The sequence below is a fragment of the Noviherbaspirillum phoenicis genome (assembly GCF_047237965.1).
In the GTDB taxonomy this organism is placed as follows: domain Bacteria; phylum Pseudomonadota; class Gammaproteobacteria; order Burkholderiales; family Burkholderiaceae_D; genus Noviherbaspirillum_A.
In genome coordinates, this window is the sequence record NZ_JBDFLX010000001.1 from 1594612 (window position 1) to 2047686 (window position 453075).

Annotated in this window: 425 protein-coding genes, 9 tRNA genes, 1 other RNA gene and 3 pseudogenes (2 of these 438 cut by a window edge); 160 read left to right on the forward strand and 278 right to left on the reverse strand. The window is 62.6% G+C overall.

Going from position 1 to position 453075, the window contains the following annotated elements; all coding sequences use genetic code 11:
* The 4 genes and pseudogenes from drmB to ABC383_RS07190 form a co-directional block, all read left to right on the forward strand.
* Positions 1-1583 carry the 3' portion of a DrmB family protein gene (gene drmB / locus ABC383_RS07175; RefSeq protein ID WP_413012684.1) on the forward strand. Its footprint begins 277 nt before the window's first position, so 1583 of the gene's 1860 nt are visible here — the last part of the coding sequence; the start codon falls outside the window, past its left edge; its stop codon occupies positions 1581-1583.
* A gap of 1 nt (position 1584) precedes the next feature.
* A complete protein-coding gene (gene drmC / locus ABC383_RS07180) occupies positions 1585-2346 on the forward strand; it encodes a DISARM system phospholipase D-like protein DrmC (RefSeq protein WP_413012686.1) in 762 nt (253 codons plus the stop codon).
* A 602-nt stretch (positions 2347-2948) separates the two neighbouring features.
* Positions 2949-5288: a restriction endonuclease gene (locus ABC383_RS07185; RefSeq protein WP_413012688.1), complete on the forward strand. Its 2340-nt coding sequence runs from the start codon at positions 2949-2951 to the stop codon at positions 5286-5288.
* A 145-nt stretch (positions 5289-5433) separates the two neighbouring features.
* Positions 5434-5538, forward strand: a pseudogene (locus ABC383_RS07190) (recombinase family protein); the annotation flags it as partial.
* Positions 5539-5723: 185 nt separating this feature from the next.
* On the opposite strand, the gene ABC383_RS07195 reads toward ABC383_RS07190, so the two are convergent.
* From ABC383_RS07195 to ABC383_RS07225, 7 genes are all read right to left on the reverse strand, one after another.
* On the reverse strand, positions 5724-6083 hold the full coding sequence (locus ABC383_RS07195; protein ID WP_413016439.1) for a hypothetical protein: 360 nt from the start codon (positions 6081-6083) through the stop codon (positions 5724-5726).
* A 1543-nt stretch (positions 6084-7626) separates the two neighbouring features.
* The gene (locus ABC383_RS07200; RefSeq protein ID WP_413012689.1) at positions 7627-8556 is read right to left on the reverse strand and encodes an IS5 family transposase; all 930 of its coding nucleotides are present in this window, start codon (positions 8554-8556) and stop codon (positions 7627-7629) included.
* The gene (locus tag ABC383_RS07205) at positions 8540-9118 is read right to left on the reverse strand and encodes a hypothetical protein (protein WP_413012690.1); all 579 of its coding nucleotides are present in this window, start codon (positions 9116-9118) and stop codon (positions 8540-8542) included. The genes ABC383_RS07200 and ABC383_RS07205 overlap by 17 nt, the downstream gene beginning before the upstream one ends.
* The gene (locus tag ABC383_RS07210; RefSeq protein ID WP_413012691.1) at positions 9115-10797 is read right to left on the reverse strand and encodes a YfjI family protein; all 1683 of its coding nucleotides are present in this window, start codon (positions 10795-10797) and stop codon (positions 9115-9117) included. Before ABC383_RS07210 ends, ABC383_RS07205 begins: the two co-directional genes overlap by 4 nt.
* Before the next feature lie 726 nt (positions 10798-11523).
* Positions 11524-11859 (reverse strand): hypothetical protein, encoded by a 336-nt coding sequence (locus tag ABC383_RS07215; protein ID WP_413012693.1) that lies wholly within the window; start codon positions 11857-11859, stop codon positions 11524-11526.
* Positions 11860-11861: 2 nt separating this feature from the next.
* Positions 11862-12200, reverse strand: a complete 339-nt coding sequence (locus ABC383_RS07220) for a hypothetical protein (RefSeq protein ID WP_413012695.1) — start codon at positions 12198-12200, stop codon at positions 11862-11864.
* Between the two features lie 18 nt (positions 12201-12218).
* A complete protein-coding gene (locus ABC383_RS07225; protein WP_413012697.1) occupies positions 12219-12551 on the reverse strand; it encodes a helix-turn-helix transcriptional regulator in 333 nt (110 codons plus the stop codon).
* Between the two features lie 307 nt (positions 12552-12858).
* Between ABC383_RS07225 and ABC383_RS07230 the strand changes: the two genes are divergently transcribed.
* On the forward strand, positions 12859-13905 hold the full coding sequence (locus ABC383_RS07230) for an IS110 family RNA-guided transposase (RefSeq protein ID WP_413012698.1): 1047 nt from the start codon (positions 12859-12861) through the stop codon (positions 13903-13905).
* A gap of 584 nt (positions 13906-14489) precedes the next feature.
* On the opposite strand, the gene ABC383_RS07235 is transcribed toward ABC383_RS07230, so the two are convergent.
* The 8 genes from ABC383_RS07235 to ABC383_RS07270 all read right to left on the reverse strand — a co-directional run bounded on the left by ABC383_RS07235 (position 14490) and on the right by ABC383_RS07270 (position 22801).
* Positions 14490-15578, reverse strand: a complete 1089-nt coding sequence (locus ABC383_RS07235) for a VOC family protein (RefSeq protein ID WP_413012700.1) — start codon at positions 15576-15578, stop codon at positions 14490-14492.
* Positions 15579-15819: 241 nt separating this feature from the next.
* The gene (locus ABC383_RS07240) at positions 15820-16545 is read right to left on the reverse strand and encodes an RES family NAD+ phosphorylase (protein WP_413012701.1); all 726 of its coding nucleotides are present in this window, start codon (positions 16543-16545) and stop codon (positions 15820-15822) included.
* Positions 16458-16949 carry a HEPN-associated N-terminal domain-containing protein gene (locus tag ABC383_RS07245; protein WP_413012703.1) on the reverse strand — a complete coding sequence of 164 codons (492 nt, stop codon included), beginning with the start codon at positions 16947-16949 and terminating at the stop codon, positions 16458-16460. Before ABC383_RS07245 ends, ABC383_RS07240 begins: the two co-directional genes overlap by 88 nt.
* Before the next feature lie 277 nt (positions 16950-17226).
* Complete coding sequence (locus tag ABC383_RS07250; protein ID WP_413012705.1) at positions 17227-18138, reverse strand: hypothetical protein; 912 nt, start codon at positions 18136-18138, stop codon at positions 17227-17229.
* 642 nt (positions 18139-18780) lie between these two features.
* Positions 18781-19860, reverse strand: a complete 1080-nt coding sequence (locus tag ABC383_RS07255; protein WP_413012707.1) for an FRG domain-containing protein — start codon at positions 19858-19860, stop codon at positions 18781-18783.
* Positions 19847-20584 (reverse strand): hypothetical protein, encoded by a 738-nt coding sequence (locus tag ABC383_RS07260; RefSeq protein ID WP_413012709.1) that lies wholly within the window; start codon positions 20582-20584, stop codon positions 19847-19849. Before ABC383_RS07260 ends, ABC383_RS07255 begins: the two co-directional genes overlap by 14 nt.
* A 217-nt stretch (positions 20585-20801) precedes the next feature.
* On the reverse strand, positions 20802-21278 hold the full coding sequence (locus ABC383_RS07265) for a hypothetical protein (protein ID WP_413012711.1): 477 nt from the start codon (positions 21276-21278) through the stop codon (positions 20802-20804).
* Positions 21279-21340: 62 nt separating this feature from the next.
* The gene (locus ABC383_RS07270; RefSeq protein ID WP_413012713.1) at positions 21341-22801 is read right to left on the reverse strand and encodes a tyrosine-type recombinase/integrase; all 1461 of its coding nucleotides are present in this window, start codon (positions 22799-22801) and stop codon (positions 21341-21343) included.
* An 887-nt stretch (positions 22802-23688) separates the two neighbouring features.
* Between ABC383_RS07270 and ABC383_RS07275 the strand changes: the two genes are divergently transcribed.
* Entirely contained in the window at positions 23689-24129 is a 441-nt protein-coding gene (locus tag ABC383_RS07275) for a hypothetical protein (RefSeq protein WP_413012715.1), read from the forward strand.
* Here the strand turns inward: ABC383_RS07275 and ABC383_RS07280 are convergent.
* Positions 24076-25319 (reverse strand): IS3 family transposase gene (locus tag ABC383_RS07280; RefSeq protein ID WP_413011525.1). Its coding sequence is split into 2 segments (ribosomal slippage): positions 24076-24974 and positions 24974-25319, totalling 1245 coding nucleotides; the frame shifts between segments, so codons are not numbered across the junction. The genes ABC383_RS07275 and ABC383_RS07280 overlap by 54 nt on opposite strands.
* Positions 25320-25591: 272 nt before the next feature.
* Between ABC383_RS07280 and ABC383_RS07285 the strand changes: the two genes are divergently transcribed.
* Both ABC383_RS07285 and ABC383_RS07290 read left to right on the forward strand, forming a co-directional pair.
* The gene (locus tag ABC383_RS07285; protein WP_413012717.1) at positions 25592-26029 is read left to right on the forward strand and encodes a hypothetical protein; all 438 of its coding nucleotides are present in this window, start codon (positions 25592-25594) and stop codon (positions 26027-26029) included.
* Between the two features lie 50 nt (positions 26030-26079).
* On the forward strand, positions 26080-26355 hold the full coding sequence (locus tag ABC383_RS07290; RefSeq protein ID WP_413012718.1) for a hypothetical protein: 276 nt from the start codon (positions 26080-26082) through the stop codon (positions 26353-26355).
* A gap of 64 nt (positions 26356-26419) precedes the next feature.
* Here ABC383_RS07290 and ABC383_RS07295 read toward each other — a convergent pair whose 3' ends face one another.
* The 9 genes from ABC383_RS07295 to ABC383_RS07335 all read right to left on the reverse strand — a co-directional run bounded on the left by ABC383_RS07295 (position 26420) and on the right by ABC383_RS07335 (position 31774).
* Complete coding sequence (locus ABC383_RS07295; protein ID WP_413012720.1) at positions 26420-27025, reverse strand: hypothetical protein; 606 nt, start codon at positions 27023-27025, stop codon at positions 26420-26422.
* Between the two features lie 783 nt (positions 27026-27808).
* The gene (locus ABC383_RS07300) at positions 27809-28162 is read right to left on the reverse strand and encodes a hypothetical protein (protein WP_413012722.1); all 354 of its coding nucleotides are present in this window, start codon (positions 28160-28162) and stop codon (positions 27809-27811) included.
* The gene (locus ABC383_RS07305; RefSeq protein WP_413012724.1) at positions 28156-28383 is read right to left on the reverse strand and encodes a hypothetical protein; all 228 of its coding nucleotides are present in this window, start codon (positions 28381-28383) and stop codon (positions 28156-28158) included. Before ABC383_RS07305 ends, ABC383_RS07300 begins: the two co-directional genes overlap by 7 nt.
* Before the next feature lie 15 nt (positions 28384-28398).
* Positions 28399-28944, reverse strand: coding sequence for a glycosyltransferase family 39 protein (locus ABC383_RS07310; protein WP_413012726.1), 546 nt, complete (start codon positions 28942-28944; stop codon positions 28399-28401).
* A gap of 132 nt (positions 28945-29076) precedes the next feature.
* Complete coding sequence (locus ABC383_RS07315) at positions 29077-29343, reverse strand: hypothetical protein (RefSeq protein WP_413012728.1); 267 nt, start codon at positions 29341-29343, stop codon at positions 29077-29079.
* Positions 29340-30338: a glycosyltransferase family 2 protein gene (locus ABC383_RS07320; RefSeq protein ID WP_413012730.1), complete on the reverse strand. Its 999-nt coding sequence runs from the start codon at positions 30336-30338 to the stop codon at positions 29340-29342. Before ABC383_RS07320 ends, ABC383_RS07315 begins: the two co-directional genes overlap by 4 nt.
* Positions 30311-30718 (reverse strand): GtrA family protein, encoded by a 408-nt coding sequence (locus tag ABC383_RS07325; protein ID WP_413012732.1) that lies wholly within the window; start codon positions 30716-30718, stop codon positions 30311-30313. The genes ABC383_RS07320 and ABC383_RS07325 overlap by 28 nt, the downstream gene beginning before the upstream one ends.
* On the reverse strand, positions 30718-31161 hold the full coding sequence (locus ABC383_RS07330; RefSeq protein WP_413012734.1) for a hypothetical protein: 444 nt from the start codon (positions 31159-31161) through the stop codon (positions 30718-30720). Before ABC383_RS07330 ends, ABC383_RS07325 begins: the two co-directional genes overlap by 1 nt.
* Positions 31162-31306: 145 nt before the next feature.
* Positions 31307-31774, reverse strand: coding sequence for an MgtC/SapB family protein (locus tag ABC383_RS07335; protein ID WP_413012736.1), 468 nt, complete (start codon positions 31772-31774; stop codon positions 31307-31309).
* 204 nt (positions 31775-31978) lie between these two features.
* Here ABC383_RS07335 and ABC383_RS07340 point away from each other — a divergent pair, with 204 nt between their 5' ends.
* The 4 genes from ABC383_RS07340 (at position 31979) to ABC383_RS07355 (ending at position 35375) form a co-directional block, all read left to right on the forward strand.
* Positions 31979-32656: a response regulator transcription factor gene (locus ABC383_RS07340; protein ID WP_194715188.1), complete on the forward strand. Its 678-nt coding sequence runs from the start codon at positions 31979-31981 to the stop codon at positions 32654-32656.
* Positions 32643-34100 carry a sensor histidine kinase gene (locus ABC383_RS07345; protein WP_413012738.1) on the forward strand — a complete coding sequence of 486 codons (1458 nt, stop codon included), beginning with the start codon at positions 32643-32645 and terminating at the stop codon, positions 34098-34100. Before ABC383_RS07340 ends, ABC383_RS07345 begins: the two co-directional genes overlap by 14 nt.
* A 126-nt stretch (positions 34101-34226) precedes the next feature.
* Entirely contained in the window at positions 34227-34919 is a 693-nt protein-coding gene (locus tag ABC383_RS07350) for a TerC family protein (RefSeq protein ID WP_413012740.1), read from the forward strand.
* Positions 34920-34934: 15 nt separating this feature from the next.
* Positions 34935-35375 (forward strand): universal stress protein, encoded by a 441-nt coding sequence (locus tag ABC383_RS07355; protein ID WP_413012741.1) that lies wholly within the window; start codon positions 34935-34937, stop codon positions 35373-35375.
* Positions 35376-35674: 299 nt separating this feature from the next.
* Here the strand turns inward: ABC383_RS07355 and ABC383_RS07360 are convergent, their stop codons facing one another.
* Together ABC383_RS07360 and ABC383_RS07365 are read right to left on the reverse strand one after the other, a co-directional pair.
* Positions 35675-37246, reverse strand: coding sequence for a UxaA family hydrolase (locus ABC383_RS07360; RefSeq protein ID WP_413016262.1), 1572 nt, complete (start codon positions 37244-37246; stop codon positions 35675-35677).
* Positions 37247-37403: 157 nt separating this feature from the next.
* Positions 37404-38612: a fumarylacetoacetate hydrolase family protein gene (locus tag ABC383_RS07365; protein WP_413012743.1), complete on the reverse strand. Its 1209-nt coding sequence runs from the start codon at positions 38610-38612 to the stop codon at positions 37404-37406.
* 154 nt (positions 38613-38766) lie between these two features.
* On the opposite strand from ABC383_RS07365, the gene ABC383_RS07370 reads away from it, so the two are divergent.
* Positions 38767-39750: a LysR family transcriptional regulator gene (locus ABC383_RS07370; RefSeq protein ID WP_413012745.1), complete on the forward strand. Its 984-nt coding sequence runs from the start codon at positions 38767-38769 to the stop codon at positions 39748-39750.
* A 5-nt stretch (positions 39751-39755) separates the two neighbouring features.
* On the opposite strand, the gene ABC383_RS07375 is transcribed toward ABC383_RS07370, so the two are convergent.
* The 7 genes from ABC383_RS07375 to ABC383_RS07405 all read right to left on the reverse strand — a co-directional run bounded on the left by ABC383_RS07375 (position 39756) and on the right by ABC383_RS07405 (position 50126).
* Positions 39756-41789, reverse strand: a complete 2034-nt coding sequence (locus tag ABC383_RS07375; protein WP_413012747.1) for an acyl CoA:acetate/3-ketoacid CoA transferase — start codon at positions 41787-41789, stop codon at positions 39756-39758.
* A 110-nt stretch (positions 41790-41899) separates the two neighbouring features.
* Positions 41900-42853 carry a hypothetical protein gene (locus ABC383_RS07380; RefSeq protein ID WP_413012749.1) on the reverse strand — a complete coding sequence of 318 codons (954 nt, stop codon included), beginning with the start codon at positions 42851-42853 and terminating at the stop codon, positions 41900-41902.
* Between the two features lie 1149 nt (positions 42854-44002).
* Positions 44003-45472, reverse strand: a complete 1470-nt coding sequence (locus ABC383_RS07385) for a DNA recombination protein RmuC (RefSeq protein WP_413012751.1) — start codon at positions 45470-45472, stop codon at positions 44003-44005.
* A 4-nt stretch (positions 45473-45476) separates the two neighbouring features.
* Positions 45477-45884: a group II truncated hemoglobin gene (locus tag ABC383_RS07390; protein ID WP_413012753.1), complete on the reverse strand. Its 408-nt coding sequence runs from the start codon at positions 45882-45884 to the stop codon at positions 45477-45479.
* Positions 45885-45915: 31 nt separating this feature from the next.
* Positions 45916-48411, reverse strand: a complete 2496-nt coding sequence (locus tag ABC383_RS07395) for an ABC transporter permease (RefSeq protein WP_413012755.1) — start codon at positions 48409-48411, stop codon at positions 45916-45918.
* Positions 48411-48995, reverse strand: coding sequence for a DUF4126 domain-containing protein (locus ABC383_RS07400; RefSeq protein WP_413012757.1), 585 nt, complete (start codon positions 48993-48995; stop codon positions 48411-48413). Before ABC383_RS07400 ends, ABC383_RS07395 begins: the two co-directional genes overlap by 1 nt.
* A 114-nt stretch (positions 48996-49109) precedes the next feature.
* Positions 49110-50126, reverse strand: coding sequence for an adenosine deaminase (locus ABC383_RS07405; protein ID WP_413012759.1), 1017 nt, complete (start codon positions 50124-50126; stop codon positions 49110-49112).
* Between the two features lie 313 nt (positions 50127-50439).
* On the opposite strand from ABC383_RS07405, the gene ABC383_RS07410 reads away from it, so the two are divergent.
* Complete coding sequence (locus ABC383_RS07410) at positions 50440-50634, forward strand: hypothetical protein (RefSeq protein WP_413012761.1); 195 nt, start codon at positions 50440-50442, stop codon at positions 50632-50634.
* Positions 50635-50686: 52 nt separating this feature from the next.
* On the opposite strand, the gene ABC383_RS07415 is transcribed toward ABC383_RS07410, so the two are convergent.
* The gene (locus ABC383_RS07415; protein WP_413012763.1) at positions 50687-51091 is read right to left on the reverse strand and encodes a DoxX family protein; all 405 of its coding nucleotides are present in this window, start codon (positions 51089-51091) and stop codon (positions 50687-50689) included.
* A 185-nt stretch (positions 51092-51276) separates the two neighbouring features.
* On the opposite strand from ABC383_RS07415, the gene ABC383_RS07420 reads away from it, so the two are divergent.
* A complete protein-coding gene (locus ABC383_RS07420) occupies positions 51277-51444 on the forward strand; it encodes a hypothetical protein (RefSeq protein WP_413012765.1) in 168 nt (55 codons plus the stop codon).
* 51 nt (positions 51445-51495) lie between these two features.
* Here ABC383_RS07420 and ABC383_RS07425 read toward each other — a convergent pair whose 3' ends face one another.
* Positions 51496-51870: a hypothetical protein gene (locus ABC383_RS07425; protein ID WP_413012766.1), complete on the reverse strand. Its 375-nt coding sequence runs from the start codon at positions 51868-51870 to the stop codon at positions 51496-51498.
* Between the two features lie 157 nt (positions 51871-52027).
* Here ABC383_RS07425 and ABC383_RS07430 point away from each other — a divergent pair.
* From ABC383_RS07430 to fliR, 8 genes are all read left to right on the forward strand, one after another.
* Positions 52028-52117: transfer RNA gene (locus ABC383_RS07430), tRNA-Ser, on the forward strand.
* 474 nt (positions 52118-52591) lie between these two features.
* Positions 52592-53098 carry a flagellar basal body-associated protein FliL gene (fliL, locus tag ABC383_RS07435; protein ID WP_413012768.1) on the forward strand — a complete coding sequence of 169 codons (507 nt, stop codon included), beginning with the start codon at positions 52592-52594 and terminating at the stop codon, positions 53096-53098.
* 7 nt (positions 53099-53105) lie between these two features.
* Positions 53106-54107: a flagellar motor switch protein FliM gene (gene fliM, locus ABC383_RS07440; RefSeq protein ID WP_413012770.1), complete on the forward strand. Its 1002-nt coding sequence runs from the start codon at positions 53106-53108 to the stop codon at positions 54105-54107.
* Entirely contained in the window at positions 54097-54513 is a 417-nt protein-coding gene (fliN, locus tag ABC383_RS07445) for a flagellar motor switch protein FliN (RefSeq protein WP_413012772.1), read from the forward strand. Before fliM ends, fliN begins: the two co-directional genes overlap by 11 nt.
* Positions 54510-55052 (forward strand): flagellar biosynthetic protein FliO, encoded by a 543-nt coding sequence (fliO, locus tag ABC383_RS07450; protein ID WP_413012773.1) that lies wholly within the window; start codon positions 54510-54512, stop codon positions 55050-55052. The genes fliN and fliO overlap by 4 nt, the downstream gene beginning before the upstream one ends.
* A complete protein-coding gene (fliP, locus tag ABC383_RS07455; RefSeq protein ID WP_413012775.1) occupies positions 55042-55785 on the forward strand; it encodes a flagellar type III secretion system pore protein FliP in 744 nt (247 codons plus the stop codon). Before fliO ends, fliP begins: the two co-directional genes overlap by 11 nt.
* 31 nt (positions 55786-55816) lie before the next feature.
* Positions 55817-56086 carry a flagellar biosynthesis protein FliQ gene (fliQ, locus tag ABC383_RS07460; protein WP_194715209.1) on the forward strand — a complete coding sequence of 90 codons (270 nt, stop codon included), beginning with the start codon at positions 55817-55819 and terminating at the stop codon, positions 56084-56086.
* 18 nt (positions 56087-56104) lie between these two features.
* Positions 56105-56893 carry a flagellar biosynthetic protein FliR gene (fliR, locus tag ABC383_RS07465; protein WP_413012777.1) on the forward strand — a complete coding sequence of 263 codons (789 nt, stop codon included), beginning with the start codon at positions 56105-56107 and terminating at the stop codon, positions 56891-56893.
* 112 nt (positions 56894-57005) lie between these two features.
* On the opposite strand, the gene ABC383_RS07470 is transcribed toward fliR, so the two are convergent.
* The 13 genes from ABC383_RS07470 to flgB form a co-directional block, all read right to left on the reverse strand.
* Entirely contained in the window at positions 57006-57758 is a 753-nt protein-coding gene (locus ABC383_RS07470; protein WP_413012779.1) for a hypothetical protein, read from the reverse strand.
* A 280-nt stretch (positions 57759-58038) separates the two neighbouring features.
* Positions 58039-58233 (reverse strand): hypothetical protein, encoded by a 195-nt coding sequence (locus ABC383_RS07475; protein WP_413012781.1) that lies wholly within the window; start codon positions 58231-58233, stop codon positions 58039-58041.
* A gap of 72 nt (positions 58234-58305) precedes the next feature.
* Positions 58306-59526: a flagellar hook-associated protein FlgL gene (gene flgL, locus ABC383_RS07480; RefSeq protein WP_413012783.1), complete on the reverse strand. Its 1221-nt coding sequence runs from the start codon at positions 59524-59526 to the stop codon at positions 58306-58308.
* 11 nt (positions 59527-59537) lie between these two features.
* Positions 59538-61454: a flagellar hook-associated protein FlgK gene (flgK, locus tag ABC383_RS07485; protein WP_413012785.1), complete on the reverse strand. Its 1917-nt coding sequence runs from the start codon at positions 61452-61454 to the stop codon at positions 59538-59540.
* Positions 61455-61516: 62 nt separating this feature from the next.
* The gene (gene flgJ / locus ABC383_RS07490) at positions 61517-62443 is read right to left on the reverse strand and encodes a flagellar assembly peptidoglycan hydrolase FlgJ (protein WP_413012787.1); all 927 of its coding nucleotides are present in this window, start codon (positions 62441-62443) and stop codon (positions 61517-61519) included.
* 22 nt (positions 62444-62465) lie between these two features.
* On the reverse strand, positions 62466-63569 hold the full coding sequence (locus ABC383_RS07495) for a flagellar basal body P-ring protein FlgI (RefSeq protein ID WP_413016263.1): 1104 nt from the start codon (positions 63567-63569) through the stop codon (positions 62466-62468).
* A 17-nt stretch (positions 63570-63586) separates the two neighbouring features.
* Positions 63587-64261 carry a flagellar basal body L-ring protein FlgH gene (locus ABC383_RS07500; RefSeq protein WP_413012788.1) on the reverse strand — a complete coding sequence of 225 codons (675 nt, stop codon included), beginning with the start codon at positions 64259-64261 and terminating at the stop codon, positions 63587-63589.
* A gap of 17 nt (positions 64262-64278) precedes the next feature.
* On the reverse strand, positions 64279-65061 hold the full coding sequence (gene flgG / locus ABC383_RS07505) for a flagellar basal-body rod protein FlgG (RefSeq protein ID WP_194714853.1): 783 nt from the start codon (positions 65059-65061) through the stop codon (positions 64279-64281).
* 63 nt (positions 65062-65124) lie between these two features.
* Positions 65125-65856, reverse strand: a complete 732-nt coding sequence (gene flgF, locus ABC383_RS07510) for a flagellar basal-body rod protein FlgF (protein WP_413012789.1) — start codon at positions 65854-65856, stop codon at positions 65125-65127.
* 959 nt (positions 65857-66815) lie between these two features.
* Positions 66816-68051, reverse strand: a complete 1236-nt coding sequence (gene flgE, locus ABC383_RS07515) for a flagellar hook protein FlgE (RefSeq protein ID WP_413012791.1) — start codon at positions 68049-68051, stop codon at positions 66816-66818.
* A 35-nt stretch (positions 68052-68086) separates the two neighbouring features.
* Complete coding sequence (gene flgD, locus ABC383_RS07520; protein WP_413012792.1) at positions 68087-68764, reverse strand: flagellar hook assembly protein FlgD; 678 nt, start codon at positions 68762-68764, stop codon at positions 68087-68089.
* A gap of 11 nt (positions 68765-68775) precedes the next feature.
* Entirely contained in the window at positions 68776-69180 is a 405-nt protein-coding gene (flgC, locus tag ABC383_RS07525; protein ID WP_413012793.1) for a flagellar basal body rod protein FlgC, read from the reverse strand.
* Positions 69181-69191: 11 nt separating this feature from the next.
* A complete protein-coding gene (flgB, locus tag ABC383_RS07530) occupies positions 69192-69626 on the reverse strand; it encodes a flagellar basal body rod protein FlgB (RefSeq protein ID WP_413012794.1) in 435 nt (144 codons plus the stop codon).
* Positions 69627-69781: 155 nt separating this feature from the next.
* Between flgB and flgA the strand changes: the two genes are divergently transcribed.
* From flgA to ABC383_RS07545, 3 genes are all read left to right on the forward strand, one after another.
* Positions 69782-70480: a flagellar basal body P-ring formation chaperone FlgA gene (flgA, locus tag ABC383_RS07535; protein ID WP_413012796.1), complete on the forward strand. Its 699-nt coding sequence runs from the start codon at positions 69782-69784 to the stop codon at positions 70478-70480.
* 94 nt (positions 70481-70574) lie between these two features.
* On the forward strand, positions 70575-70877 hold the full coding sequence (gene flgM, locus ABC383_RS07540; protein ID WP_413012798.1) for a flagellar biosynthesis anti-sigma factor FlgM: 303 nt from the start codon (positions 70575-70577) through the stop codon (positions 70875-70877).
* A gap of 1 nt (position 70878) precedes the next feature.
* Complete coding sequence (locus ABC383_RS07545) at positions 70879-71346, forward strand: flagella synthesis protein FlgN (protein ID WP_413012799.1); 468 nt, start codon at positions 70879-70881, stop codon at positions 71344-71346.
* 34 nt (positions 71347-71380) lie between these two features.
* Here ABC383_RS07545 and rraA read toward each other — a convergent pair whose 3' ends face one another.
* Positions 71381-71881 carry a ribonuclease E activity regulator RraA gene (rraA, locus tag ABC383_RS07550; protein WP_413012801.1) on the reverse strand — a complete coding sequence of 167 codons (501 nt, stop codon included), beginning with the start codon at positions 71879-71881 and terminating at the stop codon, positions 71381-71383.
* A 202-nt stretch (positions 71882-72083) separates the two neighbouring features.
* Here rraA and ABC383_RS07555 point away from each other — a divergent pair, with 202 nt between their 5' ends.
* Positions 72084-72500 (forward strand): PaaI family thioesterase, encoded by a 417-nt coding sequence (locus tag ABC383_RS07555; protein WP_413012803.1) that lies wholly within the window; start codon positions 72084-72086, stop codon positions 72498-72500.
* Positions 72501-72574: 74 nt separating this feature from the next.
* Positions 72575-75871, forward strand: coding sequence for an acetyl-CoA carboxylase family protein (locus ABC383_RS07560; protein WP_413012805.1), 3297 nt, complete (start codon positions 72575-72577; stop codon positions 75869-75871).
* Between the two features lie 29 nt (positions 75872-75900).
* Here the strand turns inward: ABC383_RS07560 and ABC383_RS07565 are convergent, their stop codons facing one another.
* From ABC383_RS07565 to ABC383_RS07590, 6 genes are all read right to left on the reverse strand, one after another.
* Complete coding sequence (locus ABC383_RS07565) at positions 75901-76284, reverse strand: ankyrin repeat domain-containing protein (protein WP_413012807.1); 384 nt, start codon at positions 76282-76284, stop codon at positions 75901-75903.
* A 72-nt stretch (positions 76285-76356) separates the two neighbouring features.
* Positions 76357-77586: a radical SAM family heme chaperone HemW gene (gene hemW, locus ABC383_RS07570; protein ID WP_413012808.1), complete on the reverse strand. Its 1230-nt coding sequence runs from the start codon at positions 77584-77586 to the stop codon at positions 76357-76359.
* A complete protein-coding gene (gene rdgB / locus ABC383_RS07575; RefSeq protein WP_413012810.1) occupies positions 77583-78167 on the reverse strand; it encodes an RdgB/HAM1 family non-canonical purine NTP pyrophosphatase in 585 nt (194 codons plus the stop codon). The genes hemW and rdgB overlap by 4 nt, the downstream gene beginning before the upstream one ends.
* A 51-nt stretch (positions 78168-78218) precedes the next feature.
* Positions 78219-78953, reverse strand: coding sequence for a ribonuclease PH (gene rph, locus ABC383_RS07580; protein ID WP_413012813.1), 735 nt, complete (start codon positions 78951-78953; stop codon positions 78219-78221).
* Between the two features lie 10 nt (positions 78954-78963).
* Positions 78964-79893, reverse strand: coding sequence for a PP2C family protein-serine/threonine phosphatase (locus ABC383_RS07585; protein WP_413012815.1), 930 nt, complete (start codon positions 79891-79893; stop codon positions 78964-78966).
* Between the two features lie 6 nt (positions 79894-79899).
* A complete protein-coding gene (locus tag ABC383_RS07590; RefSeq protein WP_413012817.1) occupies positions 79900-80901 on the reverse strand; it encodes a serine/threonine protein kinase in 1002 nt (333 codons plus the stop codon).
* A gap of 179 nt (positions 80902-81080) precedes the next feature.
* On the opposite strand from ABC383_RS07590, the gene ABC383_RS07595 reads away from it, so the two are divergent.
* The 3 genes from ABC383_RS07595 (at position 81081) to ABC383_RS07605 (ending at position 84931) form a co-directional block, all read left to right on the forward strand.
* Positions 81081-81980, forward strand: a complete 900-nt coding sequence (locus tag ABC383_RS07595; protein WP_413016265.1) for a YicC/YloC family endoribonuclease — start codon at positions 81081-81083, stop codon at positions 81978-81980.
* A gap of 180 nt (positions 81981-82160) precedes the next feature.
* A complete protein-coding gene (locus ABC383_RS07600) occupies positions 82161-82724 on the forward strand; it encodes a biliverdin-producing heme oxygenase (protein ID WP_413012819.1) in 564 nt (187 codons plus the stop codon).
* Complete coding sequence (locus tag ABC383_RS07605) at positions 82721-84931, forward strand: ATP-binding protein (RefSeq protein ID WP_413012820.1); 2211 nt, start codon at positions 82721-82723, stop codon at positions 84929-84931. Before ABC383_RS07600 ends, ABC383_RS07605 begins: the two co-directional genes overlap by 4 nt.
* Positions 84932-84941: 10 nt before the next feature.
* On the opposite strand, the gene ABC383_RS07610 is transcribed toward ABC383_RS07605, so the two are convergent.
* The gene (locus tag ABC383_RS07610; RefSeq protein WP_413012821.1) at positions 84942-85583 is read right to left on the reverse strand and encodes a response regulator; all 642 of its coding nucleotides are present in this window, start codon (positions 85581-85583) and stop codon (positions 84942-84944) included.
* 170 nt (positions 85584-85753) lie between these two features.
* Here ABC383_RS07610 and gmk point away from each other — a divergent pair, with 170 nt between their 5' ends.
* The 7 genes from gmk to ABC383_RS07645 all read left to right on the forward strand — a co-directional run bounded on the left by gmk (position 85754) and on the right by ABC383_RS07645 (position 93311).
* Positions 85754-86398: a guanylate kinase gene (gene gmk, locus ABC383_RS07615; RefSeq protein ID WP_194714880.1), complete on the forward strand. Its 645-nt coding sequence runs from the start codon at positions 85754-85756 to the stop codon at positions 86396-86398.
* Positions 86399-86420: 22 nt separating this feature from the next.
* Positions 86421-86624, forward strand: coding sequence for a DNA-directed RNA polymerase subunit omega (gene rpoZ, locus ABC383_RS07620; RefSeq protein WP_194714881.1), 204 nt, complete (start codon positions 86421-86423; stop codon positions 86622-86624).
* Positions 86625-86663: 39 nt separating this feature from the next.
* On the forward strand, positions 86664-88937 hold the full coding sequence (locus ABC383_RS07625; RefSeq protein ID WP_413012823.1) for a RelA/SpoT family protein: 2274 nt from the start codon (positions 86664-86666) through the stop codon (positions 88935-88937).
* Positions 88938-89191: 254 nt separating this feature from the next.
* Complete coding sequence (locus tag ABC383_RS07630) at positions 89192-89932, forward strand: 2OG-Fe(II) oxygenase family protein (RefSeq protein WP_413012824.1); 741 nt, start codon at positions 89192-89194, stop codon at positions 89930-89932.
* Positions 89933-90042: 110 nt separating this feature from the next.
* Positions 90043-91545, forward strand: coding sequence for an aminotransferase class I/II-fold pyridoxal phosphate-dependent enzyme (locus tag ABC383_RS07635; RefSeq protein WP_413012826.1), 1503 nt, complete (start codon positions 90043-90045; stop codon positions 91543-91545).
* 4 nt (positions 91546-91549) lie between these two features.
* Positions 91550-92860 (forward strand): diaminobutyrate--2-oxoglutarate transaminase, encoded by a 1311-nt coding sequence (ectB, locus tag ABC383_RS07640; protein WP_413012827.1) that lies wholly within the window; start codon positions 91550-91552, stop codon positions 92858-92860.
* Positions 92861-92885: 25 nt separating this feature from the next.
* Complete coding sequence (locus ABC383_RS07645) at positions 92886-93311, forward strand: EamA family transporter (protein WP_413012829.1); 426 nt, start codon at positions 92886-92888, stop codon at positions 93309-93311.
* A 33-nt stretch (positions 93312-93344) separates the two neighbouring features.
* On the opposite strand, the gene ABC383_RS07650 is transcribed toward ABC383_RS07645, so the two are convergent.
* The 10 genes from ABC383_RS07650 to aceA form a co-directional block, all read right to left on the reverse strand.
* Positions 93345-94517, reverse strand: a complete 1173-nt coding sequence (locus tag ABC383_RS07650; protein WP_413012830.1) for an aminomethyl transferase family protein — start codon at positions 94515-94517, stop codon at positions 93345-93347.
* Between the two features lie 16 nt (positions 94518-94533).
* Positions 94534-95733 (reverse strand): carboxynorspermidine decarboxylase, encoded by a 1200-nt coding sequence (nspC, locus tag ABC383_RS07655; protein ID WP_413012832.1) that lies wholly within the window; start codon positions 95731-95733, stop codon positions 94534-94536.
* Positions 95720-96985 (reverse strand): saccharopine dehydrogenase family protein, encoded by a 1266-nt coding sequence (locus tag ABC383_RS07660; RefSeq protein WP_413012833.1) that lies wholly within the window; start codon positions 96983-96985, stop codon positions 95720-95722. Before ABC383_RS07660 ends, nspC begins: the two co-directional genes overlap by 14 nt.
* A gap of 95 nt (positions 96986-97080) precedes the next feature.
* Positions 97081-97641, reverse strand: a complete 561-nt coding sequence (gene greB, locus ABC383_RS07665) for a transcription elongation factor GreB (protein ID WP_413012834.1) — start codon at positions 97639-97641, stop codon at positions 97081-97083.
* 8 nt (positions 97642-97649) lie between these two features.
* Positions 97650-98570 carry a 23S rRNA (adenine(2030)-N(6))-methyltransferase RlmJ gene (locus tag ABC383_RS07670; RefSeq protein WP_413012836.1) on the reverse strand — a complete coding sequence of 307 codons (921 nt, stop codon included), beginning with the start codon at positions 98568-98570 and terminating at the stop codon, positions 97650-97652.
* 61 nt (positions 98571-98631) lie between these two features.
* Positions 98632-99348 (reverse strand): molybdate ABC transporter permease subunit, encoded by a 717-nt coding sequence (gene modB, locus ABC383_RS07675; protein ID WP_413012838.1) that lies wholly within the window; start codon positions 99346-99348, stop codon positions 98632-98634.
* Positions 99348-100100 (reverse strand): molybdate ABC transporter substrate-binding protein, encoded by a 753-nt coding sequence (gene modA / locus ABC383_RS07680; protein ID WP_413012840.1) that lies wholly within the window; start codon positions 100098-100100, stop codon positions 99348-99350. Before modA ends, modB begins: the two co-directional genes overlap by 1 nt.
* A 75-nt stretch (positions 100101-100175) precedes the next feature.
* On the reverse strand, positions 100176-100535 hold the full coding sequence (locus ABC383_RS07685; RefSeq protein ID WP_413012842.1) for a winged helix-turn-helix domain-containing protein: 360 nt from the start codon (positions 100533-100535) through the stop codon (positions 100176-100178).
* A gap of 64 nt (positions 100536-100599) precedes the next feature.
* Complete coding sequence (locus tag ABC383_RS07690; RefSeq protein ID WP_413012844.1) at positions 100600-103380, reverse strand: bifunctional diguanylate cyclase/phosphodiesterase; 2781 nt, start codon at positions 103378-103380, stop codon at positions 100600-100602.
* Between the two features lie 143 nt (positions 103381-103523).
* The gene (gene aceA, locus ABC383_RS07695; RefSeq protein WP_413012846.1) at positions 103524-104825 is read right to left on the reverse strand and encodes an isocitrate lyase; all 1302 of its coding nucleotides are present in this window, start codon (positions 104823-104825) and stop codon (positions 103524-103526) included.
* Positions 104826-105350: 525 nt separating this feature from the next.
* On the opposite strand from aceA, the gene ABC383_RS07700 reads away from it, so the two are divergent.
* Positions 105351-106598 (forward strand): hypothetical protein, encoded by a 1248-nt coding sequence (locus ABC383_RS07700; RefSeq protein WP_413012848.1) that lies wholly within the window; start codon positions 105351-105353, stop codon positions 106596-106598.
* Between the two features lie 77 nt (positions 106599-106675).
* Here the strand turns inward: ABC383_RS07700 and motD are convergent, their stop codons facing one another.
* The 8 genes from motD to ABC383_RS07740 all read right to left on the reverse strand — a co-directional run bounded on the left by motD (position 106676) and on the right by ABC383_RS07740 (position 114525).
* Positions 106676-107452 carry a flagellar motor protein MotD gene (gene motD, locus ABC383_RS07705; protein WP_413012850.1) on the reverse strand — a complete coding sequence of 259 codons (777 nt, stop codon included), beginning with the start codon at positions 107450-107452 and terminating at the stop codon, positions 106676-106678.
* A 7-nt stretch (positions 107453-107459) separates the two neighbouring features.
* On the reverse strand, positions 107460-108200 hold the full coding sequence (locus ABC383_RS07710) for a flagellar motor protein (RefSeq protein WP_413012852.1): 741 nt from the start codon (positions 108198-108200) through the stop codon (positions 107460-107462).
* Positions 108182-108913: an RNA polymerase sigma factor FliA gene (locus tag ABC383_RS07715; protein WP_413012854.1), complete on the reverse strand. Its 732-nt coding sequence runs from the start codon at positions 108911-108913 to the stop codon at positions 108182-108184. Before ABC383_RS07715 ends, ABC383_RS07710 begins: the two co-directional genes overlap by 19 nt.
* Before the next feature lie 5 nt (positions 108914-108918).
* The gene (locus ABC383_RS07720; RefSeq protein WP_413012856.1) at positions 108919-109752 is read right to left on the reverse strand and encodes a MinD/ParA family ATP-binding protein; all 834 of its coding nucleotides are present in this window, start codon (positions 109750-109752) and stop codon (positions 108919-108921) included.
* Positions 109745-111172, reverse strand: a complete 1428-nt coding sequence (gene flhF, locus ABC383_RS07725) for a flagellar biosynthesis GTPase FlhF (RefSeq protein WP_413012858.1) — start codon at positions 111170-111172, stop codon at positions 109745-109747. The genes ABC383_RS07720 and flhF overlap by 8 nt, the downstream gene beginning before the upstream one ends.
* 238 nt (positions 111173-111410) lie before the next feature.
* Positions 111411-111740, reverse strand: coding sequence for a hypothetical protein (locus ABC383_RS07730; RefSeq protein WP_413012860.1), 330 nt, complete (start codon positions 111738-111740; stop codon positions 111411-111413).
* A 120-nt stretch (positions 111741-111860) separates the two neighbouring features.
* Entirely contained in the window at positions 111861-113411 is a 1551-nt protein-coding gene (locus ABC383_RS07735; RefSeq protein ID WP_413012862.1) for an acetolactate synthase large subunit, read from the reverse strand.
* Positions 113412-113487: 76 nt separating this feature from the next.
* Complete coding sequence (locus ABC383_RS07740; RefSeq protein WP_413012865.1) at positions 113488-114525, reverse strand: acyltransferase family protein; 1038 nt, start codon at positions 114523-114525, stop codon at positions 113488-113490.
* A gap of 276 nt (positions 114526-114801) precedes the next feature.
* Here ABC383_RS07740 and ABC383_RS07745 point away from each other — a divergent pair, with 276 nt between their 5' ends.
* Both ABC383_RS07745 and ABC383_RS07750 read left to right on the forward strand, forming a co-directional pair.
* Positions 114802-115959, forward strand: a complete 1158-nt coding sequence (locus ABC383_RS07745) for a DUF3182 family protein (protein WP_413012866.1) — start codon at positions 114802-114804, stop codon at positions 115957-115959.
* On the forward strand, positions 115946-116749 hold the full coding sequence (locus ABC383_RS07750; protein ID WP_413012868.1) for an alpha/beta hydrolase family protein: 804 nt from the start codon (positions 115946-115948) through the stop codon (positions 116747-116749). Before ABC383_RS07745 ends, ABC383_RS07750 begins: the two co-directional genes overlap by 14 nt.
* A gap of 15 nt (positions 116750-116764) precedes the next feature.
* Here the strand turns inward: ABC383_RS07750 and eutC are convergent, their stop codons facing one another.
* The 5 genes from eutC to ABC383_RS07775 all read right to left on the reverse strand — a co-directional run bounded on the left by eutC (position 116765) and on the right by ABC383_RS07775 (position 121149).
* Positions 116765-117532, reverse strand: a complete 768-nt coding sequence (eutC, locus tag ABC383_RS07755; protein ID WP_413012870.1) for an ethanolamine ammonia-lyase subunit EutC — start codon at positions 117530-117532, stop codon at positions 116765-116767.
* The gene (locus tag ABC383_RS07760) at positions 117529-118938 is read right to left on the reverse strand and encodes an ethanolamine ammonia-lyase subunit EutB (protein ID WP_413012872.1); all 1410 of its coding nucleotides are present in this window, start codon (positions 118936-118938) and stop codon (positions 117529-117531) included. Before ABC383_RS07760 ends, eutC begins: the two co-directional genes overlap by 4 nt.
* 82 nt (positions 118939-119020) lie before the next feature.
* Positions 119021-120370, reverse strand: coding sequence for a hypothetical protein (locus ABC383_RS07765; protein WP_413012874.1), 1350 nt, complete (start codon positions 120368-120370; stop codon positions 119021-119023).
* Positions 120371-120648: 278 nt separating this feature from the next.
* A complete protein-coding gene (locus ABC383_RS07770) occupies positions 120649-120807 on the reverse strand; it encodes a hypothetical protein (RefSeq protein ID WP_413012876.1) in 159 nt (52 codons plus the stop codon).
* 24 nt (positions 120808-120831) lie between these two features.
* Positions 120832-121149 (reverse strand): hypothetical protein, encoded by a 318-nt coding sequence (locus ABC383_RS07775; protein WP_413012878.1) that lies wholly within the window; start codon positions 121147-121149, stop codon positions 120832-120834.
* 658 nt (positions 121150-121807) lie between these two features.
* Here ABC383_RS07775 and ABC383_RS07780 point away from each other — a divergent pair.
* Complete coding sequence (locus ABC383_RS07780) at positions 121808-122956, forward strand: IS481 family transposase (RefSeq protein WP_413011093.1); 1149 nt, start codon at positions 121808-121810, stop codon at positions 122954-122956.
* Positions 122957-123291: 335 nt separating this feature from the next.
* Here the strand turns inward: ABC383_RS07780 and ABC383_RS07785 are convergent, their stop codons facing one another.
* The 3 genes from ABC383_RS07785 to ABC383_RS07795 all read right to left on the reverse strand — a co-directional run bounded on the left by ABC383_RS07785 (position 123292) and on the right by ABC383_RS07795 (position 125636).
* Complete coding sequence (locus ABC383_RS07785) at positions 123292-124596, reverse strand: solute carrier family 23 protein (protein WP_413016267.1); 1305 nt, start codon at positions 124594-124596, stop codon at positions 123292-123294.
* Between the two features lie 227 nt (positions 124597-124823).
* Complete coding sequence (locus ABC383_RS07790; RefSeq protein WP_413012880.1) at positions 124824-125321, reverse strand: TspO/MBR family protein; 498 nt, start codon at positions 125319-125321, stop codon at positions 124824-124826.
* A gap of 239 nt (positions 125322-125560) precedes the next feature.
* Positions 125561-125636: transfer RNA gene (locus ABC383_RS07795), tRNA-Ala, on the reverse strand.
* A gap of 92 nt (positions 125637-125728) precedes the next feature.
* On the opposite strand from ABC383_RS07795, the gene arsC reads away from it, so the two are divergent.
* Complete coding sequence (gene arsC / locus ABC383_RS07800) at positions 125729-126097, forward strand: arsenate reductase (glutaredoxin) (RefSeq protein ID WP_413012882.1); 369 nt, start codon at positions 125729-125731, stop codon at positions 126095-126097.
* 15 nt (positions 126098-126112) lie between these two features.
* Here the strand turns inward: arsC and ABC383_RS07805 are convergent, their stop codons facing one another.
* The 5 genes from ABC383_RS07805 to ABC383_RS07825 form a co-directional block, all read right to left on the reverse strand.
* The gene (locus tag ABC383_RS07805) at positions 126113-127324 is read right to left on the reverse strand and encodes a rhomboid family intramembrane serine protease (RefSeq protein ID WP_413012884.1); all 1212 of its coding nucleotides are present in this window, start codon (positions 127322-127324) and stop codon (positions 126113-126115) included.
* Between the two features lie 201 nt (positions 127325-127525).
* Complete coding sequence (locus tag ABC383_RS07810; RefSeq protein WP_413012886.1) at positions 127526-128647, reverse strand: acyltransferase family protein; 1122 nt, start codon at positions 128645-128647, stop codon at positions 127526-127528.
* Between the two features lie 201 nt (positions 128648-128848).
* Positions 128849-129343 carry an arsinothricin resistance N-acetyltransferase ArsN1 family B gene (locus tag ABC383_RS07815; protein WP_413012888.1) on the reverse strand — a complete coding sequence of 165 codons (495 nt, stop codon included), beginning with the start codon at positions 129341-129343 and terminating at the stop codon, positions 128849-128851.
* 86 nt (positions 129344-129429) lie between these two features.
* A complete protein-coding gene (locus tag ABC383_RS07820) occupies positions 129430-129627 on the reverse strand; it encodes a hypothetical protein (RefSeq protein ID WP_413012890.1) in 198 nt (65 codons plus the stop codon).
* A 218-nt stretch (positions 129628-129845) separates the two neighbouring features.
* Complete coding sequence (locus ABC383_RS07825) at positions 129846-130088, reverse strand: hypothetical protein (RefSeq protein WP_413012892.1); 243 nt, start codon at positions 130086-130088, stop codon at positions 129846-129848.
* Positions 130089-130296: 208 nt separating this feature from the next.
* Between ABC383_RS07825 and ABC383_RS07830 the strand changes: the two genes are divergently transcribed.
* Positions 130297-130518 (forward strand): hypothetical protein, encoded by a 222-nt coding sequence (locus ABC383_RS07830; RefSeq protein ID WP_413012894.1) that lies wholly within the window; start codon positions 130297-130299, stop codon positions 130516-130518.
* 520 nt (positions 130519-131038) lie between these two features.
* On the opposite strand, the gene ABC383_RS07835 is transcribed toward ABC383_RS07830, so the two are convergent.
* Positions 131039-132751 (reverse strand): AIPR family protein, encoded by a 1713-nt coding sequence (locus ABC383_RS07835; RefSeq protein WP_413012896.1) that lies wholly within the window; start codon positions 132749-132751, stop codon positions 131039-131041.
* 547 nt (positions 132752-133298) lie between these two features.
* Here ABC383_RS07835 and ABC383_RS07840 point away from each other — a divergent pair.
* The 10 genes from ABC383_RS07840 (at position 133299) to ABC383_RS07885 (ending at position 140153) form a co-directional block, all read left to right on the forward strand.
* The gene (locus ABC383_RS07840) at positions 133299-134528 is read left to right on the forward strand and encodes a tyrosine-type recombinase/integrase (RefSeq protein WP_413012898.1); all 1230 of its coding nucleotides are present in this window, start codon (positions 133299-133301) and stop codon (positions 134526-134528) included.
* On the forward strand, positions 134521-135282 hold the full coding sequence (locus ABC383_RS07845) for a hypothetical protein (protein WP_413012900.1): 762 nt from the start codon (positions 134521-134523) through the stop codon (positions 135280-135282). The genes ABC383_RS07840 and ABC383_RS07845 overlap by 8 nt, the downstream gene beginning before the upstream one ends.
* 73 nt (positions 135283-135355) lie before the next feature.
* Positions 135356-135550, forward strand: coding sequence for an AlpA family phage regulatory protein (locus ABC383_RS07850; RefSeq protein WP_413012901.1), 195 nt, complete (start codon positions 135356-135358; stop codon positions 135548-135550).
* Positions 135551-135802: 252 nt separating this feature from the next.
* Positions 135803-136195, forward strand: a complete 393-nt coding sequence (locus tag ABC383_RS07855) for a hypothetical protein (protein WP_413012903.1) — start codon at positions 135803-135805, stop codon at positions 136193-136195.
* Positions 136192-136521, forward strand: coding sequence for a hypothetical protein (locus tag ABC383_RS07860; RefSeq protein WP_413012904.1), 330 nt, complete (start codon positions 136192-136194; stop codon positions 136519-136521). Before ABC383_RS07855 ends, ABC383_RS07860 begins: the two co-directional genes overlap by 4 nt.
* Before the next feature lie 5 nt (positions 136522-136526).
* Positions 136527-137729 (forward strand): AAA family ATPase, encoded by a 1203-nt coding sequence (locus ABC383_RS07865; protein WP_413012906.1) that lies wholly within the window; start codon positions 136527-136529, stop codon positions 137727-137729.
* Entirely contained in the window at positions 137726-138112 is a 387-nt protein-coding gene (locus ABC383_RS07870; RefSeq protein WP_413012908.1) for a hypothetical protein, read from the forward strand. Before ABC383_RS07865 ends, ABC383_RS07870 begins: the two co-directional genes overlap by 4 nt.
* Positions 138113-138246: 134 nt before the next feature.
* On the forward strand, positions 138247-138573 hold the full coding sequence (locus ABC383_RS07875; RefSeq protein ID WP_413012910.1) for a hypothetical protein: 327 nt from the start codon (positions 138247-138249) through the stop codon (positions 138571-138573).
* A 141-nt stretch (positions 138574-138714) separates the two neighbouring features.
* On the forward strand, positions 138715-138957 hold the full coding sequence (locus ABC383_RS07880) for a hypothetical protein (protein WP_413012912.1): 243 nt from the start codon (positions 138715-138717) through the stop codon (positions 138955-138957).
* A gap of 5 nt (positions 138958-138962) precedes the next feature.
* Positions 138963-140153 (forward strand): phage major capsid protein, encoded by a 1191-nt coding sequence (locus ABC383_RS07885; protein WP_413012914.1) that lies wholly within the window; start codon positions 138963-138965, stop codon positions 140151-140153.
* Between the two features lie 473 nt (positions 140154-140626).
* Here the strand turns inward: ABC383_RS07885 and ABC383_RS07890 are convergent, their stop codons facing one another.
* Positions 140627-140878, reverse strand: coding sequence for a hypothetical protein (locus ABC383_RS07890; RefSeq protein ID WP_413012916.1), 252 nt, complete (start codon positions 140876-140878; stop codon positions 140627-140629).
* A gap of 284 nt (positions 140879-141162) precedes the next feature.
* On the opposite strand from ABC383_RS07890, the gene ABC383_RS07895 reads away from it, so the two are divergent.
* Both ABC383_RS07895 and ABC383_RS07900 read left to right on the forward strand, forming a co-directional pair.
* The gene (locus tag ABC383_RS07895) at positions 141163-141765 is read left to right on the forward strand and encodes a PEP-CTERM sorting domain-containing protein (RefSeq protein ID WP_413012918.1); all 603 of its coding nucleotides are present in this window, start codon (positions 141163-141165) and stop codon (positions 141763-141765) included.
* 95 nt (positions 141766-141860) lie between these two features.
* Entirely contained in the window at positions 141861-142466 is a 606-nt protein-coding gene (locus ABC383_RS07900) for a PEP-CTERM sorting domain-containing protein (protein ID WP_413012920.1), read from the forward strand.
* 680 nt (positions 142467-143146) lie between these two features.
* Here ABC383_RS07900 and ABC383_RS07905 read toward each other — a convergent pair.
* The 3 genes from ABC383_RS07905 to acs all read right to left on the reverse strand — a co-directional run bounded on the left by ABC383_RS07905 (position 143147) and on the right by acs (position 145809).
* The gene (locus ABC383_RS07905) at positions 143147-143410 is read right to left on the reverse strand and encodes a hypothetical protein (RefSeq protein ID WP_413012922.1); all 264 of its coding nucleotides are present in this window, start codon (positions 143408-143410) and stop codon (positions 143147-143149) included.
* A gap of 127 nt (positions 143411-143537) precedes the next feature.
* Positions 143538-143628 (reverse strand) — tRNA-Ser (locus ABC383_RS07910).
* A gap of 198 nt (positions 143629-143826) precedes the next feature.
* On the reverse strand, positions 143827-145809 hold the full coding sequence (gene acs, locus ABC383_RS07915; RefSeq protein WP_413012924.1) for an acetate--CoA ligase: 1983 nt from the start codon (positions 145807-145809) through the stop codon (positions 143827-143829).
* A 197-nt stretch (positions 145810-146006) separates the two neighbouring features.
* On the opposite strand from acs, the gene ABC383_RS07920 reads away from it, so the two are divergent.
* The 4 genes from ABC383_RS07920 to ABC383_RS07935 all read left to right on the forward strand — a co-directional run bounded on the left by ABC383_RS07920 (position 146007) and on the right by ABC383_RS07935 (position 149192).
* Positions 146007-146621 carry a YqhA family protein gene (locus tag ABC383_RS07920; protein WP_413012926.1) on the forward strand — a complete coding sequence of 205 codons (615 nt, stop codon included), beginning with the start codon at positions 146007-146009 and terminating at the stop codon, positions 146619-146621.
* Positions 146622-146637: 16 nt separating this feature from the next.
* Positions 146638-148182, forward strand: a complete 1545-nt coding sequence (locus tag ABC383_RS07925; RefSeq protein WP_413012928.1) for a fumarate hydratase — start codon at positions 146638-146640, stop codon at positions 148180-148182.
* A 25-nt stretch (positions 148183-148207) separates the two neighbouring features.
* A complete protein-coding gene (gene murI, locus ABC383_RS07930; protein ID WP_413012930.1) occupies positions 148208-149041 on the forward strand; it encodes a glutamate racemase in 834 nt (277 codons plus the stop codon).
* A gap of 75 nt (positions 149042-149116) precedes the next feature.
* Positions 149117-149192, forward strand: a tRNA-His gene (locus ABC383_RS07935).
* Positions 149193-149311: 119 nt separating this feature from the next.
* On the opposite strand, the gene ABC383_RS07940 is transcribed toward ABC383_RS07935, so the two are convergent.
* Entirely contained in the window at positions 149312-149518 is a 207-nt protein-coding gene (locus tag ABC383_RS07940) for a hypothetical protein (protein WP_413012932.1), read from the reverse strand.
* Positions 149519-149716: 198 nt separating this feature from the next.
* Between ABC383_RS07940 and ABC383_RS07945 the strand changes: the two genes are divergently transcribed.
* Positions 149717-149908 carry a hypothetical protein gene (locus tag ABC383_RS07945; RefSeq protein WP_413012933.1) on the forward strand — a complete coding sequence of 64 codons (192 nt, stop codon included), beginning with the start codon at positions 149717-149719 and terminating at the stop codon, positions 149906-149908.
* 33 nt (positions 149909-149941) lie between these two features.
* Here the strand turns inward: ABC383_RS07945 and ABC383_RS07950 are convergent, their stop codons facing one another.
* The 6 genes from ABC383_RS07950 to ABC383_RS07975 all read right to left on the reverse strand — a co-directional run bounded on the left by ABC383_RS07950 (position 149942) and on the right by ABC383_RS07975 (position 158034).
* Positions 149942-152647, reverse strand: coding sequence for a bifunctional diguanylate cyclase/phosphodiesterase (locus ABC383_RS07950; RefSeq protein ID WP_413012935.1), 2706 nt, complete (start codon positions 152645-152647; stop codon positions 149942-149944).
* Between the two features lie 470 nt (positions 152648-153117).
* Positions 153118-153306 carry a hypothetical protein gene (locus tag ABC383_RS07955; protein WP_413012937.1) on the reverse strand — a complete coding sequence of 63 codons (189 nt, stop codon included), beginning with the start codon at positions 153304-153306 and terminating at the stop codon, positions 153118-153120.
* Between the two features lie 93 nt (positions 153307-153399).
* Positions 153400-154497: a GGDEF domain-containing protein gene (locus tag ABC383_RS07960; protein WP_413012939.1), complete on the reverse strand. Its 1098-nt coding sequence runs from the start codon at positions 154495-154497 to the stop codon at positions 153400-153402.
* A 312-nt stretch (positions 154498-154809) separates the two neighbouring features.
* Positions 154810-156198, reverse strand: coding sequence for a 3'-5' exonuclease family protein (locus tag ABC383_RS07965; protein WP_413012941.1), 1389 nt, complete (start codon positions 156196-156198; stop codon positions 154810-154812).
* A 76-nt stretch (positions 156199-156274) separates the two neighbouring features.
* Positions 156275-157390 carry an extracellular catalytic domain type 1 short-chain-length polyhydroxyalkanoate depolymerase gene (locus tag ABC383_RS07970; protein WP_413012943.1) on the reverse strand — a complete coding sequence of 372 codons (1116 nt, stop codon included), beginning with the start codon at positions 157388-157390 and terminating at the stop codon, positions 156275-156277.
* A 14-nt stretch (positions 157391-157404) separates the two neighbouring features.
* Positions 157405-158034 carry a glycine zipper 2TM domain-containing protein gene (locus ABC383_RS07975; protein WP_413012945.1) on the reverse strand — a complete coding sequence of 210 codons (630 nt, stop codon included), beginning with the start codon at positions 158032-158034 and terminating at the stop codon, positions 157405-157407.
* Positions 158035-158294: 260 nt separating this feature from the next.
* On the opposite strand from ABC383_RS07975, the gene aptA reads away from it, so the two are divergent.
* Entirely contained in the window at positions 158295-159647 is a 1353-nt protein-coding gene (gene aptA, locus ABC383_RS07980) for an omega-aminotransferase AptA (RefSeq protein ID WP_413012947.1), read from the forward strand.
* 93 nt (positions 159648-159740) lie between these two features.
* On the forward strand, positions 159741-160157 hold the full coding sequence (locus ABC383_RS07985; RefSeq protein ID WP_413012949.1) for a hypothetical protein: 417 nt from the start codon (positions 159741-159743) through the stop codon (positions 160155-160157).
* Between the two features lie 30 nt (positions 160158-160187).
* Here the strand turns inward: ABC383_RS07985 and ABC383_RS07990 are convergent, their stop codons facing one another.
* Positions 160188-161120, reverse strand: a complete 933-nt coding sequence (locus ABC383_RS07990; RefSeq protein ID WP_413012951.1) for a ChaN family lipoprotein — start codon at positions 161118-161120, stop codon at positions 160188-160190.
* A gap of 189 nt (positions 161121-161309) precedes the next feature.
* On the opposite strand from ABC383_RS07990, the gene ABC383_RS07995 reads away from it, so the two are divergent.
* Complete coding sequence (locus ABC383_RS07995; RefSeq protein ID WP_413012953.1) at positions 161310-161696, forward strand: c-type cytochrome; 387 nt, start codon at positions 161310-161312, stop codon at positions 161694-161696.
* Between the two features lie 10 nt (positions 161697-161706).
* Here the strand turns inward: ABC383_RS07995 and ABC383_RS08000 are convergent, their stop codons facing one another.
* Together ABC383_RS08000 and ABC383_RS08005 are read right to left on the reverse strand one after the other, a co-directional pair.
* Entirely contained in the window at positions 161707-163839 is a 2133-nt protein-coding gene (locus tag ABC383_RS08000) for a bifunctional diguanylate cyclase/phosphodiesterase (RefSeq protein ID WP_413012955.1), read from the reverse strand.
* A 147-nt stretch (positions 163840-163986) separates the two neighbouring features.
* Complete coding sequence (locus ABC383_RS08005; protein ID WP_413012956.1) at positions 163987-165951, reverse strand: methyl-accepting chemotaxis protein; 1965 nt, start codon at positions 165949-165951, stop codon at positions 163987-163989.
* A gap of 157 nt (positions 165952-166108) precedes the next feature.
* Between ABC383_RS08005 and ABC383_RS08010 the strand changes: the two genes are divergently transcribed.
* From ABC383_RS08010 to ABC383_RS08020, 3 genes are all read left to right on the forward strand, one after another.
* Entirely contained in the window at positions 166109-166447 is a 339-nt protein-coding gene (locus ABC383_RS08010) for a hypothetical protein (protein ID WP_413012958.1), read from the forward strand.
* A gap of 177 nt (positions 166448-166624) precedes the next feature.
* On the forward strand, positions 166625-166852 hold the full coding sequence (locus ABC383_RS08015; protein WP_413012959.1) for a hypothetical protein: 228 nt from the start codon (positions 166625-166627) through the stop codon (positions 166850-166852).
* 22 nt (positions 166853-166874) lie between these two features.
* Positions 166875-167990, forward strand: coding sequence for an SLC13 family permease (locus ABC383_RS08020; RefSeq protein WP_413012961.1), 1116 nt, complete (start codon positions 166875-166877; stop codon positions 167988-167990).
* Positions 167991-168039: 49 nt separating this feature from the next.
* Here the strand turns inward: ABC383_RS08020 and ABC383_RS08025 are convergent, their stop codons facing one another.
* The 4 genes from ABC383_RS08025 to ABC383_RS08040 form a co-directional block, all read right to left on the reverse strand.
* The gene (locus tag ABC383_RS08025) at positions 168040-168522 is read right to left on the reverse strand and encodes a Spy/CpxP family protein refolding chaperone (RefSeq protein WP_413012963.1); all 483 of its coding nucleotides are present in this window, start codon (positions 168520-168522) and stop codon (positions 168040-168042) included.
* A gap of 206 nt (positions 168523-168728) precedes the next feature.
* Positions 168729-168944: a hypothetical protein gene (locus tag ABC383_RS08030; protein WP_413012964.1), complete on the reverse strand. Its 216-nt coding sequence runs from the start codon at positions 168942-168944 to the stop codon at positions 168729-168731.
* A 98-nt stretch (positions 168945-169042) separates the two neighbouring features.
* Positions 169043-169477 (reverse strand): YXWGXW repeat-containing protein, encoded by a 435-nt coding sequence (locus ABC383_RS08035; protein ID WP_413012966.1) that lies wholly within the window; start codon positions 169475-169477, stop codon positions 169043-169045.
* A gap of 216 nt (positions 169478-169693) precedes the next feature.
* Positions 169694-170209 (reverse strand): hypothetical protein, encoded by a 516-nt coding sequence (locus tag ABC383_RS08040; protein ID WP_413012968.1) that lies wholly within the window; start codon positions 170207-170209, stop codon positions 169694-169696.
* Positions 170210-170272: 63 nt separating this feature from the next.
* Here ABC383_RS08040 and ABC383_RS08045 point away from each other — a divergent pair, with 63 nt between their 5' ends.
* On the forward strand, positions 170273-170599 hold the full coding sequence (locus ABC383_RS08045; protein ID WP_413012970.1) for a DUF3135 domain-containing protein: 327 nt from the start codon (positions 170273-170275) through the stop codon (positions 170597-170599).
* 11 nt (positions 170600-170610) lie between these two features.
* Here the strand turns inward: ABC383_RS08045 and leuA are convergent, their stop codons facing one another.
* Entirely contained in the window at positions 170611-172278 is a 1668-nt protein-coding gene (gene leuA / locus ABC383_RS08050; protein ID WP_413012972.1) for a 2-isopropylmalate synthase, read from the reverse strand.
* 365 nt (positions 172279-172643) lie between these two features.
* Here leuA and ABC383_RS08055 point away from each other — a divergent pair, with 365 nt between their 5' ends.
* Both ABC383_RS08055 and ABC383_RS08060 read left to right on the forward strand, forming a co-directional pair.
* On the forward strand, positions 172644-172853 hold the full coding sequence (locus ABC383_RS08055) for an ankyrin repeat domain-containing protein (RefSeq protein WP_413016269.1): 210 nt from the start codon (positions 172644-172646) through the stop codon (positions 172851-172853).
* Positions 172854-172929: 76 nt separating this feature from the next.
* Positions 172930-173058 (forward strand): hypothetical protein, encoded by a 129-nt coding sequence (locus tag ABC383_RS08060; RefSeq protein ID WP_413012973.1) that lies wholly within the window; start codon positions 172930-172932, stop codon positions 173056-173058.
* A gap of 80 nt (positions 173059-173138) precedes the next feature.
* Here ABC383_RS08060 and ABC383_RS08065 read toward each other — a convergent pair whose 3' ends face one another.
* The 9 genes from ABC383_RS08065 to ABC383_RS08105 all read right to left on the reverse strand — a co-directional run bounded on the left by ABC383_RS08065 (position 173139) and on the right by ABC383_RS08105 (position 182194).
* Positions 173139-173534 (reverse strand): MerR family transcriptional regulator, encoded by a 396-nt coding sequence (locus ABC383_RS08065; protein WP_413012975.1) that lies wholly within the window; start codon positions 173532-173534, stop codon positions 173139-173141.
* A gap of 10 nt (positions 173535-173544) precedes the next feature.
* Entirely contained in the window at positions 173545-173958 is a 414-nt protein-coding gene (locus ABC383_RS08070) for an integration host factor subunit alpha (protein ID WP_194714188.1), read from the reverse strand.
* 20 nt (positions 173959-173978) lie between these two features.
* Complete coding sequence (pheT, locus tag ABC383_RS08075; RefSeq protein WP_413012977.1) at positions 173979-176408, reverse strand: phenylalanine--tRNA ligase subunit beta; 2430 nt, start codon at positions 176406-176408, stop codon at positions 173979-173981.
* 13 nt (positions 176409-176421) lie between these two features.
* Positions 176422-177438 (reverse strand): phenylalanine--tRNA ligase subunit alpha, encoded by a 1017-nt coding sequence (pheS, locus tag ABC383_RS08080; RefSeq protein WP_413016271.1) that lies wholly within the window; start codon positions 177436-177438, stop codon positions 176422-176424.
* Between the two features lie 141 nt (positions 177439-177579).
* Entirely contained in the window at positions 177580-177939 is a 360-nt protein-coding gene (gene rplT / locus ABC383_RS08085; RefSeq protein ID WP_194714186.1) for a 50S ribosomal protein L20, read from the reverse strand.
* 21 nt (positions 177940-177960) lie between these two features.
* Positions 177961-178158: a 50S ribosomal protein L35 gene (gene rpmI / locus ABC383_RS08090; RefSeq protein ID WP_413016273.1), complete on the reverse strand. Its 198-nt coding sequence runs from the start codon at positions 178156-178158 to the stop codon at positions 177961-177963.
* Positions 178159-178330: 172 nt separating this feature from the next.
* The gene (gene infC, locus ABC383_RS08095; protein ID WP_413016275.1) at positions 178331-178852 is read right to left on the reverse strand and encodes a translation initiation factor IF-3; all 522 of its coding nucleotides are present in this window, start codon (positions 178850-178852) and stop codon (positions 178331-178333) included.
* 59 nt (positions 178853-178911) lie between these two features.
* Positions 178912-180819: a threonine--tRNA ligase gene (gene thrS / locus ABC383_RS08100; protein ID WP_413012979.1), complete on the reverse strand. Its 1908-nt coding sequence runs from the start codon at positions 180817-180819 to the stop codon at positions 178912-178914.
* Between the two features lie 247 nt (positions 180820-181066).
* Positions 181067-182194, reverse strand: coding sequence for a DUF8173 domain-containing protein (locus tag ABC383_RS08105; protein ID WP_413012981.1), 1128 nt, complete (start codon positions 182192-182194; stop codon positions 181067-181069).
* A gap of 101 nt (positions 182195-182295) precedes the next feature.
* Between ABC383_RS08105 and ABC383_RS08110 the strand changes: the two genes are divergently transcribed.
* A complete protein-coding gene (locus ABC383_RS08110; RefSeq protein ID WP_413012983.1) occupies positions 182296-182487 on the forward strand; it encodes a hypothetical protein in 192 nt (63 codons plus the stop codon).
* On the opposite strand, the gene ABC383_RS08115 is transcribed toward ABC383_RS08110, so the two are convergent.
* The 4 genes from ABC383_RS08115 to ABC383_RS08130 form a co-directional block, all read right to left on the reverse strand.
* Positions 182482-182558: transfer RNA gene (locus ABC383_RS08115), tRNA-Val, on the reverse strand. The two genes, ABC383_RS08110 and ABC383_RS08115, sit on opposite strands and share 6 nt — an antisense overlap.
* Positions 182559-182616: 58 nt before the next feature.
* Positions 182617-184884, reverse strand: a complete 2268-nt coding sequence (locus tag ABC383_RS08120) for a RelA/SpoT family protein (protein WP_413012985.1) — start codon at positions 184882-184884, stop codon at positions 182617-182619.
* 14 nt (positions 184885-184898) lie between these two features.
* Positions 184899-185246, reverse strand: a complete 348-nt coding sequence (locus ABC383_RS08125; RefSeq protein WP_413012987.1) for a RidA family protein — start codon at positions 185244-185246, stop codon at positions 184899-184901.
* Positions 185247-185276: 30 nt separating this feature from the next.
* Complete coding sequence (locus tag ABC383_RS08130) at positions 185277-186167, reverse strand: alpha/beta fold hydrolase (protein ID WP_413012989.1); 891 nt, start codon at positions 186165-186167, stop codon at positions 185277-185279.
* Between the two features lie 110 nt (positions 186168-186277).
* Here ABC383_RS08130 and ABC383_RS08135 point away from each other — a divergent pair, with 110 nt between their 5' ends.
* Entirely contained in the window at positions 186278-187072 is a 795-nt protein-coding gene (locus ABC383_RS08135; protein ID WP_413012991.1) for a 3-hydroxybutyrate dehydrogenase, read from the forward strand.
* A gap of 67 nt (positions 187073-187139) precedes the next feature.
* Here ABC383_RS08135 and ABC383_RS08140 read toward each other — a convergent pair whose 3' ends face one another.
* Both ABC383_RS08140 and ABC383_RS08145 read right to left on the reverse strand, forming a co-directional pair.
* Positions 187140-187793 (reverse strand): CoA transferase subunit B, encoded by a 654-nt coding sequence (locus ABC383_RS08140; protein WP_413012992.1) that lies wholly within the window; start codon positions 187791-187793, stop codon positions 187140-187142.
* Between the two features lie 14 nt (positions 187794-187807).
* Positions 187808-188506, reverse strand: a complete 699-nt coding sequence (locus tag ABC383_RS08145; RefSeq protein WP_413012993.1) for a CoA transferase subunit A — start codon at positions 188504-188506, stop codon at positions 187808-187810.
* A gap of 142 nt (positions 188507-188648) precedes the next feature.
* Here ABC383_RS08145 and ABC383_RS08150 point away from each other — a divergent pair, with 142 nt between their 5' ends.
* A complete protein-coding gene (locus ABC383_RS08150; protein WP_413012995.1) occupies positions 188649-189254 on the forward strand; it encodes a LuxR C-terminal-related transcriptional regulator in 606 nt (201 codons plus the stop codon).
* 23 nt (positions 189255-189277) lie between these two features.
* Here ABC383_RS08150 and ABC383_RS08155 read toward each other — a convergent pair whose 3' ends face one another.
* Together ABC383_RS08155 and ABC383_RS08160 are read right to left on the reverse strand one after the other, a co-directional pair.
* Positions 189278-189700 (reverse strand): acyl-CoA thioesterase, encoded by a 423-nt coding sequence (locus ABC383_RS08155; RefSeq protein ID WP_413012997.1) that lies wholly within the window; start codon positions 189698-189700, stop codon positions 189278-189280.
* A 2-nt stretch (positions 189701-189702) separates the two neighbouring features.
* A complete protein-coding gene (locus tag ABC383_RS08160; RefSeq protein WP_194714175.1) occupies positions 189703-190479 on the reverse strand; it encodes an SDR family oxidoreductase in 777 nt (258 codons plus the stop codon).
* A gap of 158 nt (positions 190480-190637) precedes the next feature.
* Here ABC383_RS08160 and ABC383_RS08165 point away from each other — a divergent pair, with 158 nt between their 5' ends.
* Positions 190638-192314, forward strand: coding sequence for an electron transfer flavoprotein-ubiquinone oxidoreductase (locus ABC383_RS08165; protein WP_413013000.1), 1677 nt, complete (start codon positions 190638-190640; stop codon positions 192312-192314).
* A gap of 77 nt (positions 192315-192391) precedes the next feature.
* On the opposite strand, the gene ABC383_RS08170 is transcribed toward ABC383_RS08165, so the two are convergent.
* From ABC383_RS08170 to ABC383_RS08305, 28 genes and pseudogenes are all read right to left on the reverse strand, one after another.
* Positions 192392-192949 carry an NUDIX domain-containing protein gene (locus ABC383_RS08170; protein ID WP_413013002.1) on the reverse strand — a complete coding sequence of 186 codons (558 nt, stop codon included), beginning with the start codon at positions 192947-192949 and terminating at the stop codon, positions 192392-192394.
* A gap of 26 nt (positions 192950-192975) precedes the next feature.
* Positions 192976-193280: pseudogene (locus ABC383_RS08175) on the reverse strand (DUF2818 family protein).
* Positions 193281-193300: 20 nt separating this feature from the next.
* Complete coding sequence (gene nuoN / locus ABC383_RS08180) at positions 193301-194788, reverse strand: NADH-quinone oxidoreductase subunit NuoN (protein WP_413013003.1); 1488 nt, start codon at positions 194786-194788, stop codon at positions 193301-193303.
* A 131-nt stretch (positions 194789-194919) separates the two neighbouring features.
* Positions 194920-196410: an NADH-quinone oxidoreductase subunit M gene (locus tag ABC383_RS08185; RefSeq protein ID WP_194714171.1), complete on the reverse strand. Its 1491-nt coding sequence runs from the start codon at positions 196408-196410 to the stop codon at positions 194920-194922.
* Between the two features lie 24 nt (positions 196411-196434).
* On the reverse strand, positions 196435-198528 hold the full coding sequence (gene nuoL, locus ABC383_RS08190) for an NADH-quinone oxidoreductase subunit L (protein WP_413013005.1): 2094 nt from the start codon (positions 198526-198528) through the stop codon (positions 196435-196437).
* 25 nt (positions 198529-198553) lie between these two features.
* Positions 198554-198865 carry an NADH-quinone oxidoreductase subunit NuoK gene (nuoK, locus tag ABC383_RS08195; protein ID WP_194714231.1) on the reverse strand — a complete coding sequence of 104 codons (312 nt, stop codon included), beginning with the start codon at positions 198863-198865 and terminating at the stop codon, positions 198554-198556.
* 7 nt (positions 198866-198872) lie between these two features.
* Positions 198873-199526, reverse strand: coding sequence for an NADH-quinone oxidoreductase subunit J (locus ABC383_RS08200; protein WP_413013007.1), 654 nt, complete (start codon positions 199524-199526; stop codon positions 198873-198875).
* A 65-nt stretch (positions 199527-199591) separates the two neighbouring features.
* Positions 199592-200080, reverse strand: a complete 489-nt coding sequence (nuoI, locus tag ABC383_RS08205; RefSeq protein WP_413013008.1) for an NADH-quinone oxidoreductase subunit NuoI — start codon at positions 200078-200080, stop codon at positions 199592-199594.
* Positions 200081-200100: 20 nt separating this feature from the next.
* Positions 200101-201174, reverse strand: a complete 1074-nt coding sequence (nuoH, locus tag ABC383_RS08210; RefSeq protein ID WP_413013010.1) for an NADH-quinone oxidoreductase subunit NuoH — start codon at positions 201172-201174, stop codon at positions 200101-200103.
* Positions 201174-203519, reverse strand: coding sequence for an NADH-quinone oxidoreductase subunit NuoG (gene nuoG / locus ABC383_RS08215; RefSeq protein WP_413013012.1), 2346 nt, complete (start codon positions 203517-203519; stop codon positions 201174-201176). The genes nuoH and nuoG overlap by 1 nt, the downstream gene beginning before the upstream one ends.
* 60 nt (positions 203520-203579) lie before the next feature.
* A complete protein-coding gene (gene nuoF, locus ABC383_RS08220; protein WP_413013013.1) occupies positions 203580-204875 on the reverse strand; it encodes an NADH-quinone oxidoreductase subunit NuoF in 1296 nt (431 codons plus the stop codon).
* A complete protein-coding gene (gene nuoE, locus ABC383_RS08225) occupies positions 204872-205351 on the reverse strand; it encodes an NADH-quinone oxidoreductase subunit NuoE (RefSeq protein WP_413013015.1) in 480 nt (159 codons plus the stop codon). Before nuoE ends, nuoF begins: the two co-directional genes overlap by 4 nt.
* 46 nt (positions 205352-205397) lie before the next feature.
* Positions 205398-206651 (reverse strand): NADH-quinone oxidoreductase subunit D, encoded by a 1254-nt coding sequence (locus tag ABC383_RS08230; RefSeq protein WP_413013017.1) that lies wholly within the window; start codon positions 206649-206651, stop codon positions 205398-205400.
* Positions 206652-206653: 2 nt separating this feature from the next.
* The gene (locus ABC383_RS08235) at positions 206654-207250 is read right to left on the reverse strand and encodes an NADH-quinone oxidoreductase subunit C (RefSeq protein ID WP_413013019.1); all 597 of its coding nucleotides are present in this window, start codon (positions 207248-207250) and stop codon (positions 206654-206656) included.
* A gap of 18 nt (positions 207251-207268) precedes the next feature.
* Positions 207269-207745 carry a NuoB/complex I 20 kDa subunit family protein gene (locus tag ABC383_RS08240; protein ID WP_194714161.1) on the reverse strand — a complete coding sequence of 159 codons (477 nt, stop codon included), beginning with the start codon at positions 207743-207745 and terminating at the stop codon, positions 207269-207271.
* Between the two features lie 3 nt (positions 207746-207748).
* The gene (locus tag ABC383_RS08245; protein ID WP_413013021.1) at positions 207749-208108 is read right to left on the reverse strand and encodes an NADH-quinone oxidoreductase subunit A; all 360 of its coding nucleotides are present in this window, start codon (positions 208106-208108) and stop codon (positions 207749-207751) included.
* Positions 208109-208231: 123 nt separating this feature from the next.
* Positions 208232-208316: transfer RNA gene (locus ABC383_RS08250), tRNA-Leu, on the reverse strand.
* A 74-nt stretch (positions 208317-208390) separates the two neighbouring features.
* On the reverse strand, positions 208391-208762 hold the full coding sequence (gene secG / locus ABC383_RS08255; protein WP_413013023.1) for a preprotein translocase subunit SecG: 372 nt from the start codon (positions 208760-208762) through the stop codon (positions 208391-208393).
* A 30-nt stretch (positions 208763-208792) separates the two neighbouring features.
* Entirely contained in the window at positions 208793-209542 is a 750-nt protein-coding gene (tpiA, locus tag ABC383_RS08260; RefSeq protein WP_413013025.1) for a triose-phosphate isomerase, read from the reverse strand.
* Between the two features lie 101 nt (positions 209543-209643).
* Positions 209644-211263 carry a PIN domain-containing protein gene (locus ABC383_RS08265; protein WP_413013027.1) on the reverse strand — a complete coding sequence of 540 codons (1620 nt, stop codon included), beginning with the start codon at positions 211261-211263 and terminating at the stop codon, positions 209644-209646.
* A gap of 124 nt (positions 211264-211387) precedes the next feature.
* Positions 211388-212368, reverse strand: a complete 981-nt coding sequence (locus ABC383_RS08270) for an NAD(P)H-quinone oxidoreductase (RefSeq protein WP_413013029.1) — start codon at positions 212366-212368, stop codon at positions 211388-211390.
* A gap of 101 nt (positions 212369-212469) precedes the next feature.
* The gene (locus ABC383_RS08275; protein WP_413013030.1) at positions 212470-213780 is read right to left on the reverse strand and encodes an NAD(P)/FAD-dependent oxidoreductase; all 1311 of its coding nucleotides are present in this window, start codon (positions 213778-213780) and stop codon (positions 212470-212472) included.
* A gap of 156 nt (positions 213781-213936) precedes the next feature.
* The gene (locus tag ABC383_RS08280; protein ID WP_413013032.1) at positions 213937-215484 is read right to left on the reverse strand and encodes a 2-isopropylmalate synthase; all 1548 of its coding nucleotides are present in this window, start codon (positions 215482-215484) and stop codon (positions 213937-213939) included.
* 56 nt (positions 215485-215540) lie between these two features.
* Complete coding sequence (pssA, locus tag ABC383_RS08285) at positions 215541-216425, reverse strand: CDP-diacylglycerol--serine O-phosphatidyltransferase (RefSeq protein WP_413013034.1); 885 nt, start codon at positions 216423-216425, stop codon at positions 215541-215543.
* Between the two features lie 172 nt (positions 216426-216597).
* On the reverse strand, positions 216598-217356 hold the full coding sequence (locus ABC383_RS08290) for an SIMPL domain-containing protein (RefSeq protein WP_413013036.1): 759 nt from the start codon (positions 217354-217356) through the stop codon (positions 216598-216600).
* A gap of 73 nt (positions 217357-217429) precedes the next feature.
* Positions 217430-218446, reverse strand: coding sequence for a ketol-acid reductoisomerase (ilvC, locus tag ABC383_RS08295; protein WP_413013038.1), 1017 nt, complete (start codon positions 218444-218446; stop codon positions 217430-217432).
* Positions 218447-218479: 33 nt separating this feature from the next.
* The gene (gene ilvN, locus ABC383_RS08300; protein ID WP_194714051.1) at positions 218480-218971 is read right to left on the reverse strand and encodes an acetolactate synthase small subunit; all 492 of its coding nucleotides are present in this window, start codon (positions 218969-218971) and stop codon (positions 218480-218482) included.
* On the reverse strand, positions 218971-220695 hold the full coding sequence (locus ABC383_RS08305; RefSeq protein ID WP_413013040.1) for an acetolactate synthase 3 catalytic subunit: 1725 nt from the start codon (positions 220693-220695) through the stop codon (positions 218971-218973). Before ABC383_RS08305 ends, ilvN begins: the two co-directional genes overlap by 1 nt.
* A 504-nt stretch (positions 220696-221199) precedes the next feature.
* On the opposite strand from ABC383_RS08305, the gene ABC383_RS08310 reads away from it, so the two are divergent.
* The 5 genes from ABC383_RS08310 to ABC383_RS08330 all read left to right on the forward strand — a co-directional run bounded on the left by ABC383_RS08310 (position 221200) and on the right by ABC383_RS08330 (position 224394).
* Positions 221200-221769, forward strand: coding sequence for an RNA polymerase sigma factor (locus ABC383_RS08310; protein ID WP_413013042.1), 570 nt, complete (start codon positions 221200-221202; stop codon positions 221767-221769).
* Positions 221766-222173, forward strand: coding sequence for a DUF3619 family protein (locus tag ABC383_RS08315; RefSeq protein ID WP_413013044.1), 408 nt, complete (start codon positions 221766-221768; stop codon positions 222171-222173). The genes ABC383_RS08310 and ABC383_RS08315 overlap by 4 nt, the downstream gene beginning before the upstream one ends.
* A 1-nt stretch (position 222174) precedes the next feature.
* Complete coding sequence (locus tag ABC383_RS08320) at positions 222175-222861, forward strand: DUF3106 domain-containing protein (protein ID WP_413013046.1); 687 nt, start codon at positions 222175-222177, stop codon at positions 222859-222861.
* A gap of 9 nt (positions 222862-222870) precedes the next feature.
* Entirely contained in the window at positions 222871-223389 is a 519-nt protein-coding gene (locus tag ABC383_RS08325; protein WP_413013047.1) for an RDD family protein, read from the forward strand.
* Between the two features lie 69 nt (positions 223390-223458).
* Positions 223459-224394 (forward strand): alpha/beta fold hydrolase, encoded by a 936-nt coding sequence (locus ABC383_RS08330; RefSeq protein WP_413013049.1) that lies wholly within the window; start codon positions 223459-223461, stop codon positions 224392-224394.
* 6 nt (positions 224395-224400) lie between these two features.
* Here ABC383_RS08330 and ABC383_RS08335 read toward each other — a convergent pair whose 3' ends face one another.
* A complete protein-coding gene (locus ABC383_RS08335) occupies positions 224401-224799 on the reverse strand; it encodes a hypothetical protein (protein ID WP_413013051.1) in 399 nt (132 codons plus the stop codon).
* A gap of 153 nt (positions 224800-224952) precedes the next feature.
* Here ABC383_RS08335 and ABC383_RS08340 point away from each other — a divergent pair, with 153 nt between their 5' ends.
* The 3 genes from ABC383_RS08340 (at position 224953) to ABC383_RS08350 (ending at position 226851) form a co-directional block, all read left to right on the forward strand.
* Positions 224953-225417: a fasciclin domain-containing protein gene (locus tag ABC383_RS08340; RefSeq protein WP_413013053.1), complete on the forward strand. Its 465-nt coding sequence runs from the start codon at positions 224953-224955 to the stop codon at positions 225415-225417.
* Positions 225418-225522: 105 nt separating this feature from the next.
* Positions 225523-226188: a TetR/AcrR family transcriptional regulator gene (locus ABC383_RS08345; protein ID WP_413013055.1), complete on the forward strand. Its 666-nt coding sequence runs from the start codon at positions 225523-225525 to the stop codon at positions 226186-226188.
* A gap of 66 nt (positions 226189-226254) precedes the next feature.
* Entirely contained in the window at positions 226255-226851 is a 597-nt protein-coding gene (locus tag ABC383_RS08350; protein ID WP_413016277.1) for an LOG family protein, read from the forward strand.
* 19 nt (positions 226852-226870) lie between these two features.
* On the opposite strand, the gene ABC383_RS08355 is transcribed toward ABC383_RS08350, so the two are convergent.
* The 20 genes from ABC383_RS08355 to ABC383_RS08450 all read right to left on the reverse strand — a co-directional run bounded on the left by ABC383_RS08355 (position 226871) and on the right by ABC383_RS08450 (position 250704).
* Positions 226871-228118, reverse strand: a complete 1248-nt coding sequence (locus tag ABC383_RS08355) for a cystathionine gamma-synthase family protein (RefSeq protein ID WP_413013057.1) — start codon at positions 228116-228118, stop codon at positions 226871-226873.
* A 75-nt stretch (positions 228119-228193) separates the two neighbouring features.
* On the reverse strand, positions 228194-229711 hold the full coding sequence (gene purF / locus ABC383_RS08360) for an amidophosphoribosyltransferase (RefSeq protein WP_413013058.1): 1518 nt from the start codon (positions 229709-229711) through the stop codon (positions 228194-228196).
* A gap of 24 nt (positions 229712-229735) precedes the next feature.
* On the reverse strand, positions 229736-230224 hold the full coding sequence (locus ABC383_RS08365) for a CvpA family protein (protein ID WP_413013060.1): 489 nt from the start codon (positions 230222-230224) through the stop codon (positions 229736-229738).
* Between the two features lie 18 nt (positions 230225-230242).
* The gene (locus tag ABC383_RS08370) at positions 230243-231163 is read right to left on the reverse strand and encodes an SPOR domain-containing protein (RefSeq protein WP_413013062.1); all 921 of its coding nucleotides are present in this window, start codon (positions 231161-231163) and stop codon (positions 230243-230245) included.
* 19 nt (positions 231164-231182) lie between these two features.
* A complete protein-coding gene (gene folC / locus ABC383_RS08375; RefSeq protein ID WP_413013063.1) occupies positions 231183-232490 on the reverse strand; it encodes a bifunctional tetrahydrofolate synthase/dihydrofolate synthase in 1308 nt (435 codons plus the stop codon).
* 82 nt (positions 232491-232572) lie between these two features.
* Positions 232573-233445, reverse strand: a complete 873-nt coding sequence (gene accD / locus ABC383_RS08380; RefSeq protein ID WP_194714037.1) for an acetyl-CoA carboxylase, carboxyltransferase subunit beta — start codon at positions 233443-233445, stop codon at positions 232573-232575.
* A 78-nt stretch (positions 233446-233523) separates the two neighbouring features.
* Positions 233524-234348 carry a tryptophan synthase subunit alpha gene (gene trpA / locus ABC383_RS08385; RefSeq protein ID WP_413013066.1) on the reverse strand — a complete coding sequence of 275 codons (825 nt, stop codon included), beginning with the start codon at positions 234346-234348 and terminating at the stop codon, positions 233524-233526.
* A gap of 108 nt (positions 234349-234456) precedes the next feature.
* Positions 234457-235686, reverse strand: a complete 1230-nt coding sequence (gene trpB, locus ABC383_RS08390; protein WP_413013067.1) for a tryptophan synthase subunit beta — start codon at positions 235684-235686, stop codon at positions 234457-234459.
* Complete coding sequence (locus ABC383_RS08395; RefSeq protein WP_413013069.1) at positions 235683-236390, reverse strand: phosphoribosylanthranilate isomerase; 708 nt, start codon at positions 236388-236390, stop codon at positions 235683-235685. The genes trpB and ABC383_RS08395 overlap by 4 nt, the downstream gene beginning before the upstream one ends.
* The gene (truA, locus tag ABC383_RS08400; RefSeq protein ID WP_413013071.1) at positions 236387-237190 is read right to left on the reverse strand and encodes a tRNA pseudouridine(38-40) synthase TruA; all 804 of its coding nucleotides are present in this window, start codon (positions 237188-237190) and stop codon (positions 236387-236389) included. Before truA ends, ABC383_RS08395 begins: the two co-directional genes overlap by 4 nt.
* Before the next feature lie 84 nt (positions 237191-237274).
* Entirely contained in the window at positions 237275-239986 is a 2712-nt protein-coding gene (locus tag ABC383_RS08405) for a motility hub landmark protein FimV (RefSeq protein WP_413013073.1), read from the reverse strand.
* Positions 239987-240316: 330 nt separating this feature from the next.
* Complete coding sequence (gene asd / locus ABC383_RS08410; protein ID WP_413016279.1) at positions 240317-241453, reverse strand: aspartate-semialdehyde dehydrogenase; 1137 nt, start codon at positions 241451-241453, stop codon at positions 240317-240319.
* 35 nt (positions 241454-241488) lie between these two features.
* Positions 241489-242562 carry a 3-isopropylmalate dehydrogenase gene (gene leuB / locus ABC383_RS08415; protein WP_413013075.1) on the reverse strand — a complete coding sequence of 358 codons (1074 nt, stop codon included), beginning with the start codon at positions 242560-242562 and terminating at the stop codon, positions 241489-241491.
* 19 nt (positions 242563-242581) lie between these two features.
* On the reverse strand, positions 242582-243229 hold the full coding sequence (gene leuD / locus ABC383_RS08420) for a 3-isopropylmalate dehydratase small subunit (protein ID WP_194714032.1): 648 nt from the start codon (positions 243227-243229) through the stop codon (positions 242582-242584).
* A gap of 20 nt (positions 243230-243249) precedes the next feature.
* Positions 243250-244650: a 3-isopropylmalate dehydratase large subunit gene (gene leuC, locus ABC383_RS08425; RefSeq protein ID WP_413013077.1), complete on the reverse strand. Its 1401-nt coding sequence runs from the start codon at positions 244648-244650 to the stop codon at positions 243250-243252.
* 102 nt (positions 244651-244752) lie between these two features.
* Positions 244753-245955 (reverse strand): MFS transporter, encoded by a 1203-nt coding sequence (locus ABC383_RS08430; RefSeq protein ID WP_413013079.1) that lies wholly within the window; start codon positions 245953-245955, stop codon positions 244753-244755.
* A gap of 29 nt (positions 245956-245984) precedes the next feature.
* Entirely contained in the window at positions 245985-247088 is a 1104-nt protein-coding gene (gene aroC, locus ABC383_RS08435) for a chorismate synthase (RefSeq protein ID WP_413013081.1), read from the reverse strand.
* A gap of 106 nt (positions 247089-247194) precedes the next feature.
* Positions 247195-249081 carry an MFS transporter gene (locus ABC383_RS08440; RefSeq protein WP_413013083.1) on the reverse strand — a complete coding sequence of 629 codons (1887 nt, stop codon included), beginning with the start codon at positions 249079-249081 and terminating at the stop codon, positions 247195-247197.
* A 68-nt stretch (positions 249082-249149) separates the two neighbouring features.
* Positions 249150-250142, reverse strand: a complete 993-nt coding sequence (locus ABC383_RS08445) for an NAD(P)/FAD-dependent oxidoreductase (protein ID WP_413013085.1) — start codon at positions 250140-250142, stop codon at positions 249150-249152.
* A 115-nt stretch (positions 250143-250257) separates the two neighbouring features.
* Entirely contained in the window at positions 250258-250704 is a 447-nt protein-coding gene (locus ABC383_RS08450; protein WP_413013087.1) for a CBS domain-containing protein, read from the reverse strand.
* Between the two features lie 122 nt (positions 250705-250826).
* Here ABC383_RS08450 and ABC383_RS08455 point away from each other — a divergent pair, with 122 nt between their 5' ends.
* Together ABC383_RS08455 and ABC383_RS08460 are read left to right on the forward strand one after the other, a co-directional pair.
* The gene (locus ABC383_RS08455; protein WP_413013089.1) at positions 250827-252137 is read left to right on the forward strand and encodes an O-acetylhomoserine aminocarboxypropyltransferase; all 1311 of its coding nucleotides are present in this window, start codon (positions 250827-250829) and stop codon (positions 252135-252137) included.
* A gap of 1 nt (position 252138) precedes the next feature.
* On the forward strand, positions 252139-252948 hold the full coding sequence (locus ABC383_RS08460; RefSeq protein ID WP_413013091.1) for an alpha/beta fold hydrolase: 810 nt from the start codon (positions 252139-252141) through the stop codon (positions 252946-252948).
* Between the two features lie 5 nt (positions 252949-252953).
* Here the strand turns inward: ABC383_RS08460 and ABC383_RS08465 are convergent, their stop codons facing one another.
* Positions 252954-254234, reverse strand: a complete 1281-nt coding sequence (locus ABC383_RS08465; protein WP_413013093.1) for a YihY family inner membrane protein — start codon at positions 254232-254234, stop codon at positions 252954-252956.
* A gap of 46 nt (positions 254235-254280) precedes the next feature.
* Here ABC383_RS08465 and wrbA point away from each other — a divergent pair, with 46 nt between their 5' ends.
* The 7 genes from wrbA to ABC383_RS08500 all read left to right on the forward strand — a co-directional run bounded on the left by wrbA (position 254281) and on the right by ABC383_RS08500 (position 259655).
* Positions 254281-254889 carry an NAD(P)H:quinone oxidoreductase gene (wrbA, locus tag ABC383_RS08470; RefSeq protein WP_413013095.1) on the forward strand — a complete coding sequence of 203 codons (609 nt, stop codon included), beginning with the start codon at positions 254281-254283 and terminating at the stop codon, positions 254887-254889.
* Positions 254889-255293, forward strand: a complete 405-nt coding sequence (locus ABC383_RS08475) for a DUF2069 domain-containing protein (protein ID WP_194714061.1) — start codon at positions 254889-254891, stop codon at positions 255291-255293. Before wrbA ends, ABC383_RS08475 begins: the two co-directional genes overlap by 1 nt.
* A complete protein-coding gene (locus tag ABC383_RS08480; protein ID WP_413013097.1) occupies positions 255286-256692 on the forward strand; it encodes an FAD-binding oxidoreductase in 1407 nt (468 codons plus the stop codon). The genes ABC383_RS08475 and ABC383_RS08480 overlap by 8 nt, the downstream gene beginning before the upstream one ends.
* Before the next feature lie 19 nt (positions 256693-256711).
* Positions 256712-257146: a hypothetical protein gene (locus ABC383_RS08485; RefSeq protein ID WP_413013099.1), complete on the forward strand. Its 435-nt coding sequence runs from the start codon at positions 256712-256714 to the stop codon at positions 257144-257146.
* Positions 257147-257411: 265 nt separating this feature from the next.
* Positions 257412-257870, forward strand: coding sequence for a CesT family type III secretion system chaperone (locus tag ABC383_RS08490; protein ID WP_413013100.1), 459 nt, complete (start codon positions 257412-257414; stop codon positions 257868-257870).
* Between the two features lie 47 nt (positions 257871-257917).
* On the forward strand, positions 257918-259174 hold the full coding sequence (locus ABC383_RS08495) for a glutamate cyclase domain-containing protein (RefSeq protein ID WP_413013102.1): 1257 nt from the start codon (positions 257918-257920) through the stop codon (positions 259172-259174).
* 250 nt (positions 259175-259424) lie between these two features.
* A complete protein-coding gene (locus ABC383_RS08500) occupies positions 259425-259655 on the forward strand; it encodes a hypothetical protein (protein ID WP_413013104.1) in 231 nt (76 codons plus the stop codon).
* A gap of 11 nt (positions 259656-259666) precedes the next feature.
* On the opposite strand, the gene ABC383_RS08505 is transcribed toward ABC383_RS08500, so the two are convergent.
* From ABC383_RS08505 to ABC383_RS08530, 6 genes are all read right to left on the reverse strand, one after another.
* A tRNA-Arg gene (locus ABC383_RS08505) sits at positions 259667-259743 on the reverse strand.
* A gap of 67 nt (positions 259744-259810) precedes the next feature.
* A tRNA-Pro gene (locus ABC383_RS08510) sits at positions 259811-259887 on the reverse strand.
* A 59-nt stretch (positions 259888-259946) separates the two neighbouring features.
* Positions 259947-261284, reverse strand: a complete 1338-nt coding sequence (gene glmM, locus ABC383_RS08515) for a phosphoglucosamine mutase (protein WP_413013105.1) — start codon at positions 261282-261284, stop codon at positions 259947-259949.
* Positions 261285-261310: 26 nt separating this feature from the next.
* A complete protein-coding gene (folP, locus tag ABC383_RS08520) occupies positions 261311-262147 on the reverse strand; it encodes a dihydropteroate synthase (protein WP_413013107.1) in 837 nt (278 codons plus the stop codon).
* A gap of 85 nt (positions 262148-262232) precedes the next feature.
* The gene (gene ftsH / locus ABC383_RS08525) at positions 262233-264113 is read right to left on the reverse strand and encodes an ATP-dependent zinc metalloprotease FtsH (RefSeq protein ID WP_413013109.1); all 1881 of its coding nucleotides are present in this window, start codon (positions 264111-264113) and stop codon (positions 262233-262235) included.
* Positions 264114-264243: 130 nt separating this feature from the next.
* On the reverse strand, positions 264244-264888 hold the full coding sequence (locus ABC383_RS08530; protein WP_413013111.1) for an RlmE family RNA methyltransferase: 645 nt from the start codon (positions 264886-264888) through the stop codon (positions 264244-264246).
* A 31-nt stretch (positions 264889-264919) separates the two neighbouring features.
* Here ABC383_RS08530 and yhbY point away from each other — a divergent pair, with 31 nt between their 5' ends.
* Positions 264920-265393, forward strand: a complete 474-nt coding sequence (yhbY, locus tag ABC383_RS08535; protein WP_413013113.1) for a ribosome assembly RNA-binding protein YhbY — start codon at positions 264920-264922, stop codon at positions 265391-265393.
* A gap of 49 nt (positions 265394-265442) precedes the next feature.
* Here the strand turns inward: yhbY and greA are convergent, their stop codons facing one another.
* The 5 genes from greA to ABC383_RS08560 form a co-directional block, all read right to left on the reverse strand.
* Entirely contained in the window at positions 265443-265919 is a 477-nt protein-coding gene (gene greA, locus ABC383_RS08540; protein ID WP_413016281.1) for a transcription elongation factor GreA, read from the reverse strand.
* 108 nt (positions 265920-266027) lie between these two features.
* Positions 266028-269258, reverse strand: a complete 3231-nt coding sequence (carB, locus tag ABC383_RS08545; RefSeq protein WP_413013115.1) for a carbamoyl-phosphate synthase large subunit — start codon at positions 269256-269258, stop codon at positions 266028-266030.
* Positions 269251-270405, reverse strand: a complete 1155-nt coding sequence (gene carA, locus ABC383_RS08550) for a glutamine-hydrolyzing carbamoyl-phosphate synthase small subunit (protein WP_413013117.1) — start codon at positions 270403-270405, stop codon at positions 269251-269253. Before carA ends, carB begins: the two co-directional genes overlap by 8 nt.
* Before the next feature lie 255 nt (positions 270406-270660).
* Positions 270661-271068 carry a GlcG/HbpS family heme-binding protein gene (locus ABC383_RS08555; RefSeq protein WP_194714009.1) on the reverse strand — a complete coding sequence of 136 codons (408 nt, stop codon included), beginning with the start codon at positions 271066-271068 and terminating at the stop codon, positions 270661-270663.
* Positions 271069-271102: 34 nt separating this feature from the next.
* Positions 271103-272011: a response regulator gene (locus tag ABC383_RS08560; protein WP_413013119.1), complete on the reverse strand. Its 909-nt coding sequence runs from the start codon at positions 272009-272011 to the stop codon at positions 271103-271105.
* A gap of 146 nt (positions 272012-272157) precedes the next feature.
* On the opposite strand from ABC383_RS08560, the gene ABC383_RS08565 reads away from it, so the two are divergent.
* A complete protein-coding gene (locus ABC383_RS08565) occupies positions 272158-272694 on the forward strand; it encodes a C40 family peptidase (protein ID WP_413013120.1) in 537 nt (178 codons plus the stop codon).
* Here the strand turns inward: ABC383_RS08565 and ABC383_RS08570 are convergent.
* Entirely contained in the window at positions 272672-273625 is a 954-nt protein-coding gene (locus tag ABC383_RS08570) for a patatin-like phospholipase family protein (RefSeq protein ID WP_413013122.1), read from the reverse strand. The genes ABC383_RS08565 and ABC383_RS08570 overlap by 23 nt on opposite strands.
* Positions 273626-273792: 167 nt before the next feature.
* Between ABC383_RS08570 and ABC383_RS08575 the strand changes: the two genes are divergently transcribed.
* Positions 273793-274830, forward strand: a complete 1038-nt coding sequence (locus ABC383_RS08575; protein WP_413013124.1) for a Fe(3+) ABC transporter substrate-binding protein — start codon at positions 273793-273795, stop codon at positions 274828-274830.
* 44 nt (positions 274831-274874) lie between these two features.
* Here the strand turns inward: ABC383_RS08575 and phoR are convergent, their stop codons facing one another.
* The 7 genes from phoR to pstS are packed head-to-tail and all read right to left on the reverse strand — an operon-like array spanning position 274875 to position 281435.
* Complete coding sequence (gene phoR, locus ABC383_RS08580) at positions 274875-276191, reverse strand: phosphate regulon sensor histidine kinase PhoR (protein ID WP_413013126.1); 1317 nt, start codon at positions 276189-276191, stop codon at positions 274875-274877.
* Between the two features lie 16 nt (positions 276192-276207).
* Positions 276208-276897, reverse strand: a complete 690-nt coding sequence (locus ABC383_RS08585) for a response regulator (protein ID WP_413013128.1) — start codon at positions 276895-276897, stop codon at positions 276208-276210.
* A 5-nt stretch (positions 276898-276902) separates the two neighbouring features.
* Positions 276903-277607 (reverse strand): phosphate signaling complex protein PhoU, encoded by a 705-nt coding sequence (gene phoU / locus ABC383_RS08590; RefSeq protein WP_413013130.1) that lies wholly within the window; start codon positions 277605-277607, stop codon positions 276903-276905.
* A gap of 33 nt (positions 277608-277640) precedes the next feature.
* On the reverse strand, positions 277641-278438 hold the full coding sequence (gene pstB, locus ABC383_RS08595; protein ID WP_413013132.1) for a phosphate ABC transporter ATP-binding protein PstB: 798 nt from the start codon (positions 278436-278438) through the stop codon (positions 277641-277643).
* A 19-nt stretch (positions 278439-278457) separates the two neighbouring features.
* Positions 278458-279318 carry a phosphate ABC transporter permease PstA gene (gene pstA, locus ABC383_RS08600; RefSeq protein WP_413013133.1) on the reverse strand — a complete coding sequence of 287 codons (861 nt, stop codon included), beginning with the start codon at positions 279316-279318 and terminating at the stop codon, positions 278458-278460.
* Positions 279315-280334 (reverse strand): phosphate ABC transporter permease subunit PstC, encoded by a 1020-nt coding sequence (gene pstC, locus ABC383_RS08605; RefSeq protein ID WP_413013135.1) that lies wholly within the window; start codon positions 280332-280334, stop codon positions 279315-279317. The genes pstA and pstC overlap by 4 nt, the downstream gene beginning before the upstream one ends.
* A 60-nt stretch (positions 280335-280394) precedes the next feature.
* On the reverse strand, positions 280395-281435 hold the full coding sequence (pstS, locus tag ABC383_RS08610) for a phosphate ABC transporter substrate-binding protein PstS (protein ID WP_413013136.1): 1041 nt from the start codon (positions 281433-281435) through the stop codon (positions 280395-280397).
* A 171-nt stretch (positions 281436-281606) separates the two neighbouring features.
* On the opposite strand from pstS, the gene ppk1 reads away from it, so the two are divergent.
* Both ppk1 and ABC383_RS08620 read left to right on the forward strand, forming a co-directional pair.
* Entirely contained in the window at positions 281607-283697 is a 2091-nt protein-coding gene (ppk1, locus tag ABC383_RS08615) for a polyphosphate kinase 1 (protein WP_413013138.1), read from the forward strand.
* 14 nt (positions 283698-283711) lie between these two features.
* A complete protein-coding gene (locus ABC383_RS08620; protein ID WP_413013140.1) occupies positions 283712-284179 on the forward strand; it encodes a SixA phosphatase family protein in 468 nt (155 codons plus the stop codon).
* A gap of 21 nt (positions 284180-284200) precedes the next feature.
* Here ABC383_RS08620 and ABC383_RS08625 read toward each other — a convergent pair whose 3' ends face one another.
* Positions 284201-285439: a DUF445 domain-containing protein gene (locus tag ABC383_RS08625; protein WP_413013142.1), complete on the reverse strand. Its 1239-nt coding sequence runs from the start codon at positions 285437-285439 to the stop codon at positions 284201-284203.
* A gap of 59 nt (positions 285440-285498) precedes the next feature.
* Positions 285499-286956 (reverse strand): Ppx/GppA phosphatase family protein, encoded by a 1458-nt coding sequence (locus ABC383_RS08630; protein ID WP_413013144.1) that lies wholly within the window; start codon positions 286954-286956, stop codon positions 285499-285501.
* 263 nt (positions 286957-287219) lie between these two features.
* On the opposite strand from ABC383_RS08630, the gene ABC383_RS08635 reads away from it, so the two are divergent.
* Positions 287220-290546 (forward strand): hybrid sensor histidine kinase/response regulator, encoded by a 3327-nt coding sequence (locus ABC383_RS08635; protein ID WP_413013145.1) that lies wholly within the window; start codon positions 287220-287222, stop codon positions 290544-290546.
* 7 nt (positions 290547-290553) lie between these two features.
* Entirely contained in the window at positions 290554-291675 is a 1122-nt protein-coding gene (locus tag ABC383_RS08640; RefSeq protein WP_413013147.1) for an ATP-binding response regulator, read from the forward strand.
* A 21-nt stretch (positions 291676-291696) separates the two neighbouring features.
* On the opposite strand, the gene ABC383_RS08645 is transcribed toward ABC383_RS08640, so the two are convergent.
* The 7 genes from ABC383_RS08645 to ABC383_RS08675 all read right to left on the reverse strand — a co-directional run bounded on the left by ABC383_RS08645 (position 291697) and on the right by ABC383_RS08675 (position 300620).
* On the reverse strand, positions 291697-291882 hold the full coding sequence (locus tag ABC383_RS08645; RefSeq protein ID WP_413013149.1) for a DUF1289 domain-containing protein: 186 nt from the start codon (positions 291880-291882) through the stop codon (positions 291697-291699).
* Between the two features lie 154 nt (positions 291883-292036).
* Entirely contained in the window at positions 292037-293833 is a 1797-nt protein-coding gene (locus tag ABC383_RS08650) for a sensor histidine kinase (RefSeq protein ID WP_413013151.1), read from the reverse strand.
* A gap of 150 nt (positions 293834-293983) precedes the next feature.
* The gene (locus ABC383_RS08655) at positions 293984-295420 is read right to left on the reverse strand and encodes a UdgX family uracil-DNA binding protein (protein WP_413013153.1); all 1437 of its coding nucleotides are present in this window, start codon (positions 295418-295420) and stop codon (positions 293984-293986) included.
* A complete protein-coding gene (locus tag ABC383_RS08660) occupies positions 295417-296649 on the reverse strand; it encodes a putative DNA modification/repair radical SAM protein (protein ID WP_413013154.1) in 1233 nt (410 codons plus the stop codon). The genes ABC383_RS08655 and ABC383_RS08660 overlap by 4 nt, the downstream gene beginning before the upstream one ends.
* A 74-nt stretch (positions 296650-296723) precedes the next feature.
* Complete coding sequence (locus tag ABC383_RS08665; protein ID WP_413013156.1) at positions 296724-298934, reverse strand: xanthine dehydrogenase family protein molybdopterin-binding subunit; 2211 nt, start codon at positions 298932-298934, stop codon at positions 296724-296726.
* The gene (locus tag ABC383_RS08670) at positions 298931-299917 is read right to left on the reverse strand and encodes an FAD binding domain-containing protein (RefSeq protein ID WP_413013158.1); all 987 of its coding nucleotides are present in this window, start codon (positions 299915-299917) and stop codon (positions 298931-298933) included. Before ABC383_RS08670 ends, ABC383_RS08665 begins: the two co-directional genes overlap by 4 nt.
* Before the next feature lie 13 nt (positions 299918-299930).
* Positions 299931-300620, reverse strand: coding sequence for a 2Fe-2S iron-sulfur cluster-binding protein (locus ABC383_RS08675; RefSeq protein WP_413013159.1), 690 nt, complete (start codon positions 300618-300620; stop codon positions 299931-299933).
* A gap of 253 nt (positions 300621-300873) precedes the next feature.
* Between ABC383_RS08675 and ABC383_RS08680 the strand changes: the two genes are divergently transcribed.
* Entirely contained in the window at positions 300874-302271 is a 1398-nt protein-coding gene (locus tag ABC383_RS08680) for an alpha/beta fold hydrolase (RefSeq protein ID WP_413013161.1), read from the forward strand.
* 17 nt (positions 302272-302288) lie between these two features.
* Here the strand turns inward: ABC383_RS08680 and ABC383_RS08685 are convergent, their stop codons facing one another.
* Complete coding sequence (locus tag ABC383_RS08685; RefSeq protein ID WP_413013162.1) at positions 302289-303167, reverse strand: SDR family oxidoreductase; 879 nt, start codon at positions 303165-303167, stop codon at positions 302289-302291.
* A 27-nt stretch (positions 303168-303194) separates the two neighbouring features.
* Here ABC383_RS08685 and ABC383_RS08690 point away from each other — a divergent pair, with 27 nt between their 5' ends.
* Positions 303195-304223 carry a CDP-6-deoxy-delta-3,4-glucoseen reductase gene (locus ABC383_RS08690; protein ID WP_413013164.1) on the forward strand — a complete coding sequence of 343 codons (1029 nt, stop codon included), beginning with the start codon at positions 303195-303197 and terminating at the stop codon, positions 304221-304223.
* Positions 304224-304511: 288 nt separating this feature from the next.
* Entirely contained in the window at positions 304512-305720 is a 1209-nt protein-coding gene (locus tag ABC383_RS08695) for an acetylornithine transaminase (protein WP_413013166.1), read from the forward strand.
* A gap of 107 nt (positions 305721-305827) precedes the next feature.
* Here the strand turns inward: ABC383_RS08695 and ABC383_RS08700 are convergent, their stop codons facing one another.
* The 5 genes from ABC383_RS08700 to aceE all read right to left on the reverse strand — a co-directional run bounded on the left by ABC383_RS08700 (position 305828) and on the right by aceE (position 314674).
* On the reverse strand, positions 305828-307513 hold the full coding sequence (locus ABC383_RS08700) for a hypothetical protein (RefSeq protein ID WP_413013168.1): 1686 nt from the start codon (positions 307511-307513) through the stop codon (positions 305828-305830).
* 159 nt (positions 307514-307672) lie between these two features.
* Entirely contained in the window at positions 307673-309775 is a 2103-nt protein-coding gene (gene lpdA / locus ABC383_RS08705) for a dihydrolipoyl dehydrogenase (RefSeq protein ID WP_413013169.1), read from the reverse strand.
* 94 nt (positions 309776-309869) lie between these two features.
* Positions 309870-310436, reverse strand: coding sequence for an Ntn hydrolase family protein (locus ABC383_RS08710; protein ID WP_413013171.1), 567 nt, complete (start codon positions 310434-310436; stop codon positions 309870-309872).
* Positions 310437-310494: 58 nt separating this feature from the next.
* Positions 310495-311847: a dihydrolipoyllysine-residue acetyltransferase gene (aceF, locus tag ABC383_RS08715; protein ID WP_413013173.1), complete on the reverse strand. Its 1353-nt coding sequence runs from the start codon at positions 311845-311847 to the stop codon at positions 310495-310497.
* Between the two features lie 130 nt (positions 311848-311977).
* Positions 311978-314674, reverse strand: a complete 2697-nt coding sequence (gene aceE / locus ABC383_RS08720) for a pyruvate dehydrogenase (acetyl-transferring), homodimeric type (protein WP_413013175.1) — start codon at positions 314672-314674, stop codon at positions 311978-311980.
* 244 nt (positions 314675-314918) lie between these two features.
* Here aceE and folD point away from each other — a divergent pair, with 244 nt between their 5' ends.
* The 6 genes from folD to ABC383_RS08750 all read left to right on the forward strand — a co-directional run bounded on the left by folD (position 314919) and on the right by ABC383_RS08750 (position 321037).
* The gene (folD, locus tag ABC383_RS08725; RefSeq protein ID WP_413013177.1) at positions 314919-315764 is read left to right on the forward strand and encodes a bifunctional methylenetetrahydrofolate dehydrogenase/methenyltetrahydrofolate cyclohydrolase FolD; all 846 of its coding nucleotides are present in this window, start codon (positions 314919-314921) and stop codon (positions 315762-315764) included.
* A 4-nt stretch (positions 315765-315768) separates the two neighbouring features.
* Positions 315769-317835 carry a M3 family metallopeptidase gene (locus ABC383_RS08730; protein ID WP_413013178.1) on the forward strand — a complete coding sequence of 689 codons (2067 nt, stop codon included), beginning with the start codon at positions 315769-315771 and terminating at the stop codon, positions 317833-317835.
* 23 nt (positions 317836-317858) lie between these two features.
* Positions 317859-318488, forward strand: a complete 630-nt coding sequence (locus ABC383_RS08735; RefSeq protein ID WP_413013180.1) for a glutaredoxin family protein — start codon at positions 317859-317861, stop codon at positions 318486-318488.
* Between the two features lie 14 nt (positions 318489-318502).
* Positions 318503-318934: a DNA polymerase III subunit chi gene (locus ABC383_RS08740; protein ID WP_413013181.1), complete on the forward strand. Its 432-nt coding sequence runs from the start codon at positions 318503-318505 to the stop codon at positions 318932-318934.
* On the forward strand, positions 318931-319572 hold the full coding sequence (locus ABC383_RS08745) for a DUF2486 family protein (protein ID WP_413013183.1): 642 nt from the start codon (positions 318931-318933) through the stop codon (positions 319570-319572). The genes ABC383_RS08740 and ABC383_RS08745 overlap by 4 nt, the downstream gene beginning before the upstream one ends.
* A 148-nt stretch (positions 319573-319720) precedes the next feature.
* On the forward strand, positions 319721-321037 hold the full coding sequence (locus ABC383_RS08750; protein ID WP_413013185.1) for a D-amino acid dehydrogenase: 1317 nt from the start codon (positions 319721-319723) through the stop codon (positions 321035-321037).
* A 43-nt stretch (positions 321038-321080) separates the two neighbouring features.
* Here ABC383_RS08750 and ABC383_RS08755 read toward each other — a convergent pair whose 3' ends face one another.
* Entirely contained in the window at positions 321081-321596 is a 516-nt protein-coding gene (locus ABC383_RS08755) for an Lrp/AsnC family transcriptional regulator (RefSeq protein ID WP_413013187.1), read from the reverse strand.
* A 342-nt stretch (positions 321597-321938) separates the two neighbouring features.
* Between ABC383_RS08755 and ABC383_RS08760 the strand changes: the two are divergent.
* The 3 genes and pseudogenes from ABC383_RS08760 to ABC383_RS08770 form a co-directional block, all read left to right on the forward strand.
* Positions 321939-323079: pseudogene (locus ABC383_RS08760) on the forward strand (branched-chain amino acid ABC transporter substrate-binding protein); the annotation flags it as partial.
* A gap of 185 nt (positions 323080-323264) precedes the next feature.
* A complete protein-coding gene (locus ABC383_RS08765; RefSeq protein WP_413013189.1) occupies positions 323265-324410 on the forward strand; it encodes a branched-chain amino acid ABC transporter substrate-binding protein in 1146 nt (381 codons plus the stop codon).
* Positions 324411-324684: 274 nt separating this feature from the next.
* A complete protein-coding gene (locus tag ABC383_RS08770) occupies positions 324685-325830 on the forward strand; it encodes a branched-chain amino acid ABC transporter substrate-binding protein (protein WP_413013190.1) in 1146 nt (381 codons plus the stop codon).
* 75 nt (positions 325831-325905) lie between these two features.
* On the opposite strand, the gene ABC383_RS08775 is transcribed toward ABC383_RS08770, so the two are convergent.
* Positions 325906-326214 carry a c-type cytochrome gene (locus tag ABC383_RS08775; RefSeq protein ID WP_413013192.1) on the reverse strand — a complete coding sequence of 103 codons (309 nt, stop codon included), beginning with the start codon at positions 326212-326214 and terminating at the stop codon, positions 325906-325908.
* Positions 326215-326331: 117 nt separating this feature from the next.
* Here ABC383_RS08775 and ABC383_RS08780 point away from each other — a divergent pair, with 117 nt between their 5' ends.
* On the forward strand, positions 326332-326553 hold the full coding sequence (locus tag ABC383_RS08780) for a TIGR04438 family Trp-rich protein (protein ID WP_194712248.1): 222 nt from the start codon (positions 326332-326334) through the stop codon (positions 326551-326553).
* A gap of 169 nt (positions 326554-326722) precedes the next feature.
* Here the strand turns inward: ABC383_RS08780 and ilvD are convergent, their stop codons facing one another.
* Positions 326723-328396 (reverse strand): dihydroxy-acid dehydratase, encoded by a 1674-nt coding sequence (ilvD, locus tag ABC383_RS08785; RefSeq protein WP_413013194.1) that lies wholly within the window; start codon positions 328394-328396, stop codon positions 326723-326725.
* A gap of 92 nt (positions 328397-328488) precedes the next feature.
* On the opposite strand from ilvD, the gene ABC383_RS08790 reads away from it, so the two are divergent.
* Genes ABC383_RS08790 through ABC383_RS08800 form a run of 3 tightly spaced genes read left to right on the forward strand, consistent with a single transcriptional unit; the run spans position 328489 to position 331740 of the window.
* Positions 328489-329391, forward strand: a complete 903-nt coding sequence (locus ABC383_RS08790) for a LysR family transcriptional regulator (protein ID WP_413013196.1) — start codon at positions 328489-328491, stop codon at positions 329389-329391.
* Entirely contained in the window at positions 329385-330200 is an 816-nt protein-coding gene (lgt, locus tag ABC383_RS08795; RefSeq protein ID WP_413013198.1) for a prolipoprotein diacylglyceryl transferase, read from the forward strand. The genes ABC383_RS08790 and lgt overlap by 7 nt, the downstream gene beginning before the upstream one ends.
* Before the next feature lie 19 nt (positions 330201-330219).
* Positions 330220-331740, forward strand: a complete 1521-nt coding sequence (locus ABC383_RS08800) for a malonate--CoA ligase (protein ID WP_413013200.1) — start codon at positions 330220-330222, stop codon at positions 331738-331740.
* A 15-nt stretch (positions 331741-331755) separates the two neighbouring features.
* Here ABC383_RS08800 and ABC383_RS08805 read toward each other — a convergent pair whose 3' ends face one another.
* The 9 genes from ABC383_RS08805 to ABC383_RS08845 form a co-directional block, all read right to left on the reverse strand.
* Complete coding sequence (locus ABC383_RS08805) at positions 331756-333000, reverse strand: glycoside hydrolase family 64 protein (RefSeq protein ID WP_413013202.1); 1245 nt, start codon at positions 332998-333000, stop codon at positions 331756-331758.
* 167 nt (positions 333001-333167) lie between these two features.
* Positions 333168-333626 carry an EVE domain-containing protein gene (locus ABC383_RS08810; protein WP_413013204.1) on the reverse strand — a complete coding sequence of 153 codons (459 nt, stop codon included), beginning with the start codon at positions 333624-333626 and terminating at the stop codon, positions 333168-333170.
* 89 nt (positions 333627-333715) lie between these two features.
* Positions 333716-333895: non-coding RNA, 6S RNA (ssrS, locus tag ABC383_RS08815), on the reverse strand.
* A 58-nt stretch (positions 333896-333953) separates the two neighbouring features.
* Positions 333954-334253, reverse strand: coding sequence for a cell division protein ZapA (locus ABC383_RS08820; RefSeq protein WP_194712254.1), 300 nt, complete (start codon positions 334251-334253; stop codon positions 333954-333956).
* Positions 334250-334495 (reverse strand): DUF904 domain-containing protein, encoded by a 246-nt coding sequence (locus ABC383_RS08825; RefSeq protein ID WP_413013206.1) that lies wholly within the window; start codon positions 334493-334495, stop codon positions 334250-334252. Before ABC383_RS08825 ends, ABC383_RS08820 begins: the two co-directional genes overlap by 4 nt.
* A gap of 55 nt (positions 334496-334550) precedes the next feature.
* Positions 334551-335339 carry a DUF2334 domain-containing protein gene (locus ABC383_RS08830; RefSeq protein ID WP_413013208.1) on the reverse strand — a complete coding sequence of 263 codons (789 nt, stop codon included), beginning with the start codon at positions 335337-335339 and terminating at the stop codon, positions 334551-334553.
* Positions 335326-336462: a glycosyltransferase family 4 protein gene (locus ABC383_RS08835; protein WP_413013210.1), complete on the reverse strand. Its 1137-nt coding sequence runs from the start codon at positions 336460-336462 to the stop codon at positions 335326-335328. Before ABC383_RS08835 ends, ABC383_RS08830 begins: the two co-directional genes overlap by 14 nt.
* Before the next feature lie 134 nt (positions 336463-336596).
* Positions 336597-339875: a UvrD-helicase domain-containing protein gene (locus tag ABC383_RS08840; RefSeq protein ID WP_413013212.1), complete on the reverse strand. Its 3279-nt coding sequence runs from the start codon at positions 339873-339875 to the stop codon at positions 336597-336599.
* Positions 339875-342502, reverse strand: a complete 2628-nt coding sequence (locus ABC383_RS08845; RefSeq protein ID WP_413013214.1) for a PD-(D/E)XK nuclease family protein — start codon at positions 342500-342502, stop codon at positions 339875-339877. The genes ABC383_RS08840 and ABC383_RS08845 overlap by 1 nt, the downstream gene beginning before the upstream one ends.
* Positions 342503-342857: 355 nt before the next feature.
* Between ABC383_RS08845 and trxA the strand changes: the two genes are divergently transcribed.
* The 5 genes from trxA to ABC383_RS08870 all read left to right on the forward strand — a co-directional run bounded on the left by trxA (position 342858) and on the right by ABC383_RS08870 (position 348172).
* Positions 342858-343184 (forward strand): thioredoxin TrxA, encoded by a 327-nt coding sequence (trxA, locus tag ABC383_RS08850; protein WP_194712260.1) that lies wholly within the window; start codon positions 342858-342860, stop codon positions 343182-343184.
* 104 nt (positions 343185-343288) lie between these two features.
* Complete coding sequence (rho, locus tag ABC383_RS08855) at positions 343289-344554, forward strand: transcription termination factor Rho (RefSeq protein WP_194712261.1); 1266 nt, start codon at positions 343289-343291, stop codon at positions 344552-344554.
* Between the two features lie 205 nt (positions 344555-344759).
* Positions 344760-345026 (forward strand): type B 50S ribosomal protein L31, encoded by a 267-nt coding sequence (locus tag ABC383_RS08860; protein ID WP_194712262.1) that lies wholly within the window; start codon positions 344760-344762, stop codon positions 345024-345026.
* Between the two features lie 72 nt (positions 345027-345098).
* Positions 345099-346808: an ArnT family glycosyltransferase gene (locus tag ABC383_RS08865; protein WP_413013217.1), complete on the forward strand. Its 1710-nt coding sequence runs from the start codon at positions 345099-345101 to the stop codon at positions 346806-346808.
* Positions 346805-348172 carry an MATE family efflux transporter gene (locus ABC383_RS08870; protein ID WP_413013219.1) on the forward strand — a complete coding sequence of 456 codons (1368 nt, stop codon included), beginning with the start codon at positions 346805-346807 and terminating at the stop codon, positions 348170-348172. Before ABC383_RS08865 ends, ABC383_RS08870 begins: the two co-directional genes overlap by 4 nt.
* 12 nt (positions 348173-348184) lie before the next feature.
* Here ABC383_RS08870 and ABC383_RS08875 read toward each other — a convergent pair whose 3' ends face one another.
* Both ABC383_RS08875 and ABC383_RS08880 read right to left on the reverse strand, forming a co-directional pair.
* Positions 348185-348409, reverse strand: a complete 225-nt coding sequence (locus ABC383_RS08875; protein WP_413013220.1) for a hypothetical protein — start codon at positions 348407-348409, stop codon at positions 348185-348187.
* Between the two features lie 188 nt (positions 348410-348597).
* Positions 348598-348816, reverse strand: coding sequence for a hypothetical protein (locus ABC383_RS08880; protein ID WP_413013222.1), 219 nt, complete (start codon positions 348814-348816; stop codon positions 348598-348600).
* A 325-nt stretch (positions 348817-349141) separates the two neighbouring features.
* Between ABC383_RS08880 and ABC383_RS08885 the strand changes: the two genes are divergently transcribed.
* On the forward strand, positions 349142-350020 hold the full coding sequence (locus tag ABC383_RS08885; RefSeq protein WP_413013224.1) for a transglutaminase-like domain-containing protein: 879 nt from the start codon (positions 349142-349144) through the stop codon (positions 350018-350020).
* 17 nt (positions 350021-350037) lie between these two features.
* On the opposite strand, the gene ABC383_RS08890 is transcribed toward ABC383_RS08885, so the two are convergent.
* The 3 genes from ABC383_RS08890 to tkt form a co-directional block, all read right to left on the reverse strand.
* The gene (locus tag ABC383_RS08890) at positions 350038-350862 is read right to left on the reverse strand and encodes a DUF4198 domain-containing protein (RefSeq protein WP_413013225.1); all 825 of its coding nucleotides are present in this window, start codon (positions 350860-350862) and stop codon (positions 350038-350040) included.
* Between the two features lie 171 nt (positions 350863-351033).
* Positions 351034-352044, reverse strand: coding sequence for a type I glyceraldehyde-3-phosphate dehydrogenase (gene gap / locus ABC383_RS08895; protein WP_194712269.1), 1011 nt, complete (start codon positions 352042-352044; stop codon positions 351034-351036).
* Positions 352045-352160: 116 nt separating this feature from the next.
* Positions 352161-354155 carry a transketolase gene (tkt, locus tag ABC383_RS08900; RefSeq protein ID WP_413013228.1) on the reverse strand — a complete coding sequence of 665 codons (1995 nt, stop codon included), beginning with the start codon at positions 354153-354155 and terminating at the stop codon, positions 352161-352163.
* Positions 354156-354198: 43 nt separating this feature from the next.
* Between tkt and ABC383_RS08905 the strand changes: the two genes are divergently transcribed.
* The 9 genes from ABC383_RS08905 (at position 354199) to ABC383_RS08945 (ending at position 363433) form a co-directional block, all read left to right on the forward strand.
* The gene (locus ABC383_RS08905) at positions 354199-354363 is read left to right on the forward strand and encodes a hypothetical protein (RefSeq protein WP_413013229.1); all 165 of its coding nucleotides are present in this window, start codon (positions 354199-354201) and stop codon (positions 354361-354363) included.
* Positions 354364-354392: 29 nt separating this feature from the next.
* On the forward strand, positions 354393-355118 hold the full coding sequence (locus ABC383_RS08910; RefSeq protein WP_413013231.1) for a 16S rRNA (uracil(1498)-N(3))-methyltransferase: 726 nt from the start codon (positions 354393-354395) through the stop codon (positions 355116-355118).
* A 13-nt stretch (positions 355119-355131) separates the two neighbouring features.
* A complete protein-coding gene (locus ABC383_RS08915; RefSeq protein ID WP_413013232.1) occupies positions 355132-355962 on the forward strand; it encodes a M90 family metallopeptidase in 831 nt (276 codons plus the stop codon).
* 91 nt (positions 355963-356053) lie between these two features.
* A complete protein-coding gene (locus ABC383_RS08920; protein WP_413013234.1) occupies positions 356054-357031 on the forward strand; it encodes a bifunctional riboflavin kinase/FAD synthetase in 978 nt (325 codons plus the stop codon).
* Between the two features lie 90 nt (positions 357032-357121).
* Positions 357122-359995: an isoleucine--tRNA ligase gene (gene ileS / locus ABC383_RS08925; protein ID WP_413013236.1), complete on the forward strand. Its 2874-nt coding sequence runs from the start codon at positions 357122-357124 to the stop codon at positions 359993-359995.
* Between the two features lie 85 nt (positions 359996-360080).
* A complete protein-coding gene (gene lspA, locus ABC383_RS08930; RefSeq protein WP_413013238.1) occupies positions 360081-360587 on the forward strand; it encodes a signal peptidase II in 507 nt (168 codons plus the stop codon).
* 25 nt (positions 360588-360612) lie between these two features.
* Entirely contained in the window at positions 360613-361809 is a 1197-nt protein-coding gene (gene coaBC / locus ABC383_RS08935) for a bifunctional phosphopantothenoylcysteine decarboxylase/phosphopantothenate--cysteine ligase CoaBC (protein WP_413013239.1), read from the forward strand.
* 48 nt (positions 361810-361857) lie between these two features.
* On the forward strand, positions 361858-362307 hold the full coding sequence (gene dut, locus ABC383_RS08940) for a dUTP diphosphatase (RefSeq protein WP_413013240.1): 450 nt from the start codon (positions 361858-361860) through the stop codon (positions 362305-362307).
* Between the two features lie 16 nt (positions 362308-362323).
* On the forward strand, positions 362324-363433 hold the full coding sequence (locus tag ABC383_RS08945; protein ID WP_413013242.1) for a M48 family metalloprotease: 1110 nt from the start codon (positions 362324-362326) through the stop codon (positions 363431-363433).
* Between the two features lie 126 nt (positions 363434-363559).
* Here the strand turns inward: ABC383_RS08945 and clpA are convergent, their stop codons facing one another.
* Positions 363560-365860: an ATP-dependent Clp protease ATP-binding subunit ClpA gene (gene clpA, locus ABC383_RS08950; RefSeq protein ID WP_217345356.1), complete on the reverse strand. Its 2301-nt coding sequence runs from the start codon at positions 365858-365860 to the stop codon at positions 363560-363562.
* A complete protein-coding gene (gene clpS / locus ABC383_RS08955; protein ID WP_194712279.1) occupies positions 365857-366171 on the reverse strand; it encodes an ATP-dependent Clp protease adapter ClpS in 315 nt (104 codons plus the stop codon). The genes clpA and clpS overlap by 4 nt, the downstream gene beginning before the upstream one ends.
* Before the next feature lie 324 nt (positions 366172-366495).
* On the opposite strand from clpS, the gene ABC383_RS08960 reads away from it, so the two are divergent.
* Positions 366496-366702, forward strand: a complete 207-nt coding sequence (locus tag ABC383_RS08960) for a cold-shock protein (RefSeq protein WP_217345357.1) — start codon at positions 366496-366498, stop codon at positions 366700-366702.
* A 139-nt stretch (positions 366703-366841) separates the two neighbouring features.
* On the opposite strand, the gene icd is transcribed toward ABC383_RS08960, so the two are convergent.
* A complete protein-coding gene (gene icd / locus ABC383_RS08965; RefSeq protein ID WP_413013244.1) occupies positions 366842-368095 on the reverse strand; it encodes an NADP-dependent isocitrate dehydrogenase in 1254 nt (417 codons plus the stop codon).
* A 247-nt stretch (positions 368096-368342) separates the two neighbouring features.
* Between icd and ABC383_RS08970 the strand changes: the two genes are divergently transcribed.
* Positions 368343-368906 carry a pseudouridine synthase gene (locus ABC383_RS08970; protein WP_413013245.1) on the forward strand — a complete coding sequence of 188 codons (564 nt, stop codon included), beginning with the start codon at positions 368343-368345 and terminating at the stop codon, positions 368904-368906.
* Between the two features lie 72 nt (positions 368907-368978).
* Here the strand turns inward: ABC383_RS08970 and ABC383_RS08975 are convergent, their stop codons facing one another.
* Positions 368979-370103: a HupE/UreJ family protein gene (locus tag ABC383_RS08975; RefSeq protein ID WP_413013247.1), complete on the reverse strand. Its 1125-nt coding sequence runs from the start codon at positions 370101-370103 to the stop codon at positions 368979-368981.
* On the reverse strand, positions 370100-371296 hold the full coding sequence (locus ABC383_RS08980) for a tetratricopeptide repeat protein (RefSeq protein WP_413013249.1): 1197 nt from the start codon (positions 371294-371296) through the stop codon (positions 370100-370102). Before ABC383_RS08980 ends, ABC383_RS08975 begins: the two co-directional genes overlap by 4 nt.
* A gap of 185 nt (positions 371297-371481) precedes the next feature.
* Between ABC383_RS08980 and ABC383_RS08985 the strand changes: the two genes are divergently transcribed.
* Both ABC383_RS08985 and ABC383_RS08990 read left to right on the forward strand, forming a co-directional pair.
* Positions 371482-371706 (forward strand): hypothetical protein, encoded by a 225-nt coding sequence (locus ABC383_RS08985; protein WP_413013251.1) that lies wholly within the window; start codon positions 371482-371484, stop codon positions 371704-371706.
* 64 nt (positions 371707-371770) lie between these two features.
* Complete coding sequence (locus tag ABC383_RS08990) at positions 371771-372214, forward strand: DUF192 domain-containing protein (RefSeq protein ID WP_413013252.1); 444 nt, start codon at positions 371771-371773, stop codon at positions 372212-372214.
* A 136-nt stretch (positions 372215-372350) separates the two neighbouring features.
* Here ABC383_RS08990 and rpsT read toward each other — a convergent pair whose 3' ends face one another.
* The gene (gene rpsT, locus ABC383_RS08995) at positions 372351-372614 is read right to left on the reverse strand and encodes a 30S ribosomal protein S20 (RefSeq protein WP_194712287.1); all 264 of its coding nucleotides are present in this window, start codon (positions 372612-372614) and stop codon (positions 372351-372353) included.
* 335 nt (positions 372615-372949) lie between these two features.
* Between rpsT and murJ the strand changes: the two genes are divergently transcribed.
* Positions 372950-374500: a murein biosynthesis integral membrane protein MurJ gene (murJ, locus tag ABC383_RS09000; RefSeq protein ID WP_413013254.1), complete on the forward strand. Its 1551-nt coding sequence runs from the start codon at positions 372950-372952 to the stop codon at positions 374498-374500.
* A 53-nt stretch (positions 374501-374553) separates the two neighbouring features.
* Positions 374554-375387: a SirB1 family protein gene (locus tag ABC383_RS09005; RefSeq protein WP_413013256.1), complete on the forward strand. Its 834-nt coding sequence runs from the start codon at positions 374554-374556 to the stop codon at positions 375385-375387.
* A 28-nt stretch (positions 375388-375415) separates the two neighbouring features.
* Here the strand turns inward: ABC383_RS09005 and ABC383_RS09010 are convergent, their stop codons facing one another.
* Entirely contained in the window at positions 375416-377344 is a 1929-nt protein-coding gene (locus ABC383_RS09010) for an ATP-binding cassette domain-containing protein (RefSeq protein ID WP_413013258.1), read from the reverse strand.
* Positions 377345-377469: 125 nt separating this feature from the next.
* On the opposite strand from ABC383_RS09010, the gene ABC383_RS09015 reads away from it, so the two are divergent.
* Positions 377470-377544: transfer RNA gene (locus ABC383_RS09015), tRNA-Arg, on the forward strand.
* A 221-nt stretch (positions 377545-377765) separates the two neighbouring features.
* Here ABC383_RS09015 and ABC383_RS09020 read toward each other — a convergent pair.
* A complete protein-coding gene (locus ABC383_RS09020) occupies positions 377766-378224 on the reverse strand; it encodes an SRPBCC family protein (RefSeq protein WP_413013260.1) in 459 nt (152 codons plus the stop codon).
* A 487-nt stretch (positions 378225-378711) separates the two neighbouring features.
* Between ABC383_RS09020 and ABC383_RS09025 the strand changes: the two genes are divergently transcribed.
* Complete coding sequence (locus ABC383_RS09025) at positions 378712-380463, forward strand: type IV pilus assembly protein FimV (RefSeq protein ID WP_413013261.1); 1752 nt, start codon at positions 378712-378714, stop codon at positions 380461-380463.
* Positions 380464-380521: 58 nt separating this feature from the next.
* Positions 380522-381544: a nuclear transport factor 2 family protein gene (locus tag ABC383_RS09030; RefSeq protein ID WP_413013263.1), complete on the forward strand. Its 1023-nt coding sequence runs from the start codon at positions 380522-380524 to the stop codon at positions 381542-381544.
* A gap of 48 nt (positions 381545-381592) precedes the next feature.
* Here the strand turns inward: ABC383_RS09030 and ABC383_RS09035 are convergent, their stop codons facing one another.
* The gene (locus ABC383_RS09035; protein ID WP_413013265.1) at positions 381593-383977 is read right to left on the reverse strand and encodes an ATPase, T2SS/T4P/T4SS family; all 2385 of its coding nucleotides are present in this window, start codon (positions 383975-383977) and stop codon (positions 381593-381595) included.
* Positions 383978-384295: 318 nt separating this feature from the next.
* Here ABC383_RS09035 and ABC383_RS09040 point away from each other — a divergent pair, with 318 nt between their 5' ends.
* Positions 384296-384766: an outer membrane lipoprotein gene (locus ABC383_RS09040; protein ID WP_194712294.1), complete on the forward strand. Its 471-nt coding sequence runs from the start codon at positions 384296-384298 to the stop codon at positions 384764-384766.
* An 89-nt stretch (positions 384767-384855) separates the two neighbouring features.
* Here ABC383_RS09040 and maiA read toward each other — a convergent pair whose 3' ends face one another.
* Both maiA and ABC383_RS09050 read right to left on the reverse strand, forming a co-directional pair.
* Positions 384856-385515 carry a maleylacetoacetate isomerase gene (gene maiA, locus ABC383_RS09045; protein WP_413016282.1) on the reverse strand — a complete coding sequence of 220 codons (660 nt, stop codon included), beginning with the start codon at positions 385513-385515 and terminating at the stop codon, positions 384856-384858.
* 5 nt (positions 385516-385520) lie between these two features.
* Positions 385521-386216, reverse strand: coding sequence for a fumarylacetoacetate hydrolase family protein (locus tag ABC383_RS09050; protein ID WP_413013268.1), 696 nt, complete (start codon positions 386214-386216; stop codon positions 385521-385523).
* A 171-nt stretch (positions 386217-386387) separates the two neighbouring features.
* On the opposite strand from ABC383_RS09050, the gene ABC383_RS09055 reads away from it, so the two are divergent.
* Complete coding sequence (locus ABC383_RS09055) at positions 386388-386696, forward strand: YkvA family protein (RefSeq protein WP_413013270.1); 309 nt, start codon at positions 386388-386390, stop codon at positions 386694-386696.
* A 9-nt stretch (positions 386697-386705) separates the two neighbouring features.
* On the opposite strand, the gene ABC383_RS09060 is transcribed toward ABC383_RS09055, so the two are convergent.
* The 6 genes from ABC383_RS09060 to ABC383_RS09085 all read right to left on the reverse strand — a co-directional run bounded on the left by ABC383_RS09060 (position 386706) and on the right by ABC383_RS09085 (position 391910).
* Positions 386706-387431 carry an ABC transporter ATP-binding protein gene (locus ABC383_RS09060; RefSeq protein WP_413013272.1) on the reverse strand — a complete coding sequence of 242 codons (726 nt, stop codon included), beginning with the start codon at positions 387429-387431 and terminating at the stop codon, positions 386706-386708.
* Entirely contained in the window at positions 387431-388198 is a 768-nt protein-coding gene (locus tag ABC383_RS09065) for an ABC transporter ATP-binding protein (RefSeq protein ID WP_413013274.1), read from the reverse strand. Before ABC383_RS09065 ends, ABC383_RS09060 begins: the two co-directional genes overlap by 1 nt.
* Before the next feature lie 12 nt (positions 388199-388210).
* Complete coding sequence (locus tag ABC383_RS09070) at positions 388211-389419, reverse strand: ABC transporter permease subunit (protein WP_413013276.1); 1209 nt, start codon at positions 389417-389419, stop codon at positions 388211-388213.
* 19 nt (positions 389420-389438) lie between these two features.
* Entirely contained in the window at positions 389439-390368 is a 930-nt protein-coding gene (locus ABC383_RS09075) for a branched-chain amino acid ABC transporter permease (protein WP_413013278.1), read from the reverse strand.
* A gap of 84 nt (positions 390369-390452) precedes the next feature.
* Positions 390453-391397, reverse strand: coding sequence for a 4-hydroxy-3-methylbut-2-enyl diphosphate reductase (ispH, locus tag ABC383_RS09080; RefSeq protein ID WP_413013280.1), 945 nt, complete (start codon positions 391395-391397; stop codon positions 390453-390455).
* Between the two features lie 57 nt (positions 391398-391454).
* Positions 391455-391910: an FKBP-type peptidyl-prolyl cis-trans isomerase gene (locus ABC383_RS09085; RefSeq protein ID WP_413016284.1), complete on the reverse strand. Its 456-nt coding sequence runs from the start codon at positions 391908-391910 to the stop codon at positions 391455-391457.
* A gap of 106 nt (positions 391911-392016) precedes the next feature.
* Here ABC383_RS09085 and radC point away from each other — a divergent pair, with 106 nt between their 5' ends.
* From radC to rpmG, 3 genes are all read left to right on the forward strand, one after another.
* Positions 392017-392691: a RadC family protein gene (gene radC / locus ABC383_RS09090; RefSeq protein ID WP_413013282.1), complete on the forward strand. Its 675-nt coding sequence runs from the start codon at positions 392017-392019 to the stop codon at positions 392689-392691.
* A gap of 135 nt (positions 392692-392826) precedes the next feature.
* Positions 392827-393063, forward strand: a complete 237-nt coding sequence (gene rpmB, locus ABC383_RS09095) for a 50S ribosomal protein L28 (RefSeq protein ID WP_194712304.1) — start codon at positions 392827-392829, stop codon at positions 393061-393063.
* Positions 393064-393084: 21 nt separating this feature from the next.
* Entirely contained in the window at positions 393085-393252 is a 168-nt protein-coding gene (gene rpmG / locus ABC383_RS09100) for a 50S ribosomal protein L33 (protein ID WP_194712305.1), read from the forward strand.
* 145 nt (positions 393253-393397) lie between these two features.
* Here the strand turns inward: rpmG and ABC383_RS09105 are convergent, their stop codons facing one another.
* From ABC383_RS09105 to ABC383_RS09140, 8 genes are all read right to left on the reverse strand, one after another.
* Positions 393398-394594 carry a DesA family fatty acid desaturase gene (locus ABC383_RS09105; RefSeq protein WP_413013284.1) on the reverse strand — a complete coding sequence of 399 codons (1197 nt, stop codon included), beginning with the start codon at positions 394592-394594 and terminating at the stop codon, positions 393398-393400.
* A 104-nt stretch (positions 394595-394698) separates the two neighbouring features.
* Positions 394699-396018, reverse strand: coding sequence for a mechanosensitive ion channel family protein (locus ABC383_RS09110; protein ID WP_413013286.1), 1320 nt, complete (start codon positions 396016-396018; stop codon positions 394699-394701).
* 89 nt (positions 396019-396107) lie between these two features.
* A complete protein-coding gene (locus ABC383_RS09115) occupies positions 396108-397364 on the reverse strand; it encodes an RsmB/NOP family class I SAM-dependent RNA methyltransferase (protein ID WP_413013287.1) in 1257 nt (418 codons plus the stop codon).
* Positions 397361-398002, reverse strand: a complete 642-nt coding sequence (gene purN / locus ABC383_RS09120; RefSeq protein ID WP_413013289.1) for a phosphoribosylglycinamide formyltransferase — start codon at positions 398000-398002, stop codon at positions 397361-397363. Before purN ends, ABC383_RS09115 begins: the two co-directional genes overlap by 4 nt.
* Positions 398003-398070: 68 nt before the next feature.
* The gene (locus ABC383_RS09125) at positions 398071-398517 is read right to left on the reverse strand and encodes a barstar family protein (RefSeq protein ID WP_413016286.1); all 447 of its coding nucleotides are present in this window, start codon (positions 398515-398517) and stop codon (positions 398071-398073) included.
* 21 nt (positions 398518-398538) lie between these two features.
* Positions 398539-399060 carry a guanyl-specific ribonuclease gene (locus ABC383_RS09130; protein WP_413013291.1) on the reverse strand — a complete coding sequence of 174 codons (522 nt, stop codon included), beginning with the start codon at positions 399058-399060 and terminating at the stop codon, positions 398539-398541.
* Positions 399061-399088: 28 nt separating this feature from the next.
* Positions 399089-400903, reverse strand: a complete 1815-nt coding sequence (gene ggt, locus ABC383_RS09135) for a gamma-glutamyltransferase (RefSeq protein WP_413013293.1) — start codon at positions 400901-400903, stop codon at positions 399089-399091.
* Entirely contained in the window at positions 400900-401658 is a 759-nt protein-coding gene (locus ABC383_RS09140) for a 3-hydroxyacyl-CoA dehydrogenase (RefSeq protein WP_413013295.1), read from the reverse strand. The genes ggt and ABC383_RS09140 overlap by 4 nt, the downstream gene beginning before the upstream one ends.
* A gap of 301 nt (positions 401659-401959) precedes the next feature.
* On the opposite strand from ABC383_RS09140, the gene ABC383_RS09145 reads away from it, so the two are divergent.
* Positions 401960-402592 (forward strand): trimeric intracellular cation channel family protein, encoded by a 633-nt coding sequence (locus tag ABC383_RS09145; RefSeq protein WP_413013297.1) that lies wholly within the window; start codon positions 401960-401962, stop codon positions 402590-402592.
* Here the strand turns inward: ABC383_RS09145 and ABC383_RS09150 are convergent.
* The 7 genes from ABC383_RS09150 to ABC383_RS09180 all read right to left on the reverse strand — a co-directional run bounded on the left by ABC383_RS09150 (position 402589) and on the right by ABC383_RS09180 (position 408802).
* The gene (locus tag ABC383_RS09150) at positions 402589-404712 is read right to left on the reverse strand and encodes a sodium-translocating pyrophosphatase (protein WP_413013299.1); all 2124 of its coding nucleotides are present in this window, start codon (positions 404710-404712) and stop codon (positions 402589-402591) included. The two genes, ABC383_RS09145 and ABC383_RS09150, sit on opposite strands and share 4 nt — an antisense overlap.
* A gap of 188 nt (positions 404713-404900) precedes the next feature.
* Positions 404901-405557, reverse strand: a complete 657-nt coding sequence (gene adk / locus ABC383_RS09155) for an adenylate kinase (protein ID WP_413013301.1) — start codon at positions 405555-405557, stop codon at positions 404901-404903.
* 137 nt (positions 405558-405694) lie between these two features.
* On the reverse strand, positions 405695-406462 hold the full coding sequence (gene kdsB / locus ABC383_RS09160; RefSeq protein ID WP_413013303.1) for a 3-deoxy-manno-octulosonate cytidylyltransferase: 768 nt from the start codon (positions 406460-406462) through the stop codon (positions 405695-405697).
* A gap of 7 nt (positions 406463-406469) precedes the next feature.
* The gene (locus ABC383_RS09165; RefSeq protein WP_413013304.1) at positions 406470-406688 is read right to left on the reverse strand and encodes a Trm112 family protein; all 219 of its coding nucleotides are present in this window, start codon (positions 406686-406688) and stop codon (positions 406470-406472) included.
* Entirely contained in the window at positions 406627-407706 is a 1080-nt protein-coding gene (gene lpxK / locus ABC383_RS09170; protein ID WP_413013306.1) for a tetraacyldisaccharide 4'-kinase, read from the reverse strand. The genes ABC383_RS09165 and lpxK overlap by 62 nt, the downstream gene beginning before the upstream one ends.
* A gap of 29 nt (positions 407707-407735) precedes the next feature.
* Positions 407736-408173 carry an ExbD/TolR family protein gene (locus ABC383_RS09175; RefSeq protein ID WP_413013308.1) on the reverse strand — a complete coding sequence of 146 codons (438 nt, stop codon included), beginning with the start codon at positions 408171-408173 and terminating at the stop codon, positions 407736-407738.
* Between the two features lie 23 nt (positions 408174-408196).
* Complete coding sequence (locus tag ABC383_RS09180; protein ID WP_413013310.1) at positions 408197-408802, reverse strand: MotA/TolQ/ExbB proton channel family protein; 606 nt, start codon at positions 408800-408802, stop codon at positions 408197-408199.
* A gap of 322 nt (positions 408803-409124) precedes the next feature.
* Between ABC383_RS09180 and xseA the strand changes: the two genes are divergently transcribed.
* Together xseA and ABC383_RS09190 are read left to right on the forward strand one after the other, a co-directional pair.
* On the forward strand, positions 409125-410486 hold the full coding sequence (gene xseA / locus ABC383_RS09185) for an exodeoxyribonuclease VII large subunit (RefSeq protein WP_413013312.1): 1362 nt from the start codon (positions 409125-409127) through the stop codon (positions 410484-410486).
* Between the two features lie 95 nt (positions 410487-410581).
* The gene (locus ABC383_RS09190) at positions 410582-411160 is read left to right on the forward strand and encodes a superoxide dismutase (RefSeq protein ID WP_413013314.1); all 579 of its coding nucleotides are present in this window, start codon (positions 410582-410584) and stop codon (positions 411158-411160) included.
* A gap of 141 nt (positions 411161-411301) precedes the next feature.
* Here ABC383_RS09190 and ABC383_RS09195 read toward each other — a convergent pair whose 3' ends face one another.
* From ABC383_RS09195 to ABC383_RS09220, 6 genes are all read right to left on the reverse strand, one after another.
* Positions 411302-411565: a Txe/YoeB family addiction module toxin gene (locus tag ABC383_RS09195; protein WP_413013316.1), complete on the reverse strand. Its 264-nt coding sequence runs from the start codon at positions 411563-411565 to the stop codon at positions 411302-411304.
* Positions 411546-411824 (reverse strand): type II toxin-antitoxin system Phd/YefM family antitoxin, encoded by a 279-nt coding sequence (locus ABC383_RS09200; protein ID WP_413013318.1) that lies wholly within the window; start codon positions 411822-411824, stop codon positions 411546-411548. Before ABC383_RS09200 ends, ABC383_RS09195 begins: the two co-directional genes overlap by 20 nt.
* Positions 411825-412022: 198 nt before the next feature.
* On the reverse strand, positions 412023-413174 hold the full coding sequence (locus ABC383_RS09205) for a BMP family ABC transporter substrate-binding protein (protein ID WP_413013320.1): 1152 nt from the start codon (positions 413172-413174) through the stop codon (positions 412023-412025).
* Positions 413175-413264: 90 nt separating this feature from the next.
* The gene (locus ABC383_RS09210) at positions 413265-414197 is read right to left on the reverse strand and encodes an ABC transporter permease (RefSeq protein ID WP_413013322.1); all 933 of its coding nucleotides are present in this window, start codon (positions 414195-414197) and stop codon (positions 413265-413267) included.
* The gene (locus ABC383_RS09215) at positions 414198-415259 is read right to left on the reverse strand and encodes an ABC transporter permease (protein WP_413013324.1); all 1062 of its coding nucleotides are present in this window, start codon (positions 415257-415259) and stop codon (positions 414198-414200) included.
* A complete protein-coding gene (locus tag ABC383_RS09220) occupies positions 415252-416778 on the reverse strand; it encodes an ABC transporter ATP-binding protein (RefSeq protein ID WP_413016288.1) in 1527 nt (508 codons plus the stop codon). Before ABC383_RS09220 ends, ABC383_RS09215 begins: the two co-directional genes overlap by 8 nt.
* Before the next feature lie 276 nt (positions 416779-417054).
* On the opposite strand from ABC383_RS09220, the gene ABC383_RS09225 reads away from it, so the two are divergent.
* The 7 genes from ABC383_RS09225 (at position 417055) to ABC383_RS09255 (ending at position 426872) form a co-directional block, all read left to right on the forward strand.
* Positions 417055-418071 carry a DUF6352 family protein gene (locus ABC383_RS09225; protein ID WP_413013326.1) on the forward strand — a complete coding sequence of 339 codons (1017 nt, stop codon included), beginning with the start codon at positions 417055-417057 and terminating at the stop codon, positions 418069-418071.
* A 72-nt stretch (positions 418072-418143) separates the two neighbouring features.
* Positions 418144-418971, forward strand: a complete 828-nt coding sequence (locus ABC383_RS09230) for a hypothetical protein (protein ID WP_413013328.1) — start codon at positions 418144-418146, stop codon at positions 418969-418971.
* A gap of 366 nt (positions 418972-419337) precedes the next feature.
* On the forward strand, positions 419338-420837 hold the full coding sequence (gene xdhA / locus ABC383_RS09235; RefSeq protein WP_413013330.1) for a xanthine dehydrogenase small subunit: 1500 nt from the start codon (positions 419338-419340) through the stop codon (positions 420835-420837).
* Positions 420834-423173 carry a xanthine dehydrogenase molybdopterin binding subunit gene (xdhB, locus tag ABC383_RS09240; RefSeq protein ID WP_413013332.1) on the forward strand — a complete coding sequence of 780 codons (2340 nt, stop codon included), beginning with the start codon at positions 420834-420836 and terminating at the stop codon, positions 423171-423173. The genes xdhA and xdhB overlap by 4 nt, the downstream gene beginning before the upstream one ends.
* Positions 423174-423183: 10 nt before the next feature.
* On the forward strand, positions 423184-424179 hold the full coding sequence (xdhC, locus tag ABC383_RS09245; RefSeq protein ID WP_413013334.1) for a xanthine dehydrogenase accessory protein XdhC: 996 nt from the start codon (positions 423184-423186) through the stop codon (positions 424177-424179).
* Positions 424176-425492 carry a guanine deaminase gene (gene guaD / locus ABC383_RS09250; RefSeq protein ID WP_413013336.1) on the forward strand — a complete coding sequence of 439 codons (1317 nt, stop codon included), beginning with the start codon at positions 424176-424178 and terminating at the stop codon, positions 425490-425492. Before xdhC ends, guaD begins: the two co-directional genes overlap by 4 nt.
* Before the next feature lie 267 nt (positions 425493-425759).
* Positions 425760-426872 (forward strand): porin, encoded by a 1113-nt coding sequence (locus ABC383_RS09255; RefSeq protein ID WP_413013338.1) that lies wholly within the window; start codon positions 425760-425762, stop codon positions 426870-426872.
* A 165-nt stretch (positions 426873-427037) separates the two neighbouring features.
* On the opposite strand, the gene ABC383_RS09260 is transcribed toward ABC383_RS09255, so the two are convergent.
* Complete coding sequence (locus ABC383_RS09260) at positions 427038-427436, reverse strand: hypothetical protein (protein WP_413013340.1); 399 nt, start codon at positions 427434-427436, stop codon at positions 427038-427040.
* A 345-nt stretch (positions 427437-427781) separates the two neighbouring features.
* On the reverse strand, positions 427782-428132 hold the full coding sequence (locus ABC383_RS09265; RefSeq protein ID WP_413013342.1) for a hypothetical protein: 351 nt from the start codon (positions 428130-428132) through the stop codon (positions 427782-427784).
* A gap of 19 nt (positions 428133-428151) precedes the next feature.
* Between ABC383_RS09265 and ABC383_RS09270 the strand changes: the two genes are divergently transcribed.
* The 3 genes from ABC383_RS09270 to ABC383_RS09280 all read left to right on the forward strand — a co-directional run bounded on the left by ABC383_RS09270 (position 428152) and on the right by ABC383_RS09280 (position 433340).
* Positions 428152-430839, forward strand: coding sequence for an ankyrin repeat domain-containing protein (locus ABC383_RS09270; protein WP_413013344.1), 2688 nt, complete (start codon positions 428152-428154; stop codon positions 430837-430839).
* Positions 430840-430969: 130 nt separating this feature from the next.
* Complete coding sequence (locus ABC383_RS09275) at positions 430970-431917, forward strand: LysR family transcriptional regulator (RefSeq protein WP_413013346.1); 948 nt, start codon at positions 430970-430972, stop codon at positions 431915-431917.
* 28 nt (positions 431918-431945) lie between these two features.
* Positions 431946-433340, forward strand: coding sequence for an 8-oxoguanine deaminase (locus tag ABC383_RS09280; protein WP_413013348.1), 1395 nt, complete (start codon positions 431946-431948; stop codon positions 433338-433340).
* 753 nt (positions 433341-434093) lie between these two features.
* Here ABC383_RS09280 and ABC383_RS09285 read toward each other — a convergent pair.
* From ABC383_RS09285 to ABC383_RS09305, 5 genes are all read right to left on the reverse strand, one after another.
* The gene (locus ABC383_RS09285; protein ID WP_413013350.1) at positions 434094-435647 is read right to left on the reverse strand and encodes a DHA2 family efflux MFS transporter permease subunit; all 1554 of its coding nucleotides are present in this window, start codon (positions 435645-435647) and stop codon (positions 434094-434096) included.
* 1 nt (position 435648) lies between these two features.
* Complete coding sequence (locus tag ABC383_RS09290) at positions 435649-436848, reverse strand: HlyD family secretion protein (protein ID WP_413013352.1); 1200 nt, start codon at positions 436846-436848, stop codon at positions 435649-435651.
* Positions 436849-436850: 2 nt separating this feature from the next.
* Complete coding sequence (locus ABC383_RS09295; RefSeq protein ID WP_413013353.1) at positions 436851-438512, reverse strand: efflux transporter outer membrane subunit; 1662 nt, start codon at positions 438510-438512, stop codon at positions 436851-436853.
* 374 nt (positions 438513-438886) lie between these two features.
* Positions 438887-439495, reverse strand: coding sequence for a hypothetical protein (locus ABC383_RS09300; protein WP_413013355.1), 609 nt, complete (start codon positions 439493-439495; stop codon positions 438887-438889).
* A gap of 454 nt (positions 439496-439949) precedes the next feature.
* Complete coding sequence (locus tag ABC383_RS09305; RefSeq protein ID WP_413013356.1) at positions 439950-440336, reverse strand: hypothetical protein; 387 nt, start codon at positions 440334-440336, stop codon at positions 439950-439952.
* A 233-nt stretch (positions 440337-440569) separates the two neighbouring features.
* Between ABC383_RS09305 and ABC383_RS09310 the strand changes: the two genes are divergently transcribed.
* Genes ABC383_RS09310 through ABC383_RS09325 form a run of 4 tightly spaced genes read left to right on the forward strand, consistent with a single transcriptional unit; the run spans position 440570 to position 444588 of the window.
* The gene (locus ABC383_RS09310) at positions 440570-441556 is read left to right on the forward strand and encodes a S1C family serine protease (RefSeq protein ID WP_413013358.1); all 987 of its coding nucleotides are present in this window, start codon (positions 440570-440572) and stop codon (positions 441554-441556) included.
* Between the two features lie 19 nt (positions 441557-441575).
* Positions 441576-442592, forward strand: a complete 1017-nt coding sequence (locus ABC383_RS09315; protein ID WP_413013360.1) for an AAA family ATPase — start codon at positions 441576-441578, stop codon at positions 442590-442592.
* A complete protein-coding gene (locus ABC383_RS09320) occupies positions 442567-443529 on the forward strand; it encodes a DUF58 domain-containing protein (protein WP_413013362.1) in 963 nt (320 codons plus the stop codon). Before ABC383_RS09315 ends, ABC383_RS09320 begins: the two co-directional genes overlap by 26 nt.
* Positions 443530-444588, forward strand: coding sequence for a VWA domain-containing protein (locus tag ABC383_RS09325; RefSeq protein WP_413013364.1), 1059 nt, complete (start codon positions 443530-443532; stop codon positions 444586-444588).
* Positions 444589-444704: 116 nt separating this feature from the next.
* On the opposite strand, the gene ABC383_RS09330 is transcribed toward ABC383_RS09325, so the two are convergent.
* The 7 genes from ABC383_RS09330 to ABC383_RS09360 form a co-directional block, all read right to left on the reverse strand.
* Positions 444705-445607, reverse strand: a complete 903-nt coding sequence (locus tag ABC383_RS09330) for a LysR family transcriptional regulator (RefSeq protein WP_413013366.1) — start codon at positions 445605-445607, stop codon at positions 444705-444707.
* Positions 445608-445609: 2 nt separating this feature from the next.
* Positions 445610-446440 (reverse strand): ABC transporter permease, encoded by an 831-nt coding sequence (locus ABC383_RS09335; RefSeq protein WP_413013368.1) that lies wholly within the window; start codon positions 446438-446440, stop codon positions 445610-445612.
* A gap of 14 nt (positions 446441-446454) precedes the next feature.
* A complete protein-coding gene (locus tag ABC383_RS09340; RefSeq protein ID WP_413013370.1) occupies positions 446455-447279 on the reverse strand; it encodes an ABC transporter ATP-binding protein in 825 nt (274 codons plus the stop codon).
* 9 nt (positions 447280-447288) lie between these two features.
* The gene (locus ABC383_RS09345; RefSeq protein WP_413013372.1) at positions 447289-448335 is read right to left on the reverse strand and encodes an aromatic ring-hydroxylating dioxygenase subunit alpha; all 1047 of its coding nucleotides are present in this window, start codon (positions 448333-448335) and stop codon (positions 447289-447291) included.
* 118 nt (positions 448336-448453) lie between these two features.
* A complete protein-coding gene (locus ABC383_RS09350; RefSeq protein ID WP_413013374.1) occupies positions 448454-449446 on the reverse strand; it encodes an ABC transporter substrate-binding protein in 993 nt (330 codons plus the stop codon).
* 537 nt (positions 449447-449983) lie between these two features.
* Entirely contained in the window at positions 449984-451228 is a 1245-nt protein-coding gene (locus ABC383_RS09355) for an MFS transporter (RefSeq protein WP_413013376.1), read from the reverse strand.
* 518 nt (positions 451229-451746) lie between these two features.
* On the reverse strand, positions 451747-453075 hold the 3' portion of the coding sequence (locus ABC383_RS09360) for an MDR family MFS transporter (RefSeq protein ID WP_413013378.1). 195 nt of this gene lie beyond the right edge of the window; only the last 1329 of its 1524 coding nucleotides appear in the window; the start codon falls outside the window, past its right edge; it ends in the stop codon at positions 451747-451749.

Consider the following 453075-nt stretch of genomic DNA (forward strand, 5'->3'; position numbering starts at 1 on the left):
CTGTTCGGCCATTCCCGCGCTGGATGCGCTGCGTGAAATGCGGCCTGCTGTCGCCCTTTGATGCGGGCCTCTTTGAGATCAAGGAGAACCGTTTCAGGCCGGAGCGAACCCGCTTCGTTCACAAAGGTTGCCGTGGCTCCAAAGGCGACCAACCCGCCAAGGATGCGGATGCCGTTCCCGCACGTTTCTTGTTGGCCTGCCGCGACGGCCACCTCGACGATTTCCCGTGGCATTACTTCGTCCATGGTGGCAACAGCTCGTGCAAGGGTACGCTGCGCTTCTTCGAGAGCGGCGCGTCGCTGCAAACGGAAAACCTTTGGGTAAAGTGTGATACCTGTGAAGCATCCAGAAGCATGGCACACGCTTTCGGCAAGGCAGGAAAGGAGAATCTGCCGGGGTGTCGAGGACGGCATCCGCACTTAGACCACTTCGACCACGAATGCGATGAGGAAGCACGCGCGGTGCTATTGGGTGCCACGAACAGCTGGTTCCCGATGACCCTCTCTGCACTTGCAATCCCTCAGACCAAGGACCCGCTCAGTCAACTGATCCAGGATGGCTGGGAGTTTTTCGACGAACTTGAATCCGAAGCCGAGGTGTCGGTGACAGTGAAGACCTTGAAGAAGACCGGGGCGTTGCCTGGAATCGACAAGTATCCCGCTGCGTCGATCTGGTCGGCCGTCGAAGCACACCGCAATGGCGGCGGACAGGAGGCCGTAGGTGAGGCCGACATTAAAGGGCCCGAGTGGGATGTGCTGACAGAGGCCAACCCGCCCACGGATTACCCACACTTTATGAGCAAGAAGGTCGGCACGCCACCGGGATTCAGCGGCCATATCAATCGAGTCTTGCTTCTTGAGCGGTTGCGCGAGGTGAATGCCCTGTTAGGCTTCACTCGGGTCGAAGCACCCGAAGAGTCTGGCGACCCGAATGAACGTCCCCAAATGGCCAGGCTGTCGCGCAGCAAGCCAGACTGGGTGCCAGCCAATCAAGTTCATGGCGAAGGGATCTTCATGCAATTTGATGAAACCGCGCTCGTCAAATGGGAGGCGTTGGATGGCGTGAAGAAAGTCGACCAAATGCTCCGTGGTGGCCATACGGGATGGCGCAATTCGCGTCATCTTGATCCAAGTGAAGGTTACCCCGGCATTCGCTATGCGATGCTGCACACGCTGTCTCATCTACTGATTCGTGAGCTGGCGCTGGAGTGCGGATACAACGCTGCGAGCATTCGTGAGCGCATCTATGCGGATACGTCGGGCGACAGCCCACAGGCGGGCGTCCTCATCTATACCGCAGCAGCAGATTCAGACGGCACGTTAGGCGGTCTCGTTGATCTTGGCAAACCAGAAAACCTTGGGCGCCTGCTGGAACAAGCACTGAATCGTTCGAAGATCTGCTCATCAGACCCGCTCTGCTCAGAACACGATCCCGGAAAAGATCGCTCATTGCATGGGGCTGCTTGCCATGCGTGCTCTCTAGTGGCGGAGACCTCTTGCGAGCGGGGCAATCGCTATCTGGATCGATCGCTGCTCGTACCAACACTCGAACACGCCGATGCTGCTTTCTTCAAGGGTTTCTAACATGCATGAACTTTTGGATGCTATTGCAGCCTTGGTTTCTCTGGTCTCGCCGGAAAAGGTACAAGCTGTCGCTGCTCGCATTCGTCGAACCGATGCCACCAAGGCTGCGACGGCGTTGCCAAGCGTCGTCGGAACCCCGGTGGCCAGGACCGTGGTTGAGCAACTTGCGGCAGCTTGGCAAAACACCAAGGTCGGTTCGGACGAACTGGCATCAATGCTTCTTACTGCCAGCCACATTTATACCAAAGTGTCTTCTGAGCAATCCACCGAACTCGTATGGACTGGCCCGACGACGCCTTTCGTATCCGCTCGGCGAACAGAACAGGCGCTTTTACAAGTCATCAACTCCGCTGAACAGTCTTTGTTCATTACCAGCTTCGTGGCCTATAACGTGTCGACCATCGTCAAGGCATTGAACGCGGCAAATCATCGCGGCGTGGCAATCGCAATGCTACTCGAATTGTCCCAGGATCACGGCGGCAGCATCACCTTTGATGCAATAGGCACGATGAGGATACTGGTTCCGGCCGCCAAGCTCTATGCTTGGCGTGACAAGCCCGATCCATTTTCCGATGGCCGCGTCCACGCTAAGGTCGCCGTCGCAGACGGCAAGACCTGCTTCATCACCAGCGCGAACCTCACCGGACACGCTATGGAAAAGAACATGGAGGCTGGTGTATTAATCTCCGGCGGGCGTATTGCAAAGTTGCTTGATGAACACTTGCGCTCACTTGTAGACACGAAAATTGTCTTCCCGGTTTGACGATGCTGGGCCTGCGGCAATCTCTGGACTTGTATCGAAATAAAGAATCTTGAATGTCAGGCACGTACGAAAGGGCCTCCCTAATCGGCAAGGCTATCCAAAATATTGTCTCTCGTCGGTATCTCGTACCCGCGATACAGCGAGAATTCACATGGAACACATCCCAAATCAGGGTCAACACCTAACTCGACCGTCATACACTTCACATGCCGCCTATATCGGTCGTTTCTTGTATTTTGGGGACGTCCACATACGAACGGTTAGGCCGTGCTGACATTGGCATCCGCATTTAGGACTGGTGCGATGGAACTACTGCTGTTGGGAAGAGGATCACGTCACATTCATACCTTTCTTGTCAGCACTATTTTTTCAATGCATAATCGAGCTGCTATTAATTTTTATTTATCTGCCGAACTACCCAAGACTCATAAGTAATCACCTTGAAGATGAAAACGAACGGACAGGATGTTTCCAAACCTTCAATGAACTGAGCCCTGCGCCTAATACACGGCAAAAGGTTCAGACATTGGAGTTAGGAATCCGTACTGAAGCTAGTACGGAGTAATGCTGTTCGTCTATTCATCTTAAGGAGATTAAGAAACATGAGCTTTCGTGGTGATAAACACGTGGAGGGCGAGTTCGTATCTTTGGACTCGACATCACAACCCCCATCCTCTCATCAAGTCCATTTTGCATCCAGCGTCGGAACACTAGGGCATCCGCCACCCTTTCCAATCGGGTATCGTGATTGCTATCCACAGTTCAAAGCACATGCACTGAAAGCGCCACCGATTACTTCGGTGGAGTTGCGTCGTTTAATCTCGGACTTGAATGGGAAACCCGTTTTTCATGGCGTGGCTACCATTGCGCCTGATGGAGTACCATTCTTTTTGATGACGGCGCCAGATGCGCACATCTTCAAGACGTTTAAAAAACATCAGGCACTCGTGACAATCTGGTGTTGGGAAACGCCCTTTGGGAACGTCCTGAGCGTTTCTTCTGGCGTCGACATGGCGCTGTCCCCGGCGCGCAGTTTCATGCCAGTAGACGCCGCGGCCTACCAGGCCGCCTGTGTGACGCGGAAAATCACCTTCGCGCTCTACCATGGCGGCAACGTTTCCCAGGTTTTCCATGCTAAGCTCGACACTGAGCCGCAGCGATTCAAAGGACTCGTTGCGCTGGCCACGCTTCCCGCCTCCCCTACCTTCCTCTATAAAGATTTCGAGCTCGCCTACTGGTGGCTAATGGCACTGCCAGAATCCAACTGGTCCGCGCAAGTCGCAAAGCGACCCAAGGAGCTGCTGCAAGCCAGTTGGGGGAGGTGGACAGCTAGTACCGTCATGCATTTTTCACGATTGCTTGCCACGCATCGGAAGCGCAAATCGGCTGGAGACCTGTCCGTGCCCTTTGATAGTGTGGAAATCCGTGACGCGCATCCACTCTTTAATCACCTGCTCGACGCTATTGATGGAAACGACGCTCTGGACACTGTACTGGCGATCGCTGGCGAGTCTGTCGTGAGCGTGGATGCAGCCGAAGACATGATGAGCGCCATCAGCAAAGCCGGGCTGTCGGATTACCACGATCATGACACTTTGTTCGTAGCGCACCAGGCGTTAAGGACAAGTTGGCATGTTCATGCCACGGTTCGCAGTGGTCTTCGCCGGCCCTGGTTCGACACACGAGGCACATTGATTACGCCCCGATATATCGACCTTGACCCGGTGGCACTCGGTGTCGCGGAACAGGATTACTGGCGGTACGCGGATCTGGATGACCCGTTTAATCACGGCATGTTCATGACGGGCCGCGATATCCCGGCAGATCTCCGCGAGATCATGCAGTCCATCGGCACGATGCAGTTCCATGGAACTACGCTGGGAGAGGTACAGACGCTGGTCCAGTCGCTGCTGGCGGAAGCGGCGGAACACCGCCAATGGACCGTGCCCTGGGGCGCACGGGTCCAGATTGGATTGGGCATGTTCCAATATGCAGACCTTTACGAAATCGGCGCGGAATTTTATTGCATGCTGCGCGATGCCAGCGAACGCTACTTCCTTGCACGAGTCGATCTTACAAGAGGAACCGTCATGGTTCCTCATATCTACAGCTACATAGACAACACGGTGGAGCTGCATGAAAACGCGATGGCGATTCTGGGTGTTATCCTTGCCGGGATCATCCGTGACTTCTTGGTCGTGGAAAACCGGCAGAACGTGTTTGGCCAGCGGACCCAAAAAGTACGTGCTAATGCAGGTCGCGCTGCGTACGCCGGCCTGGCCGTGGTGTATTTACCGCGAGTTCGATACGATAAAGCTATCGATATTCAACCAGTGGTACACGCTTTTTCGGAATTCAAACCTAAGGTAGCGCACCAGGTCAACGGGCACCTACGCCGATCCAATTCAGCGTCCGCCGAACAAATCCTGCTCGCGCATAAAAACGGAATCAATGTGCCGGCGGGCTTTACGTGGGTCCGCCCCCACACTCGGGGCCTTCACGCAGAACAGGAAATTCGGCGCGAATACCGAAGCCGGTCGGCGACCCGTCTTTTGTTTGCCGCTGTCGAGAGCGATATAAATCGCAAGGCAGAATGGTTCGATTTTGAACGGGATATTCGCAGTTTGATGAAATCGCTTGGACTGACCGTCGAGCAAGTCAATGGCACAGGGTCGGGTGAGAGCAGCATTAACGTTATTGCGTTCAATAGCGTTACCAATGATATCTGGGCCATCCGTTGTCTCTGCCTTGGCACTTGGCAGAAGGTTGACGCGGAAACAATTCATGACGTGGCAGGTTCGCTTTCCCGCTACCCGACAGGGACCAAAGGCATGGTCGTAACGACGTCGGGCTTCACGCAGGGCGCCATGGACGCCGCCGCTGGGTGTGACTTCATGCTGCTGGATGGACCAAGGCTCACGGAATTGTTGCGCACACGGTAACTGCCCCAAGAGGTGAGCCGCGGTACTGACTGCTTAAAGCAATAAGTGCGACCACCTCATTTTTTGTTTGGCTCGCTGAAGGGATACCCAGAGCGGGCCTTTCCACACATTATGGCCTACACCCACCGTTTGATCCCCCATACAGTTGACCAGGGCTGCCGGTCGTATGACCATGCCAATTCTGACCGCTGTAGCTGAGTTCGAGCGCGATCTCACCATTGAGCACACCAAATCCGGTTTAGCGAGGGCCGCAATTGAGGATAAATTCCCCGGTCGCCGCTGCACGGTCATGCGCACGCAACGCGCTGAAATCAAAACACGGCTTAATGCCAAGGAAGCCGTAGCCAGCCCTGCGCGAGCGTTTAACATCAGCCGCCAAACCATCATACGGGTCCATAAAGCCGACCAAACCTCTGGCGCCTATCATCCGCTGCGTCAGGAATGTGCGTCAATTGACGCGGGTGCGTCACCCATGTGCGCCAGACGATTACGGAATGCTTGCCGCAACTTACTGAATCCAGGATCGCTCGATACCGTCACATTCACCTCAGTCGTCGGCTCCTGCACCGCCTCCGCATCAAGGCTGCGTATCTTGCGGATAGTTTGCACCGCGGCAGCATTACTCCTTATGATCCGCTTGATGTCAGCCGCATCCGACACTCCATGGACCAGCGTCAGCAACGTGTCCATCATCTTGCGAGCCATCAGCAGCCCTTTATTCATATCCAACACGTCTTGGTTGGCCTCGTTGACGCAGATCTGACGCACTTGCTCCTGCGTAAACTCCTGCGCCAAGTTTGCGTCATTGAAACGTTTCAGTCATGTCCGAATTGGGTCATGGCGTCATTTCCATCATAAAGTTCCTGTTCGGGGAATACTCAGTCGACGTATCGTTAGGCTTGATCGGCTGCTGCGATACTAGCCGCTGTCGAGTCAATGATTACAGGGAACGATAGTCAATGTGAAGTCCTTCAGTTGAAGCGCTCACCATCGCCGCCCGCAAATGTCCCTAATTTTGCTTCCCGCCCCAAGCAGGGCGAGCGCATTTTGGGAATTTCCAGAATCGCAGTGCGGTGTTCGGCGACCGATCAAGCGCAACGTTGCGCTCGACCACGCGGATGGTGGGTGTATCTGCCTTATGGGAGATAGTGGAATATTGGCGACTAATTATCACTGCGTTTCATACGCAGTGACGCCGTTGCGCTCGACCAGACGCACCGTCGGTATCTCTGCATTTGTAGAAATAGACTTCCTTACATCGGCCACAGCATCGTGACCCTCGGCAGATGGATCGCAATCTGATAACCGTCACCAGATGGTCCGTTTACCGACTTTATGATGAACCTGTCGAGACGCCAGCAGTCTTGGCGCGGCCGATGTTGGCGGTGTTTATGATCGGCATATGACAGTGCTTGTTGGTGTAGGTAACGCCTTTGTCACTGCAAACGGCTTGTAGTGACGTTTTGAACTTATCGACCACGATGATGAAGACCCCGCTGCTTTGACGCGCAATTTCGCGGTCGCTCCACTAGCGCTACCGTCTACATAGATCACCAAGCTTCTGACCCACATTACGATATAGGCCAAGGTGACCGACGCCGCGCAGCGTCAATTTTCTTTGCCTTTCGCAGCACTTGATCAGGCTCGACCTGCAACGCCATCAGTTGCCGCCTCAAAGGGTTCGAATTGCTGGCATTTTTGCTGGAGATCGCCTTCCCTTTCATTGTGCGCAGCCCAGTTGCGCCAACCCAAAGTTTCCATTTGGAAATCAATGCCGCCTGTCTGACGCTCTGCGCATCCGCTCAGCCATTTTGGTTTTGCATATGGCGCACTCCACTGTCAAAAATGATGTAAGGGATTTTCGTCAGTTTCGGCAGTACTTTTTGATGCAGCGGCTCACGATCACAAGTTCGCTTTAAGAGTGGTCCCAAAACCGCTGTCACTTATTGGCGCATTCCTGCAAGCAACAGAATCGCAGGCTTTTGGGCAGAACGTCACAGACCGTGGCCGACCTCGCTATGCGATGTAACCGACGACTCTGAACGAACGTGATTACCCATTCCAGTTGATCGTGGCCGATTTCCCCACCTGCTTGAGATCACTGGCCACGATGGCTGAAGGCATCGTATGCCGGCGTGATAGTGTTACGCATATTGCGTATTCAGACCATCGTGACTGTATTCATAGTACCCTTCTTCTGTTAAGGCCCAAGACGTCGACAAAATCACGTTCCTCAGAGTGTTTCGAATGGCTTACCACCCATTCGGCTGCTTTATCCATCGCGGTGGCTTTGTTGCAAAAATAAGATAAAGCAGAGTTTGGCTTTGTGCCGGCGGAATTATGGCATCGTGACCGTAATAGGCGTGCCAAGACGCGTAAAGCGATTTAACACGGCGGCACGGACTTGCAGCTCAGCGACCTGGCGGTCGAAGTCACGCGCCATGATGGGTTCCCCAAGCAGCTTGAAGCAGCGCATCTTGGTTTCTACCAAACTTCGTCGGTGGTAACCACTCCACCTCTTCCAAATAGTCCGTCCCAAGCAGCGTGTGGTTCGCAAGATCTCATTGCGCGCCGCGGCACCAGTCCGGTTCGTCTTCCATGGCTTGGCATTCTTCCGGGTCGGAATGATGGCATCCGCATGGCGTAACGCGATGGCCTCATGGCAGTCCTTCGTATCGTAGGCGCCATCACCGCTGACGCTGGCAATGGCCTCTTCCAGAGGAATCTGATCCAATAGGTTGGGAAGCATAGGGGCGTCACCGATGCTGTTGTGAGTTACTTCCATGGCCCGTATCTCAAGCGTGGCGGCATCGATGCCGAGATGGACCTTGCGCCATTGGCGACGGTAATCGGCACCATGCTTCTTCGTCTTCCATTCACCTTCGCCCAGCATCTTGATGCCAGTGCTGTCGACCAGCAGATGCAGGCCGATCGTAGTGGGTGCGACTTCAATAGCAACCTGCAATGTCTTTTGCCGCCGGCTCACGATGCTGTAATCCGGAACAGGCCAATCCAGGCCTGCCAGCCCGAGTAGGCTTTGCGCGATACCCATGGCTTGGCGTAGCGGCAAGCTGAACAGGCACTTGATACTCAGACAGAACTGGATCGCTTCGTCACTGAAGCTCGGACTGCGGCCGCGCTTGCCACTTGCCTGGCCATGCCAGTTCATGGCGGGATCGAGCCAGATAAGCAGCGAGCCGCGCGCCTTTAATGACGCGTTGTATGCCTTCCAGTTCGTCGTTCTGTACTTCTCAGGAGCGGGTTTCATGCGCCCAGCCTACCCGAGCTGCCTCCAATGTGCTGGACGGCGTGATTTGCGCAACAAAGCCCATCGCGGTCTCAAAGGGCCAAGCTTTAGTAGTGATGAGGTGATACGCAAGATTGTTCACTCGCCGGATTTCTTCGGTGTCATAGCCCTCGGCCATATGGTCCTGCTCATCAGCGTCAATCGTTTCGAGTTGGAATAATGCTAATAAGCTCGCGAGAGCCAACGGTTCGCCTGGGGTGGACATTGGCTCTCTTGACGAGGCTGGTACGGAAGATGTGCAGGCCCGCTCGACATTATCCTCGGCCATATCGGAAAGATATCTAGCAAGGGAAATTGGGAATGGCGCACTCGGTATAGTCATCCGTGCGGAACCCGGTACATTGTGATGAATGTTTTCTTGAAGCGAACTGACAAAACCGCCAAAAGCCGAAGCGAGCTTATCGCAATTGCGCTCAGACGGTACTGACAAAACCGGCGAAAGAGGAATTTCTGCAGTTTTGTCGATACCAGTGGCCCACTTTTCAAGCAAATGGGCTTCGGCACGGGCGATCCAGTCGATCACGAACGGCTTCCCTCTTTTTTGGACTGTACCTGCGGGTTGATCAAATAGATAACGGTCGGCCGGCCCGTATCGCCCTGATGCTGGATCGGCTTGACCCATCCGGCTTCTTCCAGCAGGCTGAGAGCGCTCTCAACCTGTTTCGGTGCTGCTAAACTGCCCCACCCCTTGCGATGGACATCGCGCGCCGTAAAGCCATTGTCGAGCTTGCCTTCAGCCAGCCGCCGGCTCAGCACCTGCGCCGCCGTCATGGTGGCGGCCTCCGTCATCGCGTAAATGCGACGAGCGTGACTTTCCAAGTATGCGCAATAGGCCGCTGCCTGCAGGGCGATATCTTCTTTGATATGACCGACATGCCCCTCGACCAAATGGAAAATCAGCGCTAGCGAGCAAAACAGCTTTTCGTATTTCGCCAGGTGCTGGCGCATCAAGGGATTCGTTTCCCGGACGATACGGTGATACAAGTCTTCGCTCCACGCAATGAAGACTTTCTGAGCAGCGTCATCAAAACTGAAATAAGGCAACTTGACATGGTCATTGGCCCGCGTAGCACCGTCCATAACCGGGTCGAAGCTGGCCAAGTGATCAAAGATGGCGCGCATAGCGGCACGCGACTCCTTGGCCGGAGTGCGGTCATGCCAGGCCCACGGCACTGGATCAGGATAAACTAATACCTGAAATCGCTGAATGCGGCCGTCATTGTCGAGGGAATTCACAATTCCACCGAGATACTGGGTCAACAGATCAGGCTGAATGCCGCCGAATACACTCAGGCACAAATTCTGCACATACTTGCTGCCCCGTCCGATGCGATCAATGTGAAAACTGTTTGATCCGTTCCAGCTTTCAAGATAAAAGGCGCGGTCGCCTTCGTGGCCGGTCTTGTCCCAGCTGCTCAATAGACCGGTCAACTCATCGCGTAATACTAGAAGGCCAGCTGGATTCGTCGTCAGCAAGTCACCCAACTTTTCAGTCGTGGCATCGTTGCATTTGAAGCGCCGCTGATACGGCTCCACCGGGGCTTGCAGCGCTGCCAGATTGCGCTTGGCCGTCGCAAGCCGATTATTGTTTTCGTGGGCATCGCCATCGGCCGCGATCGCGTCCTTCATATCCTTTTCGATCGCCTTTTTATAAGCGTCATGAGCGGCCTTTTCAGCCGTATAGGCAGCCAATTTGTTAGCCAGCTTGACTGCTTCGACAGCCTCAAGCCGGTCCAGGTCATTCATCGCCACGCTGATGGCCGGGGTCTTTTTGGTAGACGGCTCGCCTACGATACCGCCCCACAAATTAGGCACGACGAGCCAGCCGTCGTCCAGGGCTTTGGGCTTCACGGCGGTACGCGCGCCGATGATGGAACCGAGTGCGGTGATCAACGCCGCAGCGATATAGTCTGGGGAACACGGCATGCGACTAGCCTCGTCGAATACGAAGTCTGCCAGACGCCTGGGCAGTAATGCGACCGATAACGGTACAACCGGCTGCAGCTCAGCGACAATAGCTTGAGGGGTGGACCAGCCCAAGGACGCTTCGCCTTCCGGGCGAACCGACAGGTGTTCCGGCTTCGTTGACACACTATCCGAGATTGCCGACAGCGACGAGCGAAATATCTCTTCGGCATCGCTGGGCGCAAACCGTGCATCGCATTGAAAGTCACTATTCTCAGCAACATTGAGATTATGCATTTTTAAAAAACTCCTTTCCGCTGTCCGGCAGTGATTGATCAGGAATCACTGCCGGATATGCCCTCATGAGTTCGGGCTTAAAATGTGTTGCTCATACCAAAGCCAAGCAGGCTTGATCGGACCCTAGAAGGGAAAATCATCAAAAGTAGGCCCAGCGCAGCTTTTCGAGTTAGGGCTTTTCGGAGCGGAATGTTGTGGGCAGGTGGGCGGGTAGTGGTGAGCCTCGACAAGTATACGGAGCTCGTTTGAGATGTACTCGCTCAGCTCCATGCTGAATCCGGCATGGTAGGAGTCGTACCAGTGGAGGTAATCTGTAATCTTTTCAGCGTGACTGCAAATGGCCCAACAGTCGTCAAACCTTTTGCTTGCGTGCTGTGGAAACCGATTGCGCTGCCAGACACTGAGGTCGTGCTTGTCCGGCGTCTCAAGCCAAAGGAGCGCATCGCAACGGCCGGCCCGGTACATATACGGATTGGGCTCGAATGCACCGGACTCTGATTTGTTCATAGCCGAAGCAGTAAATGTGCGGGGAGTAGCGGTCGATGTCGTCATTTTTCGTTTTCCTTTCAATGGTGGATCTACCAAGAATGTTTTGCACCAAGCAGCCGGCTAAGTGCTGTCGAGTGCGGTTGTTGCCCAACGTCAGACAGCGACGTGGATGAAATTGGCTGTTTCGGGCACAAGCATGGGCAACCCAGTTACCCACGTCCACATTGCGCAACCTATTTATTCCAGCTTCTGCGGGTCCTTCTCCAGAGTCGCATGGAGCCGCTCCAATACGCCGTCGAAGCCGTGGTTATAGACGAGTTGCTGAAGGAAATTGGTGAAAGGAGTGTCGCTACAGATGGCTTGCGAGCCGTCAGCCTCCTGCTTGTCGAGATACGCTACAGCTGCCTTGAATTGCTCTTTACGGAAAAGAAACAAAGGCGTGTCTATAGCTGTTTCCACCAATGTACGAGCATCACACTCACCGATCGATTTCAAGTGGGCGAATCTGGCAGCCAAACTCGCATTGTCGGAATCGGCGATCGCAGTTTCGATGGTTTTCATCAGGTTTTGCATGATTACTTCCTTTCAAGGTGTTTTTGGATTGCGCGAAGAAAGCCACGAATGTTCGTCATTCGTTCGACGCCGAGCTTTTTAGGAATCAGTGGTAGCAATGCCCAATACAACTCGTCCGGGTGGGCGTAGTAGTGGCAGACTTTGTCGAGGGCCGCCGCCGCTGCCTGTTCGCCGCTCATATGGGCCATGGACAGGTCCGGTATCTGGATCGGAGCGTTATCAGGAGGCGCCACCGTTATCGGCATAACGCCAGGGTCGGACACCTCCTGTTTTGTTGCGGCGTCGCAGGCGTCCATGGCGTCGGTTGCATCGCCTGCGGGAAGTTTGGTTTGAATTGTCATTTGCTCTCCCCTTGTTAATTAGCGTTTAGGCGCTTCGGGAAAGCTCGGCATGGTCGCGCAAGAATCTGCCGGGTCCGGCACAGGCTTGGCCTGGACACACAGGTCGATGACGTGTGGGGATTGCGCTATTATCTTTTGTGCGTCTGCCTGGCGCGATTTGGCGGCGCAACGCTCCAAGTAAGCATCCAGTTCATCCTCGAAAAATACCGTGGTGCGGGGACCAAGTTTGAACGGACGCGGAAAATCTGGCTCGGTGTTGATCTTGAGCCAGACCGTCGAAACACCGATGTCGAGTTTTTTGGCGCTGGCGCCAATGCGGAGCGTTTTCCGTGGTGGGGTGTGCTGAACCATGTTGCCCTCCTATGGGCTGTGTTAAACATGGTTCTTATCGTGTTGGGATATTTGGCAGGTGCAAGCGGGTTGTCGATATATCCCACTGGAGAATGTCAAACTGGACACTGCGGATGGAAAGATGGACGCCAACGATGATCCATTGATTGCATAACTTGCAGTAGTTCCGACTTAATCGGACAAGAAGTTTCAGAATACAAACTTCCGAGTTCGACCGAGGCTAATGGAATGGTCGCCCCTTCCCGAAACGGCATCAGAGTGCCACAGTGGAAAGCGCGACGATCCACTAACCGAGAGGGGCGACGAAATGCAGATTACAACAGTCGGGCTTGATCTGGCAAAGAATGTCATACAGGTACATGCAGTAAATCAGCATGGCAAGGCAGTGCTGAAAAAGTCATTGAAGCGCGATCAGGTATTGCCTCTCTTCGCTAACCTGACGCCATGCCTGATCGGCATTGAAGCGTGCAGCAGTGCCCATTATTGGGCCAGGAAACTACAGGCAGTGGGGCATACCGTCAGGCTAATGGCACCTCAATTCGTGAAACCGTACGTCAAGACGAATAAGAACGATGCTGCCGATGCCGAGGCGATCTGCGAAGCAGTAGGCAGGCCGAACATGCGCTTCGTACCGATCAAGAATGTGGAACAGCAGGCAGTGCTCTCTCTGCATCGCGCACGGCAGAGTTTCGTCAAGGCGCGTACGGCTCAGGCCAATCAAATCCGTGGGCTGTTGAGCGAATACGGCATCATCTTGCCTCAGGGAATAAGCCAGATCGTCCAACGCCTGCCTGCTATTCTGGATAATACCGAATTCGATTTGCCAGCCGTCTTTCGCCATTTGGTGCAGCGCCTGGTAGAGCATTTGAAGGAACTCGATCGCCAGGTGGGCGAACTGGAACTGCAAATCCAGATCTGGCATCGGGAGAACGACGTCAGCAGGAAATTGGCAAACATTCCTGGTATTGGCGCCATCACAGCAAGCGCAATGGTGGCCTCGATTGGCGATGCCCAGTTTTTTAAGAATGGTCGTCAGTTAGCTGCCTGGCTGGGGCTGGTGCCGCGACAGCATTCAAGTGGAGGCAAGCCAACTCTTCTGGGGATTAGCAAGCGTGGTGATCCGTATTTAAGGACGCTCCTGATTCAAGGCGCCCGAGCCGTTTTGCGAGTGGCAGAACGCAAAGCCAATTATGCTGGTAGCTGGCTGGCCAACTTGCTGGGACGACGAAACCAGAACGTCGCAGCCGTCGCGCTAGCCAATAAGAATGCACGCATTATTTGGGCGCTCCTGGCGCATGACCAAGATTACAAAGCGGGCTTGCACGCAGCGGGGATATCAAGTGACGACTCGTAATACCGAAGATACAACGTTATTAAATTACCATTCTTACCAAGTTTGAAGGAGCACTCCACCAATTGCACAGGCAATCATGACGTGATGGCGAGCTAGGTCAGACCGTGGCAGGTCAAACCTACTTTACACAAGGAGCGCAAAGCTCGAGAGGCTGTTTAGGAACCTGCCAGCATATTCCATCAGGGACAGAGGCGACGGCCTCAATCAAAGTCCGGATCTATGGCTGCAATCTTCACCTACTCACTTCATTGACTGATGGCTTGGCAAAACAGGGGCGACCATCTATGTGTAAAAACGTGAACGCTCCGCACGGCCCATGCTGCTTTACCTCACTGGCGCAGCAAAGTAACCTTTTCGCATGTGGTTAGATATGCTGGACCTTGCGTAAATTTGTGGGCCTTGTTTGTTTTTACACAGCCTGGACCCAAAGCTGCCATTCAAAAATCCGTTGCCATTGACCTAACTGCGATTGCTAGGCCCATTTTAAAGCCGCTTTTCACTTCGAAAACACCCATTTTGATTATGGGAACTTTCATGGCAGTTCAATCTAATGCACCGTTCGCTTACATGAACAGCATATTGCGCTATTCATTCATAGTTAAATATAAGCCGTCTCCGTTATGGCCATCTTCGAAGTGAATCCAATATCGCTTGTCAAGTTTCTCAATCCGGTAAAAAAACTGCTTTTCTGACACTCTTCTCGCCGCGAGCTCTTCCATAAGCCGCCACTGCCACGCTGCCATCTCGATATGCATGCGCATTAGTCGCGCGTCCCAAGCCACACGTCTCCCACCGCGAGAAATCTTGGGCAACCCAATACTTAGTAAGAACGCGCGCATGGCCATAAAATACTGCGCTGTGAGTCTGTGGACGGCTTCCACATTAGCGGGTATCGCATCCTCATTTACCGGATCCCAGAACTGGCCGACCACTCTATTATTGGGTTGCGCTTCATCGCGGCAGGCCAAGGACACCGCACACATGTACGCACCACCTGGCAGCGCATTGTGCGCCGGCGCGATCTGATTTTCGAATGCATCATTAATCAAGTCTCGATCGTTAATGCGAGTGTGTTGATTTATTTTCCTGTGTGTCCCTTTTGACTCAACGAAACACAACCCCACGCCAGTAGCGTTTGGAAGAGGGCTGAAACACAGAAAGTCCGGAGACAGTCCCGGTGCGAGTGCTGCCATGCCAGGTGAAAGTATCGGGAGCAGCGGCCCGTACAGACTGCGGTGAAATAGCCGTTGAACACCCCAAGCCTGTCTAGCCATGCACATTGCCACCGTCTGCCCGAGCACAAAACTCAAATGCACTTTTTCTGTTGTCTCTATTTCAGACTGGGCAGGAGAAACTACCGGACCTGCTGCCGCGCCATTCGGAAAACCATAAATGGATTGCAGTAGAGGCGCTCTACTTTGGGCGTAGGTGCAGATTGCATAGACCTGTGCTAAGTTCGCAAGCGGCAGCATTTGTACCGCTGCAATAGTGCCGTAACCCGCCGTGACTGCATCGAAAATCATATGAGCCTTCGGCACATTAATCTCACTGTAGACATTAACACCGAGGATGGACTGCAGCAGTCCAACAGCAGCCGGCAGTTGCACAAGATCGAACTGGCCAGCTCCTCCTGGCGGCGGGTTGTTGAGGTTGAGTACCGGATTGTTATACAAGAGTCGCCAGTTCGGCGGCGCTACGCTTGCTGCTAGCGCAGCGCCGGCTGGCCCCGGCGGTATAGGTGCTGGCTTTCCCGTTGCGCAACTCGCATGGAACATCGCAAATAACATGTATGGCCCTTTAAATTAATCGGTCGGAGTATCATTGCACTGCACCATTGGCCGCTTATTAGCACGTCATGACGGTAGGTCTGGTATTGGCCGACTGCCGCCTAAGTCGAAACGGAGAAGATCGACCCTAAGCGGAAGTTGTCCAAGTTGCCTTTTTGAACGCAAAAGCTGGAGAGGGAGTAACACCCCATCCAGGGGTGGCAAGTCCTAGATCGATAGGCCCGAGAAAGAGTGCGACATTCCAACCAGGTTGATGGACAGTGCTGCCGTATGCAACTCCATCCAAGGCTCCGTCTGAAAACTCATAGTCGCGCATGAATTCGGTGACAACTTGAGAGGGTAAGTAATCGATGTGAACTTCGTTGTTGCGTGCAACCGGCTTCATTATGTCGTTAGCGAAGTCATGCAAGAAACTCAAAGTGAGGGCCTGCTTGCGAGGTTCCTCTGCGAATATGCCCGGTACAGGCGGCAGGTGCCGCAGGTCCAAAATCCGTATTGGTCGAATCGAGCGCCAGAGCCCTACCTTTGCTTGCTTCGTTCGTGTCTCCTTCAGCGCTGTGGTTGCCGATGAGGCGAGATAAAGCATCGGAATGCCTGCTGGATTCATGCGATTGCTCTGTAGGGCGAGCTTGAGAGGAGGAGGGCCGAAATCCGACGCTACCACGCGCTGACCTTTAGGAAGGTCTGTGCGCGCGCGCCAAAGGCTCAAACCGGCAGGAAGCTCCACAATTAAACCGAGTGCTTCACTTGCTTGGGCAATCCTACTTAGCAGTGATGCTGGGGTGAATGAATCTTGGTCATCCCTGCCATTATGATGAAAAAAAATCTCCGCTCGTGCTTTACGGTCTGGCAAAAAGATTCCCAACTACTCCATAAGGCATCGTCAAGGTCAAGTGCGCCCACATCGAAGTCACACCACGGCTCACCCTCCATAGCGCCAACGATTGCCGAATACAGACTATCAATGCCAGCATGGTCTCGAGGCAATTCGAGCCCAACCTTGTTGAGCATGTCCCAAGAGTCCCAATGATGACCTAGGTAGCCTCCTTCAGCTGAGCAATACCCAAGCTGTTCAACTGCTCTGCCGTAGTACCGCCTAATGCACCGCTCAATGTGGGACGCCACTTTGTAGGCCTCCACTGTTGGGGAGTCAAACTTGCCGCAGAAGTCGCAACCGCGACGTCCATTGTGTTCTCGAATCCAAGCACGTAAATCTTGGTCGGAAAAGCAAGAGGAGCAGACGCGGTGTAAATTCATATGCAGAAAATTGCTGAATAGAGAGATATGCTGCCTCGGCTTTCAAAGTCCAGGCAGTTTTTCATTGTATATCGCAAAGCAACAATTTCAGCAGTTGTAGCAACGTTACCGTCCTCTCCTATTTGAGGAACTTGTGTCCAGAAATGAAAAGCCCGGTTGGTACCGGGCTTCTTTGTTAAGGTGAATATCTGCTTGTGGCCGGCTGTCGCCCTACCCGGAACGGGAAATATCGACCTAGAGCGAAAGTAGCCGCTCGCGTTCGGCGGCGGCGTCCCACTCAGTCTCGATCGAACGCGCCAGTGCGGTCGATCGCGTGACCCGATACCCAGATTTCCTGCGACGGGTGTTTGATCCGCAGCTGGTCAACAACAGGAGACGAAGCGCAGTACTCGATATTGACTAGGTAGCCATTCGACACATTTGCGCTGGTAGTGGCCGCTAACACTTCGGCTCCTTCCAGCTGCTCCTGCTCGTCAACCGACACGCCGAGTTCCATGGCGATCGCTTCAAGGTGGCCCAGTAATGGCGGGGTCTCGTCCTTATCCATGCCGTAATAGCCGTCGTCGAGAGTGGCGCCCACGACCTGAACCTTAGGCGGGCCGACGATGAGCCGCCTGCCAACGGCGGTCAGCGCTACCTGCACCGTCACATCTGCGGCATGGCCACTGTAGGGCCGATCAGTGTCGACTTCGCCCTCCACTTGCCCTTCATAGTCGATCAAGAAAACGTCGCCAATCTTGAGAGGCAACGGTGAAGCACCTGCGAATTCCAAATTTACTTCCCATGGACCCGTGGTATTGGTATCTGCCATCTGAGCCGCAACGTCATCGTCATCAATCACCTCCTCTTTGGCGGCCTCAATGAATTCATCCTCCAGATCGGCGTCTGTTACGTGGATGCGCGGTCCACCGCACTCATGTGAGGCCTCGGCCAGCGCTCGCACAAGGACGTCGGCGGCGATTGACACGCCCAAAGATGCGGCGCGTTCCCTTAGCTGGGCTACGTCGACGATCCAGTGCATCGAGGAAGTGAGATAGTCGGGCTCATCCGAAGCCTGAAGGACACCCGAGCTGGTATAGCCCATTGCAGCAACGACCAGTTGAAAGGCATGGCCCAGGACGATAGGCGAACCAGTATCGGCCAGGTGGACACGAAGAGCGTGAGTAAGGGAATTGATAGACGTCGACATGCATTTTCCAATTCATCACGTGCAGAGAACCCACGGTGCCTCCCCGCACGTGCGAAAACGCATGGTTGCGAGAAAAGGTAAAGCAAAGGTGTACGGTGCTGCGATCCTGTTGAGACGTGGACTCGGCCGGACCAGGGCTTGCGGCAAGTCTAGCAACAATCGGTGAGGATGCGCAAGAGTAATCGAGAAGGCCGAGCACGTAGAATTCCGACTTAAACGGAAACCTCACGGGGCAGTGCGACAGCAGCGTCTGCGTAGCTGTAACCAGTCGCGGACATCTGGCACGTGTTTGGCCGCTGCGCGCTGGCACCGCGCCCTGCGGGTTTTGGCTAGTCAGCGACTTCAAAACGCATCGAACAGCGCCGCTTTAATCGCTGCAATGTCGTCTTGCGCACAAATCTACCAAGCCAATTGCAGGCCGGCGCCAGTCACCGTACTTCCGAAGCTACGGTCTCGGCTTAGCCCGATAAACGACTGTTTCTGGCCGGCTACTGCCGAAGTCCAAGGACCAGGTCTGCCCCGTTGCGGCCGGTCGCTCTATCCGCTTAAACGACTGCTTCGCGCATCGGCCAGCCCCATAGTCGAGCCAGTTTTAGGCCCCCGCACAACCATAGCTACTAGCACCAGAGGCGCCATCGCTGCTTAAGGAACGTAGTATATCTTCGAGAGCAAGTCCTGAATGACGGGCAGCTTGAGCTCACTCTTGCGCTCCTGAAGGAACCGGAGGAACTCGTCGTCTTGCGGCTTGGGAAAATAGTGGGAAGGATGCAAATCGAATTTCCAGGCCTCGTGCCCTACCAGTTTCAACGCGACATAAATCCGTTGGGCAGCGTTGTTCGGCGCGCGACCCCAGCCCGTGGAAAAGAACATGGCTGATTGCGCAGCCGGTCGGCTGCACAAAAGGCGTGTCGGTGCCAATTTCGCATCTTCGAACAGTTCATGATCGACGAAGCCACCAAGGCCATAGATGATTGGCGCCGCAGTGGAAATCGCGCGCGTGGCCGAAGTGACTCCCTCGGCACTCGTCTTGAATGTGTGGAGAGCAAAAAACAAGGCCACGTCAATGTCATGCGTGACGTCCAAGCCTACGCTTGGAAGACCGTAGTGCTGTGCTGTTGCGAAGCCCCACATCCGATAGCGATAGGAATTTACGAAATTCAGTAACTCCCGCTGCATCCCCTGTTCTTTCGCCCGCTCGTGAACGTAGAGATCCAGCAAGGCGGACCATGCACCAAAGCTGTCCGGAAAATACAGATCAGTTCTCGCTGCGGAAGGAAGCAATGAGGGCTCATCGACGTCCTCCGCTCCATATAGCCGGAGCAGTTCATCCTTCGTACGTCCTTTTTTTTCCGTCGTGTAGTGATTGGACTGCCCGCGCCATACACCACTAAAGTTTGGGTCACCTGATTTCACGCTTGCCGCGATGGCACGAACTTCCTCAATGGAACGGACCTCAATGACAGGCACTCGGCGGAACGGTACTCTTAAGAATGATCCCTTGGCCAGCTCATCCAGGGGACCAACTGGCAGATCCTCCGTGCGCCCGTAGACGGCGGCGCCGTGGGCCGGAGTCCAGCTCCAGCAGTTGCCATGAAGTGGATCTTCGAATCCCGGCGTTCCTACGCTCTTGTTGACTTGTCCGATGTCGCAGGCAGGAGAGACCCGATCTGCAATCGGATTGACGTTATCTAGGTGGGCGAAGAGCTGGTCAACGGAGCGCATCAAGCATCCTCTGGCCGGCCTCAAATGCGGTTCCCAATACGGCCGGGGCCACTGGTGGGAGAGTTTGAACATTCACGGCCCGGTAAGCGAAGTCGAGGGTCGCCTGACCTGGCGACGCGAACCGTGTTCCAACTTCCAAACCAAGTGCATAGAAACACGCTGCTTCGATAAAGCTGGGCAGGCGTGCATCGGCATGGGGCCTATGAAAAATCGTGGGGCGCCCCCCCGTTTTCTTTTCAGCTTCGACAACCACGTCGCGCAAAGACTTGGCGTATTCGTACTTATCCAAATAAAGACCCATGAGGCAGTTCAGGGGCGCTCGGATAAGCTCAATCCCAGCAGGCTGATCCTGGATGAAGAAGACCCGCTTGTCGTGCCTTTCGGGAGCCCTGCCCACCCGAACGGTTGGCCTGAAACGCAGAGCTTGCAAGGCAGTTCCAGTCGCCTTCGTGATCTGTGGATCCAGGGCGCGACAAACGGCAACCTTCTGGGAAGGCACTACGTATCCATTCATCAGGTACCCAAGTAGGATTACGAAGATCTGCTCGAACGCAGGCTCTGCATGCTCAAGTGGCATCACCAGCAAGCTCTGTGGTTCGTCGCCCGGAACGGTTCGCGCCTCAAGAATGCGCGCCGCGACCATGACGTCAGCTACGGACGTCCAGGCGGAGAGCTCGCCCAATATCTCGGCGCCCCTTTCTTTTGGAAAAAGCTCGTCGCTCATCTCACCTTCCTCGCTTGTTCGCGGTTAATTGGGAATTCTGGTTCTGTGTGCCAAGTCTACTTATCGCCCTGACATAGATCAATCGTGAGACAACGATAGCAGCCGCAAGACGTTCGGCAGCTTTGGCCGAACCCGGACGATTAGGAAGTTTGAAATTCGATCACATATGACACTGACTGTCAGATGAAGTCTGAGTTACTGCACATCACTTGGCCAACTAGGGACGTGTCGCTTGCTGGCGCAATGCTGTTTCTTCGAGTTGCGCAATGCGCGCATACGCTTCTTGCAGCGCCTGGTGGCATTCCTCCTTTGTCGCGGGCAATACATAGCCGATCGCACGAACATTCTGTGCAGGCTGATGAGTATTTACACGTACCTGATTCAACGCCGGCAGATCGGCCAGGCTAAGCTTCCATTGTTCCTTGGTCCAGGTCCAGTTGATGAAGGCACCAAACACGAAGTGGCCGTCTACCAGTTTCAATTCTCCATTCTTCAGGGCGACGTCGATCCGCTGGTTCACCTTCTTACGAGTAAAGCTCGGATAGGGGTCATTTTCAGGCACCCGGGAAACCAGCAGTTCGACCGCGACTTCGCGACTGATAAAGTCATGTATCTGCGGCAGCGTCTCCTCCAGCCGGGCTACAATGGCTTCGGCTTGCTGACGTTGCAAAAGCTGTTTTTTATTAATAGGCATGCTTGCTCCCTGTAGAACCACATTTTTTGATGTTTCTATAAAGCGCGAACAAGGTTCGCAGCCTATCTAGCCCGCTGAGAAAAAGGCAGGACATTCTCGCCGGGATGAATAATCTGTTCAAGCCGTGCGCCGAGCAACTGCCAGGCTTCGCGCATTTCCTCGGCATAGTCGTGATGCAGGTAATGGCGTCGGACTTTGCTGCCGTGCAGTTTATGGTTCAGGCAAGCGTCGATGACATCGGGCGCGACCTTCAGTTTTTGCATCAGGGTCGCGCCGGTCCGGCGCAAGTCATGCGGCGTCCAGTCACCGTTCTTGCCTTCGGACAACACGAGTACGTTCGCTTGCCTGCTACGATGCTGCATCGGCTGACGTGCATCGCCGTGGCGATTCTTCTTGAATATAGTTTGGCGGTCACCGACCTGTTTGGAAATCGACTTTTCATCGACATGGTCATCCTTTCGCAACGCTGGGAAGCACCAGTCGGTATCGCCAGTCAGTTGGTGGAGCGCGCGGAATCGTTGGAGTGCGAAATCCGACAGGTACACGGTCAGCGCCGTTTGATGCTTCTTGCTGCCCTTCGTGTTTTCCGCCGGGATGAACCAGGTCGCCTGCTCCCAATCGACGTGTTCCCAGCGTGCCAACGACAATTCCCCGACCCGGCACAACGTTGACAACATGATCCACAGGCTCAGTTCCGTGGTACGCGCCAGCGGACGCAGTGCACTGCGCCGGTTGGGTGCCGCGCCATACTGTGTGCGCATCGCCTGGCAGATCGAATTCAGTTGGCGGATTTCAACCTCAGACAAACAGCGGTCCCTTTCATTACTCATATCGTAGTCAGCGCTAACGAGCTGTTCGATGTCAATCAAGTCGACCGGATTCTGCTCTATTAACAGCCGCCGCCACGGCTGACGTTGCTGCGCCCATGCAAACATCTGCACTAGGTTCTTGTATGTCATGACCGCTAGGCGGTTCACGTTGCGACCAACCATGGCGCGCAACAGCCTGCGCAGATCATCCTCGGTGAGGGACTTGATGGCGATCTGGCCGATCACTGGCAGCACATCCTTGCCGAACGAGCGTTTTAACTCCGCATTACCATCTTTGCGGCGCACGCCATCAACGATCCATTTGTCGAACAGGTCCTGGACGCTCAGGTTATCAATCCGCTGCTGCGTAGAACGTTCTAATTCGGCGCGCTGCTGGGCAGCGAGACGGTCAGTTTCCGCCTGACGGGCCTGCTCCTGTTGAATCTGAACGTCGATACCCTGCCGCGCCAATGCCCGGATTTCCTGCGCCTTGAGGCGCGCATCCTGCAATGACAAATGGCCAGCATCCGTCTTCGCACCCCAGGGGCGCGGCAGCCGAACTTCGCGCTGCTTGCGGTCGACTACATATTGCACAATCCAGCTTTTCACACCGTTGACGGCGACGCGTACTTGCAGGCCAGTGTCCACGTTTTTCTTGAACGGCTTGTCCCGTGCCTTAATTGCCTCGACTTGCATCGCTGTCAGTTTCGCCATCGTCGTCCTCCGTGCCTTAACCGTGCCTTAAAAAATAGTAGATGCCAGTGTACGAGGCCGACCGCCATTAGACAATCAATTTTCGCCATTTTGTTTATTTAAGTTTTTGTTTTTTATAGAACTTGTTGAGCAATCGGAGGAGCTTGGACGGTATTGGACGTCGTTGCATGATGCGTGCAAAGAGTGATCCCGAGCGAAATAACTACATGGGGTGCAAGGGGTAGGAGGTTCGAATCCTCTCGCCCCGACCAATAGAATCAAAGAGTTACAGCGAAATCTGTATAGAAACGCAGCACTGTATATTAGACATTTTCTAATATCGTGCTGCGTTTTGTTATGTCGGCATTTGTAGCTTTACCGTTAAGGCTCACCTAGCACTTGTCATCTAACAACCACGGCATCATATAAATTCATCTAGTATTGAACGAATTCCATGGCTGCTCCAGCACCTCCGCCACAACTCGCCACCATGGTAAATTATTGGCCGGAGCTGCCGAAATTTGGGGTTGAACCGTCCAAGACGAGCGGCTCGTCGGTGAGGGCCGGATATACAGGCTTAGTGTTTTGCAGGAGAGAATTGCTGAAGACCGCATCTATTTGGCAACGCCTGATTGTATTAAGGACACAGCTAGGCTGAAGTGGGGACCGAAGACCTTATATAAAGTTTTTCAAGATTTAACCGATAAGCACTATAGAGAATCTGTTTGGTGCAACACTGGCTCTGGATTGACCGGGAAAGGCATGTGGATCCCCTGCGATGATTTCGTGATCTTTGACTATGTTGATGATCAGTCGCCACTACCGTGGCCTCAGATCTATTTGAAGTTTGGGTTACTTAAGTCGGGCCAGACAATGGCAATGGTTTCTTGCCATAACTGAGGGAAAAAATGGAAATAGGACTGTGTCCGGTATGTGAAGAGGGCGTTTTGAAGGAAGTATCTCAACTTAACAAGCTCTCGTTCCATGGAAGTGAAATTGAATACGTTTCTCTGCACTCCGAATGCTCGGTTTGCGGCAGCGTGTTAGCAAACGCAAGACAGGTTGAGCAAAATCGGCTCGCCGTAATTGCGGCAGAAAATAAATTTCTAGCTGCAGTAAATGTTCCGTTTGCATTTCAACTTTGCGAAAAACCAGAGGGGCAAAATCCAACTCCATGCACGGTAATTAACAGGAGTGATTTGACTGTATGGATTCATGAAGTGGTAGCCACGCATTTTTCTGCTCGACAGTGGCAACATCTGTGGTCTCGCCCCTATATTCCCGTACCACCGGCGTTAGTTAATCAAAGCCTGTTTCTCTCTAAACATGCGTGGCGGCAGGTACTTTAGGGCGCTATGCGGGTGCTTCGTATTGTAGTGCTCAAACCAGTCCACCAATTGTTGCATCACAGTTTTGGCATCCGGACGCAATGCCAGCTTGGCGTAATCGCGCTTGATGGTTTTGACCAGACTCTCGGCCATCCCGTTGCTCTGCGGGCTGGAAACCGGCGTGGTCACCGGCTTGAGACCAAGTGCACGCGCAAATGATCGTGTCTCAGCAGCGGTATAGCAACTGCCATTGTCGGTCAGCCATTCAATCTCCGATGGCGCCGTGCTGTTTGGACCAAATCGTGACTCGATCGCTTGCATCATCAAGTCGCCCACCAGCCCGGCGTCAATGCCTTTTGTTGTCGCCACCCAGCTCATGACTTCCCGATCGCAGCAGTCCAGCGCAAAGGCTACCCGTACCCGTTCGCCATTGTCGCAAGCCACTTCAAAGCCATCCGAGCACCAGCGGGTATTGCTGCTGTCGACGGCTACCTTGCCATCGTGTCTGCGGGTAGAGACCGGTCGCTGACCATGACGATAGAGCAGCAGGCCATGGTCCCGCATGACCCGATAGACGCGTTTGTGGTTAGGAGACTGTCCGTTCGGCCTGGGATGCTGATGTCGCAATACGCCCCAGACCCGTCGATAGCCATAGGTGCCGAGGCCGTGAATGACGTGCCGAACGTCTTCCAGCAGTAACGTGTCATCCATCCGGCTGCGTGCCGTGCGGCGGTCAGTCCAGTCGTCAGAACGGTTGAGCAGTGCCACGAGATGACTGCGCGCCACGCCAAGGGTCGAACACACCAGTCTCATTGGTCGTCCCCGGGCAACAGCGGCGAGCGCGCAATCCACTTTTTTGCTTTGGCAAGGTCCACCGCTTCCTTGAGGATGTCATTCTCCAGGGTCTTGCGTCCCAATGCCGCTTCCAGTTGCTTGATGCGCTTCATTGCATCCTGCAGTTCAGACGCTGGCACGACGGGCTCATTGGCACGCACGGCAACCAGCGATCCTTCTGTATAGGCCTTGCGCCACTGGAACAGCTGGCTGGCGGTGATACCCGCTTCCCGAGCCACCAGGGACACCGACATCCCCGGTTCCATACTGCGCTTGACCCATTCCAGCTTCTGTTCCGGGGTCCAGCGTCTGCGCCGCTGGACCCCGGTAATGACTTCCACTTGCTGATTTCTTCCCGAAGGCATAGGCATATCCATAGCAGTATTCCTAATCGTTAGTTTAAGGAATACCGACGGTCCGGAGAATCACGGGGCTACTTCAATCTGTTACATCCGTTGCCAGTAGCTGCCAAGGCGGTTGCTGGGCGTGAGAAGGACGTAGTGACTCTGGACACTATTGTCGTTGCATACTCTGCTGAAAGTTGCGTTAACGTTGAACTGCATGGTGCTACGAATCCGACAGTTACAGCTTCGTTTTGCTCAATGCAAAACGAACGGAGAAAAACCGAGCGTTATTACCGGACCCGCTAATGAAGACTAAATTCCTGATAGCAGATGAATTTCGGCTCGAAGCGAGCGGAAGACATATTGGCATTGGTCTTTGGCCAGATGATGTCTTAGTTATACAAAATGGTGCGCGCTCAGCTGAGGCAGGATCTGACCAGAATTATGCTATCGAAAGACTTGGATTCTTGATAGTTGTAAGCGGGTTAGAGGAAGGCACTCACAAATTCCGAGGCACCATCTTTAACCCAAGCGGGATAGCTCATAGCCCTGACATTGATCTTGGAGATCTAGAGGTCGCACGTGGGCAAAGTGCTTCAGTCGTGTTATCTGCAAAGCCTTTTGTAGTTACTGAATTCGGTTTGTATCGTTTTGACTTACAAGTCGACAGCTTACTAATATCCAATACGTTTGAAGTACGACTTAAAGGTCAAATTCAAAAGAACGAAGCTGCGGCAGAATAGAAATCTCGGCAGCTCTCGGTAAGGGCGATGAGGAACAGCTAGACTTTTCCATGCACGCCCTCCCCATCCTCAAACAAGCCTGCCTGGAAGCCCTCGAGACTGACGGCGAGCCAGGAGACCCCGGCCGATTCTTTTCCATCGTAGACCTTGGCTCTGTGCTCAAGCTGGTCCAGATCGCCGAGACCCGAATCACCGATGAAGAGGTGCAGGCGCTCCACCAGGTGATCGGCCAGCTGAGCGACTACACCCACAGGACATCGTCGACGTCTGAGGCGATCGAGTTGGTGCAGCGTGCTAAGGCAATAGTTGCAGTCACAACTTGTTAGGCCGGCTCCGCCCATCGACGTTGGGCAGAGCAAGAAACCTAGGCCAAGCTCCAAGAGTGCAGTCTTACCGGTTATTCATGAAGCGTTGGGCGAAACCTGGGTTTTTAAAGGTAATCGTTCCTTTGGCTTCCATATTGCCAAATCCTAGAAACGAGGGCTGCGTTCGCAGGATCGACTCATAACCGCCAAGGGTGCCTCGGCCTGAAGCGCCAGCGAAGTAGCCAGTACCACCCGAGAGCACGAAGACACTCCTGCCCGGATCTAACATCAATGTAGTTTCGTTCGTGGAATAGAAGCCACCGTAGTAATTAGCATACAACTGGTGCCCAGTAGGGGTTGTAAGCATGAAAGCGCCATAGCTGAACTGAAAAGCGGGATTCGGGCAGTCCGAACTGGCGAAAATGACCGGGAGAGTGACAATTTTTGGGCCTGGACCAGTGGCAACATTCATGATGCCTGAACCAGCTACCATTCCAATTCCCATTGCACCACTATCCGCTGGGCAACGGTCTGGGTCGCTATGAGTCGGTGCTATGGTTTCAGTGATGGTCAAATAAAGCTGCATCGGCATCTCCGGCGACGACTGCGCGGCAACAACTGGCGATACAGCGCAACCGATGGAAACTAGCAATGGACCAATACATTGGTGAATCTTCGAGAATTTATTCATGCAAACTTTTAACGATTAGATAAAGCCGCAAATTATAAATGGAATGCTTCCAGTTGAACGTCTCTTTTGCCATTAATGCCGACAAAAGCAACAAGATTAGTTTATAACAATTCTTCATAGAAATTTACTATAAATAAACTTTCCGGAGCACTACATTGAATATGATTAATTTAAAATGCAAGCGCATTCCAAAAAGAAAAATATTTGGCTAACCGACGAATAGGAATGAAGATGCAGCTAATTCATTCAAGGGAATTCTCAATTATTTTTTCATAGCTTATTTGGTTAAATAACTTTCCACAATCAAGCTTTCTCCCTTGGCGGATATTTTTTATCCGAAAAATCTTATCCCCTTACCGTCTACAGATTTAGTGTATGACCATGGCAGGTTTAATGCCCTATTACCCCAAAATCCATCCTAGGGCTGATCTAGGTCGTTGAGACCAACATCACAGACGAAGAGGTGCTGGCTCGGAGGTGCCGTCGCACCAAATCGGCCTATTCCTGGAAAAGAGAGTGTTTCATTCACTCAGATTGCCGAGGACCGGGCGTATCCGGCAAAAGCATGAGATTTATTACTTCGCCTTGGCTTCATCGCCATGGATTCGATGATTGTCACCTGCATAGGCAAGTCGCTTGATGACTCCGTCAGTTTCCACCGCCGGCCTTACCATCTGGGCTGCAAACTTGAAGCCTTCCGTGAAATGAAAAGGAAGCGGCAGGAAGCGGTAACTAAAAATGTGAGCGCCAACCCGACAGCGCGCTACGCTGCCATTTTTGCCCTTACTTCCTCGCATACACCACCAGCTCCCGTTCATCCTTGCGCACATCCCCGCGCAAGGGCACACGCCCAACGACGGCAAACATGCCGCCATTGTCCAGCAGGCGCTGGAACTGCTGCATGCTGGGCTGGTCCGCCAGATAGCCTGTCTGCGCCACGACTACTGCAACCTTCTGGTCGTTGAGGATTTTCAGGATCGCGTCCTGGCTCAGTTCGCGGTCGCGGATGCCGAGCTGGCGCATGATGTTGATCTCGACGAACAGCTTGTCCGCGCGGCGCGTGCCGATGTCGCGGCGCTTGCCGTCGGCGCGCATGTTGAAGATGAAGCTGCCGTCGCGATGCGCCGAGATCAGCACGTTCGCGCCTGGCGGTGTATAGGCTTGCGCCAGGCTGCTGCCTCGCGGTAGCCCTGCGCCACCGGCACCTGGAACAGCACCGCCTGACACACCGTCCAGACGGCCAGCATCAGCAACAGCAGGCATGCCAGCAAGGCCTGCACGCGCGCCAGGCCGTAAGCGGCGAGCATGAAGGTGAACGGAATGCTGGGCAGGTTGAAGCGCGGCTCCTTGTTCGACACGATAGTGAAGAAGACCTATGACGATAGGGCGAATGCGGCGACGACCCGTGCCGCTGGCGGCATGCCCGGGCGCAGCGTGGCCACGGTGGCCAGCAGTCCGGCGATGATGAACCAGATGGTGTGCCAGCCGATCTGCTGCGGCAGCGCACGGGCATACCAGGTCCAGTTATTCCATGACCACAGGGGCGGCATGTCGGGCATCGCGCCGGCCAGGTTGCCGGACACCGTGCTGAAGTAGAAGACGCTGCCGACCGATGGCAGCGCAAGCACCAGGAAAAGCAGTGCGGCGGTGAACCATGTCCGCAGCGGCGGACGCTGGGGCGTGCGATGAAACAGTGCAAACAGGCCAACCACTGGCACCGCATAGCCGGTCTGCACCCGGGTCAGCATCGCCAGGCCCATGAAGGCCGCGGTGATCAGCAGCCAGCGGCCGCTGCCGGTGTGCAGGTAGTGGATCAGCGCCCATGCGGTACAGAGCAGCAGCGCCAGCCCCGGCACATCGAGCTGCACCTGGCGCGCCCAGAGGGCCATTTCCGGCAAGGCCAGGACGGCCAGCGCCACCAGCAGCGCGCTTCACCTGTCCATCATGCGCTGGCAGATCAGATAGATCATCACGCCGGCAAGCAGGGCATGCAGCGCCACCACGGACTGCGAGACCGCATGGCTTGCGCCGAATACTGCCAGGAAGGGCACCTAGGCGATGTACATGAACGGTGGATAAAAGCCGATGTTGATCGCCGGGTATTGCTGGTAGTACTCCCTTGCGAAGCGCAATGGATGCAGCAGGCCGCCTTCCATCAGGAAGTCGCGCAGGAATACGCCGTTCATCGCGTGGCGCGATGCGTCGTACCACCAGAAGTCGCCGCCGGTGGGCGTGGTCCTGAAAAGCGCCAGCGTCATCGCCGCCAGTGCGACGATGGCTGGCGCATGGCCCAGCCCTGCCCCCTTCGCCCGGCTCATCGGGGCGTCACTTCGGTAAAGCGTTCGCCGCACACGCTTTCGACATGGAAGCGCGGGCGTTTCTTGGAGGACTCGAAGATCTTCGCCACGTACTCGCCGATGATGCCCAGGCTCAGCAGCTGCACGCCGCCCAGGAAGTACATAGGGATCACGGTCGATGCCCAGCCCGGCAGGGCGTTGTCGGTAAACAGCTTGGTGATGACGGCCCATGCGGCCATCACCAGGCTGATAACGGAAATGATCATGCCGATGCCGGTAATGAGCCGCAGCGGATAAGCCGAAAACGAGGTCACGCCCTGCCATGCCAGCGACAGCATCTTGGTCAGCGGGTATTTCGATTCGCCGGCAAAGCGCTCGGCCCGATCGAATTCGACGATGGCCCCCTTGTAGCCCAGCTGGGGCACCAGGCCGCGCAGGAACAGATGGGTTTCATCGTAGTCGCGCAGGCTTTCCACCGCGCGCCGGCTCATCAGCCGGTAGTCCGCATGGTTGTAGACGATCTGCACTCCCATCATGGCCAGGAACTTGTAATAGCTCTCGGCGCTGAAGCGCTTGAAGAAAGTGTCCTTGGTGCGCTTGCGACGTACGCCAAACACGATTTCGCTGCCTTCGCGGTAACGCTGGATCATCTGCGGAATGGCTTCGAGGTCGTCCTGGAGGTCGGCGTCCAGGCTGATCAGAATGTCGCCCGGCGCTGTCAGCAGGCCGCACAGCAGCGCATTCTGGTGGCCGCGGTTGCGGCTGAGCTTGATGCCGCAGATATCGGCATTCTGCTCGGCATAGTCATGGATCATTTCCCAGGTGCGGTCGCGGCTGCCGTCGTCGACGTAATAGATTGCGCTGCCCGCTGCGATCTCGCCGCTGGCCTGCAGCCGGGCCAGCATGGCCTGCAGGCGGGCAGTGGTTTCCGGCAGCACTTCCTGCTCGTTGTAGCAGGGAAGCACCAGGCTCAATACCGGCAGATGGGCTAGGTTTGTGGCTTTTTGAATGTCCATAATGCGTTCAATGTGTAATTCCAGATCAGTACGCCTGCGGTGGCCAGAATCTGTGCCGGCGCGGGATGCAGGCCGGCGGCGATCAGCAGGCTCAATAACAGGGAGTTGATGCCCAGCCCGAGCGCGGCGGTGACGGCAAAGCGCGGCAGGGTCGACGCATGCGAGCGCTCGCTGCGGAAGGTCAGCTTCGCATTGAGCAGATAATTGACGACGGCGCTGATGGCGAATCCGATGTTGGAAGCGGTCAGCGCCGGCAGGCCGGCCAGCGCCATCAGCAGCGCCATGATGGCGTACTGCAGGCCGGTGGCAAAGCCGCCCACGACGAGAAAGCTTGCCAGGCTGCGCAGGGAAACGTTGCCGGACCGGGGTGTTGTGTTCATCAGGAACCTTTCTGCGGACGTATCTTGAAGAGCATCACATTCTCTTTCTCATAGATAGCCGCAAAGCGGGCCGGATCGTCGTGGCTGAAATAATCCGGATTGATCAGCATCACAAGATCGAGGCGTTTCAACGGAATGTCGGGAAAGAGATAAGCCTTGCCTTTCTCTTCTGGCGGCATGCGGAAAGTCTGCGAAGTATCGACCGAGAACGGCGCCTTCGAGCCATAGTAATGCCGGGCCAGCGTCGCCGACTCCGACAGGTGGGCAATGATCTGCATGCGCGCCACATGGTTCGGATAATCGCTGAGGGGCAGCGGCGACACCAGGGCAAATGGAATGAGGATGACGGTGAGCAGTGCCAGGAAAGTGCCCGCAAGCGCCAGGTGCCGGGTATTGTGTATTCCTGCGGCCGCTTCCGGCAGGGTCTTGCATTTCTGAAGCATGATGAAACGGCTTTAACTTAATGTTTCATCATGGCATGACAGAAAAACAAGGGCTTGCGTGAAACAGACTTACGGGCATTAAGTTCCCGAAAATGCCAAAAATAGGGTTTGCCTCATGGCGACGATGCCCTGCGGCATCTGCCGCCTACTTCGCCTTGGTCAGGCGCAGCAGCGACAGCACCACCCAACCGAACACGGCGCTGAGCACCGCGGTTGCCTCCAGCCCGAGCCCGGCGGCCACGCCGACCGCCGATGTGAGCCAGATGCCGGCGGCAGTGGTGAGGCCCTTGATATGGCTTTCCTCGCGCAGCTTGATGATGGCGCCGGCGCCGAGAAAGCCGATGCCCGACGCCACGCCCTGCAGCACGCGCGACATGTCTTCCAGCGCCATGCCAGCCTGGGAAGGCACCAGCACGAACAGCGCCGAGCCAAGCGATACCAGCATATGGGTGCGCAGGCCGGCGGCGGCGCCAACCGATTCCCGCTCGTAACCCAGCAGGGCTCCCAGCGCCAGCGCCACCATCAGGCGCAGGCAGACGCGGGTGACATCGGACGCATCGCCTAGATCGGAAAATTCCTGCTGAACGGCAAGCCAGCTTTCAGTCCACCACATACTTTGTTCTCCTTGATTTGCAGGCCTTCCATGGTACGGCCGAGCAAAACTTAAGCGCATGCTCGCCAACAACGGCCGGGCCTTTTCCCGGCGATACCTGCGCCGGGCGACCGCCGTATTCCGATAAATGCATCGATGCGGGCTGAGCGCCGGCCATCCTCCGTTAGAATCGGCCCACGCCTTCACCTCACCTTCAGTCACATCATGCGCATTCTTCTCGTCGAGGACGATGAAATCCTGTCGGACGCCCTGTACCGTGCCCTGGTGCAGTCGGCCTATGCGGTCGACCTGGCCAGCAACGGCGACCAGGCCGACAAGGCCCTGTCCATCCATACCTATGACCTGGTGGTGCTGGATGTCGGCCTGCCCGGCATGAGCGGCTTCGAGATCCTGCGCCGGCTGCGCGCGCGCAAGTCGCGCGTGCCGGTGCTGCTGCTGACCGCGCTCGATGCGCTGGCCGACCGGGTGCGCGGCCTGGACCTGGGCGCCGACGACTACCTCACCAAGCCGTTCGACCTGCCCGAACTGGAAGCGCGGGTGCGCGCGCTGCTGCGGCGCGGCCATGGCAGCTCGGCGCCCGACCTGCACCATGGCCGGCTGCGGCTGGACACCTCCGGCCGCCGTCTCTATTACGACGACCAGCCGATCGAGCTGTCGGCGCGCGAGCTGGCGCTGTTCGAATTGCTGCTCATGCGCGAGGGCCGCGTGGTCAGCAAGGAGCACATGGTCAATCACCTCTACGGCTGGGGCGATGAAGTCGGGCCGAATGCGATGGAAGTCTATGTCTACCGGGTGCGCAAGAAGCTCGAACCCTACGGCTGCACCATACGCACCATACGCGGCATGGGCTATCTGATGGAACGCGACGATGCCGCTGAATAAGGGCAAGGCCACGCTGCGGCGCCAGCTGCTGGCATGGCTGCTCGGCCCGCTGCTGGGCCTGCTGCTGCTCGATACCCTGGTCACCTACTCCACCTCGCTGGGCTTTTCCAACCGCGCGCATGACCGCTCGCTGGAAGAGATGGCGCGCGAAGTGTTCCTGCATGTGCGCCCCGGCCCGGCCCAGCCCAGACTGGAAATCGCGCCGATGACGGAACGCATCCTGCGCGTGGATCAGGACGACCGCATCTATTACCGTGTTTCCACAAGCGACGGCCGGCTGGTCGGCGGCGACCCCGAACTGGCGCCGCCCACGGCCCGCGTGGTAACGGGCAAGCCGCTGTTCCATGACGATGTCCTGCATGGCGAGCCGGTGCGGGTGGTGTCGACGCTGATGACGGTCAACGAGGCGCAAGCGCCGACCGTGGTGCTGGTGCAGGTGGCCGAAACCCTGAACAAGCGCAACCGGCTGGCGCGCGACATCCTGGCCAGCGTGTTCCTGCCGCAGATCCTGCTGATCCTGTGCGCCGGCGTCGCAGTCTATTACGGCGTGCGGCGCGGCCTCTTGCCGCTGGAGCGGCTCAAGCGCGCCGTGTCCGACCGTTCCCACCTGGACCTGAGCCCGATCGAGGCGGTGGGCGTGCCGGGCGAGGTGATGCCGCTGGTGGAGGAAGTCAACGACCTGCTGCTTCGGCTAGGCAAGACGCTGGACTTCCAGAACCGCTTCATCGCCGATGCGGCGCACCAGCTGCGTACGCCCGTGGCCGGCATCAAGGCCCAGATCGAACTGGCGCTGCGCGAGAACGACAAGGCCAGACTGCGGCATTCGGTGGCCCAGCTTTATCTCAGCGCCGACCGGCTTTCGCGCCTGGTCGGCCAGCTGCTGTCGCTGGCGCGCAATGAGCCGGGCGCGGTGGAACGCATCGAGCTGCATGCGCTGGACATGAATGCGCTGGCGCTGGAAGTGACGATGGAATGGGTGCCGGAAGCGCTGCGGCGCAATGTGGACCTTGGCTTCGAAGGCCCGGAGACGCCGGTCTTCATCGATGGCGACGGCCACCGGCTGCGCGAGCTGATCAACAACCTGATCGACAATGCGGTGCGCTACAGCCAGGATGCGGGGCGCGTCACGGTCCGGGTGGTGGCGGGCGAACGGCGCATGCTGTCCATCAGCGACGACGGCCCGCGCATTCCCGTTGAGGAACGGGAACGCATCTTCCAGCGCTTTCATCGGCTGCTCGGCACCAACATGGATGGCAGCGGCCTGGGGCTGGCCATCGTCAGCGAGATCGCGGCCCTGCACAAGGCGTCGATCACGCTGGAGGAAGACCTGGACGGCGTGGGCAATACCTTCACCGTGTTCTTTCCGGCCCCGGAACAGGCGGCGCTGGATGCCAATGCAGCGCTGGCCGGACAGGGCACGGCCTCCGCCGCGCACAGGCTGTAAGGCTGGCGTAAGGAAACTGAAAGGCTGGCGTAAGGCGGCAGACAGGAAGGCGAAAGACTCCTTCTCTATCCTTGCGGGCAGGGGAAATCACCTTCCGGTTCCCCTGTCCATTCCAAGGAGACCCGCGTGACCATGCTGACCTCGCCAGAATTCTGGCTTGCCTTATCCCAGATCATTTTGATCAACATCGTACTTTCCGGCGACAATGCGGTCGTCATTGCGCTGGCCTCGCGGTCCCTGCCTCCTCAACAACAGAAAATGGCCATTCTGGCCGGCAGCGTCGGCGCCATCGTGCTGCGTATCGTGCTGACCTTCTTCGCGGTGTATCTGCTGTCCCTGCCCTACCTGAAGCTGGCCGGCGCGGCCCTGCTGCTGTGGATCGGCATAGGCCTGCTCAAGGGCGAGGACGGCGACGAGGACCTGGAAGGCCATTCCAACCTGGCCGCCGCCATCAAGACCATCATCGTCGCCGACCTGGTGATGAGCCTGGACAACGTGATCGGCGTGGCTGCCGCCGCCAAGGGCAACATCGTGCTGCTGGTGGTCGGCCTGGCCGTGAGCATTCCGCTGATCATCTATGGCAGCACGCTGATCCTGAAGGTCATGACGCGCTTCCCCATCATCATCACCTTCGGCGCCGCCCTGCTGGGCTGGGTCGCCGGCGAGATGGCCTTCTCCGACCCCAGCATCCATACCTGGGCGGAAAGCCACCACAACCTGCACCTGATCCCGCCCGTACTGTGCGCGCTGCTGGTAGTGGCGGTAGGCAAGTGGATGCAGAGCCGCAATGCCGGCGCCCGCGTGGAACACGCTGGCTGAGCGGCAGGCCGCGCCATGAAAAAAGTGCTCGTTCCTGTCACCGTGCATACCAGCCCGGAGCAGATGCGGCATGCGGTGGAGGAAGCCATCGCGATCTTCCGCAAGGAAGACGGGGTGCAGATCCATCTGCTGAGCGTGCAGCTGCCGGTGTCGCGCCATGTAGCGGACTGCTTTGCGCCGGGCGAGATGCAGGCGCTGCATGCGCAGGCCGCCAGGGAAGACCTGGCGCCGGCCCGCGCCGCCTTTGCCGCGGCGAACGTGCCCTTTCTCAGCCATACGGAGACCGGGCGCAGCGCCGAAACCATTGCTTCCTTCGCCCGGGAAGTCCGCTGCGACCGCATCCTGATGGGCGAGGCAGCCCAGACCGGCATGGCCAACAAGCTGTTCGGCAACCTGGCCAGCCAGGTCCAGCACCTGCTGGGCCTGGCCAGCGAATGCCGGGTGATCGGCTGCTGAAGCGCCCCGCTCTTTTTTCCGTCGTGATGCGATGCCCGCCCTTGCAAGAGGGTGGGCATTGTTTTTTGGCGGGTGGCAAGCGGCGGGGTGATTGCAGGTTCTTTGCCTGAGGGGCGGTGGACTGGCTCGCTTGGGGAGTTGGTGGTGCTTGCGCCATGGCCTACGGGCGCGGCTTGTTTCCGGGGGCGGCTTGCATCGAAGAGGATTGGTCCTGCAGCGATTGATCGGTGCAATGCTCCTTCGGAATATCGCACCCTACGGCCGGATGCGTGGATCGGCGTGAAATGGACGCGGAGCGTTCAGGTGATCGTGCCAAGTTGCCAGGGCACGAATTCATTCTGCCCGTAGCCATGCAGTTCGCTCTTGGTCGCCGTGCCGGAAGCGACTTCCAGCATCAGCGCAAACAGTCGCTGCCCGACGGTGTCCACGCTTTCGGCGCCATCGATGATGCCGCCGCAGTTGAGGTCGATGTCGTCCTGCTGCCGCTGCCACAGGGCGGTATTGGTCGACAGCTTCAGCGAAGGCGCCGGCGCGCAGCCATAGGCCGAACCGCGTCCGGTGGTGAAGCAGATCAGGTTGGCGCCGCCCGCCACCTGGCCGGTGGCCGACACCGGGTCGTAGCCCGGCGTATCCATGAAGACCAGGCCGTGGGCCGTCACCGGCTGCGCATATTCGACAACGTTGACCAGATTACTGGTGCCGCCCTTGGCCACCGCGCCCAGCGACTTTTCCAGGATGGTGGTGAGGCCGCCGGCCTTGTTGCCAGCCGAGGGATTGTTGTTCAGGTCGGCGCCGGTGCGCGCGCAGTGCGCCTCCCACCAGCGTATGCGCGCCATCAGCTTTTCAGCCACCGCCGGCTGCGCCGCCCTGCGCGTGAGCAAATGCTCGGCGCCATAGATCTCCGGCGTCTCCGACAGGATCGCGGTGCCGCCATGCTGCACCAGCAGGTCCACCGCGCGGCCCAGTGCCGGATTGGCGGTGATGCCGGAATAGCCGTCCGAGCCGCCGCACTGCAGACCCACCATCAGATGGCTGGCCGGCACCGGCTGGCGCGTCGCCTGGTTGGCCTCGGGCAGCAAGGCCTTCACTTGCTCGATGCCGGCGGCCACCGTGCGCGCGGTGCCGCCGCTTTCCTGGATCACCAGCGTGCGCAGCCGGGCGCCGCCCTGCAGTTCCTGCGACGCCAGCAGGCCATCGATCTGGTTGGTCTCGCAGCCCAAGCCGACGATCAGCACCGCGGCGAAGTTGGGATGGCGCGCATAGCCGCCCAGCGTGCGGCGCAGCAGCGCCAGGCCTTCGCCGCCGGCATCGACCGCGCAGCCAAGGCCATGGGTCAGCGCGACCACGCCGTCGACATGCGGAAAGCCGGCCAGCGCTTCCGGACGGATGTCGCGCCGGAAGTGGTCTGCAATGGCGCGCGCCGCGGTGGCCGAGCAGTTTACCGAGGTCAGGATGCCGATGTAGTTGCGGGTGGCCACGCGCCCGTCCGGCCGCACGATGCCCATGAAGGAGGCCGGCTGCGCGGCCGGCGCCATGTCCCTGGCATCGACGCCGACCTCGTGCGCCCGGCTGAAGCCGCCCATGGCCAAGTTGTGCACATGGACGTGCTCGCCCGGCTCGATCGCCTTGGAGGCAAAGCCGATGATCTGGCCATAGCGCCGCACCGGCGCGCCCTCCTCGATGCGGCGCACCGCCAGCTTGTGCCCGGCCGGGATCAGGCCGCGCACGATCAGCTGCTCGCTGGCGACGCGCATGCCCGATACCAGCTGCTGGCGGGCGATGACGACATCGTCCTGCGGATGAAGGCGGATCACGGGTTCGGTCGTTGCGGCGTTGCTGCGGCCGGTGTGGTCCGGTGTGGTTATGTGCAGGCTCACGGTGGCGTTTCCTGAATTGAATGCGGGATGAATACGGTTGTGGCCTGGCTACGCCGGCGCTAGCGTACGGCCGGCGCAGCCTTGGCGCCGAGCGCGAAGGCGGCATGCCGGCGCCGCTTTCATGTTCTTGCGCAATGAAGGTAACTGCTTGCTAGCGCGTGCCGCCGCCGAGCAGGCCGCGCGCGGCGAGATGGCGCATCAGCGAGCGCACGCCGAAGTCCCACGGCGCGACATGGTCGCTGCGGTTGACGCGGTTGACCAGGGTGCCCAGCTTGTCGCTGGAAATGGTCACCATGTCGCCCAGCTTGTGGGTGAAGCCGCCGCCGGGCGCATCGCGGTCTTCGATCGGCGCGAACAGGGTGCCGAGGAACAGCACCAGGCCGTCCGGATACTGGTGGGTGGCGCCGATGGCCTGCGCCACCAGGTCCAGCGGGTCGCGGGTGATCTGGTCCATGGAACTGCTGCCGCGCAGCACGAAGCCTTCGGGGCCGTCGACCCGCAGGTCGAGCTTGGCGCGACGCACGTCGTCGATGCCGAAGGTGTCGTCGAACAGGCGCAGGAAGGGACCGAGCGCGCAGGAAGCGTTGTTGTCCTTGGCCTTGCTGAGCAGGAGCGCGCTGCGGCCCTCGAAGTCGCGCAGGTTGACGTCATTACCCAGCATCGCGCCCAGTACCCGTCCGCGGCTGTCGACCGACAGCACCACTTCGGGCTCGGGGTTGTTCCATGCCGACTCCGGATGCAGGCCGATTTCGACGCCGGTGCCCACCGCCGACAGCAGCGGCGCCTTGGTGAAGATCTCGGCGTCCGGCCCGATGCCGACTTCCAGGTATTGCGACCACATGCCCTTGTCCACCAGCAGCGCCTTGAGTCCGGCGGCCTCGGCCGAGCCGGGGCGGATCTCGGCCAGGCTGTCGCCCACCAGCGCCTGCACCTCGCGCCGCACCTCGGCCGCGCCCTGCGGGTCGCCCTTGGCCTGTTCCTCGATCACCCGCTCCAGCAGGCTGGTGGCGAAGGTGACGCCGGCGGCCTTGATCACCTGCAGGTCGCAGGGCGCCAGCAGGTGCGGCAGCGCCGGGTTGCGCGTGGCGGCGGCGGTATTGTCGAGGATGGCCTGAAACGCGCCGACATGGCGGCCGGCGGCGGCGCGCACCGCGGCGGCCGGATCGTCCAGTTCCACCAGATCGCTGATGGTGGCGGCGAGGTCGGAGATGTCATGCAGGCCGTCGGCGCGCAGCACAACGACCGCCGGGCCGGCCGGCAGGCCATGAGCTGCGGGCAGCCAGGCGCGGCCGACCAGGGTGCCGGCCAGCCCATCCCTGGGCAGGGTGGCGGAAAGATAGTCTGAAAATGCAGGGGTCATGCTGTCTCCTTCTCAATGGGCTGCGCCGTCCTGCCGGTCGCTCGTTCGCGGCGCCTTGTTACGCGTCTTATGGCCCATTAATGTAAAAGGCGGCGCGATAAACATCCAATCAAAGATTTAGTAGAATCGATTCCATTTCGTTATCGGTCCACCCATGAGCAAGGAAGACACCGGCGCGCTGGCGCTCTCCACCGTCTGCGCCCGGCTGCGCTTCCGGCAACTGCAGCTTCTCGACATCCTGGGCCGTACCCGCAACCTGCGCATGACGGCCGAGCAGATGCACATGACACAGCCGGCCGCGACCAAGATCCTCGGCGATATCGAAGCCATGCTGGGCGCAGCGCTGTTTCAGCGGCTGCCGCGCGAAATGCGGCCCACTGATCTCGGCACGGTGGCATTGCGCTATGCCAGCGCCGCGCTGAGCGACCTGAACCGCTTCGTCGGCGACTTCGGCGCGCTGCGCGACGGCGGCCATGGCCACCTGACCGTGGGCGCCACCTCCGCGTCCGCCGCGCAACTGCTGGTCACCTGCATCCGCGAAGTGCGGGAGAAGCGGCCGATGCTGATGATCCGCATCGTCGAGCAGAGCAGCGACCAGCTCGCGGTCTGGCTGGAAGAGAAAAAGATCGACATCATGCTGGGCCGGTTGATGGAAGCCCGGGACCGTGCGCTGTTCGACTTCGAACCCCTGTCCGGGGAAGCGGTGTGGATCGTCTCCGGGCCGGCGCATCCGTTGCTGGCGCGCCCGCAACTGTCGCTGGCCGAACTGGCCGACTGGCCCTGGATTCTTTATCCGCAGGCCACGGCGATACGCCAGCTGTTCGAGGAATGCTTTGCCGACCTCCGCATGCAGGCGCCGCCCGGCATGGTGGAAACACCGTCGATTTTCTCCACGCTGGAACTGCTGCAGGCTACCGACATGCTGTCGCTGCAGCCGCGGGTCGCGGTGGAAAAATATATCGCCAAAGGCATGCTGTGCCGCATCCCGGTTCCGGTGGCGCGCAGCATGGCCAGCTATGGCATCGTGACGCGCAAGAACGACACGCTGTCGCAACCGGCGCGCGAGTTCATCGATGTGCTGCGCAAGGTGGCCAAGCAGCTGCCCGGGGACGCGGATGCGCCGGACCAAAACGGTTAAGCCGCTCAGCCAGCCGGGCCCGCCGGCCCCATCAGCTGCGACAGCGCCTCCTCCGGCGTGGCATACAGCGCCGGATCGGCATCATGGGCGCGCAGCGCCTGGCCGAAGTAGCTGCGCATGAAGGTGCTGGTGGTGTAGCGGGTGACCCGGCTGTAGAAGCGCTCGGTCAGGTCGCGCACCATGGCGATGTAGTCGTCCATCAGCTCCGGCGCGATGGCGAAGTTGTCGTAGTTGACGATGGCGGGCACCTTGCGTTTCAGCGGCGCCAGGCATTGCGCGACGCTGATGCGGATTTCGTCGATGTCGGCCATGGTGCGGATCTCCACGCCCTCGAAATTGATGAAGAAGATGTTGCGCTGGGCGTCGAAGCGCAGCCGCTGCGGCAGCGGCAGGAACAGGATGTCGTCGCGCAGGCCCATGGCGGCCGGCCGGAAGATGCGCGCATCCATGGTCTTGAGATTGGCGCTGACCGCGGGTCGAAAGCGCATCTGCCCGATCACGTCGCGCTCCAGGTCGATGCCGGGCGCGATCTCGATCACTTCCAGGCCGTCCGCCGTCAGCTGGAACACGCAGCGCTCGGTGATGTAGAGCACCGGCTGGCCGCGTTCGCCCGCATGCGCGCCGCTGAAGGTGCGGTGCTCCACTTCCTCGACGAACTTGCAGGCCGTGCCCTCCCGCACCACCCGCAGCGCGCCGTTGCCGATCTCCACCTGCAGGTCGCCGGCGGTGAAGGTGCCCACGAACACCACCTTTTTCGCGTTCTGGCTGATGTTGATGAAGCCGCCGGCCCCGGCCAAGCGCGGGCCGAACTTGCTGACGTTGAGGTTGCCTTGGCGGTCGGCCTGCGCCAGGCCGAGGAAAGCGACATCCAGGCCGCCGCCGTCATAGAAGTCGAACTGGGAAGGCTGGTCGATGATGGCGTCGGGATTGGTGGCGGCGCCGAAGTTCAGGCCGCCGGCCGGGATGCCGCCGATCACGCCCGGCTCGGCGGTCAGGGTCACCAGGTCGAGTATCTTTTCTTCCGCCGCCACGCTGGCCACGCCCTCCGGCATCCCTATGCCCAGGTTGACCACGCTGTTGGGCTTCAACTCCATCACCGCGCGCCGGGCAATGATCTTGCGCTCGTTGAAGGCCATGGGCGGCAGGCTCGACACCGGCACCCGCAGTTCGCCGGCAAAGGCCGCGCTGTAGGGCTCGGCGAAGGTCTGCATGTGGTATTCCGGCTTTTCCGCCAGCACCACGCAGTCGACCAGCACGCCCGGCACCCTGACCTGGCGCGGATTGAGGCTGCCGCTTTCGGCGATGCGCTCGACCTGCGCGATCACGATGCCGCCGGAATTGTGCGCCGCCATCGCAATGGCCAGCGCTTCCAGCGTCAGCGCCTCGCGTTCCATCGTGATGTTGCCGTTGGCGTCGGCGGTGGTGCCGCGGATGATGCCGACGTTGATGGGCATGGCCTTGTAGAACAGGTATTCGCGGCCGCCTATGGTCATCAGTTCGACCAGGTCTTCGGTGGTGGCGGCATTGACCTTGCCGCCGCCGTGGCGCGGGTCGACGAAGGTGCCCAGGCCCACTGCGCTGATCACGCCCGGCTTGCCGGCAGCAATGTCGCGGAACAGATGGCTGATGATGCCCTGCGGCAGGTTGTAGGCTTCCACCCGGTTTTCCATCGCCAGCTTCTGCAGCCGGGGCACCAGGCCCCAGTGGCCGCCGATGACCCGCCTGACCAGACCTTCATGGCCCAGATGGTTCAGGCCGCGTTCGCGGCCATCGCCCTGCCCGGCCGCGTAGATCAGCGTCAGGTCGCGCGGCTGCCCGGCGCCTTCCTGACCCGGCACCACGCCCAGGAAGCGCTGCTCCAGCGCCACCGCGATGTTTTCCGGGAAGCCGATGCCAACGAAGCCGCCGGTGGCCACGGTGTCGCCATCGTGGATCAGCCGCACCGCTTCGGCGGCCGAGACGATCTTGTTGCGGTGGGAGCGGCGCGCGCTGGCGGCATGCTGGTCCAGGCTGGCTGCCTGGGTGGGAAGCTGTGACATGGCGGAGTCTCCGTGGGGTTTTGCAGATTATGCAATAAACCTCGCTGGACTCGGCATGGGAGTCGTTGCTGCCGTCCATCGCTGAAACAATACTGCCAAGTTGGCTGGCACTACAGGAAATCCAGGTCAAGCAAAGACTGTTCTGCCCACCACATGTCTGCGGCAGCTTCCGGTGCAAGAAGCGAGGAGGCAACACTATTCATTTGATGTACCGGCCACCTGGTGTCTGGAATGGCTTGCTCCAGCGCGGGAGGGTTGTCGCAGGAAGGCCTGTCCAGGCCCAGCAAGGCCCATGATGACCAACCGATGGCAGGGCTTGCTTCCGGTACACGCTGGACGGAAACGCTGTCGATGAGATATACCGGCCGCGTAGTAGCCGGCGCGACTTGCTCCGGCGCGGGAAAGAAGATGAAGGGGGTCGCACTGGTGGGCAACAATTGGGACACGGTCGTCGCGGGAATGGCGGCAGCCATGCCAGCCGCTGCGGGTGCTACCGCTCCAGGGGCGGCAAGGGCTTGTTCCACATGTTCACCTACCTCCTGATCATATGGCCGGCAAGACGGCGTATTGAAATCGGGCAGGGGCTGCGGTGTTGGCTCCATGGCCGGGCTTGCTTTCAATGCATGCTGCATGGGAGGGCTGCCGATTCGATTTGCCTCAGTCTCGGCGGCCGATGTCCTGCGCATGGCATCAAGGCGCTCCTGGTATGACAAGCTGCTCTCCGCAACACCTGCACGATTGATCGTTTTAAGCTCCCTGAAAACCCCTAATTCTTTGAGGGAACCGTAGGAAGTCGCCAATATGGGGTCGGCCAAACGCGCTTTCCTGTTGCTTTTCCATACGGAGGTGGCCAGGTCGATGAATTGGATGGACGTGCCCTCTCCAAACAATGCATTTTTCATCTGGCGGCGCATCGTGGCGCGGTCGGCTTGGACTCGCCCCGACCCATCTATGGTTTTACATGCTGCCGCGATGCGGGATAGGCCTTCGCAAAAAATCCTGCTTGAGGACCAGAATCCCGGTGACGGCTTGCGAAGCGTCGCATGCGTGGTCAGTATCTTCAAGCACTCCACGAAATTGAGGAACGTCGCACCCCAACTTGAGTGTGGAATTCAGAAATAGCCGGATATGCATGTTTGCCACCTGGTCGTTCGCACTAAGGCCGCGTTCGGCCATATCCAGCATGGATAAACCGGCAACCGCGACCTTGGCGCCCGATGATGCCTGGGGTGCCTGGGGTGCCTGGGGTGCCTGCAGCAAGCCTGGGCACGGTACGGGCAAGGTGGAAAATGTGCAGGGAACAGGCGCCTCCCTTTCGCTTCGTGGAGCGTTTATGGCGGTCGGCATGTCATCGTCGGTATGTATCCGCTTAGGCAAAGGTTGCCCGCCCCGCACCCGGTACGCCGCGCTGGCCATCTCAGGCGAGCCGCCATGTGGCGAGGGATTACCGAGCGCAGCATCATATGAACGCTTGGCCGGCGTGCAGGGCGCACTGGATGCTCGCTCTGGCGCAAGCGCCGTCAGGGAAATTGCTGGTACAGGCGCGCCTGGCCGAGAGCGCAGCAAGGGGCTGCCTTGTGCCTGGCTGGCAGACTCGGTCGATATACGGCAATTATTTTCCGTATGCAAAGGTAGGGAGGAAATGATGTCCATCTTCAAGCAGGAAGTGGCGGGAAAGAAAAGGCAATTGCCGCGGGTTGCGCCTTCGTCTGGGAACCTGGCGATCCCTACAGGTGCGGGCGGTCTGGGTAACGGGATATACAACCTTGTTTCGTCTAACCTTTTCGCTTACCGGAAAAGGCCGAAACCAATTAACAAACCTTGGTGCAGATCAACGATGTGACTGTCACAGGCTGCAAAACGGGATCATTATTTACCGCTCTTGCAGGCCTGCCGCCAATCGGGGACCAGAGCCATCCAACCTGCCACTCTGCCTCACTGGCACGACGCGCGGCATCGAACTCGGTGTTTAACCGAAGATGATTGTCCCCAGCGTCATGCACTTCTCCCTTCACCCGTTCAAGCCTTGTACGACAGCCATACCTGCCGCTCCGGCAACCAGCCAGCACCAGCACGCCATCGCGCGCCGCGCCTACCGCAACAACAGTGTTCCGGCTGCCGAGGCGGTGTGGCTGATCCACAAAGGCGAAACAGTCGCCACCGACAGCTTCGCCAACACCAGCTTTCCGAGCAATCGCGCAACGGCCCTGGCCTCAAAGGTCGTTCGTGCCTTCCTTCTCTTCCCCGAACTCCAGCGCCGCCGCGCCCAGCAGCGCCTGCGCCGCATCGCCCGGCAGCGCTTCCACCGACTTCAGCTTGCGCGACATCTGCCGGCTGCGCACTTCGGCCTGCTCGATGTTGCGCGCCGCCCGTTCCAGCGTCAGCTTGGTGGTGGCCAGCACGTCGCCGAACTTGCCGAACTCGGTCTTGACCGCACCCAGCACCTGCCACACCTCGGACGAGCGCTTCTCCAGCGCCAGCGAGCGGAAACCCATCTGCAGACTGTTGAGCAGCGCGCACAGCGTGGACGGACCGGCGATGGTGATGCGGCAGGTGCGCTGGATCTCATCGGCCAGGCCGGGCCGGCGCATCACTTCGGCATACAGGCCTTCGGTGGGCAGGAACAGGATGCCGAAGTCGGTGGTCAGCGGCGGCGAGATGTATTTCTCGCAGATGGTGCGGGCTTCGCCGCGCAGCACCCGCTCCAGGTCGCGCACCGCCAGCGCCACCGCATCGGCGTCGGCGCGGTCGGCGGCGTCGACCATGCGCTCGTACTGCTCCTTCGGGAACTTGGCGTCGATCGGCATCCAGACCGGCGCCCCGCCGTCGCTGGCGCCCGGCAGCCGGATCGCGAACTCGACCCGCTCGCCGCTGCCGGGCACGGTCTCGACGTTCTTAGCATACTGGTCGGCTGTCAGCATCTGCTCCAGCAGCATGCCCAGCTGCACCTCGCCCCAGGTGCCGCGCGTCTTCACATTGGTCAGCACCCGCTTCAGGTCGCCCACGCCAATGGCCAGCTGCTGCATCTCGCCCAGGCCCTGGTGCACCTTGTCGAGCCGGTCCGACACCAGCTTGAACGACTCGCCCAGCCGGTGCTCCAGCGTCGCATGCAGCTTTTCATCGACGGTGCGGCGCATCTCTTCGAGCCGGGCGCCGTTGTCGCTCTGCAGGTCGCGGATCTTGGCTTCCAGCGTGCCGCGGATCTCGGCCATGCGCTGCGCATTCGACTCGGTCAGCGTGGCCAGGGTCTGGTTCAGGGTGTCGCCGAAGCGCTTCAATGCGCCGGCCTGTTCCTCGCGGCCGGCCTTGGCCTGCAGCGAGATCGCATTGCGCATCGCCTCGAGCTGCTGCGCATTGGCCTCGGTCAGCTTGGCCAGCTGCTGGGCGAAGGCATCGATCTGGCCGGTCTGCAGCGAAGCCATGCCGGTCACCTGGGCGCCGATGGTGCGCTGGAACTCGGCCAGCAGGCCGGACAATTCCTGGCGCGTGCCCTGGGCGCTGGTCTGCACCTGGCTGCGCAGTTCGCGCTCGGTGCGCTCGCTGGTCTTTTCCAGCGCGTCGAACAGTTCATCGGTGGCGGCGTCAGTGCCGGACTGGCCGCCGCGCCGCGTCAGCAGCACGGCCTGCAGGGCGATCATCACCAGCCCGAGGCCGAGCAGTACGAAAAATTCAGTATTGGACATGGGTTCAGCCGTGGCGGTTGCGCATCCAGTCGGCGGTCTGGAAGAAGGAAGTCATCAGCCGTTCCTGCAGCGCCTGCGGCATGTCGAGCTCGTGCATGGCCTGCGCCATGCAGCGCAGCCAGTCGTCACGCTCCTTGGAGGCAATCGAGAACGGCAGATGGCGTGCACGCAGGCGCGGGTGGCCGAAACGCTCGATGAAGTGGTTCGGGCCGCCGCTCCAGCCGCACAGGAACCAGAACAGCTTGTCGCGCGAGCCATCCAGCGAGGGCGGATGCATCGCGCGCAGGTCGGCGAACCTGGGCTCCAGGTCCATCAGGTCATAGAAACGGTCGACCAGTTCGCGCAGGCGGGCTTCGCCGCCGATGATCTCGAACAGGGTCGGGGAATTGTCTTGGTCTTCAGGGGTCGTCATGGGCGCCAATGATAACGCACGGCTGCCGCCGTCAGGCCTCGCGCAGCGTGCGCATCGGCGGATGGCGCAGCACGTCGCGCAGCCCCACCCAGCCGCCGATGAAGGCGCAGGCGGCGCCGACGGCGATGCCGGCCAGCCAGACCATGATGCTTACGCGCCATTCAAACTTGAACACCTGCTCGGCCAGCACCCAGCCGGTGGCCGCCGCGCCGGTGGCGGCCAGCAGGCCGGCCAGGCCGCCGACCAGCGCGAATTCGATCCACTGCGCGCTCGACAGCTGGCGCCGGGTGGCGCCCAGCGCACGCAGCAGCCCGGCTTCGCGGATGCGCTCGTCCTGGGAGCCGACCAGCGCCGCATACAGCACCAGCACGCCCGAGGCCAGCGTGAACAGGAACAGGAATTCCACCGCCCGCACCACCTGGTCGATCACGCCCTGGATCTGGCGCACCACGCTGCCGATATCGACCACGGTCAGGTTGGGAAAGTCGCGCACGATCTGGTTGACCAGACCGGCCTTTTCCGGCGGCAGCCGGAAGGCGGTGATATAGGTCTGCGGCATGCCGCTCATCAGGGAAGGATTCAGGATCACGAAGAAATTGACCCGCATCGAACCCCATTCCAGCTTGCGCAGGCTGGTGACCGGCGCTTCCACCACCTGGCCGCCAATGTCGAAGCGCAGCCGGTCGCCCAGCTTCAGGTTCAGGGTCTTGGCCAGGCCCTGCTCCACCGATGCCTCCGGCTTGCGGTCGTCCAGCCACTTGCCGGCTGCCACCTGGTTCTGCGGCGGCATCTCGGTCATGGTGGACAGATTGAATTCCCGGTCGACCAGGCGCTTGGCGCGGTCTTCGATGAAGGTCTCGCCCGTCACCGGCGTGTCGTTGATCTGCACCAGCCGGCCGCGAATCATCGGATACAGCAGCGGCTGCTCGACGCCGTTGGCAGACAGCATCCTGGCCAGCGGCTCGCGCTGTTCAGGCAGGATGTTCAGCGCGAACTGGTTGGGCGCGTCCGCCGGCGTCGCCTGCTGCCAGGCCTGCACCAGGTCGCCGCGCACGACGGTCAGCAGCAGCAGCGCCATCAGCCCGAGCGACAGCGCCACCACCTGCACCACCGTGGCGCCGGGACGCCGCTGCAGCGCCGTCACCGCGAAACGCCAGCCGGGATGGTCGAAGGCAGTGCGCAGCAGCCGCAGCGACTTCAGGGCCAGCCAACCGACCAGCGCAAACAGCGCGAAGCCGCCGAGGAAGCCGCCGGCCGTCAGCGCGCCCAGCTTCAGGTCGCCCGACTGCCACAGCAGGAGCGCCACGAAGCTCGCCAGGCCCAGGCCGTAGGTGGCCAGCGTCATCGGCTGCGGCGGCGCCTGCTCACGCCGGATCACCCGGTTGTGCGGCACGTTGCGCAGTTGCAGCACGGGCGCGAGCGCAAAGCCGAGCAGCAGCAGCATGCCGGTCGCCAGGCCCTGCACGGCCGGCAGCAGGCCCGGCGCCGGCAGGTCGGCGGCCACCAGGCTGCCTAGCCAGGCCAGCAGCGCGAAATGCGCGCCAAAGCCCACCAGAACGCCCAGCGCGCTGCCCGCCAGCCCGACCAGCAGGAATTCGATCAGGTACATCTGCGTCACCTGCCCCTGCGTCAGACCGAGGCAGCGCAGCATGGCGCAGGCATCCAGGTGGCGCAGCATGAAGCGGCGCGCCGCCATCGCGATCGCCACCGCGGCCAGCATGGCCGAGAGCAGCCCCACCAGCGCCAGGAACTGTTCGGCCCGGTCCAGCGTGGCGCGCATTTCCGGCCGGCCCGACTCCAGCGATTCGATATGCACGCCCTTGACGCCGGCGCTGGCAATACGCTGCTCGACCCACTTCTGGAATGCCTTGACCTGGAGCGGCTCGCCGGCCAGCAGCAGGCGGTAGGTCACCCGCGAGCCATACTGGATCAGGCCGGTGGAAGCGAGATCGGACTGGGCCAGCATCACGCGCGGCGCAAAATTCATGAAGGCCGCGCCACGGTCGGGCTCGACCGAGATCAGCTGCGCGATCCGGAAGCTGCGCTCGCCCAGGCGCAGTTGGCTGCCCACCTGGACCTTGTGCGCCAGCAGCAGGTTCTCGTCTACCCAGACCGTGCCCGGCGCCGGCGTCTCTCGCGTCGGCCGGTCGGCATTGCCTTCCTTTAGCTTGACGCTGCCGCGCAGCGGATAGCCGGGCGTGACCGCCTTGACCGAGGCCAGTTGGGTGAAGGCCGCGTCGCCGCTGCCGCTGCTGGCCATGCTGGGAAACACCGTGGTCTGCGCCATGCGCAGCCCGTGCTTGCCGGCCTCGGCAAGCCACTCGGGCTCGATTGGCTGGTCGGCCCGGACCAGCAGGTCGGCGCCCAGCAGCTGGTTGGCATCGCGCGCCAGCGCGCTGCGCATGCGGTCGACGAAAAAGCCCACCGAGGACAGCGCCGCCACGGCGACCACCAGGGCAATCAGGAGGAAGCGAAGCTCGCCGGCGCGCCAGTCGCGCCGGGTCATGCGAAGGGCTTGGAGGAACATCAGGTGCTGAACTTTCGGAAGAGCCAGCGCATGCCGCGCCAGAGTTTGGGCAGGAGCCAGATGGTCAGCACCAGGAAGAGCGCCAGCAGCACGAACCAGAGCCACGGATGGAAGAAGGCGGCCCACAGGCCGGTGGCCACCACCGCTTCCTCGGAAAACGAGGCGGCCCAGTTGCTGAACGGCTCCGGCGAGGTATTGATCAGCGCGCGGCTGCCGGCCTTGGTGAAATGCGCGCTGGCGGCCAGCGTGCCGCCCAGCAGCGCCGCGATGGTGGTCCAGGCCGGGTCCATCTGGCCCAGCGCCGCCACGCTCAGGATCGCGCCGGCGGGTATCCGGATGAAGGTCTGGATGGCGTCCCAGGCAGAATCCACGCCGGGTATCTTGTCGGCCAGGAATTCCACCGCCAGCAGCACGCCGGTCACGCCCAGCACCCAGGGCGATTCGAGCACCTGCAGCGCCGAAGGCAGTTCCAGCCAGCCGGCGCGCGCCATGGCGCCGGCCATGAACAGGGTCATGTACAGTCGCAGTCCGCTGGCCCACGACAGGCCGCCGGCCAGCGCGGTGGCGGACAGGGTCTCAACCATGGTCGCTCTCCTTCAGACGATGGAAACAGCCTACCCGATTCCACCGCGGCGCGACGGCCGGCGGCGAAGGGGTTGCGGTTTGGTCAAGCCCAGATGCGGACATGCTGCGCTATCTCAAGCGGTGGCGAACCAGTCGTCGACCGCGCGCAAGTAGGCCGCCTTGGTGTCGTCATCCAGGAAGGCCGCGGCAAAGCTGTTGCGCGCCAGCCGCCAGGCATGATCGCGGGTCAGCGGCAGCGACTCGAACAGCGCGACGTAGTTGTCATTCACATAGCCGCCGAAATAGGCCGGGTCGTCGGAATTGACGGTGGCCGCGATGCCGGCGTCGAGCAGCTCCAGGATGTTGTGGTCGTGGATCTTGTCGAACACCCGCAGTTTGACGTTGGACAGCGGGCAGACCGTCAGCGCAATCTGCTCGCGCGCCAGGCGCGCCGTCAGCGCCGGGTCTTCCAGGCAGCGCACGCCATGGTCGATGCGCTCGACATGCAGCACGTCCAGCGCGGTGTAGATGTATTCCGGCGGCCCTTCCTCGCCGGCATGTGCCACCAGCCGCAGGCCCAGTTCGCGGCAGCGCGCGAAAATGCGGGCGAACTTCTCCGGCGGATTGCCGCGCTCGGAAGAATCCAGCCCGACGCCGATGAACTTGTCGCGATGCGGCAGCGCCTCTTCCAGCGTGGCGAAGGCGGCCTCTTCCGACAGATGGCGCAGGAAGCACAGGATCAGCGAGGCGGTCATGCCCCACTGCTTTCTTGCGTCCGTCAGCGCGCGATGTATGCCGCTGATGACCACCGGGAAGCCGATGCCGCGCTCGGTATGGGTCTGCGGATCGAAGAAGATTTCGGTGTGCAGCACATTGTCGGCATGCGCCCGTTCCAGATAGGCCCAGGTCATGTCATAAAAGTCACGCTCGGTCTGCAGCACGCTGGCGCCGGCGTAATAGATGTCGAGAAAGGACTGCAGGTCGGTGAAGGCATAGGCGCGCCGCAGGTCGTCCACCGAGGCATAGGGCAGCGTAACGCCATTGCGCTCGGCCAGTTCAAAGATGAGTTCGGGTTCCAGCGAGCCTTCGATATGCATGTGCAGTTCGGCCTTGGGCATGCCCCGTACCAGGTCAGTCAATGCTTCAGTCATGTGATCTCCATCGGTTAACAAGCGACATGGTAAGCGCTGTGCCGGCAACTCTGCAAAACAGCCCGCGCAACCGCCGCGCAGCGCTTCATTGACAACCTGAAAACAGATTCGTTAGCAGTTCGAAAACACCCTTATGCGTACACGCATCGAAACGCGGAAAGCGCGCAACAGCCGGTCCGTGTGGTTGATTTCGGTCAAGCATTTCCCGGAGGATCTACTTAAGATTCCCGCTGTGACCTCTGGCAGCGATCTTGGCTAACAGCGGCTCACCAACACTCTCCTTATCCAGCTCACCCAGTTCACGGACTCTGACATGCATACCTCGCGGGACACGGACCAGGCAATCAGCACCCTCATCGAAGCCGCGGGCATGCACACCGCGCGCGAACAGTATCTTTACCGCCAGTCCCTGCTGGCACTGGTCAGGCTGGCCAAGGCGGAACAGATGAACGAAGTGCGGGCCAACGTCGGCATGCTGATCGGTACGCCCGCATACGCCGCGCCCTGAACGCCTGCCGCCGGGCCGGCGGCAGGCAAATTCAACAAACCATGCCGCCGGCTCAGTTCCACCGCCCTGAAATGCCGCCCATGCTGTAGCGGCCGGCGCCCAGCAGCGCCACTGCCAGCGCGCTAAAGAAGTAGAAACCCTGCAGTTCGAGCGCCCAGCCGCCCGTCTTGCCCATCGTGAAGAACTGCGCGCCATGCGCCAGCGCCACCGCCACGATCATGTTGATGGCGACAATCACGGCCCCCAGCCGCGCCCAGATGCCGAACAGGATCATCAGCGGCGCAATCACTTCGCCCACATACACCAGAAAGGCCAGCCCGGATGGCAGCCCGGCCTTGGCCAGCATGCCCATGATCGGGTCGACCCCGGTGATGAGCTTGGAAACGCCATGGAACAGGATCAGGATGGCCAGCGTGGCGCGCAGCACCAGCTTGCCGAGGTCGTCATTGGTTTGCATCGTCATCCTTCCGTAAAGAGGCCTGGACCGGCCGTCAAGGGTTTCGGGGTATTGAAACGGAGCACAACTGGAGCCTGCAGTGGCGCGCCGGCCACCGCGTCCCACCGCGCCCTGCATTGCATCGAACTATATGGCAGCGTGCGTATCTTAACTCGTGTACGAATCATCAACATTTGGAGAGCGCAATGCAGACACCGATTAAGCACATGCCGGCAGAAGCCGATGTAGGGAGCGGCGAGAAAGGCCCTGGAGAACGGGAGACCGATGAAATGATCAAGCAGGTGGGCGACAAGGTGGAAGAAACACGCCGCCAGTCGGACAAGCAGAAAGACCAGCCTGCATCGGCAGGCTAGCAGGATGACCGGAAGCGCGGCCGGACGGCTTGCCGGCCGCGCATTCCTGGTTTAGCGTGCCGGGCCGCCGGCGCCAGGCGCGGCACGCGGATGGTCGCCATGCATACCGCGGTGATGCGCCGGGCCACCGTGATGGTGGCCCTTGCCGCCGTGCATGCGGCCATGTTCGCCACGCATATCGCCACGCATATCGCCACGCATATCGCCGCGCATATCGCCCGGCATGTCGCCGCGCATGCGGGGCTGCATGGCCGGCGTCGTGGACGAAGCCTGCCCGCTGCGCAGCGCCTCGGCGCGCCGCTCAACCTCCGCGACCTTGGCCGGATCGGTGCTTTCCCTGATGGTGCTCTCCGGCGCCTGCGCCAGCGCGGCCCCGGTCGCAAACAGCATGGGCAATACCATCAATGTGATTTTCCGCATTTTCATGATGACCTCTCCTGATGTTAGGTAGGATTGGGTAGCAAAAATAGCAATTAGTTCCAGCAACAGGAACCACGGGCGACCTCGGCTTGAGGGCCATTGCACGCCGCCATCAATTTTATTGCGGCACAGTGACGCTGTGGCATAATGCCGGCTTCCCAACGGAAGCGTGGCCGAGTGGTTGAAGGCACCAGTCTTGAAAACTGGCGACGGGGTAACCCGTTCGTGAGTTCGAATCTCACCGCTTCCGCCAAAGCCCTTCTCTCCTTCCCCTTTCAGTCAGACGCGCATTAATTCTCATCAGGCTGTCCTGCGACGAATGCCCTGTGATTTGAAGGAGTCCGGGTGAAGGTTCTGCGGTCACCGCTCGAAGGCGGCATACTGCAGGCAGAAGTATGGCCTAAGCCTCCCAGCTAAAAAATTTCCTCAATGCATTACATGGCAGAATAGCGCTTTGGATTCCAGACGCATCCCATGCCTGCCGCTCCCATCCGGTCGATGAGCCACTGTGCCTCGACGCTCTGCTCAGCTTCGCTCCCGGACCGACATCTAGCCGCTTCACCAATGACAGCGGCCGTCATCAGCCCGCCATATGCATTGATAAATTCACAACCACCCCCGGCCAAGCCACGATATGCGCACCTATCCTCCCCTTAATCTCGGCATTCCCTTACCCCGATCTTCCCGATAATTGCAGCAACCCGAATTGCATAGTCAAGGAACGCAGATGGCCACATCCAAAGCCGCCGCCAAGCCCGCCCAGGCGGAAGGCGGCGCCAAGTCCAAATCCAAGCTGTTCATCATCATCGGCGCAGCGGTCCTGCTGCTCGGCGCCGGCGGCGGGGGCGCCTGGTACTTCCTCGGTCACAAGAACGAGGCGCACGCCGAGCCGGCGCATGCCAAGGCCGCGCCGGCGGCGCCACCGGTGTTTGCCCAGATGGACCCGTTTACCGTGAACCTGCAGGCTGACGGCGGCGAGCAGTTCCTGCAGACCGCGTTCACGCTGCAGGTCGGCAGCCAGGCCGACGTCGATGCGATCAAGCTCTATCTGCCGCAGGTGCGCAGCCGGGTGCTGCTGCTGCTGTCGTCCAAGCGCGGCGCGGAGATCTCGACCGTCGAAGGCAAGAAGAAGCTGGCCGAGGAAATCATCGCCCAGTTGAAGCAACCCTTCTCGCCCGGCGCGCAGCCGCTGAATGTGTCGGACGTGTTCTTCACCGCCTTCGTGATCCAGTAACCCAGCCATGGCCGAAAATTTTCTGTCGCAGGATGAAGTCGACGCCCTCCTGAAGGGCGTCAGCGGAGACATCGACGAAAGCACCACCCAGGTCGACACCTCCAGCGTCCGGCCCTACAACCTGGCTACCCAGGAACGGATCGTGCGCGGCCGCATGCCGACGCTGGAAATCATCAACGAGCGCTTTGCGCGGCTGTTGCGGATCGGTCTGTTCAACTTCCTGCATCGCAGCGCCGAGGTGTCGATCGGCCCGGTGCGGGTGTCGAAGTACAGCGAGTTCATCCGCAACCTGGTGGTGCCGACCAACCTGAACCTGGTCCACATGAAACCGCTGCGCGGCACCGCGCTGATGGTGCTCGACCCCAACCTGGTGTTCCTGATGGTGGACAACCTGTTTGGCGGCGACGGCCGGTTTCATACCAGGGTGGAAGGCCGGGACTTTACCCAGACCGAGCAGCGCATCATCCAGCGCATCCTGAACATCGTCTTCGAGTCCTATGCCAAGTCGTGGGAGCCGGTGTACCCGATCGAGTTCGAGTACATCCGCTCGGAGATGAACACCCAGTTCACCAATATCGCCACGCCCAATGAAGTGGTGGTGGCCACCACCTTCACCGTGGAACTGGGCCCGGTCAGCGGCGAGATGCACTTCTGCATGCCCTATTCCATGATCGAGCCGATCCGCGACCTGCTCACCAGCAGCCTGCAGGGCGAGACGCTGGAAGTGGACAAGCGCTGGATCCGCCTGATGACGCAGCAGATCCAGGGCGCGGAAGTCGAGCTCGTGGTGGACCTCGGCCAGGCCCGCACCACGCTGGGCGCCATCCTCAACATGAAGGCCGGCGACGTGATTCCCTTCAACCTCACGCCGACCGTGGAAGCCAAGGTCGACGGCGTGCCGGTGATGGAATGCTCGTATGGCAAAATCAACGGCCAGTACGCATTGCGCGTCGAGCGCATGATCAACAGTTCGCATGAAGCGATACCAGGAGATGACAATGTCCAATGACCCCAACACCCAGATCATTGCCGAAGACGACTGGGGCGCCGCCATTGCCGAACAGGCGCAGGCCGAGGAAAACGCATTGCGCGCCCAGGCTGCCAGCTCCACGATCTTCCAGGAGTTTTCCGGCGCCGGCACGCGCAATACCCACAACGACATCGACTTCATCCTCGATATCCCGGTCCAGCTCACGGTGGAACTGGGACGCACCAAGATCGCCATCAAGAACCTGCTGCAACTGGCGCAGGGCTCGGTAGTGGAACTGGACGGCCTGGCCGGCGAGCCGATGGACGTGCTGGTCAACGGCTGCCTGATTGCGCAAGGCGAAGTGGTGGTGGTCAATGACAAGTTCGGCATCCGCCTGACCGACATCATCACCCCGTCGGAACGCATCCGCAAGCTCAACAAATGACGCTGATCCGCGCGCTGATCCTGGCGCTGACGCTGGCCGCCGGAGCCGCCGTGGCCGAAGAAGCGGCAACGCCGGCGGCGACCGTGGCTGCCCAGCCGGCGCCGGTACCGGCCGCCTCCCCGGCCGTCGGGTCCCCGGCTACCGCCGCCCCGGCCGCCGCTGCACCAGCGCCTGCGCCCGCCACCGTGACCAGCGCGCCCTCCTCTGCCGGCAGCCTGCTGCAGGTGATCTTCGGCCTGATCGTGGTGCTGGGCCTGCTGGCCGGCGCGCTGTGGGTGTTGAAGCGGGTTGGCGGCGGCCGACTGGCTGGCGGCTCGGTGGTGAAGATCGTCGGCGGCGTATCGGTGGGCAACCGCGAACGGGTGATGGTGGTGGAAGTGGCCGACCAGTGGATCGTGATCGGCGTGGCGCCGGGCCAGGTCAGCAAGCTGGCCGACATGCCGCGCCAGGAACAGCAGCAAGGCGCCGCGGCACTGCCCGGCGCGCCCAATTTCAGCGCATGGCTGAAGCAGACAATAGAGAAACGCAATGCAAATTAAGTGGGCCGCGCGCGGCCTGGTCATCGGCGCGGCGCTGTTGCCGCTGTGCGCCATCGCGCAGGGCCTGCCGGCGCTGACCTCCACCCCGACCGCCAACGGCGGCCAGAACTATACCCTCAGCCTGCAGACCATGCTGTTGCTGACCGGGCTGACCTTCATCCCGGCCGCGCTACTGATGATGACCAGCTTCACCCGCATCATCATCGTGCTGTCGCTGTTGCGGCAGGCGCTGGGCACCCAGACAGCGCCGCCCAACCAGGTGATGGTGGGCCTGGCGCTGTTTCTGTCGCTGTTCGTGATGGGGCCGGTGCTGGACAAGATTTATGCAAACGCCTATCTGCCGCTGTCGGAAAACAAGATCACGATGCAGCAGGCGCTCGACACTGGCGCCGGCCCGCTGAAGGAATTCATGATGAAGCAGACCCGGCAGTCCGACCTGGCGCTGTACGTGAAGCTGTCGGGCAATGCGCAGCTGCAGGGACCGGAGGACGTGCCGCTGCGCATCCTGGTGCCGGCCTTCATCACCAGCGAACTCAAGACCGCATTCCAGATCAGCTTCGCCATCTTCATCCCCTTCCTGATCATCGACATGGTGGTGGCCAGCGTGCTGATGTCGATGGGCATGATGATGGTGTCGCCGGCCATCGTGTCGCTGCCCTTCAAGCTGATGCTGTTCGTGCTGGTGGACGGCTGGCAGCTGCTGATCGGCTCGCTGGCGCAGAGCTTTTACTGATGGCGCAAGCCAGGCAACAAGGAAACACTCAATGACTCCCGAAAGCGTAATGTCCCTGGGCCGCCATGCGATGGAGGTCACCCTGATGGTGGCCGCGCCGATGCTGCTGGTAGCGCTGATCATCGGCCTGGTGGTCAGCATCTTCCAGGCCGCCACCCAGATCAATGAAGCCACGCTGTCCTTCATTCCCAAGCTGATCGGCATTTTCGTGGCGCTGGTGGTGGCCGGCCCGTGGATGCTGTCGGTGATGCTGGACTACATGCGCCAGATGCTGACCGGCATACCCGGCATGGTGGGCTGAGCAAGGCAGCCTGGTCGCATGATCACCATCAACAGCCTGGACATCAATGCGCTGATTGCCAGCTTCCTGTGGCCGTTCACCCGCATCATGGGGCTGCTTGCGATTGCGCCGCTGTTTGGCAACCGCAGCATACCGGCCCGCATCAAGGTGGCCCTGGGCCTGCTGCTGTCGGCGATTGTCGCGCCCACCGTCGGCGCGCTGCCGCAGATGGACCCGATGTCCCTGACCGGCGTGCTGGTGCTGGCGCAGCAGTTCATCATCGGCATTGCGATGGGCTTTGCGATGCGCATCGTGTTCACCGCGGTGGAACTGGCCGGCGAGCTGTGCGGCATGACCATGGGCCTGGGCTTCGCCACCTTCTTCGACCCGCAGTCGGCAGGCCGTTCGTCGGCGATCAGCCAGTACCTGTCGCTGATCACGCTGATGGTGTATCTCGCCGCCAACCTGCACCTGGTTGTGCTGTCGACGCTGGTCGACAGTTTCACCACCATGCCCGTCACCGCGATGCCGATGGGCGGCGACGTGTTCCGGCAGCTGGCCGGCTGGGGCGGCCGCATCTTCAGCGCCGGCGTGCAACTTGCATTACCGGTGGTGGCAGGCCTTTTGATCACCAACATCGCATTGGGCATCCTGACCCGCGCCGCGCCGCAGTTGAACCTGTTCGGCGTCGGCTTTCCGGTGACCCTGACGGTTGGCTTCCTGATGCTGGCGCTGACGCTGCCCTATCTTGCGGTTCCGCTGGAACGACTGTTTGCGGATGGCTTTGCGATGATGCGGCAGGTCACGGCCGGGCTGCCGCGGATCTGACGCCGGCCTGGCCGGCTTGCCTGTCGTAGGCCCGTTGCAAGGCATTCTTCGGACTCGACTTGGCTGGCGCCTTCACTGCCCAGTCTGGCAACCGGCGCGCTTCCTGGGCCGATCAAAGCCGAAACGCCCTGGCATCTTCCTTGAAGCCGATGCATAGCAACGCGTTGCGTGTTCGTACCAGCATATCTATCGCCCCCGGCACAAGCGCTGCCCGACCGTTGCCGCCGAGATGCGACCACAGCAATGTGAGCTGGGCTAGATTCAACTCGTGAAGTTGCGCTACCAGTGTGCCGGTGTTGTGGAGTTGGTTGATACGCGTGGCGAACGCTTTCGCAGGCCTCAAATTCCACTGAGCATGGCGCATGATTTCACGCAAGGTCGGGAGCTGATGGTCCGACGGCTGGGTGCTGCCGTGGGCGCGTATCATGCCGGCTTGCGCGTGGGCAGGGCGTGATTTGCCGGTGGTCGGCGCCGCGTTGGCGCGCATTGCCCTTGCCGGCGCAAGCGCGGCCTTGCGCCGCACAGCGGCTTGGGAACAAGGTGCTTTCAACGTTTCCATGGAAGCCTTGCGGCGTTTCGACGCTGCCAACGAGCGCTCCGCCTTGCACCTGAAAGCATCGAACCATTTGCCGACTTCACGGGCGCTGGCCGCAAAAGCGGCGTGCAGTTGCTTGCATTCGCGCTTCAGCAATGCCGGAATCCTTGCAATGCGGTTGTCAACCCTGCTCGAACGCGGCGCCTGCTGTACAGGCGCGGGCGCGCCAAGTGTCCTTAATTCGATGTCTTCATGCACCTTCGCCTCAGGCGAAAGGGAAAGCCTTGGTGCCATCAAGCGGAAATGGGTAAACAGTTCGGCGCTTTTCATGGTGTTCTCCCGTTGAGGCCCGGTATGTATCCTCTGGGAGCAGAAAGGTTTCGTCCAGTTTTCAAGCGCCCGGGAAGCCTGCGCAGGCCAGTCCTCGCCTGCGCAATGACGAAACAGTTATCTGGGTGGAAATGCGATAGCGCGCCTTCCTCGGCTGACTTGCGCAGGCAGCGAGGAGGCGGGCATGTCTGTCAGGAGATTTGAAACAAGGCAATGCAGGGACGATCGATTTATCCGGGTTCGATGTCCCCGCCAGGAGACAAATGCTGGCACCTTGCCATCAGGTTTTCGACGTGCTTCTGCAGGCCCTGGAGATGCCGCGTTCGGCACGGCTCGTGGCGGCGGCGAGGCGCTTCAGCACGCCCCTGCCGGAAGGCCTTACGGCGGCTTTCCCGGCCGAATACTGCGGCATGGAGCGCTCGCCATAGGTCGACAGCCTGTGATCGATTCCTGAATCGGCGCGGTAGGTTTTCATCACAAGTCCTTTGAAAAGGTGCTTGTATGTAGCGCCCGGTTTGCACGCGTGCCCTGGACTTGCCAGCGTCAATTACAGGAAATTAAACAGCGACAGCCCCGACACCTTCGCAAAACTCTGCTGCGCAGCCTGCAGCTGCATCTGCTTCTGGGTCAACTCGGTGACTGCCTTTACATAGTCCACATCCTGGATGTCCGACAGTTGCTCCGCATACTGCAGGTCGCGCGCGCTGCCGGCGTCGTCCAGGGTGTCGAGTTCCTGCAGCCGCGAGCCAACCGAGGCGCGCACCGACAGCACGTTGTTCAAGGCATTGTCGATGTTCTGGCCGGCCACGCCGAGGTCGTAGGTGAATTGACTGCGCTCGGTGTCGGTGGTGACCGGCGCCTCGAGCGTGGCAATCAGCTTGTCCAGCGTCTTGAACATGCTTTGCGTGCGCGCCGGCTTGATGCTCAGCGTATCGTTGGCGGCGGGCGTGCCCGACACTGTCATTTCGAGCCCGGCGGCGGCTATCGTCTGCGGGCTGGCGTAGGGGCCGGTGGCCAGCGGCGTGGACTTGTTCGGGTCCCTGGTGGTGTCGTACACCGTATAAGTCGGTGCCCCGCCGGCATCGGCGCCGAACAGGACTTCATACTGGTGGCCCGGCACGGCCTGGCTTGCATCCTTGATGGTGATGTTCGACAGCGCCGCGCTGCCGGTGCCGCTGCTGGTGCTGGTGCTGGAAAAAACCGCGCTGGCCGGCACGTTCATGAAAATGGCATCGCCGCTGTCGCCGGCCGGCATCTGGCGCGAGGTGCCGACCTGCAGCATCTTCTGGCCATTGTCGCCGGCATAGCTGACGGTGCTGCCGTTGCTGCTGAACGGCGCGGCATTGTCCTTGAAGCCGCCGAACAGGTAGTTGCCGACGCCGTCGCGGCTGTTGGCGAGGCTGGTCAGTTCCGACAGCCGGCTGCGCAGTTCGCCGGCGATGAACTTGCGCGAGGTGTCGTCCAGCGTGCCGCTGCCCGCCGCAACGACTTGCGAGCGCACATCCTGCAGCAGGCTGGTGACGCTCTGCAGCGTGCCCTCCTGCATCGACAGCGCGCTGCGGGCGCTGTTGCGGTTCTCGGTGTACTGCGTATTCATCGCCTGGCTCTGCGTCAGGTCGAGCGCCTTGGCCGCGCCCAGCGGATCGTCGGCCGGCGACAGCAGCCGCTTGCCGCTGGCGATTTGCTGCTGGACCTTGGCCAGCGATGACTGGGTGTCGCCGATGCGGCTGACGTTCGATTCATACAGGCTGTTTGTGCTGATGCGCATGGCTTTTCTCCTCAACGGCCCAGCGAGAGCAGCACGTCGAACATGTCGCTGGCGGTCTTCATGACCTTGCCCGCGGCCTGATAGGCCTGCTGGTAGCGCAGCAGGTTGGCGGCTTCCTCGTCCAGGTTCACGCCCGACTCGGCCTGCTGCGAGCTGACAGCCGAGGCCCGCAGCTGCTCGGCCGCGGCGCTGGTGGATGCCAGTTCGCGGGTCTTGTTGCCGACCTGGCTGACCAGTTGCGAATAGGCGCCCTGGAAGCTGGTGGACGCGCCGTCGGTGGTGCTGGCCGACTGCAGCGCGGCCAGCGCCAGCGCATTGCGGTTGTCGCCGGAGCCATTGCTGCCGCCGCCCACCGTGAAGCTGTCGCCGCTGGCCGGCACGCCGGAAATCTGCAGCTTCCAGCCGTTGTAGCTGATGTCCTCGCCGGCCTTGAAGGCCACGCCGATGGCGGGCAGCCCCGGGCCGGTGCCGGTGACATCGAAGGTATTGGCGGAGGTGAAGGTGATGGCCACCGGCTGCGTCAGGTCTGCGCCGGCTGCCGTCACGGTGGGCGCGCTGATGCTGCCGGTGCCGCTGTTGCCGCTGGCGGCGGCCGAGGCCAGCGGCGAGCCCAGCGCAATCGTTGCCTTGTCGGTGATCTTCACATTGATGCCGTTGCGCAGCGAGGCGCCGTCAGCGGTGGGACGCACCAGAAACTCGTCGCCCGCCGTGAGCGGGCCGGAGACACCGAAGCTCACGCCATCGAGCACCATGGACGAGCCGTCGGCCGGACCGTCGAACGGCTTGCCGTCGGACAGCCGCACCACCTTGTAGCCTGGCGGCGTGCCGGCGGCGGTGACCTGCACCTTGTAGTCGCTGGTGGTCAGCGCCGACGGATTGACGATGGCCGCGCTGGCGCTGGCGGCCTGGTCGCCGTTCCTGCTGCTGGGCGACACCACCGGCTCGGCCACCTTGAAGAATTCGACGCCGGGATTGCCGTTGGCATCCTGCCCCAGCACATGCTGCGCATTGAAGGACGAGGCGAGCGTGATCGCAATCCGGCCCAGCGCATTCTGCGCCTGGTCCAGGGTCTTGCTGCGAAACTCCAGCAAGCCGCCCAGCTTGCCGCCGGACAGGCTTTCGTCCGACAGCAGCACCGTGCCGTTCACAGTCTGATAGGCCACCATCGGCCGCTTCGGATCGGTCGGCGACTGGGCCATCGACAGGTCATAGGTCTTGGTGCCCACCACCAGCGGCTGGCCGCTGCCGATCATCACGTTGTAGGTCGCGCCCTGCTTCACCACGCTGACCTTGATTTCCTTGGACAGCTCCGAGATCGCCTGGTCGCGCTGGTCCAGCAGGTCATTGGGCGTGCTGCCGCCATTGCTGGTGGCCTTTTCGATGGCGTCGTTGAGCTTGCCGATCTGCTGGGCATAAACATTGATGGCGTCCACGCTGGAACGCATTTCGGTGGTCACGCCCTGGCGCACTTCGCCGAGCTGCGCATCCATGCTCTGGAAGCGCCCCACCAGCGTATTGGCCGACGACAGCATGGACTCGCGCGCCGCGCCCGAACTGGGGTCGGCGCCGGCTGCCTGCAGGCTGGAAAAGAAGTCCTGCAATACCGGCGTCAGGCCCGCCTTGCTGTCGGCGAGCATGTTGTTGACCTGCTGGATCTGGCCGTAATAGCTGCTCAGCTGGGTGCTGGCGGTCTGGGTCGACAGCACCTGGGTGTTCAGGAATTCGCTGTAGACCCGGCGCACCGCCGTGACCTCGGTGCCCTTGCCGATGAAGCCGTAGCCGGCATCCTGGCCATTGACCGCGCCCTGCACCACCACCTGGCGGTTGTAGCCGGGCGTGGAGGCGTTGGCGATATTGTGTCCGGTCGTGACCAGGCCCGCCTGGGCCGCGGAGAGCGCGCTTTGACCGACGCTGAGTATGCTGGACATGCTGGTCCTTCCTTGTCTCTATGGCACTGTCTACGGCGGCCGGGCGGAAAACTTTAGCGCGCCTAGGCCGACAGCGACTGCTTGATGATGCGCGACAGCTTGGCCGCGTAATTCGGATCGGTGGCATAGCCGGCGCGCTGCAGGCCCTGGGCGAAGCTGCTGGCGTCCTGGCTGTTGGCGATCACGTTCTGGTAGCGCGGGTTGTTCTTCAGGAGGCCGGCGTAATCGCGGAACGAGTCGGCATAGGAGTCATAGGCGCGGAATTTCTCCATGCGCTTCTGCGGCACGCCGTTCACATATTCAGTGGTGGCGACCTCAACCGTCTTGCCAGTCCAGTTGGCGCCGGCCTTGATGCCGAACAGGTTGTGGCTGTTGCTGCCGTCGGCGCCGCGGATCTCGCGCTTGCCCCAGCCGGTTTCCAGCGCCGCCTGGCCCAGCATGAACTTGGCCGGTATGCCGGTGCTGCGGCTGGCCTCGTTGGCATGCTCGGCCAGCTTGTCCTGGAAGGCCTGCACATGGCCGGGCCGCGGCGGATACTGGCGGGCGCTGGAGATTTCCAGCGGCGTGGGGCCGTCCGGCGGCGTGGCCGACAGGCCGGTCTGCCTTGCCAGCGCGGCTGATGCGGTTGATGCCGCTGATGTGAGCGATGCAGCCGAACCGCCCGGTGCCGCGCCGTCCGCGGCGGGCGCCACGCCGGCATTGTTGGAAAGCTGGCGCATCAGCGCGTCGGCCAGGCCCATGCCGCGCTTGGCGAAGTTGTCGCTGACCTTCTGGTCCAGCATCGAGGTGTACATCCGGCTCTGCTGGCTGTCGAACGGGCTGTCCTGCGGCGTGGCGTCGCGCATGGACTTCATCACCATGTTCATGAACAGCGACTCGAACTGCTGGGCCGCGGCGCGCAGCGCTTCCGGCGAGTCCTGCTTGCCGGCGCGGCGCAGCGCCGGCAGGTCGGCGCCGTCGGTGGCGATGCGGGGATTCTGGCTGATCATGCGCTGGCCCGTCCTTGGTTGGTCAAATGATTTCCAGTTCGGCGCGCAGCGAGCCCGAGGCCTTCATCGCCTGCAGGATGGCCAGCAGGTCCTGCGGCGAGGCGCCGATCGCATTCAGGGCCTTGACCACGTCGGCCAGCGAGGCGGCCTGCTTCAGCAGCACCACCTGGCCCGGGTCCTTCTTGATCTCGATTGCCGAGTTCTGCACCACCACGGTCTGGCCGTTCGACAGCGGCGCCGGCTGGCTGGGCGTGTTCTCGGTATTGATGATCACCGACAGGTTGCCGTGCGATACCGCGCAGGTGTCCAGCGTGACCGACTGGTTCATCACCACCGAGCCGGTACGGGCATTCAGGATCACCTTGGCCGCCACCTGGGCCGGCGTCACGCTCAGGCTTTCCAGCGCGCCGAGGAAGGCCACGCGCTCGTCGCTGCCGGCAGGCGTGCGCACCCGGATCACGCGGCCGTCCTGGGCGGACGCGGTGTCGGCGCCGAAGCGGCGGTTGACCGCTTCCACCACCCGGCTGGCGGTGGAGAAGTCGCTGTCATTCAATTCCAGCGTAACCATGTTGTTCTGACCCAGCGAACTGGCGACGGCGCGCTCCACCGTGGCGCCGCTGGAAATGCGGCCCACGCTGAGATGATTGACCTGGGCCTTGCTGCCATTGGCCGCCGCGCCGACGCCGCCCACCAGCACGTTGCCCTGGGCCATGCCGTAGATCTGGCCGTCCGCACCCTTCAGCGGCGTCATCAGCAGCGTGCCGCCGCGCAGGCTCTTGGCATTGCCCATCGACGACACCGTCACGTCCAGCATCTGGCCGGGCTGGGCAAAGGCCGGCAGCGAGGTGGTGACCATCACCGCGGCCACGTTCTTCAATTGCAGCTGGCCGGTCGGCGGCAGGTTCACGCCCATCTGTTGCAGCATGCTGACCACGCTCTGCACGGTAAACGGCGTCTGCGTGGTCTGGTCGCCGCTGCCGTCCAGGCCCACCACCAGGCCGTAGCCGATCAACTGGTTCTGGCGCACGCCGCCGATGCTGGCCAGGTCTTTCAGGCGCTCGGCCTGCGCGCCGGCGCTGCCGGCGATGAGGGCGCCGCACAGCAGCGCCTTGAGCAGAAGATTCATTTGCATGGCGGGCATCCTCAGAACGGCATCACGCTGAGAAAAAAGCGACCCAGCTGGGATGCCACTTCCACCGGGTCGATGCGGGTATTGCTGCGGTATTCGAGGCGGGCGTCGGCGACCTGGGTCGAGGCCACCTGGTTGCCGTTCAGGATGGTGTCCGGGTTCACGGTGCCGGAGAAGCGGATGTACTCGGCGCCCTTGTCGAACGCCACCTGCTTCTCGCCGCTGACGGCCAGGTAGCCGTTGGGCAGCACTTCATTGACGGTGACGGCCAGCGTGCCGGTGAAGGTATTGCTGGAGTTGGACGCTTCCTTGTCCTCGAACTTGTTGGCGCCCTTTGCATCCACGCCCATGCGGCCGGTGACGGCGGTGTTCAGGCCAAGCAGCTTGCCGACCGAGAAGCTGCTGCTGCCGGTCTTGCTGCCGGTGTCGGTGCCGGTCTTGCCGGCGCTGGTCTTCTCATTGATGACGATGGTCAGCGCATCGCCCACATGGCGGGCGCGGCGGTCCTCGAACAGCGGCCGGTAGCTGGCGGTCTGGAAGATCGCGCCATTGGCCGGCGCGGCCACGGCGACCGGCTGCGCGCGCGCGCTGGTGGGCCGCTGCACGATGGAATCCGGCACGGTATTGCAGGCGCACAGCAGCAGCGCCGGCAAGGCGGCCCTGGCGAGGAAGGAAAGGAGGTTGTTCATGAGTGGACGATGGCGCTTCAGAGCTGGGTCAGCTTCTGCAGCATCTGGTCGGAGGTGGTGATCGCCTTGCTGTTGATCTCATAGGCGCGCTGGGTCTGGATCATGTTGACCAGTTCCTCGGCCACATTGACGTTGGAGGTTTCCACATAGCCCTGCGTGACCATGCCGGCGCCGTTGGTGCCGGGCGTATTGGTGCTCGGGTTGCCGGAGGCGGTGGTCTCGACATACAGGTTCTCGCCGCGGCTTTCCAGGCCGGCCGCGTTGATGAAGGTGGCCAGCTGCAGCTGGCCGACCTGGGTTGCGTTGGCGCTGCCCGGCTGCGTCACCGACACCGTGCCGTCGCGGCCGATGGAGATGCTTTGCGCATTGGCCGGGATGGTGATGGCGGGCTGGATCACGAAGCCGCTGGAGGTCACCATCTGACCCTGGTTATCGACCTGGAAGGAGCCGTCGCGGGTATAGGCGGTGGTGCCGTCGGGCATCAGCACCTGGAAGAAGCCGCTGCCCTGGATCGCCAGGTCCTTGTCGTTGCTGGTCTGCTGCAGGTTGCCCTGGGTGAAGATGCGCTCGGTGGCGACGGTGCGCACGCCGGTGCCGACCTGCAGGCCGGACGGCAGCTGGGTCTGCTGCGAGGTCTGCGCGCCGGGCTGGCGCAGGTTCTGGTACAGCAGGTCCTCGAACACGGCACGGGAGCGCTTGAAGCCGCTGGTGCTGACATTGGCCAGGTTGTTGGCGATGGTGTCCATCTGCGTCTGCTGGGCATCCAGGCCGGTCTTGGCTATCCAGAGGGATCGAATCATGACTAACTCCGTCGCGGCGCGGCCGCTTCTTGTGGGCTAGTCTTTATTGTCTTGCAGAAACCCTTAATTCAAAGCGAGGAGTTGACTGGCTTTTGTCTCGTTACTCTCGGCGTTCTTCATCAGGTTCATTTGCATTTCGAACTGGCGGGCCAGGCTGATCATGTTAACCATGGCATCGACGGTGTTCACATTGCTGCCTTCCAGCGCGCCGCCGATGATATTGACTGCCGCATCGGCGTCCGCCGCGCTGCCGTCCTTGGTGCGGAACAGCCCGTCGCTGCCGCGCGCCAGGTTGTTTTCCGGCGGGTTGACCAGCTTGATACGGCCCAGCACGGTGGGCGGCTGGTTGGCCGCCATGCCGGTGATGGTGCCGTCCTTGGCGACCGCGATGCGGGTATCGGGCGGGATGCTGATCGGGCCGGCATCGCCCAGCACCGCGTCGCCGCGCTGGGTCTGCAGCTGGCCGTTCTCGGACAGCTTCAGGCTGCCATGGCGGGTATAGGCTTCGGCGCCGTCGGCGGTCTGCACCGCCAGCCAGCCCTTGCCCTGGACCGCGACGTCGAGTTCACGCGCGGTCTGCTGGATCGGGCCGGGGGTGAAGTCGGTGGCGACGGTGGCGTCGACCACGAAGGCGCGGGTGGGCAGTTCGTTGCCGACGACCGGGACGGCGCGGAAGGCGTCGATCTGGGCGCGAAAGCCCGTGGTGGTGGCGTTGGCGAGGTTGTTGGAGTTGTTGGCCTGCTGTTCCAGGATGTGTTTTGCGCCGGTCATGGCGGTGTAGATCAGACGGTCCATTTCATTCCTTTCAACGCTTCGTTTCGGGCAGGGCGGCCGGTGTGGTGCGCTCCCTGCGTTTGTCGCTTTTGGCTCCGCGCAGCGACAGTTGCGGTTGCGGTTGCGGTTGCGGTTGCGGTTGCCTTTGCCTTTGCCTTTGCCTTTGCCTTTGCCTTTGCCTTTGCCTTTGCCTTTGCCTTTGCCGTTGCCGTTGCCGTTGCCGTTGCCGTGAAATCCCGTTGAGCGCGCCGTGTCAGCGGTGCCCGGAGCGGGAAAAGGTGCGGCGTCTGTCTGAGCCAAGCGCAGCTTGGCGAGTTTAGCCGCGCCCCGCTCCGGGTACCGCTGACACGGGGACCCCGCGCTAGCGGGGCGCGATCACCGGGTCGCCTTTTTTTGGTTACTTTTTTTGGCGAAGCAAAAAAAGTAACCCGGCCGCCGGGACGGATTCCCGGCTTGTCTCCACGGCAGTGCACCCGCCTTGCGTCACCCGGCAAGGCACGGCCAGCACTGTCGTTGTTGCTTTTAGCAGTGATCGCAGCGTACTGCTGAAGGCAACTGCAACTGCTGCTTCGCAGTGACTCCTTACCCCTGGTGAAACAACGCCATTGCACTGTCGTCATGACCAGGCCGGGTGTTCGCCCCGGCGGGCGACCTACTTCTTTTGCTTCGCCAAAAGAAGTAGGCAAGAAAAGGCGACCCGGTGATCGCGCCCCGCTGCGCGGGGTTCCCGTGCCGTCGATGCCTGGAGCGGGGCGCGGCTAAACTCGCCAAGCTGCGCTTGGCTCAGACAGACGCCGCACCTTTTCCCGCTCCAGGCATCGCCGTCACGGCGCGCTCAACGGGACTTCACTGCAACTGCAACTGCAACTGCAACTACAACGGCTACTGCAACTGCAACTGCAACGTCAACGTCAACAACAACTGCAACTGTCGCTGCGCGTAAGTCAAAAGCAGCCGCGGCTGCCGCCGCCCCTTCCCCTTTACCTCAGATTCACCAGCGTCTGCATGACCTGGTCCTGCGTCTTCACCGTCTGCGCATTGGCCTGGTACACCCGCTGCGCGGTGATCATGTTCACCAGTTCGGCCGTCAGGTCCACGTTGGAATCTTCCACCGCCGAGGACTGCAGGGTGCCGAAGGTGCCGCTCGACGGCGTCCCCACCAGCGGCACGCCGGAGCCAGTGGTCTCGGCCCACACGTTGTTGCCCAGGGGCTGCAGGCCGTTGACGTTGGTGAAGTTGGCCAGCACCACCTGGCCCAGCGTGGACGACTTGCCGTTGCTGTAGCGGCCGGTGATGACGCCGTCGGCGCCGGTGTTGAAGCCGGTCAGGCGGCCCGAGGTATAGCCGTCCTGCGACAGCGCATTGACGATGAAGGCCGAACCGTACTGGGTGCTGCCGGTGTAGTCCATCTTGGTCACGATGTCGGCGGCGCCGGTGGCGGTGGCGGGGATCGTGATCGAGAACGGCATCGCGTCCTTCGACGCCTGCGTCAGCGCGCCATCCGGGCCGAAGGCGAGCGAGGCGATCTTGCCGTCGACCGGCGAGGTCAGCACCTTGTCGTCGGCCACGCCGTACACATCCCAGGCGCCGGAGCCGGTCTTGACGAAGAAGCTCTGCATCACATGCGAATTGCCCAGGCTGTCGAACACCGAGATCGAGGTGGCGTTGTTGTAGGTGGTCGGGTCGGCCGGGTTGAACGGCGAGTTGCTCGGCGCGGCGAGGCCGGAATCCAGATTGACCACTTCCTTGACCAGCTTGGTGACCGAGGGCGGCAGGTCGGCGGTGTTGATCTGCAGCTTGCCGGGCGCGCCGGTCGAGAGCACGCCGGCGGCGTTGGCGCTGTAGCCGGTCAGGTTGGCGCCGGTGGCGTTGACGATGTAACCCGCCTTGTCCAGCTCGAACTGGCCGTTACGGGCATAGGTCACGGTGCCGTTGGTGTCCATGCGGAAGAAGCCGGCGCCGTTGATGGCGATGTCCAGCGCATTGTTGGAGGCGGTGATGTTGCCCTGGCTGAACTGCTGCTGCACCTTGGACAGCTTGGTGCCGATGCCTACCTGCGAGGCGCCGCCGCCGGACAGCGAGGTGGCGTACACGTCGGCGAACTGCGCCTGCGATGCCTTGAAGCCCACGGTGCTGGAATTCGAGACGTTGTTGCCGATGACTTCGAGACTCTTGGACGCGGCGTTCAGACCGCTCAGACCTTGCTGGAAACTCATGTTCTTCTCCGATTGCTATGGGTTTGCGGATGCCGTCAAATGATTTCGCGCACGTCGGCCATGGTGGCCGAGGCGCCGTTGGTCAGGTTGAGCTTGACGCCGGAAGCGCCGGTCGAGACGCTGCCGACCTGGCCAAAGGTCAGCGTGCTGGCCTTGATCGCCGAACCGGCGCTGCTGGCGGTGACGTCGAAGCTGTACTGGCCATTGGCGGCGGCAGCGCCGCTGTCGGTCTTGCCATCCCATGCCAGGGGCAGCGTGCCGGCCGCCTGCTCGCCGAGCTCGATCTTGTGGATGGCCTTGCCGGCGCCGTCGCGGATGGTGACGGTGACCTTGTCGGCCGCCGCCGGCAGTTCGATGCCCAGCACCGCCTTGCCGTCGGCCAGCATGGCGCTGCTGCCCGGCACCAGCACGCCGTGGCCGATCAGGCTGGTGGCCTGCATGGTCTGGCTGGCCTGGTAGCTGCTCTGCATGCTGGACATGCTGGCGTTAAGTTTTTCGATGCCGGTCACGGTGGAGAGCTGCGCCATCTGACTGGTGACCTGGGCGTTGTCCATCGGGTTCAGCGGGTCCTGGTTCTTCATCTGCGTGATCAGGAGCTTCATGAAGCGGTCCTGGGTGCCGGCGATGCCTTCGGCGCTGGCGGCGCTGGCCTTGGACGAGTTCATCGCGTTGAGCAGCGCCGGGGAAACGGTGTTGTCGCTTATCGTGGTCATGCCTGGTTCCTTTACTGACCGATGGTCAGGGTTTTCAGCAGCAGGGTCTTGGCTGCATTCATCGTTTCCACATTGGTCTGGTAGGAACGGGTGGCGGAAATCATGTTGACCATTTCCTCCACCACGTTCACGTTGGGCATCTGCACATAGCCCTTGTCGTCGGCCTGCGGATGCGACGGGTTGTAGACGGTGCGCGCCGGCGCGGTGTCCTCGATCACCTGCTGCACCTTGACCGAGGTCGAGCCGGGCGTGGCGCCCTCCACTGCTTCGAACACCACCTGCTTGGCGCGGTACGGCTGGCCGGTGGCGCTGGTGGCGCTGTCGGCATTGGCGAGGTTGGACGCCACGGTGTTGAGCCGGTGCCCCTGGGCGCTCATGGCCGAGCCGGCGACATTGAAGATATTGAACAGCGACATGGCGTTTTCCCTTAACCCTGGATCGCGGTCAGCAGGTTCTTGATCTGGCTGCTGATCATCGTGATGCTGGCTTCGTAGCGCAGCGCATTGTTGGTGAACTGGTTGCGCTCGACTTCCATGTCCACGGTGTTGCCATCCACCCCGCCCTGCACGCCGGTGCGGTACAGCAGCGACGGCGCGCCGGCAACCAGCGTCGCGCCATTGGCGCCCGTTGCGGCCTGGTGGCCAGGTGCGGTCCGGGCCAGGCCCGGCGCCGGTACGGAAGGCGTAGCCGGATTGCCGCGGCCCACCGCGCCCTGCAGGGCCTGCGCGAAGTCGAAGTCGCGTGCCTTGTAGTTGGGCGTGTCGGCATTGGCGATATTCGAAGCCAGAACCTGCTGGCGCTGGGCGCCGAGCTTCAGCGCCGCTTCATGAAAGGCCAGCGCCTGATCCAGTTTTCCTATCATTTCCGCTCCTGATGGTGGAATTGCATGCTGTGCATGGTAAATAAGCGGCGAGACTATCCATCGGGCAATAAAGGCGGCAAATCACGGCCTGTTTGCCGCTTTGCCGCCAGCGCCGCGCCTTACCATGCAGGCTGGAATAAACCTCGGGTCCGACTATGAAATTTCCGTACACAGCCGCAGCGGCGCTCCTCGTTCTGGCCGGCGCCGCCAGCGCGCAAACCGCGCCGGCGCGGCAGGACCATGGCGTGCTGCGCCAGACGGCCAGCCAGTTCCTGACGGTGCAGGCGGGCGGCCTGCCGGGCCAGATCACGGTCACGGTCGGGGCCATCGACCCGCGCCTGAACCTGGCCGCCTGCACCGCGCCGGAAGCCTTCCTGCCCAACGGCGCCCGCGCCTGGGGCAAGACCTCGGTCGGCGTGCGCTGCGTGGCGCCCTCGCCCTGGACCGTCTATATACCGGCGATGGTGCAGGTGCAGGGCGAATACCTGGCGGCGGCGGTGCCGCTGGCCCAGGGCCAGACCATAGGCCCGAACGACATCGCCAGGGTCAGCGGCGACCTGACTGCGCTGCCGCCCGGCATCGTCACCGAACAGTCGCAGGCAGTGGGCCATACCCTGGCCCGCTCGGTGGCGGTCGGCGCGCCGCTGCGCCAGGATGCGCTGCGCAGCCAGCAGGCGGTGGCGCAGGGCCAGGTGGTGCGGCTGGTATCCTCCGGGCCGGGATTCAAGGTCACGGCCGACGGCCGCGCGCTGGCCAATGGCAGCGACGGCCAGGTGGTGCAGGTCAAGACCCAGAATGGCCAGGTGGTGTCGGGCGTGGCGCGTGCCGGCGGCACGGTTGAAGTGACTTTTTAACTTGTTGTCGAAAAGAGGGTTAAAGTTTTTGCCAGACGCGCCGTAAAGCAGACATGGCAGAGGAATGTCCCCTCGAAACGACTAAGGAAACGTCATGAAAATCAATGACTCCGGCTCCATCAAGAAGCCTGCCGCGACCAGCGTGGCCGCAACCCAGACCGGCGCCAGCAAGAGCGCCGAAAAAGCCGCCGCCACCACTGCGGCGACCGACAACGTGCGCCTGTCCAGCCAGGCCAAGGCGCTTTCCTCCACGTCGTCCACTGGCGTCTTCGACGCCAAAAAGGTCGAGGAGATCAAGGCTGCCATTGCCAATGGCACCTTCCAGGTCGACGCCAGCAAGGTTGCCGACGGCCTGATCGACTCGGTCAAGGACCTGATGACCCAGAAACGGAAATAACATGCATCCAGCGCAGCACAGCCCGGCCGAGAGCCTCTCCAGGGAACGCGAACTCGCCCGTCAGTTGCAGGAATGCCTGCAGCAGGAGCAGGCCGAACTGGTGCGGGCGGACGTGGCTGCGCTGGCGCAGACGGCAGACCGCAAGAGCGGCATCGTCGACCAGATGAACCTGCTGGCCCGGTCCCGCATGCAGGCTGTCGCCGCCGCCGGCCATGCGGCCACCGAAGCCGGCATGCTGGCCTGGCTGACCGCGCAGGACGACGCAGTGCGCGCCGACTGGCAGGCGCTGCTGGCCGCGGCCGCGGCCGGCAAGGAACTCAACCGCACCAACGGCCTGCTGATTCACCAGCACATGAGCCGCAACCAGGCCGGCCTGCAGGCCCTGCGCGGCGGCGGCCAGCCGGCGGTGTATGGCCGCGACGGCCAGCAGAACGTCCGCACCGCGGGCCGCAGCTTCGTCGCCGGCTGAGACGCCTGGCCGGGAAAGCAGTCCGGCCCGGGCTTCAGCCCTGGACCAGCGCCGTCTTCGACACCAGCACCCCATCCGCATCCGCATAGATCCAGTCGCCCGGCCGCACCGCCACGCCGGCGATGAACACCTGCAGTTCCTTGTCTCCCGCGCCCTTGCGCACGCTGCGCTGCGGATGCAGCGCCAGCGCGCGGATGCCGACATCGCAGGCATTGAGTTCGGCCGAATCGCGCACGCAGCCATGCACGACGATGCCGGCCCAGCCATTCTTTTCCGCCAGCACGCCCAGGTTGCCGCCGACCAGCGCGCAGCGCAGGCTGCCGCCGCCGTCCACCACCAGCACCCGGCCGTTGCCCGGCGTTTCCAGCGTGGCGCGCACCAGCACATTGTCTTCGAATACTTTCAGGGTGGCGGCCTGGCCGGAAAAGGCGGCGCGCCGGCCGAGCGCGATGAAGACCGGCGGCAGCACGGTCAGGCTGCCGTCGGCGATCAGGTTTTCATTGGCGTCGCACAGGTCGCAGGTGGAAAAGTCCATGGAAGCTCCAGAGGATGAGATGAGGCAAGTTGTCGGCAATCCATGCAGTCCGGCAGCGGCTGCCACTGCGCGATGTCACGCTTGACCCGGCGCCAGCACGGCAACTCCGCTGGTTTTCTCTTGATGCCGGCGCGGGGAAAGGCTGCATGGACAGGAAATTTTCGTGCAAGAATAGCATGCCCTTTTCTGACCGGAGCCCACCATGCAGCATACGCCCGAGCATTTCAATTCCATCCAGAACGGCAGCCTGCCCGGCGTGCTCGGCCTGCAGGTCACCGCGGTCGGCGCCGACGGCGTGCGCGCCACCATGGCCATCACGCCGGCCCACATGGCGCCCAACGGCTTCCTGCACGCCGCTTCCATCGTGACCCTGGCCGACACCTGCTGTGGCTATGGCTGCATGTCGCAGCTGCCGCAGGGCGCAAGCGGCTTCACCACGGTCGAACTCAAGAGCAACCACCTCGGCACCGCGCTGGAAGGCAGCATCGAATGCCACGCGCGCCCGGTGCACCTGGGCCGCACCACCCAGGTCTGGGACGCCACCGTGAGCGTCGCCGGCAGCGGCAAGACGATCGCGCTGTTCCGCTGCACGCAGATGGTGCTGTGGCCCAAGGCCTGAATCCCGGCGGTGCGGCAGCCTGCCGTGGCCCGACAGTGCGGCCTGACAAGCAAACCTGACAATGGACATACCGCATGACACTGAAGAAGCTACTGATCGCCAACCGCGGCGAGATTGCGATCCGCATTGCCCGCGCCGCGGCGGCGCTGGACATTCTCACGGTTGCCGTCTGCAGCGAAGACGATGCCGATGCGCTGCATGTGCGCCTGGCCGACGAATGCCACGCGCTCGACGGCCGCGGCGCCCGCCCCTATCTCGACATTGGCCAGATGCTGGCGGCGGCGCAGGCGCATGGCTGCGACGCGCTGCATCCCGGCTACGGCTTCCTGAGCGAGAGCGCCGCCTTCGCGGAGGCCTGCGCCGCCGCCGGCGTGGCGTTCGTCGGCCCGTCGCCACGGGCGCTGCGGCTGTTCGGCGACAAGGGCCAGGCCCGGGCGCTGGCGCGGCGTCTGGGCGTGCCGGTGCTGGCCGGCACCGACGGCCCGACCACGCTGGCGCAGGCGCGCGACTTCATGGCTGGCCTGGACGGCCGCGCCGCGGTGATGGTCAAGGCGGTGGCGGGCGGCGGCGGGCGCGGCATGCGCATGGTGCGGCATGACGACGAACTGGACGAAGCCTTCGAGCGCTGCCGCTCCGAGGCCATCGCGGCATTCGGCAATGGCGACCTGTACCTGGAGCGCTATCTGCCGGTGGCGCGGCATATCGAAGTGCAGGTGCTGGCCGACGGACGCGGCGCGGTCTCCCATCTGTGGGAGCGCGAGTGCACGCTGCAGCGGCGGCACCAGAAACTGATTGAAATCGCGCCCAGCCCGGCGCTGCATGCGCGCCAGCGCGAGGCCATGGTGGAAGCCGCGCTGCGCATGGCGCAGGAAGCCGGTTATGCCAGCCTGGGCACCTTCGAATTCCTGCTCGATGCCGAGGCCGATGCCGACCATGCCGACTGGGCCTTCATCGAGGCCAATCCGCGGCTGCAGGTGGAGCACACCGTGACCGAGCAGGTTACCGGCATCGACCTGGTGCAGGCCCAGCTGCAGATCGCCGGCGGCGCCACGCTGGCCGCGCTCGGCCTGCGGCAGCAGGACATCCCGGCGCCGCGCGGCTATGCGCTGCAATGCCGCGTCAACCTGGAAACCATGACGGCCGACGGCGGCGCGCTGCCGGCCGGTGGCGTGATCACCGCCTACGAGCCGCCGTCCGGCCCCGGCGTGCGGGTCGATGGCCATGGCTATGCCGGCTACGCCACCAGTACCGCCTTCGATTCGCTGCTGGCCAAGGTCATCGTGCAGGCGCCGCATTATGCGCAGGCGCTGGCGCGCGCGGCGCGCGCGCTGTCGGAATTCCGGCTGGAAGGCGTGGACAGCAATCTCGGCTTCCTGCAAAGCCTGCTGCGCCATCCGGCGCTGGCCGACGGCCGGGTCAGCACCGGCTTCATCGACAGGCATGCGGCCGAACTGCTGTCGGCCGCGCCGCATCCGCGCCGCCATGCGCCGCAGCGCGCCGGGGCAGGCACATCGGGTGTGCGGGCCAGCCATCCCGCGCCGCCCGGCACGGAAACGGTGGTTGCGCCGCTGCAGGGCTCGGTGGTCAGCATGATGGTCAAGGCCGGCGACACGGTGCGCGCCGGTCAGCAGGTCGCGGTGCTGGAAGCGATGAAGATGGAGCATCTGGTGACCGCGCCGCTGTCGGGCATCGTGCATGGGCTGGCGGCGCGGCCCGGCCAGGTACTGGCCGCCGGCGACGCCTTGTGCCATATCGCGCCGGCCGACGTCGGCGGCGACGAGAGCGGACACACGGCCGAGATCGACCCCGACGCGATCCGCCCCGACCTGCGCCTTGCGCTGGAACGGCATGCCATCGGGCTGGACGCGCAGCGGCCGGACGCGGTGGCGCGGCGGCGCAAGACCGGCCAGCGCACCGCTCGGGAAAATCTCGACGACCTGTGCGACGCCGGCAGCCTGCGCGAATACGGCGCGCTGGCGCTGGCCGCGCAGCGGCGCCGGCGGCCGATGGATGAGCTGATCCGCATCAGCCCGGCTGACGGCCTGGTGTCGGGCATCGCCAGCATCAATGGCGACCTGTTCGGCGAAGAGCATGCGCGCTGCCTGGTGATGGCCTACGACTACACCGTGATGGCCGGCACCCAGGGCATGATGAACCACAAGAAGACCGACCGCATGCTGCGCCTGGCCGAGCAGTGGCGGCTGCCGGTAGTGTTCTTCACCGAAGGCGGCGGCGGCCGGCCGGGCGACACCGATGCGCTGCTGGTGGCCGGCCTGGACTGCACCTCCTTCGCCGCCTATGCCCGGCTGTCGGGCCTGGTGCCGCGGGTGGGCATCGTGTCGGGCCGCTGCTTCGCCGGCAATGCGGCCTTCCTCGGCTGCAGCGACGTCATCATCGCCACGGAAAATGCCACCATCGGCATGGGCGGGCCGGCCATGATCGAAGGCGGCGGCCTGGGCGTCTACAGCCCCGAGGAAGTCGGGCCGGTGACGATGCAGAGCCCGAACGGCGTGATCGACCTGGTGGTGCGCGACGAGGCCGAGGCGGTGCGGGCGGCAAAGCAGTACCTGGCTTACTTCCAGGGCGCGCTGGCCGACTGGACCTGTGCCGACCAGCGCCTGCTGCGCCATGCGATCCCCGAGAACCGGCTGCGGGTCTACGACATCCGCAGCCTGGTGGAGACGCTGGCCGACACCGGTTCGGTGCTGGAACTGCGGCGCGACTTTGGCGTCGGCATGATCACCGCGCTGGCACGCATTGAGGGCCGGCCGGTCGGGCTGATCGCCAACAATCCGGCCCACCTGGGAGGCGCCATCGACGCCGACGGCGCCGACAAGGCCGCCCGTTTCATGCAACTGTGCGACGCCTTCGACCTGCCCATCGTGTCGCTGTGCGACACGCCCGGCTTCATGGTCGGCCCCGATGCCGAAGCCACCGGCATGGTGCGCCATGTGTCGCGCATGTTCGTCACCGCCGCCAGCCTGTCGGTGCCGCTGTATGCCATCGTGCTGCGCAAGGGTTATGGCCTGGGCGCGCAGTCGATGGCGGCCGGCAGCTTCGGCGCGCCCTTCTTCACCATCGCCTGGCCGTCGGCCGAGTTCGGCGCGATGGGCATCGAGGGTTCGATCCGGCTCGGCTACCGCAAGGAACTCGAAGCGATCGTCGACCCGGACGAGCGCAAGCGGCAGTTCGATGCGATGGTGGCGGCGGCCTACGAGAACGGACGCGCGGTCAACATGGCGTCCTACCTGGAGATCGATGACGTGATCGACCCGGCCGAGACACGCGGCTGGATCATGCGCGGCCTGAAGTCGGCGCCGGCGCCGGCGGCGCGGGAGGGAAAGAAGCGCGGCTTTATCGATACGTGGTGAGATCGCGCCACGGGCCGTCCCGGCCTGCCCTATTGCCGAGCGCCATGCGCCAGGAGGCGCGCGACGATCGCGCGATGCACCAGTTCCCTTGCCCTGGCCAGCGCGGTGGCGCCATTGCCGTCAACGACGTTGATGTCGGCCCCACGGTCGATCAGCAATTCCACCATGTCGTCGAGGCCCTTGCAGACCGCAAGCAGCAGTGCCGGCGGCGGAACGCGCTTCGCGGTGGCCGGGCCAAGCGTGCGCTTGTAACGCCCGCCTTCGAAGTCGGCATCAGCAGTGCGGGATTGAAACTGCCAACGACGTGCCTGCTCTTGTCCATTGCCTGCTTCCCTGAATATCGCGAGCCCGGAGCGGGGATCGCTGTCGCGCGTCGCCAAAATGCGAAGCCAACGTCGGTGCAAGAAACGCAACCCCGGTTCCTGATCAATGTTTAAACGGGATCAATGGCACGCTTGCGAAGCGCCGGCAGGCGGAGCAGGCTCCTAAGCCTGCTCCATCAGGAACATTTCCTGCAGGTCGTTCAGGAAGCGTTGTCCCAGCACGGTGGGCTGGATCAGCTTGTGATCGCGGTACAGCAGGCCCTTGGCCTCCGCCGCATTGAGACGTTCCTCGATGGCATTGAGCGACAGGCCGGTGCGCTCGGCAAACAGGCGCGGATCGAAGCCGCCCGTGAGCCGCAGCGCATTGAGCATGAACTCGAATCCGAGGTCGGCGCGCCCTACCTCGTTTTCCTCATGCACCGCATTGCCGGCCATCGCATGCTCCATATAGGTCCTGGGCATCTTGAAGCGGGCCTGGCGCACGACGCGGTGCGGGAAGGAAATCTTGGAATGGGCGCCGGCGCCAACGCCGAGGTAGTCGCCGAATTCCCAGTAGTTGCGGTTATGCCGCGCCTGGCGGCCGGGCTGGGCATAGGCCGACACTTCGTAATGCTCGAAGCCGGCCGCGGCGGTGCGTTCGGCGATCATGTCCTGCATTTCGGCGCTGGCGTCGTCATCCGGCAGTGCTGGCGGGTACTTGGCGAACTCGGTGTTGGGCTCCATCGTCAGGTGATACAGCGACAGGTGCGGCGGCGCAAAGGACAGCGCGGTCGCGAGATCCTGCTCGGCCTCGGCCAGCGTCTGGGACGGCAGCGCATACATCAGGTCGAGATTGAAGTTGTCGAAGCTGGCCTGCGCGATCTCGATCGCGCGCCGCGCCTGCTCGCCGTCGTGGATGCGCCCGAGCGCCTGCAGGTGGCGCGGATTGAAGCTCTGGATGCCGATCGACAGCCGGTTGATGCCCGACGCCCGGTAGGACCTGAACTTCTCGGCCTCGAAGGTGCCGGGATTGGCTTCCATCGTGATCTCGGCTGCGCCATCAAGCGGCAGCAAGGCGCGGATATCCGACATCAGCCGGTCCAGGCCGCGCGCCGACATCAGGCTGGGCGTGCCGCCGCCGATGAAGATGGTGTAGATCTTGCGCCCCCAGATCAGCGGCAGCGCGGTCTCCAGGTCGGCGCGCACCGCGTCCAGGTAAGCCTCTTCGGGAAAGTCGCCGCTGGCCTGGTGCGAGTTGAAGTCGCAGTAAGGGCACTTGCGCACGCACCACGGGAAATGCACATACAGCGACAGCGGCGGCAAGGCCGTGAGGTTGAGCGCGCCCGGCGACAGGTAGGCGCCGGCGGCGCGGGCGGCGGCGGGACGGGCGCCGGCCGGAACGATGGGGATCACTTCAGCTTCTCCACCAGCGCGCGCAGGGCCTGGCCGCGATGCGACAGCCGGTTCTTGTCGGCGGCCGGCAGCTCGGCCGCGGTCAGGCCCAGCTCCGGCAGCAGGAAGTAGGGATCGTAGCCAAAGCCGCCCTCGCCGCGCGGCGCATCCAGCATCACACCGTTCCAGCGCCCGTCGGCAATCACCGGCTGCGGATCGTCGGCATGGCGCACATAGACCAGCACGCAGTAGTAATAGGCCGACTTGTCGGCATGCGGCGCCAGGTCGGCAATGAGCTTGTCATTGTTGCGCTGGTCCGATTTCGGTTCGCCCGCATAGCGCGCCGACAGCACGCCTGGCGCGCCGCCCAGCGCATTGACGCACACGCCGGAGTCGTCGGCCAGTGCCGGCAGGCCGGTCAGGCGCGATGCATGGCGCGCCTTTTCCAGCGCGTTCTCGACGAAGGTCAGGTGCGGCTCCTCGGCCTCGGGCACGTTGTGCATGCCCTGCGGTTCCACCGCCAGGCCCAGCGGCGCCAGCAGGGTGGCGAACTCGCGCAGCTTGCCGGCATTGTTTGAAGCAAGAATCAGTGTCTGTGTCATGGGAAAAGCGAACTTGTGTTGAATGAAGCCGGCGATCAGGCAATCACGCGATCACGCGATCAGCCCCAGCGCGCGCTGCTGCTGGCGCACCAGCTCGGCGATGCCGCTTTCGGCCAGGTCCAGCAGGCTGTTCATCGCGCGGCGGTCGAAGGCCTCGCCCTCGGCGGTGCCCTGCACTTCGATGAACTGGCCGGCCTCGGTCATGACCACGTTCATGTCGGTGTCGCAGCCGGAGTCTTCCACGTAGTCCAGGTCCAGCAGCGGCTGGCCGCGGTAGATGCCGACCGACACCGCCGCCACGAAATGCCGCACCGGCACCGCGGCGATCGCGCCGCCGTCGACCAGCTTGGCAAACGCATCGTAGGCGGCGACCATGGCGCCGGTGATGGACGCGGTGCGGGTGCCGCCATCGGCCTGCAGCACGTCGCAGTCGAGCTGCAACGTGCGTTCGCCGAAGGCGCGCAGGTCGAAGGCGGCGCGCAGCGAGCGGCCGATCAGGCGCTGGATTTCCTGGGTGCGTCCGGACTGCTTGCCCTTGGCCGCCTCGCGGTCCATGCGGCTATGGGTCGAGCGCGGCAGCATGCCGTACTCGGCGGTCAGCCAGCCCTGCCCCTGGCCTTTCAAAAAGGGCGGCACCTTGTCCTGCAGGCTGGCGGTGCACAGCACCCGGGTGTGGCCGCATTCGATCAGCACCGAACCCTCGGCGTGCCTGGTGTAGTGACGGGTGATGCGCAATTGGCGCAACTGGTCGGCGGCGCGTCCGCCGGCGCGTTCTGGCTGCTGCATGGTTGTCCTTTTATTTGGGAGTCAGGCGCGACGACTTGTCGATCGCGTCGCGGATTTCGGCAATGGCCTTTTCGATTTCCTGCTCGTCGAACTGGTCGGCTTCTTCCAGGTCGGCATGGCGCGGCGCATGGATGGTGGTGGTCACCGCGCCCAGCGGCACTAGGCTGGTGGTGATCAGGCCGCTGCCCTGGCTGGCAAAGCCGCCATCTTCCCACATCATCGCCAGCGCCGTGACGTTGTCGCTGTGCCGCCCGGCCAGCGAGGCCGCCGCATGCACCATGTCGGGCACGGCGCGCACCACCGTGCTGCCGGCCAGGGCAGACGCCAGCGCCTGCTCGGGCAGCACCGACCACAGGCCGTCGGAGCACATCATGATCACGTCGCCCGGCTGCAGGGTGGCCGGCTTGCCCATGTCGACCAGCGGGATGTGCGGCGCGCCGAGGCAGTTGAACAGCTTGTTGCGGTCGGGATGGGTGTCGCGCTCGGCCGGGTCCAGCTTGCCCTGGGCAATCAGGGCCTCCACCCGCGAATGGTCACGCGTGCGCGAGACGATCTGGCCGCGCCGCATCCAGTACAGCCGCGAATCGCCGCAGTGCGCCCACAGCGCCGTGCCATGCTGCACCAGGCAGGCCACCAGCGTGGTGCGCGGCGTTTCCGGCAGGTTGTTGACGGCGCGGTAGCGATGGATCTCGCGGTGCGCGGCAAACATGCCGTCCTCCAGGAACTGCTCGGGCTTCTTCACATGCGGCGTGGCCATTTCCTGGAACAGCGCCGACATGGTCTGCATGGCAATGGTGGCGGCCGCCTCGCCCTGGATGTGGCCGCCCATGCCGTCTGCCAGCAGCATCAGCAGCGCGTCGCGGGTATAGCAGTAGCCCATGCGGTCCTGGTTGAGCTTGCGCCCGCCGATCAGGCTTTCCTGGTAGATGGAGAATCGCATCGCGGCTTACCTCGAGTTTTCCTGGATGGTGTCGGCGTCCGGCTGGCGACGCGGCGAGCACAGCGCGCGCCACTGGCGCTTGAAGCGCTCCAGCAGGTCGGGCGCCGGCGGCGCTTGCAGCGGCTCTTCGCGCAGCGCCTTCTGCAGCGCAAACACGCTTTGCGGACGCTGCAGCGGATCGGTCATCAGGCACCAGCGTATGACCTGGATCAACTCGGCCGAATAGACGCCGTGCAGCTTCTGGAAATGATGCTCCATGCGGTCGTTCTTCAGGCGCTGGTCGGCCGCCTGCGGCGGCGCGCCCACCATGCAGGCGAACATCGAGGCGCCGATGCTGTAGATGTCGGACCACGGTCCGAGGTCGCCGCCGCGGGTATAGAGCTCGGGCGGCGCGAAGCCGGGCGTGTACATCGGGTACAGCTTGGGCAGGTCGGCGCGCAGGGTCTGCCGGGCCGCGCCGAAATCGAGCAGGATGGGCGTGCCGTCCAGCCGCAGGTAGATATTGGCCGGCTTCAGGTCCAGGTGCAGCAGCTTGTTGGCATGCACCTCGCGCAGCCCCTGCATCACCTGGCTGAACATGCGGCGGATGAAGCGCTCCGACACCAGCGGCTTTTCGCCGCGCTCGCGGCGGCGCAGGATATGGTCCTGCAGCGAGCGGCCGGATTCATAGGCCATCACCATGTAGACCGTGTCGTGGGCGCGGAAGAAATTCTGCACCGACACCACGTTCGGATGGCCGATCCGGGCCAGCGCCCTGCCCTCCTCGAAGAAGCATTTCAGGCCGATGCGAAACACCGGCAGGTTTTCCGGCGCGATCTGCGGCGCGAGTTCGCCCGACTTTCGCAGCGCCAGCGAACTCGGCAGGTATTCCTTGATCGCCACCGGGTTGCCTTCCTCGTCATGGGCGAGGTAGACGATGCTGAAACCGCCTGCCGCGATCTTCTTGACAATGCGGTAGCCGGAAACCAGCAATCCTTCCGGCAATGGAGCATTGTTTTGCGCGGCCATGTCTTTCCTGAGTCCTTGATGTCGTATACTGCCGCCGCGAGGCGTCTGGTGATCCGCGGCCCCTCCCTGCCCTGACTGACCAACTGGCTGGCAGGCCGGCGCCGCCGGCAAGCATGGATTGTGTTTAACAATCCCCGATTTGTAAAGAATTCAAGGACTTCATCTTGGCTATCAGCAGCATGACAGGCTACGCGGTCACCACCCGCGAAACGGCGCACGGCACCCTGACGCTCGAATTGCGCAGCGTCAACTCCCGTTTTCTCGACCTGCAGTTCCGCATCAATGACGACCTGCGCTCGTTCGAGCCGATGTTGCGCGAAGCCATCATGTCGCGCGTCGTGCGCGGCAAGGTCGAATGCCGGATGAGCTTCGGCCGCAAGGCTGCCGGACCGGGCAATGCGCTCAATGCCGCGCTGCTGGAGCAGCTGGCCGCCCTGCAGGCCCAGGTGCAGGCGCGTTTCACCCACGCCGCGCCGCTGTCGGTAAACGAACTGCTGCGCTGGCCCGGCATGCTGGAGGAAGCCGCCGCCTCGCAGGAAACGCTGCAGGCCGAGATCGGCGCCGCCGCCGCCGAAACGCTGGACGCCTTCGTCGAGTCGCGCCAGCGCGAAGGCGCCGCGCTGGAGACAATGCTGCTGGCGCGGGTGGCCGACATGGAACAAATCGTGACCCGCATCACGCCCATCGTGCCGCAGGTGATCGCCCAGTTCCAGCAGAAGGCCACCGACCGCATGCGCGAAACCCTGGGCCTGGCCCTGCAGTCGGCCGACGCCGGCGCCCAGCCGCAGATGTCGCAGCAGGAAGCCGCCGAGCGCATTCGCCAGGAAGTTACGCTGTACGGCATCCGCATCGATATCGCCGAGGAACTGACCCGCCTGGGCGCGCACCTCGGGGAAACCCGGCATATCCTGAAAAAAGGCGGCCAGGTCGGCAAGCGGCTGGACTTCATGATGCAGGAGCTCAACCGCGAAGCCAACACGGTGGGCTCGAAGGCGCCGGCCAAGGAATTGTCCGACGCGGCAATGGCCCTGAAACTCCTGATCGAACAGATGCGCGAACAGGTGCAAAACCTCGAATAGGTCGTTGCGTGCGGTAATCACACAACATTGACGGCTTCCGGTTTTGCCGGATAATGCGCGGGCGCAAATTCTGCACAGGGGCGTTAAGCGAGCATTCTGGCGATGCGTATAATTTCCAAGTAAACATACTTCGATAGCCAGCCTGACGGCCCTGCCAAATATTTCCTGATGCCAAATGCAATGCTCATCATGCGCGAAGCCACCCGCGCCATTCATGATGATTTCGAAACAGGCCTGAAAGTCGGCCGGCCGGATGCTGGCCGCGAGGACTACCTGCGCTTCATCGGCGCCATGTATGGCTGGCTGAGCCCGTTCGAGGCGCGCCTGTGGCAGGCCGAATGGCCGCCGACACTGGCGGCGCAGGCGCGCGGCCAGAAAAGTGCCTGGCTTGAATGCGACCTGCGCGCGGCGGGCTGGGACGACGCCGCCATCGCAGCGCTGCCGCTGGCGCCAGACACCCTGCTGCTGGACACGCCGGCGCGGCGTTTCGGCGTGGCCTATGTGATGGAAGGCGCCCAGCTCGGCTCGCAACTGCTGGCGAAAACCCTGAAGCCGAAGCTGGCGCCGTGGCCGGCGCGCTGGCTGTCGGGTTATGGCGAGAACGCTTCCGCCTACTGGCTGAGCTTTCGCAAGGAGGCCGAACTGGCGCTGAACGACGCACGGGCGCAGGCCGAGGCCGGCGCTGCCGCGGCTGCCGCATTCCGCAGCCTGGCAGACTGGTTTCAGGCAAGAGGCGCCGCATGAGCAGCGGCATGCCGGCAGTGGATTTGAGCAACTGCGATCGCGAGCCCATCCATATCCCCGGCTCGATACAGCCGCACGGCGCGCTGCTGGCATTCACGCCCGATGGCGGCCTCGCGGTGCGCAGCGCCAATGCGGGCGCGATGCTGGGCGAACTGCCGGCGCCGGGCGAGCGGCTCGACGAACGCCACCTGAGCCTCCTGCTGCGCAGCGAGATCGGCAGCGCGCTGCAGGCCTTCGACAGCGTGCTCGGCTCGCTGTCGGCCGAACTGCACGAGCGCTGCTTCGACGTGATCATGCACCAGGCCGACGGCCTGCTGGTCATCGAGTTCGAGGAACGCGAAGCCTCCAGCGACAAGCTGGAAACCTTTGCGCTGCGCGCCCAGAAATCGATTGCGCGCATCCAGCGCCAGCGCAGCATCGAGCAGCTGCTGGTGGTGGCGGTAGAGGAGATCGCCCGACTGTCGGGCTTCGACCGGGTCATGGCCTACCGCTTCCTGCATGACGACAGCGGCGAAGTGGTGGCCGAGCACCGGCGCGCCGATCTGTCGCCCTATCTCGGGCAGCGCTATCCGGCCAGCGACATACCGCGCCAGGCGCGGCGCCTGTATGTGCTCAATCCGATCCGCCTGATCGCGGACGTCGGCTACCAGCCGGTGCGGCTGGTGCCGGAGATCGCGCCCCATACCCGCGCGCCGCTCGACCTGTCCGAAAGCATGCTGCGCAGCGTCTCGCCGGTGCATGTGGAGTACCTGATGAACATGGGCGTGGCGGCATCGATGAGCATTTCCATCGTGGTCAAGGGCCGGCTCTGGGGCCTGTTTGCCTGCCATCACGCAACGCCCTACCTGGTGCCGCATGCGGTGCGCATGTCGTGCCAGGTGCTGTCGCAGATCGTCAGCATGCTGGTCGACCGCAACCTGACCGCGCAGCATGCGGCGGAACTGCAGCGATCGCTCGCGCTGCGCGACGTGATCCTGCAGCAGTTCGAACGCAACGACGACATCGTGCTGGCGCTGGCCGAGAATCCGGCGCCGTTCCGGCAACTGCTGGCCTGCGACGGCGTGGCCGCCTCGGCCGAAGGCGCGCTGCATATCAGCGGCGCAGGACCGGAACGGGAAGCGCTGGGCGCGCTGATCGAATGGCTGATCGAGACCGATCAGCCGGATGTCTTCCATACCGCCAGCCTGCCCAGGGACGTGCCGCATCTGGCCGGGCGCTTCGGCGGCGTCTGCGGCGTGCTGGCGCTGCGCTTCGACCGCGAGCAGAAAGGCTATGCCTTCTGGTTTCGCAATGAACAGGTGATGGACGTGCGCTGGGCCGGCCCGCCGCACAAGGAAATCGCCAATGGCCCGCTGGGGCCGCGCCTGACGCCGCGCGGCTCCTTCGAGGAATGGAAGGAAACCGTGCGCGGCCAGAGCCTGCCGTGGGGCCGCAGCGACATCGACATCGCCTTTGCGCTGCGCGGCGGCCTGCAGGAAGGCTCGATGGCCAAGGCCAGCGCCCTGCGCCGTGCGCGCGAGATGCTGATGGCGACGCTGGGACACGACCTGCGCGACCCGCTGCAGGCGATCATGATCGCCGCCCAGATGCTGGACTTGAACAGCGGCAGCGGCGGCGGCGTGCACAACCGGCTGTCGCAGCGCATCACCTCATCCAGCGGTCGCATGCAGCGCCTGATCGACCAGATGGTCGACATCAGCAGCCTGCAGGGCGGACTGGGCCTGCCGGTCAGCATGCGCGATGTCGAACTCGGCCCGCTGCTGGCGGAGGTCACGGAAGAGATACGGCTGGCGCAGCCCGGCGTCGAGCTCCATGCCCGGCTCGATGGCCTGGGCACGGTGTGGGCCGATCCGGACCGCATCAGCCAGATGGTCTCGAACCTGGTCAGCAACAGCTGCAAGCATGGCGTGCCCGGCACGCCGGTGCTGCTGGAAGGCTGCCGGCTGGACGACGCGGTCGTGATCACGGTCAGCAACCGCGGCGCGCCGATTGCGCAGGAACTGGTGGAAACCCTGTTCCTGCCCTACAAGCCCGGCTCGCTCAACAACAGCCGCAACCGCGGCGGCCAGGGGCTGGGCCTGTACATCGTGCATGAAATCGTGAAGGCGCATGGCGGCAACATCGGCGTGCGCTGCGCCGGCGGCATGGTGGTGTTCGAGGTGCGCCTGCCGCAGAGCGCGACGCAGGCCGGGCAGGCTGCCGCCTAGGAGCGGCCGCTCAGACCAGGAGACCTGTCTCGAGCGCGTAGCGGGTCAGCTCGACATTGCTGCGGGTGCCGGTCTTGGCCAGGATGCGGGAGCGATAGGTCGTGACGGTGCTCGGACTCAGGTGCAGCATGTCGGCGATGCGCACCAGGCTCTCGCCGGCGGCCAGCAGTTTCAGCACTTCCAGCTCGCGCTGCGACAGGGTTTCATGGGAAGCGACATTGCCGCGGCTGATCATGCTGGCCAGCTTCTCGGTGAGCGCCGTGCTGACGTGGTGGCCGCCGGCGGCTGCCTTGCGCACCGCATCGGCAATGGTGGCGGCCGGCGTGTTCTTGGTGAGGTAGCCGGCCGCGCCCATCTTCAGCGCCCGCACCGCGTACACCTGCTCGGCATACATGGAAAGCATCAGCACCGCCAGCCGCGGCCGTGCCGAACGGATGGCCTTCAACAGTTCAAGCCCGCTCTTGTCGGGCAGCGCAATGTCGAGCAGCGCCACGTCCAGCTGCTCGCTCTGCACCAGCTGCATGGCCGCCTCGGCCGTCTCGGCCTCGCCCACCACCTCGATATCGTCAGCCGTGCTGAGCATCAGCCGCACGCCATTGCGCGCGATGATGTGGTCGTCGACGATCAGCACCCGGATCTTGTCAGCACGCAAAGTCTTGCTCCTCGATGGCGGGACCCCAGGTCCGACCTTGTTTAACTGCAAACCCGCATCATACCGCCGACTGCCGCTTGCGGGCAGTGCGCGCCGGCAGCGCCTGCAGCGGCGGCCGGGCGGCTGCTACAATACCGCCGCAATACCCGGCTTACACATCAAGGTTCTCCATGCCCCTTCTCTCGGCCCCCTCCGGCAGCCTGTTCATGGTCGTTGCGCCCTCCGGCGCCGGCAAGTCCACCCTGGTCAACGCGCTGCTGGCGCAGGACAGCGCGATCCGCCTGTCCGTTTCCTACACCACCCGGCCGCCGCGTCCCGGCGAGCAGAACGGCCGCGAATACCATTTCGTCACGGTCGACGACTTCCTTGCCCGGCGCGAGGCCGGCGAGTTCCTGGAGTCGGCCGAAGTGCATGGCAACTACTACGGCACCTCGCGCATCTGGATACATGAACAGATGCGCGCCGGCACCGACGTGCTGCTGGAAATCGACTGGCAGGGCGCGCAGCAGGTGCGCAAGCAGTTTCCGCATGCGGTCGGCATGTTCATCCTGCCGCCGTCGATTGCCGCGCTGGAGGAAAGGCTGCACAAGCGCGGCCAGGACGACCCGCAGGTCATCACACGGCGCCTGCTGGCGGCCGGCGGGGAGATCGCCCATGCGCCCGACTTCGAGTATGTTATTATCAACCACGAATTTTCCGTGGCCTTATCCGAACTGACTTCCATCGTTAAAGCAACCCGCTGCAGGTTCCCGCAGCAAGCGGCCCGCAACGCCTCCCTGTTTGCCCAACTGGGCATTCATGCCAACTTAAGTTAATCACTGTCATCCTGGAGCACACATGGCACGCATTACCATCGAGGACTGCCTCGTCAAGATCCCAAACCGTTTTCAACTGACCCTGGCCGCCACCTACCGCGCCCGCCAGCTGGTTCAGGGCCACACCGCGATGGTGGATGCCAAGGACAAGCCAACCGTCCTGGCGCTGCGTGAAATCGCCGCCGGCAAGGTAGGCATTGAAATGCTGAAGAAAGTCCCGAGCTAATCCTTCTCTTCCTGCGCGCCTCGTCGCTGATTAGCATTCATGAACCTGACCTCAACAGATTCGACCGTATCAGCCGCAACCGCGCAGCGGGGTGATACCCCCCGCACGCCCAACCAGCGGCCGACCCGGCAGGACCCGTCGGCCGCAACCGCCCCCCCGCCGGGGGTGGCTTCCGTTTCCCGACTCTCCGAACAGCTTGCCGAATACCTGACGCCTTCCGAACTGAAGAAGGTCAAGGAAGCGTATCGCTTCTCGGATGAAAAGCATCTGGGCCAGATGCGCAAGTCGGGCGAACCGTATATCTCGCATCCGATCGCCGTTGCCGAAATCTGCGCCGAGTGGAAACTCGATGCCCAGGCCATCATGGCCGCGCTGCTGCACGACGTGATGGAAGACCAGGACGTGCAGAAGGACGAGCTGATCGAGCGCTTCGGCGCGCCGGTGGCGTCACTAGTGGACGGCCTGTCCAAGCTCGACAAGATCGAATTCCAGACCCAGATCGAGATGCAGGCGGAAAACTTCCGCAAGATGCTGCTGGCCATGGCCCGCGACGTGCGGGTGATCCTGGTCAAGCTGGCCGACCGCCTGCACAACATGCGCACCCTGGGCCACATGGACGCCCACAAGCGCCGCCGCATCGCGCGCGAGACCATGGATGTCTATGTGCCGATCGCGCACCGGCTGGGCCTGAACAACCTGTACCGCGAACTGCAGGACCTGTCCTTCTCGCATCTGTACCCGGTGCGCTACCGCACGCTGGGCAAGGCGGTGAAGGCGGCCCGCGGCAACCGCCGCGAAGTGGTCAGCAAGATCATGGATGCGGTCAAGAACACGCTGGCCGCCACCGGCATCCAGGCCGAGGTGTATGGCCGCGAGAAAACCCTGTTCGGCATCTACCGCAAGATGCGCAACAAGCACCTGTCTTTCTCGCAGGTGCTGGACGTCTATGGCTTTCGCATCGTGGTCGACAGCTTTGCCAACTGCTACGTCGCGCTGGGCACGCTGCATGCGCTGTACAAGCCCATGCCGGGGAAGTTCAAGGACTACATCGCGATCCCCAAGCTCAACGGCTACCAGTCGCTGCACACCACGCTGATCGGCCCCTACGGCACGCCGGTCGAGTTCCAGATCCGCACCGCCGACATGCACCGGGTGGCGGAGTCCGGCGTGGCCGCGCACTGGCTGTACAAGAACGACGAAGGCGCGCTGACCGACCTGCAGCAGCGCACCCATGCCTGGCTGCAGTCGCTGCTGGACATCCAGAAGCAGACCGGCGACTCGGCCGAGTTCCTGGAGCATGTGAAGGTCGACCTGTTTCCGGATTCGGTCTATGTGTTCACGCCGAAATCCAAGATCATCTCGCTGCCGCGCGGCGCCACCGCGCTGGACTTTGCCTACACCATCCATACCGACATCGGCGACCATGCGGTGGAAGGCATCATCAATCACGAGCATGTGCCGCTGCGCACCGAGCTGCGCAACGGCGACATCGTCGAGATCGTTTCCTCGTCGGACGCGCGGCCGAGCCCGACCTGGCTGGGTTTCGTGCGCACCGGCAAGGCGCGGTCCGCCATCCGCCATCACCTGCGCACCATCAACCGCTCCGAATCCGTGGCGCTGGGACGCGACCTGCTGGCCCAGGCGCTGGAAGCGCTGAGCCTCTCCCCCGACCTGCCGGCGCCGCTGGCCGAACGCCTGCTCAAGGAATCCAGCGCCAAGTCGCTTGAAGACCTCCATGCCGACATCGGCGTGGGCAAGCGCATGGCCACGCTGGTGGCGCGCCATATCTTCGGGCTGGCGGAAAACGTCACCGGCTCGGCGCCTGCGGTGGACGACCAGGGCGAACTGATACCGACCAAGCTCGACCCGGTGGTCATCACCGGCAGCGAAGGCACTGCGGTGCATCTCGGCCAGTGCTGCCTGCCGATTCCGGGCGACAGCATGTATGGCCAGTTCCGCCGCGACCAGGGCCTGACGGTGCATGCCGCGGACTGCGACATCGCCAAGCGCCAGCGCGCCAAGGAGCCCGAGCGCTGGACCGAAGTGGTCTGGAGCCCGGAAGTCAACCGCCGCTTCGACTGCCGCATCAAGGTGCTGGTGCATAACGAGAAAGGCGCGCTGGCAAGGGTGGCCGCCGAACTCGGCGAGTCCGACGCCAACATCGTCCATGTCAGCATGGACGACGACAAGGACCACGTGATGCAGCAGTTGCGCTTTACGGTGCAGGTGGAAGACCGCATTCACCTGGCGCGCCTGATGCGCAATGTGCGGGCAATACCGAGCGTGGCGCGCATCCTGCGGGAACGTTCCTAGCAGTTCCCCCTCCCGGGGCGCTCGCGCCCCGTCCTCCATCCGCAATCGGGCATCGGTCCCTGCCGGCGGGCATGCCTTGCGGCCCGCACGCCCGAAAATATTACGCAATCCCTCAGAACAAATTGAACGATCAGGGTACTCAGCCCGCGGCGTTGTAATCAGGCATACCCACAGCGCCGTCATCAAGCCGTTCCTGTATCAGTTTCCCCTTTCCGCACCGCATCCCGTTCCCGCGCAACCTCGCAGAGGCCATCATGGAAAACATAACCGGCATGGAAAAAGTCGATGCCAATGACGTGCCATTGGACAAGCTGGTATTCGACGCCGACCTCGGCGGCTACCCGGACGCGCCGCCCCGCCCCGACTATGTGCCCCTGCATCCCGAAATCTTCCAGTACAACCCCGACTTCATCGATCCGGCGGTACGGTCCGGCGATTGGGACAATGCGGTGCATGAAGATGCCGAGCAGATCTACCGCTGGCAATTCCTGACGCCCGACTTTTGCCGCATGCTGGTGGAGGAAGCCGAGCACAGCGGCCGCTGGGAAACCCGGCGCGACATCGAGGACAACCCGCTGGCGGCCGACGGCAAGGTCAAGAATTATTCGCCTTGGGACACCACGCAGTGGCTGGACAACATGCCCGGCCTCGAAAGGGTGTATGTGGATATCGTGCGCCGCCACCTCGAACCCATCGTCTACAAGACCTGGCCGATCTTCCGCATGCAGCGCATGAAACGTCCCTACATACTGAAATACGAGCCTTCCGCCGTGTCTGAAATGGGACTGCATTTCGACGCCGAGACCGTCACCCTGCTGATCTACCTGAACGACGATTATGAAGGCGGCGGCACCTACTTCCCGCGCTGGAACTACAGCACCGGCAGGCCGCCGGTTGGCACGGCGGTGCTGTTTCCCGGCGGACTGTCCCATGTGCACGCCGGACGCGGCATCATCGCCGGGAAACGCTATCTTTTCTGCGGCGCCTATTTCTAGTTCATTGCACGACCGATGCCACACCCGGCCTTGCCAGCGCTGACCTGACCGTCAGCCCCGCAAAGGCATTGCTGCGATGCATAGCGCCGCTGTCCCGCGAGGAAACCAACTTGAGCGAACGATCACGGGGAAACCCCGCCTCCGCGCCGCTGTATGAATCCATTGTCGCTTTTTCCCAGTCCGGGCCAGTCTCATTTCATTCTCCCGGACACAAGGGCGGCCGGACGCTGCCGCCGCCATACCTGGACCGCCTCGGCGCGCTGGACCTGAACAACCTGCCGGCCACCGACACCCTGCATTGCCCGAACGGCCCTATCCTCGAAGCCGAGCAATTACTGGCCTCGGCCTATGGCGCCGTGCAGTCCTTCCTGCTGGTCAACGGCAGCAGCAGCGGCAATATCGCCGCCATGCTGGCCGCAACCCGTCCCGGCGACAAGGTGCTGGTGCAGCGCAATGCGCACAAATCGGTCATAGCCGGTCTGATCCTGAGCGGTGCGCTGCCGGTGTGGCTGCCAGCCGCGACAGACGACCTGTTCGGCATCGCCCATGGCCTGGATCTCGACACCTGCAGGCAGGCGCTGCAGGCCCATCCGGACGCGGTGGCGGTGGCGGCCCTGAACCCGACCTATTACGGCAGCTGCGGCGATATCCGCGCCCTGCGCGAGCTGACCTGCGACCACGGAATCACCTTGCTGGTCGACGAAGCGCACGGGCCGCATTTCCACTTTCATCCGGACCTCCCGCTCGCTGCCGAGGACGTCGGCGCCGACCTCGTCGTGCAATCCGCGCACAAGGTCCTGTCGGCGCTGAGCCAGGGCGCGGTGCTGCATCGCTGCACCGCGCGGATTGGAGAATGGTCGATACGTCGCGCCCTGCAACTGATCCAGACGACCAGCCCCAGCTTTCCCATCATGGCGTCGATCGACCTGGCGCGCCGCGAGATGGCCCTGCATGGCGCCGACATCCTGGATCAACTGCTGCACCTGGCGCGGCAGGCCCGCAGGCGGCTGAGCCGCATTCCCGGCATCGCGGTCCTTGACGCGACGCACTGCCGCGGCGCCGGGTCGGGCCTGTTTGCGCTTGACGAAACCAAGCTGGTGTTCGGCGCGCCTGGCCTGTCCTTGTCCGGCGCGGCCTTGCAGGCGCAGCTCAACGATCGCTATCGCATCCACCCCGAACTGGCCGGCCCCGGCTTCGTGCTGTGCATCATGACGGTGGGCAGCCGGCAGGAGGATGTGGACCGCCTCGTGCTGGCGGTGGAAGCGATTGCGGCCGGGCATGCCGTGGCCGCCCGCGAAGGCCTGCCGCACGCCTCCGCCAGCCTGGCCGCGATGGCGCATGCCCTGGCCAGGCAGGAACCCGGCGTGGCCTGTTCGCCGCGCCAGGCCTACTTCGGACGCTGCCTGCCGCTGCCGCTGGAGCAGGCATGCGGCCGGGTCGCGGCGGAAGTCGTCACGCCCTACCCGCCCGGCGTGCCGGTGCTGATGCCGGGCGAGCGCATCACGCCCGACCTGATTGCATTCCTGCTGGCCCTGCGCGACATGAACATGCCTGTCAGCGCCTCCGATCCCAGCCTGCGGCATCTTCTCGTGATGGTGGAATCCGATGAATGAGCACATGACGCTTCCGCTGGACCTAGGCCTGGAACTGGCGCTGCCCGGCCTGGACGACACGGCAATCTTCCAGCGCCTGGAATCCAACGTGCGCACCTACTGCCGCCATTTCCCGGTCGTGTTCCAGCGCGCCAGCGGGGCCGAGCTGTTCGACGAGCGCGGCAGGCGCTTCCTCGACTTCTTTGCCGGGGCCGGCGCCCTCAATTACGGGCACAATCCGCCGCGCATTCGCGAGCAACTCATCGCCTACCTGATGCGCGACGGCATATTGCATGGCTTGGACATGCACACCGTGGCCAAGCGGGATTTCCTGGAACGCTTCCACGAAGTGATCCTCGCGCCACGCCAGCTCGACTACAAGGTGCAGTTCTGCGGCCCCACCGGCGCCAACGCGGTGGAAGCCGCGATCAAGCTTGCGCGCATGGTCACCGGCCGCGGCAACATCGGCTTCTTTTCAGGCGGATGGCATGGCTTGTCGCTGGGCGCGCTGTCGGCCACCGCCAATCGCCGGCACCGCGAGAGCGCCGCGGTGGCGCTCGGCAATACCGCGGTGCTGCCCTACCCGGCCGGCCCCAGGCCCTTCCCGGATGCGCTGGGCCATATCGAGAACATGCTGCTCGACCCGAATTCCGGCTTCGACAAGCCGGCGGCGCTGATCCTGGAAACCGTGCAGGCCGAAGGCGGCATCTACATCGCGCCGCATGAATTCCTGCGCGGCCTGGCGCGGCTGTGCCAGCAGCACGACATCCTGCTGATCGTCGACGACATCCAGGCCGGATGCGGCCGCACCGGGCGCTTCTTTTCCTTCGAGGCGGCCGGCATCGTCCCTGACCTGGTCTGCCTGTCCAAATCCATCGGCGGCTGCGGACTGCCAATGTCACTCGTGCTGATGCGTCCCGAACTGGACCAATGGAAACCGGGCGACCATACCGGCACCTTCCGCGGCAACCAGCTTGCCTTCCTCGCGGCCACCGCCGCGCTGGACTATTGGGACGACCCGGCGCTGGCTTTGCGTATCGCCGGCCATGCCCGCCTGATCGAGGCCGCCCTGCAGTCCGGACTGGGCGCGATGCACCCGGCGCCCGGCCATCGCGGCGTCGGCATGTTGTGGGGAGTGGACCTGGGCGCGCACGGCGGCGGCGCGGCGGCCGCGCGGGTGGCGCAGGCATGCTTCCACAAGGGGCTGATCATCGAGACCTGCGGACGCGGCGGCAGCGTCGTCAAGCTGCTGCCGCCGCTGAACATCGACACGGAACAACTCGAGGAAGGCTTGTCCATCCTGATCGCCGCACTGCGGGAAGCATGCGCCGCATGACACCGGCCGGCATGGGAGGGGAACGATGAACTGGCTTCCCTATTCGCTGCTGGCCGCGGCCTTCTGGACCCTGTTCCACGTCGGCGCGCGCCTGTCCGGCCAGTCGCTCAATCCGGTGCTGGCCTCGGCCGTGGCCAGCCTGACCGCGCTCGCGGTTGCCCTCGCATGGCACTATTTCTTTCCCGACCAGGATGTGACGCGCCAGTCGGTTGCGCCCGGGCTGTGGATCTACGCGGTCATCATGGGACTGGGCGCCGGCCTCGGGGATATCACCTACGTGATCGTCCAGAAGCGGGCGCCGCACTTCGCGCAGGCCGCGCCCGTCACGCTGGTGCTGCTCTACCTGTTCCTGTTTGCGGCCGGCCTGGCGCTGTTCAACGACACCCTGGACGCCAGGCGCGTGGCAGGCATGCTGCTGGGCATACTGAGCCTGCTGCTGCTCACGCTATGAAAGCGCGGACTCATTGGCCCGGGACGAATGACATCACGCATCCGAGAGCAATGTGCCGGGCAATCGCGGCCCCTCCAGGCACGTCAGCGGATCGGCCGCCGGCCGCTTTTCCGGGTCCAGCGGCACGGGACGCACCGTTGCCCGGCGGCCGTCGACGTCCACCTGGCTGCCATCGACGGCGTCGGATGCGCGCAGTACCGCCAGGGCCAGGGTGCCAAAGCGCGGGCTGTTCTGGGCGCTGCGAATATCGCCGATGCAGACGCCGTTTCGCAGCACCGGCGCCAGATGGCTGGGTAAGGGATCGTCGGCGCCGAACACCAGCGTCTTGAAACGCTTGCCCGGCCGGCTGGCGGCGGCCAGGCAGGCATCGCGTCCGATGAAGGCATGGTCCAGGTCGATATAGGCATCCATGGACAGCTCGTAGGGATCGGTCACGCCGGGAAAGTAGTCATTTGCCTGGGAGCGCAGGCCGAACTCGATGCGCAGCTTCTCGATGGCGTCCAGCCCGATGGGCGCCACCTGCGCTTGCCGCAATGCATCCCAGACGCGCTGCCCTTCACCCTCGTCGGCGCCCAGGAAAAACTCGTAGCCCAGTTCGCCGGTGAAGCCAGAGCGCATCAGCCAGCCCGGTACGCCAGCCAGGCGCACCGGCCGGGTAAGGCATTGAAACCATTTCAGCGACCGTATGTCCGCATCGAGCAGCGGCGCGAGCGCCTGCAGGGCGCGCGGCCCCTGGACCGCGATATTGCCCATCGCCAGGGTCACATTGGCGATGTCCACCCGCAGGCCGGCAGTGTGCCGATGCAGGTGCGCCACGAAGTCCGGCCGCTCGTCGTTGCCGATCAGGTAGGCCAGTTCCGGATGCATCACGCACAGGGTGGCTTCATCGAGCATGGCGCCGGCCTCGTTGAGCACGGCGCCGTAGCGCATGGTCCCGGGCGCCGCCCCGGCCATGCGCCGCGTGGTCAGCCGGTCCAGCGCCAGCCTGGCATCCGGCCCGGAGAACGCGAACTTCACCAGGGACGACACATCCCACATGCCCACATCCCTGCGCACTGCCCAGTATTCCCGGACCGGATCGCCGAAGTGCGCGGTCCAGAGACAGTCCATGTCTTCGTAGAATACGGCCCCCAGCGCCTTCTGTCTTTCGTGGAACGGCCCGCGATAGATGGCGGGAGCAAGCCGGTTGGGATCGATCAATTGCATGGTGGCCTCGCGTGGGTCATTCGATGGGGAGTTCCAGTTGCAGTTGCGCCTCTGCCTGCCCATCGCAGGCAATGGCATGCAGGGACATGGCGCGCTTGAAGTCGGCGTAGCCGAAACGATTGAGCAGCGTGAGCCGGCCGTCGCGATGGCGGAAATACACTGCCGGCATGCGCAGGCCGTTGAACCAGTTGAGCTTGACCATGGTGTAGCCGCCGCTGTCCTGCACATGCAGGCGCTGGCCCACCTGCAGCGGGGCGTCGAAGCGGGCCGTGCAGAACACGTCGCCGGCCAGGCAGGAACTGGCGGCGATCTGGTAGGCATGGGCGCCGCCGGCGCTGGCTTGCCGGATGGTCGCCGGTTCGCGGTAGACCAGGGTGTCGAGCCGATGCGCTTCGGTGGCGCTGTCGACCACCGCGATGTCCATGCCGTTGCGCACGATGTCGAGCACGGTGACGATCAGGTCGGTGCTGCGCGTGACCACCGCCTCGCCAGGTTCCATGTACAGCACGAGCCGGTGCCTGCGCCCGAATTCGCGCAGCAGCCGCGCCAGGCTGTCGACCGGATAGCCCGGCGCGGTGAATGCGACGCCGCCGCCCAGGCTGAGCCAGGAAAGTCGATCCAGCACATGCCCGAGCCGGCGAGACACCAGGTCGAGCATGTCCGCATAGGCGTGGATATCAGCGTTTTCGCAATTCATGTGCAGCATCGCGCCGTCCACGCCCAGCCGGCGCAGGTCGGCGTCGGGCGCGTCCTGCCGCAGCTGCTCCCACGGCACGCCCAGGCGGGAATGGCGCCGCGCCGGATCCGCCAGATCCTGGCGCGCGTAGCTGACGCCGGGATTGATGCGCAGGCCGACCGAGATGGCGGGCTTCAACATGGCGCGGTAGCGCGCCAGTTGTCCCAGCGAATTGAAAATCGCCTTGTCGGCGCATGCATTGATCCACGGAATGTCCCGGTCGGCGTAGTCCACGCTGTAGGCGTGGGTTTCCTTGCCCAGCGTCTCGCGGCCCAGGCGCGCCTCGTAGGGGCCGCTGCTGGTGGTGCCGTCCAGATAGGGCGCCAGCACCGGAAACGCGCCCCAGCAGGAAAAGCATTTCAGGGCCAGCAGCATCCTGACGCCGGCTTCCCTGCGCAGGCGCTCCATGCAGGCCAGGTTGGCCAGCAGAGCGCTTTCGGAAATCAGGAAACAGGGCGTCGGCAGTTCATCGTCCGTCATCGCTGTCGCCCAGCATCAGCGGCTTCGTCATCGCCGCCTCCGGCACCTCGAGTTCGGCCCAGTTCAGTCCCAGTTCGGGCATCTTCGCGAGAAAGGGCGCGGGATCGAGCTGTTCGGGATTCCAGACGCCCGGCCGCCGCCAGGCGCCCTCGAAGAACAGCAGCGCGGCGGTGACTGCCGGCACGCCGGTGGTGTAGGAAATGGCCTGCGCCTCGACGTCCCGGTAGGCATGCTGGTGGTCGCAGAGATTGTAGAGAAACACCCGACGGGCGCGGCCATGCCGTACGCCCGACACCAAGGTGCCGATGCAGGTCTTGCCGCTGTAGTGCGGGGCAAGACTGGTCGGATCGGGCAACAGCGCCTTGAGCACCTTCAGCGGCGACACCGTGACGGCGTCGCTCACCCTGACCGGCTTTGGCGACAGCATGCCGACATCGCGCAGCACATTGAAGTAGCGCAGGTACCGGTCGCTGAATCCCATCCAGAACTCGATGCGGCGCGCAGGCAGGTATTCCACCAGCGAACGCACTTCATCATGCGCCATCGAGTACAGCTTCATGCGCCCAAGCTCGGGAAAGTCGAACTCGATCATGCGCTGGTGGCAGCCGACCTCGTGCCAGCGCCCTTCTTCCCAGTAGAAGGAATTGCCCTGGATTTCCAGCAGATTGGTTTCGGGATCGAAATTGGTGGCGAACTTGCGGCCATGGCTGCCGGCATTCACATCGAGCACGTCGATGGCGTCGATCCGGTCGAACAGCTTCCTGGCCGCATGGGCCGCGAAGATGCTTACCACGCCCGGATCGAAGCCGACGCTGAGGATGCCGGTGATGCCGGCGTCCAGGAAGCGCTGGCGGAAGGCCCATTGCGGGTCATAGGCTTGTGGCACCTGCTGGCCGGGGCTGCACAGGTCGGTGGCGACCGAGGTGTCGAGGTAATGGCTGCCGGTTCTGACGCAGGCCTCCATCACGTCGACATTGGTCCAGGGCGGGCCGGCATTGATCACCAGTTCGGGGCGCACCTCGTTGATCAGGCCGACCAGCGCGTCGACATCGTGCACATCGATCAGCCGGGTGTCGAGCTTGCGGAACGGATCCTTCATGCTGCGCTTGCGGGCAATGCTGTCGGCCAGGCGCAGCAGCCGTTCCTGGCCGCGGGAGGCGATCACGATATCGCCGAAGACATCGTTATGCTGGGCGCACTTGTGCGCGATCACCCAGCCGACGCCACCGGCGCCTATCTGCAAGATTGCCATCCCCGCTTCTCCCCGTGCTGTTTTTTGCGTGGCACGTGGGTGACGGGAATCGCCAAGTCATTGCAAGCCGACTGCGAAAATCTCCCTGACAGGCGCTATGCCGACGGCCCCGGGTACGACACTTCCAGCACTTCCAGCTCATCCAGGCCAGCCGGCGTCTGCAGGGTGACGGTGTCGCCGACATGCGCCTTGGTCAGCGCCCGCGCCACCGGCGACACCCAGCTGATCTTTCCATGCAGCGGATCAAGCTCGTCGATGCCGACGATGGTGACCGTGTGCTCTTCCCCGGCAGCGTTGCAATAGGTGACGGTGGCGCCGAAATACACCTGGTCGCTGCCGTGATGCACGGTTGGGTCGACCACTTCGGCGGCGTCCATGCGCTTGGTCAGGAAGCGGATGCGGCGGTCGATCTCGCGCAGGCGCCGCTTGCCGTAGATGTAGTCGCCATTCTCCGAGCGGTCGCCATTGGAGGCGGCCCAGTGCACTATCTTCACCACCTCCGGCCGCTCGACATCGATCAGGTGCAGCAGCTCGTCGCGGATGCGCTGGTAGCCCGCCGGCGTGATGTAGTTCTTCGCGCCCGCCGGAATCTGCGGCAGCGCGCCGGCCAGGTCTTCGTCGTCATCCTCGGATTCCTTCACGAAAGCCTTGTTCATCGCGCCCCCTATCCGGTGCGCCGGGTGCCGGTATTGACCGGCAGCGTCTGGCCCGACTCCAGCACGAAGCTCGCGCCCGCGTCGCTGCCGAGCGCCTTGACCAGCCAGGGCATGACTTCGCGCAGCATCGGCTCCAGCGTCCACGGCGGATTCAGGATGAACATGCCGCTGCTGGCCAGGCCAAAGCCATCCGGCACCGGCGCGCTGATCGACAGGGTGACGTTGAGCCAGCCGTTGGCCGGGATGCGTTTCAGCTTCTCGGGCATCTGGCGCGATTCCATGCGCTGCAGCGCCGGGTACCAGACCGCGTAGATGCCGGTGGCGAAGCGGCCCACCGCGTCTTCCAGCGTCTGCTTGACGCGCCGGTAGTCGTCCTTGACCTCGTACGGCGGGTCGATCAGCACCAGGGCGCGCCGCGACGGCGGCGGCAGCAGCGCCTTCAGGCCCGCAAAGCCGTCCGCATGGGAAATCATCACCCGCTTGCCGCGCGCCGCCGCCGGCCTGCCCTGCGCGGCCTCATGGGCTTCGAGCTTGCGGAAGTTTTCGGCCAGCATCTTCACGTCGCGCGGATGCAGTTCGAACAGTCGCAGCCTGTCCTGCTCGCGCATCACCTTCTCGGCGCAGTACGGCGAGCCGGGATAGAAGCGCAGCTTGCCGCTGGGGTTCATCGCGCGGATCAGGTCGACATACTCGGCCAGTGGCGGCGGCAGGTCCTTGCGGTTCCAGAGCCGGGTGATGCCGGTATCGAACTCGGCGTTCTTGGTGGCTTCGCCGCTGTCGAGCGCATACAGGCCAGCGCCGGCATGGGTGTCGATGTACATATAGGGCGCATCCTTCTGCCCCAGGTACTTCAGCAATTGAATGGTGACGAAGTGCTTCAGCACGTCGGCATGATTGCCCGCGTGGAAGGCGTGGCGGTAACTAAGCATAGGAAAGCCTGGCGTGAAATGAAGTAGTGGCGGCCATTTTAACAAGCGGCCCCCGGTATCCCTATTTAAGCGTCATGGGCGCCAGCCGGCGCCGCTCCTGGCGCTTCTGGGCCAGCGTCGTGCACAGCAGCAGCAGGAAGGACATGGCCAGCAGCAGCAGCGCAAAGCCATGGGCATGGGCATAGTTGAGCATCTGCGCCTGGTCGTACAGCGCGATCGATGCCACCCGGGTCACGCCGGGGATATTCCCGCCCAGCATCAGCACCACGCCGAATTCCCCGATGGTATGGGCGAAGGCCAGCAGGCTGCCGGCCATCACGCCCGAGCGCGCCAGCGGCAGCGCGATGTGCAGGAAAGCCTGGCGCCGCGTCATGCCCAGGCTGTAGGCGGCCTGCAGCACTTCGGGCCGCTGCATGCGAAACGCCGCCACCACCGGCTGCACCGCGAACGGCAGGCTGTAGACGCAGGAGCCGATCACCAGCCCGGCAAAGGAAAACGGCAGCGGCTGGCCAAACACGTCCTGCCACCAGTGGCCGAACGCATGGCGCGGCGACAGCAGCACCAGCAGGTAAAAGCCGATCACGGTGGGCGGCAGCACCAGCGGCATCGCGATCAGGATTTCGATGCCCAGCGCAAGGCGACTGCGGGCCGACGCCAGCCAGGCGCCCAGCGGCAGCGCCATCAGCATCAGCAAGGCGGTCGACACCAGCGCCAGCCTGAGCGTCAGCGCCAGCGACATCCACAGCTCGGCCGGAAGCGCCCAGGGCGGCGTCAGCATCACTCCCGGCCCGGCGGCAAGGTGAAGCCGCAATCGGCCAGCAGCCCGCGGCCCTTGTCCGAGCGCAGGAAGCGCAGGTAGGCCACCGCCTGCGGATTGGCGCTGCCGTGCCGGGTCAGGATCGCGCCCTGCTCGATCGGCGGGTAGGCATCGGCAGGCAGCAGCCAGCCCGCCCGCCTGCCTGCCAGATGCGCGCTGCTGACCAGACCGACCTGCGCATTGCCGCTTTCGACGAACTGCATGGTCTGCGCGATGTTTTCGCCGAATACCAGCTTGTCCCTGACCTGCTCCCAAAGGCCGGCCCGCTGCAGCGCCGCCCTGGCGGCCTTGCCATAGGGCGCCACCTCGGGGTTGGCGATGGCGATGCGGCGGATCGCCGGATCGGTCAGCACGCGCAGGCCGTTCTCGACCTGCACGCCGGGCGCCGCGGCCCACAGGGCCAGCCGGCCGTGGGCATACACGAACAGCGAGGCCGGATCGGCCAGGCCGGCATTGGCCAGCGCGCGCGGATAGGCGGTGTCGGCGGACAGGAACACGTCATAGGGCGCGCCATGGCTGATCTGCGCGTAGAAGCTGCCGGAGGCGCCTATGGTGGCGCTGGCGCCGGTGCCGGACGCCGCATTGAGCCGGTCGATGCAGGTGGCCAGGTCGGCCGCGGCGGCGACGCGCAACGGCGCCTGCTGCGCCACGGCGGCCGGCGCAAGCAGCGCGGCCAGCAACGGCAGGCAGCAGCGGATGAATGAAGAGAACATGGAGGGCTTTCGTAATATCCGGAGGAATATAACGAAAACCGCAGCGCTTGTCTTGCGCATCAGCATGGAAAGGCGTTATCGCTGCAGGCCGGGCGCCAGCAGCGATGACAGATAGGCCATGTCGGCCTCCACGGCCGCGCGCGCGGCCTGCTCCATCGCGGTGTAGCGGGCCAGCACCGCGCGGCCGTGGTTGGTCAGGCGGGCGCCGCCGCCGCGGGCGCCGCCGGTGCTGGTTTCCACCAGCGGCGAACGGAAACAGCGGTTGACGTCTTCCACCAGCAGCCAGGCGCGCCGGTAGGACATGTTCATGGTGCGGGCAGCGGCCGAGATCGAGCCGCTTTCCTCGATGCCACGCAGCAGGGCCGCCTTGCCGGGGCCCAGCGCGATCACGCCGTCAAGCAGCAGCCGCAGCTGCAGGGAGTGGGAAATGGTCATGCGCCGATTGTAGCAAGCCGCATCGGCCCTATCCGGCAGGTCCGGGCACGCTGCGGGACGGCGGCTATGCCAGCGCTTCGTCGACCACGCGCGGCGCGCGCAGCAGCGCCGCCACCTGGCTGGCCGGCAGCGCCGGCGCGATCAGGTAACCCTGCATTTCGTCGCAGTGGAGTTGCTGCAGCAGCGTGCGCTGCGATGGCGACTCCACGCCTTCGGCCACTACCACCAACTTCAAAGCATGCGCCATCGTGATCATCGCATTGACGAAAGCCGCCCCGGCCGGGTCGGTGCCCAGGCGCGACGTGAAGCGCGGATGGATCTTCAGCACCTGCACCGGCAATTGCTGCAGCTGGGCCAGCGAGGACGGACCGACGCCGAAATCGTCGATATGCAGGCGCACGCCCATGGCCCCCAGCGCCTGCAGCTGGGCGTTCACGCTGGCGCTGTCAGCCAGCGCGGCCACGTCGGTGATCTCGATTTCCAGCCAGCAGGCGCTGATCTCGTGGGTCTTGATCGCGGCCGCCAGCTGCTGCACGACGTCGCCCTGGTTGAACTGGCGCGCCGACACATTGACCGCCACCGGCGCCAGCGGCAGACCGCGCCGCTGCCATTGGGCGATCTGCTGGGCGGCCTTGTTGATCACCATGTCGCCCAGCGCCTGCAGCAGGCCGGCGCTGTCGATTAACGGAATGAAGTCGCCCGGCGACAGCAGGCCGCGCTCCGGATGATTCCAGCGCAACAGCGCCTCCAGTCCCACCAGCACGCCGTCCCTGGTGCGAACGCGCGGCTGGAAATACAGCTCGAACTCATCGTTGGCGATGGCGCTGCCCAGGGCCTGCTCGATATCGATGCGCTGCCGCAAGCGGTCATAGAGCTGCGGTTCGAACACATGGTGGCCGCCCCTGCCCTGCGCCTTGGCCGCGTACATGGCGATGTCGGCATTGTTGAGCATCTTTTCCGCATCCAGGCCATCGCCGTCGCGCGGAAAGATGCTGATGCCGACCGAAGCGCCGATGCTGTACTGGGAACCGGCCAGCCCGAACGGCTCCGACAGCACCGCGCAGATGCGCTCTGCGGCATGGTTGGCGTCCTGCTCCGAGGTCAGGCGCTCCATCACCACCGTGAACTCGTCGCCGCCCAGCCGCACCGCCTGGTCGCCGGGCCGCATCACCGACTGCATGCGGCGCGCGACCGCCTTGAGCAGGTCGTTGCCGACCTGATGGCCGGCGGTATCGTTGACATGCTTGAAGCGGTCGAGGTCGATGAACAGCAGCGCCAGCATGCCGCCCTGCCGCCGCGCCCTCTCCAGCGCGCCGGCCAGCTCCTCATTGAGCCATTGCCGGTTGGGCAAGCCGGTCAGCGCGTCTTCCCTGGCCATGCGGATCAACTGCTGCTCGTGCAGCTTGCTGTCGCTGATGTCGCGCAGCGTCACTGCCAGGTCCGAGCCGGAGCGCACCAGGCGCCGGTGCGCCCAGGCCAGCTGCAGCGAACCGCCCGGCATGATCTCCGCCTCGTCCTCGTAAAAGCCCGACGACAGCGCCTCGACATAGGTCGACAGCACGGCGGCCAGCGTCGCCGGCGGATTCAGCGTGGAAAAACGCTGCCCCAGCAACTGCCCGCGCGTCATGCCGTAGAAGGAAGCGCCGTGCTCATTGCAGTCCACCACTTCGAAGTCGGTGACGCGCTCTCCCGAACGCATCGGGCGCAGCATGTAGAAACCTTCATTGGCGCCCTCCGTGGCGACCCGGTAGGTGGCGCGCACCGATTCCATCTGCTGCTTGCGCCAGGCCAGGCGGGCCGCCATGATGCTGGCCACCAGCCCGAAGAACAGCAGCGCGACGCTGCCGCCCAAGGCATAGTCGCGATACGCCGCGCGCGTGGCATGGTATCCCGTCAACGCTTCGTTTTCCGAAATGCCGACCATCGCCATGAAGGGATAACCCTGCAGCTTGCGCCAGCCGACGTAGCGTGCCTGGCCGTCGGCGAAGGCAGGCCGGCCTTCCATGCGCATTGCGCCCTCGGTGCTGCTGAAGGTGGTGCTGTGATGCAGAACCGGCGAAGCCGACGTATGGATCGTGTCGCCCAGGCGCGCGGTGCGCACCGCGCCTTCGAGGTCGACCATGGCCAGCAGGCCATCGTTGCCCAGGCTGACATCGTCATAGAACTCGGAAAAATAGCCGGAGCCGATCGATACCGCCACCACGCCGGCGAAGCTGCCGTCCGCCGCATTGAGCCGGCGCGTGAAGGGCAGGATGGCCGTGCCCGTCGCCGGCCAGATCAGGGGCATGCCCACGCGGGCGGCGAGGGAATCGTTGTTGCGGTGGTAAATGAAGTATTCGCGCGAGGCGCCCGACGGCCGGGCATTCAGGTTCACCGTGGAAGTGACCGGCATGCCGTCCTTGTCCAGGATGGTGACGGTGATGAGCTGCGGCGCGATCAGCAAGCCCTGCCGGCGGAAGTCCTTCAGGTCGAGCGCGCCGCCGGTATGGTTCCAGTCGTACTGCACCTGCATCGCGATCTGGTCCATCTGCTCGATGGTGCGGGTGAGGTACTGCGCATAGGCGCCGGACAGGGACGCCACGCTCTTCAAGGCATTGTCCTGCGCCACCTGGCGGTCGGTATGGAGCCTGACCAGCGTCGCCCCCCACAGGAGGCCGCCCAGCAGCAGACACAGTGCTGGCCATATCAGCACCGAGAGAAGATTGCCTTTCAAGAACTGCAGTTTTTGCATGCCTGGACGCTTGCGATGGATGATCAGGCTGCCGCGGGCAGACGCCACGCGGGTAAAGCCGGCAACGCGCAGGTTCGCTGGCCAGAAGCCCGGATCGCAGAAACAGTCGCGCAAGTTTCATGCAGGCGAAGTTGCTTTCCCGTCCGCATAAGTTCCAGATGGTAACACGCGCTGCAGTGAAATTGTCCTAAGGAAACACAAAAGGCCGCATTCAGCGGCCTTTTGTGGTCATGCGATTACGAACGTTTCAGGCCGGATCAGGCCACCTTCTTGTTCGCATCGAAGAACTGCTCATCTTCGGTCGAGCCATGCAGCGCGGTCGTGGACGACTGGCCTTGCTGGATGGTCTGGGTGACGGCGTCGAAGTAGCCGGTGCCGACTTCGCGCTGATGCTTCACGGCGGTAAAGCCACGCTCGGCGGCGGCGAATTCGGCTTCCTGCAGTTCCACGAAGGCGCTCATGTTGTTGCGGGCATAGCCGTAGGCCAGGTTGAACATCGAGTAGTTCAGCGAATGGAAGCCGGCCAGCGTGATGAACTGGAACTTGTAGCCCATGGCGCCGAGTTCACGCTGGAACTTGGCGATGGTGGCGTCGTCCAGGTTCTTCTTCCAGTTGAACGACGGCGAGCAGTTATAGGCCAGCATCTTGTTCGGGAACTTCGCATGCACGGCTTCGGCGAACTGCTTGGCGAAGGCCAGGTCCGGCTTGCCGGTTTCACACCACACCAGGTCGGCATACTCGGAATAAGCCAGTGCGCGGGAAATCGCCTGCTCGATGCCGGGACGCACGCGGTAGAAGCCTTCCACGGTGCGCTCGCCGGTGCAGAACGGCTTGTCGATATCGTCCACGTCGGAGGTCAGCAGGTCGGCTGCTTCGGCGTCGGTACGGGCGATCACCAGTGTCGGGGTGCCGGACACGTCGGCCGCCAGGCGGGCTGCCGCCAGCTTCTCGCAAGCTTCGCGGGTTGGCACCAGCACCTTGCCGCCCATGTGGCCGCACTTCTTCACCGATGCCAGCTGGTCTTCGAAGTGCACGCCTGCGGCGCCGGCTTCGATCATGGACTTCATCAGTTCGAAGGCGTTGAGCACGCCGCCGAAGCCGGCTTCTGCGTCGGCCACGATGGGCGCGAAGAAGTCGATGTCATCCTTGCCTTCGGACCACTGGATCTGGTCGGCGCGCTGGAAGGTGTTGTTGATGCGCTTGACCACCATCGGCACCGAGTTGACCGGGTACAGCGACTGGTCGGGATACATTTCACCGGCCAGGTTGGCGTCGCCGGCGACTTGCCAGCCGGACAGGTAGATCGCCTTCAGGCCGGCTTTCACCTGCTGCATCGCCTGGTTGCCGGTCAGCGCGCCCAGGGTGTTGACGAACGGTTCGGTCTTGAGCAGGTTCCACAGTTTTTCCGCACCGTGCTTGGCGATGGTGTGCTCGATCTGCATCGAACCACGCAGGCGAACCACGTCTTCAGCGGTGTAAGGACGCTTCACGCCTTCCCAGCGCGCATTCTCTGCCCAATCTTTTTCCAGTGCCTGGATCTGCTCTTGACGGGTTGCCATGGTGATTTCTCCTGTGTTGATGTAAGTGATTCGGGTCGGTCCGGAAGCGCTTGAAAACGTTCCGGCATGGGATAAATAGTAGGCTTTATTTTGCAGGGCAACAAGGTCTTATATAAGACATATGACATAAAATTTATCCTTTTAAATCATCATCTTAATTTTGCTATTTTGCGATGCGAAATTAAATTCCTGTGTATGAAATCGAAATCTGGTGCTATGCACAGGACATTTTTCATAATGTGGGAACTGATTTCCGGCTCATGAAATGTGCATTGTTTCAAGAGCAACCTCTGGCAGGAGCAACCCAGTTACAGACTGGGTTATTAGCATGAACAGGAATGCTGGACCGGTGCAGCATTGCGTGGCTTGATTACAGCGCTTCGCACAAGGCGCATCGCCGCGCAGGCGTTCGGGTTTTTGTCTTACCCTCGAGAACGATCTGAAGTCCATCGGATACATAGGCTGCAAATCGCAGGCTCGATACTGCACTGCGCCCAATTCCCACTCATCATCGAATCCAAACCTATGGCGGACAAATCTCCAAGCACATCGGGCACAACAGCAAGACAGCAAAGACTTGGCTCCGAATCACCAGGTAAAATCAACAAGGCCAAGGTAGGCTTGCAGGAACCAGATATCAAGCGTGAAGTAAAGATAAAAGAAATCAACCTGATAGCCTTTCGCACATTAGATGACGCAACGAAGTGGAAAAGGCTCAACAGCCTGATCAGGGTTGGACAAGGCCCTCTGAGATTATGGAAAGACGAAGTCGACGGCCAAAGGGTTCTGTATTTGCGTCCACGAACCTGGGGTCAGTATTTCTACGAAACGCTGTTTCTCTTTCCTGCCGAGCAGGAAGCACGATGCGACAAGGTTCGCGCCGCAATTCAGATGTATATCTGCCCCTATCTGGATGCGCAGGAAACAACGACTACGCTGACGCCAAACCCGGGGGAAACGCGGACCGCTACCTTACTGAACACGGAAAGGACGGCAATACTCGATCGATTGGATTGTCGCGTCTACACCGACCGTATCGACCCTGCTTCCTTTTACGGCAGCAAGCCCAGGCATGCCCTGGATAAGAAAGAAAAAGGGAATATCTTTAGCCAGGAAATGCGTAGGGCATACCACGGCATGACTACGGTCCCCAAAGGCTTGTCCATCGCCAGGATCGCGCCATTCAAAGTGATGGCCGATGTACGCATCCTGACAAGAACAACTCACATCCTGGCAGATAAATTGCTGACTCCTGGTGAGAACTGCAGTCCACCAGGGACATGGACTTGCAAAAAAAAGAAGCAGTCTAGAAACAAGCGCAGCCCGCAGGAATACTACAAAGGCATGCTGGATACATACGCTAAAAACAAGCGCACGATAGTGCTTGAAGTAGCAGACGACGGCGATGAACACTGGCGTGCGGCATATGATGCCGCGCACCAATGGCTGGCCGAACAGCCAGCAACTGACAAACCATCCGTCATGCTGGTCCCGCTCTACCGGGTCGATGATTTCCTGCCTTCGATGCACAAGAAATCTCACGACCAGGGATGGCCGGTGCTTATGGCAAACAAGTTAGGGATGGAAGACGTGAGAGTTCCGAATCAGACCTCTTATCTCGCTGCATCCCCTGAGACCAGTAATGCAAGCAGCGTCAATTCCAAAGGAGACCTGCGAGATGAGAGATTGGACATCATTTTTGAAACCCCTGGCGGCAACGACAACGACAACGACAACGACAACGACAACGACAATTACACAATCGTAAAGTGATCCGATTACCTTGGTTCAAACAAGGACCGGGACACTGTTCCCGCTCCACCATGCAAGCAGTGATGGAGCGCCAGTAGTCACCGCCCCGACCCAATCTCCACTTCCCGCTGCACATCCGGCAGATTCGACATGATCATCAGCTGCACCCGCCGGTTGCGCAGCCGGCCTTCCGGCGTGTCGTTGGACTCCACCGGACGGTTCGCGCCGTGGCCAATCGCTGTGAGGCGGACCGGCGCCACGCCGTTGTCGATGAACAGCCGCACCACGCTGGAGGCGCGCACCGAGGACAGTTCCCAGTTCGAGGGATAGAGCGCAGTGCGGATCGGCACATTGTCGGTGTGGCCTTCCACCTGGATCGCATGCAGGTCGTCCTTCAGCACCTGCGCCACCGCGGCCAGCGCTTCGGTCGATGGCGCGGACAGTTTCGCGTCGCCCGGCGCGAACAGCACGCTGGCATTGATCTCCACCGTGATGCCGCGCGCGCCCTGGGTCACTTTCACCTTGCCCTGGCTGGCCAGGGGCGCCAGCGCGGTCAGCAGGTCGCGCGCGATCGTGGTCAGCTGCTCCTTCTCGCGCCGGATCGCATTGTCGTTCAGGCGGCTGCGGTAGATGGACTGGCGCGGCAGCAGCGGCAGTTCGGGAGCCAGCCTGTCATGCACCGGCGGCGCGGCGGACGGCAGGCGGCCGAAGGCGGTGGTCAGGGCATTGGATGCCACCTTCACCTTGCCGTCGTTGACGGAGGACACCGCATACATCACCACGAAGAAGGCGAACAGCAGCGTGATGAAGTCGGCATAGGACACCAGCCAGCGCTCCTGGCTTTCCGGCTCTTCCTCGTAGCGTTTGCGCGCCATGAGCGGTTCAGGCGGCCCAGGCCGCCATGCGGTCCTCGATCAGCCGCGGGTTCTCGCCGGCGGCCAGGCCCGCCATCACTTCCACCAGCATTTCGCGCCGCCCCACTTCATTCTGCACCTGCGCCTTGAGCTTGCCGGCGATCGGTAAAAACAGCAGGTTGGCCAGGCCCACGCCATACACCGTGGCGACGAAGGCAACCGCGATGCCGGCGCCGAGCTTGCCCGGGTCGCCCAGGTTTTCCATCACCTGGATCAGGCCCAGCACCGCACCCAGGATGCCCACCGTGGGCGCATAGCCGCCGGCCGACTCCCAGACCTTGACCACGGCGCGCTCGCGCCGCTCGTAGATGTTGATGTCCTGCTCCAGCACCAGCCGCAGACGGTCGCCGTCGGTGCCGTCGACGATCATGCGCAAGCCCTTCCTGATGAAGGGATCGGTCTCGCGCTCGCAATGGCGCTCCAGGCTCAGCAGGCCTTCCCGGCGCGCGCTGTTGCTCCAGAAGACGAAAGAACGCGACAGCCGGGCATGGTCGTCGCCCGGCGGCAGGAAAGCATGGCGCGCCATGCGCAGGGCGGCGATGAAGTTGCGCAGGCCGGACTGCATCAGCACCGCGCCCAGCGTGCCGACCACCACGATCAGGAAGGCCGCCGGCTGCACCAGCGAGCGGGCCTGGCCGCCTTCGAGCATCTGGCCGGCGGCGATCCCGCCCACGGCCAGCAGCAGACCGGCTAGGCTACCCCAGTCCATGCCTGCTCCCGGAGTCTGGCGCGCATGCGCGCTACGGCCTGGCTATGGAGCTGGCAGACCCGCGATTCGGACACGCCCATGATGGCGCCGATTTCCTTGAGGTTCATCTCCTGCTCGTAGTACAGGCCCATCAGGATCTTCTCGCGCTCGGGCAAGGCCTCGATGGCCTCGATGACGGCGCTGCGAAAGCCCGTGTTCATCAGCGCCTGCAGCGGATCGGCCGAGCTGTCGGTGCAATAGCGGTCCAGGAAGTGCTCGCCGGCCTCGCCGTCCTGGAAGTCCTCGTAATAGACCAGCTGGTGGCCGCCGGCGTCGGCCAGCATGTCCTGGTATTCCGCCAGCGACATCTTGAGCCGCGCCGCCACTTCGCTTTCGGTCGGCGCTCGGCCGAGCTTCTGCTGCATCTCGGTCATCGCGACCTCGATCTTGCGCATGTTCTGGCGCATGTTGCGCGGCATCCAGTCGCTGCTGCGCAATTCATCCAGCATGGCGCCGCGGATGCGCTGCACCGCATAGGTCTCGAACTGCGCGCCGTGGGTTTCCTCATAGCGGCTGATCGCGTCCAGCAGGCCGATCATGCCGGCCTGGATCAGGTCGTCGACCTCGACGCTGGGCGGCAGCTTGGCGCGCATCAGGTGCGCCAGCTTCTTCACCAGCGGCGCATGCTGCGTCAGCAGGTGGTTGCGGTCGGATTTTCCTTGTACGGTGTACATGTGCTTCAAGCCCCGATGGTGGCGCCGCAGGGCAGCGCGCTGCGCCGGCCGCCCGCCTGCATCGCGCAGCGGGAAAAGCGGCCAGCCAGGTCGCGGAACGCCACGGAGGCGCCCGCCAGTGGAAATGCGTCGATTACAGTGCGGCCCAAACGGGTGGCCCGCACCAGGTGCTCGTCGTGCGGAACCGACCCGATGGATTGCAGCTCCAGCGCCAGGTAACGTCGGGCGGCGGCTGCGATGTTCCTGTAGATCATGCCGGCGCGCACGATGCCGGCACCGGTCACCAGCACGCTGACAGGGCGGCGGCCATACCGCTCCGACACCCGCTTGATCAGCGCATAGGCGGCGGTGATCGATTCCGGGCTGTCTTCGACCTGCACCACGATGTCGCCCTCTCCCATGGCCTCCAGCGGCAGCGCGTTGGCGGCGTCGAGTTCGGCATCGACCAGCACGATGTCGTTGTCCAGGGACAGTCGGGCAAACAGCGCCGACAGATGTTCGCGCTCGAAGGCGTTGGTGCTGCCGCGCGCCATCACGGCGATGCCAAAGCCCTGCGGCATTGGCAGCACCACGTCCGCCAGGCGCGCCTCCGCGCGCGCCGCCTGCAGCAGCGTGCCGCCGTGCATGCGGTCCAGCCCCGCGCCCACGCCGCGCGCGGTGGCGCAGGCGTCGAGCAGCAGCACGCCGCTGCCGGCGCGGGCCAGCGAGGCGCCCAGGTTCAGCAGCGTGGCGCTCTTTTCATGGTCGGGCGTGGCTGACAGGAAGGTCAGCACCCGCGGCGCCGGCTTGGCGACCATGCGGCGCAGGCCCTCGGCCTGGTCGATGCGGATGCTAGCCAATTGCCACCTCGCGCAGCGACTGGTCATTCATCATGCGGGCGGTGTTGCCGATCACCAGCGGCAGCTCGTCGTCCTGGTACTGGAACGGCGCGGTCTCGCGCTTCATCTTGAAGGCCCGGTCGATCAGGAAGTTGGGCCGCGCCAGGTGCAGGTCTTCCGGCACCCGCTGGCCATTGGCGATGTATTGCAGCTGCAGCTTCTGGCGGATGATCACGTCCAGCACGCTGCCGATGGTGGCTGCCTCGTCGAGCTTGGTGATGATGGCGCCGGCCAGGCCGTTGCCCTTGTAGGCGCGCACCACTTCATTGAGCGTCTCGCCGGTGGAGGTGGCCGACATGCACAGGATGCGCTTGACCGGGGTATCGGCGCCGGACAGCATCGCCACCTGCTCCGCCACCATCTGGTCGCGCTGGCTGGCGCCGGCGGTGTCGATCAGCACCGTGTGCTTGTTCTTGAGTTCAGACAACGCGATGCGCAGGTCGGCTTCATCCTTCACCGAATGCACCATCACGCCGAGGATCTTGCCGTAGATGCGCAGCTGCTCGAAGCCGCCGATACGGTAGCCGTCGGTGGTGATCAGGGCCAGCTTGCCGGCGCCGTGACGCATCACGCAGCGCGCCGCCAGCTTGGCGGTGGTGGTGGTCTTGCCGACACCAGTGGGGCCAACCAGCGCGAACACGCCGCCGTTGTCGAGGATGGCGTTTTCATCGGGCGCGGCCGACAGGTTGCGCATCAGGACGCCCTTGATCCAGGCCATGCCGTCGACGCCGTCATGCTCGGGCAGCTTTTCGGTGAGATAGCGCGCCAGGCTGGCGGAAAAGCCGGCGGCCAGCATTTCGCGCATCACGGTGGCCTTCATCGGTTCGCGGCGATGCTGCGCGCCCCAGGAAATCTCGGCCAGCTGCGCTTCCATCATGCTGCGCATCGAGCGGAGTTCTTCCATCATCTGGCGCATTTCGGCCTGGCTGTTGTCAGGTGCAGCGGCAGCCGTGACGGCGGCTGGACGCGGCTGCGGCGCGCTCTGGCGCTCGATGGGCGCGGGCGCAGCGGCCACGGGCGCCGGCTCGGCTACGGGAGTCGGGCGCAGGCGCTCGAAGGCGCTGGCGGCCGAACCATTGCGCACCTGAGGCTGCGCGGGCGCTGCAGCCCGTGCCGGAGCGGCCGCCGGCGTGGGTGCGGGTGCCGGCGCTGCCGCCGGCAGGCGCTTGCCAGCCAGCGCTGCCACCAGCGGTTGCGGCAGCACTTCCTTCTCCACCGCCGGCTCGGCCAGGGACGCCATGTCGGCGCTGGCCAGGGCCAGCACCTCAACGCTGCCATTGACCGTGCGGTTGGACAGGATCACCGCGTCGGCGCCCAGGGCGTCGCGGACCATGCGCAGTGCCTCACGCGATGTCTGGGCAGAGAATTTCTTGACGTTCATGCTTGGCCTCCCACAAGGGCAGTCACTTTGATGTTCTTGGCGGGCGGCATTCCGGCCAGCGACGGCAACCTGATCCCGTACACGCCGCTGCATGCCGTCGGTCCAGTGTCTGCATGAAAGTCGCTCTTAGCCAATGCCGCTCCTGTGGTGTGATCCGGCGCCGGTGCGGCGCAGGGGTTTCTTACAGGACAGATTATTGGGGATCACATAGAAGTTGCATCCGGGGAACAGGAGGGGTTTATGGGCCTTTTTCGTCGGCGGAGGCGCAATTGCCCTTGCCGTTGCCGTTGCCCTTGCCGTTGCCGTTGCCCTTGCCGTTGCCATTGCCGTTGCCGTTGACGTTGCCGTTGACGTTGACGTTGACGTTGACGTTGCTTTTGAAGTGGCCGTAGCCGTTGCCGTTGCTTTTGAAGTGGCCGTTACCGTTGACGTTGCTTTTGAAGTGGCCGTAGCCGTTGCCGTGAAGTCCTGTTAAGCCCGCCGTGTCAGCGGTGCCCGGAGCGGGAAAAGGTGCGGCGTCTGTCTGAGCCAAGCGCAGCTTGGCGAGTTTAGCCGCGCCCCGCTCCATGCACCGCCGACACGGCGGTACACAGACGGGGACCCTAACGGCAACGGCTACGGCCACTTCAAAAGCAACCGCAACGGCAACCGCAGAAGCAACCGCGCCGGCAGCGGCCCCTGCCCCCCTTTAAATCACCGCCTCGATCAAAAACGGCCCCTTCCTCCCCACCGCCGCCCGCAACGCATCCGCAAACCCCTCCGCCGTCTCCACCCGCACCGCCTCCACTCCCATCCCCTGCGCCAGCCTCACCCAATCCAGCGCCGGCTGATCCAGGTTCAGCATGCGGCTTGCATTGGTGCCGGCCTCGCCCGCGCCGACCTGCTTCAGTTCGCCATGCAGGATCGCATAGGCCCGGTTGGCATAGATGATGGTCACCACGTCGAGCGATTCGCGTGCCTGGGTCCAGAGCGCCTGTACGGTGTACATGCCGCTGCCGTCGGCTTCCAGGCTGATGACCTTGCGGCCCGGACAGGCAATGGCGGCGCCTGCCGCCATCGGCAGGCCCAGGCCGATGGCGCCGCCGGTCAGTTGCAGGTAGTCATGCGGCGGCAGGTTGCGGGTGTGCTGGAACAGGCTGCGGCCCGAACTGACCGATTCGTCGCAGAGGATGGCCTGCTCCGGCATCAGCGCCGCCAGCGCGGTGGCGATCGCCACCGGGTTCAGCGCGCCGGTGGGCAACGCCGGGCGTGACACCGCCGGGAGGTCCAGGACCAGGCCGGACGGCACATCGAGCTCGTCGGCCAGCCAGGTCAGCGCATGCGCCAGGTCGTCGCCAGGGGCGGCCAGTTCCAGCACGGTGCACTGCGGCGGCGCAATCCGGCTTGGCTTGCCAGGGTATGCAAAGAAGGCGACCGGCTCCACCGCGCCAAGCAGGATCAGGTAGTCCACATCCTGCAGCGCCGCCAGTGCCTGGTCCACCGGGTAAGGCACCCGCTCGATGTCCAGGCGGCCGGCGCCGCGCTCCAGCCTCGCATTGGACTGCTGGGCCATGAGGCGCACGCCACAGGCGCTGGCGATGCGGCCGGCGGTGCGCATGGGCTGCTCGCGCAGCGCGGCGCCGGAGAGCATCAGCACCACGCGCTTGCCGCTGCGGATCGCCTGCACCGCATCCCGCATTTTTTCCGGGACGACGTGCCGCCGCGGCGGCAGTTCGCGCAGCGGCTGCAATGGCGCCTCCGTGGTGTTCCAGGCCGCGTCGGCCGGCAGGATCAGGGTGGCGATGCGGCCGGCCGCGGAGCGCGCCTGCGCCACCGCCTCGGCGGCAAAGGCGGAGACATGGTCGGCGTCGGGCACGGTCTTGACCCAGTGCGACATCGGGCGCGCCAGCATCTCGATATCGGTCGTCAGCGGCGCGTCATACTGCAGGTGATAGGTGGCATGGTCGCCGACGATATTGACCACCGGCGAATTGGCGCGGCGGGCATTGTGCAGGTTGGCCAGGCCATTGGCCAGGCCCGGCCCGAGGTGCAGCAGGGTCGCCGCCGGCTTGTCGGCCATGCGGGCATAGCCGTCGGCCGCGCCGGTGACCACGCCCTCGGAAAGGCCCAGCACGCAGCGCATCTGCGGCTTGCGGTCCAGCGCCGCGACGAAATGCATTTCAGAAGTGCCAGGATTGGCAAAGCAGGTATCGACCCCCGCAGCGAGCAGGGTGTCGCAAAGTGCGTCAGCGCCATTCATACAAAGATCCTATACAGCGAAAAATGTCGTTCAGATGGAAGGTCCGGGCCAGGCCAGCGGCACGCACGCAGGGCCGTCAGGCCACCGCGCGCTGCAGCACACGCCTGTACAAAGGCAGCTGTCGCTCGGTCAGCGTGCCCAGCAACAGCAACAGCAACAACAGCGTCGGGATGAACAGCCATGGACTGTGCAGTTCAAGCCCGTTCCAGAGAAGCACGGCAAGAGGCATATGGTACAGGTAGATTGAAAATGTGTAGGAGGCGGCCAGGCGGATTGCTTGATCGAGTCGGAACAGGCCACGCAGCCGCTGCCCCATGGAAGCCGCACCCAGAAAGTTGCCCGCCACGGCCAGGCCCAGCAGATAGTCGCCCAGGAATAGCGCCGACTCGTGCAACTGGTTGCCCGCCTGCGGCCAGTGCGCCAGCATGCGGTTGCGCAGCAGCACGCCGACATCGAACCAGAACAGCAGTAGGCCGGCCGCCATGCAGCCAAAGAAGACCGGCGCGGCGGCCGCCGGCGCCAGCCGGCCGCGCAGATGCCATACCAGAACGCCCAGCAGCCAGACTGGCGCCAGCAACAGGATCTTGGGGCCGGCGCAGAGCGCCGCTAGCAGCACGGCCAGCAGCCGCCAGCGCCTGGGCGCGAACATCCACGCGCCGTACATTGCGTAATACCAGACCTCGTAGCACAGCGACCAGTACGGCGGATTGTAGGGCGGCGTCAGCATCAGGTTCCAGGACTGCCCGATGAACAGCAGCGAGGCCAGCATGCGCAGCAGGAAGGCCATCGGGTCGATCTGCATGTCGCCGCTGCTGTGGATGGGCGTGGTGCCGGCCAGCGGCGCAATCACCAGCGACAGCAGCAGCGCCGGCAAGGCGACGGAAAGGATGCGGGCGGCGCGGTGCCCGATGAAGGTTGTGGCGGTCACGCCCGGCTGGTGCGCCGCATGGCAGATCATGTAGCCCGACAGGACGAAGAATACGATCACGGCGGCATGGCCGGGCCAGGGCAGCGGAAAACCGGGAAACCATTGCGGCCACAGATGGAACAGCAGCACCGCGACAGCGGCAAGGAAACGTACCAGGTCAAGATAAAGCGACAGGCTTGCGGGCATGGGCAGGTCCATCGGAACTGGCGAGGCGGGAGTGCAGCGCTGGCGCCATCATAGCCGAAGGCAAGATCACTCAACAATGGCCGCCGCGCATGAAGGGCAGCGCCGCTGCCTGCGGCAAGCGAATCGCGCGGGCTTGTTCAAATCGATATGCGAGGCATGTCGCTTTGCTAGAATTTTTCCGGCCTGTAAGCGTGTCGAACGGCGGGCGGATCGCCGCGCTAAGCCAACGTACACGCTGCCGGACCAGCCGACATCCCAGCCTGCGAGGAGCAACAGATGAAGTCAGGGCATCCTGAAACAGCGCAGGCAGGCATGGCTCCGCCGCAGCACGGCCCGCGCATCGTGGTGGTGTATTCGCAGCGGCCGCACGGCAATCCGCAAGGCCATGAATCGACTTCGCAGAACCGCATCGCCGCACGGGTTGCGGCGCTGCTGGGCCATGCCTACGGCGGCGAATACGATGCCGCGGCGCAGTACGACCTGCCGCTCTATTTCGTCCCGCGCGAGACCATACCCGACGCGGCCCAGGCGGCGCGCCTCGGCGTGCGCAGCGAGCACGACCTGTTCGGCGGCGTGGTGCCGCAGCCCTATGTGGCCTCCAAGGTGATTACCCATCCGCTGCCGCTGGCCGACTGCGCCGCGCCGCCGGCCTGGTCGCACGCCTTCGGCCAGCAGGTGCTTGGAGTGGTGCTGCCCGGCTACTCCGCCTTCAGCCGGGAGGATGCATTGCGCGCCGGGAAAGCGCTTCTGAAGCAGGGCGCGGTGCGCATCAAGCTGGCCAGCGGCATAGGCGGCAGCGACCAGAGCGTGGCCGCCGACCTTACGGCGCTGGAGCAGCAGATCGGCGCGCTGGACGACGCGCAGCTGAGGTTAGGCGGCGTGGTTCTGGAACGAAATCTGAACGACGTGGTCACCCATAGCGTGGGCCAGGTGCGCATCGGCCGGCAGCTGGCGTCGTATTGCGGCATCCAGCATGTGACCCACAACAATGCCGGCCAGGAAGTCTACGGCGGCTCCGACCTGCTGGTGGCCAATGGCGATTTCGAAGCGCTGCTGGCGCTGCCGCATGCGCCGGAAGTGAGCACCGCGGTGGCCCAGGCCTGCGCCTACCACCGGGCGGCGCTGGCCTGTTTCCCCGGCCTGATGGCGTCGCGCTGCAATTACGACGTGGCGCAGGGCACCGACGACAGCGGCGTCTGGCGTTCGGGCGTGCTGGAGCAGTCATGGCGCATAGGCGGCGCCACCGGTGCGGAACTGGCGGCGCTGGCGGCATTCCAGTCCGATCCCGGCCTGCGCGTGGTGCGCGCCTGCACCACGGAGCTGTATGGCGGCGGCGCGCCGCCGCCGGATGCCGAGGTTTATTTCAACGGGATCGACCCGCATGTCGGCGCGATCACCAAATATACGAGGACCATGCCCTATGCCCACCCGTGACGATGCAGTCGCCATCCATGCCGAGGGCCGCGAACTGTCCGGCACCCTGGTCAGCCCTTCCACTTTGATTCCGGGCGTGCTGTTCGTGCACGGCTGGGGCGGCAGCCAAGAGCAATACCTGGCGCGGGCGCGGGAGATCGCGGCGCTGGGCTGCGTCTGCCTCACCTTCGACCTGTCCGGCCATGCCGACACCCTGCCGATGCAGGAAACCGTATCGCGCGAGAACAACCTGGCCGATGTGCTGGCCGCCTACGACCTGCTGGCCAGGCAGCGCGGCGTGGACCCGTCCTCGATCGCGGTGGTGGGCAGCAGCTATGGCGGCTACCTGTCGGCCATCCTCACCACCAAGCGCCCGGTGCGATGGCTGGCGCTGCGGGTGCCGGCGCTGTACATGGATACCGGGTGGGAACTGCCCAAGCTGCAGCTGCACCAGGACCAGGACCTCGGCGCCTACCGCCGCCGCTTCGTGCCGGCCGCGGACAACCGCGCGCTGCGCGCCTGCAAGGCCTTCCGCGGCGACGTATTGCTGATCGAATCGGAGAATGACGACATCGTGCCGCATGCGGTCATCAACAGCTACAAGGAAGCGCTGATGCGGCCGCGCTCGATGACCTACCGCATGATCAGCAATGCCGACCATGGCCTCTCCGAGGCCGCCAGCCAGCGTGCCTACACCTCTGTGCTGGTGAGCTGGATGAACGAGATGATCCTGGGCGCGCGCGGCGGCAACCAGTCCACGCAGGCGAATGCGCCGTCCGGGCTGCCCGAGGCGCCGCCGCGTCCGGGCTGAAGCCGGCCTGCATGTTCATTGGCCCGGCGCGGCCAGGGGCTGCGCCGCATCGCTCTCATCCTTGAGCATCACGCCGCTGGTCTGGCGCAGCAGCGCCTGCGTCATCAGGAAATGCAGCTTGCGCGCCGCCGCCGCATGGTCCAGTCCGGCCGGGCGCACATTGGAAATGCAGTTGCGTTCGCTGTCCATGCGGCCGGGCCGGGGCGACCAGGTGAGATAGATGCCGAGGCTGTCCGGCGAACTCAGGCCCGGCCGCTCGCCCAGCATCACGATTGCCAGCCGCGCGCCCAGCGCCGCGCCGATGTCGTCGCCCAGCGCCACCCTGCCCTGGCGCGCAATCACCACCGGCCAGGCCCAGCCGCCGAGCGCGTCGCGCAGCAGGCGGGCGACCGCCGGCGCATGCCGCTGCGCCGCCTGCGCCGACAGGCCGTCGGCAATCACCAGCGCCACCTCGGCGCGCGGCGCGCCCTGCAGCAGGCCAAGGCTGGCCTCATCGAGCCGCCGGCCGAGGTCGGGCCGCAGAAGATAGGTCTCGCGGTCCGGCGCCATGCTGTGCACGTCCAGCGTGGCAAAGCCTTGCGCCGCAAGATCCTGCGCCAGCGCCGCCGCATCCAGCGCGCCATGCACCGCGTCCCTGGCCTGGGCATGCGCCAGGCCGAAGCGCAGCAGTTCATCGGTGGGCATGCTGGCGCCCACACGACCCAGGCCGATGCGCGCCGCGGTGCGCCGGCGCAGCGCCTGCCAGGGATCGGCGGCGGGCTTGTCGGGCAGGCCCTGGGTCATGGCGCCGCTCCCGCCGACAGGCCCGGCAGCATCGGCAGCGACTGCATCAGGCTGTGGCCGGCGCGGGTGTCGAGCAGTTCGCCGTTGTCGCCAGTGATGCGCATCGCCGCCAGCCAGGCTTCGAATTCCGGCGCGCGCTTCAATCCGAGCAGGCGGCGCAGGTAGAGCGCGTCATGGAAGGAGGTGCTCTGGTAGTTGAGCATGATGTCGTCGGCGCCGGGCACGCCCATGATGAAGTTCACCCCGGCCGCGCCCAGGAGCGTCAGCAGCGTGTCCATGTCGTCCTGGTCGGCTTCGGCATGGTTGGTGTAGCAGATGTCGCAGCCCATGGGCACGCCCAGCAGCTTGCCGCAGAAATGGTCTTCCAGGCCGGCGCGCAGGATCTGCTTGCCGTTGTACAGGTATTCCGGGCCGATGAAGCCGACCACGGTATTGGTCAGAAGCGGCTTGAGCGAACGCGCCACCGCATAGGCGCGCGCCTCGCAGGTCTGCTGGTCCATGCCGTGGTGCGCATCGGCCGACAGCGCGCTGCCCTGGCCGGTTTCCAGGTACATCACGTTGTCGCCCACAGTGCCGCGGCCAAGCGACAGCGCCGCCTCGCGCGCCTCGTTGAGCAGCGCCAGCGTGACGCCGAAGCCGGCATTGGCGCGCTCGGTGCCGGCCACCGACTGGAATACCAGGTCCAGCGGCGCGCCGGCCTCGATAGCGCGAATCTGGTTGGTTACATGGGTCAGCACGCAGCCCTGCATCGGAATGTCGAAACGCAGCCGCACGTCGTCCAGCATGCGCCACAGCGGCAGCAGCGCCTGCGGCGAGTCGCTGGCCGGATTGATGCCCACCACCGCATCGCCGGCGCCATACAGCAGGCCATCGAGCATGCTGGCGGCAATGCCGGCGACATCGTCGGTCGGATGGTTGGGCTGCAGCCGCACCGCCATATGGCCGGGCAGCCCGATGGTATTGCGAAAGCGGGTGACGACCCGGCATTTGCGGGCGGCCAGCACCAGGTCCTGGTTGCGCATGAGCTTGCTGACGGCGGCCGCCATTTCGGGCGTGATGCCGGGCGCGGCCCGCGCCAGCGCGGCACTGTCGGTGGCGTCGTCGAGCAGCCATTCGCGCAGGCCGCCGACGGTCAGGTGCGCCAGCGGCGCGAAGGCGGCGGCGTCGTGGCTGTCGATGATCAGGCGGGTGACCTCGTCCTCTTCATACGGCACCAGGGCTTCGTTGAGAAAGGCCGATAGCGGCAGGTCGGCGAGCGCCATGCGCGCCGCCATGCGCTCCTCGTCGCTGCCGGCGGCGACGCCGGCCAGGCTGTCGCCGGAGCGCGACGGGCTGGCCCGGGCCAGCAGCGTCCTCAGGTCGTCGAAGCGATAGACATGCCATCCCACCGTGCTTGCGTAGCCCATGCCGCCCCTCCCCGACCGGCTGGCCGCGGAATGCGGCCACACGAAAATTGAGAGCCGGGCGCGGCCGATTCGTTCCCCGCCTTCAGCGCTGCATGGCAATCGATATCAGCGCCAGCACGCCGCATACCACCAGCGCATTGGTCAATGCGAAACGCCAGTTGCGGCCAAAGCTGATCTCGCCCGGCCCGATGCCGGCATAGCGGCTCGCGGTCAGCGACACCACCGAGAACGGCGTCATGTTGGCCGACAGCCCCCAGCCGGCCAGGATCGCCGCCATGTGGGTCAGCGGCGGCAAACCCACCACCTGCGGCGGCAGGCTGGACGCGAGGAACACCGCCGACAGCACCGGGTGTACGCCGGCCAGCGCGGTGACGATGATGGCGCTGACCAAAAAGGCCAGCGCAAGGAAGGCATGGCCGCTGAGCGCGGCGCCGATGGCATTGATCCATGACGATGGAAAGGCGTCGGCCAGGACGCTGCCGGCGCAGCCCGCGGCCATGAACAGCAGGGCTTCGCTGGCCAGCGCGCCGAAGTTGTCCATCGCGCCGCGCAGGCCGCGCACGCCGTCGGCAACGCGGTGGCCCGGGCGGCCGGTGACGGCATTGAACAGCAGCGACACCAGCGGCGCCAGCAGCACGATCGCCGCCGAGATCACGATATGCAGCACGAAGCTGGTGGTCATGATCAGCGCCAGGAGGCCCAGCAGCGAAATCAGCAGGGGCAGCGAGCTGCGCAGCAGCGTCGACATCGGCGTGACCGGGCCGTCCTGCCTCACTGCCTGGCCCGACGTCGCCGCCAGGTTCATCAGGGCGCCGACGACGATGGTCACCTGCCCGATCGCCAGCCCGACCGGGAACACCTGCAGCCAGGAGAGCGAGGGATAGAGCGCCAGCAGGATGGCCATGTTGCCAAACACCGGGCTCCAGCAACTGGCGGCGGCAAAGCCGCGCCCGACCGTCACCACCGTGGCGGTGCGGCTTTCCGACATGCCTTCGGTCGACGGGGCCGCCATCACGAACATCAGGTTGGCGCCGGCTAGGCCAAGGATGCCGGAGAAGAACTGGCTGGCCAGGGTGAAGGACAGGTAGCGCCGCGTGCCCTGGCGCTCGCGCAGGCCGGCGCCGATGAAGCCGATGCGGTGGCTGCGCATGGCGCAGCGGGCAATCAGCATCACGCTGCAGGTGACCGAGATCAGCAGGGCCGCGATGAAGACGCCGCGCTCCAGCGCCGCCACCGGCGCCCGGGCGAACGGCATGGTCAGCGCGGCAATGCAGAACAGGATGAAGGAGGTGGTGCGCAAGCGCTGGTTGATCTGCCGGTAGCCGGAAATGATCAGCACCATCGCCGCCGCGCCGGCCACCATGAACAGCCAGGACGGTCCGCCAAAGGCCCGCGCCAGGGTGACGGCGATCAGCACCAGCACCGACAGCATGCCGGCCCTGCTGCCGGGCCGCGACGCCGGCGGCGAAGGCGGCGGTGATGGTTCAGGCGGCGTGGCGTGAGGGATGGAGGGGGCGCCCGCATCGCGGACGGCTGACGGAAGCGGCATGGCGGGTCAAGACTGGGAAAGCCAGAAGCATACTGCAAAGCAGCATTGCACGTAGTGCATAAAGTCAACCTGCAAACGCGGCTTGGACTATCGGGTCCTGAAATGCGAAACGCCGGCGTGTGCCCGGAGGCAAGCACGCCGGCGCGGTAATGCTGGAGGTGTCAGGGCGAAACCGGATCGTCCGGATCGGCGTCCGCCGGTTGCTTGTGGTCCATTTCCTCGCGGCTGATTTCACGTGGCGCCGGGCTTGGCTGCGCCGGCTTGCCGGTGGCCGGCGCCGGGGCGGCGGGCGGGCTTTCCTTATCGGGCGTCTGGTTCATCGCATTGTCCTTTTGCTGACAACATCAGGGTTGCTCTTCGCCGCCTTCGGAAAACCGCGACCGGCGGCGACGGTCGCCAAGGATGTTACGCAGTCCGACAATGCTGATGTCGGTCAGTTCATGCATGCGGATCAGCATTGCCGCATCGACTTCCCGTCGCATTTCGCGCAGGTCGCTGATCACGGACTCATCCACTTCCAGCGCCTCGCTCAGCGCGGCATCGTTGGGTAGGTTGAGCTCGTCCAGGATGGAATCGAGCAAGTGGTTGGAATCGTAACTGCCGAGGTCCGGGTCATCGGCGCTGTCTCCTTGACCCCGCCCGCCTGGCCAGTAAAGAGCCATGTTGTTCTCCTTGAAGCTTGGGAACAAGCACATTGGGGCTGAGTGCGGAAACTCAAGCTGCGGTGCAGCAGTTGCAGTTGCAGTTGCCGTTGCCGTTGCCGTTGCAGTGGCTTTTGAAGTTGCCGTTGCAGTGAAGTCCCGTTGAGCGCGCCGTGTCAGCGGTGCCCGGAGCGGGAAAAGGTGCGGCGTCTGTCTGAGCCAAGCGCAGCTTGGCGAGTTTAGCCGCGCCCCGCTCCGGGTACCGCTGACACGGGAACCCTCGCGCAGCGGGGGCGCGATCATCGGGTCGCCTTTTTTGGTTACTTTTTTGGCGAAGCAAAAAAGTGACCCGGCCGCCGGGACGGACTCCCGGCTTGTCTCCACGGCAGTGCAGCCGCATTGCGTCACCCGGCAACGCCCGGGCAGCACTGTCGGTGTTGTTGTTGACGTTCGTATTGAAACTTCAACTTCAAAAGCTAACTGCTGCTTCGCAGTGACGTCTTTACGGCTGGTGAAGCAACACGACCTCACTGTCGTCATGACCAGGCCGGGAGTTCGCCCCGGCAGGCGACCTACTTTTTTTGCTTCGCTGTATAGACCGGGGACATGGGTAACAACTGTGCCGGGACATGGGTAACACTTTGGCGTATTCCATATCAAGCCAAAGGATTCTCTAACCATGCCCTGGAAAGACGTTGACATGATGACCCTTCGACAAGAATTTACGGCGCTAGCGCAGCAGGATGGCGTGAACTTCAGTGCCCTATGCACGCGTTTTGGAATCAGTCGCAAGACAGGATACAAATGGCGTGAACGCAGCATGACGCAGGGCCCTGCTGGCCTGCAGGACTGCTCGCGCAGACCCTGCAATACGCCACTGCGTACCAGCCAGGCAAACGAAGAGCTGGTAGTGAAGGTGCGTCTGAAACATCCCACCTGGGGCGGCCGCAAGATTCATCGCAGCCTGCTCAATCAGGGTCACATCCAGGTGCCAACCCCCAGCACCATTACCCGGATTCTGCATCGACATGGCTTGATCTCAGAAAAGGCAAGCGCAAACAGCACCGCCTGGCAGCGCTTCGAGCATGCCCAGCCCAATGATCTCTGGCAGATCGACTTCAAGGGCCATTTCCAGACCGGCCAGGCCACGTGTCATCCACTGACCGTGCTGGATGATCATTCACGCTACAACATCGTCCTGCAGGCTTGCCTGAACCCGGACACTGCCACTGTGCAGGCAGCTCTGGAAACTGCCTTTCGCCATCACGGCATGCCAGTACGGATCAACGCTGACAACGGTTCTCCATGGGGCAGTCCGTCGCAGCACGAACACGGCATCACCAAGCTCACCATCTGGTTGATTCAGTTGGGCATTCGCATCAGTCACAGTCGTCCGGCTCATCCACAGACCAATGGCAAGGACGAACGTTTCCATCGCACGCTCAAGGCAGATGTGCTGCACGGGCGTCACTTCGTTGACCTTGAGGAGGTCCAGAACGCATTCGACCGCTGGCGAATGATCTACAACAACGAGCGGCCGCATGAAGCCATCGGCATGGCCACGCCGGTAACCCGGTTCCGGCAAAGCCGTCTGGCCTATCCCGAGCGATTGCCAGAGATTGTTTATCCGCAGGAAGACCTGGTGGAGACCGTCGGGTGGAACGGGCATGTGAAGTTCCACAAGCGCAGCTTTCGCGTCTCCAGCGCCTTGCACAGGCATCGTATTGCGGCCCGCGCCCTGTCAGGCCAGGACGGCATCTATGACCTGTACTTTGCGCATCAGCGATTTGGCCAAATCGACTTGCGCGATGCCGAAAAGCACGATTAAATCTGTTACCCATGTCCCGGCACATGTGTAACCTATGTCCCCGGTCTATACACTTCGCCAAAAAAAGTAGGCAAAAAAAGGCGACCCGGTGATCGCGCCCCGCTGCGCGGGGTTCCCGTGACGTCGATGCATGGAGCGGGGCGCGGCTAAACTCGCCAAGCAAAGCTTGGCTCAGACAGACGCCGCACCTTTTCCCGCTCCACGCACCGACGTCACGGCGCGCTCAACGGGACTTAAAAGCAACGGCAACTTCAAAAGCCACTGCAACGGCAACGGCAACGGCAACGGCAACGGCAAAGCAACTGCAACTGCAAAGCAACTGCAACGGCCCGCCTTTAGCGCCGCGCACCGCCCCGCGACAGCAACGCATGCAGGATGATGGCGCCGAAGGTGGCGGTGCCGATGCCGCCCAGCGAGAACTGGCCGAGCTTGAGCGTGAAGTCGCCGGCGCCCAGCACCAGAGTGACGGCAGCGACGATCAGGTTGCGGTTGTCCGAGAAGTCGACCCGGTTCTCGACCCAGATGCGGGCGCCCGCCACCGCGATCAGGCCGAACACCACGATGGACACGCCGCCCAGCACCGCGCCGGGGATGGTCTGGATCACCGCGCCGAATTTCGGCGAGAAGCCCAGCACGATGGCCATCAGCGCCGCCACCACGAACACCAGCGTGGAATAGATGCGGGTGACCGCCATCACGCCGATGTTTTCTGCATAGGTGGTCAGGCCGGTGCCGCCCATGCTGCCCGAGAGCATGGTGGCCACGCCGTCGCCGAGGAAGGCGCGGCCCATGTACTGGTCGAGGTTCTTGCCGGTCATGGCGCTGACCGCCTTGATATGGCCGAGGTTTTCGGCCACCAGGATGATGGCCACCGGCGCCAGCAGCGCCATTGCATCGGCCTTGAATACCGGCGCGACGAAGGTCGGCATGCCGAACCAGGCGGCATTGGCCACCGCGGCGAAGTCGATGGGCTTGCCCAGGCCGGCGCCATTGGTCAGCAGCGCATAGATCACATAGGCCAGCAGCAGGCCGATCAGGATCAGCAGGCGCTGCGCCATGCCGCGGGTAAACACCGCCACGCCGCCCACGCACAGCACCGTGGCCAGCGCCATCCAGGCGTCGAAGCTGTTGGCGGTCACGCCCTTGACCGCGATCGGCGCCAGGTTCAGGCCGATCACGGCCACCACCGCGCCGGTGACCACCGGCGGCATCAGCTTCTCGATCCAGGCGGTGCCGACCGCGCTGACCAGAAGGCCAATCAGCGCATACAGCGCGCCGCAGGCAATGATGCCGCCCAGCGCGACGCCGAGATTGGTATTGGGCCCCTGCCCGCCATAGCCCGACACCGCGATCACTAGCCCGATGAAGGCAAAGCTCGAACCGAGATAGCTGGGCACCCGGCCGCCGACGAAGACGAAGAACAGCAGCGTGCCGATGCCCGACATGAAGATCGCCAGGTTGGGATCGAAGCCCATCAAGAGCGGCGCCAGCACGGTGGCGCCAAACATCGCCACCACATGCTGCAGGCCCATGGCGATGGTCTGCGGCCAGGGCAGACGCTCATCGGTGCTGATCACCTGGCCCAGGCCATCTTCCGTGCCCTGCCGCACACGCCATTGCGGGAAATATCCCATCCGTATTCTCCATCAGAGGCGGCCGACTGGCTGCGCCGCCGGCCGTGGTTCAAAAATGTTGCGCGCGGCAAGTTTATTGACTGAAAGGCGAAATCACAATGACTGGATGTTGTCTTTTGCAAGACTTTTTCATGCCGAACCGGCGTGGTGCGGCCGATTCATTCAAATGGGGCGCAGGCGGCCGTCGCTGCGCCGGCGCGGCGCGGCGCATGCATCGGAAACGGGCGCGGCGATCAGCCCAGCAACTGCGGATTGCGCTGCCAGGTCGCGTAGTTAAGCACGCTGGCAAACGCCACCCACGCCAGATAAGGCAGCAGCAGCGCGCCCGCCAGCGGACGGATGCGCCAGAACGCCGCGGTGGTGGCCGCGATCAGCGCCAGCAGCAGCAGCACATCGATGAAGGCAAGCCCGCCGCGGTGCCAGGCAAAGAACAGCCAGCTCCACAACGCATTGACCGCCAGCTGCAGCAGAAACAGCCAGGCCGCATGGCCCATGCCGCGCCAGCCGCGCTCCCGCCATGCCAGCCAGGCCGCCACGCCCATGGTCAGGTAGAGCATGCTCCACACCGGCCCGAAGACGGAGCCGGGCGGCGCCCAGTCAGGCCGCGCTAGTTCGGCATAAAAGCTGCCCGCATTGATGGACGCGGCCGCGCCCAGCGCGGCGGTCAGGAAGCAGGGCAGCAGCCAGGCCAGGAGGCCGAGGGCTTGCTTGCGCGGTGGCATGCTGGTCATGGTTCGTATCCTCTGAAAGGTTGAAAGTTTGTCCTGACTGCCGCATCGCGGAATCTGCGCCTGGCCCCTGCTGCAGGACGAAACAATGTACAGGTTCGTGTGGAAGCCGGTCGTCATGCGATGAACCGGGTTTGACGGCAAGCGTGCGCACCAGGGAATCCGCATACCACCCGGGCAGGTCGCGAGAACAGCGTTTGAAAATGAACACGCCCAACCGGATACGGTCGGGCGATGATGGATGGTGGAGCGGAGGAGGATCGAACTCCCGACCTTCGCATTGCGAACGCGACGCTCTCCCAGCTGAGCTACCGCCCCATGGGGTCCGATTGTAGTGGAGGCCGCGCGCGGCGCGCAAGCATCCGGCCTTGCGCGCCATGCCTATAATTGCGGCCCACAAGGAGGACTTCATGCGTACCACGATTTATCACAACCCAGCCTGCAGCAACTCGCGCGGCGCGCTTGGCCTGATCCGCGAGGCCGGCATCGAGCCGGACATCATCGAGTATCTGAAAACGCCGCCCGACCGGGCCACGCTGGCCAAACTGATTGCCGATGCGGGCCTGACCGTGCGCGGTGCCATGCGTGAGAAGGAGCCGGTGTACCGCGAGCTTGGGCTGGACAATCCCACGCTCGCCGATGACGCGCTGCTGGACGCGATGCTGGCCCACCCGGTGCTGATCAATCGCCCGTTCGTGGTAACCGGGCGCGGCGCCCGGCTGTGCCGGCCGCCCGAACTGGCGCTGGAGATCCTGCCGCCGCGCCCGCAAGGCGCCTGACGTACCAACGCGGCATCAGCGCCGCTCGGCGGCGTGCGTCTGCTGCCAGTTCACGATGCGGCCGCGCAGTTGCTTGACCTCGCGCAGGATCTCTGCCTGACGCGCCGGGTCCGCCGGCGGCGGCGGCGCATTGCCCTTGGCGAAGCCGGTTTCCATCCGCGCCAGGTCTTCCATCAGCGCCACCATGCGCTGCAGGTCGGCCAGCAGCGGCACCCGCGCATCGGTGGCCGGCAGCCGGATCGACGCCAGTTTCTCGGCGGTCTTGTGCAGCGCCTGCGCATGCACGGTCTGCTGGCGCAGCACGCGCAGGGACTGGGTCATGCGGCCGGCATTGGCGGCCCGCTCTTCCAGCGCCATGCGGGTCATGATCATGTCGAAGTCGCGCAGCGCCTGCTCCATCGCGCTGCCCGCCTGGAAGGCGCCGCGCACATCGACCGCCGCCGGCGGCGCGCTCGCCGCCAGCACCACGGTGGCGGCCACTGCCGCCATGCTGGCGGCAAGGGTGCGGTGCCGGGCCTGGCGTGCGCTGCAGCGGCCGCTGATGCGCTCCGGCAGGATCAGCGCCAGCAGGCAGCCGGCCAGCAGGCCGCCGACATGGGCCGCATTGTCGACCCGGCCGCTGCCGAAGCCGCGCAGCATGCCGTCCAGCAGCAGCAGGCCGATGCCGGCCAGCGTATAGAAGCTCAGCATCGTCGGCAGGAAACGCCGATGGCGCAGCGCCGCCACCAGCAGTGCGCCGGCCACGCCGAATACCGCGCCGGAGGCGCCGACCGCGGTGCCATGCTGGGCTGAAAAATGCAGGCTGAGCGCGCTGCCGGTCAGGCCGGCGCCAAGATACAGCAGCAGAAAGCGCCGGCTGCCGTACACCCGTTCCACGGTAGGGCCGGTGCATAACAGGCCGGCCATGTTCATCGTCAGGTGCATCAGGCCGCTGTGCAGGAAGACCGCGGTGAGGAGACGCCACCATTGGCCGCGCTGCACTTCGGAGGCGGCATTGCCGCCCCATGCCAGCATTTTCTCCGCCGGCGCCTGCAGCAGCGCGGCGCCCGAGGCCAGCGTCAGCAGCCAGACGGCGACGTTGAGCAGCACCAGCGCATAACTGACCCAAGGCTGGCGCGCCAGCGCCTGACGCCGGTTGGCAAAGGCAGTGGCCGCGCCCGCCCGCCGCGCGGCATCGCCGCCGGCGTCTGCATGAAGCGGCGCGGACGCAGGCGACTGTGTCGACACGGATTGCGCTGGATGACTTTCCTGCAATGGTTCCACGGTATATGGTCGTTGCGACCCTGGGTGTGTTGAAGGGAGATGACGCAAGCCGGCGATCCTGCCTGCCGCCTGTTGCCTGCCAGTGACTAGCGACGTGCCGATGCCACTCGGCAAGCTACCAGAAAAGCAGCGCCGCTGCACGGGCGGTGCTGCAAGCGGCAGGCTTCAGGCGGTAACGCCCACCCGGTCTGCCTGCACGCGCCTGGCCAGCGACAGCCGCTGTCCGAGCGGCCGCTCGACGAAGCGGAAGAAGGCGGCGCCGGCAGCCACGCTGGCCGCCCAGGCCGCCAGCATGCCCAGTCCCTGCCAGCCTGCCGTCCCCGGCATCACGCAGATGAACAGCGCATTGACCAGCAGGCAGACCGGGAAATGCACCAGAAACACCGAATAGGAAATTCGGCCCAGCCAGCCCAGCAGCGGCGCGAATACGGTGGCGCGCCCTCCGGAACGCCAGAACGCCAGCAGCAGCGACAGCACCGCTGCCAGCGCGATGCGTTCGCGAAAATCGATGGCCAGCGCCAGCAGCGAGCAGGACAGCATCGCGGCCAGCAGCAGGCGCCTGCGCCGGGCGGTGCCGGACCGTGCCCACCAGGCCAGCGCGCCCAGGCCGTAACTGCCGAAAAAGTAGGGAGCCCAGACGTCCAGCGCCGCATCCCGGTTGAACACCAGCAGCGAGGCGGCAGCCAGCAGCGCAATGAGCAGCGGCGCCGACCAGGGCCGGCGCAGGGCATCCGCCATCAGCCCGCCCCTGCCGCACAGCCACACCGCCGCCGCCATCAGGGCATAGAGCTGGAAATCGATGGCGACATACCAGGCGCCCGCGGAGATGGCCTCGTAACCCAGGATGTCATGCGCCAGCAGCACGTGGGCTGCCAGCTGCGCCAGCGTGGTCGGCGCGGAAATCGAATAGTGGCTCATCCAGCCGGCGGCCAGCGCCGACGCGCAGCTTGCCAGCAGCATCGCCACGATGAACGGCGGCGCCAGCTTCAGATAGCGGCGCGCCAGCAGGCCGGCCAGGCCCGGCGTTGCGCCCGGCCTGGCAACGCCGTCCGGGCACAGCGAGCGCGCCGCCAGGAATCCGCCTATCACCAGGAACACCTGCACCGCCATGCGGGCATACACGTCCAGCCAGTCGATCAGCAGCGGCGCGGCGGGCCGCACGTGATCCGACATCGGCCCGTAGAACGCGAGATGGTGAAGAACGATCAGCTGCGCCGCGAGACCCTTGAATCCATCGAGGAACCCAAGATGCTGCGCGCCGTTCGGGCGAGACTGCAGCTTATGCACTGCGTGCTCGCATGGCGGGACAGGCAGGAGCAAGGCGGCTTGGCATCGGCGCGGAATGCGCGCCACCGGCGCAGTCGATCAGCAGGCTTTTCAATCGAATAACTCGGAAAAAAAGCCGCCATTATCGCCGCTTTATGGCTAAAACGTTAACCTCTGGAAAAGTTTATTGTCCGTCAATAATTACCACCGTTGCCGGGCTTGTCAGTTCGCTTGCGCCAGCAGGCATTCCCAGTAGCCTACGTCGAGCCACTGGTCGAATTTCAGCCCGACTTCCCGCATCCTTCCAACGGCAGAAAAGCCGAACGCCTCGTGCAGCGCCACGCTGGCCTCGTTGGGCAGGACGATGCCGGCCAGCACCGCATGCACGCCCCGCCCGCGCAAGGCCTGCAGCAGCGCCTGATACAGGCGCGTGCCCAGGCCCATGCCGGCACAGCCGGGCGCAATATAGACCGACGATTCCACCGTATGCCGGTAAGCGCTGCGTGGCTTCCATGTCGTGGCATAGGCATAACCGGCCACCGCGCCATCGATCTCGGCAACGAGAAACGGGAGCGCGGGAAGAATGGCGCCGATGCGCCGCGCCATCTCGTCGGCGCTGATGGCATCTTCCTCGAAGGTGGCAGTGGAATGCAGGATGAAGTGGTTATAGATCTGGCAGATTGCCGGGGCGTCGGCAATCGTGGCGGCACGTATCATGACAAAGGTTTCTTGAGGGAATGTTGTTATTGTAATCCGCCTGCGGGCCTTCCTGCCTACGTGCGTGCCGCCGCTACTGCGGCCGCTCAGTCGACCGGAAATTCGTCGGGCGGCGCCAGCGGATGCGCCGCGCGCCTGTCGACGGACAGGTATTTCTGCTCGCAATGGCTGACATCGACCGTGGCGACGCAGGCCTCGAAATCATCCGCCACGCCGGCGCTTTCGAAGGTGTAAATGATGTCGTTGACCTGCACTTCAGTCGGGGAAACACGGATATTTGCCATCGGCAGCCTCTCTTGGTGGTGAATAAGAAATAAAACGAAGACTTATCCGACTCCATAAATGCCGTGCGGTTTCAACGACGGGCGCGATTGATTTGCGTGAGGCGATCAGGCCTTCGGGTATCGGCAACCTACGGAGATGGGAATAAGTTTAAAAACCGGCATTCGGGTGCGATGCGCGCATCCAGGCGGTCATTACGACCGCCATGCCAGCACTCGCGCTACGATGCTTCGCCATCGTCATGGCGATCAGGTGCATCCTCCTTCAACTCCATCCGGAAAGTCGCCAAGGCGCGCCGCATCCGCAGCATTTTCAGCATCAGCTCCGCCTGCTCGCTGGTATCGCCTCCGGCAGCGGTCATCGCAACAATGACTTCCTGCAGCGCATTCAGTCTCTGCTCGAGTTCCTCGATCTGCATATCGATCAAGACCAGACTCGCCTGCTGATGCACCTTGTCTTCCATGCCTGTCCATGTTGAGTTTGGGCCATGGTAGGTGGGATTGGGGATTTTGACGGTATGCATGCGGACATAGGATGATCGAATGCCATCCCGAGCGTCGCTATAACATTGATCATATTTTCGATGATTTACAGCTGGCCCTGCCACCGCGCGTCGGAGGAAATTCCACACGCTCGCGGTTGGTGCGACAAAAATTAATGTTGAGAGCAGCGTGCACACCAACCGCTCCGATGAAAACGAAGTTTTGCAGACCCTCAAAAAATGCGGTCTATATAAACAACCGCTTGGGAATGGAAAACACAATTTTACGTGGCCTTGGATTGACGAACACACTGATCAGATAGACCATCGCACGGCTTATTTTGAGCCGAGCTTGCTTTACCCAATTGACGGCTTCAAGTACCAACACAGCCACGGCGAAAATATCGCATGAGCGAATTTCTGCAATTTCTTTGCGTCAGCGTTTAGGCCGCTAAGCATAAGCCAACGATCAATGTGGCTTTTTTAGGCGCAGTCCGACCATGATTCGAGATGAAGTCAAAGTCGCCGAAATTGAACCAAGCGAACATGGTTTAGCCCTATGAGAAGTGTTGTTGAGATCGCGGAGGTTCGCAGTGAGATCGACCGTTGGCAGTTGGGGCAGTGGATCTCTTGATATCAAAATTGCACCGTTAATGGCTTCCGATTTGGGCGGGCAAGTGCGGTCACCTCGGGGGAGCGGTAAGTCTGCAAATCGGTTATGTAGATTTCGTAGGTCTATTCTTATCAGTCAACTAAAATTGTCCAGCTCAGGCGTATTGTGTCGAATTCTTAATTCACAAAACCGTAAATTCCTGATCGACCCTTTTCACACAATTGAACAAAAAACATACATGTTATAGCTGCGCGTCTCGCAATCTTTCGATCATAAAGACGCGGTAACCGTACGCATTGTATATCGAAGGCAATGTCGCCTATTTGGTAGCGGGATGTTTTAAAAGCTTTTCGGTAAATTGTTCTGTATGCACTGAATCCCGATCCAAATGACCTGCTTCCTGAATCTCTTCGACCATATTTACGGCATTCAGGAAAGCTTTTGCTGCTTTCTCATCGTCCCACAAAATTTCTTCCATCTCTTTAGCTTTCGCCTCGGCTTTTCCAGAGTTTAATGGAGGATTTGCCGCACCAATGATTCTAAGCTTAAAAGCTAACAGAATTTGAAAACGAGCTACTTTATATTTTGAATCAATAAGACCGCTTCGGAAAAAATATTCTAATTTGTAGAACGCGAATGCACATGCATAGTAGAGTTCGAGTTTATGACCCGCCACAAATAGATCTTTACCAACAGTGCTTAAAAGCGACTTATAACTTCTTAAAGTTCGATGTGGAACGCCTAAGTACATCGAGCTAAACGCTCTGATAAGATTAGTAGGTGAAACAATACGAACTTTTTCGATATCAGCACGACTATTATATTGCCGAGAGCGGCGCTCATAATACAGTCGTTTTTTATCCGCATAGGATAAAAAGAAGCGTTCTAGATCTTTTTGGAAATCTGAGACTGCAAGTAGTTGCTCTTCGCTGACTTCCGTCTGACGATTCGTCGCTTTTATAATTCCGCTAATCACTTCTTCATCTGTAGACGCAATTAATCGAAGCGGCACCATGACTTTATCCGACAACAGATCTTTATTTTGTTGAAGAACGTGACTGGTTTGGCAACCATTAACTACTTGATAATCTTGGATGAAAAACTTATTCCCTGTCGATCGCAATTCTTTGGCAATGATCGTTACACCGTTATTCATCAAAGCAAACCTTAACTGGTGCTGAGCGTTACTCAAAGTGCCACGTATCTCATTGTTCACTTCATTGAAATCTTGCCAATCCCTAACATTATCATAAAAGATCGACTTTATAATCTGCCCGTACTCATCCTCGACAATTCTAATAAATTCTGGCGCGGGCAGAACTCCAACGTACGCTTCGCTGACACCAGGAATGTCAGGCACTACGGCTTTTCGCTCGAAAACAAACTCACGGCTAACAGCATTTTTCAGGCTATTGTAAGAAGTTTGAATGCGGCTACGATCTATGCAACGTAGCTCAACTAGTTTAAAGAGTCCACCCTCAGTTTCTGCGATTTCGTTCTCTTTTGCTGCGCGCTTAGCTTCTAAATGTGCGTCCGCTGTCCACATCCCTGTGGTGGCATAAAATGCATACACCTCAGGATTTCCTCTCGTGAACTTACCGCTCTTTGCATAGACTGCACTCATCACCTTCGCCAATCCCTCGACTGTTGTGTTACGCGGAAGAGTCGGATTTTGGGAAAAGAATTCTTTGATGCCATCAGCAAAATTTCCAAGCTTCTGCCCATCAAAGTTTGAGGAAGTTTCCGCTTGAACAAAGACGAATTTTACTTCGAGATATCCATTCTTGTGCGCAATTTCATCCACCTCATCAGGGTGCACCACTACTTGCCCATTAACGATTATGGCAATGGCATCAATACCTAGGTCATTGCCTCCGGCACAGATGAGATCTTCAAAATCGACATTGTCACCTAGAACACGACCAATGAGCAAATGCGCCGTTAGCGCCTCGAACTTCTTGTCTGCAGGATATTTTTCAATACCGTATTCTTCGGAAAACTCATCTACTAACGACGCGGTAATACGGTCCATTTTTTCTCCGAGGGAAATAACTTTTAAACCAAATCATAACATTATTTCCAATATGAAAAAACTTGAAGCGAAGATCGTATATAAACCGACATACGACAACTCAACATCATCCTGTATATTCGCGGTGAGGCTGCACTAAAGGCAACACAAGCTTATGATGTGCTGGTTGAATGCTATATCAGCGTAGTTGGCTTCTGAGCATTTATAAAAGTCGCTTTTGGACGCAAGCTAAAGAATTTCAACTGTGAACGGTTGCTGACCCAAAGCGCCTAGCTATCAAAGCGTTGTAGTCGAGTATCATGCGAGGATATTGCATGAGGGGATTGGCTAATACATTGAAAAACCAAAAAAAAATCCCCAAGCAAATCCATTACTTGGGGTCTTATTCCTGGCGGAGAGAGGGTCTTTATCAAATCAGTTCATACTAGTTCGCGACAGTTCATGGACGTTTCGTATCTCCCTGATGTTATAACTTTTTTCGTCATTCATCGTTCGCGATAGTTCGTTAAGGTATCATGACATCCGCATACTAATTGTGGGTAGAATCATGGGAAGCCGTCGCGCCAATCTTCTAACTGCCGTTGCAGTCAACGCTAAGAGAGACCCTGGTTACTACCCAGATGGTAATGGGCTATACCTTCAAATTAGCGCCAGCGGCTCAAAGTCTTGGGTGCTGCGATTTAGCCTGAATAAGAAGGCCCGAGAAATGGGGCTGGGCTCTATTGTGGACCGTACACTTTCCGAAGCCAGGGAGCAGGCTAAGAAGTATCGTCAGCAACTGGCCGAGGGGATTGATCCCATTGACGCCCGTAAGGCGCAGCGCCAGGCCAATCTCTTGGCCACTATGTCTCGCAAGACGTTCACTGAATGCGCACACGAGTATCACAAGCTGCATGCCAAAGGATGGAAGAACCCAAAACATGTGGACCAGTGGATCAACACGCTAACTACCTACGCATTTCCCATCTTTGGCAATAAGGATGTGTCTGTCATTTCTAAGGGTGAGATTTTGCAGGCATTGGAACCGATCTGGCAGACAAAAACGGAGACAGCCTCTCGAGTGAAACAGCGCATCCGCGCTGTACTCGACTGGGCGGCCGCACGGGATTACCGATCTGGGCATGACCCGCGACTTTGGGACCAGGTCGACCGCTCACTCCCAAAGGCGAAATCTATTAAGAAAGTTAGCCACTTCGCTGCTTGCCCCTATGTTTCTGCACTAACCACCTTACTAACCATCCGCAGTAGTGCAGCTACGGACACAGTAAAAGACGCTTTCGAATTCGCCGTGTTGACGGCGGCGCGATCCGGCGAGGCCCGCGGCGCCAGATGGGATGAAATAGACTTCGAGAGCCGGCGCTGGATTATTCCTGCTGAACGAATGAAGGCAAAACGGGAACATCGGGTACCACTATCTGGCCCTGTTGTGGAAATCTTAGAACGCCGTCGCAAGGCGGGAAACGACTCGCCCCTTATCTTCGCTAGTGATCGACAAAAACCGCTTTCCGATATGGTTTTCACGATGCTGCTTCGCCGGGAAGGTTTTGACTACACGATGCATGGTTTCCGGTCCACCTTTCGCGACTGGAGTGCTGAACAAACATCATTCCCTCGGGAAGTATGTGAGGCCGCCTTGGCACATACAACTAAAGATGCAACCGAAGCTGCGTATTTCCGCAGTGACTTATTCGAAAAGCGCAGAGAGCTTATGGAGGCATGGGGCAGCTACTGCTCGGCGCCGACTCAAGAACTACAGAACAGGAATAGTAATGATTGAATTAGGTGAGTCACTATACGTACCGCAGCTTTTAAAATCATTAGAGAGTCTGATTAAAGAAAACTCTTTCGTTTCTCGTTGTATCTCGAAAATTGGCAGGGAACTGCATAATTATTTATTGGAAGACGAAGAATCTGAGTTCTCTTTGTATTTCCCCGTTGACTGTTTAGTTGGGTACCTTGATGACGGTTGGAGCATTGATATTGAATGGTTAGCCGAAGAAAATGGAGAACTATTAGATGATGAGGGAATCTCAATCCCAAAGAATATGCCATTAACTATTTCTCCTGTTGAACACTTAGCGGCGTTTGGGATCTGGACTCTTAGTTCAGAACTTATCTACCTTGGAACGGCTGAGCAGAAATTTGAGTCGAATGGCTTTAATCTCGATGGGATTTCGAAAGAACAAATCATTAATCATCGCAATAGTTGCGTTGTTTTGGGTTTTCAAGCATTAACCGCAGCTCAGCAATTTCTTCTTCAGAGGCAAAGTGACTTGGAGCAGACTGTATTGACAACAAATAGTAGAAAAGCTGCGGATGCTCGCCATGCAGAAACACGGAAACTCGAAAAAGAGGCGTTTGAATACTGGCGGCAAAATATAGACCCCAGAGTGTCAAACGACGAGGCCGCAGCGATCCTTATGAAGCAGATCCCCTTGAAGTTGAGGACTCTTAGCTCATACGTTTCCAAATTTAAGAAGACCGTCTGCATGCAGACTGTACAGTCTTCTGGAGCGTGTACAGCCTCCTAGCAGGCGGACTATTTTCCTATAGGAAAAAAAACTATCTTCTGTGCATCACAACGCACGCTAAAGGAAGGTAGTTATGCAAATCGTACGACTCCGCGCCGCTGAGGCAAAAACAGGAATTAAGAAAACTAAGATCTACAAATTGATGCGGGAGTCAAAGTTCCCGCATTGCATTCAACTCGGTGGCGGCCGCGCTGTTGGTTGGCTTGAAGATGACCTGGACAAGTGGATTCAGGATCAAATCAAGATCTCTGCAGCTGCGCGCAAATAAAGGCTGCCGATGATTGCGCTTTTACTAAACTTCGACTACTCTGGCTGCCAGGTGCTCAAAACACCTCTATCAGCGGTAAAGTCGCCCCGAAAGTCAGCGGCTATTTTTACGTCTATTGGTTTTGCTCCAATGGGCGGGAGTGCGGCTAATAAAAGACCCGTAAGGGGAATATGCCCGCCGTCTGATAGCGGTTTTGAGCTCCCGCCCGCCTGTCTCAAAAGCAGGTTCCGTCTCACTATCAGGAGCAAAACCATGTCTAAGAAAAACCGCGGTTCCCGCAAAAATTCCCATTTCCAAAATATTGAGCGCGCTCCTTACGAGCTGACTCACTTAATCCGACAACTGCCCTCTTCCCTTTCGAAGCTTTCGAAATCGAACGCCGATACTCGGAAAATTGCTGAAGCAGCGGCCAACCACGCCAGGAATGCAAGCGATACCGTCCTGTTCGGGCTTGAGGCAATTGGAAAGCTGATATTCATCGCTAATGCTAACGACGATCATGAGCTTGATCGAGGCAGCATGGCTGATCTCGGTGCTTTGATCACCCATCTCGCAGTCGAAGCTCAAGCCATGCAGCAGACGGATTCCGATCTGAGATTCGCTCTCTCTGAGCGCACTCTGAAAGTGGTCGGAGGAAAAGCATGAGCACGCTTAAGGAACTCGACCGCATCCGTACGCAGCTTGGACTTGCGCCAGCTGACGGATTGATCTACCTAGGCCTGGGATTTCGCCCGCCAAAGCTCAATGCCATCGCCATTGACCCCGCCAACCTGCCGACAGACCGTGAGTGCTACGCCGTAGCAGGTCTTGACGTTGTCCTAGTCTACCGAGGCGACTCCGTCCGGTACGGCCTACTTCGCAAACTTACCGCTTCCCTTTACCAAGCTCTCCCACGTCGACTGATGATCGTTGACTTGGATTACAGCCGCAGCGCCTTTCTAAAAACGGTGGGTACCTCATGGAAACTATAGACACTATGACTGGATTCAAACTAGGAATCGAGGCGGATGAATCAAAGGCTGCTCGGGTAATGCTGGAGCGAGCGGCGGCAGCCAGCCTGCGAACTGTGAACTTGCGCTGCGCGGCAGACATCACGGCAAAGCCGATCACTTGGCTATGGAAGAACTGGATACCTGCAGGCAAGCTCACGATCTTGGCTGGCAATGGTGGAACGGGCAAAACAACCTTGGCTCTCGGGCTAGCAGCCATTCTGACTGCATGGGGGAAATGGCCGGATGGCGCAGCATGCGCTGAAGCCGGAAACGTCCTAATTTGGTCTAGCGAAGACAACCCAGATGACACCTTGGTCCCTCGCCTGATTGCGTCAGGCGCCAACATGAAGCGATGCCACTTCATTGACGGCATTACAGAGAACGGCGAGCGACTCCCATTCGACCCGGCGCAGGACATTCCCGAACTGCATCGAGCTGTTGAGGGAATCGGTGGAGTTGCGCTCCTAATTGTTGACCCGATTGTCAGTGCTGTCTCTGGCGATATGCATAAGGCTAACGATGTGCGCCGCAGCCTGCAGGCGCTGGTCGACTTTGGCGAAGCGCATAAGTGTGCGGTTCTTGGCATCACCCACTTCAGCAAAGGCGGCGTCGGGAAATCGCCTATGGATCGCGTCATCGGATCACAGGCGTTCGGTGCGCTCGCCAGGATGGTTCTGGTTACAGCTAAAGAAGAAGACAGCACCAGGCGCGTGTTAGCAAGAGCCAAGTCGAATATCGCGCCAGACGATGGCGGCGTCTCCTACAACGTAGAGCTTACCGCCCTGCCCTCTGGCATCGAGGCGACTCATGTAATTTGGGAAGGACCAATTGAGGGGACCGCCCGAGAAATTCTTGGGGAAGTCGAGCACGACGAGCATGGCGACAGCGACACCCAAACAGACCTGGGAAACATGCTGATGGATACATTGACCCACCACGGCGGGAAAATGACCACAAAGCAACTAATGAGTGAAGTTCGCGACGCCGGCCACTCATGGGATGCAGCGAAGAGATTGAAAAAATCGCTGGGCATTGTTTCCGAAAAGGACGGCATGACTGGTCCTTGGGTTTGGCGGATCTATGGTGCTGATCCGCGAAGAGCGCACGAAGGGAGCGAAGAGCGCACAGAAAAAACGCTGCTCCCTTCGCTCTCTTCGGCGCACTCTTCGGCAAAGGTGCAGCTATGAAGGTCTGGGAGCTGATGGAGAAATGCGCGGAAGTAGGCATCTCTATTAGCGTCCACGGCGAGATCGTCTCCCTTGAAGGCGATCCCGCCGTGGTTGCGGAGTACGCGCCGCTTTTAAGGCCATACAAGGCCGAAATTATTGAAAGCGCAGACCTCACACCGGATGAATGGCTGGAATTGATACATGCGCTCGACTGTTTAATCGACCGCTACTGCTTAGGTCACCGCTTATCTGACTTCGGTCGGGAACGCATATTGGCGACGAGGCGACACCAGAGCCTGATTTCTATTCCAGAATCGTTTGAATGGTTTTGGCGAGAGCTGGAAAGTCTCCGCACAAATGCCGGCCAAGGATCAACAAGAGAGAATATTGACTATGAATGAAGTCCAATTTTTAAAGAACGCGATCTTTCAGCTAGAAAGACTAGCCGAGATCAGCGAGGCAAACACGGCGCGAGCGCAGTCAATGATTGCCGTCTTAAAGGATCGACTGACCCAGGCCGGCGAGGAGGCTTCGAATGGAAACTAAGCAGAAGCCGAATTACCTGCGCACTGCAGGACGCAAAGAGCGCAGCAAAGCTGGACGCCAGCGCGTGGCCGAAAGAAAAGCGACTGAAGCAGCGCCAATAGAAGTCGCGGCCATTGCTGCAAGCGAGCCGCGGCGCGCAGTTCCCAGCATTGGTCAACGCCTGCAGGCGCTGTGCAAGTCCGTGCTGCCAGGTCGGCGCGACATCGAGGATCTGCGCCGGCTTGAGCGAGCATGTGGCGAGGCTGGCGTAAGTCGGTCTGTAGCGCGAAAAATCGCGCAAATATATTTCCAGAAAGGATTTCTTAATGGAAACTAAACTGGCACACTCTAGCTTGTGCCAGTTCGATGGGATGTCGAACAGCGCCTTGCTTAGCCGGCCACGGGATGTGATCTGCGCGAATAGCAAACAAGTCTGTCAATTGACGGGCCGTTTACTCATTTGCGGAAGGATTGCGTTATGACCGGGACCACTCCCACCATGCAGCACGCTGAGAGCACTCAGCCGCACGCTGCCGCATCCAAACCCCAAACGATTCGTGAATTTGAAGTCGCCATGCGTGCGCTGGGATACAGCCGCGCCGAAGCGAAAGCAATCGCGAGTGCTGGCTTCAAAGGCTTCAAGCCTGACGACGCTGTGAGTGACCAGTTCGATGAGTTGGCGGACGCCCTTCGTAGTCTCACCCAATCATTCAAGAGGTAATGAACATGGACCAAACCACTATGCAAGTCGCTGAAGTCATCCAGGAAATCAACGCTGCTTTCGGCGAGTTCAAGGCCAAGCAAGACGACCGCATGACCAATATCGAAAAGGCGGTCGATAGCCTGGCTGTGGGCGCAACTGCGCAGCAGATGAACGGCAGCGGCGGCAATGAAGCAGTGGCGCCGCAAGTCGGCCCTAAGGCGCTGCGCACGTATGGCGACTTCAAGGCTCACTTTGCCAGCAAGGGCGACTCGCGCGACCAAGTCAGCATGACCGACTTCCTGCGCGGGGTGGCCGGCATGGGCGCAACCGATGCCGTAAAAGCCGCACTGTCGATCGGCACCAACACCTCGGGCGGCTATAGCGTTCCAGTGCAAACCATGCCGCAGATCCTCAGCGCGCTGACGCCGGTATCGAGCCTGCTGCGTGCTGGTGCCGGCATCGTGCCGATGGACGAGGGCGCCAAGTCGGTGACTACCGTTGCCGTCAACACCATCCCGACCGCAGCATGGCGCCTAGAAGCCGGCAACGTGGCGCAAAGCGATCCGGCATTCCGCGGCATCGTGGCATCGCCCAAGAGCCTGGCGTTCTACTTCAAGATCAGCCGCGAGCTGCTGGCTGATGGTCAAGGCATCGAGGCGGCCCTGCAGACCGCCATTGCGCAGTCTTTCGCCAAGGCGCTGGACTATGCCGGCCTGCGTGGCTCTGGCGTCAATCCTGAGCCGCTGGGCCTGCTGGGAACTGCCGGCGTGAGTGCGATTGCCACCGGCGGCGCCAATGGTGCGGCGCTGGCCGGCTATAGCAGCTTCATGGCCGCAACTGAAGCAATGCTGAATGCGAATGCCTCGATGCCGACCGCTGCCATCATGGCGCCGCGCTCGCTGGTGAAGCTGGCCGGCCTGGTCGATAGCACCGGCCAGCCGCTGCGCAAGCCTGAGATCTTGGCGAACGTCTCGCAGATCGCTACTTCGCAGATCCCGACCAATCTGACGGTCGGCACATCGAACGATTGCAGCGAGATCTACCTGGGCGACTTCTCGAAGATGTATTTCCTGATGCGCGAGAACCTCAGCGTTCAGCTGCTGCGTGAAGCCTTCTCCACTACCGGCGAAATTGGCTTCATGTGCCACGTTCGCGCTGATGTGGTTGTCACCCAGCCGTCTGCCTTTGCAGTCGTTACCGGCGTCCGCGCCTAACAGCGTTGCGGCGTAGCGGTCTTTATCGGCCGCTACGCCGCATTGCCCTCTATGGGCATAGAACGTCCTTCTAAACACATTCAAGGAAAAGTTATGTCTGGACAGTCAGTTGGTAGCGTAGTGGATTCCATCATCGGTTTTGTGGGAACTGGCGGCAATCCGCTTGGTGCCATGATTGGCGGGTAGATCAGGCCGACAATCGGCAGCGGCTTCATGCCCGAGGTTGCCGGCGAAGGTCGAGATATCGGCGCACACGACAAGGCACGTTATAACATTGCCATCACATCACACTGCGATCTCGATGAGGAGCCTAACTTTGTTGAAGAAATTCCATCCACACATTGATTGCGTCTCTGCATCGACAATCGACGCTATCCTGCCAGCGCCGGCTGCTATGCGCTTTTAGCGGCTCTGCTTAGCGCCCACAGTGTCTGGCAACTGCGCACCAAAACCGGCAGGCCTTCCAACTTTAGTCACGTATCACTCTTATTCTCGAGATCATGGATTATCCCCATTACCGTAATCTCCATGTCATTCAACTCTTTTGCTTCATCTTTGTTGTGAAACAATCTGGAATACAAGGTAGTGCCAGATGAGGAAAGAAAACTAATCATTGTCATTGCTGTAGACCGGTCGATTACAACTTTGGCAATGCAAGTTGGGTTGACAAAAGCGTATCTCTCTACTCCGTTTGCAACGTCTTCTTTTTCTAGCGGAATGAACATTTATTCTCCTTAAAAACATCAATTTACTCTATTTCGCAACTGGCTACAGAAATTCGGCTTGGGTTTCACATAAAATCCGTTGCGTCTGAGTCGCTCGAAAACCCCCTATATTCGTAGCCGGCTGCAAAATCCTTTCCTTCTTTCATAAACAGGTGTCGGACTTCCTTACAGTTGGTACAAAATAAATATTGCTTAAAAGATCAAGCACTTGATTTAAAACAATAATTTCCTGGTGGCACATTACTTGCTGAAGTGAAACTACATACTAATTCAGGGAGTCAATTGTGCGTAAATTTTGGTCAGGTCTTGCTCTTGCTTCGGCATCCTTCCTCGTCGTAGCACCCGCCAGTGCGAGCCTAATCGGTGGCTCTGTTACTGGCTTTCTGGGTTTCGGTGGTGGTAGCACGAATTACTTCGATCCTATGAATGGCTTTGTGCCAGCAACTGGGTTCACGAACTCGTCATCACAACAAAACAGCGCAACTGTAACGATCACAGGTAACAAGGTTGAATTTGGTTTTGCTGACTCCCTCAATACGGATTCCGCAAATTTCAACGGTGGGACTCTTACAATTACTGACGTCTCAAGGAACGGCAGCATATTTGCGACGTACATTTTTAACAGCACAGAATTCGCCGGATTGACGCTGGTAGAAACAGCGGACAGTTTTCTGAATGGCGGTGCCTCAGCATCGCTGGTCGGCACGACTCTTACCGTTATTACTCCTACTTTTACTGGTAGCGGAACCTTCTCTGCTACCTATAGCCTGGCTGCGGCTACTAGTGGGGCTGCGGTTCCTGAGCCAGCATCTATCGCCCTGCTCGGGCTTGGTCTGCTTGGCGTCGCCGCATCGCGCCGCAAGTCGGCAAAAAACAAGAACTCCTAAGTTTTCTCCTTCTGCAAAAAGCCTGCCTCCCGCAGGCTTTTTTAATGAAACGCAGAAGTCCTATCTTTGCCTGCCCAACTTCACTAAGGCCATAAATGCGACAAGCAAAAAAATTTCTCCAGTCCCTTCTGTTAGCAATCAGCTTAGCTACAACAGGCAACAGTTCTGCCACCACCATTGATTTTGAAACAGATGGAGTAGAGTGGTGGGGATACATAACTGAACCTCTGAACGGTTATGTCTTCAACGCAACGATGGCAACTGTGGACCTTAGTTCTGAAGGATTTTGGGGTAGTGGCCCAGCGCACAGCGGAAAATTTGGTGCCATAGATAACTACAACGTGCCTGTGACTGTCCGTCTAGCTGATGGCGGGAAATTTGATTTTGACGGGCTTTGGTTCAGAAGTTGGTATTGGCAGAATCAAGGAATGTACAAAGCAATAGGCTACTCAGACGGTATTGAAGTCGGATCAATTACCATGGAAAAAACGACGGTTTGGTCCTACCTACCGGCCAATTTTCGTAATATTGATTCCCTTCTCCTTCTTAGCACCGACCTATATGGATCGCCGAATGCTACTGTCATAGACGACTTTATTGCGACAGCCGTTCCAGAGCCTGCCACTATTTCATTATTCGGCCTTGGTCTGCTCGGATTCGCTGCAGCCCATCGCAAGTCAGGGAAGAGCGGAAAAGCGTAAGCTCTCAAGCCCAGCCAAAAGCCCGTTATATGCGGGCTTTTTTGTTGAGAAGAAGTGCGCATTAGGCTATTGCAAGCGCTAGGGGGCTGAAAATGTTTGGCCGACTGAGCAGCCCTGACCGACCGTTCCCATAGATTTTTACATCCGCAAAATAAAGGTTTGGGCTACCCGGCAAATCTTGAATTTTGTGGACGAAAAAATTTACGGGAACGGTCGGTCAGGAGAAGATTGCCTGGCAAACTTTTCATCCCCCAGGGCCGCCTCGCTAACTTTCTATTTCACCGCCCCAAGAATTGGCCGTTCGGCATCAAAACACAGGTACTTCCAGCTACGAATGATCCATCTGGACACATAGTCATCCCACGGCCACCCGGAATAAAATTCCCATTGGGTGTCATTTGAGGGCCTTGGCTTGTTTGCGGAACAAACTGGCCGTTCGGCGCCAATTGGCAGCTCCCACCACCCCCAATGAAACTGCCATCTGGGCACATCACGCACGGCCCACGCGATACGAAGCTCCCATCTGGGCACATAACCTGTGCGGATGCCGTAGAAGCGGCGAAAAGAGCGGCAGCACACACCGAAAACACCCAGCCTCTAACCTTCATGACCGTTTTCCTTTTAAGTTGTTTTCAACAGTTTTATACGGTAGCGAGCGAGAGTGTCAAACTTTGACGCTCTTAAAGGTGCTTGCCAGTCCTGACCCAATTGTCCGCGGCAGTGTGCAGATCGATGCCGAGATGGATCTGCAGGCTGTCATGGCTGATCCAATGAAAGCGCCGCTGCTCGACGATGAAAACGAGCCCTGGCAGGTATTCAAGCGTCAGGGAATCACCTGGCAGCGGGACGGCGCCCGAATCGAAGCGGGGCAGTTCCTTGATGCCTTGTTTGCCAATCGCTTCCAGAGCGCGCGGCGAGAATCGGTAAAACACATCGGGCTTCATGGCGTTCTCTCAGTCGAAAGTGAATCAATCATAAGCTACTCACAATATCTGTCTTGTGGGTAGCTTTGTAGGTAATTTGTCTCAACAATAAAAAAAGCCCTTGAAATCAAGGGCTTATGTGTCTTTCTGGCGGAGAGAGGGGGATTCGAACCCCCGATAGGCTATGAACCTATACACGCTTTCCAGGCGTGCGACTTAAACCACTCATCCATCTCTCCTGCATCTGGCGGTAGCGCGGCATGGCCGGCGCTACCCGACGAAGGCGCAGATTATAGCAAAATTTCCCAGAAACACACGTCTTTTTGCACCGCTTGGAAATCATGGTTTGCGAGCCAGGGATTTCCATACCGCGACCAATCGCCACCACAAAAAAAACCGCCGTGCGGCAGGCATGGCGGCTCGGATGGCGCGCCTTCTTAAATAGCGTGCTTGAGCTGGTCGAGGATGGCCGGGTTCTCCAGGGTCGAGACGTCCTGGGTGATTTCCTCGCCCTTGGCCAGCACCCGCAGCAGGCGGCGCATGATCTTGCCGGAACGGGTCTTGGGCAGGTTGTCGCCGAAGCGCAGTTCCTTGGGCTTGGCGATTGGGCCGATTTCCTTGCCGACCCAGTCGCGCAGTTCCTTGGCGATCTGCCTGGCTTCGTCGCCCACCGGGCGCGGACGCTTCAGCACGACGAAGGCGCAGATCGATTCGCCGGTGGTTTCATCCGGCTTGCCGACCACGGCGGCTTCGGCCACCAGCGGATGCGCCACCAGCGCCGACTCGATTTCCATCGTGCCCATGCGGTGGCCGGAGACATTCAGCACATCGTCGATGCGGCCGGTGATGGTGAAGTAGCCGTTGTCCTTGTTGCGGATCGCGCCGTCGCCGGCCAGGTAGGTCTTGCCGCCCAGTTCCTCCGGGAAGTAGCTCTTCCTGAAGCGCGCCGGATCGTTCCAGATGGTGCGGATCATCGAAGGCCATGGACGCTTCACCACCAGGATGCCGCCCTGCCCGTTCGGAAGATCCTGCCCGGTCTCGTCGACGATGGCCGTCATGATGCCCGGCAGCGGCAGCGTGCAGGAGCCCGGCACCATCGGCGTTGCGCCCGGCAGCGGCGTGATCATGTGGCCGCCGGTCTCGGTCTGCCAGAAGGTGTCGACGATCGGGCACTTCTCATGGCCGACGTTCTTGTAGTACCACATCCAGGCTTCCGGATTGATCGGCTCGCCCACCGAGCCCAACAGGCGCAGGGAAGACAGGTCGTAGCGGTCCGGATGCACCGCCGGATCGGCGTCCGCCGCCTTGATCAGCGAGCGGATCGCGGTCGGCGCGGTGTAGAAGATCGATACCTTGTGGCGCGCGATCATGTCCCAGAAACGGCCTGCGTTCGGGAAGGTCGGCACGCCTTCGAAGATGATCTCGGTCGCGCCCACGGCCAGCGGGCCATAGGCGATATAGCTGTGCCCCGTCACCCAGCCGATGTCGGCGGTGCACCAGAACACGTCCTGCGGCTTGATGTCGAAGGTCCACTTCATCGTCAGCGCGGCCCACAGCAGGTAGCCGGCCGAGGAATGCTGCACGCCCTTGGGCGTGCCGGTGGAACCGGAAGTGTAGAGGATGAACAGCGGATGCTCGCTCTCCACCCACTCCGGCTCGCAGCTGTCCTGCTGCTGCGCCACCAGTTCATGCATCCACAGGTCGCGCCCTTCGGTCCAGCCGATCTTGCCCTTGGTGCGCTGATAGACGACCACATTGCGCACCGCTTCGCAGCCGCCCAGCGCAAACGCATCGTCGACGATGGCCTTGAGCGGCAGCTGCTTGCCGCCGCGCACCTGCTCGTCGGCGGTGATCACCGCGACAGCGCCGGCGTCGATGATGCGCTCCTGCAGCGACTTGGCGGAAAAGCCGCCGAACACCACCGAGTGCGTCGCGCCGATGCGCGCGCAGGCCTGCATCGCCACCACGCCCTCGATCGACATCGGCATGTAGATCACGACCCGGTCGCCCTTCTTGATGCCCAGCGACTTCAGGCCATTGGCAAACTGGCAGACGCGGCCGTGCAGTTCACGGTAGGTCAGGCGGGTCACCTCGCCGCCGTCGGCCTCGAAGATGACCGCGGTCTTGTCGGCATTGCCGTTTTCCAGGTTGCGGTCGAGGCAGTTATAGGAAACGTTGAGCTTGCCGTCGCCAAACCATTTGTAGAAAGGCGCGTCCGACTCGTCCAGCACCTGGGTGAAGGGTTGCTGCCAGCTCAGGTTCTCGCGTGCCAGCCGGCCCCAGAATCCCTCATAGTCGCGCTCGGCTTCGTCGCACAGGGCGCGGTACGCGTCCATGCCGGAAATAGCGGCCTGGCCGGCCAGCGCGGCCGGCGGATTAAAGATGCGGCTTTCCTGCTTTAAAGCTTCCATGTCTGCCATGTTCGTCTCCTGCCTTAATTAAATGAAAAGTTGCTGCTCACGATAGACGCAAGGACTTACTCGTTCCTTACATTGTCTGATGCATAATGTCGGGCTTTTATCCCCGGGGCATAGCCGCAGACCGCACATGCTGTTGCAGTGTAGAATGCCGGCGGCACAGATGCGCCAATTTGATACAAGCCAAGATCACAATGACGATGTCCCAGAATTCCGAGAAACAGGTCACCAAACCCATAGGCCCGCTTGCCAGCTTCATCTTCATGAGCCGCTGGCTGCAGCTGCCGCTGTACCTCGGCCTGATCCTCGCGCAGTGCGTCTATGTCTACCATTTCTGGGTAGAGCTGTCCGACCTGATCGGCGCGGTGCTGGGCAATCCCGACTCGCTGGCGCATATCCTCGACGCCGTCACCGTGGAAGGCGCGACGCGGCCTTCCAAGCTCACCGAAACCACCATCATGCTGGTGGTGCTTGGACTGATCGACGTGGTCATGATTTCCAATCTCCTTATCATGGTGATCGTTGGCGGTTACGAGACCTTCGTCTCGCGCATGAATCTTGAGCAACATCCGGACCAGCCCGAATGGCTGTCCCACGTTAATGCCACCGTGCTGAAGGTCAAGCTCGGCACGGCCATCATCGGTATCTCGTCCATTCACTTGTTGAAGACCTTCATCAACGCCAGGGCCTATGACGAGAAGACCCTGCTTGCACAGACCGGCATCCACCTGGTGTTCCTGATCTCGGCGCTGGCGATTGCCTACAGCGACCGCATCATGTCAATGACAGCCAATGCCGACCGCGACACTCACTGACCTTAAAGACGCTCACATGACTACCATCATCAAGCAAGAAGACCTGATCGAATCCGTAGCGGCTGCGCTGCAATACATCAGCTACTACCATCCGGTCGATTACATCCAGCACCTGGCGCGCGCCTACGAGTCCGAGCAGAGCCCGGCCGCCAAGGACGCGATCGCCCAGATCCTGACCAATTCAAAGATGTGCGCCGAAGGCAAGCGCCCGATCTGCCAGGACACCGGCATCGTCAACGTGTTCCTGAAGATCGGCATGGACGTGCGCTTCGAGGGCTTTTCCGGCTCGATCCATGACGCCGTCAACGAAGGCGTGCGCCGCGGCTACAACAACCCGGACAACATGCTGCGGGCTTCCATCGTGGCCGACCCGCAGTTCGAGCGCAAGAACACCAAGGACAACACCCCGGCCGTGATCCACATGGAAGTGGTGCCCGGCGACAAGCTCGACGTGCAGGTGGCAGCCAAGGGCGGCGGCTCGGAAAACAAGACCAAGTTCGTGATGCTCAACCCGTCCGACTCTCTGGTGGACTGGGTGCTGAAAACCGTGCCGACCATGGGCGCCGGCTGGTGCCCGCCGGGCATGCTGGGCATCGGCATCGGCGGCAGCGCCGAGAAGGCGATGCTGATGGCCAAGGAGTCGCTGATGGAAGACATCAACATGTACGAGCTCTTAAAGCGCGGCCCGCAGAACAAGACCGAGGAGCTGCGCATCGAGCTGTTCCAGAAGGTCAATGCGCTGGGCATCGGCGCGCAGGGCCTGGGCGGCCTGACCACGGTGCTGGACGTGAAGATCAACATGTACCCGACCCATGCGGCATCCAAGCCGGTGGCGATGATCCCGAACTGCGCCGCAACCCGCCATGCGCATTTCGTGCTCGACGGTTCCGGCCCCAGCTACATCGAGCCGCCGGCGCTGTCCGAATGGCCGGAAGTGCATTGGACGCCCGACACCGAGAAGTCCAAGCGCATCGACCTCAACACGCTGACCAAGGAGGAAGTCGCTTCCTGGAAGCCGGGCCAGACGCTGCTGTTGAACGGCAAGATGCTGACCGGCCGCGATGCCGCCCACAAGCGCATCCAGGACATGCTGGCCAAGGGCGAGAAGCTGCCGGTGGACTTCACCAACCGCGTGATCTACTACGTCGGCCCGGTCGATGCGGTGCGCGACGAGGCGGTCGGACCGGCAGGCCCGACCACCGCCACCCGGATGGACAAGTTCACCGACATGATGCTGGAGCAGACCGGCCTGATCTCGATGGTCGGCAAGGCCGAGCGCGGCCCGGTGGCGATCGAGTCGATCAAGAAGCACAAGTCGGCTTACCTGATGGCAGTTGGCGGCGCGGCTTACCTGGTCTCCAAGGCGATCAAGGACGCCAAGGTCATCGGCTTCGAAGACCTCGGCATGGAAGCCATCTATGAGTTCGACGTGCGCGACATGCCGGTCACGGTGGCGGTCGATTCCAATGGCGTCTCGGTGCATAACACCGGCCCCAAGGAATGGCAGGAGCGCATTGCGAAAGACAGCAGCATCAGCCGCATTCCGGTATCGGTTGGCTGATACTGCCGTGACGATTGCGTCCCAAATGCCCACCGCGGTCCATGCCCCGGCGGGCATTTTCGATTCCGGGCTGGGCGGCCTGTCGGTGCTGCGCCATGTGCGCCGCCTGCTGCCGCACGAGGCGCTGGTCTACGCCGCCGATTCCGCCTTCGCGCCCTATGGCGGCAAGGACGAGGCTGCGGTTTTGGCGCGCACGGTGGCCATGGCCGACTTCCTGGCGGCCCAGGGCGTCAAGGCGCTCGTCATTGCCTGCAATACCGCCACGGCGGGCGCCATCGTCGAGATACGAAAACGCTATCCGGCGCTGCCGGTGGTTGGCGTGGAGCCGGGCCTCAAGCCTGCCGCGCTGCAGACAAGAAGCGGCACGGTCGGCGTGCTTGCCACCGAGCGCACCCTGGCCAGCCAGCGCTTCCTCGCGCTGGAAGCGCAGATCGCAGAAGCCAGCGGCGTGCGCTTCATCGGCCAGCCCTGCCCCGGCCTTGCCGACCAGGTGGAAAAGGGAGAGCTGCGCTCGCCCGCTACCATGGCGCTGGTAAGACGTTTTGTCGAACCGCTGATCGCCGCCGGCGCCGACACCCTGGTGCTGGGCTGCACCCACTATCCTTTCCTTGCCGCCCAGATCGAATCGGCTGCCAGGCAATCCGGCGCAGCCAGCCTTGCCGTCATCGACACCGGCGAGGCCGTGGCCCAGCAGCTGGCAAGGCTGCTGGCAGAGCATGGCCTGCTGCGCCCGCCGTCGGAAACGCCAGCGCCCATTGCCGCATGGACCACCGGCAGCGCCAGCAGCCTGGGCACGGCGATGCGCAGATTGCTGCATTTGACGGTCGCGGCGAAAAGAATTGCAGAAAGGCCGGATTAGATTTGCATGAGGGGGCTGTTGTTTGTATAATTGCCGCCTGTCTCGCAAGCAACAGCCGAGAGAACAGCATCAGTGGTGGCCGTAGCTCAGTTGGTAGAGTCCAGGATTGTGATTCCTGTCGTCGTGGGTTCGAGTCCCATCGGCCACCCCAAGAAATTCAAGCGAATAGCCCGGTTCACAGCCGGGCTTTTTGTTTTGGCGGCGGCAAGCCAAGGCGCTGCCGATCCTGCCCGCCGTCGGCGGCATTCCCGTCAAAGGCGTCAAGCCTGTCTACCTGTCCAGCCGATTGATATGCTCGCGCGCCGTATCCAGCAACTGGGTTTCCGCCGAGTCCTGCGATCCGGCCTCGATCACGCTCATTTCGCTGCGAAACACGTCGCCATCTTTTTCACGGACATAAGCGCCGTACCACTTTCCATCACGCTCTTCCGCGCTTGCCGTTAACTTGTAGCCCTTGTAGTCGGTGGTCTGGGTCATGATGCGCTCCTTCCATGCAAAACAACGATGCATGCGATTTTGACCGGTTTTGTGGCGCGCCATTCCCACCCATGGCATCTATTGCGCCGTTCCCGTCCCTAAAACATCGAAAAATTTATTATGGGCAATTTATTAGTGGCACAATAGCTTTGTTAAAACGCAGAGCGCGCCTGCCTGCCTTCCATCACTATTTACCTCATGAAAAACATCATCACCTGCTCAGTCATGCTTGCCGGCTACATTGCTGCGGCCGTGCTCTTCCTCTGCGGCGCGCTGCTGTACCTGCCGGTTGGCATGGTCGCGGCCTGCGTGGAAGTAGCGCGAGACCGCAAGGCGCGTTCCGCGGCGCTGGAAGTCAAGCCGCTCCTGCCCGAACTGGGCAAGGAATAAGAAGAGCGGCAAGCGGCGGGCCGGTCCTGATCTTCAGGCCGGCTGCAGGGAGTTTTCCGGCTGCAGCTGGAAATAGCGCTGCACCATGAATGCCTCGGCCTGCACCGCGGGCACCGGCCGCGAAATGAAATAGCCTTGCACCTCGTTGCAGCCCAGGGTTTGCAGTATCTTCAACTGCTCCAGGGTTTCCACGCCTTCCGCGACGACCTGCATGTCCAGGATATGGGCCATCGACACAATGGTCATGAAGAATGCCTCGCCCTGCTTGCCGCCATCCAGCGCCTGGGTGAAGGCGCGGTCCACCTTCAGCACGTCCAGATCGAGCCGCTGCAATTGCGACAGCGACGAATAACCGGTCCCGAAGTCGTCCACCGAAATCCGCACGCCCAGCGCCTTGACGGCGGCAATGTCTGCGGCGACCCGGTCGCTGTCCTGCATCATGCAGGATTCGGTGATCTCGATCTCCAGCAGCGAGGCACGAATCCGATGCCGGGCGATCGCCTCTGCAATCACTTCCTTCAGGCTGGACTGGGCGAACTGCGCCGGCGAGACATTCACCGACACCGGCACCACCCTCAACCCCCGCGCCTGCCATGCCGCCATCTGGGCGCAGGCCTGCTCGATGACCAGCCTGCCAATGTTGATGATGAGGCCGGTCTGCTCGGCCAGCGGGATGAATTCCAGCGGCGGCACCATGCCCCGCTCGGGATGCGCCCAGCGCACCAGCGCTTCCATGCTGAGCAATTCGCCGTTGGCGGCATTGACCCGGGGCTGGTAGTACAGCAGGAACTGCCGGTCCTCGATGGCGCGCCGCAATGCCGATTCATTGCTGACGCGACGCACGATCTCTTCAGTCAGTTCAGGCGTGTAGAAGGCATAACGGGCCTTGCCTTCGTTCTTGGCGGCGTACATCGCGGTATCGGCATGCTTCAGCAGCGCTTCCGCGCTGCCGCCATCGTCCGGATAGAGGCTGATGCCCACCGACGCCCTCACCTTCGGCGCGAAACCGCCGCGCACCTGGAACGGCGCCTCCAGCACGTCCAGGATGCGGGCGGCGACACGCACTGCATCATCCCTGGCATCGACCCGCGACAGCAGCACGGTGAATTCATCGCCGCCCAGGCGCACCACGTGGTCGCCCGGCCTGAGCACCGATTGGATACGCTGCCCCGCCTGGCGCAGCACATCGTCGCCGGCGTCGTGGCCCATGGTGTTGTTGACGTCCTTGAAGTCGTCCAGGTCCAGATACAGCACCGCCAGCCTGGCATCCTGGCGGCGCGCATCGGCCAGCGCCGCCGGCAGGTAGCTGGTCAGCCAATGGCGGTTGTTCAACGCGGTCAGGGCATCGGTGTTGCCCAGTGTTTCCAGCGCCTGCTCGTGGGCCTTGGCCTCGCTGATGTCGCGCAGCGTGATGGCCACGCCGTCGCCGGAACGCACCAGGCGCCGGTGCATCCAGTTGATGCGGCCGTTGTGGACCTGCCTGAATTCGTCCTCGCGGAAACCGGCCTCCATGGCGGTGATGAAGATGGACATCACCTTCGCCAGCTGCCTGCCCTGGTATATCTGGGAAAAGCGCACGTCCAGCAGATCGCTTCTGCGATAACCCAGCATGCGCGCGCCCTGCTCATTGCAGTTTTCCAGCACGAAATCGGTGATGTTGCGCTGCTTGCCATACAGCGCGCGCGCCATGAAGAAGCCCTCGCGTGCGCCCTCGATCGCCAGCCGGTAAGTGTCGGCGATGGCAGCCGCCTGATGCTTGCGCCAGACCAGGCGGCCAGACAGCACGCTGCCCAGCGCTGCCGCCACCAGCAGCAGCAGGCTGGCGCCGCTGGCCATGTTGATGTAACTGCGCTTTTGCGCCATGAAGGGCAGATGGATGTCCTCTTCCGACAGCGCCACCACCGACACCAGCGGATAGTGCGCCAGGCTATCCCAGGCAACGATGCGCGGACGCTGGTCGATGAACTCCTGGCCGGCGACCACCCGGCTGCCCTGCGCGGCGGGAAATACCACCGGACGGCGCGCCAGTGTGCCCGGGTCGGCCAGGTTGCTGCCGGTCCTGGCGGCGATGAAGTCGCCCTGCTTCGATACCACCGCCATGACGTCGTTGGCGCCATGCGCTGCCTTGTCATAGAACGAGGCCAGGAAAGCGGGCGGCACGGCGACATACAGCAGGCCGTTGAAGCGCCCTGCGTCATCGGTCAGCGTGCGGCTGAAAATCACGGTTGGCCGACCGGTCATGCGACTGCTTTGCACGCTTTCGATGTGCAGCCCGGCTACCTGCCCGTCGCGGTGCGCCTGGAAGTAATGCCGGTCCACGATATCGACGCGGCGCTGCGCCGCCAGAAGACTGGTGAGCAGCCTGCCGTTCCGGTCATAGATGGCGATCGACAAATCGGGATGATCGGGGAAAAGGCCCTGCCCGGCCTGCTCCTCCAGCCGCATGGCGCCGCCGCTGCGTTTCCAGTGATAAGCCAGGTTGAGCGTGATCTGGTCGATCTGCTCGACCGAGCGCGACAGCTGCTCCGCATAGGACCTGGCCAGCGCCTGCGCATCGAGAAGGGCGGCGTCATGCATGCGCCTTTCCTCCGATGCCAGGTGCGACAGCGTCAGCACCCAGGCAAGGACCGCGGTGCCAATGCACAGCAGCGGCCACGCCAGCACATGACGCATGTTTCCCTTCAAGAACCGCAGTTGCGCCAGGGCGCTCCTGAGTTCGTCCGTTTCCTGATTGTTCACTGCCCGGGATCTCCAGCTATGCGTCCGATCGCGCGGCCTTTCCGGCCATCGTCTCTTTTTTTCTTTGAAGCAACACGCAGGATAACCGGAATTTTTGCCGATTCAAAGTGATAGCCGCGAAATGGCGCCGGAGCCGTTCCGCCATCCCTGGCCAGCTGCGGCGCGTTCCGAGACGCCAGGTCTGCGCGACCATGTCGCGGACACCTGCAGGAGAGACCTATTTCTGGTGGATGCCGATCGGATGAATGGCGTTGAAGGAACGCCCGGGAAGTGATTGCCGGCGCAGGCTGAGTCGCAGCCGGCTACCGTGTTTGACCGCTGGCCATTGGGCTGACCGGCGTGGTGGCGTCGGGAAGGTGCCTGTCAATGCGCCGTTGCGGCGCGGTTGGCGCGGGTGGCCAGCACATCAGTCTGCCGGGAGGCGGCAGGCTGAACCGGTGCGTGTCCGGCCCGACCGCCGCGGCCATGCATCAGGCGCTGGCGTCGTCCTGCCCTTCATCGACCTTGCGGGTCGCTTGCGGCGGATGATCGGTCACGCAGTGCGCCACATCCACCGCAGCCACGCAGGCCTCGAATGCATCGGCCTGAGCGGCGCTCGCATAGCTGTAAATTACTTCGTCAACCTGAACTTCCGTAGGCGAAATCCGCACTGTTGCCATTCTTGACCTCATCGATATGCACGAAGCGGCGATGCTAGCATGGGCCACGCGGGCGCCTTTTGCGCAATTCGTCAAAAACGCACGCGTTTCCGCTCAGGCCGCGAGCGCGGCGCGCTGGTAGTCCGGGCCCGAGATACGGAAGCGGTTCTTGCCGCTTTTCTTCGCCTCATACATCAGGCTGTCCGCCAGGTGCAGCATGTCTTCCAGGCTGTGCGCCTGGGGATGCGGCAGCATGCAGATGCCGATGCTGGCGCTCAGGCACAGGCTTGGGTCCTGTTCGATCCGTATGTCGGCAATGGCCGACAATGCCAGCCCGGCCAGCTGTTCGACCTGCGCCTGGTCCTTGATGTCCACCAGCAGCACGGCGAATTCGTCTCCGCCTATGCGCGCCACCCTGTCGCTGGCGCGAAAGCAGCGCGTCAGGCGGTTGACCGTGTCCACCAGCACCATGTCGCCGGCCGCATGGCCGCAGGCGTCGTTGACTGCCTTGAAACCGTCCAGGTCCAGCAGCATCAGCGCTCCCGAAGCGCGCGTCGAGCGTATGGCCCCGGCGCGCTCGTTAAGGATGTTCATGAAGCCATGCCGGTTCAGGGCACCGGTGACCGAATCCGTCATGGAGGCGAGTTCGAAACGCGCGGCCCGCCGCTCCAGGGTGCGCTTGGCCCGGGCCATGCGCGCATTCAGCGCCGAGGCATACAGCGGCACGATCAAAATCGACAGCACCAGGCCCAGCGCCAGGCTGGGCTGCCCCAGCCAGTAAGGAGAAAGCGTCACCGCCAGCGCGGCGGAAGCGGCGCCGACATACACCGACAGCCGGGTATAGCGACGGCCGAAGCGCAGGCCATTTCCCAGGGCGATGCTGACCGGCATCCAGATGAGAGGCGCGCTATAAGCGTCGCCGACGACAATGCCGGCGGCAAAGGTAAGCTGGTCGAGCAGGATGCTGGCGACGCGCCTGACCTTGCCAGGCAGCAGGCCGCGGGCAACCACCTGCACCCACAGTGCGGAGAAGCCGGCGTAGCAGCCGGTCAGGATCGTGATCTCGTCAAGGCCCGGGCCGGCCTGCCATAGCCGCGCAAGCGAAAAACCGCCAAGCACCAGTATCGCGGCTGCCAGGCGGAACCAGGCCTGCCCCATTTCCGTGGACAGGCGCACGCGCCGCAACGCCGTCTTCATGCCTACCTTCACCATCGATCCCCGCCTCTGCTCTGACCACCCTGTCGCTTCCGGAATGCCGAATTCATCCTGCCAAAGCATTAAGCCAAAATTCCGCGAACGTTGCCATTGCATAAAAAGGCTATGCCGGGACGTCTCAACGGGCAATACGGATTGGCACAAGGTTCATCACGATTGCGAAAGTGCAATAATACCCAAATTTATTGCGTAGAAACAATTTCCCGTGAAAAATCCATGTGCTTTTCCGGGACCGGCAAGGCGAAGCTTCAGCAAGGCCGCGCACTGCGGCGAACCGCCCTGGGCCGACCCGGAATTGCTTCAAGCCGCTCAGGGCACGAGCATGCGCACGCGATTCCCGAGACCGGCAAGTTTCTTGTTGAGCAGCTGGTAGACGTCGCGGTCGAAGGGCTGCTGGCCGCGCCGGGTGAGTATGGCCGGGTCATCCTGGATATGGACGGTGCCGAGATAGGCCCAGCCATCCACCACATGCAGGTTATCCCCTTCGCTGATGCCGACCGGCCCGGCATACGGCCAGGGCTGCAACCGCAAGCCGTCCAGCGCCTCGCGCACCCGGGCGTTGTGCTCTTCCACCGGTTCACGCCCGGCGCACACGCCCAGGCACTTCTTGACCTGGCTGGCGAAACAGGCCTTGCCGCCACGCGGCTTTTCCAGGCCCAGCGTCACGTGGCACAGCTTGTGGGCGTCGGCGATGGACTTCATCGCGTCGGTGGCCTTGCGCTTGCTGGTGTAGAGGCCATACAGCGCAGGGTCGTGGCCGAAGAACAGGTCGTTGGTGTTGGCCAGCGCCAGCCGCAGGCTGCCGTTGCGTTCGATCAGCCGCCAGGAGCAGATTTCCTCGTTGGCGCGCAGCTTCACGTTGTGGGCGGGCTTGAGCTTCTTGACCAGCGCCGCCTCGCGCAGCAGCGCGCCCAGCTCGCCGCTGGCATGCAGCCAGTCGATGCGCTCGACCTGCTGGCTGATCGCCAGTTCCTTGGGCAGCGCATGGTCGGTGCTGAAGTGCGACAGGATGCGCCGCCGCAGGTTGTTGGCCTTGCCGATATACAGCGGCAGGTCGTTCTCGCCATAGAACAGGTAGACGCCGTGGCTGGACGGCACGCTGTCCATCTGCAGCGCATCCAGCCGCGACGGCAGCGTCGGCCGCGTCAGGAGGCGCGACACCGCTTCCTCGATCGCTTCCGGCGCATGACTCTCCGGCAGCTTTTGCCAGAATTGCCAGATCAGCTGGGCGTCGCCGAGCGCGCGGTGGCGCTGCGTGACTTCCAGCCGGTGGCGTTCGACGATGGAGTCCAGGTTGTGACGGGCAAATCCGGGAAACAGCTTGCGCGACAGGCGCACCGTGCACAGCACCGGCGGCCGGAATTCATGGCCGGTGCGGCGGAATTCATTCTTCAGGAAACCGTGGTCGAAGCGGGCGTTGTGGGCGATGAAGATGCGGTCGGCCAGCCGGGCATGGATGTCGTCGGCCAGCTCGGCGAAGGTCGGCGCATCGGCCACCATCTGGTTGCTGATGCCGGTCAGCGACTGGATGAAGGGCGGGATCGGCATTTCCGGATTGACCAGGCTGCTCCACTGGCGCACCTGCCCGTCTTCATCGACTTCGATGATGCCGACCTCGGTGATGCGGTCGGTGGTGGCGGTGCCGCCAGTGGTTTCCAGATCGACAAATGCCAGGCGGGGGGAGACGGACTTGGGCAAGATGATGACGGCTCAACTGTATGAAAAAACAGTATGCGGGCGATAGTCGGCTTTCGCAAGCCTGCTTCGTTGGGATTCAGCGACGATGGCGCGAAAAAAAGTCCCACATCATGCGGCTTGCATCCGGCCCGGCGCAGGCATTGTATTTCAGGCTGCAGTCGCCGCCGCTCCACGCATGGTCGAGCTGGGCGACGTCGCAGACCCGGAGCAGGACCTTGCGGCCGCGCCGGTAATCCTGGATCCGGTAGGCATGCGACTGGCGCCGGCCGGAGGCATGGCCCGGCTTCTCCACCGGCGGCTCGGCGCTGCCGGCATCGAGGCGATTGATCAGGCGGAACTGCGCTTCGAGCTGCTCCTGGTTGATGCGCCGCACGACACGGTCTTCCCTGCCCTGGATCAGGATGGCTGGCAGCGTCGGAAAGCCGGCCGCGCCCTGCAGAAGCGTGCGTATTGCCTGTTCGGCCAGATGGGAGGCGCCGAGCTGCATCACGCCGTAGGCGCCGGTCTTGCTGTGCCCTGCGCCGAACACCGGCCCGGAATGCAGGCCGACCGCGGCGATCTTGTCCGGATGGCGCAGCGCCAGGATATTGGCCATGCCGGCGCCGGCCGACAGCCCGGCGGCATAGATGCGGCCACGGTCAATTGGATAGGCCGCGCAGACCTTGTCGATGATGCCGGCGATCAGGCGCACGTCGTCGCCGCCATCCTGGGTGGCGCGCTCGTACCAGTGCCAGCAGCGGTTCGGATGGCCGCGCAGCGACTGCTGGGGATACGCCACCGCAAAGCCCTTCTGCTCGGCCAGCGCGTTCATTCGGGTGCCGCGCGCGAACTGCTCGGCCGACTGCTCGCAGCCATGCAGCATCACCACCAGCGGCAGCGGTCCGAGCGGCGCATTGGCCGGTATGTAGAGCCAGTAAGGCATGCGCCGCGCCGGCAGCTTGCCGCCGTCAGCCAGCGAGGAATAGTAGAAAGCCATCCATTTGCCGGGCAAACGTCCCCCGGCCGGGGCCGCAGCCTGGCGCGGGGACTTGGCCGGCGCCAGGCTGGTCACGGCCGCCTTCACCGGTTTGCGCCTGGCCTTGGCCGGCGGCTTGGGCAGCAGGCTCTTGAGCAGCTTGCGCTGCTGGCTGCGCTGCGCCCTGGCCGCCTGCTTGACGCCGGAGAGCCACAGGCGGGTGAGGCTTTTCAGCATGGCGTGCGGCCCGGTCAGTACGCCGGGCTGACCGACACATTGACCCGCAGGCTGGTGCCCGGGTCGCTCGGCATCACCGTGCTGTAGGTGCGGCCGTTGTAGACATAGGTGATGTCGTAGCCGGCATTGCGCTCGACCACGCGGTTGACGACATTGCAGCGCCGCACCTGGCGTTCGATCGGGCCGGGCGGCAACTGGCTGCCGTTCATGTTGCCGGCCACATTCTGGCCGACCAGCGCGCCGCCGACCGCGCCGATCGCGGTTGCCGCCGCGCGGCCGTTGCCGCCGCCGACCTGGTTGCCCAGCAAGCCGCCGGCGAGGCCGCCGATGATCGCGCCACCGATGTTCTGTCCCTGCGCAGCCTGCGGCGGCGGCGCGACCCGCTCCACATCCATGTGGCACTCTTCCTGCGGCATGCTGACCTGCTCGATGCGCGGCGTGACCCGGGTGACGCGGGCATTGTCCTGGAACACCATCGGCGGAGGACCTGCCGGCGCCGGCTGCGCGACATAGGCCGGCGGCGGCGTGCGGTAGTCCTGGCTGTAGCGGTTGTCGTAGCGATAGTCCTGCGCATGGGCGCCGACGGCGATGCTGGAAAAGGCGCTGGCAAGCAGCAGCGCAACCAAGGAAATTCTCGGGATCATTTCTTGTTCCTGGAAGAGACAGTCGGGAAAACGGGACGTTGAATTGCTTGTGCGTAACGATATATCGTCGTTCGGCATCCATGAGCAGTTTTTACAAACGCACACAGTTTAACGCATGCATACACAGTGTCTGCGGCCATCAGACATGGCGGGCCTATCCGGCAACCGACAATTTTTCCGGAGGAACCAAACCTTACACCACCGCATAGCCGAACAACGGCTACCATGGCAGGATCTTTATTTTTCAACAGGAAGCCGACATGCCCGCAGACCTGACTACCGAACACCTCTGGATGCCTTTCACCGCCAACCGGCAGTTCAAGAACAAGCCGCGGATGCTGGTGTCGGCGTCCGGCATGCACTACACCAGCGACGACGGCCGCCAGATCCTCGACGGCACCGCCGGCCTCTGGTGCGTCAATGCCGGCCATGGCCATCCGAAGATCACCGAAGCGATCCGGCGCCAGGCCGGCGAAATGGATTTCGCACCGATGTTCCAGATGGGCCATCCGGGCGCCTTCGAATCGGCCAGCGCGCTGGCCGCGATCGCGCCGGAAGGCCTGAACCGGGTATTTTTCTGCAACGACGGCTCGGAAGCGGTGGACACCGCGCTGAAGATCGCCGTGGCCTGGCAGCGCATGCGCGGCGACTCGCTGCGCACCCGCCTGATCGGCCGTGAACGCGCCTACCACGGCGTGGGCTTTGGCGGCATTGCGGTCGGCGGCATCGCCGGCAACCGCAAGCATTTCGGCCCGACCTTGGCCGGCGTCGACCATCTGCGCCATCCGCTGGACATCGGCCGCAACGCCTTCAGCCGCGGCCTGCCCGACCATGGCGCCGAGATCGCCGACGAATTCGAGCAGCGCCTGCTGGCGCTGCACGACCCGTCCACGGTGGCCGCGCTGATCGTGGAACCGGTGCAGGGCTCTACCGGCGTCATTTTGCCGCCCAAGGGCTACCTGCAGAAGCTGCGCGCGATCTGCGACAAGCACGGCATCCTGCTGATCTTCGATGAAGTCATCACCGGCTTCGGCCGCCTGGGCGCGCCGTTCGCGGCCGACTATTTCGGCGTGGTGCCGGACATGATCACCTGCGCCAAGGGCCTGACCAATGCGGCCGTGCCGATGGGCGCGGTGATCGTGCGCCAGGACATCTACGACGACTTCATGCGCGCCGCGCCGGAAGACAGCATCGAGTTCTATCACGGCTATACCTACAGCGGCCATCCGCTGGCGTCGGCGGCCATGCTGGCCACCATGGATGTCTACCGCGACGAGCAGATCTTCGAGCGCGCCGCCGCGATGGCGCCCTGCTTCGAGGAAGCGGCGCACAGCCTGCGCGGCCTGCCCTGGGTCAAGGATATCCGCAACCTCGGCCTGATCTGCGGCATCGAACTGGAATCGGTGCCCGGCAAGCCCACCGCGCGCGCCTTCGACGTGTTCCTGAAATGCTTCTGGGACAAGGGCGTGCTGATCCGCACCACCGGCGACATCATTGCGCTGTCGCCGCCGCTGATCATCGACCGTGCCCAGATCGACCAGCTGTTCGGCGCGATCGCCGACGTGCTCAAGGCGCAGAGCGCAACACCGCAGCAGATGGCAACGCCGGCCTGAACGACGCAGGGCGGGCATTGCGCCACGCATTGAACGGGCCGGCATGCGCTACCATGTCGGCCCGTTTTACTGATGAACGAGCACCGACAAGCCATGGATGATTTCGACGACGCGCCGCCGCCCATTACCCGGCCCTGGATCCACCTGGAGACCAGCGGCGATGTGGAAGGCTGGATAGAAAACTACAACCGCGACCTGCAGCGCACCCTGGGCCGGCCGGACAGCATGTCCTTCGGACCCGGCCAGGGTCAGGGCATCTGCTTCAACCTGGAAGCGGGCGGCGAAATCTATCTGCACACCACCAACGATGGCGACGTGCTGCTGGACGTGACGCCGGAAGCGGAATGGGCCACGCCGGTGATCAGCGCAGCCACCGGCACCGCGCCGCCCGGCGGTCAGATCTGGCCGCTGCCCGCCTATCTGCTCACGCAGCTGATCCTGGGGCTGTCGATGCTGATCGCCTCGACCACCATCGTGCCCCGGCACGATTTCCGTACCCGCCGCTATTGATGGCTGTGCGGTATGCGGCTGCGCGGCTGATCAGCGCGCTGCCGGTCCCGGCTTTTGCGCCGCCAGTTCGGCGCACGGGTCGTCGGCGCGCCTGACTGCCGGACCGGGAATCACGTAGTCATACGGCTGTGGCGCATCCGGCGCCAGCTCGCCTTCGGCCAGCGCCACCGACAGCACCCTTTTCTGCGGCGCGCGCTGCTTGAGGTAAACCGGCACAGCGAGGTCCTGCCTGACATGCCCGCGGCCCAGGATGGCGACGGCGCTGCCCGGCGCCGACAGCAGGCGGTCGGCCATGATGGCGTCCCGCACGCGCTGGGCATTGGCCATGGCGCCCACGGCCGCCTCGGGCAGCATGCCGCAATGCGCTGCCTCCACCTCCTGGCGCAGGCTGGCCTGCTGCGCCGCGCTCCAGCCGGTGTCGAGCCCAAGCTGGGCCGAGGCGCCGCTGCCAAGCGCGGAAACACCGTTGCGGCCAACTTCGCGCAGCGCGTCCCGCGAGATATTGGCCGCCAGTACCGGCAGGCCGCGCTCCAGCGCCGTGGTCAGCAGGCCTTCGTAACCGTTCCACTCCCAACCCGGCTTCATCAGCGCCTTCAGCGCTTTCAGCTTTTCCGGCTGCGTATCCTTGGAGCGCAGGATCGCATCCAGGCTGGACTGCTGCTCAAGGTCGAACTGCTCCATCACCAGCGCAGGCTTTCTGTCGGCCAGCGATTCCAGCAGGCGCCGCTGCGTCGCATGGTGGGCCGGGTTGTCGTGGGTTTCGCCGAGCAGCACGATGTCGGCCTCGCGCGCCTGGCGCACCAGCTCGCTGAATGCGACGTGGCGCCGGTCGCCGACCTTCCACGGCTGTTCGGCGTCGCCGCTGCCTGCGGTCTGGATCGCGCCGCAACCGGCCTGGACCACCAGGCAAGCCGCAAGCAGCCCGGCATGCAGCAGGCGCCGCGTGAAAAGACCCTGAGGCATGGCGATGGGCATGGTGGCGAGGGGAGCGATGGCAAGCCGCAAACATAGCACGAGCCGGCCGGCATCGATCACTGATGGGGCGAATAACGTTTGGTAGTTGCGCTAATCGAACCATTCCTCACATACAATGGCGTGCGACAGACCGCCCTTCGTCTGGTTCAAACGATCCCATTCAGAGCCTGCACACCATTGAAATCGCTGAAACCGCTGAACTCACTGATTCTTCCCCTGCTAGCGCTGACGCTCCAGGCGCCCCCTGCCCTCGCCGCAGGCGACCCCGAGAAAGGACGCGCGCTGTTTTCACGGTGCGCTTCCTGCCACCAGGTGGGTCCGTCCGCCCACAACGGCTTCGGACCGCAACTCAACGGCATCCTCGGCCGGCGCGCCGGCAGCCTCGACAACTATGCCTATTCGCCGGCGATGAAAAACGCCACCCTGGTCTGGTCGGAAAAGAACCTGAAGAGCTTCCTGAAGTCGCCGGGCGACACCGTGCCGGGCAACAGGATGCGCTTCTGGGGAATGGGCAGCGACAGCCAGATCGCCGACCTGCTGGCCTATCTGCGGCAGTATCCGTAAAACCAGGCTCCTATGCCGCCTGTCGTCCCGCGTCCCGGGCGCAGCGCAGCGCGGCGCCCGCCTGGCGCAGCAGGGCGTCGGCGCCGGTGGCGTCGCCCTGACGCAGCGCGATGCCGACCGTCGTTGCGACTTCATGCGGCGTGCCTTCCAGCAGGAAGGGCTGACGCAGCGCTTCCATCACCTTGTCGGCCACGATGCGGCCTTCATCGGCCTGCGCCAGTCCTTCCATCAGCACCACGAACGCATCGCTGCCCAGGCGCGCCACCATGTCGGTGGAACGGCAGTTGCGCGAAAGCCGAGCGGCCAGTTCCTTGAGGAGGGTGTCGCTGCGCTCGTGGCCGAGACTGTCGCTGAGCTCGTCGAAGCGGTCGATCTCGATGCGCAGCAGCGCCACCGCGCGGCCGTTGCGGTCGCTGCGCTGCAGGGCTTCACCCAGGCGCTCGGTCAGGTAGCCGCGGTTCGGCAGCCCGGTGAGCGCGTCGAAGCGCGCCAGCCGCGCCAGCTTCTGCTCCGCCTCCTTGAAGGCGGTCACATCGTTGGTCAGCGAATAAAAGCCGGTCACGCGGCCGGCGCCATCGCGCTCGGGCACGTAGCTGGCATGCAGCACGCGCCGCTCGCCGCCCTGTTCCACGCTGTATTCGAATTCCACCCGCTCGCCGGCCAGCGCGACGCCTGCATGCGCTTCCAGCATCGCGTAGATGGCCGCGCCATAGGCTTCTTCCATGGTCCGCCCCAGTATCTGGCCGACGTCCACGCCGGTCGCCGCATCGCCGCGGCTATTGGCGTAGGCAAAGCGCAGGTCGGTGTCGATGAAGGCAATCTGGGTCGGCGTATTGTCGGCAATGGTACGGATGCGCCGCTCGCCCGCCTTCTGCGCCGTGATGTCGCGGCCCAGCATGATCACGCCCTGCACCGCCGCATCGTGCGCGCGGTCGGGCATGCAGACCATGCGCAGGTCGATTGCCCGGCCGGCCAGGACCGCGACGCATTCGAACTCGACCCGCTCGCCGGCCAGCGCCTGGTCCAGCATGGGTCGCCACTGTTCATACAGCGCAGTGCCAATGATGTCGGACAGGGGCAGGCGCCGCGCCTGGTGCGGCGACATGGAAAACCAGGCACGCCCGGCGCCGTTGCAGAAGTCCACGCAATGCGCGGCGTCCAGGCGCATGGCCATCAGCGGCAGATTGTCGGCGAGGTCGGACAGGCGCCGCTCGCTGGCGCGCAGCCTCTGCTCCAGATACAGGCTGCGCCGCGACTGACGCAGGTAACCCGCGCCGCCGATTGCCGCCAGCAGGACCAGTCCCAGCACCGCCGCGCCCTGCAGCAGCGCATCCTCCTTCCAGGGCGCAAACCACGCCGCGCGCGGCACGCCGGCCAGCGCCAGCAAGGGATAGCGTTCGGAGCGCCGATACGCATATTCGCGGTCGACGCCATCGAGCAGGGACGACGCCCGCGCCGCGCCTTCGGCGGGCCTGGCCTGATAGGCCCGGAACAGCGTGGAGTCGGCCTGGCTTGCGCCCAGGGCCGCTTCCATCATCGGATGCCGGGCCAGCGTAACGCCGTCATCGCGCAGCAGGACGATCTCCCCGCCGGCATCGAGTTGCTGCTGGAACGACTGCAGATAGGATACCGGCACGGTGGCCAGCGCCACGCCTGCAAAGCTGCCATCCGGCCGGGAGATGCGGCGCGTCAGCGGCAGCACCCATTCCCCGCTGACCCGGCTCTTCAATGGCCGGCCGATGTGGATTTCGTCGCCGGGATGGTCCCGGTGATGGATGAAATAGGCGCGGTCGCTGTTGTTGGCGTCTCTGGGCAGGTTGCGCAGGGAATTGGCGACCCAGGCGCCATCCTCGCTGAAGACGAACAGTCCGCCCACCTGGGGCAGCGCAGCCGCGCGGTCGGCCAGGAATTCCGCCAGGTCGCCAAAGAAATCGGCGCGGTCCAGGGCGGACTCGGCTTCGCGTACCACCGCCAGCAACGCCAGATCGACGGTCATCAGGGCATCGTCTGCCTGGCGCGTCGCCGCCTGCGCCAGCACCGCCGCATGTTGGCGCGCTTCGGCCGACCGTCGCTCATGGGAAGCCCAACCGCGCCAGCCGATCAAGCCGAGCAGGAGAAGGCTGCACAGGACGAGCACCACCACGATGCCGTACGCACGACCGGCGCCAGGGCGTCGCGCTGGAAAAACTGGCTGGACGGGTCCGACCGACATAATGCCTAACGGAAATTAAAACCGCATTGTCTCAGCATTTCGGTTTTTTTGCTTCCATATGGAAATATTTTGGCTGTCTCAGTCGACCTTGAAGGTATCGACCATGCCTACCAGCGTGGCTGCCTGCTCCTGCAGCGACGCCGCCGCGGCAGCCGCCTGCTCCACCATCGCCGCGTTCTGCTGGGTGACGTCGTCCATCTGGCTGACCATGCTGTCGACCTGCGCAATGCCCTCGCTCTGCTGGCGGCTTGCCTGGCTGATTGCGGCCATCAGCGCACTCAGTTCCTGGACCCCGCTGACCACCTCGTCCATTGTTGCGCCTGCGCGACGGACCTGGACGCCGCCGGCTTCCACCTTGCCGGCCGACGCATCGATCAATCCCTTGATTTCCTGCGCCGCCGCGGCGCTGCGCTGCGCCAGCACCCGCACCTCGGACGCCACCACGGCAAAGCCGCGGCCCTGCTCGCCGGCCCGCGCTGCCTCCACGGCCGCGTTCAGCGCCAGGATATTGGTCTGGAAAGCGATGCCGTCGATGACGCTGATGATATCGGCCATGCGACGGGATGCCTGGCTGATCTGTTCCATCGTCTGCACCACGTCGCCCACGGCTGCGCCGCCGCGGGCGGCGACTTCGGCCGCGCTGGCGGCCAGGCGCTGCGCCTGGTCGGCGTCATGGCTGTTCTGCTGCACGGTGGCCGTGAGCTGGTTCATCGCCGCCGCGGTGTCGCGCAGCGACCCGGCCTGGCGCTCGGTCCGCTCGGACAGGTCCAGATTGCCGGTGGCGATCTCACCGGAGGCGGCGGCGATTTGGCCGGCGCCGGTCCTGACCTGGCGCACCACATCGGTCAGCCCCTGGCCGGTGCCGTTCATCGCCAGCATCAGCTGCCCGATCTCATCGCTGCGATGGGTTTGCAGGGTGGCGGTGAGGTCGCCGGTCGCCAGGCGCTGCGCCGCGGCGGTGGCCCGTGTTAGCGGCAGCGTGACGGCGCGCCGGATGAAGAAGTACAGCAGGCCGACCAGCGCCAGCACCGCGGCGATGCCGAACAAGGCATAGCGATTGCGCAGCGCCTTGACCTCGCGCGTCATGTCATCGACATAAGCGCTGCCGATCACCACCCAGTTCCAGTTCTTTTCGTGGGCGTACGCAGCAAACTTTTCCCTTGCTGCCGCATCGTCCTTGTCCTGCCACAGGTAGCGAATTTCGCCCTCTTTGCGCTCGAGGATTTCCCGGAACAGTTCACGCCCGTCGGCCGATCTGGACGCCAGCACGTTCTGGCCTTCCAGCGACGGATGCACCAGCATGCGTCCGAAGTCCTTGCCCGGCCTGGCGTCGAGCACATAGAAGTAACCGGTATCGCCCACCTTGACCGAGCGGATGCGCTCCTTCAGCGCGGCGATCTCGGCGTCGATGTCCACGCCCACGTACAGCACGCCGACTACCTGGCCGGCGGCATTGCGCACCGGATCGTACTGCGTCATGTATTGCTTGCCGAACAGGGTCGCCAGTCCGGCGTAGCGCTGTCCGGCCATCAGCGGCGCATAGCCCGGATGCCCACGGTCGAGGATGGTGCCCACGGCGCGCTCGCCGTTTTCCTTCTTGACGGAAGTCGACACGCGGACGAAGTCGTCGCCCTGCTTGGCAAATACCGTGGCGGAAACGCCGCTCTGCGCGGTAAAGCGGTCGACCACGGTGAAATCGAGATTGATGTCGCTGTCGCCGTTCTTCAGCATCGCCACCCTGCGGCCGCCAATCTCCACCGCGCGGCTGTCGTCCAAGGCGAACTGCCCGGGGAATCCTGTCTCCAGCATCCGTGCAAAGCGCTTGGTGGCGCTGGCGGAGGCGTGGGCGAACATGGCGATCATGTCCACCACGGAGCGGCTTTTCTCGCTTGCGACCTCCACTGCCCGGCGCTCGACATCCTGTGCGCTGGAATAAGCGAGCGCCCAGGCATAGAGCGTGAAGATCACGGTGGCCAGCAGGAATATGACAACGGAAATACGGGCGCCGACCGATTGCTGCAGGCGGTTAAAAAAAGAAGGCATGGATCAGTTTTGAAAGGAAGTTACACAGTTGACTGGCTTACGCCCTATAACGTCCTACTTCGAGAAAACTGAATAGTCGTTCCGCCGTCATGAAGCCCGGTGCCGCCCTCCGTGCAATTCATGGCAAACTTCGCCGTTCATTCCAACCGTACTCATCATGAAAAAATATTGGATTGCCCTCGCTTTCGTTTTCCCGGCCTTTGGCGCGCACAGCCAGGGCGCAGACCGCCAGACTGCGCAGGACGAGGCCTATGGCACCTACTTTCGCTGCATGAATGTGTATGCAAGCCGTTACATCAAGTCGGATGCGCTGGTGGCCGACATCGCCGATGCCGCCATGTCGGCATGCCAGGACAGATACCAGGACCTGCTGAACGCCACCGCCAGCCTGCTCGGCGGCATGACCGCGGCCCAGACAACCCTGAAGGATGTGCGGGAAACCGCACGCAGCTTTGCCGTCAGAACCGTGCTGGAAGCGCGCTTTCCCTTGCGCTGAATCCTGTCTTACCCACATTTCTAGTGGACAATACTGTGGATAACTCGGAAAATCCTGCGCTAATCCTTTGATTTGTTGGATTAAATTTCGACTGACTCAATTCCCAGCAGTAGCTCCCGACAGAGAGTTACACGAGGCTATAATCCAGCCTCATTCCAAGACACCAAGCATCCGATCGTGATAAAGGGCGAGAAAACCTTTGCCAACCAGGGCTACCTGCTGCGCTGCATTGCCGTACCGCTGCCGGACGGCAGCTTCCATGCCAGCGTGCAGATAACGCGTTATGCCGACCGTGCCGACATGGGCACTACCGAGTTCACGCCCGAAGTGCCGTTCGCGAGCCGGGCCGCGGCCATCGAACATGCCCGCGCCTGGTCGGTCGAATGGGTCAGAAATAATGGCTGACGGCATAACCGCAACGCCATCCATGTCGCCTCTGCAGGCCCTGGCCAAAAGCCTGGCGGGCGACATGCTGCTGCGCATCCTGCTGCTGGCGCTGGTGGCGCTGACGCTGGCCGCACCCGACCGGATCGGCAGCTATCCGTCCCTGGTGGACTGGCGCACCGTCGGCACCCTGCTGGGCTTGCTGATTCTGACCAAGGGTATCGAGTTGAGCGGCTGGCTGCCGCATCTGGCGCGGCGGCTGGTCGGCCTGATGTCCAGCGAACGCCTGCTGGCGCTGTTGCTGGTGGCGTCGACCGCGGCGCTGGCCACCGTGCTGACCAATGACGTTGCCCTGTTCGTCATCGTCCCGCTGACCCTGACGCTGAAGGACACCGGAGTGCCGTTGACCAGGCTGATCGTGTTCGAGGCGCTTGCCGCCAACGCAGGCTCGGTGCTGACCCCGGTGGGCAATCCTCAAAACCTGTTTCTGTGGCAGTTGTCCCATACCGGCTTCGCGGAGTTCGCATGGACGATGCTGCCGCTGACCCTGCTGCTGCTGGCGCCATTGCTGCTGCTGACCCTGCTGTCCTTTTCCGGCCGCACCCTGCATTTCCCGCAGCGGCAAGCCGCGGCGAAAACCGACCGGCTGCAGCTTGCCCTGTCGCTGGCGCTCTATCTGCCCTTCCTGGTGCTGACTGACATGCACCGTCCGCTTGCGGCGCTGCTGGTGCTTGCGCCGCTGCTCATTGCGCGTCGCGGCGTGCTGCTGCGCATAGACTGGGGACTGCTGCTGGTATTCGTGCTGATGTTCATCGACCTGCGGCTGCTGGGCGCGCTGCCGCCCGTGAAAAACCTGATCGCCACCATCAATCTGGACATTGCCTGGCATCTGTACTCCACGGCCATCGCTGCCTCGCAAGTGGTCAGCAACGTGCCGGCTGCCATCCTGCTGGCGCAATACAGCCAGGACTGGAAAGTGATTGCCTATGGCGTCAACGTCGGCGGTTTCGGCTTCATGCTCGGGTCGCTTGCCAACATCATCGCGCTGCGCATGACGCCCGACCGGCGCGCATGGATCGTTTTCCATGCCTACTCCGTGCCCTTCCTGGCGGTGGCAGCCGTCCTGGCCTGGCTGGTGCTGCGCCAGCCAGGCGCCTGAACGGCCAGGCGCCTGGCTAGTCAACCCCGGTCCGGGGCAATGGTCAAGGTCAGCCGCGGCCGCGGCCACCGTGGTGGGCGTGCATGCGACCGCCCACGTTGTCATTGAAGATCTGCTGCTGCAGCGGCGACAGCGTGGCGTAGAAGGTCTTCATTGCAGCCAGGTGGGTCGTCATGCGTGCCTCGCGCTCCTTCATCATGGCCAGCATTTTTTCCATGCGTTCCGGCGCGGACAGCTTTTCCCATTCGGCCCGGTCGGGACGGCCCGGCCGGCCTTCGGCTTGCGGCGGCCTGATTGCCTCGACATAGGTTTTCCAGGCGGCTTCCTGGCTGCCGGTCAGCTTGAGCTTGTCATGCAGCGCCGCCTGGCGGCGCGCCATGGCTTCGCGGCGGTGTTCGCCGCCATGCTCCATGCCCTGCATGCCGCCATGATCGGGCGCCGGACCGGCGGGCATCGGCGGCGCGGCATAGACGGCGGAAGCAAGGCCGGCAGCCATGAGACCGGAGACGAGTGTGGCGCGCAGATGTTTCATGATGATTCCTTTCGACGGTTTAGGGTTGTGCCATGCACAGGTATGCATGATGCCCACCGCTTGTATCAAGGAAATGTCAGCATTGTCCGCTTTGTATCGAGTTGTATCGCCATGCCGGATCCGGCAGGCAGGAAGGCGCCATGAGACAAAGGCGCGGCGCCACAGACGCCGCGCCTTTGCGCGTGGACTATGCTGGCCGGCCTGCGCTATTCGTCCATGCCGTTCAGGCTTTCGATATCGCCGATCGCAAGGCGCCGCATCAGGCTGGGCGTTGCCTCGTCCGGGTCGATGCCGGTGGCAACGGCATCCGGAACGGCCTTTTTCATCTGGCCGTCGCGCTCGATAAAGTACTCGCCCTTGTCATAGGCGATCAGATAAGTCAGGCGTTGGCCGACGCGGCGGGTGTAATACTCCGATGGCATGACGATGTCCTCCTTTGCATGTTGAAAAAATATACCGCTGCCGAAGAGCCGGTCATGCGCGGGCGCAGACTATCATGCACGCCACCGTGACGCTCCTCTCAGCAGTTGCCCTTCTTGGCCTGTCCCGGCGGGCAGAAACCGCCACGCCGTTCGTCCCGGTCATGGTCGTGGCGCTCATGGCGCTCATGCCGCTCATGCGACTCGTAATGCGGCCGCGCATCGCGCCGCCAGCCGCCTTCCCTCAGGCGCCAGCCATTGTCCACGCGCACCCATTCGGGCCGCACATAGACCTCTCCCTGCCGCGCCCGCTCCCAATGCCCGTCCTGCCACACATGCCGGCGGCCATCCCAGCTCCAGAAGCCCGGCGCCCACAGATATCCCGGCCGGCCCGCCGGCACCACTTCATAGCGCGGCGGCGGCGGCGCGTCGCCAATGATGATGTTCAGGTTGATCTGTGCCTGTGCCGGTGCCGCGATAAAGGCGGCGCTGGTAGTGGCAATCATTAAAGCGGCGGCGCTGAGGATCGATTTCATGTCTGGCTCCTTGATGAACTGCCGACCAATATACATGCCAAACAGCAACGATCATTCAAATGATGCAGATCCTTACATTTTCGATTTCCCCGGCAGAAAATTGCACGATGAGCGTTCCCGTTTCCGGAGACGGGCGCCGGGCAGGCAGACGGGTTTAGGGATGCTTGGCTATGTCGTGTATGAAGCAGGCATGAAAGCGCTCGTCCTGTTCATCGCTTACTGCTTGCTTCCACCCTGTCCGGCCGGCACCGGCGTGACCAGTTCACGAACCACGCCCCCGCTACCGACGCTGCCGCTGACGCTTCCTTCGCCATTGGCACGCCGTTCGCAATCGGCCTTTTCCGCCGCCGGCAGCGTGGCGCAGCGTTTGCTGGCATTGGCCTGGTAATCGCCGCTGTCGCGCAGATTGCCGCGCTGCGATTCCTGTTTGGCAGCACCGGCCTCGCGCATGCAGGTGGCTTGGTCCTGCTGGCTGTTGCCGTTCATGCAGTCAGCACGCTCTTTCTGGATAGTTGCATTCTGGTCGGCGGCCTGAGCCGTACCTGCCATGCCGCTCAGCATGCCGACAGTCATCAGCGCGGCGCAAGCCCATTGCCTTGATACGGGAATGAAAGATGCCCTCATTGCAATTCTCCATCTGAAAAATTGCAGATTAAAAGCGAACGGAAAGGATGTCTGTTCGCTAACAAACTTAATAAACTGTTCGGTATAAGCCGCCCAGTCTATTGACATTGCGTAAAAGGCAACTTCAGGTACTATATTAAATTATCATTAATACAACAAATTGAGGTCGTGATGGGCACAGACACCAGACTGCCGGACTTTGATACCTTATCCCGCCTCTATCAGGAAGACCCGGGCGCGTTCGAGGCTTTCCGCCGCCAGCTGCTGCGTCAGGCTGTGGACGAAGCGCCGCGCCGCCACCGTCCCGCCCTGGAAGAACTCCTGTTGTGCATCGAGGCGAGCCGGCAACGCGCTGCGACCCCGGCCGAAGCTGCCTCGAATGCCTTCCAGATGATGCGCCAGTCGGTCAATCAGTTGAACGCCGCCTGGCAGTCGGGACTGCAGAGCGTGGCCCAGTTGCAGACCGACGCCCTGATGCTCAAGCTGCGCACGCGCTGAGACGCGCCAGATCAGGCAGCCGTACGCGCCACGTCCCGGTTCACCGCGCTCATCACGGCCTTGAACGACGCGGTGACGATGTTGGCATCGATGCCCACGCCGAACATGGTCGGACCATCGCCGACGCGCAGTTCCACATAGCTGGCGGCCTGCGCATTGGCGCCCGCGCCAATCGCATGCTCGTGGTAATCCATCACGCGAACATTGAGCCCCAGCGCGTCGACGAAAGCATCGATCGGACCATTGCCGGCGCCGGTCTGCTCGCGCATCACCCCGCCCTGCTCCATCGCCACCGCAATCTGCACCGGGCACGCCTGCGTGGTGTCTTCGCTCATCCGGTGGCTGAGGTAGGCGTACGGTGTCCGCTGCTCCAGATATTCAGCGCGGAAGATACGGTAGATCTCCTCCGCCGTGACCTCCTTGCCGGTCGTATCCGCCGCGGCCTGCACCACACGGCTGAACTCGATCTGCAGGCGACGCGGCAATGCCAGGCCGTGTTCCTGTTCCAGCAAGTAGGACATGCCGCCCTTGCCGGACTGGCTGTTGACGCGAATCACCGCGTCATAGCTGCGGCCGAGATCGGCCGGGTCGATCGGCAGGTACGGCACGTCCCAGATTTCATCCGGCTTCTGCTGTGCGAAACCCTTCTTGATCGCATCCTGATGCGAGCCTGAAAACGCGGTATAGACCAGGTCGCCCACGTACGGATGGCGCGGATGCACCGGCAGCTGGTTGCATTCCTCCACGCACTGGCGCACGGCATCGATGTCGGAAAAGTCCAGTCCCGGATGCACGCCCTGCGTATAAAGATTCAGCGCCAGTGTCACCAGGTCCACATTGCCGGTACGCTCGCCATTTCCGAACAGGCATCCCTCTACCCGCTGTGCGCCCGCCATCACTGCCAGTTCGGCTGCGGCAACGGCCGTGCCCCGGTCATTGTGCGGATGCACGCTCAGGATGATCGCATCACGCCGTTCCAGGTTGCGGTGCATCCACTCGACCTGGTCGGCGTAGAGATTCGGCGTGCTGCTCTCTACCGTTGCCGGCAGGTTGATGATCATCTTGCGCTGCGGCGTCGGCTCCCAGACGGCGCTGACGGCGTCGCATACTTCCTTGGCGAAATCGAGTTCGGTCTGGCTGAACGACTCAGGCGTATATTCAAAACCCCATTCGGTTTCCGGCATGTCGCTGACGAGGTGGCGCACCAGGCGTGCGCCGCTGACGGCGATCTCGCGGATTTCCTCGCGAGGCAGGTTGAACACCACCCGGCGGAAAGCCGGCGCGGTCGAGTTATACAGATGCACTACCGCCCGCCTGGCGCCGCGCACCGATTCCACGGTGCGCCGGATCAGCTCTTCCCGCGACTGCGTCAGCACGATAATCGTCACATCCTCGGGAATGTGATTTTCCTCGATCAGCATGCGCACGAAGTCGAAGTCCGTTTGCGACGCCGATGGGAAGCCCACTTCGATTTCCTTCAGGCCCGTCTTGATCAGCATGTCGAAAAACTGCATTTTCTTCGCCGGACTCATCGGTTCGATCAGCGCCTGGTTGCCATCGCGCAGATCGGTGCTCATCCAGATCGGCGGCGTCGTGATGACCTTGTCGGGCCAGGTGCGGTTAACGAGCGCTACAGGCGCGAAAGGACGGTATTTAGTTGCTGGGTTGACGAGCATCATGGCAATTCCTTGTCGGATAGTGGGCGCCGCAAACGCGGCGTCGGGCAAACGGGACTTCGGGAGTTCTGGAATTCTGGATGTGGCGGAAAGGCTGCCGGACTGCCACTCAACGCGAGGCCAGGCAACCGATCGGTAGCAGTAGCGCTGCGAATGCGCGCGAAAACGCGCCCGGCAGGGACTCGATGCGGTGGGAATTTTTTGCTGTGTATCGGTGGGAATGCATGCTCATGGACCTTCGTTCTGATTGCCTGGGGCCGGACGTGCCGGCCTGACTTGCTTACGCGTGGCGCGGTAGGCGTAGTCGTAGCGACAGCGATAGGCTGTCACGCAGGCTGAACGAAAAGAAGGGTCGGTGAGCGAAAAACATTTGCGAACCATACGGGAGCAAACAAGCTGCTGTCAAGCGAAACCGCTTTACGAGGGTTCGTTCGTTGCTGGAACAAGGCTTGCCGCCCAACCTGGGTAACCACAAGGGCGACAGCCTGCTGATGCTGGCCAGCTATCACGGCCATGCGGAGGCGGCGCGGCTGCTGCCTGATTTCTACGCCGATGCGGCCCTGTGCAGCAACGACTAGGGACAGGGGCCGCTCGCTGGTGCAGGGTACACAGGCGAGGCGGCAATGGCGTCGCTGCTGCTGGAACGGTAAGTAAATGTGGAAGGCGCAATGCCGAGCGGACGCACGCGATGCCGGCGGCCTGACCGCCCTCGACGTCGCGCGCATCATGGGCGCGCCGGATACGCCGCAGCAGATTGCCGCGGCCCTTGAGGCGATTCAGTGACTCAGTAAGTCAGTCTTGAAGGAGCCTTTTGCTCAAGGCGTCAGGCAAGAAAAGAAACAAAGGGCCAAAGGCGTCAGGCGTCAGGCGTTGGGCCGCAACAGCCGCAGAATATCGACCAGTTCATTGCGAATGGCAAGCAGGTCGACCTGCGGCTCGGGCGGCGCAACCGGCTCTTCCTCGATCGCGCCATGCTCGGCCAGGCGATTGCCCAGCTTGTTGCGGGCGCCGCTGATGGTAAAGCCCTGCTCATAAAGCAGTTCGCGGATGCGCCGGATCAGCAGCACTTCATGGTGCTGGTAATAACGACGGTTGCCGCGCCGCTTTACAGGCTTGAGCTGGGTGAATTCCTGCTCCCAGTAGCGCAGCACGTGCGGCTTGACGCCACACAGCTCGCTGACTTCGCCTATCGTGAAATAGCGCTTTGCAGGAATGGGGGGCAATTCGATCAGTTCTGGCTTGCTGGTACGCTCTGTCATGGGCAGTCAGTCAGGCGGCACGAGTGATGGGCTTGCGGCTGGCGAGTTCCACCATGCTCTTGAGCTTCTGGCTTGCATGAAAGGTAACGACGCGCCTTGCGGTGATCGGTATCTCTTCCCCCGTCTTGGGATTGCGGCCCGGCCGCTGAGGCTTGTCGCGAAGCTGGAAGTTGCCAAAGCCGGAGAGCTTCACCAATTCGCCACGCTCGAGTGCGTTGCGGATCTCGTCGAAAAAGGTTTCGACCATGTCCTTGGCTTCCCGCTTGTTCAGGCCCACCTGTTCGAACAGCATTTCAGCGAGCTCGGCTTTTGTCAGCGTCGGAAGATCTTTTTCCAGCTGGGACCGGGCTTGAGCTTCGATCATCGCACGGTTCAGGTCAGCGGCTAGTACAGATTGAAATTCGGCTGAGTTCACGTCATTCATTTCAGTTATCCCCACCTGCCTCAAGTGCGCAGTGCGGCACCATATTTTTGGTGGGCAGCCTCGATGAAACGAGCCATGGCCGCGTCCACATTGTTGTCGTTCAGGGTCGCTTGAGTATCTTGCAAGGTGAATCGGAAAGCAAGGCTTTTTTCGTCATTTTCCAGTCCTTTCCCGCGATATTCATCAAACAAAACAATGGCTTGCACAATCCCGCCAACCGTGCTGGCCTGCCGTTCGGCGTCGAAGGCGTCTAGCAGGTCCTGCGCTTGCACGTGGCTTTTTACCAACAAGGCAATATCGCGCGTCACGGCCGGAAATTTCGATATTTCCTGGTAAGTCGGCACTGCGCGCTGCTGGAGCGCGGTTGCGTCAACCTCGAAGACTACCGGCGCCAGTGGCAGATCGTACTTTTGCTGCCAGCGTGGATGCAGCTCGCCCAAAATGCCGATCACCTTGCCATCCAACAAAATGTCGGCTGAACGTCCGGGATGCAGCGCCGGATGGGAGGCCTTGGCAAAGCGCAGCGTCCCTGACGCAAATAGCGCTTCCAGGTCTGCCTTGACATCGAAATAGTCGACGTTGCGCGCTGGCTGGCTCCACTGCTCTTCAACCGTTTGTCCGTAGGCGATTGCTGCCACTTTTTTGGGTTGCGAGTAGCCGGCGACAGACAATGGGCCATCTTGCACCTGTTCATCACGCCTGAATACCGCTCCGATTTCAAACACGCGAACACGGTTGATTTTACGGTTCAGGTTATAGCGTACGTTCGCGACCAGGCTACCGATCAGCGTCGAGCGCATCACGCTCATCTGGCTGGCAATCGGGTTCAGCAAGCGGATGGGCGCAGTATTGTCAGCAAAGTCCTTTTCCCACGCTTCTTCGACAAAACTGAAGTTGATGACTTCCTGATAATCCAGGTCCGCCAGTTGCTGGCGAATGTCGAACAGCGAACGTGTGCTCTCGGGAGCGATGCGGATTTCATTCGCAGCGACAGGCGGCAGCGCGGGAATATTTTCAAATCCGTACACCCGTGCGATTTCCTCGATCAGGTCTTCCTCGATTTCGATATCGAAGCGATACGACGGCGGCGTGACGTGGAATACGCCTGCTTCCTGGGTGTAAGGCAGCTTCAGACGGCTAAAGATGTCGGCAATCTGCTGATCGTCGAGCGGCACACCGATGACCTTGCGGGCACGCTCGGTGCGCACAGCGACCGGCGTACGCTGGGGCAGATTGACGATATGGTCATCGACAGGCCCCACCACGGTGCTTCCCGACTGACCGCATATTTCAATAATCAGGGCGGTTATCCGTTCCAGATGTTCGACTGTGGTTGCATAGTCGACGCCGCGCTCAAAGCGATGGGCAGCATCAGTGGAAAAATTGTAGCGACGCGCGCGGCCCTGTATTGCCTGCGGATGCCAGAATGCGGCTTCCAGATAAATATTCTGGGTGTCGAGCGACACGGCCGTCGAATCGCCGCCCATGATGCCTGCCAGCGATTCGATTTCCTTGTCGTCGGCGATCACGCCAACCCATTCATCCACATCAACGGTATTGCCGTTGAGCAGCTTCAGGCTTTCGCCCTTGCGGCCCCAGCGCACCGCCAGCCCGCCATGGATCTTGTCGAGATCGAACACATGGCTAGGGCGGCCAAGTTCCAGCATCACATAGTTGGAAATGTCCACCAGAGCGGAAATGGGACGCTGGCCGCTGCGCTCAAGCCGGCGCTTCATCCAGTCGGGCGTGACTGCCCGGGCATTCAGGCCACGAATGATTCTTCCCGAGAACCGGCCGCATAAATCCGGCGCCGAAATCGTCACCGGCAGCTTTTCATCGGACGTAACGGTAACCGGCTTAAAGGTCGGCTCGCGCAGGCTTACGCCCGTCAGCGCAGAGACTTCCCTTGCCACACCCAGCACAGACAGGCAGTCAGCCTTGTTCGGCGTGAGCTTGATCGTGAAACGCAGGTCATTCAACTGGTAGTAATCGCGGAAATTCTGTCCGACCGGCGCGTCATCCGGCAATTCCAGCAGGCCGCCATGATCTTCCGACAGCTTTAGTTCACGTGCCGAACACAACATGCCCTGCGACTCCACGCCACGCAATTGACCGACGCGGATCTCGAACGGCTTGCCATCGTCACCCGGCGGCAATACTGCGCCGGCCTTTGCGCAAGGCACCTTCATGCCAGGCCGCACATTGGGCGCGCCACAAACGATATTGAGCAATGTGCCGGTACCGGCATCGACTTGGCACACATTGAGCCGGTCCGCATTCGGGTGGCGCGTCACTTCCAGCACCTTGCCTACCACCACGTTGGAAAACGGCGGCGCAACGGGCTCCACCTCTTCCACTTCGAGACCAGACATCGTCAGTAGATGGGACAGCTCATCCGAGGTCATGCCCGGATCGGCCATCGTGCGCAGCCAGCTTTCGGAGAATTGCATAGGAAACCGTGTCTTAATTAAATTGTTTCAGGAAGCGCAGATCGCCTTCATAGAACAGGCGCAGGTCGTTGATGCCATAGCGCAGCATGGTCAGCCGCTCCAGGCCTGAGCCAAAGGCAAAACCGATGTAGCGATCCGGGTCCAGGCCCATATTGCGCACCACGGTCGGGTGCACCTGTCCTGCGCCGGAAACTTCCAGCCAGCGTCCTTTCAGTGGGCCGCTGCCGAAAGCAATATCGATTTCAGCCGAAGGTTCGGTAAACGGAAAATAGGACGGACGGAAACGCACCTGCAAGTCGTCAGTCTCGAAGAAAGCCCGAACAAAATTGAGATAAACGCCCTTCAGGTCGGCAAAGCTGATGTTTTCGTCTATCCACAAGCCTTCGACCTGATGAAACATCGGCGAGTGGGTGGCATCGCTGTCGACCCGGTACGTCCGGCCCGGCGCGATGACCTTGATCGGCGGCTTGTTCATGCGCGCGTAACGCACCTGCATCGGGCTGGTGTGGGTGCGCAGCAGCAGCGGCTTGCCCTGGCTGTCCTTGCCATCCACATAGAATGTGTCCTGCATCGAACGCGCCGGATGATTTTCCGGGCTGTTCAGTGCGGTGAAATTGGTCCAGTCGGTCTCGATTTCCGGGCCGTCGGCAACATCGAAGCCGATCGAACCAAAGATCTCTTCCACGCGCTTCCAGGTGCGCATGACCGGATGGATACCGCCCTTGCCTCGTCCGCGGCCGGGCAACGTGACGTCGATCGCTTCCGCGTTCAGTCGCGCCTGCAATTGGGCATCGGCCAATGCGTCGCGGCGGGCGGTCAGCGCCGTTTCGATTTGTTCCTTGGCTGCGTTGATCACGGCACCCTGGGCGCGTCGCTCATCTGGCGCCAGCTTGCCCAGGCCCTTCATCTGTTCGGTGATCTGGCCAGTTTTTCCGAGATATTTTGCCTTGGCATTTTCAAGCGCTGCGGCGTCCGGCGCGGCGGCGAAATCAGCCTGCGCCTGTGTTACGAGTTGTTCTAAGGAAGTCATGCGGTATTTCCGCTTTCTGATTGAAGCCGAAAGAGACAGCCGGTTGAAAACGACCATGTAGCCGCCAAACAAAGCGGGGCAAAGGTGTACACCTGTGCCCCGCTCTTACCATCATCTGCAAGCAATGATGGGTGCTAACAATTAAGCAGCGATCGCGGCTTTCACCTGATTGACGATAGCGGCAAATGCCGGCTTGTCGGTCACAGCCATGTCGGCCAGTACCTTACGGTCCAACTCGATGGCAGCGCGCTTCAGACCATTCATGAAGACGCTGTAGGTCAGGCCGTGCGAACGCGAAGCCGCGTTGATACGGGTGATCCACAGTGCGCGGAACACGCGCTTCTTGTTACGGCGGTCACGGTAGGCATACTGGCCTGCGCGCATGACAGCCTGCTTGGCAACGCGGTAAACCTTGCTGCGGCGGCCGCGGTAGCCTTTGGCTTGATCGAGAACTTTCTTATGACGGGCCCGTGCTGTGACCCCACGTTTTACTCTAGGCATGGTTACTCCTTAAATGTGAGGTTAAGCGAACGGCATCATTGCGCGTACGGACACCATGTTTGTGGCATGGACATCGGTAGCACCGCGCAGTTGACGTTTGGTCTTGGTGGTTTTCTTGGTCAGGATGTGACGCTTGAACGCCTGGCCGCGCTTGACGGTTCCGCCCGGACGTACACGAAAGCGCTTCTTGGCGCTGCTTTTCGTTTTCATTTTTGGCATAGCAATACCTGTCCTTATGGACAGCTCCATTTTTTAACATGATTGCAGGTGGCCGCCTGTGGCTGCACTTTGATGCCTGCTCTCACTTGTTTTACGGCAACTTGAAAGTTGACGTTATTGCGCAGGCCGCCTGCAAGAAGCGGCCCGCGGAATTTTTTGGCTACTGCAACAGCTACTTCTTCTTTTTGGGCGCAAGCACCATGATCATCTGACGGCCTTCCATCTTGGGCCACTGCTCGACCTGGCCATACGGCTCAAGATCGGACTTCAGACGTTCCAGCATGCGCATGCCGATTTCCTGGTGAGCCATTTCACGGCCACGGAAACGCAGGGTAATTTTGGTCTTGTCGCCTTCATCCAGGAACTTGATGAGATTACGAACCTTGATGTTGTAATCGCCATCATCCGTACCCGGGCGGAATTTGACTTCCTTGACCGAAATGACTTTCTGCTTCAGCTTCGCTTCATGCGCCCGCTTCTGTTCCTGATACTTGAACTTGCCGTAGTCCATCAGACGCGCGACCGGTGGAGTAGCGTTTGGCGCAATCTCCACCAGATCAACGTTCTTCTCTTCAGCAAGACGGAAGGCTTCGGCCAGGCTAACGATGCCGATCGGCTCGTTCTCGACGCCACTCAGGCGCAGTTCGGGCGCATTGATTTCGCCATTAATGCGATGCGACTTGTCAGTAGCTATTGTAGTTTCCTTTGAAAATCAAATGATTAAGCCGTGCTTTTGCGCTGCGGGTTCCCCGCTCAGGCTTTGGTTTCGAGGTCTTGGGAGAGTCTTTCCACCAGCGCATCGACTGGCATGCTGCCCAGATCGACGTTGCCACGCGCACGCACGGCCACCGTATTCGAATCCCGCTCCTTGTCGCCCACCACTATGATGTACGGCAATTTTTGGACGGAATGCTCGCGTATTTTATAGGTTATTTTCTCGTTGCGCAAATCCGAATTCACCCTAAACCCTTGTTTTTTCAAGGCTTGTGTTACCTCACGGGCATAATCCGCCTGGGCATCGGAAATATTGAGAACCACAACCTGCACCGGCGCGAGCCACAACGGCAACGCGCCGGCATGGTTTTCGATCAGCATGCCGATAAAACGTTCCAGCGAACCGAGGATAGCCCGGTGCAGCATGACGGGCACCTTGCGGGTGTTGTCTTCGGCAACATACTCGGCTTCCAACCGTACAGGCATCGAGAAATCGACCTGAATCGTGCCGCATTGCCACATCCTGCCGATCGCATCCTTCAGCGTATATTCGATCTTCGGACCATAGAAAGCACCTTCACCCGGAGCAATTTCGAATTCGCATCCCGAACGCTTCAGCGATTCGATCAGCGCCGCCTCTGCCTTGTCCCAGGCCTCGTCCGAGCCAACCCGCTTTTCAGGACGGGTTGCGACCTTGTAGATGATTTCATTGAAGCCGAAATCCTTGTACACCTTCTGCAGCAAAGCAGTGGCATTGACGCACTCGTCCAGGATCTGGTCTTCGGTGCAGAAGATGTGGCCGTCATCCTGCGTAAAGCCGCGCACCCGCATCATGCCGTGCAGTGAACCGGAGGGCTCGTTGCGGTGGCACTGGCCGAATTCGCCATAGCGCAGCGGCAGCTCGCGGTAGGAATGCATGTTGGACTTGAAGATCTGCACGTGCCCGGGACAGTTCATCGGTTTCAGGGCGTAGGAACGGTTCTCGGACTCCGTCGTGAACATGTTTTCCTTGTAATTCTCCCAATGGCCTGACTTTTCCCACAGGCTGCGATCGAGAATCTGCGGCCCCTTCACTTCCTGGAAGCCATTGTCCTGGTAGACCGAGCGCATGTATTGCTCGACCTGCTGCCAGATGGTCCAGCCTTTCGGATGCCAGAAGATCAGGCCCGGAGCCTCGTCCTGGAAATGGAACAGATCCAGTTGACGACCCAGCTTGCGATGGTCGCGCTTCTCGGCTTCTTCCAGCATGTGCAGGTAGGCTTCCTGGTCTTCCTTCTTTCCCCAGGCGGTGCCGTAGATACGCTGCAGCATTTCGTTCTTGGAATCGCCGCGCCAGTAGGCGCCAGCCAGCTTCATCAGCTTGAACACCTTGAGTTTGCCGGTGGACGGCACGTGCGGGCCGCGGCACAGGTCGGTGAACTTGCCTTCCGCGTACAGCGAGACATCCTCGTTGGCGGGGATGGAGGCAATGATCTCGGCCTTGTAATCCTCGCCGATCGATTTGAAATAAGCGACTGCTTCATCGCGCGGCAGCACCGAACGGGTTACCGGCTCGTCACACTTGGCCAGTTCCGCCATTTTCTTTTCGATGGCCTGCAGATCCTCGGGCGTGAATGGACGCTTGTAGGAAAAGTCATAGTAGAAGCCGTTCTCGATCACCGGACCGATCGTGACCTGCGCATCGGGAAACAGCTCCTTGACCGCATAGGCCAGCAAGTGCGCCGCCGAATGGCGTATGACGTCGATGCCCTCAGGATCCTTGTCGGTGATGATGGCCAGCTCGGCATCGTGGTCGATCAGGTGGGAGGTATCGACCACCTTGCCATCCACCTTGCCGGCCAGCGCCGCCTTGGCCAGGCCTGCGCCTATGCTGGCGGCGACCTGCGCCACCGTAACCGGGGATTCGAACTGGCGCTGCGATCCATCGGGAAGTCTGACTGCAATCATTGTGCTCTCCATATCCGGCCTGAACCGGGTTACTGCGGTGTGGAAGATAAAGAACCGGGACGAAAAAAAACGCGGACCAGCCGCGCTTTTTCAATAAGTAAGACGAAAAAGATCCCGACTAGCGTCGCTCCTGGACTTGCTGCGGGGTAGTTCGCGGTGTCATAACCGGATTGCCTTTCTCGCTCTTACATAAACAGAATTTGGAATGAGGGGCGAGCTTACCAGACTCAACGCCGGATTTCCAGACTCAAAGCAGCACTTCCGCACCGGCCGCCCTGCCCCGGTAACGCCGGTAAAGCCATTGCACCATGGCGCCCATGCCGATCAGAGTTGCCAGAAAAACCAGCATGCCGCCAAGAACAGGGATGCTGGCAGCCAGACTGAACAGCAGCAACGCCGACGCCAGGAAAACGACCTGCCAGCCCGTGCCGGTTTTGCCTGATTGGTTCAATGCATGTGCAACAGCATGACCAACAAATAAGGCAGCACATAGATAGCCCAGCAACAACAGCAGCGGATACGCCAGCATCAATCCGAAACCGATCGGGATGCCGATCACAGTGATCATGAAAAGGATAGCCACGGGCGGCAATGTAAATAACAGGGCAAGGCCAAGCGCCAGACTTTTCAGCGGCGTATGCCACATGGCCTGCTCCGTGCCTTTCACTGCATTTGGAAAGACAAGAAACAGAATGGCGCCGCAGGCCAGCATGCTGATGAAGAATAGCGGATGCATCCAGCCACTGCCGGCGTTGCGACTGCGGCCTGGCGCGTCGGCTTCCCGCGTGACATGGCCGGCGACCAGCGCCAGTTCCTGATCGGAAAGCGGATTGCTGCTGGCATATACCAGATCTCCCCCTATCCTCGCTCCAGGCGCAAGCCGGATATCCTGACCGTAGAGACGGGCATTGCCCTTGACCTCGCCAGCCAGCACAAGCTTGCCGCCAGCCAGCTTGACATCCCTCATGGCTTGCCCGGCAAAGCGGACCTCTCCGCCTGCCAGCATCACATCGCCTCCCACGCGACTGGCTGGAGAAACGCTGACATTGCCACCAGTTGCCAGCAGGTCGCCGCCAATCTTGGCATCGACGGCTACCTTGCCGCCGGCGACACGCAGATCCTGACCCACCGCCGCCATCACATCGACCCTGCCGCCGGCCAGCGTGGCATCCTCGGCCACTGGCTCCGCAACCACTACCGCCCCGCCAGCCGCGTAAAGATCAGCCGGGACTGCCTGACTGATTCTGACGTCGCTGCCGGTCAGATAAGTGTTTCCTGAACCCAAATGCGACGCTGCGTTGCCACCCGCCATCGCTGCCAACGGCATACAGAAGACCACCAGGCCAAGAAGAAACTGTTTCAATGTGGACGCCATCTGCCTCTCCTTCCCTTGCGCTAGCTGACAGTTGACAGCCGCCAGGAGCCGTACCGGGACGATTCTGAGGAGATGGTATTGAATGAACAGGATGGAGCGGAATGATGTACATCAAAGTCCGCGGCGAGCATGCACGGCACGACAGCGCCACCGGAGATGAAAGCCTGAAAAGAGGAAAAAAAGCAGGAAAGGAAACATGGGGACAAAAAAAAGCACCGTCTTTCGACGGTGCTTTTTCCAAAACCAATGATTTTTCACCCTCGATACATCCAAAGATCAAAATTCATTGGTAGGCACGATTGGACTCGAACCAACGACCCCTACCATGTCAAGGTAGTGCTCTAACCAGCTGAGCTACGCGCCTGAGGAAGCAGGATTATAGGGGCATGAATCGGATTTGCCAAGGGTCATTTCAAACTTCTTCAATTCCGCCTGGCTTCCTGCACGCCGTTCACGTCGCGGATGATCTGCAAGGCTCTTTGCAACTGGGATGTGGAGGTGATCTCGGCAGTGAACGCCATGCGCGCCTGCCCCTTGCTGCTCTGGGTGCTGACGCCGATCACATTGATTTTCTCGCGCAGCAGGATTTCCGAGATGTCGCGCAGCAGACCCTGACGGTCGCTGGCCAGAATGAACAGGTCAACCGGATAGACCGTCTCGGCGGCCGGCAGCCCCCATTCAGTGGCGATCACCCGCTCCGGCGCCGCCGCCTCCATTGCCGCAAAGTTCTTGCAGGCCACGCGATGGATGGAAACACCCTTGCCACGCGTGACGAAACCGACGATCTCATCCGGCGGCGCCGGCTTGCAGCAGCGCGCCAGTTGGGTCAGCAAGCCTTCCGTGCCCACGACGAGCACGCCGGACTTCGCGCCCTGTGTCACGCTGGAGGCCCGGCTCTTTCGCGGCACGACGGCATCATCCGGATTGACCGGCTTGCCCGCTTTGCCATCCTCGGCATGCAATGCCTGCTCTACCTGGCGCAGGCTGAAGGTTTCCTTGCCGATGGCCAGGAAAAAATCGTCGAGCTTGGCAAAGCCCAGCTTGTGCGCGAGGTCTTCCAGATTGACCGAAGTCTTGCCTTCGCGCTGCAAGGTCTTTTCCACCTGCGAACGGCCGCTGTTCAGGGTTTCCTGCTGGTCGATGGCGTTGAACCAGGCGCGTATCTTGGCCCGGGTGCGCGAACTCACCGCGTAATCGGCGCTCAACCAGTCCCGCGACGGACCAGCCGCACCCGACGCGGCAACCCCTCCCTTGGCGGTGATGATTTCCACGGTCTGGCCATTTTTCAGCGCGGTGTTCAACGGCACCATCGCGCCGTCGACCTTGGCGCCGCGGCAGCGATGGCCGACATCGCTGTGCAGATGATAGGCAAAGTCGATCGGCGTGGCGCCGCTGGGCAGCTCGATCACGCGCGCCTGCGGCGTCAGCACGTAGATGCGGTCGTCCAGCGCGGCGGCCTTGAGCTTCTCGACCCAGTCGCGCCGCACTTCCTCCTGGCCGACCACGGCATCCACCACCTCCGACTTCCAGGCAAGGAGCTGCCGCAGCCAGGCGATCTTGGCGTCGTATTTTTCCCCGGCCGATCCCGGGCTTTCCTTGTAGCGCCAGTGCGCGGCGACACCGTATTCGGCGAAGTGGTGCATCTCGCTGGTGCGCACCTGCACTTCCAGGGGCCGGCCATCCTCGGCCAGCACGACGGTATGCAGCGAACGATAGCCATTGGCCTTGGGCCGGGAGATGTAGTCGTCGAATTCCTTGGGAATCGGCGCCCAGATGTTATGCACGATGCCCAGCACCGCATAGCAGGTCTTGATGTCCTCGACGATCACCCGGAATGCGCGCACGTCATACAGCTCGGAAAACTCGAGCGACTTGCCGCGCATCTTGTTCCAGATGCTGTAGATATGCTTGGGCCGGCCCGTGACCTCGGCCTTGATGCCGGCCGCAGCCAGTTCCGACTTCAGGCGCCCGATCGCCGAATTGACGAACTGCTCGCGGCCCAGCCGCTTTTCTTCCAGCATGCTGGCGATGCGCTTGTAGGTCTGCGGCTCGAGAAACCGGAACGACAGGTCTTCCAGCTCCCATTTCAACTGCCACACGCCGAGCCGGTTTGCCAGCGGCGCGTACAGGTCGAATGTCTCGCGCGCGTACTGGCAGGTGCGTTCATTCTGCAGCTTGTTGTCGGCAAAATAGCGCAGCGTGGTCAGGCGCGAGGCCAGTCGCACCAGCACCACCCGCATGTCGGAAGCCATGGCCAGCAGCATCTTGCGCAGCGTCTCGACCTGGGCTGTTGCCTGCTGGCTGCTGGCCTTGTCGGTCCGGTCGAAAACCGCCTTGTGCTGTCCGAAGGTCATTTCATGCAGCCGCATCAGCTGCCGTATGTGATCGACCAGTCCGGCAATCTCCGCGCCAAAACGTTCCTCGATCTGTTCCGCTGCCTTGTCATCGATGATGGGCAGCTCGAACAGCAGGCCGGCGATTCTGGTCTCGGCATCGGTCTTCAACGACGCCAGCGTCACGCCGACGCTCTCGGAAAACACGAAGGCGTCCTGCCCGGTCGCCACCGGGTTTCCTGAATACAGCGGACGAACGAATTCCAGCGCATCCAGCACGCGCTTTGCATCGGCCTCGGAGAGACCGGCTACCATTTGAACCGATGCCTCGTCGCTCGCAGTCGAAATCGATACCATGAACCCGGATACTCCTACACGGCCGCTGTGACCACGACTTCAATCAGCAATTCGGGCCGCGCCAGCAGGGCCTGCACGGTGGCGCGCGGCGGCGTATGCCCGGCCGGCACCCACGCATCCCAGATGGCATTCATCGCAGCGATGTCCTTGATGTCGGCCAGATAGATCTGGCACATCAGGATGCGGTTCTTGTCGCTGCCCGCCTCGGCCAGCAGGCGATCGACATGCCCCAGCACCTCGCGTGTTTGTCCTTCGATATTCTGGGTCGCATCCTCGGCGATCTGGCCGGCCAGATAAACCACGCCGTTATGGATCGCCGCTTCAGACAGGCGCGGCCCGACATGCATTCTCTTGATATCCATCGTTCTTTCCAAAATGTTGCAACCGGCAGCTCAGTCGAGCAGGAATTTCTGCACGACCGCAATCTGGTCGCCATGCATCAGGCTGGGCGCATGACCAACGCCGGCGAATTCGACCAGGCGCGCCTTGGGCCCGCGGCTTGCCATGTCCCGCGCGGTTTCCGCAGTCAGCAGATCCGACTCGGCGCCGCGCAGCAGCAGGGTGGGACAACGTATCGCATCATAGGCCGCCCACAGCATGGCTTCCGCCTGGGCAGTGGCTTCCACCGTGCTGCTCTTGAATGGCAGCGCCAGTTGCGGATCATAATGCCTGATCCATTTTCCTTCCGCGTCCTGGCGCAGTACATCGGCCGCCAGCTTCTTCCATTCGTGGTCGGCGTGCGGGCCGAAGGTCGCGGTAATGGTGCGTATGTACTGCTCGCCCTCCTCGAACGTGTCGAACTGCACCTGTTCGCCGATGTAGGCGCCGATGCGTTCCAGCGCCGCGTGGTTCAAGGCGGGACCGATGTCGTTCAGTACCAGGCGGCGTATGGAATTGCCTTCGAGTCCGGCCAGGCCCATGCCTATCAGCCCTCCCATGGAGGTGCCGACCCAGTCGACGCTGTCGGCATCCAGCCGCGCCAGCAGCGTCACCATGTCGGACACATATTGCGGCAGCAGGTAATAGGCGGGATTGCGCAGCCAGCCGGAACGGCCGCGGCCAACCACGTCAGGACATACGACGCGGTAGACGTCGCTCAGTTCACGCGCCAGCGCGTCGAAATCGTCGGAGACGCGGGTTACGCCATGCACGCAGACCAGCACATTGCGATTGCGCGGGTCGCCCCATTCCTTGTACGCCATGCGGTGCAGCCCGCCTGGCGAAATGCATTGCACATACTTGATCGGGGGATAGCCTGGACCGGGAGCGGGAGGAATTGTCATGAGGATTTACCGTAGAAGTACTGGCATGCGAAACCTGTATTTTACTAAGCGTTCCGCTTAGAATCCGATAACTTCTTTACATTTCATCAATCTTGGCGATAGAGGACTTCATGCAAGGCACCACTCTGAAAGGCAAGACCGCCCTGGTAACCGGTTCCACTTCCGGCATCGGCCTGGGCATCGCGCGCGCGCTGGCGGCGCAGGGCGCAAACATCATGTTCAACGGCTTTGGCGACGCCACCGCCATTACCAAGCTGCAGGCGGACGTGGCCAAGGAATTCGGCATCAAGACGTCCTATCACAATGCGGACATGGCGCAGCCGACCGAGATCGAACTGATGATGCGCAGCGCCGTGGAGCAATTCGGCGGCGTCGATATCGTCGTCAACAATGCCGGCATTCAGCATGTCGCCAACATCGAGGATTTTCCCGTGGACAAGTGGGACGCGGTGATTGCAATCAACCTCAACTCAGCCTTCCACACCACCCGCCTGGCATTGCCGCGCATGAAGGAACAGAACTGGGGCCGCATCATCAACGTGGCCTCGGCGCACGGCCTGGTGGCATCGGCGCAGAAGTCAGCTTATGTCGCGGCCAAGCACGGACTGGTCGGCCTGACCAAGGTCACTGCGCTCGAAACAGCGCAAACGGGCATTACCTGCAACGCGATCTGCCCGGGCTGGGTGCTGACGCCGCTGGTGCAGAAGCAGGTGGATGCCCGTGCAGCCGAGAACGGGGTGTCCAACGACGAAGCCAAGCGCATGCTGCTGTCGGAAAAGCAACCGTCGGGGGAATTCGTCACCCCGGAACAGCTAGGCGCACTGGCGGTTTTCATGTGCAGCGAGGCGGCCAGCCAGGTGCGCGGCGTGGCCTGGAACATGGATGGCGGCTGGGTCGCGCAGTAACCCACTTCAGAACGGGAATAAAAAACGGCGCCTGGTCAAAGGCGCCGTTTTTATTGATGCCGTCCGATCAGGCAACTGCCGAGGTATCCAGCGGTGCGCCGGTCTTGGCGACGATCTCGTCGACGGTGACGCCAGGCGCCAGCTCGACCAGCTTCAGGCCCTGCTCGGCGACGTCGATCACGCCAAGGTCGGTAATGATGCGGTCCACCACGTTGACGCCGGTCAGCGGCAGGTCGCACTTCTTCAGGATCTTGTGCGACGTGCTGCCGTCCTTGGCCTTGGCCACATGCTCCATCAGCACCACGACCCGCTTGACGCCTGCAACCAGGTCCATCGCGCCGCCCATGCCCTTGACCATCTTGCCGGGGATCATCCAGTTCGCCAGGTCGCCATGCTCGGATACTTGCATCGCGCCAAGGATGGCGATATTGACCTTGCCGCCACGAATCATGGCGAACGAATCGGCCGATGGAAAATACGAGGCGCCCGGCAATGCCGTCACGGTTTGCTTGCCGGCATTGATCAGGTCGGGATCGATCGTCTCTTCGGTCGGGAAAGGACCGATGCCCAGCAGGCCGTTTTCCGACTGCAGCCAGACTTCCATGTTTTGCGGCACATAGTTGGCCACCATGGTGGGCAAGCCGATGCCGAGGTTGACGTAAAAACCGTCCTGCAATTCCTGGGCCGCGCGCGCGGCCATTTCTTCACGAGTCCATGCCATGATCTGTCTCCCGATTATTTAGCACGTATCGTGCGTTGCTCGATTCGTTTTTCCGGGCTCGCATTGACGACGATGCGATGCACGAAAATGCTGGGCGTATGCACATGGTCAGGGTCGATCTCGCCAACCTCGACCAGCTTCTCGACTTCGACCACTGTGATCTTGCCGGCCATCGCGACGTTGGGGTTGAAGTTGCGCGCAGTCTTGTTGTACACCAGGTTGCCGGCCTTGTCGGCCATATAGGCTTTCACCAGGGACACGTCCGCGACCAGCGAGCGCTCCAGCACATATTGTTCGCCGTCGAATTCCCGCACATCCTTGCCTTCCGCGACGATGGTGCCGACGCCGGTCTTGGTGAAGAAGGCTGGAATGCCGGAGCCACCGGCACGCAGCTTCTCGGCCAGGGTGCCTTGCGGCGTGAATTCCAGTTCCAGTTCGCCGGCCAGATACTGGCGCTCGAACTCCTTGTTCTCACCGACATAGGACGCGATCATCTTCTTGATCTGACGCGTTGCAAGCAGTTGGCCAAGGCCGAAGTTGTCCACGCCTGCGTTGTTGGAAATGGCGGTCAGGTTCTTGACGCCGGAGTCGCGCAGCGCTGCGATCAGTGCCTCGGGTATGCCGCACAGGCCAAAGCCGCCTACGGCAATGGTCTGCCCGTCCTTGACGATGTCGGCAAGTGCGGATGCCGCATCGGGATAAACTTTCTTCATAGCGTCCCTTTGTGTAAAGTAGACCGGATTCCAATAAGAAATGCGGTCATTTATGATGCAACCGGAAGAATAGATTGCCGTATACCGCAGCACAATACCGTAGAAGTACGAACTTCATCTCGGATAAAGAGCGTATCACCCCATGAGACAAGGCGTTGCCATCGACTTCGAGACCATCTTCATGCATGCCCCGGTGGGCATGTGTGTTTCCCATAACCGCGTAATCCAGGCCAGCAACCGCGCGCTGGACCGGATGTTTGGCTACGCCCAGGGCGAGCTGAACGGCAAGTCTTTCTCCGTGCTCTACCCTTCGCCGGACGAATTCGAGCGCACCGGCGCCCGCATCGTGCCCATCATGAATGCCTGCGGCCGTTATTCCGATGAACGCATCATGAAGCGTGCAAACCAGGAATTGTTTTGGTGCCATGTGTCCGGCAGCGCGCTGGTGCCGCAGGACGCCCACGCAGCCGGCATCTGGACCTTCGATGATCTGAGCGCGAAACGCCCCGTCACCGCCGAACTGACGCCGCGCGAGAGGGAGATCGCGGCCCTGCTGGTGGAAGGCAAGACCAGCAAGCTGATCGCACGCCAGGTGGGCCTGAGTCCGCGTACTGTCGAGATGCATCGCGCCAGGCTGATGCGCAAGTTCGCCGCCGCCACGTCCAGCGAACTGGTCAATCGATTGCTGGGCGTGGCGCGCCAGGCGCCGCCGGGCAACCCGGCCGCGGCCGAAGCCACCGTCGTTTGAACGCCTGATTACTGGCTTGCCGGCTATTCGGCCTGCAAAGGGCGCGACAGGATGGCCCGCAGTTCCGGGGAGATTGGCGTCGACTTGCCTGCCGTAAAATCCACCCAGACCACCTTGGCCGCGCCCTCCGCCGCCAGCACGTCCGGCTGATCGACTCGCCGGATCTCGTGGAAGGTTTCGAAGCTGGTGCGGCCGAAGGCGCCGACGAAGGTGCGTATCTCGATCTGGCCCGGATATTCAAGCTGCCTGAGGAAGGTGCAGCTTGCATTGATCAGCACCGGCCCCTCGCCTTGTGGATTGGGAGAACAGGCGATGCTGGTGAACCAGTCGATGCGGGCGGTTTCGATATAGGTGAAGTACTTGGCATTGTTGACATGACCCATCATGTCCATGTCGCCCCAGCGTATCGGCATGCGGGTCACATGCACCAGCGTGCGGTCTGCCATGGTCAGGACGCGCTCATGCCGTCGTCGGCCGTCATGATCGCGCCGTTGATGAAGTGGGCTTCATCGGATGCCAGCAGCAGCAGCAGGCCGTCGAGGTCCTGCGGCTCGCCGACGCGCTTCCTGGGCAGCATGTTGACCAGCGCCTTGCCCTGCTCCGACTGGAAATGCTCGGCATTGATTTCGGTGCTGATATAACCGGGGCAGATCGCGTTGACGTTGATGTTGTAGCGGCCCCATTCCACAGCCATCGACTTGGTCATGTGAACCACGGCTGCCTTGCTGACGCAGTAGATGCCGATTTGCGGCAACACCCGCAGGCCGGCCACGGACGCAATGTTGATGATGCGGTGCTGTTTCTTCGGATCGCCCTTGGCGCGCGCGATCATGCGCTTGGCCGCTTCCTGCGCGACGAAAAAGGCGCCGCGCTGATTGGTGTCCATGACATAGGCGTAGTCGTCAGGCGTGACGTCGATCAGGCGCTGGGTGGTGGACACGCCGGAATTATTGACCAGGATATCGATCGGGCCGGCTTCGGTCTCTGCATGCGCAATCGCGGCCTTGATGCTGGCATAGTCGGTCACGTCCAGGCTGACGACGTGGGCGGCGCCGCCGTCGGCCTCGATCTCGGCCCGCAGTTCCTTCAGGCGCTCGATGCGGCGCGACGCCAGCACCACCTGCGCGCCTCCCTGGGCAAGTACTTTCGCAAAGCGTGCACCCAGGCCGCTCGACGCGCCGGTGACCATGGCGACCTTGCCTTCGAAATTGAGTTCTATCCCCACAATTTTCTCCTTGAATTGTTTTACCTTGACGCTGGCGCTGGCCAAGCCGCTAAGATTACATGAATGGCGGGCGTTTAGAGGCGCGCATCTAGTATTCTGACGCAAAATCCCGGACAATTAGCACGCACGTTCGAAAATAAAGTAAAGGTAACGAGACCATGACGGAGAACCAGAGCATTCTTGAACAATACGGTCCGCGCGAAGCGATGGAGTATGACGTCGTGATCGTCGGTGGCGGACCCGGCGGCCTGTCGGCCGCGATTCGCCTGAAGCAACTGGCAGAGAAGAGCGGCCGCGAGGTCTCGGTCTGCGTGCTGGAAAAAGGCGGCGAGGTCGGCGCCCACATCCTGTCGGGCGCGGTGATGGACCCGATCGCCATGAACGAGCTGTTCCCCAACTGGCGCGAACTGGGCGCCCCTCTGAACACTCCGGTCAGCGAAGACCGCTTCATGTTCCTGACCGAAAAGAAGGCCCGCACCACCCCGGAATGGATGCTGCCGGCCTGCTTCAAGAACCATGGAAATTACGTCGTGTCGCTGGCCAATGTGACGCGCTGGCTGGGCCAGCAGGCTGAAGCGCTCGGCGTGGAAGTCTTCCCCGGCTTTCCGGCCGCGGAGATCCTGTACAACGACGACGGCTCCGTCAAGGGCGTTGCCACCGGCAACATGGGCGTGGACCGCGAAGGCAAGCCCACCGACGCCTTCCAGCTCGGCATGGAACTGCACGCGAAGTACACCCTGTTTGCCGAAGGCTCGCGCGGCAATCTGGGCAAGCAATTGATGCAGCGCTTCGACCTCAATGCCGGACGCGATCCGCAGACCTATGGCATCGGCATCAAGGAACTGTGGGAAATCGATCCGAAGATGCACAAGCCGGGCCTGGTGATCCACACCGCCGGCTGGCCGCTGGACGCGACCACCTATGGCGGCTCCTTCCTCTACCACCTGGAGAACAACCAGGTGGCGGTCGGCTATGTGGTGGGCCTGTCCTACTCCAATCCCTACCTGTCGCCGTACGAGGAATTCCAGCGCTACAAGACGCACCCGGAAATCCGCAAGTTCTTCGAAGGCGGCAAGCGCATCTCCTACGGCGCGCGCGCCATCACCGCGGGCGGCCTGCAGTCGCTGCCGAAGCTGACCTTCCCCGGTGGCGTGCTGCTGGGCTGCGATGCCGGCTTCCTCAATGCCAGCCGCATCAAGGGCAGCCATGCCGCGATGAAAACCGGCATGATGGCCGCCGAAGCCGCGTTCGATGCGCTCGGTGCGGAGCGCCAGCATGATGAGCTCACGGCTTATCCAGAGGCTTTCCGCAACAGCTGGCTGTACGACGAACTGCACAAGGCGCGCAACTTCAAGCCCTTCATGGGACAGGGGCTGTACACCGGCACGCTGATGGTGGGCATCGACCAGGTGCTGTTCCGCGGCAAGGCGCCATGGACACTGCGCCACAAGAAGCCGGACAACGAGTATCTGCGGCCGGCAGCCGAGTTCAAGCCCATCGTCTATCCGAAACCGGACGGCAAGCTGACCTTCGACCGGCTGTCCTCGGTATTCATCTCCAACACCAATCATGCCGAAGACCAGCCGGTGCACCTGACGCTGAAGGACCCGAACGTGCCGGTCGACATCAACCTGCATATCTATGCCGGCCCCGAGCAGCGCTATTGCCCGGCGGGTGTGTATGAGTATGTGACCAGCGACGAGGGCAAGGAAAGGCTGCAGATCAATGCCCAGAACTGCGTGCACTGCAAGACCTGCGATATCAAGGACCCGACCCAGAACATCGTCTGGGTGACGCCGGAAGGCGGCGGCGGGCCAAACTATCCGAACATGTAAGAACAAAAAAGCCGCGACAAGCGGCTTTTTTTACGACCAGTCTTTCATACGGACGAACGGTAACCCATCCGCCGTCCCTACTTCACTGGCCACGCGCCGGAAACGATTTTCTCCAGCCAGAAGGAGCCGATCACGGTCTTCACGTCGGTGATCTTGCCTTCCCTGACCCATTGCAGCAGTTCATCGACCGACACCGTCATGGTTTCGAGGAACTCGCCATCATCCAGCGCGCTCTCGCCCGCCACCAGGCCGCGTGCCAGGTAGATTTCGAGATGCTCGTCGGAATAGGCGATGGCATTGTGAATCGTGCAGACGAACTGCCAGTCGGTCGCGGTGTAGCCGGTTTCTTCCTTCAGTTCACGCTTGGCACAGTCGAGATGGTCCTCGCCCGGATCGATTTTTCCGGCCGGGAATTCATAGAAGACCTGGTCCAGCGGATAACGGTACTGCCGTTCGATCAGGATGCTGCCGTCATCGAGCACGGGCAGGATCACGACCGCGCCCGGATGCTTTATGTATTCGCGCTCGGAGTGCGCGCCGTTGGGCAGCATGACCCTGTCTTTCTGAACCTTCAAAAAGTCGCCGTCATACACGGTCGAGCTGTCGACACGGGTTTCTCTCAGGTGCTTGTCCATGATGATCCTTTCGCCAATAACGGCGCTCAGCCCTGGCGGCGTCGCAGGTAGCGGTACACGAAGCCGGGATAGGCCAGCACAATGAAGAGACAGCCGGTGACTGCATAGAATTCCCAGCGCTGCGGAAAACGGTTGCCCATGCGCGACTCGAGCAGAAATGCCAGCAAACCGACCGCGGCATAAAGGCAGAACATTTCCAGCAGGCGCAGCCAGAACGGCTTGGCCGCGCCGCGCCAGGGAATCAGGCCAAACACGCGCTCGCTGAGAAAGGCAGGTTGGCCGCAAGAGCGGCCAACAGGATCACCAGCCAGCTGGAGAGGGAAACGTCCATCTAGCGGGAGAGAACCGGCATCAGGAAGCCAGGGTACGCAGGATGGCGGCGCCGCAGGCAGCCATCAGCGGGCCGGGCAGCAGGCCCAGCACGACCACAGCTGCGCCGTTCAGGCTGAGCGCAATGCGCATGTCGCCGTTGGCGACGATGCGGTTCGTATCGGTCGCGTCATCGAAATACATCAGCTTGATGATGCGCAGGTAGTAATACGCGCCGACCAGCGAGAACAGCACCGCAACGATGGCCAGCCACAGCATGCCCGCACTCACTACCGACTGCAGCACGGCCAGCTTGGCATAGAAGCCCATCATCGGCGGCACGCCGGCCAGGGACAGCAGCAGCACCATCATCACCGCCGCAAACCACGGGCTGCGCTGGTTGAGTCCCTTGAAGTCGTCGAGGTTGTCGGCTTCGAAACCGGCGCGCGACAGCAGCATGATCACGCCGAAGGTGCCCAGCGTGGTCAGCACATAGGTGATGGCATAGAACATCGACGAGCTGTAGGCATTGGCAGCGGCATTGGCATCGCTGCCGGCATACACGCCCGACAGCAGGCCCAGCAGCATGAAGCCCATCTGCGAGATCGTCGAATAGGCAAGCATGCGCTTCAGATTGGTTTGCGCAATCGCTGTGATGTTGCCGATCGCCATGGAGACCACGGCCATCACGGTCAGCATCTGCTGCCAGTCGACAGCCAGCGTCCACAGGCCTTCCACCAGCAGGCGCATGCAGATGGCGAACGCCGCCAGCTTCGGCGCGCCGCCCAGCAGCAGCGTGACCGAGGTCGGCGCGCCCTGGTAGACGTCAGGTACCCACATATGGAACGGTGCGGCGCCCAGCTTGAATGCCAGGCCGGCCACGACGAACACCACGCCGAACACCAGCACCATGCGGTTGACGGTACCGGAGGCGGTGATGCGCGCCACTTCAGCCAGATCCAGCGAGCCGGTTGCGCCATACAGCATCGAGATGCCATACAACAGGAAGCCGGAGGCCAGCGCGCCGAGAATGAAATACTTCATCGCCGCTTCGGTGGACGCCGTATGGTCGCGGCGCAGCGCAACCAGCGCGTACAGCGACAGCGACATCAGTTCGAGGCCGAGGTAAATGATCAGGAAGTTGTTTGCAGACAGCATCACCATCTGGCCTACCAGCGAAAACAGCGCCAGCACGTAGAATTCGCCGCCGGTATTGACCGTCACCATGTTGCGGTCGGTGGTGTACTGGCGCGAATAGATCAGCGTCAGGCCGACTGCCAGATAGGAAAACAGCTTCAGCAGGTTGGACATCGGGTCCGACACGAACATGTTGCCGAAGGTGTACTGGGTAGCGCCGTGATTGAAGTCCACCAGCGTCAGCGCGGCACACACCGCGAGCGCGCCGAGAGACAGCAGGTAGGTGAGGTTGCGCCTGGCATCGCTCAGGAACATGTCGATCAGCAGGATGACGGACGTCGCGACCACCAGAAAAATTTCGGGGTACAACGGTGCGAGATTCAGGTTGTTCATGGTTTCCGCTTTGATTGCGCCGGTTTTATTGCAGGTGGCATGCAGCGCGCCGCATGCCACCGATAACTTGCCCCTGCCGCCGTGCGGCAAGGTAAAAATGGAGTTGCCTGATTGGCCTCATGCGCCGGATCTCAGGGCACCTTGCTGACAGCCACATGCTTCAGCAGATCCGTGACCGACGTCTGCAGCGTATCGCCGATCGGCGCCGGGTAGACACCCATCACGATCACGGCAATCGCCAGCACGCCCAGCATCATGAACTCCCGGCCGCTCAGGTCCTGCAACTCGGCCACATGCTTGTTGCCGATGTTGCCGAACACCACCCGCTTGACCAGCCACAGCGAGTAGGCCGCGCCCAAAATCAGGGCGGTACCGGCCAGCACGCCGATCCAGAAGTTGAACTGGACCGATGCCAGGATGACCATGAACTCGCCGATGAAGCCCGAGGTTGCCGGCAGGCCCGCATTGGCCAGCGAGAACAGCACGAAGAAGGCGGCGAAGCGCGGCATGGTATTGACGACGCCGCCATACTCGGCGATTTGCCTCGTGTGCATGCGGTCATACAGCACGCCGATGCACAGGAACATTGCGCCCGACACGAAGCCGTGCGAGATCATTTGCATGATTGCGCCCTGCGCGCCCATGTCGTTGAAGAGGAAGCAGCCCAGCGTGACAAAGCCCATGTGGGCAATCGAGGAATATGCCACCAGCTTCTTCATGTCAGCCTGCACCATCGCCACCAGGCCGATGTAGATAACCGCGATCAGCGACAGCGACATCACCAGCGGCGCCAGGTAATGGCTGGCGTCCGGCGTAACAGGCAGCGAGAAGCGCAGGAAACCGTAGCCGCCGAGCTTCAACATGATGGCAGCCAGCACCACCGAGCCGCCGGTAGGGGCCTCGACGTGGGCATCCGGCAGCCAGGTGTGCACCGGCCACATCGGCACCTTCACGGCGAACGCCATCATGAAGGCGAGGAAGATCGGGATCTGCACCGCCAGCGGCAGCGGCAGCGCGTGCCAGGCCAGGATGTCAAAGCTGTTGCCGGCCTTGAAGTACAGGTAGATGATCGCCACCAGCATCAGCAGCGAGCCGAGAAAGGTGTACAGGAAGAACTTGACCGCGGCGTACATCCGGTTGCTGCCGCCCCAGACGCCGATGATGATGAACATCGGGATCAGCGTGGCTTCGAAGAACACATAGAACAGCAGGCCATCCAGCGCGCAGAACACGCCGATCATTGCGCCCGACAGGATCAGGAAGGCGCCCATGTATTGCGACACCTTCTTCTCGATCACCTGCCAGCCGGCGATCACGACGATGATCGTGATGAAGGCCGTCAGCGGCACGAACCACAGCGAGATGCCGTCGATTCCCAGCGCATAGAAGATGTTGAAGGTCTTGATCCAGGCGGCGCGCTCGACGAACTGCATGCCATGCGCGGCATTGTCGAAACCGGCGACGATCGCCAGCGTCGGCAGGAAGCTGATCACTGCGCCGAGCAGCGCCAGCATGCGCGACGCGCCGGGTTTGTTGTCGTTGCCAACGGCCAGCACCAGCAGGCCAGAAAGAATCGGCAACCAGATCGCCAGACTGAGTAGAGGTAGTGTTGACTGCATCATGTTTGTTTTTCTGGAAGCGCGACGTTATTTCATGTAGTTGGCCAGCAGCAGATAGCCCAGGTACAGCGCTATGCCGAGGATCATCGTGAATGCGTAGTGGTAGATGTAGCCGGTCTGGAAGGCACGGGAAATAACCGAGAACCAGCCCACCACGCGCGCACTGCCATTGACCAGCAGTCCGTCGATCAGGGCGCGGTCGCCGACATTCCACAGGCCGCGGCCGAGGCCGCGGGCGCCGCCGGCGAACACCACTTCATTGATGCGGTCCATGTAGTACTTGTTGTCCAGCAGCGTGTAGACGCCGTGGAACTTGCTGTAGAACCAGGCCGGCACGCGCGGATTGATCATGTAGCAGTAGTAGGCAGTCACGACGCCGGCAAGCGCCAGCCAGAATGGCAGGCTGGTGAAGCCGTGCAGCGCCATGGCCATTGCGCCGTGGAATTCGTGACCCAGCTCTTCCATCGCATGGTGGTTTTCACCGACGAAGATCACGCCCTTGAAGAAGTCGCCGTGCAGCATCGGGCCGATCGCCAGGTAGCCGATGATCACCGACGGAATGGCCAGCAGGATCAGCGGCAGCGTGACCACCAGCGGGGCTTCGACCGGCTTCTCGCCCGGCGCCAGGCCATGGTGCTCCTCGTGGCCGGCCTCTTCCTCGACCTCATGCCCGTGGATGTCGTCCGACGTGTGATGCGCCGCGTGATGGTCGTGATGATCGTCATGGCCATGATGGGCCTTGCCGAAGCGCTCCTCGCCATGGAACACCAGGAAATACATGCGGAAGGAGTAGAACGCGGTGACGAACACGCCGGCCAGCACCGAGAAGTAGGCAAAGCCGGCGCCCGCGATATGGGTTGCCGCCACCGCTTCGATGATGCTGTCCTTGGAATAGAAACCCGAGAAGAACGGCGTGCCGATCAGGGCAAGCGAGCCGAGCAGCGAGGTGATCCAGGTGATGGGCAGGTACTTGCGCAGGCCACCCATGTTACGGATGTCCTGGTCGTGATGCATGCTGATGATGACCGCGCCTGCGGCAAGGAACAGCAGCGCCTTGAAGAAGGCGTGGGTCATCAGGTGGAACACGCCGACCTGGTAGGCGGATGCGCCCAGCGCAACAGTCATGTAACCCAGCTGCGACAGCGTGGAATATGCCACCACGCGCTTGATGTCGTTCTGGATGATGCCCAGGAAACCCATGAACAAGGCAGTGATGGAACCAATCACCAGCACGAAGGACAAGGCGGTGTCCGACAGTTCGAACAGCGGCGACATGCGGGCCACCATGAAAATGCCAGCGGTCACCATGGTGGCGGCGTGGATCAGCGCGGAGATCGGGGTCGGGCCTTCCATCGAATCGGGCAGCCATACATGCAGCGGGAACTGCGCCGACTTGCCCATCGCGCCGATGAACAGGCAGATGCAGGCAACCGTCAGCAGCATCCAGCTCGAACCCGGCATGGTCAGCTGGGCCAGCGCTTCGCGCTTGGCGAACACTTCGGTGTAGTTCATCGAGCCGGCGAACGCCAGCAGCAGGCCAATGCCAAGGATGAAGCCGAAGTCGCCGACGCGGTTGACCAGGAATGCCTTCATGTTGGCGTAGATCGCAGTCGGCTTGGTGTACCAGAAACCGATCAGCAGATACGACACCAGGCCCACCGCTTCCCAGCCGAAGAACAGCTGCAGGAAGTTGTTGCTCATCACGAGCATCAGCATGGAGAAGGTGAACAGCGAAATGTAGGAGAAGAAGCGGTTATAGCCCGGGTCTTCCTTCATGTAGCCGATGGTGTAGATATGCACCATCAGCGATACGAAGGTCACGACGCACATCATCATCGCGGTCAGGCTGTCGACCATGAAGCCGATTTCCAGCTTGATGCCGCCGACCGTCATCCAGTTGTACAGCGTGCCGTTGTAGGTTGCGCCATCCAGCACCGCCAAGAGCGTCTGCACCGAGATGATCAGCGCGATCAGCACGCCGAGGATGGTGACGCTGTGGGAAGCGCCCCGCCCTATCTTGTTGCCGAAGAACTTGGTGCCGAAGAGGCCGGCAATGGCCGATCCCGCGAGCGGCGCCAGAGGTACGGCCAGAAGGAGTTGTGGGTTGAGTTGCCCCGCCATGATGAACCTTATCGTTTATTTGTTATTAGCCCTTGAGTGTGTCCAGATCTTCGACGTTGATGGTGTCGAGATTGCGGAACAGCACAACAAGGATCGCCAGGCCGATCGCGGATTCCGCGGCGGCCACAGTGAGGATGAAGAAAACGAAGATCTGTCCGGCGGCATCGCCGAGATAATGCGAGAACGCGATGAAATTCATGTTCACCGCAAGCAGCATCAGTTCAATCGCCATCAGCAGGATGATGATGTTCTTGCGGTTGAGGAAAATACCGACGACGGAGATCGAAAACAGGATCGCGCCGAGGATCAGGTAATGAGCAAGAGTCAGAGTCACAATGCGGCCCTTATTGTTTTTGCGGGGCGGACGCGGAAGCGGCGTCAGCCTCTGCAGGCGCGGCAACGCGCTCGGTTTCGGATTTCATGCTGACGATGCGCAGACGGTCGGTGCTCTTGACCTTGACCGCGTCGGCCGGATCGAAGTACTTGCTGTCCTTGCGGCGGCGCAAGGTCAGCGCCACGGCGGCAACGATGGCAACCAGCAGGATCACCGCGGCGATTTCGAAGCCGTACACATACTGGGTATAGATCAGCTTGCCGAGTTCGCGGGTGTTGCCGATGTTGGCGGCAGCTTCCGGCACGCGCGGGTCCAGCGTCAGGAAGCCGCGGAACAGCACCGCCGCCATTTCCAGCACGATGATCACGCCTATCGTGGCCGCGAAGGGGAAGTAGCTCCAGAAGCCCTGCCGCAGTTTATCCATGTCGATATCGAGCATCATGACCACGAACAGGAACAGCACCATCACCGCGCCGACATAGACCAGCACCAGGACGATGGCGAGGAATTCCGCTTTCAGCAGCATCCAGATGGCGGCGGCCGAAAAGAAGGACAGCACCAGGTACAGGGCAGCATGCACCGGGTTGCGATCCGTGATGACGCGGGTCGCGGCCACCACAAGGACGGCCGAGAACACGTAGAACAGCGCAGTTTTAAATTCCATAATGGACCACAATGATCGCCCTCGACCGGCCCCGGAAAGGCCGGTTCTGCAGCGAATTAATCAAATCAACGGTAAGAGGCGTCGGCGGCGCGGTTGGCGGCGATGTCTTTTTCGTAACGGTCGCCAATGGCCAGCAGCATTTCCTTGGTGTAGTACAGGTCGCCCCGTTTCTCACCGTGGTACTCCAGCATATTGGTCTCGACGATGGAGTCCACCGGGCAGGACTCTTCGCAGAAACCGCAGAAAATGCACTTGGTCAGGTCGATGTCGTAACGGGTGGTGCGGCGGGTGCCGTCCTCACGCTCGTCGGACTCGATCGAGATGGCCATAGCCGGGCAGACCGCTTCGCACAGCTTGCAGGCGATGCAGCGCTCTTCGCCGTTAGGATAGCGGCGCAGTGCGTGCAGGCCGCGGAAGCGCGGCGACAGCGGCGTCTTCTCTTCCGGGAATTGCACGGTGATCTTGCGAGCAAACATATAGCGGCCGGTCAGGGCCAGGCCCTTGAACAGCTCGCGCAGCATCAGGCTGCCGAAAAAATCCTTGATGGCTTCCATGTCTTATTCAGCCTTTTCCATTAATTCCAGATATTCCAGGGAGACTGGATCCAGATCGCGACGATCAGCAGATATGCCAGCGTCAGCGGGATGAACACTTTCCAGCCCAGGCGCATGATCTGGTCATAGCGATAGCGCGGGAAGGATGCGCGTACCCAGATGAAGATCGATACCACCAGGAAGGTCTTGATGCCCAGCCAGATCCAGCCTGGAATCCAGGTGAACGGCGCCACGCCGAACGGTGCGTCCCAGCCGCCGAGGAACATCAGCGACGCCAGGGCCGAGATCAGGATCATGTTCGCGTATTCCGCGAGGAAGAACATCGCGAACGACATGCCCGAGTATTCCACCATGTGACCGGCGACGATCTCGGACTCGCCTTCGACCACGTCGAACGGGTGGCGATTGGTCTCGGCGATGCCGGAGATGATGTACACGCCGAACATTGGCAGCAGCGGCAGCCAGTTCCAGGAGAGGAAGTTCAGACCGATCGAGGCCATGCGGCCGGTGGTCTGCTGCATCACGATCTCGGTGAAGTTCAGGCTGCCCGACACCATCAGCACGATGACCAGCACGAAGCCCATCGCGATTTCATATGACACCATCTGGGCCGATGCGCGCATCGCGCCAAGGAAAGCGTACTTCGAGTTGGATGCCCAGCCGGCGATAATCACGCCATAGACTTCCATCGAAGTGATGGCCATCACCAGCAGCAGGCCGGCATTGACATTGGCCAGCGCCACTTCCGGACCGAAAGGCACGACGGCCCATGCGGCCAGCGCCGGCATGATGGTCATGATCGGCGCGATGACGAACAGCGCCTTGCTGGCGCGGGCCGGCACGATGATTTCCTTCAGCAGCAGCTTCAGCGCGTCGGCGATCGGCTGCAGCAGGCCTGCGGGGCCAACGCGGTTCGGGCCGATACGCACGTGCATCCAGCCGATCATCTTCCTTTCCCACAGGGTCAGGTAGGCCACGCAACCCATGATGGGCAGCACGATCAGCACGATCTTGACCAGGTTCCAGACCAGGGGCCAGACAGCGCCGAAAATGCCTTGTCCGGTGGTCTGCAGGTTCAGCAGCATTTGATCCATTACGCTTTCTCCACACGGATTTCACCGAACATGCCGCCCAGCATCTGGGTCTCGGCACGCGCGGTTGCGACACGCACCACGTTCTGCGGCAGGCGGGCATCGATGGCCACATTCAGCACGACGCTTGCGCCGCCCTGGCTGACACGCACCGGATCGCCGGCGACGACGGCCAGCTTCTCGGCCAGTGCGGCGGAGATGGCGGCGACAGGCGCCTTTGCATCATTGGTCTGCTGCAGCGGCGGCGAACGGCGCACGATGGCGTCGGTGCTGTAGATCGGCACGGGCGCCAGGCGTTCCAGCGCGTCGCCTGCTATTGCCTTGCCAGCCTGCGGCGCAAGGCTGGCCTTGTTGCTCAGGCGCGGACGCAGGTCGCCCTGGATTTCCTTGGCGTTGGCGTCCAGGCCCAGCACCTGGTTGCGGATCTCTTCCGAAGTCTCGTAATTGAAGCCTTCCAGGTCCAGCAGGTTGCCCAGCACGCGCAGCACCTTCCAGGCCGGACGGGTTTCGCCCAGCGGCTTGACGGTGCCGTTGAAGCTTTGCGCGCGGCCTTCGCAGTTCACGTAAGTGCCGGCGGTCTCGCTGAAGGGCGAGATCGGCAGCAGCACGTCAGCGTAGTCCAGGCCCTGGCGATAGGCCGACATCGACACCACCATCTCGGCCTGGTCGAGCGCGCGACGGGCCAGTTGCGGGTCGTAGCAGTCGAGTTCCGGTTCGGCGTTGAGCAGCAGGTAAGCCTTGCGCGGCGACGACAGCATCTGCTGCGCATTGCCGCCCTTGGCCGGATAGGCCTGCACCAGGTGGCCGCCGACGGTGTTGGCCGCCTCGGTCAGGTAGCCGAAGTGTGCGCCGGTCTGCTCTGCCAGCCATTGCGCTGCCGCATGCAGTTGCGATGCCTGCGGATGGTTCGCGGCGGCATTGCCCAGGAAAATGCCGCGCGGCTCGCCCGACAGCAGGCTGCCTGCGATGAGCTTTGCATTTTCGGAGGGCTCGATATTGTCGAAGCCGGCCGGCAGCGCCACCGTCTTGGCCACCGACACGGCTGCCATGATTTCGGACAGCGCCGACAGCCAGGCCGACGGCGCAACGATCATCTTGGCGGCAACCGGCATCAGCAGGTCGTCGTCGCTGCCATGCAGGATGCCGATCTTGGCGCCGTTCTTGGTGGCGGCACGCAGGCGGGCCGTCAGCAGTGGATGGTCCTTGCGCAGGAAGGAGCCAATCACGAACACGCGCTTGAGTTCGGCAAACTCGGCGATCGACATGCCCAGCCAGGGAGCGACTTCGCCACTGAGCGCAAAGTCAGACTGGCGCAGGCGGAAGTCGACGTTATCGGAACCGATGCCATTGACCAGCTTCTTCAGCAGCGTCAGCTCTTCCAGCGTGGAATTGGGCGTGGCCAGCGCGGCGATCGCATCGGCGCCATGCTCGTGGCGGATGTTGCGCAGGCCATGCGCGACATACTCGAGGGCGGTCTGCCAGTCGGTTTCCATCCATTTGCCGTCCTGCTTGATCATCGGGCGCGTCAGGCGCTCCTCGACATTCAGGCCTTCATAGGAAAAACGGTCGCGGTCCGACAGCCAGCACTCGTTGATTTCTTCGTTTTCCAGCGGCAGCACGCGCTTGACTTCGCCACCCTTGACCTGAACGATCAGGTTGGAACCCAGGCCGTCATGCGGGCTGACCGACTTGCGGCGCGACAGCTCCCAGGTACGGGCGCTGTAGCGGAACGGCTTCGAGGTCAGTGCGCCGACCGGGCACAGATCGATCATGTTGCCCGACAGCTCGGAATCGACGGTCTTGCCGACAAAGGACGTGATCTCCGCATGCTCGCCGCGGTTGAGCATGCCGAACTCCATCACGCCGGCCACTTCCTGGCCGAAGCGCACGCAGCGGGTGCAGTGGATGCAGCGAGCCATCTCGCGCATCGAGATCAGCGGACCGGCATCCTTGGGCACCACGACGCGCTTTTCTTCCGCGTAACGGGAATTGGAGCCGCCATAGCCGACTGCCAGATCCTGCAGCTGGCACTCGCCGCCCTGGTCGCAGATCGGGCAATCCAGCGGGTGATTGATCAGCAAAAATTCCATCACGCCCTTCTGGGCCTTGACCGCCTTTTCGCTGTGCGAGCGCACTATCATGCCGTTGGTGACGGGCGTGGCGCAGGCCGGCAGCGGCTTGGGCGCCTTCTCGACTTCCACCAGGCACATGCGGCAGTTCGCCGCGATGGACAACTTCTTGTGATAGCAAAAATGCGGAATGTAAGTGCCGATCTTGTTGGCAGCTTCCATCACCATGCTGCCTTCCTGCACTTCCACCTTCTTGCCGTCTATTTCGATTTCAACCATGGTTATCTTTTTCCCGTAGCGTGCGTTTCGCGCACCGGAGCCTTGCGGCCTGTTCCTGATTTACAGATAGGCCGGAACCAGGCACTGCTTGTGCTCAATGTGATATTCGAACTCTTCCCGGAAATTCTTGATCATTGCCCGGACCGGCATTGCGGCGGCATCGCCCAGCGCGCAGATGGTGCGGCCCTGGATGTTGTCGGCCACCGAGTTGAGCATGTCGATGTCTTCCGGACGACCCTGGCCATGCTCGATCCGGTGCACCATGCGGTAGAGCCAGCCGGTGCCTTCGCGACACGGCGTGCATTGGCCGCAGGATTCCTCGTAATAGAAGTAGGACAGGCGCAGCAGCGAGCGCACCATGCAGCGGGTTTCATCCATCACGATGACCGCGCCCGAGCCCAGCATCGAGCCGGCCTTGGCGATCGAGTCGTAGTCCATGTCGGTGGCCATCATCACGTCGCCGGTCAGCACCGGCATCGACGATCCGCCCGGAATGACGGCCTTGATCTTCTTGCCGTCGCGCATGCCGCCGGCCAGCTCCAGCAGGGTCGCGAACGGCGTGCCCAGCGGGACTTCATAGTTGCCCGGACGGGCGATGTCGCCCGACATCGAAAAGATCTTGGTGCCGCCGTTGTTGGGCTTGCCCAGCGCGGCATAGGCTTCGCCGCCCATCTTCATCACGAAAGGCACCGCGGCAAAGGTCTCGGTGTTGTTGATGGTGGTCGGCTTGCCGTACAGGCCGAAGCTGGCCGGGAACGGCGGCTTGAAGCGCGGCTGGCCCTTCTTGCCCTCGAGCGACTCCAGCAGCGCGGTTTCCTCGCCGCAGATGTAGGCGCCGTAGCCGTGGAAGGCGTGCAGCTGGAAGTTGAACTGGCTGCCCATGATGCCATCGCCCAGGAAGCCTTCGGCGCGCGCTTCTTCAATTGCTTCCTCGAAGCGCTCGTAGTCGGCCCAGATCTCGCCGTGGATGTAGTTGTAGCCCACGGTGATGCCCATCGCATAGGCGCCGATGGCCATGCCTTCGATCAGCGCATGCGGGTTGTAGCGAATGATGTCGCGGTCCTTGAAGGTGCCCGGCTCGCCTTCGTCGGTGTTGCAGACCAGGTATTTCTGGCCCGGGAACTGACGCGGCATGAAGCTCCACTTAAGCCCGGTCGGAAAGCCGGCGCCGCCGCGTCCACGCAGCGAGGAAGCCTTCAGCTCGGCGATCACCTGCTCGGGCGTGATGCCTTCGGTCAGGATGCGACGCAGCGACTCGTAGCCGCCACGCTTGACGTAATCCTTCAGGTGCCAGTTGGAGCCATCCAGGCCCGCCAGGATCAGCGGCTTGATATGACGGTTATGCAGGCTGGTCATTTCTTCAGTTCCTCCAGCAGCGCATCGATCTTTTCATCCGACATCAGGCTGCACATGCGCTTGTTGTTCACCAGCAGGACCGGTGCGTCGCCACAGGCGCCCATGCACTCGCCTTCCATCAGCGTGAAATTGCCGTCTTCGGTCGTTTCACGGTAGTCGATGCCCAGCTTTTGCTTGAGATAGTGCGCCGCCTTTTCACCGCCGGACAGCGCGCACGGCAGGTTGGTGCAGATCGTGATCTTGCTTTTGCCAACCGGGTTGAGGTTGTACATCATGTAGAAGGTCGCGACTTCCTGCACGGCGATCGGCGCCATGTCGAGATAGGCGGCCACGGCTTCCATGACTTCGGGCGACAGCCAGCCGGCCTCGTCCTGCGCAATCGCCAGCGCGGCCATGACCGCGGACTGTTTCTGGTCAGCCGGAAACTTGGCGATCTCGCGATCCATCTTTTTATACGCTTGCTCTGATAACACCATTGTGTTTGCCTCGAATATCGATGCGCCTCGCATGAGGCGCACGACCTTATCTGTCAATCTCGCCGAAAACGATGTCCTGGGTGCCGATGATGGTGACCGCGTCCGCGATCATATGGCCCTTGGCCATTTCATTGAGGCCCTGCAGGTGCGGGAAGCCTGGCGCGCGGATCTTCAGGCGATACGGCTTGTTGGCGCCGTCGGAAATCATGTAGATGCCGAACTCGCCCTTCGGGTGCTCAACCGCCGCATAGGCCTCGCCGGCAGGCACATGGAAGCCTTCCGTGAACAGCTTGAAGTGATGAATCAGCTCTTCCATGTTGGACTTCATGTCCACGCGCGGCGGCGGCGCCACCTTGTGGTTATCCACCATCACCGGGCCGGGATTATTGCGCAGCCATTCGATGCATTGCTTGATGATGCGGTTGGACTGGCGCATCTCTTCCACGCGCACCAGGTAGCGATCGTAGCAGTCGCCATTGGTGCCCAGAGGGATATCGAAGTCCAGCAGGTCGTACACCTCGTAAGGCTGCTTGCGGCGCAGGTCCCACTCGATGCCCGAGCCGCGCAGCATCGGGCCAGTGAAGCCCATGGCCTTGGCGCGTTCCGGCGAGACCACGCCGATGCCGACCAGACGCTGCTTCCAGATCCGGTTGTCGGTCAGCAGGGTTTCGTATTCATCCACATAACCCGGGAAGCGGTTGGTGAAGTCCTCGATGAAGTCGAGCAGCGAACCCTGGCGGTTTTCATTGAGCTGGCGGATCGCCTTCTCATTGCGCAGCACCGATGCTGCGTACTTCGGCATGGCGTCCGGCAGGTCGCGATAGACGCCGCCCGGACGGTAGTAGGCCGCATGCATGCGCGCGCCAGACACCGCTTCGTAGCAGTCCATCAGGTCCTCGCGCTCGCGGAAGGCGTACAGGAACACGCCCATTGCGCCGACGTCGAGCGCATGCGCGCCTAGCCACAGCAGGTGGTTGAGCAGGCGAGTGATTTCATCGAACATCACGCGGATGTACTGGGCGCGCAGCGGCACCTCGATGCCCAGCATCTTCTCGATGGCCATCACATAGGCGTGCTCGTTGCACATCATCGACACGTAATCGAGGCGATCCATGTACGGCACCGACTGCAGGTAGGTCTTTTGCTCCGCCAGTTTTTCGGTGGCGCGATGCAGCAGGCCGATATGCGGGTCTGCGCGCTGGATGACTTCGCCGTCCAGCTCCAGCACCAGGCGCAGCACGCCGTGCGCGGCCGGGTGCTGCGGACCGAAGTTCAGGGTGTAGTTCTTGATTTCAGCCATGATTATTTGATCCCGTAATTTTCCTCGCGGATGACGCGCGGCACATTTTCACGCGGCTCAATCGTCACCGGCTGATAAATCACGCGCTTCTGCTCGGGGTCGTAGCGCATTTCGACATAGCCCGTCACAGGGAAGTCCTTGCGGAACGGATGACCGATGAAGCCGTAGTCGGTCAGGATGCGGCGCAGGTCGTTGTGACCGTCGAACAAAATGCCATAGAAGTCGAATGCCTCACGCTCATACCAGTTGGCGGTCGACCAGACGTCCACCAGCGACGCCACCAGCGGCATATCGTCGTCGGGCGCGAATACGCGCACGCGCAGACGCCAGTTATGCGTCAGCGACAGCAGATGACTCACCACAGCAAAGCGCGGACCGTCATAGGCGCCGTCGCCATATGCCGAATAGTCGACGCCGCACAGGTCGATCAGCTCTTCAAAGCGCAGTTCGGAGTGGTCGCGCAGCACGCGCATCACGGACAGGTAATTGGCTGCCTTGACCACGATGGTGACTTCGCCAAGCGCCACGGTCAGGTCATGCAGGTTGTCGCCGAGCGCGTTGCGCAGCCCGGCTTCGAGCGTTTCTAGTTTGGTCGTCATATAAGCGTCTGGGCGCCGTTAGCGGGCGATGGTATTGGTGCGCTTGATCTTGTTCTGCAGCTGCATGATGCCGTACAGCAGCGCTTCCGCTGTCGGCGGGCAGCCGGGCACGTAGATATCGACCGGCACGATGCGGTCGCAACCGCGCACGACCGAATACGAATAGTGATAGTAGCCGCCGCCGTTGGCGCAGGAACCCATCGAGATAACCCAGCGCGGCTCGGCCATCTGGTCGTACACCTTGCGCAGTGCCGGCGCCATCTTGTTGCACAGCGTGCCGGCCACGATCATCACGTCGGACTGACGCGGCGACGGGCGAAACACCACGCCGAAACGGTCGAGATCGTAGCGGGATGCACCGGCATGCATCATTTCGACTGCGCAGCAGGCCAGACCGAAGGTCATTGGCCACATGGACCCGGTACGGGTCCAGTTGATCAGCTTGTCAGCCGTAGTGGTGACAAAGCCTTCATTCATTACACCTTCAATAGACATGGCTTATTCCCAATCCAGAGCGCCCTTCTTCCAGATGTACCAGAAGCCGACCAGGAATTCGACGATAAACACGAGCATCGTGACGAATCCGGCCCAGCCCAGGTCGCGCATGGCTACGCCCCACGGGAAGAAGAAAGCAGTTTCCAGGTCAAACAGGATGAATAAAATTGCAACCAGGTAGTAGCGCACGTCGAACTTCATGCGCGCATCTTCGAACGCCTCAAAGCCGCATTCGTAAGGAGAGTTCTTCTGCACATCGGGCCGGTGCGGACCCAGCAGGCGGCCCAGCACCTGGGGCGCGACGCCAACGCCGATGCCGACGAGAATAAACAGGAGTACGGGGAAGTAGTTTTCGAGGTTCACGATGGGTCGCCGTATGATGAAAGTCCAGCCTAGAATGCCCCAGCCGCCATGAAGAGCATGCGAACTAAACAACATTCTCGAGAAAAAGCCAGCTTGGGATGCCCCGAGCTGGCTTTATTATTGTGGTGCCGACGGCGAGACTCGAACTCGCACAGCTTTCGCCACTACCCCCTCAAGATAGCGTGTCTACCAATTTCACCACGTCGGCAAGCCCTGCATTTTAACCTGTCCGAACTCTTTATTCAATGCACAGTTGCGCATCGGACAAGCATAAAAGTAAAACTATTTTGGAATCTGGCCGGATTGGCCTTCACCCTGCGCAGGGGCAGCCGGCGCTGGTGCGGGAGCAGCGGGCGCGGCAGCTGGCGCCGTAGTGGCAGGCAGATTGTCCATCACGCCGCCGGTCACCGAAGCAGGCCGGTTACCGATGAAAGCCAGCGCCAGCGTCGCGCCGAAGAAGATCGCCGCAGCCAGGCCGGTCGACTTGGACAGGAAATTCGACGAGCCGGTGGCACCGAACAGGCTGCCCGAGGCGCCTGAGCCAAATGCAGCGCCCATGTCGGCGCCCTTTCCATGCTGCAGCAGAACCAGTCCAATGATCGTCAGGGCCGACAGCACCTGGATCACGACGATGACGGTAAATAGGGTATTCATTGCAAATTCCAGTACAAGATAAATAAAGCGTTAAGCCGCGGCGCGCACGATTGCCAGAAAGTCAGCAGCCTTCAACGCGGCGCCGCCAATCAGGCCGCCGTCGATGTCGGCCATCGCAAGCAGTTCGGCGGCATTGTCGGGCTTCATGCTCCCGCCATAAAGGATCTGGATGCCCAATGCGGCCTGCGCATCGCGTGCCGCGATCCGGCCACGCAGAAAGGCGTGCACATCCTGGGCCATCTGCGGCGTCGCGGTTTTACCGGTACCTATCGCCCAAACCGGCTCATAAGCCACGACCAGTTTTTCAAGGTCGTTACCGGCAAGCTGCGCAAGCACCGCCTCGAGTTGCCGCTGCACTACCTGTTCGGTCTGCCCGGCGTCCCGCTCGGCCAGGGTTTCGCCGACACACACGATGGGAATCAGGCCAGCCGCGATCGCACGCGCCGCCTTGCGACCGACTGCCTCATCGCTTTCGCCATGATAGGCACGACGCTCGGAATGGCCGACGATGACATAAGCACAGTCGAAATCCCTAAGCATGGCCGCCGAGATTTCGCCCGTGTATGCGCCGGCATCATGAGCGGAAACGTCCTGCGCTCCCCATGCGACCGGCGTGCCGGCGAGCAGTTGCTGGCACTGTGCCAGGTAAGGCGCAGGCGCGCAGACCGCGACCTGGCATGCAGGCTGCGCGAGTTCGGACTTGACTGCAGAGAGCAAGGCGGCATTCGATGCCAGGCCGCCATTCATCTTCCAGTTTCCGGTGATCAGTTTGCGACGCATAGAATTTTGGATTTTTGAGAACCCATCATTCTAGCCTGAGGGCGTACACCGGTCAAACAAGGCGGTCCATCTGAATTACAGCGCCCAGGTAAACGCCACGCCTATGCAGTCTTCTTGTCCGAGCGCTGCTGCTGTGACACTGCCTGAAGTTCTTGCCATTGGACAGACATCTTCGCAGCCCGGACGCTCGTCTGGCGCGGTGCAACCGCATTCCTGGAATTTACTACGTTCTGGCGGACACCGCCGGGCTTGGCATCGATGTCAGCCGGCTTATTTGCCGGGTTATCCTTGCCGGCTTTCGATTGGGCGCCCGGCTCTGCATGTCCGACATTGATAGCATTAATTGGTAAGGGCGAAGTCGCAGCTGCTAGCGATATCGGCGGCGTGGTTATGTGGCGTTTGGTCTCCTTATCCGGCTGTTTTGGAGAAGAAATCAGACTCGGTTGAATAGCCTTGTAACCGACTAGCATGGTTTTTGAAACTGGTGCACTTACCGGCGACCGCAAAACGCGTGCCGGAGGAAGGTATCCGCTTTGTTTCCGGCTGATGAAATTATGCCTTGCATAACCCCGGTCTGCCTTTTTCAAAACAAGGTCCATCGTATCTTCAAATCTGTCAGCGATATAGTCAGCCATTCTGCCGTAGGGCCGATTTCCCGGAGAAATTGGCTTGCTCTGATTAGCCATTTCCTGCATCGTGGACAACGGTCTCGCCGCCTGTCTGAAGAAGTAATGAGCCCGGTGCAGTTCAACCTCCCACCTTTTTAGTGAATAAGAAGATGAGAGAATGCCTTTTAACCGTGCTGCGCAGAGTTTGAACATCCCTATCATTTCGGTACTGTATTGATCCGATTCACTCAGTTTGTGTACGAGTTCGTTCACGGCCTCACAAATCACCTTGATCTCGCGGGCAAATTCAGTAGTTGCATCGCTTGACTCGTCGAAAATACCGATCCTTTTCTCCCCTTCGCTTCTCTTCAGGATGGAAGCATTAGGCGGAAGGACGTTTTTGATGGATTTACTTCTGTCGTTATCACGTGTGAGAGTCCGGGGCAACAGTTCATGTGCGTCCGCAATACCGGCAGAGAGAATCTCCAATGGCGACACCAGTTTTTGGGCCCAGACTTCTGCATAGGATCGTCCATCTTCAAGTTCGACGCCAAGATCCAGAACCTCTACCGCGGCAAGACGAACAAACGCTCTCGAGCGTTTGCAATCGACTTTTAAATATTCGACCGCAAGGTAGAGTTCGCTCCAGATTGCGTTAAGTTTCTTTTCCAATTTCTCAACAGCCTTGTCATCAGCTGAGACAGATGTCTTCCGATTGATTTTGTTAAGCAGAATTTCTATGAAGCGACATAGATCAAGCAGCGAATGAGCGGCTGCAACGAGCTTTTTTCCGGCAGGATCTTTTCCGTTTTTCCTATTAAGGCTGCGCTGTTCCTGAAGCAGCCATGCCGGACTCTGAAGAATCCTTATATTGGCGTGATAAGGCCCAAGTAAAACTTTCAGATTTACAGGCGGACAGGGGTTGACGACGGTGCGTAATGTCGGCTTCGAGACGTCCGTATTTGCTGGCGCCGAATCGGAAGGAGGAGAAATTTCAGTCGCAAGGCGAGACCCGGGACTGGGCTGCCGAATGATCAGCGGGGTAAATCGAACCGACATGTTGGCTCTAATGAGCGATTCAAACGGTCTTGTGCCTGGGGCCTTTTCCGCCATGGATTGTTCGCGCCAAGGCAGCCCGCTTCAGCCGCCTTGACGCTGTCGAAAAGTGAATGGGGCTGATTCGTAACCCGAACTTCGTGCCGGTTCGTCGCCACCGCCACGAACGGCTGCAAGCCCCTTAAATCACCTCAAGCACAATCTTCCCCACATGCGTGCTCGACTCCATCAGCGTATGCGCCTGGGCCGCTTCCGCCAGCGGGAAAGTCTTGTAGATCACAGGCTTGATCTTGCCTGACTCCAGCAGCGGCCAGACGTTCTGCCTGAGCTTTGCCGCGATGGCAGCCTTGAATGCGACCGGACGCGGACGCAGGGTCGAGCCGGTGATGGTGAGGCGACGGCGCAGCACGTCGCCGAGGCTGACATTGGCTTTTGCGCCGCCGAGCAGCGCAATGATGACGATGCGGCCGTCGTCAGCCAGGCAGCTCACTTCGCGTGGCAGGTAGTCACCGGCCACCATGTCCAGCACCACGTCCACGCCCTTGCCGCCGGTTGCGGCCTTGACGACTTCCACGAAGTCCTCGCTGCGGTAATTGATGCCGCGCTCGGCGCCCAGTTCTTCGCAGGCGCGGCACTTGTCGTCCGACCCAGCGGTGGCGAACACCCTGTGGCCCAGCGCGGTCGCCAGCTGGATCGCAGTCACGCCAATGCCGGACGTGCCGCCCTGCACCAGCAGGGTTTCGCCTTCGCTCAGGTTGCCGCGATCAAACACATTGCTCCAGACAGTGAAGAAGGTCTCCGGCAGCGAAGCCGCCTCGACCGCGGACATGCCCTTGGGCACCGGAAGGCACTGCTCCACCGGTGCGGCGCAGTACTCGGCATAGCCGCCGCCCTGCACCAGCGCGCAAACCATGTCGCCCTTGGAGAAACCGCTATTGCCAAGGTCGCCATCGACGATCTCGCCGGCCACTTCGAGGCCAGGCAGGTCGGATGCGCCCGGCGGCACCGGGTAGTTGCCGGTGCGCTGAAATACATCGGGACGATTGATGCCGGCGGCATGCACCTTGATGATGACCTCGCCTGGCTTGGCCACAGGCATGGGGCGATCGCATAACTGCAGGACGTCGGGGGCTCCTGGCTGGGTGATTTCTATAGCGCGCATGGAATGTCCATCAAAAAAGTCGGTAAGACCGGGTTGAAAAGGAAACTGATTGTAATGGCAACCGCACAAGAGTGCTGCGGCGGCTGCCTTGATGCTGATGGTCAAGCTTCCTGGCTGGCGCGCCTGCGATGGGCCGCGGCGCCTGCCTCCAGCGCATCGGGCTCATCGTCGGTTCCCACTACCAGCCTGGCATTGCGCTTGAAGGTGAAGTAAGCCCAGGCCCAGTCGGTCAGCACCATCAGGCGGCTGCGAAAGCCGATCAGGAAATAGACGTGCACGAACAGCCAGAACAGCCAGGCCGGGAGGCCGGAAAACTTGATGTTGCCCACCTTGGCGACCGCTGACTTGCGGCCTATGGTGGCAAGCGAGCCATAGTCCTTGTAGCGGAAGGTTTCCGGCGGCTTGCCCCGCATGTGCAGCAGGATGTTGCGGGCAGCGGTTCTTCCCATCTGCTTTGCCGCCGGCGATACGCCCGGCACCGGCTCACCATCGGACTTGGCGGCGGCCAGGTCGCCTATCACGTAGACCTCCGGATGGCCGGCAATGGTCAGGTCCGGGCCAACGGGAACCCGGCCTGCGCGGTCCAGCTCCACGCCCAGCGTCTTGCCGATCGGCGACGCCGCAACGCCGGCTGACCAGATCACCGTCTTCGCATTCAGCCGTTCCTCGCCATTGGCGCTGGTGAAGGTGACGCCATCCCTGTCGATGGCCGTCACGCGGCAGCCGGTGCGCACTTCCACGCCCAGTCGTTCGAGTTGCTTTCTCGCCTTTTCGGACAGGTCCGGCGGATACGGCGGCAATACCCGGTCGCTTCCTTCGATCAGCACGACTCGGGCCTTCCTGGAGTCGATACGGCGATACTCGCCGTTCAGGGTGTACTGCCCTATTTCGGTCATCGTCCCAGCCATTTCCACGCCCGTGGCGCCCGCCCCGACGACGGCGAACGTCAGCCAGGGCGCCCTGGCCTCCTCGTCGAGTTCACGCTCCGCGTGTTCGAAGCTCATCAGGATGCGGCGCCGGATCTCGAATGCATCGCCCAGCGTCTTCAGTCCCGGCGCCACCTCCGCCCATTGGTCATTGCCGAAGTAGCTGTGGGTCGAGCCAGTAGCGACGATCAGGTAGTCATAGGGGATAGTGGCGCCGTCGTTCAACTGCACCATGCGCCGTGACACATCGACCGACGTCACAGAACCCATCAGCGTGGTCAGATTGCGCTGGCGCGCCAGGATATGCCGGATCGGCGCGGCAATGGCCGGGCCGGACAAGCCTGCGGTGGCGACCTGGTACAGCAGAGGCTGAAAAAGATGATGATTGCTGCGATCGATCAGCGTGATTTTTACGTCGGCGCGTGCCAGTCCACGCGCGGCTTCCAGGCCACCGAAACCACAGCCCAGGATAACGATATGTGTCATAGGCGGCATTGCAGACGGCACGGCGACCGGCTGCCAAGTTGCGAAAGAGAAGGCCCGGCGCACCAGGCCACGTAACAAATTCGCAACAACCATAGCATGGAACAAGGAGGCGACGAAGGCGGCCATGACCGCTTCGTCGCCTTCGCGCCGATTCGATCAAAGCTGCGGGTTGAGCTTCTCGGTCTTGGAATGCAGCTTGTTGAGCGCCGACAAGTAGGCCTTGGCCGAGGCCACCACGATGTCGAGGTCGGCGCCGACGCCGTTGACGATGCGGCCGGACTTGGACAGGCGCATCGTCACCTCGCCCTGCGACTGGGTGCCGGTGGTGATTGCATTGACCGAGAACAGCAGCAGTTCGGCGCCGCTCTGCGTGTTGGACTCGATCGCATTGACGATGGCGTCGACCGGGCCGTTGCCCTGCCCTTCGCAGCTGACCTCGCGGCCATCGACGGAAAACACCACACGTGCGGTGGGCCGCTCGCCGGTTTCGGAATGCTGGGACAGCGACACGTAACGGTAATACTCGTTTTCATGCGACTGCTGCTCGTCCGACACCAGCGCCATGATGTCTTCGTCGAAGATATCGGCCTTGCGGTCCGCCAGTTCCTTGAAGCGGCTGAACGCGGCGTTGACTTCGGCTTCCGAGTCGAGCTTGATGCCCAGCTCTTCCAGCCGCTGCTTGAACGCATTGCGCCCGGACAGCTTGCCCAGCACGATCTTGTTGGCGGTCCAGCCCACGTCCTCGGCGCGCATGATCTCGTAGGTGTCGCGCGCCTTCAGGATGCCGTCCTGGTGGATGCCGGAGGCATGGGCGAAGGCGTTGGCGCCCACCACCGACTTGTTGGGCTGCACCGCGAAACCGGTGATCTGCGACACCAGCTTGGAGGTCGGCACGATCTGGCTGGCATCGACGCCGACTTCCAGATTGAAATGGTCGCGCCGGGTGCGCACCGCCATCACGATCTCTTCCAGCGCCGTATTGCCGGCACGCTCGCCCAGGCCATTGATGGTGCACTCGACCTGGCGCGCGCCGCCTATCATCACGCCGGCCAGCGAGTTGGCGACCGCCATGCCGAGGTCGTTATGGCAATGCACCGACCAGATCGCCTTGTCGGAATTCGGAATGCGCTCGCGCAATGTGCGGATCATGTTGCCGTACAGCTCGGGCACGCCGTAGCCGACGGTGTCGGCGAAGTTGATCGTGGTGGCGCCTTCGTTGATGACCGATTCGATCACCCGGCACAGGAAGTCCATGTCGGAGCGGCTGCCGTCTTCCGGGCTGAATTCGACGTCGTTGGTGAACTGGCGCGCAAAGCGCACTGCCAGCTTCGCCTGCTCATGCACCTGGTCCGGCGTCATGCGCAGCTTCTTCTCCATGTGCAGCGCCGAGGTCGCAATGAAGGTGTGGATGCGCTTGCGCGACGCGGCGGCCAGCGCCTCGGCCGCGCGCGAGATGTCGCGGTCATTGGCGCGCGACAGCGAGCAGACGGTGGAGTCCTTGATCACGCCGGCGATGGCCTTGATCGCTTCGAAATCGCCTTGCGAGGAAGCGGCGAAGCCGGCTTCGATCACATCCACCTTCAGCCGCTCGAGCTGACGGGCAATGCGGATCTTTTCATCCTTGGTCATCGACGCGCCTGGCGACTGCTCGCCGTCACGCAGCGTGGTGTCGAAGATGATCAGTTTTTCTGGGGTGGCGGCCATGGCTGCTCTCCTGTTGATGTCGATTGATGAAGCTGCGGTCGATGAAAGAATGCAGTTTATTCCCGCTCTTCGGCGCCGTCATGTTCCGGCTTGGTCTGCACGATGCTGACCGGCTTGCCCTTGAGCAGGCGCCAGAAGAAGATGATGTAGCCCGACAGCCCATACAGAATGAACAGGCCGAACAGCACCTTGGGCGGGTCGCTGGAGATCGCAACGAATACCAGCACGATCACGAATATCGCGATGAAGGGCACGGACTTGCGGAAATTGACGTCCTTGAAACTGTAGAACGGCACATTGGTCACCATGGTCAGGCCGGCGAACAGGGTGATGCCCCACGCCGCCCAGGTCAGCTGGTTGCCGACGAAACGCAGGTCGTCCATCAGCCAGATGAAGCCGGCGACCAGCGCGGCCGCAGCCGGGCTGGGCAGCCCCTGGAAATAGCGCTTGTCGACCACGGCGATATTGGTGTTGAAACGCGCCAGCCGCAATGCGGCACCGGCGCAATAGACGAAGGCCGCCAGCCAGCCCCACTTGCCCAGACCGCGCAACGACCATTCATACATCACCAGCGCCGGCGCGGCGCCGAAGGACACCATGTCGGCCAGGCTGTCATATTGCGCGCCGAACTCGCTCTGGGTATTCGTGAGGCGCGCGACGCGGCCGTCGACCGCATCCAGCACCATGGCGGCAAAGATGCCGATCGCGGCCTGGTCGAACTTCAGGTTCATCGCCATGACGATCGCATAGAAGCCGAAGAACAATGCCGCGGTGGTAAAGGCATTGGGCAGCAGATAGATGCCGCGCCGGCGCCGGATCACGACATCGTCGGCCGTCGCTGCCTCCGGCGGCGCGCGACGCAGCCCATGCCGCAGGGAGCGCGGCCCCTTGGGAAACTGCGTGACATTGCCTTTGGGCTTGCGCCGGTTGAATGTAGCCATAGCGATTCCGTTTTAATGTGATGCGAGCGTTCCGTCGCGGCCGCATCGGGCGCCCGCGAAACAGACTGGCAAGGCAGACTCGGGGAAGATAGCGTTCCGGTGGGCAAAAGCTGGATTATAGAGAAGCGCCGCTATTCTAGACGAGGGCTGCCCAAAAGTAACGCCCGCGGACTCAACGAAAGCGCACCTTGCCCACCGCCCGCATCTGCAGCGTGGTCTCGCCCGGCTCGAAGCTGGGCTCTTCCACCGCCTGCATTTCCTGGACTGCGGCAGCGCGCATGGCCTTCGGCGCGGCATCCTGCGGCAGGTAATTGCCCGATCCTTCGAAGTCGAGGGTATCGAGCACGGCGTCTGCCGGATTGCGGCCCATGGCCCTGGCAATCGCCGCGATGCGCTCGTTCAGGTTGACGTAGGTGGCGGCGATGCGTTGCTCGTCGAGCTTCTTCGCGGTGCCGGCTGACAGGCCGAAGCGCAGGCCATTCAGCGCCAGCGTCTTTTGGCTTGCCGCCACGGTGGCCGGCAAGCCAGCCAGGTTGGTCGTGGTGACATCGAGATATTGCCCGACCCGCCAGCCAACTGGCTGCAGCCTGGCACCGGCCGGCCTTGGCTGCGGCTGCCCCTCGGGATAGACCGGATAGGTGTAGTAGCCGCGGGTCTGCAGCACGGCAGAAGGATCCTGCCGCTTCACGATGTCGGCGCCCTGCTTCATCTTCAGATTCACGCGCGAGGCCGCGGCGGCCTTGTCCTTGTCCTGCTCTTCCACCATCAATGTCAGCACCGCTTCATCATTGCCATGGCGGACCTCGCCCGATGCCGGCACGATGACCAGCGTGCCGCTGGTCTGCACCGGCTGCTGCGCCGGGGTCTGCGCCAGCGCGGCGGTGCATAGCAGGCTGGCGCCCGACAGCATGAGCATGACATGTCTTTTCATGGTGACTCCCTGATAAAAATGGACGAAAAAAAAGCTGCGCGGACGCACAGCTTTTTGTTGGAGCAAAAGCCGATTAGTTCTTGGACTGATCCACCAGCTTATTCTTGGCGATCCACGGCATCATCGCGCGCAGCTTGGCGCCGACTTGCTCGATGTCATGCTCTGCGTTCAGGCGACGGCGGGAAATCAGGGTCGGCGCGCCGGCCTTGTTTTCCAGGATGAAGCTCTTGGCGTATTCACCGGTCTGGATGTCCTTGAGGCACTGGCGCATCGCGTTCTTGGTGTCTTCGGTGACCACGCGCGGGCCGGTGACGTATTCGCCGTATTCCGCGTTGTTGGAGATCGAGTAATTCATGTTGGCGATGCCGCCTTCATAGATCAGGTCGACGATCAGCTTGAGTTCGTGCAGGCATTCGAAGTAAGCCATTTCCGGTGCATAGCCAGCTTCCACCAGCGTCTCGAAACCGGCCTTGATCAGTTCGACGGTGCCGCCGCACAGAACAGCCTGCTCGCCGAACAGGTCGGTCTCGGTCTCTTCGCGGAAGTTGGTTTCGATGATGCCGGCGCGGCCGCCGCCGTTTGCCATTGCATAGGACAGCGCGATGTCGCGTGCATTGCCGGACTTGTCCTGGTAGACGGCGATCAGGTGCGGCACGCCGCCGCCCTGGGCATAGGTCGAACGCACGGTGTGGCCCGGCGCCTTCGGCGCGATCATGATCACGTCGAGGTCGGCGCGCGGCACGACCTGGCCGTAGTGCACGTTGAAGCCGTGGGCAAAGGCCAGCACGGCGCCTTCCTTGGCGTGGGGCGCAACGTTCTCGTTGTAGACCTGGGCGATGTTCTCGTCCGGCAGCAGAATCATGATCACGTCGGCAGCCTGGACCGCCTCGTTGACTTCAGCCACGTTCAGGCCCGCAGCCTGCACCTTGTTCCAGGAAGCGCCGCCGCGGCGCAGGCCAACGGTAACCTTGCAGCCGGAATCGTTGAGGTTTTGCGCATGGGCATGACCCTGGGAGCCGTAGCCGATGATGGCAACGTTCTTGCCCTTGATCAGGGACAGGTCGCAGTCTTTGTCGTAGAAAACTTTCATGATCTTCCTAAGATATGGGTAGTGTGTGGCTGGTTAAACTTTGAGGATGCGTTCGCCGCGGCCGATGCCGGAGCCGCCGGTGCGCACGGTTTCGAGAATGGCGCTGCGATCGATGGAGTCGATGAAGGCGTCGAGCTTGCTCTTGGCGCCGGTCAGTTCGATGGTGTAGGTCTTCTCGGTGACGTCGATGATGCGGCCGCGGAAGATGTCCGCGGTGCGCTTCATCTCTTCACGCTCCTTGCCCACCGCGCGCACCTTGATGAGCATCAGTTCGCGCTCGATGTGCGAGCCTTCGGTCAGGTCGACCACCTTGACGACTTCGATCAGCCGGTTCAGGTGCTTGGTGATCTGCTCGATCACGTCATCCGAACCGGAGGTGACGATGGTCATGCGCGACAGCGTTGCATCTTCGGTCGGCGCAACCGTCAGGGTCTCGATGTTGTAACCGCGGGCCGAGAACAGGCCAACCACGCGGGACAAGGCGCCGGCTTCATTTTCCAGCAGCACAGAAATGATATGGCGCATTACAGATCCTCCGAACCCAGCAGCATTTCAGTCAGGCCCTTGCCCGCCTTGACCATGGGCCAGACGTTCTCGGTCTGGTCCGTGATGAAGTTCATGAACACCAGCCTGTCCTTCATCGCGAACGCTTCGCGCAATGCGCCGTCGACGTCGTTCGGGTTCTCGATCTTCATGCCGACATGGCCGAACGACTCGGCCAGCTTGGTGAAGTCCGGCAGCGAATCCATGTACGACTCGGAATAGCGCGAACCGTAGTCGATCTGCTGCCATTGCCGGACCATGCCCAGGAAGCGGTTGTTGAGCAGGATGATCTTGGGCGTCAGGTGGTACTGCTTGCAGGTGGCCAGTTCCTGGATGCACATCTGGATCGAAGCCTCGCCGGTGATGCAGGCGACGGTCGCATCCGGATTGGCCATCTGCACGCCCATTGCGTACGGCAGGCCGACACCCATGGTGCCCAGGCCGCCGGAATTGATCCAGCGACGCGGCTTGTCGAAGTTGTAGTACTGCGCGGCCCACATCTGGTGCTGGCCGACGTCGGACGTAATGAAGGCGTCGCCATTCGTCACTTCCCACACCTTCTGCACCACCGACTGCGGCTTGATGACTTCGCGCGAGGTCGGGTACTTCAGGCAGTCGCGCTCGCGCCACTGGTTGATCTGCACCCACCAGCTGGCCAGCGCGGAAGGATTCGGGCGGATAGCCTGCGCATCGGCGGCGTCGAGCTGCGTCAGCAGTTCCTGCAGCACGTCCTTGACGTTGCCGACGATGGGAATATCGACCTTCACCCGCTTGGAAATCGACGACGGGTCGATGTCGATATGGATGATCTTGCGCGGATGCGAGGCAAAGTGCTTCGGGTTGCCGATCACGCGGTCGTCGAAGCGGGCGCCGATGGCGATCAGCACGTCGCAGTGCTGCATGGCCATGTTGGCTTCATAAGTGCCGTGCATGCCCGGCATGCCGACGAACTTGTCGCTCGAGGCACGGTATGCGCCCAGGCCCATCAGCGTGTTCGTGCAGGGATAGCCGAGGCGGTCGACCAGCTTGTTCAGTTCAGGCGAGGCGTTGGCGAGAATCACGCCGCCGCCGGTGTAGATCATCGGGCGTTCGGCCGACAGCAGCAGCTGCATCGCCTTGCGGATCTGGCCGGCATGGCCCTTGTCCACCGGCTTGTACGAGCGCATCTCGAGTTCCTTCGGGTACTCGTAGGCGCAGGTGTGCATGCTGATGTCCTTCGGAATATCGACCAGCACCGGTCCGGGACGGCCCGTGGTGGCGATATAGAAGGCCTTCTTCATCGTTGCCGCCAGGTCTTTCACATCCTTCACCAGGAAGTTGTGCTTGACGCAGGGGCGGGTGATGCCGACGGTGTCGCATTCCTGGAAGGCGTCCTGACCGATCGCTGTGGACGGCACCTGCCCGGAAATGATCACCATCGGGATCGAATCCATGTAGGCGGTTGCCAGGCCGGTCACGGCATTGGTCACGCCCGGGCCGGAAGTGACGATGGCGACACCGACCTTGTTGGAGCTGCGGGAATAGGCGTCAGCGGCATGGATGGCGGCCTGTTCGTGGCGCACCAGGATGTGCTGGAATTTGTCCTGCTTGAAAATTGCGTCGTAGATGTAGAGCACGGCGCCGCCGGGATAGCCGAAAACGTGTTCGACGCCCTCTTCGGCCAGGCAGCGGACAACGATGTCTGCGCCGGTGAGTTCCTGGGTCATACTAGTCCTTTCAAGGTCCATTGGAGATTGATCGGATGCTCTCTCCTGGCGAAACCGACATGAAGACAGTCCTGGGGCATCCCTTTCTTGTGCGGTGACGCCGGTTCGTTGCGCAGGGTTGTATGCGGTTCAAATCGACGCTAAACGCCACTCGTTCAGCCGGAGGTGCTGCAATTCTGGTACGGATTCATCGCGCTTGTGGCGCGGGTTAGAGCAAACAGCTTTCAAAAGAAGCGTGCCTAAGTCGGCGGCATCATCATGGGTCGCGCGCCGAAAGACATTGAAACGACCTCGCGTTACGAGGGAACGATACCGTACTTCCTTATGCACTATTGGTCAAGATAAATTGTTCGAAAATCAGGCAACTTGCCCTTTTCTGACTTAAAAACACGCACAATACGGGGCTTTTTTGCTAGCATGCGCAGCATTGCCAAGCCGCATCAGTCTGCCGCAGGCTCCGCACCTTCCGATACTTCCCGCAAAAACAAGAACGTGCCGCACTGAATGGCCTCCGACAAAGAACTCTCCGACTTTCTTGAAAGCGTCGAACGCCGCGCCTTCAAGCAGGCCGCGTTCGCGGTGCGCAAGGATGAAGTCGCGTTGGATATCGTCCAGGATGCCATGATCAAGCTGGCGGAAAAGTACGGCGACAAGCCGGCCGCCGAACTGCCGCTGCTATTCCAGCGCATCCTGCAGAACACCATCCACGATTATTTCCGCAGCGAAAAAGTCAGGGGAACATGGGTCACGCTGTTTTCGGGCTTGCGCGGCAACAGCGACGACAACGAGCCCTTCGACCTGCTTGAAAATTACGAAGCCGAGGAAGGCACGCAGGCGGCCGAATCCAGCGAGGACAAGGTATCGCGCGACCAGGTGCTGCAGGCGATCGACGCTGAAGTACAAAAACTGCCCGGACGTCAACGCGAAGCGTTTCTTCTGCGTTATTGGCAGGATATGGATGTCGCGGAGACCGCCGCGATCATGGGATGTTCCGAAGGTAGCGTGAAAACGCACTGCTCGCGAGCGACACACGCCCTTGCTCATGCCCTGAAAGCCAAAGGAATACGTTTATGAACATGGAAGAAACCAACTTCGCATACAAGGTGCGGCACGCGCTGAATCAGAACCTCGAACACCTGCCCGCCTCCACCACCAGCCGCCTGGCTGCCGCCCGCCAGGCGGCGCTGGCCCGCAAGAAGCCCGATGCGCCAATCCGTGTACTGAACGCAGCGACTGCCACGGCACATGGCGTGACCGGCGCACGTCTTGGCAATCCGTTTTCCTGGCTCAGCCGTCTCTCGGTGGCGCTGCCGGTCGTGGTCGTGATGGCCAGCCTGGTCGGCATGTACCAGGCGGAAAAGCAGCACCGGATCAGCGAACTGGCGGAAATCGACGCCATGGTGCTGTCGGACGAACTGCCGCTGAATGCCTATCTGGACCACGGTTTCAATGCCTATCTGGCCAAGCGGGGCGACTAGGATGACGGGTTTGCTGCGCTTTGCCCCTGCTCTTCTGGCCTGCGCGCTTGCCTTGCCGCCGGCCGCCCATTCGAACAGCATCGGCACGCAGCCTTCGGTCACGCTGACAAAAACCGCAGCACAGGCAAAGTCTGTACAGGTCGCCAGGCCGCTCTGGCAGGATTTGAGTCAGGAACAGCAACAGGCCCTGAGCCCGCTCGCCGCAGACTGGGGCAAGCTCGACGCAGCCCGCAAGAAAAAATGGATAGAGCTCACCAGGCATTATTCCAGCCTGACGCCGGATCAGCAGGCACGCATGCAGGAACGGATGCGCGAGTGGGCCAAGCTCAGTCCGGACGAGCGCCGCGTCGCCCGCGAGAGCTATGCGCGGGCAAAAAAGCTGGAACCCGAGCAGAAGAACGCGCAGTGGGAAAAGTATCAGCAACTTTCGGAAGAACAGAAGAACAAGCTGGCGGAAGAAGCCCTGGCCAGAAAACGGGTCACCGCTCTGCCGCCTGCGGCGCAGGACAATGGCAAGCTGGTGCCGCCCTCCAAGGCAGTGCTGAGGCAGCCTGACGCGCAGAAGAAAGCCGCGCAGCAGGCGCCACAAGCTGTACCACAACCGCTTGTACCGCAACCACTGCCACAGCCTGCGCAACCGCCACAGGAGCAGCAGCAACCCCCTCTGCTGCCATCCATCTCGAAATAAAGCCCGGTCTTGGAAAATTCTGCGACACCTTCCCTGCGCGTTCGCTTTGCCTGCATGCTTTACGAAGCAATGCTGCTGTTTGGCGTCCTTTTCATTGCCGGCTGGCTGTTCTCGACGATGACGCAGCAGCGTCATGCCCTGTACCTGCGCAGCGCGATGGAAATCTGGCTGTTCGTTGTTCTTGCCGTGTATTTCGCCTGGTTCTGGTCGCACGGCGGGCAGACCCTGGCGATGAAAACCTGGCGCATCCGCCTCGAACGCGCCGCCGGCGGTCCGGTCGGCTTCTGGCATGCGGTGCTGCGTTATGCGCTGGCCTGGATGTGGTTTCTGCCCGGCCTGGTGGTGGCCTGGCTGGTCGGCGCCAAAGGCTGGATGCTGGTCTTGATTCCGTGTGCCAGTGCCGCCATCTGGGCCATGCTGGCTTTTCTCGATCCGCAGCGCCAATTCCTGCATGACAGGATAGCCGGCACACGCCTGGTACGGCTGCCTCTGACGCTGGGCAAGCGCAAGCGCGCAAAGGCAGCCTGAGCGTCTGCGCCGGTGAGCGCCGCGCATGGCGCCGCATTCCAGTCCGACTCAACCAAGCCCTGCCCAGATATGGTCATCCGCGCCACGCGTATCCTGCTGTCCGTCCAGTTGCTGATTGCGGCAGCGCTCTACCTGCTCGCGATCAAGCGATTCGACATGAGCAATCACCTGCTGGCGGCATTGCTGGCCATCGGCGTGGTGCTGCTGGTGAGAATGGCCATTACGGCGAACAATTTCGGCCTGGCCTGGCTGTACCGCAGCGAAACGCCGGTTCACCACAGACTCAGCCGCGCCACGGCCATCCGCCTGTTCCTGACCGAGTACTGCGCTTCCATGATCACCTCCTCCTGGACCATGGGCTTCTGCACGTTCCGCGAATGGCGCGGCAAGGCAGACCTGCCGCCGGTGCTGCTGGTCCATGGTTACGGCTGCAACAGCGGCTACTGGCACTTCATGAGCCGGGCATTGCGCCAGGCGGACATCAGCCATTACACGATCGACCTCGAACCGGTATTTGCCGGCATCGACCAGTTCGTGCCCGCGCTGCATGCGCGCATCGAGGAAATCTGCCGCATGACCGGGCAACGCAAGCTCATCATCGTCGGCCATAGCATGGGCGGCCTGGTGGCGCGCGCGTACCTGCGCGACCACGGGGCGGCACGGGTGGCGCGCGTCATCACGCTGGGAACGCCGCACCGCGGCACCGGCCTGGCCCGCTTCGGGGCTGGCCATAATTCGCGCCAGATGCGCTGGCGTGGCAGCGCCACCGAAGGCCGCTGCAGTGCCTGGCTGGCGCGCCTTGAGCGCGCCGAGGACCCGGCGGCGCGCAGCCTGTTCCTGTCGATCTACTCCCACCAGGACAACATCGTGTCGCCGCAGTTGTCCTCGTCGCTTCCCGGCGCCGTCAATATCGAGTTCAATGGCGTTGGCCATGTCGCCCTGGGCATGCATCCGCGGGTGGTGAAGGAAGTCATTGCGGCAATCAGGCAGGTACCCGCCGCCTGAAAAGCCTTATGCCGCCTTCCGGGCAAGCAGCCGCCAGAAGATCAGGCAGGGCACCAGAATCGATGGCAGCAGCAGCACCATGTTGCGCAGCGTCGCCATCCACGGAAACGGGTTGAAGTGGATCGCCCACCATCCCACCGTCAGCACCATCCACAGGCAGGCGGCAAGCACCGCGATCGCCGCATCCAGCCTGCGCTGGCGCAACCGCCATGCCGCCAGCGCCAGCAGCGGCGGCAGAACATAGAGCAGGCTGGACTTGACCGAAGTCCAGAGCGCGCCGTACATCGCATCGAATGAAAAGCGCGGCGGACTGAACTGCAATGAAAGAAACAGACAGGCAATGCCAGCCAGCCATGCCCATGCGATGGCAATGATGCAGGTCCTGACGGTTTGATTTATTTCCATGAACGTGTCGTCACCCTTTGCGCATGGCGGGACTGCCATTGCGTGGCCAGGTTGCAATTGAAACTTTTCGATTGTATGGCAACCATATGGAAGAGCCTTGATGCTTCCGTGCATGCGGCACGGCGCAGCGGGCATGGCCTTAAAGGAATTGCAATGAACAGAATTTTCAACTCTCTGGCTGCTGCGGTATTGCTGGCCGCCAGCACAGCCAGCGGCGCAGCCGATCTGGTGGACAAGGCGGCGTCGGCAACCAATCTCAAGATTTTTTCGGCCGCCGTCAAATCCGCCGGATTCAATGAAACGCTGAAGGGAACCGGCCCCTATACCGTGTTTGCTCCCAGCGACGAGGCATTTTCCAAGCTGCCCGCAGGGAGCTGGGAAGCGCTGTCGAAGGACAAGGTCAAGCTGGCCGCGGTGCTGGCGCACCATGTGGTGCCGGGCAAGATGCTGGTCACCGAAGTCAAGCCGGGCCACATCAAGACCACGCAGGGCGACTTCGTCACGGTCAAGTCCGACAATGGCAAGATCACGGTCGACCAGGCCAACGTGATCGAGAGCGACGTGGCCGCCGACAATGGCGTGATCCATATCCTCGACAAGGTGGTGATGCCCGAGTGAAGCAGCGGCCAGCGAGCGTCATGAGCCGGCGCTCCTGCTTCGGGATTGCCGCCGTCGATGCTATCCTATGCCCCCACCCGACAGTTCACGCCCCCTTCCCCGCCAATGCAAGCAAAAGCGCCACGCCGCACCCGCGAACGGATACTGGAACTATCGCTGCGCTTGTTCAATGAGTTCGGCGAGCCGAACATCACTACCACCATCATTGCCGAGGAGATGGGCATTTCGCCCGGCAACCTGTACTACCACTTCCGCAACAAGGACGACATCGTCGACTCGATCTTTGCCCAGTTCGAAGGTGAGATCCTGCGCATGCTGTCGGTGCCCGCGGACCGCCGCCCGACCATCGAGGACGTGTGGCTCTACCTGCACCTGATTTTCGAGCTGCACTGGCGCTATCGTTTCTTCTACCGCGACCTGTCCGACCTGCTCTCGCGCAACCGCAAGCTCGAACTGCAGTTCAAGGAAATCTACAAGCACAAGATCCTGGTCGCACGGCAGCTTTGCGAAGGCTTGCGCAGCGACAGTGCATTGCAGGCAAGCGATATGGAAATCGATGCGCTGGCATCGAACATCGTGGTGGTGGCAAGCTACTGGATGTCATATGAGTACGTGCTCAATCCACGCAGGTACACCGAGCAGCAGGTGATGGCGGACGCCCTGATGCGCGGCTGTTACCAGGTGCTGTCGCTGATCGGCCCCTATCTGCGGGGCGATACGCATGCGCTGTTTCTGAAGCTGGTCGAGGAATACTCCAAGCGACCCAGGTAAAACGGTAGAGCAAGTCAAATCAAGTCCATTCAATTCATTCAATCAGGTTGCATCACAATGAAAAAAATCAGATCACTCTGTGTCTATTGCGGCTCCGCGATGGGCGCCTCCGAGCGCTATGCACAGGCAGCCCGCGCACTGGGCGAGGAACTCGTCAGGCGCGACATCGGGCTGGTGTACGGCGGCGGCAATGTCGGCCTGATGGGCGCCATCGCCGATGCCGTGATGCAGGGCGGCGGCCGCGCCACCGGCGTGATTCCCCAGGCGCTGATGAAGCGCGAGGTTGGCCATCATGGCCTGACCGAACTGCATGTGGTGAAGGACATGCACGAACGCAAGGCCATGATGGCCGAGCTGTCGGACGGCTTCATCGCCATGCCGGGCGGCTTTGGCACGCTGGAGGAATTGTTCGAGGTCACGACCTGGGCGCAACTGGGCCTGCATGAAAAGCCGATCGGCCTGCTGAATGTCGACGGTTTCTATGACGGCCTGACCGGCTTTGCCAGCCATCTGGTAAGTCAGGGCTTCGTGCGCCCGGACCATGCCAGCCTGCTGATGCATGCGCCCGGCGCGCCCGCGCTGCTGGACCTGCTGGAGAATTTCGTGCCCAGCCACACGGTGAAGTGGCTGGAGCGGGAACAGGCACAGAAGATCGTGCCCTGAAGCTGACAGCTGAGAGCTCTCAGCCGGCGAGCGCCTGGCGGAAGTCTTCCAGCAGGTCTGCATTGTCCTCGATGCCGACCGACACCCGGATCAATGACTCGGCGATGCCCATGCTGGCACGCCGCTCGGGGCCCATTTCATAAAAAATGGTATGCGCTACCGGGATCACCAGCGTGCGGGTGTCGCCGAGATTGCTGGCCGGGATGGCCAGGCGCAGCCGGTTCAGGAAGTCGAAGCAGTCGATGCCATCCTTCAACTCGAAGCTCAGCAGGCTGCCATAGGCGCGGAACAGCTCGCCGGCCAGCGCATGCTGCGGATGTGACTTCAGCCCCGGATAATGCACCGCCGCCACCCGCTCGTCGGCATCCAGCATTTCGGCCAGCGACAGCGCATTGCTGCATTCCCGCTCCAGCCGCAGTGCCATGGTTTCCGCACCGACGGCGATATGGTGGGCCGCTTCCGGACCGAGCGTGCCGCCGAAGTCGCGCAGCGCCTTGGCGCGGATCTGCGCCATGCCCCACTGCACCGGCGGAAACTTCCTGTAGTTTTCGGCGATATGCGGATAGCGGGTCCAGTCATATACACCGGTATCGGTCAGGCTGCCGCCCAGGGCGATGCCGTGGCCGGCAATCGACTTGGTCAGCGCATTGACAACCAGCCCCGCGCCAACCGCCCTGGGTTGGAACAGATACGGCGAGGTCATGGTGTTATCGACGATGAACAGGATGCCCCGCTCGCGGCACAGCGTGCCGATGCGCGCCAGATCCGCTATCTGGGTGCGCGGATTGGCGATGGTTTCCACGAACACCAGCCGGGTGGCCGGCGTCAGCGCCGCTTCGACATTGGCCACCTCGGTTGCATCCACCATCGAAACGGTGACGCCCTGCGCGCCTACGGTCTGCCACAGGCTGTTGGTATTGCCGAACAGGAAGGCCGACGAAACAACATGATCGCCCTCGCGCAGCAGCGCCTGCGCCACTGCGCCTATGGCTGCCATGCCGGTCGAAAAGCAGATGGTGCCGTAGCCGTTTTCCATCTTGGTGATCTTGTCTTCCAGCGCCGACACGGTGGGGTTGCCCTGGCGGCCATAGCGGTAGCCGGGCTGCCGTCCCTGGAATACCGCTGCCAGCTCGCGTGCATCCTTGTAGCCGAAGGCGACCGAGGTATGGATGGGCTTATGCAGGGAGCCATGCTCGATCGGTTTCTGCCGGTCGCCGTGCAGGATGGTGGTGGTGAAGCCGTACTGCGGTTTGTGATTCTCGTTCATCGGTGTGCAGATTCGCAAAAGCGGGTTGCGCCGCGTGGCCGCCGGCAGCAGCCACGGGCATGAGACGCATCAGGCTCAGTCGGCCGGCGCCAGCGACAGGTTCAGCTGGGAGCGCACCATGTCTTCGTTCGACGGCTGCGCATTGCCGCGCGTGGTTTCGATGCGGTCGAGATAGTCGCGGGAAATGTCGCCGGTGACGTAGTTGCCGTCGAAGCAGGACGCCTCGAAGCGCTGGATGGCCGGATTGGCGTCGGAAATCGAGCGCTTCAATGCTTCCAAGTCCTGGTACACCAGCGCGTCGGCGGTGATTTCACGGCAGACTTCCTCTTCCGTGCGGCCGTAGGCAATCAGTTCGCTGCGGGTCGGCATGTCGATGCCGTACACGTTCGGGAAGATCACCGGCGGCGCGGCGGAGGCGAAGATCACGCGGCGGGCGCCGGCGTCGCGCGCCATCTGCACGATCTCGCGGCTGGTGGTGCCGCGCACGATGGAATCGTCCACCAGCAGAACGCTCTTGCCCTTGAACTCGGAGCCGATCGCATTGAGCTTCTGGCGCACCGACTTGCGGCGGATCGCCTGCCCCGGCATCAGGAAGGTGCGGCCGATATAGCGGTTCTTGATGAAGCCTTCGCGGTAATCGAGATTGAGCTTCAGCGCCAGTTCGATGGTGGACGGACGGGAGGAATCGGGAATCGGCATCACCACGTCGATGTCGCCGGCGCTGAACTGGCGACGGATCTTGTCGGCCAGGTATTCACCCATTTTCAGGCGGGAATGGTAGACCGAGGCGCCGTCGATGACGGAGTCCGGACGGGCCAGGTAGACGAATTCGAAGGCGCAGGGATTGAGCACCGGATTTTCCGCGCACTGCTGGCTGACCATGTTGCCGTCGATGTCGATGAAGATCGCTTCGCCAGGCGTCACGTCGCGCACGAAGCGAAAGCCCAGTCCCTCCAGCGCGACCGACTCGCTGGCCACCAGGTACTCGGTGCCGGCGTCGGTTTCGTTCACGCCCAGGCACAGCGGACGGATGCCGAAAGGATCGCGGAAGGCCAGCATGCCGACGCCGGCGATCTGCGCCACCACGGCGTAGGAGCCGCGCACGCGCTTGTGCAGCGACGCCACCGCCTTGAACAGCGCCGACGGATCCAGCGAGTAACCCAGCGTTGCCTGCTGGATTTCATGGGCCAGCACGTTGAGCAGCACTTCCGAGTCGGAACTGGTGTTGATGTGCCGGCGGTCGTTGCGGAACATCTCGATCTTGAGCTGTTCCCAGTTGGTCAGGTTGCCGTTATGGGCCAGGGTAATGCCGAACGGCGCATTCACGTAGAAAGGCTGGGCTTCCTCTTCGCTGGAAGAACCGGCGGTCGGATAACGGCATTGACCAATGCCCATATTGCCTGGCAGCGAACGCATGTTGCGGGTGCGGAACACATCGCGCACCATGCCGTTTGCCTTGTGCATGTAGAACTTGTTGCCCTGATTGGTCGCAATGCCCGCCGCATCCTGACCGCGGTGCTGCAGCAGCAGCAATGCATCGTAGATCAGCTGGTTGACGGGGCTTTGGGAGACGACGCCTGCAATGCCACACATGGTGGAACTCCTAACTAAGACAATTCAAAACTGTACATGCCGGGCAAATTCGCCGGGCAGGAAAGGCTTGACGCTGCGGGCCGCGGATTCGGCCAGGGGGCTAAGCATCGCATCTTTCCAGAAAGGCTGCTGCGGAATGGCAGTCATGCCGCATATCAACACTGCTACCAGCACGATCAACATGCCGCGCGCAAAGCCGAACACGCTTCCCAGGCCGCGGTCGATGAATGAAAGGCCGCCGGCCTTGATCAGCGCCTCGCACATCAGAATCAGCAAACCCATCAGCAGCCGGGTGCCGATGAACAGCACCACGAAAGCGATGATGAGCCGGGTCAGCGCGCCCGGCACGGCTGCCGGCAGCCACTGCGCCAGGATTTCGCCGTACATGTTCGCCACCACAAATGCCGCCACCCAGCTCACCAGCGACAATACTTCGCGAACCACGCCGCGCATGGTGCTGATGATGACCGACGCGACCAGAATGAACAGAGTCAAATAGTCGAAGATCGTCACGCCGCCTGCCAGCCTGGATCAGGCCGGCACCAGCGTGCCAGCCAGGCCAATCTTCGACAGCTTGGCACGTACCCGATCGGCTTCTTCCTTGCTGCTGAAGGGGCCGACGCGGATGCGGGTCCGGCTGCCGCCATCCGTCGATACTTTCTGCGTGAACGAAGAAATACCGGCGGAACGCAACTTGTCCTGCAATTCATCGACCTTGTCCTGCGTTGCCAGTGCCGCAACCTGCACCACGAAGCGGCCGGATTCCTTCTTCGCTTCCGGTTTGGGCTCCGCGCGGCCTTCCAGGATGGCCCTGGCGCGGCTGGCTTCGTCCACCTTCTCGACCGCGTGCGGCGTCGGCTTGGCTTCCGGCTTGGCATGGGCCAGTTCGGTCTTGCGCTCGGGCTTGGCTTCGTTCTTGCCCTCGGGCTTGGGTGGGCGCGGCGTTTCGGCGCGCGGCTCGGCCCTGGGCTTGGGTTCAGGCTTGACCAGCTGCGGCATTTCCGAACGCGCCGCGGTGGAAGGCACGGCTTCGCTCGGGGTTGGCAGGCTGGCGGGATCGATGACTTCCTCGTCCTTGTCCAGGCCGGCGTTGCTGGGCAGCTTCGGTGCGCTCGCCACCGGCGGCGGCGTCTGCACGGTGCCGGCCTGGGTACGCTTGTCCTTGGAGGGAATGTCGATGGCGATGTCGTCGGTGACCGGCTTGGGCTCGGAATCCAGGATCATCGGCAGACCGACCACCGCGGCCAGCACCAGCGCCACGGCGCCGACCAGGCGGCGGCGGGCACGTTTCTTCTCGGGAAGCACCGGGTCGGACGCCCTGCGTTCCTTGCCCGTCTTGCCGCGCTTGCCGCGGCTGCGCACGGCGTCGGAATCCTCCTCGGCACGCGATTGAAAGGTGCTGTCGGAACGGGATTCCTGCTTGTTTTTGCGGAGGAATGAGAGCAAGCCCATGCGATTGATGCTGAATTTGTCAGTGATATTCGGATTTACGTGCGGCTATCACGCCTGCTACTGTAAGGAAAGATCCGAAAACCGCAATTCTATCATTCTCCCCTGCCCTGCTTCTCGCATTTGCATAGGCTTCTTCCGGGCTGGCAAAGGTCAGGATGCTATGTTCGGCATCCAGCGCCCCGGCACCCTGTACACCGGCTTCGGATAATTTTTCCGCAATGCTCGCTGCACTGGCCGCCCTAGGCAGAGGTAAATCAGTCACACACCAATGGTCGATATGCGGCTTCATGTGCGAAATGATGCCGTCAATATCCTTGTCGCTCATCGCACCGAACACCGCAAAGGTGTAAGGATGGAAACCCATGTTGCCGAGATTCTGGGCCAGTGCGCCGGCCGCATGTGGATTATGCGCAACATCCAGCACCACGGTCGGCCTGCCAGGCAGCACCTGGAAGCGCCCCGGCAACTCCACCATGGCCAGTCCGCTGCGCACTTCCTGGGCGCCGAGCGGCAGGCGGTCGCGCAGCGCTTCCAGCGCCGCCAGCGCTGCGCAGGCATTGAGCAGCTGGTTGGCGCCCCGCAGCCCGGGATAGCCCAGGGCATTGCGGCGCATGTTCCGGCCGCCGTAATTCCACTGCTGCTTGTCGCCGGAATAATTGAAATCCCTGCCCAGCAGCCACAGGTCGGCGCCGATATCCTCCGCATGCTTTTTCAGCGACTCCGGCGGCACCGGGTCGCTGCAGATCGCCGGCCGGCCGCTGCGGAAGATGCCGGCCTTTTCAAAGCCGATCTGCTCGCGCGTCACGCCAAGGTATTCGGTATGGTCGATGTCGACGCTGGTGACGATGGCCACATCGGCGTCGATCACATTGACCGCATCCAGCCGCCCGCCCAGCCCGACTTCCAGGATCGCGGCATCCAGGCCGGCCTGGGCAAACAGGCGCAGTATCGCCAGCGTGGTGAATTCGAAATAGGTCAGCGACACGTCGCCGCGTGCAGCCTCGACCGCCTGGAACTGCTCGACCAGGGTCGCATCGTCGACGATCTCGCCGTTCATGCGTGCCCGCTCATTGAAATGCACCAGGTGCGGCGAGGTATAGAGTCCGACCCGATAGCCCGCCTGCAGCAGGATGGACTCCAGCATTGCGCAGGTCGAACCCTTGCCATTGGTGCCGCCCACGGTGATGACCGGGCAGTCAAAGCGCAGGCCGAGGGCGTCGCGCACCCGGGCTACCCGCTCAAGACCCATGTCGATCGCTTTGGGATGCATGGCTTCGAGGCGGCTCAGCCAGTCGGGAAGCGTGGTGGGCAGGTTTGGATTGTTCATGACAGGCTATCTGGAGACGGATGGGCAATTGAAAAGGCCCGGACCTGCGACAGGTCCGGGCCATGGAGAAGAAGTCGGCCGCTTACGCGAGGACGTCGGCTGACTGGTTCTGCAGCAGCGCCAGCAGGCGGGCGATTTCCTCGCGCATCTTGCGACGGTCGACGATCATGTCCACCGCGCCCTTCTGCACCAGGAATTCGGCGCGCTGGAAGCCTTCCGGCAGCTTTTCGCGCACCGTGTTTTCGATCACGCGCGGGCCGGCAAAGCCGATCAGCGCCTTTGGCTCAGCAATCACGACGTCGCCCATGAAGGCGAACGATGCCGACACGCCGCCCATGGTCGGGTCGGTCAGCACCGAAATGAAGGGCAGGCGCTTTTCCGACAGCTTGGTCAGCATGGCGGTGGTCTTGGCCATCTGCATCAGCGACAGCAGGCCTTCCTGCATGCGGGCGCCGCCGGTGGCGGTGATGCAGATGAAGGGCACCTTCTGTTCCAGCGCCATCTGGGCGCCGCGCACGAAGCGCTCGCCCACGACCGAGCCCATCGAGCCGCCCATGAATTCGAATTCGAAGCAGGCAATCACCACAGGTAGCGACATGATGGAGCCGCCCATCACCACCAGCGCGTCGGTTTCGCCGGTGGCTTCCATGGCCGACTTCAGGCGTTCCGGATATTTCTTGCTGTCCTTGAATTTCAGGGTGTCGACCGGCAGCGCCTCATGGCCGATTTCATAACGGCCTTCGGCGTCGAGCAGCGCGTCGAGGCGCTCGCGGGCGCGGATGCGCAGGTGGTGGCTGCACTTGGGGCAGACGTGGATGTTCGATTCCAGATCGGTGCGGTACAGCACCGCCTCGCAGGACGGGCACTTGACCCAGAGTCCTTCCGGCACCGACTTGCGGTTGGCCGTGCCGGAACGTTGTATGCGCGGGGGTAGCAGTTTCTCTAGCCAGCTCATGGCGACCTCTTTTTCAATATTGTGCTGTTCTTGGGATGCCCCATGGACGCGGCGCCGGCCGCGCACAAGGCGGCAATATTACACCGACCGACCGACGGCTGCGCTGCGTTCGTCGAGCGCCTGGCGGATCGTGGCGACAAAGGCATGGGCCACCGCCACCGCCTCGTCCTGCGGCGCATTTTCCATTTCCTGGATGATGCGGCTGCCGATCACCACGCCATCCGCCACCGAGGCGATGGCGCAGGCGGTGGCGGCGTCGCGGATGCCGAAGCCGACGCCAATGGGCAGTTTCACGTCGCGGCGGATGTGCTCGATGCGGCGGCTGACCTCGGCTATGTCGATATTGCCGGCGCCGGTCACGCCCTTGAGCGACACGTAATAGCTGAAGCCGCCGCCGACCTTGGCCACCTGGCGGATGCGCTCTTCGGTGGACGTGGGCGCCAGCAGGAAAATTGTATCCATGCCGTTTTCCTTCATCAGGCGCGCGAATTCCTCGCACTCCTCGGGCGGATAGTCGACCACGATGGTGCCGTCGACGCCGGCGTCGCGCGCCGCCGTGACGAAGGCTTCCTGGCCCATGCGCTCGATCGGATTGGCGTAACCCATCAGCACCACCGGCGTGGTGGTGTTGGTGCGGCGGAATTCGCGCACATAGCCGAGCACGTCGCCGGTGCCGACGCCATGCTTCAGGGCGCGCTCGCTGGCGCGCTGGATCACCGGGCCTTCGGCCATCGGGTCGGAAAACGGAACGCCCAGTTCCAGCACGTCGACGCCGCCGGCGACCAGGGAATGCATCAGCGGCACCGTCAGTTCAGGCGCCGGATCGCCGGCGGTGATGAAGGTGATCAGCGCGGTTCTTTTTTGTGCCGCCAGCGCGGCGAAGGTAGGTTCTATGCGGGACATGGCCTGTATGTGTGATGCAGCCGGCAAAGGCCGGCTGGGGAATTAGTCGAATTTGCTGCCGGGAGCGAAAACCGCGGCGCTACTGCCCGCCGGGTTCCCGCCCGCTTCCTACAGAGCGCGCCTGGTGCGTTCGGCGACGGTATGCATGTCCTTGTCGCCGCGTCCGGACAGGTTGACCAGGATGCTCTTGTCCTTGGGCAGCGTCGCGGCCAGCTTGGCGGCATAGGCCAGCGCATGGCTCGATTCCAGCGCCGGAATGATGCCTTCGATGCGGCAGCTCTTGTGGAAGGCGTCGATCGCTTCGTCATCGGTGATCGACACATACTGGGCGCGGCCGATGTCCTTCAGCCAGGCATGCTCGGGCCCGACGCCGGGATAGTCCAGGCCGGCCGAGACCGAATGGGTCTCGATGATCTGGCCATTCGCATCCTGCAGCAGATAGGTGCGGTTGCCGTGCAGCACGCCCGGCGTGCCGGCCAGGAGCGATGCCGAATGCTTGCCGGTCTCGATGCCGTTGCCGGCGGCCTCGACGCCGATCAGCTGCGTGTCCTGGTAGGGAATATACGGATGGAAGATGCCCATGGCATTGGAGCCGCCACCGATGCAGGCCACCACGTAGTCCGGCTGGCGGCCGGTCATTTCGGGCATCTGGGTCAGGCATTCCTCGCCGATCACCGACTGGAAGTCGCGCACCATCATCGGATACGGATGCGGGCCGGCCACGGTGCCGATGATGTAGAAGGTGTTTTCGATGTTGGTGACCCAGTCGCGCATGGCTTCATTGAGCGCGTCCTTCAGGGTCTTGGAGCCGGATTCCACCGGCACCACCTTGGCGCCCAGCAGTTCCATGCGGTACAGGTTCTGGATCTGGCGGCGGGTGTCTTCGCTACCCATGTAGACCACGCATTCCAGACCGAAGCGGGCGCAGATGGTGGCGGTGGCCACGCCGTGCTGGCCGGCGCCGGTTTCCGCGATCACGCGCGGCTTGCCCATGCGCTTGGCCAGCAGCGCCTGGCCGATCACGTTGTTGATCTTGTGGGCGCCGGTGTGGTTCAGGTCTTCGCGCTTGAAGTAGATCTGCGCGCCGCCGACCATCTCGGACCAGCGCTTGGCATGGTAGATCGGGCTGGGACGGCCGACGAAATGCTTCAGTTCGTAGTTGAATTCGGCCAGGAATTCCGGGTCTTTCTGGTAATGCGCATAGGCCTCGCGCAGCTCGGTCAGTGCGTGGGTCAGGGTTTCGGAGACGAAGCTGCCGCCATACGGGCCGAAATGGCCGCGGGCATCGGGCAGGTTGTACTGGCCCAATGGCTGGGCATTGCTGGTTTGGGTAGTCATGCTGTTCCTTCGGGGTGTGCCTGTTGGAGACGGGCGTCGCCGGCGCGCACTGCCGCTGTGAAAGCGCGCATCATGCCGCCGTCCTTGACGCCCTTTTCGCGTTCGATGCCGCTGCTGACATCGACCGCGTAGGGTCGAACGCGCAACACCGCCTCAGTCGCGTTTTGTACGCTCAAGCCACCACTTAAAACGACCCGAGGCGCGAGTTCTTCTGGGATGAGAGACCAATCGAAAACCTTTCCGCCGCCGCCGTAGGCATCGACCCAGGTATCCAGCAGCAGGGCCGAATAACGGTCGCCGCCGGCGCGACAAATGGAGTCGTATTCTAGCAAATCGGCGGCCGTCGTATCGGGACGGACCCGGAATGCCTTCAGAAACGGCAGGTTTACCGCCGCCGCCAGCGCATGGCACTGCTCGGGTGTTTCATCGCCATGGAACTGCAGCAGCGACAGCCTGGCCGCGGCGCTGGCCTGCCGGACTTCCTCCTCGCCGGGATTGACGAACAGGCCCACGGTGGCAATGAAAGGCGGCGTCGCCGCCGCCAGCACCGCCGCCTGCGCCAATGAGACGCTGCGTGGGCTGGGCGGATAGAACACCAGGCCGATCGCGTCGCAGCCGGCGCTGACCGCGTCGGCGACATCCTCCGGACGGCGCAGGCCGCACAGCTTGATGCGGGTACGCTGCTGCATGGAATGAAAGGTCATAGGGCGAACACCGGGTTGGAAATAGCGTGGGCAGGCAATTTCCAGTTGGGGCCGTAATCGATCTTCGCAAGGTACAGGCCCTGCGGCATGAAGGTCGGCGCCGCCTGGGTGCGGTCACGGCACGCCAGCAGTTCCGCGATCCAGCTTTCCGGGCGGCTGCCGTTGCCCACATAGATCAGCGAGCCGACGATATTGCGCACCATGTGATGCAGGAAGGCATTGGCCGTGAGCGTGAAGCGGATCAGCTCGCCCTGCCGCTCGATGTCGATCGCCCGCATGGCGCGCACCGGCGAATTGGCCTGGCACTGGGCGGCCCGGAATGAAGAGAAATCCAGGTCGCCGATCAGCGCCTGCGCGGCGCGGTGCATCGCTTCGGCGTCGAGCGGCCGGAATACCCAGCCGGCGCGGGAATGCAGCAGCGGCGAGCGGACCGGGCTGTTGTAGAGGTAGTAATGATAGGTGCGGCAACGGGCGGAGAAGCGCGCATGGAACGGGTCGGCGCCCGCCTCCGCCGTCACATCCTGCGCCCAGCGCACCGCGATGGACGGAGGCAGGAAACTGTTGAGGCCGCGCACCCACGACTGCGACGGCCGGTCGATGTCGGTATCGAAATGGGCGACCTGTTCGATCGCATGCACGCCCGCGTCGGTGCGGCCGGCGCACTGGATATCGAGATCGCGCTGGGCGAACTGCAAGCCGGCTGCCTGCAGCATATCCTGCACGGTCTGCCGGTGCGGCTGGGTCTGCCAGCCCTGCCAGGGCGTGCCGTCGTATTGAATGCCGATTGCAATGCGTTTCAAGGTAAGTCCGTTGTATCGATGTCGTGATAATGACAAAACGGGCGACAGCAGCGCTGCGCCCGTTTCTGAAGGAGCAAGACAGGTTTAGTCGAGCTTGGCCAGCAGGACCTTGGCCTTTTCGCTTTGCTCGTTGTCGCCGCCCTTGATGACTTCTTCCAGCAGTTCCCGGGCGCCCTCGCGGTCGCCGATTTCCTGATAGGCCGATGCCAGGTCGAGCTTGGTTGCCATCTCGGCCGCATTGGAATACGAGGTTTCTCCCAGGGTTGGCACGTCCTGCAGCGCGGCATCGGTGCCGCCGTGCGGGTCGAGGTCCAGGCTGATGCCGGACAGGTCGAAATCCATCGGCGCCGACTCGTCATGGACGGCGGCCGTTTCAGCCGGCCTGCCCGGCACATCGAGTTCCAGCGGCGGGAATTCATCGTCATCCAGGCTGGGCGCAGCGCTCGCCGATGCCGCATCCGGTTTCGGCAAATCGAGGTCGTCGAGCTTGAAATCCATCAGGCGGGAGTCGGCAGGCGCCGCTTCGGCCGGTTCTTCGTCGGCATGGACCGCCGGCGGCGTGGGCGGCGGCGTCTTGCCGAAGCTGTCGAGGTCGAAGTCGAAATCCAGCAGGTTGGAGGCTGGCTCCGGGGTGGCCGGAGTCGCTTCCGGATCTGCTGCGGGGCCGGCAGCGGGAGCGGCATGCAGATCAGGCACGTCGGCGCTGTCGACATCCGGAAGTGCCGGAGCGACCGGCATCTCGCTGCTTGCCAGTGGCGTTTCGGTCAGGTCGGACGCGGCTGGCTGCTGGCCGGATGGCTCGACATCGGCCTTCTCGCCGGCGGTCGGCGCATCGTCCTGATGCGACTGCTGGGTCGTGTTGAGCAGCGCGTCGAAATCGATCTCGTTGCCGTGCGCCTCGTCCGCGGCGGATGCGGCGGCGGTTGCGCCGAGCCCGGCACCGGCGGCCAGGCCAGCGCCTGCACCCGTGTCCAACCCGTCGGATGGCTTGCGCGCCGACGCGTACAGCGGATTCGTTGGATCCAGCGACAGGCCCAGGATTGCAGCCTGTGCCCATTCCTCGCCCTCGCCCTTGGTCAGGCTGAACAGCTCGGTGGCGGTTGCTTCGAATGCGCGCAGGTCCTTGCGGGCGGCATAGATCTCCAGCAGCTTGCCACGCACGGCAGCGCGATCCGGCTGGGTGCGCAGGGCCTCCTTCAGGATTTCCTCGGCCTGGGCATCGCGGCCGTAGGCAATGTAGACGTCGGCCTCGGCAACCGGATCGACTTCATTGGTGTCGAGCTGGCTGGCCGAGGGCGAGAAATTCGAATTGAATACGCTGTTGTTGGTATCCACGCTCTGGCCGCCGGCGGCGCCGAACAGGGAGTTGGTCTTCAGCGTCGAGGTCGGCATGATGCTGGTGCCGCGTATGGCCTTCGCCTGCTTTGCCTTGCGCGAACGGGTGATGCCCAGCGCCGCCAGCAAGGCCAGCACCAGCGCCGATCCGCCCAGCACGGCCGGATTGCCGGTCAATTCTTCCAGCATGCCTGGCTCGGGTGGAGGCGGCGGTGCCGGGACGGCTGGTTTCGACGCCGGCTTGGCAGCCTGGGCGGCTGGCGCTGCTGCGGCGGCGGCATTGTCAGCCGCCGGCGCAGGCGTAGGCGTTGGCGTGGTGGCAGCCAGCGGCGCGCCAGCCTCTGCTGCCGGCGGCGTGGCGCTGGCGGCAGAGGCTGGTGCAGCGCTGGCTACCGCGGCGGCTGCCGGCTGGTCGCTGGCAGCGGCTGGCTTTTCCTGCGCGGCAGGCGCGGCCGCCTGATTCTGACGGGCGGCGAGATCGCGATTCTTGATTTCCAGCAGGCGCTGCAGGTCGCCGACCGTCTTTTCCAGTTCCTTGACCCGCGAATTGGCTTCGGCCAGCGCCTTTTCCTGGGCAATCCGCTCCTCGGCGTCCGCACCCGAAACCGGTGCGCCGGAGCGCGACACCTGGAGACGGTCGCGCGTTTCGCCGCCCGTGTTGCGCTGTTCCTCGACGCGGGAAGTCACCTTGCCCGACGCCAGCTGGCCGCCCTCGCCCTGGCCGGTGGCGCTGCCGGCGACCTGGCTGGCCAGGCGGTTGCGGTAATTATTGAAATCGGCCGATTGCGCCACCACGATGCGCCGCGCCTCGCCGTTGCTGACGCTGCGGGCGGCTTCGGCGTTGGGCACCGACAGGATCTGTCCCGTTCGCAGCCGGTTGATGTTGTTGCCGACGAAGGCATTGGGATTGGCTCTTTGCAGGGCCACCAGCATCTGGTCGAGCGACACGCCTTCCGGCTTGACCTGGCCGGCGATCGCGGCCAGCGTATCGCCGCGCTTGACCGGATAGCTGTCGCCGCTGGCGGCGGCTTCGGCCGCTGGCGCGGCGGCCGGTGCGGCACGGCTGGCTTGCTGACGGGCTGCCGGAGCGGCCGGCGTTGCTGCCGGAGCGGGCGCCGTTTCGGCCGGCTGGGCGCGGCGGCTTCCGACCGGGTCCAGCAACACCACGTATTCGCGCAGAAGACGGGTGCCGTTGCTGCTGACTTCCAGCAGCACGTCGACAAACGGCTCGTTCATCGGCTGCGATGAAGTAATACGAACCACCTGGCGATTGCCTCGCTGTTCGACGGCGAAGCGCAGATTCGCCAGCGAGGGATTGAATTCGATGTTGGCCTGCCGGAATGCCGCTGCCGGCGCCAGCCTGACCGACACATTGCCGGCCTCCTCCTTGCTGACCGACGTCAGTTCGATTTCCGCCTGCAGCGGCTGACCCAGGGCGGACAGCACGGTCAACTGGCCCAAGCCCGCGGCGCCTGCGCTGGCGCTGCCCAAAATAGCAGCGGAGACCACCGCTGCGCCTAGCGCCCTCCGTGCAAGGGAAGACGATTTTCCGGACATCTTTTCAGTGGTTTTTTTGGGCATAGGGGCTTGTTCCGCGGCACATCCGGCTGGGCCGGACTGCGCCATAAAGGCTGCGATCGGGAAGTTTCACCTTATCACCGGCGCGCTGGCGCTTGCAAGCAAGCCCCGGTGCGCCGGATAAAGCAAACCCGTCAAAGTTCGCGTGAGCGACAATTTGACGGGCTGACGTTGCGTTACGGCAACATAATCTACGACTTGGGACTGCGCTTGTCAAGCGTCCAGCACGATGCGCAGCATGCGGCGCAGCGGTTCGGCGGCGCCCCACAGCAACTGGTCGCCCACCGTGAAGGCCGACAGGTAGTCATTACCCATCTGCATCTTGCGCAGGCGACCGACCGGAATCGTCAGGCTGCCGGTCACCGCGGCGGGCGTCAGGTCCTTCATCGATGCTTCGCGGGTATTCGGCACCACCTTGGCCCACTGGTTGTTGCTGGCCAGGATGTCGTTGATCTCATCCAGCGGCACGTCCTTCTTCAGCTTGATGGTCAGCGCCTGGGAGTGGCAGCGCATCGCACCGATGCGCACGCACAGGCCGTCGACCGGAATCGCCGAACGCGCTTCGGCGCCGAATGCCGCGCCGCGGCCGAGGATCTTGTTGGTCTCGGCGCCGCCCTTCCACTCTTCCTTGGACACGCCATTGCCGAGGTCCTTGTCGATCCACGGGATCAGGTTGCCGCCCAGCGGCACGCCGAACTGCTTGGTCTCGTCGGCGCTCATCGAGTGCTGCTTGGCCAGCACCTTGCGGTCGATTTCCAGGATCGCCGATGCAGGGTCGTCCAGCAGCGACTTGACTTCGGCATTGATGGAGCCGAACTGGGTCAGCAGTTCGCGCATGTGCTGCGCGCCGCCGCCGGAGGCGGCCTGGTAGGTCATGGAGGTGATCCATTCCACCAGGTCATGCTGGAACAGGCCGCCCAGGCCCATCAGCATGCAGGACACGGTGCAGTTGCCGCCGATGTAGTTCTTCACGCCGCGCTTCAGCGCATTCTTGATCACGTCCAGGTTGACCGGATCGAGCACGATGATGGCGTCGTCGTTCATGCGCAGCGTCGAGGCGGCGTCGATCCAGTAGCCGTTCCAGCCAGCGGCGCGCAGCTTGGGGAAGACCTCGCTGGTGTAGTCGCCGCCCTGGCAGGTCAGGATGATGTCGCACTTCTTCAGCGCTTCGATATCGTTGGCGTCTTTCAGCGCAGTTTCGTTTTTCGCCTGCGCCGGCGCGCGTCCGCCCGCATTCGACGTTGAAAAGAACACCGGTTCGATATGGGCAAAGTCGCCCTCTTCCTGCATGCGCTGCATCAGGACCGAACCGACCATGCCACGCCAACCTACCAAGCCTACGAGTTTCATCATCTTTCCCTGGATGTCATTAAATTGCCGCCGGCTCAGGAAGCCAGCGCCTTCACCACCGCGTCGCCCATTTCACGGGTGCCGACACGGGTCGTGCCTTCTTCATAAATATCGGGCGTGCGCAGTCCGGCCGCCAGCACCTTCTTCACTGCGTTCTCGATGCGGTCGGCCTGTTCCGGCCTGTTCAGCGAGTAGCGCAGCATCATCGCGGCCGACAGGATGGTGGCCAGCGGATTGGCCACGCCCTTGCCGGCGATGTCCGGCGCCGAGCCGTGCGACGGCTCGTACAGGCCCTTGTTGGCCGCGTCCAGCGAGGCCGACGGCAGCATGCCGATCGAGCCGGTCAGCATCGCGGCGGCGTCCGACAGGATGTCGCCGAACATGTTGCCGGTGACGATCACGTCGAATTTCTTGGGCGCGCGCACCAGCTGCATCGCGGCGTTGTCGACATACATATGGTCCAGCGCCACGTCCGGATATTCCTTGTGGACGTCGGTCACGATGTCTTTCCAGAACTGGAAGGTTTCCAGCACATTGGCCTTGTCCACGCTGGTCAGGCGCTTGCCGCGCTTTTGCGCCGCCTGGAAGCCGACATGGGCGATGCGGCGGATTTCCGGCTCGGCATAGCGCATGGTGTCGAAGCCTTCGCGCTCGCCCTTGAACGGGCCGTCGGGCGCGGCGCGCACGCCGCGCGGCTGGCCGAAATAGATGTCGCCGGTCAGTTCGCGGATGATCAGGATGTCCAGGCCCGATACCACTTCCGGCTTCAGCGTCGATGCGCCGGCCAGTTCCGGATACAGGATGGCCGGACGCAGGTTGGCGAACAGCTGCAGGTTCTTGCGCAGCCCCAGGATGGCCTGCTCGGGGCGCAGCGGACGGTCCAGCGTGTCGTACTTCCAGTCGCCGACCGCGCCGAACAGCACCGCGTCGGCTTCCTGCGCCAGCTTCAGCGTGCCTTCCGGCAGCGGATGGCCGTGCGCCTCGTAGCCGGCGCCGCCGACCGGCGCGCTTTCCAGCTCGAACTTCTCGTCCAGCGACTGCAGCACGCGCACTGCCTGTTCAATGATTTCCGGACCGATGCCGTCGCCCGGCAGGACTGCTATTTTCATTCTTTTCTTTCCTGTTGGTTCAGATGGTGTTGGCCAGCCAGGGCTGGGCCGCCAGGTGGCGTTCCTCGAAGGCGCGGATCCGGTCGGCCTTCTGCAGCGTCAGGCCGATGTCGTCCAGGCCGTTCAACATGCAGAACTTGCGGAAGGCGTCGATCTCGAACGGGAACACCGCGCTGCCATTGCTGGTGGCGACCGTCTGCTTTTCCAGGTCGACCACCAGCTTGTAGCCGGGGAAGGCCTTGACTTCATTGAACAGCTGGTCGACCTGCGCTTCCGTCAGCGCGATGGGCAGCAGGCCGTTCTTGTAGCAGTTGTTGAAGAAGATGTCGGCGAAGCTGGGAGCGATCACCGCGCGGAAGCCGTATTGGTCCAGCGCCCACGGCGCATGCTCGCGCGACGAGCCGCAGCCGAAGTTCTTGCGCGCCAGCAGAATGGAGGCGCCCTGGTAGCGCGGCTGGTTCAGCACGAAGTCCGGGTTCAGCGGACGCTTGCTGTTGTCCATGCCGGGTTCGCCATGGTCCAGGTAACGCCATTCGTCGAACAGGTTGGGGCCGAAGCCGGTGCGCTTGATGGACTTCAGGAATTGCTTGGGAATGATGGCGTCGGTATCGACGTTGGCGCGGTCCAGCGGCGCCACCAGGCCTTCGAGCAGGGTGAATTTGTTCATGGGTATCGCTTCCTATCCGGTTACAGTGCGCGCACGTCGACGAAGTGGCCCGTCACGCCGGCCGCGGCGGCCATTGCCGGGCTGACCAGATGGGTGCGGCCGCCGGCGCCCTGCCGGCCCTCGAAGTTGCGGTTCGAGGTGGAGGCGCAGCGCTCGCCCGGCTCCAGCCGGTCGGCATTCATCGCCAGGCACATCGAGCAGCCCGGCTCGCGCCATTCGAAGCCGGCGTCGCGGAAGATGCGGTCCAGGCCTTCGCGTTCGGCCTGTTCCTTGACCAGGCCGGAGCCCGGCACCACCATCGCCAGCTTCACGTTGGAGGCGCGGAACTTGCCGCGCACCACGGCGGCGGCGGCGCGCAGGTCCTCGATGCGGGAGTTGGTGCAGGAACCGATGAACACCTTGTCGATGCGGATATCCTCGATCGCGGTATTGGGCTTCAAGGCCATGTAGACCAGCGCCTTCTCGATCGCGTCGCGCTTGACGGAATCTTTTTCCTTGTCAGGGTCCGGCACCCGGCCATCGACCGGCACCACCATCTCGGGCGAGGTGCCCCAGGTGACCTGCGGCTTGATCTCGGCGGCGTTCAACGTGACCACCAGGTCGAAGCGCGCGCCCGCATCGGAATGCAGGGTGCGCCAGTATTCGACGGCGCGGTCCCAGTGCGGGCCCACCGGCGAGAACGGACGGCCCTTGACGTAGTCGATCGTGGTCTGGTCCACCGCCACCATGCCGGCGCGGGCGCCCGCCTCGATGGCCATGTTGCACACCGTCATCCGGCCTTCCATCGACAGCGCGCGTATCGTCGAGCCGCCGAATTCGATGGCGTAGCCGGTGCCGCCGGCCGTGCCGATCTTGCCGATGATGGCCAGCACGATATCCTTGGCGGTGACGCCGGCCGGCAGCGCGCCGTCGACCTGCACCAGCATGGACTTGGACTTCTTGCCCAGGAGGCATTGCGTGGCCAGCACATGCTCGACCTCGGAAGTGCCGATGCCATGGGCCAGCGCGCCGAATGCGCCGTGGGTGGAAGTGTGGGAGTCGCCGCACACCACCGTCATGCCCGGCAGGGTCGCGCCCTGCTCCGGCCCGATCACGTGGACGATGCCCTGGCGACGGTCGCGCATGTTGAAGTAGGTCAGCTTGTACTCGCTGGCGTTGTGGTCCAGCGTCTCGACCTGCAGGCGCGAGATCGGGTCGGCGATGCCTTCCGTGCGGTCGGTTGTCGGGACATTGTGATCGGCCACCATCAGGTTGGCGGAACGGCGCCACGGCTGGCGGCCGGCCAGCTTCAGCCCTTCGAATGCCTGCGGGCTGGTGACTTCATGCAGCAGGTGGCGGTCGATATACAGCAGGGTGGTGCCGTCATCGCCGGTATCAACGACGTGGGAATCCCAGAGTTTGTCGTACAGAGTTTGAGCCATGGTCGGGAAGGCGCGCAGCGCGCAGGTTTCGTCAAAAATAGTCTGCGATTATGCCATATCCCAGAGTGGCGCAAACCTGCCTTCCGGCGCTGGAAACCGCTGTCAGGTCGCTGCGCGCCCGCTCCCGTGCAGAAAGCGGAAGCAGAGCGCGGCCGCAAAGGTCGCCGCCAGCGACGCCGCGGCCGCCAGCACGAACACCGAGCGCGCACCCCAGGCGTCCCAGGCGGCCGACAGCGCCAGGCCGCCCAGCGTGCCGCCCAGGCCATAGGAAATGCTGATGTACAAGGCCTGCCCCTGCGCCTGCAGCGGCCCGCTGAACCAGCGCTGCAGCATCGCAACCGAGGCGGAATGATGGGTGCCGAAGGTGGCGGCGTGCAGCACCTGGGCCAGCACCAGCAGCGCCAGCGATTCCGCGCCGAAGCCGATCAGCAGGAAGCGCAGCACCGCCGCCAGCAGGCAACCCAGCATCAGCACGCGTACCCCAAGGCGGCGGAAGATCGGCGCCTGGTAATAAAAGAACACGATTTCCGCCACCACGCCGAGCGACCACATCAGGCCGATCAGGGTATTGCTGTAGCCCAGATTGGACAAGTAGAGCGAAAAAAACACATACAGCGCGGCATGCGCGGCAATCATCAGGAAGGTCGAGGCGAAGAAGGCGATCACCTCGGGACGCCGCATCAGCTGCGTGACCGATGGCGCATCCTTATCCGGCGGCAGATGCGGCGCCTCGCGCATGCAGAGGCTGGCACACAGCACCATGGCCAAAAGGCCCAGCGCCACCCAGGGCATGTTGACGATGCCGAACCGGTCCAGCAATTCGCCGGCCAGCGTCACCGCCGCGATGAAGCCGATCGAGCCCCACAGGCGCAGCTTGCCGTAGTGCGTCAGGTCGCCGCGCATGCTGGAGAGCATCAGCGCCTCGGACAACGGCCCCTGGGCGCTGGTAAAGGTGTTGATGGCCACCATCACCGTGAAATACCAGGCGAAGCCCTGCCCGAACAGCAGGCCGCTGCAAGCCGCCACCGCGCCGGCCGCGGTCATGCGCAGCACCAGCACCCGGCGCTGGCTGGCATCGGCCAGCCAGCCCCAGGCCGCCGGCCCGAAGATGCGCATCACCTGCATCATCGACATCAGCACGCCGATCTGCGGCGCGCTCATGCCCTGATGCGCGAAAAACAGGCTGGCATACGGCGAGAACACGCCGACATAGCCGTAATAGGCGAACAGGAACAGCGCGAACGGAAACGCCTGGCGCGGCCAGGCGGCGCCGGCCTGGTCCGCGGCGGGAAGGCGGCTGGACATGTGCTGAGCGGGCGCCGCCGGGTGTGAAATCAGGAAGCGATATGGCCGGGAATGCGTGGCGTGTCCACCGCGACGTCGCCGCATTGCGCGCGATGGCGCAGCGCATGGTCCATCAGCACCAGCGCCAGCATCGCCTCGGCGATTGGGGTGGCGCGGATGCCCACGCAGGGATCATGGCGGCCGAAGGTTTCCACCATGACCGGATTGCCGGCCTTGTCGATCGAGTTGCGCGCGGTGCGGATGCTGGACGTGGGCTTGATGGCGATCGAGACCGTGATGTCCTGGCCGGTCGAGATGCCGCCCAGCACGCCGCCGGCATGGTTGCTGGCGAAGCCGGCCGGCGTCAGTTCGTCGCCGTGCTCGGTGCCCTTCTGCGCCACCGAGCGAAAGCCCGCGCCGATCTCCACGCCCTTGACTGCATTGATGCCCATCATCGCGTAGGCGATGTCGGCGTCGAGCTTGTCATAGATGGGTTCGCCCAGGCCTACCGGCACGTTCTGCGCCACCACGTCGATGCGCGCGCCGCAGGAGTCGCCCGCCTTGCGCAGCGCATCCATATACGCTTCCAGTTCGGGAATGACATCCGGGTTGGCAGCAAAGAAGGGATTCTCCGGCACATGCTCCCAGCCGACGAAGGGAATCGCGATCTCGCCCAGCTGGCTCATGCAGCCCTTGAACACGGTGCCGTACTGCTGCTGCAGCCATTTCTTCGCAATGGCCGCCGCGCCCACGACCGGTGCGGTCAGCCGGGCGGAGGAACGGCCGCCGCCGCGCGGGTCGCGGATGCCGTACTTGTGCCAGTAGGTATAGTCGGCATGGCCGGGGCGGAAGGTTTCGACGATGTTGCCGTAATCATGGCTGCGCTGGTCCTGGTTGCGGATCATCAGCGCGATCGGCGTGCCGGTGGTCTTGCCCTCGTAGACGCCCGACAGGATTTCCACCGTATCCGGCTCCTTGCGCTGGGTGACATGGCGCGAGGTGCCGGGCTTTCTGCGATCGAGTTCGGGCTGGATGTCCTCCACCGTCAGGGCCAAGCCGGGCGGGCAGCCATCCACCACGCAGCCGATTGCCGGGCCATGGGATTCGCCGAAGGTGGTAACGGTAAAGAGCGTGCCGAAGGTATTGCCAGCCATGATGTCGCCAGAGGAAGTGTTTAGCGGAAAGCCGTGATTTTACCAGCGCGCCGACGCTGCCCGGCAAGCGCCGGGCGTTTGCCGGCGCCACTCCTGCGGTTCGCGGCTATTTCCAGTCGCCGCGCAGCGTCATGACCTGTTGGCGCAAGGCGTCCGGCGTTGCCTGCGCCGGCGCCAGCGGCTCGCCGACCGACAGCGACAGCCTGGACCAGAAGCCACGCCGGAACGAGCGCTCGAACGGATTACCGTCGCTGCGGGTAAGCAGGCTGCCCCAGAGGCCGCGCAGCGCCATCGGGATCACCGGCACCGGCGTGCGGGCGACGATGTGCTGCACGCCGCTGCGGAATGCATCGATCTCGCCGTCGCGGGTCAGTTTGCCTTCCGGGAAAATGCAGACCAGTTCGCCCTCCTCGAGGGCAGCGGCAATGCGGTCATACGCCTGCCGCATCAGCTGCGCGTCTTCCTTCGCCGGCGCAATCGGTATCGCCTTGGCGGCCCGGAACACCCAGGAGACCAGCGGTATCGCGAAGATGCGGTGGTCCATTACGAAGCGGATCGGGCGCGGACTAGCGGCGGCGATCACCAGCGCATCGACGTAGCTGACGTGATTGCACACCAGCACCGCCGGCCCGTATTCGGGAATGCGGTCGGTGTCGACCGTATGCACGCGGTGGATGGTGTGGATCAGCATCCAGGCGAAGAAGCGCATCAGGAATTCCGGCACCAGCAGGAAGATGTAGAGCGCCACCACGGCATTCATCAGCGCGGTGACCATGAAGATCTGCGGTATCGACAAGCCCATCCCCAGCAGCAGCATGGCCACCAGCGCCGCCGTCACCATGAACAGCGCATTCATGATGTTCATGCCGGCAATCGTGCGCGACAGATGCGCCGGGTCGCAGCGGGTCTGGATCAGCGCGAACAGGGGCACGATGTAGAAACCGCCGAAGACGCCGATCATCACGCAGTCGAACAGGATGCGCCAGCTGCCCTGCTGCCCGAGGAAGCCCGACACGCCGACCAGCTCGGTGTTGACATAGGACAGGCTGGCCAGGAACAGGTCGAAACCGAACAGGGACAGGCCGATCGAGCCGAACGGCACCAGGCCGATCTCCACCTTGTGGCCGGACAGCCGCTCGCACAGCAGCGAGCCGGCGCCGATGCCGAGCGAGAACACCGTCAGCAGCAGCACGAACACGCCATGGTCGCCATGCAGGTAGTTCTTCGCATACAGCGGAAACTGGGCCAGCATGATGGCGCCGTAAAACCAGAACCAGGAATTGCCCAGCACCGACAGGAACACCGTGCGGTTCTGCCGGGTGTAACCGATGTTGCGTATGGTTTCGGTCACTGGATTCCAGTTGATGCGCAGCCTTGGCGCCGGCGGCGGCGTCAGCGGTATCGCGCGGCTGGTCAGCCATCCGAGGATGGCAATCGCGATGGTGCCGCCGGCCACCAGTTCCACGCCCCAGGGCTTGTGCAGCACCAGCACCGCGCCCAGGACCTCGCCCAGCAGGATGCCGACGAAGGTGCCCATCTCGATCACGCCGTTGCCGCCGACCAGTTCCTCGGCCTTGAGCTGCTGCGGCAGGTAGGCGTATTTCACCGGCCCGAACAGCGTGGAATGCAGGCCCATGCCCACCACCGCGGCCACCAGCAGCCACAGGCTGTGCGTCACCCAGCCCACCGCGGCCAGCAGCATGATGGCGATCTCCAGCAGCTTGACGTAGCGCGTCAGCATGGACTTCTCGAACTTGTCCGCCAGTTGCCCGGCAGTGGCCGAGAACAGCAGGAAGGGCAGGATGAAGAGGCCAGGGATCAGGTTGTTGAGCAGGCCGACATCGGCCGTGGTCCAGCTTGCCGCTTCATAGGTGATGATGGTCAGCAGCGCGGTCTTGAAAACATTGTCGTTGAATGCGCCCAGAAACTGGGTCCAGAAGAAAGGCGCGAATCGGCGCTGGCGCAGCAGGGCGAACTGGCTGTTCTTTTGCATGGTCAAGGATGAAAGAAAATCTGCCGGCATGATACATGCCGGCAGGAAATCAAAAACCGCAGTCTACCTCAGGCAATCGCGTTGCCAAGCGCCATCCCGCTCAGGCAGGCATTTTCGATGCGCCCGCCCCCTTCCAGCCCGCAGTCGAACCAGTCGCCGCAGACGCCGATGCGGCGCGCTTCATCCCACAGGAACACGCCTGGCAAGGGCTGCAGCGCCTGCGCATACGGCCAGCGATGCACCGCCGAATACACGGGCTGGACGGCCGAACCGGTGATCTCGTGGAAGGCCTTGAGCAGCTTCTCGCGGGCACGTTCCGGGTCTTCCATCAAATGCTCGGTGGCCCATTCGGGCGTGGAATGCGCGATCCAGTGCTCGCCGGGCCGGCGCTGCGGCTTGGACGCGTCGCGCGCGATCCAGCCCAGCCGCCCGCCCTGCACCCAGGCGCCGTCATACGCCAGACCCAGCGTGTCCTGGAATGCCAGCATCAGCGACCAGCAAGGCGCCATCCGCATCGCAGCGGTCTTGGCCGCCAGTTCTGGCGCCGGCTCCAGCAGCAATGTCGCCTGGTCGGACGGGATGGCGAGTATCACTGCGTCGAACGGCCCGGCGGTCGCCGGGATCGGCACCGTGTCGGCTTCCACCGAGAGCAGCCACTGGTCGCCATGGGCTTCGATTGCATTGACCCGCTGCTCCAGGCGCACGTCGGCGCCCAGCGCAAGGTGGCCGGCCAGCGAGCCCATGCCCGGCACGCCCACCAGCCGCTGCTGGGCGCGGCCGGCCGGCTGCGCCTTGCCGTCTTCCAGGCGCACCAGCTTGCCGCCCCAGGGCGCCACCCAGCCCGCCTTGCGCCAGGCAGCCACCCGCTTCTGGAAGGCATCGCTCTGGGCAGTGAAATACTGGGCGCCAAAATCCAGGCCGCCGACCTCGGTCTCGCAGGTACGGGTCCGGCCGCCCACATCGGGATGCTTTTCATAGATCGTCACGGTATGGCGGGCGGCCAGAAGCTCGCGCGCGCAACTCAAGCCGGCAAGCCCGGCGCCGATGATGGCGATATGCATAAGTCTCCTTGTCTGTTATGCGGCATGCCGCGACGGCTGTCTCATTGGCCGCGGCCATAAAAAAAGCCGTTCATGCGGCAAACGCGATGAACGGCTTGGATCTGCATGCGACGGCCTACTCGTCTCCCTCGTTGGGCCAGTCGCGTATGTAGGCCTTCAGCATCTTGTTCTCGAAGCTCTGGGCCTCGAACACGGCCTTGGCCACGTCATAGAAGGAAATCACGCCGAGGAGCGTCCTGGCATTCACCACCGGCACATAGCGCGCATGGCGCTCCAGCATCAGGCGGCGCACTTCGTTGATGTCGGTGTCGGGCGTGATCGTGATCGGGTGGTCATCCATGTGCCTCCTGACCGTGCCATTACCCACCACGCCCTCGTTTGCATGCACTGCCTTGACCACTTCGCGGAAGGTCAGCATGCCGACCAGTTCACCGAATTCCATCACGACCAGGGAACCGATGTCCCTGTCAGCCATGGTGGAGATGGCCTGCTGCAATGGGGTTTCCGGCGTGACGGTATAAAGGATGTCGCCCTTGACCTTTAAAATCTCTGAAACTTTCATGTCCGCCCTGCCCGTTATTGTTTTGCCTTCCGCAATGTAGCGTAACCGTCCTGAAAAATCCAGCGCACGCCCGGGCCGCAACTGCTACGATGCCCGGCAATAATCAAGGAGAGAGACCAGCCATGAGCGACCCCAGATACCCGGGCTTCGACACGATGGCGCTGCATGCCGGCGCCGTTCCCGACCCCGCCACCGGCGCCCGCGCCACCCCGATCTACCTCACCACGTCCTACGTCTTCAAGGACTCCGACCATGCCGCCGCGCTGTTCAACATGGAGCGCGCCGGCCATGTGTATTCGCGCATCTCCAATCCAACCAATGCGGTGCTGGAAGAGCGCATCGCGGCGCTGGAAGGCGGCGTGGCCGGCATCGCGGTCGCCAGCGGCCAGGCAGCGATGCACCTGGGCCTGGCCACCATCGCCGGCGCCGGCGCGCATGTGGTCGCATCGCGCGCGCTGTATGGCGGCTCGCAGAATCTGCTGGCCTATACGATGAAGCGCTTCGGCATAGACACCACCTTCGTCGACCCGCGCGACATCGATGCCTGGCGCAATGCCATCCGGCCCAACACCAAGGTGCTGTTCGGCGAGACCCTCGGCAACCCCGGCCTGGACGTGCTGGACATTCCGCGCGTGGCCGAGGTCGCGCATGAACATCATCTGCCGCTGATGGTGGACTCGACCTTCACCACGCCCTGGCTGCTCAAGCCCTTCGAGCACGGCGCCGACCTGCTGTTTCATTCCGCCACCAAATTCCTGTGCGGCCACGGCACCGCGGTCGGCGGCCTGCTGGTCGATGGCGGCACCTTCGACTGGCAGGCGGCGCATGACCGTACCGGCAACTTCCCCGAACTGTGCGAGCCGTACGACGGCTTCCACGGCATGGTCTTTTCCGAAGAGTCGACGGTGGCGCCGTTCGCGCTGCGCGCGCGGCGTGAAGGCCTGCGCGACTTCGGCGCGGTGATGAGCCCGCACAATGCGTTTGCGATCCTGCAGGGCATAGAGACCCTGCCGCTGCGCATGGAAAGGCATGTGGCCAACGCCCGCCGCGTGGTGGAATTCCTGGCTGCCCATCCGGCGGTGGAATCGGTGTCCTATCCTGAATTGCCATCGCACCCGGACCATGAGCTTGCCAAGCGCCTGTTGCCGCGCGGCTGCGGCGCCGTGTTCTCCTTCAGCATCCGCGGCGACCGCGCCGCCGGCCGCCGCTTCGTCGAGGCACTGACCATCTTCTCCCATCTGGCCAATGTCGGCGATGCCAAGTCGCTGGTGATTCACCCTGCTTCCACCACCCACTTCCGGGTGCCCGCCGAACAGCTGGCCGCCTCCGGCATCAAGGAGGGCACGATGCGCCTGTCGGTCGGCCTGGAGGATGCCGACGACCTGATCGAAGACTTGTCGCGCGGCCTGAAGGCTGCGCAGAAAGGACGCTGAGATGGACTTCCAGATACAGGAAAAGACTGCCTACTGCTACACCGGCGGCAAGGCCTTCGATCCGGCGCAGCCCAGCGTGGTGTTCATTCACGGCGCGCAATCCGACCATTCGGTATGGATCCTGCAGACCCGCTACTTCGCCCATCACGGCTATAACGTGCTGGCGGTCGATCTGCCAGGCCATGGCCGCAGCGCCGGCCCGGCCCTGGACAGCATCGAAGCGATCAGCGCCTGGCTGCTTGCGCTGCTCGATGCCGCCGGCATCGACAAGGCCATGCTGATCGGGCACAGCATGGGCTCGCTGGCGGCGCTGGAAACCGCGGGCAGCGCGCCCGGCCGTGTGAGCAAGCTGGCGCTGGTTGGCACCGCCTATCCGATGAAGGTCTCCGATGCGCTGTTGAGCGCGGCGCGGGAAGAGGAGCAGCGCGCCATCGACATGGTCAACATCTGGTCGCACTCGACGATGTCGGCCAAGCCGTCCAGCCCGGGACCAGGCTTCTCGGTGATGGAGGGTTCGCGTCGGCTGATGCAGCGTATCGCGCAACGCGGCCCGGACCTGTTGTTCCATACCGACTTTTCAGTCTGCAACGACTATGCCCATGGCGAGGCCGCTGCCGCAAAGGTCAGCTGCCCCACCCTGCTGCTGCTTGGCCAGCGCGACATGATGACGCCATCGAAGGCGACCTCAATGCTGAAGCAGGCGATTGCGCATGCCCGCACCGTGATCGTCCCGGCCGCCGGCCACTCGCTGATGGCGGAGCAGCCGGATGCGGTGCTGGACGCGCTGTACGGCTTTGCCGGCGAAAAATAGCGCCTTCAGGCAAGCGCAGGCAGGGGATGCCGGCGGAAGTAGTCCGACAGCGCCTGCTGTAGCCCCTGCTCCACCGCCTCCTCCACCGCCTGCGACAGCGGCATGCCGTCGGTGGCAGTAAAAACGAACAGCCGGTAGACATCGGCCAGCCGCAACTGATCCGGATTGCCGAGCAGGGTCCAGCTGTCCAGTCCCTCGGTCTGGCGCTTGCCGAACTGCACGCGGCGGCGCACCGCCTCCTGCCTGATGCGACCGACCCAGCCCGCTTCCAGCATTTGCTGCAGCAGCCGTTCCGACTCTTCAAAGCCAATTCGGGTGCGGGTGCGCAGCGTTGCCGCAGATACCGCGGCCGACTCTTCATGCCGGGCCTGGTAGAGCACGCCCAGCAGGGCGAGCGCATCGATGAATTCGCTGCCGGGTTGTGGCACATGCCACCAGCGTTCATAACGCACCACCGGCAGCGCCGCCGCCAGCGTCGCGCCGATCAAAATAATGAGCCAGCCAAGATAGACCCAGACCAGAAACAGCGGCATGGCGGCCAGCGCGCCATACAGCACGGTATAAGTGGGAAAGCTGGCGACGAACACCGCAAAGAGCCGCTTGGACAATTCAAATGCAATTGCCGCCAGCACCCCGCCACAGGCGGCATCGCGCCAGTCGATCAGCCGATTCGGCACCACCATGTAAAGCAGCGTGAAAGCGCCCGAATTGAGCGCCAGCGATACCAGGGTATACGCCAGCGCACCCAGCAGCGGCACCCTCAGCACGACGCCATTGGTGGCGGCAAACAGGTAACCGGTCAACGAGATGGAAACGCCGATCAGCAAGGGTCCCAGCGTGATCACAGCCCAGTAAGTCAGCACCCGCTGCGCGAACGGCCGCTTGGTCCGGACCCGCCAGATCCGGTTGAAGGTGCGGTCGACCGTGCCTACCATGGCCACCGCGGTGCCGATCAGGGCCACCGCACCGACGGCGGACAGCCGGGTCGCCTGGCTGGCAAACTGGTTCAGGTAGTTCAGGATGGTAGTGGCGATCCCGCCCGGGATCAGGCTGCGCAGGAAGTAACTTTCTAGCGCGCGGCGGAAGGTATCGAACAGGGGAAAGGTGGTGAAGACAGCCAGCGCAATGGTCAGCACCGGCACCAGGGCCAGCACCGTGGTGAAGGTCAGGCTGCCAGCGACCTGGGGCAGGCGTTCTTCCTGCAGGCGGCGGCCGGCGAACCGCAGCAGGTCGCGCACCTGCACATTGGCGAATCCGGCGAAGAGCGATTGGTCATCCGAGAGCATGCGCTGTGCGATTTTGTTATAGCCAAAGCGCCCTATAATACCAAGCATGACTCAGCGCACGCTCACCCTGTTGGTTCTCTACTATTCCCGCCATGGCGCCACCCGCAAGATGGCCGACCTGATCTGCCAGGGCATCGACAGCGTCACGGGCTGCGAAGCCCGCCTGCGCACCGTGCCGGCGGTCTCGACGGTGACCCAGGCGAGTGCGCCCGCCATACCCGACCATGGTCCTCCCTACATCGAACTCGATGACCTGCGCGAATGCGACGGCCTGGCGCTGGGCTCGCCCACGCGGTTCGGCAACATGGCGTCGGCGATGAAATATTTCTGGGATGGCACCAGCGCCGAGTGGCTGGCAGGCACGCTGGTCGACAAGCCGGCCTGCGTATTTACCTCCACCGGCAGCCTGCACGGCGGCCAGGAATCGACCCTGCTGTCGATGATGCTGCCGCTCATGCACCATGGCATGCTGATGCTGGGCCTGCCCTACACCCATCCTGAACTGATGACCACCGCCGGCGGCGGCACGCCCTATGGCGCCAGCCACTGGGCAGGCTTGAACGGCGACCGCCAGATCGGCGAGGACAGCCGTACCCTGACCATCGCACTCGGCCGCCGCCTGGCGCTTACCGCATTGAAATTACGAGGCGCATGATGCAAAGCCCCGCCCAGAAAGCCTTCTACTTCGGCGCCGTAGGCAGCCTGATCGCCTTGATCATCCTTTGCGCGCTATGGGAAACGGTGCTGGCGCCGCTGCGTCCCGGCGGGTCCTGGCTGGTGCTCAAGATCATTCCTCTGCTGCTGCCATTGCGCGGCATCATCAAGCGTGACGTCTACACGCTGCAATGGTCGTCCATGCTGATATTGATCTATCTGGCCGAAGGCTCGGTGCGCGCCTATACCGACACCGGCCTTTCCGCGTGGCTGGCTTACGGCGAGATCGCCCTGGTCAGCATTTTTTTCCTCTGCAGCCTGCTCTATCTGCGCCCCTATAAAAAGTCGGCAAAGATGCTGGCCCGGCAGGTCATCAAAAAAGCTTCGGAATCCGTGAATGAATAATTTTCTCGATCTGTGCCGCGCCGCCATCGGTGCGCCTTATGTCATTACCAACGAGGCCGACATGGTCCCTTACCTTACCGACTGGCGCCGCCGCTTCACCGGCCGCGCGCAGGCCATCCTGCGGCCGGGATCGGCGGAGGAAGTCGCCGCCCTGGTCAAACTGTGCAGTGAAGCACGGGTGCCGGTCGTGCCGCAGGGCGGCAATACCGGCCTGGTGCTGGGCAGCGTGCCCGACGACAGCGGTCGTGAAGTCGTGCTCTCGCTCGGACGCATGAACCGGATCAGGGCGGTGGACGTGATCAACAACACCATGACGGTGGACGCCGGTTGCATCCTCGCTCAAATCCAGAACGCAGCAGCCGAAGCGGGCCGCCTGTTTCCGCTCTCGCTGGGAGCCGAAGGCAGTTGCACGATAGGCGGCAACCTGTCGACCAATGCGGGCGGCACTGGGGTTCTGCGTTATGGCAATACCCGCGAACTATGCCTGGGCCTGGAAGTCGTCACGCCGCAAGGCGAGATATGGAATGGCCTGCGCGGACTGCGCAAGGACAACACCGGCTACGACCTGCGCGACCTGTTCATTGGCGCCGAAGGCACGCTGGGCATCATCACGGGCGCGGTGATCAAGCTATTTCCCCAGCCGAAGGCGCAGCTGACCGCACTGGCGGCCATGCAGACGACCGATAACGCCCTGGCCCTGCTGACACTGGCGCAGCAGCGCTGCGGGGCGACACTGACGGGCTTCGAGCTGATGTCGCAGTTTTGCCTGGAACTTGTTGCGAAACATTATCCACAAATGCAGCTTCCATTTCCGCAGCCGTATCCACAATATGTGCTGCTCGAATTATCGGATAGCGAATCCGAAGAGCATGCGATGGAAACGCTGGAGTCGCTGATCACCAGCGCGCTGGAGGAAGACGTCATCCAGGATGCAGTGGTTGCAGGGTCCATCGCGCAGTCGCGTGCGCTGTGGGATCTGCGTGAACACATTACCTTGGCGCAAGCCGACGAAGGCAAGAATATCAAGCACGATGTATCGGTGCCGATTTCCCGTATCCGTGACTTCATACGGGAAACCGATGCCGCGCTTGCCGAGCAATTCCCGGGCATACGGATGGTCACCTTCGGCCACCTGGGAGATGGCAACCTGCACTACAACGTCTCGCCACCAGTGGGCGTGCCAGCGGATGAGTTCATCAACCGTCAGCATGAAGTCAATCAGGTGGTGCATGACAGCGTCAACAGCTACAACGGTTCGATCTCCGCCGAGCATGGCCTGGGAGCTTTAAAACGCGAGGAAGTAAAGCAGTACAAGTCTGACGTTGAAATGCGCCTGATGCGCACGATCAAGCAGGCACTGGACCCGCTTCAACTGATGAATCCGGGAAAGGTCTTATAACCAGACAAACGAGGGATACATGCGCTCAGAGCTGATGCTGTTTTCGATGATGATCGTTGCAGCACCTGCCCTGGCGGTGTACCGATGCGAAACGCACGGCGGCATCCTTTATACCGACACCCCGTGCGCCATGAAGCAGGTGGAACTCCCGCCTCCGCCCATTGCTTCCGACCCGGCAGGCGCCCGCCGGCTTGCCCAGCAAGAGCGGGAACAACTCGCCACGATGGAGAAGCAGGAAGAGCGTGCACAGAGTGAACGTCGTCGACGGGAAACTGGCCGCGAAAAAACCGTGGCTGCCGCCAGGAAGCGATGCACACAGCTCGGCCTGGAGAAAAAGTGGAGTGCTGAAGATGCCGCCTCTTCAAGTCATCTGGTCTCCGAAAAATCCGAAGCATTGAAACGTCATGCGCGTCGGAAAGCGGAGCGCTTCGATGCAGAATGCCGAGGCAAGTGAAGCCGGTTCTGGTTTCTCTCGCTGCACAATAGACGCCACCTTTCTAATGGCCGAACTCCGGCCATTCGATTCATCGAACAGTCTCTCTTCCGAGATCTCTCCCTTCTTTCAGTTCTTCCAATTCAAAGTCACGGAACTTGGCAGCAGTCGCGGCAACTCACGCGCCTGGGCTGATTGAAGATAGGAATAACCTACTCCTAAAGCTCGCAACGATCAGGGTTAGGATTCAGTTGTTTCGTTACTTCACCGGAATTCAGGGATATCGATGGAACAGGGTTTTAGGCAACTGATTAAGGAATTTTGCGACCTTACCGGCTTGGAAGAGCCCGATGCCATAGCGGAAGGCAAGTCATTTAATGTCGATGAGGTGGAATGCGCCATCATTTACCAGCATCATATCAAGCCGGAAGACATTTACTGCTATATCGACTATGGCCTTCCCCCTGGCCATCATCTCCCCGCGGTATATGACCAATTATTGAAGGCAAATTACCTGCAGTTTTGCAGCACAAAGGCAATATTTTCCTCATCCCCGCACACCGGGCATATCATTTTGGTGGCGGATATCCAACTCGCAGAGGCGACCGGAAAACTATTGGTTGAGCAATTCTCGCATCATGCCCAGCAAGCATTGACATGGCGTGATCAATTTTTTCTTTCCGGCGCTGATACTGACGCTCCGGAAGGATTCTCGATGCATATCGACCGTATTCCATACTCTTAGCTATTCAATTTTCCATCCCTCGTTGAATGACACTTTATGGAGAAATAATGCTGCGAACAATAGCAGGCAGAATGGTGCGCTCGAAGCAGGATCAACTGGGTTCCCCAAGAAATAAACAGCCTTCAAGAACAGGTAAAAGATATCTTTCAACCCGACACGCTCCTTCAAAAAAAGCAGGCATCGCTTTAAAACAGCCAAAAGCCAATCCTGAAGGTAGCAGTCCGACCTTTTTCCCTGATCGAGGAGAGAGTCAAGGCACGCATACTCCCCCGACGAATTTCTCCCAGCCATTGTTCGTGAATATAGAACAGTCCAGACAGGCATTCTCCGAAGCGACATGGAACCGTATGAACCTTGTAACGCCGTTGCTCATGTCCTTCCAGGCACGCGGCATCGGCGATTTTGTGCGCGAGTCGGGAGCGGGCAATTTCAATACAGCCGTCCATACATTGTTTCAGGCAAGCAGAGTCCTGCTTTGCACCGGCTTTAACGTAGCAGAAAATATGCCGGAAACAGATGGTCCTTTGGGAACGGCGCTTCTTGCCTATGCATGCTTTCGTGCCGATAAATACGTTGTCTTGGTTGCAGACCATCATAATGCCCATCTCGTAAGGGAACAATTAATTCTCCTTGATCCGGCATGTGCGAAAAACGTGCAGATTGAGGAAGTCAAAGCCAATAGCCAGGCACCCTGCGATTTATGGAAAGACATTCTCGACAGACACCAACCTGATGCGGTCGTGCACACCGAAGTTCCTGGACGGAATAAGGATGGCAAATATCTCAATATGCGCGGGATAAAAATCAGTGACTTCAATGCCGCTCTGGATGGAATTGCCGACTTGGCTAATGCGCGTCGCATTCACACAATCGGTGTTGGCGACGGCGGAAATGAGGCAGGAATGGGTCAGATAAAAGGTGTTCCAAAAGCGCTTAACTCGGAGGAAATGCAGGCAGTTATCCCGGCGGCACATCAGGTCATTGCGTGGAACTCCAATCTTGGTGCAATTGCGATGGGGGAGTTCGTGATGTCGGCTGTCGGAAAAGGCCCTAGCTGCACTGGAAAAGATTTTGAAGGAATGTTGAACATTCTTTTCAAAGAAGGCGCGGTGGATGGCATCACCCGTGGAAAGAAGCTAGATGAAAAGGTAGAAAACCCTGCATCCGCAGGCCACTACAACTTTACCTGTGTTGACGGAGCACGCAGTGACATACACATCGGAAACCTGCTGCAAATACAGGATATTGCACACAACGTCCCACTGACTTTTCCAGTTAACACGAACAGGAAAACAGTTTTATGAAGGCATCAACAACCGCCTGCAACAAACAGTAGTGTCGCCGTCAAACACAGCAAGTCAAAATAGCCATGCCAGTAATGAACATGGCTATTTTCTTTGCCTACGAAACGCAAAGCAATACAGGTCATCTATCAAAGTGATAGACAAATCCTAAAATTTACGCCGTTTGAATTTGCACAATCTATGCGATTGAGTGTCTTCTAAAATAGAAGAGGTTTTATAGAAGCATCATCAACTGCATCATAGGTTCAACATGGCAAATTTTTCGTCACCATTGGCTGAACAATTGCGCTCGACTGACGCATACGGAAAAGCAAAGCTTTTATTCGATGAAAAGCGGGAAGTATTTTCGAAGCTTACCGAAATCAATAAAAAGCTTCGTGACCTGCATACCGAGGCACCGGACGCGGTGATTGCGGCGAGAAATGACGTGCCTTTTAGAAATCCGCCTGGAAGACAGAAATCGGACAAAGGACATAAATAGGAAATGCCGGTTGGCCTGCCCAGAGGGATTCGAACCCCCGACCCTCGGCTTAGAAGGCCGATGCTCTATCCAACTGAGCTATGGGCAGCAAGAACGGAGCTAAGATGCGGACTGAATTGAAAACGGGCTGTCAAAAGACAGCCCGTTCATGTTACTGGTCGGAGTACAAGGATTCGAACCTTGGACCCCCTGGTCCCAAACCAGGTGCGCTACCGGGCTGCGCCACACTCCGAGAAGCAAGACTATACAACATCAAACGCAGGCGGTCAATTTCCTGTTGAAATCTTCTTCTTAAAACGGGACACGGCTGGCGATGCGCTTCGCCATTCTTTCAGCGGCCTCTGCGTGTTTGGCCTCTACCATCACACGGATCAGGGGTTCAGTGCCGGATGGACGAATCAATACCCTGCCTTCATCGCCCAATTCGTTCTCTACCCTCTCCTTTTCCGTCAGGATCGCCTCGTTATTTTGCCAGTCGAAACCAGGCTGTACTTTCACGTTGATCAGGCTTTGGGGATACATGTCGATATCCGCCGTACATGCGGCAAGCGAGTTACCACAGCGCTTCAGGGCTGACAGGACCTGCAAGGCTGACACGATACCGTCACCGGTCGTATGCTTGTCCAGAAAGAGCAGATGGCCAGAGCCTTCGCCGCCAATGTGCCATCCCTTTTCCTGCAATACTTCCAGCACGTAGCGGTCACCTACCTTGGCGCGCGCAAAGCCAACGCCCATCCGTTTGAAAGCCACCTCCAATGCCATATTCGTCATCAAGGTGCCTACTGCTCCATCAATTCGGCCAGCCGCCATGCGATCCTTGACCATAATGTAGAGCAGCTCATCGCCGTTATAGACCCGGCCTGAATTGTCGACCATCACTAGCCGATCGGCATCTCCATCCAGCGCGATACCAATATCCGCCTCATGCTCGCGCACAGCTTTCACAAGGTTTTGCGGTGCGGTTGCGCCATGCTTGTCGTTAATGTTCATCCCGTTGGGCTGGTTGCCGATGGCAACCACTTCGGCCCCCAGTTCATGAAATACATCGGGAGCGATATGGTAAGCAGCGCCATGGGCGCAATCGACAACCAGCTTCAGGCCGCGCAGATCTAGTTCATTGGGAAAAGTGCTCTTGCAGAATTCAATGTAGCGTCCCCTGGCATCGTCGAGCCGCTTCGCACGACCGAGTTTTTCGGAGGAAACGCACCCCATTGGTTCCTCCAATGCGGCTTCGATCGCCAGTTCCACTTCATCAGGCAACTTGTTGCCCAGCGCCGAGAAAAACTTGATGCCATTGTCATGGAAGGGGTTGTGGGATGCGGAAATGACAACACCGGCAGACAAGCGCAGCGCCCGGGTCAGGTAGGCAACAGCTGGCGTAGGCAGCGGCCCGCCCAGCATCACATCGACACCGGCGGCGGCGAAACCGGCTTCCAGCGCGGCTTCCAGCATGTAGCCCGAAATGCGGGTGTCCTTCCCGATCAACACGACCGGACGCCCGGTTGAGGCCTTTGTCTGCGCCAGCACCTTTCCCGCGGCATAGCCCAGGCGCATCACGAAGTCTGCTGTAATCGGTGCTTGCCCTACCAGACCACGCACGCCGTCGGTGCCAAAATATTTTCTTTTCATAAATTACCCAGGTTAACTTCCAGAAATTACGACAATGCGCGCCAAACCTTGAGTGCGTCGACTGTTGCAGCCACATCATGCACTCGGACGATATCTGCTCCGTGCGCCGCGGCACATAAAGCAGCCGCCACGCTTCCTGCCAGCCGCTCCTGCACTGGTTTGCCAGTAAGCTGCCCTATCATGGACTTACGAGACACGCCGACCAGAACAGGTATATCCAAGCGCTCCTTCAGAGATTCAAGATGCTTGAACAAGGCCAAGTTGTGTTCCAAATTTTTACCAAAGCCGAATCCTGGATCGACGCAGATCCGGTGACGGCTTACTCCGCGTTCTTGCAAGCGTGCGGCTGCAACCCGCAGAAAATCGGCGACTTCTTCCACCACGTTCTCGTAACGGGGTGCAATCTGCATATCTTCAGGATTGTTCTGCATATGCATGATGCAGAGTCCGCAATCGCTGTCGGCTACTGCCTCCACCGCTTCGGAAGTGCGAAAACCGTTCACGTCGTTGATCATGTCGGCTCCCGCCAGCAAAGCCTCGCGCATGACCTCCGGATTGCGGGTGTCTACCGAAATGGGTTTGCCGCAGTCGCGCAGCGCGTACAGCACGGGCAGCAGGCGGTTCAGTTCTTCCCCGTCTGGCAAGGCTAATACACCGGGACGCGTTGATTCAGCGCCTATGTCGATGATATCCACGCCTTCAGCGATCATCTGTTCCGCGCGATCAATGGCGCTTTCCAGGCGCTGAAATGAGCCGCCATCGGAAAAGGAGTCAGGAGTAATGTTAAGAATTCCCATGACCAGGGGACGCGATGCGTCGTCAAAAGACAAATCGTAACGCCCACAATGCATGATTCCTTGCATGGCATTCCACAAAAAAACAAAGGTGGGGATTTTACTCCCCACCTTCCGTCTCAACTGTTTTGCCGCATCAAATTTTGGAGATAACTCAAGCCGGTGCTGTGGCGGTCGGCGCTACGCCGCCGCCGCTGTCTGTCGGCTTCTTGACCGGCACCCCAGCCTTTGGCGGACGCGGCTCATGGCCTTCCATGATGTCATTGATCTGATCGGCATCAATGGTTTCCCAATCGAGCAGCGTGTTGGCCATCAGTTCGACCTTGGCCTTGTTCTCCTCGAGCAGGCGGCGTGACAGTGCATACTGCTGATCCAGAATGCTGCGGATTTCCTGATCGACCTTCTGTTGCGTGGCTTCTGAAACAGTCTTGGCGGACATGCGGCCGAAATAATTATCCTGTTCGGCATCTTCATAGACCATGGTGCCAAGTGTTTCCGACATGCCATAGCGCGTTACCATGGCGCGTGCCAGCTTGGTTGCCCGCTCGAAGTCATTCGATGCGCCGGTGGACATCTGGTGCATGAAGATTTCTTCGGCAATGCGGCCCGCAAACAGGATGGCAATTTCTTCCAGCATCTTGTCCTTGTACATATTCACCCTGTCATGCTCAGGCAACTGCCAGGTAAGGCCCAAGGCAAAACCGCGCGGCATGATGGTGACCTTGTGGACCGGATCAGCCTTGGGCAGGAGTTTCGCCACTACGGCATGGCCCGACTCGTGGAAAGCAGTGTTACGCCGCTCTTCCTCGCGCATCACGGCGGATTTGCGCTCCGGACCCATCACGATCTTGTCCTTGGCATCCTCGAAATCCTGCATTTCCACCAGGCGCTTGCTGCGGCGGGCGGCAAAAAGGGCGGCCTCGTTCACCAGGTTGGCGAGGTCGGCGCCGGAAAAGCCCGGTGTGCCACGGGCCAGCACGTCGGCCTTGACGTCAGGCGCAATCGGCACCTTGCGCATGTGAACATACAGAATCTGCTCACGGCCGCGGATATCGGGCAGACCGACCACCACCTGCCTGTCGAAACGGCCGGGACGCAGTAGCGCCTTGTCCAGCACGTCTGCACGGTTCGTGGCAGCAATCACGATCACGCCGGCATTCGCCTCGAAACCGTCCATTTCAACCAGCAACTGGTTCAAGGTCTGCTCACGCTCGTCATTTCCGCCGCCCATGCCGGCTCCGCGGTGACGGCCAACTGCGTCGATTTCATCGATGAAAATAATGCAGGGAGAATGCTTCTTCGCATTTTCGAACATGTCACGAACGCGGGAAGCGCCGACGCCGACGAACATCTCGACAAAGTCGGAACCGGAAATCGTGAAGAACGGAACCTTGGCTTCACCAGCAATGGCGCGCGCCAGCAGGGTTTTACCCGTACCCGGCGGGCCGACCATCAGCACGCCGCGCGGAATACGACCACCAAGCTTTTGGAACTTGGTCGGGTCGCGCAGGAAATCGACCAGCTCCTGCACCTCTTCCTTGGCTTCGTCACAACCGGCCACGTCAGCGAAAGTCACGGCATTGCTGTTTTCATCCAGCATGCGCGCCTTGGACTTGCCGAAGGAGAAGGCGCCGCCCTTGCCGCCGCCCTGCATCTGCCGCATGAAGAAAACCCAGACGCCGATCAGCAACAGCATCGGGAACCAGGAGATAAACACTTGCGAAAGGAAGGAAGGCGGTTCCGGCTGCTTGACGTCGAATTTCACATCGTTGTTGACCAGATCGCCGATCAAGCCCCGATCCAGATTGGTGACGGTGGCCTTGATCTTCTTGCCATCCGCGGTGGTGGCGATGATGGTGCGATCCTCGATCGTCGCTTCCTTGATGCGCTTGGCCTTCACCTCATCCAGGAAATCCGAGTAAGGAATCGGCGTCGCCCCACCAGACAGGCCGCGATCGTCGAACTGTTTGAAAACAGTAAAGAGGACCAGCGCGATCACCACCCAGATGGCGGCTTTTGAAAACATGTTGTTCACTAGAACTCCTTGGACTCAGATTGGTCCTTCTATGCGTCCGCAAATTCTACCCGCATTAAAGGCCGCTTACTAGGCGAGATATCAGGCCGAATATCTGCTTAATCAAGGACTAAAGAAGCGATTTACCGATTTAAAGGGGGTTTTTTAACGATTTACCAAGCAGGAAAATCTCGGATGATTTATCCCGGCTGGCCTTGGGCTTTTTCTGTATGACAGTCTTGAATTCCTGCCTGAACTTTTCCACCAGTTGACTGAAACCGGTGCCATTAAAACATTTGACGAGCAAGGAGCCGGAAGGTTTCATGTGTGCACGAGCAAACTCGATTGCCAGGTCGATAATGTGCTCCACCCGCGCGGCGTCTGCGATTGCGATGCCGGACAAGTTGGGCGCCATGTCGGAAAGCACCAGATCCACCTTCCTTCCTGCGAGTATGAGTTCGAGTTTTGCCAGAACGCTTTCCTCACGGAAGTCGCCCAGGATGAAATGGACATCGGCTATGGGTTCCATGGGAAGCATGTCGAGACCAATAATGGTGCCGTTGATGCCGCCATTTTCTGCGCCCGACAGTTTCTGGCGCACATATTGTGACCAGCTGCCCGGGGTGCTGCCCAGGTCGACGATGATCTGGCCGGGACGGATCAGCTTTTCGCTTTCGTCTATTTCCTTCAGCTTGTATGCGGCGCGCGCGCGATAGCCTTCTTTCTGGGCCAGCTTCACATAGGGGTCGTTTATGTGATCGTGCAGCCAGTTTTTGTTTAATTTGTTCTTTGCCATTCGCGTAGAATACTGCTTTTAAAGGATTTTTATGCTGAAACTCACCCCCGCAGAGCGTAGCGAACTGCGCTCACAGGCCCACGGACTCAACCCTGTCGTACTCATCGGGGAAGCCGGTCTGACGCCGGCCGTCACGAAGGAAATTGACGCCGCCTTGAATGCGCATGGCCTGATCAAGGTCCGGGTGTTCGGCGACGACCGCGAAGCACGCGTCGGCATGTATGACACCATTTGCGCGGAACTCGGTGCGGCGCCGGTGCAGCATATTGGCAAGCTGCTGGTCTTGTTCCGTCCGAAAAAGGAAGAAGAAAAACAGCGCCAGGAGAAAAAGGGCCGGGGCATGCGCGAGGTGACCATCGTCAAACCCAGCGCCAGCGGCACCAAGCGCCCTTCCGTCACACGTGTTCTTCTCAAGGGAAATGAGCGCGTAACCGCAGGCGGCAATATCAAGCGCGCCAAGGCACGCCAGACAAGCCAGAAAAAATCGTCGCTCGGCGGAAACTGAGCGACGAGTTCAGCAAGCGCCGCCGATGCAAGCGCGGCGCTGATCGCTCTTATATATAGCGCACTTCCAGAACTTCATATTCGCGGATGCCGGCGGGTGCCTGCACTTCCACGACGTCGCCAGCTGATTTGCCGATCAGCGCACGCGCGATTGGCGAAGTGATGGACACTTTCTTGTCCTTCAAGTCAGCCTCGTCGACGCCGACGATCTGATAAGTCACCTCTTCCCCGCTTTCCATATCTTCCAGCCGTACAGTCGAACCGAAGACGATACGGCCGTCTGCATCCAGCAACGCCGGGTCAATGATCTGCGCGGCGCTCAGCTTGCCTTCCAGGTCGGCAATGCGCCCTTCGATGAAGCTCTGACGCTCCTTGGCGGCGTCGTATTCCGCATTTTCGGAAAGGTCGCCTTGCGCCCTGGCTTCGGAAATGGCGTTGATGACTGCGGGACGGTCCTTGGACTTCAGGCGGGCCAGTTCTTCCTTCAGAAGTTCTGCACCGTGTTTCGTAATTGGAACTGAGCTCATATTTTGACGTGTAGAAATGAAAACCACAGAGGCCACAAAGACGATTCCCCGGCGAACCGGGGAATGCTGTGCGTTGTGGCCTCTGTGGCCCGGGATTGAATCGATGGGTTAGTTTAAGGTGTTATGCAGGCCTTGTAAATCATAGGCATGCAGTTCATCCAGGTGGGCCATACCCTCGACCGCGGCCTCTGCGCCAGCAATCGTGGTGTAGGTTGTCACCCTCGCCGCCAGCGCGGAGGTGCGGATCGCGCGCGAATCGGTGATCGCATTGCGCTTCTCCTCCACCGTGTTGACCACCAGAGCGATTTCCTGGTTCTTGATCATGTCCACGATGTGCGGGCGGCCTTCGGCCACCTTGTTGACCACCTCGACCGGAATGCCGGCAGCGCTGATGGCTGCTGCCGTGCCCTTGGTCGCAACGATGGAAAAGCCGATGCTGACCAGGTCACGCGCCACTTGCACTGCGCGCGGCTTGTCGCTGGCCTTCACGCTCAGGAAGACCTTGCCGGAACTCGGCAGGCGGATGCTTGCGCCCATCTGCGATTTCACGAAGGCTTCGCCGAAGGTCTTGCCCACGCCCATGACTTCGCCGGTCGACTTCATTTCCGGTCCGAGGATGGTGTCCACGCCAGGGAATTTCACGAAGGGGAACACCGCTTCCTTGACGCTGAAATACGGCGGCACCACTTCATTCATGATGCCCTGGCTGTCGAGCGACTGACCTACCATGCAGCGCGCCGCAATCTTGGCCAGTTGCAGGCCGGTGGCCTTGGAGACATAAGGCACGGTGCGGGATGCGCGCGGGTTGACTTCCAGCACGTAGACCACGTCCTGCATCTGTCCGTCGACTTCCTTCTGCTGGATGGCGAACTGCACGTTCATCAGGCCGACCACGTTCAGGCCCCTGGCCATCAGCGAGGTCTGGCGCTTCAGTTCGTCGATGGTGGCCTGCGACAGGGAGTAAGGCGGCAGCGAGCAGGCGGAGTCGCCCGAGTGCACGCCGGCTTGCTCGATGTGTTCCATCACGCCGCCGATGAAGGTGCGCTTGCCGTCGGACAGGCAGTCGACGTCCACTTCGATCGCGTCGTTCAGGAAGCGGTCCAGCAGCACCGGCGAATCATGCGACACCTTGACCGCCTCGCGCATGTAGCGTTCCAGGTCGCGCTGCTCATGCACGATTTCCATGGCGCGGCCGCCCAGCACATAGGATGGACGAACCACCAGCGGATAGCCGATTTCCTGCGCCAGGCGCAACGCATCTTCCTCGGTGCGCGCAGTGCGGTTGGGCGGCTGGCGCAGATCGAGGTCCTGCAGCAGCTTCTGGAAACGCTCGCGGTCTTCGGCTGCGTCGATCATGTCGGGCGAGGTGCCGACGATGGGTACGCCGTTGGCTTCCAGATCCAGCGCCAGCTTCAGCGGCGTCTGGCCGCCGTACTGGACGATCACGCCGTAAGGTTTTTCCTTGTCGACGATTTCCAGCACGTCTTCCAGCGTCAGCGGCTCGAAGTACAGGCGGTCGGAGGTGTCATAGTCGGTCGACACGGTTTCCGGGTTGCAGTTGACCATGATGGTTTCATAGCCATCCTCGCGCATTGCCAGCGCCGCGTGCACGCAGCAATAGTCGAACTCGATGCCCTGGCCGATACGGTTCGGACCGCCGCCCAGCACCATGATCTTCTTGCGGTCGGTCGGACGCGACTCGCACTCTTCCTCATAGGTCGAGTACATGTAGGCGGTATCGGTGTCGAATTCGCCGGCGCAGGTGTCGACGCGCTTGTAGACCGGGCGGATGTTGAGCGCGCGGCGCTTGTCGCGCACGGCCTTGTCGGTGGTCTTGAGCAGCTTGGCCAGCCGGCGGTCGGCGAAGCCCTTGCGCTTCAACTGGAACAGCACATCCTTGTTCAGGCTTTCCAGCGTCTGGGTTTCCAGCCACAGTTCGATGTCGACGATTTCCTTGATCTGGGCCAGGAACCACGGGTCGATATGGGTCAGCTGCTGCACCTCCTCCAGCGTGAATCCCTGGGCGAAGGCATCGCCGACATACCAGATGCGGTCCGGGCCGGGCTCGCCGAGCTCTTCCTCGATCACTTCACGGTCGGTGGTCTTTTCATTCATGCCATCGACGCCCACTTCCAGGCCGCGCAGCGCCTTCTGGAAGGATTCCTGGAAGGTGCGGCCAATGGCCATCACCTCGCCCACCGACTTCATCTGGGTGGTCAGGTGGTTGTCGGCCTGCGGGAATTTCTCGAACGCAAAGCGCGGGATCTTGGTGACCACGTAGTCGATGCTGGGCTCGAACGACGCCGGGGTCGCGCCGCCGGTGATCTCGTTACGCAGCTCGTCGAGCGTGAAGCCGACCGCCAGCTTGGCGGCGACCTTGGCGATCGGGAAGCCGGTGGCCTTCGATGCCAGCGCCGAGGAACGGGACACGCGCGGATTCATTTCGATCACGATCATCCGGCCATCTTTCGGATTGATCGAGAACTGCACGTTGGAGCCGCCGGTGTCGACGCCGATCTCACGCAGCACCGCCAGCGAGGCGTTACGCATGATCTGGTATTCCTTGTCGGTCAGGGTCTGCGCCGGTGCCACGGTGATGGAGTCGCCGGTATGCACGCCCATCGGATCCAGGTTTTCGATGGAGCAGACGATGATGCAGTTGTCCGCCTTGTCGCGCACCACTTCCATCTCGTACTCTTTCCAGCCGATCAGCGATTCCTCGATCAACAGTTCATTGGTCGGCGATGCTTCCAGGCCGCGCTTGCAGATGGCTTCGAATTCTTCCGCATTGTAGGCAATGCCGCCGCCGCTGCCGCCCATGGTGAAGGACGGACGGATGATGACCGGGAAGCCTACATCCTTCTGCACTGTCCAGGCCTCGTCCAGGCTGTGGGCGATGCCGGAACGGGCGGAACCGAGGCCGATCTTGGTCATGGCCTGCTTGAACTTGGAACGGTCTTCCGCCTTGTCGATGGCTTCCGGCGACGCGCCGATGAGTTCGCACTTGTACTTGTCGAGCACGCCATGGCGATGCAGGTCGAGCGCGCAGTTCAGCGCGGTCTGGCCGCCCATGGTCGGCAGGATCGCGTCGGGACGCTCCTTGTCGATGATGCGCTCCACCATCTGCCAGGTAATCGGCTCGATATAGGTGACGTCGGCCATTTCCGGGTCGGTCATGATGGTCGCCGGATTGCTGTTGACCAGGATGACGCGGTAACCCTCTTCGCGCAGCGCCTTGCAGGCCTGTGCGCCGGAGTAGTCGAATTCGCAGGCCTGGCCGATGACGATCGGGCCGGCGCCAATGATCAGGATGCTTTTAATGTCGTTGCGCTTAGGCATGTTTCACTTTCTCCATCATCGCAACGAAGCGATCAAACAAGGGGGCAATGTCCATCGGACCGGGCGACGCTTCCGGGTGACCCTGGAAGCAGAAGGCCGGCTTGTCGGTACGCTCGAAGCCCTGCAGCGAGTTGTCGAACAGCGAGACGTGCGTGACGCGGCAGTTGGCCGGCAGGGTTGCCTGGTCGACCGCGAAGCCGTGGTTCTGGGAGGTGATCATCACCTTGCCGCTGTCGAGATCCTGGACCGGATGGTTGGCGCCATGGTGGCCGAACTTCATCTTCAGGGTCTTGGCGCCGGACGCCAGCGCCATCAGCTGATGGCCCAGGCAGATGCCGAAGGTGGGGATGCCGCGCTCGATCAGTTCCTTGGTGGCCTTGATCGCGTAGTCGCAGGGTTCCGGGTCGCCGGGGCCGTTGGACAGGAAGATGCCGTCCGGATTCAGCGCCAGCGCTTCCTGCGCGGTGGCCTGCGCCGGCAGCACGGTGACCTTGCAGCCGCGCTCGGCGAGCATGCGCAGGATGTTGAACTTGACGCCGTAGTCGAAGGCGACCACGTGGTATTTCGGCGCTTCCTGCTTGCCGGTGCCCTGGCCCAGCTTCCACTCGGTCTCGGTCCAGACATAGGACTTCTTGGTCGACACGACCTTGGCCAGGTCCATGCCCGCCAGGCCGGGGAAGGAACGGGCCAGCGCCAGCGCGTCTTCGACGGTGGCGTCGGCGCCGGCCAGGATCGCACCGTTCTGGGCGCCCTTTTCGCGCAGCAGGCGCGTCAGGCGGCGGGTGTCGATGCCGGCGATGCCGACCACGTTCTGGGATTTCAGGAAGTCCGGCAGGGACTGGGTGGCGCGGAAATTGGAAACGCGCAGCGGCAGGTCGCGAATGATCAGGCCGGCGGCGTGGATGCGGCTGGACTCGTTGTCTTCCGGATTGACGCCGGTGTTGCCGATATGCGGATAGGTCAGCGTGACGATCTGGCTGTTGTAGCTGGGGTCGGTGATGATTTCCTGATAGCCGGTCATCGCGGTATTGAACACGACTTCGCCTATGGTCTGGCCGGAAGCGCCGATCGAAACGCCCCGGAAAATCGAGCCGTCTGCGAGCGCAAGGATGGCCGGTACTGGTTGGCCCTGGAAAAATGGCGGCAAGGGTAACTCCTGAGATGGTTACCGCCGCTGCGCTGGGCCTGGACACCGCCTGCGCGCCGCCCCGCGTGACGACGCGAAGCACATGCAAGGGCTGGTTTCGGAACTGGGTGGAAGGTAGGCGCTACGGCGGAAAATATTTTGGCTAAACCCAGCGATTATAGCGCGTAACGATCCTCACAGGCAAATGGCTTTGCCCGTTTTAACGGCGCGCCGTGGCGCGCCGGATTACTAGCTGCGGCTTGCCGCCGCGGCATCTCAGGCGTTCAGCGCTGCGATGCCCGCCTTGGCGATTTGGACGTCTTCGGACGACTTGACGCCGGACACGCCCACCGCGCCGACGCATTGTCCGCCGATCATGATGGGAACGCCGCCTTCGAGCAGGCCGTCGAGATTGGGCGCGGTGATGAAGGAGAACCGGCCGTTGTTGATCATGTCCTCATAGACCTTGGTCTCACGGCGGCCGAGGGCGGCGGTGCGGGCCTTGGAAGGCGCGATGTGCGCGGAAATCGGAGCGGCATTGTCCAGGCGCTGCAGCCACAGCAGGTTGCCGCCGTCGTCGACGACCGAGATCGTCACTGCCCAGTTGTTGGCCAAGGCTTCCGCTTCCGCGGCGGCTGCTATTTTTCGGACTTCTTCGAGGGTCAACACTTGCTTGGACTGCATCTCTGCTCCTTTAAAAAAGCACGATTGTACGATGTTAACCGGCGCTGGCGGCGGATTCTTCTTCACGTCCTATCACGCCCGATTTCCCACTGCCAAGACCGGCAATCGCGCGCCGGCGTGCGGCATCCCATAATTCATGCAGCGACGGCGGCTGCCCGCTGGAATATTCAGCAAGGCTGGCGGTCCCGCAGCACACGACCGTGCCGGCGCCATGGCGCTCAGCGGCTGCCTCGGTTGCGGCACGACACAGCCGGCCGGCAAAGCCTGACAGGGAAGCAGGCTCGACATTGCTGGTGACAATCGTGAAATCGGCGCTGCCGGTGCGCGCGACCGCGTCGGTCTGGCGCAGGATCTGCCTCAGCATGGCTTCGAGGTCGCGCCGCAGGCTGGCATGATCGACGCCATCCGGCACCGACAGGCACAGGCTGAGCAGGGCGAAGTTTTCCTGCTGGCGGATCGCGTAGCCGAGACGCCGCTCGGCGCCGGACTGGAGAAGATAGGGAGACACGGTGACCGTTGCCTGCCCCGATGCGGCCGCAGCATCGGCCGCTTCCTCATATTCCTGCTGCGCAATGACCAGTTGCGCCAGCAAGTCCAGGCGAGATACCAGCCTGGCGGTTGCCATGCCCTTGGTAATCAGGTCGGTGGCGCCGGCTTCCCTGGCGAGGCGGCGCTCTTCCATCTCATCCGCGCCCGAGACCACCACGACAGGCATTTCGCGCAGCCGCTGCGCCTTCGACGCGCGCATGCGCCGCAACAGACCGTAGCCGTCGAGCCGCGGCATGGTCAAGTCAGTGATGAGCAGCGCGATCTCCTCATCGCGCAGCAAGCTGTCCCAGGCCTCTTCGCCATCGTGGGCTTCGGCGAACTCGAACAGGTCTCCAAGGTGTTTGGTCAGCGTGGCCCGCACGATGCGCGAGTCATCCGCAATGAGCGCGCGCAACTTTCCGTGCGATATTTTTTGTGAATTATCAGACAACATTGCCTCCAACTGGCCAAAACATCAGATTACTTTACTGCAATTTTTCTTTGACAATCCCCATTGGCTTCGCTTACATTCGACGCCTTGCATGGTACAAGGCAGGAAGAATGACAGTCAAACGATCAAAACTTTCCACTTTGCTGCTTGCGCCAGCCCTGCTGGCGGCAACCTTTGCCGTCACGCCGGTTGCCTGGAGCACGGAGTCGGCGCCGGCCGAGCGCAATGCGGCGCTGCATGCGCTGCATCACATCACTGACCGCGCCGGCGACCTTGCAATCCGCGCGATGTCGATGATCGGCATACGGTACAAGTACGGCGGCAACAATCCGGAAAACGGCCTCGACTGCAGCGGCCTGGTGCGCTATGTGTTCAAGCAGGCCTGGGGCGCCGACCTGCCGCGCACCGCCGAGGAAATCAGCCGCGTCGGCGACACCGTGGACAAGAACGACCTGCGGCCGGGCGACCTGGTGTTCTACAACACGCTGCGCCGCGGTTTCTCCCATGTGGGCATTTATCTGGGCGACAACAAGTTCGTTCACTCGCCCGCCGCCGGCAGCTCCATCCGCATCGAGAGCATGGATCTGAGTTACTGGAAAAAGCGTTTCAACGGCGCCCGCAGGATCAGCGATCCTGAACAGAACTGATCGTCGCCGTACCTTCCCGCTTCATCTTGAGCTTGGCCCGCAATTCCGGCATGACGGTTGCCGCGGCCTGCTCTCCCGCCAGAATTGCCAGGTTTCTTCCGCTGAAGTCGCTGCCTTTCATCGCGCCCAGGCTGGGCGTGATCACGATATCGGCGTCCTTCATTTCCAGCCGGTTGATGGTTTGCCCCATGATGGCAAAGGTCTGCAGCACCACGTCCAGGCTGCTGGTGGAAGCCTGGGCGTCCGGGTCGGCCGAGATATTGACCGCGATGACGAAGTCGGCGCCCATTTCACGGGCATACCGCACCGGCACCGGCGCCACCAGGCCGCCATCGACATAACTTTTCTCGCCTATCTTTACCGGCTGGAACACGCCGGGCACTGAGGACGAAGCACGCACCGCCATGCCTGCATTGCCACGCTGGAACAGGATGGGCTTGCCGTTCTGCAGGTCGGTTGCCACCGCGCCGAAGGAAATCGGGAATTTCTCGATCGGCGCATTGCGCACGGCGCGGTTGACATAGCGCTGGATCGCCTCCCCCTTCAACACGCCCGAACTCTTGGCAAACAGCGGAACGGCCCAGTCCGAAATGGCGGCCTCGTCCATCTCGAGCGCCATCCGGTTGAGTTTGAAGCCGTTATTGCCGGCGGCGTACAGCGCCCCCACCACGCTGCCGGCGCTGGTGCCGACCACGATCTCGGGCTTGATGCCCTGCGCTTCCAGCGCCTTGATGACACCGATATGCGCGAAGCCGCGGGCGGCACCGCCGCCAAGCGCAAGACCGATGCGTACCGGATGCGGCGCAGCCGGCGGCGTCTGAGGCGCGGCCACAGGTTCAGGTGCGGGTGCGGGTGCGGGTGTCTTGGTCGTACCGCAGGCGGCGAGAAGGACAAGAACGCCTGGCAGCAGGCGCTTCAAGAACGTTGGCATAAGGAAATTTAGCTTGAGGGAAAAACGAACCACGGATTGTAGCGGAAGTTCCCGTCGAAAAGAGCCATAACTGGCATGGGATCTAATTGAGAATGATTCACATTTGCACCCGGTTTGCTATACTTGCCCGGCTTTTAACTTTCTTAACTTGCCAGGATGCTTACGTGATGAAACTTGCCTTTCGCCTGACCCTGATCGCTGCCTCGCTTGCCGTCACCCATGCCAGCTTTGCGCAGGAAAACGTGCTGAACCTGTATTCGGCACGTCATTACCAGACCGATGAACTGCTGTACGAAAACTTTACCAAGCAGACCGGCATCAAGATCAACAGGATCGAGGCGGACGACAACCAGTTGCTGGAGCGCCTGAAGAGCGAAGGCAAAAACAGCCCGGCGGACGTGATCCTGATGGTGGACGCAGCCCGTCTGTGGCGCGCGGAAGCGGACGGCCTGTTCCAGCCGGTCAAGTCGGCAGTGCTGGATGCGCGCATTCCTGCCAACCTGCGCGCTTCCGATGAGGGCAAGGGACCGGAATGGTTCGGCTTTTCCACCCGTGCCCGCATCATCGTGTACAACAAGGTGGCCGTCGACAAGAAGGATGTATCGACCTACGAATCCCTGGCCGACCCGAAGAACAAGGGCAAGGTCTGCACCCGGTCCGGCTCGCATCCCTACATGTTGTCGATGATCGGCGCCATGATTGACCGTAACGGCGAAGCGGCGACGGAAACCTGGGCCAAGGGCATGGTCAACAACTTTGCCCGTCCGCCTCGCGGCGGCGACACCGACCAGATCAAGGGCGTGGCCACCGGCGAATGCGGCGTGGCGCTGGCCAATACTTATTACTACGTGCGCATGCTGCGTTCGACCAAACCGGAAGACAAGGAGATGGTCAACAAGATCGGCTTCGTCTGGCCCAACCAGGAAACCTCCGGCACCCATGTGAATGTGTCCGGCGGCGGCGTGGCGCGCAATGCGCCGCATCGTGAAGCCGCGGTCAAGTTCCTTGAATACCTGTCCAGCGACGAGGCGCAGGCCTACTTCGCCAACGGCAACAACGAGTGGCCGGTGGTGCAGTCGGCCGTGGTGAAGAACCCGGCCCTGGACGCACTGGGCAAGTTCAAGATGGAGAATGTGTCGGTTGCCGCGATGGGCAAGAATCAGGCAACCGCGCAGAAGATCCTGGACAAGGCCGGCTACAAGTAAGTTCTTTGCATTGCGGCGTGGCAGCAGCGCCGCAATCCGGCGTTCTAGCCGCTGGTTTCCAGGTGCGGCGTGGCGACGATGGCGCTGCGCATCGGAAAACGCGCGGTGAAGGTGCTGCCCTGCCCCGGCGTCGAATCAATGTCCAGCTGCGCCCCGTGGCGCAGCAGCACATGCTTGACGATGGCAAGCCCCAGGCCGGTGCCGCGGGTCTCCCGTGACCGGCTCTTGTCGACGCGGTAGAAGCGCTCTGTCAGGCGACCGATATGTTCCGGCCGTATGCCGATGCCGGTGTCGGATACCGCGAACCGCGGCCCGTCCTCGCCCAGGCGCCAGCTTAGCCGGATGCGTCCGCCATCCGGCGTGTAGCGCACCGCGTTCGACGCCAGGTTGCCAAAGGCGCTGCGCAGTTCTTCAAGGCTGCCGCTGATGTCCGGACCGTCCACTTCCAGCGTGATCTCGTGGCGCCCTCCCGATAAGGCCTGCGTCTCCTGAAACACCTGCTCCATCAGCGTTGCCATGCGCACCGGTTCCGGCCGCAACGGATATTCGACCGACTCCAGCCGGGTCAGCGCCAGCATGTCCTCCACCAGGTTCTGCATGCGCTTGCCCTGCTCCGCCATCAGCTTCAGGTGCGCCTGCCGGGTTTCCTTGTCGAGGCCGGCATCGGCCTGCGCTATTTCCAGGAAGCCGTTGATCACCGTCAGCGGCGTGCGCAGCTCATGCGATGCATTGGCGATGAAGTCGCGCCGCATGCGCTCGATGCGCTCGGACTCGGTGGCGTCATGGGTCACCAGAATCTGGCGCCGGTTTTCAAACGGGATGATATGGACGATCAGCTTGCGGTCGCGCAGCGACAGCGTGAGCGGCTGCTCATAGCGACCGAGTATCAGGTAGTCGATGAAGTGCGGGCTGCGGATCAGGTTGGTCACGCGCATGCCCTTGTCGCGGTCGTTGGACAGGCCCAGGTGCTGTTCGGCGGCCGGGTTGCACCACTCCAGGAACAGCACGTCGTCCATGATCACCACACCGTCCGGCAACAGGCTCATCGCCTGCCGGAACCGGGTCAGCCACTCGTTGAGCTGCTGCCGGTTGTGCTCGTCTTCCCGGCGCAGCTTGTACAGCTTGGAAAAGATGTCGGTCCAGATGCCCGATGCATCGGACAGGCGGCTGTCCGGATCGTCCAGCCACTGCGACAGCCGCCACAGGTAGCCCAGCTGCAGGATGACCAGCGCGCAGACCGCAATCAGCGCCGCAAGCAAACCGACGGTCTTCCCGAAAAAATAGCCGGGCACCACCGCGGCGAGCAGGATCAGCGCCAGGCGCAGCAGGGTCGGCACCCAGAACAGCATCTTTGGACTCATCGTGGCAGGCGCATCCCTACTTCTCCGACAGCATGTAACCCACGCTGCGCACCGTCCGGATAAGCGACTCGGCTTCCTTCAGGGCCTTGCGCAGACGCAGCACATGCACATCGACCGTGCGCTCCTCTATCACCGCATGGTCGCCCCAGACCCGGTCCAGCAGCTGGCTGCGCGAGAACACACGCTCCGGATGGGCCATGAAGAACTTGAGCAGCTTGTATTCGGCGTGGCCGATGTCGATGCGGTTGTCGTTCAGGCTCACGGTGCAGCTGACCGGGTCCAGCGTGACCGCGCCGACCCGCATCAGCGTTTGCGCATGCTCGGGCGCCTTGCGCCGCAGCAGCGCCTTGACCCTCGCCGCCAGCTCGCGCGGCGAAAACGGCTTGGTGATGTAGTCGTCCGCGCCCTGGTTCAGGCCGGCGATCTTGTCCTCCTCCATGCTCTTGGCGGTCAGCATGATCACCGGCAGGCTGGAGAAATTGCGGTCGGCGCGCAGCCGCGAGAGCAGGCGCAGGCCGGACTGGTCGGGCAGCATCCAGTCCAGCAGCAGCAATTGCGGCGTGCGCTGCTGGAGATAGTCCCAGGCGCCGCCGGCGGTATCAACCGCGGCCGCATCCCAGCCGCTGTCGCGCAGCGTGTACCGCACCAGCTCGACGATGGCCGGCTCGTCCTCGACGATCAGAATTTCCGGGTTGTCTGCCGCCATCCGTATCACCCTTGCGCCGACTGGGCAGTGCTGGCGTAGTCGGTGTGGCGGATGTCCTTGCCCTCCACCACATAGATCACGTACTCGGCAATGTTCTTCGCATGGTCGCCGATGCGCTCCACCGCCTTGGCCACCCACAGTGTTTCCAGCGCGCTGGAAATGGTGCGCGGATCTTCCATCATGAAGGTGATCAGGTTGCGCATGATGGAGCGGAATTCATGGTCGACCGCCTTGTCCTGGGCGATCAGCCGGGTGGCCTGCTGGGCATCGAGCCGGGCGAAACTGTCCAGCGCATCATGCAGCAGCGCGCCGGCCGAATCGGCGATCACGCGCACGGTCTCGTAGTGGTTGATGGAGACCACGCCGCGTTCCTGCATGCTGCGCGCGGCGCGGGCGATCTTGGTCGCCTCGTCGCCTATGCGCTCGAGATCGGTGATGACCTTGATCGTGGCCATCACGGTGCGCAGGTCGTTGGCGGCCGGCTGGCGGCGCACGATCAGATGGCTGCAGGCGTCGTCCAGCGTGACCTCCAGCCGGTTCACCTGCTCGTCGGCCTGCATCACGCGGCCGGCGCGATCGACGTCGCCATGACGGAAGCATTCCAGCGCGTCGTGGAACTGGCTTTCGACCAGGCCGCCCATCAGCAGCACCTTGGAACGAATCTGCTCCAGGTCAAGGTCGTACTGCTTGGAAGAATGCTCGCTTGGCATGGTGTTCTCCTTGTTCTGCTGTCTGTTGATGCATCAGCCGAAGCGGCCGGTGATGTAATCCTGGGTCTCGCGGCGCCCAGGATTCATGAAGATCTGGTCGGTTTCGCCGAACTCCACCAGTTCGCCCAGGTACATGTAGGCAGTGTAGTCCGAGCAGCGTGCCGCCTGCTGCATGTTGTGGGTCACGATGGCAATCGTGTATTCCCCTTTCAGCTCGCTGATCAGCTCCTCGATCTTGGCCGTCGATATCGGGTCCAGCGCCGACGTCGGCTCATCGAGCAGCAGCACTTCCGGCTTGACCGCGACGCCGCGCGCGATGCACAGCCGCTGCTGCTGGCCGCCCGACAGCGACAGGCCGCTCTTGTTGAGCTTGTCCTTGACCTCGGTCCAGAGCGCGGCCTTGTTCAGCGCCCATTCGACCCGCTCGTCCATCTCGCCGCGCGACAGGTTTTCATACAGCCGCACGCCAAAGGCAATGTTATCGTAGACCGACATCGGGAACGGCGTCGGCTTCTGGAACACCATGCCGACCCGTGCCCGCAGCATGTTCACGTCCAGCCCCGGCTCGAGGATATTGCGGCCGTTGTACAGGATCTGGCCCTCGGCGCGCTGGCCCGGGTACAGGTCGTACATGCGGTTCAGGGTGCGCAGCAAGGTTGACTTGCCGCAGCCCGACGGGCCGATGAAGGCCGTGACCTTCTTGTCATGGATGCGCAGGTTGATGTTCTTCAGGCCCTGGAAGCCGCCATAGTAGAAGTCCAGGTTGCTGATCTCTATCGTCGCCTTCGGGCCGGGCGCATGGCTTGCTGCTGTGGATGGATTGCTGATCATGGCTATCGTCTATCAACGGTTATTGTTGCGTTTTCGGGCGGAACACGGTGCGCGACAGGATATTCAGGCCGAGCACGCTGAAGGTGATCAGGAGCGCCCCGCCCCAGGCCAGCGCGCGCCAGTTGTCATAGGGGCTCATCGCGAACTGGTAGATCACCACCGGCAGGTTGGCCATCGGCGCGTTCATGTTGGTGCTGAAGAACTGGTTGTTCAGAGCGGTGAAGAGAAGCGGCGCGGTTTCGCCGGAGATGCGCGCCACCGCCAGCAGCACGCCGGTAATGACGCCGGCCTTCACTGCCCGCAGCCGCACCATGGTGGCGACCTTCCAGCGCGGCGCGCCCAGTGCGAATGCGGCTTCGCGCAGGCTGGTGGGCACCAGGTTGAGCATGTTGTCGGTGGTGCGCACCACCACCGGAATGGCGATCAGCGCAATCGCGAAGCTGCCGGCCCAGCCGGAGAAGTGCCGGATGTTGGCCACGTAGATCGCATAGACGAACAGCCCGATCACGATCGACGGCGCCGACAGCATGATGTCGGTGACGAAACGGGTGATTTGCGCGAAGCGGCTTTCCTCTCCGTATTCGGCGAGGTAGATGCCGGCCAGGATGCCGATCGGCGTCGATACCAGCGTGGCGGTGCCGACCATCATCAGGCTGCCGACGATGGCATTGAGCAGGCCGCCGCCCTCGCTGCCCGGCGCCGGCGTGCTTTCCAGGAACAGCGCGCCGCTGATGGCGCTGAAACCATTGATGATCAGCGTAACAAGTATCCACAACAGGAAGAAAATGCCGAAGGCCATGGCCAGCACCGACAGCGCGATGCCGATGCGGTGCATCAGCAGCCGCTTGCGATAAACCGGGTTGCTTGCGTCGTGCATCATTTGGTGCCCTCTCTTTTCTGCATGGTCAGCAGCATGATCTTGGCGGCTGCCAGTACGATGAAGGTGATCACGAACAGGATCAGTCCGAGCGCGAACAGCGAGGACACATGCAGCGGCGCATCCGCTTCGGCGAACTCGTTGGCCAGCGTCGACGCGATGCTGTTGCCGGCGGCAAACAGCGACCAGGACAGCTTGTGGGCATTGCCGATCACGAAGGTGATCGCCATGGTCTCGCCGAGCGCGCGGCCCAGGCCGAGCATCACGCCGCCGACCACGCCGATGCGGGTATAGGGCAATACCACCTTGCGCACTACTTCCCAGCGGGTGCAGCCCAGCGCATAGGCCGATTCCTTCAGCACCGCCGGCACCACGTCGAACACGTCGCGCATGACCGAGGCGATGAAGGGAATGATCATGATGGCAAGGATGAAGCCGGCGGTCAGCATGCCGATGCCCATGGTCGGGCCGCTGAACAGCTGGCCCACGACCGGCAGCTGGCCTATGGTTTCCTTCAGCAGCGGCTGGACATGGTCGGCAAAGAACGGAGCGAACACGAACAGGCCCCACATGCCATAGATGATGCTGGGCACGCCGGCCAGCAGTTCCACCGCGGTGCCGAGCGGCCGCTTGAGCCATGCCGGGCAGATCTCGGTCAGGAACAGCGCGATGCCGAAGCTGACCGGGAAGGCCACCAGCAAGGCGATGAAGGAGGTGATCAGGGTGCCGGCAATGGCGATCAGGGCGCCGTACTGGTCATTGACCGGGTCCCATTCGATGGTAGTGATGAAACCCGGGCCGAATTCGCGGAAGGCCGGGATCGCGCCGATGATCAGCGAGACGATGATGCCTGCCAACATCAGCAACACCAGCATCGCAAAGCCGAGTGTGATCTTGTGGAAGAAGAAGTCCTGGATGCGCTGGCGGCGCATGGCGCTGGCCAGCGCGCGCTCGGCGGCATCGATGCCGGCTGCGGCATCCGGCGCGGTGTCGTGCAGGGTGGGGCTATTTGCGCTCATGGCGTCGATCATCCTGGAGCGGCTGGCGTTGCCATGGCAAGGCCAGCCAGTTGGAAAAACTTACCAGACAGCCTTGCCGGACGCGTCCTTGATCTGCGCCTTCCAGCCGTCCTGCACCAGCTTGATCACAGGAGCCGGCAGCGCGACATAGTCCAGGTCGGCAGCCATGGCGCCGCCCTCCTTGAACGCCCAGTCGAAGAACTTCAGCACCTCGCGCGCCTTGCCGGCGTCGTCCTGCGCCTTCTGCATCAGGATGAAGGAGGCGCCCGTCACCGGCCAGGCGTTCTTGCCGGCCTGGTCGGTCAGCACCACAGCCATGCCCGGCGTCTTGGCCCAGTCCGCGCCCGCGGCGGCGGCCTTGAAGGTCTCGTCGTCCGGCTGCACGAACTGGCCATCACGATTCTGCAACTGCGCATGGGTGATGTTGTTCTTCTTCGCGTAGGCATATTCAACGTAGCCGATCGCGCCCTTGACCCGCTGCACGTTGGCGGCCACGCCTTCATTGCCCTTGCCGCCCACGCCCACCGGCCATTTCACCGCGGTGCCGGCGCCGATCGCGCTCTTGAATTCGGGGCTGACCTTGGACAGGTAGTCGGTCCACAGGAACGTGGTGCCGGAGCCATCGGCGCGGTGCACCACCGTGATGTCGGCGGCGGGCAGCGCCACGCCCTGGTTCAGCGCGGCGATCTCGGGCGCATTCCACTTGGTGATCTTGCCCATGTAGATCGCGCCGAGCACGGCGCCGTTCATCTTCAACTGTCCGGGCTTGACGCCATCAAGGTTGAGGACCGGCACCACGCCGCCCATGACGGCCGGAAACTGCACCAGTCCTGCCTTGTCCAGTTCAGCCGCCGCCAGCGGCATGTCGGAAGCGCCAAAGTCCACCGTCTTCGCCTTGATCTGCTTGATGCCGCCGCCGGAGCCGATCGACTGGTAGTTCATGCCGTTGCCGGTGGCCTTCTTGTAGGCCTCTGCCCATTTTGCATAGATGGGATAGGGAAAGGTTGCTCCGGCGCCGGTGATGTCGGCCGCACTCGCGGAAAACGGCAGTGCGCAGGCCATGGCCAGCAGGCCGCCGCGGATGAGTTGCTGAAGTCTCATGATGCTCCTTGCAGATGTGATACAGGACAGCGCGCACTCTAGCGGACAAATATGACAGGTTTATGACGCTCCATAACAAACATGACATTGGACAGATCGCATGGAAAATTTGTCATGAACACGTAATATTGCCTTACTACATTAGGACAAATGCAACCCGACCGGCCAGCCATGAAACGAAAACCAAAACCCGCCGATCTGACGACCAAGCAGCCGGGAGCCGACAATTATCTGAACCGCGAACTGTCCCAGCTCGCCTTCAACCGGCGGGTTCTGGCGCAGGCCGAGGACCAGCGGCTGCCCCTGCTGGAACGGCTGCGCTATCTGTGCATCGTCAGCAGCAACATGGACGAGTTCTTCGAGGTCCGCATCGCCAGCCTGCTGGCGCGCATGGACGGCCATACGCCGGAAGCCTCGGGGCCGGGCGCCGACTTCGCGCAGACCAGCATCGAGTCGCATGACATTGTCGAGAAGCAGTACAGGATCCTCAACGAGGAAATCCTGCCCGAGCTTTCCCGCCAGGGAATCCATCTGTTGCGCGACCAGGACCGCAACGAAGCGCAGCGGGCCTGGGTCAAGTCGTATTTCGACCGTGAAGTCAGGCCGCTGCTGACGCCGATCGGCCTGGACCCGGCGCATCCCTTCCCGCAGGTGGTCAACAAGAGCCTCAATTTCATCGTCGAGCTGTCGGGCAAGGATGCGTTCGGGCGCGGCACCGCCATCGCGATCCTGAAGGCGCCGCGGGTGCTGCCGCGGGTGATCCGGCTGCCCGACGAGCTGTCGCAGGATGGCGCGATGTCGTTCTGCCTGCTGTCCTCGGTGATCCATGCCCATATCTCGGACCTCTTCACCGACCGCGAGGTGCTGTCCTATTCGCAGTTCCGCGTTACCCGGGACAGCGATCTGTGGGTCGACGAGGAAGAGGTCAAGAACCTGCGCCAGGCGCTGCAGAGCGAGTTGCAGTCGCGCCATTTCGGCTTTGCGGTGCGGCTGGAAGTGGCGCGCAACTGCCCGCCCTCGCTGTCCAATTTCCTGCTGGAACAGTTCTCCATTCCGTCCAGCCGGCTGTACGCGGTGGATGGCCCGGTCAACATGACGCGGCTCTTGGCGCTGGCCGACGCGGTGGACAAGCCCGGCCTGCGCTTTGCGCCCTTCACGCCATCCTATCCGCCGATCCTGGACAATGCCGACATGTTTGCCGTGCTGCGCCAGCGGGACATGCTGCTGCACCATCCCTTCCAGTCCTTCCTGCCGGTGGTGGAGTTCATCCGCTGCGCCGCGCATGATCCGAACGTAGTGGCGATCAAGCAGACGATATACCGCACCGGCATGAACTCCCTGCTGATGGAATCGCTGATCCTGGCCGCCCAGCGCGGCAAGGAAGTGACCGTGATCGTCGAACTGATGGCGCGCTTCGACGAGGAAGCCAACATCAACTGGGCCGACCGGCTGGAGCGGGTCGGCGCCCAGGTGGTCTATGGCGTGGTGGGCCTGAAGACCCATGCCAAGCTGGCGCTGGTGATACGCCGCGAGGAAGGCGATCTGCGGCTCTACGCCCACCTTGGCACCGGCAATTATCATCCGACCACGACCAAGCTCTATACCGACTTCGGGCTGCTGACCGCCAATGCGCTGCTGACGGCGGAAGTCAACGAGGTGTTCATCCACCTGACCAGCCTGACCAAGCCGACCAGGCTGCAGCAGCTCTGGCTGGCGCCCTTCGACCTGCAGCGGGAATTCCTGCGGGCCATACGCAATGAAGCGCGGATTGCCCGGCTCGGACGGCACGGCCGCATCATCGCCAAGATGAATGCGCTGGTCGACGAATCGGTGATCCGGGCGCTGTATGCGGCTTCATCCGATGGCGTGAAGATCGACCTGATCGTGCGCGGCGCCTGCTCGCTGCAGCCTGGCGTGCCGGGCCTGTCGGAAAACATCCGGGTGCGCTCCATCATCGGGCGCTTCCTGGAACACAGCCGCATCTTCTACTTCCGCAATGACCTGAAGCACGATGTCTACCTGTCCAGCGCCGACTGGATGAGCCGCAATCTTTTCCGCCGCATCGAGGTCGCCTTTCCGGTGCTGGACCGCGCGCTGAAGCGGCGCGTGCTGCAGGAAGGCCTGGACCCCTACCTGAAGGACAATACCAATGCATGGGAACTGGGTGCGGACGGCCGCTACACCCGGCGCCGGCCACGCGGCAAGCAAGCGGCGTTCAGCGCGCAGGACTACCTGATGCAAACCCTGGGCAAGATGACCTGAAAGCGAGGACAAGCATGGACCTGATCCTGTGGCGTCATGCCGAAGCGGAGGATGGCCTGCCCGGCGCGCCCGACGCCGGGCGCCTGCTCACTGCCAGAGGCCGCAGGCAGGCAATGAAGATGGCCGGCTGGCTGGACCGCAACCTGCCTTCCGGCTGCCGCATCCTGTGCAGCCCGGCCAGGCGCACGGTGCAGACCGCCGACGCCCTGGGGCGCAAGTTCCGCATCCATGCCGACCTGGGCATCGACGGCCGGCCGCAGCGGATAATGGAGCTGGTCAACTGGCCGCTGGCGAGCGAACCGGTGCTGCTGGTGGGCCACCAGCCGGTGCTGGGCCGCCTGGCCGCGCTGCTGATGCATGGCGTGGAAGCGGACTGGACGGTGCGCAAGGGGGCGATATGGTGGCTGGCCAGGCGCGAGCGCGGCGGCCAGCCGCAGGTCTATCTGAAGGCGGTGATGACGCCCGACCTGTGCGGCAGATAGCGCCCCGGACGCAGGCGCGCGTTACAGCGCCAGCGACACCAGGTGCAGCAGCAGCCCGACAAGCCCGCCGACCAGCGTGCCGTTGATGCGGATGTACTGCAGATCCTTGCCGACATAGGACTCGAACTTGTTCGACACGGTCTCGGCATCCCATTTCTGGATCACCCGCTTGATCAGCCCGGCGATCAGATGCCGCCGGCTGGAAATCGCGGTCGCGGAAAAGTCCCTGATCCAGCCGTTGAGCTTGTCGCGCACCAGCGCATCCCGGCCCAGCGCCGCGCCCAGGCCGGCCAGCGCCCGCTCCAGCTGGGCGGCGATGCGGGAGTCAGGCCGCTCGACGTCGGCCAGCAGGCGCTCGCGCACGTTGCCCCAGACGGTATGGGTGTAATCCCTGAACAGCGGATGCTGCAGCGTCTGCTCCACCATGCCGGCGATGCGCGCCTCGTACTCCGGCGACGTCCTCAGCTTCTCGATGAAGGCCTCGGCGCTGCGATGAAAGCGCTCGCGCCACTCGCTGTCGGGCTGCCGCATCTCGTCAAGGATGTTCTGCGATTCGCCCACGATCTTCTCGAACAGCTTGTCGTCGATGATGCGCGGTATCCAGCGCGGACTCTTTTCATGGATCTTCTGCCGGATGAAATCGCGGTTGCGGTCCAGCGCATCGGCCGCCATGCCGATCAGGTGGTCGAACAGCATCTGATGGCGCCGGTCGGCAATCAGCACCTCGAACACCTCGGCCAGCAGCGGCGCGAAGCGCACGTTCTTCAGGCCCGAGGCCAGCGTGGCCTGCAGGAAGCCGGCCATGTCGCGGTCTTCCATCATGCGCATCAGGCCGGGCACGCCATGCGCAATCTGCAGCGACACGGTACGGCTGTTGGCCGGCTCCGACAGCCAGTGCGCGGCGGCGCCGGCAAAGTCGATGTGCCGCAGTTCCTCCGCCAACACCTCGCGCGTCATGAAGTTATGTTCGAGGAAGTCGGCAACGCTGCTGCCTATCCGGTCCTTGTTGTTGGGGACGATGGCCGTATGCGGAATCGGCAGGCCCAGCGGATGCCGGAACAGGGCCGTGACGGCAAACCAGTCGGCCAGGGCGCCGACCATGGCCGCTTCGGCAAACGCCGCCACGAAGGACAGCCATGGATAGCGCGGCTGCAGCAGGCGCGCCGCCACGAAGGTCAGCGCCATCAGGATCAGCAGCCCGGTGGCGATGCGGCGCATCCGGGTCAGTTGCGCCGAGGGCGGCGTCGCGGACAGCCGCATCAGGCGCGGCTCCCGCACGGGCGCAGGATCAGCATGAAATCATCGCGCCGCGCCATGATTCAGGCGGCATGCCGGACCTGCAGCTCGGTGCCGACGTCCTTCCAGTAATCGCGTTCCTTCTGCAGCCAGAAGGCCAGGGTCGGATGGGCATCCAGCCAGGCGCGTGGAAATTCCAGTTCGATGCGGTTCCTGATGCGCAGTCCCACCTGCTGCAGCGAGCCCTCGATGCGCGCATGCATGAACACCACGGCCAGCCGCAGCGCCAGCACCGCCCGCACGAAGTCCGGGTCGAGCAGCATGCGGTCGAGCTTCTTCAGGTTGCCCTTCTGGCCCAGGATCAGCTGGCTCATCAGCCGCTGCTCGCGGTTGGTGAAGCCGGACAGGTCGGCGTTTTCGATCATGTAGGCGCCATGCTTGTGGAAGCCGCTGTGGGATACCGCCATGCCGACTTCGTGCAGCAGCCCGCTCCAGTACACCGGCCGGGTATAGGCGTCATTGCCCGGCTTCAGGCACGCATACAGCGTGCTGGCGATGTCGGCAGTACGGTTGGCGCGGGTTTCATCGACCTGGAAGCGCTGCAGGAAGCCCCGCACCGACTGCTCGCGCCGGTCATGCCGGGTGGCGCGCAACTGCATGTCCCACATCACGCCCAGCCGCAATCCCGCTTCGATCGGCAGCATTTTGCTGATGTCCATTTCCTGCATCACGGCCATCAGGATCGCCAGGCCGCCCACCAGCACCGGCGCCCGGTCCGGCTTCATGCCGGCCAATTGTATGGCGTCGACATGGCCGAAGCCGATCAGGCGCTGCCGCAGCGCGTTCAGGCTGGGCAGGGTCAGCGTGCCGTCGCCCAGGCCGTTCCTGGCAATGGCCTCGGAGATCGAGCGCAGCGTTCCCGACGAACCATAGGCCATGTCCCAGACATGGTTCTTGTAGAGCGGCACCGCATCCTCGAAATAGCCGCGCGCCGACATGATGGCCGCGTCGAAATTCGCATCGTCGATGCGCCCGCCAATGAAGAAGCCGTCGCTCTGGCGCACCGTGCCGGTGCTGAAGGATTCGACGGCCAGGATATCCAGCCCCTTGCCGACGATGACTTCGGTCGAGCCGCCGCCGATATCGAGCACCAGGCGCCGCTCGCCGGGATTGTCCAGCGCGCAGGCCACGCCGAGGTAGATCAGCCTGCCCTCCTCCTCGCCGGAAATGATTTCGATCGGATAGCCGATCGCCTTTTCCGCCAGCGGCAGGAAGTCCGCCGAGTTGCCGGCGATACGCAGCGTGTTGGTGGCAACCACCCGCACCGCGTCGAGCTGGTAGGCGCCGAGCACGGTGGCGAACCGGGCCAGCGACTCGGTGGCCACCCGCATGGCCTGCGGCGTCAGCATGCCGTGCTCGTCCAGCCCCGCGCCCAGCCGGATCGGTTCGCGCGCGCTCTTGATGATGCGTATGGTCTTGCCGTCGTGATGGCCCACATGCAGGCGAAAACTGTTGGAACCGAGATCAACCGCTGCAAACATGTCTGCCTTTCTTCTGGATTTCCCGCGTCAAAAATGCCTGGCCGGCGTTGACACTGGGCATGCCGGTGCCGCTCAGGCCAAACAATCATAACGGATCGGTCCTGCAGCCTGCCCGGAAATCGCGAATGCGCCCAATTTGATTAACGCCTTTCCGGAAGGCGGCGCCAATTGTTACCGAAAGATATGGGATTGATTTTACTTTTGGTTAAAATGTGCGCCGAATTCTTATTTCCCGAGCAAGCCACCCAGTAATGGAGATTGCCATGGAACCGCCCTTCCCGACGCTGCCGGAGCAGCAGCAAGAACAGCCATGCGAACGCCTCCTGCTGACAACGCTTGCCGCGTTCTGCAGCGGCGACCTGTCGGCGCGGATGTCGTCCGCACCCGATTCAGTTCCGGGCAAGCTCGCTGCCGGCGTTGATCGATGGCTGGATGCGGCCGGCAGCGTGTTGCGCGCATTCGACCGGGTTGTCGCAGACATCACCGAAGGCAGGCTCGAACAGCCCATGCCGCTGGAAGTGAATGGCCATCCCCTGCGCGGGCAGCTGCTGGAACTGGCGCAGCGCATCAACCGGATGCGGACTCAACTGCTCAAAATGACGTCCGAGATAGGCCGCGTCGCCCAGGAAGTCGGTGTCGAGGGGCGTCTTGGCGGCCAGGCAGCCTTGCCCGGGCCGGAAGGCGCATGGCGCGACCTGGGCAACCACGTCAACAGCCTGGTCGCGCGACTGAGCAGCCAGGTCCGCACCATGTCGGAAGTCACATCGGCACTGGCCAATGGCGATTTCAGCGTCGACCTGCAGATGGCCGCCAGCGGGGAGCTGGCGCAATTGCGTGACAACATCAATGCCCTGACGCGGAGCCTGCGGGAAAGCAACCGCCGCAACGCCGAACAGGACTGGCTCAAGACCAATGTCGCCCGCCTGACGAAGCAGCTGCAGGGACAGCGCAGCATTGCAGCCGTGGCCGGCATGGTGATGTCGGAGCTGGCGCCGTTGATCGACGTCCAGCATGGACTGTTCTACCTGATGGACGACATCCAACTCGGGCAACCCAGGATGCGCCTGTATGCAAGCTATGCGGCGGCACTGGACGCCAGGCCGGAATGGCGCCTGGGCGAGGGCCTGATCGGACAATGTGCGCTGGACCGCAAGCCGCTTCTGATTACCAATGTGCCGGCGGGCTACCTGACGGTGAGCACGGGCACCGGCGCGGCCACGCCGTGCTGCCTGTTGATCCAGCCCATCCTGTTCGAAGGCGAGGTCAGGGCGGTGCTGGAACTGGCTTCCTTTTCAGGCTTCACGGCGATACAGCGTAGCTTCCTGACCCAGCTCGCCGAATCGACCGGCATCGTGCTGCATACCATCGCGTCGTCGACCCGGACCGAAAACCTGCTGCGCCAGGCCCAGTCCCTTGCGCAGGAACTGCAAAGCCAGCAGGAGGCGCTTAGCAAGAGCAATGCAGAGCTGCACGAGAAGGCAGTCCTGCTGGAGCGACAGAAAGCGGCGATGGAAGCGAAGAATCACGAAGTGGAAATGACGCGCATGTCGCTGGAAGAAAAAGCCGAGCAGCTGATGCTGAGTTCGCGCTACAAGTCCGAGTTCCTGTCCAACATGTCGCATGAACTGCGCACCCCGCTCAACAGCCTGCTGATACTGGCGCGGCAGCTCAGCGAAAACGCCGAGGGTAACCTCACGCCGCGGCAGGTGGAATATGCCGGCACCATTTACAGCGCAGGCGGCGACCTGCTTGGCATGATCAACGAGATCCTCGACCTCGCCAAGATCGAGTCCGGCACTGTCGTGCTCGACCAGCGCGACGTTTCGTTCAGCGCGCTGGAAGAGCAAGTGCTGCGCATGTTCAATCCGGTGGCGCAGAGCCGGCGGCTGGATTTCTCGGTCACCCGTTCGCCCGCGCTTCCGGCAATCATCCGTACCGACGAGACCCGGCTACTGCAGGTGATCCGCAACCTGCTGTCCAACGCCTTCAAGTTCACCGAGCATGGCAGCGTGACCTTGTCGATCAAGCCGGTGTCCGGGGGCTGGGGCGCCGGGCAGCCTGCGCTGGACGCGGCCGGCATGGTCATCGCGTTCGAGGTATGCGACACCGGCATCGGCGTGGCGCCGCAGCAGCAGGAACTGATCTTCGAAGCATTCCGGCAAGCCGACACGGGCACCTCCCGACGATACGGCGGCACCGGCCTGGGGCTGTCGATCAGCACCGACCTGGCGCGACTGATGCACGGGGAACTGCGGCTGCTCTCCAGTGAACCGGGAAAAGGCAGCCGCTTTGCCCTCTACATGCCGCTGCAGCCACGACGGGCCACTGCATCCGGGGACGCTGCCCGCGTCAAGGTCGCTGCTGCGCCAATGCTGGCGGCAACTGCGCCGATCGACAGCGATGACCGCGATCGGCTCGCCCCTGGCGACAAGGCCCTGCTGCTCATCGGCGCCGATACCGGGTCTGGCGCCGCCTTTCTCATGGCGGCCCATGCGCACGGTTGCCGCGCCCTGGTCGCTCGACGCGGCGCCGACGGACTGGACCTGCTGAAACGGCATGCGCCAAGCGCCATCGTGCTGGATGCCCATCTGCTTGGCATCGATGGCTGGCGCCTGCTGGGGGCCATCAGGCGCGATGACGCGACCCGCCATCTGCCATTGCATGTCGCCTGCGCGCCCGGCGATGCACTGCGTGCGCTGCAGGAAGGTGCATCGATGTGCGGCAGCCCGCCGTCTGCGGGCAGCATGCAGGCCATCGTGCCAGCCATGCTGCGCAAGGCCGCGCGCCATCGGCGCCGCCTGCTCCTGGCCGGCGACGACGCCGCCGCGCTTGACCGGCTGCAAGACCTGCTGGCCGGGGAAGACCTGCTGGTGCGCACCGCCAGGCTGTCGCACCTGGCGCCGGCCCTGCGGCGCCGCACCGACTGCATCGTGCTGCACTTGGCCGGCGCCGATGCGCGTCCGGCGCTGGCGCTGCATGCGGCGTGTCGGCACGGCGTCAACAGCCGGTCGCCCCTGCTGGTCTACATGCCTCATGGCCTGCCGTCGGAAGCGCGGCACGCCCTGCTCGCCCTGGAACGGCAGGCGCTGGTATGCCGCGTTCATACGGAAGACAGGCTGCTGGATGACAGCGCGCTGTTTTTGCATCGTGACCTGGCGGCGATGAGCCAGGCGCAGCGGCAGCGCATCGCCGCGCTGCATCAGGGCAGCCACGCACTGAGCGGACGCACCGTGCTCATTGTGGACGATGACATCCGCAACGTCTTCGCGCTTACCGGCATGCTGGAACACCACGGCATGGCTGTGTGCGCGGCGGAAAACGGCCGCGAGGCCATCGACCTGCTGCACGCGCAGCGGGCATGCGACATCGTGCTGATGGACATCATGATGCCGGACATGGATGGCTTCGACACCATGCGCGAGATACGCCGCCATGCCGCCTTCGACGCCCTGCCCATCATTGCCCTGACCGCCAAGGCGATGAAGGGCGACCGCGACAAGTGCCTGGCCGCGGGCGCCAGCGATTACGTCAGCAAGCCGGTCGATATCGATGAACTGCTGGCGTTGATGCGGCGCCGGCTGCACCGTTGAGGAAGCCATGGACAGCGAACACATGACGGATGGCGCAGCATCGGTGCTGGTAGTGGACGACAATGCCGCCAAGCGCAGAGCAATCGGCGCCGTGATACACGGGCTCGGACTGCATGCCACCGAGATCGCCTCCGGCCGCGATGCGCTGCGCCTGCTGCTGAAGCGGGATTTCGCCCTGATTTTGCTCGACGTTCGCATGCCGGAACTGGACGGTTTCGAGACCGCGGCACTGATCCACGGCAGGCCGCGCTCGGCGCATACGCCGGTGATCTTCATCACCGCCGAGGCCCAGTCCGATGTCGACCGGGCGCTCGGATACACCGCCGGCGCGGTGGATTACATCGGCTCGCCCATCGTGCCCGAGGTGCTGGCCGCAAAGGTGAAGATCTTCGTCGACCTGTTCCATCTGCAGAAACGGCTGTTGCGGCAAGCCGAGGAATTGCGCCATTCCAAGTTATTGCTCCAGCAGCTCGCCTCGCACCAGGAAATCATCAAGGAAGAGGAGCGCAAGCGCATCGCCCGTGAAATCCACGATGAACTGGGCCAGAACCTGCTGGCCCTGCGCATCGACGCCTGCATGCTCAACGCACGCACGGCCAGCCGGCATCCCCGGCTGAACGAAAAGACCCGGATGGCGCTGAACCAGATCGACTCGACCATACGCAGCGTGCGCAGCATCATCAATGATCTGCGGCCGCCGGTGCTGGACCTGGGCCTGCAGGCAGCGATTGAATGGCAGGTGCACGAATTCCGGCGCCGCAGCGGCCTGGACTGCGTGTTGTTGGCCAGGCGCAGCGATTTCGACGACGGGCTGGATGAACGCAGCGCCACGGCCCTGTTCCGGATACTCCAGGAATCGCTGACCAATGTGCTGCGCCACGCCCAGGCCAGCCGCGTGGAGGTCGAGCTTGACCGCGACGCCAGCCAGTTCCGGATGCGCATTGCCGACAACGGCGTGGGCATCGGTCCGAAACGCATGAACAGGCCGAAAACCTTTGGCTTGCAGGGAATGCGGGAGAGGCTGCGCATGCTGGACGGCAGCCTGGAGATCAGCAGCGTTCCGGATCGGGGCACCGAGCTGCGGATCACGATACCGGTGCGGGTCTGCCCCAGGGCGGAACTGCCGTGACCGGTGAGGACCGGCAGGCTCCTAGCGGCGCGGATAGCCTTCGCGGGTGATGCGTTCCCATACCGCATCCTTCTCTTCCTGGCTCATGAACACCCAGTTCGCCACTTCGGCCACGGTGCGGCCGCAGCCGCGGCAGACTTCGTCGAACAGGGTGGAGCAGATCGCCACGCAAGGCGTGTCGGGACGGTTGGCTGGAGGCTGGTTCATGGAAAGGGTTTGCTGCGGGGAAGCCGCTATTGTACCGCCACCGGCTGCTAGGAGCCTGCGCGGCAGAAGGCGGCGTAGCGAAACGTGCGAAAAACGAGGCTAGTCCGGCATCACCGCCTGCGCCCAGGGGACCACCCTTCTGCCGCGCAGGCTCCTAGGCGTGCGCCAGCGGCAGGCGCACCACAAACGTGCTGCCCTGACCCGGTCCGGGGCTGGCAGCGCTGACCGTGCCGCCATGCAGCATGACCAGCTGGCGCACCAGGGCCAGGCCGATGCCCAGGCCGCCCTGGGCGCGGTCCAGGGTGCCGCTGCCCTGAACGAACACGTCAAACACCCGCTCCACCAGTTCCAGCGGCATGCCGACGCCGTCATCGCTGACGGTCAGTACGGCCATGTCGCCGGCATTGACGACGTCGACCGTGATGCTGCCGCCGGCAGGCGTGTATTTCAGCGCATTGCCGATCAGGTTGGACGCGATCTGTTCGATGCGGGTCGGGTCGGCTTCGATCCAGCTGGGCACCGCATGGATAGTGATGCGGTGCTGGTCGACCCGCCCGGTCGTCTGCAGGCCCTGAACGCAGTCGCGCACGGCCTCGGCCAGGTCCAGCCTGTGCCGCACCAGCGACACCTTGCCGTTCATCAGGCGACCGAGATCGAGCAAATCGTCGACGATGCGCGCCAGGTGCCGGCTCTGGCGCTTGATGATCACCCGCGCCCGCTCGGCGGTCTCGGCCGGCACCGCCGGATGTTCCAGCAGCGCGATCGAATTGCTGATCGCGGCAAGCGGATTGCGCAATTCATGGCTGAGCATGGCAAGAAATTCATCCTTGGCCCGGTTCTGCTCCTCCGCCAGGTGGCGCGCTTCCTGTTCACTCACGAAGAGCTGCTCGCGCTCCCGCTCGACCCGTTCACGCGACTGCTGCTCTTGCTGCAGCAGCACGCCGGCGGCGTCCAGCGCCGCATGCAGCCGGTCGAATTCCAGTACGCCGGACGCGAAGGGCTGCGGCATTTCGCCGCGGCCCAGTGCGGCCGCGGAAGCGGCGGCGCTGTCGATCGACAGCGCCATGCGGCGGCTGAAGAACAGCGCCAGGCCGAGCGCGCAAACGATGGCGGCGGCAAAGCCCAGCGATGCCACCAGCACGGCCCCGCGCGCGGATGCCTCGATGACGTGAACCGGAATGCCGACCGCCACGGTCCAGCCTGAAACGGGCAGCCGGGTATAAGCATCGTAGACCTTGATTCCCTCGCGGGTGTCATGCTGCAGCACGCCTTCGGACGCGCGCCGCGAGCCGTCGAACAATTCCTTGCGCACCGGCTTGCCCACCAGTTCCTCCTGGCGGTGGGAGCGCGCGATGGATATGCCTTCGCGGTCGAACAGGCCAATGATGTAATGCGGCGGTATCTTGCCGCGGCTGAGCTGCTTGTTCAGCTGGCTGGGAAGGAATGCCTGGTTCAGCACGTAGCGATGCTGGTCGTCCACGACGACCGGCACCTCCAGCGCCACTACCTGCGCCCCGACCACATTGCCTCTGGTCAGATTCGATATCCGGGTCTGGCCGGACCGCAATACCTCGCGCCCCAGCTCGGGACGGCCGCGCCGCGGCAGTGCGGTGCCATACGGCACCAGGGTATTGACCAGCTGCTGGCCGTCCTCGTCGAACAGCACGGTCCAGGATGTGCCGTCCTGGTTGACGTTGCTGGCACGCTGATGAAAGGCTTGCAGGTCGCCCTTGAGCAAGGTGTCGGCCGAGGCCAGAAACTTCGCCCTCGCCTCCGCCAGGCTCAGTTCCTGCTCGACCGCCAGCGCGGCGGCGCGCGAGATTTCCTGCAGGCTGCGCAACGCCGCGTCGCGTTCCGCCTGCAGCAGCATGGACAGCGCAATGGTGGAAAACAGCACGATGGGCACCAGCACGGCCAATGCCATCACTGCCAGATAGGCGCGTGCCTTCACGAGTGATCCCGCGCCGCCATGCGATACCGGCCGATCCGCGTTACATGCACCCCGCTGCCAAACATTCTTCCTCCGCGCCGAACCGGCAAGTCATGCGCCTGGAAATGATGACGTGGCGCAATACCCGCCATCATAACAGCGGCACTGCGTTCAGACCGGCTCCGCTTGCCCTGCGAGCAGGCTTTTCGCAAGCTGCAGCGCTTTGCGCATCGCATCGAACGCCGCCGCCTGCTCCTGTTGGCCGGGCAGGCGCAGCACGTAGGAAGGGTGCCAGGTCGGCACCAGCCAGCATTCGCCCAGGCGCAGCGCCCGCCCCTGCACTGTCGACAGCGCCAGGTCGGTGCGGCCGGTCAATGCGCGCAGTGCCGTGCTGCCGAGAGCGACCACGACCTCGGGCGCGACGTCGGCCAGTTCCTTCCTGAGCCAGGGATTGCAGGCATCGACTTCCCGCTGCGCCGGCGTCTTGTGGATGCGCCGCTTGCCGCGCGGCTCCCACTTGAAATGCTTGACCGCATTGGTCAGATAGGCCGACTGCCGTTCGATGCCGGCCTGGCGCATCGCGTCATCCAGCACCTTGCCGGCAGGCCCGGCAAACGGCAGGCCGGCAAGATCTTCCTGGTCGCCAGGCTGTTCGCCCACCAGCATCAGCGCCGCCTGGCCGGGACCGGCGCCCGGCACCGCCTGCGTGGCATTGCGCCACAATTCGCAGCGGCGGCACTGCGACAGCTCGGACGGCAGCGCGCGCGGCGGCATGGCCTGCTGCGCGTCGACCTGCACCAGCGCGCCCGGCCGCGCGCCCACTTCCAGCGCCTGGCCGACCCGACGCCCGCCGGCGCTGGCGCTGCTGATCAGCCCCGGTATCAGCCGTCCTTCCGGCAGGTTTTTCCAGTAGCGCACCGGCATGTGCATTTCCATCGCGCCGGTATTCAGGCGGGACGGATTGTAGATGCTGCGGTAATACGCCAGCCACAGCGCCTCGCCCTGGTCGTCGATATCCACCTCGGCCGGCCGTTCGGCGGGCGCCGGCCCGAAACGCAGCGTTTCGCCATCCGACGCGGCGGTGCCATCGGGCGTGACGATGAGCCAGCTGGCGCGCCCCATGCGCTTGGCGAAATGGCCGGCGGCCTGGTGCAGCACATCATGCGCCGGCTCGAACCAGGCGATGAAGCGCGGATCGCCGGCTGCCGGGTCGCGTTCGCGAAAGCGCAGGAAGGCATGCATCTTGTGCTGCTCGCGCCGCACCGCCTTGACCATCGCATGCAGGCGGGCGCCGTCGCAGTCGGCGGCGGACAGCACCGCGGCATCGCCATGCTGGCTGCGCCACAGGATCCGGTAGAGCAGCGCCCAGCGGTCGTCGGCGCGAAAGCAGGAAGCCGCCTCTAGCATGCCCAGGAGGCCGGACGAGATGCGCAGCGCCGGGCCGGGCGTGCTGGCCGCTGCCAGCGTGTCCAGCGCCTCGTTGCCGAACAGGTCGGCGTCGCCCGGCGCCACCCAGTCGACATCATGCGGCGGCACGGCCTGCGCCAGCAGCGTGCGCGCCGCGTTGCGCCACTCGCCGAACGCGCCGACCGCGACGCGCCGGCTCAAGCCGCTTCCTGCAGGGCGGGAAACAGGCTCATCTGCTGCGGCGCTTCCGACATCATGCGGCGCAGGGCCTCCGACGGCAGCGTGTCGCGCTGCGGCCGGTAGTCCGCGGTGATGATGAAGGGCTTGAGCTTTTCCATGCTGCAGCGCAGCCGCGCCAGGTCGGCGTAGCGCACGCGCCGGCTGCGCCGCAGTTCGGCGATGCGCTTGGCATTGCGCAGGCCGATGCCGGGCACGCGGGCGATCATCTGCGGCTCGGCCAGGTTCAGGTCGAGCGGGAACAGGTCGCGGTGCGACAGCGCCCAGGCCAGCTTGGGATCGATGTCCAGCGGCAGGTTGCCCGGCCCGTCGAGCAGTTCGGCAGCCTGGAAGCCATAGCCGCGCATCAGGAAATCGGCCTGGTAGAGCCGGTGCTCGCGCATCATCGGCGGCGGACGCTGCGGCAGGCCGCTCGGGCTTTGCGGAATCGGACTGAAGGCCGAGTAATACACCCGCCGCAGCCGGTAGGCGCTGTACAGGGTCTGCGCGGTGTTGAGGATGGTGCTGTCGTCGGTGGCATCGGCGCCGACGATCATCTGCGTGCTCTGCCCGGCCGGCGAAAACGCCGGCGCCTTCGGCTCCTCCGCCTTTTCATCGATGCGGCGACGGATCGAGCCCATCGCGAACTTGATGGTGTGCATGCTTTTTTCCGGCGCCAGCGTCTCGATGCCGCGGTCGGTGGGCAGCTCGATGTTGACGCTCAACCGGTCGGCCCAGCGCCCCGCTTCCTCGATCAGCTCGGGCGCGGCGTCGGGAATGGTCTTGAGGTGGATGTAGCCGCGGAACTGGTGCTGCTGGCGCAGTGTTTTCGCCACCAGGATCAGCTGCTCCATCGTGTAGTCCGGCGACTGGATGATGCCGGAGCTGAGGAATAGGCCGTCGATGTAGTTGCGCAGGTAGAAGTCGATGGTGAGCCGGATCACTTCCTGCGGCGAGAACCGGGCGCGCGGCACATTGCTGCTGCGGCGGTTAACGCAGTACTGGCAGTCGTACAGGCAGAAATTGGTCAGCAGGATCTTCAGCAGCGACACGCAGCGGCCATCGGGCGTGTAACTGTGGCAGATGCCGGTGCCGTTGGTCGCGCCCAGGCCATCCTTGCCCCTGGACGAGCGCTGCGCGGCGCCGCTGCTGGCGCAGGAGGCATCGTACTTGGCGGCGTCGGCCAGGATTTCCAGCTTGTCGGTCAGTTCCATAGCGCCCTCTTACTGTGTTTAAGTACAGTATTTTAAGCGTTATGGACAATCCGCGCTGGCGCCGTCCCGCTCCGTCAGAGCAACTTGTCCAGCGTGATCGGCAGGTCCCTCACCCGCTTGCCTGTTGCGTGATAGACCGCATTGGCAATCGCCGCCGCCACGCCGGTGATGCCGATCTCGCCGATGCCCTTGGCGCCCAACGGATTGATGTGCGCATCCTTTTCCGGCACCACCACGATATCGATCGCGCCGATGTCGGCATTCACCGGCACATGGTATTCAGCCAGGTTGGCATTGACCGCGCGGCCATAGCGCAGGTCGTATTCGGTGGCCTCCATCAGGGCCATGCCCACGCCCCAGACGATGCCGCCCATCAGCTGGCTGTGGCCGGTCTTGGCGTTGAGCAGCTGGCCCACGCCATAGGCGCCGGTGATGCGCGGCACCCGGACCTCGCCAAGGTCGGCATCCACATGCACTTCGGCGAACACGGCGCCGAAGGAATGCATCGAATATTCTTCCTTCTCGCTGCCGGCCTTGGCCTCGCCGCTGGCTTCGAGCGCGCGCCCGCCGTTACGGGCAAGGATGGCGGCATAGGGTTCGCGCCGGTCCGTCGACGAGCGCAGGAACAGCCAGCCCTCTTCCATGGCGACGTCGTCCGGTCTTGCGCCGGCCAGCGGCGAGCGCTGGTCCGCCAGCGCCAGGCTGACCAGCTTCTCGCGCAGGGCCGCGCAAGCCGCCTGCACCGCCGGCGAGACGCTGGCCACGGACTGCGAGCCGCCCGACACCGGCGCCTGCGGCAGCGACGAGTCGCCGAGTTCGAAGCGCACCTTGTCCGGCGCCAGGCCCAGCGCGTCGGCCGCCACCTGGGTCATCACAGTGTAGGTGCCAGTGCCCAGGTCCTGGGTGCCGGAGCGCACCACGGCGCTGCCGTCCGGCAGCAGGCTGGCGCTGGCCTTGGCGGCGGAGCGGTTGGCCGGATAGGTTGCGCTGGCCATGCCCATGCCGATCAGGGTGCTGCCGTCGCGCATGGACATCGGACGCGGATCGCGCCTGGCCCAGCCGAAGCGTTCGGCGCCGACCCGGTAGCATTCGCGCAGCGCATTGCTGGACCACGGCTTGTCCTTCTCGGGGTCGCGCTGCGCGTAGTTGCGCAGGCGAAGCTCGATCGGGTCGACCTTCATCTCATAGGCCAGTTCGTCCATCGCGCATTCGAGCGCGAAGCTGCCGGTGGCCTCGCCAGGCGCGCGCATGAAAGTCGGCGTGCCGATGTTGAGCCGCGCCAGCCGGTGCGTGGTCTGCTGGTTGGGCGCCTCGTACATCATGCGTGTGACGAGCGCGGCGGTTTCCAGCCAGTCTTCCTGGAACGAGGTGCTGGCCAGCACGTTATGGCGCACCGCGGTCAGCGCGCCGTCTTTTCCGGCCGCCAGCAGCATGCGCTGCTCGGTGTTGGGCCGCCCGCCGACCGGGCCGAACATCTGCGGCCGGTCCAGCACCAGCTTCACCGGGCGGCCGGCGCGGCGCGCGGCCATCGCCGCCAGCACCACGTGCGACCAGGTCGATCCCTTGCAGCCAAAGCCGCCGCCGACATAGGGGCAGATGACGCGCACCTTGTCGGGCGCGATGCCCAGCGTCTTGGCCACCGTGTTGCGGTCGCCGGTGACGTACTGGGTCGAGTCGTACAGGGTCAGGTGCTCGCCTTCCCAGACCGCGATGGTGGCATGCGGCTCCATCGGATTGTGATGCTCCATCGGCGTGCGGTAGGCCACGTCGATCTGCGCTGCGGCCGCGGCGATGCCCGCATCGAGATTGCCGCGGTTGGTGTCGGCCGGGCCGTCCTTGGCCTTCTTCGGATCGACCGGCTGCAGCTTGGCCTTGTCGAAGTCGGTGCTTGCCTGTTCGGCCTGATAGTTCAGGCGCACATGGCGCGCCGCGTCGGCGGCCTGTTCCAGCGTCTCGGCCACCACCAGCGCAACCGGCTGGTTGCTGTAATGCACCCGGTCGTCCTGCAGCAGGTTGAGCACCCGTCCCGCCGGCGGCTGGCCGGCGGCGGCCTTGCCGGCGGAAGGCAGGCGCGGCGCATTCTTGTGGGTCAGCACCGCGATCACGCCGGGCATGCGTTCCGCCTGTGCGCTGTCGACCGCGCTGATGCGGCCGTTGGCGATGGTGCTCATCACCAGCACCGCATGCGCCAGCCGGGGAATCTTGTGCTCGGCCGAAAAGGTGGCCGTGCCGGTTACCTTGCGTACGCCATCGACGCGGTTGAGTGGCTGTCCTGTGGAAGTCATGCTGTCTGTCCCGCCTTGCGCAGTGCGCGTGTGATGGCGCGCTGGGCCAGCGCGATCTTGAAACCGTTGTGCTCATAGCCCTTGGCGCCGGCCACCGCCGCTGCCGCGCACTGGTCGAGCACCTCCGGGGTTAGTGCCTGGCCCACCAGAAGGGCCTCGGCCTGGCGCGCGCGCCAGGGCTTGTGCGCCACCCCGCCAAGCGCGATGCGGGCCTCGCGCACCACCTCGTTTTCCATGCGCAGCGCCGCCGCCACCGACACCAGCGCGAAGGCATAGCTGGCGCGGTCGCGCACCTTCAGGTAATGGCTGTGGTCCGCATGCATGGCCGGCGGCAGGTCCACGCCGAGGATCAGTTCGCCCGGCTGCAGCACGCTGTCGCGCTGCGGCGTGTCGCCGGGCAGCGTATGGAAGTCGGTCATCGCGATGGCGCGCTCGCCGTTCGGCCCGCGCACCCGCACCACCGCGTCCAGCGCGGCCAGCGCCACGCTCATGTCGGACGGGTTGGTGGCGATGCACTGCTCGCTGGCGCCAAGGATGGCATGGATGCGGTTGTAGCCTTCAAGGGCGGCGCAGCCCGATCCGGGCTGGCGCTTGTTGCACTTGTCGAACGCGGTGTCATAGAAGTAGTAGCAGCGGGTGCGCTGCAGCAGGTTGCCGCCCACGGTCGCCATGTTGCGCAGCTGCGGCGAGGCGCCCGACAGGAAGGCCTGCGACAGCAGCGGATAGCGCTGCCGCACCAGCGGGTGGTTGGCGGTGTCGCTGTTGCGGGCCAGCGCGCCGATGCGCAGGCCGCCCTGCGGCAGTTCGGTGATGGCGGCCAGCGGCAGACGGCTGACATCGATCAGGCGCTGCGGCGTCTCGACGCCGTTCTTCATCAGGTCCAGCAGATTGGTGCCGCCGCCGATGAAGCGGGCGCCCGGCTGCTGGGCCAGCGCGACTGCCTGCGCCACATCGGCCGGACGTTCATAGGAAAAGGGATGCATGATGGCCTTCGGGCTAGAGCTTGACGCCGGCGGCATCCTGCACCGCCGCAACGATATTCGGGTAAGCGCCGCAACGGCAGAGATTGCCGCTCATGCGCTCGCGGATTTCCTGGGCGTCCAGCGCAATCGGTATCTGGCGGACGTCTTTCGTGACCGCGCTGGCGGCATTCGCGGCGGCTTCGTTGAGGAGGCCGGCGGCCGAGCAGATCTGGCCCGGCGTGCAGTAGCCGCACTGGAAGGCGTCGCGCTCGATGAAGGCCGCCTGCAGCGGATGCAGCGCGCCTTCCTGGCCCAGGCCCTCGATGGTCGTGACTTCCTGGCCCTCGTGCATGATGGCCAGCGTCAGGCAGGAATTGATGCGGCGTCCCTCCACCAGCACGGTGCAGGCGCCGCACTGGCCGCGGTCGCAGCCTTTCTTGGCGCCGGTCAGCCCCACCACTTCCCGCAGCGCGTCCAGCAAGGTGACTCGCGGCTCCAGGTTCAGGCGATGTTCGCGGCCGTTGATGCGCAGCAGCACCGGCACCGTGGCCGCTGCCTGCGCGGCGCCGGATGGGCGCGCCGGCGTCGCCGCCTCGGCCCCTCCCAGCGGCGCGGCCAGACCGCCTATGGTGGCCACTGCGGACTGGATGAAGCCGCGCCGCGTCAGCGCTGCGCGGGGAAGTTCGCCGAACGACTTTTCAGGGTCGGAGGAATCGTTGTGCATGGTGTGGCGCCTGTCTGGATGTGACGGCCCGGCATCTTTGCCTGGCCCGATGCGGTCACGACCAATGCAAATTTGATACCACGGGGCTGCGCGGGCAAGCCGTCCCATGCAGGCGCGCCGCGCCGGGTGGCCTGCCGGCAAAAGCCATGTAATTTTTACAGCCGAGCCATGCATGCTGCCGCAGTTGGCGGCAGGCGCGACAATCCTGTACTGTCCGACACTGCCCGTTCTTAACAAAAACCAAGGAGACCCGATGAAATCTGCCTTCCCTCTTTCCCTGCTTGCCGCCGCCCTGCTGGCCGGCTGCGCCAGCCAGGGCGATACCGTCGCCACCGACGCCACCCCGCCCATCGTCTTCGTGCACGGCAATGGCGACAGCGCCGCACTCTGGCAAACCACCTACTGGCGCTTCGAAAGCAATGGCTGGCCGCGCTCGCATCTGCATGCGATCAACCTGCCCTATCCGCTGGCGCGCGACGACGACGGCAAGCCGCAGCCCGGCCGCACCTCCACCGCCGAGCACCGGGATTACCTGAAGAAGGAGATCGACCAGGTGCTGCGCCGTACCGGCGCCAGCAAGGTGGTTTTGGTGGGCAACTCGCGCGGCGGCAATGCGATCCGCAACTACATCCAGACCAGCATGCAGCAGACCGGCACGGTGGCCGTGTCCCATGCGATCCTGGGCGGCACGCCCAACCACGGCGTGTGGGCGCGTCCGGGCGAGCGCGAAGGCAATGAATTCGCCGGCACCGGCCCTTTCCTGACCGGCCTGAACGCGCCGAAGAATGCCGCCGGCGATGAAGTCGCCGGCCCGGTGCGCTGGATGACGATACGCTCGGACAACAACGACAAGTTTGCGCAGCCCGACGCCGGCTGGCCGGCAGGCAACGGCAAGCCCACCGGGGTGAGCTACGCCGGCCCGGAACTGAAAGGCGCGCGCAACGTGGTTATCCCCGGCATCGACCATCGTGAAACCTCCTACAGCGCGCCGGCATTCGAGGCGACCTACCGCTTCATTACCGGGCGGGCGCCGGCCCGGCTGGACATTGCACCCGAGGCGCAGGTGCAGTTGTCGGGCATGGTGACCGGCTCCGGCGTCGATCCGCTGGATCCGAAATCCGGCAACTTCGCCAACAACCTGCCGCTGCCCGGCGCGAAGCTGGAAGTGTATGCGGTGCAGCCGGACGGCCCGGACGCCGGCGCGCGCATCGGCCAGGCGCTGCATGTCCAGACCATAGGCGCCGACGGCAAGTGGGGGCCCTTCCGGGCGCAAGCCAGCAAGCCCTACGAATTCGTGGTCAGCGCGCCGGGCTATGCAAGCACCCATGTCTACCGCAGCGGCTTTCCGCGCTCCAGCGACATCGTGATACTGCGTCCGGAGCGCATTGCCGAGGCCGACCGCGCCGCGAAGCAGATCGTGATCCTGACCCGGCCGCGCGGCTACCTCGACGCCGGCCGCGACCGCATGCTGCTGGACGGCCGTGCGCCCGCCGGCCTGCCCGCCCGCGGCGGCATGCTGGCCACCAGCAAGCTGCTGCTGCAGGACGCAGCGCCGCGCGCGGTGCAGGCGGAGTTCAATGGCGAACGCCTGGCCGGGCGCAGCTGGAATGCGGCGGACGGCGCCGTAACGGTGCTGGAAATTACCCAGTAAAAAGTGCCGGGCTCGGCTCAGTCCTGTTGCGCCGGCGCCGCCAGCGCCGAGCGCACCGTCGGGTAGCGCAGCCGCATGCCCAGCTCCTGCTTGACGCGGTCGTTGCGCAGGCGGCGCGACTCCGACATGAAGGACAGCATCATGGGCGACACCGCCTCGCGCAACTGCGCGCGCGGCAGGCGCGGCGGCCGCGGCAGCTGATGGGCGTCTGCCACCGCATCGAAATAGTCGGCCATGCGCATGTCGCTGTCGTCCACCGCATGATAGAGGCGCTGTGGCGCGCCGCGAAACAGCGTGAGCAAGATCAGTCGCGCCAGGTCGTCGGCATGGATGTGGTTGGTGTACACATCGTCTTGCTCGGCCAGCGCCGGCATGCCCTTCTGCAGCCGCTCCAGCGGCAGCCGGTCCTGGGCATAGATGCCTGGCACCCGCAGTATCGCCAGCCGCCCGCCGGCCTTCTTCGCCCAGCGCCGCAGCACGCGCTCGGCGTCGACCCTGCGCACCGCGCGCGGATTGGCGGGCCGCACCGGACGGGTTTCATCGAACTCCGCACCGCCGCAGTCGCCATAGACCCCGGTGGTGCTCACATAAACCAGGCTAGCCCCCTGGGGTAGAATGGCGGCCAGATTGCGGGTGCGGCTGTCGATGGCGCCCACAGCGGGCGGCGGCGCCAGGTGTATCACATGGCTGGCAAGCCGCGCCAGACGCGCCAGGGTCGCCGGCTGATCCAGGTTTGCCGTCAGCGGCACCGCGCCGGCCGCGCGCAGTTCGGCATGACGCGCCGGCTGGCTGGTCACCGCATAGACCCGAAAGCGGTCGCGCACCAGCGGCAACAGCCGCATGCCGACGTCGCCGCAACCAATGATCAGCAGCCGTGGCTTGCCGATCTTATTCATGGACAATTTTTTCATCTGCGGGATTGTATGACTTTCCAAGTAACGGTAGAGCCCAGCGGCCGCCAATTCAGCTGCGACGAAGACGAAACCGTGCTGGCCGCGGCGATCCGCGCCGGCGTTGGCCTTCCCTATGGCTGCAAGAACGGCGCCTGCGGCAGCTGCCGCGGCAAGCTCATGTCTGGCGAAGTCAGCCACCGCGCCCACCAGGAACGGGCGCTGCCGGTGGCCGACGAGGCGCGCGGCTTCGCCCTGTTCTGCTGCGCCGTGCCGCACAGCGACCTGGTGATCGAGGCGCGCGAAGTACTGGGCATCAGTGAATTCCCGATCAAGAAGATGCCGACCCGGGTGGCGAAGATAGACCGCGTCGCCGACGATGTGATCGTGCTCTCCCTGCAGCTGCCGGCCAACGAGCGGCTGCAGTACCGCGCCGGCCAGTTCATCGAATTCATCCTGAAGGATGGCCGCCGCCGCAGCTACAGCATGGCCAACGCGCCGCACCTGGACGAGCATCTGACGCTGCACATCCGCCACCTGCCCGGCGGCGTCTTCACCGACCATGTGTTCAACACGATGAAGGAGCGCGACATCCTGCGCTTCGAAGGCCCGCTGGGCACCTTCTTCCTGCGCGAGGACAGCAGCAAGCCGATCGTGATGCTGGCTTCGGGCACGGGCTTTGCGCCGATCAAGGCGATGGTCGAGCAGGCGCAGCACAACAAGATGACGCGCCCGATCACGCTGTACTGGGGCGGCCGGCGGCCGCGCGACCTGTACATGGATGCGCTGTGCCGCGAATGGGCCGAAACCCTGCCGAATTTCCGCTATGTGCCGGTGGTGTCGGATGCGAAGCCCGAGGACAACTGGCAGGGCCGCACCGGCTTCGTGCATCGCGCCGTGATCGAAGACCTGCCCGACCTGTCCGCCTACCAGGTCTATGCCTGCGGCGCGCCGGCCATGGTGGATGCGGCCCAGAACGACTTCACCGCGCAGTGCAGGCTGCCGGCTGAGGAGTTCTACGCCGACGCCTTCACCTCGGAAGCCGACCTGGCCGCACCGTGATTGAGCAAGGATGGGATGCGGGTCGTTTGACGCGCTGCGATAAAAATCATACTATCGCCCGCATGCCAAATTCACTGACCGCCTCGCGACGCCGCATCCCGCATCCTGAACCCGGGAAGCCGTGCGTGTGAGTGTCAGTCAGTCACCAAGCCACAGGTCAGCCCTGTGGCTTTTTTTTTGATTCATCACGGACCAGCGTGAGCGCGCAAAAAGCGCCGGACTTGCGCCCTGTGTGAGCGCTTCGGTCACAATGGTCCGTGGAAAAATTTCTTGAACAGGAGTCATCAAATGGAATTCAGCCAGTACGACACCGACGCGCTGCTCTACATCACCAACCGCCCGCCGCTGGTCTTCACCGAAGGCCAGGGCATGTGGCTCACCGACCATACCGGCAAGCGCTATCTCGACTACCTGCAGGGCTGGGCCGTGAACTGCCTGGGCCATTCGCCGCAATGCATACAGGACGCGCTGAGCGCGCAGGCGAAGAAGCTGATCAACCCCTCCCCTGCCTTCTACAACGAGCCGATGGTGACGCTGGCCTCGGCGCTCACCGCCAACTCCTGCTTCGACCGCGTGTTCTTCGCCAACAGCGGCGCCGAAGCGAATGAAAGCGCTATCAAGCTGGCGCGCAAATGGGGCCAGAAGACGCCCAACGAGAAGGGCGAGAGCCGCCACGAGATCATCACCTTCGACCACAGCTTCCACGGCCGCACGCTGGCCACCATGTCGGCCAGCGGCAAGCCCGGCTGGGACAAGATCTTCGCGCCGCAGGTATCGGGCTTCCACAAGGCCGACCTGAACGACATTGCTACCGTCGAGAACCTGATCACCGACCGTACCGTGGCGGTAATGCTGGAGCCGGTGCAGGGCGAAGGCGGCGTGATTCCCGCCAGCCGCGAATTCATGCAGGCGCTGAGGAAGCTGACGAAGGAACGCAATCTGCTCCTGATCGTCGACGAAGTGCAGACCGGCATGGGCAGGACCGGAGAGCTGTTTGCGTATCAGCTCTCCGGCATCGAGCCCGACATCATGACCCTGGGCAAGGGCATCGGCGGCGGCGTGCCGCTGTCGGCCATGCTGTGCAAGGAGGAAGTCGCCTGCTTCGAACCGGGCGACCAGGGCGGCACCTACAACGGCAATCCGCTGATGACGGCGGTGGGCGGCGCGGTGCTGAAAGCGCTGCTCGAGCCGGGCTTCCTGCCGGGTGTGCGCGAGAAAGGCGACTACCTGCGCGGCGAACTGCTGAAACTGACCGAGCGCTTCGGCCTGGTGGGCGAGCGCGGCGAGGGTTTGCTGCGGGCGCTGAAGCTGGGCCGTGCTATCGGCCCGCAGATCGTCGAACTGGCGCGCGACATGGGGCCGGTGGGCTTGCTGCTCAATTCGCCACGGCCGGATCTGCTGCGCTTCATGCCCGCACTGAATGTGAGCACGGAGGAGATTGATCAGATGATCGCGATGCTGGCTGAGGTGCTGGAGAAGGTGGAAAAGGCAACGTAAGCGCCAGTAGCAACGCAGGTCCCCATTCATTCTTGTACAAGAATGGACGGGGGCATGTGATTAATTAGCTAGGTATTCATATGACCGAATACAGAAATGAATCTGCATTACAAGTTCACATCAGCATCTAAATTCAAATTTCGAGGTGGTAATGCATTTTTTTTGTAGTCGTCCAGGCTTTTCTTGATAGCAGCCCTTAAGGATATTGTTTTTGGCGTAAGGTTACCTTCTGGCGGCGTAGGTATGTTTTCTGGAAGAACGGGCCTATGCGGCGGCGCAGGATGCGTATGTTGTGCTGACCGATTATGCAGACTTCCAAGTTTTTCATCGTCCGACCTCACAGCCTTAGGCCCTTTAGATTCCTTACCGGCAACCACTATTTCAAGGGCGTCATATAAATTATTTTCGTCAATTCTGTTAAGTACTTCAGCCAACTCTCCATTCGAAAGTCTGCGAATTTTTCCAGAAATTTCTTCAACCTTTCGCGCATTTCGCATAACTACTGTCTGCTTTTTAGCATTCGAAAATTGATTGTTCAAAAATTTCTTGGTTGGAGAAACAATATTTTCAACCCTATTGGATCCCACCCTACTTTGGCGCAGATAGGATTTACTTTTATCAGTCACGAAAGGGCTATCGTTGCCGCCTTCATCCTTGACAATTGATTTATCGCATTTCTGACTTTCGTCTTCCATCAGCCTTTGGGACCTGATCCTTATCTGATCGCAAATCTTCCTGGACACAGCGAGCGACATTCCCGCAAACATAAAGGAAAATGCCTCTCGCTTTCCTCCTCTATCGTTTTCACCTAGTTTAAAAGCAGCAGCAACCGCCCCTTTTATATTTTCTTCTGAATAACGTGGCAGACTGTCTCCGGTTTTTTTATCTTTTTCGTAAAAATCCGGATAAAGCTCCATGACAATACTTCCGTTCAGGGATCCACACACTTTTAGATAAAAATCTTTCCAAAACTTCTCGTCTTGGTTCTCAAATACGCTCTTATCGTCTCGACCTACTTCATCTGCCAAACAATACAAATTCTGGATATGCCGCAGTCCTCGATCAAGTGGCATTTTGCAATAGCTTCCCGTCGCTACTGGAGATCTGCTTCCTAATGCACGCCAGCCGGCCTGAAAAGCTTCCAAAGCCCTTTCAAGAGGAGAAAATCGTTCAACCTTGGAAATCCTTTCAGCATTGATATTGTTTGCAACAACATTATGTGCAATGACTTGCAAGGCAGGACATGTTGATACCGAAATTCCTTTGGGCACAGCCACGAGCCCATTAAGCGATCGGATACGGCCATTTGCTGCGGCTTTAAATTCAAATGTTGATTTTTTTTTATGCAACACCCTAAATATGAGTTGATCCTTTGCTGTACTGGCATGAGCACCAGCGCCCATTTCCTTATCATTATAATCATCATTATCAGAATTTTTCAGCCCGATTACATCAGCCGATTCATCCAAGCAAGGTACTTCCCTCTCCCTGGTCGCCCTTGATTTTTTTTCTTCGCAGGCTTTCGGCTCCTCAGCAAGCGAGGAAAATGCCAATTCAATGGCAGAAAGAACCTCATTCTGAAGGTCTTCCATTTCCTGCGGGGTTAGAATCAACTTTTCCAGCAAAAATTCACCCCAGGTACGCTCACGGAGAAATAAGATTTTTTCTTTTTTTTCCTTATCGATAATGTCAGCCAATCTCAACGGGCCCTGCGTCTTGTTAAGAAAGTTTTTCGCTCGGCCGAGAAAATCGTCACGTTTCGATCCATCGATACCGCTGATTTGTAATTTCATTATTTCCTTTCGCAAACCAAGATAGCTGCTACTGTTGACCATAGCCAACTTTCAACCTTTCTTCGTACGCCGCACGAAAAGCAAGGTTCCTTAAGGAATAAAAAAACGGTGGAAGCGCTTTCGCGCTTCCACCGTTCGCCTTGATACCGCCCTGCCGCCTTACTTTTTCTTCGGCACGTACAGATCCGTAATCACCCCCAGCCCCATCTCCGCCGCGAACATCGGCGTCTCCGACAGCGTCGGATGCGCATGGATGGTCAGCGCCAGGTCTTCCAGGTCCGCGCCCATCTCCATCGCCAGCACGGTCTCGGCCAGCAGTTCACCTGCATTCACGCCAACGATGCCGGCGCCGATGATGCGCTTGGTTTCCGGGTCCCACAGCAGCTTGGTCATGCCATCGTCGCGGCCCATGGCCAGCGCGCGGCCGGAGGCGGCCCAGGGGAAATTGGCTTTCTCATAGGGGATGCCCTGCGACTTGGCGTCGTTCTCGGTCAGGCCCATCCATGCCACTTCGGGGTCGGTGTAGGCCACCGAAGGAATGGTCATCGGGTCGAACTCGACCTTGTGGCCGCCGATCACTTCCGCCGCCACCTTGGCTTCGTTGGTGGCCTTGTGGGCCAGCATCGGGTCGCCGCAGATGTCGCCGATCGCATAGATGTGGCCGACGTTGGTGCGCTGCTGGCGGTCCACCGGGATGAAGCCGCGCTCGTTGACGATCACGCCCGCCTTCTCCGCGCCAATGTCGCGGCCGTTCGGGCGGCGGCCCACTGCCATCAGCACCATGTCGTAGAGCTGCGGTTCGGCCGGCGCGTTGGCGCCCTCGAAGGTGGCCAGCAGGCCGTCTTCGCGCGCTTCCAGCTTGGTGACCTTGGTCTTGAGGTAGATGCCCTCGTAGCGCTTCTCGATGCGCTTCTGCAGCGGCTTGACGATGTCGCGGTCGGCGGCCGGGATCAGGCCGTCGGCGAATTCCACCACGGTGATCTTCGTGCCCAGCGCGTCATAGACGCAGGCCATTTCCAGGCCGATGATGCCGCCGCCGATCACCAGCATGCGCTTCGGGATCTGGCGCAGTTCCAGCGCGCCGGTGGAGTCGATCACGCGCGGATCGTCATACGGGAAGCCGGGGATGCGCGCGACCGACGAGCCGGCCGCGATGATCGCGTTCTTGAAGGCGATGGTCTTGCTGCCTTCGGCGGTTTCCACCGTCAGCGTATTGGCCGACGAGAACGCCGCCTTGCCATGCACCACCTGCACCTTGCGCGCACGCGCCAGGCCCGACAGGCCGCCGGTCAGCTTCTTGACCACGCTGTCCTTCCAGCCGCGCAGGCCGTCGAGGTCGATCTCGGGCGCGGACATCTTCACGCCGAAATGCGACATCTCCTCGGCTTCGGTAATCACCTTGGCCGCATGCAGCAGCGCCTTGGACGGAATGCAGCCCACGTTCAGGCAGACGCCGCCCAGCGAGGCATAGCGCTCCACCAGCACGACCTTCTGGCCCAGGTCGGCGGCACGGAAGGCGGCGGTGTAGCCGCCAGGGCCGGCGCCCAGCACCAGGGTCTCGCATTCGATATCGGCCTGGCCGCTGAAGCTGGCGGCAGTCGGCGCCTGCACCGGCGCGGCGGGGGCAGCGGCAGCAGGCGCTGCGGCCGGAGCCGGCGCAGCGGCGGCGCCCTGCCCTTCCAGCACCAGCAATGGCGAGCCCTTGGACACCTTGTCGCCCAGCTTGACCTTCAGCTCCTTTACCACGCCGGCATGACTGGACGGGATCTCCATGCTGGCCTTGTCGGATTCCACCGTGATCAGCGACTGGTCGACGCTGACGGTATCGCCCGGCTTGACCAGCACCTCGATCACTTCCACTTCCTTGAAGTCACCGATGTCGGGTACCTCGACATGGATGATGCCGCCGGTTGCGGCCGGGGCGGCCGCCGCAGGTGCAGGTGCAGCGGCAGGCGCCGGCGCAGCAGCAGGAACTGGTGCAGCAGCGGGCGCAGCGGCAGCCGGTGCCGCCTCTTGCGCTTCGCCTTCCGTTTCCAGCATCAGCAGCAGCGAGCCTTCGGCCACCTTGTCGCCCAGCTTGACCTTCAGCTCCTTCACCACGCCGGCCTGGCTGGACGGAATCTCCATGCTGGCCTTGTCCGACTCCACCGTGATCAGCGACTGGTCCACCGCAATCCGGTCGCCCGGCTTGACCAGCACCTCGATCACTTCCACTTCCTTGAAATCCCCGATGTCGGGAACCTTGATTTCAACCAGGCTCATCACATAGCTCCATGTTCTGCCCGGGCCGCCCATCTGGCGCGCGCCGGGGAATTGTTATTGCTCCCTGCAGGGACAAAGCGGGAGGATGGGTGTTTCATTGCATCGCGATACTGTGGATCTGCATGGGTCCGGCCGAATTCTTGTCGAACTCGATGCCGGCCGCCACGCCCACCTCGGCAATCCGGCGCGCCGACTCCAGGCTGTCGTAGACCGCGTGCATCGCGCCCAGCGCAAAGTTGCGGCCGCTGCCTATGCCCCAGAAACGGTCGAAGGCAAAGACTTCACGATAGGAATAGACGCCGAAGATGCCATGCGGATTGGCGATCAGCGAGATCAGCTGCGACGACTCGTACGGATCGTCCTCGTCTTCCCGGGTGTTGAGGAAATACTTTTCCTTCAGGATGTTGTGCACCCGGGTATAGGTTTCGAAGACCTCGTCCTTGCTGCCCAGCCGGCAGTCGTCGCCCATCTCGGTCAGCACCTTGCGCATGACCGGGAAATGGGCGGTGGTGCCGGCCAGCGTGACCCAGGACGCGCCGACCTGGAAGATCTTGCTGTTGGCCTCGTAATTGCCGGGCAGCCGGGTGTCGCCGAACGTCACCAGCGAATCGGCGGCGATCGCAACCTCTCCATTCTTTCTGACGACGACACAGGTGGTCATTGCAGATCTCCAAACGACGGGCGGCCGGCTTGACAGGCTCCTCGGGCCGCCCTGCCCATTACAGCAGCGTCTTGCGCATGTCGCCCAGCACTTCGGACAGGTAGACCGTGAAGCGGGCCGCCATCGCGCCATCGATCACGCGGTGGTCATAGGACAGCGAGGTCGGCATCATCAGGCGCGGCACGAACTGCTTGCCGTCCCAGACCGGCTTGAACTCGGACTTGGACAAGCCCAGGATTGCGACTTCCGGCGCATTGATGATGGGCGTAAAGGCCGTGCCGCCGATGCCGCCCAGCGACGAGATGGTGAAGCTGGCGCCCTGCATGTCGGCCGGTTTCAGCTTGCCGTCGCGGGCCTGGGCCGAGAGTTCGCCCATTTCCTGGGCGATCTGGGCAACGCCCTTCTTGTCGGCATCCTTCACCACCGGAACCACTAGGCCGTTGGGCGTGTCGGCGGCAAAGCCGATGTGGTAGTACTGCTTCAGGATCAGGTTCTCGCCCTTGGCATCCAATGAAGAATTGAAGACCGGGAATTTTTTCAGCGCGGCCACCGATGCCTTGATCACGAAGGCCAGCATGGTCAGCTTCACGCCCGACTTGGCCATCGCGGCATTGGCCGACTTGCGGAATTCCTCCAGCTCGGTGATGTCGGCCTGGTCGTACTGGGTTACGTGCGGAATCATTACCCAGTTGCGGTGCAGGTTCGGGCCGCTGATCTTCTTGATGCGCGACAGCGGCTGCAGCTCGGTGGCGCCGAACTTGGAGAAGTCCAGCGACGGCCACGGCAGCAGGTCCAGGCCCACGCCGCTGCCCTTGGCAGCCGAAGCGGGCGCTGCGGCCGCGGCGGCGCCGCCGGCAATCACGCCCTTCACATACCCCTGCACGTCCTGCTGGGTGATGCGGCCTTTCGGACCGCTGCCCTTGACCTGGGTCAGGTCCACGCCCAGTTCGCGGGCGAACTTGCGAATCGACGGCGACGCATGCGGCTTGATGCCGTTGGCCGAGGCCACCGGCGCGGCAGCGGGTGCCGGCGCAGGCGCCGGGGTGGGCGCTGCGGGCGCAGGCGCCGGTGCCGGCGCGGCTGCTGCAGGCGCAGGCGTCGGTGCGGCGGCCGCGGGCGCCGGGGCGGCGGCTGCAGGCGCAGGCGCCGGAGCAGCCGGCGCTGCGGCCGCGCCCTCGGTTTCCAGCATCAGCAACAGCGTGCCTTCCGCCACCTTGTCGCCCAGCTTGACCTTCAGCTCCTTGACCACGCCGGCCTGGCTGGACGGGATCTCCATGCTGGCCTTGTCCGACTCGACCGTGATCAGCGACTGGTCCACCGCCACCGTGTCGCCCGGCTTGACCAGCAGCTCAATGACTTCGACTTCCTTGAAATCGCCGATATCCGGGACTTTGACTTCCACCATGCTCATTGTTCTAGCTCCGTTTTATGTCCGCCGCTTGCCAAAAAAAGTCCGGGAAAGGAAGCGCCGCGGCATGGCTGCCGTGATGCTTGCGGTTCCCGGACCCGTTTGGGCATGACAGGGGATTCGTTAGTCTTGTTTACACTGTGACCGGATTCGGCTTGTTCGGATTGATGCCGTACTTCTCGATGGCCTGGGTGACGACACCCGAGGACAGCACGCCCTCATCGGCCAGCGACTTCAGCGCGGCAACCACGACATAGTAGCGGTTGACCTCGAAGAATTCACGCAGCTTGGCGCGGGAGTCCGAGCGGCCGAAGCCGTCGGTGCCCAGCACCTTGTAGCTGCGCCCTTTCGGCACATAGGCGCGGACCTGCTCGGCGAACACCTTCATGTAGTCGGTCGACACCACGATCGGGCCGGACGTCGGCGCCAGGCACTGGGCCAGGTGCGACAGGCGCGCCGGCTCGGACGGATGCAGCATGTTCCAGCGCTCGACCTCGGCGCCGTCGCGGGCCAGCAGGTTGAACGACGGCGCGGACCAGACGTCGGACTCGATGCCCCAGTCATTGCGCAGCAGTTCGCTGGCGGCGATGACTTCGCGCAGGATGGTGCCGGAGCCCATCAGCTGCACGCGGTGCTTGGAGTCCTTGCCGCCTTCCTGCAGCAGGTACAGGCCTTTCAGGATGCCCTCTTCCTGGCCTGGCTTGATGCCCGGATGCGCGTAGTTCTCGTTCATCAGGGTGATGTAATAGAACACGTCTTCCTGGTTTTCCACCATGCGGCGCAGGCCGTCATGCATGATCACCGCGACTTCATGGGCGAAGGTCGGGTCGTAGGACATGCAGTTCGGGATGGTCGACGCCAGCACCTGGCTGTGGCCGTCCTCGTGCTGCAGGCCTTCGCCGTTCAACGTGGTGCGGCCGGCGGTGCCGCCGAGCAGGAAGCCGCGGGCGCGCATGTCGCCGGCGGCCCATGCCAGGTCGCCGATGCGCTGCAGGCCAAACATCGAGTAGAAGGTGTAGAACGGGATCATCACCGTGTTGTTGGTGGAGTACGACGTCGCCGCCGCGATCCACGAGCTCATCGCGCCCGCCTCGTTGATGCCTTCCTGCAGGATCTGGCCGGCCTTGTCCTCGCGGTAATAGCTGACCTGGTCCTTGTCGACCGGCTCGTAGAGCTGGCCGCGCTGGTTGAAGATGCCGATCTGGCGGAACAGGCCTTCCATGCCGAAGGTGCGCGCCTCGTCCACCAGGATGGGCACCACGCGCTTGCCGAGGTTGGCATCGCGCAGCAGCACGGTCAGCACCCGGACGTAGGCCTGGGTGGTGGAAATCTCGCGGCCTTCCGCGGTCGGGTCGAGCACGGCCTTGAAGGCTTCCAGCGGCGGCACCGGCAGGGTCTCGTCGGCCTTCACGCGGCGCTGCGGCAGGTAGCCGCCCAGGGCCTTGCGGCGCTCGTGCAGGTACACCATTTCCGGCGCGTCGTCGGCCGGCTTGAAGAACGGCACTTCGGCCAGCTTGTCGTCCGGGATGGGGATGTTGAAGCGGTCGCGCATTTCGCGGATCGCCTGGTCGTCGAGCTTCTTGGTCTGGTGCGCGGTGTTGCGCGCCTCGCCCGACTTGCCCATGCCAAAGCCCTTGACGGTCTTGACCAGCAGCACGGTCGGCGTGCCCTTGTTCTCGACAGCGGCCTTGAAGCCGGCATAGATCTTGTGCGGGTCATGGCCGCCGCGGGTCAGGCGCCAGATGTCGTCGTCGCTCATGTTGGCGACCATTTCCAGCAGCTTCGGATGCTTGCCGAAGAAATGCTTGCGCACGTAGGCGCCGTCCTTGGCCTTGTAGTTCTGGTACTCGCCGTCGACGGTTTCCATCATCACCTTCTGCAGGATGCCGTCCTTGTCGCGCCGCAGCAGGTCGTCCCAGCCCGGACCCCAGATCACCTTGATCACGTTCCAGCCGGCGCCGCGGAAGTCGGCTTCCAGTTCCTGGATGATCTTGCCGTTGCCGCGCACCGGACCGTCCAGGCGCTGCAGGTTGCAGTTGACCACCATGATCAGGTTGTCCAGCATCTCGCGGCCGGCCATGCCGATCGCGCCCATCGATTCCGGCTCGTCCATCTCGCCGTCGCCGCAGAATACCCAGACCTTGCGGTTCTCGGTGTTGGCCAGGCCGCGGGCATGCAGGTACTTCAGGAAACGCGCCTGGTAGATGGCCATCAGCGGGCCCAGGCCCATGGAGACGGTCGGGAACTGCCAGTAGTCCGGCATCAGCTTCGGATGCGGATAGGAAGACAGGCCGCCCCCGTCGACTTCGCGGCGGAAGTTCAGCAGCTGGTCGTCCGACAGCCGGCCTTCCAGGTAGGAACGGGCATAAATGCCAGGCGAGGAATGGCCCTGCAGGTACAGCAGGTCGCCGCCATGGTCCGCGGTCGGCGCATGCCAGAAATGGTTGAAGCCGATGCCCAGCATATTGGCCAGCGAGGCGAAGCTGGAGATATGGCCGCCGAGGTCGCCGTCGGCGCGGTTGGCCTTGACCACCATGGCCATGGCGTTCCAGCGCATCCAGGAACGCAGCCGCTCCTCATACTCGAGATTGCCGGGGCAGTGTACCGTCAGGTGCGCAGGGATGGTGTTGACGTAGGCGGTATTGCTGGAAAACGGGATGTGGGCGCCGCGCCTGCGGGCCAGGTCGACCATGCGCTCCATCAGGTAGTGGGCGCGCTCCGGGCCTTCGTTTTCGATAACGGCTTCGAGCGCGTCGAGCCATTCCTTGGTTTCCATTACATCGGGATCGTTGGCGGCTTGCGCCATTACCTGGTCGAGCTGGGCAGACATCGTGCGTCTCCTATCTTTGCCGGATTGGTTTAGACATCGCGGGCGTGGGTTTGTTACAGGCGTGACTTGTGGGATGAACAACCCGCGCATTTTATCAGCGAAATTTGAAATTTCAAACTACGATATACGTTTTCATAATGTGGGATTTACTGTGCAGCGCAACATCGTCTGCGCCGTGTTCCCGGAGCGGCAAGCGCCCAAGCCCCCTTATAATCCGGTTTTCCAACCGCAACCTCCCTTCATCATGTCTGCACAAATCATCAATGGCACCCTGCTCTCCCAACAACTGCGCACCGACGTCGCGCGCCGCGCCGCCGCGCTGAGCGCGCAAGGCCGCCAGCCGGGCCTGGCCGTGGTGCTGGTGGGCGACAATCCGGCCTCCCAGGTCTATGTGCGCAACAAGGTGAAAGCGTGCGAGGACAATGGCCTCTATTCCGTTCTGGAGAAGTACGACGCCACGCTGTCGGAGGCGCAGCTCCTGGAACGCATCGCCGCGCTGAATGCCGACCCGAAGATCAACGGCATCCTGGTGCAACTGCCGCTGCCGGCCCATATCGACTCGCACAAGGTGCTGGAAGCGATCGCACCCGAAAAGGATGTCGACGGCTTTCATATCAGCAATGCCGGCCTGCTGATGACGGGCCAGCCGCTGTTTCGTCCCTGCACGCCCTACGGCGTGATGAAGATGCTGGAGTCGATCGACTATCCGGTGCGCGGCGCGCATGCGGTAGTGGTCGGCGCATCCAACATCGTCGGCAAGCCGCAGGCGATGCTGCTCTTGCAGGCCGGCGCCACGGTCACCATCTGCAACTCCAAGACCCGCGACCTGGGCCACCATACCCGCCAGGCCGACATCCTGGTGGTGGCCACCGGCAAGCGCAACATCGTCACCGCCGACATGATCAAACCGGGCGCAGTCGTCATCGACGTCGGCATGAACCGGGACGACAACGGTAAATTGTGCGGAGACGTCGATTTTGAAAACGCCAAGGAAGTCGCCGGCTGGATCACGCCCGTCCCGGGCGGGGTCGGCCCGATGACCATCACCATGCTGCTGGTAAACACCATAGAAGCCGCCGAGAGAACCTGAACCTATGAATGCACAGACCAATCCCCTGCTCGACTTTTCCGACCTGCCGCGTTTCGACACCTTCGCGCCGGAGTTCGTCACCCCCGCCATCGACAGCCTGCTGAGTGAATGCCGCGAGGTGGTGGCGCGGCTGGAAGCCTCCACCGACCCGGCCAGCTGGTCCAATTTCGTGGAACCGCTGGAACAGGCAACCGAGAAGCTGGGCCGGGCATGGGGCGTGGTCGGACATCTGAACGCGGTGGTGGACACGCCGGAACTGCGCGCGGTGTACAACGAGAATCAGCCCAGGGTCACCGAGTTCTGGACCGCGCTGGCGCAGAATCCGGCGCTGTTCGAGAAATACAAGGCATTGAAGAACAGTGCCGACTTCGCCACGCTGACGCCGGCGCGCAGGAAGATCATCGAGAATGCGCTGCGCGACTTCCATCTGGGCGGCGCCGACCTGCCGGACGACAAGAAGGCGCGCTTTGCGGCGATCCAGGAACGCCAGGCGGAACTGGCCACCAAATTCTCGGAAAACGTGCTCGACGCCACCAATGCCTACGAACTGATCGTCGAGGATGAGGCACGCCTGTCCGGCCTGCCCGACGACGTGCGCCAGGCCGCCCGCGCCTCCGCCGAAAAGGCCGGCAAGCCGGGCTACCGCTTCACCCTGCATTTCCCCTCCTATTTCCCGGTGCTGCAGTATGCAAACGACCGCGCGCTGCGCGAGACCATCTACCGCGACAACGCCACCAAGGCATCCGAACTGGGCGCGAAGCCGGAGTGGGACAACACCGCCCTCATCAGCGAACTGCTGCAGCTGCGGCAGGAGGAAGCCCAGCTGCTGGGCTACAGCAACTATGCAGAAGTGTCGCTGGTGCCCAAGATGGCCGAGACGCCGCAGCAGGTGATCGGCTTCCTGGAAGACCTGGCGCAGCGCGCCCGCCCCTTCGCCGGAAAGGACCTGGAGGAAGTGCGCGCCTTTGCCAAAGCGGAACTGGGCATAGACCAGCTCGAAGCCTGGGACCTGGCCTATGCCTCGGAAAAGCTGCGCCAGAAGCGGTATGCGTTTTCCGAGCAGGAGGTCAAGCAGTACTTCCCGGAGCACAAGGTGGTGGACGGCCTGTTCCGCCTGATCGAAAAGCTGTTTTCGGTGAAGATCGCGCCGGACAGCGCGCCGGTCTGGCACAAGGATGTGAGCTTCTTCCGCATCGAGCGCGACGGCCGCCTGCTGGGCCAGTTCTATCTCGACCTGTATGCCCGCACCGGCAAGCGCGGCGGCGCCTGGATGAACGACGCCCGCGGCCGCCGTCTGGCCGGCGAAGCGGTACAGACGCCAGTTGCCTACCTGACCTGCAACTTCACCGAGCCGGCGGTGGTCGACGGCAAGGCGCGGCCGGCGCTGTTCACCCATGACGAGGTGAATACCCTGTTCCATGAATTCGGCCATGGACTGCATCACATGCTGACCCAGGTCGACGAGCTGGGCGTGTCCGGCATTTCCGGGGTGGAATGGGATGCGGTCGAGCTGCCCTCCCAGTTCATGGAAAACTTCTGCTGGGAATGGGACGTGCTGCAGAACATGAGCGCCCATATCGACACCGGGGCACCGCTGCCGCGCGCGCTGTTCGACAAGATGACCGCGGCGAAGAACTTCCAGTCCGGCCTGCAGATGCTGCGCCAGGTCGAGTTCTCGCTGTTCGACATGCACCTGCACTACGACTACGACCCGCGCGGCCAGCGCAGCGTGCAGGACGTGCTGGACGACGTGCGCCGCCGCTTCGCGGTAATGATTCCGCCATCCTTCAACCGCTTCCAGAATTCCTTCGGCCATATCTTCGCCGGCGGCTATGCGGCTGGCTACTACAGCTACAAATGGGCCGAGGTGCTGTCCGCCGACGCCTACAGCGCCTTCGAGGAAGCCAGCGGCAGCGGCGACGAGGAGCACCTGGCCGAAGCCGGCCGCCGCTTTCTGGCCGAGATCCTGTCGGTGGGCGGTTCACGTCCGGCGCTGGAATCGTTCAAGGCCTTCCGCGGCCGCGAACCGGAAATCGATGCGCTGCTGCGGCATAGCGGCATGACCGCCTGACGCTGCGAGCCGGGAGAATCACGATGACCAGAAACATCACACTGCTGCCGATCGCCCTGCTGGCCTGCGCCACGCTGGCCCAGGCCGAGCTCTACAAGTCGGTCGGGCCGGACGGGCGCGTCACCTACAGCGACACGCCCACCGCCAAGGCCCAGCCGGTCGATACCCGCAAGGCGCCGGTCGCTTCCGTCAGCGGCACCGCGCTGCCCTACGAACTGGCGCTGGTGGCCAGGGCGCATCCGGTGACGCTCTACACCTCCGACAAGTGCCCGCCCTGCTTTTCGGCGCGCAACCTGCTGGCCAAGCGCGGCGTGCCCTATGTCGAGAAAATCGTCAGCAGCAATGAGGACATTGCCGCTCTGGCCGCCGTTGCCGGCGAGGCGCGCCTGCCCTTGCTGACCATAGGCGCAGTCAAGGAACAGGGCTTCGAGGAAGGCATCTGGAACCGGGCATTGTCGGCGGCAGGCTATCCGCAAACCAGCCAGCTGCCGGCCAGCTGGCGCAATCCGCCGCCCCAGGCCGCGGCGCCAGCCCAGGCCGAACCGGCGCCGCCTCCCGCCGCGCCGGTTGCCCAGCAGCGCCGCGAGCCGGCCGGTCTTCCGGCCGAAGCGCCGCCGCCTGCCGGCAAGGCGCCGCCGGGATTCCGGTTTTGAGCCAGGCAAGTGCAATGACCCGCATCGACTTTCACAGCAACGTGCCGGATAAGGTCGCCTACGCCTGCCGGCTGGTGCGCAAGGCGCGGTCGCAGAACCTGCGGGTGGTGATGCTGGCCGCCGATGCCGACCAGCTGCGCCAGCTCGATGAAAGCCTGTGGACCTTTTCCGACCTCGACTTCCTGCCGCATGTAACGGCCGACAGCCCGCTGGCGGCGCAGACGCCGATCCTGCTGATGCAAGCCGGCGCCGAGACGGACGACCTGCCGCATCACCAGATCCTGGTGAACCTGTCGCAGCAGCCGCCGGCCCACTTCGCCCGCTTCGAGCGCATGTTCGAGATCGTTTCCTCGGAAGATGCCGACCGCCTGGCAGGCCGCGAACGCTATCGCCATTACCAGCAGCGCGGCTATCCCCTAACCCATTACGACGCCGATAAAGCATGAGCACACCCCCGCGCGACGCCGGCATCCCGATGCTGACCGAGGTGATCAACGATGCGGATATGGAGCTGACCGGCCCGCCCGAACTGGTCGAGCCTCTTTCCGAGGCGGAGCAACGGGCGGCAGGCCTGCTCGATCACGATGCGGCGCAGGCGGCTGCGCCGCATGGCCTGGCGGTGGAAGAGCCGGCACCGGCACCGGCGTCGCCGGCCGCTGCCGCGCCGGAGCCGAAGCCCGACCTGGCATTGCCGCAACCGCAACCGCAATTTGCGCCGGCGTATCCGCTTCCGCTCAAGCCTGCCGCCGTGGCGGCGCCCGCAGCGGCCGCCCCGCGGGCCGTTCCCCCGTCCTTCCCGCCGGCCGCCGAGCCGGCGAGGCCTGACGCCCAGCCGGCCGCCATGGACGACGAGGAATGGCAACGCATGGAACGCCGGGTGCGAGAACGCATCCTGGGTCAGCTGCTGTCGCGCACCGACGCGATGCTGGAGGAACGCATCCGCGCCAGCCTGACCGGCGTGGTCGAGCAGGCCGTGGAAGGCCTGGCCGCCAGCCTGCGGCTGAGTCTGCACAAGACGCTGGAAGATGTGGTGTCGCGCGCGGTGGCGCAGGAAATTACCCGTCTGCAATCTTCTAAAAAATAAAACTTTTTAGCGAATTTTTGTTTTTATAAACAAAAATTGCAGCGCAACGCGGGAAGCACAAAAATTTCCGCCTTGTTTTGTTCGCTCAAAAAAACTGGAATTTCTTACAATTCCGCCTATCGGATTGCATCGCATCGGGGAGAGCGAAATGGAGGTCATGGTTTTGGGTTCGGGCATTATCGGGACGGCATCGGCGTGGTTTCTGCGCCAGGCCGGTCATGAAGTCACGGTGATCGAGCGCCAGCCCGGCGCCGCGCAGGAGACCAGCTTCGCCAACGGCTGCCAGATCTCGGTGTCGCATGCCGAACCCTGGGCCAATCCGGCCGCGCCGATGAAAGTGCTGAAATGGCTGGGCCGGGAAGATGCGCCGCTGCTGTTCCGGCTACGTCCTGAATGGCTGCAATGGCGCTGGGGCCTGCAATTCCTGCGCGAATGCACGGCCGCCCGCACCGACCACAACATCCGCCAGATCGTCGCCCTCTGCGAATACAGCCGACAGACGCTGCAGGCAGTGCGCGCCGAGACCGGCATCGAATATGACCACCTGACCCGCGGCATCCTGCATTTCTATACCGAGCAGCGCGACTTCGACGAGTCGCTGCGCGCCGCCAAACTGATGCGCGACCTCGGCTGTCCGCGCCAGTCGATCGATGCCGACGAGGTGGTGCGCATCGAGCCCGCGCTGGCCGCCTCGCGCGACCGCATCGTCGGCGGCGACTACACCGCCACCGATGAATCGGGCGATGTCTACAAGTTCACCACCGGCCTGGCTGACCGCGCCGAACAGGCCGGCGTGGCATTCCGCTTCAACACCACGGTGACCCGGCTGCTGACCGAAGGCGCCGGCGCTTCAGCCCGCATCACCGGCGTGGAAGTGATCGACGAGCATGGCGTGCACCGCACCCTGCGCGCCGACGCCTATGTGATGGCGATGGGCAGCTTCAGCGAGCAGTTGATGAAGCCGCTGGGCATCGATCTGATGATCTATCCGGGCAAGGGCTACTCGGCCACCTACAAGGTGACCAACCCCGACGCCGCGCCCACGGTTTCGCTGACCGACGACGGCTACAAGCTGGTGGTGTCGCGCCTGGGCGACCGCCTGCGGGTAGCCGGCACCTGTGAGCTCAACGGCTATACCCGCGAACTCAACACCACCCGCTGCGAAGCCATCACCCGCCGCACCCGCGAGCTGTTTCCGGATGCCTGCGACTACGACAACCCGGCCTACTGGACCGGCCTGCGTCCGCTGACGCCGTCCAACGTGCCCTACGTGGGCAAGAGCCGCTACGGCAACCTGTTCTTGAACACCGGCCACGGCACGCTGGGCTGGACCATGGGCTGCGGCTCCGGACGGGCCATCGCCGAGATCGTGTCGGGCCGCCAGCCCGAGGTGGACTTCGCCTTCACCGGCATGGAACGCCCGCGCGGCGCCGCCTTCCCGGGCAAGCAGGTGGCAAGCGCCTGACGCATTGCCTTCTGCAGCAGGGGCGCCGACAGGGCGCCCTTTTTTATTTCTGGCGTTCCGCCCTCACCTGCAGTTCCGCCGCCTTCTCATCGAATGCAATGCGGGTGACGAACTTGGCGCGCTTCATCGGGAAGCGCGACTGGAAATGCCGCACATTGCCCGACCCCGAAATGGCGCGGCGCACGAACTGGTAATACGCATCCATGTCCAGCACATGCACCACCAGGAAATAGTCGTAATCCCCGGACACGAAATAGCATTGCAGCACCTCGGCCTCGCGGTTCATGCGGGCCTCGAACTCCTTCATCTGTTCGTCCGACTGGTTGTTCAGCGACACCTCCAGGAACGCCATCATGCCGTAGCCGATGGCGAACGGGTCCACCAGCGCGACGTCGGCGCTGATGATGCCCGCCTCGCGCAGTTCCCGCATGCGGCGCAGGCAGGTCGGCTGCGACACATGCACCTTGTCGGCCAGTTCCCTGGTCGGAATCTGATTGTCCTTCTGCAGCAGGTTGAGGATCTTGCGGTCGACCTTGTCTAGCGGGCGAAATATGGGCATGGCGATGTGTGGTTGGGCTGACGGATGCAGGCGCTGCCGCGGTGACGGAAGAAAGACGCGCGTGCAAGTCTAATGCCTGCGCGCGGGTTGCAGCAACCGTGCGCGACTGCCATCGTCCTGCCGGCATCTTCCGCAGATGCAAGGACACACGGATACGCGACCCGACCGGCGCTTCCACTTGCGCATCGCTATCGAACAAGGCGCGACCGAAGGTGACGAACCGGGGGCATTGCCACGCAACTGAACGCCAGCGCGAGGTCCGGCCATGCCGGCAGACGATTGCCGGCGCCAGGCTGCAGCGCAGTGGCAAGGGCCGCCATCTCAATCTTCAGGAGCAAGTCCATGCTGTTTATTCCAAAAAAAGGTCCGGTCGCGGCCGCGATCGCACTTTTCTGCGGCGCTGCCGTTGCGCAGGAAACCGTGGTCCGCCTGGGCCATGTGGCGCCCATGTCCGACGAGCAGGCCCATTACGGCAGGGACAATGCCAACGGCGCCCTCCTCGCTGTCGAGGACCTCAATGCCAGGGGCATCGCCATAGGCGGCAAGAAGGTCAGGTTTGAACTGCTCAATGAAGACGATGCCGCCGATCCCAAGCAGGCCACGGCGGTGGCCTACAAGCTGGTCGACGCCCGGGTCAATGGCGTGATCGGCCACCTGAACTCCGGCACCACCATCCCTGCCTCGCGCATCTATCACGACGCCGGCATTCCACAGATAACGGGTTCGGCCACCAATCCCAAATACACCCACCAGGGCTATGGCACCGCATTCCGTCTTGTAGCCAATGATGGTCAGCTCGGCAGCAGGCTGGGCAGATATGCAATCGACACGCTGCAGGCAAAGAGCATCGCGGTCATCGACGACCGCACCGCTTACGGCCAGGGCGTGGCCAGCGAGTTCATCAGGGGGTGCCAGGGCAGCCCTGCCCGGCGTGCGGATCAGCCAGGAGTACACCACCGACAAGGCCACCGATTTCACCGCCCTTCTCACCACCATCAAGGGCAAGCATCCGGACATCGTCTTCTTTGGCGGCACGGACAACGTCGGCGGCCCCATGCTGCGCCAGATGAAGCAGCTGCGCATCAACGCCAGATTCATGGGCAGCGACGCCATCTGCACCACTGGCCTGCCCGAACTGGCGGGCGACGCGCTGATCGACGACCAGGTCATCTGCCTGGAAGCAGGCGTCAGCGACGCCAGTGAAAAACGCATGGCGCAGTTCACCGAACGCTACAGGCAGCGCTTCCACACGGACGTGCGGCAGTATGCGCCCTATGTCTACGACGCCGTGATGACCATGGCGGCCGCAATGCAAAAGGCCGATTCTGCCGAGCCGGCGTAGTACCTGCCGGAACTGGCCAGGATCAGCTACCACGGCATCACTGGCCCGATCGCCTTCGATGCCAACGGCGACATCAGGGACCGGGAGCTGGTCCTGTTCACCTACAAGGGCGGCAGGAAGGAAAGGATCGCCGTCCTCAGGCAAGGCCCGCTGCCGCACATGCACCTCGTCCAGCCAGTTTCCCGGTCCACGTTTCGCGTTGCCGTACGGACGGGAGCGCTTTGCGCCTGGCCGGCTCGGGCGAAACCGGGACGGCGAAGACGGCGCAGCGCCGGACCTGGCCATAGCAGCAATCATCGAAGATCGCAAACCAAAGGAGGAAATCCATGCAATCCATTTCACGAATGCTTCCCGTCGCAGCCGCCATTGCCCTGCTCGCCGGTTCAACTTTTGCACAGGAGGCGGCCATCCGGCTTGGCCATGCAGGACCGCTGTCCGGGGGAGAGGCGCACCTGGGCCGGGACACTGCCAACGGCGCTATCCTGGCTGTGGAAGACCTCAATGCCCGCGGCATCGCCATCGGCGGCAGGAAAGCCAGGTTTGTGCTGTTGAATGAAGACGACGCCGCCGATCCCAGGCAGGGTACCGCGGTGGCGCAGAAGCTGGCCGACGCCAGGGTCAACGGCGTGATCGGCCATATGGACTCCGGCACCACCATCCCCGCCTCGCGCATCTATCACGACGCCGGCATCCCGCAGATCTCGCCCTCGGCCACCAATCCCAAGTACACCCGCCAGGGTTACAAGACCGCTTTCGTCATGGTCGCCAATGATGCGCATCTTGGCGGCACGCTGGGCAGGTATGCGGTCGAGACCATGAAGGCCAGGAACATTGCCGTCATCGACGACCGTACGGCCTACGGCCAGGGCCTGGCCAGCGAGTTCGTCAAGGCCGCCAGGGCAGCGCTGCCGGGTGTGCAGATCACCCAGCAGTACACCACCGACAAGGCCACCGACTTCCAGGCCATCCTGACTGCCATCAAGGGCAAGAAGCCGGACATCGTCTTCTTCGGCGGTTCGGACAATGTCGGCGGCCCGATGCTGCGGCAGATGAAGCAGTTGGGCATCGATGCCAGGTTCATGGGCGGCGACGGGATCTGCACCACCGAACTGCCCAGGCTGGCCGGCGACGGCCTCCTCGACAACCAGATGGTTTGCGCAGCAAATGGCGGCATCACCGGCGACAGGGAAAAGGACATGGCCCGGTTCATCGAACGCTACAGGAAGCGCTTCAGCATGGATGTTCTGGCCTACGCGCCCTTTGCCTACGATGCGGTAATGACCATGGCGGCTGCGATGCAAAAGGCCGATTCGGCCGAGCCGGCGAAGTACCTGCCCGAACTGGCCAGCATCCGCCACGAGGGCGTGACCGGCCCGATCGCCTTCGACGCCAGGGGCGACATCAAGGACGGCATGGTGACCCTGTTTACTTTCAGGGGCGGCAGGAAGGAGAGGATCGCCGTCGTCAAATAGCCCTGCTGCAGACGAACAAAACGCCGGCTCGCAGCCGGCGTTGTCGCATGTGGCAAGCCATTCTTGCCGGAAAGGCATCCGTTTCGCTGCAGCATCTTGGGCAACCTTCCATGCCTTCGTTTCCGGCGCGGCCCGGCCGGCAATTCAGTCATTCAGAAAATCAGCAGAAACCTGCATAATGACGCGGCACCAGGATACCGCCGGAGACACTCGCGACCGCCCAACTCCGGCATTGCGGCAACCATTGAAGACTTCAATCCTCAGGAGGAAATTCATGCAGTTCATTCCAAAAATGCTTCCCGTCGCAGCCGCCATCGCCCTGCTCTCCGGTTCGGCGCTTGCACAGGAAACCGTGGTTCGCCTGGGCCATGTGGCGCCCATGTCGGGCGGACAGGCGCACTATGGCCGCGACAATGCCAACGGCGCCATCCTGGCTGTCGAGGACCTGAATGCGAAGGGCATCACCATCGGCGGCAAGAAGGTCAAGTTTGAACTGGTCAATGAAGACGACGCCGCCGATCCCAAGCAGGGAACCGCGGTGGCGCAGAAGCTGGTCGACGCCAAGGTCAATGGCGTGATCGGCCACCTGAACTCCGGCACCACCATCCCCGCCTCGCGCATCTATCACGACGCCGGCATCCCGCAGATCTCGCCCTCGGCCACCAATCCGCAGTACACCAAGCAGGGTTACAAGACCGCCTTCCGCGTGGTGGCCAATGACGGCCAGCTCGGCGGCACGCTGGGCAAGTATGCGATCGAAACGCTGAAGGCCAAGAACATCGCTGTCATCGACGACCGCACCGCTTACGGCCAGGGCGTGGCCAGCGAGTTCGTCAAGGGCGCCAAGGCAGCCCTGCCCGGCGTGCAGATCACCCAGCAATACACGACCGACAAGGCGACCGACTTCAACGCCATCCTCACCGCCATCAAGGGCAAGAATCCCGACATCGTCTTCTTCGGCGGCATGGACAACGTGGGCGGCCCGATGCTGCGCCAGATGAAGCAGCTGGGCATCAACGCCAAGTTCATGGGCGGCGACGGCATCTGCACCACCGAGCTGCCCAAGCTGGCCGGCGATGGCCTCAGCGACAACCAGGTGGTCTGCGCCGAAGCCGGCGGCGTCACCGGCCCCAAAGAAAAGGACATGGCGCAGTTCATCGAACGCTACAAGAAGCGCTTCAACATCGATGTGCAGCTGTATGCGCCGTATGTCTACGATGCGGTGATGACCATGGCCACCGCAATGCAGAAGGCCAATTCGGCCGAGCCGGCGAAGTATCTGCCTGAACTGGCCAAGATCAGCTATGACGGCGTCACCGGCCCGATCACTTTCGACAGCAAGGGCGACATCAAGGAAGGCACGCTGACCCTGTTCACCTTCAAGGGCGGCAAGAAGGAGAAGATCGCCGTCGTCAAGTAAGGCGCAACGCGGCAACGCTTCCCCAAATGAAAAACGCCGGCTGCAAGCCGGCGTTTTTCCATGATTCCCCGGCGCTTATTTCTGCGCCAGAATCCACTTCACCAGGGTATGCGCCTCAGCCTCGGTCACCTGGGTGTTGGCCGGCATGGGCACTGGACCCCAGACGCCGCCGCCGCCCTTGATGACCTTCTGAACCAGCTTGTCCTCGGCATCCTTCTGGCCGGCGTATTTGGCGGCCACGTCCTTGAAGGCCGGACCAACCACCTTGTTAGCCACCGCATGGCAGGCCATGCAATTCTTTGCCTTCGCCAGGTCGGCATTTGCCATGGCGGCATTCGATGCCAGTGCGCTGGCGGCAAGGCCGATGAACAACAGAGCTTTCATTCGATTCTCCTGGGTATCCATATGGGTTATTGTTGCGGGGCTACATTATCACATGACCCATTACCGACTTGTTGACCGTTACAGGGTTTAACAATATCCTGCCGCAAAGGAGTTTCCATGCTGTTGATCGTTCTCATTGCGGCCCTTGGCCTGCTGCGTTTTTTTGAAATCGGCCCGCTTGCCGATTTGTCATGGTGGTGGATCGTCGCCCTGTTCGTCGTCGCCTTTCTCTGGTTTGAATACCTCGAAAAGATGCTGGGCCTGGACAAGCGCCGCGCCCATGACCAGTCGGATGAAGCCAGGCGCAAGCGGGTCGATTCCACCTTCAGGAAAAAGTGAGCCGCGGGTGCAATGCCCGGAGCGTCGGTATCCAGCATCAGCCAACAACGCGCCTACCTGCAGGCACACGACAGTTCAGCTCCCATGCGCAATAAAAAACCGCTTCCTGCGCCACAGGCGCATGGAAAGCGGTTTTGATTGATGCCGGAAACTTCCCGGCAATGCGGCATCAGCCCGTGATGGCGCCCTTGCTCGCCGGCGCGGCCAGCGCCGAAAACTTCGCCAGCACGCCACGGGTATAGCGCGGCGCTGGCTGCTTCCACTCGGCGCGGCGACGGGCGATTTCCTCTTCCGGCACATTGAGCTGAATCAGCAGCGCATGCGCGTCGATGGTCACCGAATCGCCTTCCTGCACCAGCGCAATGGTGCCGCCCACGAAGGCTTCCGGCGCCACGTGGCCAACCACCATTCCCCAGGTGCCGCCCGAGAAGCGGCCGTCGGTGATCAGGCCGACCGACTCGCCCAGGCCCTTGCCGATCAGCGCCGACGTTGGCGCCAGCATCTCCGGCATGCCCGGCCCACCCTTCGGACCCAGGTAGCGCAGGATCAGCACGTCGCCCGCCTTGATCTTGTCGCCCAGGATCGCATCCATCGCCGAAGGCTCATCGTCGAATACCCGAGCCGGCCCGGTGATGACAGGATTCTTCAGGCCGGTGATCTTGGCCACGGCGCCTTCAATGGCCAGATTGCCTTTCAGGATGGCCAGATGGCCTTCGTCGTACAGCGCGCGGTCGATGGTGCGGATCACGTCCTGGTCGGCGCGCGGCACATCGGGCACGTCAGCCAGTTCCTCGGCCAGCGTGCGGCCGGTGATGGTCATGCAGTCGCCATGCAGCAGGCCGGCCTTGAGCAGGACCTTCATCACCTGCGGGATGCCGCCGGCCTTGTGCAGGTCGGTCGCGACGTATTTGCCCGACGGCTTCAGGTCGCAGATCACCGGCACCTTCTTGCGCATGCGCTCGAAGTCGTCCAGCGACCATTCGACGCCAGCCACATCGGCAATGGCCAGGTAATGCAGCACCGCATTGGTGGAGCCGCCGGTGGCCATGATCACGGCAACCGCGTTTTCGATCGCCTTCTTGGTCACGATGTCGCGCGGCTTCAGGTCGCGCTTGACCGCCTCGACCAGCACCCGCGCCGACTCGGCGGCCGAGCCGACCTTCTCGTCGTCCGGATTGGCCATGGTGGAGGAATACATCAGCGCCATGCCGAGCGCCTCGAACGAGGACGACATGGTGTTGGCGGTGTACATGCCGCCGCAGGAGCCGGAGGACGGGCAGGCATTGCGCTCGATGCCGTCGAAGTCTTCCTGCGACATGCGGCCGGCGGTGAATTCGCCCACGGCCTCGAAGGCGGAAACGATGGTCAGGTCCTTGCCCTTCCAGTTGCCCGGCTTGATGGTGCCGCCGTACACATAGATGCTCGGCACGTTGGTGCGCAGCATGCCTATCATGCCGCCAGGCATGTTCTTGTCGCAGCCGCCGATGACCACGCAGCCATCCATCCACTGGCCGTTGACCACGGTTTCAATGCAGTCGGCAATGACTTCGCGCGAGATCAGCGAATACTTCATGCCCTCGGTGCCCATGGACATGCCGTCCGAGATGGTCGGCGTGCCGAATACCTGGGGATTGGCGCCTGCGTCCTTGACTGCCTTGATCGCGATGTCAGCCAGCTTCTGCAGCCCGGAATTGCAGGGGGTGATAGTGGAGTGGCCATTCGCAATGCCGATCATGGGCTTGTCGAAGTCAGCCTTTTCATAGCCCATCGCGTAGTACATCGAGCGGTTGGGACTGCGGGCGACGCCCTGGGTAACGTTTTTTGAGCGGCGATTGAATGCCATAGTGCCTCCGGAAAGTGAGCCGCTACCTTGCCTTGCCTGAGGTGCGCTGTCAAATATATCATTCAGCCTGGATCAATCTGTTTTGCATATCAATGAATCTGGAACTGCGCCAGTTGCGCCATTTTCTGGCGGTCGCCGAGGAAATGCATTTCGGCCGCGCGGCGCAGCGCCTCCATATGACGCAGCCGCCGCTGTCGCAGAGCATCCAGGCGCTGGAAGCGCTGCTGGGCACGCCGCTGTTTGCCCGCACCAGCCGCAGCGTGACGCTGACCCCGGCCGGCGCGGCGCTGCTGCCGCATGTGCGCCAGTTGCTGCAGGATGCGCAGGCCCTGCCCGACCTCGCCCGCCGCGCCGCCGCCGGCGAGTCCGGCCGCCTGTCGCTGGCCTTCGTCTCGACCGCCGACTACAGCGTGCTGCCGCCCTTCCTGCACCGTTTCAGGACTGCCTATCCGCAAGTGCAGATCGAACTGCGCGAAGCCACCAGCGACCTGCAGCTCGATGCGCTGGAACAGGGCGCCATCGATGTCGGCCTGCTGATTCCGCCCTTGCCCGACCGGATGAGGGACATGCTGTCGTACCGGCCCGTGTTCTCCGAGCCGCTGGTGCTGGCGGTGCCGCAGGAGATGGGCGCGCCCGATGGCGCCGGACCGCTTCCGCTGAATGCGGTGGCCGGCATGCCCTTGATCATTTTCCCGCGCCGCATCGCGCCGGCATTCCACGACGCCATCCTCGATTGCTACCGCGAGGCCGGGCTGCCGCCGCGCATCGGCCAGGAAGCGATACAGATGCAAACCATCGTCGGCCTCGTTTCGGCCGGCATGGGCATCGCTCTTGTGCCACAATCTGTGTCCAATTTAAAACGGCCAGGCGTGGCCTACCGCCAGTTGGCCGGCAAGACGGCCCTGATCGAAACCGGACTGGCCTGGCGCCGCGACAATGCGTCGCCGGTGCTGCACGCTTTTTTAGAACTGCTCGGAAAGACTCCCTTATGCTGATACACCCGATGCCCGACCCGGTCGCCATTGCGATCGGCCCGCTTGCGATCCGCTGGTATGGCCTGATGTACCTGCTGGCCTTTGCACTGTTCATCGGCCTGGGCCGGCTGCGCATCAGGCAGCCGCCCATTGCCGCGGCCGGATGGAAGGCCGAGCATCTGGACGACATGCTGTTTTACGGCGTGCTGGGCGTGGTGATCGGCGGCCGGCTGGGCGAGGTGCTGTTCTATAACCCCGCCTACTACTTCAGCCACCCGCTGGAAATCTTCGCGGTCTGGAAGGGCGGCATGTCCTTTCACGGCGGCTTCCTCGGCGTGATGGCGGCGATGGCGATCTGGGGCAGGCGTCATGGCCGGCGCCTGATGGACATCATGGACTTTATTGCGCCGCTGGTGCCGCTGGGTTATGCAGCCGGCCGCATCGGCAACTTCATCAACGCCGAACTGCCCGGCCGGGTGGCCGATGCAACGCTGCCATGGGCCATGATCTGGCCCAACGTCGACCAATTGCCGCGCCATCCGTCGCCGATCTACCAGGCGCTGGTCGATGGCGTACTGCTGTTCATCGTGCTCTGGCTGTATGCGCGCAAGCCGCGGCCACGGCTGGCAGTGTCGGGCATGTTCGCGCTGGGTTACGGCTGCGCCCGCTTCTTCACCGAGTACTTCCGCATGCCGGACTACGAAGTGCATTTCGCCGGCTTCACGATCTCGGCCGGCCAGATGCTGTCGGTGCCCATGATCGTGCTGGGCCTGATCCTGCTTGTCATTGCCTATCGCCGCCAGGGCAGCACCGCGCCCTCGCCTGTCTGACCTCGTCCCCTATCTCCGCATGAACGCCAACCTTTACGACCTGTTCCTTTCCCGCTTTCCCGAGAACCGCGCATCCTGCTGCATCGAAACCGGCTGCGGCCGGCAGTACAGCTGGGACGAGATGGATCGCGCAAGCGCGCGTATCGCCAATCTGCTGGCCAACCTCGACCTGCCGGCCGATGCGCGGGTGGCGGTGCAGGTAGAGAAATCGCCGGAGGCGGTGATGCTGTATCTGGCAACGCTGCGCGCCGGCCTGATCTACCTGCCTCTGAATACCGCCTATCGGGCGTCGGAGATCGAGTACTTCCTGCAGGATGCCGCGCCATCGGTGGTGGTCTGCTCGCCCGGCAATCTCGACTGGGTACAGCCGCTGGCGCACCAGGCCGGCACCCCGCACGTGTTCACCCTCGATGAATTGCGCGACGGCCGCAACAGCGGCAGCCTGCTTGACAGCGCCGCCGCCTTCGCCGACCGTTTCGACACCGTGCCACGCGATGCCGACCAGCTGGCAGCCATTCTCTACACCTCGGGCACGACAGGCCGCAGCAAGGGCGCGATGCTCAGTCATGGCAACCTCGCTTCCAATGCGCTGGTGCTGCGCGACTACTGGCGCTGGCAGGCCGATGACGTGCTGCTGCATGCGCTGCCGCTGTTCCATATCCACGGCCTGTTCGTGGCCTGCAATGGCGCGCTGGTCAATGGCAGCAAGATGATCTTCCTGCCCAAGTTCGACAGCGCCGAAGTCGTGCGCCAGCTGCCGCGCGCAACCGTGTTCATGGGCGTGCCGACCTATTACACCCGCCTGCTGGATGATGAAGCCTTCGACCGCGCGGCATCGGCCAACATCCGCCTGTTCATCTCCGGCTCGGCGCCGTTGCTGCCAGCCACCTTCGACGCATTCCGCGAGCGCACCGGCCACACGATCCTGGAACGCTATGGCATGAGCGAAACCGCGATGCTGAGCTCCAATCCGTATGACGGCAAGCGCATTCCCGGCTCGGTCGGCATGCCGCTGCCCGGCGTGACGATACGCACGGTCGGCAAGGATGGAGAGAGTTGTGCCGTCGACGAGATCGGGGACATCCAGGTGCGCGGCCCGAACGTGTTCAAGGGCTACTGGCGCATGCCGGAAAAGACCGCGGAGGAGTTCACCGCCGATGGTTACTTCAAGACCGGCGACGTCGGCAGGTTCGATGCGAACGGCTATCTGTGGATCGTCGGACGCAGCAAGGACCTGATCATTTCAGGCGGCTACAACGTCTATCCGAAGGAAGTCGAATCCGTCATCGATGCGATGGACGGCGTGCTGGAATCCGCAGTGATCGGCGTGCCGCATCCGGACTTTGGCGAAGCGGTGGTGGCAGTGGTGATTCCTGATCCTGCTTCCGGCGTCGTCCTCGATGAGGCCGGCATCATTGCCAGCCTGAAGCAGACGATCGCCAACTTCAAGGTGCCCAAGCAGGTCCATGTCATCGACGAACTGCCGCGCAACACCATGGGCAAGGTGCAGAAGAACCTGCTGCGCAGCCGCTTTGCATGACGGCTGCGCCAGGCCTTACCAGCCTATCGTGATGGTCGCGGTGGTGGGCGACGTGGTGTGCAGCGACGGGCTGGCGTCCCACACGTCATCATAGGCAAAGCCGTAGCTGAGCCCTCTGATGCTGCGGTCATGCCAGAACTTTGAATAGGCATTGGACGGCTTGTCGGCGGGATAATAGGACGCCGCGTCGCTCCATTTTTCAGGCGTTTCGGCGACATGGCGATTCAGGGCGGCGCAGAGCTGTGCCTGGATCTGCAACTGCCTGGCTATCCTGACCGGATCGCCGTTGGTATCGCCGGCATCGTCAAGCACGCCGTTGCCCAGCAGGGCTTCCATGGTGCTTGGCTTGCGCTTGATCCGGTACATGTCCTCATCGGCGTCCTTCGCTTCCGTGAACCGGAACACGCCATCACTGCCGACGCGGCCGGTGAATGTGCCCTGCTGGTTGGTGAACGTCAGGTCTTCGAGCCGGTACTTTTCCCATACCTCGTCGATGTAGCGGTCGAGATAGTGCGCGTCCTTTTCGCCATCGCGGAAAGTGCCATGGGCGGGCGCGATGATGCGATACGGCGCATGCACCAGGCTGCGAAACTCGGCCGGTTCAATGCTGCTGAAATCGGCAAAGACCTTGTCGCGCGACAGGCCCGCCACTTCCCCGACTTCCTGGTCATAGCCATCCGCGCCCTGCAGCCGCAGCCGGATCGGAAAACCGAAATGATCGACCCGCGTGGTATTGATATAGATGCCATCGTTGGGCGGGATCGCCATTTCGACGAAGTCGAAGATCACGTCCAGATTGGGATCGTCCTTGTTCTCGATATTGGCGCCCGCATAGGCCAGTTCGCCGTTCACATCCTTGTTCACCTGGATGTACATCGGCGTGGGACCAACGCTGAACAGGATGCGCGCGGAATCGATCAATGGCACCGTGACCGAATTTTTTTCAGCCAGGGTATGGAAGTAATTGGTATAGCCCTGCCCCCTCTTGATCAGGGCGTCGTTGTCGCTGATGCTCATGTCCACCAGATTGCCGTTGGCGTCGACATACACGAACGGATGCTTGCCATCCTTGTCCCATCGGCGCCCGACGATGGCCCAGTGAATCTGGTTGTCCGCAAACTGGCCGTTGGTGCCGTTGACGAAATTGAAATGGACCTGCTGATTCCAGGGTGCTGCCGCCTGCGGCGCCGCGCATGCGGTGATTGCGGCGAACATTGCGCAGGAGACGAACAGCAGTCGCTTGAAAAACATCGATGTCATGATGACTCCGGAGTATGGATGCCGATGCGGCATGCCGGTGTGGTCGGGCGCCTGCCCGACGCGGCAGCATGAACGCCAGGCAGACTCCCGGTGAGTTCCGTCATCGATGAAAAGGATCCCGGAAACCCGCACGAACGTTCGTCGGGATACGGGCCACCCGCAAGCGGCTAGCCCAGCAGACTCAGGATATGACGCCAGTCGGAAGGGGTAACCGGCGTGATGGAAAGGCGGCTGCCACGCCGCAGCATCATCAGCTCGGCCAACGCGGGATCGGCCCGCATGTCGGCCAGCGGCAGCAGCTTGGTCTTGCGCAGCACGCGCACATCGACCATCTGCCAGCGCGGCTCCTGCGGCGTGGCTTTCGGGTCGTAGTAATGGCTGGCGGGATCGAACTGGGTCGGGTCGGGATAGGCGCTGCTTGCCACTTCGGCAATGCCGACGATGCCCGGTTGCGCGCAGCCGGAATGATAGAACAGCACGCCGTCGCCAGGCTTCATCGCGTCGCGCATGAAGTTGCGCGCCTGGTAATTGCGCACGCCGGTCCAGGGCACGACGCCGCCCGGCGCGGCGAGCGCGTCGTCGATGCTGACTTCATCAGGTTCGGACTTCATCAACCAGTGGCGCATCGTTGGTTGTTCCTGGTCGGCGTTAAAAGGAAAGAAGAAAAAAACAAGGACAAAAAAACGGCTGCATTTTCATGCAGCCGTTTCCGGTATTAAGCCCCGCCTGTGCCGCTTTGCCGGCATCCCGAACCAAGAGGTTCAAGGTGGTCACAGTCAGTTCAACTTCGGGTTCATCGGACTAGCGACGCTCACACCCGTCAAACAATTTTCCGCAACCTATGCACATAAATGGTTCAAGGATTTTATGGCAATCGCGAACACGGCAGGAGTGGCTAAGTTTACGCGAATCGGGCCGCATGTCAAACCTTTTGGGCCAAAATCCGGAAGTGTTTATTTGGACGCAAGGGCTGCATCCAGCACGGCATGCATGGCGCCCAGTTTCTGTTTCACTTCTGCCATGCTCTGTCCCGCAAGCGGTCCTTGCGGCGCGCGCGTGGCCAGCAATTCGGCTGCCATGCCGAGCGCGGCAATCACGGCGATTCTGTCATTGCCCTTGATCCGGCCCGCGTCGCGTATGGCCGACATGCGTTGATCGAGGTAGCGCACCGCCTGCAGCAGCGCGCCCTCCTCGCCTTCCTTGCAGGTCAGGGCAAACGACTGGCCCATGATCATCACGTTTAACTGGCTCATGCGGCTTTCTCGCCCTCGGGCTGGTCGGACGCCTGCGGCTGCTCGGCCTCTGGAGTGGGCAACTGCTCGAGCACAGCGACGACGCGGTCATGCGCTTCGTTCATGCGCGCGGCAAGGGCGGCGTTGCTGGCGTTGAGTGCGTCGATCTGATGATGCAACGTGGCATTTTGCTGACGCAGCGACTGCACCAGTTGCACCAGTTGGTTGATCTTGTCGGAAAGTTGGTCGAATTCTGAAGTCATCCCGCAACTATAGTTGCGCCGCCAAAGCAACGTCAATATATTCCGTCGCCGCGCATCAGACAGCGATCCCGCCGACGGCGGGCCTGGCCAGGCTGTCGAGCCAGTCGCGCGCAAAGGCTGCCTTGGTTGCGGGAACGCGCGATGCCAGCAGGGTCGCCAGCAGGTGCTGGACATGGCGCACGGTGCGTGCATCGAGCGCATCGCGCGGATGCAGGGAAAGCCGCGCCAGCGGTGCGTTGCGCTGGCCGAGAGCAGCCCAACGCACCGCCTGCCGCGACAGCGCCCTGCCCCATGCATTGCGGCTGCTGTAGACCAGGCTGGGCGCTTCCACCGGTGCTGCGTGTTGCAGAAAATGAAAGTGCCGCCAGGTGGTGGTGTAGAGCAGGCCGGAGGCGCGCAGCGCGCGCCAGCCGCCATCGCCGAGCAGCCAGGCTGGCGGCACGAAGCCCTGCAGCGGCCAGCCGCGGCAGGCGAACCACTGCATGCCCAGTGCCAGCCGCTGCGCCGCTTCCAGCTCGGTCAGCGCCGCGAATTCGCCCTCGCCCCTGGTATAGACGTGGCGCGCATAGCGCTGGCGCAAGCCGCGTGGCGGCGGGCCCTGGTCGAGATGCAGATAGCCATGCAGCGCCAGTTCGTCGCCCAGCGCGAGCCGACGCGCCAGCTCGCGGTCATACCACGGCATGTCCCGGCTGTCGCCATGGTAAGCGGGCACCACCAGCAGGGTCAGCGGGATGTTGGCCACCGCATTGACTGCTTCGATCAGGTGTTGGCACAGCTGCCAGGTCGCCGGCGCGACATCGTGGATGGAAACGCACAGATGCTTCTGGAACTCAGCGGATGGCATAACTGTTTTCGAGCGCATGCCGACCGCGCCGCTCATCCGCCACCAGCTTGCCGTAATGCTGGACCAGCTGGGGCATCACGACATCCCAGTCATACTGCCGCAGCATGCGGCTGCGGCCGCACTGGCCCATGGCGCGCAGGTCGCGCCGCGCCATGTCGGCGATGCCCTGGGTCAGCGCCTCGACGTTGCGCGGCGCGACCAGCATGCCGCAGTCGCTGTCGACCAGTTCGGGCACGGCGCCGGCTGCCATTCCCAGCACCGGCACGCCACAGGCCAACGTCTCCAGCAGCACCATGCCGAAGGTTTCCTGGTCTCCGGGATGCACCAGCATGTCGCAGGCGCCGATTAGGCTGGCCAGCACGCCCGGCTCGCTCTGGAACGGAAGCTGGATCACCCGCTCCATCGGCGCCAGGCGCGGCCCGCTGCCGATAAGCAGCAGATGGAATGGCGCGCCGAGGCGGCGCACCGCTTCCAGCAGCAGCGGCAGATGTTTCTCGCGGGTGAAGCGACCGGCATAGACCAAGAGGCGCGCATTGCCCGGCAGCCCGAGATGCTCGCGCAGGTTCGGCGCGGCGCGGCGCGGCGTGAAGACGTCCGTGTCCACGCCCAGGGGCTGGCGCATCACGCGCTGTATGCCCAGGTCGCGCAGGCGCTCCACCATGACGTTGCTGGGCGCGAGCACCAGGTCGAACTGGCGGTACAGGCGCGCGACATAGCGCGTGGCCAGCCGGCGCGCCGAAGCGCCGAAGCGCTGGCCCACCAGCGACGGCAGATCGGAATGATAGAAACCCACCACCGGCACGCCCAGGTGGCGCCCGGCGCGCAGGCTGCCCCATGCGCACTGGTAAGGGTCGCTGCACTCGATCAGGTCCGGATGCAGCCGCTCCACCACCCGCCGCGCCTGGCGCATCGACAGGGGCAGCCGGTAGCCATGACTGCCCGGCAGCGGAAAACCGGCGATCGGCGTCACATTGGCCGCATGCGGCTCGCGCGGCGACATCGGCGCAACGATGGTGTGGCGGATCGGCGTGTGGCGCGCCAGCCAGCGTGCCTTCGCCCCCAGGTAAGTGCCGACCCCGCCCGTGATCGCGGGATAGAACATGGTGAGATCGAGCAAGTGCATGGCCAGGCCCGCGCGATGGAGGAAACGCCCTTAAATTAAGGGCAAATCCCAGCCTGCCGCTTGAGATCAGTCAACGCAGGGAAAGCCCTAGGAGCCTGCGCGGCAGAAGGGCCTGCCTTTTGCCGCGCAGGCTCCTAGCCGAGCTCCCACAACCGGCCGTCGACCGTGATCAGCGCCGAGCGCAGGCGCATGGCGGGAAAGACCGCATTCAGCGCCGCCCGGTATTGCGCAAGTTGCTGCGCGTACTTTTCACGCTCGATATCGAGGAAGGCGCGCTTATAGTCGAGTATCCAGACCTCGTCGTCGAACAGTACCACCCGGTCCAGCCGCAGCAGGCGGCCGCCGACGATGACTTCCATTTCATTGCGTCCTTCGCGATGCATGCCGGGATCGAAGAAGCGCTGCAGGGCGGGCTGCGACAGGATGGTTTCGGCATGCCGGCGCGCCACCTCGGCCAGCGCGGCGCTGCAGCCCAGCCAGCGCGCCACCATGTCCACCGGCGGCAGGGCGAGCGGCCAGGCGCGACATTCCGTCAGGCGCTCCAGCAGGCCGTGCAACGCCACGCCCTCGTCGATGGCGGCGCTGGAAAATTCGGCGGGCGCCTCGGCCGGCGGCACGCCCGGCATGGCGGCAGGCGCGAACAGGTCAAGCGAGAATTCCTGCTCGCCGCCCGCCATGCCCGCAACCGTGCCGGTGCCTGGCTCGGCCAGCGGTGCCGTGCCCAGGCGCTGGTACCAGCTGCCATCCACGACGCCATCGGCAGCGGCGCCGCGGCGGCCGGCCACGCCGCTGACGATCAGCAGGTCCTTGGCGCGGGTCGCCGCGACGTACAGCAGATTCCAGTCTTCCTGCTCGCGGAAGCCCTGCTCCTCCTGGAACAGGTGGTCGCGCGCGGCGCCGCGCTCGTCGGCGCGGGCGAAGGCGGAGAAATGGCGCGGCGTATCGGCATCCTGCGGCCAGTCGCACAGGATGCCGACGTCGTCGCGCGCCGGCTCGCTGTGATTGGCGTCGAGCATCACCACGATGCGCGCCTCCAGCCCCTTGGCGCTGTGGATGGTCATGATGCGCACCGCGTCCACCGCGGCATCGACGCTGGCCTCGTCGGGCGCCTCGTTGTCCAGGCCGTTCTGCAGCACCCGCAGCGCATCGATGAAGCGCGGCAGGCTCGGATAGCGGCCCGCATCCAGGTTCAGCGCCAGCGCGGTGAAGGCCTCGATATTGCCCAGCACCTTGCCGCGCGTCAGCGGCTGCGCCGCCTGCGCATAGCGTGCCGCCAGTTCGCCTTCGTGCAGGATGCGGTCGAGCAGGTCATGCACCGGCAGGCGCGGCGCAATTTCCAGCCAGCGCGACAGCAGGTGCGCGGCGCGCATCAACGCGTCGGACGCACCCTCGCCGGCCAGCGCCTGCAGGCGTCGCCACCAGTTGCCTTCGCCGCGCTGCGCCAGCGCGATCAGGTCATCGTCCCGGGCGCCGACGATGGGGCTTTTCAGCACATGGGCCAGGGCGCGGTTGTCGCCGGGCGTGATCAGGAAGCCCAGCAGCGCGATCAGGTCGGCCACTTCCAGCGATTGCAGCAGGCCGCCGCGCCGGTCGGACAGGAAGGGAATGCCGGCTTCGCGCAAGGCGCTTTCATAGGCCGCCAGGTTGGTGCGCTTCTTCACCAGCAGCATCACGTCCGACCAGCTGGTGCTATCGATGGCCTGCATGCCTTCGATGATGGCGCGCGCCACCATGCGCCCTTCTTCCAGCCGGCGCGCATCCTCTTCCTCGGCGCGCGCCATGGTCAGCGGGTCGCGCAGCGCCATGCTGTCGGGCTCGGCCGCCGGCGCGGCGGGAGCGGCCGGCGCTTCCACCAGCGGCAGCCGCCATGCCATGCCGGCACGGTCCGACAGCGTGGTCTGCGGCGCATAGATCGGATTGGTTCCCAGGCTTTCATTGAGCAGCGCAACGATGGCCTCGCCATTGCGCCGCGTCTGGTTGGTGCGCAGCACATCGGCGCCATTCGCCGCCAGCAGCGCGGTGGCGGCCGCGAACACGCGCGGCTCGGCGCGGCGGAAGCGGTAGATCGACTGCTTGGGGTCGCCGACGATGAAGACGCTGGGCTGCGCCGCATCGCCGCCATAGGCCGCCAGCCAGGCCCGCACGATGCTCCATTGCAGCGGGTTGGTGTCCTGGAATTCATCCAGCAGGATATGGCTGTAGCGGGCATCGAGCCGGCTCTGCAGGTAGGCCGCATGCTCCTCGTTGTTCAGGAGCCGCCAGGCCTGCCACTCCAGGTCGGAGAAATCCAGCACGCGGCGCTCGGCCTTCAATGCCTGGTAACGCTCGAGATAGGCGGCGCCGACGGTGAACAGCGCCTCGTTCATCGCCAGCACCAGCGCCTCGCAGCTGCGCCGCTGCAGCGTCCACAGGGCTGATGACAACGCGCCCAGCACCGCTTCGAACAAGGCCACGCCCTGTTCGCCAAGATCGCTCTGGATGGCCGCCAGCAGCTTGCCGCGCTTGTGGTCGTTGCCCTTGGGCGCGCCCTTGTCGTCGCAGAACTGGGCCAGCAGCTGCTCGAAGGCGGCAACCGAAGGACCGCTGCTCATCGCTTCCTCGATCAGCATGGCGCGCTCCTGGTTGCGCTTGGCGCCCTGGCCCAGCAAGGCGGCGATCTGCCAGATGCCCTGCTGCAGCGCGTCGTCTTCCCATACCGACAGGCGCGCATCGGGCTGGTCGGCGCAGCACAGCGCGCGCAGCCATTGCAGCGGCTGGCCGGCCTGGTTGGCGGCCCACCATTCGGCGCGCTTGTCGATGAAGGCATCGAGCAGGCGCCGGGTGGTCCAGTCGCCGACCTGCTCGTACAGCGCCAGGAGCGCCTGCCGCACCGGCGCGAGCTCCGGTTCGTCGAGCGACTGCATCAGGCCGTTATAGGCCTCGGTCATCATTTCGCCGCTGTTGTCGGCCAGCGCATAGCCGTGCGGCACGCCGGAGCTCAGCGGTGCCAGCTGCAGCAGCCGCGCGAACCAGCTGTGGAAGGTGTCGATCGACAGCGACTGCGGACTGGCCAGCACCCGCTCGTAAAGGCTGCGCGCCAGCGGCATGGCCTGCGGCAGCGTGTGCTCCGGCACGCCGCGCTCAAGCAGCAGCGCGCGCACCGCGGCCTCGGGCAGGAGCGCAAGGTCGCGCAGCAGCAGCATCAGGCGCTCGCGCATTTCCTGCGCCGCCTTGCGGGTGAAGGTGATGGCCAGCAGGCCGGACGGCTCGGCGCCCGCCAGCAGCAGGCGCAGCATGCGCGCCACCAGCAGCCAGGTCTTGCCGCTGCCGGCGCAGGCTTCCACCGCCACCGAGCGCGCCGGGTCGCAGGCGACCGCGATGAAGCGCGCGGCATCGACCGCATCGCCATTGACTTCATAAGCGCGGGCCGCCATCACCATGCTCCCTTGCGGCACAGGCCGCGCACGTCGCAGTACTGGCAAATGGTTTCGACGCCGTTGGCAGGCAGCGGCGCGCCGCCGGCGATGGCCTGCATGCTGGCCACGATGTGGGCCATCAGCGCTTCCTGCGATTCGGCATAGCGCGGCGCCTCGGCGTCGCCGGCGCGGTCTCGGCTGGGCTCCAGCGCCACATAGCTGGCGCTGGCGACCGGCGCATCCGACAGCAGGCCATAGAAGGCCAGCTGATGATCCTCTCCCAGCTTCAGCTTGGCGCGCAGGCTGGCGGCGTCGCGGGTCTTGTAATCGAGCACGGCGCGTTCGCCATCGGCGTTGCCGTCGATGCGGTCGACGCGGCCGTGCAGGGTGACGCTGCCGCCCGGCCATGCCAGCGTGCGCTCGAAGCGCTGCTCGCCGAACAGGAATTGCCAGCCCTGCGCCTCGCGCTCGCCGGCCCAGGCCAGGTAGGCCGGCAGCGCCTTCTGCCAGCGCGCGTAATAGGCAATAGCCGCGCTGTTGCGCGCCAGGACCTCGCCGAACACCTGCTCGGAGCACGACCGCAGCAAGGCCTCGCGCTGCTCGGGCGGCACGGCGCCGGCCGCCACGGCGCTGTGATAGGCATGCAGCACCTGGTGCAGCCAGTCGCCATAGTCGCGTTTTTCCGGCATGTCGGAAAACTCGTCCAGGCCCGACAGGTTCAGCATGCGGGTGGCGAAGAACTGGTAGGGACAGGCGACGAAGGTGTTGTAGCCGCTGGCCGACAGGCGCTGCGGCAGCAGTTGCGGCGCCGATGGCGACGGCCGCGCCGGCGGCGCAGCGCGCAGCCGGCGCGGCGGACTGTCCGCCTGATGCTGGCGCAGCGGCGCGCAGCCGGTGCGCGCCAGGCACAGCTGCAGCCGCTCGATCCAGACGCTCACCGGATTCGGTTCGCCGTCATGCTGCGCCTGCCAGGACAGCACGACGTCCGGATTGGCATGCAGCAGGCCGGCGAAGTCGCGCATCTGCTGGCGCTGCCGGCTCTCGCGGGTCGGCAGGCCCAGTTCGCGCCGCACGGCGCTGGCGAAGAACAGGGTTTCATTGTGGGCCGAAGGCAGGTGGCGGGCATCGGCGCCCACCATCAGCACCGCATCGAAGCTGCGCAGGCGGGCCGCGGCCAACGGCAGCATCAGCACCCGGTCGTCCACCGCGGGCGCGAGGAAGTCGGTGGCTTCCATCTGCAGGCCGACCAGCGCGCGCCACTCGCCAAAGGAGAACGCCGGCGCCACCCGCGGCGATTCCGACGCCAGCTGGTCCAGCATCGCAACCACCTGGGCGCCGGCGGCGTCGGCTTCCAGCGCGGCGCGCATGCCGAGCTCGCGCAGGATCGCTTCGGTGCAGGCGACCCAGTCCGCCAGGCTCTTGCGCCCGGCGAAGCGTTGCGCCAGCTGCTGCCATTGCTGCACCAGCGCCAGCCCTTGCGGCACCGCGCGCAATGCGCCGCGCACGGCTTCCCAGCCGCCGGCGACATTGGCCGCGCGCAGCGCCAGCTCGATGTCCAGCACCAGGCCCGGCTTGTCCTCCAGCTCGGCCAGCATGAAGGGCGACTTCAGCAGGTCGAGCAGGGCCGCGGTTTCCGCGCGGCCGGCGACCACGTCGAACCATGCCGCCAGCGACGCGGCGGCGCGGGTGGTGGAAAGCTTCCAGCCGGTCTCGTCGGTCACCATCACCTCGGCCCGTTCCAGCAGTGCGCGAATGCGGCGCGCCACCACCCGGTCCTGGGCAATGATGGCGATATGGCGGCGCCCTTGCGCCAGCCAGTCAAGCACGGTGCGCGCGCCGCTGACGGCTTCCTGCTCCATGCTGGCGGCGGCAAGCAGCGACACGCCCGGCAGCGACTGCGGCACGGGCGCGTGGTCGCCCTCGGGGCCGCCGTGCCCGCCGCCGCCGGACTCCAGCATCTCGGGCCAGGCGGCGGCGCAGGCCGGCAGCACCGCGCCGGCGCGCCAGTCGGGCTGCAGGCGCAGCACCGGCTGGCGCTCGGCATAGGCTTCGAGGAAGGCCAGCTCGTAGGCATCCGGCTCGCAGGAAGCAATCCATACCAGCGGCTCGCGGGCCTGCGCGGCGATCTGCAGCATGCGCGCGAAGCGTTCCGCGCAGGCGTCGTTGCCATCGAGCTGCGACTTCCACAGTGTCCACACCATCTGCCCTTCATCCGACAGCAGGGTGCGCGCCGACGGCGGCAGCTGCGCCAGCGCTGCATGCCAGAGATTGTCGGCGGCTTCCACGCTGTGCCGCACCGAGGGCAGCAGGGTGCGGCTCAGTTCATCGAACAAAGTCAGCAGGGTTTCGGCCAGCGGCAGCAGGTCGGTGTTGCGGCGCGTGCTGAACAGCTTCTTGAGCCAGGCATGCTGGCGCAACTCGCCATACAACGCCATCAGGCGCTCGCTGCCGCCGCCTGGCGCCGGCAGCGCCGGGTCCGGCGGCAGCAGGTCGACCCAGGCCGTCAGCGTGCCGGTGCGCGGCGGAATGCAGGCGTCGCCAAGCTGCTCCGCCAGCGCCCGCTGCAGCAGCCGCGCGTGCGCAAAGCCCGGCGTGAGCACCCTTAATCCGGACAGGTCCAGCGGGCTGACCCTGTCTTGCAACACTGTTTGCGAATGCGCAATGAGCGTTTGGGCAACATGCGGCCAGAATGCGGCATCAGCGGGAATCAACAGGGGAGCCAGGGACATTGGATGAGCAGCGGGGGATAGCGGACGGGAAAGCATTTTATGCGAGCCCCGGGCAAAACCAGTAGCATTGCCACACTTTTCTTGAAAATCGGTTATGATTCCCCGAAATTCCCGCCGCAGCACCTCTTGCCATCCCGCTTTGAACTTGAATTTGCATACCTTGTCCGCAACTGCTTAAGGCATACCGGCAGCATGCAGCACAGGCCCGGAGCAGACTCGGCATCCATACTGCAGCGTTAATCCCCTTATATCCCCTCACCTTGAGGAAACCATGAGCGAAAACATTAAACATATCTCTGACTCGTCCTTTGACGCCGACGTGCTCAAGTCCGACAAGCCGGTTCTGGTCGACTTCTGGGCCGAATGGTGCGGCCCCTGCAAGATGATCGCCCCGATCCTGGAAGAAGTCGCCAAGGAATACGACGGCAAGATCCAGATCGCCAAGATGGACGTCGACGCCAACCAGGCAGTGCCTGCCCAGTTCGGCATCCGCGGCATCCCGACCCTGATCCTGTTCAAGAACGGCGTGGTCGCCGCACAGAAGGTCGGCGCGCTCGGCAAGGGCCAGCTGATGTCCTTCATCGATAACAACATCTGAGACAAGCACTAGCCGCAGCGGCGCCCTCGCGCCGCTGTGTTTAACGACTATCCCACGCTGTTCCCTCCCCCACCTTTTACCTTCCCATCCCGGGACACATACACATGCATTTATCTGAACTCAAGGCGTTGCACGTCTCTGCCCTGCTCGAAATGGCAATCGGCCTGGACATCGACAATGCCGCCCGCCTGCGCAAGCAGGAACTGATGTTCGCGATCCTGAAGAAGCGCGCCAAATCCGGCGAACAGATCTTCGGCGACGGCGCCCTCGAGGTGCTGCCGGACGGCTTCGGCTTCCTGCGCTCGCCCGACGCCAGCTACATGGCCTCGACCGACGACATCTATATCTCGCCATCGCAGATCCGCCGCTTCAACCTGCACACCGGCGACTCGATCGAAGGCGAAGTGCGCACGCCCAAGGATGGCGAGCGCTACTTCGCGCTGGTCAAGGTCGACAAGGTCAACGGCGAATCGCCGGAAGCGTCCAAGCACAAGATCCTGTTCGAGAACCTGACGCCGCTGCATCCGAACAAGCCGCTGATGCTCGAGCGCGAGATGCGCGGCGAGGAAAACACCACCGGCCGCATCATCGACATGATCGCGCCGATCGGCAAGGGCCAGCGCGGCCTGCTGGTGGCGTCGCCCAAGTCGGGCAAGTCGGTGATGCTGCAGCACATCGCGCATGCGATCACGGCGAACCATCCGGACATCGTGCTGATCGTGCTGCTGATCGACGAGCGGCCCGAGGAAGTGACGGAAATGCAGCGCTCGGTGCGCGGCGAAGTGGTGGCTTCCACCTTCGACGAACCGGCAACGCGGCACGTGCAGGTCGCCGAGATGGTGCTGGAAAAGGCCAAGCGCCTGGTTGAAATGAAGAAGGACGTGGTGATCCTGCTCGACTCCATCACCCGCCTGGCGCGCGCCTACAACACCGTGATCCCGGCATCGGGCAAGGTGCTGACCGGCGGCGTGGACGCCAATGCGCTGCAGCGCCCCAAGCGCTTCTTCGGCGCGGCCCGCAACATCGAGGAAGGCGGCTCGCTGACCATCATCGCCACCGCGCTGATCGAGACCGGCAGCCGCATGGACGACGTGATCTACGAGGAATTCAAGGGCACCGGCAACATGGAGGTCCACCTGGAGCGCCGCCTGGCCGAGAAGCGCGTCTACCCGGCGATCAACCTCAACAAGTCCGGCACCCGTCGCGAGGAACTGCTGATCAAGCCCGATCAGCTGCAGAAGATCTGGGTGCTGCGCAAGCTGCTCTACAGCATGGACGAGATCGAGGCGATGGAGTTCATCCTCGACAAGATGAAGGGCACGAAGAACAATGCCGAGTTCTTCGACATGATGCGGCGCGGCGGCTCCTGACGCATCCCATGCAGCACAACGAAGGCGCGCCGCCGGGCGGCGCGCCTTCGCCTGCCGGCACACATCCGGATTGGCGGACTGCAAGACAGGCCGCCGAATTAGGGTATAATCCGGCCTCCATTTTCCGGCAAGTGATCGACAATCGGGTCAAGAAGCAGGCAGACCGACGAAGTGACGATTGGCTACCCAACCTACCGAGGCAAACATGAAAGAAGGCATTCACCCGAATTATCGCGAAGTCGTGTTCCACGACGTTTCCGCCGACACCAAATTCATCACCCGTTCCACGATGTCCAGCCGTGAAACGATCAATCACGAAGGCAAGGATTACCCGCTGATCAAGATCGAGGTGTCCTCGGAGTCGCATCCCTTCTTCACCGGCAAGCACAAGATCGTCGACACCGCAGGCCGCGTCGAGAAATTCCGTCAGAAATTCGGCAAGGTCGGTTCCAAGACCGCAGTGGCAGAGTAATCACGCTGCCCAGGCCACAAAGGCAGCTTCGGCTGCCTTTTTTGTTATGACCGCCGAACAGACCAGGAATCCATGAAGCCTGTCCGCTTACCCGCTTCCGCCACGCTTGCCCTGCCGCGCTGGGGTCTGATCGCCCTGTGCCTGCTCTACATCCTGCCCGGCCTGATCCGGCGCGATCCGTGGAAGAGCGACGACGCCGCCGGCTTCGGCATCATGTGGACCATGGCGCGCGGCACCTGGCAGGACTGGCTGTGGCCGCACGTGGCCGGATTGCCGGCGCCGGGAGAAGGGCCGCTGGCCTTCTGGCTGGGCGCGCTGTTCATCCGCCTGTTCGGCTGGCTGCTGGGCGATGCGCTGGCTGCCCGCATTTCCACCATCGGCTTTTTCCTGATCGGCGCGCTGTCGGTCTGGTATTCGACTTACCTGCTCGGCCGGCGCAGCGAGACCCAGCCGCTGCGCCTGGCCTTCGGCGGCCAGCCGGAGGCGCGCGACTATGGCCGCACGCTGGCCGATGGCGCGCTGCTGATCTATCTCGCCTGCCTTGGCCTGCTGCTGCGCAGCCATGAAACCACCGCCGAGGCGCTGCAGGTTTCCATGATCGGCTTTGCCATCTATTCCGCGGTGCGGCTGTTCGAGTCGCAGTCATTGCGCTCGGCCATGGTGCTGGGCGTGACGCTGGGCCTCCTGGTTCTGACGCGCGGCTGGCTGGTGCCGATGGCGTTCTGGAGCGCGCTGGTGCTGGTGTCGCCACGCCATGGCGACCGGCTGCTGCAGCGGCTGGCGCTGGTGACCCTGCCGCTGGGCTTTGCTACGGCCAGCATCTGGCCCCTGCTCAATGCGCTGATGCAGCCTTTCGGCGGCAATCCCACGCCGGCCTGGCTGCAGTGGAATGCGGCGCAGCTGGCGCCGCCGTCGCTCCAGAGCGTCGTTTATTTTTTCAAATACATTCCCTGGTTCGCCTGGCCCGCCTGGCCCTTCGCGGCCTGGGCGGTGTATGCATGGCGCAAGCAGCGCGGCGCGCTGCATGTCACGCTGCCGCTTGGCCTGATCATTGCCTTCATTCTGCTGATGCTGCTGCATCCGCATGGCGAGGAAAGCTTCCTGCTGCCGCTGCTGCCGCCGCTGTCCATCCTGGCCGCATTCGGCCTGCCGACCATGAAGCGCGGCGCCATCAATGCGGTCGACTGGTTCGCGATGATGACGCTGTCCACCTGCGCCGCCTTCATCTGGATAGGCTGGATCGCCAAGCAGACCGGCTGGCCGCCGCGCCTGGCACACAATGCGCTGAAGCTGGCGCCCGGCTTCAAGCCCGAGTTCAACCTGCTGGCCTTCCTGATCGCCGCCGCCGCCACCATCGCCTGGATCCTGGTGATCCGCTGGCGCATCGCGCGCCATCCGTCGGTGCTGTGGCGCGCCGTGGTGCTGTCGTCGGGCGGCGTGATCCTGTGCTGGCTGCTGCTGATGACCCTGTGGCTGCCATGGCTGAACTATGGCAAGAGCTATGCCGGCGTGGCCAAGCAGATCGGCGCCAAGCTGCCGTCCGCCGGCTACTGCGTCGACACCAATGTCGGCGCGGCGCAGCGCGCCTCCTTCGCCTATTTCGGCGGCGTCGAGTTCGCCCGCTTCGACAACCATGACTGCGCCTACCTGCTGCTGCAGGACCGCGGCAGCGACCCGCTGATGAAAAAGGACGAGGATGGCCGCCTGGTACTGATGTGGGAAGGACGCCGCCCCTCCGACCGCGATGAACGGTTCCGCCTGTACCGGCGCGTGAAGCAATGATCGCCGTGCCCGCCGGCCGCACGCGCCGCATCGGCGCGCTGGCCTGGCCGCTGCTGATCGGGCAACTGGCGGTCATTGCCAACGGCGTGATCGACACCGCGATGACATCGCGCTTTTCCTCCGCCGACCTGGCCGCGCTGGCGGTCGGCGCCTCGATCTATGTCAGCTCCTTCGTCGGCCTGTCTGGCGTGCTGCAGGCGGTGTCGCCCATCATCGGCCAGCTGTATGGCGCCAAAAAGCATGAGCGCATCGGCTTCGAGATCCGGCAGAGCCTGTGGCTGGCGCTGTTCCTGTGCCTTGCCGGACTGGCGCTGCTGCTGTTCCCGCAGCCGCTGCTGGCCCTGGCCCAGGCGTCGCCCGAAGTGGCCGACAAGGTCAGCCTCTATTTGCGCATCCTGGCGCTCGCCCTGCCGGCCACGCTGGTCTTTCGCATCTACAGTTCGCTCAACACCGCGCTGGCCCGGCCGAGGATGGTGATGGTGATCCAGGTCGGCACCCTGCTGCTGAAGATTCCGCTGAACCTGCTGTTCATCTTCGGCGGCCTCGGCCTGCCGGCCATGGGCGGGCCGGGCTGCGCGGTCGCCACCGCGATCGCCGCCTGGATCGCGGTGCTGGCCAGCCTGTTCCTGCTGCGGCGCGACCGCTTCTACGACATGTTCCGGCTGTTCGGCGCCGGCTTCGAGCGGCCGCACTGGGCGGCGCAGCGCGCCTTCCTGAAGCTGGGCATACCGATGGGCCTGTCCTACCTGATCGAAGTCACCGCCTACACCTTCATGGCGCTGTTCATCGCCCGCATCGGCACCAACGCGGTTGCCAGCCACCAGGTCACGGCCAACTTCGGCACCGTGCTCTACATGCTGCCGCTGTCGATCGCCAATGCCACCGGCACGCTGGTGGCGCAGGCGCTGGGCGCGAGGCAGCTGGACGAAGCCAGGCGCATCGGCCATGCCGGCATCCGGCTGGCCGCGCTGACGTCGGTCACCGTGGGCGTGCTGGTCTGGCTGTTCCGGGGCTTCATCATCCGGGCCTATACGCCCGATGAGGCGGTGATCGCGGCCGCGATGCCGCTGTTCCTGTTCATCGCGTTCTACCAGCTGTTCGACTCGGTGCAGGTGACCACCGCCTTCGTGCTGCGCGCCTACAAGGTGGCCGTGGTGCCGACCGTGATCTACGCCGTCGCGCTATGGGGCGTGGGGCTGTGCGGCGGCTACCTGATGGGCCTGGACCCGCTCGGCATCGCGCCCGCCGCGGTGCGCGGCGCGGCCGGCTTCTGGCTCGGCAACAGCGCCAGCCTGGGCCTCGTGGCCATCGGCCTCTTGTGGTATCTGCGGGTGATAGAACGCCGCGCGAAAGTGGCGGCCTAGCTGCCCGCCGGCTCAGCCGCCGCCGACATCGGCCAGCAGGCGGTGCGCCAGCGCCTTGGCTTCTTCCAGCGCTTCTTCCGGCGTCTCCGACACGCTATTGACAGTCTGGGGCGCGCTGTCGGTTCCCGGACTGCCCATCCGGGTCAACAGCACGACGCCCTGATAGGTGCCGTCGGGCAGCCGCTGTATGTCGGCTTCGGCTTTCCAGTCCTGCTTGGTATAGGTCACTGCTGCCATGGTGGTTCCTGTAAGGGTTCGAGAAGGGAAATGCCCGCATCCGGCAAGCGCTGCTTGCGACCGCGCAAGGGCCGCGGACGGGATTTGCGGATGATGATCAGGCGCGTGCGGAAGCGCCAGTCACCCGGACAGAAGAAACGGCGAAACGCCCGCGGCGCAGGCAGCGGCCGGTTTTTTCGGACAGGTGCTCAGAATTCATGCTCGTCCAGCGCCCGCTGCGCGCGTGCCTGGGCCGCCTCCAGTGCCGACGCCTCGTCGGGATGGATGCCGGCCGGGATGAAGGTCTCGGCGTTTTCCGGCTCGCGGCTCAGTCGCACGAATACCTGGGCTTCATAGGTGCCGTCGGGCATCTGCTTGGTGTCGGTGCGGGCGATATGGGTGCCGCTTTGCAGGGTGCTTCCTGTCATCAATCCTCCTGGGCGATCGCGCATCATTGGGGATTGTGGTCAGGCACCGGCTCCTCGTCGGGAGCGGGAACCCCCGGGACCGGGATGGAATCATCCTCTTCCATCGGTTCATGGTCCGGATGCGGCACAGGGGCTCGGTGCATGACGATCTCCGCGCTGAAATGGAACAAAAATGCTATCACGCATGCCCGGTGCGGCATTGCGCCTGATCACGCGGGCGGGCATCACGTTTCCCGTCGCGCCAGGCGTGCACTGGCGCACCGACCCGCGCCGCGCCGCGGCATACAGTCGGGTTCGAAAGGCACATGGGACACATATGGTCAGGATGAAATTTTCGATCGTGCTGGCTTACGACATCGTCGACGCCAGCGCGGATTTTATTTTCAACATCGAGGCGGCGCGCACCGCGCACCAGCAGATCGTCACCGAGTCGCTGCAGATCAGCCAGCCACTCCGGCCTGACAGCCATGTCGACCGCCGGCTCGGCACCCGCCTGCTGCGCCTGAAGGCCGGCCGCGGCCCGCTCACGCTACGGTATGACGCCGTGGTCGACATCGACCATCACCGGGCGCCGCCGCAGGCGCTGCAGGAAATGGCGATCGCCGACCTGCCGCCGGAGGCCCTGCCCTACATCCTGCCCAGCCGATACTGCCAGTCGGACCGGCTGCAGAACTTCGCCGCCGCCGAGTTCGGCGCACTGCCGCGCGGCTATTCGCGGGTGTGGGCGATCCAGCAATGGGTGCGCGGCCATGTGCGCTTCCAGAGCGGCAGCTCCAACGGCAGCACGTCGGCGATGGATACCATCATCGAGCGCGGCGGCGTCTGCCGCGACTTCGCGCACCTGATGATCGCCTTGTGCCGCGCCCTCAACATCCCGGCGCGCTTCGTCTCGGGCATCGACTACGGCGCCGACCCGGCGCTTGGCCCCACCGACTTCCATGCCTATGTCGAGGTAATGCTTTCCGGTCGCTGGTACCTGTTCGACCCGAGCGGCGTTTCGGCGCCGATGGGCCTGGTGCGCCTGGGCACCGGCCGCGACGCCGCCGACGCCGCCTTTGCCACCGTGTTCGGCAGGGTGTTTTCGCAGCCGCCAGTCATTGGCATCGAGGCGGTCATGAATGAACAAGGGCAGCTGGTAATGCCGCAGTATTGCGAGGATCTGCTTTCGACCATGGGCATGGAGCCGGCGCCGACGGCGTCATGACGGCATCTGCGCGGGGGCTACGGCGCGCCCGGCAGGGTGAAGGTCAGGTTGCCCCAGAAGCTGTCCCAGTCGGCGTCCGCCGTGCCCTGGGCCGGCTGCATATGTACCGCGCTGACCATCCATTCGCCGGCATACGGCAGGCTCAGGGCCACCTCGCCCGCGGCATCGGCGCGGGCCCGGATGATCAGCAGCTGCGACTGGTCACGGTGCCGGTGCCATCCCTTGACCAGCACGCCGGATAGCGGCTTGCCGTCAAAGCTCAGCTTCAGGCGCAGCGTGGCGCCCGGAACGGCCGCGAACGGGTCCGACAGCGGCGTGATCTCCATGCGCTGTCCGGTGCGCAGCGCATAGGTGCCGTCCGACATCTCGCCTGCGCGCAGCAGGGCCTTTACGTGGCGCCGGTAGCGTTCACGGCCGGGCGTGGCGTCCTTGCCGGCGGCCTTGCGCTGCTCGATCACCTGGTCCAGCCCTTCGTCATGCAGATAGGCGTGGAATTTGTCGGCGGACAGGGAAAACGTGATCGGCTGGCTGTCGAACGCGATCAGGCTGGTGCCGGCCGCAAGCGGCACGGCCAGCCCGGGCACGGCGGTGCGGCGCGGCAGTCGGGCGGCCAGGTCCGTCACCGTGCCGGCGGCGTAGTGACGCAGGGCGACCGTGCGCTCGTCGACGAAGGGCGTGAGTTCGCCGTCGAAGTTCTCGCCGACCCGTAGCGTCAGTTCGCTGACGCCGCCGGCGGCAAGCAGCGACGGGCGGGCCTGCAGCCAGAACTCGTGGGCACAGGCAGGCAGGGCTGCCAGGCAGCACAATCCGGCAAACAACAGGGAAGGCAGGCAAAGGCGCATGGGCTGGGCGATCGGCAATGGGGCATGGGCATGGAATTGCCTGCCACTATCGCATAGGCGCCGTTGTTGATCTTGCCTGCGGACAAAAGGCCAGCGCGTGGGACCAGATACGCGGCCGAAAACGAAAACGCCCCGCGGCGCGGGGCGTTCCTACACCGGAAAAACCGGCGATTACTTCGCGTTCATGAGTGCAACGGTGGTATCGAGCATGCGGTTGGAGAAGCCCCACTCGTTGTCATACCAGGAAGACACCTTCACCAGGCGGCCCGAAACCTTGGTCAGGGTGGCGTCGAAGTTCGACGATGCCGGATTGTGGTTGAAGTCGACCGACACCAGCGGCTCGGTGTTGTAGGTCAGGATGCCCTTCAACGCGCCTTCCGAGGCTTCCTTCATGATGCTGTTGATTTCATCGACGGTGGTGTCGCGCTTGGCGATGAAGGACAGGTCGACGATGGAAACGTTGATGGTCGGCACGCGGATCGCGTAGCCGTCCAGCTTGCCGTTCAGTTCCGGCAGCACCAGGCCGACCGCGGCGGCGGCGCCGGTCTTGGTCGGGATCATGCTCTGGGTGGCGGAACGGGCGCGGCGCAGGTCTTCATGCATCACGTCGGTCAGCACCTGGTCGTTGGTGTAGGCGTGGACCGTGGTCATCAGGCCGTTTTCCAGGCCGATCTTGTCGTTCAGCGGCTGGACCAGCGGCGCCAGGCAGTTGGTGGTGCAGGAAGCGTTGGAGATCACGGTGTCGGAAGCCTTCAGCACCGAGTGGTTCACGCCATACACGATGGTGGCGTCGACGTCCTTGCCGCCCGGCGCGGAGATGATCACCTTCTTGGCGCCGCCCTTCAGGTGGGCCGATGCCTTTTCCTTGGTGGTAAAGAAGCCGGTGCACTCCAGCACCACGTCCACGCCCAGCTCGCCCCATGGAATCTCGGCCGGATTGCGCTGCGCGAACACGCGGATGCGGTCGCCGTTGACGACCATGAAATCGCCATCGACTTCCACAGTGCCGGGGAACTTGCCGTGCGCGGTGTCGTAGCGGGTCAGGTGCGCGTTCGACTTGGCATCGCCCAGGTCGTTGATGGCGACGATCTGGATGTCGTTCTTCTTACCGCCTTCATAGTGAGCGCGCAGCACATTGCGGCCGATACGGCCGTAGCCGTTGATTGCAACCTTGATCGTCATTTTTTATCTCCAAACATAGTTAAGCAAACCGAATTCGTGAACTGGTGTCGTGGCGCCGTCTCGCGGCTTCCCGGGGGCGCCACGCAGGCCAGCCGCACAGGCGGCTGGCGCGGGACTCAGGCCAGCACCATCTTCACTGCGTCCGCCACCTTTTCCGGGGTGAAGCCGAAGTGCTTGAACAGCACGCCGGCCGGGGCGGATTCGCCAAATGTGTCAATTCCGATAACAGCGCCTTCGAGGCCGACATACTTGTACCAGAAGTCGGACACGCCGGCTTCGACAGCAACACGAGGTATGCCTTTGGTCAACACGCTGGCCTTGTAGGAAGCGTCCTGGCGGTCGAACACGTCGGTGCAGGGCATGGAGACCACGCGCACCGCGATGCCCTGCTGGGCCAGCGCGTCGGCGGCCTTGATCGCCAGCTCGACCTCGGAGCCGGTGGCGATGATGATGGCCTTGGCGTCCGGCGCGTCGCGCAGCACGTAGCCGCCGCGGGCGATGTCGGCGATCTGGGCTTCATTGCGCGGCATGAACGGCAGGTTCTGGCGCGAGAAGATCAGGGTCGACGGGCCGTTCTTGCGGCGCACCGACTCGGCCCATGCCACCGCCGATTCCACGGTGTCGCACGGACGCCAGTTGTCCAGGTTGGGGATCAGGCGCAGGCTGGAGATATGCTCGACCGACTGGTGGGTCGGACCGTCTTCGCCCAGGCCGATGGAGTCGTGGGTGAAGACGAACAGCGTGCGGATCTTCATCAGCGCGGCCATGCGCAATGCATTGCGGCTGTAGTCGGAGAAGGTCAGGAAGGTTGCGCCGAACGGGATGAAGCCGCCATGCAGCGTGATGCCGTTCATGATCGCGCTCATGCCGAACTCGCGCACGCCATAGTTGATATGGTTGCCCGGCTGGTTGTAGCGCACTGGCACCGATTCCTTCCAGTTGGTCAGGTTCGAGCCGGTCAGGTCGGCCGAGCCGCCCAGGAATTCCGGCAGCACCTGCGCCAGCGCCTGGATCGCGTTCTGGCTGGCCTTGCGGGTGGCGATGGTTTCCTGCTTCTCGACGCAGCTGGCGATGTAATTGCGCACGGTGTCGTCGAAGCCGGCCGGCAGTTCGCCCTTCATGCGGCGCTGCAGTTCGGCCGCTTCCTGCGGATACTTTTCCTGGTACAGGCCCAACAGGTTGTTCCAGTCGCCCTCGACGCGGGCGCCGCTTTCGCGCGCATCCCAGTCGGCATACACATCGGCCGGGATGTCGAACGGCTGGTCGGACCAGCCCAGCGCTTCGCGGGTCAGCGCGATTTCCTTGTCGCCCAGCGCGGCGCCGTGCACCTTGTCGCTGCCCTGCAGCGTCGGCGCGCCCTTGCCGATCACGGTACGGCAGCAGATCAGGGTCGGCTTGCCGGCGTCGCGCGCCTGGCGGATCGCCGCGTCGACCGCGTCCACGTCATGGCCGTCGACGGCGCGGATCACGTTCCAGCCATAGGCTTCGAAGCGCTTCGGCGTGTCGTCGGTGAACCAGCCTTCCACCTTGCCGTCGATCGAGATGCCGTTGTCGTCATACAGCACCACCAGCTTGGACAGGCCCAGGGTGCCGGCCAGCGAGCAGGCTTCGTGGGAAATGCCTTCCATCAGGCAGCCGTCGCCGGCGAACACATAGGTGTGGTGGTCGATGATGTCGAGGCCCGGGCGGTTGAAATGCGCCGCCAGCAGCTTCTCGGCCAGCGCCATGCCGACCGCATTGGTGATGCCCTGGCCCAGCGGGCCGGTGCTGGTTTCCACGCCCGGCGTGATCTCGTATTCCGGATGGCCCGGCGTCTTCGAATGCAGCTGGCGGAAGTTGCGGATCTCGTCCATCGACAGTTCATGGCCGGTCAGGTGCAGCAGCGCATACAGCAGCATCGAGCCGTGGCCGTTGGAAAGCACGAAACGGTCGCGGTTGATCCAGCGCGGATTGGCCGGATTGTGGCGATAGTGCCGCGCCCACAATGCAACGGCGATCTCGGCCATGCCCATCGGCATGCCGGGATGGCCGGAGTTGGCTTTTTGAACGGCATCCATTGCCAGCGCACGAATTGCATTGGCCATTCTGTTGGTGGAAGGGGTGGAAGTCATGATGGATTCGGGTAGTGGACGAGGCGCGGAGGCGGTTTGGGACATGAATGCAGGCATTGCTGCAAAGCCGCACATTCTAGCAGACTGGCGGGCGTTGATCGTAGTTCCCGGCTATTACCAGCAAGACAAGCACCGATGCCGCAGAATGCCGAACCGGGCGGCGCAGGCGGCCGACCGGCTTGATGACAGGACACCCGGCCTGGCCTAAAATCAGCCGCCCACCCTAACGGATCGACCATGCCCCGCTTCTACTTCCCCGATGCCCTGGCCGAAGGCGCCATCGTCGCCCTGCCCGATCATGTCGCGCATCATCTGCACGTGCTGCGGCTGGCCCCGGGCGACCGGATCATCCTGTTCAACGGCCAGGGCGGCGAATACCACGCCACGCTGGAAAACCTGGACCGCAAGCGGGCGCAGGCTGAAATCAAGCTGTTTTCGCCGCAGGAAGCGGAATTGCCCTACGCGGTGACCCTGGCCCAGGCGTTGCCCGAGGGCAGCAAGATGGACTGGATCATCGAAAAGGCGGTGGAACTGGGCGCCACCGCGCTGCAGCCGCTGGCCGCGCAGCGCTGCGTGGTGCGCCTATCCGCCGACCGCGCAGCAAAGAAAACGGCGCACTGGCAGGGCATCATCACCGCCGCCGCCGAGCAGTGCGGCCGCAACCGGCTGCCGCACCTGGCCGAGGTCGGCGACTTCGGCGCCTGGATCAGCCAGCACGACCTGCACAAGCGCATCCTGCTGTCGCCGCGCGCTGAACAGTCGCTGTCGGACTGGGCGCGCCATCATCCGCCGCAGGCGGTGACGCTGATGGTCGGCCCGGAAGGCGGCTTTTCCGACGCAGAGGAAAAGGCCGCGCTCGACCATGGCGCGCTGGCGCTGGGCATGGGGCCGCGGGTGCTGCGCACCGAGACCGCTGGCCTTGCCGCGCTGGCGGCGCTGAACGCGGTCTGGGGCGCGATGTGAGGCGGCAGCGATCGTGAAACTCCTCAACCGCCTGTTCCGCCGCGCCGCGCCCGACATCGATGAATCGCAATGGCGGCAGGCGGTGCAGGGCATGCCCTTCCTGCACCGCCTCGACGCCGGCGAACTGGCGCGCCTGAAATCCCTGGCGGCCCGCTTCCTTGATACACACGCCGTCAGCGGCGCCGGCGGCTTTGCGGTCGGCAATGACGTGGCGCTGTGCATCGCCGCCCAGGCCTGCCTGCCGGTGCTCAACCTGACGCTGGACCTCTACGACGACATGGCCGGCGTGATCGTCTATCCCGCCGCCTTCGTGGTGCGCCACAGCGAGGTCGACGAAGCCGGCGTGGTGCATGAATGGGAAGCGGCCATGGCCGGCGAAGCGCTGGATGCCGGGGGCGCGGTGGTGCTGTCGTGGGAAGACGCGCAGGAAGACCATCTCTGGGACGACGGCGGCAACCTGGTCATCCATGAATTTGTGCACAAGATCGACATGGGCAGCGGCGGCGCCAACGGCTGCCCGCCGTTCCTGGCGGCGTTTCATGCCGGCATCGACCCGGCGCGCTGGAAAGCCGTATTCTCCGCCACCTATGACGACTTCTGCGAACGGGTAGACGCGCTGGAACGCCAGCTGCCGCCCGATTTCGACGACGACAACGAGCACCACCTCGACCGGTACGCCGAACTCGCCCAGGCGCTGCCGATGGACCCCTACGGCGCCGAGGCGCCGGCGGAATTCTTCGCGGTTGCGTCGGAGGCATTTTTCGCCAGACCCGCCCCGCTGCGCGCCACTTACCCGCAAGTCTTTGAATTGCTTGAAAATTATTACCTTCAGCGCGTTCGTTGAACGGCGTTGTCCCGGCGCCTGATACGGAAAGGCAAAGGTTTGCCCGTATAATCCAAGGTTTTTCGACCGACTCCCGACCCGGCTTCTCCCAATGAAGGTATTTCGCGGACTTCCCAATGCCGAATCGCGCGCGCCCTGTGCGCTCACCATCGGCAACTTCGACGGCGTGCATCGCGGCCATCAGGCCCTGCTGGCGCGACTGCGCGAAGCGGCGGACCTGCGCAACCTGGAAACCGCGGTCATGACGTTCGAACCGCATCCACGGGAATATTTCGCCCAGCGCGCCGGCGACCTGTCCAGGGCGCCGACCCGCATCGCCAGCCTGCGCGACAAGCTGCAGTCGCTGGCCAATGCCGGCGTCGACCGGGTCATCGTCGAACACTTCAATGCGCATTTCGCGGCGCTGTCGCCGGATGAATTCGTCAGCCGCGTGCTGGTCGAAGGCCTGCACGTGAAATGGCTCATCGTCGGCGAAGACTTCTGCTACGGCGCGCGCCGCGCCGGCAACATGGCCACGCTGATGGAAGCCGGCCGCCGCCATGGCTTCGAGGTCGAGGCGCTGCCGACGGTGAACAATGATGGCAGCCGCATCTCCTCTTCCGCCATCCGCGCCGCGCTGGCCGCCGCCGACTTCGACCATGCGCGCCAGTTGCTCGGCCACGGCTACACCGTCTCCGGCCACGTGATCCACGGCCAGAAACTGGGCCGCACCCTGGGCTTTCCGACGCTGAACCTGCGCATCGCCCATCGCCGCCCCGCCCTGTCCGGCATCTTCGTGGTGCAGGTGCACGGCCTGGCGCCGCAGCCGCTGCCGGCCGTGGCCAGCCTGGGCGTGCGCCCGACGGTGGACGACAGCGGCCGGGTGCTGCTGGAAACCCATCTGTTCGACTACAAGGAGCAGTGCTACGGCAAGCTGATCCGGGTCGAATTCCTGGCCAAGCTGCGCGACGAAGAAAAATACGACGGCCTGGCGGCGCTGACCGCCGCCATCCGCAACGACGAGGAACAGGCCCGCGCCTGGTTCCGCCAGCACAATAGCGGCGCCGTGTCCGCCACCGACCGAATTTGACGCTGCCCAAGAGCGCCGCATCCGATTGCGCCCGGCGGATTTCTTTCGCCGGGCATACCGACAAGTCACCGATTCCAGCAAAGCCATTTCATGTCAGACAACAAGCCCAGCAAACCAGCCAGCAAGCCGCAAAGCCGTTACCCGGTCAACATGCCCGAGACGCCCTTCCCGATGCGCGGCGACCTCGCCAAGCGCGAACCCCAGTGGGTCAAGCAGTGGCAGGAGCGCAAGGTCTACCAGAAGATCCGGGAAGCATCGGCGCAGCGCGAGAAGTTCATCCTGCATGACGGCCCGCCGTACGCCAATGGCGACATCCACATCGGCCACGCGGTCAACAAGATCCTGAAGGACATGATCGTCAAGTCGCGCCAGCTGGCCGGCTTCGACGCGCAGTACGTGCCGGGCTGGGACTGCCACGGCATGCCGATCGAGATCCAGATCGAGAAGCAGTACGGCAAGGGTTTGCCGACGGCAGAAGTGCTGGCCAAGTCGCGCGCCTATGCGGCCGAGCAGATCGAGCGCCAGAAGAAGGACTTCATCCGCCTGGGCGTCTTGGGCGAATGGGACAACCCTTACAAGACCATGAACTTCAGCAATGAGGCCGACGAGATCCGCGCGCTCGGCGCCATCCTGGAAAAGGGCTATGTGTACCGTGGCCTGAAGCCGGTGAACTGGTGCTTCGACTGCGGCTCGGCGCTGGCCGAGGCGGAAGTCGAATACCAGGACAAGCGCGACCCGGCCATCGATGTCGGCTTCGCCTTCGCCCAGCACGACCGCCTCGCCACCGCCTTCAACCTGTCCGCCCTGCCGACCGACAAGGGCTATGCGGTGATCTGGACCACCACGCCCTGGACCATCCCGGCCAACCAGGCGCTGAACGTGCATCCGGAATTGAGCTACGCGCTGGTGCAGACCGAGCGCAACGGCGAACCGCTGCTGCTGCTGCTGGCCGCCGAACTGGTCGACGACTGCCTGGCCCGCTATGGACTGTCCGGCCGCGTGATCGCCACCTGCGCCGGCGCGGCGCTGTCGGGCATCGCCTTCCGCCATCCGCTGGCCACGGCAGACGCCGGCTACGACCGGCTCTCGCCCATCTATCTCGGCGACTATGTGACCCTGGACGCCGGCACCGGCATCGTCCACTCCTCGCCGGCTTACGGCGTCGACGACTTCCTGTCCTGCAAGGCGCATGGCATGAAGGACGATGACATCATCAACCCGGTGATGGGCGACGGCCGCTACGCCTCCTGGCTGCCGCTGTTTGGCGGCATGACGATCTGGGAAGCCTCCAAGCCGATCTGCGGCGCGCTGGAAGCGGCCGGCTCGCTGTTCAAGCTGGTGATGTTCGACCACAGCTACATGCACTGCTGGCGCCACAAGACGCCCATCATCTATCGCGCCACCTCGCAATGGTTCGCCGGCATGGACGTGGCGCCCAAGGCAGGTGGTGAAACCCTGCGCGAGGCCGCGCTGCGCGGCATCGAGGAAACCGCCTTCTTCCCGAGCTGGGGCAAGGCCCGCCTGCACGGCATGATAGCCAACCGGCCCGACTGGACCTTGTCGCGCCAGCGCCAGTGGGGCGTGCCGATGGCCTTCTTCGTCCACAAGGAAAGCGGCCAGCTGCATCCGCGCACGCCCGAGCTGCTGGAAGCGGTGGCCAAACTGGTCGAGCAGCAAGGCATCGAAGCCTGGCATGCGCTCGATCCGCGCGAGCTGCTGGGCGACGAAGCCGACATGTACGTGAAGAACCGCGACACGCTCGACGTCTGGTTCGACTCCGGCACCACCCACCAGACCGTGCTGCGCGGCTCGCACCGCCAGCAACTGGACTTCCCGGCCGACCTTTATCTCGAAGGCTCGGACCAGCACCGCGGCTGGTTCCACTCCTCTCTGCTGACCTCCTCCATGCTCAATGGCCGCGCGCCCTACAAGGCGCTGCTGACCCATGGCTTCGTGGTCGACGGCGAAGGCAAGAAAATGTCCAAGTCCAAGGGCAACGTGGTGGCGCCGCAAAAGGTGTCGGACTCGCTGGGCGCGGAAATCCTGCGCCTGTGGGTGGCCGCCACCGACTACTCGGGCGAACTGTCTATCTCCGACGAGATCCTGAAACGCGTGGTGGAAAGCTATCGCCGCATCCGTAACACGCTGCGCTTCCTCCTGGCCAACACCGCCGACTTCAACCCGGCCGAGCACGCGGTGCCGGTGGCCGACATGCTGGAAGTGGACCGCTATGCGATCGCCCGCATGCAGCAGCTGCAGGACGAGATCCTGGCCCATTTGCAGGCGTATGAATTCCACCCGGTGACCGGCAAGCTGCAGATGTACTGCTCGGAAGACCTGGGCGGCTTCTATCTCGACATCCTGAAGGACCGGCTCTATACCGCCGGCGCAGACTCGACGATCCGCCGCTCGGCGCAGACCGCGATCTGGCACATCACCCACGCGCTGCTGCGGCTGATGGCGCCCATCCTGTCCTTCACCGCCGAGGAAGCCTGGTCCTACTTCGCCGGCGAGGAGGCCTATGCCGCCAGCGGCGAGACCATCTTCACCCAGACCTTTCACCTGCTGCCGCACGTGGAAGACGGCGCCGCGCTGCTGGACAAGTACAGCCGCATCCGCGAAGTGCGGGCCGAAGTCACCAAGGAACTGGAAGAGGTGCGGGTATCCGGCGCGATCGGCTCCTCGCTGCAGGCCGAAGTCGAAATCACCGCCGACGAAGAGCGCCAGGCCTTGCTGGAAAGCCTGGGCGACGATCTGAAGTTCGTGCTGATCACCTCTGCCGCCCGGGTCAGCCCGGCTGCCGACGGCCAGAACGGCGTCAAGGTCACGCCGTCGGATGCGGAAAAGTGCGAGCGCTGCTGGCACTACCGCAAGGATGTCAATGCAGACGCCCGCTATCCCGGCATCTGCGGACGCTGCGTCTCCAATCTGTACGGTCCAGGCGAAGCGCGCCGCTGCGCCTAGACCGCGACACCCAGCACCGGCATCCGACAACGCGGGCGGCGCAATGCGCCGCCCGCCTCTCCAACCGCACCGATAGCGACCTTCCATGGCCACCATCAAGAAAACCGTTTTCGCCCCCAAACCCGCCGCCGGCATCACGCCATGGCTGTGCATCGCCGCGCTGGTGGTGCTGGTCGACCAGCTGACCAAGATCATGATCACCCAGATGTTCAGCTACGGCCAGAGCAAGCCCGTGACCTCCTTCTTCAACCTGGTGCTGGCCTATAACAAGGGCGCCGCCTTCAGTTTCCTGGCCGCCGAGGGCGGCTGGCAGCGCTACCTGTTCTCCGGCATCGCGATTGCCGCCGCCGCCTTCATCATCTACCTGTTGAAGCGCCATGCCGGCCAACGCCTGTTCTGCTGGGCACTGGCGCTGGTGCTGGGCGGCGCGGTCGGCAACCTGATCGACCGCATCGTCTACGGCCATGTGATCGACTTCCTCGATGTGCATGTCGCCGGCTGGCACTGGCCCGCGTTCAACATTGCAGACAGCGCAATATGCATAGGCGCGGCGATGTTTATCATTGACGAACTGCGCCGCGTCAACCGCTAGGCACTGTCCCGCACGGAGCATGTTCATGGAACTCGACGGCAAGAAAATCGTTCTCGGCCTGACCGGCGGCATCGCCTGCTACAAGTCCGCCGAATTGACCCGCGCCCTGGTCAAGGCCGGCGCCTCGGTACAGGTGGCAATGACCCAGGCCGCCACCCAGTTCATCACGCCGGTGACGATGCAGGCGGTGTCCGGCAAGCCGGTCTTCTTCGACCAGTGGGACGCGCGCATTCCCAACAACATGGCCCACATCGACCTGACCCGCGACGCCGACGCCATCGTGATCGCGCCCTGCTCGACCGACTTCATGTTCAAGCTCGCGCATGGCGCCTGCGACGACCTGCTTTCCACGCTGTGCATCGCCCGCCCGGCCAGCGTGCCGCTGCTGGTGGCGCCGGCGATGAATGTCGAGATGTGGCAGAACCCGGCCACCCGCCGCAATGCCGCGCAGTTGAAGGCCGACGGCATCTCCGTGCTCGGCCCGGCCGCCGGCGAACAGGCCTGCGGCGAAGTCGGCATGGGCCGCATGCTGGAGCCGGAACAGCTGCTGGAAGAGATCATCGCGTCCTTCATTCCCAAGGCGATGGCCGGCAAGCGGGTGCTGATCACCGCCGGCCCGACCTTCGAGCCGATCGACCCGGTGCGCGGCATCACCAACCTGTCCTCGGGCAAGATGGGCTACGCCATCGCCCGCGCCGCCCGCGAAGCCGGCGCCGAAGTGCTGCTGGTGTCCGGGCCTACCGGCCTGCCCGCGCCCTACGGCGTCAGGCGCATCGACGTGCTGACCGCGCAGCAGATGCATGACGCCGTGATGGCGCAGGTGCCCGGCCAGGATGTGTTCATTGCCGTGGCCGCGGTGGCCGACTGGCGCGTGGCCAATGCCAGCGCGCAGAAGCTGAAAAAAGACAGCAGCGGCGCCATGCCGGCGCTGGTGTTCGAGCAGAATCCCGACATCCTTGCCTCGGTTGCCGCTTTGGCAAATAAGCCGTATTGTGTCGGCTTCGCCGCCGAATCAGACAATCTGCTGGAGTACGGCCGCGCCAAGCGCGAGAGGAAAGGCATTCCGCTCCTGGTCGGCAATATCGGTCCCAGCACTTTCGGCAGCGACCGCAATGAACTGGTGCTGTTCGACCAGCACGGACACACCGCAATGCCCGCGGCAGACAAGCTGCATCTCGCACGACAGTTAATCAGTGAAATCGCCAGTCGACTGCGCGCCTGAACCGGCGCATCATGCAGCGGGCTGCCGGTTTCCCCATCACCGAAAGCCATGAAAAAACTCGACGTCAAAATTCTCGACCCGCGCATGAAGGAAGTGCTGCCCGCCTACGCCACCGGCGGCAGCGCCGGCCTGGACCTGCGTGCCGCCCTGCGCGAGCCGCTGACCATCGCGCCCGGCAGCACCCATCTAATTCCCACTGGCCTGGCCATCCATATCGGCGACCCGGCTTATGCCGCGATGCTCCTTCCGCGCAGCGGCCTGGGCCACAAGCACGGCATCGTGCTGGGCAACCTGGTCGGCCTGATCGACTCCGACTACCAGGGCGAACTGATGGTCTCCACCTGGAACCGCGGCCAGACCGAATTCGTGCTGCAACCGATGGAACGCCTGGCCCAGCTGGTGATCGTGCCGGTGCTGCAGGTCGAACTGAACGTGGTCGAGTCCTTCGACCTGAGCGAACGCGGCGCCGGCGGTTTCGGCAGCACCGGGAAACACTGAGGAGACATTCATGCCAATGAAACCTATTTCTCTGCGAAACCGCATCGGCCGTCAGGCCCGCATGGCGGTGCTGCCCATGATCTTCCTGGCCGGCTGCGCCAGCCAGGTGCCGCTGAACATGCCCGCACCCGGCATGCCGCGCCTGCCCCAGCAGGACATGCCGCCATCGCCCACGGCGGTCGTGCCCGCCGCGCCCAGCCCGCAGCAAGCCATGCTGCGCGACATCGTCAGCCAGCAGGACCGGCTGTACCGGGTCGCCGCGCCGCTCCTGGTCAACAATACCGAACTGTGCAAGGGCAACGCCCGCAACCTGCTCGGCTTCACCGCCAAGAACCGCTATTCCTTTTCCGACGAGCTGAGCGAAGCGGCGCAGCAGCTGTACGGCATGGATGACAGGCTGCAGGTAATGGGCGTGCTCAACGGCAGTGGCGCGGCACGGGCCGGCATCCGCATCGGCGACAAGCTCGACATGGTGGAAGGCAAGCCGGTGCCGCCCGGCCCCGGCGCGGAGCGCCAGGCCGCCACCATGCTGGCGCCGCTGATCACCCGCAATGCATCGGCCAAATTGACCATGCTGCGCAATGGCCAGCCGGTCCAGGTCACGGTGCCCTTCACCCGTGCCTGCGCCTACAGCATCGAGTTGGGCAATGCGGATAACGTCAACGCCTATAACGACGGCCGGCGCGTGCTGATCACCCGCGGCATGATGAACTTCGCCGCCAGCGACAATGAGCTGGCCTATGTGCTGGCCAAGGAAATGGCGCACAACTCGCTCAATCATGCACGCGTCCAGCGCACCACGGCGACCGCAGGCGCCATCATCGACAACCTGGTGCGCATCCGTCCCGACATGGCAAGCATGGCTGGCCTGTCCGGCATGAAACCGATGCCGCAGACCATGGACGCCGCGTCCGATACCCTGGCGCTCTACATGCTGGCGCGGGCCGGCTACAACATCGACCAGGCGCCGCGTTTCTGGGAGCGGCTTGCGTCCCAGTATCCGCCCAGCGTCCTCAACGGCTACACCGCGCTGCATCCCGCCACATCGTATCGGCTGTCCGTGATGGACAGGATTCTTCAGGACGTGAAGACCAAGCAGGCACAGCGCCAGCCGCTGTTGCCCTGATCTGCGCGACGCGGCGCTTTCCGCGTCGCGTCCCTTCCGACCGTTCGCTCTTGCATAGGGAGCGACCAAATAAAAAGCCCGGACTGTTGCCAGTCCGGGCTTTTCTGATACTGCTCTCTTGAAGGCTTACTCGACTTCCACCGCTTCCGGCGTCGACGCTGCCGGCGGCACATCGCCCTCGACGAATTCGAGCTTGATCTGCTCGTTCTCGTCCAGATCCACCGTCACGCGTCCGCCTTCCACCAGCTTGCCAAACAGCAGTTCGTCGGCCAGCGCCTTGCGTATCATGTCCTGAATCAGGCGTGACATCGGCCGCGCACCCATCAGCGGATCGAAGCCCTTGCGCCCCAGGAACTTGCGCAGGCTGTCCGAGAACACGGCTTCCACCTTCTTCTCGTGCAGCTGCTCTTCCAGCTGCATCAGGAACTTGTCGACCACGCGCAGGATGATTTCCTCGTCCAGCGCACGGAAGCTGATGATGGAATCGAGACGGTTGCGGAATTCCGGCGTAAACATCCGCTTGATATCCGCCATCTCGTCGCCGGCTTCCTTCTTCTCGGTGAAGCCGATGGTCCGCTTCTGCAGGCTTTCCGCGCCGGCATTGGTGGTCATGATGATGATCACGTTGCGGAAGTCAGCCTTGCGGCCGTTGTTGTCCGTCAGCGTGCCATGGTCCATCACCTGCAGCAGGATATTGAAGATATCCGGATGCGCCTTCTCGATCTCGTCCAGCAGCAGAACCGCATGCGGCTTCTTGGTGATCGCCTCGGTCAGCAGACCGCCCTGGTCGAAGCCCACATAGCCCGGCGGCGCGCCAATCAGGCGGCTCACCGCATGCCGCTCCATGTACTCCGACATGTCGAAGCGGATCAGCTCGATGCCCAAGATAAAGGCCAGTTGCTTGGCCACCTCGGTCTTGCCGACGCCGGTCGGGCCGGAGAACAGGAAGGAACCGATAGGCTTGTCGGTCTTGCCCAGGCCGGCACGCGCCATCTTGATGGCCGATGCCAGCGCCTCGATCGCCGGGTCCTGCCCGAACACCACGTTCTTCAGATCGCGATCGATGGTCTGCAGCTTAGTGCGGTCATCCTGGTTGACCGACTGCGGTGGAATCCGCGCGATCTTCGAGATGATGTCCTCGATGTCAGACTTGCCGATCGTTTTCTTTTGCTTGGACTTCGGCAGAATGCGCTGCGCCGCGCCCGCTTCGTCGATCACGTCGATTGCCTTGTCGGGCAGATGACGGTCATTGATGAAGCGTGCAGCCAATTCCGCCGCCGAGGTCAGCGCCGACGCCGAATACTTCACGCCGTGATGCTCTTCGAAGCGTGACTTCAGGCCACGCAGGATCTGGATAGTCTGCTCGACCGTCGGCTCGTTCACGTCGATCTTCTGGAAACGACGCGACAGCGCATGATCCTTTTCAAACACGCCACGGAACTCGGTGTAGGTGGTCGCGCCGATGCACTTCAACTGTCCGCTCGACAATGCCGGCTTCAGCAGATTCGACGCATCCAGCGTGCCGCCCGATGCCGAACCCGCGCCGATGATGGTGTGGATCTCGTCGACGAACAGGATACCGTTCGGGTTGTCCTTCAATTGCTTGAGGACGGACTTCAGGCGCTGCTCGAAGTCGCCGCGGTACTTGGTGCCAGCCAGCAGCGCGCCCATGTCCAGCGAATAGACCACGGCATTCTGCAGGATTTCAGGCACTTCGCCCTGCACCACGCGCCATGCCAGTCCTTCCGCGATGGCGGTCTTGCCAACGCCAGCCTCGCCAACCAGCAGCGGGTTGTTCTTGCGCCGGCGGCAGAGGGTCTGGATCACGCGTTCCACTTCGGACTCGCGACCGATCAGCGGATCGATCTTGCCTTCGGCAGCCAGCTTGTTCAGGTTCTGCGTGAACTGATCCAGCGGGCTTTCCTTTTGCTGGGCTTCGGTCTGCGCTTCTTCCGAACCCTCGGGCGCCTTTTGCGATTCCGCCTGGCTGTCCTTGCGCACGCCATGCGAAATGAAGTTCACCACGTCCAGGCGTGTCACGCCCTGCTGATGCAGGTAATAAACGGCGTGCGAATCCTTTTCGCCGAAGATCGCCACCAGCACATTGGCGCCGGTCACTTCCTTCTTGCCGTTCGATGCCGACTGCACGTGCATGATCGCGCGCTGGATCACACGCTGGAAACCAAGCGTAGGCTGGGTATCAACCTCGCTCGAACCAGGTACGGTCGGCGTATTGTCGTTGATGAAATTCGTCAGCGTCTTGCGCAGATCCTCGATGTTGACCGCGCAGGCCCGCATCACTTCCGCCGCTGACGGGTTGTCGAGCAGTGCCAGCAGCAGATGCTCTACCGTAATAAATTCGTGCCGGGCCTGTCGGGCCTCGACAAATGCCATGTGCAAACTTACTTCCAATTCCTGAGCAATCATGCTTCCTCCATCACGCATTGCAGAGGGTGCCCTGCCTTGCGCGCGTGCGTTAAAACCAGTTCCACTTTAGTGCTGGCGATATCCTTGGGATACACGCCACACATGCCTTTACCATCTCGATGAACCTTGAGCATGATTTGCGTCGCCGTTTCACGATCCTTGTTGAAGTACTCCTGGATGATCGCCACGACGAATTCCATGGGGGTGTAATCGTCGTTCAACAATAATACTTGATACATCGGCGGCGGTTGGAGCTTTTCCTGCTGCTCCTTGCGCTCTATTACAGTATCGTTTTGGTCCTTGGTTGCCATGCGTTTCTTCTACTGCCTTCATGTCGGCGCCTGTGCCAGCGCACCGATGGTCATTGATATAGGCATCGATATTACGCCCTTTCTTGTTGAAGCGCAGATGACGTTCGAATGCTCAAAATCAAGGGAAGTTCGCGTCGAATTTCAGACTTTTAGCATCCCGGCAAAAAACTTGACTTTTTTAAAATTTCCGCGAACAATGTAGATTATCAATTAATGCAACCAAGCATTATTGATCGAAGAGAGCAGGTTATAAGAGGGGGCAGCGTTGCATGAAGCTTCTGCTTTTACGGCTCGTGTGATTGTTAATATTTGAAAGACGCTTTTATGGCAACTGGTACCGTTAAGTGGTTCAATGATTCCAAAGGTTTTGGCTTTATTACTCCTGATGACGGCGGCGAAGATCTGTTTGCACACTTCTCTGCAATCAACATGAGTGGTTTCAAGACTCTCAAAGAAGGTCAAAAAGTGAATTTCGACGTCACGCAGGGCCCAAAAGGCAAGCAAGCTTCGAACATCCAGTCTGCTTCCTGATATCCGAACGGACAGCATCAAAATCCCCGCACAGCGGGGATTTTTTTTGCCTACCTTCTGGAAAGCAGGCCAGTCCCGCCAGCTTGACAAAAAAAGAAGCCGGATCAGATCCGGCTTCCTGGTCAGGCAAACTCCTTCCTTACATGCTCTCGATCATCACGTCGCCAAAGCCGGAGCAGGATACTTGGCTTGCGCCCTCCATCAGGCGCGCAAAGTCGTAAGTCACCCGCTTTGAACTGATTGCCTTTTCCATCGAGGAGATGATCAGGTCGGCGGCCTCCACCCAGCCCATGTGACGCAGCATCATCTCGGCCGACAGGATCAGCGAACCCGGGTTGACATAGTCCTTGCCAGCGTACTTTGGCGCGGTGCCATGGGTTGCTTCAAACATCGCCACCGAATCGGACATATTGGCGCCGGGCGCAATGCCGATCCCGCCAACCTGGGCAGCCAGGGCGTCGGAGATGTAGTCGCCATTCAGGTTCAGGGTTGCGATCACGCTGTACTCATTCGGACGCAGCAGGATTTGCTGAAGGAATGCGTCGGCGATCGAATCCTTGATGATGATTTCCTTGCCCGTCCTTGGATTCTTGAACTTGCACCATGGCCCCCCATCAATCATCTCGGCGCCAAACTCGCGCTGCGCCAAGGCGTATCCCCAATCGCGGAAGCCACCCTCGGTGTACTTCATGATGTTGCCCTTGTGGACGATGGTCACGGAAGGCTTGTCATTGTCGATCGCATACTGGATTGCCTTGCGCACCAGCCTTTCAGTGCCCTCGCGCGAGACGGGCTTGATGCCTATCCCTGAACTTTCCGGGAAACGGATCTTTTTCACGCCCATTTCAGTGACCAGGAAATTGATCAGCTTTTTGGCGCCGTCCGAGCCTTCCGCCCATTCAATGCCTGCGTAGATGTCTTCCGAATTTTCGCGGAAGATCACCATATCGGTTTTTTCAGGCTCGCGCACCGGCGACGGCACGCCCTTGAAATAGCGCACCGGGCGCAGGCAGACATAGAGATCGAGTTCCTGCCGCAGCGCGACGTTGAGCGAGCGGATGCCGCCGCCCACCGGCGTGGTCAGCGGCCCCTTGATGGAGACCACATAGTCCTTGACTGCCTGCAGGGTTTCCTCAGGCAGCCAGACGTCGGGACCGTAGACGCTGGTCGATTTTTCGCCGGCGTAAATCTCCATCCAGCTGATCTTGCGCTGGCCGCCATAGGCTTTGGCGACGGCGGCGTCAACCACCTTGATCATGACCGGGGAAATATCCACGCCGGTGCCATCGCCCTCGATGTAAGGAATGATGGGATTGTCTGGAACCTTGAGGGAAAAATCTGCGTTGACGGTGATCTTGCTGCCCTCTGCAGGCACTTGGATATGCTGATACATCGTTGTCTCCGGAAGGAAGGCGGGAAAATTTATTTCACATATAAGAACAGGCTGACAGCTTGGAACGTGAATTTGCTTCGACGTTCTGACTGATTTCAAACTGTTCTTATATAAGACAGAAGACCTGTGTTGCATTAAGCATCACAATTCTACCCTACACCGCTGATGCGATCGGCCAGCCGATACGACCCGCGCCGGAGGGGCAAGTACAATCCTGTGTCGTACATCGCTGCCGCCATCCTTTCCCATGCCTCTTATCCTGTTCAACAAGCCATTCCAGGTCATGTGCCAGTTTTCCGCCCATGCCACCCGACCGACCCTGGCGGATCACCTCACGATTCCGGGCATCTACCCCGCCGGTCGCCTGGACGCGGACAGCGAGGGTCTGGTGCTGCTGACCGACGATGGCCGCCTGCAGTATGACATCAGCCATCCGCTGCAGAAGCAGGCCAAGACCTACCTGGCGCAGGTGGAAGGGGTGGTGACCGACGAGGCACTGCAACGCCTGCGTGCGCCGCTCGACCTGGGCGATTTCATTACGCTTCCCTGCCAGGCGGTTCGTATCGCGGAACCCGGTTGGCTATGGCCGCGTACGCCACCCATCCGGACCCGGCTCGGCATCCCGGCAAGCTGGATAGCACTGACCCTGACGGAAGGAAAGAACAGGCAGGTACGCCGGATGACGGCAGCGGTTGGCCTGCCAACCCTGCGCCTGATCCGTATTGCCATCGGTCCTTACGCGCTTGCCACCCACCCGCTGCTGCCAGGCGAGTGGATGGAGGTCTCGCCGCTGGAGATGCGGCGCAAGTAGCGCGTCGAACGCACCGGGCGTAACGGCGGCTGGTCCGCCGCAACGACGCCTAATACCTTGCGTGCGGCGCTGCTAGAAGCTCAACAGCCGGATGTTGGCGGCACGCTCGATCAGCCAGATGGAAGCGAGGATGGCAATCAGGATCGATCCGCCAAGCAGCAGCAGCCGGCGGTACAGCCAGCTGCGGCGCAATAAATAGATCAAGGGTAGAAAGGCAGCGACGATCGCAAGTTGCCCGACCTCGACGCCAACGTTGAAGCCGACCAGCGCCAGCACCAGCGCATCCTGCGGCAAGCCAAGGTCCGACAGGACGCTGGCAAAGCCGAAGCCGTGGATCAGGCCGAAGAGAAACGCCATCACCCAGCGCCGCTCGCGGAACAGGGGAAACACATTATTGAGCGCTGCAATCACCACCGATGCGGCGATGGTGGACTCCACCCAGCGTGATGGCAGGCTGACCACGCCCAGAGTGGCCAGCGTCAGAGTGATCGAATGTGCGACCGTGAAGGCAGTGACGATGCGAAGCACATTCCAGAATGCCGGCCTGAATGCCGATACCGGCTTCCAGGCACCCGCCTCGCGCATGGCAACCGCGGGCAACAGCAGCGCAAGCAGAAACAGGATATGGTCGTAACCTATCCAGATATGCCAGATGCCTTCGCGCAGATAGTCGAGGAACTGCTGCAGGCGGCTTGGCGCGCTGAGAGAAAATGGCTGGTCAGCCTTGTCCGGACTGAAAATGCCGGTGCTAGAAGCACCTTGGTATTGCAGCCGCAACAGTCCTTTGTGCTGCGGGTCGATATCGAAAAACAGGCGATAACGCACCTGCAGGCTGTCGCGCACTGCCGCGCATTGCGCCTGGAACTGCAGCACGGCATAGGCGCCGTCGGTGTGGTTATCGACTAGCAGCGCATCCGGCCGTAAAGGACATGTCGATCCGGCACTGGAAATTTGCAGTCTCGACAAGGCATAGGCTTCAATCTCGGCCCGGCGGGATCGCAGTTCGCCCCAGGTGATGGCGCCGTTGGCATCGGTATCAAGACCGATGGCAAAGTCCAGGTCGCGCAGGGCGATATCCCATTGGCCAGCCACGACATTCTCTTTCACCGAGAGCGACAGATAGCTGTCGCTGGGTTTGTGCGCATGTGCGGAAACCGTCCATATGAAGAAGGCCAGCCCGATGAGCAGCCGGATCATCGGCGCACCTCGCCGAGCTGCCTGGCAAGGTCACGCAGCCGCGTGTCCTCGATCCGGCTTTCCCTCAGCCATTGCACGACCGGCGCAGCGGCAGCCGGAGACTTGGCGGCCAGGGCTGCTTCGAGCAGGATGCGCGCATCCCGCGGCTCCTTCTGCACTTTCCAGTTTTCCCGGGCCAGGACGAGCGCGTTCTTTTCATCGTGATAGACCTGCAGACGAAAGCGCGCTTCTTCCTGCTGATGCACTGTGTCGCCACGCAACTGGGCCGCTTCATAGCGCGCGGCGAGCGTTGCGGCATGCGCTTCGGCGACCGGCAGGTTGAGCCGGGTTTCAGCCAGCACCAGACGCAGCAGCAATCCGTCCGATGGCGTCCTGTCTTTCAACATGGCGACCACTTCGCCATATCGTTTATGGTCCAGCAGGAAATCGGCATAAGCGGCAAGGAGAAAGGTGTCGGTAATGCCGAGGCCGATCGCCTGGCGAAAATAAGACTCGGCAGCCAGCGCACGATCCTGCCTCTGCGCCATTTCGGCCAGCCGGATCAGTACCCAGAGCTTCTCCGCGGCGGTGGCTTCCGGATGCGCAGCCAGCGTTTCGGCCAGCTTGTCATGGGCGCTATCGAGCTTGCCGGTCAGGCCATCGACCATCGCGCTGCAACCCACAGCAATGAGTTCGCTGGTAATGCCGCGCAAGCGCAGGCAGTCCGCCTTGGCTTCCTGATAGCGCGCCTGCACGATGTGGATCGTGGCGCGCAGGGCACGTGCCTGGGCGTGGTCGGGATCACGCCGCAACACACTGCCGAGGTCATTCAGCGCACCATCAAAGTCATGCCGGAACTGGGCCAAGCCCGCCCGCAGCACCTGCACTTCCACTGGCGGCTCGGGCATGTCCCACCACGGCGCCAGCGCCGCCTGGGCATAACCGAGGTAGCGTGGATCGCCCTCTTCTCCGACGAGGCCGTAGTAACGGCTGGCCAACGCGGTGGCAATATTGACGTTGCGAGGATCGGCACGCAGCTGTTCGCGCAACTGGCGCATTTCGCGCGCAACCGGATCGTTCGGACGCAATGGCAGGTTTTCCAGGACCTGGTCGTCGGCTTGCGGCACGAACGGCGCTGCTAAGGCAACGTGGTCATGGCATGCGAGCAGCAATGTGGCGGCAAGGAAAAATCCGGTCAGAGCAGGGCGGGACATGGATCATGGCGGAATGGATGGCAGTGCATGATAGCAAGCCGGCACACGTTCGCATGGAAACGGAATTTATTTCTTTCGGTTATTTCTTTAATGCGTGTCAACCATTGCAATGATGCTGCGTTACTCGCAGTGATTCGCAAGGATCGCCCAATAATCAAACCAGTTACCGAAATGAGGGATAGAAAATGAAAAAACTGATCGCTGCAGCCGTCGCAGGTCTGTTCTCGCTTTCCGCTTTCGCCGCAGCACACACCGCCGCGCCGGCAACCCCAGCCACCCCGGCTGCGCCAGCCGCCGCCGCAATGCCAGCGACGCCTGCCGCACCTGCCGCGGCACCAACCACGAAAAAAGCCAAGAAGGCAAAAAAATCAAAAAAGGCAAAAACGTCGGAAATGGCAGCATCGAAGTAATACAGGCAGCATTCCTCAGGAAAGGCAGACTCGGTCTGCCTTTTTTTGGTTTACACTGCTGCCCATGAAAATTCCGACATTCGTTTCTATTCTGGCCACTGCCCTCCTGCCGCTTGGCAGCGCTCACGCAGAGCCGCAATTCCCTGTCGTTTCCCTGACCGCCGGCATGTATGTCATACAGGCCGAAGTCGCAGCCACCGAGGCGCAACGCCAGCAAGGTCTGATGTTCAGGGAAAAACTGGCGTCCAATGCCGGCATGGTGTTCGTGTTCAATCGGCCCGCCCAGGTTTGCATGTGGATGAAAAACACTCTGGTGCCGCTATCGGTCGCCTTTATTGACGACGGCGGCAAGATCATCAACATCGAAGAAATGCAGCCGCAAACCACCAATTCCCATTGCGCCGGCAGCCAGGCGAGCTATGCGCTGGAAATGAACAAGGGATGGTTTGCGCAGAAAAATATCAAGCCGGGCACCGTGATTGCCGGACTACCGAAGGCGCGTCAATAGTCAGCTGTAATAGCAGTTCTGCAGAGACTGCCGCTTTTTCTGGTTCGAGAAACACAAAAACCCCGCCAGCTCCAAGACTGGCGGGGTTTCGCTAGCTCTGCAACGTCCGGCCAGTCGATGACTGGCCAGATGCTATTTAGGCCAGTGCTTTCAGCGCAGCGGACAGACGGCTCTTGTGGCGAGCTGCCTTGTTCTTGTGGATGATTTTCTTGTCGGCGATGCGATCGATGATCGAGATCGAGGACTGGAAAACCTGGGTCGCTGCGGACTTGTCGCCACCTTCGATTGCCTTGCGCACTGCCTTGATGGCGGTACGCAGCGTCGAACGCTGGCTGGAGTTGTGTGCGTTCTGCTTGACTGCTTGACGAGCACGCTTGCGTGCTTGTGCGGTATTTGCCATGAAATTCCCTAAACGTGGTCGGTTGCGTTCGCAACACCTACCAGTTGCGAAACCAATTCAATAAAGCCCCGGATTATAAACCGTTTTCCACCGGGCGGTAAAGCACTAATACCAATCCCAACCCATAACGCGCCGTGACACCGTGTATTTTCCCGCCTGGCTGCGTTGGGATCGTCGTCAATAGCCGGGCTATTGACTCTTACCCGTCTTGCCAGCCGACAAATCCAGCGATTTCATCTGACACGTTATGGATTGGGATTGGTATGGCGCTTCGCGCCGGCACAATACCGTGGACTTGTCTGGGCTGCAACCCCTGCCGGGCTATAATGCCGGCCATGAATTTGCATAGAACCCTTGCCGCGGTGTCAGGCATGACCATGGTGTCCCGGGTAACCGGCCTGATCCGCGAGTTTCTGATTGCCCGCGCATTTGGCGCTTCCTCCTACACCGACGCTTTCTTCGTTGCCTTCCGGATCCCCAACCTGCTGCGTCGCCTGTTTGCTGAGGGCGCGTTTTCCCAGGCTTTCGTTCCCATATTGGCTGAATACAAGAATCAGAAGGGCGAAGCGGCCACCCGCAGTCTGGTCGACCATGTAGCCACCATCCTGCTCTGGACCCTGCTTGCCACCTGCGCGCTCGGCATTCTGGCTTCGCCGGTGGTGGTGTATCTGATGGCAACCGGCCTGAAGTCTGATCCCGAGGCATTCTCCGCCGCGGTGACGATGACCCGCATCATGTTTCCCTACATCGTCTTCATGTCGCTGGTGGCGCTGGCGGGCGGCATTCTGAACACCTGGAGGCAATTCAAGGTGGCGGCATTCACACCCGTCCTGCTCAACCTGAGTTTCATCGCGGCCGCGCTATTCCTGGCGCCCCTGCTCGATCAGCCGGTATACGCGCTCGCCATCGCAGTCTTCATCGGCGGCGTGCTGCAACTGGCGATACAGATTCCTTCCCTCGTCCGGATAGGGATGCTGCCCCGGCTTTCGTGGAATCCGCGCATTGCCCTGTCGGATGCGGGCGTGCGGCGGGTGCTGCGGCAGATGGTACCGGCCACCTTTGCCGTGTCGGTCGCCCAGATTAGCCTGATCATCAATACCAACATCGCTTCCCATCTGGAAAATGGCAGCGTTTCCTGGCTGTCGTATGCCGACCGGCTGATGGAATTGCCAACCGGCCTGCTGGGCGTGGCCCTGGGCACCATCCTGTTGCCCAGTCTTTCCAAGGCACATGCGGACCGCGACTCGGCTGAATATTCCGCGCTGCTCGACTGGGGATTGCGCCTGACCTTCCTGCTGGCCCTGCCCGCCGCGGTGGCGCTGGCCTCCCTGTCGGAACCGATCACGACGACGCTCTTTCACTACGGCAAATTCGATGTGCAGTCAGTCAACATGACTGGCCGCGCCCTGATTGCTTACGGCGTCGGCCTGATTGGCCTGATTGTCGTGAAGATACTCGCGCCGGGCTTTTATGCGCGCCAGGATATCCGCACGCCGGTGAAGATCGCCATCGGCGTGCTGATCGCCACGCAGTTGATGAATATGGTGTTTGTTCCCTGGATCGCGCACGCCGGACTGGCCCTGTCGATCGGCCTGGGCGCCTGCCTGAATGCCGGGTTTCTCTTCCTGGGACTGAGGCGCCGCGGCATTTACCAGGTGCAGGCGGGTTGGGGCCTGTTCCTGGCGCGACTGGCTGGCGCGCTGTTTCTGCTGGCCGGAACGACGATGTGGGTGGCTGCGCACTTCGACTGGATTGCGATGCAGGCCCATCCCCTGCTGCGCATGGGCGCACTGTTTCTGGTGATGGCAGTGGGCGGCGCGGTGTATTTCGGCGCCCTGCTGCTGACCGGATTCCGCTTTGCCAACTTCAAACGCATTGCGCGTTGAGCAATGTCGTCCGGATTCGTGCAACGCCGGAGCCAGTCCACGGTCAGACCACCATGATCAAGAATCTCGATTTCTTCGCGGCGCTGGTGCAGCAGGACAATACCATTCCGCTATTTGAGGCGGCATTGTCGATTGCCCAGGATGCCGATGCGCAACTCGACCTGGCGGCAACCCAGCTTCAGGTCGATACCATGGCGGCGCGCCTGCGCCGCAGGCTGCCGTCGGATACCTCGCCGGTGCAGAAACTGCGGCTGCTCAACCATTTCTTTTATCAGGAACTGGGATTTGCCGGGAATATCAACGACTATTACGATCCGTCGAACAGCTACCTGAACCGCGTGCTCGACTCGCGGCGCGGCATCCCGATTTCCCTGGCGGTGCTTTACATGGAACTGGCGCACCAGATCGGTCTGGATATCAAGGGCATCTCATTCCCGGGACATTTCCTGATGAAGCTGTCGGTGCAGTCCGGCGATATCGTGCTTGATCCGCTCAACGGCGCCAGCCTGTCGCGCGAAGAGCTGGAAGAGCGGCTGGAGCCCTATCTTTCGCAGAGCCCGGACCGGGACAGCGCGCTCTCCGCCTATCTGCATGAAGCCCGGCCACGGGAAATCCTGGTGCGCATGCTGCGCAACCTGAAAGCGCTGTATTTCGAGCGCGCCGAATGGGAGCTGGCGTTGGGCGTGCAGCAGCGGCTGGTAATCCTGCTGCCCGACGACCTGGCCGAACGACGCGACCGCGGCATGGCCTATGCCAACCTGGAGTGCCCGCAGGCGGCCCTGAAGGATATCGAAGACTATCTGGAGCAACGGCCGCACGCTCAGGATGCAGGGATGCTGCGCCAGATGCTCCCTTCCCTGAAGGAAGCGGCGCGGCGCCTGAACTGAGCCGGAGGGGGCTCTGGGCCCTGCGGCATCAGGCCTTGCTTCTGGCTTCGATCGCTTCCCATTTCTCCAGGCTGGCCATCAATTGCTCGTCCAGCTGCGCATAGCGCTCGTTGAGCTTCTTGACCTCCGTCGGCTGCTCGCGATACAGGTTGGGATCGGCCAGCTTTTCCGTGATCGACTTCTGCTCGGCTTCCAGCGCGGCGATTTGGGCTGGCAGTTCGTCCAGTTCACGCTGCTCCTTCGAACTGAGCCTCTTTGCCTTGGGCGCGGGTGCGGCCGCTGGCGCTGGCGCCGATGCGGCAGGCTTTTCCTTTTGCGGCGCCCTGGCTTCCGCCTTCGACGCAGTGGTACGCGGCTCGGGTACGGCGCGCACCCGCTCCCAGTCGGTATAGCCGCCGATGTATTCCTTCCAGTTGCCGTCCCCCTCGGCCACGATCACCTGGGTAACGACGTTGTCCAGGAACATGCGGTCGTGGCTGACCAGGAATACCGTGCCGTCATATTCTTCAAGCAGCTCTTCCAGCAGCTCCAGCGTGTCGATGTCGAGGTCGTTGGTGGGTTCGTCCAGCACCAGCACATTGGCCGGCTTGGCAAACAGCCGCGCCAGCAGCAGCCGGTTGCGCTCGCCTCCCGACAGGGACTTGACCGGCGAACGGGCCCGCTCGGGCGCAAACAGGAAGTCGTTCAGGTAAGTCATCACGTGCTTGCGCTGCCCGTTGATTTCGACCCAGTCGCTGCCCGGCGCAATGGTGTCAGCCAGGCTGGCTTCCTCGTTGAGCTGGGCGCGCATCTGATCGAAATAGGCCACCTGCAGGCGGGAGCCCTGGCGTATGGTGCCGCTGTCGGCCTGCTCCTCGCCGAGGATCAGCTTCAGCAGCGTGGTCTTGCCGGCGCCGTTCGGGCCGATCAGTCCGACCTTGTCGCCGCGCAGGATGGTGGCGCTGAAGTTGTTGACGATGACCTTGTCGCCGAAGGCCTTGCTGACATCGACCAGTTCCGCGACGATCTTGCCGGAGCGGTCGCCGGTTGCCACATCGAGTTTCACCTGGCCCTGCTGTTCGCGCCGCGCACTGCGCTGAAGGCGCAGTTGCTCGAGGCGCCGCACCCGGCCCTCGTCGCGGGTACGGCGCGCCTGCACGCCCTTGCGTATCCAGACCTCTTCCTGCGCCAGGAACTTGTCGAACTTGGCGTTCTCCACTTCCTCGTTTTCCAGCAGTTCCGCCTTGCGGCTCTGGTAGGTCGTGAAGTTGCCCGGAAAGGACAGCAGGCGGCCACGGTCCAGTTCAATGATGCGTGTGGCGACGTTGTCCAGGAAGCTGCGGTCATGGGTAATGAACAGCACGCTGCCGCGGAAGTCGCGCAACAGGCCTTCCAGCCACATGATGGAAGTGAAATCCAGATGGTTGGTCGGCTCGTCGAGCAGCAGCACATCCGGTGCGCTGACCAGCGCGCAGGCCAGCGCCACCCGCTTCTGCATGCCGCCTGACAGCGTGCCCATCAGGGACGACTTTTCCAGGTTCAGGCGGTCCAGCGTGGTTTCGACCCGGTTGTTCAATGTCCAGGCATCGGCGGCGTCAAGCCGCATCTGGATTTCATGCATGCGCTCCATCAGCGCGTCGTCGTTGTCGCCGCCGAACTGGGTGGTCAGATGGTCGTATTCCGCCAGCAGGCCAGGCAGGTCGCCCAGCCCTGCCGCAACGGCATCGAACACCGACATGTCAGGCGAGAATTGCGGCTCCTGTTCCACGTAGGCGATTTTCAGGCCCTGCTGCATCACCATCAGGCCATCATCCAGTTTGGATGTGCCGGCGATGATCTTCAGAAGCGAGGACTTGCCGGTGCCGTTACGGCCGATCAGCCCCACCCGCTCGGCCGGTTCCAGAGAGAATTCCGCATGATCGAGCAATGCAACGTGACCGAATGCCAACTGGGCATTGGAAAGGGAGATGACTGCCATGGTGTTCCAGAGAGGGGGTGATCGGAGGCCGCATTGTACCGCCTGCGTCGGCGGGACTGGAGATTGCCGCAATGTCAGCTATAATCTCGGGCGTAATTCAGCGCCCAGCGCTTTCTTACGCGCGTCTCGCCGTAGTTCAATGGATAGAACGAGTGCCTCCTAAGCGCTAGATACAGGTTCGATTCCTGTCGGCGGGACCAAATTTCAGTGCAGCATCCACTATCGCCGGCCGACGCGCCCGCGTCTTGAGCCTCACTTGCACGCAACCCGTATAGACCCGCAAAACGGAACAATCCAGTCTCGACGGTGAGACTTCAGTCATGGCGGCCGACGCCGGTGCCTGCTTTATTGAAATCTTCCCTCCAGGCGCACCGCCGGCAGTTGCAGCGGCACGCCACGGGTCGGCGCTGAATCAGGCTGATCAATGCTCCGTCACTTTGCCGCGCCAGGCGCCGGTTTCCTGTCCGCGGCTTTCCAGCATTTCCTTGAACCGCTTCAGGTTGCCCTTGAGCTGCATTTTCACCAGGCCAAGCGCGTCGCCTACCTTTTCATCCATGGTCTGCGGGTCGTAATCCATCTGCAGCATGATGCGCGTGACATTGTCGGAAATCTTGTGGAAGGTCGCCACGCCGGCATTTTTCACGCCGCCGGTACTGCGCCAGGCGATACGCTTGTCCGGGATCTGCTCCGTGATCTCGGCGTCCCATTCCTCCGGCTTGCCGGCGATGTCGGCGCGCCAGTGAAGATGGGTGTCGTCTATCTGGCGAATTTCGTGCACGCTGTCCATGAACTTCGGAAAGTCCTCGAACTGTGTCCACTGGTTGTATGCCGTGCGCACCGGCACATTCACATCGATCGATTCGGATGTGGAGGAAAGCATGCCCGATCCGCGCGATTTGCCCATCTGCTTGGACAACAACATGCCGCCAACGGCCAACGCAGCTACTGTAACAAGTCTGTTAACCATCATCGTTCTCCTGAGTAAGGCTCGGGGAGCCGTCTGACAAGCCGGCTGCAGAACCACGTAGATCAAGGCTGGACCGCGCGGGCTGTGCCGGTACTAGCGGATGACACTGCGGCCAACCGATTGGTTCGTATCACGCATTCCAGTTTTTAAATTCGATCAAACCACTGGATTGCAAGCGATTACGGAAGGCCAGCGGCACAAAGCAGCGATCCGGCAGGCAGAAATGTGGTTTCGCGGCAACATGCGAGAAATTAATAGACGGAAACATCGTTGTTCAGGGGTATGACATCTTTCTCCATCCTTTATTGTTCACCTTTCGGCTGAAAGTCCGCCAATCGGCTAAACAATCATGATGCATCTTGCAAGACCACGTCCCGTGCAAAGGCTACTGCTATGCGTTGTGGCTACCTCCAGCCTTCCTGCGCAGGCACTGGGACTTGGGCCGCTCGCGCTGCAGTCCAGCCTCGGCAACCCGCTGCAGGCCACGATCCCGGTATATGGCCTTCCCAGCGAAGAGTTGACCGCCAACTGCCTGAAGGCACGTGTGACGACCCTGGATGGCAGCATGCTTTCCAAGCCAGCCGCTGCGGTAACCGGAAGCGGCGCCAATGCGAGCGTACGCATCACCGGCCGTGAAGGCATTGGCGAGCCGGCGGTCAGCATTACGGTGGAAATTGGCTGCGCGAACGCGGTCAGGCGTGAATACCAGGTATTGCTCGACCCGGTGCCGCTTGCGCAGCCGTCTGCCCCGCCTGCTGCCGACGTCAGGCAGCCCGGCCTGCCACAGCCAGCCCCGGTCAAAGCCAGAATCGCAAAGCCTGCAACCGCTGCGCCTTCAACAACTGCGGCGGCTTCGCCCACCGCTGCGCCTTCCCCAACTGTGGCGCAACGCAGGACCGCCGCGCCCTCCCCGCCCAGCAAGAAACCGGCGGAAGGCAAGAGCGTGCTGGCGCTGTCCACCGGCGATGCCGAAATTGAACAGGTGCGTACCAACCTGGTTCTGCGTTATGCGACCAGCCTGTCCGAGCCGCGCGTGGCCAATGACCCGGCCAGACTGGCTGCCCTGCGCGCCGATCAGCAACGCGTGGCGGCACTGCTGCGTGGAGAGAACCCGGCCGTCGGCGTTCAGGCCCAGTTGCAGGATGCGCAACTCGCGCTGAAGACAGCCAGGCAGGATGCGCTGGAGGCCAGGCGCCAGGTGGATGACGAACGCAAGGCCCTGGAAACGGAACGGCAGAGCATGATCCCGGCGCTGTGGGCCACTCTGCTGGCAGTGCTGGCGTTCGTCGGCATGGCGCTCAGCGGCTGGCTGCTATGGCGTCGCCGCCAGGACCAGCGCCGTCACCAGGACGAACTGGCGATACTTGCCATGCCGTTCGATACAGCGATGCCGGAAACCAGTGCAGGCAATGTCCCGGCACCGTCTGGCGCAGACCGGACGCACCCGGTTCCCGCCGCAATGCCCCAGGAGCCGGTGCCAGCCGACCCCCTGGCGCCAGAGGCCATCCCGCCCACGCCATTCGAGTGGGGGACGCATCCGCATGAAGTCCCGGTGGCGACCACGCCGCCGGAGGCGGTGGACATGCCGGCGTCATGGCAACTGATCGAACAACAGATAGATGGCCTGCGCGATCAACCGCGCGCGCCGGCCGAGATGGCGGTGCAGGTCATGGCGGACGGCCCTGCGCAAAGCCATGCCACGCAGGTGGCCGACATGTTGCTGGCTGCCGAAAGCTGGATGGCCGAACATAATCCGAAACGGGCGGCAGACTTGCTGCAGCCTTATCTGGAACGCGAGGACATGCTGTCCCCGGCGCCTGGCCTGTATCTCCTGACGCTGTACCGGACCCTGGAAGACGAGGGCCGGATACAAGCGGTCAAGACGCAGCTTCAGGCCTGGTTCCCGGAGGAAGTCAGCCAGTGGAGCGCAGGCGCACAGGGGCGCCGCACTATCGCCGATTTCCCCGGCGTGCAGGCAATGATCGATACCTTGAAAGGCAGCGACGCCCTGCCGTCTTACCTGAGGGGCTTGTTACTGGCGCCGGAACCATTCGACTTTTCCACCTACCGCGAGATTGTCCGTGCCATCGGCATCGCCGACGAGGCTGTGAAAACAGCCGAGATTTCAACCATGACGCTGGACTTTCATTGAACAGTTCCTGCGCCGATGTACCATATGGTTTCTCTCCATCATCTACCTTGAATAAACCATGGTAATTTCCCACCTCCTCAAGCGGTGCCGGCATTACGGTGCCCGGTCTGGCGCAGCCATCCTGCTCGTCGGCGTCATCGCCGGCAATCTCCAGGCCGGCCCGGTCGATGAGCAAGCGGACATTGCGCGGCTCATGCAGAGCGGACAGCTTGCGGAGGCACTGAGGCGAGTGGAAGGCCTGCTGATGCTCAATCCCGGCAACGCCAAGATGCGCTTCACCAAAGCCATCATCCTTGCGCAGCAAGGCAAGTCCCCCGAGGCGATCACGCTGCTGCTCAAGCTGACGGAAGACTATCCGGATCTTCCCGAACCCTATAACAACCTGGCAGTGCTCTATGCCGCCAATGGCCAATACGAAAGTGCGCGCATTGCGCTGGACAAGGCGACTGCCAACAACCCCGACTACGGCATGGCCTACGAGAATCTGGGCGATGTCTACGCCGAACTGGCCAGCCAGGCCTACGAGAAGGCAGTCAAACTCGATGGCAACGGCAATGCCCGGGCCAAGATGGCGGCACTGCGAGGCAATGTCCAGTCGGCGGGGGGCATCGTCAAGCCGACCAGCCTGCCCGGAAAAGGCACGCTGGCGATGGCGGACAGTACGACGGCGGTTGCCAAACCTGGCCAGGACAAGGCAGCAGCGCCGAAACCCACGGCCGCGCCGGCCGCCTCCGCCAGCACGGCCGAGCAGGCTGCCGTGCTTGATGCGGTCAAGTCATGGGCCGACGCCTGGAGCGCGCGCGATGTCAATGCCTATCTTGCCGCCTACAGCAGCGACTTCGTGACGCCGCGCGGCATGAGCCACCAGAAATGGGCCGCTGAGCGTACCGAACGCATCACCGGCAAGCAGCGTATCAGCGTCAAGGTGGAAGCGCCCAGGGTAACGTTGAATGGCGACCAGGCAACCGTGCAGTTCAGGCAGCAATTCAGTTCCGACAAGCTGCGCTCGACCGACCAGAAAACCCTGATGCTGATCCGCCGTGACGGCGCCTGGCGCATCCGTGAAGAGCGGGTGGGCTAAGAGCCCGCGCAAAGGCCACGGCCAGACCAGGCGCGCAGGCCCCTGATGCTAACCGGTCAGGGCGCGCACCTGCTCCCAGTCGGTATAACCCTGCAGGACCTTGGCAATGGCATCCTGGCGCAGCGTGCTCATGCCCTCTTCCATTGCCTGCGCCGTCAGTTCGGCCACGCTGGCCCGGTTCAGGATCATGCGCTTGATCGTCACGCTGTTGATCAGCAGTTCGTGAATGCCCAGCCGCCCCTTGTAGCCGCTGTCGTTGCACTCCTCGCAGCCATGGGCACGGTACAGCGTGAGCTTGCCATCCTTGCCGGCATGGCTTGCATGCCAGTCAGCCAGCACCTTGTCAGCTTCCAGGTTGGTATCCAGGCAGTATTCATAGGCCAGCATGGCCAGTTCGTCGGGAAAGGGCGTGTAGGCGATGCGGCACGATACGCACAGGCGGCGGGCCAGGCGCTGGCCGACGACGCCCAGCAGCGCATCGCCGAAGTTGAAGGGGTCCAGCCCAAGGTCAAGCAGCCTCACCACGCTTTCAGCGGCGCTGTTGGTGTGCATGGTTGAAAACACCAGGTGCCCTGTCAGCGAAGCTTCGATCACTGTGCGCGCGGTTTCGGCGTCGCGGGTTTCGCCGACCATGATCACATCCGGGTCGGCACGCAGGAAGCTGCGCAGCACCGCGGCAAAAGTCCAGTCGATGCGCGGCTGAACCTGCACCTGCCGCAAGCCTTCCTGCGTAATTTCGACCGGGTCCTCCACCGTCCAGATCTTGCGTTCCGGCGTGTTGATGTGGGCCAGGACGGAATGCAGGGTCGTGGTCTTGCCGGACCCGGTCGGGCCGCAGACGAACAGCAGGCCATGAGGCCGCGCAGCGATCTTGCGTATGCCTTCCAGCGCATAAGCCGACAGGCCGAGGCCGTCCAGCGACACCACCTTGGGTGCGCTCAGGATGCGCATCACCACATCTTCCAGGCCCTCGGTCGTGGGCATGGTCAGCACCCTGAGTTCGATGCGGGCCGGACCGAACTGGGAAAAATCGATCTTTCCATCCTGCGAGCGCCGCTTTTCGGAAATGTCCAGGCGACTCATGATTTTCAGGCGGGAGACCAGCGCATTGCGAAAGTTGGCCGGGATGTCGGAATAGTGGGACATCACGCCTTCCTTGCGGAAACGCACCCGGGTTGGCCGATTGCCCTTCATGGTTTCGATATGGATGTCCGAGGCGCCGTCCTCGTAGGCATCCATGATGATCTTGTTGACCAGCCGCACCAGCGTGTTGTCCGACTCCGATACATCGTCCATCACGCTGATGGTGCTTGCCGGCGTGACCAGGTCGGTGCCGCCCAGTTCGAACACCAGGTCTTCCATGCTTTCCCGGCTGGCCTGGCTGCCGTAAAACTTCCTGATTGCGCCGCTGAGGTCGTCCGCCGACGCCATCACCGGATCGATCTTCAGCTTGGTGTAGAAGCCGAGCGCCTGCAGGCCTTCGATGGCAAGCGGATTTTCCAGCGCAACCACCATGCGGGTCTCGGTACGGTAAAGCGGCATGATCTGGTGCTTGCGCACCAGATCGGCTGGCACGGATTTGATCAGGTTCAGGTCGAAATCGAACTTGCGCAGGCTGACCAGGGGAATGCCGAGCTTCTGGGCCAGCACCCGGCGCAGGGTATCGCGCTTGACCACTTCCATCTCAACCAGGATTTCGCCGAGATGGGTCTTGCGGTCACGCGCCTGCAGGGTCAGCGCTTCTTCCAGTTGCGCTACCGAGATCAGCCCCTCCTGCAGCAGCGCCTCGCCGAGCCGGACGTGCGGCATCTCCTTCTGCTGCTGCAATGCCTTTTCAACCTGTTCCTGGCTGACGATATGCTGCTTCTGCAGATAGTCCCCCAGTTTCTGGGACCGCAGGGCCTCCTGCTTTTTCAGGCCGAGGTCGACAGCGTCCTGGCTGACCAGCCTGCCCTCCACCAGCAATTGCCCGAGCTGCTCGCCGATCTGATAGCTGGTAATCGCGCCGGCAGGAATGAACCAGCGCAGCACGTCATCACCATAGCTGCACAGGAAAAGGAACAGGCCGAACGGATGCTCGACATAGCCGATGGTTTCCGAAATCAGGCTGTCGCCATCCTTGAAATTGACGACGCAACGCTTGCGCAGGGAAAGGTTGGCCGGATCGAACTGGTCGTTCTGGTTCAGTGGCAGCGGCTTCAGCGCGATCGGGCGGGTCAGGCGCAGGCTCTTGAATTCACGGAACCCGATCTGGTTGGCGAGCAGGGACTTCGGCATCAGGAATTCGATGAGGCCGTTCTCGGAATCCAATCGCACCATCGTTCCCGTCGCCCGCTGGCCATCGTGCATGGCCAGCATTGCCGGTTCGGGACCAATTGCGTCCGTGGCAAGCTGAAAGTGCGGCGGTATGGGCCATTCAAAGTCGGTCATCATGGTATTGGTTGCCTGTTGTGCTGATTCAGACGCAAAGCGGTGGCGATGCAGCGTTGTCGACGCAATTTACAGCAAGAATCAGGCAGGGTGAAGCAGAGAAACGGGACTCGCCGCGCAACGCAATGGAGAAGGCGCCGGAAGGTAATCAGCTGTAACAAGCTTGGCATCGCCCCGATCAGGCCGCATAGAATCGTCACTGGCTTGACGCCGCCATGCAGCCTATGTGGCCCGCGCTGGCGCTGTCCGATTCTGTTCGATGGCGTACAGACCCTTGCGGCAGACAGGGATTAGGCTGTGATCACAATATCAGGAGGTCATATGAAAACAAATCGCATCATCATCGCATCGGCCCTGGCCGCGTCCACCTTCCTGGCTGGCTGCGCGGCCCCCGGCTATCCCCCGGCCGCATCGTCGCCTTACCCCGCTCCCGCCGGCCAGCAAGGCTATTACACCAGTTACGGCGTGGTGGATTCGATCCAGGTGGTCAACACCGCCGGCGGCAATAGCGGCATCAACGCGGGCACGGTCATCGGCGCACTGGCTGGCGGCATTCTGGGCAACCAGGTCGGCGGCGGCACCGGTCGTGCCGTGGCGACCGCCGCGGGCGCCGTGGGCGGCGCCGTGGTGGGCAACCAAGTCGAGCAACGCAACCGCCAGGGCGGCACCGCCTACCAGATCGGCGTGCGGCTGGACAATGGCACCTATCAGACCTTCACCCAGGAATCGATCGGCGACATGAACATCGGCAACCGGGTACGGATCGACAACGGCAGGGTTTACCGCTACTGAAGCGGCTCTGAAAAAAAACCGCTGCGACATGGATGTGTCGCAGCGGTTTTTTTATGGTCCTTGCAGGCTACGGCCTGCAAGGACCAGGCTTACTCCGCGTCGGGCTGCCTTGACGGCTCCGCCATCGAAAATGCATCCACCTTTGCGCAGTTTTCTGTAATGCGCAGCAGGGTCGGCATGCCCGACAGGTCGCAGTCGAGCCGCCGCGCATTGAAGATCTGCGGCACCAGGCAGCAATCAGCCAGCGTCGGCGTGTCGCCGAAGCAGAACTTGCCGGCGCGGCCATCGGCGTTGATCTTGGCTTCCAGCGCTGCCAGGCCCTGCTCGCACCAGTGGCGATACCAGGCATTCTTGGCTTCCTCGCTGACCTTCAGATCGCGCACCAGGTAGCGCAGCACCCGCAGGTTGTTCAGCGGATGAATGTCGCAGGCAATTGCCAGCGCAATGCTGCGCACGTAGGCCCGGTCCAGCGGCGCGGCTGGCAGCAGCGGTGGCTCCGGATACATCTCGTCTAGGTATTCCATGATGGCCAGGGATTGCGTCAGCACCTGGCTGCCGTTTTCATCCTCTTCGTCCACCAGCGCCGGTACCAGCGCTTCCGGATTGATGCGGCGGAATTCCTCGGTCAGCTGCTCGCCGCCCTGCTTGACCAGATGAATCGGCACCATATCCACGTCCAGGCCCTTCAGGTTCAGCGCGATGCGCACCCTGAACGAGGCGGAACTGCGGAAATAGGTATAGAGCTTCAGGCTCATCAGATCACCTTGACGCGCAGCGGGGTCAGCCCTTCGACGCTGCCTTCCAGCAGATCGCCCTTCTGCACCGCGTTCACGCCTTCAGGCGTGCCGGTGAAGATCAGGTCGCCAGGCTGCAGTTCGAAGTAGCGCGACAGGTGCTCGATGGTTTCGGCAACATTCCAGATCAGCTTGCTGATGTCGCTGTTCTGACGCGCGGCGCCATTCACATCGAGACGGATGTTGCCGGTTTCCAGCAGGCCGGTTTCGGACAGCGGATGCAGGGGCGCAATCGGCGCCGACTTGTCGAAACCCTTGCCGGTGTCCCAGGGACGGCCCAGCTTCTTGGCCTCGCCCTGCAGGTCGCGGCGGGTCATGTCCAGGCCAACGCCGTAGCCCCAGATATAGTTGCCCGCTTCCGCTGCGGGAATGTCGCGCCCGGCCTTGCCGATCGCCACCACCAGTTCGATTTCATGGTGCAGGTCCGACGTCATGGCCGGGTATGGCATCTCGCCGGTGGCGCCAGCGGCCACCGGCAGCAGCGCATCGGCTGGCTTCAGGAAGAAGAACGGCGCTTCGCGGCCAGTGTGGCCCATCTCCTTGGCATGCTCAACATAATTGCGGCCGACACAATAAACGCGGTGAACCGGGAACATCTGGGTGCTTCCGGCAACGGGAACGACGGCCTGGGCAGGCGGCGTGAAGGTGTACTCCATGTTGGCTCCTTTTTTAATAGTGCGTGGATTATGCCACTCTGATATGTATTTCGCCCAATCCGGCGATGAGCGACGAAATCGATGCCTCCGCCTCTTTAAATCCAGCGAGCGCCCCCAGATAGAGGGCAGCGCGGCAACCGGCCGTGGGCGACTTTCCAAGGAGTATTCGACATGTTCAACCGTTTGCGCCGCCTGGCCCGGCTGGCTGGCCGTGAAGTCACCATCCTGTGGTTTGCCTGCCGCCACCCGGCAACGCCGCTGGCGGTCAAGCTGGGCGCCGGACTGCTCGCGGTCTACCTGCTGAGCCCGATCGACCTGGTGCCCGATGCGCTGCCCGTGCTGGGCTGGCTGGATGATGCAACCATCCTCGCGTTTGGCATTCCGGCGCTGCTGAAACTGATGCCTGCAGGCGCGCTGACCGATGCCCGCAGCGCCAGCGAGCGCTTCCTGTCGAAGTGGGCTTTCTGGCGACGGGCCTGAGCAACCGGCTTATTCCTCGCCCAGGTAGGCCTGGCGCACCTTCGGGTCGTCCAGCATGGCTTGCGCCGGGCCGCTCATGGTGATCAGGCCCGACTCCATCACATAGCCACGGTGCGCGGCCTGCAGCGCCAGCCGCGCATTCTGTTCCACCAGCAGGATCGTCACGCCTTGGGAAGCGACATTGCGCACCACTTCGAAGATGCGCTCCACCATGATCGGCGACAGCCCCATCGACGGCTCATCCAGCAGCAGCAGGCGCGGGTGGCTCATCAGTGCGCGCGCCATTGCCAGCATCTGCTGCTCGCCGCCGGACAGCGTTCCGGCGAGTTGCGTTGAACGCTCCTTGAGCCGCGGGAAAACCCCGTACCATTTCTCGATATCGTCCTCGATGCCCGCCTTGTCGTTGCGGATATAGGCGCCCATCAGCAGGTTCTCGTGGATGGACATGCGGGTGAACACGCCACGGCCTTCCGGCACCATCGCCAGCTGCCGGCGCACCAGCTGGAACGAGGTCAGTCCGCGGATCGGCTGTCCCGCATAATCGATGTGGCCTTCCACCCTGCAGTCCGGCAGCGTTCCCGTGATCGCCTTCAGCGTGGTGGTCTTGCCAGCGCCGTTGGCGCCGATCAGCGTGATCAACTCGCCTTCGCGGACTTCGAGACTGATGCCCTTGACGGCCTGGATGCCGCCGTAGGCGACCGTCAGCCCGTCGACCTTCAATACGGTTGCGGCCATCAGTGCGACCCTCCCAGGTAGGCTTCAATGACGGCAGGATTCTTCTGTACTTCCGCTGGCGTGCCTTCGGCAATCGGTTTGCCGTAGTCGAGCACGGTAATGCGGTCGCACAGGCCCATCACCAGCTTGACGTCATGCTCGATCAGCAGGATCGTGCGGCCGTCCGCCTTGATCTTCAGCAGCAGTTCACGCAGGCCCAGCTTTTCGGTGGCATTCATGCCGGCGGCGGGCTCGTCCAGCGCCAGCAGCAGCGGATCTGTTGCCAGCGCCCGGGCGATTTCCAGCCGGCGCTGGTCGCCGTACGACAGATGGCGGGCGGTACGGCGGGCAAAGGCGCCGATGCCGACGAAATCGAGCAATTCCTGCGCACGCCGCCGGATTGCCGCTTCTTCTTCCCGCGCAGCACGATGCCGCAGCACCGCGCCCAGCACGCCCTGTCGCGTGCGGACATGGCGTCCGACCATCACGTTTTCCAGCGCGCTCATTTCGCCAAACAGGCGAATGTTCTGGAAGGTGCGGGCAATGCCGGCCTTGGCGACTTCATGCGGCGCCGACGGCGAATACGGCTTGCCATCCAGTTCGAAGCTGCCGCCGTCGGGTTGATACAGTCCCGTCAGCACATTGAAAAAGGTGGTCTTGCCGGCGCCATTCGGACCGATCAGGCCATAGATCTGGCCTTTGGCGATGCGCATGTTCACGCCCGACAATGCCTGCAGGCCGCCAAAGCGCTTGGTTGCGCCGCTAATGTTCAACAAGCTGTTTTCCATTGCTTGCTCCCCTTACACCGGCGCGACGCCGGTGCTGGGCGCGGGCTTGTCGACATCGGCTTCGGGACGATCTTCATGCCGCGGCGCCGGCCACAGGCCTGCCGGGCGCGTCAGCATGATGACGACCATCGCCAGGCCATACAGCAGCTGGCGCAGGATTTCCGCGTCCACCAGCACCTTGCCGAACAGCGCATGCTGCACCGGCTCCACGGTATGCCGCAGCACCTCCGGCAAGGCCGCCAAGATCACGCCGCCAAGCACCACGCCCGGTATATGCCCCATGCCGCCCAGCACCACCATGGCCAGCACGGCGATCGATTCGGTCAGGCTGAACGACTCAGGAGAAACGAAGCCCTGAAAGGCCGCAAACAGGCCGCCCGCAACGCCGCCGAACGATGCGCCCATCGCAAAGGCAAGCAGCTTGACGTTACGGGTATTGATGCCCATCGCCTTGGCCGCGATCTCGTCCTCGCGGATGGCGATCCAGGCGCGGCCCAGGCGGGAGTCATGCAGGCGGTAGGAAATGAACACGATCGCCAGGCAGAGCGCCAGGAACAGGAAATAATAGGCATTCACCGAGGGCATCGAAAAGCCGCCTATCTTCACCATGGCGCCCGATCCAGCCTCGCCGCCGAGCGACACGCCAAAGATGCGCACCGGGTCGATCAGGTTGATGCCCTGCGGTCCGTTGGTGATGTTGATCGGGCCATTCAGGTTGTTCATGAAAATCCGGATGATCTCGCCAAAGCCCAGGGTCACGATGGCCAGGTAATCGCCGCGCAGCTTCAGCGTCGGCGCACCCAGCAGCGCGCCGAAGACGCCGGCCAGCAATGCCGCCAGCGGAAGGATCACCCACAGCGACAGATGAATGCCCTGCTGCGCCACCTCCGGCCCGAAAAAGGCGATCGCCGCCTCGCCCAGCGGCTGGTACTGGTTCACCAGCGACTCGAGCAGGGTGGCGAACTGCGGCGACGCCATCAGCCCGGTCAGGTAGGCGCCGAGCGCATAAAAGGCGATGTAGCCGAGATCGAGCAGCCCGGCGAAGCCGACCACGATGTTCAGGCCCAGCGCCAGCATGATGTAGAGCAGCGCCAGGTCGATGATGCGCACCCAGGAATTGCCAAAATTGGAAGCGATGAAAGGGAACGCCAGCACGACGACCGCCAGCACGATCAGGCTGGCGCGGCTGCGGGTTGCGCGCGGAGAAATGGTGTAGGCCATGGGATAGGTTCCGTTCCGTTCAGGCGCGATCAGCAACGCGCTCGCCCATCAGCCCGGAAGGACGCAGCGTCAGCACAATGATCAATACGATGAAGGCAAAGATATCCTGGTAGTTGCTGCCGAGGAATCCGCCGGTGAGTTCGCCGATATAGCCGGCGCCCAGGCTTTCGATCAGGCCGAGCAGGATACCGCCCAGCATGGCGCCATAGATATTGCCGATGCCGCCGAGCACAGCAGCCGAAAATGCTTTCAGCCCGGGCACAAAGCCCATGGCAAACTGGGCCGAAGAGTAATTCGCGCCCCACATCACGCCCGCCACCGCTGCCAGCGCCGCGCCCACCGCGAACGTGACGACGATGACACGGTTGGCATCCACGCCCATCAGGCCGGCAATGCGCGGATTCTCGGCCGTAGCCCGCATTGCGCGGCCCATCTTGGTTTTCTCCACCAGCAACACCAGCAACAGCATCGACAGCGCAGCCAGTACCAGCAGCATGACCTGCGTCGGCGTGATCAGCGCGCCCATCAGGTTCAGCGACTCGGAAGGCATCACCTGCGGAAAAGGAAGCGGGTTACGGCCCCACACCATCATCGCAATGGTTTGCAGCAGGATGGAAACACCGATTGCCGTAATCAGCGGCGCCAGCCTCGGCGCATTGCGCAGCCGCCGGTAAGCAACGCGCTCGATCACGATATTGACGATTATGCAGACGGGAATCGCGCCAAGGATAGCGATGATCAGCTTGACTACCCCGGGAAGGTCCGGGGCGGCGCTGTTGACCAGTTTCAATATGGTCAGGCCGGACATTGCACCGATCATCAGTACTTCGCCGTGGGCAAAGTTGATCAGGTTGAGAACGCCGTACACCATGGTGTATCCCAAGGCGATCAGCGCATACATGCTGCCCAATACCAGGCCGTTGACGATTTGTTGCAGGAAGATTTCCATGGCCCGCCATGCTCAAGAGTAGTTATTTTTTTACGCCAAAACGGCAATCGGTCATCGCGCGCCTTTTATTCCGTACCCGGGAAATTACCTGGGTTCGGACAGACCATTCAAACCCTTGGGCAAGGGAAACGTCACATTCTCTTCCACACCTTCCAGCACGCGTACGCTGCGCGCACCGAAAACTTTCAACTGTGCAATCACTGCATCGACCAGCACCTGAGGTGCGGACGCGCCGGCAGTGACGCCGATGCGCCTTGTTCCATCCAGCCAGGCCGGGTCGATCTGGGCCGCGTTATCCACCATATAGGCGGCCGTCCCTTTCTTTTGGGCCACTTCGCGCAGCCGGTTTGAATTCGAACTGTTCGGGCTGCCGACAACGATCACCAAGTCAACCTGAGGCGCCATGAACTTCACCGCTTCCTGGCGGTTGGTGGTGGCATAGCAGATGTCACCTTTCTTGGGCTCGGCAATATTCGGAAACCGGCGCTTGAGTGCAGCGATGACGTCGGCGGTATCGTCCACCGACAGCGTCGTTTGCGTCACATAGGCCAGCTGGTCAGGGTTGCGCACCTGGAGGTGGTCGACGTCCTCGGCGGTTTCCACGAGATACATGCCCTGGTCGGCCTGCCCCATGGTCCCTTCGACTTCAGGATGACCGGCATGGCCGATCATGATGATTTCCCTGCCTTCACGCCGCATCTTTGCCACTTCGACGTGCACTTTCGTCACGAGCGGGCAAGTTGCGTCGAATACCGTGAGGCCGCGTTGCGCCGCTTCTTCCTGGACGGAACGCGGCACGCCGTGAGCAGAAAACACAAGCGTGTTCCCGGGAGGGACATCAGCAAGCTGCTCGATGAAAATCGCACCCTTGCGTCGCAGGTCATCGACCACATAGGCGTTATGCACGATCTCGTGGCGCACGTAGATGGGAGCGCCGAATTGCGCCAGCGCCCGTTCCACGATTTCGATTGCCCGGTCGACGCCAGCGCAAAAACCGCGCGGCTGCGCTAGCAGGATTTCCTGTTCCATAACTGTGTGTATTCCCTGATCGATTAAAAACGCGCTGCCTGGCTGTCGCTGCGCACGCTACAGTATGCCGATGATGCGTACGTCGAAACGGAGCGTCTGTCCCGCCAGCGGGTGATTGAAATCGAAAAGCGCATCATCGGCGTTGATTTCAAGCAGCACTCCGGCAAAGCGGCCGCCGCCCGGCGCCGCGAATTCAACCACATCGCCCACCTTGTATTCCTCGCCGAGCTGGGAATTTTCGGCAAGCGTGCTGCGAGAAACCCGCTGCAGCAATTCCGGGTTGCGCTCGCCGAATGCTTCAGACGGCGCCAGCGAAAAGCTGCGTTCGGCGCCGTCGGACAGGCCGATCAGGCGCTCTTCAAGAAAGGGCGCAAGCTGGCCCGTGCCGAGTTGCAGCGTGGCCGGATTGCCGTTGAAGGTGGTAACAATGTCGTTGCCATCCTGCGACGCGAGTCGGTAATGCAGCGTCAGATAGGCGCCTGGGCCCACGACTGGCTGTGTTAGATTTTCCATGAGGTTCCGCCAGACAAAATAATCCGCCATTTTAAGCCACCACAGCCGCTCGCGCCGACTGGCGGCGATTGCACCGATCGAAGCACCCCTGCATGGAAGACAGAACATGGGAATTGCTGACTGGCCGGAAGCGCTGCGACCGAGGGAAAGACTGATTGCGCTTGGCGCACACACCCTGTCCGATGCAGAACTGCTGGCGATTTTCCTCCGCACCGGTCTGCCAGGCTGTTCCGCCGTTGAACTGGCCCAGCGCATGCTGCTGCACTTCGGGTCGCTGCATGCACTCTGCAACGCAGCGCTGCATGAGTTCTGCAAGCTGCCCGGACTGGGTCCAGCGAAATTTGCACAGTTGCAGGCGGTACTGGAATTGGCGCGCCGCACCACACTGGAAGAAATAAAACGCGAATCGCCGCTGACCAATACCCTGGCCGTGCAGCGCTATCTCCAGTTGCGCCTGGCCACCCTTCCCTATGAAAGCTTTACCGTCATTTTTCTGAATGCAAAACACTATGTCATTGCATGCGAGGAATTATTTCGGGGCACTTTGACGCGGGCCCAGGTCCATCCGCGTGAAGTGGTACGGGCAGCACTGCATTGCAACGCGGCCGCTTGCATACTGGCTCACAACCACCCTTCCGGCGAGGCTTTCCCGAGTAGCCAAGACCATGAAATCACGCATCTGCTGAGTGATGCCCTTGGCCTGATCGAGGTGCGGGTACTCGACCATCTGATTGTCGCAGGCAGGCAAATCTACTCTTTCATCGAGCATGGAGAACTATGAAAACCGATGCATCGAATTGTTAAATCAAAGAGGAAAAACAAGAAACAATTGTTTTTCGCAAGTCGTTGAATATTCTACTTTTTTTGGCTATACTCTCGTTTTTTCCAATTTCGGAAATATTTGAAGGAGTGAAACATGGCACGTCAATGCCAAGTCACCGGGAAGAAGCCGATGGTCGGCAACAACGTTTCCCATGCGAACAACAAGACCAAGCGTCGCTTTCTGCCTAACCTGCAGAATCGCCGCATTTTCGTAGAGTCGGAAAACCGCTGGGTTTCCCTGCGCCTGTCCAACGCTGGCCTGCGCATCATCGACAAGATCGGCATTGATGCCGTCCTGGCCGATATGCGCGCCCGTGGCGAAAAAGTCTAATCCCACAGTAAAGGAATCATCATGGCTACCAAAGGCCGCGACAAAATCAAGCTGGAATCGACTGCAGGCACGGGTCACTTCTACACCACGACCAAGAACAAGCGCACCATGCCGGAAAAGATGGAGATCATGAAATTCGATCCCAAGGCTCGTAAGCATGTTGCATACAAGGAAACGAAGATCAAGTAATTGGTCTGGCTTTCGAAAGACCCGCACTTGCCTGCGGGTTTTTTTTCGCCTGCAGGTTTGCAATGCAATTTCTGCCCGAGCCAGGCAACCATGAAAAAAGCCCGGCGAACCGGGCTCTTTTTGAAGCACTGCTTCCTAGCCTTGCTCAGGCATAGCTGCGCAGCCGTAGCGAAAATTCCTGCAGCGAACGGATGCCGGAGGATTCGGCGCGACGGCACCAGTCCTGCAGATGATGCAGCAGCTGGTCGCTGGTGGAATGCGACCTCTCCCACAGGGCGCTCAATTCAGCACGCATGTCGTGCATCGTCTTCAGTGCCTTGCTATGTGCAAGCAATTCGCTCAACTGCTGACGCTGCGGCGCTTCCAGCTTGGCGGGTTCCTTTTGCAGCAGCTTGCGCGACCGACGCAGCGCATCGCTGCCCATTTCCGTCTTGCTGCGGATATGGCCAATTTCTTCGCGCCAGGTATGGCGAATGGACTTGGTGTACTTCGCCATTACGTCATAGCGGTTCGACACAATGGACTGCAAGGTAGCCAGGTCTGCAACACGCTTGCCACTGTCGAATTTCGGCGCCGGTGCGACTTTTTTCACGGTTGCCAGGCCCAGCGTTTCCAGGATGCGGATATACATCCAGCCGATATCGAACTCGTACCACTTCGAGGACAGTTTTGCCGAAGTGCCGAAGGTATGGTGATTGTTATGCAGTTCCTCACCGCCAATCAGGATGCCGATCGGGAAGATATTCGTCGCCGCATCGTTGCAGTCATAGTTACGGTAGCCCCAGAAATGGCCGATGCCGTTGATAATGCCGGCCGCAGTCACGGGAATCCAGAGCATCTGCACTGCCCACACTGACAGGCCGACAATGCCAAACAGGGCAATGTCGATGAACAGCATCAGCACGATGCCAAGCGCACTGTGCTTGGTATAGAGGTTGCGCTCGATCCAGTCATCCGGCGTGCCATGGCCGTACTTCTCCATGGTCTGCTGGTTTTTTGATTCTGCACGGTACAGTTCAGCACCTTCCAGCAGCACTTTCTTGATGCCACGGGTGACCGGGCTGTGCGGATCTTCCTCGGTCTCGCACTTCGCATGATGCTTACGGTGGATGGCCGCCCATTCCTTGGTGACCATGCCAGTGGTCATCCAGAGCCAGAAACGGAAGAAGTGGCTCGGGATGGCATGCAATTCGAGTGCGCGGTGTGCCTGGCTCCGATGCAGGTAAATCGTCACGCCGGCGATCGTTATATGCGTAACGACCAGCGTATAGATGACGATTTCCCAAGCACTGGCACGGGTCAGTCCATTCGACAGAAAGTCCAAAACTGCATTCAGAATCATTCAGGCTCCAAAGTTGATGGGCGGGAGGTTATTTTCCCTGGCGGTCATGATCCGAGGTCTGGATTAGCCGCATTTGTTGAATTTTGTCCGGTATTTTACGCGCTTTATTGCTTTATGGAGGAAAGTTCTGGCGATGGAAATGATTGCGGCACATTCGTTGCCATCCTGATCTCGTGTTGTGAATAGGGAATTCTGACGTTTTCTTCGCTCAACACCCGCCAAATGGTACGGTTAACAAGTGACAACAAATTGCCTTTTCCATTCTCCGGATCTTCTATCCAGAAACCCAGTTCCAGTTCAAGACCGTTCACGCCAAAGCCTGTCAGCAAGGCATGCGGCGCCGGGTCCTGGCAGATTCGCGGGATATCGCGAATGACATCAACCAGTTTAGGTAGCATCATTTCCACATCGGTTTCATAAGCCACCGTTACCCGGGTAGCGAGCCTGAGCTTCCGGTCGCTCAGGGAGTGGTTCTGTACCGCACCTGAAATGAGAATGTCATTCGGAATCACCGTTTCTATTCCATCCAGGCTACGAATGATCGTGTAGCGCGTATTGATCCGCGTTACCTGTCCATAAAAAGTCGCCACGGAAACCATATCGCCTACTGCCATGCTTCGTTCGAGCAAAATGACGAACCCTGACACATAACTGCTGACGATCTTCTGTAAACCAAGGCCTATACCGACGCCAAGCGCACCACCGAACACGGAAAGCACGGTTAAATCGATTCCAGCAAGCGAGAGACTGAGCAGAATGGCAACCAGAATCAGGCTGGCACGCCCTGCCCTTGCCATCACCAGGCGCGCCGACGAGTGTATGGTGCTCACTTTCATCAGCCGTTCTTCCAGCACGGCGCCCAGCCATAGCGCAAGGATGAGTGTTGCGCCGATGGATGCAATGGCCTGGATAATGACCAGCAGTGAGGTCTGGTAGCGTCCGGTCGGAATCGACGTGCGTTCCAGGTAGGCGATCAGGTCGGGCAACAGACCGGTCAGATGAATGGCCAGGCCCAGCCAGACCAGCGTGGCAAACACCTTTTCAAAGCCGAGCAGCAAGCCACCGGCATTGCCGTTACGCATGAATACACGACGCAACAGGTAGAACACCAGGCGTAGCAGTGCAAGAGAGCCAACGATAGGCAAGGCAAGCGTCAGTAGCGGCGCTGGCTGCCATTTTAGAAACACCATGCGCGCCGCCGCCAGGAGGGCGAAGGCAGCAATGGGCCACAGTACAGGATGGACCGACCAGGCCTGGCTAGCTTCGGGGTCTGCGGTGCGACTTTGCGCTGAACCCCAGCGAACTGCCAGACGCGAAAGCAACAAAGAAAGGAGTATGGAAGCCGCAACCGCGATTGCCTGCCAGATAAAGCCGGCAGTACGGACCTCCGACCATAGATCAAGCCAGGGAAACGAAAGCGTCATCTATTTCTGCAGGGAACGATTAAGGATGGCGCTGAGCGTACCCCGCAAATCAAAAGGGGTCAACCAAGCGCATCCTCAAAGTAACAAGGCTACTTGTTTCGTTCTAGGACCGCAGCAAAGAAGCCGTCGGTCTGATGCAAGTGCGGAACCAGTTTCAGGAAATCACCCATTTGCAACGGGATTTTTTGTTCGTCCAGCACTTGCTGCATAGGCACGAGTTGAAACGATGTATTTGTCTCAAGAAATTTCCGGACGATGGACTCGTTTTCCTCTTCCATGATGCTGCAGGTGGCATACACCAGACGACCGCCTGCTTTCACCAGCCGTGCTGCGCCTTCCAGAATCGAAAGTTGCTTGGTATTGAGTTCAGTAATCGATTCAGGTTTGAGGCGCCATTTCACATCCGGGTTACGACGCAAGGTGCCAAGCCCGCTGCACGGCGCATCTACCAGCACACGATCTATCTTTCCCGCCAGGCGCTTGACCTTGGCATCGTTCTCATGCGCGATCACGACCGGATGCACGTTCGACAGCCCGCTGCGCGCCAATCTTGGCTTCAGTTTCGCCAGCCGCTTTTCAGATATATCGAATGCATACAGCCGGCCGGTATTGCGCATGAGGGCGCCCAGTGCAAGCGTTTTGCCGCCCGCGCCGGCGCAGAAATCCACCACCATTTCGCCGCGGCGCGCGCCCAGTATTTGCGCCAGAATCTGGCTGCCTTCGTCCTGCACCTCTATCGCGCCGCTCTTGAACAAGGGCAGATTCTGCAGCGCGGGCTTTTTCCTTACCCTCAGCGCCAACGGCGCGTAGGGCGTAGGCTCGGCGAGGATGGGCGCTTCGGCCAATGCGGCGATGACCTGCTCCCGGTCGGCCTTGATGCTGTTGACGCGCAAGTCCAGCGGCGCCGGCGTATTCAGGGTCTGCGCCAGCTTCTGCGCTTCCTCTTCCCCGAAACGCTCCAGCAGGCGCTCATACAGCCACGCCGGCAGATTTGCACGCAACGCTGCGGGCAGCATGTCGCGATCGATCTGCATTACCCGATTCAGCCAATCGCTTTCTTCAGGCGACAGTCCGCCCAGCGCCTCGATTCCGGCCGCATCGGCAAGACCGAGCAAGGCCAGCCGGCGCATGCTTGGCCCCTGGCCCGATTCAGCGAAACTGGTATAGACCAGCTTGTTGCGCAACAGGCCATATACTGCCTCGGCAATCACGCCGCGCTCGCGGCTGCCAAGTCGGGGATGATCGCGAAAATAACGGGACAGGGTATTGTCGGCCGGGCCGGTAAAGCGAAGGATTTCCCGCAGGACTTCCTCGGTATGGCCGATCAGGGCGGGAGGCAGCCTCATGCGGATTCTTTCAAGGTCAAATGGTTTTCGGATTCGGGGATAACGCGCACGCAGCCGTTGCTGATGGAAAGGCGGCTTTCGACCGCCGCCAGCACTGCTGCGGGATAGAGACGATGTTCCACCTCCAGCACGCGCGCCGACAAGGTTTCTTCGGTGTCATCGGGAAGGACCGGCACCGCCTCCTGGGCAACGATGGGCCCGTGATCCAACTCTGCGGTAACGAAATGGACGGTCGCCCCATGGAGTTTGACGCCGGCCTCCAGCGCCTGCCTGTGCGTATGCAAACCAGGAAAACTGGGGAGCAGGGAAGGATGGATGTTGAGCATGCGTCCGGCGTAATGGGCAACGAATTCAGCGGTCAATATCCGCATGAAACCGGCCAGGACCACGAAGTCAGGGGAAAACCGATCGATTTCATGCTTTAACGCGCGATCAAACGCAGTCCGGTCAGGATAATTCCTGCTTGGGACCGTGACAGCTGGAATCTGATGCTGTTCTGCGTATGCCAGGCCGGGTGCATCCAGACGATTGCTGATAATGGCGGCGATGCGCACCGGCCAATTTCCCTTCCGTGCGGCCTGCACGATGGCTTGCATATTGCTGCCGCGTCCGGAAATAAGGATGACGATACTTTTCATGGCGCGCATTGTACATGACGACCTGCGCGCATTTTGCGCTCAGCTCACCGGGCAAAGTCCGGAAAACCTTACTGGAAAGAATAGAAAACCCGGAAAGGCACGTTCTTTTCAGCCCAGAAATCCGCTGCGTCACGAAACACATCGAGCAGGGTTTCGCGCGCCTCGCGGTCAAACTTCTGGGTATTGGGAAGCTGTTCCAGCACGACGAGAAACCCAGACTGGCGACCTGCCTTGTACACGAGGCTGGTCAGGCAGTCTGACAAGGCGTCGTAATTCTTGCCAAAATGCCGCGGGAACTGAAAAGCCTCGGCAATCGTCGTCAATACCTGCTGTTTGGTCGTTGCATCGCCGCAATAGGCATAGAGGAAATGCTGGCCCAGCTTGGCCGCCTCCGCCTGGAGTTCGGTGACACGGAAAGCACGGATCGACTGCACCACGTTCGGTGGAACGGTCTGGAACAAGCTCGCTTCTGCTGGCGCTTCTGGCATCAACTGCGGACCTTTCTCCGGAACCATAAGGGTATAGATATTCACTTCTCACTCTTGAATGCGTCGGAATGACGCGTAATGGTCTTCTGTGTAGTAGAGTTCCCGTGGACTATTTAATTCCCCGCCAGTAATGATGCGTCTGGCACCACGGTTGCGCGCACCTGGGGTCTTTACAGTGAATTCACGATAATACCCTCGGTTTTGTTTTGGCAAAAGCCTTTCATAATTGCCAAATACCGCCCCATCTTTCTCGTATGGAAATGGCCCACCCTGCCTGATCAGCTGCAGCGTCTGCCGCGCTTCGGCCGGCAGTTCGGAGACGAAAACGACATCGCGGCCACTGCCGGTACGCGCCGACACACCAAATGCCAGCAGCATCCCAAGCAACAGGAGCAATGTCTGCCGGATAAGAATTCTCATTGAAAACAAGGCCATGTCACTTTCTGCGCAGGTCGACACCGATGGAAAAACCGGTTCCAAGGTTACCTGTACAGTTTGTGGGAAGCAACTGAAGATGGTTCGAGGTGCTTGAACCGAAGCGCGGAGCGTCCCGAAACCGAAGCCTGCCATGAGGCTCGCGGTGCAAACCAGGCCGGCGCTAGTCGCCGCGTGCCACGCCTTCCCGACGGGGGTCAGCGCCGCCGAACCACATTTCCTCGCCATTGCGCCGGACGCGCATGACGGCCTGCAGGCCGGAAGTCTGCTCGTCAAGCCTGATCTGATGCTCTTTCTGCTTCAGCGCACTGATGAAATTGCCCGGGAACCGGCCTCGCTCAAGTTCCGTCGGGCCATTTCGGCTACCAAAGTTCGGAAGACTGATTGCGCTCTGGACATCCATGCGCCAGTCCAGCACGCCGACCAGTGTCTTCGCAACATAATTGATGATGTAACTACCCCCCGGGGAACCTACCAGCAGGATCAGTTTCCCCGACGAACGATCAAACACCATGGTCGGCGCCATTGAACTACGCGGCCGCTTGCCGCCCTGCACCCGGTTGGCGACCGGGCCGGCCTCATCTGCCGACACATAGGAAAAATCGGTCAGCTCATTGTTGAGCAGGAACCCGTGCACCATCTGGCGCGACCCGAATGCGCTCTCCACCGTCGACGTCATCGCCACCGCCTGGCCGTCCCTGTCGACGATGGAAATATGCGTGGTCGAAGGCAATTCGGGCGAAACATCATCGCCCCAGGCCAGCTGCATGCCTTCCGGCTTGCCGGCAGCCGCCGTACCCATCGAGCGCTCGCCGATCAAGGCCGCACGCTGCGCCAGGTAGCGCTTGTCCAGCAGCGATGCAATGCCGCCCGGAACGGGCACGAAATCCGGATCGGTCACATAGCGGTTGCGGTCCGCATAGGCCAGCCGGCCCGCTTCGCTGAACAGGTGCACTGCCTGCGGGTTCATGCCGTTGCCGTCCGGCGCCAGCCTGCCGATCTCCGTGTTTTCCAGTATGCCCAGCATCTGGGCAACGGCCAGTCCGCCGGAGGACGGCGGCGGCATGCCACAGATGCGCCAGATGCGGTAGCTGGTGCAAAGCGGTTCACGCTCCCTGGCTTGATAGCCTGCAATATCCTGGACGCTCAGCCGCCCCGGATTGCGTGGATGCAGCCTTACCTTGGCGACCATGTCACGCGCGACTTCTCCCTGGTAAAAGGCGTCCGCGCCCTCCTTGGCAACACGCCGCATGACCGCTGCCAATGCGGGATTTCTTAACAAATGACCGGCTTGCCACGGCTGGCCATCCTGGTCGTAGAAGTAAGCTGCCGCCGTCGGGTCCTGCCTGAGATAAGGGTCGTCGCGCAGCAGCTTGGCGAGCCTGGGACTGACCTCGAAGCCCTGCTCCGCCATCCTGATCGCCGGCGCAAACAGCGTTTCCCAAGGCAGTTTTCCATGCTGCTGGTGCGCCCGTTCGAGCATGCGCAGCATGCCCGGAACGCCAACCGAGCGCCCGCCGATCAATCCGTCAAAATAAGGAACTGGCTTGCCGCTGGCATCCTGGAACAGTTTTTCGTCGGCCGCCGCCGGGGCGGTTTCGCGGCCGTCCAGCGTGCGCAGCTGCTTGCCGTCGAAATGCAGCATCAGGCTGCCGCCGCCCAGCCCGGACGACTGTGGCTCGACCAGGCCAAGCACCATCTGCACCGCAATGGCGGCGTCCACAGCCGAACCGCCCTGCTTCAGGATGTCGTATCCGGCATCCGCAGCGAGGGGATTGGCAGCGGACACCATGAAGCTGCGTGCATACCATCCCGGCTTGTCGACATAACCGGAGGCGGTTTCCGGCGCCGCCAGGCTGGCATCGACGGAAACCGCCTCCGGCCAGCCGTCGGGCGAGGCGCAGCCGCCCAGAAGCGCGGCCAGCAGCAGCGCCTTGCTCAGATGGGCGAACGTCGCCAGACGGCGGACCGGGATCACTTGGGCTGCATGCGGATAGCGCCATCCAGCCGTATCGTCTCGCCGTTGAGCATCGTGTTTTCAATGATGGTCCTGGCGAGGTGGGCATATTCATGCGGCCGGCCCAGGCGAGGTGGGAACGGTACCATGCGGCCCAGCGCGTCCTGCACTTCCTGCGGCATGCCCAAGAGCATCGGCGTTTCGAAGATGCCCGGCGCGATGGTCATCACCCGGATGCCATTGCGGGACAGGTCACGCGCCATAGGCAGGGTCAGGCCAGCCACTGCGGCCTTGGACGATGCATAGGCTGCCTGGCCGATCTGGCCATCGTAGGCGGCTACCGAAGCGGTATTGATGATCACGCCGCGTTCACCGTCGGCGCTGGCTTCCTGCTTGGCCATCGCATCCGCGGCAAGGCGCGACATATTGAATGTGCCGACCAGATTGATATTGACGGTGCGCTGGAAGACTTCCAGCGGGTGCGGACCATCCTTGCCTACCGTCTTCACAGCCGGCGCCACGCCGGCGCAGTTGACCAGGCCACACAGCTTGCCCAATGCCAGCGCCGCTTCCACCACGGCCTTGCCATCGGCTTCCGACGTGACATCGCAACGCACGAACTTGCCGCCGAGTTCGGCGGCCAGCTTTTCTCCTGCCTCTACCTGCACATCGGCCAGCACCACCTTGCCGCCATTTTCCACGATCATGCGCGCGGTGGCTGCGCCCAGCCCTGATGCGCCGCCGGTAATGATGAATACGTTCTCCTGAATCTGCATCTTGTCCTCTCTGGGGATGGAAAATATTGGATTGCCTGCACGATTGACGTTAACGTCAACCAGCGGATTGTAGCGATTTTTATTTGAATAACAAAAAGTGCGGCTCTGGGCGGCGTGCGGAACGGATGTGGCGGCCTTCGGCCAGGCGTGCTGGCGCCGACGGTACACGCAAAGCGCATGGGTGCCAGAGGCATTGGCCGGGCGTCACCAGAAGTGCAACCGGGCAAAAATTAGCCACCAAGATCATGGCCCGCCACTTTTATAATTCACACCTTTTTTACCCTGGCCCCCGGGAAACAGCATGGCACTCACAATTCAGGTCAATCTCAGCACCTTGCTTCAGGCGATCGAGGTTTTGGGCATCGTCGCCTTTGCCATGTCGGGTTTCATCGAGGCGCGGCGCCGCGAAATGGACATGGTGGGCATTTTCACCGTCGGTTTCATCACTGCCTTCGGCGGCGGCACGCTGCGCGACCTCCTGCTCGACCAGCGCCCGCTGTTCTGGGTGGAACGCCAGGAATATGTGCTGCTGATCTTTGCGCTGGCACTGGTGATCACGCCATTTACCCGCCACCTGAGTTCGGGGCGCGCGGAAAAATTCATCCTGGTGGCGGACGCGCTCGGCCTGGGCCTGTTCAGCGTGCTTGGCACGTCGATTGCCGAAGATGCCGGCATGCCCCTGTTCGTCTGCGTGATGATGGGCGTGATCACCGGCATTTTCGGCGGCGTGCTGCGGGACGTGCTGTGCAATGAGATCCCGCTGGTGCTGCGGCGTGGCCAGCTATACGCAACGTGTGCGTTTTTCGGCTGCTGGGTGGCGCTGCTGCTGGACAAGATCAATGCGCCGGAAAGCCTCACCGTCAGCGCCGGCATCGCGGTGACCTGCGTGATGCGGCTGCTGGCGGTGCGTTTCGACTTGAAGCTGCCGGCTTAACGCGGCAAGCCCGGCTGCGTTGCGGCCGCAACGGCATGCGACACCGCGGCCGGTTTTGCGGCGCCGGTTTCCACCACGGTCACCGGCAACAGCGGCACGATCAGCAGCGCCACGATGTTGATGATCTTGATCAGCGGATTGATCGCCGGGCCGGCGGTGTCCTTGTACGGGTCGCCCACGGTATCGCCGGTGACCGCAGCCTTGTGCGCCTCCGAGCCCTTGCCGCCGTGATTGCCTTCCTCGATGTACTTCTTGGCATTGTCCCAGGCGCCGCCGCCGGTGGTCATCGAGATGGCGACGAAGATGCCGGTGACGATGGCGCCCATCAGCACCCCGCCCAGCGCCGCCGGCCCCAGCAGCATCCCAACCAGGATGGGCACAATCACGGGCAGGAGCGAAGGCAGCACCATTTCCTTGATCGCGGCCGAGGTGAGCATGTCCACCGCCTTGTCGTATTCGGGCCGGCCGGAGCCGTCCATGATGCCGGCGATGTCGCGGAACTGCCTGCGCACCTCGACCACCACTGCGCCGGCTGCCCTGCCGACCGCCTCCATCGCCATCGCCCCGAACAGATACGGCACCAGGCCGCCGATGAACAGGCCGACGATCACGGCCGGGTCGGACAGGTCGAAGGCGACGGAAATGCCGGCACTGTCGAGCGCATGGGTATAGTCGGCGAACAGCACCAGCGCAGCCAGGCCGGCCGAGCCGATCGCATAGCCCTTGGTGACGGCCTTGGTGGTGTTGCCAACCGCATCCAGCGGATCGGTGACGGCCCGTACTTCCTCCGGCATGCCGGACATTTCGGCAATGCCGCCGGCATTGTCGGTAATCGGCCCATAGGCATCGAGCGCGACGATGATGCCGGCCATGGACAGCATGGAGGTCGCCGCAATCGCAATGCCGTACAGGCCGCCCAGGGTGTACGAAACCACGATGGCGGCACAGACCGCCAGCACCGGATAGGCGGTGGATTTCATCGATACGCCCAGTCCGGCGATGATGTTGGTGCCGTGTCCGGTCGTGGAAGCGGCGGCGATATGCTTGACCGGCTTGTACTCGGTGCCGGTGTAGTACTCGGTGATATAGACCATCAGCCCGGTCAGCACGATGCCCACCACCGCGGAACCCATCATCGGCACCCGCAGTTCCGGCGGCATGATCAGCCAGGTGACGATGCCGAAGCCGATCAGCGACAGCACGGCTGAAATCCACAGGCCGACATACAGCGCCGACATGATCTTCTTGCCCGGCAGGTATTTGACCCGCGAGCAGCCGACGATGGAAGCCAGGATGGACACCGCGCCCAGCAGCAGCGGGTACAGCGCCGCCTGCGTTTCCAGACCATTGAGCATCAGGGTGCCGAGCAGCATGGTGGCGATCAGGGTAACGACATAGGTTTCGAACAGGTCAGCCGCCATGCCGGCGCAGTCGCCAACGTTGTCGCCGACGTTGTCGGCAATTACGGCCGGGTTGCGCGGATCGTCCTCGGGAATGCCGGCTTCGACCTTGCCCACCAGGTCGGCGCCGACGTCGGCGCCCTTGGTGAAGATGCCGCCGCCCAAGCGAGCGAAGATGGAGATCAGCGAAGCACCGAAAGCCAGGCCGATCAGCGGCTTGATGATGTCATGCTGCGATACCGTGAAACCGGCGCCGTGCGGCGCGCTGGCGATCAGCACCCAGTAAAACAGCGTCACGCCCAGCAGTCCGAGACCGACCACCAGCATGCCGGTGATCGCCCCACCCTTGAAGGCCACATTCAGCGCCTCGTGGATGCCAACGCTGGCCGCCTGCGCGGTGCGCACATTGGCCCGCACCGACACGTTCATGCCGATAAAGCCACAGGCGCCCGACAGCAGCGCGCCGATCAGGAAGCCGACGGCGGTGATCAGGCCAAGTCCGGGAATGAAGGCAATCAGCAGGAACAGGATCACGCCGACGATGCCGATCGTGCGATATTGCCGCGCCAAATAAGCGGCGGCGCCCTGCTGGATGGCCGACGATATATCCTGCATGCGGGCATTGCCCGCGTCCTGCCGCAAGATCCATCCGCGCGACATCAAGCCGTAAATCACCGCGATCAGGCCGCACAAGACGGCGAATCCCAAAGCTGCTGCCATGTTGACTCCTCCATTGTTATTTCACGACAAAGTTGCAAGGACCGTGACGCCGCTATGAGTGGACGCCTGTTACCGAAACTTATGCGCTGCCCTGTTGTTATGGAGTGCCCGGGCTGGCTGAGTCTGTACTGCATGCGACGGCAAGGCCGCAAAAAACAAGGCGGACACCTGGTCCGCCTTGCTGTTGTTTAGTTCGCCAGTGCGGCGAAGGCCCGGTCCCGGATTTCCTCGACCGGTCCGACGCCTTCTATCCTGCGATATTTAGGCGCGCCCGGCTGGCCGGACTCCGCCCATTTGTTGTAATAGCCAACCAGCACTTCGGTTTGCTCGTGATAGACCGCCAGGCGCTTTTTGACCGTTTCCTCGTGGTCGTCATCGCGCTGTATCAGCTCCTCGCCGGTGACGTCGTCCCGACCCTCGGCCTTGGGCGGATTGAACTTGACGTGATAGGTACGGCCGGATGCCGGATGCACCCGGCGGCCGCTCATGCGTTCGATGATGGCGCTGTCTGGCACATCGATTTCCAGAACGTAGTCGATCGCCACGCCCGCTTCCTTCATCGCGTCGGCTTGCGGAATGGTGCGTGGGAAACCGTCGAACAAATAGCCGTTCTTGCAGTCCGCTTCCTTCAGCCGGTCCTTGACGAGCCCGATGATGATGTCGTCCGATACCAGGCCACCCGCGTCCATCACTTTCTTGGCAGCCAATCCCATCGGCGTACCTGCCTTGACTGCTGCGCGGAGCATGTCGCCGGTGGAAATCTGGGGGATGTTGAACTTCTCTTTGATAAAGGTCGCCTGCGTGCCCTTACCGGCACCAGGCGCTCCCAGGAGGATGAGGCGCATGAATCTTTCCTAACGAGTTTTGAAATCTGTTGCGGCGGCCGGTTTGCGGCGCCGTGGTAGTCTCTTTTACCATATTAACTTTGCACGAAACTTACCACAGAACCTTGCAACTACGGCAGCATTTGGATCGTTTTCCGCTATGACGCAGCGCAGGTGTCGTCATAGTGGCGACGCACCCGGGCAAGGTCCTCGGGCGTGTCGACACCGGCGGCAGGCGCATGATCGGTCAAATGGACCGCAATCGGGTAGCCGTGCCACAACACACGCAGCTGTTCCAGCGCTTCGATCTGTTCCAGCGGCGACAGCGCCAGGGCGGGATAAGCCTGCAGAAAGGCCTGGGAGTAAGCGTACAGGCCGATATGCCGCAGCGGTCGATAGCCGGGCGGCAGTGTTGCCGTGGATAGTGCAAAACCATCGCGGTGCCAGGGGATGGCGGCGCGCGAGAAATACAGCGCGCGCTGGTTCCTGTCGAGCGCGACTTTCACCACGTTGGGATTGAACACGTCTTCCATGGCGGAAATCGGGTGGGCGGCGGTGGCCATCGGCACGTCTGCGGTGATCAGGCCGGCGGTTGCGGCAACCAGTTGCGGGTCGATCAGCGGCTCGTCGCCCTGCACGTTTACCACCACCGCATCGGCTGGCAGGCCGATTGCCGCAGCCACTTCGGCGATGCGATCGGTGCCGGAAGGATGGTCGGCGCGCGTCAGGTGGGCGGCCACGCCATGTTCGCGGCAGGCTGCCAGGATGTCGGCATGGTCGGTCGCGACGATGACGCGTTCGGCGCCGGACAGCGCGGCGCGCTCGGCCACGCGCACCACCATGGGCTTGCCGCCGAGGTCGGCCAGCGGCTTGTTGGGCAGACGGGTCGACGCGAGCCGGGCCGGGATGATGACGGTGAAAGCCATGCCCTGCCTAATCGGCATGGCTGGAAGTCTGCTGGCCCGGCTCGCCCGGCATCAGCGTTGCCGCCTGCAGGTCGCGCGCCTCGTCCGGCCACATGATGGGAATGCCGTCCCGTATCGGATAGGCCAGCTTGTCGGGCCGGCAGATCAGTTCCTGCGCCTTCTTGTCATAGTCCAGCGGGCGTTTGCAGATGGGGCAAACCAGGATGTCTATCAGTCGGGAATCCACGTAATTTCTCCACAATTGTGTCGGCCAGCGCGACATCGATGACGGCCTCGACCGGCACGAACCATAGCCGCGGGTCGTTCCTGAGGGGCTCAGAGTGGCGACATTTTACTGCATCCTTCTCTGTGATCAGGATGACATCGGCGTCCACGCCGGCGAAGGGATTGTCATGGAATGCATAGTGGTCTGGCAGCGGCAGGCGCGAGAAGCGCAGCCCGGCCGCTTCCAGCATGCCGAAGTAGCGCTCCGGGTTGCCGATGCCGGCGGCAGCGGCAATGCGCGGCGCCGGGCGCTGGCCGGCCAGTTCCGCCAGCGCAATGCGCCTGCCGGGCTGGGCCAGTTGTACCGCCATGTCGCCCTTGAGGCTCATGCGGAATGCATCCGGGGCAACGCCGGGCGCGCTGGCCGCGCCATTGATGACGGTGACGTCACGGCGACGCGACAGCGGCTCGCGCAGCGGTCCGGCCGGCAGCATCCAGCCGTTGCCGGCGCCGCGGCCGTCGAACAGCATGATTTCAAGGTCGCGTGCCAGCGCATAGTGCTGCAGGCCATCGTCCAGCAGCAGCAGATCGACCTCGGGATGGGCTCGCAGCAGCGCGGCGCCGGCGGCGGCGCGGTTGCGCCCGACCGCCATCGGGCAGCCGGCATGGCTGGCGATGAGCAGGGGCTCGTCGCCGACCTCCTCCGGCAGCGAGTCGGCAGTGACCAGGCGCGGCACGTCGACATGGGCGCCGTAGCCGCGCGACAGCACGCCCGGCCGATAGCCGGCATGGTGCAACTGCTGCGCCAGCCAGATCGTCAGCGGCGTCTTGCCGGTGCCGCCGACAAAAATATTGCCGACCACCAGCACGGGCACCGGCAGCCGGGCGGCCTTCAGCCAGCCGTTCCTGTATAGCCAGCGGCGCATGCCGGCCAAGAGGCCGAACAGCAGCGATATCGGCAGCAGCAGCCAGGCTGCCGCGCCGCGCCGCTGCCAGATGCGTTGCAGGGCCGGCGCCAGGCCGGCAGGCTGGTTGGACACGCGGTGCTCGGGCTGGCCGGACGGCCGCCCTATTTCGTGCCGCCGGACTGGGCGGCGAAGGTCAGCTGCGGCAGGCCGGCGATACGGGCCGCCTCCATGATGTTGATCACCGTCTGGTGCGTCGCCAGCGCGTCGGCATTGATGATCAGCACAGGGTCGGGCTTGCCCGGGCCGGATGCAGCCGAGGCGGCGCGGCGCAGGTCTTCGGCAAGACCGGCCACGTCGCGATAAGCGACCTGGACATTGTTGATCGCATAACGCCCCTGGGCATCGACCACCACGTGGATTTCGGGTGGACGCTGCTGGGCTTTTTCGGCCTCCGCCGTGGGCAGCGTCACCTGCAGCGCGGTGAAGCGGCTGTAGGTGGTCGTGACCATCAGGAAGATCAGGATGACCAGCAGAACGTCGATGAAGGGGATCAGGTTGATTTCGGGCTCGTCGCGAGCCTTGCCTCGGCGGAAATTCATGGTCGGCTCCTCAATGCGGATGCTTACTTGCGGGCATCGTGCACGGTGTCGACGAACTTCACCGCCTGCTGTTCCATGTCGACAATAAAGCTGTCGACCAGCGCCCGGAAGTGCCGGTAGAAGACAACGGCAGGCATCGCGATGGCAAGGCCAAAACCGGTGTTGTAGAGCGCTACCGAAATACCGTGCGCCAGTTGCGCCGGGTTGGCGCCGGCGGCGTCCTGCGCCCCGAAGATCTCGATCATGCCGACGATGGTGCCGAACAGGCCCATCAGCGGCGCCAGGCTGGCGATGGTGCCCAGCGTGGTCAGGAAACGCTCCAGTTCATGCGCGGCGCCGCGGCCGGCTTCCTCGATCGATTCCTTCATCACCTCGCGCGGCGCATTCACATTGCGCAGGCCGGCGGCCAGCACCCTGCCCAGCGGGGAATTCTGGGCCAAGTTGTCGACGACTTCCCTGTTGATCTTTCCGGACTGGTAAACCCGTATGACTTCCTGCAACAGGGTCGGCGGCAGTATCCTGTTGCGCCGCAAGTACAATGTTCTCTCTACGATCAGGGTGAGCGCCACCAGGGAAGCGATAAGCAAAAACCAGATCGGCCAACCGGCGGCTTGAATAATGGCGAACAAAAAAAACTCCTCAGTTTTGGGGGGGCAAATTGCTGGATGCAGGAATGTAACGTGTTGTCCCGGCATGGGCAAGTTTCCACAGACATTGTTGTCAGGAAAATAATAAGCCCAAAAGTTTTGCACAGGTGCTGTGGATAACATTGTGAACAAGGGTGGGATGCGCTGGCAAAGTGCTTGATTTCAAAGGCATTTTTTTGTGTGCTCAGGAAACATGCACAGCCAGATAATCAATAAAATCAAATACTTACATAAAGTTCTGGAGTTTTTGGATGATTTGTGACAGGCAGATGTCTCGGGCTTTTTTCTGTGGAAAGGTAAGCGCATGAGCGAACTGCATCCCGCGCAGCCGGTGCCGGCATCACCCCCCGTGCTGACCGTGTCGGCGCTCAACCAGGCAGTGGGCCGCATGCTGGAGCGGAGTTTCCCGCTGAGCTGGATTTCCGGTGAAATCTCCAATTTCACCCGCGCCGCCTCCGGTCACTGGTACTTCACGTTGAAGGACAGCGCGGCCCAGGTGCGGGCGGTGATGTTTCGCGGCCGGGCGCAATACGCCGATTTCATGCCGCGCGAAGGCGACCGGGTCGAGGTGAGGGCGCTGGTGACGCTGTACGCGCCACGGGGCGACTATCAGCTCAACGTGGAAGCGATACGCCGCGCCGGCATCGGCAATCTCTATGAAGCCTTCCTGCAGCTGAAAGCCAGGCTGACCGAGGAAGGCCTGTTCGATCCGGCGCGCAAGCGCTCGGTGCCGTTGTTCGCACGCACGGTCGGCATTGTCACCAGCCTGCAGGCGGCGGCCCTGCGCGACGTGCTGACCACCTTGCGCCGGCGCGCGCCGCATGTGGCCGTGGTGCTGTACCCGGCGCCGGTGCAGGGAGAAGGTTCGGCCCAGAAAATCGCCCAGGCAATCGCCACCGCCTCCCTGCGCGCCGAATGCGATGTGTTGCTGGTCTGCCGTGGCGGCGGCAGCATGGAAGACCTGTGGTCGTTCAACCACGAGGTGGTGGCGAGGGCGATTGCCGGCTGCACGATGCCGGTCATTTCCGGCGTCGGCCATGAAACCGATTTCACCATCGCCGATTTCGCCGCCGACCTGCGGGCGCCGACGCCCACCGCGGCGGCCGAGATGGCGGCCGCGCCGCGGGCCGACTGGCTGGCGTCGCTGGAAGGCACGGCGCAGGAAATGCGGCGCGTGATGCGGCGCCGGCTGTCGGATGCATCCCAGAGCCTGGACTGGCTGTCGCACCGGCTGGTCAGTCCGGCAACCTATGCCGCGCACCAGCGCCTGAAGCTCAATGCCATGCAGTTGCGGCTGGCGCATGCGACCCGCACGCCGCTGAACATGGCGCGCTTCGCGGTGCGGCAGCTCGAGACGCGGCTGCAGGGGCAGTTGCCCGACCTGGTCGCCGCGCGGCGCCGGATGCAGGACCAGGGCCGCAGGCTGCATGCCCGCGTCAGCATCGAGCAGCGCCAGCGGCGCCAGGCCCTGCTGGCGCTGGCCTCGCAACTGGAACTGCTGAACCCGCAGCGCACATTGGAACGCGGCTATGCCATCGTGACCGATGGCAGCGGCGCGGTGATCCGTTCTCCGGCCGGGCTGAAGGTGCGCGAAAGGCTGACGATGACGCTGGCCGAGGGCAGCGCCGACGTGACGCTGGACAGTGTGCAGCCATCGCTGGAATGAATTGCATTTTTACAGGCAGTGCGGCCAACGGCCATCCGCTTTACAATGCTGTTTTGGCAAATTTACGTTCAACCCAAAAACCATAAGGACACACCATGGAACACACTCTGCCACCCCTGCCCTACCCGATGGACGCGCTGCAGCCGCACATGTCCAAGGAAACCCTGGAATACCACTACGGCAAGCATCACCAGGCCTACGTGACCAACCTGAACAACCTGATCAAGGGCACCGAGTTCGAAAACATGCAGTTGGAAGACATCATCCGCAAGTCCTCCGGCGGCGTCTTCAACAACTCGGCCCAGGTCTGGAACCACACCTTCTTCTGGAACTGCCTGTCGCCACAGGGCGGCAACGCGCCGACCGGCAAGGTCGCCGATGCGATCAATGCCAAGTGGGGCTCGTTCGACAAGTTCAAGGAAGAGTTCACCAAGTCGGCCGTCGGCAACTTCGGTTCCGGCTGGACCTGGCTGGTGGCCAAGGCTGACGGCTCGGTCGACATCGCCAACACCTCCAATGCCGGCACGCCGCTGACCACGGGCGACAAGCCAGTGCTGACCTGCGACGTCTGGGAGCATGCCTACTACATCGACTACCGCAATGCCCGTCCCAAGTTCCTGGAAAACTTCTGGAACCTGGTGAACTGGGAATTCGCGAACAAGAACCTGGCGTAAGCCGGCATCGCTGTTCGTCAGCGCGGGCCGGAGATCCGCGCGCGCGTTGAAAGCAAAAGCCCTCGTCGCACTGACGAGGGCTTTCTCATGAGAGGTTCAGGCTAACGATGATCTGCAAGGTCGTCGATGCGAGCCACCACTTCAGTAGTGATAACGACACGAAACAATAACGATTTCCTGATCGAGGATTTTGTACACCAATCGGTTCGTGTCATCGATCCGGCGGGACCACAGCCCGGCCAGATTGCCGCGCAGACGCTCGGGCTTGCCGATGCCTTCCTCGGGTGACCGCAGCACTTCCCTGATCAGGTCATTAATGCGCCGCAGGGTTTTCCTGTCCTGCAATCGCCAGAAAAGATAGTTGTCCCAAGCCTCGTCGGTGAACTTAAGCGTCCGGGTCGCCATGGGCTTCCCTTTCCGGATCCATCAGTTCCCGGGGTCGCGCGGCACTCAACTGCTCAACTGAACGCGCAAGGTGAACAGCGTTTGCAGGCGAACTGAGCAGGTGGACGGTTTCCACGAGGCTGTTGTAATAGTCGAGCGACATGAGGACTGCATCCGCCGCGTCACGGCGGGTGATGATGGTCACGTCGGCATCCTGCACTACACGGTCGATGACTTCCTTCAGGCTGCTACGCGCTTCCGAAAAGTTAATGATGTTCATGATGCCTCCAGGATGTCGCAGACGATTTTAATGTACAGCTTATTGTACAAGTAATGCGCCGAGCGCTTCTTTGTAACAAGCTTCGGCGCAAAGTCATCATCGAGCTCGCCCGGGGAAACAAGGACCTTCATCGAGGGGGCAAAAAAAATGCCGTCCAGCTTGCGCTGAACGGCATCGGGAAACGGTTGTAATACCGAATTACTTCGGAATCGAGCCTTCCACGCCCTTGACGTAGAAGTTCATGCCCTTGAGCATGCCCACATCCGCTTCCTTGCCGGCCGGGACCATTTCCTTGCCGGACTGATCCACCAGCGGGCCGGCGAACACGATGGCCTTGCCTTCAGCCAGCTGCGCCTTCTTGGCTTCCATCGCGGCCTTGGCTTCTTCCGAAACCGAGGCGTTCACGTTGACCAGGTTGATCGACTTTTCCTTCACGCCCCACCAGGTTTCGCCGTTCTTCCAGTTGCCGTCCAGAGCGGACTGGATGGCCTGCTTGTAGTACGGCGCCCAGTCGATGATGGCCGAACCCAGGTGGGCTTTCGGACCGTAGGAAGACATGTCCGAATCCCAGCCGAAGGCGTTGACGCCCTTCTCTTCGGCCGCCTGCAGCGTTGCCGGCGAGTCGGTGTTCTGGATCAGCACGTCGACGCCCTGGCCGATCATGGTCATGGCGGCGTCGCGCTCCTTGGCGGGATCGAACCAGGAGGAAATCCAGACAGCGCGGGTGGTGACGCTCGGATTGACCGACTGCGCGCCCAGGGTGAAGGCATTGATGTTGCGGATCACTTCCGGAATCGGGAAGGAAGCCACCACGCCCAGCTTGTTGGACTTGGTGGTCTTGCCGGCGATGACGCCCGCCAGGTAAGCGCCTTCATAGGTCTTGGTCTCGTAGACGGCCATGTTGGGCGCGGTCTTGTAGCCGGTGGCGTGCTCGAACTTCACATCCGGGAAATCCTTGGCCACTTTCAGCATCGGCTCCATGTAGCCGAAGGTGGTGCCGAAGATCAGCTTGTTGCCCTGGCTGGCCAGGTCGCGGAAGACGCGCTCGGCGTCCGAGCTTTCCGGCACCTTCTCGACGAAGGTGGTCTGGATCTTGTCGCCAAACGCAGCCTCGACCGCCTTACGGCCCTGGTCGTGGGCGAAGGTCCAGCCGCCGTCGCCCACCGGGCCGACGTACACGAAAGCCACTTTCAGCGGACCGCTGGCGGGCGCCGCAGCCGGCGCGGGCGCGGCGGCGGGCGCGGCCGCCGTCTTGGTTTCGGTCTTTTCGCCGCAGGCGGCCAGCATCATCGACGATGCAACCACCAGCAGGCCGGCTTTGAGCGTGCTGCGTTTTTTCAGGTCAAACATAAAAAATTCCCCAAGGTGAAGAGCGAGAGTCAAACAAAAAAACCAGAATATTTCCGGTAGCAAATTTTACGCCAGAAGCCGCCAGCACACTCAGGCCGCGTTCGGATTAAAGTTCTTGCCCAGCGAGGCCGGGATATTCAGCCTGATCCAGTCTGGATTGCGAGAGATCAGCGCCAGCACCACGATGGTGGCGACATAGGGCAGCATCGCCATGATCTGCGACGGCACCGCGATGCCCAGGCCCTGCAGGTTCAGCTGCAGGATGGTGACGCCGCCGAACAGCAGCGCCCCGGCCACCACCCGCCACGGCTTCCAGCAGGCGAAGGTGGTCAGCGCCAGCGCGATCCAGCCCTTGCCGGCGGTCATGCCTTCCTGCCACATCGGCGTGTAGACCAGGGCCAGGTAGGCGCCGGCCAGGCCGCAGCAGGCGCCGCCGAACAGCACCGCCAGCAGGCGGATGCGGCGCACGTTGTAGCCCAGCGCATGAGCCGACTCCGGCGACTCGCCGGCGGCGCGCAGCACCAGACCGGTGCGGCTGTGGTTCAGAAACCAGGCAAGCCATGCACAAAGAACGAGCGCGAGATAGACCATCGGATGATGGTTGAACAGCACCGGGCCGATGAAGGGAATCTTGGACAGCACCGGAATTGCCATGCTGGAGGTCTTCAGGCTCAGGCCGGTGTACGGTATGCCGACGAAAGCCGACAGGCCGGCGCCGAAGATCGACAGCGCCAGGCCGGTGGCGTACTGATTGGTATTGAGCCAGAGCACCAGCACGGCGAAGAAGCCGGCCGCGGCCATGCCGCCCAGCGCGCCGGCCACAAAGCCCAGCGTTGCGCTGCCGGTGGCGATGGTGGCGGCGAAACCGGCGATCGCGGCCAGCAGCATCATGCCCTCCGCGCCCAGGTTCAGCACCCCGGCCTTTTCATTGACCAGCAGGCCAAAGGCGGCCAGCATCAGCGGCGTGCCGGCATTGATGGTGGCCGCCAGGGCCGGGGTCAGCAACAGCAGAAAGGTATCCATCTATTTACTCCAGCGTACGCGGTAGCCGATCAGCACGTCGGCGCCCAGCAGGAAGAACAGCAGCATGCCCTGAAACACGCCGGTAATCGCGCTTGGCAAGCCCAGGCGCGACTGCGCCAGTTCGCCGCCGATGTAGAACAGCGCCATGATGAAGCTGGAAAACAGGATGCCTACCGGATGCAGCCGGCCGACATAGGCGACGATGATGGCGGCAAAGCCATAGCCGGGCGACATCGACGGCGTCAGTTGGCCGACCGGGCCGATTGCCTCGATCGTGCCGGCCAGGCCGGCCGCCGCGCCGCTGATCAACAGCGTCATCCACAATGCCTTGCGCTGCGAGAACCCGGCGTAGCGCGCGGCGGCCGGCGCCATGCCGCCCACCTGCAGCCGGAAGCCGGCAAAGCTTTTCGACATGAATACCCAGCCGGCCAGCACCGCCAGCAGCGCGAACACGAAGCCCAGGTTCAGGCGCGTGGTCGGCACCAGCGTTGGCAGCAAGAGGCCGCTGGAAAACATCTTCGATTGCGGGAAGTTGAAGCCCATCGGGTCCTTCCACGGGCCGGTTACGAGATAGCTCAGCAGCAGCTGGGCCACATACACCAGCATCAGCGACACCAGGATCTCATTGGTGTTGAAGCGGTCCTTGAGCAAGGCGGTGAGGCCAGCCCAGGCCATGCCGGCCAGCATGCCGGCCACCACGATCATGGCGATCATCGCGGCACCGCCATTGTTGCCCTTGTCCAGCAGCAGCGCCATGCCGCCGCCGCCGATGGCGCCGGCCACCAGCATGCCCTCGGCGCCGATCGACATCACCGAGGAGCGGTAGCAGATCGCATAGCCGATCGCGCACAGGATCAGCGGCGTGCATTTCACGCCGATCTCGGTCCAGCCGCGCAGGTTCTTGATCGGCTCCCAGAAGAATACCGAGAGGCCGGCCAGCGGATTCTTGCCCAGCAGGGAAAACAGGATGGCGCCGCACAGCGTGGTCAGCAGCACCGCCAAGAGCGGCGACGCATACGACATCAGGCGCGACGGCGCGGGACGCGGTTCGAGCTTAAGCATGATTGCGCTCCGCCACGACTTCCGCCTGCTCCATGCCGCTCATCCACAAGCCGATCTGCTCGCGGCTCACACCGCGCGCCGGCACCGGCGCGCGCATACGGCCCTTGGCGATCACCATGAGCCGGTCCGATATTTCAAACAGTTCATCCAGTTCTTCCGATATCACCAGCACCGCGCAGCCGGCGTCGCGCAGGGCGATCAGTTCCGAGCGGATCTGGGCGGCCGCGCCGACGTCCACGCCCCAGGTCGGCTGCGCGATGATCAGCACCTTGGGCTGGCGCACGACTTCGCGGCCAACAATGAATTTTTGCAGGTTGCCGCCCGACAGGCTCTTGGCCAGGGATTGCGGCCCGCCGGCCTTGACCCGAAAACGCTCGATGATCGAAGCGGCCATTGTGCCGATCGCACCGTTTTTGATCATGCCCATGCCCACCGTGGCCGGGCCCTGGTGCGACAGCAGCACATTGGCCGCCAGCGACATCTCCGGCACCGCGCCGCGCCCCAGCCTTTCCTCCGGCACGAAGCCCAGGCCGAGGTCGCGCCGGCGCGCCGCGTTGAAACGCCCGACCGGACGGCCGTCGAGGCGGATTGCGTCATGGGCGGCGCGCGGGTCCTCGCCCGACAGCGCGGCCAGCAGCTCCTGCTGGCCATTGCCCGAGACGCCGGCCACGCCGAGGATCTCGCCGGCCAGCAGTTCGAAGGAAATGTCCTGGAGTTCAGTGGCGAAGGGATGGCTTTTCGCCAGCGACAGCCGGTTCACCACCAGCCGCGCCGCCCCAGGGGTGTGGCTGCGGCTTTCGACATGCGGCAGCTCGGAGCCGATCATCATGCGCGACAGGCTGGCCGCGGTTTCCTGGCGCGGATCGCACACGCCCGTCACGCGGCCGCCGCGCATCACGGTGCAGGTGTGGCACAGCGAGCGGATCTCGTCGAGCTTGTGGCTGATGTACAGGATGCTGCAGCCTTCCGAGGCCAGCTGGCGCAGCGTGCCGAACAGCTTTTCCACTGCCTGGGGCGTGAGCACCGAGGTCGGCTCGTCGAGGATCAGCAGCTGCGGTTTGGTCAAGAGCGCGCGCACGATCTCCACCCGCTGCCGCTCGCCCACCGACAGCGTGTGCACATGGCGCTGCGGCTCCAGTTCCAGGCCGTACTGGCTGGCGGTTTCGGTGATGCGCGTGGCCAGAGTATCGAGCTTCGTGTCCGGCGGCAGGCCGAGCGCAATGTTTTCGGTCACGGTCAGGGTGTCGAACAGCGAAAAATGCTGGAACACCATCGCAATGCCCAACTGGCGGGCAGCGGCCGGGTTGGCGATCTTCGCCTCGCTGCCGTTCCAGAGCACCTGGCCGGCATCGGGCTTGACCGCGCCGTAGATGATTTTCATCAGAGTGGACTTGCCGGCGCCGTTTTCTCCCAGCACCGCATGGATTTCGCCGGGTTGCACCGTCAGGCTCACGCCGTCGTTGGCCACCACGGAAGGATATTTCTTGGTGATGCCGGTCAGCGTCAAACGCGCATTCATCATGTGTTCGTTGTATTGATAGTGCAGTCATGGACAGGAATTGCCTGCTGCCCGGAAGCAAGAGTCAGACCAAGCCCGCCGATTGTGCCCGACAGTCCATGGCCGCGTTCTGCGCTAGCGCGTCCATGCTGATAGTTTTTGCCGCACGTCGGCAGGTAAAAACCCGTCGTTGTGCGGTAGGCGGCGAATTGTATCGCGGCAATCGAGGGCGCGATACTATAGCGGCCCCTGATGACCGCTGGCGTGGCCGACCGGACACGCGACATGGAGTGACCCTTGACTACCCACGATTTCTGGCCCGACTGCGGCTATTCCCTGCTGCGCCGCGACGCCGATCACCGCCTGCTTCTCACGCCCGAATTCCTGCGCGCCGCCTGGCAGCGGCCGGAGGTGGCGCCGGTGGAGGAATCGCTGGATGCCGAGCGCCGCCTGCATGCGGCGCTGCTGGACGACCCGCTGCGGCCGGTGACCGAAACCGAACTGGCTGCGCTGCAGGATGCCGACGCGGTGGAAAACTACCGGGTGATGCTGGACTGGCGGCAGCGCCTGACCGCCGCGCCGACGCTGGAAGCGGCTTATCTCGCGCTGTTTCGCACGGAAGTGACGGCGCCGCCGGTGCTGATCCATAGCCTCACGCAAACCCTGCTGCGCGGCATGCTGGACGGCTGCGGCGATCCCCTGCGGTTGCGGGCGGCCGAGTTGTTCTTCCGGGCGCAGAAGGTGTCGCTGCGCGACGGCGCCGTGCTGCTGGCCGACGCCGACACGGTGCGCCTGCATGAAACCGGCGGCAATTACGGCGACCTCGGCCGCCTGCTGGCCGAAGCCCGCATCAAGCCGCGCCGGGTCGAGCTTGATGTGCTGGACCGCGGCAATGCCGAGCGCTACTGGGCGCGCAGCGAACGCTTCGACACGGTGCTGGAGTTTCGCTTCGGCGGCGATGGCCTGGAAGCGTTTTGCCGCCTGGTGGAGCAGTGGCTGCACCATTTCTACCGGCTGCAGGCGACGATGACGCCACTGCGGGCGATCGAGGATGCGCACTGGGCCTGGCATATCGGCCTGGATGCCCAGGCCAGCGGCATCCTGAACGACCTGTACCAGGGAAAACCGCTGGACGCGTCCCGGCAGCATCGCATCCTGTCGCTGTTCCGGATGGATTTCGCGGATGGCAGCCTGCTGCGGCCGGAAATGGCCGGGCGGCCGGTGTATCTGGCGGCGGCGATGGATGAGGAGAATGTGCTGCGGGTCAAGCCGCAGAATCTGCTGGTGAATTTGCCGTTGGGGGTGGCGGGCTGAGTGGCGGCGGGCTCGGGGAACCGGGTGGCTGGAGCGATTACTTACAGCACATCGTTCAGTCAGGAGATGGCAATGAATCCATTAAACAAGAATCACGTCCCCAACGTCCCCATCATCAGGAAGCCGGAAGAGCTTCATGCAAAGGGCTTCATCAGCGATGCGCAACTTGACGCGGCACTGGCCAATGACAGCGAAAAACTCGGTAAGGCGGACGACGACGTTTTGGCGCTCTACACCCTAAAAATACACAGCGACCAAAATCCAATGACTTCAGATCAGACCGACGCGATCAAAAATGCTAAAGGATTAGCTAGTCAGCAAAGGCCATCAGACGACGAGAAACAATCGGACGGCCGGAAAAAAGCGAATGCAGAGCTAGTAAAAACTCTGGAAGACAATGATTACCACGTTGTAAACGGCTTGCCTGGGAAAGACGAGTGCATGATTGTTTCTGCATTGAAAAGCTTTGCAAATGAAAAGCACCCTGATTTACAAACGTTATTTAAAACGCATCAACAGTGCGCAAACAAACTTAAAGCCAATTCAACCAGCAACATGGATGGCGCCGAGGACGTTGGAACAAACAGCACTGAGGAAAGTGATGTCATTGTTGCTGACAGCGATGACGATGCGGACAATATCCTAGTCAAGAATTACCTCAAAAAAAACCGGACCGTTTCCCACGCAGAACAAGTTGAAGCGTTGCTCGCGAAATTACCGGAGAGCAAAGCGTTTCGCTCTTCAAATATATATGTCACGCTCTACAAGCCAAATCTGGAAGGCAAACACGTTAACTGTACGATAGGCAATCCAGGGGAAAATAAGACCCAAATTATTCTTATTGATTATGGCGATCGGATTGATGCCGCAATTGGGCTTTCGAGACAAAAATTGAAGTAATTCAGCCAAACTGCCAGTGCTGCGGCTATAGATACATTCCGGCCGCAGTGGCAAAGCCCCTTCGCTTCAATTCCCTTCTAAAAATCCCACTGATTCGTAGCTCTCCGAGTCGCAACCCTCTACAGCGTGGAGCTTTTGCTGCCCCATGCAATAGAGCGGCCATCTCAGCCTGTCACCGACGCTTATCAGACGTAAGCATTTCAATTTGGCACGCATCATGCTTAAGTACCGCGCATCAAAGCTGATTTGATGGCCTCTGATAAAGAGTAGAAATACCAATGTGCGTATATCGCACATCCACCAATGCATATAATCCCCTGCCCGCACAGTGCTACGCTGCGCCCATAACAATCAAACTCCACGGCCATGTCACAACCCATCCGTTTCCATTACCGCGGTGCAACCCATACCGTCACCGATGCCCCGCCCACCCAGACCGTGCTGCAGCACCTGCGGGAAGACCTGCACTGCACCGGCACCAAGGAAGGCTGCGCCGAGGGAGACTGCGGCGCCTGCACCGTGGTGATCGCCGAGCTGCAGGGCGACACCCTGGCGATGAAGGCGGTCAACGCCTGCATCCAGTTCACGCCCAGCCTCGACGGCCGTGCGCTGTTCACGGTGGAAGACCTGAAGCAGGCCGACGACGCGCTGCACCCTGTGCAGCAGGCCATGGTCGAATGCCACGGCTCCCAGTGCGGCTTCTGCACGCCGGGCTTCGTGATGTCGCTGTGGGGCCTGTACCTGAAACGCGAGGGCAGCGGCCAGCAGGGCGCGCCCTGCCGCAAGGAGATCGACGACACCCTGTCGGGCAACCTTTGTCGCTGCACCGGCTATCGCCCCATCATCGATGCGGCGCGGCGCATGACCGAGCTGACGCCGGCCAGCTTCGACCGGGCGGCCCTGTCGAACACGCTGCGCGCCCTGCGCCGCGACGCCCCGCTGCGCTATGAATTCGATGGCCGCCGCTTCGACGCGCCGCGCACGCTGGACGAACTGGCGCAACTGCGCGCCGCCCACCCGCATGCCACGCTGCTGGCCGGCTCCACCGATGTCGGCCTCTGGGTCACCAAGCAGATGCGCGAACTGCCGCACATCATCTATCTCGGCCAGGTGGCGGAATTCAGGCGCCTCCGGGAAGACGCCGGCTTCCTGGAAATCGGCGCCGGCGTCACGCTCGACGATGCCTATGCCGCGGTCTGCGCCCATTACCCGGAACTGGCCGAGATGCGCCAGCGCTTTGCCTCGCTGCCCATCCGCAATGCCGGCACCCTGGGCGGCAATGTCGCCAACGGCTCGCCGATCGGCGACTCCATGCCGTGGCTGATCGCGCTGGGCGCGCAGGTGGTGCTGCATTCGGTCGCCGGAGAACGCATCCTGGCGCTGGAAGACTTCTATCTCGGCTACCAGAAAAAGGACATGCGCGCCGACGAGTTCGTCGCCGCGGTGCGGCTGCCGCTGCCGCAGGCACAGCCGGCCCCCGCCCTGCACTTCCGCACCTACAAGCTGTCCAAGCGCTTTGACCAGGATATTTCCGCCGTCTGCGCCGCCTTCGCGCTGACGCTGGACGGCGAGCGGGTGGCACAGATCCGCATCGCCTATGGCGGCATGGCGGCCACGCCGAAACGCGCAGCGGCGGCGGAGTCCGCCATGCGCGGCCAGCCGTGGAACGAAGCCACGCTCGCCGCCGCGATGGCCGCGATGGACCAGGACTATGCGCCGTTGACCGACATGCGCGCCTCGGCCAGCTACCGCATCCGCACCGCGAAGAACCTGCTGCGCCGCTTCTGGCTCGAAACCCGGCCCGATGCGCCGCTGGCCAATGCGGACGTCAATGCCTTCGCCGTGCAACCGGAGACACAAGCATGAATATCCAGAACGAATCCTTCATCAAGCAGGGCGCAGACTGGGCCGAAGTCGGCCGCGCCCATCCGCATGAATCCGCGCTGCTGCATGTGTCCGGCGAGGCCAGCTACACCGACGACCTGCCCGAGCTGCAGGGCACGCTGCATGCCGCGCTGGGCCTGTCGCAGAAAGCCCATGCAAAGGTGCGCAACATGGACCTGGACCGCGTGCGCGGCGCGCCGGGCGTGGTGGCGGTGCTGACCGCGCAGGACATCCCCGGCGTCAACGACTGCGGCCCCATCATCCATGATGATCCGATCCTGGCCGACGGCCTGGTGCAGTATGTCGGCCAGCCGCTGTTCCTGGTGGTGGCCGACAGCCACGACAACGCCCGCCGCGCCGCGCGCCTGGGCATGGTCGACTACGAGGAACTGCCGGCCGTGCTGACGCCCGAGGCAGCGCGCGATGCGCAGTCCTTCGTGCTGCCGCCGATGCAATTGCAGCGCGGTGATGCGCAGGCCGCGCTGCAGGCCGCGCCGCGCCGTCTGCGCGGCGAACTGCACGTGGGCGGCCAGGAACAGTTCTACCTCGAAGGCCAGATCGCCTATGCGATTCCGCAGGAAGACCGCGGCATGCTGGTGCAATGCTCGACCCAGCATCCGTCCGAGATGCTGCATGTGGTGGCCCACGCGCTGGGCCTGTCGTCGCACCAGGTAAGGGTGGAATGCCGTCGCATGGGCGGCGGCTTCGGCGGCAAGGAGTCGCAGTCGGCGTTGTGGGCCACCGCGGCCGCGATTGCCGCGGCCCGCCTGAAGCGCCCGGTCAAGCTGCGCGCCGACCGCGACGACGACATGATGGTCACCGGCAAGCGCCACTGCTTCTACTACGAGTACGACCTGGGCTATGACGACGACGGCCGCATCCTCGGCGCGAAGATCGAGATGGTCAGCCGCGCCGGCTTCTCGGCCGACCTGTCCGGCCCGGTCGCCACCCGCGCCGTCTGCCACTTCGACAATGCCTATTACCTGTCGGACGTGGATATCCGCGCGATGTGCGGCAAGACCAACACCCAGTCCAACACCGCCTTCCGCGGCTTCGGCGGTCCGCAGGGCGCTATCGCGATCGAATACCTGATCGACGACATCGCCCGCGCACTGGGCCGCGACCCGCTCGACATCCGCAAGGCCAACTTCTACGGCCGCAACGATGCCGAGGGCCGCAACGTCACGCCCTACGGCCAGAAGGTCGAGGACAACGTGATCCATGAACTGGTGGCCGAGCTGGAAGCGAGCAGCCAGTACCGCGCCCGGCGCGAGGCGGTGCGTGCCTACAACGCCGCCAGCCCGGTGCTGAAGAAAGGCATCGCGATCACGCCGGTGAAATTCGGCATCGCCTTCAACGTCAGCCACCTGAACCAGGCCGGCGCGCTGGTGCATGTCTATGTCGACGGCTCGGTGCTGGTCAACCACGGCGGCACCGAGATGGGCCAGGGACTGAACACCAAGGTGATGCAGGTGGTGGCGCATGAACTGGGCATCACGCTCAACCGGGTGCGCGCCACCGCCACCGACACCAGCAAGATCGCCAACACCTCGGCCACCGCCGCCTCCACCGGCGCCGACCTGAACGGCAAGGCGGCGCAGGCGGCGGCGCGCCAGGTGCGCGAGCGGCTGGCCGAATTCGCAAGCACCCGCTACGGCGGCGCCGCCAGCGAGGTGCGCTTTGCCGCCGACCAGGTGCATGTGAACGGCGAGGTCTATCCCTTCGTCGAGATCGTGGCGCAGGCCTACCTGGCGCGGGTGCAGCTGTGGTCGGACGGCTTCTATGCCACCCCCGGCCTGCACTGGGACAGCAAGACCATGACCGGCCACCCGTTTTCCTATTACGCCTATGCGGCGGCCGTGTCGGAAGTGGTGGTCGACACCCTGACCGGCGAATGGAAGCTGCTGCGCGCCGACGGTTTGTATGACGCCGGCAACTCGCTGAACCCGGCCATCGACGTCGGGCAGGTGGAAGGCGCCTTCATCCAGGGCATGGGCTGGCTGACCACCGAGGAACTGTGGTGGAACGAGGCCGGCAAGCTGATGACGCATGCGCCCTCGACCTACAAGATCCCGGCTGTCTCGGACTGCCCCGAAGCGTTCTCGATGCGCCTGTTCAAGAACAGCAACGTGACCGACAGCATCCACCGCTCCAAGGCCACGGGCGAACCGCCGCTTTTGATGCCGTTCTCGGTGTTCTTCGCCATCCGCGACGCCATCGCCAGCGTCGGCAACGACAAGGTCAGCCCGCCGCTGCGCGCGCCGGCCACCAGCGAAGCGATACTCGATGCGGTGGACGCGGTCCGCGCCGCCGCCTGAGGAAGCCGTCATGTTCATCTGGCTCACTGAGTTGCTGAAGCAGCAGGCGCCGGCCGTGCTGGTGACGGTGGCGCATGCCGAAGGCTCGGTGCCGCGCGAAGCCGGCGCCAGGATGCTGGTTGCGGCCGACCGGCTGCACGACACCATCGGCGGCGGTCATCTCGAATACGTGGCCGAGCGGATGGCGCGCGCGATGCTGGCGCAGGCGCCGGACGAAGCCGGCGCGCAACGCCGGCTGGAACGGCTGCCGCTCGGGCCGACGCTGGGGCAATGCTGCGGCGGCGTCGCCTTTCTCGCCTTCGAGCGGGTCGAGCCGGCCGGCCATGCGCATTTCCGCGACATCGCCGACGCGCTGGCGCGCAATGCGGCCTGCCTGCGGCGGGTGGCGCTGGACAGCGCCGCGCCGCCGCTGCTGGAGCCGGCCCCGGCCAGCGCCGGACCGACCCGCTTCCTCGGCGATGCGCAGGGCGCGCGCTGGCTGCTGGACCTGTGCGCGCCGCCGGCGGCCCAGCTCTACCTGTTCGGCGCCGGCCATGTCGGCGCGGCCATCGTGCGCGCCATGGCGGACCTTCCCTGCCAGATCATCTGGGTCGACGAGCGCCAAGACATGTTTCCGGCGCAGCTGCCGGCCAACGTCCGCATGGAAGCCACCGATACGCCGGAGGCGCTGGTCGCTACCGCGCCCGGCCATGCCAGCTTTCTGGTGATGACCCACAGCCATGCGCTGGACCAGGCGCTGGCCGAAGCGATACTGCGGCGCGAAGGCACAGGCTGGTTCGGGCTGATCGGCTCCAAGACCAAGCGCGTGTCCTTCGAACGCCGGCTGCGCCAGCGCGGCATCACGGACGAGCGGCTGGCCGGCATGGTCTGCCCGATCGGAATACCAGGCATCGCCGGCAAGGAGCCGGCGGTCATTGCAATCGCGGTCGCGGCGCAGCTGCTGCAGCTCTGGCAGGCCCAGGCCGCGGCCGGCGCGACCGAACACGGAAAGAAGCAACAGGCATGAGCAACACCATCCAGGCATACCGCGGCAGCGTGCTGCATTTCAACGACGACCCGGCCTTCGCCGGCGACAGTTATCACTGGCATGAAGACGGGCTGCTGGTCGTCGATGGCGAGCGCGTGCTCGCCGCCGGCGACTACGACGCGCTGGCCGCCACCCTGCCGGCCGATGCGAAGCTGCACGACCTGCGCGGCAAGCTGATCCTGCCGGGCTTCATCGACACCCATATCCATTACCCGCAGAGCGACATGATCGCCTCGCCCGCACCCGGCCTCTTGCCCTGGCTGGAAACCTATACCTTCCCCACCGAGCGCAAGTTCCAGGACCCGGAACACGCCGGCGACGTCGCCCGCTTCTTCCTCGATGAACTGGCGCGCAGCGGCACCACCACCGCCATGGTCTACTGCACCGTGCACCCCGAATCGGTGGATGCCTTCTTCACCGAGAGCAGCGCGCGCAACCTGCGCATGATCGCCGGCAAGGTGATGATGGACCGCAACGCGCCCGACTTCCTGTGCGACACCGCCGAGAGCGGCGCCCGCGACAGCGAGGCACTGATCAGGCGCTGGCACAAGCAGGGTCGGCAGCTGTATGCGCTCACGCCGCGCTTTGCGCCCACCTCCACCGAAGCCCAGCTCGAACTGACCGGCGACCTGGCGCGCGCCTATCCCGACACCTACATCCAGAGCCACGTTGCCGAGAACACCGACGAGATCGCCTGGGTGAAGACGCTGTACCCGCAGGCGCGCAGCTATCTGGACGTGTACGACCGCTACGGCCTGCTGCGCGAACGCGCCATGTACGGCCACTGCATCTACCTCGACGACGCCGACCGCGCCCGCATGGCCGACACCGGCGCCGCGGCGGCGCTCTGCCCGACCTCCAACCTGTTCCTCGGCAGCGGCCTGTTCGACTTTCCCGCCGCCGACGCCGCGCGCATGCGGCTGTCGCTGGCCACCGATGTGGGCGGCGGCACCTCGTTCTCGATGCTGCGCACCATGAACGAGATCTACAAGGTCGCCCGCATGGGCGGCACCTATCTGCCGGCGCTGCGCATGTTCTACCTCGCCACCCTGGGCGGCGCGCGCAGCCTGCGCCTGGAAGACACGATAGGCAGCTTTGCGCCCGGCAATGAAGCCGACTTTGTTGTATTGGACCCACAGTGCACGCCGCTGCTGGCACGCCGCACCGATCGCTGCGAATCGCTGGAGGAATTGCTTTTCGCTCTCGCGCTGCTGGGCGACGACCGCGCCGTCGCAGCCACCTATTCCGCCGGCCGGCTGCTGGCGTCCTCCTCTGGAACAGCGGCTCATTGACGACACTGTCGGGTTGTTGTTCGACAACAACCCGACCATCAAGCTGACGACGCATGGTTTCGTCTCGTTTGCACCACAAGACGGCATGTCGCGCCTGATCGCGGTGCAGACAGTGGCAAAAATCCATGACTGATATCCGTGGCTATGAAAAAATACCCGTAATCAACATATGGCACCAGTTTTGCTTAGAGAGCACGTGTTCGATTTTTTATCGTTCCGTGCTCCAAACGGAATTTTTTAACCACTCGTAAGAAACCCGGAGAAGTCATGCAATCCAAATCCCCTCTCGTCAAGCTGATGCTGTCCACCGCCATTGCTGCGGCCTTTGCCAGCCCTGCCATGGCGCAAACCAGCGTCAACGTCGAAGGCATCGCTGACATGTATGTCGGCTCGATGAAGAACAGCGGCGATACCGGCCGCGTTACCAGAATGGGCAGCGGCGGCATGTCGACTTCCTACCTGGGCTTCAAGGGTGTGGAAGACCTGGGTGGCGGCCTGAAGGCGTCCTTCACGCTGGGCGCGTTCTTCCAGCTCGACAGCGGCACGCAAGGCCGCTTCGGTGGTGACACCCTGTTCTCCCGCGACGCCAACGTCGCGCTGTCCGGCAACTTCGGCGCCCTGACCCTGGGCCGCATGATCTCCCCGGCAACCCTGCCGGCCTTCCTGTTCAACCCGATCGGCGACTCCTTCACCTTCTCGCCGCTGATCCTGCACAAGGCCGTCCCGACCACCGGCTGGGCCAGCACCTTCGCCGGCGACACCGGCTGGAGCAATGCGATCCGCTACACCACTCCGTCCTTCGGCGGGCTGACCGCCAACCTGTACTACCAGCCGGGCGAAGTCGCCGCTGCCGCAAGCAAGAAGAACTTCGGCGGCAACGTGCTGTACTTCAGCGGCCCGCTGTCCCTGACCGCGGCCTACCATGACGTGCAGGTCAACAACCCGACCGACGCCCTGGGCGTGACCAGCAACGTCAACCGCCTCTCGCTGACCGGCGCCTCGGTGCCCTTCAGCGCCACCGCGCCGATCAACGCGACCGAGCAGAAGCTGTGGCTGGTTGGCGGCGCCTACGACTTCGGCGTGGCCAAGCTGTTCGCCACCTACGACCAGGCCAAGCACGACGTGGCGGACCTGCGCGACAAGACCGGCACCCTGGGCCTGTCGATCCCGGCCGGCGGCGCCGGCAAGATCCTGGCAGCCGTTGCCCAGACCCGTCGCACCAGCGACCTGTTCTCCGAGCTGCGCCGCACCACCTATACCATCGGCTACGACTACAACCTGTCCAAGCGCACCGACCTGTACACCTACCTGATGAACGACAAGGTCACCAGCTACGACAACGCGCAGAGCTTCGCCGTCGGCGTGCGTCACCGCTTCTGATCCATCCCTGTCGCCGGCATGGCGTCCATGCCGGCCCGCAAGGCATGCAAGCCCCGCTTTCAGCGGGGCTTTTTGTTTTGATCAACCGCCTGGAAAGAACACGGGGACTTGCGGTAAGAGCCGGGCCATCATGCGCGGCCCTGCAATGTCCGGTAATGCGTGAACTCAGTTCACCACGACATCGATGCCGCATTTGCTCTTGAGCAGATAGCCGGCGGTGCGCAGCAGCGGATCGCCGGCCTTGATCGCGGCGGACGGATTGGCGATCGCTTTCCAGTCCTTGAAGCCTTTCACGCCGGGCGCGATGCCCAGGTCCTTCATGGCCAGCGCATGCCAGCCGTAACGGTCCACTTCGCCGATGAATTCCGGCGCCTGCCCGCGCTCGGCCATCAGTTCGCGGGCACGCAGTTCTATCCTCTCCCGTTCATCGGGCGACGACTTGGAGAAGACGTGCTTGGCCAGCAGCACATTGAGCGCGGCGTCGGCGCGCTTGCCGGAAGCGAGATTACGTCGCAGCAGAAAGACGAAAACGAGGAGTGTGGCGACGAGCGCGAGGATTTCCATGAGGTGACTTGCCATTGAACGGCGTTGATCGGGGTTGGCAAGTTTAGCAAAGAAAAAGGTCCGTCCACCTTGCCCAGCCGTACGCCGCGCCAGCGAAAAATGCGGAGTTGCCAGGACGCGCGGAAGAAATGATGAGCTGAACTTCAATTGCCCCAAAGCCACAAACCGGCCTTCTTTTTCGAATGGCCTGACAGGCTCTGCATACAACTGGTTTTATTTGCAATCTCAAAGGAGCGTGGATATGGATGGCACAAGTGGCAGTCCCGGCGGACATAGTAGTGACGGAGTCAACTTTTGGCGGCACACATCGGAAATGCCGGAAAACAGGAATAGCCCACGCGCCAATCACAACCGGCGCAACACCGATGGAGGCAGCACATCGGATCGCGTGACTGCGCTCGACGTCGACTCCCGAACGGCGGAATCCGAATCGTCCGCAGACGACGATATGGATTCGGCCAGCAGGCCGGATGCGCAAGGATCGCGGCCCGGCTTGCCCAAAATGCACAGCCGTCCCTTGTCACCCTCAATAGCCATCGCCAGCATAAACGCCGAAAGACTAAGCGCCAGACACATCGCTCCCGTATCACCGCCCCGATCGGTCTCGCCCACCTCGCCAGCAACCGGATCACAGGCGTCTGCTTCTTCCCTCCTTTCGCGACAGCGGTCGGCAAAGGCCTGGAGCCAACTGATCATCGCAGCCAGAAGTAATAACGTGGCGCAGATCGATTTCCTGCTGAAACACGGCAGCAACAAGTCCGACAACGATACGGGGGATCGAAAACCGGCTGACGTCAACGAAGCCGACCACAAGGGCTACACCGCTGCGCACCATGCCGCTTGCAAGGGAAGCAACCGCGCGTTGCTCACCTTGCTGCAGCAAGGCGCGCAAACCGATATGCTGTCCGCCGATGGCGCCACGGCGACGATGCTGGCGGCGAAAAAGGGACGCTGCATCGCCGTCGAAATTTTACTGACCTATGACAATGTCCCGGCCACGTCCGACAGCCAATCCAGCCTGTCGGCTTCATCGGCAAAACACAATCTGCATCGCTACGAAGAGGCAGCAAGACAGTGGCGGGATCTGGAAGAAGCTGAGCGCCAGGAAAACCTGTCCAAGGCAGTCTACGCGGGAAAGTTCGACACAGCCGCCCGCATGATCGCTGCGGGCGGTATGGACCCTGATTTTGCCGATCAGCCCGGCTTACCCCTGCTGAGCCATGCCGCCAGGCGCGGCAGCATCGACATAGTTCGACTGCTGTTGTGCGTCGGCGCCAAGGTCAATGGGATCGATGATGGCGAAACGAGTCCATTGATGCATGCCGTCATGGCGCAACAAGTCGCTGTTATCGCTGTGCTGCTTCAGGCAGGCGCATCGATCGACCAGCAAAGAGAAGACGGAGAATCGGCGCTAACGCTGGCCGTGCGGGCCGATTCGACCGAGGTCGTGCATGCGCTCGTGGATGGGGAAAAGGGTTTTCCGCGCAATGGCAAGGCCAGAAAAACGCTGATAGCGCTAGCCATCAAGTTCGGCAGCCGCAATATCGCCCAAGAGCAACTGCCTCTGGGCGGTGATCTGCCCAATAGTGACGGCACGCTCTCGCTCGCTGTCTGCGCAAAAAACGGCGACCTGATCGGCTTGCAGTTCCTGCTGTCTGCCGGTGCCAACCTGGATCATCGATCCTATGACGGCCATACCGCCTTCACCCTGGCGGCCGCCAATGGTCATGTCGGGGTGGTACATGCTTTGCTGGTCCATCGCAGGCAGGCGGCGGTAGCAGATGCAGACAATTCCATACGCGCCCTGTTGAAACAAACCGATCACCACGGTCGAACCGCGTTGATGCTGGCTGCGTTGAACGGCCACACGGCCATGGTCGACATTCTTTTGAGGCAAGGAAGCGACTTGCACGCCCGCGACATCAATGGCATGAATGCACTTTTATGGGCCGTCGCCAAGGCCGACGGGGCAATGGTGAATTTGCTTTCCAACCATCGCGCCACGCACCGGTTTTTTGATCATGCAGGCAATTCCGGCATCATGATCGCAGCGCGATACGGCAACCTCGATACGCTCAAAGTGTTGCTCCTACCGATCTACGCTAACGATCTCTATAACATCAATACGCCCAACAAGGAAAAGGACACTGCACTCACAATTGCCGCTGCCAACGGCAACGAACCGATTGTCAAGGAATTGCTGCATGCAAAAGCAAAGGTCTTGCATGTCAACGCGATCGGGCGCAGCGCCAAGCTGGAAGCGGCGGCGCATGGACATACGGCAATCGTCGAACTGTTGGAAGCGGCGGAACAAAAGGCACTCAGCGCATCCCAATCCATGACAGGAATACTGGCGCCGCTTGCCAACATACCGCTACTCGGCCCCCTGTTGCTGCAGGCCTCATCCGTCAAGATCCCGGAAGTCGACCGTCAAGGCAATTCCTCCCTGGCCCTGGCAGCGCGCTACGGCCATGAGGCCATGGTGAGCCACCTCATCAATCCGACCGACCACGCTTTGGACTTATCAATGACAACAATCCGGCAGCAGGACGGGTTCAGGCTATTGCAGGACCCCGACTGCAACAGAATGCGCGATGACCTGCTAGCAAGATGGGACGTGCCGGCAATTGCCAGCCCGGTCGATATTGACCGGCAGAACAATAAAGGCTTGACGCCCCTGTACCTGGCCATCGCCAACGGCCACGAGCAAACCGCCAGAATCCTGGTGCAGCACGGTGCGCTGGTTAATCATGCCAGTCCCGACGGGATAACGCCGCTCTGGCTTGCCGCCACCATGCCGAAATACCGGCCTGGCACCTTGCAGAATGAAAACTCCGCTTTCACGCGAGAACAGGGCGACGCAATAATCCAGATGCTGCTTGACGCCAGTACCGATATCGACGGCCTATCCAGGAATGGGCAAACGCCCTTGCATGCCGCCGCAACATCCGGTCGGCTGACAGCAGTCGAGCTCTTGGTCAGTAACAAGGCCAATTTGAACATGCAAGATGGGCGTGGCATCTCCGCTTTAGGTCATGCCGCAAAAAACGGACACATACCTGTCGTTGAATACTTGCTAAGTCAGGGCGCTAGCCCGCATGTCGCTGCAGGTGTGCATTCGCCACTCATCCTGGCGGCGGGCAACGGACACGACGATATTGTCATGCTGCTCGCGCAAAACGGTGCGAATGTACATCATCTCGGCTTCAATGGCCGTACCGCGCTGATCGTGGCAGCTTTCCATGGAATGATATCGACGGTCGCACTGATGCTAAAGCTGGGCGCAAACCTGCATTACGCCTGCCGGGATGGTTTTACCGCACTCGACCATGCCACCCATGCAGGCCACGCCGACATCATCGCGCTGCTGCGGGCCGGCCATCCCGCGCCGCGCGACAAATAGGCAACTCTTCGCTGGCGAGCTTGCGCAGCCCGCTGGCTCTACTGTTCACCCTCCGCCAGCCCGTGCTGGCGCCGCCCCCGCCGCTTCCGGTATAGTCCGGTGCAATGCGTCAACAGCCAGCCCGTCTTCCATGTCCCGCCTGCCCGCCCATATCGACATCCACCTGATCCGCATTCTTTACCTGCTGCTGTCGGAGAAGAACGTGTCGCGGGTGGCGCTGAAGCTGAACCAGCCGCAGCCGTCGATCTCGGCCTCGCTGCGCAAGCTGCGCGAACTGACCGGCGACCCGCTGCTGGTGCGCGGCTCGCGCGGGATGGTGCCGACGCAGCATGGCGAAAGCCTGTTGAAGCCGGCCAAGCGCATTCTCGACGAGACCGAGCGGCTGTTCGTGCAGAAGCTGCCGTTCGAGGCGCGCGAGGAAGCGCGCACCTTCCGCATCGCCGCGCCCGATTACCTGGACAGCCAGTTCCTGCCCAACGTGGTGGCGCGGGTGCGGCGCGAGTCGCCCAAGAGCCGGGTGGTGATCTTAAACATCAGCCGCGACATCGACCATATCCGGCTGCTGTCGGACGGCGACCTTGATCTCGTGATCGCCAACTGGGACGAGCCGCCCGCCCACCTGCATCTGGCCAAGCTGTTCCAGGACCCGATCGCCTGCATCATGCGCGCCGACTGCGCCTATGCCCGCCGCACCGCGCCGGACGCGATGACGGTGGAAGACTACCTGTCGCTGCCGCATGTGGCGCCGTCGCAGATGATGCCCGGCTATCACGGCGTGATCGAGTCCTTCCTGGAACGCCACAACCTGCGCCGCAACGTGGTGGTGGAGTCGGCATACTTCGGCCAGATGCCCTACATGCTGCTGCAAAGCGACCTGGTGCTGACCACCGGCAGCCAGTTCCTGCGCTTCTATGAACAGAACCTGCCGCTGAAAACCTACAGCGTGCCGCTGAAGTTTCCGCCGATGCGCTTTTACCAGCTCTGGCATGACCGGGTGCATCATGCAAGCGAACACAAGTGGCTGCGCGACCTGATCGGCGCGGTTGCCCGCGAGCTGCAGCCACGCGCTGCTTCCTGAACGCCTTCATTCAACACCATCCTGAACCATGCTTCCTTCCCCTGTTTCCTCCGCCGCCGGCAAGACCCTGCTGGTGCGCAACGCCCGCCTGCTCGTCACCATGGATGCACAGCGCCGCGAGATACCGGATGGCGCGGTCTTCATCCGCGGCCATGTGATCGAGCAGGTCGGCCCAAGCGCCGAATTGCCAGGCGAGGCCGACGAGATCATTGATGCCAGCGGCCGCCTGGTCATGCCCGGCATGGTCAATACCCATCACCACATGTACCAGAGCCTGACGCGGGTGGTGCCGGATGCGCAGGACGGCGAGCTGTTCAAATGGCTGGGCGCGCTGTATCCGATATGGGCAGGTCTCACCGGCGAGATGATACGGGTCTCCACCCAGACCGCGATGGCCGAGCTGATGCTGTCGGGCTGCACCACCAGCAGCGACCATCTCTACATCTACCCGAACGACTGCCGGCTGGACGACAGCATCGAAGCGGCGCAGCAGATCGGCATGCGTTTCCATGCCACCCGCGGCGCGATGAGCGTCGGCCAGAGCAAGGGCGGCCTGCCGCCGGACGCGGTGGTGGAGCAGGAAGACGCGATCCTGAAGGACAGCCAGCGCCTGATCGAGACCTGGCATGACGCCAGCCGCCACGCGATGCTGCGCATTGCGGTGGCGCCCTGCTCGCCGTTCTCGGTCTCGCGCGACCTGATGAAGGCATCCGCCGAACTGGCCCGCAGCCATGGCGTGGCCATGCATACCCATCTGGCCGAAAACGTGAATGACGTCGCCTACAGCTTGGAGAAATTCGGCATGACGCCGGCGCAATACGCCGAGGACTGCGGCTGGGTCGGCCACGATGTCTGGCACGCCCACTGCGTGCAGCTGGACCAGCCCGGCATCGAGCTGTTTGCCCGCACCCATACCGGCGTGGCGCACTGCCCGTGCTCGAACATGCGGCTGGCCTCCGGCATCGCGCCGGTGCGGCGCATGCTGGACCATGGCGTGTCGGTCGGCCTGGGCGTGGACGGCAGCGCCTCCAACGACGGCGCGCACATGCTGGGCGAGGCGCGCCAGGCGATGCTGCTGCAGCGGGTGGGATTCGGCCCGGACGCAATGACGGCGCGCCAGGCGCTGGAACTGGCCACGCTGGGTGGCGCGAAGGTGCTGGGTCGGGACGACATTGGCGCGCTGGCGCCGGGCATGTCGGCTGACCTGGTGATGTTCAGGCTGGATCAGCTGGCCTATGCCGGCGCGCTGCACGACCCGGTGGCTGCGCTGGTGTTCTGCACGCCATCGAGTGTGGATTGCAGCATCATCCACGGCCGCGTAGTGGTGAAGGAAGGCCAGCTTGCTACGCTGGACCTGGGGCCGCTGGTGGAGCGGCATAACGGGCTGGCGCGGGAATTGATGGAAGCGGCGCGGCACAGTTAAGGGGGAGGGTGCAGTAGCTTCTGAAGTTGCCGTTGCCGTTGCTTTTGCTTTTGCAGTGGCCGTTGCCGTTGCAGTTGCTTTTAAATCCCGTTGAGCGCGCCGTGTCAGCGGTGCCCGGAGCGGGAAAAGGTGCGGCGTCTGTCTGAGTCAAGCGCAGCTTGGCGAGTTTAGCCGCGCCCCGCTCCGGGTACCGCTGGCACGGGAACCCCGCGCAGCGGGGCGCGATCACCGGGTCGCCTTTTTTTGGTCACTTTTTTTGGCGAAGCAAAAAAAGTGACCCGGCCGCCGGGACGGACTCCCGGCTTGTCTCCACGGCAGTGCAGCCGCCTTGCGTCACCCGGCAACGCCCGGGCAGCACTGTCGGTGTTGATGTTGACGTTCGTATTGAAACTTCAAACTTCAACTTCAAAAGCAACTGCTGCTTCGCAGTGACGTCTTTACGCCGGGTGAAGCAACACGACCTCACTGTCGTCATGACCAGGCCGGGAGTTCGCCCCGGCAGGCGACCTACTTCTTTTGCTTCGCCAAAAGAAGTAGGCAAGAAAAGGCGACCCGGTGATCGCGCCCCGCTGCGCGGGGTCCCCGTGACGTCGATGCATGGAGCGGGGCGCGGCTAAACTCGCCAAGCTGCGCTTGACTCAGACAGACGCCGCACCTTTTCCCGCTCCACGCACCGACGTCACGGCGCGCTCAACGGGATTTAAAAGCAACTGCAACGGCAACCGCGACTGCAACGGCACCAGCCCCCTCCCCTCAATGCGCCCCGCCCGCATCCACCGGCGTCTTCGACCTCACAGGCCGCGTCATCCACACCAGCCCGATCAGCAGGATGAACAGAATTGCCGACATGTAGAAGATGTCAGTCGCGCCCAGCGTGCCCGCCTGCACCGACAGGCTGCGCTCGATCACGGCCCAGGCGCCCTGCTCCGACATGCCCTGCGCCTGCATTGCCTGCACCGCCTGGGCGAAGGCCGGGTTGGATGGTCCGGCATGCTCGGCCAGCTGTGCATGGTGCAGCGTGCTGCGGCTGTCCCACAGCGTCGAGGTGAGCGAGGTGCCCATGCCGCCGAACATGATGCGCACGAAATTCGACAGGCCGGCCGCTGCCGGGATGCGATCCGGCGACAGGCCGGACAGGATGATAGACGTCAGCGGAATGAAGAACATCGCCATCGCCGCGCCCTGGATCACGGTCGGGATCATCAGCGTCATGGTGTCGACTTCAGGCGTGAAGCGCGAACGCAGGAAGAACACCAGCGCGAAGATCAGGAAGGCAGTCGAGGCGACGAAGCGCGCGTCGACCTTGGGCAGCATCTTGCCCACCAGCGGCGAGAGCAGGATGGCGAAGATGCCGACCGGGGCCATCACCTTGCCGGCCTCGGTGGCGGTGTAGCCGATCTGGGTCTGCAGCCATAGCGGCAGGATCACCAGGCTGCCGAAGAACAGACCATAGGCCACCGAGATCGCCACCACGCCGCCGCTGAAATTGCGGCCGGCGAACAGCGACAGGTCCACCACCGGATGGTCTTCACCCAGCTCCCAGATGATGAAATAGATGAAAGCCACCAGCGCCACCGCGGTCAGCACGATGATCTCGCCGGAAGCGAACCAGTCCAGTTCCTTGCCCTTGTCCAGCATCAGCTGCAGCGAGCCAACCCAGATCACCAGCAGCGCAAGACCAATCTTGTCGATCGGCAGCCTGACCGTCTTCGATTCGCGGGTGTGATAGATGGACCAGCTGGCCCAGGCCGCGAACAGGCCGATCGGGATGTTGATGTAGAAGATCCACGGCCAGGTGTAGTTGTCGGAAATCCAACCGCCCAGCAGCGGCCCCATGATCGGCGCCACCAGCGTGGTCATGCCCCAGAACGCCAGCGCCATGCCGCTCTTGGCCGGCGGATAGCTGGCCAGGAGCAGCGACTGCGACAGCGGAATCATCGGCCCCGCCACCGCGCCCTGCAGCACGCGGGCGGCGATCAGGATCTCGATGCTGGGCGCGACGCCGCAAAGGAAGGAAGCCAGCACGAACAGCAGGATGGAGGTAATGAACAGCCGCACCTGGCCGAAGCGCATCGTCAGCCAGCCGGTCAGGGGCACCGAGATCGCGTTCGATACCGCGAACGAGGTGATCACCCAGGTGCCCTGCTGCGGCGACACGCCCATGTCGCCGGAGATGGCCGGGATCGACACGTTGGCGATCGATGAGTCGAGCACGTTCATGAACACCGCCAGCGACAACGCCAGCGTGCCCAGCACGAGCGGCGTGCCGCTCAGCGGCGGCAGGGCGGCGCGGGGAGCAGTGGCCATCTCAGCGCTTCGCCACGGCCGCGCTGTTGTCGGCGATGATGCGGGCGATGTCCTGCTCGGCCTCGCGGTCGGCGGCATCGAATACCCGGGTCTCGTAGGCCGGCGCGGTGCGGGCCGCGCCGCTGGAGGTGAGGGAGGTGCCTTCGGCATGGGCGATGTCCACCTTCACTTCCATCGACAGGCCGATGCGCAGCGGCTTTTCAGCCAGCTCCTTCGGGTCGAGCTTGATGCGCACCGGCACCCGCTGCACCACCTTGATCCAGTTGCCGCTGGCATTCTGCGCCGGCAGCAAGGCAAAGGCGGCGCCGGTGCCGGCGGCCAGGCCCACCACCTGGCCGTGATAGACCACGTCGTCGCCATACAGGTCCGAATGCAGGGTCACCGGCTGGCCGATGCGCATCTGCGCCAGCTGGCCTTCCTTGAAATTGGCGTCCACCCACAGCGCATCCAGCGGCACGATGGACAAGAGCGGCGCGCCGGGCGCGACACGCTGGCCGACCTGCACCGAGCGCCGCGCCACATAACCTGTGATAGGCGCCGGCAGCTTGGTGCGGGCATAGGCGAGGTAAGCCGAGCGCACCTGGGCGGCGGCGCGCAGCACATTCGGATTCTCGGCCACCGGCGTGCTGCTGGTCAGCGCCTGGTTGGACGCCAGCTGCTCGCGCGCGGCCTGCAGCGCCGACTCCGCCGCCTTTACGGCATTGCGCGCATGCTCGATATCCTCGCCGGACACGGCGCCGGTGCCGGTCAGGCGGGTGCGGCGCGCCAGGTCGTCGCGGGCGCGCGCCAGCTCGGTGCTGCGCAGCGCGATGTTGGCATTGAGCGCGCCGGTGTTGACGAACAGGGTGCGGGTTTCGCGCACGGTCTGGGCCAGCTGCGCTTCGGCCTGGGCCAGCGCCACCTTGGCGTCGGCCGGATCGAGTTCCACCAGCGGCTTGCCCATTTCCACCCGCTCGGTGTCGTCGGCATGGATGGCGATCACGGTGCCGCCGACCTGGGGCGTGACCTGCACCACATTGCCGGCGACATAGGCGTCGTCGGTGCTTTCGAAATGGCGGGCGAAGATGAACCACCAGATGCCGTAGGCCACCAGCGCGGCCAGCACCAGCAGGGTGAAGCCAATCAGGAAGACACGGCGCTTGCCGTTGCGGGCCGGGGCCGGCGTTGGGGCCGGCGCTGCCTGTGGAGCGGAACTTTGCATGGTCATGATGCGGATTTCGATGAGGAAGAGGATTGTTCGGTGACTGGGAGCCTGCGCGGCAGAAGGGTCGGCGGCTGCAACGCGCGAGAAAACGGTCCAGTTTGGCACCCCCAACTGCGCCCAGGGGGCCACCCTGGGCTTGTTGGCGCTACCAAACCGTCCTCGTTTTTCGCGCGTTTCGCTACGCCGCCTTCTACCGCGCAGGCTCCCAGGCCGGCGGCATCGGCATCGGCATCGAAGCCGCCGCCCAGCGCCCGGATCAGGTTTACGCGCAGGTCGGCGCGGCGCGCCTGGTTTTCCAGCTCGACCTTGCGCTGCACGATCAGCGCCAGTTCGCTGGCCAGCACCGGCAGCATATTGGTGGTGCCGACCCGCTCGCGCTCGCGCGCCAGGCGCAGCGCATTGCTGGCGGCCTGGGTGGCGGCCCGCTGATGGCCGCCCTGCGCCTCGGCGGCGCGCAGCGACTGCACCTGGTCGGCCACGTCGCGCAGCGCATCCACCAGCGTCTGGTTATAGCCGGCGACGGCATTGTCGTAACCGGCGACCCGGCCCTTGAGCTGCGCGCGCAAGCGGCCGCCTTCGAACACCGGCAGGCGAATCGCCGGGCCAATGCCGACGATGCGGCTGCCGGCTTCCAGCAGGCGCGGCAGCGACAGCGTGGAAAAGCCGGCGAAGGCGGTCAGGTTCACGTTCGGATAGAACTGCGCCTTGGCGCTGGCAATCTCGCCCTGCGCCGCCTCGACCCGCCAGCGGCTGGCGACGATATCGGGCCGGCGGCCCAGGAGGCCCAGCGGCAGCTGGTCGGGCAAGGCCGTCGCCGAGTCCGGCGGCAGCGCCGGCGCCGCAATCGCCAGGCCGCGGTCCGGGCCCTTGCCCGTCAGCGCCGCCAGCTGGTTGCGGGTCAGCGCCATCGCTTCCTGCCACTGCACGATCTCGGCGCGCAAGCCTTCCAGCTGCTGGCGCGTCTGTTCGCTCTCGCTTTCGGTGTCCAGGCCGGCCTTGAAGCGCAGCGCGGTCAGGCGGCCGAGCTTTTCACGGGCCACCAGCTGCTGCCGGGTCAGTTCCAGCTGGGCGTTCTGGCGCGCCAGCTGCAGCCAGGCGCGGCTGATGGCGGCTGTCAGCGTCAGGCGCGCGCTGTACTGCTCGGCGTCCACCGCCCGGCCCTGCGCCAGCGCGGCGCGCAGCTCGGCATCGTGCCGGCCCCAGAAGTCCAGTTCATGGGAAAAATTCAGCGCAAGCTGGGTGTCGGCCTTGTATTCGCCAGCCAGCGGCGGCGGAATCAGCCCGGTTTCGGTGTAGCGCTGGTAAGTGCTGCTGAGGCCGGCGCCCACGGTGGGCAGGCGGTTGGCGCGGCTCAGGTCGACGGCAGCCTGCGCCGAGGCCAGGCGCGCCGCGGTGACCTGCAGGCCGGGATTGTCGGCCAGCGCTTCTTCCACCAGGGCACGCAGCGGCGCGCCGCCAAGCTGGGCCACCCAGTCCAGGGTGGGCCAGGCGCCGCCCTGGGCCGGCAGGCTGGCGGCAGCGGATAGGTCGGATGGCGTCTGCAACTGCTTGCTGCTTTCTATGCCCTTGAAGTTGGCGCAGGAAGACAGCAGCAGCGCGCCAGTCAGGGCGACGGCGCCGGCCTTGATCCTGCCGGATCGCATTGGCGTGAATCTCGTCATGCTGTACTCGTGGAAATGTTCGGATAGGGACCGGATGACCCGGCATCATGCGCCAGGAAATGCCAGAAGGATGTTTCAATGTCGGCTTTAATTGACTAGGCAGTAATATAGCCGAAACATGGAAAGCAGAACCGCAAAACAATACTTCCCTGCGTTTATGCCGTCAACGCGCAGAAAAACGGTACGAGTCTGTTCCAGGCGGGAGTGTACGTTGCCCCGCCAGCCGGATAAATGCTGCGGATGGCAATGCATTATTGTCTTGAGGGAAACAATGATGGTGGAAATGCGCGGCCCGCCCTGCCACACCAGGACCTGACCAGCGCAAACGCTCCTGGCGCGTGAAGCAGACACGCCAGAAGCACGCTCTGGCGCTGTCAGAAGCGATAGGTGACGCCGGCCCTGATGACCGGATATACGCGGAAGTTATCGACCTTGTCGCTGAGGCTGGCGCGCTCGACATTGATATCCTCGGCAAGTTGGGCGCACATCGGCTGCGGCAGGCTGCAGCCGGTGGTCGCCAGCGCCACGCGCGGCCTGCCTTGCAGCATGGCGCCCACATCCACGGCCACACCCCAGCGTTTTTCCGCCTTGGGCGCCCTGCCCCAGCCGAGCCCGAGATAGGGCGCGAGATGGCGGAAATCGATGCGGCCATCCAGCCTGCCGGCTTCCGACACGCTGTATTGACGGTTATTGATCATGTAGCTGCCACTGGCATTGGGCAGGCCGGCGGCATCGATCCGGTTGCCATTGAACATCAGGCCACTGGTCAGACGAAAGCCCTGGTCGACCGGGTAATAGTCCAGCAGCAGGTCGATGGTGCGCAGCCTGAGCTGGAAATCGTAGTCGACGGAACGGGTACGCTCGGACTTGTCATGTTCGAGCAGGCTTGCGCCCACGCGCAGGCTCAGCCTGTCGCTCAAGGGAGTGGCGACATGCAGCGCAAGTCCGGTCGTACCGGCCGACACCGAGAGGTCGTGATCCATGGCAAATCCAATAACCGGAAAGGCGACAGTAGCGGCAAGACAGAAAACAAACTTATTCATTTATGACAATTTCCAGGAAGATAACACCAAGAAAACAACTTTTAACGACATTCGCCATTATAAAATTTATTTCCTGGAGACAATGAAAAATTGCGGCACAGAAACTTTCCGTTGTTTTTATACGGCAATTTATTTCTTCAAGGATACAAAATTCCTGATCTGCGCTATGATGCGTCCGTCTCCTCCTTCCTGTAAGGGAACGGGTTAGCCCGCGGCCGCAAGGCAACGCGGGCTTTTTTTTGTTGTTGGCGGTTCCACCGAAATCAGGCAGAATGCGCGGGCTTCATACAAAAAAATCCATTGCCTGAAGGTGAGGAGACAAAAAAAGCCCGCGTCCAACGACGCGGGCTTTTTCCTTTTCTCCCCGCCTGCTGCGCGGGAACGGCCTGCCCTGCTATCTTCCGGCGTCGACGTCGGCGTCGCCGGGATCGACGGCTTCGACGTTATCCACCCTATCGGTATCGATGTCATTGCCATCGGCCTCGATGCTGTCGCGCGATGCCGCGGCCCGTTCGCCGGTGCCGCCCGAGTCGGAATCGCTGTCGAGATTGGCGTCGCCGACGTCGGGACCTGCGGTGCCGCCAGCCATTGAGGCGTCCGGGTCGGAGGTCGTGCCCATCTCCATGTCCAGGCCGACATCGCGTGAAAGACCCGGCCCCTGCATGTCGCTGCCGGTGTCGGATATATCGCTGGGACCGAGCGCGTCGGTGCCGTGGCCCCGTCCCAGGCTGCGATCCGGGCCGCTGGTGAGATAGTCCGGGTCCAGGGTGCTGTCTGCCATGATCTGCTCCTTTAATGATCGATTGATAAATTTAGATGGGAAGCAGGTGGAACAGTTCGGCCGGCAGGCCTGTGCGGGCTTGCGTGGAATCATCGAAAGTACAAGCGCCGCCCCGGATTTGCGAACAATCAAGCGATTAAAAAAATCGGCGTACTGCCGATGCAAACAAGTTCGATAAGTGATACCTTCGAGAGACCGTTTGCATTTTAATCAGACTATCCGGACAGGATCTGATGAAGAAAGCGCCGCTCTACAGCAGCTCACGCCGCAGTCCTCCCAGACAGCCTGCGTCGCCCTCCGATGGCGAGCCGGCCAGGGAAGGCAGCCACAAGCCTGCTACGCCCTCCCCCGCCGTCGCCGCTGCCAGTGCAGCGCCTTCTCCCGCAACGTCAGTCCACAGCAAGCCGCGCCGCATGCATCGCCTGCGCAGCGTCATGGCGCGCCATGAACGCCTGCTGCTGGTGCTGGGCTCGGCGCTGCTGACCCTGGCGCTGATGATCGCCTGGACCGCCAGCCGGCCGCTGCCACGCGAGCTGAAGCAGGAAGACATCGACGCCGCGGTGCTGCACACCATGCAGGAAAAGGTGATGCCCTCGGCCGAGGCGCGCGCTTTTCGGGCAGTCCATCCCTCGGTGGTGCGCATACGCCAGCTCGGTCACGTCGACGGCAAGGAAGGCGACGTGGTCAAGGGCGTGGGCACCGGCGTGGTCATCCTCGACAAGGGCGTGATCCTGACCAATCTGCATGTGGTGGCCGGCGCCGAGCGGGTGCAGATCACCTTCGCCGACGGCAGCGTCTCGGAAGCCGGCGTGATGAATGTGCAGCCCGAAAACGACCTTGCGGTGCTGCAGGCCAAGACCATCCCGGACGACCTGGTGGCAGCCACCCTGCGCCCCAGCCGCGACCTGGCGATGGGCGACCATGTGATCGCCGTCGGCTTCCCGTTCGGCATCGGCCCGTCGGTGTCGGCCGGCATCGTGTCCGGCCTGAAGCGGGAATACCGCTCGCCGGAAGGCAACAAGATCCTGTCCAACCTGATCCAGTTCGACGCCGCCGCCAATCCCGGCAATTCCGGCGGACCGCTGGTGACGATGGATGGCGAGGTGGTGGGCATCGTGACCGCCATCTTGAACCCTGGCGACCAGGGTGTATTCATCGGCATCGGCTTTGCGGTCCCGATCGAAAACGCGGCGGCGGCGGTCGGCATGTCGCCCTTCTGAACGCAAACGGAACAATCCCATGATAGAACGTCAGACCGGCGGCACCGATGTATCGCGGCAGATGGAGCAGGTGCTCGATGAAGTCAAGAAAGTGGTGGTGGGACAGGACCATTTCCTGGAACGGGTGCTGGTGGCCATCCTGGCCCAGGGCCATCTGCTGGTGGAAGGCGTGCCCGGCCTGGCCAAGACCCTCACCGTGAAAACCCTGGCGCGCACCCTGCGCGGCAATTTCAAGCGCATCCAGTTCACGCCCGACCTGGTGCCGGCCGACCTGGTCGGCACCCGCATCTACAACCAGAAGACCGGCGACTTCTCCACCTCCTTCGGCCCGGTGTTCACCCACCTGCTGCTGGCCGACGAGATCAACCGCGCCCCGGCCAAGGTGCAGAGCGCGCTGCTGGAAGTGATGCAGGAATACCAGGTCACCATCGCCGGCGAAACCCACAAGGTGCCGCAGCCCTTCCTGGTGATGGCGACCCAGAATCCGATCGAGACCGAGGGCACCTATCCGCTGCCGGAAGCCCAGGTCGACCGCTTCATGATGAAGATCCTGGTCGGCTATCCGACCGAGGAAGAGGAATTCGTGATCGCCAACCGGGTCACCGGCCCGGCGCCGTCGGTGGCCGCGGTCACCAGCATGGAACACCTGGCCGAGCTGCAGCGCGAGTGCCGCAACGGCTACGTCGACCCGTCGCTGATCCAGTACGCGGTGCGGCTGGTGGCCGCCACCCGCGAGCCGGAAAGGCTGGGCGTGCGCGACGTGGCGCCCTACCTGACCTACGGCGCCAGCCCGCGCGCCACCATCGGCCTGGTGGAGTGCGCACGGGCGCTGGCCTTCCTGCGCGGCCGCAATTACGCGCTGCCGGAAGACATGGTCGACATCGCGCCCGACGTGCTGCGGCACCGGCTGTCGCTGTCCTACCAGGCGCTGTCGGAAGGCATCAACAGCGACGTGCTGATCCAGCGCATCATGAAGCACCTGCCGGCGCCGGAACGCGCGCTCGAAGCCCATGTCCGCTACGACAACAACGCCTGAAGCCCTGCTGCACCGGCTCGAATGGACCGTGCTGCGACGGCTCGACGGCCTGCTGCACGGCGACTACCGCACCCTGTTCCGCGGCCATGGCGTGGACCTGGCCGACCTGCGGGAATACCAGCACAGCGACGACGTGCGCCATATCGACTGGAACGTTACCGCCCGGCTGCAGACGCCGCATGTGCGGGTCTATAACGAGGAGCGCGAGACCAGCGCCTGGTTCCTGCTGGACCTGACCTCCTCGCTCGACTTCGGTTCAGGCGCGATCAAGAAAGGCGCGATCGCCACCGAACTGGTGGGCGTGCTGGCGCGCATGCTGTCGCGCCACGGCAACCGGGTCGGCGCCGTGCTCTACAGCGGCAAGGTGGAAGCGGTGATTCCGGCCGGCAGCGGGCGCCGCCATGTGCTGCACATCCTGCATCGCATGCTGGCGCTGGCGGAGCAGACCCGCCAGCCGGCGGCGCGGCGCGCCGCGCCGGCGCCGTCCGAAACCCGGCTGCAGGACCTGCTGCAGTCCGCCGGCCATGCCATCGCCCGGCGTTCGCTGCTGTTCGTGATCTCGGACTTCATCAGCGCGCCCGGTTGGGAAAAGCCGCTGGCCCAGCTGTCGCAGCGGCACGAGGTGCTGGCGGTGCGGCTCTACGACCCGCTTGAGCAGGACCTGCCCGACCTGGGCTTTCTGATGATGCAGGATGCCGAAACCGGCGAGCAGCTGTTCGTCGACACCCACGACCGCGGCTTTCGCAAGCGCTTCGCCGCGCTGGCCGAAGCCCGCGAGAACGCGCTGCGCACGGCCTTCTCGCATGCCGGCGTCGACGTGCTGGAACTGTCCACCGAAGACCATCTGATGGACGCGGTGATGCGTTTCGCCGACCTGCGCCGCCGCCGCAGCAGTCTCTCGGCCGGCGGCGTGCTGCCCAAACATCTGGAGCATTAAATGACTTTTCTGTGGCCAGAAATGCTGTTCCTGCTGCTGCTCGTGCCGCTGCTGCTGGGCCTGTACTTCTGGCTGCTGCGACGCAGGAAGCGCATGGCGGTGCGCTACGCCAGCCTGGCCATGGTCAGGGAAGCGATGGGGCCGGCGCAGCGCATGCGGCGCCACATACCGCCGCTGCTGTTCCTGCTTTCAATCATCCTGATGCTGCTGGCCGTGGCCCGTCCGGCGGCGGTGGTCACGCTGCCATCGATGAACGAAACCGTGATCCTGGCCATCGACGTCTCGGGCAGCATGCGCGCCAATGACGTGCAGCCCAACCGCCTCGCCGCGGCGCAGGCGGCGGCGCGCGCCTTCATCGAGGACCAGCCGCAGACCACCCGCATCGGCGTGGTGTCCTTCGCCGGCACCGCCTCGCTGGTGCAGGCGCCCACCCGGGTCAGGGAAGACCTGCTGGCCGCGATCGACCGCTTCCAGCTGCAGCGCGGCACCGCGGTCGGCAGCGGCATTCTGGTGTCGTTGAAGGCGCTGATCCCGGAAGTCGAATTCGACCTGCAGTCGGACAATCCGCGCCCGGCCAAGCGCGAAGGCGGCGCCCGCTCGCTGGACAAGCCGGCGGCGCAAGGCCAGGCGCCGGCCCCGGACTTCAAGCCGGTGGCGCCCGGCTCCTATTCGTCGGCGGTGATCATCCTGCTCACCGACGGCCAGACCACCACCGGCCCCGACCCGCTCGAGTCGGCCAAGATGGCCGCCGAGCGCGGCATACGCATCTTCACGGTGGGCGTCGGCACGGTCAACGGCGAGATCCTGGGCGAGGAAGGCTGGTCGATGCGGGTGCGCCTGGACGAGGATGCGCTGAAGGACATCGCCAAGACCACACACGCCCAGTACTTCTATGCCGGCAATGCCACCGACCTGACCAACATCTACAAGTCGCTGAACTCGCGGCTGGTGATGGAAAAGAAATCGACCGAGATCACCGCGCTCTTTTCGGCGGTGGCCGCCTTCCTCGCGCTGCTGGCGGCCGGCCTGTCGATGCTGTGGTTCAACCGGATACTGTAGCGGCCGCCCGCTGATGGCGGCAGGCGCATCATGCCCTGCGGTGCCCTCTTCCGCTGTGGAACGTCCTGCAGGCGACAGCCGTGCTGCGGGCCGAAGTCACTGCGCCATATACCCGTCTAACCATCCCCGAACAGCGCCTGCCTGAGCGCTTCGGCAAAGGTCAGCGCCGCCACCGGCAGGGTACGGCCGGCACGCGCCACCAGCTGCAGCCGGCTGCCGGCCAGCGCCGCATCGGTCAGGGGCAGGCTCACCAGCTCCCCCAGCGCGCAGTCGCGCCGGGTGCCGGCTTCGAACTGGAAGCACAGCGCATCGCCGTGGCGGGCGAATGCCTTGATGGTTTCCACCGAGCTGGACTGGACCACCGTACGCAGCTTCAGCCTCGATCTGGCGATGTGCGCATCGATCAGCCGGCGGCTGCCGAAGGAGGTGTCGCCCAGCGCGACCGGATAGGCCTGGCAGTCGGCCAGGCGCAGGCTGCGGCGCGACGCCAGCGGATGGTCGGGCCGCATCATCACATGCAGCGGTTGCGCCATGTCGGCCAGCAGCTTGACCTGCGGCGGCGGCGGCGGATCATGCGCCACCACCAGTTCGACCTCGTCCTGCATCAGCGCCGCCATCAGGCTCTGCGTTCCGCCCACCTGCAAATGAAACTGCACGCCGGGATGCCTGGCCTGCCAGCCGGCGACGATGCGCGGGACGATGTCGGTGCCGACCGACTCCGCGCAGCCCAGCCGCACCTCGCCGCGCATCAGGCCGCGCAGCTGCTCGACCTGGCTGGTGGCCGATTCCAGCTCGGACAGGCTGCGCCGCACGAACGACAGCATCACCTCGCCGGCGGCGGTCAGGCGCACGCCGCGCGGCAGCCGCTCGAACAGCGGCGTGCCCAGGTCTTCCTCGGCCTCCAGTATCTTGCGGTTGAGCGCGGTCGACGCCACATGCAGCGCCTCGGCCGCCTTGCGGATCGAGCCGGCGCGTGCGACCGCGTCGAGATACACATACAGCCGGGGCGGATGCAGCATCCCTACTCCATTTCGCTTTCATGCCAGCGCGACAGCGCCAGCCGCGACAGCGTCACCATCAGGCCGAACAGCAGCACGCCGGTGACCGTGATCATCAGCAGCGCCGCAAACAGCCGCGGTATGTTGAGCTCGAAGCCGGCCTGCAGGATCTGGTAGGCCAGGCCGGTGCCGCTGCCGCCGGTGCCGGCGACGAACTCGGCCACCACCGCCCCAATCAATGCCAGGCCGGACGAGATGCGCAGGCCGCCGAAGAAGCTGGGCAGGGCGCTCGGGATGCGCAGCCGCACCAGCGTCTGCCAGCGGGTGGCGCGGTTGAGCCTGAACAGGTTCAGCAAACCGGGGTTGACGCTGCGCAGCCCGAGCACCGTATTGGAGATGATGGGGAACAGGGCCATCATGGTGGCGCAGATGGTCAGCGCCGGCAGCGGCGTCTTGACCCAGATGATGATCAGCGGCGCAATGGCCACGATGGGCGTGACCTGCAGCAGGATCGCATAGGGAAACAGGCTGGCCTCGACGATGCGGTTCTGCACGAACAGGAAGGCAGCCGCCACGCCCAGCACCACCGCCAGCGCAAAGGCCAGGAAAGTGATGCGCAGCGTCACCAGCAGCGCGCCGAACAGCAGCGGCCAGTCCGCCACTAGGGTCTTGAAGATGGCCGACGGCGTTGGCACCAGGTAGACCGGCACCTCGAAGGCGGTGCACAGCGCCTGCCACAGCAGCAGCAGCAGTGCGCCCACGACCAGCGGCGCGACGATGCGCTGCGCATGCGGATTGGCCAGCAGCGGCCGGCGCGCCGGCGCCGGCGCCGGCGCGGAAGATGGGGATGTCATCACGGTCTCCATGGTCAGAGCTGGTTGGCCTCGACCAGCAGCGCCGACAGCTGCTGGCAATAGCCCAGGAATTGCGGCGACACGCGAAACGCCTCGTCGCGCAGCAGCGGCCCGTCGATCGGCACTTCGGCAATCACGCGACCCGGACGCGCCGCCATCACCACCACCTTGCTCGACAGGTAGACCGCTTCGTAGATGCTGTGGGTGACGAACACCACGGTGATGTCGCGCTCGGCCCATAGGCGGCGCAGGTCCGCATCGAGCTTGTTGCGGGTGAACTCGTCGAGCGCGCCGAAGGGCTCGTCCATCAGCAGCAGGTTGGGCCGGGTCGCCAGCGCGCGGGCAATGGAGGCGCGCATCTGCATGCCGCCGGACAGCTCGCGCGGGTAGGACTTGCCGAACTTTGCCAGGCCCACCAGTTCCAGCGCCTCATCCACCCTTGCCGTGCTTTCGGCACGCGGCACGCCGGCCAGGTCCAGCGGCAGCCGCACATTGTCTTCCACCCTGGCCCAGGGCATCAGCGTGGCTTCCTGGAACACCATGGCCAGCGTGCGGCCCGGCGTGTTCACGGTCGCCATGCTGCCGCCCCACCAGCGTATCTGGCCGGCCGACGGCGTCTCCAGGCCGGCGTACATCTTCAGAAGCGTGCTCTTGCCGCAGCCCGACGGCCCCAGCAGCGACACGAATTCGCCGCGCCGTATTTTCAGGCGCACCCGGTCCAGCGCATGGGTGCCGTTCGGATAGGTCTTCTCGACCTGGTTGGCCAGCAGCAGCACATCGTCATCCACGCTGTCGGGCGCTGGCGCCTTGGCGACGCCGGATAGATCTTCACGCTTCATGCCTGCCTCCTAGGATTGCCTGACCGGTATCTGGGTCGATACGCGGAACACTTCGTCCTCGCCTTCGCGCTGCAGCAGTTCCAGCAGCATCTTGCGCATCAGCAGGCCCGGCTTGTCCGACTCCATGTGGAATTCCTGGCGCCGCCGGGTATCCATGCAGGCATCGGCATCGGTCGCCTCGAGGATCTCGCGGTCCTCGTCCGTGATCGGGCGGTCCCAGGCTATGAGCTCCTGGGTCGAGCAGTCTTCCTCGCTGTCGTTGCGGTACAGCCACTGCGCCAGCATCATGGTGTCGTCATCGATCGGGGTGGCGCAGTTGTAGATGATGTGATGGCGGCCCGAGGCCGGATAGACGCAGCCGAAGCGGCGCGAGAACGGCATGAACCAGCGGTTGATCAGATGGCGTTCGGTCACGGGCTCGGTGGTGCCTGTGATGCGGTGGCTCTGCTCGGGATTGCGAATCGGCACATGGGTCTCGGCCTCGAAGCCCCAGTCATTGGGACGGAACTCGTATTTCGACGGCAGCGGCTTGTCCATCATCCCGAAATTGGCCTTGTGCACAAAGCTGAAATGGGAATTGTCGAAGGAGTTCTCCATCATGCGGAACGGGCTGGTGTTCCATTTCTGGTAGAACTGGTGGATGCGGCGGTAGGCCGGATCGCCCTCTTCCGGAAAATGCGGTATCGGTTGCAGCGGCTCTTCCAGCGCCACCCAGGCATAGCCGTATTTCTCCTCGCAGCGATAGGCCGGCACGCAGGCGCCGCGCGGTATGTTGCCGTCGGGGTTCTGCGGAATGCGCACGCAGGCGCCCTCGCCGTTATAGGTCCAGCCGTGATAGCCGCAGACGATATTGCCGCGTTCCACGAAGCCCTTGGAGAGTTTCGCGGTACGGTGGCAGCAGCGGTCCTTCAGCGCGGCCGGCGTGCCGTCCTCTTTCAGGAACAGCACGATGTCCTCGCCCATCAGCCGGAACGGCTTCGGGCCGTCCTGCAGGTGCGCAACCGGCATGATCGCGTACCAGAATTTCCTGAGCACTTTCTGCTTGGTGGTCAACATCTTCATCACTCCTGTTGCTGGCGGGCCCTGCCCGCCCCGGCCGGCGCGCCGTTGTTGGTCGCCTTCGCCGGTCTAACGGCCGCATGCCTGGCAGGGCGGCCGAGATGTTTGCGCATCGTTACGGCATGACCTTCAGGTCTTTCACGAACTGGGTGGTGTAGGCCTTCTTCCAGTCTGCCTCCGCCTTGAGCAGGCCGGCCTCGACCATGAAGTCGTAGGTCTTCTTCCAGCGCGCGTCCGACATCGTGCCTATGCCCTGTTTCGCCGCATCGCCGCCGCCGATGAAGTTGAATTCCTTGAGCTTCTCCATCGCGAAGGCGAGCTGGTCATCCTTCATGTTCGGGTTTTCCTGCTTGATCAGCGCATTGGCCGCGGCCGGGTCGGCCATGTAGCTCTTCCAGCCTTCCATGCTGGCTTTCACGAAGCGTGCCACCACGTCCGGCTTGTCCTGCACCGTCTTGTTCATGGTGACGATGGTGGTGCCGTAAGGCGGATAGCCGTCACTGGCGAACAGGAAGAATTTCGACTTCACGCCGGCCTTCATCGCCTGGAACGGTTCGGATGAGGGATAGGCCTGCTGCGCGGTATTGGCATCGGCCATGAAGGGCTGCAGGTTGAAGGTATAGGGCCGCGACTGGGCGTCGGTCAGGCTGTAGCGGCTTTTCAGCCACGGCCACCAGGTGGTGCGGCCCGAGGTCGACACCAGGACGGTCTTGTTGTTCTTCAGGTCGGCCAGGCCATTGACGTCGTCATGGGTCAGCATGCCCTGCAGATCGGTCTGGAAGGAAGCGGCGACGGTCGTCACCGGCAGGCCCTGCTCCACGCTTTTGAGCACCTGCAGGTCATAGCCCATCAGGAAATCGGCCTGGCCGCTGGTGAGCAGCTGCATGCCATTGACCTGCGGGCCGCCCATCTTGATGGTCACGTCCAGTCCATGCTTCTGGTAGATGCCCTTGGCCAGCGCCTGATAAAAGCCGCCATGCTCGGCTTGCGCGTACCAGGACGTCAGGAAGGTCACCTTGTCGGCGGCCATGGCGCTCGCGGCGCTGAGCGTCAGCAGCAGGCCACAGGCGGCATGCCGCAGCCGACGGAATGAGGGCGTCGTAGTCATGTTGATGCTTTCTTTATGAGAAGGGGCGAACAGGAAAAACCGCAGCCGGGCGGCTGGGCGGGACTCACGGGAAAAGGTGTCACAGCGTTCATTGCATCTCTCTCTTGAATTCAGGATGGCCCGATATCAAGCGCCCATCGGTGATGGACGCGCGGATCTCTCCGCAAGAGCAATGCCCCGCATTCCAGAGGCTGGAACACTAGCCGCTTCTACCCTTTCTTTGTTGTTGCAAGGGCTGTGCCAGGGTAATGCGGGAGAAAGTGAGGGTGCGATGCACGGTTATGGAGCGGGGCGCACCGGAGTGGGTCGAAGTGGCAACCATGGGAATTGCCTTTTGATGCGGCCCTTGCTGCCGCCCTCTTGCTGCGGGCCGGTTTGCCCAGACACAGCGCCCTGGCGCGCCAGCGCTTACATACACCAGCAGGTTCAATGTGGCTCAGGCAAACCACGACGCGTGCAGCAACGCGGTTGCAGGAGCGTTGGCAGATGCCATACCCATACCCAGGTGCAATCGCATGAACGCATGTCGCCGGTGAATTACTCCTCGTTCAACGTCGGTTTGGCTTCGCCAACGGCAAGAAGGATGGCCACAGCGAATATGGGTCCAATGGCAAGCGTCATGAATGCGGCCGGGAACGAGTGCGTCGACTGAAAAACCGCACCGACGACTAAGGGAACCGCCACGCTGCCAAGCTGCCAGAATGCATTGGTCAGCCCTGTTGCGGAACCAGCAAGCGCGGGGCCGGCTGCGTCTGCCACCATCATGGCAAGCAATGGACTGTACGCAAAGGCCGTGACGCCCAGAAAGGGGGCAATGAACCGGAACTGCGCGGCGTCGTGAAGGGAGCCAAAAGCCAGCAACAGCAAGGCAAAGCCGAGCAGGCACGCCACCACGAGCGGCTTGCGCTTTCCACCAAGCCAGTCGGACAGCAAACCGATGAGTGGCTTGGAAAAAATCGCCCCGACGCCAAACAGCATGGTGATCCCTCCTGCTTCAGGAACCGACAGGCCATGCCCCTTGTTCATCAGGGCATTCGCCCAGAATGTGAAGCCCCAGGTGCCCCACATGGCGCCAAAGCCCGCGACAGCCAGCAGCAACAAGTCCCAATTCTTGAACAAGCTACCGACAAGAAGGCGGTGGCGGGGAGCTTGTCCTGAAAGCGGCCCGTCACGCACCAGCGCAAGGCAGCAAAGCCCGAACACAACGGTCGCGATGCCCATGCCCTCATAGATCCGGTGCCACGATTGCGTGCCAAGCAGCCTGGGAATAAGGGCATTGGTCAGCACCACGGCGAGGGAAGTCGCCGTCATGAGCAGGCCGATTGCACGTCCGCGGCTCTTGATGTCGAACCAGGCGGCGGTCAGCTTGACGCACGCCGAGTAATCGCAGCCGGCGGCGAGCCCCATCATCGCCTGGAGCGCCAGGCCGGCCGGCACTGACGAAACTTGCCCGAAAAGACAGGTGCATAGTCCAAGCAGCAGCAGCGACAAGGTCAAGGCCTTGCGTGGGCCGAACAGGTCAGTAGCAATTCCGCCGCCCACATTCGCCGCCACGTAGCCAACATAAAACGCGGTGACGAACACCCCCAGTGCGCCGATCTGCAGCCCGAGCGACTGTCCTACGGTGGCGGCCAGGTTTCCCCAGGCCAGGCGGTCGACGAAGGTGATCAGCAAGGCTCCCCACGCACATGCGAGGACCAGCCAGCGATAGGCGGAAGCTTTCGCGCGCATCTGGCTTGCCAGCGCGTCCTGCGCCAATCCTCGTGTCACCGCTGTCATCATGTCTCCCTTTCTGCAGCCTGTCATGGAACCCGCAAGGAAACCCCGGAAGTGCCGCTCAGGCGCGGCAGGGTGCTATTGGGTGGCGATTTCCCCGTGCATCGATCGAACCCGACGCTGGCCAGGCAGACGCGTTGGCGAGCAACTCATTGGTGAGTGATTAACGATGATGATCAAAAGGATCGGTGAAGCAGCGGGCTTTGCAAGCACGGCGGCAGATCAAGGGCGTTGCACGACATCACTAACCAGCCAGGCCCTGTGGCTTACTGCGGGTCTTGAACCGGATCTTCATTGCAATGCCCTATGTACCGGGGCCGACGCATGCATCCATTTCTCGGGCAGTGCCCGATCTGGCAGAACTGGCATTCCAGTCGGCATGGAATCGCGCCAGCCCGCGCCGCCTCGCCCGCAGCGAATTCACTATGGGCGCCTATCCACCCTGCCGTGACCGTGGATAGCGTGCCACGCCGCGGCGGATAAGCGGAAGCCGCCAGGCCTTGCTTGTCATGCCAAAGACCTTATCAACGCCCGCCAGGCCCGGCCAGCACCGTATCCGGCAGCCGCCACGCAAACAGGAACGAGCAGCAGGACAAGGCTGCGCTGATGAAGAAGATATGGCTGAACGACTGGCTCACCGCGGCTGCCACCTGAAGACGTTCGTCGCCGGACAAGCGGGCCAGCGCGCCGCTGACCAGGTCCTTCATCATCTCGCCGCCGCCCACCGTGCCCGCCAGGTGCGGCGCGCTGGCCTGCAGCGCCGACAGCAGCATTGCGGTCAGCACCGCCACGCTGATAGCCGCGCCCAGCGAGCGCGAGAAGGCCGCGGTGGCGGTGGCCACACCGATGTCGCGGCGCGCCACCGCGCTCTGCACCGCCACCAGCGCGGTCGGAAACTGCAGGCCGATGCCCACGCCGATGGCCACCATCAGCACGCCGCTGAGCAGATACCGCTCCGGTCCGAGCAGGCCCAGGCCTGCGATGCCAAAGGGCACGATGGCTGCGCCGATGCGCTGCAGCGGCCGGAAACGGCCGGTGCGCGCCATCAGCTGGCCGCCGGTGTAAGCGCCCAGGGGAATGGCCAGCGTCAGCGGCACCAGCTGCAGCGCCGCGCCGTCGGCGCCGCTGCCGGTCAGCATCTGCAGGCGCAGCGGGATCAGCACCGACAGCGATACCACCTGCGCAAAGGCGATGAAGAGGATGCCGCAGCACAGCACCACCGTGGGAATGCGAAACAGATACAGCGGCAAAATGGGCTCGGCCGCCAGCGCCTGCTGGCGCAGGAAGACGGCCAGCACGGCCAGCGCGCCGCCGAACAGCGCCAGGTTGCGCGTCTCGTCCCAGGCCACGCCCTGACCGATGCGCGTGATGCCAACCAGCAGCGCGGTCAGGCCCACCGACAGCAACAGCGCGCCGAGATAATCGATGCGTCGCTCCACCCGCGGCGGCGACAGCGCGGCCAGCGCGCGACGCGAGACAAGGAATGCCGCCAGGCCGAGCGGCAAGTTGATCCAGAACACCCAGCGCCATGACAAGTAGTGCGTCAGCACCCCGCCCAGCAGCGGCCCGGCGACGCTGGCCACCGCATAGGTGCCGCTGACATAGCCTTGATAACGGCCGCGTTCGCGCGGCGACACCACGTCGGCGATGATGCCCTGCGAGATCGAGATCAGGCCGCCGCCGCCCAGCCCCTGCAGCACCCGGCCAACCACCAGCATCGCCATCGAGGTCGAGAGCGCGCATAGCACCGAGGCCACCAGGAAAATGCCGATCGACACCGACAGCATCAGCCGCCGCCCATAGAGGTCGCCGAGCTTGCCGTAGATCGGCGTGATCACCGCCACCGCCACCAG

Excerpts from the sequence above, each read along its gene's own strand:
- drmC (WP_413012686.1), top strand. The coding sequence starts at position 1,585 with ATGCATGAACTTTTGGATGCTATTGCAGCCTTGGTTTCTCTGGTCTCG.
- ABC383_RS07185 (WP_413012688.1), top strand. The coding sequence starts at position 2,949 with ATGAGCTTTCGTGGTGATAAACACGTGGAGGGCGAGTTCGTATCTTTG.
- ABC383_RS07200 (WP_413012689.1), bottom strand. The coding sequence starts at position 8,556 with ATGAAACCCGCTCCTGAGAAGTACAGAACGACGAACTGGAAGGCATAC.
- ABC383_RS07210 (WP_413012691.1), bottom strand. The coding sequence starts at position 10,797 with ATGCATAATCTCAATGTTGCTGAGAATAGTGACTTTCAATGCGATGCA.
- ABC383_RS07215 (WP_413012693.1), bottom strand. The coding sequence starts at position 11,859 with ATGCAAAACCTGATGAAAACCATCGAAACTGCGATCGCCGATTCCGAC.
- ABC383_RS07220 (WP_413012695.1), bottom strand. The coding sequence starts at position 12,200 with ATGACAATTCAAACCAAACTTCCCGCAGGCGATGCAACCGACGCCATG.
- ABC383_RS07225 (WP_413012697.1), bottom strand. The coding sequence starts at position 12,551 with ATGGTTCAGCACACCCCACCACGGAAAACGCTCCGCATTGGCGCCAGC.
- ABC383_RS07230 (WP_413012698.1), top strand. The coding sequence starts at position 12,859 with ATGCAGATTACAACAGTCGGGCTTGATCTGGCAAAGAATGTCATACAG.
- ABC383_RS07245 (WP_413012703.1), bottom strand. The coding sequence starts at position 16,949 with ATGAATTTACACCGCGTCTGCTCCTCTTGCTTTTCCGACCAAGATTTA.
- ABC383_RS07250 (WP_413012705.1), bottom strand. The coding sequence starts at position 18,138 with ATGTCGACGTCTATCAATTCCCTTACTCACGCTCTTCGTGTCCACCTG.
- ABC383_RS07255 (WP_413012707.1), bottom strand. The coding sequence starts at position 19,860 with ATGCGCTCCGTTGACCAGCTCTTCGCCCACCTAGATAACGTCAATCCG.
- ABC383_RS07260 (WP_413012709.1), bottom strand. The coding sequence starts at position 20,584 with ATGAGCGACGAGCTTTTTCCAAAAGAAAGGGGCGCCGAGATATTGGGC.
- ABC383_RS07265 (WP_413012711.1), bottom strand. The coding sequence starts at position 21,278 with ATGCCTATTAATAAAAAACAGCTTTTGCAACGTCAGCAAGCCGAAGCC.
- ABC383_RS07270 (WP_413012713.1), bottom strand. The coding sequence starts at position 22,801 with ATGGCGAAACTGACAGCGATGCAAGTCGAGGCAATTAAGGCACGGGAC.
- ABC383_RS07275 (WP_413012715.1), top strand. The coding sequence starts at position 23,689 with ATGGAAATAGGACTGTGTCCGGTATGTGAAGAGGGCGTTTTGAAGGAA.
- ABC383_RS07285 (WP_413012717.1), top strand. The coding sequence starts at position 25,592 with ATGAAGACTAAATTCCTGATAGCAGATGAATTTCGGCTCGAAGCGAGC.
- ABC383_RS07290 (WP_413012718.1), top strand. The coding sequence starts at position 26,080 with ATGCACGCCCTCCCCATCCTCAAACAAGCCTGCCTGGAAGCCCTCGAG.
- ABC383_RS07295 (WP_413012720.1), bottom strand. The coding sequence starts at position 27,025 with ATGAATAAATTCTCGAAGATTCACCAATGTATTGGTCCATTGCTAGTT.
- ABC383_RS07315 (WP_413012728.1), bottom strand. The coding sequence starts at position 29,343 with ATGAGCCGGGCGAAGGGGGCAGGGCTGGGCCATGCGCCAGCCATCGTC.
- ABC383_RS07320 (WP_413012730.1), bottom strand. The coding sequence starts at position 30,338 with ATGGACATTCAAAAAGCCACAAACCTAGCCCATCTGCCGGTATTGAGC.
- ABC383_RS07325 (WP_413012732.1), bottom strand. The coding sequence starts at position 30,718 with ATGAACACAACACCCCGGTCCGGCAACGTTTCCCTGCGCAGCCTGGCA.
- ABC383_RS07330 (WP_413012734.1), bottom strand. The coding sequence starts at position 31,161 with ATGCTTCAGAAATGCAAGACCCTGCCGGAAGCGGCCGCAGGAATACAC.
- ABC383_RS07335 (WP_413012736.1), bottom strand. The coding sequence starts at position 31,774 with ATGTGGTGGACTGAAAGCTGGCTTGCCGTTCAGCAGGAATTTTCCGAT.
- ABC383_RS07340 (WP_194715188.1), top strand. The coding sequence starts at position 31,979 with ATGCGCATTCTTCTCGTCGAGGACGATGAAATCCTGTCGGACGCCCTG.
- ABC383_RS07345 (WP_413012738.1), top strand. The coding sequence starts at position 32,643 with ATGCCGCTGAATAAGGGCAAGGCCACGCTGCGGCGCCAGCTGCTGGCA.
- ABC383_RS07355 (WP_413012741.1), top strand. The coding sequence starts at position 34,935 with ATGAAAAAAGTGCTCGTTCCTGTCACCGTGCATACCAGCCCGGAGCAG.
- ABC383_RS07365 (WP_413012743.1), bottom strand. The coding sequence starts at position 38,612 with ATGACCCCTGCATTTTCAGACTATCTTTCCGCCACCCTGCCCAGGGAT.
- ABC383_RS07370 (WP_413012745.1), top strand. The coding sequence starts at position 38,767 with ATGAGCAAGGAAGACACCGGCGCGCTGGCGCTCTCCACCGTCTGCGCC.
- ABC383_RS07375 (WP_413012747.1), bottom strand. The coding sequence starts at position 41,789 with ATGTCACAGCTTCCCACCCAGGCAGCCAGCCTGGACCAGCATGCCGCC.
- ABC383_RS07385 (WP_413012751.1), bottom strand. The coding sequence starts at position 45,472 with ATGTCCAATACTGAATTTTTCGTACTGCTCGGCCTCGGGCTGGTGATG.
- ABC383_RS07390 (WP_413012753.1), bottom strand. The coding sequence starts at position 45,884 with ATGACGACCCCTGAAGACCAAGACAATTCCCCGACCCTGTTCGAGATC.
- ABC383_RS07395 (WP_413012755.1), bottom strand. The coding sequence starts at position 48,411 with ATGTTCCTCCAAGCCCTTCGCATGACCCGGCGCGACTGGCGCGCCGGC.
- ABC383_RS07400 (WP_413012757.1), bottom strand. The coding sequence starts at position 48,995 with ATGGTTGAGACCCTGTCCGCCACCGCGCTGGCCGGCGGCCTGTCGTGG.
- ABC383_RS07405 (WP_413012759.1), bottom strand. The coding sequence starts at position 50,126 with ATGACTGAAGCATTGACTGACCTGGTACGGGGCATGCCCAAGGCCGAA.
- ABC383_RS07410 (WP_413012761.1), top strand. The coding sequence starts at position 50,440 with ATGCATACCTCGCGGGACACGGACCAGGCAATCAGCACCCTCATCGAA.
- ABC383_RS07415 (WP_413012763.1), bottom strand. The coding sequence starts at position 51,091 with ATGCAAACCAATGACGACCTCGGCAAGCTGGTGCTGCGCGCCACGCTG.
- ABC383_RS07420 (WP_413012765.1), top strand. The coding sequence starts at position 51,277 with ATGCAGACACCGATTAAGCACATGCCGGCAGAAGCCGATGTAGGGAGC.
- ABC383_RS07425 (WP_413012766.1), bottom strand. The coding sequence starts at position 51,870 with ATGAAAATGCGGAAAATCACATTGATGGTATTGCCCATGCTGTTTGCG.
- fliL (WP_413012768.1), top strand. The coding sequence starts at position 52,592 with ATGGCCACATCCAAAGCCGCCGCCAAGCCCGCCCAGGCGGAAGGCGGC.
- fliM (WP_413012770.1), top strand. The coding sequence starts at position 53,106 with ATGGCCGAAAATTTTCTGTCGCAGGATGAAGTCGACGCCCTCCTGAAG.
- fliN (WP_413012772.1), top strand. The coding sequence starts at position 54,097 with ATGTCCAATGACCCCAACACCCAGATCATTGCCGAAGACGACTGGGGC.
- fliO (WP_413012773.1), top strand. The coding sequence starts at position 54,510 with ATGACGCTGATCCGCGCGCTGATCCTGGCGCTGACGCTGGCCGCCGGA.
- fliP (WP_413012775.1), top strand. The coding sequence starts at position 55,042 with ATGCAAATTAAGTGGGCCGCGCGCGGCCTGGTCATCGGCGCGGCGCTG.
- fliQ (WP_194715209.1), top strand. The coding sequence starts at position 55,817 with ATGACTCCCGAAAGCGTAATGTCCCTGGGCCGCCATGCGATGGAGGTC.
- fliR (WP_413012777.1), top strand. The coding sequence starts at position 56,105 with ATGATCACCATCAACAGCCTGGACATCAATGCGCTGATTGCCAGCTTC.
- ABC383_RS07470 (WP_413012779.1), bottom strand. The coding sequence starts at position 57,758 with ATGAAAAGCGCCGAACTGTTTACCCATTTCCGCTTGATGGCACCAAGG.
- ABC383_RS07475 (WP_413012781.1), bottom strand. The coding sequence starts at position 58,233 with ATGAAAACCTACCGCGCCGATTCAGGAATCGATCACAGGCTGTCGACC.
- flgL (WP_413012783.1), bottom strand. The coding sequence starts at position 59,526 with ATGCGCATCAGCACAAACAGCCTGTATGAATCGAACGTCAGCCGCATC.
- flgK (WP_413012785.1), bottom strand. The coding sequence starts at position 61,454 with ATGTCCAGCATACTCAGCGTCGGTCAAAGCGCGCTCTCCGCGGCCCAG.
- flgJ (WP_413012787.1), bottom strand. The coding sequence starts at position 62,443 with ATGATCAGCCAGAATCCCCGCATCGCCACCGACGGCGCCGACCTGCCG.
- ABC383_RS07495 (WP_413016263.1), bottom strand. The coding sequence starts at position 63,569 with ATGAATCTTCTGCTCAAGGCGCTGCTGTGCGGCGCCCTCATCGCCGGC.
- ABC383_RS07500 (WP_413012788.1), bottom strand. The coding sequence starts at position 64,261 with ATGAACAACCTCCTTTCCTTCCTCGCCAGGGCCGCCTTGCCGGCGCTG.
- flgG (WP_194714853.1), bottom strand. The coding sequence starts at position 65,061 with ATGATTCGATCCCTCTGGATAGCCAAGACCGGCCTGGATGCCCAGCAG.
- flgF (WP_413012789.1), bottom strand. The coding sequence starts at position 65,856 with ATGGACCGTCTGATCTACACCGCCATGACCGGCGCAAAACACATCCTG.
- flgE (WP_413012791.1), bottom strand. The coding sequence starts at position 68,051 with ATGAGTTTCCAGCAAGGTCTGAGCGGTCTGAACGCCGCGTCCAAGAGT.
- flgD (WP_413012792.1), bottom strand. The coding sequence starts at position 68,764 with ATGACCACGATAAGCGACAACACCGTTTCCCCGGCGCTGCTCAACGCG.
- flgC (WP_413012793.1), bottom strand. The coding sequence starts at position 69,180 with ATGTCGCTGTTCAATATCTTCAATGTCGCCGGCTCGGCCATGAGCGCC.
- flgB (WP_413012794.1), bottom strand. The coding sequence starts at position 69,626 with ATGATAGGAAAACTGGATCAGGCGCTGGCCTTTCATGAAGCGGCGCTG.
- flgA (WP_413012796.1), top strand. The coding sequence starts at position 69,782 with ATGAAATTTCCGTACACAGCCGCAGCGGCGCTCCTCGTTCTGGCCGGC.
- flgM (WP_413012798.1), top strand. The coding sequence starts at position 70,575 with ATGAAAATCAATGACTCCGGCTCCATCAAGAAGCCTGCCGCGACCAGC.
- ABC383_RS07545 (WP_413012799.1), top strand. The coding sequence starts at position 70,879 with ATGCATCCAGCGCAGCACAGCCCGGCCGAGAGCCTCTCCAGGGAACGC.
- rraA (WP_413012801.1), bottom strand. The coding sequence starts at position 71,881 with ATGGACTTTTCCACCTGCGACCTGTGCGACGCCAATGAAAACCTGATC.
- ABC383_RS07555 (WP_413012803.1), top strand. The coding sequence starts at position 72,084 with ATGCAGCATACGCCCGAGCATTTCAATTCCATCCAGAACGGCAGCCTG.
- ABC383_RS07560 (WP_413012805.1), top strand. The coding sequence starts at position 72,575 with ATGACACTGAAGAAGCTACTGATCGCCAACCGCGGCGAGATTGCGATC.
- rdgB (WP_413012810.1), bottom strand. The coding sequence starts at position 78,167 with ATGACACAGACACTGATTCTTGCTTCAAACAATGCCGGCAAGCTGCGC.
- rph (WP_413012813.1), bottom strand. The coding sequence starts at position 78,953 with ATGCAGCAGCCAGAACGCGCCGGCGGACGCGCCGCCGACCAGTTGCGC.
- ABC383_RS07585 (WP_413012815.1), bottom strand. The coding sequence starts at position 79,893 with ATGCGATTCTCCATCTACCAGGAAAGCCTGATCGGCGGGCGCAAGCTC.
- ABC383_RS07590 (WP_413012817.1), bottom strand. The coding sequence starts at position 80,901 with ATGGCCGCGCAAAACAATGCTCCATTGCCGGAAGGATTGCTGGTTTCC.
- ABC383_RS07595 (WP_413016265.1), top strand. The coding sequence starts at position 81,081 with ATGACAGGCTACGCGGTCACCACCCGCGAAACGGCGCACGGCACCCTG.
- ABC383_RS07600 (WP_413012819.1), top strand. The coding sequence starts at position 82,161 with ATGCTCATCATGCGCGAAGCCACCCGCGCCATTCATGATGATTTCGAA.
- ABC383_RS07605 (WP_413012820.1), top strand. The coding sequence starts at position 82,721 with ATGAGCAGCGGCATGCCGGCAGTGGATTTGAGCAACTGCGATCGCGAG.
- gmk (WP_194714880.1), top strand. The coding sequence starts at position 85,754 with ATGCCCCTTCTCTCGGCCCCCTCCGGCAGCCTGTTCATGGTCGTTGCG.
- rpoZ (WP_194714881.1), top strand. The coding sequence starts at position 86,421 with ATGGCACGCATTACCATCGAGGACTGCCTCGTCAAGATCCCAAACCGT.
- ABC383_RS07625 (WP_413012823.1), top strand. The coding sequence starts at position 86,664 with ATGAACCTGACCTCAACAGATTCGACCGTATCAGCCGCAACCGCGCAG.
- ABC383_RS07630 (WP_413012824.1), top strand. The coding sequence starts at position 89,192 with ATGGAAAACATAACCGGCATGGAAAAAGTCGATGCCAATGACGTGCCA.
- ectB (WP_413012827.1), top strand. The coding sequence starts at position 91,550 with ATGACGCTTCCGCTGGACCTAGGCCTGGAACTGGCGCTGCCCGGCCTG.
- ABC383_RS07645 (WP_413012829.1), top strand. The coding sequence starts at position 92,886 with ATGAACTGGCTTCCCTATTCGCTGCTGGCCGCGGCCTTCTGGACCCTG.
- ABC383_RS07650 (WP_413012830.1), bottom strand. The coding sequence starts at position 94,517 with ATGCAATTGATCGATCCCAACCGGCTTGCTCCCGCCATCTATCGCGGG.
- nspC (WP_413012832.1), bottom strand. The coding sequence starts at position 95,733 with ATGACGGACGATGAACTGCCGACGCCCTGTTTCCTGATTTCCGAAAGC.
- ABC383_RS07660 (WP_413012833.1), bottom strand. The coding sequence starts at position 96,985 with ATGGCAATCTTGCAGATAGGCGCCGGTGGCGTCGGCTGGGTGATCGCG.
- greB (WP_413012834.1), bottom strand. The coding sequence starts at position 97,641 with ATGAACAAGGCTTTCGTGAAGGAATCCGAGGATGACGACGAAGACCTG.
- ABC383_RS07670 (WP_413012836.1), bottom strand. The coding sequence starts at position 98,570 with ATGCTTAGTTACCGCCACGCCTTCCACGCGGGCAATCATGCCGACGTG.
- modB (WP_413012838.1), bottom strand. The coding sequence starts at position 99,348 with ATGCTGACGCCGCCCTGGGCGCTTCCGGCCGAGCTGTGGATGTCGCTG.
- modA (WP_413012840.1), bottom strand. The coding sequence starts at position 100,100 with ATGTTCTCTTCATTCATCCGCTGCTGCCTGCCGTTGCTGGCCGCGCTG.
- ABC383_RS07685 (WP_413012842.1), bottom strand. The coding sequence starts at position 100,535 with ATGACCATTTCCCACTCCCTGCAGCTGCGGCTGCTGCTTGACGGCGTG.
- aceA (WP_413012846.1), bottom strand. The coding sequence starts at position 104,825 with ATGGCAACCCGTCAAGAGCAGATCCAGGCACTGGAAAAAGATTGGGCA.
- ABC383_RS07700 (WP_413012848.1), top strand. The coding sequence starts at position 105,351 with ATGGCGGACAAATCTCCAAGCACATCGGGCACAACAGCAAGACAGCAA.
- motD (WP_413012850.1), bottom strand. The coding sequence starts at position 107,452 with ATGGCGCGCAAACGCTACGAGGAAGAGCCGGAAAGCCAGGAGCGCTGG.
- ABC383_RS07710 (WP_413012852.1), bottom strand. The coding sequence starts at position 108,200 with ATGGACTGGGGTAGCCTAGCCGGTCTGCTGCTGGCCGTGGGCGGGATC.
- ABC383_RS07715 (WP_413012854.1), bottom strand. The coding sequence starts at position 108,913 with ATGTACACCGTACAAGGAAAATCCGACCGCAACCACCTGCTGACGCAG.
- flhF (WP_413012858.1), bottom strand. The coding sequence starts at position 111,172 with ATGAACGTCAAGAAATTCTCTGCCCAGACATCGCGTGAGGCACTGCGC.
- ABC383_RS07730 (WP_413012860.1), bottom strand. The coding sequence starts at position 111,740 with ATGGAGCGGGGCGCGGCTAAACTCGCCAAGCTGCGCTTGGCTCAGACA.
- ABC383_RS07735 (WP_413012862.1), bottom strand. The coding sequence starts at position 113,411 with ATGAATGGCGCTGACGCACTTTGCGACACCCTGCTCGCTGCGGGGGTC.
- ABC383_RS07740 (WP_413012865.1), bottom strand. The coding sequence starts at position 114,525 with ATGCCCGCAAGCCTGTCGCTTTATCTTGACCTGGTACGTTTCCTTGCC.
- ABC383_RS07745 (WP_413012866.1), top strand. The coding sequence starts at position 114,802 with ATGAAGTCAGGGCATCCTGAAACAGCGCAGGCAGGCATGGCTCCGCCG.
- ABC383_RS07750 (WP_413012868.1), top strand. The coding sequence starts at position 115,946 with ATGCCCACCCGTGACGATGCAGTCGCCATCCATGCCGAGGGCCGCGAA.
- eutC (WP_413012870.1), bottom strand. The coding sequence starts at position 117,532 with ATGACCCAGGGCCTGCCCGACAAGCCCGCCGCCGATCCCTGGCAGGCG.
- ABC383_RS07760 (WP_413012872.1), bottom strand. The coding sequence starts at position 118,938 with ATGGGCTACGCAAGCACGGTGGGATGGCATGTCTATCGCTTCGACGAC.
- ABC383_RS07765 (WP_413012874.1), bottom strand. The coding sequence starts at position 120,370 with ATGCTGTCGGTGCTGGTGCTGATCGCCGTCACCCTGGCGCGGGCCTTT.
- ABC383_RS07770 (WP_413012876.1), bottom strand. The coding sequence starts at position 120,807 with ATGAACCAGACGCCCGATAAGGAAAGCCCGCCCGCCGCCCCGGCGCCG.
- ABC383_RS07775 (WP_413012878.1), bottom strand. The coding sequence starts at position 121,149 with ATGGCTCTTTACTGGCCAGGCGGGCGGGGTCAAGGAGACAGCGCCGAT.
- ABC383_RS07780 (WP_413011093.1), top strand. The coding sequence starts at position 121,808 with ATGCCCTGGAAAGACGTTGACATGATGACCCTTCGACAAGAATTTACG.
- ABC383_RS07790 (WP_413012880.1), bottom strand. The coding sequence starts at position 125,321 with ATGACCAGCATGCCACCGCGCAAGCAAGCCCTCGGCCTCCTGGCCTGG.
- arsC (WP_413012882.1), top strand. The coding sequence starts at position 125,729 with ATGCGTACCACGATTTATCACAACCCAGCCTGCAGCAACTCGCGCGGC.
- ABC383_RS07815 (WP_413012888.1), bottom strand. The coding sequence starts at position 129,343 with ATGATACGTGCCGCCACGATTGCCGACGCCCCGGCAATCTGCCAGATC.
- ABC383_RS07820 (WP_413012890.1), bottom strand. The coding sequence starts at position 129,627 with ATGGCAAATATCCGTGTTTCCCCGACTGAAGTGCAGGTCAACGACATC.
- ABC383_RS07825 (WP_413012892.1), bottom strand. The coding sequence starts at position 130,088 with ATGGAAGACAAGGTGCATCAGCAGGCGAGTCTGGTCTTGATCGATATG.
- ABC383_RS07835 (WP_413012896.1), bottom strand. The coding sequence starts at position 132,751 with ATGGACCGTATTACCGCGTCGTTAGTAGATGAGTTTTCCGAAGAATAC.
- ABC383_RS07840 (WP_413012898.1), top strand. The coding sequence starts at position 133,299 with ATGGGAAGCCGTCGCGCCAATCTTCTAACTGCCGTTGCAGTCAACGCT.
- ABC383_RS07845 (WP_413012900.1), top strand. The coding sequence starts at position 134,521 with ATGATTGAATTAGGTGAGTCACTATACGTACCGCAGCTTTTAAAATCA.
- ABC383_RS07850 (WP_413012901.1), top strand. The coding sequence starts at position 135,356 with ATGCAAATCGTACGACTCCGCGCCGCTGAGGCAAAAACAGGAATTAAG.
- ABC383_RS07855 (WP_413012903.1), top strand. The coding sequence starts at position 135,803 with ATGTCTAAGAAAAACCGCGGTTCCCGCAAAAATTCCCATTTCCAAAAT.
- ABC383_RS07860 (WP_413012904.1), top strand. The coding sequence starts at position 136,192 with ATGAGCACGCTTAAGGAACTCGACCGCATCCGTACGCAGCTTGGACTT.
- ABC383_RS07865 (WP_413012906.1), top strand. The coding sequence starts at position 136,527 with ATGACTGGATTCAAACTAGGAATCGAGGCGGATGAATCAAAGGCTGCT.
- ABC383_RS07870 (WP_413012908.1), top strand. The coding sequence starts at position 137,726 with ATGAAGGTCTGGGAGCTGATGGAGAAATGCGCGGAAGTAGGCATCTCT.
- ABC383_RS07875 (WP_413012910.1), top strand. The coding sequence starts at position 138,247 with ATGGAAACTAAGCAGAAGCCGAATTACCTGCGCACTGCAGGACGCAAA.
- ABC383_RS07880 (WP_413012912.1), top strand. The coding sequence starts at position 138,715 with ATGACCGGGACCACTCCCACCATGCAGCACGCTGAGAGCACTCAGCCG.
- ABC383_RS07885 (WP_413012914.1), top strand. The coding sequence starts at position 138,963 with ATGGACCAAACCACTATGCAAGTCGCTGAAGTCATCCAGGAAATCAAC.
- ABC383_RS07890 (WP_413012916.1), bottom strand. The coding sequence starts at position 140,878 with ATGTTCATTCCGCTAGAAAAAGAAGACGTTGCAAACGGAGTAGAGAGA.
- ABC383_RS07900 (WP_413012920.1), top strand. The coding sequence starts at position 141,861 with ATGCGACAAGCAAAAAAATTTCTCCAGTCCCTTCTGTTAGCAATCAGC.
- ABC383_RS07905 (WP_413012922.1), bottom strand. The coding sequence starts at position 143,410 with ATGAAGCCCGATGTGTTTTACCGATTCTCGCCGCGCGCTCTGGAAGCG.
- acs (WP_413012924.1), bottom strand. The coding sequence starts at position 145,809 with ATGGCAGACATGGAAGCTTTAAAGCAGGAAAGCCGCATCTTTAATCCG.
- ABC383_RS07920 (WP_413012926.1), top strand. The coding sequence starts at position 146,007 with ATGTCCCAGAATTCCGAGAAACAGGTCACCAAACCCATAGGCCCGCTT.
- ABC383_RS07925 (WP_413012928.1), top strand. The coding sequence starts at position 146,638 with ATGACTACCATCATCAAGCAAGAAGACCTGATCGAATCCGTAGCGGCT.
- murI (WP_413012930.1), top strand. The coding sequence starts at position 148,208 with ATGCCCACCGCGGTCCATGCCCCGGCGGGCATTTTCGATTCCGGGCTG.
- ABC383_RS07940 (WP_413012932.1), bottom strand. The coding sequence starts at position 149,518 with ATGACCCAGACCACCGACTACAAGGGCTACAAGTTAACGGCAAGCGCG.
- ABC383_RS07945 (WP_413012933.1), top strand. The coding sequence starts at position 149,717 with ATGAAAAACATCATCACCTGCTCAGTCATGCTTGCCGGCTACATTGCT.
- ABC383_RS07955 (WP_413012937.1), bottom strand. The coding sequence starts at position 153,306 with ATGGCAACAGTGCGGATTTCGCCTACGGAAGTTCAGGTTGACGAAGTA.
- ABC383_RS07960 (WP_413012939.1), bottom strand. The coding sequence starts at position 154,497 with ATGGTGAAGGTAGGCATGAAGACGGCGTTGCGGCGCGTGCGCCTGTCC.
- ABC383_RS07970 (WP_413012943.1), bottom strand. The coding sequence starts at position 157,390 with ATGCTGAAAAGCCTCACCCGCCTGTGGCTCTCCGGCGTCAAGCAGGCG.
- ABC383_RS07975 (WP_413012945.1), bottom strand. The coding sequence starts at position 158,034 with ATGATCCCGAGAATTTCCTTGGTTGCGCTGCTGCTTGCCAGCGCCTTT.
- aptA (WP_413012947.1), top strand. The coding sequence starts at position 158,295 with ATGCCCGCAGACCTGACTACCGAACACCTCTGGATGCCTTTCACCGCC.
- ABC383_RS07985 (WP_413012949.1), top strand. The coding sequence starts at position 159,741 with ATGGATGATTTCGACGACGCGCCGCCGCCCATTACCCGGCCCTGGATC.
- ABC383_RS07990 (WP_413012951.1), bottom strand. The coding sequence starts at position 161,120 with ATGCCTCAGGGTCTTTTCACGCGGCGCCTGCTGCATGCCGGGCTGCTT.
- ABC383_RS08005 (WP_413012956.1), bottom strand. The coding sequence starts at position 165,951 with ATGCCTTCTTTTTTTAACCGCCTGCAGCAATCGGTCGGCGCCCGTATT.
- ABC383_RS08010 (WP_413012958.1), top strand. The coding sequence starts at position 166,109 with ATGAAAAAATATTGGATTGCCCTCGCTTTCGTTTTCCCGGCCTTTGGC.
- ABC383_RS08020 (WP_413012961.1), top strand. The coding sequence starts at position 166,875 with ATGTCGCCTCTGCAGGCCCTGGCCAAAAGCCTGGCGGGCGACATGCTG.
- ABC383_RS08025 (WP_413012963.1), bottom strand. The coding sequence starts at position 168,522 with ATGAAACATCTGCGCGCCACACTCGTCTCCGGTCTCATGGCTGCCGGC.
- ABC383_RS08030 (WP_413012964.1), bottom strand. The coding sequence starts at position 168,944 with ATGCCATCGGAGTATTACACCCGCCGCGTCGGCCAACGCCTGACTTAT.
- ABC383_RS08035 (WP_413012966.1), bottom strand. The coding sequence starts at position 169,477 with ATGAAATCGATCCTCAGCGCCGCCGCTTTAATGATTGCCACTACCAGC.
- ABC383_RS08040 (WP_413012968.1), bottom strand. The coding sequence starts at position 170,209 with ATGTCAATAGACTGGGCGGCTTATACCGAACAGTTTATTAAGTTTGTT.
- ABC383_RS08045 (WP_413012970.1), top strand. The coding sequence starts at position 170,273 with ATGGGCACAGACACCAGACTGCCGGACTTTGATACCTTATCCCGCCTC.
- leuA (WP_413012972.1), bottom strand. The coding sequence starts at position 172,278 with ATGATGCTCGTCAACCCAGCAACTAAATACCGTCCTTTCGCGCCTGTA.
- ABC383_RS08060 (WP_413012973.1), top strand. The coding sequence starts at position 172,930 with ATGTGGAAGGCGCAATGCCGAGCGGACGCACGCGATGCCGGCGGCCTG.
- ABC383_RS08065 (WP_413012975.1), bottom strand. The coding sequence starts at position 173,534 with ATGACAGAGCGTACCAGCAAGCCAGAACTGATCGAATTGCCCCCCATT.
- ABC383_RS08070 (WP_194714188.1), bottom strand. The coding sequence starts at position 173,958 with ATGAATGACGTGAACTCAGCCGAATTTCAATCTGTACTAGCCGCTGAC.
- pheT (WP_413012977.1), bottom strand. The coding sequence starts at position 176,408 with ATGCAATTCTCCGAAAGCTGGCTGCGCACGATGGCCGATCCGGGCATG.
- pheS (WP_413016271.1), bottom strand. The coding sequence starts at position 177,438 with ATGACTTCCTTAGAACAACTCGTAACACAGGCGCAGGCTGATTTCGCC.
- rplT (WP_194714186.1), bottom strand. The coding sequence starts at position 177,939 with ATGCCTAGAGTAAAACGTGGGGTCACAGCACGGGCCCGTCATAAGAAA.
- rpmI (WP_413016273.1), bottom strand. The coding sequence starts at position 178,158 with ATGCCAAAAATGAAAACGAAAAGCAGCGCCAAGAAGCGCTTTCGTGTA.
- thrS (WP_413012979.1), bottom strand. The coding sequence starts at position 180,819 with ATGATTGCAGTCAGACTTCCCGATGGATCGCAGCGCCAGTTCGAATCC.
- ABC383_RS08105 (WP_413012981.1), bottom strand. The coding sequence starts at position 182,194 with ATGGCGTCCACATTGAAACAGTTTCTTCTTGGCCTGGTGGTCTTCTGT.
- ABC383_RS08110 (WP_413012983.1), top strand. The coding sequence starts at position 182,296 with ATGATGTACATCAAAGTCCGCGGCGAGCATGCACGGCACGACAGCGCC.
- ABC383_RS08120 (WP_413012985.1), bottom strand. The coding sequence starts at position 184,884 with ATGGTATCGATTTCGACTGCGAGCGACGAGGCATCGGTTCAAATGGTA.
- ABC383_RS08125 (WP_413012987.1), bottom strand. The coding sequence starts at position 185,246 with ATGGATATCAAGAGAATGCATGTCGGGCCGCGCCTGTCTGAAGCGGCG.
- ABC383_RS08130 (WP_413012989.1), bottom strand. The coding sequence starts at position 186,167 with ATGACAATTCCTCCCGCTCCCGGTCCAGGCTATCCCCCGATCAAGTAT.
- ABC383_RS08135 (WP_413012991.1), top strand. The coding sequence starts at position 186,278 with ATGCAAGGCACCACTCTGAAAGGCAAGACCGCCCTGGTAACCGGTTCC.
- ABC383_RS08140 (WP_413012992.1), bottom strand. The coding sequence starts at position 187,793 with ATGGCATGGACTCGTGAAGAAATGGCCGCGCGCGCGGCCCAGGAATTG.
- ABC383_RS08145 (WP_413012993.1), bottom strand. The coding sequence starts at position 188,506 with ATGAAGAAAGTTTATCCCGATGCGGCATCCGCACTTGCCGACATCGTC.
- ABC383_RS08150 (WP_413012995.1), top strand. The coding sequence starts at position 188,649 with ATGAGACAAGGCGTTGCCATCGACTTCGAGACCATCTTCATGCATGCC.
- ABC383_RS08155 (WP_413012997.1), bottom strand. The coding sequence starts at position 189,700 with ATGGCAGACCGCACGCTGGTGCATGTGACCCGCATGCCGATACGCTGG.
- ABC383_RS08165 (WP_413013000.1), top strand. The coding sequence starts at position 190,638 with ATGACGGAGAACCAGAGCATTCTTGAACAATACGGTCCGCGCGAAGCG.
- ABC383_RS08170 (WP_413013002.1), bottom strand. The coding sequence starts at position 192,949 with ATGGACAAGCACCTGAGAGAAACCCGTGTCGACAGCTCGACCGTGTAT.
- nuoN (WP_413013003.1), bottom strand. The coding sequence starts at position 194,788 with ATGAACAACCTGAATCTCGCACCGTTGTACCCCGAAATTTTTCTGGTG.
- ABC383_RS08185 (WP_194714171.1), bottom strand. The coding sequence starts at position 196,410 with ATGATGCAGTCAACACTACCTCTACTCAGTCTGGCGATCTGGTTGCCG.
- nuoL (WP_413013005.1), bottom strand. The coding sequence starts at position 198,528 with ATGGCGGGGCAACTCAACCCACAACTCCTTCTGGCCGTACCTCTGGCG.
- ABC383_RS08200 (WP_413013007.1), bottom strand. The coding sequence starts at position 199,526 with ATGGAATTTAAAACTGCGCTGTTCTACGTGTTCTCGGCCGTCCTTGTG.
- nuoI (WP_413013008.1), bottom strand. The coding sequence starts at position 200,080 with ATGGAAGCCATCAAGGATTTTTTCGGCAGCCTGATGCTGCGCGAGCTG.
- nuoH (WP_413013010.1), bottom strand. The coding sequence starts at position 201,174 with ATGGATCAAATGCTGCTGAACCTGCAGACCACCGGACAAGGCATTTTC.
- nuoG (WP_413013012.1), bottom strand. The coding sequence starts at position 203,519 with ATGGTTGAAATCGAAATAGACGGCAAGAAGGTGGAAGTGCAGGAAGGC.
- nuoF (WP_413013013.1), bottom strand. The coding sequence starts at position 204,875 with ATGACCAGCCTGCATAACCGTCATATCAAGCCGCTGATCCTGGCGGGC.
- nuoE (WP_413013015.1), bottom strand. The coding sequence starts at position 205,351 with ATGGTGTTATCAGAGCAAGCGTATAAAAAGATGGATCGCGAGATCGCC.
- ABC383_RS08230 (WP_413013017.1), bottom strand. The coding sequence starts at position 206,651 with ATGGCTGAAATCAAGAACTACACCCTGAACTTCGGTCCGCAGCACCCG.
- ABC383_RS08235 (WP_413013019.1), bottom strand. The coding sequence starts at position 207,250 with ATGACGACCAAACTAGAAACGCTCGAAGCCGGGCTGCGCAACGCGCTC.
- ABC383_RS08240 (WP_194714161.1), bottom strand. The coding sequence starts at position 207,745 with ATGTCTATTGAAGGTGTAATGAATGAAGGCTTTGTCACCACTACGGCT.
- secG (WP_413013023.1), bottom strand. The coding sequence starts at position 208,762 with ATGAATACCCTATTTACCGTCATCGTCGTGATCCAGGTGCTGTCGGCC.
- tpiA (WP_413013025.1), bottom strand. The coding sequence starts at position 209,542 with ATGCGTCGCAAACTGATCACCGGAAACTGGAAGATGAATGGCGGCCTG.
- ABC383_RS08265 (WP_413013027.1), bottom strand. The coding sequence starts at position 211,263 with ATGGCGGAAAAGGCCCCAGGCACAAGACCGTTTGAATCGCTCATTAGA.
- ABC383_RS08270 (WP_413013029.1), bottom strand. The coding sequence starts at position 212,368 with ATGCGCGCTATAGAAATCACCCAGCCAGGAGCCCCCGACGTCCTGCAG.
- ABC383_RS08275 (WP_413013030.1), bottom strand. The coding sequence starts at position 213,780 with ATGACACATATCGTTATCCTGGGCTGTGGTTTCGGTGGCCTGGAAGCC.
- ABC383_RS08280 (WP_413013032.1), bottom strand. The coding sequence starts at position 215,484 with ATGGCCGCCACCCCAGAAAAACTGATCATCTTCGACACCACGCTGCGT.
- pssA (WP_413013034.1), bottom strand. The coding sequence starts at position 216,425 with ATGGCTACATTCAACCGGCGCAAGCCCAAAGGCAATGTCACGCAGTTT.
- ABC383_RS08290 (WP_413013036.1), bottom strand. The coding sequence starts at position 217,356 with ATGAAAAGACATGTCATGCTCATGCTGTCGGGCGCCAGCCTGCTATGC.
- ilvC (WP_413013038.1), bottom strand. The coding sequence starts at position 218,446 with ATGAAAGTTTTCTACGACAAAGACTGCGACCTGTCCCTGATCAAGGGC.
- ilvN (WP_194714051.1), bottom strand. The coding sequence starts at position 218,971 with ATGCGCCATATCATTTCTGTGCTGCTGGAAAATGAAGCCGGCGCCTTG.
- ABC383_RS08305 (WP_413013040.1), bottom strand. The coding sequence starts at position 220,695 with ATGACCCAGGAACTCACCGGCGCAGACATCGTTGTCCGCTGCCTGGCC.
- ABC383_RS08310 (WP_413013042.1), top strand. The coding sequence starts at position 221,200 with ATGGCCTCCGACAAAGAACTCTCCGACTTTCTTGAAAGCGTCGAACGC.
- ABC383_RS08315 (WP_413013044.1), top strand. The coding sequence starts at position 221,766 with ATGAACATGGAAGAAACCAACTTCGCATACAAGGTGCGGCACGCGCTG.
- ABC383_RS08320 (WP_413013046.1), top strand. The coding sequence starts at position 222,175 with ATGACGGGTTTGCTGCGCTTTGCCCCTGCTCTTCTGGCCTGCGCGCTT.
- ABC383_RS08330 (WP_413013049.1), top strand. The coding sequence starts at position 223,459 with ATGGTCATCCGCGCCACGCGTATCCTGCTGTCCGTCCAGTTGCTGATT.
- ABC383_RS08335 (WP_413013051.1), bottom strand. The coding sequence starts at position 224,799 with ATGGAAATAAATCAAACCGTCAGGACCTGCATCATTGCCATCGCATGG.
- ABC383_RS08340 (WP_413013053.1), top strand. The coding sequence starts at position 224,953 with ATGAACAGAATTTTCAACTCTCTGGCTGCTGCGGTATTGCTGGCCGCC.
- ABC383_RS08345 (WP_413013055.1), top strand. The coding sequence starts at position 225,523 with ATGCAAGCAAAAGCGCCACGCCGCACCCGCGAACGGATACTGGAACTA.
- ABC383_RS08355 (WP_413013057.1), bottom strand. The coding sequence starts at position 228,118 with ATGAACGAGAATCACAAACCGCAGTACGGCTTCACCACCACCATCCTG.
- purF (WP_413013058.1), bottom strand. The coding sequence starts at position 229,711 with ATGTGTGGCATTGCAGGCGTCGTCTCCCAAAGCCCCGTCAACCAGCTG.
- ABC383_RS08370 (WP_413013062.1), bottom strand. The coding sequence starts at position 231,163 with ATGGGCTTGCTCTCATTCCTCCGCAAAAACAAGCAGGAATCCCGTTCC.
- folC (WP_413013063.1), bottom strand. The coding sequence starts at position 232,490 with ATGAACAATCCAAACCTGCCCACCACGCTTCCCGACTGGCTGAGCCGC.
- accD (WP_194714037.1), bottom strand. The coding sequence starts at position 233,445 with ATGAGCTGGCTAGAGAAACTGCTACCCCCGCGCATACAACGTTCCGGC.
- trpA (WP_413013066.1), bottom strand. The coding sequence starts at position 234,348 with ATGTCCCGCATAGAACCTACCTTCGCCGCGCTGGCGGCACAAAAAAGA.
- trpB (WP_413013067.1), bottom strand. The coding sequence starts at position 235,686 with ATGACTACCCAAACCAGCAATGCCCAGCCATTGGGCCAGTACAACCTG.
- ABC383_RS08395 (WP_413013069.1), bottom strand. The coding sequence starts at position 236,390 with ATGACCTTTCATTCCATGCAGCAGCGTACCCGCATCAAGCTGTGCGGC.
- asd (WP_413016279.1), bottom strand. The coding sequence starts at position 241,453 with ATGAAACTCGTAGGCTTGGTAGGTTGGCGTGGCATGGTCGGTTCGGTC.
- leuB (WP_413013075.1), bottom strand. The coding sequence starts at position 242,562 with ATGAAAATAGCAGTCCTGCCGGGCGACGGCATCGGTCCGGAAATCATT.
- leuD (WP_194714032.1), bottom strand. The coding sequence starts at position 243,229 with ATGAACAAATTCACCCTGCTCGAAGGCCTGGTGGCGCCGCTGGACCGC.
- leuC (WP_413013077.1), bottom strand. The coding sequence starts at position 244,650 with ATGGCTCAAACTCTGTACGACAAACTCTGGGATTCCCACGTCGTTGAT.
- ABC383_RS08430 (WP_413013079.1), bottom strand. The coding sequence starts at position 245,955 with ATGTCCAGCCGCCTTCCCGCCGCGGACCAGGCCGGCGCCGCCTGGCCG.
- aroC (WP_413013081.1), bottom strand. The coding sequence starts at position 247,088 with ATGGCTGGCAATACCTTCGGCACGCTCTTTACCGTTACCACCTTCGGC.
- ABC383_RS08440 (WP_413013083.1), bottom strand. The coding sequence starts at position 249,081 with ATGCAAAAGAACAGCCAGTTCGCCCTGCTGCGCCAGCGCCGATTCGCG.
- ABC383_RS08445 (WP_413013085.1), bottom strand. The coding sequence starts at position 250,142 with ATGCATATCGCCATCATCGGCGCCGGGCTTGCCGGCTTGAGTTGCGCG.
- ABC383_RS08450 (WP_413013087.1), bottom strand. The coding sequence starts at position 250,704 with ATGAAAGTTTCAGAGATTTTAAAGGTCAAGGGCGACATCCTTTATACC.
- ABC383_RS08455 (WP_413013089.1), top strand. The coding sequence starts at position 250,827 with ATGAGCGACCCCAGATACCCGGGCTTCGACACGATGGCGCTGCATGCC.
- ABC383_RS08460 (WP_413013091.1), top strand. The coding sequence starts at position 252,139 with ATGGACTTCCAGATACAGGAAAAGACTGCCTACTGCTACACCGGCGGC.
- ABC383_RS08465 (WP_413013093.1), bottom strand. The coding sequence starts at position 254,234 with ATGCTCTCGGATGACCAATCGCTCTTCGCCGGATTCGCCAATGTGCAG.
- wrbA (WP_413013095.1), top strand. The coding sequence starts at position 254,281 with ATGACTCAGCGCACGCTCACCCTGTTGGTTCTCTACTATTCCCGCCAT.
- ABC383_RS08475 (WP_194714061.1), top strand. The coding sequence starts at position 254,889 with ATGCAAAGCCCCGCCCAGAAAGCCTTCTACTTCGGCGCCGTAGGCAGC.
- ABC383_RS08480 (WP_413013097.1), top strand. The coding sequence starts at position 255,286 with ATGAATAATTTTCTCGATCTGTGCCGCGCCGCCATCGGTGCGCCTTAT.
- ABC383_RS08485 (WP_413013099.1), top strand. The coding sequence starts at position 256,712 with ATGCGCTCAGAGCTGATGCTGTTTTCGATGATGATCGTTGCAGCACCT.
- ABC383_RS08490 (WP_413013100.1), top strand. The coding sequence starts at position 257,412 with ATGGAACAGGGTTTTAGGCAACTGATTAAGGAATTTTGCGACCTTACC.
- ABC383_RS08495 (WP_413013102.1), top strand. The coding sequence starts at position 257,918 with ATGCTGCGAACAATAGCAGGCAGAATGGTGCGCTCGAAGCAGGATCAA.
- ABC383_RS08500 (WP_413013104.1), top strand. The coding sequence starts at position 259,425 with ATGGCAAATTTTTCGTCACCATTGGCTGAACAATTGCGCTCGACTGAC.
- glmM (WP_413013105.1), bottom strand. The coding sequence starts at position 261,284 with ATGAAAAGAAAATATTTTGGCACCGACGGCGTGCGTGGTCTGGTAGGG.
- folP (WP_413013107.1), bottom strand. The coding sequence starts at position 262,147 with ATGCAAGGAATCATGCATTGTGGGCGTTACGATTTGTCTTTTGACGAC.
- ABC383_RS08530 (WP_413013111.1), bottom strand. The coding sequence starts at position 264,888 with ATGGCAAAGAACAAATTAAACAAAAACTGGCTGCACGATCACATAAAC.
- yhbY (WP_413013113.1), top strand. The coding sequence starts at position 264,920 with ATGCTGAAACTCACCCCCGCAGAGCGTAGCGAACTGCGCTCACAGGCC.
- greA (WP_413016281.1), bottom strand. The coding sequence starts at position 265,919 with ATGAGCTCAGTTCCAATTACGAAACACGGTGCAGAACTTCTGAAGGAA.
- carB (WP_413013115.1), bottom strand. The coding sequence starts at position 269,258 with ATGCCTAAGCGCAACGACATTAAAAGCATCCTGATCATTGGCGCCGGC.
- ABC383_RS08555 (WP_194714009.1), bottom strand. The coding sequence starts at position 271,068 with ATGCAGTCCAAGCAAGTGTTGACCCTCGAAGAAGTCCGAAAAATAGCA.
- ABC383_RS08565 (WP_413013120.1), top strand. The coding sequence starts at position 272,158 with ATGACAGTCAAACGATCAAAACTTTCCACTTTGCTGCTTGCGCCAGCC.
- ABC383_RS08570 (WP_413013122.1), bottom strand. The coding sequence starts at position 273,625 with ATGCCAACGTTCTTGAAGCGCCTGCTGCCAGGCGTTCTTGTCCTTCTC.
- ABC383_RS08575 (WP_413013124.1), top strand. The coding sequence starts at position 273,793 with ATGAAACTTGCCTTTCGCCTGACCCTGATCGCTGCCTCGCTTGCCGTC.
- phoR (WP_413013126.1), bottom strand. The coding sequence starts at position 276,191 with ATGAGTCCAAAGATGCTGTTCTGGGTGCCGACCCTGCTGCGCCTGGCG.
- ABC383_RS08585 (WP_413013128.1), bottom strand. The coding sequence starts at position 276,897 with ATGGCGGCAGACAACCCGGAAATTCTGATCGTCGAGGACGAGCCGGCC.
- phoU (WP_413013130.1), bottom strand. The coding sequence starts at position 277,607 with ATGCCAAGCGAGCATTCTTCCAAGCAGTACGACCTTGACCTGGAGCAG.
- pstB (WP_413013132.1), bottom strand. The coding sequence starts at position 278,438 with ATGATCAGCAATCCATCCACAGCAGCAAGCCATGCGCCCGGCCCGAAG.
- pstA (WP_413013133.1), bottom strand. The coding sequence starts at position 279,318 with ATGATGCACGACGCAAGCAACCCGGTTTATCGCAAGCGGCTGCTGATG.
- pstC (WP_413013135.1), bottom strand. The coding sequence starts at position 280,334 with ATGAGCGCAAATAGCCCCACCCTGCACGACACCGCGCCGGATGCCGCA.
- pstS (WP_413013136.1), bottom strand. The coding sequence starts at position 281,435 with ATGAGACTTCAGCAACTCATCCGCGGCGGCCTGCTGGCCATGGCCTGC.
- ppk1 (WP_413013138.1), top strand. The coding sequence starts at position 281,607 with ATGAAACGAAAACCAAAACCCGCCGATCTGACGACCAAGCAGCCGGGA.
- ABC383_RS08620 (WP_413013140.1), top strand. The coding sequence starts at position 283,712 with ATGGACCTGATCCTGTGGCGTCATGCCGAAGCGGAGGATGGCCTGCCC.
- ABC383_RS08625 (WP_413013142.1), bottom strand. The coding sequence starts at position 285,439 with ATGCGGCTGTCCGCGACGCCGCCCTCGGCGCAACTGACCCGGATGCGC.
- ABC383_RS08630 (WP_413013144.1), bottom strand. The coding sequence starts at position 286,956 with ATGTTTGCAGCGGTTGATCTCGGTTCCAACAGTTTTCGCCTGCATGTG.
- ABC383_RS08635 (WP_413013145.1), top strand. The coding sequence starts at position 287,220 with ATGGAACCGCCCTTCCCGACGCTGCCGGAGCAGCAGCAAGAACAGCCA.
- ABC383_RS08640 (WP_413013147.1), top strand. The coding sequence starts at position 290,554 with ATGGACAGCGAACACATGACGGATGGCGCAGCATCGGTGCTGGTAGTG.
- ABC383_RS08645 (WP_413013149.1), bottom strand. The coding sequence starts at position 291,882 with ATGAACCAGCCTCCAGCCAACCGTCCCGACACGCCTTGCGTGGCGATC.
- ABC383_RS08660 (WP_413013154.1), bottom strand. The coding sequence starts at position 296,649 with ATGGAACTGACCGACAAGCTGGAAATCCTGGCCGACGCCGCCAAGTAC.
- ABC383_RS08665 (WP_413013156.1), bottom strand. The coding sequence starts at position 298,934 with ATGACTTCCACAGGACAGCCACTCAACCGCGTCGATGGCGTACGCAAG.
- ABC383_RS08670 (WP_413013158.1), bottom strand. The coding sequence starts at position 299,917 with ATGCATCCCTTTTCCTATGAACGTCCGGCCGATGTGGCGCAGGCAGTC.
- ABC383_RS08675 (WP_413013159.1), bottom strand. The coding sequence starts at position 300,620 with ATGCACAACGATTCCTCCGACCCTGAAAAGTCGTTCGGCGAACTTCCC.
- ABC383_RS08680 (WP_413013161.1), top strand. The coding sequence starts at position 300,874 with ATGAAATCTGCCTTCCCTCTTTCCCTGCTTGCCGCCGCCCTGCTGGCC.
- ABC383_RS08685 (WP_413013162.1), bottom strand. The coding sequence starts at position 303,167 with ATGAATAAGATCGGCAAGCCACGGCTGCTGATCATTGGTTGCGGCGAC.
- ABC383_RS08690 (WP_413013164.1), top strand. The coding sequence starts at position 303,195 with ATGACTTTCCAAGTAACGGTAGAGCCCAGCGGCCGCCAATTCAGCTGC.
- ABC383_RS08695 (WP_413013166.1), top strand. The coding sequence starts at position 304,512 with ATGGAATTCAGCCAGTACGACACCGACGCGCTGCTCTACATCACCAAC.
- ABC383_RS08700 (WP_413013168.1), bottom strand. The coding sequence starts at position 307,513 with ATGAAATTACAAATCAGCGGTATCGATGGATCGAAACGTGACGATTTT.
- lpdA (WP_413013169.1), bottom strand. The coding sequence starts at position 309,775 with ATGAGCCTGGTTGAAATCAAGGTTCCCGACATCGGGGATTTCAAGGAA.
- ABC383_RS08710 (WP_413013171.1), bottom strand. The coding sequence starts at position 310,436 with ATGACCACCTGTGTCGTCGTCAGAAAGAATGGAGAGGTTGCGATCGCC.
- aceF (WP_413013173.1), bottom strand. The coding sequence starts at position 311,847 with ATGAGCATGGTGGAAGTCAAAGTCCCGGATATCGGCGATTTCAAGGAA.
- aceE (WP_413013175.1), bottom strand. The coding sequence starts at position 314,674 with ATGTCTGCCCAGCTCGACCAGGTAATGGCGCAAGCCGCCAACGATCCC.
- folD (WP_413013177.1), top strand. The coding sequence starts at position 314,919 with ATGTCTGCACAAATCATCAATGGCACCCTGCTCTCCCAACAACTGCGC.
- ABC383_RS08730 (WP_413013178.1), top strand. The coding sequence starts at position 315,769 with ATGAATGCACAGACCAATCCCCTGCTCGACTTTTCCGACCTGCCGCGT.
- ABC383_RS08735 (WP_413013180.1), top strand. The coding sequence starts at position 317,859 with ATGACCAGAAACATCACACTGCTGCCGATCGCCCTGCTGGCCTGCGCC.
- ABC383_RS08740 (WP_413013181.1), top strand. The coding sequence starts at position 318,503 with ATGACCCGCATCGACTTTCACAGCAACGTGCCGGATAAGGTCGCCTAC.
- ABC383_RS08745 (WP_413013183.1), top strand. The coding sequence starts at position 318,931 with ATGAGCACACCCCCGCGCGACGCCGGCATCCCGATGCTGACCGAGGTG.
- ABC383_RS08750 (WP_413013185.1), top strand. The coding sequence starts at position 319,721 with ATGGAGGTCATGGTTTTGGGTTCGGGCATTATCGGGACGGCATCGGCG.
- ABC383_RS08755 (WP_413013187.1), bottom strand. The coding sequence starts at position 321,596 with ATGCCCATATTTCGCCCGCTAGACAAGGTCGACCGCAAGATCCTCAAC.
- ABC383_RS08765 (WP_413013189.1), top strand. The coding sequence starts at position 323,265 with ATGCAATCCATTTCACGAATGCTTCCCGTCGCAGCCGCCATTGCCCTG.
- ABC383_RS08770 (WP_413013190.1), top strand. The coding sequence starts at position 324,685 with ATGCAGTTCATTCCAAAAATGCTTCCCGTCGCAGCCGCCATCGCCCTG.
- ABC383_RS08775 (WP_413013192.1), bottom strand. The coding sequence starts at position 326,214 with ATGAAAGCTCTGTTGTTCATCGGCCTTGCCGCCAGCGCACTGGCATCG.
- ABC383_RS08780 (WP_194712248.1), top strand. The coding sequence starts at position 326,332 with ATGCTGTTGATCGTTCTCATTGCGGCCCTTGGCCTGCTGCGTTTTTTT.
- ilvD (WP_413013194.1), bottom strand. The coding sequence starts at position 328,396 with ATGGCATTCAATCGCCGCTCAAAAAACGTTACCCAGGGCGTCGCCCGC.
- ABC383_RS08790 (WP_413013196.1), top strand. The coding sequence starts at position 328,489 with ATGAATCTGGAACTGCGCCAGTTGCGCCATTTTCTGGCGGTCGCCGAG.
- lgt (WP_413013198.1), top strand. The coding sequence starts at position 329,385 with ATGCTGATACACCCGATGCCCGACCCGGTCGCCATTGCGATCGGCCCG.
- ABC383_RS08800 (WP_413013200.1), top strand. The coding sequence starts at position 330,220 with ATGAACGCCAACCTTTACGACCTGTTCCTTTCCCGCTTTCCCGAGAAC.
- ABC383_RS08805 (WP_413013202.1), bottom strand. The coding sequence starts at position 333,000 with ATGACATCGATGTTTTTCAAGCGACTGCTGTTCGTCTCCTGCGCAATG.
- ABC383_RS08810 (WP_413013204.1), bottom strand. The coding sequence starts at position 333,626 with ATGCGCCACTGGTTGATGAAGTCCGAACCTGATGAAGTCAGCATCGAC.
- ABC383_RS08820 (WP_194712254.1), bottom strand. The coding sequence starts at position 334,253 with ATGAGCCAGTTAAACGTGATGATCATGGGCCAGTCGTTTGCCCTGACC.
- ABC383_RS08825 (WP_413013206.1), bottom strand. The coding sequence starts at position 334,495 with ATGACTTCAGAATTCGACCAACTTTCCGACAAGATCAACCAACTGGTG.
- ABC383_RS08830 (WP_413013208.1), bottom strand. The coding sequence starts at position 335,339 with ATGCCATCCGCTGAGTTCCAGAAGCATCTGTGCGTTTCCATCCACGAT.
- ABC383_RS08835 (WP_413013210.1), bottom strand. The coding sequence starts at position 336,462 with ATGCACTTGCTCGATCTCACCATGTTCTATCCCGCGATCACGGGCGGG.
- ABC383_RS08840 (WP_413013212.1), bottom strand. The coding sequence starts at position 339,875 with ATGGCGGCCCGCGCTTATGAAGTCAATGGCGATGCGGTCGATGCCGCG.
- trxA (WP_194712260.1), top strand. The coding sequence starts at position 342,858 with ATGAGCGAAAACATTAAACATATCTCTGACTCGTCCTTTGACGCCGAC.
- rho (WP_194712261.1), top strand. The coding sequence starts at position 343,289 with ATGCATTTATCTGAACTCAAGGCGTTGCACGTCTCTGCCCTGCTCGAA.
- ABC383_RS08860 (WP_194712262.1), top strand. The coding sequence starts at position 344,760 with ATGAAAGAAGGCATTCACCCGAATTATCGCGAAGTCGTGTTCCACGAC.
- ABC383_RS08865 (WP_413013217.1), top strand. The coding sequence starts at position 345,099 with ATGAAGCCTGTCCGCTTACCCGCTTCCGCCACGCTTGCCCTGCCGCGC.
- ABC383_RS08870 (WP_413013219.1), top strand. The coding sequence starts at position 346,805 with ATGATCGCCGTGCCCGCCGGCCGCACGCGCCGCATCGGCGCGCTGGCC.
- ABC383_RS08875 (WP_413013220.1), bottom strand. The coding sequence starts at position 348,409 with ATGGCAGCAGTGACCTATACCAAGCAGGACTGGAAAGCCGAAGCCGAC.
- ABC383_RS08880 (WP_413013222.1), bottom strand. The coding sequence starts at position 348,816 with ATGACAGGAAGCACCCTGCAAAGCGGCACCCATATCGCCCGCACCGAC.
- ABC383_RS08885 (WP_413013224.1), top strand. The coding sequence starts at position 349,142 with ATGAAATTTTCGATCGTGCTGGCTTACGACATCGTCGACGCCAGCGCG.
- ABC383_RS08890 (WP_413013225.1), bottom strand. The coding sequence starts at position 350,862 with ATGCGCCTTTGCCTGCCTTCCCTGTTGTTTGCCGGATTGTGCTGCCTG.
- gap (WP_194712269.1), bottom strand. The coding sequence starts at position 352,044 with ATGACGATCAAGGTTGCAATCAACGGCTACGGCCGTATCGGCCGCAAT.
- tkt (WP_413013228.1), bottom strand. The coding sequence starts at position 354,155 with ATGACTTCCACCCCTTCCACCAACAGAATGGCCAATGCAATTCGTGCG.
- ABC383_RS08905 (WP_413013229.1), top strand. The coding sequence starts at position 354,199 with ATGAATGCAGGCATTGCTGCAAAGCCGCACATTCTAGCAGACTGGCGG.
- ABC383_RS08910 (WP_413013231.1), top strand. The coding sequence starts at position 354,393 with ATGCCCCGCTTCTACTTCCCCGATGCCCTGGCCGAAGGCGCCATCGTC.
- ABC383_RS08920 (WP_413013234.1), top strand. The coding sequence starts at position 356,054 with ATGAAGGTATTTCGCGGACTTCCCAATGCCGAATCGCGCGCGCCCTGT.
- ileS (WP_413013236.1), top strand. The coding sequence starts at position 357,122 with ATGTCAGACAACAAGCCCAGCAAACCAGCCAGCAAGCCGCAAAGCCGT.
- lspA (WP_413013238.1), top strand. The coding sequence starts at position 360,081 with ATGGCCACCATCAAGAAAACCGTTTTCGCCCCCAAACCCGCCGCCGGC.
- coaBC (WP_413013239.1), top strand. The coding sequence starts at position 360,613 with ATGGAACTCGACGGCAAGAAAATCGTTCTCGGCCTGACCGGCGGCATC.
- dut (WP_413013240.1), top strand. The coding sequence starts at position 361,858 with ATGAAAAAACTCGACGTCAAAATTCTCGACCCGCGCATGAAGGAAGTG.
- ABC383_RS08945 (WP_413013242.1), top strand. The coding sequence starts at position 362,324 with ATGAAACCTATTTCTCTGCGAAACCGCATCGGCCGTCAGGCCCGCATG.
- clpA (WP_217345356.1), bottom strand. The coding sequence starts at position 365,860 with ATGATTGCTCAGGAATTGGAAGTAAGTTTGCACATGGCATTTGTCGAG.
- clpS (WP_194712279.1), bottom strand. The coding sequence starts at position 366,171 with ATGGCAACCAAGGACCAAAACGATACTGTAATAGAGCGCAAGGAGCAG.
- ABC383_RS08960 (WP_217345357.1), top strand. The coding sequence starts at position 366,496 with ATGGCAACTGGTACCGTTAAGTGGTTCAATGATTCCAAAGGTTTTGGC.
- icd (WP_413013244.1), bottom strand. The coding sequence starts at position 368,095 with ATGTATCAGCATATCCAAGTGCCTGCAGAGGGCAGCAAGATCACCGTC.
- ABC383_RS08970 (WP_413013245.1), top strand. The coding sequence starts at position 368,343 with ATGCCTCTTATCCTGTTCAACAAGCCATTCCAGGTCATGTGCCAGTTT.
- ABC383_RS08975 (WP_413013247.1), bottom strand. The coding sequence starts at position 370,103 with ATGATCCGGCTGCTCATCGGGCTGGCCTTCTTCATATGGACGGTTTCC.
- ABC383_RS08980 (WP_413013249.1), bottom strand. The coding sequence starts at position 371,296 with ATGTCCCGCCCTGCTCTGACCGGATTTTTCCTTGCCGCCACATTGCTG.
- ABC383_RS08985 (WP_413013251.1), top strand. The coding sequence starts at position 371,482 with ATGAAAAAACTGATCGCTGCAGCCGTCGCAGGTCTGTTCTCGCTTTCC.
- ABC383_RS08990 (WP_413013252.1), top strand. The coding sequence starts at position 371,771 with ATGAAAATTCCGACATTCGTTTCTATTCTGGCCACTGCCCTCCTGCCG.
- rpsT (WP_194712287.1), bottom strand. The coding sequence starts at position 372,614 with ATGGCAAATACCGCACAAGCACGCAAGCGTGCTCGTCAAGCAGTCAAG.
- murJ (WP_413013254.1), top strand. The coding sequence starts at position 372,950 with ATGAATTTGCATAGAACCCTTGCCGCGGTGTCAGGCATGACCATGGTG.
- ABC383_RS09005 (WP_413013256.1), top strand. The coding sequence starts at position 374,554 with ATGATCAAGAATCTCGATTTCTTCGCGGCGCTGGTGCAGCAGGACAAT.
- ABC383_RS09010 (WP_413013258.1), bottom strand. The coding sequence starts at position 377,344 with ATGGCAGTCATCTCCCTTTCCAATGCCCAGTTGGCATTCGGTCACGTT.
- ABC383_RS09020 (WP_413013260.1), bottom strand. The coding sequence starts at position 378,224 with ATGCTTTCCTCCACATCCGAATCGATCGATGTGAATGTGCCGGTGCGC.
- ABC383_RS09030 (WP_413013263.1), top strand. The coding sequence starts at position 380,522 with ATGGTAATTTCCCACCTCCTCAAGCGGTGCCGGCATTACGGTGCCCGG.
- ABC383_RS09035 (WP_413013265.1), bottom strand. The coding sequence starts at position 383,977 with ATGATGACCGACTTTGAATGGCCCATACCGCCGCACTTTCAGCTTGCC.
- ABC383_RS09040 (WP_194712294.1), top strand. The coding sequence starts at position 384,296 with ATGAAAACAAATCGCATCATCATCGCATCGGCCCTGGCCGCGTCCACC.
- ABC383_RS09050 (WP_413013268.1), bottom strand. The coding sequence starts at position 386,216 with ATGGAGTACACCTTCACGCCGCCTGCCCAGGCCGTCGTTCCCGTTGCC.
- ABC383_RS09055 (WP_413013270.1), top strand. The coding sequence starts at position 386,388 with ATGTTCAACCGTTTGCGCCGCCTGGCCCGGCTGGCTGGCCGTGAAGTC.
- ABC383_RS09060 (WP_413013272.1), bottom strand. The coding sequence starts at position 387,431 with ATGGCCGCAACCGTATTGAAGGTCGACGGGCTGACGGTCGCCTACGGC.
- ABC383_RS09065 (WP_413013274.1), bottom strand. The coding sequence starts at position 388,198 with ATGGAAAACAGCTTGTTGAACATTAGCGGCGCAACCAAGCGCTTTGGC.
- ABC383_RS09070 (WP_413013276.1), bottom strand. The coding sequence starts at position 389,419 with ATGGCCTACACCATTTCTCCGCGCGCAACCCGCAGCCGCGCCAGCCTG.
- ABC383_RS09075 (WP_413013278.1), bottom strand. The coding sequence starts at position 390,368 with ATGGAAATCTTCCTGCAACAAATCGTCAACGGCCTGGTATTGGGCAGC.
- ispH (WP_413013280.1), bottom strand. The coding sequence starts at position 391,397 with ATGGAACAGGAAATCCTGCTAGCGCAGCCGCGCGGTTTTTGCGCTGGC.
- ABC383_RS09085 (WP_413016284.1), bottom strand. The coding sequence starts at position 391,910 with ATGGAAAATCTAACACAGCCAGTCGTGGGCCCAGGCGCCTATCTGACG.
- radC (WP_413013282.1), top strand. The coding sequence starts at position 392,017 with ATGGGAATTGCTGACTGGCCGGAAGCGCTGCGACCGAGGGAAAGACTG.
- rpmB (WP_194712304.1), top strand. The coding sequence starts at position 392,827 with ATGGCACGTCAATGCCAAGTCACCGGGAAGAAGCCGATGGTCGGCAAC.
- rpmG (WP_194712305.1), top strand. The coding sequence starts at position 393,085 with ATGGCTACCAAAGGCCGCGACAAAATCAAGCTGGAATCGACTGCAGGC.
- ABC383_RS09105 (WP_413013284.1), bottom strand. The coding sequence starts at position 394,594 with ATGATTCTGAATGCAGTTTTGGACTTTCTGTCGAATGGACTGACCCGT.
- ABC383_RS09110 (WP_413013286.1), bottom strand. The coding sequence starts at position 396,018 with ATGACGCTTTCGTTTCCCTGGCTTGATCTATGGTCGGAGGTCCGTACT.
- ABC383_RS09115 (WP_413013287.1), bottom strand. The coding sequence starts at position 397,364 with ATGAGGCTGCCTCCCGCCCTGATCGGCCATACCGAGGAAGTCCTGCGG.
- purN (WP_413013289.1), bottom strand. The coding sequence starts at position 398,002 with ATGAAAAGTATCGTCATCCTTATTTCCGGACGCGGCAGCAATATGCAA.
- ABC383_RS09125 (WP_413016286.1), bottom strand. The coding sequence starts at position 398,517 with ATGGTTCCGGAGAAAGGTCCGCAGTTGATGCCAGAAGCGCCAGCAGAA.
- ABC383_RS09130 (WP_413013291.1), bottom strand. The coding sequence starts at position 399,060 with ATGGCAGGCTTCGGTTTCGGGACGCTCCGCGCTTCGGTTCAAGCACCT.
- ABC383_RS09140 (WP_413013295.1), bottom strand. The coding sequence starts at position 401,658 with ATGCAGATTCAGGAGAACGTATTCATCATTACCGGCGGCGCATCAGGG.
- ABC383_RS09145 (WP_413013297.1), top strand. The coding sequence starts at position 401,960 with ATGGCACTCACAATTCAGGTCAATCTCAGCACCTTGCTTCAGGCGATC.
- ABC383_RS09150 (WP_413013299.1), bottom strand. The coding sequence starts at position 404,712 with ATGGCAGCAGCTTTGGGATTCGCCGTCTTGTGCGGCCTGATCGCGGTG.
- adk (WP_413013301.1), bottom strand. The coding sequence starts at position 405,557 with ATGCGCCTCATCCTCCTGGGAGCGCCTGGTGCCGGTAAGGGCACGCAG.
- kdsB (WP_413013303.1), bottom strand. The coding sequence starts at position 406,462 with ATGGCTTTCACCGTCATCATCCCGGCCCGGCTCGCGTCGACCCGTCTG.
- ABC383_RS09175 (WP_413013308.1), bottom strand. The coding sequence starts at position 408,173 with ATGAATTTCCGCCGAGGCAAGGCTCGCGACGAGCCCGAAATCAACCTG.
- xseA (WP_413013312.1), top strand. The coding sequence starts at position 409,125 with ATGAGCGAACTGCATCCCGCGCAGCCGGTGCCGGCATCACCCCCCGTG.
- ABC383_RS09190 (WP_413013314.1), top strand. The coding sequence starts at position 410,582 with ATGGAACACACTCTGCCACCCCTGCCCTACCCGATGGACGCGCTGCAG.
- ABC383_RS09195 (WP_413013316.1), bottom strand. The coding sequence starts at position 411,565 with ATGGCGACCCGGACGCTTAAGTTCACCGACGAGGCTTGGGACAACTAT.
- ABC383_RS09200 (WP_413013318.1), bottom strand. The coding sequence starts at position 411,824 with ATGAACATCATTAACTTTTCGGAAGCGCGTAGCAGCCTGAAGGAAGTC.
- ABC383_RS09205 (WP_413013320.1), bottom strand. The coding sequence starts at position 413,174 with ATGTTTGACCTGAAAAAACGCAGCACGCTCAAAGCCGGCCTGCTGGTG.
- ABC383_RS09210 (WP_413013322.1), bottom strand. The coding sequence starts at position 414,197 with ATGGATACCTTTCTGCTGTTGCTGACCCCGGCCCTGGCGGCCACCATC.
- ABC383_RS09215 (WP_413013324.1), bottom strand. The coding sequence starts at position 415,259 with ATGCTTAAGCTCGAACCGCGTCCCGCGCCGTCGCGCCTGATGTCGTAT.
- ABC383_RS09220 (WP_413016288.1), bottom strand. The coding sequence starts at position 416,778 with ATGAATGCGCGTTTGACGCTGACCGGCATCACCAAGAAATATCCTTCC.
- ABC383_RS09230 (WP_413013328.1), top strand. The coding sequence starts at position 418,144 with ATGAATCCATTAAACAAGAATCACGTCCCCAACGTCCCCATCATCAGG.
- xdhA (WP_413013330.1), top strand. The coding sequence starts at position 419,338 with ATGTCACAACCCATCCGTTTCCATTACCGCGGTGCAACCCATACCGTC.
- xdhB (WP_413013332.1), top strand. The coding sequence starts at position 420,834 with ATGAATATCCAGAACGAATCCTTCATCAAGCAGGGCGCAGACTGGGCC.
- xdhC (WP_413013334.1), top strand. The coding sequence starts at position 423,184 with ATGTTCATCTGGCTCACTGAGTTGCTGAAGCAGCAGGCGCCGGCCGTG.
- guaD (WP_413013336.1), top strand. The coding sequence starts at position 424,176 with ATGAGCAACACCATCCAGGCATACCGCGGCAGCGTGCTGCATTTCAAC.
- ABC383_RS09255 (WP_413013338.1), top strand. The coding sequence starts at position 425,760 with ATGCAATCCAAATCCCCTCTCGTCAAGCTGATGCTGTCCACCGCCATT.
- ABC383_RS09260 (WP_413013340.1), bottom strand. The coding sequence starts at position 427,436 with ATGGAAATCCTCGCGCTCGTCGCCACACTCCTCGTTTTCGTCTTTCTG.
- ABC383_RS09265 (WP_413013342.1), bottom strand. The coding sequence starts at position 428,132 with ATGATCAGTTGGCTCCAGGCCTTTGCCGACCGCTGTCGCGAAAGGAGG.
- ABC383_RS09275 (WP_413013346.1), top strand. The coding sequence starts at position 430,970 with ATGTCCCGCCTGCCCGCCCATATCGACATCCACCTGATCCGCATTCTT.
- ABC383_RS09280 (WP_413013348.1), top strand. The coding sequence starts at position 431,946 with ATGCTTCCTTCCCCTGTTTCCTCCGCCGCCGGCAAGACCCTGCTGGTG.
- ABC383_RS09285 (WP_413013350.1), bottom strand. The coding sequence starts at position 435,647 with ATGGCCACTGCTCCCCGCGCCGCCCTGCCGCCGCTGAGCGGCACGCCG.
- ABC383_RS09290 (WP_413013352.1), bottom strand. The coding sequence starts at position 436,848 with ATGCAAAGTTCCGCTCCACAGGCAGCGCCGGCCCCAACGCCGGCCCCG.
- ABC383_RS09295 (WP_413013353.1), bottom strand. The coding sequence starts at position 438,512 with ATGACGAGATTCACGCCAATGCGATCCGGCAGGATCAAGGCCGGCGCC.
- ABC383_RS09300 (WP_413013355.1), bottom strand. The coding sequence starts at position 439,495 with ATGGATCACGACCTCTCGGTGTCGGCCGGTACGACCGGACTTGCGCTG.
- ABC383_RS09305 (WP_413013356.1), bottom strand. The coding sequence starts at position 440,336 with ATGGCAGACAGCACCCTGGACCCGGACTATCTCACCAGCGGCCCGGAT.
- ABC383_RS09310 (WP_413013358.1), top strand. The coding sequence starts at position 440,570 with ATGAAGAAAGCGCCGCTCTACAGCAGCTCACGCCGCAGTCCTCCCAGA.
- ABC383_RS09315 (WP_413013360.1), top strand. The coding sequence starts at position 441,576 with ATGATAGAACGTCAGACCGGCGGCACCGATGTATCGCGGCAGATGGAG.
- ABC383_RS09320 (WP_413013362.1), top strand. The coding sequence starts at position 442,567 with ATGTCCGCTACGACAACAACGCCTGAAGCCCTGCTGCACCGGCTCGAA.
- ABC383_RS09325 (WP_413013364.1), top strand. The coding sequence starts at position 443,530 with ATGACTTTTCTGTGGCCAGAAATGCTGTTCCTGCTGCTGCTCGTGCCG.
- ABC383_RS09330 (WP_413013366.1), bottom strand. The coding sequence starts at position 445,607 with ATGCTGCATCCGCCCCGGCTGTATGTGTATCTCGACGCGGTCGCACGC.
- ABC383_RS09335 (WP_413013368.1), bottom strand. The coding sequence starts at position 446,440 with ATGACATCCCCATCTTCCGCGCCGGCGCCGGCGCCGGCGCGCCGGCCG.
- ABC383_RS09340 (WP_413013370.1), bottom strand. The coding sequence starts at position 447,279 with ATGAAGCGTGAAGATCTATCCGGCGTCGCCAAGGCGCCAGCGCCCGAC.
- ABC383_RS09345 (WP_413013372.1), bottom strand. The coding sequence starts at position 448,335 with ATGTTGACCACCAAGCAGAAAGTGCTCAGGAAATTCTGGTACGCGATC.
- ABC383_RS09350 (WP_413013374.1), bottom strand. The coding sequence starts at position 449,446 with ATGACTACGACGCCCTCATTCCGTCGGCTGCGGCATGCCGCCTGTGGC.
- ABC383_RS09355 (WP_413013376.1), bottom strand. The coding sequence starts at position 451,228 with ATGATGACAGCGGTGACACGAGGATTGGCGCAGGACGCGCTGGCAAGC.